This window comes from Streptomyces sp. Inha503 (assembly GCF_047215865.1).
Taxonomy (GTDB): domain Bacteria; phylum Actinomycetota; class Actinomycetes; order Streptomycetales; family Streptomycetaceae; genus Streptomyces; species Streptomyces lycopersici.
Map to the genome: position 1 here is coordinate 9,122,910 of NZ_CP178360.1, position 457,062 is coordinate 9,579,971.

Consider the following 457,062-nt stretch of genomic DNA (forward strand, 5'->3'; position numbering starts at 1 on the left):
AGTGCAACCCGGAGGGGGTCGGAGTCCGCATGGTCGAAGACGGCGTCCGCCAGTCCTCCGGCCTGAGGCGGCGTCGCCAACGGGGGGACGGTGAACTCGCGCAATACCTGCTCCTTGAAGCCGCTGGGCACAGCGCCGCGACCGTACCCGATCCGGCCCCCGATGCGGGAGAGGTGTTTTGTGCCCGGAACGTACGGAATGCCGGGCGGACAGTGAGGTGAAAGGGTATCAATCAGGCACCGACGAGGGCGGATTGCGTGGAGTCTAGTCCTATGCGCCGCGTGTGTGGCTTATATGTAACGGTCTTCTGCACGAAATCTCTCCGATCGTGGCACAGGCCCCGCCAGGATCGCGGCGGCGAGTCGCTCCGCGGCGGCGTGCGAGGCGTCCTCCCGCCGACGCTTTCCGTACAACAGTACGAAATCCACCGGGCCGAGGTCCGGCAGCCCGGCCCGTTCGGGGACCGGCGCCAGGCCCGGCGGAATCAGGCCATGGGTGTGGGCCATCACCCCGAGCCCGGCACGGGCCGCCGCGACCAGACCATTGAGACTGCCACTGGTGCACACGATCCGCCATGACCTGCCATGTCGCTCCAGCACATCCAGCGCGCGGGCCCGGGTCAGCCCGGGCGGCGGGAAGACGATCAGGGGGAGCGGACGGTCCGGATCCAGCCGAAGTCGCTCGGCGCCGATCCACACCAGCCGGTCCCGCCACACCAGCTGCCCGCCCGGCCGGTCCTCGGACCGCTTGGCCAGCACCAGATCCAGCTTGCCCGCCTCCAGCCGCTCGTGCAGCGTGCCCGACAGCTCGACGGTGAGCTCCAGATCCACCTCGGGGTGGTCGCGGCGGAACCCCTCCAGGATCTCCGGCAGCCGGGTCACCACGAAGTCCTCCGAGGCGCCGAAGCGCAGCCGGCCGCGCAGCCGGGTGCCCCGGAACCAGCTCGCCGCCCGCTCGTTCGCCTCCAGGATGGAGCGGGCGAACCCCAGCATCGCCTCGCCGTCCTCGGTCAGCTCCACCCCGTGGGTGTCGCGGGCGAACAGCTGCCGCCCCACGGCCGCCTCCAGCTTGCGGACCTGCTGGCTCACGGTGGACTGGCGCACCCCGAGGCGGTCGGCGGCCTGGGTGAAGCTGAGGGTCTGGGACACCGCGAGAAACGTCCGGAGCTGGGCGGGGTCGTACATGGCGGCCACTGTACGCCGGGCCATCACGGAAGGCGATGACAGTCAGAGCGGTATACGGGATTCCCGATGGCCTTGATCGGGAGCACTATGGAGCGGGCCCCGTCCGTGTCCACGCCAGGCGAGAAAGAGAACGAATGCCGCACCGCCCGCACGTCCGCAAGATCGCCCTTCCCGCCCTTCCCTCCTGGCTCCCCCTGGACGGTTTCATCCTCGGACTCATCGGCACCGTGGCGCTCGCCGTGCTGCTCCCGGTCAGCGGCCGGGCCGCCACCATCACCGATGGGGCCACCACGGTCGCGGTCGCCTTCCTCTTCTTTCTCTACGGCGCCCGGCTCTCCACCCGTGAGGCGCTGGACGGGGTGCGCCACTGGCGGCTCCATCTGACCGTGCTGGTGTGCACCTTCGTCATCTTCCCGGCCCTCGGCCTGGCCGCGCGCGGACTGGTGCCGTACGTGCTCACGCATCCCCTCTACACCGGGCTGCTCTTCCTGTGCCTGGTGCCCTCAACGGTCCAGTCCTCCATCGCCTTCACCTCGATCGCCCGGGGCAATGTGGCCGCCGCGATCTGTGCGGGTTCCTTCTCCAGCCTGCTCGGCGTGGTGGTCACCCCGGTGCTGGTCGCGCTGTTGCTAGGCGGCAGCGGAGGCGGCTTCTCGGCCGACTCGACGATCAAGATCGGGCTTCAGCTGCTGGCCCCCTTCCTCGCCGGGCAGCTGCTGCGCCGCTGGATCGGCGGCTTCATCTCGCGCCACCGGGCGGTGCTGCGGCTGGTCGACCGGGGCTCGGTGCTGCTCGTGGTCTACGCGGCGTTCAGCGAGGGCATGGTCCGGGGCATCTGGCACCAGGTGACCCCGGCGCGGCTGGCGATCCTGCTCGGTGTCGAGGCGGTCCTGCTCACGGTGATGCTCACGCTCACCTCGTATGGCTCGCGGAAGCTGGGCTTCGTCCGCGAGGACCGGATCACGATCGTGTTCGCGGGGTCGAAGAAGAGCCTGGCCGCCGGTCTGCCGATGGCGAGCGTGCTCTTCGGCGCCCAGGCGAGCCTGGCGGTGCTGCCGCTGATGCTCTTCCATCAGATGCAGCTGATGGTCTGCGCGGTGCTGGCCCGCCGCCTCGCGGCGCGGGCGCCGGAGGCGGCGGTGACGGGAGCCGAGACCCGGTCCCGGTCCGAGGCCCGGGCGGATACGGACACGGGCAGCGCGGACGACGCCGCGCTGACCCGCGTCTGACGTCAGCTTGTGGCGCCAGGGTTTCCGGCAGCCGGGTTTCCGGCGGTGTGGTCGTCGGCGGGCTGGTCATCGGCAGGCGGCAGCGGCTTGCGGGCGATGAGGGACGCCTGCGGGGTGGGCTCCCAGCGCTCCGGTTCACGGAAGGTCCGGGCGCGGACGGGCAGTCCGGCCCCGTTCAGCAACTCGGCGATCCGGTCCGGCTGCCAGCGGCGGAAGGTCAGCGACACCTCATGGCCGAACGCCTCCGTGTAGACCCGTTGCTCATCGCCGACCTGGAAGCCCACCAGCGCGTATCCACCGGGCGCCAGCACCCGGTGGAACTCGGCGAACACATCCGGCAGCCGCTCCTGCGGAATGTGGATCGTGGAGTACCACGCCACCACGGCGGCGAGGGTGCCGTCCGGGATGTCCAGGGCCAGCATCGACCCCTCCTCGAACCGCAGCCCGGGATGCTCCCGCCGGGCCAGCTCCACCATCCGCGGTGACAGGTCGACCCCGTACGCGGACAGCCCCAGACCGTGGAGATGCGCCGTCACCCGGCCCGGCCCGCACCCCACATCGGCCACCGGTCCGCCCCCGGCGTTCCGTACCAGCTCGGCGAACCCGGCGAACACGGCCCGCTCCAGCGTCTGGGCCGCCAGTTCATCGCGGAAGCGTTCGTCGTAGTCGAGGGCCATGGCGTCGTAGGACGCCCGCGTGGAGTCGAGGAAGTCGGCTTCGGTCACAGCCGTACACCCTAGCCCTGCGCACCACGGACCCCGCGGCGGAGCCGCATATCGATGCTGTCCCCTCCCCGCCCCTTCCCGATACCAGGGGCTCCGCCCCTGGACCCGGTAGCCCTTTCGCACGGCGTCGATTTGCGCTCCGCCGCGTGGCGGGGGACTTTGCCCCCTGCCCCCTGCCCCCTTGCCCTGGGGCTTGGGATCTGGGGTCTGGGGCGGAGCCCCAGTTGTGGGAAGGGGCGGGGAGGGGATCAGCCCGCCGCAGGCGGCCCACGATCCGTCGGACGTTGTCGGACCCCTCTGGCAGGCTTCCGGCATGACGACGCTCACGCTGCAACTGACCATCGACTGTGCCGAACCACACCGGATGGTGACCTTCTGGTCCGAGGCCCTGGGCTATGTGCCCGAGCTCCCGCCGGGCGGCCACGCCACCTGGCGGGAGTACTGGACGGCCATGGGGGTGCCCGCGGAGGAGCTGCCCCCCGGGGCCGGGGAGACCCCGGAGTCCATCGTGGATCCGGAGGGGCAGGGCCCGCGGGTGTGGTTCCAGCAGGTTCCGGAGTCCAAGGTGACCAAGAACCGGCTGCATCTCGATCTGAAGGTGAGCGGTGGGCGGGACGTGCCCCTCGCGGGCCGCACCGAACGCGTCACCGCGACCGTGGACCGGCTGAAGAAGGCCGGAGCCACGGTCCTGCGAATCATGGACGAGCCGGAGATGGAGTACTACGCGGTGGTGCTCCAGGACCCGGAGGGCAATGAGTTCTGTGTCGCCTAGTTGTGGCGTGACTAGTCGTGGGATGACCGCACGCGGTCCAGGGGGAGGCGGACGAGGGCGCCGGAGTGGGGGTCGTCAAGGGGGGCGTTGAACTCGCGGACACGGCGCAGTTCGGTGTCGGACAGGGCACGGGCGTACAGGCGGAACTCATCGAGGTCGCCCGTCATATGGGAGCGGCTGTCCACGGCCTGGCCGAGGTGGAGGCCGAAGGGCGCGGTGCGGCTCACGGTGCCCGGGGCGTCGGGGGCGGTGACCGCGGTGCCGCCGTCCACCGTGAGGGAGAGCCGTCCGTCGCCGCGGACCAGCGCGAGGTGGTGCCACTGCCCGTCGTTGTACGCGGCGTCGGTGGACACCGAGGCGCTGGTGAAGGTGGCGAAGCCGTTGACCGTGGTCATCAGCGCCCGGATCCGGTTGCTCCCGGGCTCACCCCGCAGCCAGACCTGCGGCTGTTTGTTGCCGATGCCGCCCATCCACAGGAACGGATGCTGCCCGGAGGCGGCCGAGTAGCGGAACCACAGGCTTACGGTGAAGTCGCGGGTGCCCAGCGGCAGGGCGTTCCGGTACGGGACCCGTACGGCGTCGTCCGTGCCGTCGAAGGACAGCGCGCCGCCGAAACGGCCGTCGTCGCGCCCCGCCGCGCCGCCGAGTACGGTCGCGGACCGGGCGCCGGGCGCGCGGTCGTCGGTGGTGGGGGAGGGCGGCCGGCGGGAGCCCAGCCAGTCCTCGGTGAAGCGGGCGAAGCGGATCTCGTCACGGGCGTCCACCGCACCGCCCTCGTACAGCAGCCCCACCGTGTTCCGGGAGATCGCGACCATGTCGGAGTAGCCGGACCAGTCGGTGGTGACGACCTTGCCCCGGTCCACACCGTCCCAGGTGCGGGCCTCGTCCCAGGAGGAGCGGACCATCATGGTGCGGCGGCGGTCGGGGTCGGCGGGGGCGGAGAAGAGCAGCCGGCCGTAGCCGTCGCGGGCCGGGTCGCGCAGCCGCAGGATCGAACCCTGCACCTGGGGGGTGGGCAGATCGGGGATGGCGCGGAAGGGCGCGGTGAAGCTCTGGCCGCCGTCCCGGCTGATGGCGTAGTCGCGGTGGCCGAGATCGGTGCCGTCCTGCTCCCGGCCGTTGACATAGATCGAGCCGTCGGCGCGCTCCACCAGCGTCATCTCGGACGGCTTCTGGCGGAAGGTGCCGTCCTCGGCGAGCGGATAGCTGTCCACCGCGCCGATGCGCCAGCGGTTGCCGCCGTCGTCGCTGTAGGCGAGCGCGGCGTGGTTGTCGGTGATGCGGCCGCCGCTGAAGCTCTCGGTGTTGAGGGTGAAGACCAGCCGGCCCTTGTGGTGTCCGCGCTGGAGCTGGATGCCGTGGACGGGGCCGGTGGCGTACCAGGAGTTCCACTGGGCCGGCATCAGCGAGGAGCTCAGATCGCGCGGGGCCGACCAGGTGGCGCCGTTGTCGTCGCTGTACTGGAGGTGCGGTGAGCGGTCACAGGGGATGTCGCAGCTCTGGGAGTCGTCGCGGCCGGTGTTGTAGGTGCTGGCGAGCACGATGCGGCCGGTGCGCTGGTCCACGATGGGCGCGGGGTTGCCGTGGGTGTCACCGTCGCCGTCATTGACCACCTGGAGCGGGCCCCAGGTGCGGCCGCCGTCGGTGGAGCGCTTGAGGACGAGATCGATGTCCCCGGCGTCGCCGCAGTTGTCGACCCGGCCCTCGGCGAAGGCGAGCAGGGTGCCGTCCTTGGCCTTGACGACCGCCGGGATCCGGAAGCAGGAGTAGCCCTGTTCCTGGGCGGATTTGAAGAGGACCTGTTGTTCGAAGCCGGAGGCGGCGCTGGAGCCGGAGCCCGAGCCGGAGCCGGAGCCGGAGCCGGCGCGGGCCGCGGACGCGGAGGAATCCGTGTCCGCGGCCCGTACCGGAAGCGGGATCAGAGCCAGCGCCGCGGCGGTCAGGAGCACGGAGGCGCGGCGCCGCCACGGTCTGGTACGGGAGCGGGGTGGTCTGGTGCGGGGACGTGTGCGGAGAACTGACGCCATGGTCACGGCCTGCCCTTCAGACTGCCTCGTTGAGGCATCGGCATCTGGACGTCGAGGACGTCGGGCATCACGCCATGAGGCATCATGCCGTCAGGACATCAAGACATCCCATGTCTCACACATGACTGCGGCAGAAAGTGTCTCGTCCTGCGGTCGTCCGGGACAAGGACCGTGCGTCATATCCGCGTGACACTGCGCCAGTTGGGGTGCGGGCGGGGCGCGAGGGGGACGGCGCCCGCCCCCCGGATGGCGCCCCGCTTTGCTCACCCCATGGCCGTCTGACCCGCCGTGATGACCCGGTCCAGCAGCGACCGGGACAGCTCCAGCTCCTCGATGGCCGAGGTCATCCGGTCCCGTTCGGCGCGCAGTTCGCCCAGCAGATCCGGGCAGGTGGGCACGAGGTGCTCCCCGTCGTCTCGGAGACAGGGCAGAACCTGGGAGATGGTGGCCGTCGACAGCCCGGCCGCCAGCAGCGCGCGGATGCGCCGCACCACCGCCACATCGGACGCGCGGTACGCGCGATAGCCGCTGGGCAGCCGCTCGGGCCGGAGGAGCCCCTGCTGTTCGTAGTAGCGCAGCAGCCGTTCGCTCACCCCGGTGCGGCGGGACAGCTCGCCGATCCGCATGGGCCTCCTTATCGCGGCGGTGACTCCCCGAACCCTCCAATGGGTGTCAGACCTGGGGATGTCAAAGCTTACGGCCTCCGATCCCCTCGCACAGAGCGCGGTCGATCAGGCGCTGCATGGCCCTCTCGGCCCGGAGCAACTGCTCGTCATCGGCGGTCTTGCCACTGGAGCTGATGGTCACCGAGCGCCGCCCGCCCTCGGTGAAGCCGGTGCGCACCGTGGCCCCTTCGAGGTCGCCGCCGTGGCCCCAGCGGTAACCGCCGCAGCTGAGCGGCTGGCGTATCATCCCGAGCCCGTACTGGGCGTGCGGGAAGGCCACCTCGAAGTCCGGCCCGACGGGGACGGTCCGGCGCATCTCGGCCAGCTGCGCCGGGGGCAGCAGACGGCCGCTCAGCAGGGCGGTGTAGAACCGGTCCAGATCGCGGTCGGTGCTGATGAGGGAACCGGCCGCACCGCCCCAGGAGACGTTCCGCAGCGTGGTGTCCGTCCAGCCGTCGGAGCCGGGGAAGCGCTGATAGGTATGGGCGTACGGGGCCTTGATCCGTGGATCGTCCCCGGGCTCATAGGTGCCGGTCAGGCCCAGCGGGCGGATGATGCGGTCGCGGACCTCCTCCGGCCATGCGCGTCCGGTGACCTTCTGGACGATCATTCCGGCGAGGACATAGCCGGGGTTGGAGTAGTTCCAGTCGGGCTTGGGGTCGTCGGCCGGAGCGGGCGGGAAGTCGGGCCGGTGCTTCATCGCCCCGGCGACCACCCGCTCGGGGGAGACATGGTCGAACCGGGTCCGCTCGAAGTCCGCCGCCGAGTCGCCGGTGTCTTCGCTGTAGGAGTAGTTGTGGATGCCGCTGGTGTGCTGGAGCAGATTCCTGATGGTGATCCGGCGGCCGTCGTTGCCATTGCCGCTCACCACACCCGGCAGCCACTTGTCCACCGGATCGCTCAGCGAGAGCCGCCCCTCGGCGACGAGTTGGAGGACGACCGTGGCCACGAAGGACTTGGTGACGCTCGCGGCCCGGTAGTGCGCCCCGTACGGCATGGGGCGGCCGGTGTCGCGCTCCGCCACGCCCGCGCGGGCGTGGATCCGTCGGTGGCCGTCGCGCACCTCCACGGTGATGCCGATGAATCCGGCGTCCTCCAGCGTCCGGGCCACCGCGCGCCGCAACTCGGCCTCGGTGAGTCGCCGGCCGGAGGTGGCGGAGGTGGCGGGGTCGGCGGAGTCGGTGGCGGACGAGGCGGGGCCGGATTTCGGTGCTGTGGCGGCGGCCGGGACCGCGGCCGCACCGCCGAGCAGAGCGGCGGTGACGGCGGCGGCCGTGAGGAGGCGTAAGCGAGGGCGCTTCGTGGGTGCGTTCATGTCTCACCAGCTTCCGGGTGCGGTGGTGCCCCGACCATGCGGCAAGCCCCCGGGGTTCGGGTAGGGACAGCCCCATGGCCGGGCTTCGGCCGGGGCGCGGCCGGGGTCCGGGCCGGGGTGCGGGCCGGGCGCTCGGGGGTGGTCAGGCCGACGAGCCGCTGTCCACCACGAGGTCCGTGCCGACCACGGCGCCCGCCGCCGGTGAGGCGAGGTAGAGCACGGCCGCCGCGATCTCGTCGGCCTCCGCGACCCGGCCCAGCGGAGTATCGCTCTTCGCCCGCTCGGCGCGGTCGGCCGCGGTCTCACCCGGCAGCAGCGACATGGGGCCGTCGGAGGCACCGGGGCTGACCGCGTTGATCCGGACGCCCTGATGGATGTGGTCGAGCGCGGCGATCCGGGTCAGCGTGGCGACCGCCGCCTTGGAGGTGCTGTAGGCGCCCAGGCCCGATACCCGCAGATGGGCGCCGAGGTTGGAGGAGACATTGACGATCGCCCCGCCGCCGTGCTCCTTCATATGCGCGATCTGGTGCTTCATGGCCAGCCAGACACCGGTGACATTGGTGCGCAGCACCGCCTCCCAGTCCTCCTCGCTGACCTCGCCGACGGGCCCCTTGCCGCGCAGTATCCCGGCGTTGTTGACCGCGATGTCCAGTCCGCCGAAGCGGGCGACGGCGCTGTGCACCAGCTCCCGGAGCTGCCCGGAGTCGGTCACATCGGCGGTCACGGCGGTGGCCCGGCCATCGGCGGCCTCGATGAGGCGGACGGTCTCGGCCAGGGTGGATTCGGTGCGGCCGGCGGCCACCACGGAGGCGCCTTCGGCGGCGAAGGCGAGCGCGATGGCACGGCCGAGACCGGTGCCCGCTCCGCTGACGAGGGCGGTCTTTCCGGTGAAGCGGTTCACTGCGTGGCTCCTTGAGTAGGCGAGGAGGGACGTGATGGACGGGACGGACGGCTCCGCTGGACGCGGAGGTTCAGGGCGGCGACGAGGGCGAGCGCGGCTCCCGTCGCGGCGAGGGAGACGGCATCGCTGCCGAAGGTGAGCACGATGGCGAAGACCACGGTCGGGCCGAGCTCCATCGCGGTGTTCAGCACCCCGCCCGCGAGTCCGGTCCGCTCATGCGGCACCCCGTGGGTGGTGAGCACGGCGGCCCCGGCGAAGGACGCGGCGGCACCGGCCGGGAGCAGCACCAGCCCCGGCAGCAGCGCGGAGGCGTAAGGGGTGTGCGGGTCGAGGCCGGTGAGGGCGAGCAGCACCAGCCCGGCCCCGGCCGTGGCCAGCCCGGCGGCGGTGACGACGCGGGGGCCGAAGCGGGCTATCAGCGGCCCGGCCGCCCGGCCCGAGGTGAGCAGGGCGATGGCGAACGGCACAAAGGCGGCCGAGGTCCGCAGCGGCGACCAGTCACGGTCCTGCTGGAGATGGAGCGAGAGGGTTACGAAGGTCATCGCGGTCGCGCAGGCGCTGAACGCGATGGCCGCGAGGGCGAGCGCCCGCCGCCGGTCCAGCAGGAAGCGGGGCGGCAGCAGCGGATCGCCCGCCCGGCGCTCCGCGTACCAGAACGCGATGAGCAGCGCGGCCCCGATGACCAGGGGCACCAGCACTCCGGCCGACGACCAGGGCAGGGCGTCGGTGGCCACGAGCCCGTAACTGGCGAGCGTGATTCCGGCCGTGGCCAGCAGCGCGCCCGGCAGATCGAGTGCCCGGCCCCGGCTCGGCGGGGTGTCCGGCAGCAGCCGGGGCGCGAGGACGAGCGCGGCCACGGCGACCGCCAGCGGTACGGCGAAGCTCCAGCGCCAGGACAGCAGCTCGGCTATGACACCGGAGAGCAGATTGCCCGCGGTCGCGCCGAGCACGGAGAGCCCGCCCCAGGTCGCCATCGCCTTGCCGTAGGCGGCGGGAGCGGGGAAGACTGCGCGCAGCACGGTCATGGCGGCGGGCGCTATCAGAGCCGCCCCCGCGCCCTGGGCGAACCGGGCCGCGAGCAGGGTCCCGATACCGGGGGCGAACGGGGCGGCGGCCGAGGCGGCGGCGAAGAGGATGAGCCCGGCGGTGAGGGCCCGCCGCCCGCCGTAGCGGTCGGAGAGGCGCCCGCCGAAGAGCAGCAGCCCGGCGAAGGTCAGCCCATAGGCCGCGCTGAGCAGGATCAGATCGGCCCGCTCCAGGCCGAAGGTCCGGCCGATCTCGGGCAGCGGCACGGCGATCGCCGCGAGCGTGAAGATCAGGGTGATCTGGACGGAGCCGAGCAGTGCGAAGGCGCGGCGAGGGTGGGTCGTGGTGGCAGTGGGGTCTGTGGCTGTGGCTGTGGCTGTGGCGGTGTCTGTGCCTGTGCGTGTGCCTGTGTTGGTGTCGGTATCGGTGTCGCACGGGGTGTCGGTGACGGTCATCTCTCCCCCAATATTTGACCGATCGTTTTAATATGAGGGCATGCGAATGGGCTCTATGTGACTCCCGTGATCGTGAGAGATCAGTCCAGCAGTGCCAGCGCCTGCTCCGCCGCGTCCCGCACCCGGGCCGGGTCGTCCGACGCCTTGCCGACCACCCGCAGCCCCTGCAACAGCACGAACAGCATCCGCGCCAGGGCGCGGGGGTCGCGGTCCTCGGGGAGCTCCCCCTGGGCCTGGGCCCGTATCAGCGCGGAGCACAGCGGGGTCTCCACGCGGTCCCAGCTGAGCTCCACCCGGCGGGCCGCCGCCGGGTCGTGCGGCGCCAGCTCGGCCGCCGTGTTGGTCACCAGGCAGCCCGCCAGCCGCAGCTCCGGGGAGGCGGCCTCCTCGGCGAAGCGGCGCACCACCGCCCGCACCGCGGGCAGCGCCGGACCGGGCTGGGACAGCTCGGCCAGCAGGGACGGGTCGCGCGTCTCCGCATAGCGGTCCATGGCCTTCAGATACAGCTCGTGCTTGCTGCCGAAGGTCGCGTAGATACTGGCGCGGCCGATGCCGAGATAGTCGACGAGGTCCGCCATCGATGTCGCTTCATAGCCGCGCTGCCAGAACAGCTCGAGAGCCGACTGGAGGGCGGCCTCTGGATCGAATTCCTTCGTTCTGGCCATGACCCAACCGTAGCACCTAACCAGAACGAGCGGTCAAGAACACTTTCGAGTGAAGGTCCCGATGCGGAACGTAGGTACGGAGCCACCGGGCCCGGTAGGGGCCGGCCGACGCAGGGGGCGCTCCCCGTCGGCCGGCCCGCCAACCCGTGCAGCGGGCGGACCGCTCCTCAGGCCCCGCCGACCGCTGTCCGCAGGGCGAGCCGCTGCTCGCCCGCGTACACGTTCATCGAGGTGCCGCGGAGGAAGCCGACCAGGGTCAGCCCCGTCTCCGCCGCCAGATCCACGGCCAGCGAGGAGGGCGCCGACACCGCCGCCAGCACCGGGATCCCCGCCATCACGGCCTTCTGCGCCAGCTCGAAGGAAGCGCGCCCCGAGACCATCAGCACCGACCCCGACAGCGGCAGCACGCCCTGCTGGAGCGCCCGCCCCACCAGCTTGTCCACCGCGTTGTGCCGCCCCACGTCCTCCCGCAGGTCCAGCAGCTCACCGTCCGGGCTGAACAGCGCCGCCGCGTGCAGACCGCCGGTCCGGTCGAAGACGCGCTGCGCCGCGCGGAGCCGGTCAGGGAGCACGGAGAGCGTCTCCGGCTCGATCCGGACGGCGGAGCCCCCGGCGTCCTCGAGATCGTCCGCCAGCGGCCAGCGAGCGGTCGTCCGCACCGCGTCCAGGCTGGCCTTGCCGCACAGACCGCAGGACGAGGTGGTGTAGACATTGCGCTCGAGGGTGATGTCCGGGACCGGTACGCCCGGCGCCAGCGTCACATCCACCACGTTGTAGGTGTTGGAGCCGTCCTGGGTGGCGCCCGCGCAGTAGACGATGTTCGCCAGTTCGTCCGCGCGCCCGAGGACGCCCTCGCTCACCAGGAACCCGGCGGCGAGGGCGAAGTCGTCGCCCGGAGTGCGCATGGTGATGGCCAGTGGTTTGCCGTTCAGCCGGATCTCCAGCGGCTCCTCCGCCACGAGGGTGTCCGGCCGGGTGCTGACCGCCCCGTCCCGGATGCGGATGACGCGGCGTCGCTCGGTGACCCGTCCCATGTCGATCAGTCCCGGTTCTGTACGTGCTGGTACCCGAAACGGCCCTTGATGCACAGGTTCCCGTGCGTGACGGGATTGTCGTGCGGCGAGGTGACCTTCACGATCTCATTCTCCTGCACATGGAGGGTGAGATTGCAGCCCACACCACAGTAGGCGCACACCGTGGTCGTCTCCGTCTGGGCCGCCTCGTCCCACGTCCCGGCCTCCCGCATGTCGAACTCCGTCTTGAAGCTCAGCGCGCCGGTCGGGCAGACCTCGATGCAGTTGCCGCAGTAGACACACGCGGAGTCGGTGAGGGGCGCGTCGTGCTCGGTGGAGATCCGGGCGTCGAAGCCGCGGCCCGCGACCGCGATCGCGAAGGTGTTCTGCCACTGCTCACCACAGGCGTCCACGCACTTGTAGCAGAGGATGCATTTGTCGTAGTCGCGGACGTACAGGTCGTTGTCGACCTTCGGCTCCTCGTCCACCCGGGCCGCGTCCGCGCCGAAGCGGTCCGGCTCGGCCCCGTACTCCTCGATCCACTCGGCGGCGCGCGGGGTCGTGGACATATCGGTGGAGGAGGCCAGCAGCTCCAGGACGACCTTACGGCTGTGCCGGGCCCGCTCGGTGTCCGTGCGCACCTCCATGCCCTGCTCCACCCGGCGCGAGCAGGCGGGGGCGAGGGTGCGGGCGCCCTCCACCTCCACCACGCACACCCGGCAGGCGTTCTTCGGAGTGAGCGTGTCGCCCTGACACAGGGTCGGGATGTCCTTGCCCGCGGCGCGGCACGCGTCCAGCAGGGTGCTGCCCTCCGGGGCGCGGACCGGCTCGCCGTCCAGGGTGAGGTCGACCAGCCGGCGTGGGGGTCGCAGCGGTATCGCGGTCACTTGAAGGCTCCCAGGCGGTCGATGGCGGACTCCACGGCGTTCCAGGCGGTCTGGCCCAGACCGCAGATCGAGGCGTCCCGCATGGCCTGGCCGACCTCGCGCAGCAGCGCGATGTCCCCGGCCGCGGCGGCGCCCGTACGGTCCTTGAGCCGGTGCAGCGCCTCCTCCTGCCGTACGGTGCCCACCCGGCAGGGGACGCACTGGCCGCAGGACTCGTCGCGGAAGAACTCCGCGATGCGCAGCAGGACGCGGGGCAGCTCGACGCCCTCGTCCAGCACCAGCACCACCCCCGAGCCGAGCGTGGTGCCCGCGGCGCGCGTGCCCTCGAAGGTGAGCGGGACGTCCAGCTCGTCGGGGCGTACGAAACCGCCCGCGGCGCCGCCGAGCAGCACCGCGCGCAGGGTCTCGGGCGGCCCCGCGAGCTCCAGCAGCTCCCGCAGCGTCGCCCCGAACGGCAGCTCGTAGACACCGGGCCGGGCGACCGTGCCGGAGACGCAGAACAGCTTGGTGCCGGTCGAGGTGCCGGTGCCGGTGCGGGCGTACGCCTGCGCGCCCTCGATCAGAATCGGCAATACGTTGACCAGGGTCTCCACGTTGTTGACCGCGGTCGGCTTGCCGAACAGCCCCTTCTCGACCGGGAAGGGCGGTTTGCTGCGCGGTTCACCGCGCCGCCCCTCGATCGAGTTGAAGATCGCGGTCTCCTCGCCGCAGATGTACGCGCCCGCGCCGCGCCGGATCTCGATGTCGAACGCGAACCCCTGCCCCATGACGTCCTCACCGAGGAAGCCACGGGCCCGGGCCCGGTCGATGGCGGTGCGCAGCCGGCCCAGCGCCCGGGGGTACTCGCCGCGCAGATACAGATAGCCGCGGTGCGCCCCGGTGGCGTAGCCCGCGACGGTCATGGCCTCGATGAGGGCGTAGGGATCGCCCTCCATCAGGACCCGGTCCTTGAAGGTGCCCGGTTCGCTCTCGTCGGCGTTGCAGACCAGATAGTGCGGATGGTCGGGCTGCTGGGCGGTGGCCGACCACTTCCGCCCGGTCGGGAACGCGGCCCCGCCCCGTCCGACCAGACCCGCCTCGGTCACCTCCCGGATCACCCCGGCGGGCCCGAGCGCGAACGCGCGCCGCAGGGCGGCGTATCCGCCGTGGGCACGGTAGTCGTCCAGCGACCCCGGGTCGACAACGCCGATCCGGCGCAGCAGCACCAGGCCGTCGGCGCCGGTCTGGGGGACCGCGGCCACCGGGGGCGGCTCGGCCGCCGCCTCGTGCGGCGACGACGCCGCGTCGGCGACCGCCCCGGCGGTGGCGGGGGCGACGACCGCGGTCCGCGGGGCCTCGCCCGCGCGGATCGCCAGGGCCGCCGGGGCGCGCTCGCACAGGCCCAGGCACGGGCTGGGCTGCCAGACGGCCCCGGACCCCGCCGAGCCCGCCGGGCCCACGTCCCGTTCGAGCTTCGCGCACAGCTCGGCGGAGCCCCGGGCCGCGCACGCCAGGTCCGTACAGACGTGGACGACGGTGGCCGGACGGGGTTTCACCGCGAACATCGCGTAGAAGGTCGCCACCCCGTAGCCCTCGGCCGGAGGGACCGTCAGCCGGCGGCACAGATAGTCCAGGCCGCCCTCGCTGATCCAGCCCACCCGGTCGTTGAGGGCGTGCAGCCCGGGCAACAGCAGATCGCGCCGCTCCCGTGCCTCGCGGCCGCCGCGCGCCCAGCGCAGATCCGTGTCCGTACGGTCGTCCGCGCCCTCCCAGGCGGACTCGGGCGGGCCGAGCAGCGCGTCGACCGCGGCCCGCTCCTCGTCCGTGGGCTTGCTGTCACCGAACCGCAGATCCACGATCAGCTCCTTACGGCGGTCACGGGAATCTTCTCGATCCTTATGGCCGACGCCTTGAACTCCGCCGTCCCCGCGATGGGGCAGTTCGCCTCGATCGTCAGGGAGTTGGTGTCCACCTCGTCGGGGAAGTGCATGGTCATGAAGGCGAGCCCCGGCCGCAGCCCGGGATCGATCCACACCGGCGCCACCACCGAACCGCGCCGTGAGGAGACCCGTACCCGCTCCTCGGCCTCCACCCGGTAGCGGGCCGCGTCCTCCGGGCACAGCTCGATGTACTCGCCGCGCCGCAGCGGAGAGGCGAAACCCCCGCTCTGCACCCCGGTGTTGTACGAGTCCAGGCGCCGCCCCGTGGTGAGCCGGATCGGGAAGGCGTCATCGGTCAGATCGACCGGCGGATCGTGCTTCACCGGCCCGAAGGGGGCGAGCGGGCCGCGCAGCGCCGGATCGTTCTCCCACAGGCGGCTGTGCAGATAGGTGGGCTCGAGACGGTCGGTGCTGGGGCAGGGCCACTGGATGCCCTGGTGCTCCCCCAGCCGCTCGTAGGTCATGCCGAAGTGGTCCGGGGAGACATCGCGCAGCTCGTTCCAGACCTCCTCCGCGCCCTCGAACTTCCAGTCGTGGCCGAGCCGCCGCGCCAGCTCGCAGATGATGTCGATGTCCTCGCGCGCCTCGCCCGGCGGCTCCACGGCCTTGCGCACCCGCTGGACGCGCCGCTCGCTGTTGGTGGTGGTGCCCTCCGTCTCGCACCAGCCGGCGGTCGCCGGGAGCACCACATCGGCCAGCTCGGCGGTCCGGGTGAGGAAGATGTCCTGCACCACCAGGTGCTCCAGCGACTCCAGCCGCCGGACGGCCTGCTCGGTGTCGGCCTCGGACTGGGCCGGGTTCTCGCCGACGCAGTAGACGGCGCGCAGTTCGCCCGCCTCCATGGCCTCGAACATCTCGGTGAGGTTCAGCCCGTAGCGCGGCTGGATGACCACGTTCCAGGCGCGCTCGAACTTGGACCGGATGGGCGGGTCCAGGATGTCCTGGAAGCCGGGCAGCCGGTTGGGGATGGCGCCCATGTCGCCGCCGCCCTGCACGTTGTTCTGGCCGCGCAGCGGCTGGAGACCGCAGCCGTACCGGCCGACATGGCCGGTCAGCAGGGAGAGGTTGATCAGCGCCCGGACGTTGTCGGTGCCGTTGTGGTGTTCGGTGATGCCGAGCGTCCAGCACAGCTGGGCGCGTTCGGCGGTGGCGTAGGCGTGCGCGAGATCGCGGATGGCGTCCGCCGGGACGCCGGTGACCTTCTCCGCGACGCTCAGCGTCCAGGGCTCCACATGGGCCGCGTACTCCTCGAAGCCGGTGGTCGCGCGCTCGATGAAGGCCCGGTTGGCGAGCCCCGCGTGGATGATCTCGCGGCCCACGGCGTGGGCGAGCGGGATGTCGGTGCCGACGTTCAGCCCCAGCCAGCTCTCCGCCCATTCGGCGGTCGAGGTGCGGCGCGGGTCGACGGCGTACATCCGGGCGCCGTTGTGGATGCCCTTGAGGACGTGCTGGAAGAAGATCGGGTGCGCGAAGCGGGCGTTGGAGCCCCACATCACGATCAGGTCGGTGTCCTCGACCTCCCCGTACGACGAGGTGCCGCCGCCGGAGCCGAAGACGGCGGACAGGCCCGCGACGCTGGGCGCGTGACAGGTGCGGTTGCAGGAGTCGACGTTGTTGGTGCCGATCACCACCCGGGTGAACTTCTGCGCCACGTAGTTCATCTCGTTGGTGGCGCGGGCGCAGGAGAACATGCCGAACGCGTCGGGCCCGTGGGCCGCCGTCACGGCCCGGAACCCGGCGGCGGCCCGGCTGAGCGCCTCGTCCCAGGAGGCGCGGCGGAGTTCTCCGCTCACTGAGTCCCGCACCAGGGGGTGGGTCAGCCGCGGGTACTGCTTCTGCTGTCGGTTGCGCTGGCGGTTACGGGCCACGACGGGCTCCTTACGGCGGTCACGCCGCGTGGTGCGACGTGAAGGGACCGAGCGTCCGGGTATCGTCGACTGAATATTGAATACAGTATGCCCGAGAAGGGGGTCAAGGAGTCGGACGACACCTCAACCCCCCTTCTGTCTCGTGGTGATGGGGCCCCGGACGGTGGAGCGAGCTCAGCCGGTGAAGAGCTGGGTGGCCTTCTGGACGAGCTCGTAGACCCCGTATCCGAAGGGCAGCACCACCCAGGCCCAGACGGCCACGGTCAGCGCGGTGCGGTCTTTGGTGGGCTCGGTCATCGGTCCCCTCCCTTCTCGGCGGGGGCCGCCTCGGAGTCGGTCGCTTCGGAGTCGGCCGCCGCGGGCTCGGCTGCCTCGGGCTCGGTCGCCTCGGAGTCGGCCGCCGCGGGGGCCGGTTCGTGGAAGCGCGGATGGACCGGCCGTATCAGCTCGTTGGCGACGAAGCCGACGATCAGCAGCGCGATCATGATGGTGAGTGAGAGCGAGTACAGCCCGGGGCCGGTCTTCCCCGCCTCCTCCTGGTGGTCGGCCACCTTGTTGACGATGTACGGGCCGAGGACCCCGGCCACCGACCAGGCGGTGAGCAGCCGCCCGTGGATCGCGCCCACCTGATAGGTGCCGAACAGGTCCTTCAGATACGCCGGAACGGTCGAGAAGCCGCCGCCGTAGAAGGAGAGGATCACCAGGGCGCACACCACGAACAGCGGCTTGGAGGAGTCCCCGAGCTGCGAGATGGCCAGATACATCAGCGCGCCCACGCCCAGGTAGACCCGGTACATGTTCTTGCGTCCGATGAGGTCGGAAGTGGACGACCACAGCAGCCGCCCGGCCATGTTGGCCGCCGACAGCAGGGCGACGAAACCGGCCGCCGCGGTGGCGGACACGGGGGTGTCGGTGTCCTTGAAGTAGTCGCCGATCATGGGCGCGGCCTTCTCCAGGATGCCGATGCCCGCCGTCACGTTCATGCACAGCACCACCCACAGGAACCAGAACTGCGGGGTGCGGATGGCGTTGCGCGCGGAGACGTCGGCCGCGCTGATCATGTGCCCTTGCTCCTGCGGCGGTTCCCAGCCGGCGGGCCGCCAGCCCTCCGGCGGTACGCGCACCAGCAGGACGCCGAGGGCCATGAAGACCGCGTAGGTCACGCCGTGGACCAGGAAGGTGGCGGCGATGCCGCCGTTGTCGGTGCCGAAGTGCTCCAGCAGCTTGCTGGACCAGGGCGAGGCGATGAGCGCCCCGCCGCCGAAGCCCATGATGGCGATGCCGGTGGCCATGCCGGGCCGGTCGGGGAACCACTTCATCAGCGTGGAGACGGGGGAGATATAGCCGATGCCGAGGCCGATCCCGCCGATGAAGCCGTAGCCGAGGACCACCAGCCAGTACTGGCTGGTGGCGGCGCCGAGCGCGGCGACGAGGAAGCCGGAGGAGAAGCAGACGAGGGAGACGAACATCGCCCAGCGCGGGCCGTTGCGCTCCACGAGCGTGCCGCCGAAGGCGGCGGACAGGCCGAGCATCACGATGCCCAGCTGGAAGGGGAGCGCGCTGGCCGTGCCGGAGAGGTCCAGCGAGGACTCCAGGGGCGGCTTGAACACGCTCCACGCGTAGGCCTGGCCGATGGAGAGATGGACGGCCAGGGCGGCCGGCGGCACCAGCCAGCGGCTCCAGCCCGGTGGGGCCAGGGTGCGTGAGCGATGGAGCGGGCCGAGACGATCATTGGTGAGCATGTGCCCGGACTTTAAGGATTCAACGAGTCAATGACTAGACGTCAAGGCACCTGGGATGTGTCGGCGCCGTGGACAGGTTGGGTAAACTGTAGACAATAACCAATTCACGCATCCGTGAATCCGGATATCAGGTGAACAGTGAGCCAGAGGGGGCGCGATGCTGTCCAGGGGACTGCCGCACGGGGCGGTGCCGAAGCTGGAGCGGCCCGGACCACTCCGTGAGCGGGTCTACGAGGCGCTGCTCGAACTCATCACCACCCGCGCCCTCCGCCCCGGCCAGCACCTCGTGGAGAGCGAACTCGCGGGCCAGCTCGGGGTCTCCCGCCAGCCGGTGCGCGAGGCCCTCCAGCGGCTCAACACCGAGGGCTGGGTCGATCTGCGGCCCGCCCAGGGCGCGTTCGTCCACGAGCCCACCGAGGACGAGGCCGATCAGCTCCTTACGGTGCGCACGCTCCTCGAGGCCGAGGCCGCCCGGCTGGCCGCCGCCGCGGCCGACGAGGCCGGGGTCGCCGCCCTGGAGGACCTGTGCGCGAAGGGCGAGCGCGCGGTCCTGGACGACGATGTGGACGGCGCGGTCGCGGCCAACGCCGAATTCCACGCCAAGGTGATGGAACTGGCCGGAAACGCGGTCCTGTCCGAGCTGGCCGCCCAGGTGGACCGCAGGGTCCGCTGGTACTACACCCCGGTCGCCCGCCAGCGCGGCAAGCAGTCCTGGATCGAGCACCGCGAGCTGATCGCGGCCATCACCGCGGGTGACGAACACGGCGCCACGGCCGTCATGCGCGCCCACACCGAACACACCCGCCGCACCTACCACGACCGCGAGCGTTCCTGACGCGATCCGCCGGTCCGCCGGTCCGCCGGTCCGCCCGGCACCGCGGCCTTCAAGCCACCTCCATGCGCTCGACCGCGTCCTTGGCCTCCTTCAGACCGGCGTCGGTGAGCTCCCGGTAGACCTTGATGGCCTCGATCTTCTTGCCCTGCCGCACCAGGTCCATCACCCGCTCCAAGCCGGGCTCCGCCACCTGAATGTCCAGATGGCCGAGGATCAGATCCAGCTTGCGCTCGATACGGTCCGCCCTGCGCTGGATCTTCTGAATCCTCGACTCCAGCAGCGGATACTGAAGGATGAGGGCCATGATCGCGATGTACGCCGCTATCTCCATGAGCGGTGATCGTAGTGGCCGAAGTCTTTCCCCGAGCATGGACCCCTGGGCGGGTGCCCTGGCGCGCTGTCGCGAAAACGACCTGGCTTTGTCCTGAGACAGGAGAAAGTCGGAGCCAATTGCGGCGCAAGTTCTTCCCACCCCCGACAACCGCTGCTACGTTCCCCGTGAAAGCCCGGCCACGTGGATGCCGATGACGGCGGGAGGGGCAGCGTGAGGCGCATGACGGCACGACCGGCCAACGCGCATCAGGCGCGATTGCTTCGCCTGCTGCGCGACGGCGGCCCCAACTCCCGTGCTCAGCTGGGCGATGAGATCGACCTGTCGCGTTCGAAGCTGGCCGTGGAGATCGACCGGCTGCTGGAGACCGGGCTGGTGGTCGCGGACGGGCTGGCGGCCTCGCGGGGCGGCCGGCGTTCGCACAACATCCGGCTCGCGCCCGGGCTGCGGCTGCTCGGCGTGGACATCGGCGCCACCTCCGTGGACGTCGCCGTGACCAATGCCGAACTGGAGATTCTCGGCCACCTCAACCAGCCCATGGATGTGCGCGAGGGGCCCGTCGCGGTCTTCGAGCAGGTGCTGGACATGGCCGCGAAGCTCCGGGCGTCCGGGATGGCCGAGGGGTTCGACGGGGCCGGCATCGGAGTGCCGGGCCCGGTGCGGTTCCCCGAGGGCGTGCCCGTGGCGCCGCCGATCATGCCGGGGTGGGACGGCTTCCCCGTACGGGAGGCGCTCAGCCAGGAGCTCGGCTGCCCGGTCATGGTCGACAACGATGTGAACCTCATGGCGATGGGGGAGCAGCACGCGGGAGTCGCCCGTTCCGTCAAGGACTTCCTCTGCGTGAAGATCGGCACCGGTATCGGCTGCGGGATCGTCGTCGGCGGTGAGGTCTACCGCGGCACGACGGGCAGCGCGGGCGACATCGGCCACATCCAGGCCGAACCCGACGGCCGCCCCTGCGCCTGCGGCAACCACGGCTGTCTGGAGGCGTACTTCGGCGGCGCGGCGCTGGCCCGCGACGCCGAGGAGGCCGCCCGCGACGGCCGGTCCGCCGAACTCGCCGCCCGGCTCGAGGAGGTCGGCAGCCTCGCCGCCACCGATGTCGCCGCGGCGGCATCGGCGGGCGACGCGACCGCGCTCGACCTCATCAGGGACGGCGGCACCCGTACGGGCCAGGTCATCGCCGGGCTCGTCAGCTTCTTCAACCCCGGTCTGGTGGTCATCGGCGGCGGTGTCACCGGGCTCGGCCATACGCTGCTCGCCGCCATACGGACCCAGGTCTACCGCCAGTCCCTGCCCCTGGCCACCGGCAACCTCCCCATCGTGCTGGGCGAACTCGGCCCGGCCGCCGGGGTCACCGGCGCGGCCCGCCTGATCAGCGACCACCTCTTCTCACCGGCCTGACCGCCTGATGGCCATGACCGCATGACCGCCTGACCCCGCCCGGCCACGGTCGGGCCGTACCTCGGCACAGCGCAGCAGCACCGCATCCGCACCGGACCGCACCCACCGCACCTCGGCGTACGCCACGCCGAGGTACGAGCCGCACCACCGAGCCGCACCACCCGGCACCCCACTCCCACCGGGGCCGCGCCGCTACCCCGTCGCGCCCCGCCGCGCACTCGCACGCCCAAGCGCCCCGCACGCCCAGCGACCCCCACCGCATCGAGCGACCGCACCGCATACGACCGCATACGAGCGACCACCGCATACGAGCGCCCCGCACCGCATCGAGCGACCCCGCCGAGGAGGCCCGCCATGGCACCGGCACCACCCGACCCGCGCCCACTCCTCACCATGTCCGCGATCACCAAGTCCTTCCCCGGCGTACGGGCCCTGGACGGCGTCGACCTCGATGTCGAAGCGGGCGAGGTGCACTGTCTGCTCGGCCAGAACGGCGCGGGCAAGTCCACCCTCATCAAGGTGGTCGCCGGGGCGCATCAGCCCGACAGCGGCGAGATCATCTGGTGCGGTGAACCCGTCACCCTCAAGTCGCCCATCGCCGCCATGCGCCTCGGGATCGCCACCATTTACCAGGAACTCGACCTGGTGGAGGGGCTGTCCGTCGCCGAGAACGTCTTCCTCGGCCATGAGATGGCCACCGGCGGCTTCGTCCGCTCCCGCGCGGCCCGCACCGCCACCGCCGCCTTGCTCACCCGGCTCGGGCACCCCGAGATCGACCCGGGGCGGCTGGTGGGGGACCTCTCCGCGGCCGGGCAGCAGATCGTCTCCATGGCCCGCGCGCTCTCCCACGACGTCCGGCTGATCGTGATGGACGAGCCGTCCGCGGCCCTCGACCCCGACGAGGTGGACAACCTCTTCCGCATCGTCGGCGATCTCACCGCCGCCGGTGTCGCCGTCGTGTACATCTCGCACCGGCTGGAGGAGATCCGCCGGATCGGCGACCGCGTCACCGTGCTCAAGGACGGCCGGGCCGCGGCCCGTGGGCTGCCCGCGCGCACCACCCCGACCCGCGAGGTCGTGGCGCTGATGACGGGCCGGGACGTGGAGTACGCGTTCCCGCGCCGCACCACGGCGCCTCCGGTCGCCACCGCGGCGCCCGTGCTGCGGCTGGAGAACCTGGGCCGGGCGGGGGAGTTCGAGCCGATCGACCTCGAGGTGGCGCCCGGCGAGATCGTCGGGCTGGCCGGGCTCGTCGGCTCCGGGCGGTCCGAGATCCTGGAGACCGTCTATGGCGCCCGCCGCCCCACCTCGGGCCGGGTCCTGGTGGACGGCCGCCCGCTGCGCCCCGGCAGCGTGACCGCCGCCGTGCGCGCCGGGCTCGGTCTCGCCCCCGAGGAGCGCAAGGCGCAGGCGCTGCTGATGCTGGAGTCCGTCACCCGCAATGTCTCGGTCTCCTCGCTGACCCGCTTCTCCCGCGCCGGATGGGTGGACCGCGGCGCGGAGCGGGCGGCGGCCCGCCGCTGCGTCCGCGATCTGTCGCTGCACCCCGACGACCCGGAGCGGCCGGTGCGCACCCTGTCCGGCGGCAATCAGCAGAAGGCCGTACTGGCCCGCTGGCTGCTGCGCGGCTGCCGGGTGCTGCTGCTGGACGAGCCGACGCGCGGGGTGGACGTCGGCGCCCGCGCCGAGCTGTACGCGGTGATCCGCCGGCTCGCCGACGACGGCATGGCCGTCCTCCTCGTCTCCAGCGAACTGCCCGAAGTCCTGGGCCTCGCCGACCGGGTGCTGGTGCTCCGCGAGGGCCGCGTCGTCCATACGGCGCCCGCGCGGGAGCTGGACGAGCACCGCGTCCTCGATCTCGTCATGGAAGGGAGCCCGTCGTGAATTCACCCGGGAGCAGGCCGGCGTCCCCGCCTCCGGCCGACCCCGCCCCGGTACCGGGCGCGGGCGCCACGCTGACGGCCGGTCCGGTCGGCAAACCGCCGGCCGGCCGCACCGACACCGATCCGCTGAGCAGGCTGCGGCGCCTGGCCGACCTGCGCAACCTCTCGCTCATCGGGGTGCTGGCGGTGCTGATCGCCGTCGGCGGCTTCACCAAGCCCGATGAGTTCCTGAGCACCGACAACCTCCAACTCGTGCTCACCCAGGCATCCGTCATCGGCGTCGTCACCGTGGGCGTGACCTTCGTCATCACCAGCGGCGGCATCGATCTGTCGGTCGGCGCGATCGTCGCGCTCGCCTCGGTGTGGGCCACCACGCTCGCCACCCAGGACTACGGGCTCGGCGGCATCCTGCTGTGCGCGGTCCTGGTGGGGCTCGGCTGCGGACTGGTCAACGGAGTGCTCATCGCGTACGGCGGGATGGTGCCGTTCATCGCCACCCTCGCGATGCTCGCCTCCGCCCGCGGTCTCGCCCTCCAGATCAGCGACGGCAAGACCCAGGTCGTCACCGTCGACCAGGTCCTGGACCTCGGGCTCCCGGACGCCTACGTCCTCGGCATACCTCCGCTGGTGATGATCTTCGCCGCCGTGACCGTGGTGGGCTGGCTGGTGCTCAACCGCACCACCTTCGGCCGGCGCACGGTCGCCATCGGCGGCAACGCGGAGGCGGCCCGGCTCGCGGGCATCGACGTCCGGCGGCAGCGGCTGCTGCTGTATCTGCTCTCCGGGCTGTGCTGCGGTGTCGCCGCCTTCATGCTGGTCGTCCTCACCGGCTCGGGCCAGAACACCAACGGCAACCTCTACGAACTCGACGCCATCGCCGCCGCGATCATCGGTGGCACGCTGCTCAGCGGCGGCCGCGGCACCATCACCGGCTCCGTCCTCGGCGTCCTCGTCTTCACCACCATCACCAATCTGTTCGCCCTGAACAACCTTCAGAGCGATGTCCAGCAGATCGCCAAGGGCGCGATCATCGTCGCCGCCGTCCTGGTACAGAAGGGTCGTTCGACGCCATGACGTATGCCAAGAGCTCCTCCGCCACCACCAGTCGCAGAAACCTCCTCCTGGGCACCGCCGCGGCGGGCGCGATGTTCGCCGCCGGGTGCACCAGCAACGAGAACAACGACGACGGCGACAACGCCAAGCAGGCCGCGAACACGGCCAATGACAAGCCCGGTAAGGCGGTCACCATCGGCTTCGCCGGGCCCCAGGCCGACCACGGCTGGCTCAACGCCATCAACGAGCAGGCCAAGCGGCGCGCCAAGGAGTACAAGGACGTCACCCTGGAGGCCACCGAGGGCTCCAACGACACCGCCCAGCAGATCGGCCAGATCGAGACCCTCATCAACAAGAAGGTCGACGTCCTGGTCATCCTGCCCGCCGACGGCAAGGCGCTCACCCAGGTCGGGCTCAAGGCCATGCGGGCGGGCATCCCGGTGGTCAACCTCGACCGGATCTTCGCCTCCCCGCAGGCGTACCGCTGCTGGATCGGCGGCGACAACTACGGCATGGGCCTCAACGCCGGGCGTTACATCGGCGAGCAGCTCAAGGGCAAGAAGAACGCCAAGGTCATCGAGCTGGCCGGGATCGACAACCTGGAGCTGACCCGGCAGCGCACCGAGGGCTTCAACGACGCCCTGAAGAACTACCCCAACATCAAGAAGGTCGGCCGTCAGGCCGCGGAGTTCACGGTGGAGTCGGGCCAGGCGAAGATGGCCCAGCTGCTCCAGGCCCACTCCGACTTCGACGCCCTGTGGAACCACGACGACGACCAGGGCGTGGGCGCCGAGCGCGCCATCAAGCAGGCCGGGCGCGATGACTTCCTCATGGTCGGCGGCGCGGGCGCCAAGCACGCCATGGACGCCATCAAGGCCGACAACAGCGTGCTGAAGGCCACCGTGCTCTACCCGCCCACCATGGCCGCCTCCGCCATCGACCTCGCCCGCGCGCTGGGCCAGGGCAAGGGCGTCGGCGGTCTCGCGGAGCTGGAGATCCCGGCTTCCCTCACCCTCTACTCCGCCGTCGTCACCAAGGACAACGTGGACGAATACCTCCCCACGGGATTCAGCTGAGCCCGATTGAGGGCCAGACCCCCCACCTCGCGTCGGTTTGCGATCGTCAGAAGGAGTCCCATGGAAAATCCTGAAGCGAAGACACTCGGCGTCGGCATGGTCGGCTACGCCTTCATGGGCGCCGCCCACTCCCAGGGCTGGCGCACCGTCGGCAGTGTCTTCGACCTCCCCGCCCGCCCCGCGATGTCCGCGGTCTGCGGGCGCGACGCGGACGCCGTACGGGCCGCCGCGGACCGGCACGGCTGGGCCGCTGCCGAAACCGACTGGCGGGCGCTGATCGCCCGGGACGATGTGCAGGTGGTCGACGTCTGCACCCCGGGCGACAGCCATGCCGAGATCGCCATCGCGGCCCTGGAGGCGGGCAAGCACGTGCTGTGCGAGAAGCCGCTCGCCAACTCCGTGGCCGAGGCCGAGGCGATGGTGGAGGCGGCCCGGCGGGCCCGGGAGCGCGGCCAGGTGGCGATGGTGGGCTTCAACTACCGCCGCGCGCCCGCGATCGCGTACGCCCGCAGGATGGTGGCGGACGGACGGATCGGGGTGCTGCGGCACGTCCGGGTCACCTATCTCCAGGACTGGATCGTCGACCCGGAGTTCCCCCTGGTGTGGCGGCTGCGGCGGGAGTACGCGGGCTCCGGCGCCCTCGGCGACCTGGGCTCGCACATCGTCGACCTGGCGCAGCATCTGGCGGGCGAGCGGCTGATCGGCGTCTCGGCGCTCACCGAGACGTTCATCCGGGAGCGGCCGCTGCCGGCCGGCGCGGTGGCCGGGCTCGGCGGTGCCGGGGCGGGCGGGGCGGCGCGCGGACCGGTGACGGTCGATGACGCGGCGCTGTTCACCGGGCGGTTCGGCTCCGGTGCGGTGGCGTCGTTCGAGGCCAGCCGGTTCGCCGCGGGCCGTAAGAACTCGCTCAGGATCGAGCTCAACGGCGATCGCGGTTCGCTCGCCTTCGATCTGGAACGCCTCAATGAGCTGTCCTTCCACGATCACACCGAGCCCGCGGTCGACTCCGGCTTCCGCCGGATCCTGGTGACCGAGCCCGAGCACCCCTACCTCGAGGGGTGGTGGCCGCCGGGCCACGCCCTCGGCTATGAGCACACCTTCGTCCACCAGGCGCGGGACATGGTGTTCGCGATCGCCGACGGGACCGGCCCCGAGCCGTCCTTCGAGGACGGGCTTCAGGTGCAGCGGGTGCTGGCCGCCGTGGAGGAGAGCGCGGAGAAGAACTGCGTCTACACCCCCGTACCCGTCTGAGGAGGAGGCCGGAATGCCCAGACCCTTCACGCTCTTCACCGGCCAGTGGGCCGACCTTCCCCTGGAGGAGGTCTGCCGGCTGGCCCGTGACTTCGGCTACGACGGACTGGAACTCGCCTGCTGGGGCGACCACTTCGAGGTGGACCGGGCGCTCGGCGAGTCCGGCTATCTGGACGGGCGGCGCGAGCTGCTGGAGAAGTACGGCCTCAAGTGCTGGGCCATCTCCAACCACCTGGTCGGCCAGGCCGTGTGCGACTCGCCCATCGACGAGCGCCACAAGGCCATCGTGCCCGCCCGGATCTGGGGCGACGGCGAAGCGGAGGGCGTCCGGCGGCGGGCCGCCGCCGAGATGGCCGACACCGCACGCGCCGCGGCCGCCTTCGGGGTGCGCACCGTCATCGGCTTCACAGGCTCCTCCATCTGGCATCTGGTGGCGATGTTCCCGCCGGTGGTGCCGGGGATGATCGAGCGGGGCTACGAGGACTTCGCCGAGCGCTGGAACCCGGTCCTCGACGTCTTCGACGCCGAGGGCGTGCGCTTCGCCCACGAGGTGCACCCCAGCGAGATCGCCTACGACTACTGGACCACCCACCAGGCGCTGGAGGCCGTAGGCCACCGCCCCGCCTTCGGGCTCAACTTCGACCCCAGCCACTTCGTCTGGCAGGATCTGGACCCGGTCGGCTTCCTGTGGGACTTCCGGGACCGGATCTACCACGTGGACTGCAAGGAGGCCCGGAAGCGGCTGGACGGCCGCAACGGCCGCCTCGGCTCCCATCTGCCCTGGGGCGATCCCCGCCGCGGCTGGGACTTCGTCTCCGCGGGCCATGGCGATGTGCCGTGGGAGGACGTGTTCCGGATGCTGCGCTCGATCGGCTACGACGGTCCGGTGTCGGTCGAGTGGGAGGACGCCGGGATGGACCGGCTCACCGGCGCCCCGGAGGCGCTGGCCCGGCTGAAGCACTTCGACTTCGACCCGCCGACGGCGTCGTTCGACGCGGCCTTCGGCGGCGGGGACAACTAAGCGCTCCGCTGGAAGTGCCGCGATGCGTCGTCGGCCGACTGCGGCGCCGTCGTGGCTGGTCGCGCAGTTCCCCGCGCCCCTTCGGGGCGCTGCCCGAACCGTAGCGGACTTCCTCTGACCTGCTTGGCCCGGCTCTGGCCGGGATCGGGTCCAGCCCGGCTCCAGCCCGGCCCGTCGGGCATCGAGGACCCGCCCGTAGGGCCCCTGGGTGGGGGACCGCACACCGCGCCCCCACCCAGCTTTGTCCTGCTCGTGGATGAAGCGGTACCTGTTTTGTGTCAAAGGGGTTTCCGGACCGGACAAACCCCGCTACGGTCCTTGAGATGTACCGGACACATAGGGGCCCCCTCGCCCCGGACCGGTCATCCCGGCGCGACGGCGCGCGCCTGTGCCAGTCACGGCGGCCTGACGGCCCGCCCGTACCCCCCTCTTTCCACGGAGGATCAGCGTGCACAGGAAAAGGCTTCGACTGCGCGGACCCCTCGCGCTCGTCACGAGCGCACTGCTCGTCGGCGCGGGGCTCGCGTTCACCGCTCCCCAGGCGGGCGCGGACCAAGCGGACCAACCCGCCTCGGCAGCCGACCAGTTCCAGCAGGTAACCCTCGCCAAGGGCGTTGAGGAGACCGGCGAGCCCATGACGCTCGCCGTGCTCCCCGACCGCTCCGTGCTGCACACCTCGCGCGACGGCACCCTGTGGCTGACCGACGCCACGGGCGAGACCAAGGTGTCCGGCAAGCTGCCCGTCTACTCGCACGACGAAGAAGGGCTCCAGGGCGTCGGCATCGATCCCGGCTTCGCCGACAACCGCGCCATCTACCTCTACTACGCGCCCCCGCTCGACACCCCCGCCGGTGACGCCCCCACCCAGGGCACGGCCGCCGACTTCGCGAAGTTCGACGGCGTCAACCGCCTCTCCCGGTTCACCCTCGACGCCGACGGCACCCTGAACACCGGCAGTGAGAAGAAGGTGCTGGACGTCCCCGCGTCCCGCGGCATCTGCTGCCACGTCGGCGGGGACATCGACTTCGACGCCGACGGCAACCTGTACCTGTCCACCGGCGACGACACCAACCCGTTCGAGTCCGACGGCTTCACCCCCATCGACGAGCGGGACAATCGCAACCCGGCCTTCGACGCCCGGCGCTCCGCGGGCAACTCCAACGACCTGCGCGGCAAGGTCCTCCGGATCAAGGTGGCGGACGACGGCTCGTACACCATCCCGGACGGCAACCTCTTCGCGCCCGGCACCGAGAAGACCCGGCCCGAGATCTACGCGATGGGCTTCCGCAACCCGTTCCGGATCAGTGTCGACAAGCCGACCGGCACGGTCTACGTCGGCGACTACGGACCGGACGCCGGCGCCGCCAACCCCGAGCGCGGACCGGGCGGCGCGGTCGAGTTCGCCCGGGTGACCAAGCCCGGCAACTACGGCTGGCCGTACTGCATCGCCGACAACAAGCCGTACCGCGACTACGACTTCGCCACCGGCACCTCAGGACCGGCCTTCGACTGCGCCGCGCCCAAGAACACCTCGCGGTACAACACCGGGCTCACCGATCTGCCGCCCGCCCAGCCCGCCTGGATCCCGTACGACAACGACTCCGTGCCCGAGTTCGGCTCCGGCTCCGAGTCCCCGATGGCCGGGCCGGTCTACCGCTATGACGCCTCGCTCGACTCCCCGGTGAAGTTCCCGGAAGCCTACGACGGGAACTTCTTCGCGGGGGAGTTCGGCCGCCAGTGGATCAAGCGGATCGAGCAGGGCGCCGACGGGGCCGTGCAGAAGATCAACGACTTCCCGTGGTCCGGCACCCAGGTCATGGACTCGGCCTTCGGCCCGGACGGCGCGCTGTACGTGCTCGACTACGGCCTCGGCTACTTCAACGGCGACGAGCACTCCGCGCTCTACCGGATCGAGAACGCCACCGACGGCCACTCGCCCATCGCCGAGGCGAGCGCCGACCGCACCTCCGGCACGGCGCCCATGAAGGTCGCCTTCTCCTCGGCGGGCACCTCGGACGCCGACGGCGACACCCTCACCTACAGCTGGGACTTCGGCGACGGCACCACCTCCACCGCCACCAATCCCACCCACACGTACAAGAAGAACGGCACCTTCACCGCGACCCTCACCGTCAAGGACCCCACCGGCCGCAGCGCCAGCGCCAATGTGCACCTCACGGTGGGCAACACCGCGCCCAAGGTGACGCTCCAGCTGCCCGCCGACGGCCAGCTGTTCAACTTCGGCGACGAGGTCCCGTTCAAGGTCAAGGTGACCGACCCGGAGGACGGGACCGTCGACTGCGCCAAGGTCAAGGTCACCTACATCCTCGGCCATGACAGCCACGGCCACCCCGTCACCACGGCGAACGGCTGCTCCGGCACCATCAAGACCAACGCGGACGGGGAGCACGACCCCAACGCCAACATCTTCGGAGTCTTCGACGCCGAGTACACCGACGGCGGCGGGGGCGGCCAGCCGCCGCTGACCACCCACGACCAGTCCATCGTCCAGCCCAAGCACCGGCAGGCCGAGCACTACGACGACAGCCAGGGCGTCTCGGTGATCAACCACACCCCGGCCAACGGCGGCAAGACGGTCGGCGACATCGAGAACGGCGACTGGATCTCCTTCACCCCGTATGTGCTGGGCAACGCCAAGGACTTCACCGCACGGGTCTCCTCGGCGGGCGCCGGCGGCACGCTGGAGATCCGCAGCGGGTCCTCGACCGGACGGCTGCTGGGCACCGTCACCGTGCCGGTGACCGGCGACTGGGAGACCTTCCAGGACGTCAAGACGACGCTGAAGAAGCCCCCGACCGGTACCACCACGCTGTCCCTCGTCTTCAAGGGCGGTGCGGGAGCGCTCTTCGACGTGGACGACTTCACGATCGGCACCGGCTGACGAGCGAGGCGCTGACGCGCTGACGATCGGGGCCGGGGGTGGCCGCGCGCGGCCACCCCCGGCCCGGAGGAAGGAGCACGACGGTTATGCACCCGCACTCTTCTCCGCACTCCAGACCCGACTCCGGCTCGGGGGCCCCATCCGGGCGGGGGCTCGGGACCGCCTTCGGGCCGGGCGCCGGGCCCCGGTCCGGGGGCCGCCCCGGGCCCGACCCCGCATCCGGGCGCCGCTCCGGATCCCGGCGTGGGGCGCGGCTCGCCGCCGTCGGGGCCACGCTGCTGCTCGCCCTGACGGCCCTGCCCGCCGCCGCGTCCGGGGCCGCCACCTCCGGCGCCGCCGACGACGACCGGGTCCTGGTCTTCTCCAAGACGGCCGGCTTCCGCCATGACTCGATCCCCGACGGCATCGCCGCCATCAAGGAACTCGGCGCGCAGGGCGGCTTCGCCGTCGACGCCACCGAGGACGGCGCCGCCTTCACCCCCGACAACCTCGCCCGCTACGACGCCGTCGTCTTCCTCTCCACGACCGGCGACGTCCTCGACACCGCCCAGCAGTCCGCGTTCGAGGGGTATGTGCGGGCGGGCGGCGGCTACGTCGGCGTCCACGCGGCCGCCGACACCGAGTACGACTGGCCCTTCTACGAGGGCCTGGCCGGGGCCTACTTCCAGTCCCACCCCGCGATCCAGCGGGCCACCGTGAACGTCGAGGACCGGGCCAACCCCGCGACCGCGCATCTGGCGCCGACGTGGGAGCGGACCGATGAGTGGTACAACTACCGCACCAACCCGAGGGAGCGGGTGCGGGTCCTCGCCACGCTCGACGAATCCTCGTACCAGGGCGGCGCGATGGGCGAGGACCACCCCATCTCGTGGTGCCAGGAGTACCGGGGCGGCCGCGCCTTCTACACCGGCTTCGGCCACACCAAGGAGTCCTACGCCGACCCCGCCTTCCGGCAGCACCTGCTCGGCGGCATCCGCTACGCCACCGGCGCCGCCCACGCCGACTGCCGCCCCGAGCAGGGCTACCGCCCGCTCTTCGACGGCACCTCGACGGACGGCTGGAAGCAGGCGGGCCCCGGGAGTTTCACCCTCGACACCGCGTCCGGGACCCTCACCTCGACGGGCGGCATGGGCATGCTCTGGTACGAGGCGCGCGAGCTGCGCTCGTACTCGCTCAAGCTGGACTGGAAGATGGCGGGCGACGACAACTCCGGCGTCTTCGTCGGCTTCCCGGCCTCCGACGACCCCTGGTCGGCGGTCAACAACGGCTACGAGGTGCAGATCGACGCCACGGACACCCCCGACCACACCACCGGCTCGGTCTACGGCTTCCAGTCCGCGGACCTCGCCAAGCGGGACGCGGCGCTGAACCCGCCGGGGGAGTGGAACACCTACGAGATCCGGGTGCAGGGCGAGCGGCTGCGGATCTGGCTCAACGGCGTGAAGATCAACGACTTCACCAACCAGGATCCGGCGCGCAGCCTGCTCCAGGGCTACGTCGGCATCCAGAACCACGGGGAGGGGGACGAGGTCTCCTTCCGCGACATCCGCGTCAAGGACCTGCCGGCGAAGGGCGGCGGCCACCACCAGCGCCACCACGACGGCTAGCCACCCCCGGTCCGCCGTCCCGACGGCCCGAGGGGAGCCGTGGGGACGGCGTGGCGGCGGGCAGGAGTACGCCGCCTCCTCCCGCCGCCACCCTCACCACCTGTCCAGCGCCGCCACCCTCACCACCTGTCCAGCGCCGCCACCCCCACCACCTGTCCGGCCCCCCACCCACCACCTGTCCGGCACCGCCACCCTGACGGCCCCGGGTCACCCACCCGGCGGCTCCGGCCGCCCCGCCCCGGCCCCGACTCCCGGGCGCGGGGCGGCCTCGGCCACGTCCGCCCGACCACACCACCCGTGCGCCACGACAGGACCGGCGCCGCCCATGCGGATCCGCGCCACCCCGAACCACCTGCGCAACCAACGTCCAGCCCCCGGGAGGCAGCCAGTGACCACCCGTCCCGACGACATCACCCCCCTCCGCGACGCACCCCGTACGGGGGTCTGGCTCATCGGCGCCCGCGGTTCCGTCGCCACCACCGCCGTGGCGGGCTGTGCCGCCGTCGCCGGGGGGCTCCAGCCGGCGACCGGAATGGTCACCGAGACCGCGGCGTTCGCGGACAGCGGCCTGCCCGCCCTCGCCGACCTCGTCTTCGGCGGCCATGACACCGCCGCCACCCCGCTGCCCAAGCGGGCCGAGGCGCTGGCCGCCGACGGGGTGCTGCCGCACGGACTGCCCGCCGCCGTGCGCGGCGAACTCGCCGCCGCCGACGCGGCCGTACGCCCGGGCGGGCCACAGCCCGGCGACGGCCGTGGCGAGGAGGAGCTGATCGCGGCCTTCGCGGCCGACCTCACCGAGTTCGTCGGTACGCACGAGCTGGCCCGCGCCGTCGTCGTCAACGTCGCCTCCACCGAGGCGGCCCCGGAGGACGCCGGGACGCTGCCGCCCAGCTCCCTCTACGCCGCCGCCGCGCTGCGCGCCGGATGCCCGTACGTCAACTTCACACCCTCCACCGGGCTCCACCACCCCCGTGTGCGCGAGCGGGCCGAGCGCTCCGGGCTGCCGTACGCGGGGCGCGACGGCAAGACCGGGCAGACGCTGCTGCGGTCCGTCCTCGCGCCGATGTTCGCCCAGCGGGCGCTGGCCGTACGGAGCTGGTCCGGTACGAACCTCCTCGGCGGGGGCGACGGCGCCGCCCTCGCCCACCCGGGCGCCGCGGCGGCCAAGAACGCGGGGAAGGCGCGGGTCCTCTCCGACACCCTCGGCGAACTCCCCGACGGCGAGCTGCACATCGACAACGTGCCCGCGCTCGGCGACTGGAAGACCGCCTGGGACCACGTCTCCTTCGAGGGCTTCCTCGGCTCGCGGATGGTCCTCCAGACCATCTGGCAGGGGTGCGACTCGGCCCTCGCCGCACCGCTCGTCCTCGATCTGGCCCGGCTGACCGCCCGCGCCCATGAGGCCGGTCTCACCGGCCCGCTCCCCGAACTCGGCTTCTACTTCAAGGACTCGGACGGCGGCCCGGCCGCCCTCGCCGACCAGTACGCGGCGCTCATCGGCTTCGCCGGGCGGCTGCGGGGCCGGTCGTGACGGGCGGGGCGGGGGAGCGGGGGCCCTTCGGGAAGTGCGGCGACTGGGCCGAACTCCTCAGGGTGTCGGCCCTGTTCACGGTGCCAGGTGACGCCCTGGCGGGCGCGGCCGCGGCCCGGCGCGGCCCCAACCGGGGCACCGCGCTCGCGGTCTGCGCGTCGCTGTGCCTGTACGAGGCGGGCATGGCGCTCAACGACTGGGCCGACCGGGACATCGACGCCGTGGAGCGCCCCGGCCGCCCGCTGCCGTCGGGCCGTATCGCCCCGGCCGCGGCGCTGACCGCCGCTACCGGGCTGACCGCCGCCGGGCTCCTCTGCGCCGCCGCCGCGGGCCGCCAGGCCCTCGCCACGGCGACGGCCCTGGCGGGCACGGTGTGGGCGTACGACCTGGGGCTGAAGAACACGCCCGCGGGCCCGCCCACCATGGCCGCCGCCCGCGCGCTCGACCTCCTCCTCGGCGCCACGGCCTCCGCCGGCCACATCCGCCCGGCGCTCCGCCCGGCCGTCCTCCTGGGCGCCCACACCCTCGCGGTGACCACGGTCTCCCGCCGCGAGGCGACCGGCGGCACCTCAACGGCCCCCCTCGGCGCCCTCGCGGTGGGCACGGCGATCGCCTGGGCCACGACCAGAGACCCGGCCCTCGCTTCGGGGCGCGGCCCTGAAGCGGGCCACGGCGCGCGGGTCACGGCGGTGGACGGCTCCACCAGCGGCGCTCCGGCGGGTGGCGCGGCCGCCGGTGGCACCATCGCCGCTGTCGTCAGGGGGCTCTCTCACGCGGGGCCACGCCGTGGTGCTCCGAGGCGGCTCGTGGGGGCTGTGGGCCGCCTCCCTGCCGCCGTGGGCGGCGTGTCTACGCCGGGGGAGGGGGCCACCACGCGTCGTGGTGCTCCGGTGGGTGGCGTGGCCGCCGGTGGCGCGCGGCGCGGCGGTCCGGCGGCGCGACTCGTCGCGGCGGCTGCGGCCGCCGCCGGACACGTCGCCCCGCCGGGCGGCACACGGGCCGGGGCCGCCGTGCGCCGGCACGGCGGGGCCGTCCCCTCGCCCGGCGCGGCGGTCAGCCGCTTCGCGGGGGCCGCCCTCGCGGGCGGGTATGTGGCCACGGTCGCCCGGCCGTTGGCGCATGCCGCGCTCAACCCGTCCCCGTACCTCCTCCAGCGTGCCGTCGGCAGCGGCATCCGCGCGATGATCCCGCTTCAGGCCGTACTCGCCTCCCGCGCCGGGGCGCACCGTACGGCGGCGGGGCTGCTCGCGCTGATGCCCGTCGCCCGACGGCTGTCGAGAAAGGTCAGCGCGACATGAGCCGCACCGGCGACCCCGGCCGCCCCACTCCGGAACCCCTCCGCCTCGCCTACGGCACCAACGGCCTGACCGACCTGCGCCTGAGTGACGCCCTCGCACTCCTCGCCGACCTCGGCTACGACGGCGTCTCGCTGACCCTCGACCATATGCACCTCGACCCGCTCGCCCCGGACCTCGCCGCCCGTACCCGCCACGTGGGCCGCGAGCTCGAGCGGCTCGGCCTCGGTGTCGCGATCGAGACCGGTGCCCGGTATGTGCTCGACGCCCGGCGCAAGCACCACCCCACGCTGCTCGATCCGGACCCCGAGGCCCGAGGCGCCCGGGTCGATCTGCTGCTGCGGGCCGTGCGGGTGGCGGGGGACCTCGGGGCCCCGGCCGTGCACTGCTTCAGCGGGGTGCTGCCGCCCGGGGAGTCCGCGGAGACGGCGTGGCGGCGGCTGGCGGACGCCCTCGGGCCGGTGGTCGTGGCCGCCGGGGCGGTGGGCGTCTCCCTCGCGATCGAGCCGGAGCCGGGGCATCTCCTCGCCGACCTCGCCGGTTTCCACCGGCTGCGCACGGCGCTCGGCGATCCGGCCGCCCTCGGCCTCACCCTCGACATCGGCCACTGCCAGTGCCTGGAACCCGACCCGCCCGCCGAGTGCGTCCGCGCGGCGGCGCCCTGGGTGCGGCATGTGCAGATCGAGGACATGCGGCGCGCGGTGCACGAACATCTGCCGTTCGGCGAAGGGGAGATCGACTTCCCGCCGGTCCTGGAGGCGCTGCGCGCCGCCGGGTACCGGGGACTCGTCGGCGTCGAGCTGCCCCGCCACTCCCACGCCGGTCCCGAACTGGCCCGCGCCTCCCTGCGGTTCCTCAAGGACGCGGAGCGGGCCGCGAGCGAGGGAGGCGTCCGATGCTGACGACCGTGACCGAACTCCGCGCCGCCGTGGAGCGGCACTTGGACGAGGCGGGCCGCGCCTGGCTGGATCAAGCGCTGACGGACGCGGCGAAGTCCGGGCCGCGCCCCGACGCTCCCGGCCCCGCCCGCTGGGAGCTGGACTTCGCCTCCGCGGGCCGCCACGTTCGCTCCGCGTCCCCCGCCACGGTCACCGGCCGGCCCGTCTCCGCCGACCGTCCTGCCCCCGAGGGGCCCGCCTCCATCGGGCGGCCCGCGGCCGATAGCTCCGCTGCCGCCGCTGCTGGGCCCGCTCCTGGCGACGGGCCCAGCGCGGCCGGTCCCCGCGCCCCTGGCGGCCCTTCCGGTCCGGGCCACCTGGCCGCACAGGTCGCCCCAACCGAGACGATCGCCGCCGACGGCCTCGCCCCCCACGACCTCCCCGACGCCCCCCACGACCTCCCCGACGCCCCCCACGACCTCCCCGACGCCCCCCACGACCTCCCCGACGCCGCCCGCGTCCTCATCCTCCACGCCGCGCGCGCGGACGCGCCCACCGTCGCGCGGCTGTACGCGCACGGCACGGGCGCCGAGCGCCGGGCCGTGCTGCGGGCGCTTCCGCATCTCGGGCTCTTCGCCGGGCCCGACGCCGTGCCGCTCGTCGAGGACGCCCTGCGGACCAACGACACCCGGCTCGTGGCCGCCGCCGTCGGGCCGTACGCCGCCCGGCACCTCTCGCCGCACAGCTGGCGGCAGGCCGTGCTCAAGTGCCTGTTCACGGGCGTGCCCCTCACCGCAGTGGCCGACTGGGAGCGGCGGGCGCGCGGGGACGGCGAGCTGGGCCGCATGCTCGGCGACTACGCCCATGAGCGCACCGCCGCCGGGCGTCCCGTGCCCGGCGACCTCGACCGCGTACTGGCCATGACCCGCGCCCTGCCCGGCGCGCCCCGCGCCCTGACCCGCGAGGAGTCCTGATGCGCATCTTCGATCCCCACATCCATATGACCTCCCGCACCACCGACGACTACGAGGCCATGTACGCCGCGGGGGTGCGCGCCCTCGTCGAGCCGTCCTTCTGGCTCGGGCAGCCCCGCACCTCGCCCGCCAGCTTCTACGACTACTTCGACTCCCTCCTCGGCTGGGAGCCCTTCCGGGCCGCCCAGCACGGGATCGCCCACCACTGCACCCTCGCCCTCAATCCCAAGGAGGCCAACGACCCGCGCTGCACCCCCGTCCTGGACGAGCTGCCGCGCTACCTAGTCAAGGACGGCGTCGTGGCCGTGGGCGAGATCGGCTACGACTCGATGACCCCCGCCGAGGACACCGCACTCGCCGCCCAGCTCCAGCTCGCCGCCGACCACGGGCTGCCCGCCCTCGTCCACACCCCGCACCGCGACAAGCTGGCCGGGCTGCGCCGCACCCTCGATGTCGTCCGGGAGTCCGCGCTGCCCCCCGACCGGGTCCTGGTGGACCACCTCAACGAGACCACCGTCAAGGAGGCCAAGGACAGCGGCTGCTGGCTGGGCTTCTCCGTCTACCCCGACACCAAGATGGACGAGGAGCGGATGGTCGCGATCCTGCGCGCGTACGGGCCCGAGAAGGTCCTGGTCAACTCCGCCGCCGACTGGGGGAGGAGCGACCCGCTCAAGACCCGGAAGGTCGGCGACCTGATGCGGGCCGAGGGCTTCACCGAGGACGACGTCGACCTGGTGCTGTGGCGCAACCCGGTCGCGTTCTACGGGCTCAGCGGCCGCCTGGACCTGGACCTCGACGCCGACGACACCACGGCCACCGCCACCCACGAGGGCAACTCCATCCTGCGCGGCGGCGCCCCGGCCGCCGCGCCGACGGAACGGTGAGGAGGACCCCATGCGCTTCCGCCACCCCGACGGCTCCACCGTCCACCTCGCCTACTGCACCAACGTCCACCCCGCGGAAGACCTCGACGGCGTCGTGGAGCAGCTCCGGCTGCACTGCGAACCGGTACGCCGCCGCCTGGGCCGCGACCGGCTCGGCATCGGCCTGTGGCTGGCCCGCGACGCCGCCCGCACCCTGAGCGCCGACCCCGCCGAACTGCGCAGGCTGCGCACCGCGCTGGACACCCGCGGCCTGGAGGTCGTCACCCTCAACGGCTTTCCGTACGAGGGGTTCGGCGCCCAGGAGGTCAAGTACCGCGTCTACAAGCCCGACTGGACCGACCCGGAGCGGCTGGAGCACACCACCCACCTGGCCCGGCTGCTGGCCGCGCTGCTCCCCGACGACATCACCGACGGCTCCGTCTCCACCCTGCCGCTCGCCTGGCGCGCCCCCTTCGACGCCGACGCCGCCCGCGCCGCCCGCCGCCACCTCACCACCCTCGCCCAACGGCTCGACGCCATCCAGGAGCTCACCGGCCGGTCCGTCCGCATCGGCCTGGAGCCCGAGCCCGGCTGCACCGTCGAGACCACCGCGCAGGCCATCGAGGCGCTCACCGCACCCGGCGGCCCGCCCCTGGACCGCATCGGGGTCTGCCTGGACACCTGCCATCTGGCGACGCAGTTCGAGGATCCGCACACGGCCACAGGCGCGCTCACCGCCGCCGGGGTCCCGGTCGTCAAGGCGCAGCTGTCCGCCGCGCTGCACGCCGAGGACCCGGGGCGGCCCGCCGTACGGAAGGCCCTCGCGGCCTTCGCCGAGCCCCGATTCCTCCACCAGACCCGCACCCGGGCCCCCGAGGGCGGCGTCACCGGCACCGACGACCTCGACCAGGCGCTCGCCGGCGGTCTTGCGGACACCACGCCCTGGCGGTCCCACTTCCACGTACCGCTGCACGCCCCGCCCGAGCCCCCGCTGACCTCCACCCTCCCGGTGCTCGCCGACGCCCTGGCCCGTCTCGTCGGCGGGCCCGCCCCGCTGACCCGCCACCTCGAAGTGGAGACCTACACCTGGCAGGCGCTCCCGCCCGAGCTGCGCCCACGCACCCGCGACCGGCTCGCCGACGGCATCGCCGCCGAACTCGCCCTCGCCCGCGACCTGCTGACCGACCTCGGCCTCAAGGAGCTGCCATGAGCGCCCCGAGCCACGGGAGCGGCCCGACCCCGCTTCTCGTTCTGGACGTCGTCGGGCTCACCCCCCGGCTGCTTGACCACATGCCCCGTCTCAAGGCGCTCGGCCGCTCCGGCTCCCGGGCCGCGCTGGGCACCGTGCTGCCCGCCGTCACCTGCGCCGCCCAGTCCACGTTCCTCACCGGCACCACCCCCGCCGAGCACGGCATCGTCGGCAACGGCTGGTACTTCCGCGAGATGGGCGAGGTGCTGCTGTGGCGGCAGCACAACGGCCTGGTAGGCGGCGACAAGCTGTGGGACGCCGCCCGCCGCGCCCACCCGGGCTACACCGTGGCCAACGTCTGCTGGTGGTACGCGATGGGCTCGGACACCGACATCACCGTCACCCCGCGCCCCGTCTACTACGCCGACGGCCGCAAGGAGCCGGACTGCTACACCCGGCCCCCCGCCCTGCACGACGAACTCGCCGCGAAGCTCGGCACCTTCCCCCTCTTCCACTTCTGGGGGCCGGGCGCCGATCTGGTCTCCTCGCAGTGGATCATCGACGCCACCCGTCACATCCTGCGCACCAGCCCCACCGATCTGGTGCTCACCTACCTTCCACACCTGGACTACGACCTCCAGCGGTACGGCCCGGACGACCCCCGCGCCCACTCCGCCGCCGCCGAACTCGACACCGCCCTCGGCCCGCTGCTCGACGACGCCACCGCCCGTGGCCGTACCGTCGTGGCGCTGTCCGAGTACGGGATCACCCGGGTCTCCCGGCCGGTGGACATCAACCGGGCGCTGCGCCGCGCCGGGCTGCTGGAGGTGCACACCCAGGACGGCATGGAGTACCTGGACCCCGGCGCCTCCCGCGCCTTCGCGGTCGCCGACCACCAGCTCGCCCATGTGTATGTGCGCCGCGCGGAGGACCTGGACGCCACCCGCGCCGCCCTGGCCGGGCTGCCCGGCATCGCCGAACTCCTCGACGACGAGGGCAAGAAGGCCCACGGCCTGGACCACCCCCGCTCCGGGGAACTGGTCGCGGTGGCCGCGCCGGACGCCTGGTTCACGTACTACTACTGGCTCGACGACTCCCGCGCCCCCGACTTCGCCCAGCTGGTGGAGATCCACCGCAAGCCCGGCTATGACCCGGCCGAGCTGTTCATGGACCCCAAGGACCCCTATGTGCGGGTGCGGGCCGCCACCGCGCTGGCCCGCAAGAAGACGGGGATGCGGTACCGCATGGCCGTCGTCCCGCTCGATCCGTCCCCGGTGCGCGGCAGCCACGGCCGCCTCCCGGACCGCGAGGAGGACGGACCCGTCCTCCTCTGCTCCCAGCCCGGCGCGGTGAACGGCCAAGTGGCCGCCACCGACGTCAAGAACCTGCTCCTCCGCCTCGCCGGCCTGACGAACGCAACCGAAGGAGACACCCCGTGAAGAGGGCCCAGGACAACCCCGAACTCGCCGAGACCCTCCGCCGCCGCAGATTCCTCGGCGTCGCCGCGGGCGCCACGGCCGCCGGTCTGCTCGGCACCGGCACCGCCGCGGCCGCCCAGACGGGCACCACCACCGCCGCGTCGGCCCAGAACGGCCGGGGCGGCCCGCTGGTGCCCCGCGGCCACCTCGGCATCCAGCTCTACACCCTCCGCGACCAGGTGCAGTCCATCGGCTTCGCCGATGTCTTCGAGGAACTGGCCCGGTACGGCTACGACCAGGTGGAGTTCGCCGGCTACACCCAGGGCACCGGCGACATCACCCTCAAGCAGCTCAAGCGGCTGATGCGGGACAACGGGCTGCGCGGGATCGGCAGCCACGTCGGCTACTACTCCGACGACCCGAAGGCGTACACCTTCGCCACCAACCTCACCCAGGTGCTCGACGACGCCGAGGCGCTCGGCCTGCCGCATGTGGGCACCGCGTCGGGGCCCTGGCGCTACGGCTCCACGGTCGACGGCTGGAAGCGCTGCGCGGAGGAGTTCAACACCTACGGCGCGGCGGCCAGGGCGCGCGGGATGAAGTTCTACCAGCACAACCACGCCGAGGAGTTCTCCTTCGCCACCGACCGGCCGGACGTCCGCCTCTACGACGTGCTGCTCGCCGAGACCGACCCCGAGCTGGTCCACCTGGAGATGGACATCTACTGGGCGTATGTGGCCCAGTACCGCTTCGGGAAGAAGGCCGACGGCTCCCCGGCGCCCTTCGAGCCGCTGACCTACGTCCTGCGGGCCCCGCACCGCTATCCGCTCTTCCACGTCAAGGACGGGGAGCACGACGAAACCGTCCCCGACGGCTACCGGATGGTGGACGTCGGGGACGGTGACATCGACTACCGCCGCTTCCTGAGCGCGGTGGGCAAGACCCATGGCGGGCGGCGTGACCACCACTGGATGGTGGAGCACGACCAGCCCGCCGATTCGCTCACCACCGCCCGCCGCTCCGCCCGCTATCTGCGGTCGTTGCGGTGCGGCGGACGGGGCTGAGCGAGGGCACTCGCGGCCGGGCCGGACGGCCTCGCGCCGCTAGACCGCCTCGCGGCTGATCGGCTGCGGGTTCGGGGCGATGCCCCGGATCCGCGGCCGGCCGGGCTGCCGCAGCAGCAGGGCCACCGCTGCCGCCACCATGGAGATGCCTCCGGCGAGCGCGTACGCGCCGTCGTAGCCCCAGGAGTCGACCACCATCGAGCCGAGGCCGCCGCCGAACAGCCCGCTGATCAGCTTTCCGCTGTACACCAGGCCGTAGTTGGTGGCGTTGTAGTTCTCCCCGAAGTAGTCCGGGGTCAGCGCCGCGAACATCGGGTAGAAGGCGCCACCGCCGAATCCGGAGAGGAAGGCGAAGAAGAGGAACAGCACCTCGTTGTGGATGTTGCCGGCCCAGATCACCCCGAACTGGGCGAGGCCCAGCACCACGATGACGAAGACCAGCGTCGTCTTCCGGCCCCACAGGTCCGAGAGCCAGCCCACCACGGCGCGTCCGACACCGTTGATGACGGACATGATGCCCATGGACGAGGCCGCCACCAGCGGGCCGAAGCCCACCTCCTTGGCGTAGTCGACCTGGAAGGAGATGCCGAATATGGACACTCCCGCGGTGAGCACCAGGGAGAACCACATCAGCGGCAGCATCCCGGTCCTGATGGCCTCCTTGGGCGTGTACTGCCGCACCGCCGGCGGGTTCTTCGCCAGGCTCGTGGCGCTCTTGGCGTTGCCGCTGTAGCTCAGCGGGTCGATGTCGGCGGGCCACCAGTTCTTCGGCGGGTCCTTGAAGAACCAGGCGCAGACCGCCACGACGATCAGCACATAGACCCCGATGAGGTCCAGGACCTCGTCGAAGTTCCCGGTGTCGAACCAGTAGTTGAAGATGAAGATGAATGGCAGCGCGCCGTAGGCGAACCCTCCGTTGACGAACCCCGTCTTGGCCCCGCGCCGCTCCGGGAACCACTTGCCCACCATATTGATGCAGGTGGCGTAGACGAACCCGGAGCCGAGACCGCCGATCACACCGAAGCCGACGATCGCCATGAACACGTTGTCAACGTGCGAGAGGGCCAGGAAGCCGATCAGACACAGCCCCGCGCCCAGCAACATCGCCCTGCGGGCGGTCAGGATCCCCTTCTCCCGCAGCCATCCGGCCGGGAAGGCGATGCCCGCCTGGAAGAACACCCAGACGCTGAGGATCCAGAAGGTGTTGCTCTGGGTCCAGCCGTGCGCCTCCGAGAGCGTGTCCTCCGCCGAGCCGTACGCGTACTCGGACACGCTGATGGCCATCATCGCGATCCACGGCAGATAGACCATCAGCTTCCGGCTGTGGCCCAGGATGTCGCGGTCGGTCTCGCCGATGCGATACGTACGTCCCTTGCTGTCCTGCACTTCACGGAAGGGGAGGACCCCCTCCGGCTGTTCTGCTGTGCTCATGTCGTCCCCTTGGCTTCGAAGGAACCCGGCCAGCGCCCCCTGTCCAAACTCTTCGTGCTCCGGGAAACGTGGGTGCTTAGCTGAGCAACCCCGCCGACCTGGCCCAGCGGTACTTGGCGCCCAGGACGGCCACCGGCTTCTCGGTGGTGTACGGATAGGCCACGACCCCGCGCTCGAAGAGGTACGCGCACGCCTCCTCGACCTCGGTGTCGCCCGCGAGCGAGGCCACCACCGGCTTGGCGATGCCCCGGGCGCGGAACTCCTCGACGACCCGCGCGGTCAGCTCGGCGAACACCATCGGCGGGGTGACGATGGTGTGCCAGTAGCCCAGGACCAGGGCGTGGATCCGCGGATCCTCCAGGCCCAGCCGGATGGTCGCCTCGTAGGTGGACGGCGGTTCGCCGCCGGTGATGTCCACCGGGTTCCCGGCCGCGCCGAACGGCGGGATGAAGCGGCGGAAGGCGGCGTCCAGATCCTCGGGGATCTCCATCAGGGACAGCCCGTTGTCGACGATCGCGTCCGACAGCAGCACCCCCGAGCCCCCGGCGCCGGTGATGATGACGACGTTGTCACCCTGGGGCGCGGGCAGCACGGGCAGCGCCCGCGCGTACTCCAGCATCTCGTTCAGGCCCGGCGCCCGGATCACCCCGGCCTGCCGCAGGATGTCGTCGTAGACCGCGTCGTCCCCGGCCAGCGCGCCGGTGTGGGACCCGGCGGCCCTGGCGCCCGCCGCCGTACGGCCCGCCTTGAGGACCACCACCGGCTTCCGGGGCACCGTGGCCCGTGCCGCCTCCACGAAGGCCCGGCCGTCCTTGAGGTCTTCCAGGTGCATCGCGATGCACTGGGTGCGGTCGTCCTCACCGAACCAGGTCAGCAGGTCGTCCTCGTCCAGGTCCGACTTGTTGCCGAGGCCGACGATGGCCGAGACACCGGTCTTCGTCGTCCGGGCGAAGCCGAGGATGGCCATCCCGATGCCACCGGACTGCGAGGTGAGCGCCACCGGCCCCTTGACGTCGTACGGGGTGCAGAACGTGGCGCACAGATCCTGCCAGGTGGAGTAGTAGCCGTAGATGTTGGGCCCCAGCAGCCGCACCCCGTGCTCCTCGGCGATGGCCACGATCCGGTCCTGGAGCTCGTGTTCACCGGTCTCGGCGAAGCCGGACGGGATCAGCACCGCGTTCGGGATGCCCTTGCGGCCGACCTCCTCCAGCGCGGCGGGCACGAACTTCGCGGGGATCGCGAAGACGGCCACGTCCACCTCGCCGGGGACGTCCGTGACGGTCTTGTACGCCTTGCGGCCCAGGATGTCGTCGGCCTTGGGGTTCACCGGGTGGATCTCGCCGGGGAAGCCGCCGTCGACGAGGTTGCGCATCACCGAATTGCCGATCTTCCCCTGCTCGTTGGAGGCGCCCACCACCGCCACCGAGCGCGGCTTCATCAGCCGGCGCATCGAGCCCAGGATCTCCTCGCGCGAGTAGCGGCGGCGCGTCCGCGGGGCCGGATCCCCGATCAGCAGCCGCACATCGGCGGCGAGCACCCCGCTCGCGGTGGCGAACACCGGGTTGAGGTCGACCTCGGTGATCTCGGGGAAGTCCGCCACCAGCCGGGAGACCCGCACGATCAGATCGGCGAGCGCCGCGCGGTCCACCGCCTCGCCGCCACGCACCCCGCGCAGCACCTCGGCGGCGCGGATCCCGTCCAGCATCGACAGCGCCTCGTCCCTCGTGGCCGGGGCCAGCCGGAAGGTGATGTCCTTGAGCACCTCCACCAGCACCCCGCCGAGCCCGAACGCCACCACCTTCCCGAAGGTGGGGTCGGTGACGGCGCCGACGATGACCTCCTGCCCGCCGTCCGGGATCATCTGCTGCACCTGGACGCCCTGGATCCGGGCCTTCGCGTCGTAGTCACGGGCGTTGTCGACGATCGTGGTGAACGCGCTCCGCACCTCGGCGCAGGACGTCAGCCCCACCCGGACCCCGCCCGCGTCGGTCTTGTGCAGGATGTCCGGGGACACGATCTTGAGGACGACGGGGAAGCCGATCCGGTCGGCGAGCGCCACCGCCTCGTCGGCGGTCTCCGCCAGCCCCTCGGCCGGGGTCGGGATACCGTACGCGTCGGTGATCCGTTTCCCCTCGGGGGCGGTCAGCGCCGTGCGCCCCTCGGCGCGGGCGGCGTCCAGCACCGCGCGCACGGCATCGTTGTCATACGTCACCGTCAGATCACTCCGTTCGTCTTGAGCAGCCGCACTTCCTCGTCGCCGAGCCCCAGCTCCCCGACGTACACCTCTTCGTTGTGCTCACCCAGCAGCGGGGAGCGCTCGACCCGGACCGGGGAGTCGGAGAGCTTCAGCGGGGAGCCGACCGTGGTGAAGGAGCCGCGCTCGGGGTGGTCGACCTCGACGATCATCTCGTTGGCCGCGAGCGACGCGTCCTCGACGATCTCCTTGGTGGACAGGATCGGCCCGCACGGGATGTTGTGCGCCGTGAGCTGCTCCAGCACCTCCCACTTCGGCAGCGTGCTGGACCACTCCTCGATCAGCTGGAACATCTTGGCCAGCTTCGGCAGCCGCGCCTCGGGCGCGGCCCACTCCGGGTCATCGGCCAGCTCGGGGCGGCCGATCAACCGGGTGATCGGCTCCCAGCCGACCGGCTGCACGATGACGTAGACGTAGTCGTTGGGCCCGCCGGGCGCGCACTTGACCGCCCAGCCGGGCTGGCCGCCGCCGCTGGCGTTGCCGCTGCGCGGCACCTCGTCGCCGAAGTCCTCGTTCGGGTACTCCGCGAGCGGGCCGTGGGTCAGCCGCTGCTGGTCGCGCAGCTTCACCCGGCACAGATTGAGCACCGCGTGCTGCATCGCCACGTTGACCCGCTGGCCGCGCCCGGTGTGGGTGCGCTGGTAGAGCGCGGCGAGGATGCCCGCCACACAGTGCACCCCGGTGCCGGAGTCGCCGATCTGGGCGCCGGTGGCCAGCGGCGGGCCGTCCTCGAAGCCGGTCGTGGACATCGACCCGCCCATGGCCTGCGCGACCACCTCGTACGCCTTGAACTTGGTGTACGGGCCGTCGCCGAACCCCTTGATCGAGGCGTAGACCAGCCGGGGGTTGATCTCCTGGATGCGTTCCCAGGAGAACCCCATGCGGTCCACCGCGCCCGGACCGAAGTTCTCCACCAGGACGTCGCTGCGGCGGATCAGCTCGGTCAGGAGCTCCTTGCCGCGCTCGCTCTTGGTGTTCAGCGTGATGCTCCGCTTGTTGCAGTTGAGCATCGTGAAGTAGAGCGAGTCCACGTCCGGGAGGTCGCGCAGCTGCTTGCGGGTGATGTCGCCGGTGACGTTCTCCAGCTTGATCACATCCGCGCCGAGCCAGGCGAGCAGCTGGGTGGCGGAGGGACCGGACTGCACATGCGTCATGTCGAGGACGCGGATGCCCGACAGGGCCTGATGGGCCTCGAGAGCCTGGGACATGGTGGCGCCTCCCTACTTGTACATGGTCTGGTTCATGGTTCCGGGGGCGTACGCGTCCGGGTCCACCCAGACGTTGATCAGCGACGGCTTGCCGGACTCCCGGGCGCGGCGCAGCGCCGGGCCGATGTCCGCCGGGTCGCGGACCTCCTCGCCGTGGCCGCCGAGCATCCGCGCGAACTGGTCGTAGGGCACATCGCCGAGGGTGTTGCCGACCCGCTCCCGCTCCTCGCCGTACTTGGCCTTCTGGCCGTAACGGATCTGGTTCATCGAGGAGTTGTTGCCGACGATGCCGACGAACGGCAGGTCGAAGCGGACCAGTGTCTCGAAGTCCCAGCCGGTCAGGGAGAACGCGCCGTCGCCGAAGAGCGCCACCACCTCCTTGTCCGGGCGGGCCTGCTTGGCGGCCATCACGAACGGCACGCCGACGCCGAGCGTTCCCAGCGGGCCCGGGTCCATCCAGTGGCCGGGCGACTTGGGCTGGACCACCTGGCCGGAGAAGGTGACGATGTCGCCGCCGTCGCCGATGTAGATCGAGTCCTCGGTGAGGAAGTCGTTGATCTCACTGACCAGGCGGTAGGGGTGGATGGGGGAGGCGTCGGACCGGAGGTTGGGCAGCCGCTTCTCGATCGCCGCCTGCTCGGCGGCGCGCAGCTCGTCCAGCCACTCCTTGCGCTTGCCCGCGCCCCCATTGATGCGGCCGGAGGCGGCCTGGGTGACGGCGGAGAGGATCAGCCCCGCGTCGCCCACGATGCCGAGGTCGATGTCCCGGTTCTTGCCGACCGTGCGGTAGTCGAGGTCGATCTGGACCACGGTGGCGTCGGGGGAGAGCCGCTTGCCGTAGCCCATCCGGAAGTCGAAGGGCGTGCCGACGATGACGATGAGGTCGGCGCCTGCGAACGCGTAGCGACGGGAGAGCTGGAAGTGGTGCGGATCGCCGGGTGGCAGGGTGCCGCGCCCCGCGCCGTTCATGTACGCGGGCACATTGAGGGTGCGCACCAGCTCGGTGGCCGCACCGGTGGCGCGAGTGGTCCACACCTGACTGCCCAGCAGGATCGCCGGCTTCTCGGCCTGGACCAGCAGATCGGCCAGCTTCTGGACGGACTCGGGGTCGCCTGCGCTGCGGGTGGAGGCGCGGTAGTGCCCGGCCTGCGGGACGCGCGCCTTGTCCACCGGCACCTTGGCGTCCAGCACATCGCGCGGGATCTCCAGGAAGGAGGGGCCGGGGGCGCCGTGGAAGCACTCGCGGAAGGCCATGGAGACCATGTCGGCGGCGCGGGCGGTGTCCGGGACGGTGGCGGCGAACTTGGTGATCGGCGCCATCATGTCCACATGCGGAAGGTCTTGGAGGGAGCCCATCTTGTGCTGGTTGTGGGCGCCCTGGCCGCCGATCAGCAGCATGGGTGACTCGGCGCGGAAGGCGTTGGCGACGCCGGTGACCGCGTCGGTGGTGCCGGGTCCCGCGGTGACGACGGCGCAGCCGGGCTTGCCGGTGATCCGGGCGTAGCCGTCGGCGGCGTGGGCGGCGACCTGTTCATGGCGTACGTCGATGACATCGATGCCCTCGTCGACGCAGCCGTCGTAGATGTCGATGATGTGGCCGCCGCAGAGGGTGTAGATGACCTCGACGCCTTCTGCCTTGAGTGCTTTGGCGACCAAGTGCCCGCCGGAGATGAGGTCCTGACTGTCGTCGGGCATGGCGAATCGCGTCCCTTCGTAGGGGGTCGGTGCTGCCTCGCGGATGGATCGTGGATCCGGCCGACCTGGATTGCATACAGTCGACGTTATCCTGTATGAACTTTGTTATCCCACCATCGGCCGAGCGATGTCCAGGGGGCGTGCGCCACTCGTTCGAACCAGCGCTGGATCAAGCGTTGTTGACGGGCCATCAGGGAGCACAGGGAGCTGGCAATGGACCTGTACGAACATCAGGCACGGGAACTCCTTCATGACAGCGGTGTCTTGGTGCCGAGGGCGGAGGTCGTGGACACGGCCGAGGCCGCCCGCGCCGCCGCCGAACGGCTCGGCGGACGCGTCGTCATCAAGGCCCAGGTGAAGACCGGGGGCCGGGGCAAGGCGGGCGGGGTGAAGCTCGCCGACGACCCGGCCGCGGCCGAGCTGACCGCACGCCGGATCCTCGGCATGGACATCAAGGGCCACACCGTCCACCGGGTGATGGTGGCCGAACCCGTCGAGGTGGCGCGGGAGATGTACCTCGGCTTCACCCTGGACCGGGCCGCGGGCCGCTTCCTGGCCATCGCCTCCGCCGAGGGCGGTATGGAGATCGAGGAGGTCGCGGCGCGCCGCCCCGAGGCGGTGGCCCGTATCGCCGTCGACCCGGCCGAGGGGGTGACCGAGGCGAAGGCCGCCGAGATCGCCGTCGCCGGGGGGCTGCCGCGCGAGACGACCGGGACCATCCGCCGGCTGTGGACCGTCCTGACCGCGCACGACGCCCTCCTGGTCGAGGTCAACCCGCTGGTGGTGACCCGCGACGGCGCCATCGTGGCCCTGGACGGAAAGGTCACCCTGGATGACAACGCCCGCTTCCGGCAGCGGTCATGGGACGACGCCGACGACCGTGCCCGGGACCCGCTGGAGGCCCGTGCCGCGGCCGCCGGGCTCGGCTATGTGAAGCTGGACGGCCAGGTGGGCGTCATCGGCAACGGCGCGGGCCTGGTGATGTCCACCCTGGACGTCGTCGCGGGCTGCGGCGCGCGCCCCGCCGACTTCCTCGACATCGGCGGCGGCGCCTCCGCCCAGGTGATGGCCGACGGTCTCTCCCTCGTCCTGGACGACCCGGATGTGCGCTCCGTCCTGGTCAATGTCTTCGGTGGCATCACCGCCTGTGACGCGGTGGCCGACGGCATCGTGCGCGCCCTGGACACCGTGACCCTCACCAAACCCCTGGTGGTCCGGCTCGACGGCAACAACGCCGCACGTGGCCGGGCCATCCTTGGCCAATTGGCTCATCCACTCGTCCACCAGGCCGACACCATGGACGGCGCCGCCGCGCGCGCCGCAGAACTCGCCGCGACCGACGCGACGGGCACGTCTGCCGCGTCCGGCATGTCCGCCGCGACGGGCACGTCTGCCGCGTCCGGCACGTCCGACACGTCCGACGCATCAGCCGCATAAGGGGGCTCCTCGCATGGCCATCTTCCTCACCAAGGACAGCAAGGTCATCGTCCAGGGCATGACCGGCGCGGAAGGCATGAAGCACACCCGGCGGATGCTCGCCGCGGGCACCGATGTGGTCGGCGGTGTCAATCCGCGCAAGGCCGGGACCCGGGTCGGCATCGACGGCCGTACGGTCCCCGTCTTCGGCTCCGTACACGAGGCCATGGAGACCACCGGCGCCGATGTGAGCGTCCTCTTCGTCCCGCCGCCCCACGCCGAGGCCGCCGTCACCGAGGCCGCCGACGCCCGGATCCCGCTCGCCGTCGTCATCACCGAGGGCATCCCGGTCCATGACGCGGTGGCCTTCCAGGCGTACGCCCGGGCCCGCGCCACCAGGGTCATCGGTCCGAACTGCCCCGGGCTGATCTCCCCGGGCCAGTCCAACGCCGGGATCATCCCCGCCGACATCACCAAGCCGGGCCGGATCGGGCTGGTGTCCAAGTCCGGCACCCTCACCTACCAACTCATGTACGAGCTGCGCGACATCGGCTTCTCCACCTGTGTGGGCATCGGCGGCGACCCGGTCATCGGCACCACCCACATCGATGCCCTGGCCGCCTTCGAGGCCGACCCCGACACCGACCTGATCGTGATGATCGGGGAGATCGGCGGCGACGCGGAGGAGCGGGCCGCGCGGTACATCGCCGACCGCGTCACCAAACCGGTCGTCGGCTACATCGCGGGCTTCACCGCCCCCGAGGGCAGGACGATGGGCCACGCGGGCGCCATCGTCTCCGGCTCCTCGGGCACCGCGGCGGCCAAGAAGGCGGCGCTGGAGGCGGCGGGCGTGCGCGTGGGAGCGACCCCCACCGAGACCGCCGGGCTGGTATCGGCCCTTCTGGCCGAAACACCCGGCCACCTCGCGTGATGTGAGCCATACCCGGTCCGCGACCGGGTCACGGTCACGCTCCGTGCCACTACCTTCCTCCCCGTACGCACACCCATGCGGTACGGGCGTCGTACGCACGCCCCATGCCGTACGCACACCCCATGCCGTACGCGCGTCCCTGTCGTACGGCCCGCCACATCCCGCCCCGCCTGTGCAACGAGAGCGGAGATCACCGATGGCACCCACCCTCACCCTCAAGCCCGGAACCGCCTGGAGCGACGCCTGGCAGCGCTGCCTGGCCGTCGCCCCCGAGGCGTTCCAGGACGACCGAGTCCTCAACCTCTGGGACGGCACCTGGCACCGCGACGGCCGGGCCCTCCCCGCCGCCACCCCCGTGGACGGCACCCCCATCGCGGGCCCGCCACGGCTGGACGCCACCACCGCCCACCAGGCCGTACGCGCCTCCCTGGACCAGCACCGCGGCTGGCGCCACATCGCACTCGCGGAGCGCCGGGCGCGGGTGGCCGCCACTCTCGACGCGCTCTGCGAACACCGCGGACTGCTCGCCCTGCTCCTGGTCTGGGAGATCGGCAAGCCCTGGCGGCTGGCCCAGGCCGATGTGGACCGGGCCATCGACGGCGTCCGCTGGTACGTCGACGAGATCGACCGCATGGCCGAGGGCCGCACCCCGCTGCCCGGCCCGGTCTCCAACATCGCCAGCTGGAACTACCCGATGAGCGTCCTCGCCCACGCCATGCTCGTCCAGGCGCTGGCCGGCAACGCCGTCATCGCCAAGACACCCACCGACGGCGGGCTGGCCTGCCTCACCCTCGCCTGCGCGCTCGCCGCCCGCGAGGGCATCCCGGTCACCCTCCTCAGCGGCAGCGGCGGTGAGCTCTCCGAGGCGCTGGTCCGCTCGCCCGAGATCGGCTGCGTCTCCTTCGTCGGCGGCCGCGACACCGGCGCCCGGGTGGCCACCGCCGTCGCCGACCTCGGCAAGCGCCACATCCTCGAGCAGGAGGGGCTCAACGCCTGGGGCATCTGGAACTTCACCGACTGGGACGCCCTCGCCCCGTTGATCCGCAAGACCTTCGACTACGGCAAGCAGCGCTGCACCGCCTATCCGCGCTTCGTCGTCCAGCGCTCGTCCTTCGACGCCTTCCTCTCCGTCTACCTCCCGGCGGTACGGTCCATCCGCGTGGGCCACCCCCTCGCGGTGGAGAACCCCTCCGACCCCCTCCCCGACCTGGACTTCGGCCCGCTGATCAACGCGGCCAAGGCCAAGGAGCTCGCCGACCAGGTGTCCGAGGCCATCGACCGCGGCGCCGTCCCGCTCCACCGCGGCGACCTCGCCGACGGCCACTTCCTCCCCGGCCAGGACCTCTCCGCCTACGCGGCCCCCGTCACCCTCCTCAATCCGCCCTCGACCTCCCCGCTCCACCACGCCGAGCCCTTCGGCCCGGTCGACACCCTCGTCCTGGTCGACACCGAGGCCGAACTGCTCGCCGCCATGAACGCCAGCAACGGCGCCCTCGTCGCCACCCTCTCCTGCGACGACCCCGCCACCTACGACCGCCTGGCCCCCCAGATCCGCGCCTTCAAGACCGGCCACGGCATGCCCCGCTCCCGCGGCGACCGCGACGAGCTCTTCGGCGGCTTCGGCGCCTCCTGGCGCGGCGCCTTCGTCGGCGGCGACCTCCTGGTCCGCGCCGTCACCGAGGGCCCGGCCCCCGAGCGCCTCCCCGGCAACTTCCCCGACTACCACCTGATGCCGGACTGACCACCCTCCGTGCCCACCCCCGCGTCCCACCAGGTCGGCGCGGGGGTGGGCGCCCGGCATACGCAGGTGAAACGCACTCCGAAACCTTGGTATCGTGGTCCATGTCGCCGCGGCCGAGCCGCGGAGCACACCTGGTCCGGGTGGCGGAATGGCAGACGCGCTAGCTTGAGGTGCTAGTGCCCTTTATCGGGCGTGGGGGTTCAAGTCCCCCCTCGGACACGTACCATTTCCCCACGGTCATTCGTTGATCGTGGGGATTTGTCATTGTTCGGGTCGAGCGTGACGCGGTGCGCACGGTCGCTTGGGCCGGGACGTAGGTGAGCCGGAGGCCAAGCTGCCGGTAGATCTCGGCCTTGTCTTCGGCCTCGGCCTGCTGGATGACGGCGGCCAGGTCGCTGATGGAGTGAACGAGCCGAGCGATCTCATCCCGGGACATCCTGACGCCGGGTCCCTTGGACGCAGTGCGGAGTTCGGCTTCGGCTCGGGCACGGCGGGCCTGTGTCTCGGAGATCCACTGTGTGACGAGAGCGGGGCCGACGCCTGTTTCGAGGGCGGCCCGGTGGGTGGCCAGCTTGGCATCGCAGTCGGCGATGACCACACGGGCGCCCGCGGCTGCGGGCTCTTGGTCGGGTGCCGCCATGAGGTCGATCCTCGAACCGAAAACCTCAGTAGCTCACAGTGTGTGGCCCGCTGTCGGTCAGTGGCCTGTCTCGTCTGGGTTCGGGATTGCTCAAGGACGTGCCGGAGATGGGGGCATCCGGCACGTCGGGTCAGGCAGTGGCCGGAGTCAACGGAGCCATAGTGACGATATACGGAATACACACTAGGGCCACAAAGGTGATCATTAGACGCACGTGCGCCTCTCCTTGGGATCCACGAACTTGGCTCACCTATTCGATCATGGAACGGAGGTCTCCCGCAAGCCGCACTTCGTTTATGCGTCAACTGGCCTGTCGCCTCATAGGCATCCTGACCAGGATGTTCGGGTGGCGGTGATGACTGACACCCCCATGCAAGGCGGGCTACGTTCCGTCGGAGAGGCTGTGCCCTTGTCGTGTGTCGGCCAGTGCCGCGAGGATTGCGGCTTCTTCGGACGGGGCGTTGAGCTGCTTGCTGAGGGCGAGGCTGGCTGTCAGGTGGGCGCGGGCCTGAGTGAGTCGTCCGGTGGCGTGTTCGGCTTCGCCTAGTGCCCGGAGAGCCTGGCATTCCTCGAGGGCTGCGTGGATCGTGCGGGCTATGGCCAGTGCGGCGGCGTGATGGGGAAGGGCCTGTTCGCTGCGGCCGGTGGCGTGAAGGGCGCGCCCAAGACCGTTACGGGCGATGGCCTCGCTACGGCGGTCGCCGGTACTGCGTAGTACAGGTAGGCTTCTATTGTATAAGGCAAGGGCTTCCTGCGGTCTGCCGTGTGCCCGCAGAGTGTCCGCCAGATTCATCTGGAGCATGGCGTGCTGGCCCGTGCTGCCCAGCGTTTGTGCAATATTGATCGATTGCCGGTAGGCGCTGATGGCGTTTTCCAGGCTGCCCGCTTCCTTGTATAGCTCGGCAAGATTATTGAGCGCGATGAATTGGCCTCGTCGATCGTCGACATCACGGAATCGGGCCAGGCCCTCGAGGAAGTACTTGAGCGCGTCCTTGTGCCGCTCGAGACGGAGACTGAGCATGCCCAGAAGATTGAAGCTCCTACCCTGTTGAAGCCGATCGGTCTTTTGCAACCGGATGCGCAGTGCGCGCTGCTGTTGGCGAAATGCCTCCGTGTGCTGTGCGGTGTGCCAGTAGGAGATGGACAGCTGGTGGAGGGCTTCGGCCTCGAGGTCTTCGTCATGCGCTCTCCGGGCCAGCTCCAGAGCCTTCTGGGCGCTGTGGATCGCCTCTTGGTAGCTGCCGACGTTGGCGCAGATACCGCTGAGGTCGATCAAAGCCCGGCCGTGGGCCTGTTGATCGCTCGTGTTCTGCCAGTGGGTGACCGCTGCCCTCAGGATCGGAGCTGCTGTACGCAGATAGCCTTCGCTGCCCAGAAACCCAGCCAGTGTGTGGGCGAGGAGGGCGAGTTGGTGCGGTGAGCCGTGGGCGCGGATGTACTCCAAGGCAGCCAGGAGGTTCGGCCCCTCGGTGGTGAACCACTGGTGAGGGTCAGTGGCATGCCGTGCTGGTGCGGTAGGGGGATCGGTCAGGGGGATACGGAGACGATGAGGATAGGCGCGGCGGTCTGCCTGGTCGGCGCTGTGCAGATAGTGGTCGAGGAGACGCTGAAGAGCGTGCTGGTTGTCAGTCTGTGCGTCGCCTTGGGCCAGAGTGGAGGCGTATTCGCGCAGGAGGTCATGGAGCCGATAGCGATGCGGAGCCGGCTCCGAGATTAAATTAGTGGAGAGGAAATCTTCTAAGACACGCTCAGTCTCCCCAAGAGGAAGGTCGGTAAGCGCTGCGGCGGCTTCTGGGCCGAACTCGATGCCGATGTGCAGGCCGATGCGGCGGAAGACCTTTTGTTGTGTGGGGGTGAGCGTACGGTAGCTAATGTCGAACGCTTGGGCCATGGCGTAGTGGCTGTCTCGGAGTTCAGGCAACCGTCCACTCGCGAGGTCGAAGCGTTCCACGAGGTCGGAAATGCTCCAGGAAGGGCGGGCGAGTAGGCGTCTTGTGGTGATGGCCAGAGCGAGGGGAAGGTCTCCGCATAATCGGGCCAGTGCGGCTGCTTCCGCCGTGCTGGGGGCTCGCTCTTCACCCAGTATGAGCTGGAGAAGCGCGACGGAATCCGCACGGGTCAGCGGGCCCAGTGCGACATGGTGGGCGCTAGGGAGACTGGTCAGCTGTTGGCGACTGGTGACGATGATCGCTGCAGCGGAGTCCCCAGGCAGTAGGGGGGTGATCTGCTCGGCGCCGGCGGCATCGTCCAGGAGGGCGATGAAGCGGCGGTTGCGGGCTGCTGTGCGCCACAGCGCGACCAGTCCGGGGAGGTCTTGGGGAAGCGTGGCTGAAGGTGTGCCGAGGCGGCGCAGGAGTTCTCCGAGTGCCTCGGCGGAGGTCAGGGGAGGCTGGAAGGGAGCGTGACCGCGTAAGTCTACGAACAGTCGTCCGTCGGGGAAATGATCGCGCATCTGATGTGCGGCATGAATAGCCAGAGCGGTCTTTCCGGAACCCGGCATGCCGGTGACCGCAGCTGCGGTGAATGGCACTGTGCTCGTCCCTGCCGTATTGGTTAACGCGCGGATTAGCTGGTCGACTTCAGCTTGTCGCCCTACCCAGGGCACGTCGGGTGGAAGAGTGTCGGGGGTGGGTGCGAGGGTGCTGCCGGGGGAGGCCGCTGTGCGGGGCAGCAGTACGTTGACCGGTGTGCGGGCCAGAATGCCACGGTGGATGTGCACGAACTCGTCGCCCGGGTCGGTGCCTGACTCCCGCAGCAGGTGGAGCCGTGTGCGCTGTAGTAAGCGTGCCGCGGCATCGGTTCGGCCGCTTCCGTGGAGTGCGAGGGCAAGTCGCCCGATGAGGGTCTCATCTGTCGGGTTTCGCTCAGCAAGGTGCTGCAGGCCGACGACGGCTTCAGGGTAATGTTCGAGCCTCAGCGCGATGTCGGCGCGTAGCAGCCCGGTGGCCAGATTCCTTTCCTCGGCCAAGCTGCGCAGGTGAGCGGCCCAGGCCCCGGGCAATCCGGCCAGAGGCTCCCCGCCCCATAGTTGAACGGCTTCCTGTAACGCCTCCAGCGCTTCACGATCGCTGCCGCTGTCAGCCAGCCAGCGGCCCTCATCGAGAAGGGTGAGATAGCGGCGCAGGTCCACGATGTCCGGGTCCACCTCGAGCCGGTAGGTGTGCGTGCGACTGATCACCGTGGGGGCATGTGGACCGGCAAGCGCGGACAGCGCCTTGCGGATGCGGGAGATGTGCGCATACAGAGCCTCACGCGGTTTGGCCGGCGGGTGCTCGTCCCAGACACGGTGAACGAGCGTGTCCATGCTCACTGCCCGGCCGGCGTCCCAGGCCAGCGCGGCAAGGGTCAGCCCCTCCTTGGGCGTTCCGGGCGGGCTGTGCTCTTCTCCTGCTCGCAATCCGACTGCGCCCAGCAGCTGTATGCGAAGGTCCACCAGTGACCTCCCGCCGATAGGGCACTTCTCCCATGTCAGAATGACACGGAAGGATGGTCATGACCATGACTAGTTAGCAGGAGGTCCGAAATTGCCCTGCCGGTGAACGGCTGAGCGAAGCTTCACTCGCCGGGAAAGCAGTGACCGGGGAGTGGCTGTATGCGAACTCCGCTGTGTGCAGCATGACCGTCATGATGAGTAGGCGAGGTCAAGAGGGAGACGCGTGAGGGAAACAGAGTTCGCCGCGGAACTGTTATCGGCCATGATTTCCAGCAGGCCTCTGCACGGTTCACCAGCCGGACAAGCCCTGCATACCCTCTTGCGCGCACGGTCCGATCCTCGCGGGATGCTCGTCCGGCAGTGGGAGGAAGCCTCCCGCGCCGAAGCCCCCCTCAGCGCGCTCTTGCGGCTGGCGAGCTCTCTGGCTCGGTACGCGACCACCGACCCCGCGTGGCAAGCCGACTTGGAGATCTGGCTGCAACATCACCAATCACCATCGAGGGAGACGCACAACAGCATCGGCGGATCCGCCCACTTGCACGGCCCGACCCTCCAGACCGGCGCGATCCACGGAGGCGTGCACTTCCACCACACTGGCCATGCCGCCTCCCGTCCCGCGCAAGTGGTGCCCCGCCAACTGCGATCCGTTCCTGCACACTTCACCAACCGTCGTGAGGAACTGAGCACCTTGCACGGCATCGCCAGCTCCCGGCAGAAGACGGGAGCACCGGCACTGGCGGTAATCTGCGGCCCGGGCGGAGTGGGGAAGACGGCCCTCGCGTTGCGCTGGCTGCACGAGGTGGCGGACCAGTATCCCGACGGCCAGCTGTACGCCGACCTGGCAGCAGACTCCTCCGGGGAACCGGTGCTGACCGGCTCGGTCCTGGGGGGATTTCTGCGAGCCATGGGCATCCCAGGGGAACAGATACCAGCCGAAGCCGACCAGGCTGCCGGCCTGTTCCGCTCCACCACCGCCGGCCAGCGCATCGCCATCCTGATGGACAACGCTGTCTCCGCCGCCCAGGTGAGAGCCTTGCTGCCGTCCACACCGTCGAGCACGGTGGTGGTGACCAGCCGGTGGCGTCTGGGCGGCCTGACCATGGACGGCGCCACCTATCTCCCCCTGACCCCTATGCGTGGGAAAGCAGGCAGAGAGCTGCTGAAGCGAACCGTCGGGGAACAACGGGTCGCAGCGGAAGCGGAAGCGGCAGCGGGCCTGGTGTACTTATGCGCAGGACTGCCCATCGCGTTATCCATCGCAGGAGCCCGCCTGGTGATGCGCCCTGAATGGCCCATCGCCCGAGTCGTACGAGAGCTGTCGGACGAACAGCGGAGGCTAAAGGCACTGTCGGTGGAGGAGGCAACCGTCATGAGCGTCTTCGACCTCTCCTACGACGGGCTGCCACCAAACGCAGCCCGTGTCTACAGGCTGTTGGGCCTTCACCCGGGCCCGGACATCTCCCTCGAAGCGGCCGCCGCAGCGGTGCACTTGCCGGTCGACGACACCGCCACGCTGGTGGAAGGCCTCGTCGACGCGAGCATCCTGGAGACCGGCGAAGACGACCGGTACCGCTTCCACGATCTGATCCGCCTGCACGCCCGGCAACGCGCCGAGGCCGAAGACAGCAGCAGCGACCGCAGCGAGGTCATCCATCGGCTCCTGGAGTTCTACCTCTCCTTCACCGCAGCCGCCGACCGGATCATCACGCCATTGGACTGGCACCTGGGTCCGGCCCATCCGCCCCAGGACAGGCCGCCTGCCTTCGCGACGCGCCACGAGGCGCTCGAGTCGCTGGAGAGAGAGCTGCCGAATCTGATGGCGGTGATGCGAGCCGGCTATGAGCACGGATGCGACACCCTGGTATGGCAATTGGCCGAGGCCATGTGGTCGATGTTCCTCCACCGCAAGCACTTCCCGGACTGGATGGCCGCCTACCAACTCGGCATCGATGCCACGACCCGCTGTGCCGATCACGCTGCCCGATCCCGCATGCATCATCACCTGGGTTTCGCCTTCCATAACCTCAGCCGGGCCGAGGAGGCTCTCCAGCAGGGCTTCGCCTCGCTCACGGCGGCGTGCGAAGCCGGACACGAACTGGCTCAAGCAGAAGCCCTCGGGCTGGTAGGGATGGCATACCGTTCCCAGGGCCGCTTCGGCGAGGCTATCGAGGCACAGCAACAAGCGATCGCACTCGACCACAGGGCCGGCCGGGTACGGTCAGAAGCCCTTGGCCGGCGCAGACTCGGCCAGGCCCTGTGCGCCGCAGGGAGGATCGAGGAAGCGATCGACCAACTCACCCAGGGCCGTAACCTGGCCGCATCGCTGTCTGACAACCTTGTCAAAGCAATGACCACGGTCTGGCTCGCGGACGCACTCACCCGCGCCGGCCGCCCCAGGAAGGCGGTTGCGATGGCACAGGAAGCCTGGTCAACTCTCGCCGAATCCGGCTCTAGCCAGTACCGGGCTCAAGCCCTGATGGTGTGGGGTGAAGCCGCCGAAGAGCTGCAGGACCTGGTGACCGCCCGCGACCGTCTCAGACAATCACGGGCCTTCTACCTGGAGGCCGGTGTGCCGAATCTGGACCGCATCGACCACGCGCTCAACAGGGTCCAAGCACAGCTCGACGACGGCTCTGACCATTCACCCCCGTGACGGAGCCCGGACAGCGAACCGGAGAGGTTCGACGAGCTGAGCGAGCCGGTGCCCGGCAGCCAGCCAGGGATGCACGCACACCCCGCACACCGGAACCCGCTCGGGCTCGTGGTGGACGAGAACCCGTTCCGCGTGGGTGCGGAACACCGTCCCGAACCCGTGCGCCGGCACCGTGACAAGAGCGCATCCGGGAGCGTCGGCCAACTGGGCCTCGGCCACCGCGACAGCGCAACCGGCCGTCGCCCGGGGGAAGCCGGTCACCACATCGGCAATCTGCCTCCACCGCGGCGCAGCTCCTTCGGCGGCCACCAGAAACCGGTCAGCGACCATGCACAGGCACTCATGCCACGCCTCCTTACCTGCGCTCCAGACCCACACACTGACACCCGCGTCACCCCGGCTGTGCTGCTTGCAGCGGTTGATCTCCAAGCCTCTAGCGGCATGGTGGACCATCAGATGAGCGATGAGCGCGTGTTGGCATTGCATGTCATTCATGCCCCCTCCGTAAGGTCGGTGCGCTCACCGCTTCCTATGGGAGTGGGCAGCGGTACCGGAGTGACGGTGAGCGTCCGGTCCGGCTCGGGCAGATCCAGCAACCGGTACATCGTGCGCCGCAGGATCTGTGCGGCCTGCCCCGGCCGGGAGGTGATCATCCCGGCTACATACCTCTGATGGATCCGGGATCGCCTCTGCATGGCCGCACGCAGCTGTCCTGGAAGCGGGCTGTCCAGCTGTAGTCGAACAGCATTGCGGCCCACCGTCTCCGCCAGACTACCCAGGCGTAGAAAACACTCCTGCACTGGAGGCGCCAGCACCACCGGAGCACCGATCGCCGCCCCGTAACTGGTCACCGACCCGTGATCCCCAATGACCACATCAGCGGCAACCAATGCGGCCCGCCACCCCTCCTGCGGCGGTAACAACAACAAACCCGCACGCAGACAGTCCACCAACCAAGCCCGCACCTGCCAGGCTCCGTGAACCCCCCAGATGTTGGGATGCAAAACCGCCGCCACCCGATACTTCTCCGGCGGCAACTCGCCCAGCAGCCGGTCCAGCAGATCCGGATGACTTCCCCAGGCAGACTCCGGCTGCCAAGTCGACGTCACCACCACCAGCCTCTGGCCCGCACGCACGTCCAACGCCCGCCGATAGTGTTCCCGCAGCGGCACACTTGCCGCCAACCGGTCGAAACACACGTCACCCGTCACTACCGCCACCGGTACCGCCTCAGGACACGACTCACGCAGCACCGCGAGCTCATCGTCATGGGTGAGTGACAGCGCGGTCGGCAGCAGCCGTCCACGATGCATCAGTGTTCCGCGATCCAGACTGTGCGTCGGAAACGCCTGCGAACCGGCACTACGCGCACGCAGCCGGGACGGCATCACACCGGCTCCATGCGGCAGCAGCATCACCTTCCCGTGCAGCTGCTCCACTGCGGCCTCACTGGCGGCCAGCACCAGATCGAACTCACACTGAACGGCCTGCTGCCACGGCAGAAGAAAGCCCCCCTGCGCCCGCACGAACTCTTCCGCGCCATGGCACACCGCGCCATTAGACGCGGGCGCGACGGTGAACATCACACACACGCGGTGATCCGCTCCCAACAGCGCGAGAACATCCATCAGCCGAATACCGGCAACCATAAACGGCACGACCACCAGAACGGTTCGGCACCCCGTACGAAGCACTCGGCTGTGCGCCCCTAAGCCAACAGGGCCATTCAGCCACAAAGCCCCTGACATCACAGACCACCGCCCATACCATGGGTGGACGTGATGTCCCCGGATAGAGGGGACATCACGTCCACCAGGCGGTGCACACGCACCGCCGCAGACGGGAGAGCCAACGCGCCCCCGCACCCCCGCGTAGACATCCACTGGCTTTGGCCGCCCGATGCAGGCATTGAGCGCCTCCGCATTGCAAACACGACATCCCCCTGAGTGTCGACTACCTCTCGGGGGAGGGTTACCGCACCTGCCCGCCAGATTGCTTGCAGGGGCTTGCGGAAACCTTGCTGCCGATATGGCATGCCGCTGTGCGCCCCGTGGACGGCCAGCCATACCTGCCCAAGACTCGCCCAAAGGCCAACGGCCAAGCCCTTTCATAGGTACGACAGAGACTCGACGGTGCCTCGTGACCCCGGTGACCTCCGCCCGCGACCGTTCCCATCTGGCAGACGCCCCGCCGAGGGCTCCAACCTGTGGTTGGTCCTGTCTGGGCCGGGCCGATCGCCCCGCCCACTTTCGGCGCCTATTGATCAGCTCAATCGCCTGACCCGCCCGTATCTGTAACCGAGGAAGGGTGCCTGGAACACGGTGCGGAATCACGGCGCCCGACCAGGCGGTCAATCCTTTCCGGATATCTGGATCACGCTGGGTGGCAGGCCCTCGCAACCTCAGGTACAGCCGCCGTTCGCACGACCCGCTCGGCGGGATCGCCGGCCGCGGTCTGCCCGCGCAGACGCTCGGCTTCCGCGAGCGCGGCCGCCGAAGGCGGCTTGCGGACCTTGTTCTTGCACGGTGCCCGGTGAAGTCGTCAATGGCCGAGCACGCGCGGGACGCGTTGCGACGGTATCGCCCTGCGCATGAGCATGCGCAGGGCGGTTTGGGCGGGAGATCGTGAAGGCCGGCACGCGGGAGAGGCGGGCGCCGACCTGGCCTGCTAACTCCTTGGCCACGATGCCGAGCTGGTCGGCCCGGCGGCTGGTACGGCACTGGTAGTGGTCCACGACGCCGGGAACCTGCTCGCGGAACGTCTGCCGCGAGCGGCCGAGCACCTGGCAGAACAGGCGCCGGACCCGCGCCGATACGACGACCCGCCGTCCGTCCACCGGCCCGTCCGCCACTACCCGCCCGTGGAACCCGCGCACCACCCTGTCGGCGCCCCGCACGCTGGGCACGGCACCGGAGACCATCCCGGGCCCGCACTGTCCCCGGGATCAGATCCCCCTCGTCCGTCACACCCTCGATGACCAGTACCGACAACTCACCACGTTCACAAGCTCGTTGACATCTCGCACACCACGCCGACGATGCTTGTCACCCTTGGTTACCGCCGATGACGGGACGCGGAGCCGAACGTCTTGCAGTCCCGGTTCTTGCTCGTCCGGGTCGTGGAGGTGATCTGCCACAGAGGGCAGGTCGAGGAAGAATATTGTCAATGTGACAGTAATCCGATACGGTCGGCACCATGCGTGATGATTCCTGGGCGCCGCCGTCCGTTCTGCTCACAGTTGACCTTGTAATCCTGACGTTGCGTGAGGGGCGGTTGTGTGTCCTGCTCGTGGAGCGGGGCAAGGAACCCTTCGTGGGCATGCAGGCACTGCCCGGCGGTTTCCTCAACCACGCCGGTGAGGCGATCCCGGAGGCCGCTCGCCGCGAGCTGGGCGAGGAGACCGCAGTTGATGCCCGGCAGTTTCATCTGGAGCAGTTGGCCACCTATGGGGATCCAGGGCGTGATCCGCGTGGACGGGTCGTCTCGGTTGCGCATCTGGCGATCGCACCGCGCCTTCCTGAGCCGGTCGCGGGAACGGATGCCGCGAATGCCTCATGGATTCCGGCGGATACGGTCCTTTCCGGACAGGTGAAGCTTGCTTTCGACCACGATCGGATAGTGGCGGACGGAGTTGAACGTGCCCGTACGAAACTCGAGTTCTCCGCACTGGCCACGGCGTTCTGTGGGGACCTTTTCACCATTGCCGAGTTGCGGCAGGTGTACGAGGCGGTGTGGGGCGTCACCCTCGACACCCGGAATTTCTACCGGAAGATCCAGGCCGTGGACGGGTTCATTGTTCCGGCCGGGACGGGACGCAGGACCACGGTGGGGCGCCCCGCACGCCTGTTCCGCGCGGGACCGACCACAGTGCTCTCACCTCCGCTGGTCCGGCCCGTGCCGGCACTGGCGGAACAGCAGGTGGAAGAACAAACAGAGCAAGACGCGAAGGAATGAGAAGAGATGCCAAATGACCTGGTGGTGATTCTCACCGCCCTCAATCTCGAATACGAGGCCGTGCACCGGGAACTGGCCGATCCGCAGGTGACCGTACACAAGAGCGGCACGCGGTTCGAGGTCGGGACCGTGCCGGGCACGTCGTGCCGTGTGGCACTCGGTCTGACGAGCAAGGGGAACCATTCGGCCGCGGTGCTGGCGGAGCGCGCGATCGAGCACTTCTCTCCGGCAGCCGTGCTGTTCGTCGGTGTCGCCGGGCGCATGCGGAGCTCGATCGCGCTGGGCGACGTGGTGATGGCCACCTATGTGTACGCCTACCACGGCGCGACCAGCGAGGACGACGGGCTCAAGGCGCGGCCCCGGGTGTGGGAGGCGCCGCACCCCCTCATCCAGCTCGGCCAGCATCTGGCCCGGATGACGGACCGGGCCGACCACGCACCGGAGAACGGGGAAGTGCCGCGGGTGCACTTCGGCCCGATAGCCGCCGGTGAGGTCCTGCAGAACTCGCGGAACTCCGCCGAGGCCGCATGGCTCCGGCAGCACTACAACGACGCGTTCGCGATCGACATGGAAGCCGCCGGCGTGGCACAGGCCGGTCATCTCAGCGGCCTGCCGGTCGGCGTCGTCCGTGGCATCAGTGACCGGGCGGACGGCACGAAGAACGGCGCGGAGGACCGCGAGCGGCAACCGCGCGCCGCGGCGAACGCGGCGGCTTTCGCGGTACGGCTGGCTGCGGAACTGATCAAGGAAGCAGAACTGGCAGTGGAAGCAGAGGAAGAGGAGCGGATCGTCATGGCCCAGAAAGACAGAACTGGCAGGGGCGGCGGAAGCGTCGTCAACACGGCCTTTTCCAGCACGGTGGGAATCATGGCCGGAGAGGTCACCGGCAGCACCGTCCACGTCGGCGGGGCGACCCCGCAGGCGTCCACCCCGACGGTACTGGTCGCGGAGCTGGACCGCTTCCGTGAAGACCTGACACGACACCACGCCGACGGGACCCTCGACGCGGACATTCACCATGAGGCACAGGGCGAACTGAGCATCGCGAGGAGCACAGTGGAGAAGTGCGCCGCGAACGCCCCGGCGCCTCCGAAGAAAGCAGTTATGGCGCTCAGGAAATTACGCGGCCTGCTCATCGGCCACCCGGAACTGACCGCCGGTCTCGAGGCCCTGATCGCGGCGGCGGGTGACCCGGCATGAGCGAGGGCTTTCCCTCCACGCACAACGAGGCGCACGATTCCTTCGTCGGCGCCCAGGCATCGATCATACTCGACTCCACCTTCAACATCGTCCCGCCGGAAGCTTCGCCCCAGAAGAAGTACGAGGTCGGGGTCCGTTGTCTGGAAGAAGGCTTACCCGGCCGGGCGCGGGAACTGATCTGGGACGCGATCACCCACGACCACGACGGCCCGCAGATCCGTTTCCACTGGGCGCTCGCCATGCTCAGCAAACGCGCCCACCACGACCTCAGTGCCGAGGAGCGCCGTCAGCTGGACCGGACGCGGGACGTCATGCAGGGCTACGCCGAGGACAAGGACTGGAAACCCGGTTTGCAGGTCGTCTTCGATCTGCTGGCACTGCCCGGCAAAGCTGACAGTGAGACCGCCGCCGTGCTGAAGCGGCTGAGGGATCTGGCACCGCCCCAGCGTGACCTGATCGTCCACCACCTCGACCTCGTGCTCACCAGCCGGACAAAAGCCACCCTGTGGGCCGAGATCTGCGAGCTCGCCAAGGTCGGGCAGTTCCGTGATGACCGTTCCCGGCGGGTCCGGTACTACTTCGAGCCGGATCCCATCGGGGCACGGACGCGGCCTCCCGAGGAGAGCACCGCCTTCCGTCACCGCCCTCGCCTGGTGGCCTGGGCCGGTCTGTTCGTCGTCGCCGTGGGGTTCCTCGGGATCTCGGCAGTGATCGCGGAGCCGCTGACCGCGATCGTCGAGCTGCTGATCGCGCTCGGCACCGGATTCCTCGCCGCCCGGTTCGGCCAGCGATGGTGGCACAACAAGCACCGGCTGCAAGCCAAGGAGCAGGAGCTGGGCCAGGCGTCGAATCAGGAACAGGTACCGGATCCGGCCCACTCCCCGGACGTCCCTTCCCTCGCGTCCGCGGGCGGCGGGGCCCCCGCGGCGGACGGGTTCACCAGCCGCGTCCGCACGTCCTTCGAGCACTACTTCGGCACGTACGTGCCGCATGGGTGCGACCGACCCGAGTGGCTCGCCCACACCGCTGGCATCCGCGCCGTTCTGGCCGCCGAGGTCGCGTTCCTCTACCGGGAGAGCAGAATCAGCGTCGACCGGGTCAACTGGCTGATCCGCTATCTGGCCCGGGACGCCAAGGACCGCCATGACAACGGCATGCTGTTCGCCCACCGGCAGCAGTACCGGACTCCGGTGACGACGAAACTCGCCTGCGTGCTCGCCCTCGCCGTCTTGGGCGTCACATCCCTGGTCGTCACCGTCACCGCCGCGACAGGTTCGGCGAGTGCGCTCCACGGCCTCCTGACCTTCGCCGTGTTCATCGGCGCCATCGGGAGCGGGCGCCGGGCAGCGTCGGTGTGGCTGCACATACGCAGCGAGGAACAGCGGTTCGCCGAGGAGACGCAGGAGTACCACCTGCGGATGTACGCGCGTGAGGAGGAGTTCCAGCGCTGGAAGGAGTACCTGGAGGCCATCCGGCCCTCCGACGCCGAGATGGAGGCGTGGCTCAGCCACGACAAGGTCCTGTTCACCGCCGATGTGCTCCGTCACCACCAGCTCACCTGGTACGACATCATCGCCCACACGATCCTGACGACACCGGCACGCCCCTACCGACGAGCGCGGCGCCGAGGCGGCCCCTGGCGCTACTCCCGATACACCCTCCGGCTGTTCCTGGCCACACGGAACGGTATCCGCGAGATCAGCACCGAAGTCGACTTCGCCCGCGCCACTCGTCCGGGCGAACAACGCACCAACTACCGCTTCAACGCGTTCTCCTCCGTGCAGGTCACCGAGAACGACCGCATCGGCTACGAGATGGCGCTACTCCTCTCCAACGGCCCGGCCAGAACCATCCGGATCAAGGACGCCGACAGCCACCAGCTCGAACCGTACGAGAACGCCCGGGACCTCTCGCAGATCAACCTCGACGCGGCCGGCTTCGCCCATACGTTCCGCCTCCTGGAAGGCATCGCCGCCGACGGGAAGGCATGGATCGAGCGGAACAACGCCGACAGTCCATTGCCCGCGGACAGCACCGACTGAGTCCTTCCGGACCGGATCCGGAGGCCGACCGGCCAGGGAGCTGCCGAGAGCACGGCAGCTCCCTGAAGGTCCAGGCACCACGGGCCGAGTACGGGTACCACCGAGCCACCCCCTGCCAAGGTGTCGCGAAAACGAGGGTGACAGCCAGTCATGACGGAAAGAGAACGGAGCACCAGCGCCCTACTCCTTGCCGAGTACGCACAGATCAAGGACGAGCAGCGTGCACGTATCGGCTTTCGGGACAACCTGCTGTACGTGACGCTCGCGGCCGTGACCGCCGTCGCGGCCGTCGCCGCGCAGACGGACTACCCGCAGCTGATCCTGGCCCTTCCGGTGGTGTGTCTCGTGCTCGGATGGACGCACCTGGTCAACGACGAAAAGATCTCAGCCATCGGACGCTACGTCCGCACCGAACTCGCGTCCCGGCTCGCAGAGGTCACAAACGTGGAGGAACCGCTGTTCGGCTGGGAGGCCTACCATCGCAGCGACGACAGACGGATCTCGCGCAAGACCACACAGACAGTTGTCGATCTGGTGGCCTTCCTCGTCACTCCATTTGCCGCACTCATCACCTTCTGGTGCCACAGCGTGGACAGCGCCCTTCTGGTCGCGGTCTCAATCCTGGAAGCCGCCGGACTCGTCGTCCTGGGTGTGCTGTTCCTGCAATACGCCGAGAGGTGAGATGCTGCCCGATGCTACGGACTGAGAATTCTTTCTGAGGCGTTCCGGGGTTGATGGAGGCTCGGCGACAAGAAGATCGGCTATGTCGATCCCGACCGCAGCTACGACGGAAAACGGGCCTGTTCCGCTCCCGAGGGAATCAACAAGCTCGTCAAGGCGCAGAACGGGGATGGGGACTTCACGTGCCTCTCGACGGACAGCGGGTGCATCAGCAGGAAGAGCTATCACCCAACAAGACCGGAACTCGCACGTACGCTGACGCTGTGCGGCAGTCGATCGGAAGTCTGCGCGAGGCGAACGACGCCCCGGACAGCAGGAGGCAACGCCCTTGAGGCGTGATCCCGGAATGGGACGCACCGCACCGTGGGCCAAGGCCCTCGGTGCGGTGTGCGTCCTCGCACTCGTCGGCATCGTCAGCGTGTACATCGGGCAGGAAAGGACGGCGCACCACAACAAGCAGACGGCCATCAAGGCGTCCACCGACCTGGCCCATGCGTTCGGCCGCGCCATCCGGCAGAGTGGGAACACACCGTTCCCCTCATCCGCCCACGTTCACTTCACGCTGTGGCAGGTCTCGCGGACCGCAAACCTGGACTCCTACACGGTCCACGACACCGTAGCCGAGGTCGTGGCCGCCTTCACGTCTCCCTATGACGACGGCAACCCGATCGCGGGAGGACGCGGACAGGTCACTCGCTGCTACTCCTACACCATCACCCCCATGCGCGCCCTGGGTGCCTCGGTAGCGACGCGCTTGCTGAAGGCTTGCCCCCGCCAGGGGCCAGACCTCAGAGAGCGGGAACTGGACACCGTCTACCGGAAGGCTTTCAAGGTCCGGGAACAGTTGGTCAGCGATGCCGGTGGCGGAGAGTTGACGTCTAGCGAGATAGCACACGCCGTTGGCCCCCATGCTCTGGTCGAACGGCATCGGCGGAGTGTCAGTATCACCCAAAGGTTCACCAACACCCCGCTGGGCGACTCCCCTCACGTCGCGGCATGTCTTCGATTCGACGTAACCCTGGCCCCGGGTCGACCGGGGGTGCTGTCGTCCCACGACGTGTCGGAAGCAGCTTGCTCTCCGCCGCGCAGCCGCCAAGGCGATGGCCTCCATCCCGATCGTGACCGTGGCCGTTGACCGGTGTGGCGGCTTGCGCCAGCCTTGCGTCACCCGTGGTTGGAGCCACCCGAGAGCCGCTGCCATCGATATGGCAAGGGCCTGGTGTCGGCACGGACCCCCGAGGTTCTCGTGGAAGAGCTTCACCCAGCTGCGGAACTGGGTGAAGCAGCAAGAGATCGACGCGGTCCATAGGCCACGTTCCCTAGATCCTAGATCTCGGCCCTGTCCTCGGGCCTGGTCTGGCGCACCACGGCGGCCAAGTCCTTGATCGAACGGACGACCTGGGCGATCTCATCCCCGCCGCGCCGTAGGAGGTGGCGGCGTGTCGTCGATGTCACGGCGCGCCGCCAGCGGCTCGAACCCGGGGGACTACGGCAGCAGCAGCTCTCCCCGCAACACCGGCGTGTACGTATGGTGCGTGTCGGTCCTCGGACACGATCTTACGTACACGGATGATGCGGGTTGTGACTCAACGGTCACGACTCGCTTTTTCACGTTGTCGGCGAGGCCCGGAACGCATCCATTGCGGATGATCTTCAGTCCTGCTCCGCGCGGGCGAGCAGGGCTCGCGTCGTGTGTTCGGCGGCGTCCGCGTTCCCTGCGCGCACCGCTTCGAGTACGGGCTGGTGGGCCGGGACCGGGTCCTCGGCCTCGAACGCAAGCCCTTTGCGGTGAGGACTTTTATTCTTTGGATTGTCGTGCCTCGATGAATCCGATATTTGTCGCATCCGAGCCGTCCGGCGCCGAGGCGACGACCATCGAGCCCACCCCGGCCGCCGCAAGCCAGCCCGGCCCGATATCGAACGCACACGTTTCCCCCGCGACCAGCGTGCCGCACCGGATCGGCTCAGCGCCTCCCCGGGGCCGACGGGCCGTCAGGAACCCGTCGCGGAAGGGCACGAACACCCCGGCCAGCCGCCCGTCCTCGACGAGCGCCGGAGTGACGAGGTACGACGCTCCCGCGTGATCACTCCCAGTGCGTCATGGGTGGTCAGCGAGACCTCGGTGGCACCGACACCTTCCTCCGCGAGGGTGAGTACGGTGCGCAGGGCCGCTCCGGGGTCGTTGCCGCGCACGATCGCCAGCAGCCGGTGTGTTCGTAGCGATTCCATGAGGCTCATGGGACGGGATCTCTCCTGATGAACTGGATCAGGGGGGGGCTGAGGGCGGTCACCACTCGGTGAACGATCCGTCGGCGCGCCGCCATACAGGGTTGCGCCAGCGGTGTCCGGTTTCGGCTGCGCGGCGTACCGCCTTCTCATCGATCTCGACGCCCAGCCCGGGGAGGGAGCCGGCGACGGCGTAGCCGTCCTCGAATCGGAAGGGCGCCGGGTCGATCACGTAGTCCAGCAGGTCGTTCTGCTGGTTGTAGTGGATGCCCATGCTCTGTTCCTGGATGAGGAAGTTGGGTACCGCGAAGGCGATCTGGAGGCTCGCGGCCAGGGCGAGGGGGCCGAGGGGGCAGTGCGGCGCCATGGTCACGTCGTAGATTTCGGCCATGGCCGCGATGCGGCGGACCTCGGAGATGCCGCCCGCGTGGGAAAGGTCGGGCTGGGCGACGGCGATGCCGCTGGTGAGTACCTCGCGGAAGTCCCAGCGGGAATAGAGGCGTTCGCCGGTCGCGAGCGGCACGCTCGTGGACTCCACCAGGCTGCGCAGTTGGCCCGAGTGCTCCGGCAGGACGGGCTCTTCCACGAACATCGGGTGCAGCGGTTCGAGCAGGGGCAGCAGCCGGCGCGACATGGCGGTGGAGACCCGGCCATGGAAGTCGACCGCGATGTCCCGCTCATCACCGAGCACCTCGCGGACGGCCGCGACGCGGTCGACGACCTCGGCGGTGCGGGCCGGGGTGTCGATCGGGGCGAGTTCGGCCGAACCGTTCATCTTCACGGCGGTGAAGCCCGCCCGCACCTGCTCCTCGGCCAGCTCCGCCACGTCGGACGGGCGGTCTCCGCCGATCCAGGCGTACATGCGCACCCGGTCGCGCACCGGACCCCCGAGGAGCCGGTGCACCGGGACGCCGTACGCCTTGCCGGCGATGTCCCACAGCGCTTGATCGATGCCCGCGACGGCGCTGGAGAGGATCGGACCGCCGCGGTAGAAGCCGCCCTTGGTGAGCACCTGCCAGTGGTCCTCGATGCGCAGCGGATCCTGCCCGATGAGATAGTCGGCCAGTTCGTGGACCGCGGCGCGTACCGTCTCCGCGCGGCCCTCGACCACCGGCTCGCCCCAGCCGACGATCCCTTCGTCGGTGGCCACGCGGAGGAACAGCCAGCGCGGCGCCACGGGGAATGTCTCAAGTGCTGTGATCTTCACGCGTCTTCCTTCGGCACGGCATCGGCGGTCTCTTCGTCGGGTTCGTTCCGGGCCCGCACGGCCGCCAAGTCCGCGGATGCCTGCGCGAGCAACGACCCGGCGGCGGCCACGGCGGCGTCCGGGTCGCCCGCTTCGACAGCTCGCAGCAGTTCCCGGTGGACCGGTACGGAGTCGGCGAAGTGCTGGGCGCCGTACACGATGCGGTCACGTATGCCGAGCCCCGCCTCGATGACGACCTCCATCCGGCTCAGCAGTTCGTTGTGCGCGGCGTCCAGCAGGGCCCGGTGGAAGGCCAGGTCCGCCGCCACCATCGCGTCCGCGTCCGTCCCGGGGGCCGCCATCGTGTCCAGCGCCTGCCGCATGGCGGCGAGATCGGATTCGGTCCGGCGGGTCGCGGCGAGCCGGGCGCCCGCGGGCTCGACGATGGCGCGGACCTCGGCGAGGTCTTCCAGGAAGGCGTCGGTCGGATCACTGCTGCCCTGCCAGTGCAGCAGGTCGCTGTCGAGCAGGTTCCAGTCGGCGCGGGGCCGGATGGTCGTGCCGCGCTTCTGCCGTGATTCGATCAGGCCCTTGGAGGCCAGCACCCGCAGCGCCTCGCGCACCACGGTCTTGCTGACGCCGAGTTCCGTTTCGAGCCTGTCCGGGTGCAGCACGGAGCCCGGGGGGTGGTCACCGCGGATGATGCGCCGGCCGATTTCCTCCACGGCCTGCCTGTGAAGCCCCCTACCGGGATGGTTCACCACGTTCTCCGTTTCCGTTCGCGCCCTGTTCGTGGGCCTCGCGCACAGCTCACCGTCTCGTGGGCGACGCTCACGAGGACTCCTTCATGACGCTCCATCCTCCATCGACCACGAGGGCCGCGCCGGTCACATAGGAGGCGTCGGCCGATGCCAGGAAGGCGACGGCGGCGGCCACCTCGTCCGGCTGCCCGAACCGCTTGGCCGCGGTGGCCGCCACGCTACGGGCCCGGTCGGCGTCCGGGACCTCGTCCCAGGCGGCGGTGAGGATGGGGCCGGGCAGCACCGTGTTGACCCGGATGTGCGGCCCGTACTCGACCGCGAGCTGCCGCGCCAGCGAGCACAGCGCGCCCTTCGCCGCGGCGTACGCGGCGCGGCCGGGCAGGCCGATGACCGCGTGCACGGAGGAGGTGAGGACGACGGACCCCGATGCCTCGCGCAGCGGGTCCACGAAGGTTTTCATCCCGCGCCAGGCGGGCTTGAGCAGCACGGCCATCTGACCGTCCCACTCGGCCTCGCTCAGTTCGTGTGCGGGCTTGTTCAGCTGGGTGAAGGCGTTGCTGTGCAGTGTGTCCAGCCGCCCATGGCGCCGGTCGACGTGGCGGGCCAGATCCTCCCAGTCGGAGGCGGAGGTCACGTCGCAGCGTACGTACTCCGCCTGTCCGCCGCTTTCCGTGATGCCTGCCGCGACCGCGTTTCCGGCCGCGTCGTCCACGTCCGTGACCACGACCGCCGCACCCTCGGCCGCGAGCCTGCGGGCCGTGGCCGCGCCGATACCGTGTGCGGCGCCAGTGATCACTGCCACGCGCCCCGCCATCCTGCGGCATTCCGTCATCGCGTGCTCTTTCCTTCCGGTGTCCGCATCACCCTAGCTCTTTCAATTAATAATGCAAAAATCTTGACGGGTTGGCGATGGTGCTTCAACACTGACCGGCATGCGACAGGCAGATGCGGTAGCGATCGACGCCCGGCGGCGCATGCGCCCGGCCGGGATCGCCTTCGGCGGCGACTACAACCCCGAGCAGTGGCCCGAGGAGGTGTGGGCCGAGGACGTCGCGCTGATGAAGGAGGCGGGCGTCTCCCTGGTCACGGCCGGCATCTTCTCGTGGGCCAAGGTGGAGCCGAGGCCGGGGGAGTTCGAGTTCACCTGGTTCGACCGGGTCATGGACAACCTCGCCGGGGCGGGAGTGGCCGTATGCCTGGCCACCATGACGGCGTCCCCGCCGCCGTGGCTCTCCCGGCTGCACCCGGACATCCTCCCCGAGACCGCCGACGGCCGCCGTCTGTGGCCGGGCGGACGTCAGCACTACTGCCCCTCCAGCGGCGTCTACCGCAGCCACGCCACCCGCCTGGTCGAGCGGCTGGCCACCCGGTACGCCGACCACCCCGCACTGGAGATGTGGCACATCGGCAACGAGTACGGCTGCCACACCCCGATGTGCTGGTGCGAGGAGTCGGCTGCCGACTTCCGCCGCTGGCTGTCCGACCGGTACGGCGACGTCGGGGCGCTCAACGACGCCTGGTCGACGGCGTTCTGGTCACAGGGTTACGACAGCTTCGACGAGGTGCTGCCGCCACGGCTCGCACCGACCTTCCCCAACCCCGCGCAGCAACTGGACTTCGCCCGGTTCTCCGACAACGCCCTGTTGGAGTGCTACCTGGCGGAGAAGGAGGTGCTGCGGCGGATCACCCCGGACGTCCCCGTCACCACCAACTTCATCGGCGTGCACAAGCCCGTCGACGCCTTCCGCTGGGCCGCCCAGGAGGACGTCGTCTCGGTCGACGTCTACCAGGACCCACACGACCCGGACACCCACATCGCGGCGGGTTTCATCTTCGATGTCACCCGGTCCGCCCGCGACGGGCAGCCGTGGATGCTGATGGAGCAGGCGCCCGGCGCGGTGAACTGGCGCGACCGCAACGGGCCCAAGCCACCGGGACGGATGCGCCTGTGGAGCTGGCAGGCGGTCGCCCAGGGCGCGGACGCGGTGCTGTACTTCCAGTGGCGCCAGTCCAGGGGCGGCGCCGAGAAGTACCACTCGGCGATGCTCCCGCACGGCGGCACCGGCACCCGGACCTTCCGCGAGGTGAGCGAGCTGGGCCGCGAACTCGCCTCCGTGCCGGGAATCGCCGGTACGCGGTGCACCGCCGATGTCGCCCTGGTGATGGACTGGAACAGCTGGTGGGCGCTGGAGCTGGACTCGCACCCGTCCACCGCGCTGGACCAGATGGAGATCGCGCTCGCCCACTACCGGCCGCTGTTCGAGGCCGGTATCGCATGCGACGTGGTGCCGCCCGACCGCGACCTGTCCGGCTACCGCCTCGTCGTCGTGCCCAACCTCTATCTGCTGCGCGAGCGGGACGCCGACCGCCTCACGGAATGCGTTCGCGGCGGCGGCCACCTGCTGGTGTCGTTCTTCTCCGGCATCGTCGACGACTGCGACCGGGTGCACCTGGGGGGCTATCCCGCGCCGTTGCGCGAGGTGCTGGGCCTGCGCGTCGAGGAGTTCTGGCCGCTGCCCGAGGACGGGGCGGTGGACGTACGGCACCAGGACGGCACGGTCAGCCACGCCAACCTGTGGTCGGAGGTCGTCGTACCCGAGGGGGCGCGGGCGGTGGCCGCCTTCGACTCGGGGCCGCTGGCCGGGCAGCCGGCGGTCACCCGCCACGCCTTCGGAGAGGGGAGCGCGTGGTACGTCGCGACGCGTCTGGCACCGGAGGCCATGCGGGCCCTGATGGACGAGGTGGGCCGCGCCGCGGGCGCCGGCCCCGTTCTCACCGGTCTTCCCGAGCAGGTCCAGGCGACCGTCCGGGAGGGAGAGGGCGGACGGTTCGTCTTCCTGCTCAACCACGGGCGTGAAGAGGTCGAGGTCAGGCTGGACGAGCCGATGACCGAGGCCCTCACCCCGGAGACGGCCCCCTCGGACCGCGTCACGCTGCCGGGGGCCGGAGTGGCCGTGCTGAGCAAGCCGTAGGACCGGAAAGCCGTCAGCCAAAGGGACACATATGCGCACCTCAATACCGGCCCGGAGATCCTTTCTCCGGTGGGGAGGCGCGGCGCTTGCCGCCCCTGCCCTCGCCGCCTGCGGCCAGACCGTCGGAGCCGCCCGCACGACCCGGCAGGCGCCCACCCGCCGCGGCCAGAAAGTGACACTCACCTTCTGGACCTGGGTGCCAATGCAGAAGACCGTCGACCTGTGGAACCGGACGCACCCCGACATCCATGTCCAGATGCAGTCCATCCCGCAGAACGTCCAGGGCGGCTACCAGAAGATGTACGCCGCGCTGACGGCCGGCAACCCGCCCGACCTGGCGCAGGTCGAGTACCAGGAGCTTCCCGCCTTCATGCTGGTCAACGGATTGACCAACCTGAGCGCATACGGAGCCGACGCGCTGCGCGACAGCTATGTGCCGTGGCAGTGGAACCAGGGCGTCTTCAGCGGGCGGGTCCACACCATTCCACAGGCGTCCGGCCCGATGGGGCTCTTCTACCGCCGGGACCTCTTCGAGAAGTGGGGCATCGAGACGCCCGCCACCTGGGCCGAGTTCGAACGGGCCGCCCGCGTGGTCAAGTCCCGCGGCAACGGCGCCAGGCTGTGCGCCTTCGCCCCCAATCAGCCCAGCTGGTTCGCCGCGATGTGCTGGCAGCGCGGCGCACGATGGGTGCGCACCCAGGGCGACACCTGGATCGTCGACATGGACGACGACCTCTCCCATGAGGTCGCCGACTACTGGGAGAAGATGGTCCGCGACGACCTCGTATTCGTCGAGCCCGACATGTCCAGCGCCTGGTACCGGCAGGTCCAGACCGGGCGGATCGCCGCCTGGGTCGGACCGCAGTGGGGCGATGCCCTGCTGCGCGGCAACGCCCCGGGCACCGCGGGCAAGTGGCGGGTCGCTCCGCTGCCCCAGTGGACGGCGGGCGAGAAAACCTCCGCCAACTGGGGAGGATCGTCCACCGCCATCCTCCAGGGCAGCCGCCACCCACATGAGGCGCTGCGGTTCGCGCACTGGGTCAACACCGACCCCCGGGCCGTCGACCTGAACGTCGCCGCGGGCTATGGCTGGCCCGCCGCCGCGGACGTCTTCCGCGGGTCGGCGCTCGACCGGCCGGACCCGTTCTTCGGCGGACAGCGGTACAACGACGTGTTCACCGCCTCCGACCGGGCCATCGACACCTCCTGGAAGTGGTCGCCCACCACGGACGCCGACTTCGCCCACCTCCAGAACGCCTTCGGCGCCGCCATGGCCGGAGACGGCACCCTCACCTCGTCGCTGGCCGACGCACAGAAACGCACCGTGGACGACCTGCTGGCCAAGGGCCTGAAGGCGAGGAACGCGCGATGAGCACCGTGAACAGCCGGACAAGGAAGTCCGCATCGCGTGGCCGGCGCTCCGCCCGCCCGGACCGGGCGGCATGGCAGTTCGTCCTTCCCTTCGCCGCCCTCTTCCTGTTCACCTTCGTCCTCCCGCTCGGCTACGCGATCTACCAGAGCCTGCTCACACCGGTCCGCTCCGGGCCCCTGGGCCTGGGCCGGGCCACCATCGGCTTCGCCGGACTGGACAACTACACCCTCGCCCTCCAGCAGTCGGACTTCCTGGAGGGCTTCGGACGGGTGCTCCTCTTCGGCATCGTCCAGGTCCCTGTGATGCTGCTGCTGTCCACCGCGCTGGCACTGGCCCTCGACACCCTCTCCCACCGCTGGGCGGGCATCTTGCGCGCGGCCTACTTCCTCCCGTACGGCGTCCCCGGCGTCATCGCCTCGATCCTCTGGGGCTTTTTGTACGTGCCGGGCGTGAGCCCGATCGTCGACCTCCTCGGCAGGATCGGGCTCGCGCCCGACTTCCTCGGCTACGACAGCGTGCTGTGGTCCATCGCCAACATCGTGATCTGGGAGTTCGCCGGCTACAACATGCTGGTGATCGTCGCCCAGCTCAAGTCGATCCCCCAGGAGCTCTACGAGGCCGCACGCATCGACGGCGCGAGCGCCTGGCAGACGGCGATCCGGATCAAGCTCCCGCTGGCCCGGCCAGCCCTGGTGCTCACCGGCGTGTTCTCCATCATCGGCACGCTCCAGCTGTTCGCCGAACCACTGGTGATCAAGCCGCTGACCCCGGCGGTCACCAGCTCCTACACACCGAACCTGAGCGCCTACAACGAGGCGTTCGCCAACAACAACATCTATCTCGCCGCGGCCGAATCGGTGATCCTCGCCCTGGTCGCGAGCGTGCTGTCCTTCGGCTTCCTCAGCCTGGTGAACCGCAAGGGAAGGGATGCCCGGTGAGCGTGTCCACGCCGCGGACGGAGGAGACGGTGGCCACCTCGGCCCACACCCCGCGTGCCACCGGGCAAGACCGTGGCGGCAAGCCGCGCCGTGCGTTGAAGCCCTCGCGGATCCTGCTGATCGCGCTGCTGGCCATCGCGGCGCTCTACTTCCTGCTGCCCGTCTACTGGCTGGTAGTGGCCTCCACCAAGAGCAGCGCCGGGCTCTTCGGCAGCTTCGGGCTGTGGTTCTCCGACCCGCGATGGCCGCACAACCTCTCGCAGGTCTTCTCCCACGACGACGGCATCTTCTGGGACTGGACCTGGAACAGCCTCCTGTACGCGGGCGTGGGCGGCGCGCTGGCGACCCTGCTCGCGTGCGCCGCTGGGTACGCCCTCGCCGTCTACCGCTTCCGCGGGCGGGAAGCGGTCTTCAAGGGGGTGCTCGCCGGTGTGCTGCTGCCCAGCACCGCACTCGCCCTGCCGATGTACCTGCTCTTCAGCAAGGTGAACCTGGCCGACACCTACTGGGCCGTACTGATCCCCAGCGTGGTCAGCCCGTTCGGGGTGTATCTCTGCCGGATCTACGCGGAGGCCGCGGTGCCGGCCGAGATGCTGGAGGCGGCACGTGTCGATGGCGCGGGTGAGTGGCGGATCTTCGGCACGCTCGTGCTGCGCACGATGACACCCGCTCTGGTGACCGTCTTCCTCTTCCAGTTCGTCGGCATCTGGAACAACTACTTCCTGCCGCTGGTCATGCTCTCCGACGACCACAAATACCCCCTCACGCTGGGTCTCACCACCTGGCAGTCGGCGGCCGAGCGGCATCCCGAGCTCTACCAGCTCACGGTGGGCGGCGCGTTCCTCTCCATCCTCCCGCTGGCCGCCGCGATGCTCGTCCTCCAGCGCTACTGGCGGTCCGGCCTGACCCAGGGCAGCGTCAAGGGCTGACCTGGGCCTGGTTGTACCCGGCCCGCCCGCGGGCCTCGGGATCTCGAGGCGGTCAGCGTGGCGCGGGCCGTGAGCGGGTGCGGTGAGTCCGGGCTCCACCGTGGAGCGCCGGGCAGGCGGATCGATACGGGCGCCGCCGACGTCCCGCACATGGGTGCCGGACGGCTCGGTGTCCGGATGGGTGTCGAGTACCCGGCCGCCCGAAGCGGCCGTGGCGGTACGGCCGCGCTTCGAGGAGGACGCCGTCGCGAACGCGCCCCCGCCTGACGAGCGAGTACGTTGCACTGACTTGCGAAGCTCCCGTGCGCGCCACCATCGGGGGGCAAAGGTGGGCCTCGCCGGTCGTCAGGCCGGCGAGAGCCGCTTCGACCGCCGCCAAGACCTCCAAGGGGGCCTTGTCCAGGGGCTCGCGGAGCGCTCGCCCGGCCCGCCACCGTGTGGTCCGGCGGAAGGCGTCGGCACGGGCCGCGTCGCTGCCGCGGATCGCTTGGAGCACGGCATCGTAGGCCTGCTGATCATCGATGATCGTGGCAAGGCTGGTGCTGAGGGTCAGTCGGGTCCGTGGGGCAGCGGCTCGCGGATGGTCTTCGATCCACGTGTGGGTGCCGCTGCCCACCTCGTATCGGGCACCGGAGGGAAGCTCGACGACACCGCGGGTGTTCGGTGGAATTTCCGCGTGGAAGCGCACCCTGGGGCCTTCGCGGCGCCATCCGGCACCCGCTCGTCCGTACGGCGTCTCGTGCCATGCCGAGGCGTCATCGAGGTCGCCCAGCAGGACGGGGGCGACCCGGATGACACGGTAGGCAGGTCAGCGGGGAAAGCCCGGCGACCCGTCGGTGGAGCCAGTCGGCCACGGCTCCCAGCGCGTAGTGGTTGAACGAGGTCATCTGCCCCGGGTTGATCGTCCCGTCCTCGAGCATCGAGTCCCAGCGCTTCCACACGGTGGTCGCGCCCATCGTCACCGGGTACAGCCAGGAAGGCATTCGGTCTGGGTGAGCAGCCGTGAGGCCGCGTCGGCGTGGCCTGTCGCGGTGAGTGCCTCGCAGATGATCGGGGTTCCGACGAAGCCGGTGGTGATGCGGTACCCGGCGGAGCGTACGAGGTCCCGGAGCCGATCGCCCAGCGCCTGCCGCTGCTCATCGTGTGCCAGGCCGAAGACGATCGCCAGGGCGTAGGCGGTCGGCGCATCGGACATCATGCGGCCGCGCGGGGTGATGTACGCGCCGCGGAAGGCGTGGGCGATGCGTGCGGCCAGGTCCTCGTAACGACGCGCATCGTTGTCCCGGCCCAGCAGGGCGGCCGCCTCGGCGGTCAGGGTCGCCGAGCGGAAGAAGTAGGCGGTGGCCACGATGCCCGCATCGGTTTTGGCGTCGCCGGGGCGCTCCGGTGGTGCGTCCGGGTCGAGCCAGTCACCGAACTGGAGCCCTTCCTCCCACAGCAGAGTGCCGCCCGTCCGGGACCGTACGACGTCGCCCCAAGCCGCTATCGCCTCGAAGCAGCGCTCCAGGACGTCTCGGTCGGCGAAGCGCTCCCAGAGGACGGCCGGTACGACCGTGATGGCGTCTCCCCAGGCCGCGACCGGTTGGAAGAGCCCTGGTACCTGCGGAATCACGGCCGGTACGACCATCGGTATCACCCCGTCCGCGGCTCGCTGTTCGAGCACGGCATCCTCCAGCCAGGACCGGAGGAAGGCGTCACAGTCGTACAGGAACGCGGCGGTCGGGGCGAACACCTGGATGTCTCCGGTCCAGTCGAGGCGCTCGTCGCGTTGTGGGCAGTCGGTCGGGATGGAGAGGAAGTTGCCGCGCATGCCCCATACGACGTTGTCGTGGAAGCGTTGCAGGAGTGGGTGGGAGGTGGCGAAGCCGCCGGTTCTCGGCATGTCGGTGTGGACGACGGCGGCTGACACGTCTTCGGGGGTGAAGGTGCCCGGCCAGTTGTCCACCTGCACATAGCGGAAGCCGTGGAAAGTCCATCGGGGCTCCCAGATCTCCTCTTCCGCGCCGCTGAGCACGTAGGTATCGGTGGCGGCGGCGTTGCGGAGGGGCCGGGTGCCGAGTTCGCTCTGTTCCAGCACCTCGGCGTGGCGCAGGGTGACGGTGTGCCCTCGTTCCCCTCTGACGCGGATGCGGACGCGGCCGACGAGGTTCTGCCCGAAGTCCAGGATGGTCTTACCGCTCGGTGTGGTGAGGACGCGCTCGACGGGGCGGTGCTCGATGACGCGGACCGGTGGCAGGGTGCGCATCGTCGGGGTGACGTCCGGTACGGCGAGGACGCTGACCGGGGCCCAGGCCGTGTCCTCGAACGACGGGGCGGACCATTGGGGGATGTCCATCCGGGCGTCGTAGGTTTCGCCCTGGTAGAGGCTCGCGGACACCACCGGCCCCGTGACCAGCGCCGGCGTTCGTCGGTGCGGACGGTGTCCACGGTTCCGTCCTCGTATTCGAGCGTGAGTTGGGCGGCGGCGGCAGGTGTGCCCTGGTAGAAGCGCCGGGCGGCGTCCCGGAAGCCGTACCGCTCGGTGTACCAGCCGCCGGTGAGGGTGATGCCGAGAGCGTTGCGGCCGGGGCGCAGGTGTGCGGTCACGTCCGCGACCTCGAGGTTGCGCGGTCGCTACTTCCGGAGTCGTGGCACTGGCCAGCTCGAACGCCACATAGCCGATCACCGGGCTCACCCCGGTGCGCAGCATGCGCGCCGCATCGTTGGGCACGAAGCCCAGCGCGTCCACCGCCTGCCCGATCCGCTCCCGCGTGGCATCGGAGAGCTTGCGGGGCTTGCGCTGCGGACCTTGACTTCAACCCCACTTGAGGTTTCAGGGTGATCCGCATGAACACCGAAACCGCGGACATCAAAGCCATCGAACAGGTCGTGGCCGCCGTCGAGCGTGCCCAGCGTGCCAAGGACGTGGAGGGTTTCCTGGCGCTGTTCCACCCCGATGCCCTCTGGACGACCGCCCACGGCAAGGTCCTCATCGGCATCGACGCGATCGCCGAGTTCACCCGCGCCGTGCTGCCCACCGCGAGTTGGGACGGCGAGGTCACCTACGCGGCCGTGCATACGCAGTTCCTGCGGCCCGACGTGGCGGCCGTCAAGGTCCGGCAGGTCTACCACTCGGCGGAGGGCGACACGGAAGGCGCTCCGCTCTATGTCATGACCAAGCGGGACGATGGGCGGTGGCTGCTGCACGCGGGCCAGAACACCGAGGTGCGGGCCGGTTAGCAACCTGCCCGGGCGGTCCTGTGAGTGGTGAGCGTCCTCTCTCGGCGTATGCGATCGGCCGGGTCTAGCTAACTTGCGTGTCGACCAACAAGTTTATACGCTGCTCCTCATCCGAAGGAGGCTTTGATGATCGACATGGATGAGCGGGCCCTCGACACGCTGCTGGCCGAGGACCCCGGCGGTCCCGTGGTGATGCTGAATCTGCTGCGGTTCCGTCCGGACGGTGGCCGCGAGAGCTACCAGCGCTATACGGAGGCGCTGGGCGCGGAGATCCACGGGCGGTACGGACTGCGGGTGGAGTACCTGGGAAACGGCGGTCGTGCCCTGGTCGCCGAGGACGGGCAGGCATGGGACGCGGTGCTCCTGGTGCGCTACCCCAGCCGCCAGGCGTTCGCCGACATGGCCCGCGACCCCGACTATCGGGCGGTGGCCCATCTCCGCGCGGAGGCGCTGGTGGAATCGGTCCTGCAACCCACCGTTCCGATCCAGGGGGGAGTGGCCTGATGCCCGCGGTCTTCGTGCACGGCAACCCGGAGACGGCGGCCGTCTGGGATCTCCTGATCGCCGAACTGGAGGCCGCCGGTGCGGCTCCGGACGGTCTGATCCGGCTGTCCCCGCCCGGGTTCGGCGCGCCGCTGCCGCCCGGGTTCGGGGCGACCGTCCATGAGTATCGCGACTGGCTGATCGGCGAGTTGACACGCTTCGCCGAGCCCGTCGACCTGGTGGGCCACGACTGGGGCGGCGGGCATGTCCTCAACGCGGTGATGAGCCGCCCGGACCTGGTACGCAGCTGGGCCAGCGACACGATCGGGGTCTACGACCCCGACTACGTCTGGCATGAGCTCGCCCAGCGATGGCAGACACCGGGCGTCGGCGAGGCCGATGTGGCCGAACGCTTCGGCGCGCCCCTCGAACGGCGGATCGCGACACTCGTCGAGAGGGGGATGGGCGAGGCGGTGGCCGGGCGGGTCGCCGAGGGCCAGAACGAGGCGATGGGCCGGGCCGTGATCGCTCTCTACACCTCCGCCACACGACCGGTGATGAACGAACTCGGCCGGGACCTGGAGAACGCGGCCCAGCGGCCGGGGCTCGTGCTGCTCGCCACCGAGGACCACGTGGTCGGGACCGTCGAGCAGCGCCGCCGCGGCGCGCGGCGGGCCGGTGCCCGGGTGGAGGTCCTCGACGGGCTGGGCCACTGGTGGATGACGCATGACCCGCGCCGTGGTGCCGGGGTTCTCACCCGCTTCTGGGCGTCGCTGGACCACGGATGACGTCTTGTCCCCCGACCGCATGAGTACCACTTCGCGCTCCGTGGAACCCGTGGGCGAGCACATCCGCGCAGCGGCGGCCGGTGCGCACGCATCGCGTTGAGGGAAGTGATCCAGATGGCTACGTTCGGCCCCATGGCGGACGAAGAAGGCACACGCGCGGCACGGTTGGTGGATGCCCAGGCGAAGGCCGTGCGGCTGTTCGCGGAGATCGGGGAGCGCGGGCTGGTGGCGCCCGGGGAGGGGGAGCGGGCGGTCAGCGACCGGATCCGGGCACGCCGAGGTCGGCCGCCTGGCCGCCGAGGCCGGCTGGGAGTTGGGCGGCTGGCACGCGGGGCACCTGGTCGGGGAGTTCCCGCACGAGACGATCGACGGCGCGGACGTGGAGTCGTACATCACGCCCGCCAACGGCACACCACTGCGGCGCACCGACAAGGCCGGGCGCCGCTGCCACTGGATCCTGGAGGTCCACCTCATCGACCGGGAGCGGGGGTTCGGCGGGTTCCACGAGGAACTGCTCACCCTGTGATCGGCCTCCCGGCGGCGCGCCTGAACGAAACCGCCGCCGGGGTTTGGGCGTCAGTGGCGTGGTTCGGGCCGTCGGCCCGGTGGCTGGGCGGGTTCGGGGAGGGCGGTGGGCGGGTCGAGGGAGCGGGTCTGCGGGGCGTCCTCGGAGAGGGTGACCAGATCGAGCACCCGCTCATGGGAGCGCAACCGCCCGTAGCGCAGGTCGAACGGTTCGTCGTCGACCCGTTGGACACGGAGAAGACGGTTCGCTCTGGGCCTGTACGTCCAGGTTGAGCTCGGTCTCGCGCGGACACCACGGCTCGACGGCATAGGCATGGTGGCTTATCACTTGCGACGCTCCAGCAGCTCGTAGAGGTCCGATGCCACGCCGCGCGCTGTGTCCGAGATGTTCGACTTCGCCGTATTGGCGATACGCGGCGCGGTCATGAACGGCGCGGTCATGAACTCCGAATGTTCGCCCTCGAGACGGGAGAGATGGTCGAGCAGAACGCCCTCGCGCAAGGCCCACGGGCAGATGGTGAGTCGTTTCACCGCCATGACTTCCATGGCGGCCTCCGCGACGATGGCACCGGCCAGGCATTGATGCGCCCTGGAGGCGGATATGCCGCGCAGCTTCGCTCGCTGCCGGTCCGTTTTGACCGCGAGCCGTGACACCCAGGGCAGCAGCTCCTTACGGCTGAGACTGTGGGCCGCGGGCAGGCCGTTGCCGGACTGCCGGGTTCCGGCGAGGCGGGCCAGCTGGGCGAATGTCCTGGACGTGGCGACGCAGGAGAGGGGCGCGGGCTGTGCGCGCAGTTCGGCGGTGCCCTGGCCGAGGGTGGCGCGTACGTGCCGGCGCAACGCCTTGACGTCCCGCTTCTTCACCGGTGTGGCATCGGGCAGATGGTGGCGGGTGAGCCGGTCGGCCCCCAGCGGCAGGGAGATGGCGAGAGCGGGGTCCGTGCCGCTTCCGCAGGCGATCTCTAAGGAGCCGCCGCCGATGTCGAGGAGCAGTATCCGCCCCGCCGACCAGCCGAGCCAGCCGCGCACCGCCCGGAACGTGAGCCGCGCCTCCTCCACGCCGCTCATGAAACCCACGCGGATACCGCTGGCGGCCTCGATCTCGTCGAGCACCGCGTCCCGGTTGGTCGCGTCCCGAACCGCCGAGGTGGCGAAGGGGATCAGGCGGTCGACGTGGTGGGCGGACGCGGCCGCGGCACTCGCGGTGACGGCGCCGACCAGGGACCGGATCGCCCCACGGGGGATCACCCCCTGGCGATCGGTCGCGTCGGCCAGGCGGACCGGCTGTTTCCACGAGGCCACCGGCTCCGGGGGTCTACCCGGGAAAAGGTCGGCGATCTTGAGATGGACGGTACGGGATCCGATGTCGAGCACTCCACAGCGCATCAGTGATGAGTGCCCCACCTGACATATTCCAGACGTCCGCGTCACCGCTCCGGGTCCGCTCCGCGCCGTGACCTCGGCGGTCCGCGGCGGTGGCTGGTGTCGCACCACGGGTAGCGCGCGCTGCGGCCGCACAGGCACACGGCCGCCGTGAAGCGGTCGGAGCGCACCACGCCGCCATCGGGCAGGGTGATCTCGACCGGTCCCTCGATGAGCATCGGGCCATCGGTCCCCATCCGCACGCCCACCGCGTGATCACGCTTGTCGTTCGGCACGGATCACCACCAGCTCTTCCTTCGTCTCGCCCGGGGCGATCAGCCCATGGGCCTCCAGCCAGGGGGCCTGCTCGCGCAGCACCGGCCCGAAGGGGATCGTGCGGCGGTCGGCCACGGCCGCCCGCAGCCCCGCCTCCGCCAACCGCTCCACCGTACGATCCGGGCCGCACAGCCCCGAGTGCACCAGGAGCAGCACACCGCCGGGGCGCAGCAGGGGCGGCGCGTCGCGGCAGATCCGGTCGACCACCGCCCGCCCGTCGGCACCGGCCCGCCAGGCCACGCCACGGCCCCGGCGGATCCGCCGCCCCGCCACCGGCACATACGGCGGATTGGCCACGATGAGATCGAACCCGCGGTCGGCGACCGGTGTCAGCAGATCGCCCTGGAGGACACGCACCGGCAGCCCTTTGAGGCGGGCGCGCAGCCATGTGGCGCCCACGGCGAGCGGTGACACATCGACCGCGGTCACCTGGGCCGCGCCGCGTCCGGCCGCGGCGAGGGCCAGGGCCCCGCTGCCGGTCCCCACGTCCAGCACCGCCGTCCCGGCCGTGATGTCCTCCCGCAGCAGGGCCTCGGACAACAGCCATGTGTCGTCCTGCGGGGCGTACACACCCGGAGGCGTCTTGAACACCATCAGCGGCGAGTACCCCCGGCAGAGCGTGATGTGCGCGTGCGATGGCCGAGAAGGGTCACAGGCCACACCAACAGCCGCAAGGACAAGTTGCTCGCCTACTACGACCAGGAGGCCCATGTCACGGGCGTGGCCCTCAGCCCCGATGGCCGGACGCTGGCCTCCGCGGGCGACGACTCCGACAGCAACCTCACCCCGAAACACTCGGTGCGGCTGTGGGATGTGAAGACGGGCCGTCAGCGAGCCACCCTCAGCGACTCCCTCATCGCGTCGGAGGTCCACCACCTGGCGTTCAGCCCGGACGGCAAGACGCTCGCCGTCCCCTCCGAATACGGACTGTTGCTGTGGAACGTGGCCACCCGTAAACCACGCGCCATCCTGTCGAGCAGCGCGGAGGGGGCGGCCAAGGTGATCCAGGAGGTGGTCTTCAGCTGGGACGGGCGGCTGATCGCGGGCAACGACAGCAAGCACCGCAGGGTGTACCTGTGGAAGAACCCGTACCGGGCGCGCCAGGGGGTGTCCGGCGGGTCGTGACGCCTGCGGCGGGCTCGCCACGCGGCGGTTGACCCTGACGCAGGGGCAGCCTCGCAGCATGGCCGGTATGACGACGACACAGCACTTCACGGTCCACCACGACGGCGTCACGATCCCGGTGTCCCGTGGCGGCCGGGGACGGCCGCTGGTCCTGTGCCCCGGACTCAACTCCACCCAGGCCGATCTGCACGAGCTGATCGAGCTCCTGCGGCGCGACCACGACGTGGTGGCCTTCGACCTCCGGGGCCATGGCCTCGCCTCGGCCGCCGACCGGTACTCCTTCGACGCGTTTCGGAGCGATCTCTTCGCCGTACTGGCGGAGCCGGGGCGCCTCGGCCTGCCCTCGCCGCCCGTGCTCGTGGGCTACTCGCTGGGCGCGGACCTGGCCGTGCACTACGCCTCCGAGTGCCCTGACGCCGTCGCCGGGCTGGTCCTCGTCGACGGGGCGAACCCGCTGCCCGAACCGTTCATCACCGAGGCCGACCTGCCGGAGTTCCGCGCGATGGCGGAGGATCCGGCCATGTGGCGGGAGATCGAGCGGGCCAGGGGCACCGAGCGGCAGGTGTTGCTCGGCCCGCGAGACATCCTCGATCTCCAGGTGGAGATGGATGTGGTGCGGGCCGGAATCCTCGACCGGTACCGGAAGATCGACCGCCCGATCCACATGATCATGTCGGCCGCGATCGCGGGCGACAGCGCCGAAGGGCGTGCGCCCCGGCACAACCGGCTCTGGCGCGCGGGCGTCGACCGGCTTGTGCGCGAACGGCCCGCCACCTCCGCGACCTGGCTCGACACCGGCCACCGGCTGGTCTTCACCCACGCCCGGGAGATCGCGGAGATCATCCGGCACCATCCGGCCGACCCGGCCGACGAGGTGGCTCCATGAGCGACTTCCGGGAGACTGGTCCGATGCTGACCATCGGCGAGCTGGCGTCGTACGCCGGAGTGACGGTGCGCGCGGTGCGGCACTACCACGCCAAGGGGCTGCTGCCCGAGCCGGAGCGGGACCACTCCGGCTATCGGCGGTACGGCGCAGGCGCCGTCGTCGAGCTGATCAGGATCCGGACCCTCGCCGAGGCCGGGGTTCCGCTGGCGCGCGTACGGGAGCTGCTCCGGGCCGGTGAGGAGGAGTTCGCCGCGGCGCTCGCGGAGATCGACCGGCGGCTGCGGGCGGAGATCCGGGAGCGGCAGCGGCACCGTGCGCGGATCGCCCGTCTGGCCGCCGGGGACAGCCTGGCGCTGCCACCGGAGGTGGTGGAGTTTCTCGACCGGCTGCGGGCGCTCGGGGTCGACGAGCGGATCGTCCAGGTGGAGCGCGACGGCTGGATCCCGCTGGCCGCGCACGCACCCGAGCGGGTCCCGGAGTGGATGGCGCGCAAGCGGGAGCAGATCGCCGACCCGAGGTTCCTCGGCTTCTACCGAATCCTGGGCCAGGCGCTCGACCGCGCCGACGACGATCCCCGGCTGGCCGGGCTGGCCGATGAGCTGGCCGCCTACCTCACGGCGATCGCCGAGGAGCGGGGCGAGGACTACATCGACGACGCCGAGATCGAGCCACCGCTGGTCAGGGTGATGGACACCCACGCGTTCGAGACCATGCCGTCGGCCCGCCGGCTGATCGAGCTGCTGAGACAGCGGGGCTGGACCGGCTGGACCAAGGTCGGGCGCGTCGGCCGGCTGCGCCCGGAACACCGGGGGCTCGGCAGAAGGCGCCGAACGGGTGAGGATGGGCGGATGACCACCACCTCGCGTGCCCACTCGTTCAACGCGGCCGCCGCCCAGTACGGCGCGAACCGCCCCTCCTACCCGCCCGCCCTCTTCGACGCCGTAGAGGAGCTCGCCGGACGTCCCCTCGCGGGCGCCCGCGTCGCCGACGTCGGTGCGGGCACCGGAATCGCCACCGCCGTCCTGCGCGAGCGTGGCGCCGATGTGATCGCCGTCGAGCCGGGCGCGGGCATGGCGGCCCAGTTCCGCCGGACGCTTCCGGACACGCCGATCGTCCGGGGCGACGGCAACGCCCTGCCCCTCGCCGACGCCTCGCGCGACCTGATCACGTATGCGCAGTCCTGGCACTGGACCGACACCGACCGGTCCGTGCCCGAGGCGCTGCGCGTGCTGCGCCCGGGTGGCGCGCTGGCGGTCTGGTGGAACACCACCGCCTTCGACGTGCCGTGGATCGCCGCCCAGCATGAGCGCGTCGCGGCCCACTCCGGTGTGACGTCGACCCCCCAGGTGGGTTCGGACGACAGCCGCGCCGCCCGGCTCGCGGGCCTCTCCGGTCTCCGCGTCACCCGCCGCCATGTGCGCTGGAGCCGTGTCGTCTCCCTCGACACCCACCTGGCCAACATCACCAGCCATTCGGCGTTCCTCGTCCTCGGCGAGGCCGGCACCCGGGCGTTCCTTGAGGAGGAGCGCGGTCGGCTGCGCGAGCTCTTCCCGGACGAGCGGGTGGAGGAGACGTATCTGGTGGACCTACTGGTGGCCTCCCGTCCCTGACCAGCACCCGGATGCCCTGGTGGGCCACGGCTCGTGCGCGCCACGTTTACCGGCCCGGTCGGCGGCTACTCCTGTGAGGTGCTTCATGCAGCACTACCGAGGAGGTGCCGTGGCTCAGGTATCGGATTTCGTACTGGCTCGGCTGCGGGAGTGGGGGGTGGCGCGGGTCTTCGGCTATCCGGGGGATGGGATCAACGGTCTGCTCGGGGCGTTCGACCGGGCCACGGGGGACCCCGAGTTCATCCAGGTCCGGCACGAGGAGATGGCCGCGTTCATGGCCTGCGGCCACGCCAAGTTCACCGGCGAGGTCGGAGTCTGCGCCGCCACCTCGGGGCCGGGCGCCGTCCACCTGCTCAACGGTCTGTACGACGCCAAGCTGGACCACCAGCCGGTGATCGCCATCGTGGGCCAGCAGAAGCGGCTCAGCCTCGGCACCCACTACCAGCAGGAAATCCACCTGGACCGGCTGTTCGCCGACGTCTCCGAGTACTGCGAGATGGTCACCCACCCGGGCCAGGCACGGCATGTCATCGACCGCGCCTTCAAGACCGCGCTGACCACCCGCGGCGTGGCGACGATCGTGATCCCCAACGACATCCAGGAGGAGGACGCCCAGCCCTCCCCGCCCAAGGCACACGGTTCGGTGTTCTCCAGCGTGGGCTGGAGCCGCCCCCGCGTCCTTCCCGACCCCGATGAGCTGCGCCGCGCCGCCGATGTCCTCAACGAGGGCGAGAGGGTCGCCATCCTCGTCGGCCAGGGCGCGGCCGATGCCGCGGGCGAGGTCGTCGGAGTGGCGGAGCTGCTGGGTGCCGGAGTGGCCAAGGCGCTGCTGGGCCGGGATGTCCTGCCCGACGACCTGCCCTATGTGACCGGGCCGATCGGTCTGCTGGGCAGCACCGCGAGCGACAAGATGATCAAGGAGTGCGACACCCTCTTCCTGATCGGCACCAGCTTTCCGTACTCCGAGTGGCTGCCGGACGAGGGGCAGGCGCGCGGCGTCGAGATCGACATCGACGGCCGCATGATCGGTATGCGCTACCCCATGGAGGCGCATCTGGTGGGCGATGCGCAGGAGACCCTCAAGGCGCTCCTCCCGCTGCTGCGGCGCAAGGAGAAGCGGACCTGGCGGAAGAAGGTCGAGAAGGATGTGCGGGAGTGGCTCACCATCTGCGACACCTGGGCCGGCCAGCACTTCGGGGACACCATCAACCCCCAGTCGGTGGCCGCCGAGCTCTCCTCGCGGCTGCCGGACCGGGCGATCCTCACCGCCGACTCCGGATCGGCCACCAACTGGTGGGCGCGCCATCTGAAGCTGCGCGACGGAATGGACGCCTCGCTGTCCGGGACGCTGGCCACCATGGGCCCCGGAGTGCCGTACGCGATCGCGGCGCGCTTCGCGTATCCCACCCGCCCGGTGATCGCCTTCGTGGGAGACGGCGCCTTCCAGATGAACGGCATGAACGAGATGATCACCGTCAAGCGCTATATGGACCGGCTGGCGGGCGGCCCGCCGTTCGTCTTCTGCGTCTTCAACAACCAGGACCTCAACCAGGTCACCTGGGAGCAGCGCGCCATGGCCGGGGACCCGAAGTACCCCGCCTCCCAGGTCATCCCCGACGTCCCCTACGGGGCGTACGCCGAGCTGCTGGGGCTGCGGGGGATCCGCTGCGAGTCCCCCAAGAAGGTCGGCAGGGCCTGGGACGAGGCGCTGGCCAGTGACCGCCCGGTCGTCCTGGAGTTCATGGTCGACCAGGAGATCGCGCCGATCCCGCCCCATCTCATGGTCCCCATGGCGAAGAAGACCGTGAAGGCCGCGCTGCACGACCCCGAGCTGGCCGGGATCGCCCACCGGGGCATCCGGCAGAAGGTCGCCCAGTACGCCGAGCGCCTGCCGGGACGCGGACACGCCTGACGGAAGGGGAAGCACGGCATGCGTACCGCGAGCGAGCTGGAGCGGGCACTGCGTGCGGAGGTGGACGCCGAGGTCAGGTTTGACGCGGGCAGCCGGGGCGCTTACGCCACGGACGGCTCCAACTACCGCCAGGTGCCCATCGGCGTCGTCGTCCCGCGCGATGTGGAGGCCGGGGCGCGGGCGGTGGAGGTGTGCGCCCGCTTCGGCGCGCCCGTCCTGTCGCGGGGTGGCGGCACCAGCCTGGCCGGTCAGTCCACGAACACCGCCGTGGTGATCGACTGGAGCAAGTACTGCCACGCCCTGGTCTCGGTGGATCCCGAGGCGCGCAGCTGTGTGGTGGAGCCGGGGCTGGTGCTGGACGAGCTCAACCGCCAACTGGCCGATCTCAAGCTACAGTTCGGGCCCAAGCCGTCCACGCACAGCCACTGCGTGCTGGGCGGCATGATCGGCAACAATTCGTGCGGCGCCTCGGCCCAGTCGTACGGCAAGACCGTGGACAACGTGCGCCGCCTCGAAGTCCTCACCTACGACGGCGTGCGCATGTGGGTGGGGCCGACGTCCAAGGCCGAGCGGGCGCGGATCGCGGCGGAGGGCGGCCGCCGGGCCGAGATCTACGACGGGCTGGACCGCGTGGTCGGCGAGTACCTCGCGGACATCCGGCGCGGCTACCCGAAGATCCCGCGCCGGGTCTCCGGCTACAACCTGGACTCGCTGCTGCCGGAGAACGGCTTCGACGTGGCCCGGGCCCTGGTGGGCAGCGAGGGCACCCTGGTGACGGTGGTGCGCGCCGAAGTGGACCTGGTGCCGGTGCCCCCGTACCAGTCGCTGCTGGTGCTCGGCTACGAAGACATCTGTACCGCCGCCGACGATGTGCCCCGGCTCCTGGAGCACTGCACCCCCGGCGAACTGGAGGCCCTCGACGGGCGGATGGCCCAGCTGATGCGCGAGGAGCACGCGTATCTCGAATCCCTCAACTCCCTCCCCGAGGGCGGGAGTTGGCTGATGGTGCAGTTCTACGGGGACACCCAGGAGGACGTCGACGAGCAGGCGCACGCGCTGCTGCGCTCGGTGGGGCGGGACGAGAAGGACGCCACGGTGGCCTTCTCCGACGACCCCCGGCGCGAGCAGCGGATGCTCAAGGCCCGCGAGGCGGGCCTCGGGGTGACCGCGCGCCCGCCGGACGCCCGGGAGACCTGGGAGGGCTGGGAGGACTCCGCCGTCCCGCCCGAGCGCCTGGGGGAGTATCTGCGCGGTCTCAAGGACCTGTTCGCGGAGTTCGGCTACGACCATCCGTCGCTGTACGGCCACTTCGGGCAGGGCTGTGTGCACACCCGCATCCCGTTCGGGATGAAGACCGCCGACGGCGTGGCCGACTTCCACCGCTTCGTGGAACGCGCCGCCGACCTGGTGGTCTCGTACGGCGGCTCGCTGTCCGGCGAGCACGGGGACGGGCAGGCGCGGGGCGAACTGCTCACCCGTATGTTCGGCGAGCGACTGGTGAGCGCGTTCGGCGAGGTGAAGGCGGTGTTCGACCCGGAGAACCGGATGAACCCCGGCAAGGTCACCGGCCCGAGTCCCGCCAAGGTCACCGGTCAGGGCCCTGGCAAGGCCACCGGCCCGGGTCCCGGCACGGTCACCGGCCCGGGTCCCGGCACGGTCACCGGCCCGAATCCGGTCGACGGTCAGCTGCGCCTGGGCCCGGGGTGGCGGCCGGCCACGCCCGACACCCACTTCGGCTACCCCGACGACGAGCACTCCTTCACCCGCGCGGTCATGCGCTGTGTCGGCATCGGCAACTGCCGAAGCCACCACGGTGCCGTGATGTGCCCGTCGTACCGGGCCACCAACGAGGAGGAGCACTCCACCCGCGGCCGGGCCCGGCTGCTGTTCGAGATGCTCGACGGCCACCCGGACTCCGCCGTCACCGACGGCTGGCGCTCGACCGAGGTCCGTGACGCCCTGGACCTGTGCCTGGCGTGCAAGGGCTGCAAGTCCGACTGCCCGACCGGTGTCGACATGGCGACGCTCAAGGCCGAGTTCCTCGCCCACCACTACGCGGGCCGCCCGCGCCCGGTGGCGCACTACTCCATGGGCTGGCTGCCGGTGTGGGCCCGGCTCTCCCGTATCGCGCCCTCGCTGGTCAACACCGTGGCCCGGGCGCCGGGGGTGGCCGGTCTCGGCAAGCGGCTGGCCGGGGTGGAGGGCGCGCGCCAGGCGCCGGTGTTCGCACCGGAGTCCTTCCTCCAGTGGTGGCGGGCCCGCGCCACCGAGGAGCCGGACCCGGCCGACCCGCGGACCGTGGTGGTGTGGCCCGACACCTTCAGCACCTACTTCCACCCCTCGGTCGCCATCTCGGCCGTCCGGGTGCTGGAGGACGCCGGCTTCCGGGTCGCCGTACCGACCGAGCCCGTGTGCTGCGGTCTGACCTGGATCTCCACCGGGCAACTGACCACGGCGAAGCGGGTGTTGCGGCGTACGCTGCGGGTGCTGCGGCCCTATCTCGAGGCGGGCACCCCGGTCATCGGCCTCGAACCCTCCTGCACCGCGGTGTTCCGGGCCGACGCACCCGAACTGATGCCCGCCGACCAGGACGTGGAGCGGCTGGCCGGACAGTTCCGCACCTTCGCCGAACAGCTCATCCACCACGCCCCCGACGGCTGGCGGCCACCCGCGCTCAGTCGGCAGGCCGTCGTCCAGACCCACTGTCACCAGCACGCCATCATGAAGGACGACGCGGACCGCGAACTGATGCGGCGCGCCCATCTCGTCACCGACGTCCTGGACGAGGGCTGCTGCGGCCTCGCCGGAAACTTCGGCTTCGAACGCGGCCACCACGAGGTCTCGATGGCCATCGCGGAACAGGGCGTGCTGCCCGCCGTGCGCGCGGCCGCCCCCGGCAGCCTGCTGCTCGCGGACGGCTTCAGCTGCCGCACCCAGATCGAGCAGGGCGACACCGGCCGCGGGGCCCTCCACCTGGCCGAGGCGTTGGCCCTGGGCCTCGACACCACCCTGCCCAGCGAACGGCCCGAACGCCTGGCCCAGCGCACGGACCCGCCCTCGCGCACGGCCCGCTGGGCGACCACCGCGGGTGCCGCCGCCCTCACGGCGACGGCCGTGGCGGGGGCCGCCGCGGGGGTCGGCCGCGCCGCCTCGCGACGCACGCGCCGCGGGGGAGGGTGACCGCACGGTGGTGACGGATCGCGTCGTGGCGGGAGGCGCGGGCGAGTACGTCGTGGACGGGGTGGACAGCGCCGTCTACACGGTGCCCACCGACGCCCCCGAGGCCGACGCCACCCTCGGCTGGGACAGCACCACCCTCGTCCTCGCCACCGTCCGCTGCGGCCGGGTCACCGGACTCGGCTACACCTACGCCCCCGCCGCCACGGCCCTGGTCGTCGACGATCTGCTCGCCGACGTGGTCACCGGCACCCCGGCCCTCGATGTGCCACGCGCGAACGAGGCCATGCACCGCGCCGTGCGCAACGCCGGACTGCCCGGCGTGGCCGCACAGGCCATCGCCGCCGTGGACATCGCCCTGTGGGACTGCAAGGCCCGCCTGCTCGACCTGCCCCTCGTCCACCTCCTGGGCAGGGCGCGGGACGAGGTGCCGGTGTACGGCAGCGGCGGCTTCACCACGTACGACGCCGAGCGCCAGGACCGCCAACTGCGCGGCTGGACCGAGGAAGAGGGCATCCCCCGCGTCAAAATCAAGATCGGGGAGTCGTGGGGGCGGTGCGAGGACCGCGACCGGAAACGCGTCGCCGAGGCCCGTACGAGCATCGGCGACACCACCGCCCTGTACGTGGACGCCAACGGCGGCTACGCCGCCAAACAGGCCGTACGCATGGCCGACACGCTCGCCGACCACGGTGTGACCTGGTTCGAGGAACCCGTCTCCTCCGACCACCTCACCACCCTCGCCACCGTCCGCGACCGGGTCCCGATGGAGGTCACGGCCGGTGAATACGGCTACACCCTGCCCTACTTCGCGCATATGCTCGCCGCCGGTGCCGTGGACTGCCTCCAGGCCGACGTCACCCGCTGCGGCGGCATCACCGTCTGGCTGCGCGCCGCCGCCCTCGCCCATGGCCAGGGCCTCGAGATCTCCGGCCACTGCGCCCCCCACGCCCACGCCCACGCCGCCGCGTCCGTGCCCAACCTGCGCCACCTGGAGTGGTTCCACGACCATGTGCGCATCGAGCGCCTCCTGTTCGACGGCACCCTCGCACCCGACGGCGGCAGCCTCACCCCGGGCCACGACGGAGCGCCCGGGCTGGGGCTCACCCTGAACGGCGAGCGGGCCCGGCCGTACCGGGTGGCCTGAGCCGTACGACAAGGCGCCGAGCGCACTCACTCGGTCGAGCCCAGTCGAGCGCACTCACTCATGGGGGACGACGGCCACATGGCCCACCACGGGGCCGTCCGGCCCCTCGGCCGAGGGCTTTCCGCCCCCAGGACACCGCTCACCGGCGGTGTCACAGTGGACCGCGTCAGGCAGGAGAGGCGGGATGTCGATGCGTGCCCATGTCGGCGACCAACTGATTGTCGAGAGCCCCACCACCGGTGCCACCAAACGCGACGGTGAGATCGTCGGACTCCACCATGACGACGGGACACCTCCCTATGACGTGCGGTGGTCGGACTCGGACCAGATCACCCTTGTGTTCCCCGGCCCGGACGCACACATTCACCCCACCGGGGACGAACCGGGACGGCAGTGGGAGGAGACGGGCCACCGCGGCTCCGCGACGACACCCAGCGGCGCTCGTTCGCTCTCCGAAGCAGTGGTCATGTCGCTGGTGGAGGACGCCACGGCCGCGCCCTCGATGCACAACGCCCAGCCCTGGCGGTTCGAGTACTCCCGGCGCAGCCGCGTGTTCCGGCTCAGGGCCGACCTGCGGGGCGCCCTGCCGCACTCCGACCCCGAGCTCCGCGCCCTGCACATCGGCTGTGGCGCCGCCCTGATGAACCTGCGGGTCGCGGTGGCGCACGAGGGCTGGGAGGCGGCGACCCGGCTGCTGCCCGACCCCGTGGACCCGTTGCTGCTGGCCTCCGTGACCCTGACCCGCCCGCTCGGCGACGAGGCCGATCCGGCCGCCCTGTACCCGGCCGTGCGCACCCGCCACACCAGCCGGTACCCCTTCGCCGAGACCGAGATCCCCGCGCCCGTACGGACCGCCCTCGCCGACGCCGCGCACCGGGAGCACGTTTCGCTGTCCTTCGTCTCCGGCTGGCATCTCCAGTACGTCGTGGACCTGGCGCTGGAGGCCGAGGCCCGCAACCTCACCGACGCGGGCGTCGCCGCGGACCTGGCCCGCTTCACCCGCGCCGCGGACGACACCCGGCCGGCCACCGAAGGCGTTCCGGAGTACGCCTTCGGGCCCCGCCGCCGGATCGGCAAGGTCCCCGTACGTGACTTCGCGGGTGGCAGGACCGTCCCCGGCCGCCCGGTCGGCGACTTCGAGACCTTCCCCCACCTGGTGTTGCTGAGCACCGCGCGCGACCACCCGGTGGACTGGCTGCGCACCGGCCAGGCGGTGGAGCGGGTGCTGCTGCGCGCCACCCTGGAGGGGCTGTCCGCCTCGTTCGTCACCCAGGCCCTCGAATGGCACGACCTGCGCTGGCCACTGCGCGACCCGACGTCGGCCATGGCCCATGCGCAGATGGTGCTGCGGCTGGGGTACGGCCCCCGGGGCAGACAGACCCCCAGGCGGCCGGTCCACGACGTCCTGGACATCGAGCCGTAGCCCCGGCGGCGACGGCCCGCCGCGAAATCCGTTGTGGAGACCCCCGTCCACGGGCCATATCGGCAGCGCCGGGCGCTGGTGCTTAAGGGCTTAATCACCAAGGCTGACGCGTCACACCTCATCACACTCAGGGAGTGAGCATGAGCCTTGACCTGGCGCGCCGTCGTCTTCTGTCGGCCGCGGGCGCGGTGGGTGTCGCGGGCGCACTCGGCCCGGCCCCCTCCGCCGCGTTCGCGGCCTCCGGCCGTCGGCCGTCCGGATCCCGTCGTCCGTCCGGCTCCCGTCGTCCGGCCGCGACGATCATCCACGGTGGGCGGGTGCTGACCGGGCTGCCGTATGTGCCGCAGCAGGAGGCCCTCGCCGTGGGAAGGGACGGGAGGATCCTCGCGGTCGGCCCGGCGTCCGTGGTGCGGCGCCTGGCCGGGAGGGACACGGAGTTCGTCGACGCCCGTGGCGGCACCGTCATGGCGGGGATCATCGACGCCCATGCCCACTGCCTGGAGGCCGGGTGGCGCTCGCTCAACCCGTCCCTGGGCAATGAGACGTACACCGTCGCCGCGCTCCAGGCGAAGCTCACCGGTTTCCTGAACGCGAGCGAGGGCCAGGAGCCCGATGGATGGCTGGTGGTGGAGGACTGGAACCCGGTGGGCCTGCCGGCCGGGACCGAGACCCACCACCGCCTCCTGGACGCGCTGCCGACCCGCCGCCCGATCGCGCTCAAGGGCTCGGACGCCCACAACATGTGGGTCAACCAGCGGGCCCTGGAGCTGGCGAAGATCACGTCGAGCACCCCGGACCCGGCCGGTGGCCATATCGTCCACGACGCGGCCGGAGCGCCGTCCGGGTTGCTCAAGGACACCGCGCAGGACATCGTCGCGGCGGTGATTCCGCCACCGGACCAGGACAGGGCGCTGGCCGCCGCGGCGAAGGCCCTCCGCCAGGCGGCCTCCAACGGCATCACCACGTACATGGACGCCGCCACCGGGACCGAAGGACTGCGCGCCTACGCCGACCTGGCCGCCTCGGACCGGCTGCCGCAGCGGGTGATTCCCGCGCTGCGCCTGGACATCGAGCTCGTCCGCGACCCGAAGGCCGCGCTGGCCCACGTCAACGAGCAGCGCACGGCGTACGGACAGGTGCCGGGCCTGTGCTTCGGGACGGCGAAGGTCTTCCTCGACGGCGTGATCGAGCACCCCGCGCAGACCGCCGCGCTGCTGGAGCCGTACCTCGACGGCGACGGCGAACCCACCGACAACCGCGGCGACTTGTACGCCACCCCCACCGAGTACGGGCGGCTGGCGACCGTACTGGACCGGGCCGGGTGGCAGTTGCACGCACACGCGATCGGGGACCGCGCGGTGCGTACCGCACTGGACGGCTATGAGGCGGCGGTACGCGCCAACGGCCGCCGTGGCAACCGGCACACCATCGCCCATCTTCAGCTGGTGCACCCGGACGACTACCGGCGCTTCGCACCGCTGGGCGTCGTCGCCTGCATGCAGCTTCAGTGGGCGATGCGCAACGTGTGGACGATGGACGCCCTCCTGCCCTACATCGGCCCGGACCGCCACCGGCTGATGTATCCGGCGCGCAGCCTGGAGCGGTACGGCGCGGCGCTGGCCGGGGGATCGGACTGGCCGGTGGACCCGCTCGACTCGTTCAACCAGATCCGCACCGCGATCGACCGGGAGGGCGAGGACGGGGCGCTGTACCCGGAGCGGGAGGGCATCAGCCGCTCCACCAGCCTGCGCATGCACACGGCGGGCTCGGCCCATCAGCTCCGTATCGACCACGAGACCGGTGTGCTCACCCCGGGCCGGGCCGCCGATGTGATCGTGCTCGACCGGGATGTGACCCGAGTGCCGGTCAAGGACATCACCGGTACCAGGGTCCGTCTGACGCTGGCGGGCGGCAGGCGCGTGTGGGACGCGGACCAGCCCGGCGCCGAGGCGGCCGCCGCATCGTTCACGGCGCCCCGGCCCGCCTCCCTCACCACCGTGCACGGCCGTCACGCCGCCTGCGGCTGCCACCGCTGACCCGTAGTCGCCGCCGTCCGCCCGGCCCGCTACGGGGTGTCCGGCGGTTTGCCCCTTCCCGCAGCATCGATATGCGGCTCCGCCGCGCGGCAGGGGCTCCGCCCCTGGACCCCGTCTTCCAGCCCCTCCGGCGATTGAGGAGCGGGGTCTGGGGCGGAGCCCCCACGCGGCGGAGCCGCATATCGACGCTGCGTGGGAAGGGGCGGGTAGGGGAAAGCAGCCCGCCGCAGGCGTACGCGTACCGTCGGGCACCCCTAGTAGCCGACGGTGAAGTGCGTGTCCTCGCCGCGGTTCTCCAGCTCGTCGAGGACCGCCACGGCGAGGTCTTCCGCCGAGACGCGGGACCCGCCGTCGGCGGCGGTGATGAGGGTCGTCGTGCCGCGCCGGTACTTTCCGGTGCGGTGCCCGGGCTCGAGGAGGGCGGGTGGGCTGAGGTAGACCCAGTCGGCCGAGTGGGCCCGGCAGACGTCCAGCTGCGCGGCGCTGGCGGCGGCGATGGCACGGAAGGGTTCCGGAACGTACTCCGGGCTGTCCAGGACGAGCCGGTCGGGGTGGCCCGGGTCCCGCAGCGGCGCGGCGCCGCCGACGACGAGAATGCGCGTCCGGGCCGTCTCGGCGGCGGTGAGCAGCGCCGCCGTGGTCCTGACGGCGGTGTCCTCGTGACCGGGGGCGGGTCGGGTCGCGGCCACGATCGCGTCGGTGCCGGTGAAGAGTCGGCTCATGTGGTCGGGGTCGTCGGCGTCGCCCCGCACGGCGATCACTCCGGGTGGCGGGGCGGCCGTCGGCTCCTTGCGGAACACCGCGACGAGGTCGTGGCCCCGGCTCACGGCTTCGTCGACGACACGCGAGCCCACCATTCCGGCGGCTCCGACAACGGCGATCTTCATCGAGATGTCCCTTCCGGGGTGGGGGCGGGAGCGGGAGCGGGGGCGGAGACGGAGTCGTGTTCGGGCGTCCGCGTACGGGCGCGGGTACGGGCGCGAGCGCGCGGCGGAAGCTGTCCCGCGACGATCGCGGCGAGCGACAGCGCGAATCCCACGAGCTGGACCGGGCCGAGCGTCTGGTCGAGCACGATGGCGCCGAGAACCGCTGCCACCAGCGGTGAGAGCAGGGCGAGAACCGCGACCGAGGCCACGGGCAGGCTGGTGATGCCCTGGAACCACAGGGCGTAGGTGATCAGACCGCCGACCAGCCCCAGCCAGAGGTAGCCGAGCGCGGCGGGCAGGTCGATCGCGGGCGGCGCCCCCTCGGCGAGGAAGGTGAGGGGCACCAGGAAGAGCCCGCCCGCGGTGAGTTGCCACCCGGCGAAGGTGGTGGCACCGACCCCGGCGGGGCGCCCCCAGCGCTTGGTGAGCGTCACACCGAGCGCCATCGTGACCGCGCCCGCGAGGCCCGCCACGACCCCGACGGTGTCGAGCGCCGCGTTCGGCCCGATCACCACGAGCCCGACGCCGACGACGCCCGTCACACCCCACAGGAGGCGCCACGGCGAAAGGCGCTCATGGAGCACGGTGACGGCCAGGACGGCCACGACCAGCGGCTGGGCCGCCGCCAAGGTGGCGGCCACGCCACCCGGCAGGCGTTCGGCCGCGACGAACAGCAGCGGGAGGAACAGCCCGATGTTCAGCACGCCGAGCGCCGCGGCCTTCCCCCACCAGGCGCCGCGCGGCAGCGTCCGGGTGAGGGCCAGCGCGATCAGACCGGCGGGCAACGCGCGCAGGAACCCCGCGAAGAGCGGATGTCCCTCGGGGAGCAGTTCGGTGGTGACGACATACGTCGTGCCCCACACCGAGGGCGCGAGCGCCGTCAGGGCGGTGCGTGGCAGGTTTCCGTGGCGGACACCGCCGGCCCCGCCGGAAGCCACTTCTGTGGTGTGCCGTGTCATGCCTGGAAGTCTCGTCCCGGGGCCATTGATGAGTCCAACACATGTTTGTCACCTCATCGATCTCGATCCACGATGGATCCATGGAGCTCCAGCAGATGCGGTACGTCGTCGCCGTCGCCGAGACGAACAGCTTCACTCGCGCCGCGGAACGGTGTCTGGTCGTCCAGTCCGCCCTCAGCCACCAAATCGCCCGCCTGGAGAAGGAGTTGGGTGCGAGACTCTTCGAGCGCACCAGCCGCCGGGTGCGGCTGACACCGGCCGGTGCGGCCTTCCTCCCGGCCGCCCGCCAGTGCCTGGACGCCGCCGATCGCGCGGCCGCCGAGGTCGCCGCGGCCGTCGGGGAGGTACGCGGACGGCTCGCCGTGGGCCTGATCCCCACCGTCACCGCGGTCGACATCCCGGGCGCGCTGCGCGACTTCCGCGAGCGGTATCCGCGGGTGCGCGTCAGCCTGCGGGTGGGCGCCAGCGACGACCTCGTCGAGCAGGTGAAGGAAGGCGCCCTCGACGTGGCGTTCCTCGGCCTGCCGACCACCGCCCGCCCACAAGGCGTCGACGCCCATGAACTCGCGCGTGACCGGCTCGTCGCCGTGGTCGCGCCGGACCATCCCCTCGCCGGGGAGTCACAGGTCGACCTGCGCAGGCTCTCCTCCGAGGTGTTCGTGGACCTCCCGGCCGGGACCGCCGGGCGCGCCCAGTCCGACCTGGCCTTCGAGGCCGCCGGACTCACCCGTGACGTGGCCTTCGAAGTGACCAGCGCGGATTTCATCGCCCGGCTGGTCGCCCCGGGCCTCGGCGTGGCGATGCTTCCCACCGCCTACGCGCCTCATCTCGCGGGCGTCGTCACCGTCGAGGTCGCCGACGCACCGGCCCGCGTCGAGTACGTCATCTGGAGCCGCTTCAGCCGCACACCGGCGGCGACGGCCTTCCTCACGGCGCTGGACATCACGCCCACGGAAGCCTGACGCACGCGACGGGACCGGGGCCACCTCACGACGCCTGCCGGCGGGATCGGCGGGATCAGCGGGATCGGCGCGTCGAGGACGAACGAACCACCAGCCGGGTCCCGAGCACCACGGGCGGCGGTGTGCACGGCGGATCCTCCACCAGGCTCACCAGCGCGTCGACAGCCGCCGTTCCGGCCTCCTCGGGGGCCAGCGACACCGTCGACACGGGCGGCACCGTGCGCCCGTAGGCCGGATCCTCGCTGCCGCACACCACCATCAGGTCCTCCGGCACCGAAAGCCCGCACCGCGCGGCCGCCGCCAGGATCTGACGGCCGCACGGGTCGTACAGGCCGAACACCGCGTCCGGGCCGCCCTCCCCGGTCAGCAGGGCGTCCAGCCCCCGTCCCGCGGAGTCGTCCTCGTCGAACGGGACCACGCACGGCCGCACACCGGCCCGCGCACACCACCGCCGGTAGGCCGTCGCGCTCGCGCGGCTGTAGTACTCCTGGGTGGGCCCGGCGATCAGCGCGATCCGCTCCGCGCCCTGCCCGGCCAGATGCTCAAGGACCCGGCGGGTCATGGCCTCGTGGTCGTTGTCGACCCAGGTCTCCCGCGCCCGCAGATCCTCGGGACGGCCGTCGAACACCAGGGGCAGACCGCGAGCGCGCAGCACCCGCACCACGGGGTCGCCGGTCGGACTGTCCAGCACCACCACCCCGGCGGCCGGGAGAGTGCGCCACATGTGCTCGGCCGGTCCCGAGGGCATCGCCATCAGCGCGTAGCCACGCCGGTGCGCGGCGACGGTGGCCGCGCTGATGGCCCGGGCGAAGTACGGCACGCTCGCGAAGTCCCAGGCGCTGTCGCCATGAGCGGTCACCGCGAGCCCCAGGGTGCGCCCGCCGCCGCCCACCGGGCCGTAACCGAGCGCACCGGCCACCGCCCGCACCCTCGCCCGCGTCGCCTCCGAGACCCGGCCGGTGCCGTTGAGCACGTTGGACACCGTCGCGGTCGAGACCTCCGCCGCCCGTGCCACATCCCCGATCGTCACCCTCGACACGCCCGGCAGAATACGCTCCCGCCCCCGCGCCACCCGCCGATGTCGCGCGTGGGGGGCGGGCGATGGGGACGGGGCGGTCCAACCGGACGAGTTACGGGCCCGACTCCGGGGAACGCGCCACGGAACGGAAAGGATTACGCAGATGCCCAAGATCGCCATAATCCTCGGCAGCACCCGCCCCGGCCGCAACGGCGAGGCCGTCGCCCAGTGGGTCTTCGACGTCGCCCGGCGGCGCACCGACGCGGAGTACGAGCTGGTCGACATCGCCGACTACCGGCTCCCCCTCCTGGACGAGGCGGTCCCGCCGTCGCTGGGCCAGTACTCGCAGCCGCACACCAGGGCCTGGGCCGAGAAGATCGCCTCCTTCGACGGCTTCGTGTTCATCACCCCCGAGTACAACCACTCCACCTCCGGCGCGCTGAAGAACGCCATCGACTTCCTGTACGCCGAGTGGAACAACAAGGCCGCCGGCTTCGTCGGCTACGGCAGCGCCGGTGGCACCCGCGCGGTCGAGCACCTGCGCCTGGTCATGGCCGAGCTCCAGGTGGCCGATGTGCGCGCACAGGTCTCGCTGTCCCTGTTCACCGACTTCGAGGAGTTCAGCAGATTCACCCCCGCCGAGCACCAGACCGAGGCCGTGAACACCCTGCTCGACCAGGTCGTCATCTGGAGCACCGCGATGGCCACGGTCCGCGCTGCCTAGCCCGGCGAACGCTCCTCACGCCCGTGTATCGGACCTTGTCGGCAGCGGATGGCGGCCGGTCAGCCAGTCCCGGCGGAGCAGCGGCAGCGTGCTCTCCACGTCCCGGACGCCGGTGACCGGCAGCCGTACCTCGAAGCGTGTGCCGGGACGTCCGTCGGGCCGGTCCAGTACGGTGATCCGGCCCCGGTGCAGGGCGATCTGCTGGGCGACCAGGGTCAGGCCGAGGCCGGAGCCGGGGCTGTCCGGGCCGCGCCGGAAGCGCTGGAAGACCTCCTCGCGGCGTTCGGGTGGGATGCCGGGGCCGTGGTCGTCCACGGTGAGCACGGCGAGCGGCTGCCGCGGGTCGCCGGTGTGGCGCAGGGTCACCTCGATGTGGGCCGTGCCGTCGGTGGCGCGGCCATGGGTCCAGGCGTTGGTCAGCAGGTTGTCCACCGCCGAGCGCAGCCCCTCCTCCCAGCCGTGCACCAGCAGCCCCGGGGTGGTGCGCACGGACACCTCGGCGTCCGGGTGGGTGCGCCGCAGGCCGGAGACGGACGCGTCCAGCACCTCCGTGAGGTCCAGCGACGTGAACGCGTCCGCCTCGACCAAGTCGCCCTGCGCGAGCGCCCTGAGCATCACCAGCAGCCCCAGCAGCCGGGTGTGTTCGCGGCCCAGGTCGTCGAGTACCTCCGCCCGGTCCACGGGGTCCAGGTCGGGGTGGTCGGCGAGGATGTCGATGTTGGTGCGCATGCTCATCAGCGGGGTGCGCAGCTCGTGGGACGCGGTCGCGGCGAACGCGCGGGCGGTGGCCAGCGCCTCCCCGGTGCGTTCGACCTGCTCGTCGTAGCGGGCGAGAACGGTTTGCAGCGTGTACGCCAGATCGTCGACCTCGCCGACACGGGTCGGCGTGTGCTCCAGGCGTACGGCGCTGGTCCTCGGGTCCAGACCGCTGGTGCGCCGCTGCAACCGCCGCAGCGGCCGCACCGCGCGGGCCGCGAGCGCCCACGTGGTGGCCCCGGCCAGGGGCGCGGCCACCAGCGCCCCGAACACGACCCGTTGGCGCACCAGCGCCAGCTCCTCCTCGGTGGTGTCCGGCGAGAACAGCCACAGATTCGGCGTGGTGCCCTCTTTCGCGGCACCGACACGCAGCGACAGGACCAGCCAGTCCGTGTCGTCGGAGGTCACGGTGACCGGCTTGGGGGCGGTGCGGGGCAGTGAGGGCAACGGGTCGGGTTGCGGCCCGGCCGAGATCGTGCCCCCGGGCGCGGTCAGCCGGATGCCCACGTCCCGCGCGGAGTTGACCAGCCGCCGCTGCCGGGTCTGCTCCATGACCGGGCGGTCGGTCCCGGCGACATCGAGGAACGCCTTGGCGTTCTTGGCGACGACCGTGGCGCGAGCGCGCAGCTGGGAGTTCTGGTGTGCGCGCAGGTCGTCGCCGACCAGACGCAGCAGCAGCCAGCCGGAGGCCAGCACCAGCAGCGGCACGCTCACGCCGACCGCGAGCGCGATGCGGGTGGACAGTCTCATGGCGCCTCCCCGGCTGACGTTTCCCGGGGCAGTCCGGCGTTGCCTGCCATGCACACCTCTGTTCCGCGGCGGTCGAACGCGTCCGTCCGAGGAACAGATGAAAGCATCGACACGGCCGGGTCGGCGAGTCCACGCCGTTCTCACGTGTGCGGGAAAGGCTCGGCCAGCGACGTAAGCACATGGTCGGCCTCCGCGGCACGCAGCTCGGCCGCGGAGTAGTGGCCGCTCGCGACCCCCACCGCCGTCGCGTTCGCGGCGTGCCCGGCCTCGATGTCGCGAGGCGTGTCCCCGACCACGTAGACATCGGACCGGCCCAGATCGTGCCCGTGCAGCCGGGCGGCCTTCGCCAACGCCAGGCGGGTGATCTCCGCACGGTCCGGGGAGTCCGAGCCGTAGGCGCCGAACACGAAATAGCGGCCCAGGCCGCCCGGTTCCATCTTGATCCGGGCCGCGCCCTCCATCGCGCCGGAGATGAGCCCGAGGATGATCCCCGCGTCCGTGATCCGCCGCAGGGTGTCTTCGACACCGTCCATGACGCGATACCCCTCCGAGGTCCGGATGTCCTCCGAGAGATGCCACAGATACGCCGCGTACAGGCGGGCCATCTCATCGTGACTGGGCTCGCGGCCGAGCACGGCCCGGAACGTCTCCCGGCCGACCTGCGGATCCGTCTCCCCGGCCGAGGTGTGTTCTCCGATATCGGCGGCCACGCCGTGCAACCGGTCGAAGGCCCAGGCCCAACTCCGGGCTCCCGAGCCGCCGGTGTGGATCAGGGTTTCGTCGATGTCGAAGAGCACCGCTACCGGTCCGGCCATCACACGCATCTCCTCCGGTTCCGCCTGCTTCCAGGGTGCGCGGTGGCACCGGGGGCGGCCAGTTGCGGGGCCGCGGTGTTGGTGGTGCCGTTGAAATGACGGGGGCAGCACCCCCGGAGGGCCGAGAGGGGGAGCGACCGGACGATCGTCTCCGACACTTCGCGGGGCTTCGCAGACATCCATCGAGCGCACGGAGGGCGGCGTCGCCATGACCGACCTGGACACGCTGTCGGTGAACACGATCCGCGGACTGTGCATGGACGCGATCCAGAAGGCGAATTCGGGACACCCCGGAACGCCCATGGGGATGGCGCCCGTCGCGTACACACTGTGGCAGCGGTTTCTGCGTTTCGACCCCGCCGATCCCATTTGGCCGAACCGCGACCGCTTCGTGCTCTCCGAGGGCCATGCCTCCGCCCTGCTCTGGTCGCTGCTGCACCTGACCGGTGTGCGCACGGTCGACCCCGAGTACGAGGTGCTGGGCCGTCCGGCGGTGACCCTCGACGATCTGAAGTCCTTCCGGCAGCTCGACTCGCGCTGCCCCGGCCACCCCGAGTACCGGTGGACGAGCGGCGTCGAGACGACCACCGGCCCGCTCGGCCAGGGCGTCGCCACCTCCGTCGGCATGGCGATCGCCGGGCAGTGGCTGGCGGCGCGGTACAACCGCGACGACTTCGCGCTCTTCGACTTCGACGTGTACGCGCTCGCCGGAGACGGCTGCATGATGGAGGGCGTCTCCTCCGAGGCGGCCTCGCTCGCCGGACACCTTCGGCTGTCCAATCTGTGCTGGATCTACGACTCCAACCGGGTCACCATCGAGGGCCACACCGACATCACCTTCACCGAGGACGTCGCCGCGCGCTTCCTGGCCTACGGCTGGAACGTGACCACCGTGGCCGACGCCAACGACCTCGGCCGGATCGGCCGCGCCTTCCACTCCTTCCGCGCCGAGGCCGCGCGCCCGACCCTGATCCTCGTCCACAGCCACATCGGGTACGGCTCACCGGTCGAGGACTCACCGAAGGCACATGGGGCGCCGTTCGGACCGGAGGGGGTCAAGGCCACCAAGCGCGCCCTCGGCCTGCCACCCGACGCCGACTTCCACATCCCCGACGGGGTGCCCGACTGGTTCGCACGGGGGATCGGGGCGCGCGGCGCCCAGCTGCGCAGCCACTGGGAGAAGACGTTCGACGCCTACCGCGGCGCCTACCCCGAGCTCGCCGACGAGTTGGAGCGGATCCAGCGCCGTGAGCTGCCGGACGGCTGGGAGACCGCGCTGCCCACCTTCCCGGCCGATCCGAAGGGCCTGGCGAGCCGCGACTCCTCGGGGCAGGTGCTGAACGCGGTGGCCAAGGCGGTGCCCTGGATGCTCGGCGGCTCCGCCGATCTGGCGCCTTCGACCAAGACCCGCCTCACCTTCGGCGGTGCGGGCGACTTCCAGCCGTATGACCACGCCGGGCGCAATCTGCACTTCGGCGTCCGGGAGCATGCGGCCGCCGCGGTGGCCAATGGAATGGCGCTGACGAAACTCCGTCCGTACTGGTCCGGGTTCCTGATCTTCTCCGACTACGCCAAGGCGGCCATTCGCCTCTCGGCGCTGATGGAGATCCCCACCGTGCACATCTTCACCCACGACTCCATCGGGGTGGGCGAGGACGGACCCACCCACCAGCCCGTCGAGCAGCTCGCCGGGCTGCGCGCCACGCCCGGGCTGCTGGTGTTCCGCCCCGCCGACGCGAACGAGGTCGCCGAGACCTGGCGGGTGGTCGCCGGTCTCCGCCGGGCGCCGGCCGCGCTGGTCCTCTCCCGCCAGCCCCTGCCCACCCTGGACCGCACTCGGCTCGGGGCGGCCACCGGTGTCGCGTGGGGCGCCTACGTCCTGGCGGACGCGGACCGGGGCGAGCCCGAGGTGATCCTGCTCGCCACCGGCTCCGAGGTGGCGCTGGCCCTGGCCGCACACGAGGAGCTGACCGCCGGGGGCATCGCGTCCCGCGTGGTCAGCATGCCGTGCTGGGAGCTGTTCGACCGTCAGCCGCGCGAGTACCGCGACCAGGTGCTGCCGCCCGCGGTCACGCGCAGGGTCGCGGTGGAGGAGGCCTCCACGTTCGGCTGGGACCGGTATGTCGGCGCGGACGGGGCCGTCGTCGGAATGCACACCTTCGGCGCCTCCGCACCCCTCAAACAGCTGCTCACGAAGTTCGGATTCACCCCCGAGCGCGTCGCGCAGGTGGCGCGCGAGCTGGTGGCCCCGGGCTGAGCGGGCGATGACGCGACAGGAGAGCACATGGCTACCGACACCCCGATGCAGCTCGGCATGGTCGGGCTCGGCCGGATGGGCGCGAACCTCGTGCGCCGGCTGATGCGCGACGGCCACCGCTGTGTGGTCTACGACGTCAGCGAAGGCGCCGTGCGGGAAATGGAGGGCGAGGGCGCCGTCGCCGCCCGCTCGCTCGGCGATCTGGTGGCGAAGCTGGAGCCGCCACGGGCCGTCTGGCTCATGCTGCCCGCCGCCGTCGTACAGCCCACCCTCGACCAGCTCACCGGGCTCCTCGACCCGGACGACGCCATCATCGACGGTGGCAACTCCTACTACCGCGACGACATCACCCGCGCGGCACGGCTCGCCCCGCACCGCATCCACTACCTGGACTGCGGAACCTCCGGCGGAGTCTGGGGACTTGAGCGCGGCTACTGCCTGATGATCGGCGGTGAGGACGGGCCCGTCGCCCGGCTCGACCCCATCTTCCGCACCATCGCGCCCGGCACCGGCTCCGCCGAGCCGACACCGAGCAGACACGGCGACGGGACGGCGCCGGAGGGCTATCTCCACTGCGGTCCGAACGGAGCCGGCCACTTCGTGAAGATGGTCCACAACGGGGTCGAGTACGGCATGATGGCCGCGATCGCCGAGGGGCTGAGCATCATCGACCACGCGGACGCCGGACTGCGCAAGCGCGCCGCCGACGCGGAGACCACCCCGCTGCGCGAGCCGGAGGCGTACCAGTACGAGATCGACGTCGGCGAGGTGGCCGAGGTGTGGCGCCGCGGCTCGGTCGTCGGTTCCTGGCTCGTCGACCTCACCGCCGACGCGCTGGCCCGGTCGCCGCGGCTGGATGAGTTCACCGGGCGGGTCTCGGACTCCGGCGAAGGGCGCTGGACGGTACGGGCCGCGATCGACGAGGGCGTGCCCGCCGCCGTGATCAGCACGGCGCTCACCGACCGCTTCCAGTCCCGCGGCCTCGGCGAGTTCGCCGACCGGGTGCTGTCCGCCATGCGCAGCGAGTTCGGCGGACACGCCGAGAAGAAGGCCGAGACCGAGAAGGGGAGCGGGCGATGACGGCACCGGACGACCATGTGATCGTGCTCTTCGGCGCCACCGGCGACCTCGCCAAGCGCAAACTGCTCCCCGGGCTGTACCACCTCGCCGCCGCGGGCCTCCTCCCCGACGGCTACCGCATCGTGGGCTCGGCCCCGGCCCGGTCCGCGATGAGCGACGACGCGTTCCGCGCCCACGCCCATGACGCGGTCGCCGCCTTCGGACGGTCCAAGCCGACCGGGCCGGTGTGGAAGTCCTTCGAGGAGTCGCTGTCCTTCGGCGCGGCCGGTCCCGAGGACCCCGGCCCGCTGCTCGCGGCCGTACGGGCGGCGGAGGACTCCCTCGGCGGGCCGTCCCACAGACTGTTCCACCTGGCCATTCCGCCCTCGGCGTTCGCGTCCACCATCGGCATGCTCGGCGACACGGACCTGGCCGAGAACGCGAAGGTGATCGTGGAGAAGCCCTTCGGCACCGATCTGGCGTCGGCGCGGGCGCTCAACGAGACGATCAACGCCGTCTTCGACGAATCCCGGGTCTTCCGCATCGATCACTTCCTCGGCAAGGAGTCGGTGGACAACGTCCTCGCCCTCCGGTTCGCCAACGGCATGTTCGAGCCCAACTGGAACCGGGATCACATCAGTTATGTGCAGATCGATGTCCCCGAGACGCTGGGCCTGGAGGGCCGTGCCCACTTCTACGAGGGCACCGGAGCCTTCCGGGACATGATCGTCACCCATCTGATCCAGGTGCTCGGCATCGTGGCGATGGAACCACCGGTCTCGCTCGCCGCCGAGCCGTTGCGCGACGAGAAGGACAAGGTCTTCGAGGCGCTGCGCCCCATCGCGCCCGGGGATGTCGTACGCGGCCAGTACGAGGGCTACCGCGACGAACCCGGTGTGGCCCCCGATTCGACGACCGAGACCTTCGCCGCGCTGCGGGTGGAGGTGGACAACTGGCGGTGGGCCGGGGTCCCGTTCCATCTGCGCTCCGGCAAGAACCTCGCACAGGGCCGCCAGGTGATCACCCTCGGACTGCGCGAGCCGCCCCTGCGGATGTTCCCGACCGACCTCGCCGACCAGGAGAGGAACCGGGCCAACAAGATCGTGATCGACTTCGGGGACCCCGGCTGGATCGCCGCCCGCTTCCTCACCAAGGAGCCCGGCCCCGCGATGCGGCTCGAACCGGCCACGATGGCCTTCGGGTACGCCGGGTCGTACTGCGAGGAGAACGGGCTCGAGGGCTATGAACGCCTCATCCTGGACGCCATGCTGGGCGACCAGTCGCTGTTCACCCGGGCACGCGGCATCGAACACATCTGGGCCGCGTCGACCCCCCTCCTGGAGAACCCCCCGCCGGTCCAGCCCTACGCCCCCGGCTCCTGGGGCCCAGAGCCGGCCGTCAGCGAACTGATCGCGCCCTACCCGTGGCATCTGCCGGACGCCGCCGAGATCCTGCCCGGGACCTTCGGCACGCCCGGCACGTCGGGCGCGTCCGGCACGCCCGGGACCGGCACATGAGGGTCAGATGCCGGAGACGGTCACTCCCCGCTCGGTGAGTGCCGTGTGCACGGGAACGGGCCGCCCGTGGTACGCCTCCCACGCCATGCCGTGGGGCAGCGCGGCCTTCGCCAGGGACGGCAGGTCGAGCAGCGGGCTCACGTCCTCGAGAGCCCTGCACTCGTGCAGGTGGACGTCGGTGAGGCCGGGCAGGCCGGACAGTGCGCCGATGTCCTTCAGTTCGGGCATCCACAGCCGCAGGACGCGGAGGTTCTCGTGACCGGCCAGAGGGGAGAGGTCCCGCCAGTCCACGCCCTTCAGATTGAGGTCGACGACTGGCCCAGCCGGTATGTCGGCCACCCGCGGGCAGTCCTCGATCACCAGTTTCCGCAGATCGGGGCAGTCCTCCAGGGTGCGTAGCGAGCCCAGGCCCGGCAGCTGGGAGAAGGTCAGGTCTTCCACCGGGGCACCGGCCAGGCCGCCGGGGTCCACGAGCACCGCGCAGTCCTCGACGCGGAGTTCGCGCAGCGCGGGCAGGTCGCCGAGGCCGTCGAGGCCGGTCAGCGAAGGGCAGTCCTGGATCTGATGCTCATGTAGTCCAGGCCGGAGACCCCCGCGAACGGCGAGAGATCGCGGAGTCGCGGGATGCCCCGCAGGTTGATCACGCCCAGTGACGGCAGCTGGTCGAGCGCGGAGAAGTCCCCAAGAGCGGGGCAGCCTTCGAGCAGGACCTGCACCAGACCGCGGACGGCTTCGAGTCCGCGCAGATCGGTGAGGTGCTCGGCCCGCGTGATGAACAGCCTCCTCAGCCCGGTCAGCGTGGACAGCGCGCTCAGGTCGGTCAGTTCGGCGCAGCCGTTGATACCGAGCCACTCCACGCCGGGGTGGGAGCCGAGCCCGCGGAGGGTCTTCAGGCGCGGGCAGTCGTCCAGGGTCAGGTCGGTCAGGGCGGGCAGCGCGTCGATGCCGGTCAGGTCCCGCAGGTGGCCGCAGCTGCGCAGGTCCAGGCGGGTCACCGCGGGGACGTCCCGCAGTCCGGTCAGGTCGCGGATCCCGGTCCAGCCGAGGTCGAGGTCGGTGAGCCGGGTCAGCCCGGACAGCCGCGAGGCGTCCTTGAAGGAGCGGCAGCCGCGCAGCGTCAGGGTCTCCAGCGCGGGGAACGCCGTACCGGACCCGTCGGCGGACCGTACCTTGGTCATGCTCAGGTCCAGCTCGCGCAGCCGCCCGAGCGTCAGCAGCGGCGCGATGTCCGACACCGCCCGGCAGCGGTGCAGGTTGAGCCAGGTCAGTTCGGTGAGGCGGCCGATCGGGGCCAGATCCTCGATGCCCGCGCAGCCGTTGAGGGTCGAGGTCGGTGAGGCAGGTGAGCTCGCCGACCTCGGTGAGGTCCGTGATCTCCTTGCAGCGGTCGATGTGCAGGGTGCGGAGCGTGGTGAGGTGGCGCAGGCCGGTCAGCGAGGTCATCCGGCGCAGGCGCAGCGAGGTGCACGCGCAGTTCGTCCAGTCGGTTGTCCGAGGTCATGGCACGGGACCTTATGGGCCGGGCCTGACAGCGGTACGGAGATGCGAGCAGGGGCGGCGATCCCCTGCCGGGAGCGGTGCGCGAGCGCACACCGGCGAGCGGATGTGCGGCGGGGGCGTCACGTTTCGCCGAAGGTGCGTCGGTAGGCGCCGGGTGTGGTGCCGAGGTGTGCCCTGAAGCGGCGGCGCAGGTTGACCGCCGAGGCGAGGCCGACCCGGGTGGCGATGGCTTCGACCGGCAGGTCGGTCCGCTCCAGCAGTACCCGGGCCGCGTTGACGCGCTGGGTGAGCAGCCACCGTCCCGGGCTGGTGCCGAGCTGTTCGGTGAACCGGCGGGCGAGCGTGCGGCTGGACAGCCCCGCGCGTTCGGCGAGGCGGTCGAGGGTCAGCCGGGTGCCGAGGTGCGCGGTGGCCCACTCCAGCACCGGGGCCAGGGATTCGTCCGCCTTGGCCGGTACGGGGGGCGTGGCGTACTGGAGCTGGCTGCCCTCGCGGTGCGGCGGCAGGACCATGTTCCGGGCGATCCGGGCGGCGTGGGCCGCGCCATGGTCCGTACGTACGAGGTGGAGGCACAGGTCGATGCCCGCGCCGCTGCCGGCGCTGGTCGCCACGTCGCCGTGGTCCACGAAGAGCACGTTGGTGTCCACCCGCACCTCGGGGAAGGCGGCGGCGAGCCGGGCCGTGCCGCGCCAGTGGGTGGTGGCGCGGCGGCCGTCGAGCAGTCCGGTCCGGGCGAGGACGAACGCGCCCGTGCAGATGGCGACGATCCTCGCCCCGCGCCCGTGGGCGGCCCGCAGCGCCTCGATGACGGCCGGCGACACCGCGGTCGTCCCCGGCTGCCGCCAGCCGGGGATGACCACGGTGTCCGCCTCCCGCACGGCCTCCAGCCCCGCGTCGACGAGCATCGAGTAGCCGACGGTGGTCCGCAGCGGGCCGGGTCGCTCGGCGCAGATCCGGAAGCTGTAGCGGGCCGGCACCTCGGGTACGTCCGCGCCGAAGACCTCGGCGGCGCAGGCGACCTCGAAGGGCGACTGCGGCTCGGTGAGCAGGGCCACTACCCGGTGGAGGCTCATGGCGAGAATGTACCCGTAGGCGTCTTTCCGGACTCTCGGCCGGGGAGACCGGCCCCGGTCACAGTGGTCCCATGAGTGACACCACCGAAACGGGAGTACTGAGGACAGCGGTCCAGGTGGACGGGGAGGCGGCCAGCTACCTGACCGTGGAGCGGGACGGCCCGCCCGTACTGCTGCTGCACGGCACGTACTGGAGCCGGGTCTGGCTGCCGGTGATGGCCCGTCTCGCCGACGCGGGGCTGCGGCCGCTCGCGGTCGACCTCCCCGGGCTGGGACGCTCCGGAGGCGAGCTCACCCCGGAGACGGCCACGGTCCCGGCCCTCGCGGACTGGGTGGCGCGATTCGCGTCCGCGGTGGGCATCCGTGGAGCGGTCCCCGTGGCGGGCCATGACATCGGCGGCGCCATCGCCCAGCATCTCCTCGTTCACGACCGGCTGGAGGTGTCCCGGCTGGCCCTGGTCAACTCGGTCACCTACGATTCCTGGCCGGCGCCCCACGTGGCCCGCTTCCGCCGTCCGGGCCCCACCGCGGAGGACGTCCTCGCCGCCCGCCGACAGGCGGTGACCGCGGCGCTGGCGGGCGCCGCCACCGAGGAGCGCGTCGCGGACTACCTGACCCCGTGGACCGACCCGCGGGTACGCCGCTCCTGGGCGGCCCTGGCGGCCGCGGCCGACAGCCGCCACACCCTCGACCTGGTACCCGCGCTGCGTCGATCGGCGACGCCCAAGCTGCTGCTCTGGGGCGAGGACGACGGCCACGAGAAGGTGGCGTACGCCGAGCGGTTCGCCGCGGAGATGCCGCACACCACGCTCGTACGCATCCCCGACGCGGACCACATCCCCATGGAGAACGCGCCCGGCACCATCGCCCGCGCGCTGAGCGGCTTCTTCGCCACGTAGCCAGGTGCGTCCCCCGCTGGTTCGCGAGCGGCCACCCGCGGGGCTACGGTGAGAAGGGGTTTCGCTGACACCCGGAGGGGCTTGCCTAACGCCCGGAGGGGGCTCGCGGACACCCGGAGCGACATTGTGCGTGCCATCGTGATCGAGAAGTTCGGCGGACCGGAAAGCCTCGTCTACACGGAGCTGCCCGAGCCCGAGCCGAAGGCCGGACACGTCGTCATCGACATCAGGGCGTTCGGCCTCAACCACGCCGAGATGCATATGCGCAGGGGCGAGTGGGCGGAGGCCGCGAAGGTCAGCGGTATCGAGTGCGTCGGGCTGGTGAGGGCGTGCCCCGGCGGTGAGTTCCCCGTCGGTACGAAGGTCGCCGCGCTGATGGGCGGCCTCGGGCGCACCATCAACGGCAGCTATGCCGAGTACACCCGGGCGCCCGCGTCGAACGTCGCCACCATCGAATCCGACCTGCCGTGGGCCGAGTTGGCCGTCGTCCCGGAAACCTACGCGACCGCCTGGACCTGCCTGTTCCGCAATCTGGAGATCGCCCCCGGCGAAACCCTCGTCATTCGGGGCGCCACCTCGGCCTTCGGACAGGCCGCCATCAACCTCGCGGTGAACGCCGGCGCACACGTCATCGGCACCTCCCGCAACCGGGAGCGATTCGCCATGCTGGATCAACTCGGCGTGGAGCGTACCGAGTTGGAGGGCCCGGACCTCTCCGGGCGGATCCCCGAGGCCAAGCGCGTCGACGCGGTGCTCGACCTGGTGGGCAACAGCACCATCCTCGATTCCCTCGCCATGCTGCGCCGAGGCGGCCGCGCCTGCCTGGCGGGCTGGCTCGGCGGTCTCGATCCGATCGGGGACTTCAACCCCCTGTTGCAGATGGCAAGCGGCGTCTGTCTCACCTTCTTCGGGAGCTTCGTCTTCGGGACGCCCGGCTTCCCGCTGTCCGATGTGCCGCTCCAGACCATCGCGGAGCAGGTGGCGGCGGGCCGCCTCCGGGCGAAGCCCTCGCGGGTGTTCCGTTTCGAGGACATCCACGAGGCACATCGGGTGATGGAGGCGGGCGAGGCCAAGGGCAAGATGGTGGTCGTCCTGGATTGAGCGGGGTCCGCCTCGGCGAGGTCCGTGTCTGCGGGGTCCGTGTCTGCGGGGTCCGTGTCTGCGGGGTCCGTGTCCGCGGGGCCCGCTTCCGCGGGGTCCGCGACAGGGCCTGGGCCCGCCGGCCGAAACACGTGGTCCGCTACGCCGCGATGACGGCCGCCGTGGTGCGGCCACCATCGACGTCCAGCACGATGCCGTGCACGAACGCGGCCTCGTCGCCCGCGAGATAGACCGCCGCGTGCGCGATGGCCTCCGGACTGCCGACGCCTCCGGCCGGAGTGCCGTTCATCATGGCCTCGCCCGGGTGCGCCTCACCGGGTACGGGCGTGTGGACCACCCCGGGAGAGATCGCGTTCACCCGCACACCGCGCGGGCCGAACTCGGCGGCCCAGGCCCGCGTCAGGGTCTCCATCGCACCCTTGCTGGAGCTGTAGAGCGCGCCGATGGGAATGCCCAGCCGGGCGATCCACGACCCCAGGTTGATGATCGCCCCGCCGCCGGCCTCGGCCATCGCCGGAGCGATCGCGGCGGTCAGGAAGAACGGCGCCTTCACATTCACCGCGTAGACCTGGTCGAAGGACTTCCCATCGGTGTCCGCGGTGCTGTCGCCGGGGTAGATCCCGGCGTTGTTGACCAGGACGTCGATGCCTCCGCCCAGCACGGACCCCGCCTCCTCGGCCAGGGCGCGGGAGGCCTCCGCGCTTCCGTCCAGATCCGCCCGTACGAAGTCGGCCCGGCCGCCCCGCGCGCGGATGGCGTCGACCACCTCCGTACCCCGCTCGGCGCTGCGGCCGGACACCACCACATGCGCGCCCTCGGCCGCGAACCGCTCCGCGATCGCCCGCCCGATGTTGCTGGTCGCACCGGTCACCAGCGCCCTCTTGCCCGTCAGTCGTCCACTCATCACGCACTCCCGCACGCTCGTTCACCGCACCATGGATGCCCCGCGGGTCCGCCGGGGCCATGCCACTGTGCGAAGAAAAAAATGGACTTGCAAGTCCAGAATTGGCGACCGCTCAAAGCGCCGCGGCGCGCCGCGGATCCCCGATGTCCTGATCGAGCAGATGGAGGATCAGCGAACCAGCGGACACTCCTCACCCTGCTCCGCATGGCGCTTGACCACCTGATCGGACCTGATCGGCCTCGTGGTGCGCGACCGCCAGCAGCGCGCCCTCGATGATCCGCTTCCGGGTGGCCTTCCCCTTCGCCGTCAGCTCCTTGCGCATGGCGTCCCCTCGACTGGACTGACTGGTCCAGCCTATTGCGCCTCGGGTGCCGGCCAGAGCGCCCGGGCGGCCTCGGGCAGGCCGCCGACCGCGTCCGGGCCGAGCGTGGCGAGCTGGAGGATATAGCCGGGCACGGTGGAGGTGATCAGTTGGGCGAGTGAGTCCGTCGCGGCGTCCGGCGGCAGATGGCCGAAGCCCTGATGCTCCCGCACGATGGCGGCGAGGTCGGCCGTCGCCTCGGTGAGCGCGGTCCTGAGCCGCTCGGCGAGCGTCGGATTGCGCAGGGATTCGGACCAGGTCAGCAGCGCGATGGCGGCGAAGCCGTTCTCCGTGTGCTTCGCGCTGATGACCTCGAAGAGATCGGCGATCGCCTGGCCGACCCCGGCGGCGGGCCTGCGCTCGGCCTGGCGGCGGGCCTCGTGCACCACCTCGGCCAGGTTCTCCTCGGCGATCGCGACGATCATGTCCTGCTTGCTGGAGAAATACCGGTAGACCGACCCCGAGGACACCCTGGCCTCGGCGAGCAGATCCTGCATCGACGTCTCATGGAAGCCGTCCCGGACGAAGCAGCGCCTCGCCGCGGTCAGGATCTCCGCTCTGCGGGTGTCGAGGTACTCCTGGCTGACCTTCGGCATGACGTCAGGCTACGTCAAAAGTGATCGATCGTTCGTCTTCTTCTTGACGGCGGGTGGCAGGCGAGGGCAAGGTGGAAATAAGAGAACGGTCATTCGTTTTTTTGGACGGGCTGTACGCGCACGCCCGTCTGGGGACGCGGGCCGGGCTGCGGCCGGATCAGGTGGCCACGCTGTGCGCGGGCGGCCGCCCGTCCGGTCTCACCGAGGAGGAGGGCTCGCGGCCGACGTCGCGACCGCTCTGACCGGGCCAGGCCCCCTGCCGGGGCCGCTGTACGACACGGCCGTCAGGACGCTGGGGCAGGAAGCCCTCGATGCGATCGTCTTCGTGATCGTCCACTACCTGGCCCTGGGAGTCGTCCTCAACGCGTACGACGTGCAGGCGGGGAGCCCGGCTCCGGCGCGGAAGTAGCCTCGCAAGGAGGAGAAGACCCATGTTCGAGGATCCCGAGGACTTCGGGACGTTCGGCCGCTACCTGATCGTCACGAACGTCGTCACCGGCCATTGGCGCTCGGCCTACGCCGCCTATGAGCACGAGAAGATCGGCGTGGCGCTGGGCGGTCTCGACCCGCGGAGGGTGGTGCCTTCGACGTGCCGTCGAACGCGGTCGGCCTGGACCAGTGAGACGCCGAGGAAGGACAACCATGGAAACCGCGACCCTGCGAACCGTCGCCGAATTCCCCGAGCACTCCTTCCTGGAGAACCTCGCGGTGCGAAGCGACAACTCGATCGTCGTGACATCGCTCAACCACAAGCAGCTGTGGCTGATCCCGGCCTCCGGTACGACGGACACCCCGGTCGAACCGGTCCTCCTGCACACCTACGATCATCTCGTCTCGGCGGTCGTGGAGACCGAGCCGGATGTGTTCCATGTGGCCCTCAGCGACGGCTACACCACACACGCGTCGTACCTGAGCCGGGTCGATCTGCGTGGCCGGCCACCCGGCGCCGCTCCCGCGATCGAGACGGTCCTCACCTTCGACTCCCGGGTGCGGGCCCTGAACGGGGGCTGTCTGATCGCCCCGGGCGTCCTGCTGCTGGCCGACTGCTTCGGCGGTTTCGTCTGGCGCGTCGGCCTCTCCGCCACCGGCGGCCCGGCGACCGCCGATGTCTGGCTCGCCCACCCGAGCATGGAGCACGACCCGCTCAGCACCATGAGGCCGCCCCAGCCGGGTATCAACGGTGTGCGCTACGCGGAGCGGACCCACCACCTCTACTACACCTCCACGGCGCAGCGGTTGTTCATGCGGGTGCCGGTCGATCCCGTCACCCTCGATCCGGCCGGAGCACCGGAGCATGTCGGTGGTGGCACGATGGCCGACGACTTCTGCATCGACGAGGACGCGGGTGTCGCCTACGTCACCACGCACCGTCAGAACACCCTCGACCGCGTGCTGCTGGACGGGCCGCCGGACCAGCCCCGGGACATCGTCCTCGGCGACCCCCTGGACCTGCGGCTCCTGGGGCCGTCGAGCATCGCCTGGGGCCGCGGCCGAGGTGAGTACGGACGCGTGGCCTACCTGATCACCGACGGTGGGACCACCGCACCGCCTCCGGACGGCCGCGCCCGCCGCTCGAAGGTCCTGCGCATGGAACTACCTCGCCAGTTACTCCAGCCGTAGATGTGATCTGCATGGCAGCTTGACGGTGGTGGTGGCAGCTGCGGGCTCGGGCCTGGTGGCATCGGCGCCAGACGCTGTCCTGCCGGGTGCGCACCCGGCAGGACAGCGTCTGGCGCCGACCCATGTCGATGGCGGTGGCCACCGCGGCACTGACCAGAACGGCTGCTGCCCTGGTGAACTCCCTCAAGCACGTCACCCGCCGCGAGGTCGTCAGCCTGGACCGTCACCCGAGGGCATCGGCCAGCTCGGCGGCTTCCTGCCGCAGGGCCTGCACCACCGTCTTCGCCGACGCGGTGGCGGGGCTCGGCGCGTGGACGAGGCTGACACGGCGCCACTCCTCCGCCACGCCCTCGACGGCGACGAGACGCACACCGGGCGGGACGGCGGGAAGCAGCGCCGGCGGGGCCGTGGTGATGCCCGCCCCGGCCGCCACCAGGTGCAGCTTCGTCAGCCAGTCGCGGACGGTGTGGCGCACCCGGGGCCGTCCCGGCAGTCCCGGCCAGACGCCGAGCAGCGGCTCCTGCGCGGCGGCCGGGCTGGCGATCCACGGCTCGTTCGCGAGTTCCTCGGCCGTGACACTGTCGCGCCCGGCGAACCGGCCGCTCGCGGCCACCGCCACGGCCAGCCGGGTCTCGAACAGCGGCTCCACACGCAGCGGCGGGGTGTCGGTGTCGGGGGAGCGGTGGGGCGGCCTGGAGGACAGCAGGGCGACGTCGAGCGTGCCGGTGCGCAGCGCCCGTACCAGCGAAGGGGTGGTGCCCTCCCGTGTGCTCACCCGGATCCGGGGGTGCTCCCGGCGCAGGGCCGCCAGCGCACGGGACACGATCACCGTTCCGGCGGTGGGGAAGAACCCGAGCCGGACCGGGCCGTCCTCCGCCTCGCCCCCGCGCAACTCCCGGTCGGCGGCGTCGAGCGCGTCCAGCGCGACCACGGCGTGCCGCAGCAGGGCGCGTCCCTCGGTGGTCAGCCGCACACCGCCCGGGTGGCGGTCGAAGAGCCGGGCTCCGGCCGCCTGCTCCAGCGCGGCCACCTGCCGGGAGACGGCCGACTGGGTGTACCCGAGCGCCTCCGCCGCGGCGGTGATCGTGCCCCGCTCCGCCACCTCGCGCAGCACCCGCAGCCCGATCAGGGTCATGTCCATGAGCGCACGTCCATGCGCGTGTCATCCGTAGGTGTGTCATCCATGGGTGTGTCATCCATGCGCGTGCAGCATACCGGCCATGCGGGACATTCGTTGGCGGCATGTCGTGGCCGTTCCTAGCGTGGTGAGCACACCACAGCAGAACGGAAACGACACACCATGCCCCTGGTCAACATCTACCTCCGCGAGGGCACCACCCCGGAGTACCGCCGGAATGTCTCGCTGGGCATCCACCGGTCCATGGTGGACGTCCTGAAGGTCCCGCAGGACGACCAGTTCCACCTCATCCATGAACTCAAGCCCGAGAACGTCCAGACGCAGCCGGTGTTCTTCGGCATCCGCCGCGGCGACCGCACGATGTTCATCCAGCTCTTCTTCAACGACCGTGACCCCCAGCAGAAGGCCGAGCTGTTCGAGGCCATCCGCAGCAACCTCCGGCTGTACGCGGACGTCCCCGAGGAGGACATCCTCCTGTGCGTGGTCGAGACGAACAGCGAGAACTGGTGGGCGGCCGGGCGGACCGTCGACCCCCGGACGGGCTTCGACGAGCGCATGGACATCGATTGACCATCGACGGGAATCGACGGTGGCTTTTCCCCCACCCGCCCCTCCCCACAACCGGGGCTCCGCCCCGGCCCCCGGTCCTCAATCGCCGGACGGGCTGGATTGTGGCAACCCGGTTCTTCGGGCTGGGCTTGGGTGGTTGGTCGCCGGGTGGGTTGGAGTGCCGCAGTCCGGTTCTCCGTGCTGGGCTTGGGTGGTTGGTCGCCGGGTGGGTTGGAGTGCCGCAGTCCGGTTCTCCGTGCTGGGCTTGGGTGGTTGGTCGCCGGGTGGGTTGGAGTGCCGCAGCCTGGTTCTCCGTGCTGGGCTTGGGTGGTTGGTCGCCGGATGGGTTGGAGTGCCGCAACCTGGTTCTTCGGGCTGGGCTTGGGGTGGTTAGTTGCCGCATGGGTTGGAGGCCGCAGCTCGGTTCTCGGTGCCGGGCCTGGGTCCTCAATCGCCGGATGGGGCGGATTGCCGCGGCCAGGTGCTCCGTCCCGGGCCCGGGTCCTCAATCGTCGACGGTCTGAACGGCCACAACTCGGGGACCACCCCGGGCCTTGGCCCGGAGGCGTCGGGCGGGCTGGGTTGCCGCATCCTGGAGCCAGGTCCCAGGTCCCAGGCCCCGGCCCCGGGCTTCTTGTTCGGGACGGGGTGGATATCCAGCCCGTCCGGCGATTGAGGACACGCCCGGAGGGCGTTCGGGGGCAGGGGGCGGAGTCCCCTGGTTCGGGGAGGGGCGGGTAGGGGAAACTCCGCGTCTTCCGGGCGCCGCTTTGGGGATCCGTACACCACGCCCCCACAGGACTTGGCACCGTAGGACCATGACGAGCATTGATCCGGACACACCGCCCACGGACACCCCCGAAACCTCCGGCGCGCCGCCGCGCCGCATACCCGTGGCGCAGGCCATGCGGGGCGCCGCCCGGCAGTTGGGGGAGTTGTTGGGCACCGCGCCGGAGGCGGTTTCCGCGATGCAGCCGACGCCGGACGGATGGGTGGCCGATGTGGAGGTCGTGGAGCTGGTGCGGGTGCCGGAGACCATGACCATCATGGCCACCTACCGTGTGACCCTCGACTCACAGGGGCAGCTCCTCGGCTATGAGCGGCAACACCGTTACGCCCGCGGCCAGCTCGACCGCGGACGTTAGACACCGGACCCCGACCAGGCACGGCCGCCCTTTTGCCGGGTTTCCTCCCACGGCCCCGCGCCGCTGACATCCGCGGCGCGGGGCCGTGCCATGCCCGCGCGCCCATCTGTCACGCGCGTCGACATCGGTGAACGCCACCGCCACCGCACCCGTATCAGACGCGGACAGGCGACCGAGCGCGACCGAGAGGAAGCACACGTGACCGTGATGACGCAGACCGGCGGGCTGCCTGCCACCGCATCGACCGGTACCGGTTCAGGGACCGGAAGCCTCTTCGACATCCTTGAACTCATCCTGGACCGTGGCCTCGTCATCGACGTGTTCATCCGGGTCTCCCTCGTCGGCATCGAGATCTTGAAGGTCGACATCCGGATCGTGATCGCCAGCGTGGACACGTATCTGCGCTTCGCCGAGGCGTGCAACCGCCTCGACCTGGAATCGGGCCGCAAGGCCCCGGACAAGCTGAGCGACATCGTCGGCAACATCGTCGAGGGCGGCGCCCGGGGCAAGACCGAGGGGGCGATCAGCGGGGCCCTCGGGGCCATCAGCGATGTCTTCGACCGCGACGACGAGGACAAGTGACCATGTCGAACACATCCCCGTCCCCGGCTCCGTCCCCGTCCTCGGCTCCGGCTTCGTCCCTCTACATTTACGCGATCACCGGGTCCGATCATCCGCTGCGGCTGGACGGACTGCGGGCCGTGGGTGGCGTGTCCGGCGCCCTGCGCGCGGTCACCGGCGGGCCGCTGGCCTGCGTGGTGAGCCCGGCGCCGCCGGAACTGCGCCCCAAGCGCCGTGATCTCGCCGCCCACCAGGAGGTCCAGGAGCGGCTGATGGCGGACGGCGCGGTGCTGCCGATGCGGTTCGGCATGCTGGCGCCCGACGACACCGCGGTGGTGGCGGCGCTGGACGGCAAGCGTGCCGAATACGTCCACAGACTCGGGGAGTTGCACGCCACCGCGGAGTTCAACCTGAAGGCGGCCCGTTCGCAGGACGATCTGCTGCGGGAGGTGCTCACCGAGTCCGACGACGCCCGTCGCCTCAACGAGCGCACCCGCGACGGCGGTGGCACCTATGCGGACCGGGTGGCCCTCGGCGAACTGGTCGCACGTCAACTGGACGTGCGACGGGGTCGGTTGGCGGACCAGGTCGTCGGGCGGCTGTCGGAGATGGCCCGCGGCAAGGTGGTGGCGTCCCCGGCCGGAGAGGACTTCCTCAACGCCTCGTTCCTGGTGGAGCGGGGGCGCGCCGAGGAGTTCTCCCGGGCCGCGCGGCAGCTCGCGCAGGGCTACGGAGCGGGCTACGAATTCCGGCTGCGCGGCCCCTTGCCGCCGTACAGCTTCGTGGCCTGAGGGCGGGCCGCCATGGGACTGCTGACCGGGCTGCTCACCTTTCCGCTGGCGCCGGTGCGCGCCACCGTCTGGGCCGCCGAGCAGATCGCCGCGGCCGCCGAGCGCGAGTACTACGACCCGGCGCCGGTCCGGCGCGCCCTCGCCGAACTGGAGCGGGACCTGCTGGCCGGGCGGATCGACGAGGACGCGTACGACCGCCGCGAGGACGAGTTGCTCGACCGGCTGGCCGAGCTGGAACGCCGGGAACGGCCGGACGAGCGGAGACGAGCCCCGTGACGACGACAGAACCGGTGGCGGGCAGGCTGGGCCCGCCACGCCTGCCCGCCACCCCGTACGGCCAGGGCGCCGAGGGCGCCCCGTCGCTCGCCGACATCCTGGAGCGGGTGCTGGACAAGGGTGTGGTGATCGCGGGCGACATCCGCATCAACCTGCTGGACATCGAGCTGCTCACCATCAAGCTCCGGCTGCTCGTGGCCTCCGTCGACAAGGCGAAGGAGATGGGCATCGACTGGTGGGAGCACGATCCGTCGCTGTCCTCCCGGGCCCGCACCCGGGCCGTACCGGACGACGACGCGGAGCGGTCCCTCACCGAGGAGAACGCCCGGCTGCGCGCCGAGATCGCGGCGCTGCGGGCACGGGCCGAGGACAGGAGCGTGGACGGTTGACCGAGAGCGCACAGCGACAGCACATGGTGTACGCCTACGCGGTGCTGCGCCCCACCCCGGAGGCCGCGCGGGCGGTGGCCGTACTGCGCGGAGTGGCGGACGAGCAGGTGGGGCTCGTGGAGACGGGGGACCTGGCGGCGGCCGTGGGCCCGGTCCCGGCCGAGGAGTTCGAGGAGCGCGCGCTGAAGGCGGGCCTGGAGGAGCTGCCCCGGCTGGAGGCGCTGGCCCGCGGCCACCACGGGGTGGTGGCGGGGCTGGCCCCGCTCGGCGCCGTACTACCGCTGCGGCTGGCCACCGTCTACCGGAACGAGGACCGGGTGCGGCGGGTCCTCCAGGAGCGCCGCGACCAGTTCCTGCCGCTGCTGGAACGGCTCGCCGGGCATGTCGAATGGGGCGTCAAGGTCTACACCGACCCCACCGACCCCACCAACCTCACCGACTCCCTGGCGAGTGACGCGGCGGTGCCCGCCGGGGCCACGGGCGGGGAGAGGGCCCTCAGCCCGGGGCGGGCCTATCTCGCCGCTCGCCGCCGGAGCCGGCGCGGCGCCGAGGAAGCCTGGCAGACGGCGGCCCGGACGGCCGCGCGCATCGCCGAGGAGGCCGGGGGCCTGGCGGTGGGCAGGGTCGCCCATCGGCCGCAGCGCGGCGAACTCGCCCAGGCGGCCGGTGGCGAGACGGCGGGTGGCGGGAAGCCCGGTGGCGAGTCGGCGAGGGGCCGGAAGCCCGGTGGCGCGAAACCCGGTGGTGAGAACATCGCCAACGACGCGTATCTGGTGCCCGCCGACCGCGCCGAGGAGTTCCGCTCCCGCGTCCTGGCCGCCGCCGAGGGGCAGCCCGGGGTGCGCGTCGAAGTGACCGGCCCCTGGGCGCCGTACTCCTTCGCCCTTCCGCCCGAACCCGAGCCCGAGCCCGAGCCCGAGCCCGAACCCGAGCCCGAGTCGGCCGCCCGGACGGAGCCCGTATGAGCGGGGCCCTGGACGGGGCCCGTGTGAGCGGCGCCCTGGACGAGGAGGACGCCCGGGCGCTCGCGGGCCGCGAGGTCGCCCTGATCGACCTGCTGGACCGGCTGCTCCAGGGCGGGGTCGTGCTCGCCGGTGACCTCGTCCTGTCCATCGCGGACGTCGATCTCGTACGGATCGACCTGCGCGCGGTCATCGCCCCGGTCGACGCCGAACACCCCGCCCCGCTGCTGCTCTGACACAAGGCCCCGACGAAAGGAAACCCGCGCATGTCAGCCCCCTCCGGCGCCGCCGCCCAGCGGCTGCGCACCGACGCGGACACGGTCGAGCGCGATCTGGCCAAGCTGGTGCTGACCGTGGTCGAGCTGCTGCGTCAGCTGATGGAGCGCCAGGCGCTCCACCGCGTCGACAAGGGCGATCTCACCGAGGAGCAGGAGGAGCGCGTCGGCATGACGCTGATGATCCTCCAGCAGCGCATGGAGGAGATGTGCGCCCGTCACGGACTGCGGATGGAGGACCTCAACCTCGACCTCGGCCCGCTCGGCACCCTGCTCTCCCCGGCGGGCCCGCCTTCGCGGTGAAAAGCCACCCGCACCCGCTCAGCTCTTGCGCGGCCGCGGCTCGGACCGGCGGTCGATCAACTGCCCCCTCAACAGAGTCAGTTGGTGGGACGCCTCGACCGCCCGTGGCTCGTCCAGGGAGGCGAGGGCCAGTACGAGGGTGTCCATGACGACGATCCCCGCCAGGGATTCCGCGGTGATGCCGGTGGGCGTGTGCGGGGCGCTGATCACCACATCGGCGTGGGTGGCCAGCGGCCCCGTGGGGACGTCGGTGACCAGCACCACGCCCGCGCCGACCGCCCGCGCCCGATCCGTGAGCACGGTGAACTCCCGCAGCCGGCGGCCGGGGTGGAGGATCACCACCGCGTCCCCGCGGCCGAGGCTCAGCAGTTCGTCGGCCATGGTGAAGCCGGTGGCGCCGATGAAGCGCGCCCTGCGGCCGGCCCGGCGCAGCTTCAGCACCAGATGCCGGGCGGCCAGCTCCGAGGCGCCCACGCCATAGGCGACCACCTCACGCGCGTCCGCCAGCGTTTGCACCGCTTGCTTCAGCACATCCGTCTCCAGTAGGCGGCGGCACTGCTCGAGACGCTCCGCGGCCTCGTCGAAGACCCGGTCCTTGATCTCGTCCAGGTCGTGGCCGACGCGGGCGATGCGCTGCTTGAGCCGCTCCTCGGGGGCGGTCGCGGAGGTGAAGCCGGCGGCCAGTTCCCTCTTGAGCGCGGGCAGGCCGGCGTAGCCGAGGCGCTGGAGGGCGCGGACGACGGTGGCGTTGCTCGTGCCACTGGCCGCGCCCAGCTCCTGTGCGCTCGCGAACAGCAGATTCTCCGGCGGGGCGCTGACCAGGTACTGGGCCACCACCCGCTCGGAAGCGGACAGCTCACCCCACATGTCCCGGACCGCGGCGGCGAGCCGTGTCGTCCCGGTAACGCCATTCGGTTCGCTCATTACAGCTATTGACTTCCCTGTGTCGGACATTACTATCTGGGCTCACCGTTCCAAGAACGCTGATTTCTGAAACACACATTACAGCCCCTCGTGGGTCCGGGCCTCAGAACACAGGAGTGCCATGACAGCCGCCACCATCCCCACCGTCGAGATCTCCGGCCCGCCGGCCGAGCGCGGCCGCCAGTACGGCGAGGCGGCACGCGACAGCATCGGCAGGGCGCTCGCCTACTACGAGGAGGCTTTCGGCGAGTCCTCGGGGCTCACCTGGGACCAGGTCACCGCGCGCGCCGAGCGCTGGCTGGAGCCGGTGCGCGCCTACGCCCCCGAGCTCGTCGAGGAGATGGGCGGGATCGCCGAGGGGGCGGGCGTCGGGCTCCTGGACGTGCTCGCGCTCAACGCCCGCGGCGAGATCATCTACGACCAGACCTTCGCCCGGATGCGGGCCCGGACGGACGCCGTCGCGGACGTCACGGACGACCGTGAGGTGACCGACGGCTGCACCTCCTTCGCCGTACTGGGCGAGGCGAGCGGCGACGGCCACGTCTACTGCGGCCAGAACTGGGACTGGCGGGCGGGCGTCGCGGACACCGTCCTGATGCTCCGGATCGTCCAGCCCCCGCACCCCACCGTGGTCATGCAGGTGGAGGCCGGGCAGATCGGCCGCCAGGGCGCCAACTCCGCGGGCGTCGCCCTCAACGCCAATGGCCTCGGCGGCCGGTTCGACGACGCCGTGGGGCTGCCCCAGACCGTGATCCGCCGCCGGGTCCTGGACAGCGTGTCGATCAGCGACGCGGTCGACGTACTGTGCCGCACCCGCGGCCACATCGCCAGCAACGCCCTGCTGACCTGCCGCGAGGGCTTCGCCCTCGACCTGGAGACCACTCCGGGCGCACACGGCTGGATGTATCCGACGCGGGGGCTGCTGGTCCACGGAAACCACTACCAGACCACCGTCCCCGTCCAACTCGCCGCCCGCTACCGCCCCGAGTCCTCCGACTCCCTGATCCGGGTGCCCCGGGCCGAGGCCGGGCTGCGCCTGCTGCGCGAGGCCGGCGCGCCGGACGAGTCCCGCAAGCTGATCCACCAGGCCATGTCGGACCACCTCGGCCACCCCGAGGGCCTGTGCACCCACCCCGATCCCCGGCAGCCGGAGGTCAAGTGGTGGACGACGCTGCTGTCCTCCTGCGTGGACCTGACCACCGGTGACTACCACGTCACCCCCGGAACCCCCTGCGACCACGAGTACCAGCAGCTGCCCTGGAACCTCTACGACGGTCCGCACGCCCCCAACTGACGTCTCCCTCACGTCCGCACGAACGACCAGAGAGCCTGCCATGAGAACCAAGCTCTGTACCACCGCAGTCGGCCTCATGAGTGCCCTGCTGTTCACCGCAGGGTGCTCCGGGGCGACCTCCGGGTCCGGCGGCGCGTCCGTCGACCCCGCGAAGCTCAAGCTCACCGACACCACCCCCAAGGCATCCGGCGCGGCCACCACGGTGAACTGGCTCGTGGAGCAGGAGCCCGCCACCCTGGACATGGACGCCCAGGGCGGCAGCAGCACCCGTACCGTGCTGGCCAACGTCTGCGAGCGGCTGCTCCTGCTCGAGCCCGATATGACCACCGCGCCGCGGTTGGCGGAGAAGGCCGAGTACACCGGCGACAAGAAGCTCGTCCTCACCCTCCGGGACGACGTCACCTTCCACGACGGCGCCCGGATGACCGCCGACGACGTGGTGTGGAGCCTCAAGCGGCACGCCCGGCCGGAGATGAACGAGTCGGACGAGTACGAGGACGTCGACACGATCTCCAAGACCGGCGCGAACCAGGTCACCATCACCTTCAAGAAGCCGAGCGCCCTGTTCACCAAGGCCCTCGCCGGTGACGCCGGGATCATCATGGAGCGCAAGGCGGTGGAGAAGCAGGGCGACGACTTCGGCACCCCCGGCCACCCCGACGCCTGCACCGGACCGTACCGGCTGAAGAGCTGGAACTCCGGCTCCTCCCTCACCATCGAACGCGCCGCGGACTACTGGGACAAGAGCGTCCGCCCGCTCACCAAGGAGGTCGTCTTCCGCTGGGCCTCCGGCAGCGCCCTGGTCAACTCCATCTCCACGGGCGCGGCGGACGGCGCCTATCTGACCGCCACCGGCCCCGCCGCCGTGCTGTCCAAGAAGAAGGGCGTGCGCGCCTACTACGGGCAGTCCACCACCGCCTGGTCGCTCAGCCCCACCAAGGGCGGCGCGCTGGGGGACGCGCGGCTGCGCAGGGCGCTGTCGCTGGCCATGGACCGCGAGGGCATCGCCAAGTCCGGCTTCAACGGCCTCGCCGAACCCTGGGCGACCCCGGTGGGCCCCGGGGCGTGGGGCTATGAGAAGGCCGCGTTCCAGAAGGCGCAGAAGGAGCTCGAGCGCTCCACCGCCTACACCGCCTCGCCCTCGGCGGACGACATCGACCGGGCGAAGAAGCTGGTCGAGCGGGCCGGGGCGCCCTCGAAGCCGATCGTCGTCTCCAGCGACGGCAGTGAGAGCCAGACGGTCATCACCAACGCGGTGCGCGGCGCGGCCCAGAAGATCGGGCTGAAGGTCACCGTCAAGACGATCGCGTCGAGCCGTTACGACGAGTTCTTCTCCGACCCGGGGTCCCGGAACGGCTTCGACCTGATCCCGGTCGACTGGTACATCTCCAAGGCCGACCCGGCGGGCTTCTACGACAACGGCATATCCGGCAACGCCAACAACTGGCTCGGCTACTCGGACAAGGGCTATGACGCCCTCGTCGGGAAGGCCCAGCAGACCATCGACGACCGCGAGCGGGCGAAGCTGGTCATCGACGCGCAGACCAAGTTCGCCGACGACGCGGTGTGGATCCCCCTGGTGCAGGTGCCGTCGGTGATGGTGCTCCGCGACAAGTACACCGGCCCGCCGGCGTCGATGGTGTCGATGTACTACCCGTGGGCCGCCGACCTCGGCACGAAGAAGGGCTGACCCCATGATCCGCGGACTGCCGCGGCGGATCGCCGGCCTGTTCGCCACGCTGCTCGCCGCCTCGTTCATCATCTTCGCCGCCGTCTACGCGGCCCCCGGGGACCCCGCCGTCCTCCTCTCCGGCAGCCGACAGGAGCTCACCCCGGAGAAGCTCGCGGCGGTCCGCGCCGAGCACCACCTGGACGAACCGCTCGTCGTCCAGTACGGCCGGTGGCTGTGGGACGGCCTCCAGGGCGACCTGGGCCGGTCGTTCCAGTACCGCGACCATGTGGCCGACCTGATCGGGGCGCGGCTGCCGACCACCCTGGAACTCGTCGCCTACGCCACGGTGTTCTTCGTGGTGCTGGGCGTCGGCTCCGGAGTGCTGGCCGCGCTGCGCCGCGGCTGGGTGGACTCGGCGGTGGTCGGCGGCACCACGCTCGCCGCCTCGGTGCCCGCCTTCGTGGCGGCCATCGCGCTGGTCTCCCTGTTCGGGGTGCGGCTCGGCTGGTTCCCGGTGACCGGCCAGGGCGAGGGGCTGGCCGGGCGGCTGCACCACCTCACGCTCCCCGCGTTCGCCCTCGCCCTCAGCGCCCTCGCCGTGATCAGCCGGGTCACCCGGCAGGCCATGGCCGAGGCGTACGCCTCCGACCATGTGGAGGCGGCCCGCGCCTCCGGACAGTCGGAGCGCCAGATCGTCGTCCAGCATGTGCTGCGCAACGCGCTCGGCCCGATCGTCACCATGTGCGGGCTCGTGATGGCGGGCATGCTCGCCGGGACGGTGGTGGTCGAGACCGCCTTCGGGCTCAGCGGGATCGGCTCACTGCTGGTCAGCGCGATCACCACGCATGACTTCCCGGTCACCCAGGCGGTGCTGCTGCTGATGGTCATCGGCTATGTCGTGGTGACGACGCTGGTCGACCTGGTCCATCCGCTGATCGACCCCCGGGTCGCGCCGGGCGGGAAGCCCCGAAGCAAGCCGGAAGGAAAGACCGCATGACGACGGTGACGGCCGGGGCACTGCTCCCGGTGCGGGTACGGGCCCGGCGCCCGGTACCGGTGATGATCGCGGGCGGTTTCCTCGCCCTGGTCGTGGTGGCGGCGGTGTGCGCGCCGCTGATCGCCCCGCACGCGCCCGACGCGGTCGACCTGTCCGCCTCGCTCGCGGGGACCACCTCCCAGCATCCGCTGGGCACCGACGCCTCGGGGCAGGATCTGCTCTCCCGGGTGCTGTACGGCGCCCGGTCGAGCCTGCTGGCGCCCCTGGCGCTGCTGGCGCTGGCCGCGCTGCTCGGCGTCACGATGGGCACGGTCGCGGCGTGGCGCGGCGGCTGGGTGGACACCCTGCTCTCGCGGGTGACCGATGTGATGTACGCCTTCCCCGGCCTGCTGTTCGTGGTCCTGGTGATCGCGGTCTTCGGCGACGGCCTCACCACGTCGATCATCGCGCTGGGACTCGCGTACGCGCCCACCATCGCGCGGTACACCCGCAGCCTCGCCCTCGCGGAGCGCTCCAAGCCGTATATCGACGCCTACCGGGTGCAGGGCATGAGCGGGACCCTGATCTGCGTGCGCCATCTGGTGCCCAATCTGGCCGGGGCGATCGTCGGCTATCTCGTGGTGCTCTTCGGCGAGGGGCTGATGAGCCTGGCCACCCTCAGCTATCTGGGCTTCGGCGCCGGATCGCCCTCGATCGACTGGGGGCTGATGGTGCAGGAGGGGCAGGACGCCGTGGTGCAGGGGGCGTTGCTGCCGGCCCTCGTACCGGGCACGGCCATCGCCGCCGTCGTGGTGGCCTTCAACATCGTCGGGGTCTGGGTCTCGGACCGGCTTGGCAAGGGGAGGTAGGCGGCGATGCTGCTGGACATCGAGGATCTCACCATCGAGCTGCCGCCCGGTGCCGCCGCCCGGCCGATGCTCGCCGAGGTGTCGCTGAGGGTCGGCCGGGGCGAAGTGGTCGGCCTGGTGGGCGAGTCCGGCTCGGGCAAGTCCACGACGGCCCGTGCGGTGCTGCGCATGCTCCCCGAGGGGGCGCGGGCCTCCGGTTCGGTACGGGTGGACGGCGAGGACGTGCTCGCCATGGACCCGGCCCGGCTGCGCCGGCACCGGTCCCGCACCGTCTCCATGATCTTCCAGGATCCGCGCTCGGCGATGAACCCGGTCCGCCGGATCGGTGACTTCCTCACCGATCCGCTCACCCGGGTCCTGGGCCTGTCCCGGCGCGACGCGGTGGTGAAGGCCACGGAACTGCTGGCCTCGGTGGGTCTTTCCGACCCCGAGCGCCGGATGCGGCAGCGCCCGCACGAGCTGTCCGGCGGGATGCTCCAGCGGGTCGTGATCGCCGCCGCCCTGTCCACCGACCCCGACCTGCTCCTCGCCGACGAGGCGACGAGCGCGCTGGACGCGACCACCCAGGCGGAGGTGCTGGCCCTGCTGCGGTCCATCCAGGAGGAGCGGCGGCGGGCGGGCAGCGGCCTCGGGACGCTCTTCATCACCCACGACCTGCCGCTCGCGGCCGCGTACTGCGACCGCGTGTATGTGATGTACGCGGGCCGTGTGGTGGAGCAGCAGCCCGCCCGCGGGCTGTTCGCCGACCCGAAACACCCCTACACCCGCGGTCTGCTGGAATGCTCGCCCAGCCTGGAGGACGACCGCGAACCGCGGCCCATCCCCGGCCGCCCGCCCTCCCTGTCCGACGCCCTCACCGGCTGCCCCTTCCTCCCGCGCTGCGCACGGGCCGAGGCGGAGTGCGAGACCTGGGCGCCGGTGGCCGTCCCCATAGGCGACGGCGACGGATCGGAGAGGGACGGCTCCGCGGCCTGCCGCCGACTGGAACTCGTATCGAGGAGCAGCGCATGACCGAGCCCGCACTCGTCGTGGAGGGGCTGCGCAAGACCTACGCGCTCCCGGGCGGCGGCCGGACCACGGCCGTGGACGACGTCTCGTTCTCCGTCCCGGCCGGCGGCTCGCTGGGCATCGTCGGGGAGTCCGGCTCCGGCAAGACCACGGTGGCCCGGATCCTGGTGGACCTGGTGCGCCCGGACGCGGGGACCATCACGGTGGACGGGCGGGAGCGCACACCGGGGCGGCGGGGCGGCGGACGGCCGCTCGGGCCGGGCGCGCGCCGCGCGGCACGGCTGGCCCGCGCCCGCGAGATCCAGATCGTCTTCCAGGACCCGTACGTATCGCTCGACCCGCGGCTGACCGCGCGTCAGTGCCTGCACACCGCCCTGCGGCTGCACGGCCGGTACGAGGGGCAGGCCGCCGCAGGCCGGATCGAGGAGCTGTTGGACCAGGTGGGCCTCGGCGAGCGGGAGGGCGACGCCCGCCCGCGCGGTCTGTCGGGCGGGCAGCGCCAGCGGCTGGCCATCGCCCGTGCGCTCGCCGTGGAACCCGAGGTGCTGGTGCTGGACGAGGCGGTGGCGGCGCTGGATGTGTCCATCCAGGCGCAGATCCTCCGGCTGCTCGCCGACATCCGCCGGGAGACCGGTGTGGCCCTGGTCTTCGTCAGCCATGACCTGGCCGTCGTACGGCACATCACGGACGACACGCTGGTGATGCGGCGTGGCCGCGCGGTCGAGACGGGCCCCACGGCCAGGGTGCTGGACACCCCGGAGGATCCGTACACCCGGCTGCTGCTGTCGTCGGTGCCGCACGACGGCTGGGACCCGGCGGAGACGGTACGGCTGCGAGCGGAACTCGCCGAGCCATGACCGTGGCCGCGGCCGCCGAAGGCGAGACATCGGCTCACTCTGGCGCTCGATGGCTCAATGTGAGGAGCTGAGCCCGCCTCATCTGCGAATACGTAGCCAGCTAAATTTCTATACGTCGGAGGTATTCCCAGGTGCTCAAGTGCCCTGCACCATGCCGGTAGTTCATCACCGGATATGGGAGGCACATACGTGACCGCGCCAACAGGGAACGGGATCTCTCGAAGAGGTGTGCTCGGCACCGCGGCCGCGGTCGGCGCCGGAGGCTGGCTGGCCGGATCCGGCACCGCCTGGGCCGCGCCCCAGGCGTCCGGCGGAGCGGCGGCCCTGCCCGAGCGGATGGCCAGGGCCGCCGCTCCGCGCTGGCGGCGGCTGCCCGGCGACTGGAAGGACGGCCCCTTCCTCGCCAACGGCCTGCTCGGCGCGGTGGTGTACCAGGGCGCCACGCCCAACTCCGTGAAGGTCATGCTCAGCCACAGCCAGGTGCAGGACCAGCGGCCCCAGTGGCGCGCCCCGTACGGCTACTCCCGCCTGCCCATCGGCCACTTCGACCTCACCCTCGCCGGAGAGGTGACCGGGGTGGACTGGACCCTCGACCTGTGGGACGCCGAGCTGCGCGGCACCGTCACCACCACCCGGGGCAGCGTCCGCTTCTCGATGCTGGTGCACAACGCCCGTACCGCGCTGCTGATCTCCACCCGGCCCAGTGCCGGGGAGGAGGGCGCGGCGTGGTCGTTCACATGGATGCCCGCGACCTCCCCCCGGACCAAGGACAAACCCGCCGACTACACCGGCAACCCCGACCCCCGCACCGGCTCCACGGGCGACACCCACTACGTCGAACAGCCGCTGATCGCGGGCGGCGGCTGGACCACCGCCTGGCGCGAACGGCGGGTGGGCACCGGCAGACTGCTGGCCGCCCACATCGTCTACCGCCACCCCGGGGACCTCTCGCGCACCACCGAACTGGCCGTCGCCGAGGTGGCCCGCACCCTCGCCGCCGACCCCGACGACCTGGTGCGCTCACACCGCGCTTGGTGGCACCGCTACTACCAGCGCAGCCTGCTCTCCGTACCCGACAAGCGGATTCAGCACTTCTACTGGATCCAGCTCTACAAGGCCGCCTGCGCCACCCGCGCCGACGGGCCCTCGATGTCCGAATGGGGGCCGTGGTACCCGGAGACCGGCGGCAGCTGGACCGCGGTGTGGTGGAACCTCAACGTGCAGATCGCCACCTGGCTGATCCAGGGCTCCAACCACCTCGAACTCGACTCGGTGACCTCCACCTTCCGCGACTTCGAGAAGAACCTGCCGCTGTCCGTCCCGCCGGAGTACCAGGACGGGAACACCTACGCCCTCGCCCACCCCTCCGACTGGCTGCTGCGCCCCGGCGCCAAGACCGTCGGTATCCCCGGCACCTCCACCAAGACCGACAACAACGGCAATCTCATCTGGGCCATGCACAACGTCTGGCTCAGCTACCGCCACACCATGGACGTAGCGATCGTGCGCGACGTCCTCTACCCGATCCTCGCCAAGGCGGTGAACTTCTACGACCACTTCCTGTACGAGGGCGGCGACGGGAAACTGCATCTGCCGCTGACCCGCTCACCGGAGTGGGCGGACGCCACGGACTGCACCTACGACCTCTCCCTGCTCCGCTGGGGCTGCGGCACCCTCCTGGACTGCCTGCGCATCCTGCGCACCGACCACCCCCGCGCCCGCCGCTGGCGCGAGATCCTGGACCGCCTGGTGGCCTACCCCCGCGATGCCACCGGCATCATGATCGGCGCGGACAAGCCGCTCACCGAGTCCCACCGCCACTTCTCCCATATGCTCTGGCTCTACCCGCTGCACGAGCTGGACTGGGACCGCCCGGCCGACCGGGACATCATGCGCACCACCTTCGACCACTGGGTCAAGGACCGCAGCCTGTGGGCCGGTTACAGCTACGCGGTGGCCTCCTCCATGGCCTCGCGCATGGAACGGCCCGAGGAGGCACTGGACCACCTCACCTTCCTCCTCGGCGGCAACAAGGTGAACAACGCCTGGATCACCCCGAACACCATGTACGTCGAGGGCGGCAACCTCGCCACCGAGAGCCCCCTGACGGCGGCCCAGTCGGTTCTGGAGATGGCCGTCCAGAGCCATAACGGCGTGGTGCGGGTCTTCCCGTCCGTCTCCCGCCGCTGGCCCGACCTCTCGGTCCACTCCCTGCGCACCCAGGGCGCCTTCCTGGTGGACGCCGACCGCTCGGCCGGGCGCACCCGCTGGATCCGCGTCCACAGCGAGGCCGGTGCCCCCCTCGCCCTGCACCACGGCATCCCCGGCCCGATCGACGTCCGCGACCACCGGGGCCGCCCCCTCCACTACCGCACCACCGGCCCCGGCCGCATCGAGATCCCCCTCGCCCGCGACGAGACGGCCCTCATCACCCCCCGGGGCCACCGCCCGGACCCGGCGCCGCGCGACGTCCCGGCCGTCGGCGAGTCCGAGCCGTGGGGACTGCCGGAGTGAGGTGAGCGACGGGCGAGCCCCCGCTGGCCCGGGGGCTCGCCCATCGCCGTGCCGTCAGGAACTGCCCGCCGCCGCGAACGGGACCTGGGCGGTGGGCAGTTCGGGAGCGGTGGGCTGGAAGGGATGGGACCACAGGCCCTGACGGCGCAGCTCGGGCAGGACGCCCTCGCCGAACCAGTACGCCTCCTCCAGGTGCGGATAGCCGGACAGGATGAACTCGTCGATGCCGAGGCGGTGGTACTCGGCGATCCGCTCGGCCACCTCGGCGTGGCTGCCCACCAGCGCCGTGCCCGCGCCGCCGCGCACCAGGCCGACACCGGCCCAGAGGTTGGGGTAGATCTCGAGGTTGTCCAGGCTGCCGCCGTGCAGGGCGAGCATGCGCTGCTGGCCCTCGGACTCGCTGCGGCCCAGACCGGACTGGATGGAGCGCACGGTCTCCGGGTCGAAGCCGTCGAGCAGCCGCCGCGCCTCGGCCCATGCCTGCTCGGCGGTGTCGCGGGTGATGACGTGCAGCCGGATGCCGAAGCGGATCGTACGGCCCTGCTCGGCGGCGAGGGAGCGGATCCAGGCGATCTTCCGGGCCACCTGGGCGGGCGGCTCGCCCCAGGTGAGGTAGACATCGGAGTGACGGGCGGCGACCTGACCGGCGGCGGGGGAGGAGCCGCCGAAGTAGACCTGGGGGATCGGGTCGGGGAGCCGGGCCAGCTTGGCGCCCTCGACATGGAGGTGTTCGCCGGTGTGGTCGACGGTCTTGCCGTCCCACAGGTCGCGGACGATGCCCAGGAACTCGCCGGTGCGGGCGTAGCGGGCCTCCTTGTCGAGGAAGTCGCCGTAGCCGCGCTGCTCCTGGCTCTCGCCGCCGGTGACCACGTTGAGCATCAGCCGTCCGCCGGTCTGCCGCTGGTAGGTGGAGGCCATCTGGGCGGCGAAGGTGGGCGAGAGGAAGCCGGGGCGGAAGGCCACCAGGAACTTCAGCCGCTCGGTGTGCTGGCTGACCATCGCGGTGGTCAGCCAGGCGTCCTCGCACCAGGCACCGGTCGGGGTGAGCGCACCGGCGAAGCCGAGGTGTTCGGCGGCGCGGGCGATCTGGGAGAGATAGCCGACGGACGGCGGACGGTCCCCTCCGGCCGAGGTGACGGGGGTGCCATGGCCACCGCCGACGACATGGCGGCTGTCGCCGTTGGTGGGCAGGAACCAGTGGAAGGTGAGGGACATGGTGCGGCTCCGTTCAGGGGGGCGGGGGTGGGGGACTAGAGGAGGCCGTGGCGGGGAGGTTTCGTACCGTTGAGCACATAGCGGCCGATGTGCTGGACCTTCCAGCGGGCCGGGTCGTGCAGGGTGTGCGTACGGGCGTCCGCCAGTGGCGGTCCACGGCCCGCGCGGCGGCGGACAGCAGGGACTCGGCGCCCCGGACCTGGAGCGCCAGCTCACCGAAGCGCTGGATGAGCAGCGGATCCTCGGCGGCGGTCTCGAAGCCGCTCTCGAACCAGGGGCGGGCCTTGGTGCGGACGAACGTCACCGCCTCCGCCAGTGCCCCCGAGGCGATCCCCGCGTCGATGGCCGCGTGGAGCAACTGCGCGGCCGCGCCGTGCAGTTGCGGCCCGCGGAAGGTGAGGTGGTGCGGTACGACCCGGTCGGCCGGCACCGGCACGGCCTCCAGCCGGACGGTGCCGCTCGCGGTCGTCCGCTGGCCCATGCCGTCCCAGTCGTCCACGACGGTCAGACCGGGCGCGTCCCGTGGCACATAGGCCACATGGAGATCGTCGTTCTCCGCACGGGCCAGCACCGGGATCCAGTCGGCGAACAGCGCACCGGTGGAGTAGTGCTTGACACCGGTCAGGGTGTACGAGCCGTCGGCGGCCGGGGTGAGGCGGGTGCGGATGTCCTGGAGGTGCTTGGTGTCCGCCTCCGACTGGGCGTTGCCGAACCGCTTCCCGGCCGGGACGGTGATGGCCAGGAGCCCGGACGCGGACAGCCGGTCCAGTTCGGCCCGCGGCAGCCTGCGTTGTGCGTCGCGCTCGGCGGCGCCCGTACGGAACTCCTCGGCCAGCGCCGCGGCCACCTTTAGCGCCTCGGTGTCATCGGCGATGACATGGGCGGGTTCGGGCAGGGACGACACGGTCAGCTCGCCGCGGCCAGCACGGTGGAGTGGCCGAGCGCCGCCGAGAACTGGTCGACCACCTGCTCCAGCGCCTCGGCGGCCCCGGCGGCCACGCTCACCCCGCCGTCCGGCTCCACCGTGATGTCCTTGTCCAGGGTGAACCAGCCCTGGACGATATGGGCCGCGCCCATGGAGGACAGCACCGGCCGCAGCGCGTAGTCGATGGCCAGGACGTGGGCGGTGGTGCCACCGGTGGCCAGCGGCAGCACGGTCTTGCCCGCGAGCGCGTACTGCGGCAGCAGGTCGAGCAGGGACTTCAGCAGCCCGGAGTAGGCGGCCTTGTAGACCGGAGTCCCCACCACGAGCCCGTCCGCCTGCTCGACCAGCGCCTTGGCCCGGACGATGGCCGGGTGCGAGAAGTCCGCGCCGAGCAGCGCGGCGGCGGGCAGGGCGCGGACGTCGAACGGGACCACATGATGGCCCTGGGCGGTCAGCCGGGCGTCCAGATGGCGCAGCAGCCGGGCGGTGCGGGAGGTGGCGGAGGGGGAGCCGGAGAGGGACAGGACGGTGGCCATGAGCAACCCTTCGTGGTGCGGTGGAGGCGGCGGGGACGAGGCGGGGGATCGGGAGCCGGTGGAAGCGGTGGCGGTCGGACGAGCGCGACCATGGACAAGGCACCCAATAGGCGAAGCGGAGGGGTTCCGCGGGCATGGGGAACTCCCGTGGAGGAATTACGGGCATGGGGAATCGGCGCCCCGGCGGCGAATGGAATTCACCGTGGCAGGGGCGCGGAAAGACCGGGAGCGCTAAAGGGAGCCGAAAGCGGGGCAGCGCGGCCGCGATTCCTCGGTGGCGGCGGCTAAAAGCCTTTCCCGATCATGGGAGGCGACGGGGAGCGCGGCGGGGGTGATCCCTCAGGGCTCGCTCGGACCCGTACGGCGGGTCAGGCCGGACAGCGACAGGACGCGCTGGAGACACGCGCGAGGTCGACATGGCGTCGCCGCGTGAGGTCCTGTCGCTTCATGTCACCGATCCAACCAGGGGGAAGTTCTGCCGGTCAAGAAGGCCCGGGTGTCATTCCATATCCCGGACGCGCGGGCCGGGCCGCGGAATTCCGCGGCGCCCGCTTCGAGATTACCCGGGAGACGGGCCGGGGAGTGAGTCGGTATTCATGAGACCGTGATAGGGATCCCCTTGAAGCGGGTCGGCCCGCGCGGGCAGGGTGCGGAGTGTGCGAATTGAACAGCTGGAATACATCGCCGCCGTCACCCGCCTCGGATCGCTCCGCCGCGCCGCCGAGGAACTGCATCTGTCCCAGCCCGCGCTCAGCGAGACCGTGCGCAATCTCGAACGCGAACTCGGCGTGGATCTGCTGGAGCGCAAGCGCTCTGGCGCGACGATCAACGCGGAGGGAAGGGAGTTGCTGCCGCATATCGCCAGCGTCATCGAGGCCGTCGACCGGCTGCGCGGCGCCGCCGGTGACCAGCACCGCGTCAGCCGGATGATCCGGCTGGGCACGGTCAACACCGCGACCGTCCCACTGTTGATCCCGGCCGTCCGGGAGTTCCGCGCCACCCACCCGGTGACCCAGGTCGAGGTGGTGGGCGCGCAGCAGGCCGAGATCCACCGGGCGCTGCTGGAGGGGAGTTTCGACCTGGGGCTGGTCAACTGCCTCCAGGGGGACGACGTCCCGCCCACCCTGGAGAGCACCGAGCTGCTGCGCGGCCGCCCGGTGGTCTGTCTGCGCCCGGACAGCCCGCTGGCCGCCCGGTCGGCGGTGACCGCGGCGGATCTGCTGGACGGGCGGGAGCCGCTGATCGTGATGCGTTCCGGCTATCTGATGCACCGTTTCATCCACCGGCTGCTGGCCGGGCGCACCCCGTCCTTCTCGTATTCCACCGACGGGGCCGAGATGGGCAAGCTGATGGTGGCCGAGGGGCTCGGCGTCACCGTGCTCCCCGACTTCAGCGTCATCGGCGACCCCCTGGAGCGCGGGGGCGCGATCACCCACCGGCCGCTCGCGGACGGCGAGGCCACCGAGGTGCTGCTGATGATCCAGCGCCGTCGCTCGGGCTCGGTGCCGCGCGCCGTACGCGATCTGCACGAGCTCTTCGTACGGCGCGCGGACACTCCCGGAACTCCCCGGGCTTCCCGGGGGCTATAGCTCCCTGAGCGCGGGCAGCAGCTGCTTCTCGGCCCAGTCCAGGAACGGCCGCTGATGGTCGCCGCCGATCTGGACGAGCGCCACATCCGTGAAGCCCGCGTCCACGAAGGGCCGGATCAGCTCCGTGAACTCCTCGATGTCATCGCCGCACGGAATGGACGCGGCCACGTCCTCGGGCCGGACGAACTGGGTGGCGCCCGCGAAGGAGGCGGGCGCGGGCAGCTCCGAATTGACCTTCCAGCCGCTCCCGAACCAGCGGAACTGGTCATGGGCGCGGGCGATCGCCGCGTCCCGGTCGGGGTCGTAACAGACCGGGATCTGGCCGATCCGTGGCTTCCCGCCGCCACCGTTCGCCTCGAACTCCGTCAGCAGCTCGGACTTGGGCTCCGTCGCGATGAGGATGTCGGCCAGCCGCCCGGCCAGCCGGCAGGACTGCGGCCCGGAGACGGCCACGCCGATGGGCGGCGGCTGGTCCGGCAGATCCCACAGCTTCGCCGAGTCGACGTCGTAGTGGGTGCCGTGGTGAGTGACCTGGCCACCGCCGAACAGCGCCCGGATGATCTCGATCGCCTCTTCCAGCATCTCGTGCCGCACATCCGCCGACGGCCAGCCCTGCCCGACCACATGCTCGTTCAGGTTCTCGCCGGACCCGAGGCCCAGCCGGAACCGCCCCTCGGACAGCAGCTGGAGCGTCGCCGCCTTCTGCGCCACCACCGCCGGGTGATAGCGCACGGTGGGGCAGGTGACATACGTGGTCAGCGGGATCGAGGAGGTGGCCTGCGCGGCGGCCCCCAGCACGCTCCAGGCGTACGGGGCGTGCCCCTGGGAGTCCAGCCACGGGAAGTAGTGGTCGGAGGTCACCGAGAAGTCGAACCCGACCTGCTCGGCCCGGACCACGTCGTCGACGAGCTGACGTGGCCCGGCCTGCTCGGTCATCATCGTGTATCCCCATCGAACCATGGCTCCCGAGTACCGTTCCCCATGCCGTCCAAACGGGACGAACGGCTGGTCACCGTGGGTTGTGGTGGCTCACCTGCGGTAGGCCCGCAAGGCGCTGGGAGATGATAGGGGCCAGGCGGTCGGTGATGGTTCGGTGGCCCTTGTCATTGGGGTGGACGGAGTCCGAGAGGTCGTCGGCGGCGAGCCAGCCGGTGGTGTCGACGTAGGAGGCCCTGGCGTCGCCGGATGCGGTCACGGCGGCCTTGGTCTCGGTGCCGAACCGGCCGCTGAAGGTGCGCAGCGCGAAGATCCAGGCGTTCGGATAGGCGGTGCGGACCTTGCGCAGCAGGCTCGCGTAGGACGCCTGGAACTGCGCCGGGGTCACGCCCCGGCCCACGTCGTTGGTGCCGAGGTTGATGACCACGGCGCTCGCCTGGTAGCGGGTGAAGTCCCAGCCGGGCGTGGCGGCGTTCGGGTTGAGCTTGGTGAACTGCTGCTCCAGGCTCATCCGGTCGTCCGCCGTGTCGACCAGGGCCGCGCCGCCCTGGGCGATCTGGGTGTGGTCGGCGCCGAGCCGTTCGCCGATGAGCCATCCGTAGGCGGTGCGGGCGTTCTGCGAGGTGGTGGTGCCCACGGTGATCGAGTCGCCGACGAATTCGATCAGGTTCTTGGGGGCGGGCGGCGCGAAGGTGGTGGCGCCGCTGTCCAGGGTCAGGCCCTGGAAGACCGCGTCACCGTGGTAGGAGCCCGCGACCACCTGGTAGTTGACCTGGAGGGTGTGGTTTCCGGCGGCGAGCGGGACCGGGGTGAGGTTCACCGTGCCCTTGGCCTCGTCGTAGAAGGTGGCGGGGCCGCCGTCGATGCTGGCCCACAGGTCGATCGCGTTGCGCTGCTTGAGTTTGACGGTGCGGCCGGTGAAGCCGGTGCGGAAGTACGCGCCCGCCCAGTAGGGGGTGTAGGCGGTGGCCGAGCTCTTGGTGTCCCAGCGGCCGGTGAACCGGATGTTCGGGTCGCCCGGCTGACCGGGCGCGGCGGCCTCGAGGGGCGTGGAGCCGGGTGCGGTGCCGAGTTTCGCGGCGATGATCGGGGCCAGGCGGTCGGCGAACTTGGTGTGCCCCGCCTCGTTGGGGTGGCCGTTGCCGTCCTCGTAGTCCGTGCCGTCCGTGAGCCAGCCGGTGGTGTCGACATAGCTCACCTTGGCGTCACCGGCCGCGTTGCGCGCGCTCACGGCCGCCTTGGTCTCCGGTACGTAGCGCTTCTTGAGGGTCTGGACGGCGAAGAGCGCCGCGTTCGGGTACTTCGCGCGGATGTCGCGGAGGAGGCCGGTGTACGCGGACTGGAACTCAGGCCCCGTGACGCCGTGCCCGATGTCATTGGTGCCCAGGTTGATGACCACCGCACTGGCCTGGTAGCGGGAGAAGTCCCAGTTCTGGTCGCCGGTGGAGGCGGTCTTGAAGAACTGCGCGGCCAGTCCCACGCAGCCGCCCTTGCCGACCAGGCAATAGCCCGAGCGGGCGATCTGGGTGTGGCGCATGCCCAGCCGCTCGCCGGTCTTCCAGCCGTACGAGTCCAGCGCGAGCCGGTCGGTGAGGGCGCCCGCGGTGATGGAGTCGCCCACGAACTCGATGAGCCCGGATGGGACGCGCGGGGCGACCGTGCCCGCGCCCGCGTCCAGGACCAGGCCCTGGAAGACGGTGTCGCCGGAGCGGTAGGAGACACGGAGGGTGTGGGTGCCCTGGGGGAGCGGCTGGGGGGTGACGGCGACGGTGCCCTTGACGCCCGCGTAGAAGACATCGGGGCCGCCGTCGACGCTCGCGTAGAAGTTCACCGCCTCCCGGGCCTTGACCTTCACGGTGGTGCCGGTGAACGCCGTCTGGAGGTAGCCGCCGGTCCAGTTGGGGACGGCGGCGGTGGTGGAACCGAGGTCCCAGCGGCCGGTGTAGACGATGTTGGGGTCGGTCACCGAGCCGTTCCCCAGGGCGGCCGCCCGCGCGGTGGAGGTGAGGCCGAGGCTCAGCCCCAGCGCGCAGAGCGACGCGGTCATGACAAGAATGAAGAGTCCGCGTAAGGAGTGCGGGATCGATCTCATGGGGGTCCTCTCGGGGGAGGGGTGGATGCCCGGGGGTTTGGGAGCGCTCCCAGGCGTCGTGGCCCCACGATGGAAGCCTTGAATCGGTTCAACGTCAAGGTGTGCGGCGGCAGTTACGATGTGAGCCATGGCGGAAACCGGTGGGGTGCGCGAAGTGAAGTCCGCGGGCCGCACCGTGGAACTGCTGGAGCTGCTCGCCGCGCGCGGCGACCAGCCGGCCCGGCTGCGCGAGCTCGCCGAGGAGCTCGGCGTCCCGCGCAGCAGTATGTATGCCCTCCTCAAGACCCTGATCGACCGCGGCTGGGTGCGCACCGACGTCACCGGCTCGCTGTACGGCATCGGCATCCGCGCGCTGCTCACCGGCACCAGCTATCTGGACAGCGATCCACGGGTGCGGGCGGCGCGGCCGTACCTGGACGAGGCGTCCGACGCGCTGGGCGAGACCATTCACTTCGCCCGGCTGGACGGCGGCGATGTCGTCTACCTCGCCACGCGGGAGTCGCATGAGTACCTGCGCCCCTTCAGCCGCGTCGGGCGGCGGCTCCCGGCCCATGTGGGAGCCCTGGGGAAGGCGCTGCTCGCCGAGCGGATCGACGGTGAACTCCCGCTGATGGGCGAGGAGTTGGAGCAGGCGACGCCCAATACCCACCGCACCCGCGCCTCGCTCCTGGCCGATCTGAAGCGGGTGCGGGAGCGGGGCCACGCCATCGACCGGGAGGAGGGGGTCCTGGGCATCGTGGGCTTCGGTCTCGCCCTGCGGTACGACGTCCCGGCGGTGGACGCGATCAGCTGCTCGGTGCCGACGGCCCGGCTGACGGAGGGGCGGGAGGAGCGGATCGTCGCGGTGATGCGGGAGATCCGGGCGAAGATCGAGGCGGTGGTGCCGAGGGGGACCGGCACGGGCCCGCGGTGGCGCCCGTAGCCGGGTGACTCGGCGACCCGGGCCTTCTCAGGGGTGGCGGCGCCGGACCTCTCAGGGATGGCGGCGCCGGGCCTCTCAGGGGTGGTGGCCCCAGACCTCTCAGGGATGGCGGCGCTTGATCATGTCCGCGCACTTCTCGCCGATCATCATCGTCGTGACGCACGGGTTGACGGCGATGAGATACGGCATCGCCGAGCCGTCCGCCACCCGCAGCCCCGCCACCCCCTTGACCCTCAACTCCGGATCCAGCGGGGCGTCCGCGTCGTCGGGCGCGCCCATCCGCACCGTGCACGCCGGGTGGTAGACGGTGTTGTGGGTCGCGCGGACATAGCCGGCCAGCTCGTCGGCGCTGGTCACATCGGGCCCGGGGGCGAGTTCGGCGCCCGCCCACATGGCCAGCGCGGGCCGGGCGGCGATCTTGCGCGCCAGCAGCAGACCGCGGGTCATGATCTCCATGTCGTAGGAGTCGGTGAAGTAGCGGGGATCGACCCGCGCCTTGTCGCGGAAGTCGCGGGTGGCCAGCCGCACGGTGCCCCGGGAACGGGCCCGGGTGACGTTCGGGGTGAGGCAGAAGGCGTTCTCCGAGGTGGGGTAGCCACGGCGGTAGGTGTTCAGGTCGAAGGGCGTCGCACCGTAGTGGAACATCAGGTCCGGGCGGTCAAGCTCGGGCTCGGTGGCGGTGAAGACGCCGATTTCCCACCACTGGGTGGAGCTTCTGATCATGGGCTGTTCGGCGTTCCACATGATGACGCCCTCGGGGTGGTCCTGGAGGTTGCCACCGACTCCGGGGGAGTCCACGGCCACCTCCACCCCCGTCTCCCGCAGATGCCCGGCCGGGCCGATCCCGGAGAGCATCAGCAGCTTCGGGGTGTCGATGGCGCCGCACGAGACGATGACCTCGCGCCGGGCGTGCACCCTCAGGGTGTGGATCAGATCGGGGGAGAGGCAGTCGACCCCGGTACAGCGCCGGTCCTCGTCCAGGACCAGCCGTCTGGCCTGGAGTCCGGTGCGCACCTGAAGATTGGGCCGGGAGTCCATGACGGGGTGGAGATAGGCCACCGAGGTGGAGCAGCGGGTGCCGTCCTCACGGGCGTTGATCTGGAACCAGTGGGCTCCGTGCACCACCGTCGTCCCGGTGTTGAACGGGACGATGGGGATGCCCACCTCCTCGCAGGCCGCCAGCACCGCCCTGCCGCACGGGTCCTCGGGCGGCACGGTGCGGATCCGGACCGGGCCACCGCGGCCGTGGTGGTCGCCGGGCGCGTCATTGTCCTCCAGCCGCTGGAAGAGCGGGAAGCAGTCGGCGGCCGACCAGCCGTCCAGGCCCATGGCGGCCCATTCGTCGAGGTCTTCGGCGGGGGCCCAGAAGGCGATGCAGGAGTTGTGCGAGGAGCAGCCGCCGAGCACCTTGGCGCGGGCGTGGCGCAGAAAGCTGTTGCCCTTCTCCTGGGGTTCGACCGGATAGTCCCAGTCGTAGCCGGAGCCCAGCAGCCCCATCCAGCGGTTCAGCCGCAGCACGTTGTCGTCCCCGACGTCCGACGGGCCCGCCTCCAGCAGGCAGACGCTCACCGAGGGGTCCTCGGACAGCCGGGAGGCGACCACCGATCCGGCCGTACCGCCGCCGACCACCACGTAGTCGAACTGGTCCACGGGCCTCTCCTCCCCTCCTCCTCACGTCCTCACGGGGCGGTGAGGGCGACCTCCGGGGAAGGGAGCGGTCACTCGAACCACCGCTGGGGGCGGGGCGCGGTGTTGCGCCAGATGTGTTTGAGCTCCTGGTATTCGTGCAGCCCCGACGGGCCCAGCTCCCGGCCGACACCGGACTGCTTCATCCCGCCCCACTCGGCCTGCGGGACGTACGGATGGAAGTCGTTGATCCACACGGTCCCGGCCCGCAGCCGGGACGCCACCCGGTGCGCCTTCTCGGTGTCCTGCGTCCACACCCCGCCCGCCAGGCCGTACACCGTGTCGTTGGCGAGCGCCACCGCCTCGTCCTCGTCCCGGAACCGCTCCACGGTGAGCACCGGGCCGAACGACTCGTCCTGCACCACCGACATGTCCGGGGTGCAGTCGTCCAGCACGGTCGGCAGGTAGTAGAAGCCCTTCGCCAGGTCCGGCTCGTCGGGCGGGGTCCCGCCGCAGCGCAGCACCGCGCCCTCGTCGATCCCCGCCGCCACATAGTCGGTGATCTTCTGGCGGTGGTCGGCGGAGATCAGCGGCCCGGCGCGGGCGTTCTCGTCGAACGGCCCGCCCAGCCGGATGTTCCGGGCCCGGTGGACGATCTCGTCGACGAACGCGTCATGCAGCTGCTCCTGGACCAGCAGCCGGGCACCGGCCGAGCAGACCTGCCCGGAGTGCAGGAACACCGCCGTGAGCGCGTAGTCCACCGCGGTGTCGAAATCGCAGTCGGTGAAGACGATATTGGGGTTCTTGCCGCCCAGCTCCAGGGCCAGCTTCTTCACCGTGGGCGCGACGGCCGACATGATCCAGCGTCCGGTGACCACTCCGCCGGTGAAGGACACCATGTCCACGCGTTCGTCCGTGACCAGCGGCGCGCCCGCGGTGGCCCCCGAGCCGAGGATCAGATTGGCGGCCCCGCCCGGCAGCCCGGCCTCGGTCAGCAGCCGCATCAGATGGATCGCGGTGTGCGGGGTCAGCTCGCTGGGCTTGAGGACGAAGGTGTTCCCGGCGGCCAGCGCGGGCGCCACCTTCCAGGCCGTCTGGAGCAGCGGGTAGTTCCACGGCGTGATCAGCACACATACCCCGACCGGTTCGTGCACCACCCTGCTGTCGATCTCCGGACTGCCCACCTCCACGACGCGGCCGCCGCTCCCGGAGGAGGCGAGGGTGCCGAAGTAGCGGAAGCAGTTCGCGATGTCGTCGAGGTCGTACTCGCTCTCGACCAGCCGCTTCCCGGTGTCCAGGGACTCGGCGCGGGCGAGCGTCGGCTTCTCGCGCTCCAGCAGCTCGGCCACCCGCAGCAGCAGCCCGCCCCGGTCCCCGGCCGGGGTACCGGGCCACGACCCGCGGTCGAAGGCGTCCCGGGCGGCCGCCACCGCCGCCGCGGCGTCCTTCGGCCCCGCCTCGTCGACCACGGCGACCAGCGAACCGTCCGCCGGACAGCGGATCTCGCGGCTGTGTCCGTCGAGGGCGGTCGTCCAGTGGCCGCCGATGAACAGCTCCGGCATGGGTTCCTCCGGGCTCGGACGACAGGGCCGGTCCCGAGTGGATCCATCGACGCACCCGTCCGGCCCACACACCGAGCGTAAGTGGCGCGGGTCACCCTCGCACGGCGTGGGGAGGGCGCGGGGGCGGACGCGAGGTGTTGGGGCGGGCGCCAGGTGTTGGGGCGACGGATGTCCCGGGGAACCTTCTTCCGGCGGGGACGTGTGATCGGACGTGTGAGCGGCACAATCCCTGGCATGGTCAACGCGTCCGAAGCCCACCGCGGCCCCGAGCCTCCCCGCGCTCCCCAAGCCCACGGCGCCCCCGAAGCCGACGGCGGCTCCGAAGCCCTCAGCGCCCCCGATCCCCGGCGCGCCCTCGTCGACGAGTTGCTCGCCGCCCTCGATCCGCTGCCCTTTCCGCGCCGGATGCGGGAGCTGGCCGGGCGGGCGCGGGCGGCCAGTGCCGAGGGGCGGCTGGGCGCGCTGATCGAGGAGTTGGAGCGGCGCGGGACGTACGAGCGTCGGCTGGCGGCCGTGGCCGCGGCCGCCGGCGGGCGCACCGGCCATCTCGCGGCGCGGCTCGCCGACCCGGACCCCGTGGTGCGGCACCGCGCCCTCGACACCGCACGCCGCGGCGGCCCCGGCGCGGTCCCGGACGACGCGCTGGAGGCGGCCTTCGAGGACGCGCCCGCCACCGTACGGCGCGAACTGGCGCGCACCGTCGTGGCCGGGCGGCGCACCGCGCTCGCGGACCGGCTGATCGAACCGTTCCGGGAGCGCTGGGGCGACGGCGAGGCCGCCCGGCTGCTCCCCGGCTGCGGGGCGGATACCGTGGCGCGGCTGCTGCCCGGACTGTTCCACGCCGTCCGCGGCTGGCGGGCCCTCGTCTCCCGGCATCCGGTCGCCGTCCTGGACGAGGCGGCGCGTCAGCTCGCCGCCCTGCCCGCACCGCTGCGCGCCGACTGGTGGACCCGCTACGCGCCCTGTGTCGCGCTCGCCGCGCCCGTAGAGCCCGAGCGGGTGCTGGAGCTGCTGGAGGACTACGGCCAGGGCCCGCTGCCGACCGCCGTACGGGCCCGGCTGTCCGCGCTGGTGGCCGCCGATCCGAGCCGTACGCTGCGGCTGCTGCTCGCCCCCGAGCACAGCGGCACCCGGCGGCGGCTGGACCGGGCCGTGCTGCGCCGGTTCGTCCGCGCCGACCCGCCCGAGCTCGCCGAGCTGGGGCGGTCGCTGCGGCACGACGCGGACCCCGACACCCTCGCCCGCCTGCTGGCCACGCTACCGCCCGCCCGCCGCTCCGCGTTCTACGACCGAGCCACGGACCGCGCCACCGACTGGGCCACGGACCGGGCCGCCTACGACCGGACTACCTACGGTCAGGCCATAGACCGGGCCACCGGCGAGGGGGCGACCGAGGGCCGCGCCGCCCGCGACTGGGCGGTCGAGGGCCGGGCTACCGACGGCCGGGCTACCGACGGCCGGGTCACCGACGGCCGGGTCACCGACGGCCGGGTCACCGACGGCCGGGTCACCGACGGCCGGGCCGCCCACGACTGGGCCGCCTACGGTCAGGCCACGGACCGGGTTACCGACGGCCGGGCCGCCTACGGTCGGACCACCGGCGGCCAGGCCACCGGCGGCCAGGCCACCGGCGGACGCGGCTCCGACCACGCCGTGAGCGACCACACCGTCATCGACCCCGCCGTGCTCGAAGTCCTGCCGCGCCCCCGTCGCCAGGCCGAGGCTCGCCGGATGGCCGCTCAGGCGCGCGAGCGTGGCGCGCCCTGGACGACCGTGCTGGAGTCGGTGGCCCATCTGCCGATCGAGGAGGCGCGCGAGGAGCTGGTGGCCGCCGTGCGCCGCTCCTCGGCCGAGGACCGCGCGCTGGCCCATCCGCTGCTGATCCGGTGCGTCGCCCGTTCCGGTGACCCGGACGCCCTCACCGAGCTGCTGCGCCTGCTGGAGCGGCTGCGCAACGAGCAGGACCCGGTGCGCTCCGCGGCGCTCGGCGCGCTCGCCCGCACCCATCCCGCGCTGTTCACCGACGACGCCGCCGAGCATCTGGACCGGATCGCCGCCGACGCGATCGCCGCCCGCGACTCGTCCTCCGCCACCCGCCAGGCCCTGCGCCACCTGGCCGTGGCGCTGCTGCGCGAACACGCCGTCACCGGGCGGCGCCAGCTGCTGGGCTGGGCGCTGCGTACCCTCACCCGGCTCGCGGGCAGCGTCGGCGCCGCCGACCTGGGCCGCCTCGACCACCAGCTGCGGCGCGGTCAGGAGCAGGCCGTGTTCGAGGCGCTGCGGCCCTGGCTGGAGGCGGGCGCCGAACGGGTCGACCACGAGCTGACCTTCGCCCTCGCCCGCTCCCTCGGGCGGCGCGCCCATGCCCTCCCCGAGCTCCAGGAACTCCTGTGGCAGGCCATCTCGTTCGGCAGCGACGCGACGGCCCGCACCGCCATCGGGCTGTGGCTGGAACCACCGGCCGAGCGGGACACCCGCGTGGCCGAGCTGCTGGCGCACGAGCCCTCGGCGGCCGTGCTGCCGCCCGTCCTGGCCGTGCTGATCCGCCGTCGCACCGATCTGCTCGACCTCGTCCTCGGCGACACCCCGCCGTACGGGCGCTTTCTGACCCCCGGCACCCACTGGACCCCGCCCACCGGGCGGGACACCGGCCGCTGGCTGCCCCGTCAGCAGGCAGCCGCCGCCCGCGTCCTGGACCGGGCCGCCGCCGACACCTCCCTGCGGCCGGGGCAGCGGGCGGCCGCCGTCGCCGACGCCGCGCCGATCCCCGGCCACGGCGCGGCCACCGTCCGGACCTGGACGGCCGCGGCCACCGTACGGACCTGTACGGACACCGACGATGTGGCCGTGGCCGAGGCCGCGCTCGCCGCCCTCGCCCGCACCGACCGCCCCGGCGATGCCCTGCCCGCCCTGTTCGCCCACGCGGGCGACGACCGGGCCCGGGTGGCGATGTACGCGGCCACCCGGGCGTCCCGGTACGTCGAGCCATCACGGCTGGGGCGGCTGGTGCGCGGGGTGCTCGCCCCGGACGGCGTCGCCACCGCCGTACCGCCCGTCCCCGCGAAGGTCACCAGCCGTAAGGAGGCCGTCCGGCTCGCCGCCACCCTGCTCCCGGTGGCCGACGCCGCCGCGCTGCTCGCCGACGCCTTCGAACTGCCCGGCCAGCACCCCGATGTGCAGGCCGCCTGTGTCGACTTCGCCACCGGGCTGCTCGACACCAAACGCGCCTGGGAACTGCTGACCGCCGCCGCGAGCGGGCGGCGCGAGCTGCGCCACGCCGTGCTGCGCACCCGCCCGCTGGACCTCCCCGAGGCCCACCGCGGCCGCTACGCCCAGCTCATAGGCGCCGTCTGCGACACCGACGACCCCGAGGTGGCGGCGGCCGGATACGGGGCGCTGGCCCGCTGGTCGCCGTGGGCGCCGGACGCGGCGGCCGTCCTGGTGGCCGCCGTCACCGACCTGGGCAACCGGGCGAGCTGGCGGCCCGCCGCCGACGCCCTCCTGGAGCTGATGGCCGCCGCGCCTGACGGGTCGCCCGGTGACAACCCGCTGGCCTGGGCGCTCGCCGCGCTCGCCACCGCCGACGCCCGGCCCGGCGGCCCCGATGCCGAACCGGACCGGGACCGCCCCGCCCACCGCCGCATCCGGCACCTCGCGGACCGGCTCGCCACCCGGGCCCGGATGCGGCCCCGGGTGACCCGGCGCACCGCGCGGGCCGCCGGTGAACTCCTCGCCGGATACGAGACGTTCGTCCAGGAGGCCGCCCATGTGCTGGTGAACGCCCTCGATCTGGACGCCCGTCCCGGCCCGCTGGCCGCCACCCTCGCCCGCCTCGCCCGGCTGCACACCACCCGCCCCGCGCTCGCCGTCCGTACCGCCGACACCCTGCGCCGACGGCTGAACACCGCCACGCGGCCGGGCTCCGACGCGGCCCTGCTGCGCGCCGCGCGGGAGCTCGACGAGGACGGCGGCCACGCCTCCGGACTGTTCGCCGCGACCCTTACGGAGGTGGCCGGGGCCCGTACGGAATGGGCGGAGCCCTGGCGGGAGCGGCTGCGCACGCTGCGCGGCCATCCGCACGCGGATGTGCGGGACGCGGCGCTGCGGCTGACGACGACGGTGGAGTGAGGGAGGGGGCGGTGTGGCCGGGGGCTCGGGACCTGGGGCTCCGGGGGCTACGGGAGCTCCGGAGGTCAGTCGCTCTTGCGCCAGGTGCCGTCGGTGTAGTCGTAGGCGTAGGCGGGGCGCCCCTTGACGCTGCTGGTGCGGAACGGCGAGCCGTGGTCGTCGATCCGCACCGTCCCCGAGCGGCCGCCGCCCGACCAGTCCAGCTCCAGGTACCAGCTACAGTCGCAGCCCGCCGTCCGGGCGTTGACCAGCAGCACCTCCGGATCCGAGGCCGAGACGCGGTAGGGGAAGTGGACGGCGGGGATCGGCTTGCCCGCGTCATTGCCGTCCGTGGGCCGGGCCAGCGGACGGGCGGCGTCCAGATTCACCGAGAAGGCGCGCGGGGTGAGGGAGCCCCCACAGCCGTTGTCCATGGCGAACGACGACCACGCGAGCGGGGTACGGCGGCCCACGACCCGTACGTGCAGGGCCTGGAGGACGACGGCCGACGAGGCCCGGCCCTGCACCGTGACCTCCACATTGGTGGTCCCGCCGTGCACCGCGTCATGGGCGGCGGCCCACGTCGGGGCGTCCTGCTCGGTGGGCGGCGGGGCGACCTGGGTCGGGGGCCGGTCGATGAGATAGCGGTGGCCGCAGCCGTTCTCCCAGACATGGGAACGGGTGGAGAGGGTGAGCGGGAGCTGGGTGGACCCGCCCTGGCCCGTCCCCTTGGTCGCGCCGGGCGTGGGCGAACCGGAGGCGTCCCCCTTGGCCCTCTGCTCCTTGCCGCGCTCGCCTTTGTTGTCGTCGCCACCCGGTGCGCCGGATTCCTTGTCGCCGTCCGTCCTCTGACGGTCCAGATGGCCCCGGGCGGTCGGTCCGGCGGGCGGGGCGGAGGTGGGCTCGGCGGAGGGAGGCACGGCCGCGGTGTCCTTACGGCCGTCATCCCCGGGCGGCCGCACCTCGACCGCCGTAACGGCGAGCACGACAACGGCGGCGGCCCCGGCGAGCAGCGCCCAGGGCCGCCGTGCGCGTGAGGCGGCGGCGGTGGCGGTGTCCGTGGCGTTTGCCGCCACGGCCCGCAAACGGGCTCGCCTGCCGGGCGGGGGTTGGGTCGTGTCTGTGGTGGGGGCGGGGCTGGTCTTGCCGGTGGCCGTGGGTTCGGCGGCCTTGGCCGGGGTTGCGGATTTGGCCGTGGCCGTCAACCCGGCCTCGGCCGTGAGCGCGCCGGACGGTTGGCTCCGGTCGCCGTCAGCCCGGTCGCCGTCGTCCCGGTCGGTGGCCGGGGATCCGGCCTCGGCCGTGGGCGTGGCGGGCGGTTGGGGCCGGGAGTCGCTGGTCCGGGTGCTGTCGGCCCGACCGCCGTTGTTCCGGTCGGTGGCCGGGGACCACGGGCGAGGCGGTCGGGTCTGCCCGGTGGCCGGGGATCGGGACTCGGCCGTGGGCGCGCCGGGCGGTTGGGCATGGGCGCCGTCGGTCCAGGTGTCGTTGGCTCGGTCGGTGTCGTCGGCGGGCTGGTGTGGGTCGCCGTCCGAGTGTGCGGCCGTGCCGCGGTGCGCGGTGCCATGGGCCTGCGCCGACCGGTCCGGGCCGGTGTCGTCTCCGGGGCGGCCCGGTGCGGGGTCGGCCGCGGCGGACGCGCGGCGCGCGGCCGGGCGGGCGTTGGGCATCGGAGCGGCCCTCGACGCGTCGTCGGCGGGGGTGGCGGCCTCGTGTCGCTCATCGGCTGCCGCGCCCGGCTGAGCGTCGCGCGAGCCCGCACCGGCCTCCGGGCCGCCGCCGCTGCCTCCGGCCGGGCCGGTGGTCGTGGCCGCATCCGGGTGAGGGCCGGTCACCGGGCCCGGGCCGGGCGTCGCGACGCGCCCCTGTTGACGGTCGGCGGCCGGACGCGCGGCGGGCGTCGCGGTGGTCCCGGACGCGTCCGACGCGGCGTCGGCGCCTCGTACGTCGGCCGACTGCCGAGGCTCACCGCCACCGGACCGGGCGTCCATCCCCCGCACGGTGCCATCCGCGGCCGGGCCGTCGTCGGCCGCGTCCTCGCCCCCGCGCGGAGCCGACATCGCACTCTCGCGCGCGCGGCGCTTCGCGGCGTCCGCGAGGATCCAGCGGCGGTGGAGCGCGATCAGCTCCTCAGGGGTGGCGCCGCACAGCCGGGCGAAGCGCTCGACGGGGGCGTAGTCCGTCGGGACCGCGTCGCCGTTGCAGTAGCGGTGCAGCGTGGACGTGCTGACGTGCAGTCGTGTGGCCAGCGAACCGTAACTGCGGCCCGAGCGCTCCTTCAGCGCCCGCAGTCTCTCGGCGAAGTCCTCGACCTCTTTGGCGTTCCCCACGCCCACCACCCCCCAATATCGTCCCCGGCACCGCGAGTCGTCCCGTGGGCGTCCCACGAGCGCGTTCCAGGGTGTTGTCATACCCCCAAGTCAGCGTACGTGCAGGCGTTCCAGCGTCCCGAATGCCCCGCCGGTCGTAGCGGCCACGGCCGGGTGGCGCACACGCTTGTCCTGCCGCCGCGACCTCCCGGTGCGACGGCGACATGCTGAAACCTGAGATCGGGAAGAGACGGGGAAATACCTCATGCGCAAGCCCACGCACTCATTCCGCGGCACCGCGCTCGGCGTCGCGGCAGCGGCCGCCGTGGCCGTGGCCGTGGCCGGGACCGGGTCGGCCCAGGCGGCTGTGGACCAACGCACGCCCGCCCACCTCGTGCCGAGGGAGCTCCCGCCGCATCCGAGCTCCGACTGGTACGCGAGCGATGTCACCGAGGGCCTGCCCGAGACCCCTCCGTTCTGCGTGGAGAAGACCTTCCCGTCGGCCGGGGCGACCCACCGCACCTTCTGGACCGAGTACGACACCGGCGCCACCCAGATCGTGGTCAGGACCGGCACGGTGGAGGCGGCCCGCAAGCTCGCCGCCGCGGCCGAGAAGAAGATCCGGAACTGCGCCGCCGACTGGGAGCGCCAGTTCCCGGAGGGCACCGCCTCATGGCGGGACTACGGCGCCCTGACGGCGGAGGACGGCGCCCATGTCTACGGCGTCCATACCTCGTACCCGGACTCGGAGCCCGGCATCCACCTCTTCGGCGTGGGCCGCGACGGCCGGACCGTCACCGTCGTGACGTGGGGCGAGATGGGCGGCTACGACCAGGCACCGCTGGCCGACTTCAAGCGCACCGCCACGACCGCCGTGGTCAAGCTGTACCACCCGTGAGCGGGGTCTGACGGGCGTCCAACGGGCGTCCGGCGGGGACGGGGGGACGCGGCCCGAGGGGGGGCCGATGGGGGCGGGGACCGGTGGCGGCCACGCGTACACACGGGGGTACGCGTCGCCGCCACCTCCGCGTGTCCCGGCGCCGCCGTCCCGCTGGCCACCGCGTCCGGGGAGGGGCCATGTCCCCGAGGAGCCGCGGAGACCCCGTGGCGGAGGGTCGATCATGAGGGCCCGTGGCCGATATGGTCGAAGTACGCCGCCCCACCGGACGCCCGACCGTCGGAGGTTTCCCGTGCCGAACGGATCGCTCTCCCTCGCCGCCTCGCTCTACCTGCTCTCCTACGACCCCGAGACCGGCCGGCCCGCCGGTGCTCACACCGCGCTCCTCGTCCGCGCCGCCGCCCTCACCGAACTCGTTCAGCGCGGCATGCTCACCGACGCCGACGGCAGTCCCTGCCCCGTGGCCGACGCCGCCACGGGTGATCAGACACTCGACGGGCTGCTGGAGCTGATCGGCGAATCCCGGCCGCGCAGCTGGCAGATCTGGGTGGGGCATCAGCCGCGGCTGACCGAGCACGCGGTCCGCGACCAGATGGTGACGGCCGGATATGTGCGGGCGAAGGGGAAGCGGATGCTGGGGCTGTTCCCGGCCAAGGAGTACGTGCTGGACCGGCCCGACCAGGTGGCCGGGATGCGGGACGACGCGGTGCGCGTGCTGCACGGTGAGCAGCCGGCGGCCGAAGTGTCCGAACGGGACGCGGCGTTGGTCACGCTGGCGGCGGCGGGTGAGCTGAGGTCCGTGGTGACGGCCACGGACGCCAAGGTCCGCAAGCGCCGGATCCTGGAGCTGGGGGAGCGCTGCGGGGGCATGGGCCCGGTGCTGGAGAAGGTGATCGCGCAGGTGCGGACGGCGCTCGCCGCCGCCGTCGTCACGACCATGCTGGCGTCGACCACGGCCGTGACCGCCACCTGACCTCTCACCGGTAGGGGCGGGGCTCAAGCGCCCGTACGGGGCAGGACGTCCGTACGGTGCGGGGCAGGCGTCCGTACGGGCCGGACCCAGGCGCCCGTACGGGCCCGAGCCTCCGTACCGGCCCGGGCTTCCGTACGGACGTCAGGCGTCTCTCAGCAGCGACGCCAGCCCCTCGTCCAGGTCGAGCTCCCCGGCCTCGCTGCCCTCGGGGACGACCGCGTACGACCGGCCGAGGAATCTGCGGAGGTCGGCGGTGTCGAACTGGACCATGGCCATGCCCTCGGGGGCATGGAATTCCAGGACCGTCCCCTGCGGGCCGCTCGGCCACATCTGCACGTCCCCGCTGCCCGCGGGGCCGCGCAGCCCGGCCGCGAGCAGCTCGCGCCCGAACGTCCACTCCACCGCGGAGCCGTCGAGGGACGCGGAGGGCGGGAAGGAGATGCGGACGGCGAACGGGTCGTCGCGCTCGTAGCGCAGGCACGCCGGAATCGCGCGTGACTCGGGCGTCGACGCGATGAGCTGTGCCTGGACGGCTTGGTCGATGACAGTGGTCACGTCGGCTCCCTTGCGATCGGTGCGGGGCGCGTCGCCCTTACGACCGTTAAGACGTTTGGGCGATCAGGCCAGTGCACCCACTTTCGACGTGACGTGCGTCACGACTGTTTTTTCGAGGGGACATAGGGCATTTAGGCTTGCCAAACCATGCAAGGTCTCGGGCGCCGTGCGGAGCTGTTACAGAAGCGCAGGCGATACGAGGCACCCACCCCAGGGGTTGTTCCACCATGACCGAAGGTCACGCGGCGCTCGACACGGCCGCCTACAGCCGAATCTACGAAGCCGAATATTCGCGTCTGTGCGGATATGCCCGAACTCTCACCGGCAATCCCTGGGTTGCCGGGGACCTGGTGGCCGAGGCGCACTACAGCGTGTGGCGCCGGATCCGCGCCGGGCATCCCCTCGGTGCCGACGCCGTCCCGGCCGAGCTGACGAGCACCGTAAGGGCGCTGTCGGCCGGGGTGGGGAACGGGGGCCCGTCGCAGCAGGCGTCGTACCTCGAACCGCTCGTCCAGGTCCTCGACGAGCTGCCGCAGCGCTGGGTCAAGGTGCTGTGGCTCGCCGAGGTGGACGCGCTCCCGCCGGAGGAGGTGGCGTGGCTGACCGGGGCGAGCCCGGACGGTGCGGCGGCCCTGGTGGAGCGCGTCCGGGAGAGCGTGCGCCAGGAGTTCCTGCGCGCCCAGCCCGGCTATCCGGTGAGCGCCGCGTGCGGTGGGCACTGGGAGGGGCTGCCCGACCATGTGCGGGGCGCGGACTCCCCGCACCAGGCCGAGCAGATCGCCGTCCACATCGACGGCTGCCGGGACTGCCGGGGCCGGATGGAGCAGCTGGTCGCGGCCGACGACCGGCTGCCCGCGCTGACCGGCCCGGCGCTGCTCGCGCTGTACGACCGGGACATGGCGCGCTTCCTGGCGCCGCTGGCGGCCGCCGGTGCGGTGGGTGCCGTGGGGGCCGCCGGAGCGGGTGCCCTGGCAACCGCCGGCGGTGCGCACGCGGCGCCCTCGAACGGGCCGCTGGTCTCCTCCCGCCGTTCCATGCACCACCTCGTCCGCGGGCAGGTGCGCCAGGCGGGGCCGGTGGCGGTCGCGGCGGCCGCGGGCGGCGTGCTGCTGGTCGCGGGGGCGACGGTCATGACGGGGCTGGCGCTGACGGACGGCGGCTCGGCGGCGGCGGAACAGCCGGCGGCAGCCTCGAATCCGTCCATATCGGATACATCCGACTCCGCCGATCCTTCTTCCCCTTCTTCCCCTTCTTCGGCCACGTCGGGCGCCTCGCGGCACTCGGACGGGTCGCGGGCGGGCGTTCCGGGGGAGGCGTCCCGGAACCGGCCGTCCACCGCGAGCGTGCCCACCGGGCACTCCCCGACGGATGTGCCGTCCAGCGCCGTATCCCCCTCGCGCAAGGCGCCGACGTCCGCTTCTTCCGAATCGCCCTCGTCGCGGCCGTCTTCGCCCGCTTCGTCCTCCGCGTCGAACGACCCGTCGCACCGGCCGACCGACGAACCGACCCAGAAGCCGACGGACGGCGCCACGTCGGACCCGGAGGACACCCCGAGCGGGCAGCCGACGGACGAGCCGACGCAGCGGCCCACGGCCGGGCCGACCGACTCCGGCTCCGGCTCTGACTCCGACTCCGGCGACTCCCGGGACTGCGTCTCGCTGGTGGTCCGGCTCTGCGTGCGCTGACCTCGCCCCGGGGGCCGTGTGCGGTCCCCGGGGCTCAATTCGCTCAGAGTCAATTACGGAACGTGTCAAGTGTGTTGCCCTCCGGAGCGTAAGCTCAAAACAAGCCAGCGGTCCCAGCCGGACAGCGGGACCAGGAGGGATGGACCGATGCCGTTCCAGCCACGCGAACTGTTTCCCGACCGCTCCGCACGCGACCTGTTCGGCGCGGAGATCCGCCGCCACCGCGAGAAGGCGGACATGTCGCTGCGGCGCCTGTCCGAGGTGCTGAACTACAGCAAGTCCCACCTCGCGCGGATCGAGGCGGCGGAGTCGCTGCCGTACGACGACCTACCGGCGAAGCTGGACGCGTGCTTCGGCACGGATGGGATGTTCGCGCGGATCTATGCGCTGGCCAAGAATGAGCCGTTTCCGGGGAAGTACCGGCGGATGATCGAGATCGAGAAGCGCGCTGCCGTTATCGAGCAGTACGTGAGTGTGGGCGCTCCTGGGCTGCTCCAGACACCGCGCTACGCGGAGGCGTTGATGCGCAGTGTCCATCCGCACGCGCCGAACGCGGAGATCGAGGCCATGGTGAAGGCGCGCATCGACCGGCAAGCGCGGCTGGTCGAGCCCAAGCCGCCACGCTGCTGGTTCATCCTGGACGAGGCCGTGCTGCACCGCCCCGTCGGCGGACCAGACGTCACGTGCGATCAGTTGGCGTCCCTGCTCAAGCAGGGGGCACAGTCGCACGTGACCATTCAGGTGCTCCCTTTCGCGGTAGGAGAGCACCCGGAAATGCTGGGTGGTGTGCTGAAGATCTACACCGTGCCCGGCGAGCCCCAGGTGGCCTACGAAGAAGGCAGTCGGTCAGGTGCCCTGATCGAGGACCAAGTGGGAGTCGCCTTGCGCCGGGAGAACTACGATCTGCTCAGGGCAATGGCCCTATCGCCTCGCGATTCCGAGGCAATGATCCAAACTGCGATGGAGGACTACACCCCATGCCCACGACCAGGGACGTAGGTGCAGCGGTCTGGCGCAAGAGCAGCTACAGCAACGGCGACGGCGGGGATTGCGTCGAGGTCGCCGACAATCTCCCGGGCCTCGTCCCCGTCCGCGACTCCAAGAACCCCGACGGCCCCGCGCTCATATTCGCAGCCGAATCGTGGGCCGCGTTCATAGCCTCCCTCAAGGCGTGAGCGATCGCCGCATGCTGGAATGCGAACGGTTTCATGACCACGCACCGTAGCGTCCGAGCGGTGAACAGGCGTCCATAGCAGTCGAGTTGGGCAGGGCCCGGCCGGGGCCATCCGGATTTGGCGGCGGAGGTGAGCCATGAGGAAGGCGCGTGCGGGTCTTTCGGCGTTCGAAGCGAGAGCAGGAGAGGCCGCGCGGACCCTGCTGCACAACCAGGGCCACGACGGCGGGTGGGGCCTCACGCTCACGTCGGTGTCGTCGATCGTCAACACGAGCGAGGTCCTTCCGATCCTGCGGGTCGCTGGGCTCGCGGGGCAGCCGGTGCGCGAGGCACTCGACTTTCTGATCGGCGCCATTCCGGAGCACTGCCGACCCCGTCACAAGGGCGGCCGTGGTGAGCACACCCGCTTCGTCGCCTTTGGCCTGACCGGGCTGCTGTCGCACCCGCGTTTCTTCCACCATGACGGTGTCGTGGAGGCCGCCGCCTGGTGCGTCGGCTGGCTCGAGGACCATCGCGTTGACCACGGCTGGCCCGAGGTACTTGGTCTCGACGACACCTCGCTGCACCAGACCGCCCTCGCCGTGCACGGGCTTGCCCAGTTCAGGGACACCCTCCACGAGCTCGGCCCGGGTTTCGTCCTCCCCGGCGGGGCGGACACCACGGGCCTGCTGGGGCGAGTCGAGCCACTGATCGACCACGGCGTCCAGGGGCTTCTCTACCACCGCCGGTCCAGCGGCGCCTGGGGTTGGCGCACCTACGTGGATACCGACCCGAGCCCGAGCAAGACCGCGCTGTGCCTGCTGGCGCTCTCCGCAGTTGTCTCCGGGGCCGGCCCCGGAGGCGAACCGGCCTACCGGGACGCGCCCCGGGACGCCGGAGGCGTCCACGGCCCGGTGCAGAAGAAGCGGCTGTCCGAGGCGGTCGTCGAGGCAGGGCAGTGGCTGCTGCGCAACCACCACCGCTGGGAGACCTTCGTCGAGGACGACAAGGACGTACAGGGCACCGCGTGGGAGCATATGGCGTACGCGCTGTGCACCCAGGCCGTCATTCGGGCCGGCGCCAACCCGCGTGATCCCCGGCTGTCCACGGCGTGGCGGCTGATGAACGACCTGTGGGAGCCCGAGGCCGGGATGTGGAACGAACCCGGCGCCTCCGGCAAGCGCGCCACCATCCGCGCGGCGTACTACACCGTCTCGGCCTACCGGGAGGCCCTCGGCCGTCTCGCCCGGATCGGCATCGGCGAGGAGGCCGGGGTCGGTGACAGCGACATTGGGGCGGAGATCCCCCTCAGGGGCGCCGAGCTTGCCGCTGGGCACACGGTCCTGCTGACCACAGCGGACAGCGACGGCCCGGTGGCATGTCAGCTCTCGGAGCGGCTGTTCGACCTGGCGAAGGTCGTGCACGACGGTCCTGGCGAGGGTATGTCGATCGAGCAGATCGCCCAGGCCCTGTTCGTTGCCCCGTCCTCGGTTCCCAAGTACGTCCAGCGCCTGAACCAGGCGGTGTCCGCCGCCCTCGGCGGCGCCCCGGTCCGGCTGTTGATGGCCGACACCGTGAACGGGGCCGGCGGCTACGCCTGGGCCCGCTCGGAGACGACCGGGTAGTTCAGCAGGGCGAAGCGTGCCAGGGAGCGGACCTGCTCGAAGGTCGGCAACTGCTCCAGATCCTCCAGGCTGAACCACCCAGCCCCGTGCACCTCCTCCAACTGCGCCTCCACGGCTTGCTCGCCGGTGCCTGCCTGGCGGCGGACGTAGAAGAACTGGACCAGGGCGGGGACGGCGAACCCTTCCCGCTCGATGTCCACGTAGAACGGCACCGGCTCGGGGGTGGCGTTGTCGTCGGCCGGGTGGGTGGCGGGCTGGCTGGAGATCGCCTCCACCAGCAGGCCGGTCTCTTCTTTGAATTCCCGCACGGCCGTTCCGGCGAACGACTCGCCAGGCTCGATGTGCCCGCCGGGCGGCACCCACTTGTCGAAGCGGTTGTGGTGGACGAGCAGCACCCTGCCGCGCTCGACGAGGTAGCCCGAGCAGATGTACACCAGACCGATGTCGCGGGCGGTCCGGCCGTCGTGAATCAGGATCGAGCGAGGCACGCTCGTCACGATAGCCCACCGGCCCTTTCCCGAACTCGCCAGCAGAGCAGGTGCTTCGGGCGCTGGATGACATGTCATCGGCGATGACATCGCAATGTCATCGCATACACGTCATAACAGGCCGGAAGGTGGACGCGTGCCCCGCCGCTGCCGATCGGCTGGGCGGGCGAAGGCCCTGTTAGGTGAGGGAAAGGACCGTGATGCGCACTCGCGTCTCCGGCTGGCGTGCCCGCTACGATCAGTGGTTCATGGTCCCGCAGACCGTGGTTGTCCAGCCCACGACCTGGTGCAACCTCGACTGCCATTACTGTTACCTGCCTTCCCGTAAGCTCAGGTACCACATGCGCCCGGATGTCGCCGACGCACTGGCGATGTCGGTCGCTCAGCTCACGGCCAGCGGCAGCCCGCCCATCGGGATCGTCTGGCACGGCGGGGAGCCCCTCGCGCTCGGCCCGCAGAAGTTCAGGGCGCTGCTCGCCCCCTTCGAGGATCTGCGCCGCGCGGGCCGCGTCCACCACTACGTGCAGACCAACGCCACCCTGATCACCGGCACCTGGTGCGAGCTGCTGACCGCGTACGACATCCGCGTGGGCGTGAGCATCGACGGCCCGGCCGTGTTGAGAACTGCAAGCTCGACTACAGCACCTTTACCCGAGTCCGGGCCGTCGGACCCCTGATCTTCTCCCAGTGCTCCCTGCGCGAGACCACGTTCGACGCAGCCGACCTGAGCACAGCTGCGTTCGAGGGCTGCGATCTACGGCTTGCTGAGTTCGACGGCGGCACGTACCGCCACCTGGACCTGCGCGGCAACGACCTCTCCCAGCTCCGCGGCGTCGCCTCACTCAAGCAGGTGATCATCGACCATGGACAGACCCCGCAGCTGGCCGAGGCTCTCGCCGCAGAGCTCGACGTCACCTACGGCGAAGACCTCGACGACAAGTAGCCCTCACCTGTCGCTGCGGTGGCTGTCCGAGGTGCTGAACTACAGCATGTCCCCAGCGCGACTGCACCCCGGACCTCGCCTGGTGGCGGCAGGCGAAAGGGGCCGCACGCCGCTGCTGGAGCCGACCCCGTAGGAGCCGCCCTGCGGCCCGTATCGTCCTTACGGTCCCCGTTCCGCCCTTACGGTCGCTGCTGGCGGTAGTCGGCGAGCGCCGGGGCCGTACGGGTGGCCAGGAACTCGGTGATGGTGTACTCGCCGACGCCCGCGACCACGAACGGATCGCTCGCCAGCATCTCCTCGATCTTCGCCCGGTCGTCCCCGAGCGCCAGGATGACCCCGCCGTCGCGGGGCTTCTTGGGCCCGGAGGCGAGGAAGACGCCGTTCGCGAAGTGGTCGTCCACCCAGGCGAGGTGCTCGGGGAGGGCGGCGTCGACGCGGTCCGCCGAGGCGGTGTACGTGATCTCCAGTACGAACATGACGGGCAGGCTAGTAACGTGAACGGCACGATGACCAGCGCCGTCGATCCGCGATATGAACTGCCCCGCGACTGGCCCACGACCGAGGCCGAGGCCATCGCCGTCCAGGAGCGGACGCGGGCGTCCGTGGTCGTCGGCGGGGAGGTGCCCGAGCCGGGCACCGGCACCGGCGCGGTCGTCGGGGTGGACGTGGCGTACGACGACGAGCACGACCTGGTCGCGGCCGCCGCCGTCGCCCTGGACGCCCGTAGTCTCGAGGTCGTCGCGGAGGCGACCGCGGTGGGCCGGGTCAGCTTCCCGTACGTCCCCGGGCTGCTGGCGTTCCGTGAGATCCCGGCCGTCCTCGGCGCGCTCGGCGACCTCGACCGGCGGCTCGGCCGCCGCCCCGACCTGGTGGTGTGCGACGGCTACGGCCTCGCCCACCCCCGGCGGTTCGGGCTGGCCAGCCGTCTCGGAGTGCTCACCGGGCTGCCCACCATCGGCGTCGCCAAGAATCCCTTCGGCTTCCGCCACACCGACCCGGGGCCGCGCCGCGGCGACTGGTCGCCGCTGCTCGACGGGGACGAGGAGGTCGGCCGGGCGCTGCGCACCCGCGACGGCGTGAAGCCGCTCTTCGTCTCCGTCGGCCATCGGGTGACCATCGCGGACGCGTGCGCGTACACCCTGCATCTGGCCCGCGACTTCCGGCAGCCCGAGACGACACGGCGCGCGGACGCGCTGTGCCGCCGGGCCCTGAAAGCCGCCACGCTCTGAACGCGGTGTGGTGAGCCCGACCTCCGAACGTGGCGGCTGTTCACGCGGTACTCCGAGCGCGGCGCCGGGCGAACCCCTGTACCCCCCGGCGTCGCCCGTCCTCGGATCGCCTCAGACCCGCCGCGTCTCGGCCAGGAAGCAGCCGAACTCGACGGCCCGCACATGCACCGCCGCCACCCGCGGGTCCCCGTACAGCTCGGCCAGCCCCTCCTCGATCGTCGGCGCGCCGTCGTTCAGCAGCCGCCCGCCGAGGATGTTGCCCTCGGCCGTGTACGCCCGCAGCACCCGCCGCTCGCCCCGGATGCCGTCCGCGATGCCGGGGCCGGTCCAGCCGTCGCACTCCTCGGGGTGGATGAAGACCGGGCCGACCTCGTCGTACGGGCCGGGCGTGGCACCCGTCTCCCGCGCCCAGCGGCGCAGCGGGGCGTAGGAGACGGGCGCGATGGTCTCGTGCGGCCGGCTCCGGCCCAGGCAGCAGCGCAGCGGGCTGCCGCCCTCCTCGTCCTCCACCACCACGCGCGGAGGGTTGCCCGCGTCATCGGTGATCCTCAACTGCTTCAGCACCTCGGGCGCGATGGCCCGCATTTCATATTTCTCGTCCATGTTCTCGTCCATGCGGTCAAGCCTGGCCGGTGGGCTCGCGGCGCGCTGGCGGGATTCGGACGAGGCGCTGAGGCGGGAATGTACTTGACAGGGCGATGGCGCTCCGTCAGATTCGGGCTCCGAACATAGGACGTCCCACGTCCATATTGTCCTGCTATCCAGAAGGCTGGGTGTCGATGAGTCTTCCGGCTCCCCTTACCGGTGTCGTTCCGCCCCTGTGCACTCCGCTCACGCCCACGGGCGAGGTCGACACGCGTTCCCTCGCCGCGCTCGCCGAGCGGCTGATCGACGCCGGGGTGAGCGCGCTGTTCGCGCTCGGCTCCAGCGGAGAGGCCGCCTATCTGAGCGACCGCAGCCGCCGTGCGGCCCTTACGGCGGTCATCGAGGCCGCCGACGGCCGGGTTCCCGTGCTCGCGGGGGCGATCGACATGACGACCGCGCGGGTGCTCGATCACGCCCGTACGGCGGCGGAGCTCGGCGCGGACGGCATCGTGGCCACCGCGCCGTTCTACACCCGCACCCACCCCGCGGAGATCGCCGACCACTTCCGGCGGCTGCGCGACGGCGTGGACAGGCCGCTGTTCGCGTATGACATCCCGGTCTCCGTCCACTACAAGCTGACGCCCTCGATCCTGCTGCCGCTGGCCGGCGACGCCACACTGGCCGGGGTCAAGGACAGCAGCGGGGACGACGGGGCGCTGCGGCGGCTGCTGGTCGAGGTCCGCAGGCGCGGCCTCGCCGAGACCTTCACCGTGCTCACCGGCTCCGAACTGTCGGTGGACGGCGCCCTGCTGGCGGGCGCCCATGGCGTCGTCCCGGGGCTGGCCAACATCGATCCGGCCGGGTTCGTCCGGCTGTACGAGCACGCGCGCGCGGGGCGCTGGGAGCAGGCGGCCGCCGAACAGGACCGGCTGGCCGCGCTCTTCGCCATCACCGGCGCCGGGGATCCCGCCCTCATGGGCGGCAGTTCCTCGGGCCTGGGTGGTTTCAAGGCCGCGCTGCGGCTGATGGGCGTGATCGAGTGCGCGGACACCGCCGCGCCCCAGGTGCCGCTGGGCGAGGCGGCCGTCAAGACCGTACGTCAACTCCTTGAGGAGGGAGGGCTGTTGTCGTGACCGAAGCCGCCAAGGTGCCCTGGTACCGCGAGGTCGCACCCGGTCAGTGGAAGTCCCTGTTCGCCGCCTGGATCGGCTATCTGCTCGACGGTTTCGACTTCGTGCTGATCACGCTCGTCCTGACCGAGATAGCCGACGAGTTCGACCTGAGCACGGCGTCGGCGGCGAGCCTGGTCTCGGGCGCCTTCATCACCCGCTGGCTCGGCGGGGCGGTGCTGGGCGCGCTGGGCGACCGCTACGGCCGTAAGGCCGCCATGATCGTCAGCATTCTGCTCTACTCGCTCGGCACCTTCGCCTGCGGGTTCGCCTGGGACTACATCAGCCTGTTCACCGCCCGCCTGGTGATTGGCATGGGCATGGCTGGCGAGTACAGCGCAAGCGCCACCTACGTCCTGGAGAGCTGGCCCGCCCGGCTGCGCAACCGCGCCTCCGGCTTCCTCATCTCGGGCTACTCGGGCGGCACCATCATCGCCTCCGAGCTCTACAAGTGGGTGGTGCCCCACTGGGGCTGGCGCTGGATGTTCTGGATCGGTGTGCTGCCGGTGCTGGTCGCCCTGTGGGTGCGGCGCGCGCTCCCGGAGGCCGGGGACTGGCACGAGGAGGTGGCGGCGGCGCGGGCGCGGCCGAACCCCTTCCGGCCGCTGTTCGCCGGACGCGCCCGGGCGAGCGTCAACACGGCGCTGGCCGTGGCCGCGAGCGTCGCGCTGTTCCTGGTCTTCACCCCGGCGGGCGCGGGCTGGCGCTGGCCGCTGTCGGTGCTGGCGGCGGGGTGCCTGCTCGCCTTCGCGGCCCAGCTCGGCGGACGGCGCCGCTGGCCGCTGTACGTGTCCCTGATGTGCACGGTCTTCTGTGCGTTCCTCTACAGCTGGCCGATCCAGGCGCTGCTGCCCACCTATCTGAAGGAGCAGCTCGAGTACTCGCCTTCCGAGGTCACCGATGTGATGTTCTACGCCGGGTTCGGAACCATGGCCGGCTGCTGGCTGGCGGGCTTCGTGGGCGACTGGCTCGGCACCCGGCGCGCCTACGCCGTGACCCTGCTCGCCTCGCTGGCCTTCGTCTTCCCGGTGTTCGCGGTACAGGACTCGCTGGTCGGGCTGGGAGTGCTGCTGTTCTTCCTGCTCGCGCTGAGCCAGGGGATCTCCGGCATCCTGCCGAAGTACATCGCGGGCCACTTCCCGACCGGGAGCCGGGCGGCCTCGCTCGGCTTCGTCTACAACACCGGGGCGCTCGGCGGCGCGGTGGCGCCGGTGCTCGGCGCCCATCTGGCCGAGGGCATGTCCCTCGGTCGGGCCCTGGCGGTGCTCACCTTCGGACTGACGCTGGTGGTGATCGTGCTGGTCGGCGCCGATGTGCCGCGCCGACTGGGCCGGCTGACCGATCCGGAGGGCGACGAGGACCATCTCGTGCCCGGACAGCCGCTGACGGTGGCGGGGCCCGACCTGAAGAAGACCTGATCCGAAGAGCCCGGCCGGTGCCACACCCGCCCGCCGCGCGCCCGGTCGGCGCCACACCCGGCCCGCCGCGCGCCCGCACGGCCGAACCCCCTTTCCACTCACGGGGTTTGGGTATCCACAGACCCGGGAGAGGGCTTGTGGAATGCGGGACGCGTTCTTAGCATCGGCGGTGTTACAGCGGTGGTGTCACACGATTGGGGGACGGTATGACGGTGGCGGAGGAAGGGGCGGCGAGTGGCCCGCTGGCCGGGGTGCGAGTGGTGGAGCTGGCCGGGATCGGGCCGGGTCCGTTCGCCGCCATGGTCCTCGCCGACCTGGGAGCCGATGTCGTGCGCGTCGACCGCCCCGGAGGCGCCGGGGGCCTGCGGATCGACCCGGACTACGACCTCGCCAACCGCAACAAGCGCTCGGTGCTGATCGACCTCAAGGCCGACGGGGGTACGGCCGTCGTGCTCGACCTCGTCGAGCGCGCCGACATCCTCATCGAGGGCTACCGCCCGGGGGTCGCCGAGAAGCTGGGCCTCGGCCCGGACGACTGCCTGGCCCGTAACCCCAAGCTGGTTTACGGCCGGATGACCGGCTGGGGGCAGGAGGGCCCGCTCGCCCGGACCGCCGGCCATGACATCGGCTATATCGCCGTCACCGGCGCCCTCAGTATGATCGGCGCCGCCGACGGCCCGCCCGTCGCCCCCGTCAACCTCCTGGGGGACTACGCGGGAGGCTCGCTCTACCTCGTCATCGGCCTCCTCGCCGCCCTGCACCACGCCCGCGCGGGCGGCCCCGGCCAGGTCGTGGACGCCGCGATCGTCGACGGCACCGCCCATCTGACCGCCGTCACCCACGGCATGATGGCCGCCGGCGGCTGGCGGGACCAGCGCGGCACCAACCTCCTCGACGGCGGCTGCCCCTTCTACGGCACCTATGAGACCGCCGACGGCGGCTATATGGCGGTCGGGCCCCTGGAGCGCAAGTTCTACGCGGAGTTCATCGAGTTGCTGGGGATCGCCGACAAGGCCCCGGCCCGCGATGACTTCGACAGCTGGGCCGCGCTGCGCGCCGCCATCGCCGACCGCTTCAAGGAGCGCACCCGCGAGGAGTGGACCGCCGTCTTCGGCGGCTCGGATGCCTGCGTCGCCCCCGTCCTGTCACTGCGGGAGGCCCCGTCCCATCCGCAGCTCGCCGCCCGCTCCACCTTCCTCGACCACGGCGGGATCACCCAGCCCGCGCCCGCCCCGCGCTTCTCCGCCACCCCGGGCGCGGTGCGCCGCGCGCCCGCCCGGCCCGGGGCGGACGCGGACGAGGTGGCCCGCGACTGGGGAGTCACCTCGCTCATCGAGGGAAACCCGTCGTGAGCCCCATGTCTCCGCTTCCGGCCGGCCCACCGAGCCGTCCCCGCCCCAACCCTCCCCCGAAAGGCCGCTGACGTGAGCACCGAAGCGTATGTGTACGACGCCATCCGCACCCCGCGCGGGCGCGGGAAGGCCGACGGTGCCCTGCACGGCACCAAACCCGTCGACCTGGTGGTGGGCCTCATCCATGAGCTGCGGCGGCGGTTCCCCGAGCTCGATCCGGCGGCGATCGACGACGTGGTCCTCGGCGTCGTCAGCCCCCTCGGCGACCAGGGCTCCGACATCGCCAAGATCGCGGCCATCGCGGCCGGGCTCCCGGACACCGTCGCGGGCGTCCAGGAGAACCGCTTCTGTGCCTCGGGCCTGGAGGCCGTCAACCTGGCGGCGGCCAAGGTCCGTTCCGGCTGGGAGGACCTGGTGCTCGCGGGCGGGGTCGAGTCGATGTCCCGAGTGAAGATGGGCTCCGACGGCGGGGCCTGGTTCGCGGACCCGATGACCAACTACGAGACCGGTTTCGTACCGCAGGGCATCGGGGCCGACCTCATCGCCACCATCGGCGGCTACAGCCGCCATGACGTGGACAGCTACGCAGCGCTCTCCCAGGAGCGGGCCGCCCGCGCCTGGAAGGAGGGCCTTTTCGACCGCTCCGTGGTCCCGGTCCGCGACCGCAGCGGGCTGACCGTCCTCGACCAGGACGAGCACATCCGCCCCGGCACCACCCCCGAGACCCTGGCCGGACTGAAGCCGTCGTTCGCCGCCATCGGCGAGGCGGGCGGCTTCGACGCGGTGGCGCTTCAGAGGTACCACTGGGTCGAGGCGATCGACCATGTCCACCACGCTGGCAACTCCTCGGGCATGGTGGACGGCGCCGCCCTGGTGGCCATCGGCAGCCGAGAGGTCGGTGAGCGCTTCGGGCTGACGCCGCGCGCCCGGATCGTCTCCGCCGCCGTCTCCGGTGCCGACCCCACCATCATGCTCACCGGCCCGGCTCCCGCCACCCGTAAGGCGCTCGGCAAGGCCGGGCTGACCATTGACGACATCGATCTGGTCGAGATCAACGAGGCGTTCGCGGCGGTGGTGCTGCGCTTCGTGGACGATATGGGGCTGAGCCTGGACAAGGTCAACGTCAACGGCGGCGCGATCGCCATGGGCCATCCGCTGGGCGCCACCGGCGCGATGATCCTCGGCACGGTGATCGACGAGCTGGAGCGGCGCGGCGGACGGTTCGGGCTGGTGACGCTGTGCGTGGGAGGCGGGATGGGCATCGCGACGGTGGTCGAGCGGCTCTAGAGCGGCCCTGGACGCCCCGGAGTCACCCGGCTCTGGAGTCGCGCGGCCCCGGAGTGGCCCGGCCCCGGAGTCGCGCGGCGCCACAGCCGAGCGGCGCCACTGCCGAGTGGCTCTCAAGACCCCAGTCGCGCGGTTCTCAAGACGCCGCCGTTCCCCTTCCTTCCGGCCCCACGCACCTTCGCCCTGGAGACCTCAGATGACCCACCCCACCACCGCCTCGACCATCCGCTGGGAGCAGGACGACGAAGGCGTCGTCACCCTGGTGCTCGACGACCCCGACCAGTCCGCCAACACCATGAACGCCGCGTTCATCGACTCCCTCGACGCGATCGCCGACCGCGTCGAGGCCGAGCGGGACGCCATCCGCGGCATCATCGTCACCTCCGCCAAGAAGACCTTCTTCGCCGGTGGCGACCTCAACGACCTCATCCAGGTCGGGCCCGACCAGGCCCAGGAGGTCTACGAGAAGAACCTCCGCATCAAGCGCGCGCTGCGCCGGATCGAGACCCTGGGCAAGCCCGTGGTGGCAGCGATCAACGGCGCGGCGCTCGGCGGCGGGCTGGAGATCGCGCTCGCCTGCCACCACCGCATCGCCCTCGACGTCCCCGGGGCCCGTATCGGCTTCCCCGAGGTCACCCTGGGCCTGCTCCCCGGCAGCGGGGGTGTCGTCCGTACCGTACGGCTGCTCGGCGTCACCGACGCACTGCTCAAGTGGCTGCTCCAGGGCACGCGATACAGCCCGCTGCGCGCCCAGGAGGCCGGGCTGGTGCATGACGTGGTGTCCTCCCGCGAGGAGCTGCTGACCCGGGCGCGCGCCTTCATCGCCGCCCACCCCGAGTCGGCCCAGCCCTGGGACGACAAGGACTACCGGATTCCGGGCGGCACCCCGGCCCAGCCGAAGTTCGCCGTCAACCTGCCCGCCTTCCCCGCCAATCTGCGGAAGCAGCTGAACGGCGCCCCCTACCCCGCGCAGCGCAATATCCTGGCCGCCGCCGTCGAGGGGTCCCAGGTGGACTTCGAGACCGCGCAGACCATCGAGGCCCGGTACTTCACCGAGCTGGCCGTCGGCCAGACCGCCAAGAACATGATTCAGGCGTTCTTCTTCGATCTTCAGGCGGTCAACTCCGGTGCCAACCGGCCGCAGGGGATCGACCCCAGCCAGGTCCGCAAGGTCGCGGTGCTGGGCGCCGGGATGATGGGCGCGGGCATCGCGTTCGCGTGCGCCAAGGCGGGCATCGAGGTCGTCCTCAAGGACGTGTCCGTGGAGGCCGCCGCCAAGGGCAAGGCGTACTCCGAGGGGCTGCTGGCCAAGGTGCTCACCAAGGGCCGGACCACCGAGGCCAAGCGGGACCAGCTGCTGGCCCGGATCACCCCGACCGCCGATCCGCGCGACCTCGAGGGCTGTGACGCGGTCATCGAGGCGGTCTTCGAGGACCCGGCGCTCAAGCACAAGGTGTTCCAGGAGATCGAGGGCGTCATCGCCCCGACCGCGTTGCTCTGCTCCAACACCTCCACCCTCCCCATCACCCTGCTCGCGGAGGGGGTGCGGCGCCCCGAGGACTTCATCGGGCTGCACTTCTTCTCGCCCGTCGACAAGATGCCGCTGGTCGAGATCATCAAGGGTGAGCGCACCGGGGACGAGGCGCTGGCCCGCGCCTTCGATCTGGTGCGGCAGATCAGCAAGACCCCCATCGTGGTCAATGACTCCCGCGGCTTCTTCACCTCCCGCGTCATCGGCCACTTCCTCAACGAGGGCGTGGCGATGGTGGGGGAGGGCATCGACCCGGCCTCCGTGGAGCAGGCCGCCGCCCAGGCCGGATACCCGGCCAAGGTGCTCTCCCTGATGGACGAGCTGACGCTCACCCTGCCGCGCAAGATCCGCCAGGAGACGCGCCGGGCGACCGAGGAGGCGGGCGGCGAGTGGCGGCCGCATCCGGCCGACGCGGTCATCGACCGCATGGTGGAGGAGTTCGGGCGCCCCGGCCGCAGCGGCGGCGCGGGCTTCTACGACTACGACGCGACGACCGGCAAGCGCGCCGGGCTGTGGCCGGGGCTGCGCGAGCACTTCGCACCGGGCGGGTCCGGAGACGCCGCGCGTGCGGGCGCCCGCGTCCCCTTCGAGGACCTGAAGGAGCGGATGCTCTTCTGCGAGGCCATCGACACGGTGCGGCTGCTGGAGGAGGGCGTGCTGACCTCCGTGGCCGACGCCAACATCGGCTCCATCCTCGGCATCGGCTTCCCCGGCTGGACGGGCGGGGTGCTTCAGTACATCAACGGATACGAGGGCGGCGTGGCCGGTTTCGTGGCCCGTGCCCGGCAGCTGGAGGCGGCGTACGGGGAGCGGTTCGCCCCGCCCGCGCTGCTGGTGGAGAAGGCGGAGCGCGGGGAGCGCTTCGCGGACTAGGGAGGGCGTCCGGCGGGGACCTGGCGCCTGCGGCGGGCCCACGCGGCGGAGCCGCATATCGGTGCTTCCCCCTCCCCGCCCCTTCCCTCAACTGGGGCTCCGTCCCCCAGACCCCGGGGCCTGGGGGCGGAGCCCCTGCCACGCGGCATAGCCGCAAATCGATGCCGCGGGAAGGGGCGGGGAGGGGAACGGGCCGGTCCGCCCGGCCCGTCAGCGCGTGCCCAGACGGCGTTCCAGCCGCTCGGCCACCCCCGGGCACCGCTCCCGGGTGATGTCCAGGAAGGCCGCCAGCACGGGGGAGCGGTCCTGGGCGCGGAACGACATCACCAGCTCCGGCAGCTCCACCCGCGGACTCACCTCGCACACCTGGACGCCCGGCCGCGCCGCCACCCGCAGACACGCCGGGCCGAGCCCCACCCCGACCCCGCACGAGGCCAGCCCGATGATGGTGTGCGCGTCCCATGCCTCCGTGACCCCACCGGCCCGCTCGGGCACGTCGGCGCCCTCGCCCAGCATCCCGGCCAGCCAGGCGGCGACCGCTGGCTCCTCCTCCGCGGGCGCGACGATCAGATGCTGCCCCTTGAGCTGTTCGAGGCTCACCTTGGCCTGTCCGGCGAAGGGATGGGCGGCCCCGACGACCGCCACCAGATGGTCCCGGCCGACCGTGACCGACACCAGATCCTCGGCACCGGCGCCCCGGGGCGCACCGCGCCCGATGGCGAGGTCCAGCTCGCCCGCGAGCAGCGCCGCCGTGGACCGGCGGGTGGACATCTCCTGAAGCCCCAGCCGCACCTCGGGGCGGTCGCGGATGAACGTGCCCAGCACGGACGGCAGAAGCTCCAGCAGCGCCGAGCCGATGAAGCCGAGCCGCAGCCGCCCCGTCTCGCCCCGGGCGGCCCGGCCCGCGTCCGACACGGCGGCCGACATCTCGGCCAGCGCCCGGCGCGCCCTGGCCAGGAACGCCTCGCCCGCGGCGGTCGGGAACACCCCGCGGGCCGTACGGTCGAAGAGCCGCGCGCCCAGTTCCCGCTCCAGCGCGGCGATCTGCTGGGAGAGCGGGGGCTGGGCGATGCCGAGGGCGGCCGCCGCCCGTCCGAAGTGCTGATGCTCGGCCAGCGCCAGGGCGTAGCGCAGATGACGTGACTCCATCGGACCGAGGATACCCGAGTCGATATTCTGAGGATATCGGCAGCGGGGTTGTCAGATATGAGGGTGGATAACGCCTGGCCGGGCCGGTGGACTGGGTCCATGAGTGCCACGAGCCCCAGAACCCCTCTCACCGATTCCCGCCCCGGCCCGGTTCCGTCCGGCACCGTGTTCGTGCTGGTCCACGGCGCCTGGCACGCCTCCTGGCAGTGGGCGTCCACCCAGCGCGCCCTGGCCCGGCTCGGCGCGGCGAGCCTCGCCGTCGATCTGCCGGGGCACGGCTTCGAGGCCCCGCTGCCCTCGGGACTCCTCCTCCCCGGCCAGCCGGGTCTGGCGACCGAGAAGTCGGCGCTGGCCGGGGTGACCCTGGAGGAGTGCGCGGAGGCCGTCGTCACCGCGCTGCGGTCGGTCCGCCGCTATCCGAAGGTCGCCCTCGTCTCGCACAGCGCCGGTGGCGCCCCCGCCTCGCTGGCCGCGGAGCGGGCGCCCGAGCTCGTCGACGAGCTGATCCATCTGTCGTCCTTCGTCCCCGCCGGGCGCCCGCGCTTCGCCGACTATCTGACGTCCCCCGAGCAGACCGCGACCGCGCGGGGGCAGGGGCTGATGCTGGGCGACCCGGAGGCCATCGGCGCGTTCCGGATCAATCCGCGCTCCGCCGATCCGGGGTATGCGGAGGAGCTGCGGCTGGCCTTCTACGACGACGTTCCCGCCGAGTCCTTCGCCCGCTGGTACCAGGCGCTGAGCCCGGATCTGCCCTTCGCGGTGCCGACCACCCCGATCACCCTGACCCGGGAGCGGTGGGGCCGGATACCGCGTACGTTCATCCGGTGCGCCGAGGACTGGGCGTGCACCCCCGCGATGCAGGACCTGATGATCGCGGAGGCCGACGCGGCCATGCCGGACCAGCCCTTCACGGTGCGGCCGCTGCCGGGCAGCCACTCGCCGTTCGCCGCCCGCCCCGAGGAACTGGCCGCCACGCTCATCGGCGGCCGCTGACCAGGCGGTTCCCCCGGGGCGGACGCCGGGCGGACGTCGGGCGGACGCCGGGCGCCCGGCGGGCCGCCCCGGGCCCGCTCAGTCCGCGTCCTGCCCGTACCAGGCCCGCAGCTCCTGCTTCATCGACCGCTGGAACGCGATCACCAGTGCCTCCACCACCAGCGGCTGCATATGGGCCGACAGCGACTTCTTCGCCTGCATCCGCTCGGTTCCGCTCCCCGACTCGTGATCGCGCTCGGGCCCCCACACCTCGTCCCGGAACAGCCGGCCGAGCTCCCGCGCCGCGGAGCGGGTGTGCTCCAGGACGACCGCGTGGGCGGTGCGTATCGTCTCCAGCTCGATCGGCACCTCCAGCAGTCGCAGCCCCAGATGGAGCGCCTTGGGGTCGATCCGGAACCGATCCGGGTCATCGGTGCGCTCCAGCGCGTCCAGTGCGGCCAGCCGGTCGATGTCCTCCTCGGCGAGCTCCCGCCCGGCCCGCCGGTCCAGCTGCTCGCGGGTCGCCTCCTCGGGGGCGTCCGGGCCCCAGGAGGCGACCAGGGCGCGGTGGATCGCCAGATCGTTCTCGCTCAGATCCGGTGGCAATTGGCTCAGATAGCGCTCGATGGCGGACAGGGTCATGCCGTGGCGCTGCAACTGTTCGATCAGCGCGAGCCGGGAGAGGTGCTCGGCGCCGTAGTGGCCGACCCGGCGCGGGCCGATCACGGGCGGCGGCAGCAGCCCGCGAGTGCTGTAGAAGCGCACGGTGCGCACGGTCACCCCGGCGCGGGCCGCCAGCTCGTCGACGGTGAGGGTGGGTTCCTCGGTGCCGGGGGTGGTCATCGGTCGTGCCTCGCTTCCGCGTCGTCCTGCTCCGCTGTGTCGTCCTGGTCCGCCGTGCCGCTGCCCGATCGGGTTCATCAGTATTGCTGTCGCATCATCGCTGTGAAACCTCCCACCGCCACACGGTGAACACCCGGATCGGTAGGACCTGTTGACGCTCTCTTTACCGATGAATAGCGTGCGACGCCGTTCAGCTGTGTTGGTTTTCTTCCGAATCTGTGAGGCGGGGTCGGATTGAGCTCGGAACGCGGCAGGTATCGAATACGGCGATTGATCGGGGCGGTGCTGGCCATGACCATCGCCGTCGGCCTCGGTCTCACGGCCGCGGACACGGCCGTCGGGAGGTCGCCGGACGCGGGCAAGTTCCCCGCCGATGTGCACACCTACCTCGAGGACCCGGAGCGCACCGGCGAGGGCCAGGAGCCCCCGCACACCTGGCTGCGGCCGGACGGGCCCGACCGCGCGCGGTGGGAGCGCAGCCTGGACGGATCCTGGCGGTTCGCGCTGGCCGACCGCCCGGAGGACGCCCCGAGCGGCTTCTGGAAGGACGGCTACGACGCCTCGTCGTGGCAGCGGGTCCAGGTCCCGCACACCTGGCAGACCGACGACCTCGACCATCCGGTGTTCCGCAACGTCCAGAGCGAGATGTCGCCCGACGATCCGCCCAAGGTGCCCCGTGACACCAACCCGACCGGGGCGTACATCCGGGACGTCACGGTGCCCCGGGACTGGGACGGGCGGCGGCAGGTGATCCGCTTCGACGGGGTCACCTCCGGCTGGTTCCTGTGGATCAACGGCCACTACGTCGGCTACGACCAGGGCGGCTATGTGCCCGCCGAGTTCGATGTGACCGACTATCTGCGGCCCGGCGCCACCAACCGGATCGCCGTCCAGGCGCACCGCTGGAGCGCGGGATCGTATCTGGAGGACTACGACCAGTGGCGCTACGCGGGCATCTTCCGCTCCGTATCGCTGTACTCCACGCCGACGACCCGCATGGAGGACGCGTACGTCACCACCGATCTCGACGCCTCCTACCGGGACGCCACCCTGCGCACCGAAGTGGACATCGCGCGTACCGGAAGCGACAAGAGCGGACCTCATCAGGTCACCGGTGTGCTCTACGACCCCGAGGGGCGTGAGGTACGGCGGCTGACGGCCGCGGAGAAGGCCGGGAAGGCGGAGCTGACCGGGCAGATCGCCAACCCCGCCAAGTGGTCCGACGAGACGCCGAACCTCTATGCGCTGGTGCTCACCCTCCGCGATCCGGAGGGCAAGGCGATCCAGACCGTGCGCCAGAGCGTCGGATTCCGTGAGATCGAGGTCAAGGACAAGCAGCTCACGCTCAACGGCAAACGCATCCTGATCCGTGGCGTCAACCGCGCCGAGACCGACCCGGCCACCGGACGCCACGCCACCCGCGCCCGGATGGAGCAGGACATCCGGCTGATGAAGCGGCTGAACGTCAACGCGATCCGCACCTCGCACTACCCCTCGGACCCGTACCTCTACGAGCTCGCCGACCGCGAGGGCATCCTGATCGACGACGAGATGGAGGTCGAGACCCACAGCCACGAGAACTGCCCTGACGACTGCCTGGCCGAGCGCCCCGAATGGCAGAAGGCGTTCCTCGAGCGCCACCAGGGCATGGTGGAGCGCGACAAGAACCACCCCAGCGTGATCATGTGGGACACCGGGAACGAGGCCGGGCTGGGCAAGGCGCACTACGCGATGGCGAAGTGGACCCGGGCGAACGAGCCCACCCGCCCGCTCTACCACCAGTCCAACAGCCCCGACGGCGACGCCCCCTACGCGGACATCGCCGGACCCCGCTATCCCACCCCGGCCTCCCTGGAGACCAAGGCCAAGACCTTCACCAAGCCCATCGTGATGGGCGAATACGCCCACGCCATGGGCAACAGCCTGGGCAACTTCCGTGAGTTCTGGGAGGTGATGCGCGCCTACCCCAGCGCCCAGGGCGGCTTCATCTGGGACTGGGCCGAGCAGAACATCCGCCGTCCGCTGATCACCACCCCCGACTCCTCCGGCCATGACATCGCCGCCTCCCTGTCCGGCAAGCCGAAGGTGGTCGACGGCTACGGAGGGAAGGGCAAGGCGCTGTATCTGTCCGGTCTTGACGACTTCGTCGAGACCTACCGCGATCCGAAGTTCGACCTCACCGGCACCGCCGTCACCCTCGACGCCCGCGTCAAACCGGCCGAGCCCTGGACCGGGGACTTCACCATCGTCAGCAAGGGCGACCAGTACGTCCTGCGGATGAAGGACGAGGACACCCTCGAATTCACCATCACCAGCGGCGGCAAGCCCCGCACCGTCACCGCCCCCGTGCCCGACGGCTGGACCGGCGCCTGGCACCGGGTCACCGGCACCTACGACGGCAGCGCGCTGCGTCTCTATGCCGACGGTAAGGAGCTCGCCAAGGCCGAGTGGAGCGGGCGCATCGACTACACCGGCTTCGACCTCGGCGTCGGCCGGAACAACGACGCCATGGAGGACGGCTGGACCGGCCGGACCGCCAAGGGCACCATCGACCAGGTCCGGGTCTATGACACGGCGCTCGGCGCGGAGCGGCTGGCCGCAGGCCAGGACCCGGAGCGCGACGCCCTGATCGCCCTGAACTTCGACGACTTCACCCGTAAGGGCAGCTATCTCTCCTACGGGCTCTATGAATCCGGTGTGGACGGCCTGGTCACCGCCGACCGCGACCCGGAGCCCGAGACCGCCCAACTGGCCTGGGTACAGGCTCCGATCCGCATCACCGACCCGGGCGGCGAGGGCGCCCGCACCGGCAAGGTGAAGGTCACCAACGAGCGCGCCTTCACCGGCACCGACGACCTCCGGCTGCGCTGGACGGTGACCGAGGGCGCGCGGACCGTCGCGAGCGGCACCCGCGCCCTGGACGTCGGGGCCGGCGAGAGCGCCACGGTCCAGCTCCCGGCCCCGCCCGCCAACCCCGGTGGCTATGAGCGCCATCTGACCGTACGGGCCGTCACCGCGCACTCCACCGACTGGGCCAAGGCGGGGCATGTGGTCTCCTTCGGCCAGTTCGCGGTCGGCGGCGACAAGGTGCCCGAGCCCGCCCCCGCCCCGGCCGCCGAGAGCCCCGCCAAGGCCGTGGAGAGCGGTGAGGCCGTACGGGTCAGCGGCGAGGGGTTCCGCTACACCTTCGGCAAGAAGGAGGGCACGCTCACCTCGATGCGTGTGGCGGGCCGCGAACTGCTCCGCTCCGGCCCCGAACTGGACGCCTGGCGCGCCCCGATCAGCAATGAGCGCTCCGACTGGGGCACCGCCGAGGGCAAGCGCTGGCGCTCCCTGGGTCTCGACCGGCTGCGCACGACCGTAGACGGGGTCGAGGTGACCCCCGGCGACGACGGCACGGTCACCGTCACCGTCCGCTCCACGGCCGCCGCGCCCGATGTGACCGGCGCGTCCTTCGGGCAGACCGTGGCCTACCGGGTCGACGGCGCGGGCCAGGTCCGGATCCGCCACCAGGTCGAGGCGCACGGCGACTTCCGCACCCTGCCCTATCTGCCCAGGATCGGCCTGAAGCTGAAGGTCCCCGAGCGGTACGGCACCTTCCGCTGGTACGGGCGCGGACCGGTGGAGAACCTCAACGACCGTAAGGACGGCACCCCCATGGGCGTCTGGTCCTCCTCGGTCGAGGACCAGTACGTGGAGTATCTGAAGCCCCAGGACCACGGCAACCACGACGATGTGCGCTGGGCGTCCCTCACCGACCGCGGCGGCGCCGGACTGCTGGTCTCCGGCGACCTGGAGGCGGGCGCCAGCGCGTACGACGAGCTCGACCGCGCCGCCTATCCGCACTTCCTGAAGCGCAACGACGGCTGGAACACCCTGCACGCCGACCACGCGGTCACCGGCGTGGGCGACACCCCCAACCCGGTGCGCGACCAGTACCGGGTGAAGGCCGACGGCGCCTACGACTACACGCTCAGCCTGCGCCCGCTCGACGGCGGCGCGAGCGCGCACACTGGAACAGGAGGGAAGTAACCGCACCACCGATGGACCCATGAGCACGCAGAGCCCCCGCCACACCGCCGAAGGCCACGATCCGCCCCCCGCGGGCGGCATCCTGTGGGCCGTGGCGGGGGAGCTGCGCAGTGTGCTCGCCCTGCCGGCCGCGATGACCATGCAGGTGGCGCATCCGGCCATCGGGGCGGGCGTGGATCAGCACTCAGTCTTCCGCACCGACCCCTGGGGGCGCGGGGAGCGCTCGCTGCGGTCGGTGCAGCTGTGGGTGTACGGCGGCGCGGAGGCCGAGGCGGAGGGCCACCGGCTGCGCAGGCTCCACGCGTCCATACAGGGCATGGACGCGCACGGCCGCCCCTACCGGGCGCTGGACCCGCCCGTCTACGCGTGGGTGCACGCCACCGGCTATCCCGTCTATCTGCGCGCCCAGCGCTATCTGGGCACCCGCCCCTTCACCGCGGCCGAGGAGCGGCAGCTGTACGGGGAATGGCTGCGGATCGGACGGGTGCTGGGCATCGACGAGCGCGAGATGCCGGGATCCGTCGAGGAGTTCTGGCCCTACTACCGAGCGATGGTGCGGGAACGGCTGGAGCCGACCGCCGTCGCCCGTGAACTGGCCGCGCCCGACGCGGCCGTGCCCGCGCCGGACGCGCTGCCACTCCGTCTGCCGTGGCCGCTGCTGCGCCCGCTGTTCACCCGCTTCCGCGCGTTCCTCACCGTCGGGCTGATGCCGCCGGACGCGCGGGAGGCGATCGGGCTGGAGTGGACGCGGGGGCAGGAGCGGCGGCTGCGGTGGTTCGGGAGGGCCACGCGGGTGGTGGTCCCGCTGCTGCCCGAGCGGCTGCGCTATCTCCCCATCGCCCGCGAGGCCCGCCGCCGCGCCCGCGCCGCACGGCCGTGATCAATGGCCTTCCGTGGCCTGGCGCATGATGTGGCACTTGACTTGGCGCCGTCGTAATGTGGCTTTGACCAGGGGATATGCCACGCATAGAGCCACGGTGGTGCCATCAATGGCACATGTGATGCCATGGACCTCACCCGGTACGTCGACAATCTCCGCCAGGAGCTCGCGGTGGCCGCGGACGCGGGCGGCGACGAAGCACGCGCCCTGGCCGAGCGGCTCACCACACCTCTGGAGTCGGCCGTCCGGCTCACCCTGCTCAACGCCCTGTCCGCCGCCATGGACGAGGTGACCCGTGAGCTCGCGCCCGGCTCCGTCAATGTGCGGCTGCGCGGGCTCGACCCCGAGTTCGTGGTGACACCCCCGCCGCTCGCGGTGGGGTACGAGGAGGCCGCGGAGCCGGAGGAGCTGCCGGGCCGGGTGGTGCCGCCCAGGCGCCGCCCATACCGCCGGTCCCCGCCGAGGCCGACGAGGGCGGCACGGCGCGCATCAACCTCCGCCTCCCCACCCATCTCAAGGCCCGGGTCGAGGAGGCCGCCGGAGCCGAGGGACTCTCGGTCAACGCCTGGCTGGTCCGGGCCGTCGCCGCCGCGCTCGAGCCCGCCGAGCGGGCCCGCCCGGCCGCGGCCGCCCACGGCCGCCCCAAGGGCCGGCAGAGCTACAAGGGCTGGGTCCGCTGACTCCGCAGCACTAGCGCACCACCTTCCATCTCACCCGCGCGACCAGCTGGAACGCGTACCACCGCCATGAGGACGGGACAGCCATGCCTGCTTTCGACACACCCGAACCGCTCTCCGTGACCCTGGAATTCGACATGGGCGCCGCCCGGATCACCGCCGGAAAGCGCCTGGACACGGTCGTCGAGGTCCGGCCGCACGACCCCGCCGAGGAGGCCGACATCCGGGCCGCCGAGCAGACCAAGGTCAGCTGCTCGGGCGGCACCCTGATGGTCAAGGGGCCCAAGAAGCGCGGCCTGTTCGGCAAGCCCGGCTCGATCGAGGTGACCATCGAGCTCCCGGCGGGCTCGGAACTCCAGGCCACCTCCCCGCTGGCGGACTTCCTCTGCGAGGGCCGTCTCGGGGACTGCCGGGTCAAGACCTCGGTCGGCGACATCCAGGTCGACGAGGCGGCGACCGCCCAGCTCAGGACCTCGCACGGCGATGTCCGCCTGGCCCGCGCCACGGGAGAGGCCGATGCCGTCGGCTCCGGCCGGGTCGAGATAGGCACGGTCGCGGGCGCGGCCACGGTCAAGAACGGCAACGGGGACACCGTGGTCGGCGAGGTCGCCGGCGAGTTGCGGGCCACCTCCTCCAACGGGCTCATCTCCGTCGGCGTCGCCCATGCGGGAGTGGACGCCAAGTCGGCCAACGGCAGCATCCGGATCGACGAGGCGGTGCGCGGGCAGATCGCGCTCCAGGCCGCCACGGGCGATGTCGAGGTCGGCGTCCGCGAGTCCACCGCCGCCTGGCTCGACGTCCACACCCGGTTCGGCACCGTGCGGCGGGGCACTCGGCGCTGGAATCGGCGGGATGGCCGACGGCGGTACCGGTGGCGGGGGAAGTGATCGATATATCGACTATGTCGCGCCGGGCGTCATCCTGATGGCCGCGATCTCCGGGGCCCTGGTCACCGTGGTGGGCATCTGCGTCGACATGACCGAGGGCATCGTCAACCGCTTCCGCACCATGGCGATTTCCCGGGCGTCCTTCCTCACCGGGCATGTCGTGGGCAGCGTGATCCAGACGCTGATCAGCATCGCCTTCATCATCGGCATCGCGCTGCTCGTCGGCTTCCGGCCGGATGCCACCCCCGTCGAATGGCTCGCGGTCGCCGGTCTGCTCGCCCTGGTCACGCTGGCGCTCACCTGGGTCGCGGCGGCGATCGGCCTGATGGCCAGGACCCCCGAGTCCGCGAGCAACATACCCCTGCCCTTGCAGTTCCTCCCCTTCATGGACAGCGCCATCGTTTCCACGGAGTCCATGCCCGCGGCTATCTCTGGGCGCGGACGGCCTACCAGCGCTCCGCCAAGCGGTAAGCCGTACGCGACAGTGCCGCCGCGTCGCGGAGGCCGCCAGGCCCCGGCCGGGGTGGGGGACCGGCCGGGGCCCGGGTGGCTCAGCGTCCGTGGGCGCTGTGGGTGTCCTGGATCCGCTGCCACGACTTCGGCCGCACCGGCGCCTTGGCCGGGCTCAGCTCCGCCGCCCGCGCCTGCGCGGCGGCCGGCTTCGACGGGGTGAACAGCCAGGTGTCGAAGAGCGAGGCCAGCGGCTTGCCCGACACCTTCTCGGCGTAGGTCACGAAGTCCTTGACGGAGGCGTTCCCGTACCGGTGCTCCGCCGTCCAGCCCTTCAGGATCGCGAAGAAGTCCTTGTCGCCGATGTGGTTCCGCAGCGCCTGGAGGGCCAGCGCGCCCCGGTCGTACACCGCGTCATGGAACTGGTTCTCCGCCCCCGGGTTGCCCGGCTCGACCTTCCAGAAGGGGTCGTCGGCCGGGTAGGAGGCGTAGGTGTAGTCCGCCAGTTCCTGTGCGGTGCCCTCGCCCTCCTTCTCCGACCACAGCCACTGTGCGTAGCTGGCGAAGCCCTCGTTGATCCAGATGTCGCGCCAGTCCTTCAGCGAGACGCTGTCGCCGAACCACTGATGGGCCAGCTCATGCACGATCAGCGAGGTGTTCGCGCCCTTGGCGAACCCCTTCGGGCTGTAGAACGGCCGGGTCTGGGTCTCCAGCGCGTAGCTCGTGGACACATTGGGCACATAGCCGCCCAGCGCGTCGAAGGGGTACGGGCCGAAGACCGTGGACTCCCAGTCCACGATCTCCGCCGACCGCTCCACGCTGGCCCGCGCCGCCCCCGCGTTGTCCCCGAGGTCCTTGCTGTAGGCGTTGATCACCGGCAGCCCGTTGGCGGTGGTGTCCGTCGTGATGTCGAACTTGCCGACCGCCAGCGTGGCCAGATACGTGGCCTGCGGCTTGCTGGAGCGCCAGTTGTAGCGGGTCCAGCCCAGCTGGGAGCTGCTCGACTGAAGGGTGCCGTTGCTGATCGCCTGCGTTCCGTCCGGCACCGCCACCGACACGTCGTAGGTGGCCTTGTCCAGCGGATGGTCATTGCTCGGGAACCACCACCACGCCGACTCCGGCTCATTGGCCGCGATCCCGCCGTCCGGGGTGCGCAGCCAAGAGGTGAAGCCGTTCGCCACGACCTTCGAGGGCGTGCCGCTGTAGCGCACGACCACGGTGAAGGGGCGGCCGGGGGTCAGCGGCGCGGCCGGGGTGATCTCCAGCTCATGGTCTCCGGTCGCCTTGAAGGCGGCCTTCTTCCCGCCCACCAGCACTTCGCTCACATCGAGCGCGAAGTCCAGGTTGAACCGGGACAGATCCTGCCGGGCGTCGGCCACGATCGTCGCCGTGCCCTCCAGCCGGTCCGTCTTCGGCTGGTACTTCAGCCGCAGGTCGTAATGGGAGACGTCGTACCCGCCGTTGCCGTACGAGGGGTAGTAGGAGTCCCCGATGCCCGGAGCGCCCGGCGTGGCATCGGCCGCCGATGCCGGGATCGCCAGCAGCAGGCAGGCCGCTGCCGCGCCCGGGACGAGGAGTCTGTGGTGACGCACGAGTCCTCCAACTCGTAGGGGAGAACGATCACTCGTGACCCTATGTACTCCTCACGCGCACCTCACGTCCATCACGCCGTCCGACATCCAATCGACATCCGGACGCAACGCGCATCGACTCGGACACAACCAGGACACGTATCGCCCTCTTCTGTACGGGAGTTGACTCGCGCTACCGTCCGCCCGTGCTGCTACAGACGCGGAGATCCCGCATCCCCTGGACCACACTCGTGCTGTCGGCGGTCACCGCGCTGGTCGCCGCCGCCGTATCGCTGCTGCCACCGCTCGGTGCCCCGGCCGCCCACGCCGTCTCCGCCGCGCAGAGCAGATCGGGCGGCAAACCGGACACCCCATCAGAGAGCAGACCGGTCTACTCCTACGAGAACGCCATCCGCGAATCCGTATGGGTGGACACCACGATCGACGGCGACGCGGACGGACGGACCGACCGGGTCGCCGTCGACATCGTGCGGCCGCGCGAACCCGCCGCCCAGGGCCGCCGCATCCCCGTCATCATGGACGCCAGCCCGTACTACTCCTGCTGCGGGCGCGGCAACGAGAGCCAGACCAAGACCTATGACGCGGCCGGGAACCCGGTCCGGTTCCCGCTCTTCTACGACAACTACTTCGTACCGCGCGGCTATGCCACCGTCCTGGTCGACCTCGCCGGAACCAACCGCTCCGACGGCTGTGTGGACGTCGGCGGCCGCTCCGACATCCTCTCCGCCAAGGCCGTGGTCGACTGGCTGAACGGCCGCGCGACCGCGTACAGCGCCCGCACCGGCGGGGAGCGGGTGAAGGCGAGCTGGTCCAACGGCGCCACCGGCATGATCGGCAAGAGCTACGACGGCACCATCGCCAACGGGGTCGCCGCCACCGGCGTCAAGGGGCTCAAGACCGTCGTGCCCATCGGCGCCATCTCCTCCTGGTACGACTACTACTTCGCCAAGGGCGCCGCGCTCTTCGACTCCGGCCCCGACGGGCTCTCGGACGCCGTCGAGAGCGATGACGCCCACGCCCGCTGCGCCGCCGTACAGAAACGTCTGGTCGAGGGCGCGCCGCGCAACGGCGACTGGACCGGCCTGTGGACCGACCGCGACTACGTACCGGCCGTGGACAAGGTGCGGGCCAGCGTCTTCGCCGTCCACGGGGCACAGGATCTCAACGTCCGCACCAAGCACCTCGGACAGTGGTGGAACGCCCTCGCCGACGCGGGCGTCGAGCGCAAGATCTGGCTCTCGCAGACCGGGCATGTCGACCCGTTCGACTACCGGCGCGGGGAGTGGGTGCGCACCCTGCACCGCTGGTTCGACCACTACCTCCTCGGGGTCGACAACGGCATCGAGCGCGAGCCGATGGCCGATGTCGAGCGCGGCCCCGACCAGTGGTCCACCGACCGCGTCTGGCCCCCCTCCGGCACCCGGCAGACCATCCTGCGCCCGCGCGGGGGCGCCACGGCGGGAGTGGGCGTGCTCGGCACCGAGCGGGCCGAGCCCGGCGCCACGGAGACCTTCACCGACGACCCCGCGCTGAGCGAGGCCGACTGGTCCGCGGCGATCGACACCGCGACGCCCGGCAAGGCCGGCTTCACCACCGGCCCGCTCAAGAAGGACCTGCGGCTGTCCGGCTCCGGCACGGTCACCGTCACCGCCACGCCCTCCACCACCAGCGCCCATCTCTCCGCGGTCCTGGTCGACCTCGGCCCGGCCACCATCCGCGACTACACGGCGGCGGGCGAGGGGATCACCACCCTCGACCGGCGCACCTGCTGGGGCAGCGGCACGGAGGGCGACAGCGGCTGCTTCAAGGAGACCGCCGCCGACAAGGAGGACGTGGACTACACGGTCTTCAGCCGGGGCTGGGCCGACCTCGGTCACTCCGCGGACGACGGCAAGGGCCGCCCGCTGACCCCCGGCAAGGCGTACACCATCACCCTCGACCTCGCGGCGACCGACCATGTCGTCCCGGCCGGCCACCGCCTCGGTCTGATCATCGCCGGTACGGACGCCGGCCTCATCGAACCGCCGTCCACCACCCCCCGGCTGACCTTGGACCTGCCCCGCACCTCGGCCCGTCTGCCGCTGGTCGGCGGCGCCCCGGAGGCCGCGGCCGCCCCCTCGCGTACGGCGGCCACACCGCCCCTGAAGGGCGTACGGGCCCCGCACCACCGGACCCCGCTCCCGTCCATGTCCACCCACGACTGATCCGCGCCGGTGGGTCCCCGCCGCCGGGCGGGGGCCCACCGGCGGCGGGCCCGGCAGGACGCCGGCACCGATATCGCCCCGCATCCCCTCACCCCAGGAGGTCCTTCGTGTTCTCGCGGTCACCCCTCGTCCGCAGCGCCACTTGCGGCGCGATCGGTGCGCTGCTGACCGGGTCGTTCCTCAGTGCGCCCGCGCGGGCCGAACAGCGCCCGCCGCGTACGGGGTTCGAGGTCAGCCATGGCGCACGGTGGACCACCCAGGCCGAGGAGGCGGACTTCCTCACGGCCGTCGACAAGGCCGCACCGCGCGTGGCCGTCGACCGGATCGGCGCCACCGCGCAGGGGCGGCCGCTGCGGCTGGTGCGGATCGGCGCACCGGCCGCGCCCGCCGATCCGGCCCGCGCGGCGCGCGGCAACGTCCTGCTGCTGATCTGTTCCCAGCACGGCGACGAGCCCTCCGGCCGCGAGGCGTGTCTGTCCACCATCCGCGACCTCGCCTACGCCAAGGACGGCCGGACGCGGCGCTTCCTGGAGCGCACCCAGGTGCTCGTCGTCCCGACCGCCAACCCCGACGGCCGCGCCGCCGACACCCGTGGCAACTCCGACGGCGTGGACATCAACCGCGACCACATCGCGCTCTCCACCGCCGAGTCCCGCGCGATGGCGGGCGTCATCCGCGACTGGCGCCCGGACACCGTCTACGACCTGCACGAGTACGGGGCGACCGAGCCCTACTACGTGAAGGACCTGCTGGCGCTGTGGCCGCGCAACCTCAACACCTCAGGCCCGGTGCACCGCGAGGCGCGGACCCTGTCGGACGCCTATGTGCGGCCGAGCGTCGAGGCCGCGGGCCACTCCACCGGCGTCTACGGCATCTGGACCGACCCCGAGACCGGTGAGCCGGTCAAACAGGTGGCGGGCGACGGCCAGGAGCGGATCCTGCGCAACACCGCGGGCGTCAAGTCCGCCGTCGGGCTGCTGGTCGAGACCCGGGTCGATCCGCTCACCGACGCCGAGAAGGCCGACCCCACCCTCAACAACCGCCGCCGGGTGGACTCCCATCTGGCCGCCCTGAACGGCGCCTTCGGCTTCATCACCCAGCGGCGCGCCCGGATCGAGGCGGCCACGACGGCGGCGCGGCTGGCCGGCTACGCCGACCGGGGCCCGGTCTACCTCGGCGGCGCCGACAACGAACCGCCGGAGGAGGGCGCGGTCCTCCAGGATCCGCCGTGCGGCTACCGGCTGGACGCCGAGAGTTACGGCGAGGTACGGGACGAGCTGGCCCTGCACGGGGTGACCGTGCGGCCCGTCAAACGCGATGGAAGCGCCTTCGTACCGCTGCGCCAGTCGGCCCGCGCGCTGGTGCCGCTGCTGCTGGACGGCCGCGCCGCGTACCACCTCACCGAGGGGCGGCCGGTGGACGCGTGCTGACCTGACGCCCCGACGGCGCTGACCTGACGTCCCGGCGCTGCCCCTCACGCCCCGGCGGTGCCGGCCTGATGCCCTGACAGCGCTGCTCTGACGCCCTGACGGCGCACGAAAACACCGGCCCCACGGCCGGTGGCATGCATCCTGGAGTCCTGGGTAGCCGGAAATCCGTCAGGTAAACCCCCAGTGAAAGGTCTTTTGCGTGCCGCAGACAGGTACAACTACGGGGAACGTCAGCGGCGATCCTCCGGTCGTGGATCTCCCCGGCTCCGACCCAGCCGGGCCCCATCGGTCTCCCGGGACGGACCGCGTGGTCTTCGGCGTCTCCGCCGCGCTGACGGTCGCCTTCGTCATCTGGGGGTCCGTGGCCAGCGACACCCTGGAGAGCGTCTCGGACAGCATGCTCTCCGGACTGATACACAACGGCGGATGGGCCTTCGTGCTGGCCGCCTCGGGGTTTGTGATCTTCGCCCTCTGGCTGGCCATGAGCCGCTACGGCAAGATCACCCTCGGAAAGGAGGGCGAGGAACCCGAATTCCGCACCGTCTCATGGGTCGCGATGATGTTCAGCGCGGGCATGGGCATCGGTTTGATGTTCTACGGCGTGAGTGAGCCGCTGTCGCACTTCATCTCCCCGCCGCCCGGGACCGACCCCGGCACCGCGGCCGAGAAGATGCAGACCGCGATGTCCACCACGCTCTTCCACTGGACGCTGCACCCCTGGGCCATCTACGCGGTCGTCGGCCTGGCCATCGCGTACAGCACCTTCCGCCGCGGCCGCCGGCAGACCATCAGCGCGGTCTTCACGCCCCTCATCGGCTCCAAGAACGCCAACGGCTGGGGCGGCCGGGTCATCGACATCCTGGCCATCTTCGCCACCCTCTTCGGCTCCGCCGCCTCGCTCGGCCTCGGCGCGCTTCAGATCGGCAGCGGTATCGAGGTGCTGGGCTGGAAGAGCGACGTGGGCACCGGGCTGCTGGTCGCCGTCATCGCGATCCTGACGGTCGCCTTCATCGCGTCCGCGGTCTCGGGTGTCGCCAAGGGCATCCAGTGGCTGTCCAACATCAATATGGTGCTGGCGCTCTTCCTCGCGGTCTTCGTCTTCGTGGCGGGCCCGACCATCATCATCCTCGATCTGCTGCCGACCTCGATCGGTTCCTACATCGGCGATCTGCCGCAGCTGGTGGGCCGCACCGAGGCCACCGGCGGCAAGTCGGTCGCGGACTGGCTGAGCAGTTGGACGGTCTTCTACTGGGCCTGGTGGATCTCCTGGACGCCGTTCGTGGGCATGTTCATCGCCCGGATCAGCCGCGGCCGCACCATCCGGCAGTTCGTGGGCGGTGTGATCCTGGTTCCGAGCACCGTCAGCCTGATCTGGTTCGCCATCTTCGGCGGTTCGTCGATGAAGCTTCAGGCCGCGGGGCGGCTGGGGAAGGAATCCACCCAGGAGGGACAGCTGTTCGGGGTGCTGGACCAGTACCCGGTCGCCGGGGTGATGAGCGTCCTGGTGATGATCCTCGTCGGCATCTTCTTCGTCTCCGGCGCCGACGCCGCGTCCATCGTGATGGGCACGCTCTCGCAGAAGGGCGCCTTCGAGCCGACCCGCTTCGTGGTCATCTTCTGGGGTGTGGTCACGGGCGCGGTGGCGGCCGTGATGCTGCTGATCGGCGGCGGTGGGGGCGATGCCCTCACCGGGTTGCAGAACCTGACGATCCTGGTGGCGGCGCCGTTCACGCTGGTGATGGTGGGGCTGTGCTGGGCCCTGCTGAAGGATCTGCGCCGTGATCCGCTGATCGTCCGTGGCGAGAAGGGCGAGGAGGCCGTCGAGATGGCGGTCATCGCCGGTCATGAGAAGTACGCGGGCGAGTTCGAGATCCGCATCGGCCCGGCGACCCCGACCGACGACGCCGACTCCCCGTCGGATGCCGATTCCCCGTCCGGGAACGCGGACGGCGCGGCCGGGCCGGACGACCGCACCACCGCGGCCAAGTCCGGCTAGCGGCCCCGGCCGCAGCTTTCGGGCGCGGCCGTGTCGCGCCGCCCGGACCCCCGGTCCGGGCGGCGCACCGCCGGTTACCCCCTGATACCGCCCCGAAGCGGGAATACTTGGGGCATGACCTCCGAGTACGTGACCTTCGGGCTGGCCCCGGCGATGCGCGCGGGCGGTGTGCTGGCCGACGGCGCGTACCAAACCCACCGCGACTTCCTGGACTTCGTGGTGGACGGCAGACCCCTGCTGGGGCGCCTCGCCGACCTCGACGCGGTCTCACCGCTCGCCGCCGACATCGGGCCGTCCGCCCTCGCCGAGCAGGTGCGGCTGCTGCTGCTGGAGACGGAGGCGCCGCTGGAGGGGAGCCGGTTCGTCCTCTACGGCTGCCCGGAGTGCGAGGGGCTGGAGTGCGGGGCCGTCACCGCCGTCATCGAGCGGGACGGTCCCGACGTCGTCTGGCGCGACTTCGTCCGGCAGACCGGCGAGACCCCGGACGTCGAGCGCGACGGATACCACGACCTCGGCCCGTACCGCTTCCACGGCGAGCAGTACCGCACCGCGCTGAAGGGGTTGCTGACCGCGGACGGCGCGCTCACGCCCGAGATGCCGAACGGTCCGAGGGCGCTGCTGATCGGGCCGCGCGCCGCCGTCCTCGCCAAGCTGGCCGCCGCGCTGCGCCGCATTGGCATCGGCGCCGAGATCACCCTGGACGCGGCGGGTGCCCACGAGGATGAGCTGCGCAAATACGGTGTGGTGGTCTTCGGCCGGACGGTGGGTCAGGACGAGCGTGACGCGGTCCGGGACGCCTTCGCGGCGGTGCGCTCCGACGCGGTGTGCGTCACCGCGCTCGCCCCGATCGTCCCCTTGCTCGTCGCCCAGGTCGAACAGGCCCTGGATCGCACCCCGCACGACCGCCGCCGCCTCCTCGGTCTGACGGCGGTGGCGGGTGGCGCGGAGGCGGTGGTCGAGGTCGCGTCCACCTGCCGGGTGGCGCTGGTGGCCCATCGCCTGGACCGGCTGTCCCGGGCTCGTACGCGCGAGCTCTTCGATGCCGTCCTGGAGCCGGGCACCCACCACGTTCCCCTGGACCCCCGCGCCCTCCGCGGCCGCTCCTACCTGGTGGCCCGCACCAATGAAGCGGTCCGGGTCACGCCCGTGGAACGGTGACGGCGGCCGTCGGCCCGCCCCCGCGCGGCCTCGCCGTCATGGCGAGGCCGACCAGGGGCGGACCGTTCTCAGCGGGCTAGGGGGTGTCCGGTGGATCTTGAGGCCTGCGGCGGGCTGCTCCCCTCCCCGCCCCCTAGCGCTTCTTCGGGTCCAGCAGGCCCGCCCGCCGCAGGGCGTCCGCCATCGCGCCGTTCGCCGGGGCCGCGTCGCGGCCGCCGCCGCGCTGGCCACGGCCGCCGCCCTGGCGCTGCTGGGGCGCGCCGCGACGGCCCCCGCCGCGCTGCCCGCGGCCCTCGTCGGAGCGGTTGCGGTCGCGGCCGCCGCCGGACGGGGCGCCCGCCTCGTCGTCGAGCCGGAGCGTCAACGAGATCCGCTTGCGCGGGATGTCGACGTCCAGGACCTTCACCCGCACGATGTCACCGGGCTTGACCACGTCCCGCGGGTCCTTGACGAACGTCTTGGACATCGCGGAGACATGCACCAGACCGTCCTGGTGCACACCGACGTCCACGAACGCGCCGAACGCCGCGACATTGGTGACGACACCCTCCAGGATCATCCCCGCCGACAGGTCGCCGATCTTCTCGACGCCCTCCTTGAAGGTCGCGGTCTTGAAGGCGGGACGCGGGTCGCGGCCCGGCTTCTCCAGCTCCTTGAGGATGTCGGTGACGGTCGGCAGACCGAAGGCGTCGTCCACGAACTCGTTCGGCCGCAGGCCGCGCAGTACCGAGGTGTTGCCGATGAGGGTGGACACGTCGCCGCCCGCCGTGGTGGCCATCCGCCGCACCACCGGATACGCCTCGGGGTGCACGCTCGACCCGTCCAGCGGGTCGTCGCCGCCGCGGATGCGCAGGAAGCCCGCGCACTGCTCATAGGCCTTGGGGCCGAGCCGGGCCACGTCCTTGAGCGCCTTACGGTTGCGGAACGGGCCGTTGGTGTCGCGGTGGGAGACGATGTTCTCCGCGAGGCCGGTGCCGATGCCCGAGACCCGGCTGAGCAGCGGGGCGGAGGCCGTGTTGACGTCCACCCCCACACCGTTCACACAGTCCTCGACGACCGCGTCGAGCGAGCGGGAGAGCTTCACCTCGGACAGGTCGTGCTGGTACTGGCCGACGCCGATCGACTTCGGATCGATCTTGACCAGCTCGGCCAGCGGGTCCTGGAGCCGCCGCGCGATGGAGACGGCGCCGCGCAGCGAGACATCGAGCTCCGGCAGCTCCTGCGAGGCGAAGGCGGAGGCCGAGTACACGGAGGCGCCGGCCTCCGAGACCATCACCTTGGTGAGCTTCAGCTCGGGGTGCTTGGCGCACAGGTCGCCCGCCAGCTTGTCGGTCTCGCGGGACGCCGTGCCGTTGCCGATCGCGATGAGCTCCACCTTGTGCTCACGCGCCAGCCGGGCCAGCTTGTCCAGGGCCTCGTCCCACTGGTTGCGGGGGACGTGCGGGTAGATCGTGTCCGTGGCCGCCACCTTGCCGGTCGCGTCGACCACGGCCACCTTCACGCCCGTACGGAAGCCGGGGTCGAGGCCCATCGTGGCGCGCGTCCCGGCCGGGGCGGCGAGCAGCAGATCGCGGAGGTTGGCGGCGAAGACGCGGACGGCCTCGTCCTCGGCGGCCTGGCGCAGCCGCAGCCGCAGATCGATGCCGAGGTGGACCAGGACACGGGTGCGCCAGGCCCAGCGCACCGTGTCGGCCAGCCACTTGTCGGCGGGGCGGCCGCGGTCCGCGATGCCGAAGCGGTGGGCGATGGAGCGCTCGTAGGAGGTGGGGCCGGTCTCCTCGGAGGGCTCCTCCGGCTCCAGGGTGAGGTCGAGGACCTCCTCCTTCTCACCGCGGAACATCGCCAGCACCCGGTGCGAGGGCAGCTCGGTGAACGGCTCGGCGAAGTCGAAGTAGTCGGCGAACTTGGCGCCCGCCTCCTCCTTGCCCTCGCGCACCTTGGTGGCCACCCGGCCGCGCTCCCACATGCGCTCACGCAGCTCGCCGATGAGGTCCGCGTCCTCGCTGAACCGCTCGGTCAGGATGGCCCGCGCGCCCTCCAGCGCGGCGGCGGCGTCCGCGACGCCCTTCTCGGCGTCCACGAAGGCCGCCGCGGCGGCCGCGGGCTCCACGGTCGGGTCGCCCAGCAGCCCTTCGGCGAGCGGCTCGAGGCCGGCCTCGCGGGCGATCTGCGCCTTCGTGCGCCGCTTGGGCTTGTAGGGGAGGTAGATGTCCTCCAGCCGGGCCTTGGAGTCCGCGGCGAGGATCTGCGCCTCCAGGGCCTCGTCCAGCTTGCCCTGGGAGCGGATCGAGTCGAGGACCGCGGTGCGCCGCTCCTCCAGCTCCCGCAAATAGCGCAGCCGCTCCTCCAGGGAGCGCAGCTGCGCGTCGTCGAGCATCTCCGTCGCTTCCTTGCGGTAGCGCGCGATGAACGGCACGGTAGAGCCGCCGTCGAGCAGCTCGACGGCGGCCTTGACCTGCCGTTCCCGTACGCCGAGTTCCTCGGCGATCCTGCCTTCGATGGACGTCGTCACGATCACGCTCCGCTTTCGGTCTGCACTGCTCCTGCATTGTGGCAGGTGGCACTGACGAAGCGGTCGCGGCCGACGCTTTCGGCGGGCCGGGGAGACCCGGGTACGGGCCGGGCGGACACCGGTATCAGCCGGAAACGGTCATCACACCCGCCTGCGGCGCGGTCCGCTCGCCGCGTCGGAGACACCACCGAAGAGGCGGGCCACAGCGCGGAAGGGAAGCGTCACCACGGTCGCGATGGCGGCACCGATGGCACGGAGCACGTCGGCGATGGCGCGGAACACGGGATACCTCCTGTCGGTCGGTGGCGGCTCGGCGGCGGCCACCGGGCACCGTTCGCTACGCGGCGCACGGGCTGTTGCCGGCGTACGCGGCGCGCGGTGTGGGCGCCCGGTTGTCAGACGGCCGATCGCGCACAGCAAGCGGGTATCCCGATGTGCCCCTGCCAAACGCGAGCCACGGCGGGGCCGCTGACGCCGGGCCTACAGTGCCCAGGGGGGCGTCCGGCGGATCGTGACGCCTGCGGCGGGCTGCCCCCACCCCGCCCCTCCCCGAAACCGGGCCTCCGCCCCAGACCCCGGACCCGGGCTTCGCCTCAGTCCCCGGACCCGGGGCTTCGCCTCGGACCGCGGGCCGGGGCTTCGCCTCAGTCCCCGGACCCGGGGCTTCGCCCCAGACCCTGGACCCGGGCTTCCCCCAGGTCCCGGACCAGGGCTTCCCCCAGGTCCCGGACCAGGGCTTCGCCTCAGATCCTGGACCCGGGGCTTCGCCTCAGAGCCCGGACCCGGGGCTTCGCCTCAGTCCCCGGGCCCGGGGCTTCCCCCAGGTCCCGGGCCCGGGGCTTCGCTTCAAACCCCGGGCCGGGGCTTCGCCTCAGTCCCCGGGCCGGGGCTCCGCCTCAGTCCCCGGGCCTGGGCTTCGCCTCAGAGCCCGGATCGGGGCTTCGCCCCAGACCCGGGCCCGGGGTCTGGGGCGAAGCCCAGGCCACGTGGCGGAGCCGCAAATGGATACTGCGGGGAGGGGAGAGATCCGGCGGACACCCCGTGGGCGGGCCCGCTCGGCCCCGGCCGTCGCGACGCGGGCGCGGGTCGGGGCCGAGTCGGTGCCCCAGGGAGGCCGTGGGTCAGTTCTTGCCGCGGAGGTCGGCCGGGAAGGCGCCGTTTTCGCGGGCGGTCGTGGACAAGGCGGTGGCGAGTTCGGTGAGCCGGGACACGCCCTCGGCGCCCAGGTGCTCGTACGGCGCCGCGTCCAGGCGGTCGGTCTCGGCCTCCAGGTCCCGGCGCAGCCGCTCACCGGCCTCCGTCAGCTCGTTGTCGGCGGTGAGCAGGCCGCGGTCGCGCAGCCGCCGGCGGCCCGCCTCCCACTCCTCGGCGCTGTAGCCGCGCGTGCGCAGGATCCACTTGGTGGACATGCCCTGACCGGTCGCGGTGTGGGAGGCCAGCGCCTCGACCGCGTCCAGCCCGGCGCCGACCAGGGTCATCAGATGGGCGTCGCCGCGGTGTTCGCGCAGCAGGGTGGCGGCGTGCCACAGCGCCAGGTGCGGGGCGTCCGGGACGGGCAGATCGGCGTGGGCGGCGTACAGGGGCCGCGCCAGGCGCGAGCAGGCCTCCGTGGCGCGCAGGGCCAGCTCCGCGGCCTCGGCCAGCTCCTTGGAGGCGATGACCTCCTCGCCCAGCACCCGCCGCAGCACCGAGTCGGCGGCCCGCAGCCGGGCCTCCAGGGCGATCTCGGGGGAGACCACGTCCCACGCGGCCGGAATGTGGCGGGCGACCAGCTCGTGGCTGAAGTTGAAGAAGGTCGCGGTGACTGTGCCCGCGCCCACCCGCCCCATGGGCGCCGCACGGCCGACGAAGTACGCCGCCGCGCTGTCCTTCAGCCCCAGCTCGGCGAGTTCCTCGCCGAAGTCGGGGGAGAAGTAGATGGCGGAGTGGAGGGGGTTGACGACGCTGTAACAGCGACGGGCGGCAAGCTCGGAAAGTGTGGTCATGGGCCGCACGTTACCGACAGGTAGTCACCCCCGGTAGCCCGGGTCTCACCAGTCTCCGTCGGTCCCGCCGGATCCGGCCACTCCTTGCCCGCCGTGACGCCCTTACGGATCCCATCGCCCCGGCCGGTCCCGCCATGCCTCGGTCACCGTGGCGCCCCGGCCGGTCCCGCCACGCCCCCCGGCCACCGCCACGCCCCGGCCGCCGTGACGCCCTTACGGATCCCATGGGCCCCGCCCGATCCGGCCGCGTCCCGCCGTATTCAGTCGGCCGGTGGGGTCCAGCGGAACCGCGGCGGGCGGCGCTCGAAGAAGGCCGCGATGCCCTCGGCGGCCTCCTTGCTGTCCCCCGCCTGCTCCTGCCAGTACGCGACCCTGTCCGGCTCGACGCGCCCGGCCGCGAACTCCTTGGCCGCGGCCTGGGTGAGCTGCGACCGCGAGACCAGCACCCGCGTGAACTCCGCCACCCGCTTGTCGAGTTCGCCCACCGGCAGCGCCTCGTCCACCAGCCCGGTGCGCAGCGCCCGCTCGGTGTCGATCAGCTCGCCCGAGAAGAGCAGGAACTTGGCGGTGGCCGGTCCCACCAGCTCGACCAGCCGGCGGGTCGAGCTGGGGGCGTAGACGATCCCCAGCTTGGCCGGGGTGATCCCGAACCGGGCGCCCTCCTCGGCGAACCGCAGATCGCACGCGGCCGCGAGCTGGCAGCCGCCGCCCACGCAGTAGCCGCGCACCGCGGCCAGGGTCGGCTTGGGGAAGGCCGCCAGCGCCTCCTCGGCGGGCAGCGCGATCCCGGCGGTCTCCTCGTACGTGGCGCTCAGCGAGCCGATGTCGGCGCCCGCGCAGAAGGTGTCGCCGTCGCCGGTGAGCACCAGTGCGCGTACGGCGGGGTCGGCGGCGAGCCGGGTCAGCAGCGGGGGCAGCGCCCGCCACATCCCGGGGGTCATCGCGTTGCGCTTGGCGGGGTGGCGGATGACGACGGTCGCTATGCCGTCCGCGACCTCGTGCTCCAGAGAGGGCTCCATGTGGCGGATCGTATCCGGGCCGCTCATATCCGCTGGGACCCGGCCGTTCAAGCCGGTCACGGCTGAGGCAAGGCTCGGAATCCGCAGAGTCAATGCATGGAATCCACGCGAGCAGGAACAGTCGAGCGCGTGACCGTGGCATACGCCAACGATCAAAAACGCTCGATAAGCGTCAAGTTGTGCGTAGTCCTTCGGCCAGTACCAGAGCTTCCCAACACTCGATACGAGTTGGTCGGGCCGCGGCGAGGGGTGGGTATCGCACATGGAGATCGTCGGGAGAGTCCCCTCCGAAGCGGGACACGCCCCGCCCGCGCCCCCGTCCCCGGTCGGCTACGAGGGGACCTGGCGGTTCACCGCACCGGCCCTGGACTCCTCCGTGCCACAGGCCCGGCACGCGGTGCGCGAGCTGCTGGCCCATCAGCGGGTGCCGGTGAACGACGAACTGGTGGAGAGTCTGCTCCTGATCGTCTCCGAGCTGGTCACCAACGCGGTGCGGCACGCCGCGCTGCTCTCCCCCGAGATCGCCGTCGAGGTCTCCCTGAGCCGGGACTGGGTCCGGATCGCCGTCGAGGACAACCATCCCTACCGGCCCGTCGCGCTGCTGGCGGACCAGGGCGGGACCGGTGGGCGGGGACTGCTGCTGGTGACGGCGATCACGGAGGAGGCGGGCGGGGCCTACGACGTGGACCAAACGGCGAGCGGCGGCAAGGTGGTCTGGGCCGCACTTCCGCTGCCCGGCGCCGCTACCAGCCTGCCGCCGTCCCGGTGAGCTCACGGACCGCCGGGCGGGCCGCGTCCAGCACGGTCATGAACCACGCCGAGAACGGCCCCTCGTCACGCAGCTTCTCCAGCTCGTCGGGGGTGACGAAGGCGATCTCGCCGATCTCCTCGGGGTCCGGGCGCGGGGTCGCCCGCACCAGCCCCGCGAAGAGGTGGTTGTACTCCTGCTCCACCAGGCCCGAGGCCGGGTCCGGGTGGTTGTAGCGGACCGTGCCCGCCTCCCGCAGCAGTGCGGGCGCCACGCCCAGCTCCTCGGCGGTGCGCCGGGCGGCGGCCACGAACGGCGGCTCACCGGGGTAGGGGTGGCCGCAGCAGGTGTTGGACCAGACCCCGGGGGAGTGGTACTTGCCCAGCGCGCGGCGCTGGAGCAGCAGCCGCCCCTCGTCGTCGAAGAGGAAGACGGAGAACGCCCGGTGCAGCCGGCCGGGCGCGAGATGAGCGGAGAGCTTCTCCGCGGTGCCGATCGTCGTACCGTCCTCGTCGACCAGTTCGAGCATGATCCGTTCTGCGGAACCGCTCGGCGCGGCGGTCTCGGCGGTCTCGGCGGAGCCGCCGTTGGCAGGTGTGATCGGCATGACCATCCTCATAGTTCCGACTCGTGAACGTCCAAGTCTGCCGCACATGTGCCTCTCGTCTATGTCAGTGGCACAGCTTGGCTTCGCGATCAGCATGCCCACCCGGTTCCAGCTGGAACGTGCGGTGCCCGACGTCGAAGTGCTCCCCGGGACACCCCTGGAGGGCGTGCGGCATCCGCTCGTGGCCCATCGCGTCCAGGGCCCCCGGGGCGACCGCCCCGGTCAGCCGTGCCGGTGCCCGGTGAGGCCGGTGGCCCCGGTCAGCCCCGCCGGGCCTCGGGGTGGTGCAGGCACCAGCCCTCCCAGGCCGACTCCACCATCGCGCGCACATCGTGCCGGGCGCTCCAGCCCAGCTCCTTGGCGATCAGTTCGGTGGATCCGACGACCCGGGCCGGATCGCCCGCCCGGCGCGGCCCCACCACCGGGGTGAGCTCCGGGCGGCCGGTGATCTCGCCGATCAGATCGGACATCTCCCGCACCGAGACGCCCCGGCCGGTGCCGATGTTCACCGTGAGATCGCCCGGCCCCGGCCGCGCGGCCAGCCGGCGGGCCGCGGCCAGATGGGCGGAGGCCAGATCCTCGACATGGATGTAGTCGCGGACACAGGTGCCGTCGGGGGTGTCGTAGTCATCACCGAAGATCCGCGGCGGCTCCCCCTCGGTGATCCGCTCGAACATCATCGGGATGATGTTGAAGACTCCGGTGTCGGCCAGCTCGGGGTGCGTGGCACCCGCCACATTGAAGTAGCGCAGACAGGCCGTGGAGAGGGAGTGGGCCGCGCCCGCCGCTCTGACCAGCCATTCTCCGGCCAGCTTGGTCTCTCCGTACGGATTGATCGGCAGGCACGGGGTGTCCTCGGTGACGAGTTCCACATCGGGCATGCCGTAGACGGCGGCGGAGGAGGAGAAGACGAAGCGGCTGACACCGGCCGCGACCGCCGCCTCCAGCAGCACCGTGAGCCCGTGCACATTCTCGCGGTAGTAGCGGAGCGGCTGCTCCACGGACTCCCCGACCTGCTTCTTCGCCGCGAGATGCACCACACCGGTGATCCCCAGCTCGGCGAATGTGCGGTCCAGCAGCTCACGGTCCAGGGTGGAGCCGCACACCAGCGGCACGTCCTCGGGCAGCCGCGCCCGGACGCCGCTGGTCAGGTCGTCGAGCACGGCCACGGACTCGCCCGCCTCGGCCATGGCCCGCACAACATGCGACCCGATATATCCGGCACCACCTGTGATCAGCCATGTCATGCCCCGCACCCTATCCATGGCGGGGCGATCGCCGTTTGTGGAGGACAGCCGCCATCCACCATGATGATCGGCGGCGCGCGGAAGTGGTCGTTCCCCCGATCGTGTGGTGAATGTGCGGTGAACGGCGGCTTCCATCGATCCGATAGCCTCTGCCGGACGTGCCGCCGACCCCACGGGGCCAGGGCGTGCGATGCCCATGGCCCGGAGGGCCCAGGCCAGTGCCATCAGCGGCGCGGCCACCATGTCAGCTGCCAAGGAGTGAGTTCGTCTGTCGACCGCGATTCTCACCGGTGCGCCGGTCGCCGGCTCGTCCCTCGAGGACGACCTGCGGTCGCTGGGCTTCGCCGTGCGTACGACGACCGACGCCGCCGGGGTCACGGCGGAGCTCGCCGCCGTCCCGGCGCATGAGCGGGTGGCCCTCGTGGACCCCCGCTTCGTCGGTCATGTCCATGCCCTGCGGCTGGCCCTCACCGACCCCCGCTTCCCCGCCGCGACGGTGCGCGGTGCGCTCAGCGTTCAGGCCGAGGCGCGTACGGCCCTGGTCCGCGCCGTGACGGCTGCCGCCGCCACGGCGCGGACCGCCGGGAACGGAGGCGGGGCGCCCACCGCCGCCCCCGCTCAGGCCCTCGGCTCCGCCGAGAGCCCGGTGCGCGAGGCCGCGCCGACAGTGGTGCCCGCCACCGTGCCCGACCGGGCGGGGGAGGCGCGGCCGTCCGTCGGCTCGGCCCCGGGCCCCGGCGCGGACACCAGGGGCGGCGACGCGGGCGTGCCCGGAGCGGCCGCGGCTTCGAGCGCGGACGGCGCGCTGCGCGCGTCCGACGTGGCGCACGCGCCGGGCGAGTACGCCGAGAGCCGGAGCCGGACGCGGCCGTCCGGGACCGCCACCGCCCTCGGCGCCGCCGGCTCGCCCACTGCCGCCGCGACCGGCGCGGCCGCACCCGGCGAGGCCACGCACGGGGCCGCGCCGGACCGTGCCGCCGCCGCAGGCGTACACCCGGACGCCGTGGCTCCCGGGCGCGCCACGCGGGCCGGTGAGACGCTCGGCGCAGGGCACGCCGCCGACGGCTTCGCCGCACCGTCGCGGTCCGTGGCCGCGGAGGCGGCCACGGACGCCGCCGCCGACGCCCGCTCCCGTGTGGACGACCTCGCCGCCGCCCTCGACGCCGAAGGCGTCCCCGTGCACCGGCCCGAGCTCGGGGTGCTCGTGGCCGCCGTGCCCGCGGACGCCGCTGCTCGGGCCGCGGCGCGGGACGCCGTGGACACGGTGGACGAGGAGCGGGTGCGGCTGCGGTCGGCCGTGAAGTCGCGGGACGGCTTCTTCACGACCTTCTGCATCAGTCCGTACTCCCGCTACATCGCCCGCTGGTGCGCCCGGCGCGGGCTGACCCCCAATCAGGTCACCACCGCCTCCCTCATCACCGCCCTCATCGCGGCGGCGTGCGCCGCCACCGGCACCCGGCCCGGGTTCGTCTCGGCCGGTGTACTGCTCATCGCCTCGTTCGTGCTCGACTGCACCGACGGGCAGTTGGCCCGCTACTCGCTCCAGTACTCCACGCTCGGCGCCTGGCTGGACGCCACGTTCGACCGGGCCAAGGAGTACGCCTACTACGCGGGCCTCGCGCTCGGCGCCGCCCGCGCCGACGGCGGCGGTGACGACGTATGGGCGCTCGCGCTCGGCGCGATGGTGCTCCAGACCTGCCGCCATGTCGTGGACTTCGCCTTCAGCGAGGCCAACCACGACGCCACCGGCAACACCAGCCCCACCGCCGCCCTCTCCGGCCGCCTCGACAGCGTCGGCTGGACGGTCTGGGTGCGCCGCATGATCGTGCTGCCGATCGGCGAGCGCTGGGCGATGATCGCCGTACTGACGGCGTTGACCACGCCCCGTATCACCTTCTACGCACTGCTCATCGGCTGTGCGCTGGCCGCCTGCTACACCACCGCGGGCCGGGTGCTGCGCTCGCTGACCCGCCGGGCCGAGCGCACGGACCGGGCCGCCCGCGCCCTCGCCGAGCTGACCGACTCCGGCCCGCTGGCCGAACTGGTCGCCAAGGCCGCTCCCCGCGGGAGGGGTTCGTACCTCGCCCCGCTGTCGGCCGCCCTCGGCACCGCGGCCGTCCTGGCCGGCACCGCGGCCGCCGGTTTCGGTTCCTGGGTGCCGGTCGGCTGCGCCGTGCTCTACGCGGTGCTCGCGGGCGTCGCCGTCGCCGCGCCCCTCCAGGGCCCCCTCGACTGGCTGGTGCCGCCGCTCTTCCGCGCGGCCGAATACGGCACCATCCTGATCCTGGCGGCTTGCTCGGAGGTGAACGGCGCCTTGCCCGCGGCTTTCGGGCTCGTTGCGGCGGTCGCCTACCATCACTACGACACGGTGTACCGCATCCGTGGCGGCACGGGAGCGCCCCCGCACCGGCTGGTGCGGGCGATCGGCGGGCACGAGGGGCGGACGGTGGCGGTCACCGCCGCCGCTGCCCTGCTGCACCACCAGAACCAAGGTTTCACCATCGCGTTGACCGCTTTGGCGGCGGCCCTCGCGCTGGCGGTGCTCATCGAGAGCATCCGCTTCTGGGTGTCCTCAGGAGCACCCGCTGTACACGACGAATCAGGAGAACCCGCATGATCGGCCTCGTGCTCGCGGCCGGCGCCGGACGGCGTCTGCGCCCCTACACCGACACGCTTCCCAAGGCCCTGGTGCCCGTGGACGGTGAGACCACCGTCCTCGACCTGACCCTCGGCAACTTCGCGGAGGTCGGTCTGACCGAGGTCGCCATCGTCGTCGGCTACCGCAAGGAGGCGGTGTACGAGCGCAAGGAGGCGCTGGAGAAGCGTTACGGCGTCAAGCTCACGCTGATCGACAACGACAAGGCCGAGGAGTGGAACAACGCGTACTCCCTCTGGTGCGCCCGTGACGCGATCCAGCACACCGTGATCCTCGCCAACGGCGACACCGTGCACCCGGTCTCGGTCGAGAAGACCCTGCTGGCCGCGCGCGGCAACGGGCAGAAGATCATCCTCGCCCTCGACACGGTCAAGCAGCTCGCCGACGAGGAGATGAAGGTCGTCGCCGACCCCGACAAGGGCGTCCAGAAGATCACCAAGCTGATGGACCCGGCCGAGGCGACCGGTGAGTACATCGGCGTCACCCTGATCGAGGGCGAGGCCGCCGCCGACCTCGCGGACGCGCTGAAGGCCACCTTCGAACGCGACCCCGACCTCTACTACGAGGACGGCTACCAGGAGCTGGTCAACCGCGGCTTCAAGATCGACGTGGCCCCCATCGGCGATATCAAGTGGGTCGAGATCGACAACCACGACGATCTGGCGAAGGGCCGTGAGATCGCGTGCCAGTACTGACGAGGCTCATCCCCTCGCCGCTCGTCGTCGACATCCGCGCGGGCGCCCTGGACGACCTCGCGGGGGTCCTCGCCGACCAGCGGATCTCCTCCTCCGGCAAGCTGGCCATCGCCATCAGCGGCGGCTCCGGCGCCCTGCTGCGCGAGCGGCTGGCGCCGGCGCTGCCGGGCGCGAGCTGGTACGAGGTCGACGGCGGCACCCTCGATGACGCGATCAAGCTCGCCGACCGCATGAAGTCGGGGCACTACGACGCCGTCGTGGGGCTGGGCGGCGGAAAGATCATCGACTGCGCGAAGTTCGCCGCGGCGCGCATCGGCCTCCCGCTGGTCGCCGTCGCCACCAACCTCTCGCACGACGGTCTGTGCTCCCCGGTCGCGACCCTCGACAACGACGCGGGCCGCGGCTCGTACGGGGTGCCCAACCCGATCGCCGTGGTCATCGACCTCGATGTGATCCGGGAGGCGCCGGTCCGCTTCGTCCGCTCCGGTATCGGCGACGCCCTGTCCAACATCTCCGCGGTCGCCGACTGGGAGCTGTCCAACCGGGAGACCGGCGAGCAGATCGACGGCCTCGCGGCCGCGATGGCGCGCCAGGCCGGTGAGGCCGTGCTGCGCCACCCCGGCGGGGTCGGCGACGACGGCTTCCTCCAGGTGCTGGCCGAGGGACTGGTGCTCACCGGCATCTCGATGTCGGTCGCGGGGGACTCCCGCCCGGCCTCCGGTGCCTGCCACGAGATCAACCACGCCTTCGACCTCCTCTTCCCCAAGCGCGCCGCCAGCCACGGCGAGCAGTGCGGTCTGGCCGCCGCCTTCGCGATGCGTCTGCGCGGGGCGCACGAGGAGTCGGAGCACATGGCCGAGGTGCTGCACCGGCACGGGCTGCCCGTGCTGCCCGAGGAGATCGGCTTCACCGTGGACGAGTTCGTCCAGGTGGTGGAGTTCGCTCCGAAGACGCGCCCCGGCCGCTACACGATCCTCGAGCACCTCGACCTCTCATCCGACGCGATCAGGGACGCATACGCCGACTATGCCAAAGCAGTCAGTCAAGCCATCAGTGGCTGAACTCCGCCCGGTCGTCCACCCCGCCGGGGTGAAGGACCGGCGGAGCGGTGAGCACTGGGCCGGGCGCCTCTACATGCGGGAAATCTCGCTGCGCATCGACCGGCACCTGGTGAACACGCGGGTCACGCCCAACCAGCTGACGTATCTGATGACCGTCTTCGGCGCCCTCGCGGCCCCGGCCCTGCTGGTGCCGGGGATCGCGGGCGCCGTGCTCGGGGTGCTGATGGTCCAGCTCTACCTGCTGCTGGACTGCGTCGACGGCGAGATAGCCCGCTGGAAGAAGCAGTTCTCGCTGGGCGGTGTGTATCTGGACCGGGTCGGCGCGTACCTGTGCGACGCCGCGGTGCTCGTCGGCTTCGGTCTGCGCGCCGCCGATCTGTGGGGCTCCGGGCGGATCGACTGGCTGTGGGCGTTCCTCGGCACCCTCGCCGCGCTCGGTGCCATCCTGATCAAGGCCGAGACCGACCTCGTCGGGGTCGCCCGGCACCAGGGCGGTCTGCCGCCGGTCAAGGAGGCGGCCGCCGAGCCGCGCTCGTCCGGTGTGGCGCTGGCCCGCAGGGCGGCCGCGGCGCTGAAGTTCCACCGGCTGGTCCTCGGGGTCGAGGCATCGCTGCTGATCCTGGTGGTGGCGGTCGTGGACCAGGTGCGCGGCGACCTGTTCTTCACCCGTCTTGGCGTTGCCGTACTGGCCGGTATCGCCCTGCTGCAAACCCTGCTTCACCTCGTGTCCATCCTCGCGTCGAGCAGGCTCAAGTGAGCATGAGCACAATGAAGCTCGGAGCGGTCGTCCTGACCATGGGCAACCGCCCCGAGGAGCTGCGCGCACTCCTCGACTCGGTCGCCAAACAGGACGGTGACCAGGTCGAGGTGGTCGTCGTGGGCAACGGTTCGCCGCTGCCCGCGCTCCCGGAGGGCGTACGGACCGTCGAGCTGCCCGAGAACGTGGGCATTCCGGCGGGCCGCAACGTGGGCATCGAGGCGTTCGGACCCGGCGGGTCGGACGTCGACGTGCTGCTGTTCCTCGACGACGACGGGCTGCTCCCGGGCACCGACACCGCCGAGCTGTGCCGCCAGGCGTTCGCCGCCGACCCGAAGCTGGGCATCATCTCCTTCCGCATCGCCGACCCCGACACCGGTGTCACCCAGCGTCGCCATGTGCCCCGGCTGCGCGCCTCCGACCCCCTGCGGTCCTCCCGGGTGACCACCTTCCTGGGCGGTGCCAACGCGGTGCGTACCACGGTGTTCCAGCAGGTCGGAGGGTTGCCGGACGACTTCTTCTACGCCCATGAGGAGACCGATCTGGCCTGGCGGGCGCTGGACGCCGGATGGATGATCGATTACCGGTCGGACATGGTGCTGCACCATCCGACCACCGCCCCGAGCAGGCACGCGGTCTACCACCGCATGGTGGCGCGCAACCGGGTCTGGCTGGCCCGGCGTAACCTTCCTGCACTGCTCGTCCCCGTCTATCTGGGCGTCTGGCTGCTGCTCACACTGGCCAGGCGTCCCTCGAAAACCGCACTTCGGGCCTGGTTCGGAGGGTTCCGGGAAGGCTGGAAGACACCGTGTGGTCCACGCCGGCCCATGAAGTGGCGTACGGTATGGCGCCTGACCCGACTGGGCCGACCTCCTGTCATCTGACAAGCTCGTAACGAAGAGCATCGGGCGCGACCCGGGGCGCGGCCCCGCTCAGCGCACCCTGAAGACGAAAGTGTCAACTGTGAGCGAGACTACGCACGACGGTGCGGTAGCCGTGAGTGGCCCGCCATCAGCCGACGACGGCCTGTCCCCGGCCGAGCTGGCGCGCAAGTACGAGCTGTCGGTGAGCGGTGCCCGGGTGGGACTCGGCGAGTACATCCGCCAGATGTGGGGCCGGCGTCACTTCATCGTGGCCTTCTCGTCGGCCAAGCTCACCGCTCAGTACAGCCAGGCCAAGCTGGGTCAGCTGTGGCAGGTGGTGACCCCGCTGCTCAACGCGGCGGTGTACTTCTTCATCTTCGGCCTGCTGCTGGGCGGCAGGGGCGGAATGAAGAACGACATGTACATCCCGTTCCTGGTGACGGGTGTGTTCGTCTTCACGTTCTCGCAGAACTCCGCGATGGCCGGGGTGCGCGCCATCTCCGGGAACCTGGGGCTGGTGCGGGCCCTGCACTTCCCGCGGGCCTCGCTCCCCATCTCGTTCGCGCTCCAGCAGCTCCAGCAGCTGCTCTTCTCGATGATCGTGCTGGTCGTCGTGTTGCTGGGCTTCGGGCACTTCCCGGCCTTCGCCTGGATCCTGGTCATCCCGGCCCTGGCGCTCCAGTTCGTCTTCAACACCGGTCTGGCCCTGGTCCTGGCCCGGATGGGGGCCAAGACCCCCGACCTCGCACAGCTGCTGCCGTTCATCCTGCGTACGTGGATGTACGCCTCCGGCGTGATGTACCCGCTGGAGCACATGTTGCAGAAGGCTGGGGCGCACTCCTGGGTCTCCGACCTTCTGTTGGCCAACCCGGCGGCGGTCTACATGGACCTGATGCGGTACGCCCTGATCAACGACTACCCCTCGTCGAGTCTGCCGCCGCATGTCTGGGCGCTGGCGCTGGGGTGGGCGGTGCTGGTGGGCGCCGGGGGATTCGTGTACTTCTGGAAGGCAGAGGAGCAGTACGGCCGTGGCTGAGCAAACCCTCGACAAAGGTGCCCAGGCGGAGCGGGCCGACCAGGCCGCTCAGGTGGCTTCCGCGCCGGCGCGGGTGCCCACCGTCATCGCCGACGACGTCCATATCGTCTACCGGGTCAACGGCGGCCCCAAGGGGAAGGGCAGCGCCACCGCGGCCCTCAGCCGTCTGCTGGGCCGGAAGAGCGCCCCGGGCATGCGTGAGGTGCACGCGGTGCGCGGGGTGACGTTCGTGGCGTACAAGGGTGAGTCGATCGGTCTGATCGGGTCCAATGGCTCGGGTAAGTCGACCCTGCTCAAGGCCGTCGCGGGGCTGCTGCCCACCGAGCGCGGCAAGGTCTACACCAACGGTCAGCCGTCGCTGCTGGGTGTGAACGCGGCGCTGATGAACGACCTCACCGGTGAGCGGAACGTGATCCTCGGTGGTCTGGCCATGGGTATGTCGCGTGAGCAGATCCGGGAGCGCTATCAGGGCATCGTGGACTTCTCGGGCATCAATGAGAAGGGTGACTTCATCACCCTGCCGATGCGTACGTACTCCTCCGGTATGGCGGCCCGGCTGCGGTTCTCCATCGCCGCGGCCAAGGATCACGATGTGCTGATGATCGACGAGGCGCTGGCCACCGGTGACAGGAAGTTCCAGAAGCGCTCCGAGGCGAGGATCCGCGAGCTCCGCCAGGAGGCCGGCACGGTCTTCCTCGTCAGCCACAACAACAAGTCCATCCGGGACACCTGCGACCGGGTGCTGTGGCTGGAGAAGGGCGAGTTGCTGATGGACGGCCCGACCGACGAGGTCATCAAGGCGTACGAGAAGGAGACCGGCAAGTAGCCGCTCGGCGAACGCCGCCCCATAAACCATCAGGCCCCGCCGGGCAACCCGGCGGGGCCTTGTTGTCCACAACCGGACCATGTACCCCGGATGGGAATGGGCGTGGAATCGTGGCACGTTGGGCAGTGCGACGGGGGAATCTGCGCGGGGGGCTGACGGGGTGGCCAATAGTGGTGCCGTGGGCGGAAGCAGTCATGCCGAGAGGGTGTTCCGCGTGCAGCGGGCCTTCACTCAGCTCGGCGGACGGGCCCATGGGCCCGGGGCGCTGGCCAGAGCGGCGGATCTGGACGACTCGACCGTCTACCGGATCCTCCAGTCCGGGGTGCACCAGGGCATCTTCGTCCGCGAGGGCCGGGGTCTTTACCGGCTGGGCTCCGCGGCCCCGCAGCTCGGTCTCAAGGCCCTGGCCTACTCGCCCGCCCCGGAGGCCGCCCACGCCCTCCTGGAGGCGCTGCGCCGGGCCACCGGGGGGCTGGCCTTCCTCTATCTGCTGGCGCCCTTCGGGGGCGCGCACCGGCAGTGCGTCGACATGGCCGTCGGCGACTCCGATCTGACGGAGCTGGGGATGACACCGCGTGCGGTGCAGACCGTCGAGCACTCGCTGCGGGTGGGGGCCGCGGGGCGGGCCATCCTGGCGTATCTGCCGGAGACCATCCAGTCGGAGGTGCTGGACCGGCCGGTGCCCGCCGAGGCCGGTCCCGGCGCCTACCGGGACGATGTGCGGCTCCTGGCCTCGCTGGACCGGATCAGGGCGCGGGGGTACGCCCTGGGCCACGAGGAGTGCGCGGCGGGGTGGAACGAGTGCGCGGCGCCGGTCACCTGGGACGGGCTGGTGATGGGCTCGGTGCTGGTGATGAAGCCCAAACAGGTCATGACGCGGTGTCCGGTGACCGTCATCGAGGCGGTGGAGCGGACGGCGGCGGGCCTGGCCGACCTGGGGCGGGGCCGTCCCGCCGGTTCGGATGGCAACGATACGAGAATGAAGTAAATTTACGGTAACAGGAGTAAACGTGAAGCGCATTCTCCGTGCTTCACCAGCCCTTTCTCGCGAGGCGAGAAAGGGTCGGAAATCCTTGACTCGTATGGGCGTGCGGCCGCAATAATCAAGAGGGCAATCAAGTCTGATTCTTGCATGATCGGCGGCTCGAAGAGCCGCCTAACTAGGGGGAAACGTAACCGTGTCCGACAGGGGCGGTCTCGCCGTCGTGCCCGATATTCCCGTGCCCAACTGGGCGCGGGAGCTGGAACGTGTGCCGTTGTTATCAGCCAGGGAGGGCCAGACGTTTGCGCTGCTCGGCGCGGGCTGGTCCAACCGCCGTATCGCGCTGCGGCTGCAAGTGACCGAGCGCACGGTGAAGGCGCATGTGGCGTCAATACTCGCAAAACTACAGGTGGAATCGCGGCTACAGGCCGGTCTGGTCGCGCTGAGCTACCGCCACCTGTACCAAAGTACAGTTCCGGGGAGGGGCGTGGCCGGTTAGCGTTGCTCCGTCTGCCCGTTTATCCGTCGGCCGGATAACGACGTGAACCAACCTGTCGCACAGCAATCGCGCCGTCATAGGAAAGGTATTCATGACTGACCGTTCCGGCCCGAGCGGAATGAACCCCGTGTGGACGCTGGTGGTGTCCGGACTCACCGTCTTCATGGCCGCCTTGGACAACCTCGTCGTCATCACCGCGCTGCCCGCCATTCAGCAGGACCTGGGCACCAGCCTCCAGGACCTGGAGTGGACGGTGAACGGCTACACCCTCACCTTCTCGGTCTTCCTGATGGCCGGTGCGGCCGCCGGTGACCGGTTCGGCCGCCGCCGGGTGTTCCTGGCCGGTCTCGTCGTCTTCACCGGGGCCTCCGCCGCCGCGGCGCTGTCCGACAGCGCGGACGCCCTGATCGCCGCCCGTGCCGTACAGGGCCTCGGGGCGGCCGTGGTGATGCCGCTGACGCTCACCCTGCTGACCGTGGCCGTCCCCGAGCGCCGACGCGGTGTCGCGCTGGGCGTCTGGGGCGCCCTCAGCGGGCTCGCGGTCGCGCTCGGCCCGCTGATCGGCGGGGCCGTGGTGGAGAAGATCTCCTGGGAGTGGATCTTCTGGGTCAATGTGCCGATCGGTGTGGTGGTGCTGGTGCTCGGCCTGTGGAAGCTGGCCGAGTCCACCCGCCCGGACACCTCGCTGGACCCGGTGGGCACCGTCCTGGTCAGCCTCGGGGTGTTCGGTGTGGTCTACGCGCTGGTGTCCACCACGGAACACGGCTGGACCAGCGGCCGGGTGCTCGGCTTCCTGGCCGGTGGCCTGGTGGTGCTCGCGCTCTTCGTCGGCTGGGAGCTGCGCACGGCCGAACAGATGCTGCCGATGCGGTTGTTCGGCAACCGCGCGTTCAGCGCGGTCAACGCGGCCAGCCTGCTGATGTTCGCGGCCATGTTCGGACTGGTCTTCCTGCTCACCCAGTTCATGCAGAACATCCAGGGCTTCTCGCCGCTGGAGGCGGGCGTGAAGATGCTGCCGTGGACGGCGATGCCGGTCGTCGTCGCCCCGCTGGCGGCGCTGCTGACCGCCCGGCTCGGCAACCGTCTGGTGGTCGCCGCGGGCCTGCTGTTCGAGGCCGCGGGGCTCGGCTGGCTGGCGTCCGTGGTGAGCGCGGACACCGCCTACGCCGACCAGGTGCCCGGTCTGGTGCTCGGCGGAATCGGCCTGGGGCTGTTCTTCTCGCCCGTCGCGGAAATGGCGATGAACGTCGTCGCGCCGCGCGACCAGGGAATCGCCTCGGGCGCCAACAACACCTTCCGGGAGCTCGGCGGCGCACTCGGCGTCGCGGTGCTCACCTCCGTATTCACCACGCTGGGCGGATACGGCTCGCCCCAGGAATTCGTGGACGGGCTGCGGCCCGCCGCCTGGATCGGCGCCGGAATCGCCGCCGCCGGCTGTCTCGCCATTCTCATGGCACCGCGCGGCCGCACCGCACCGGCCGAAACGAAGGTGATTTCTTCGGGAGCCGTCGAGGATTCATACGAGGGAAACCTTCCGAGCCGGTCGCGCAGCTAAATTCGAAAGAGCGAAGTCAGAGCGAACAAGATGATCCACCGGTCCCCGGGTCCCGGGTGACCGTTGGGTATGGGGGACGCTATGTACGACGTCATTGTGGTAGGAGCGCGCATCAGCGGATCATCGACCGCGATGCTCCTGGCGAGAGCGGGGTACCGGGTCCTTCTCCTCGACCGGGCGAAATTCCCCGGCGGTAAGGGGGCCGCCACCAATCTGGTCCACCCCCCGGGAATTCTCCGGCTGAAGCGCTGGGGGCTGCTGGACGAGATGGCGGCCACCGGCTGCCCGCCCATTCACTCCTACGGTCTACAGAGCGGCCCGGTTCAGCTGATGGCCAAGCTGCCCGCCGTCGAGGGCGTGGCCGAGGCCTACTCCCCGGAGCGCCGCAAGCTGGACGAGATCCTGCTGGAGGCCGCCGTCAAGGCAGGGGCGGAGCTGCGGGAACGGGTCGCGCTGCGGGAGCTGCTGACGGACGCCCAGGGCACCGTCATCGGCGTCCGGGCCGAGACCGAGGACCGCACCCCCGTCGTCGAGCACGCCCGGCTGGTCGTGGGCGCCGACGGCTCGAACTCCACCGTTGCCCGGCTGGTGGGGGCCGAGAAGTACGACTCCCACCCGGTGCTCAACAAGAGCCACTGGTCGTACTGGGCCGATCTGCCGCACGACGGCAAGGTGCGCACCTACCGCCACCGCCATCAGCACGCCTTCACCTGGCCCACCCACGACGGCCTGACCATCGTCGGACTCGCCCTGCCGGTCAAGGACTTCAAGGCGTCCGCGGATGCGGAGCGCGACGCCACGGTCGTCTCCGCCTTCGAGGAGGTCGACCCGGAGTTCGCGGCGCGGCTGCGGGAGACCCGGCGCGTCGACAAGTGGATGACCGGTGCGGTCCCCAACTTCCTGCGCCACTGCCACGGCCCCGGCTGGGCCCTGGTCGGTGACGCGGGCTACACCCGCGACCCCATCACCGCCGCCGGCATCACCGACTCGCTGCGCGGTGCCGAACTGCTGGTGGAGGCCGTGGAACCGGCCCTGGCCGGGGACCGCGACCTCGCCCCCGCCCTCGCCGGCTACGCCCGGCGCCGCGACGCCCTGGTGAGCGGCCACTTCCAGTACACCCGCGACCACGCCGCGATCGCCGACTACAACCGCGAGGAGCTGGAGTTCATCCGGGCGATGGCCCGCAGCCCACACCACGGCAGCGGCATGGTCGGGATGTTCGCCACCATCGTCCCGCCCGCCGAGTTCTACTCACCGGCCAATATCCATGCCCTCTTCGACCACATTCCGCCGGGCTCCGAACCGGGCTGGAAGATCCGGATGGTGCGCTGGCTCGTCCGCGGCGCCCCCCGGCGTCTGCCCGCGGCGACCCGGCTCGCCGATCGGCTGATCGCCGCCAATCTCGGGAGCATGGGCACCTTTCTGCTCGACTCCCCGGTCGCCCGCGTGGCCTAGGGGGTGTCCGACGGTACGCGTACGCCTGCGGCGGGCCACGCGGCGGAGCCGCAAATCGGTGCTTCCCCCTCCCCGCCCCTTCCACAGCATCGATATGCGGCTCCGCCGCGTGGCTGGGGCTCCGCCCCAGACCCCGCTCCTCAAGCTCCCCCAGCTACCGCTGGGAGGTGCCCCCTGAAGGGGCTGATTTCAGCCCGTCCGGGGCCCAGGGGCGAAGCCCCTGTAACGGGAGGGGTGGGGAGGGGAAGGGTCCGCCGGACACCCCGTAGCCGGGCTCCCTCGCGCCACGCCCACCGGGCACGGCCGCGACCTCACAACGGCCTTCGGCCGTCCACAGCGCCGCGCCACCCGCGCGGGTGGCGCACCTCATACACCGTCACCACCACAGCCATGGAGGCATCGGCATGTCCAGCAATCCGTCCCCCGGCGTCAAGACGGCGTTCCTCTTCCCCGGACAAGGCGGCTTCGACGGCGAGGCGCTCCGCCGCGCCAAGGAGCGCCATCCCCAGATCGGCCGGGTCTTCGAGCGGCTCGACACCGTGACCGAGGAGCTCTACGGCAGCCGCCTCTCCGAGGTGCTCTTCGGCGAGCGCAAGGCCGATCTGCGCGATCTGCTCGACAACGACCCGTGGGCCTCCCAGGTCGCCATCTACGGCGCCGGTCTGGCCGCCTACGAGATCCTCGCCGCCCAGGGCGTCGCCCCCGACGTCCTGGCCGGGCACAGCCTCGGCGAGATCACCGCCCTGGTGGCGGCCGGGGCCTTCTCGGTCGAGGACGGGGTCCGGATCGTCGCCCAACGCGTCGCCGTGATCGAGCGGCATGGCGGGGTCGACGGCCGCATGGTGGCCCTGGCCGCGAGCGCCGAGCGCACCCGCAAGCTGCTGGAGCTGGTGGACGAGCCGCTGCTGGCCGTCGCCACCGAGAACCACGACGAGCAGACCGTGGTCAGCGGCCCCGCCGGGATCCTGGACCGGGTCGTGGCGATCGCCGGACAGCTGGACGTGGGCGCCATCGAGATCGACACCCCCTTCCCCTTCCACACCCCGGCGCTCGCCCCCGCCGCCCCCGAGTTCGCCGCGTACGTGACGAAGCTGGACCAGCGCCCGCTGAACCGCCCGGTCTACTCGCCGATCCTCCAGCGCTACTACGAGCCGGGCGACGCCCTCGCCGAGCTGCTGGCCGAGCACTTCACCCGGCCGGTCCGGTTCGCCTCGGCCGTACGGCACCTGCGGGAGACCGGCGCCGAGGTGTTCGTGGAGGCGGGCGGGCGCGCCGCGCTCTCCAAGCTGGTCGCCAAGGTGACCGACGGCTCCGCGGTGCGGTCGCTGCCCACGCTGGCCGTGACCGGCGGGCGGCTCGCGCTCGACCGGACCCTCGACGCGCTGCGCGAGGCCGGTCTGGCCGCGCCCGAGCGCGGCGGGCTCGCCGAGCTGCTGGCCCCGTCGGTGCCCGCGGACGTCTTCGCCGCGTACTGGAGCGAGCACGGCCACATGGTGCTGGAACTGGTCCGCACCGAACTGGACGCCTTCCGCAGGTCCACCGGGGGCGGCGGCGCCGAGCCCGGGTCCCGGCCCGCTGCCGCCGTCGAGCCGGAGTCCGCCGCCGAGGCCGCGCCCGCGCCGGAGACTCCGGAGACTCCGGAGACTCCGGGGACCCCGGCGGCCCCCGCGGCCCCCGCGGCCGGTTCGCGGCCCGGGGGGTACGGCCGCGACCAGCTCTTCGGGGAGCTGCGGACCCTCTACGCCGAGGCGCTCGAATACCCCGAGGACGTCTTCGAGGACGAGGTGCAGCTGGAGGCCGAGCTGGGCGTCGACTCCGTCAAGCAGGTCGAACTCCTGTCCAGGGTCTCCAGCCGCTACGGGCTGCCGCCGCGCGAGTCCGGCTTCCGGCTGGCCACCTACAACACCATGGGCAAGATCACCGACTTTGTGCTCCAGCAGCTCAACGACCACGGGGCCCACACACCGGCCTCCGCCACGGGCTGAAGCGCCCACCCCTCGTCGCAGCAGTCGCAGAAGGAGTCAGTCGTTCCCATGAAAGACCTCACGGGGAAGGTGGCCCTGGTCACCGGGGGTTCCAAGGGCGTGGGCAAGGCGATCGCGCGGACCCTCGCGGCCCGCGGCGCCGATGTCGTCCTCAACTACTTCCACTCGCACGACCAGGCCAAGCGCACCAGGGACGAACTGGTGGCAGGCGGCGCCCGGGTCGAGCTCGCCCGGGCCTCGGTCGCCCGGCAGGAGCAGGTCGACCGGATGTTCGCCGAGATCGAGGAGCGCCACGGCCGGCTGGACATCCTGGTCAACAGCGCCGCCAACGGGGCCCTGCTGCCCCTGGCCGAGGTGACCGACGAGGACATCGCCAAGGCCATCGACACCAACTACAAGGGCGGACTGCGCTGCGCCCGCGCCGCCGCCCCGCTGATGGCGCGGGGCGGCGGCGGGTCGATCGTCACCGTCTCGGCGCTCGGCGGCTCGCAGATGGTGATGGCCAACTACTCGGCCTGCGCCCCCGCCAAGGCGGCCGCCGAGGCGGCCACCCGCTATCTCGCCGTGGAATACGCCCCGCTGGGCATCCGGGTGAACACCGCCTCGGCCGCCATGCTGGAGAGCGAGGTCGCGGACAAGTTCCCGCGGGCCCGGGAGATGCAGGAGGTGATCGCCAGGGCGACCCCCTTCGGACGGCTGGGCACTCCGGAGGAGTTCGCCGACGTGGTCGCCTTCCTGGCCTCCGACGCCTCGCGGTGGATCACCGGACAGGTGGTGCTCGCCGACGGGGGGCTGACGCTGGGCGCCGCCCTCATGTCGCCGCCCGCCGCGGCCCCCGTACGGGAGGAGGCCGCACCGGAGCCGGAGCCCGTCGTGACGCCCGAGCCCGTCGTGACGCCCGAGCCCGTCGTGACGCCCGAGCCCGTCCCGGCGCCCGAGCCTGAGCCCGCCGTGGCCCCCGAGCCCGTGCCCGCCGACGTCCCCGACGTCCCCGACGACGCGATCGCCGTCGTCGGCATGGGCCTGGCGGTCGCCGGGGCGAACAGCCCCGAGGAGTTCTGGAAGCTCCGTACGACGGGGGACGAGCTGTTCGTCAAGATCCCCCGGGACCGCTGGCGGCACGAGAACTTCCACGCCGTCGACACCGCCGCCGAGGACAAGGCGTACGCCGACCGCTGCGTCTTCATCACCGACTTCCAGGCCGCCCCCGGCTCCGTCGACAGCATGGCCGAGGGCGCGGACGACCACGAGCTGACCACCATGTGGCTGCGCCACAGCCTGGTCCAGGCCCTGGACGGAGTGCGCCACCAGGACTCCGACCGCTGCTCCTTCGTCGTCGGCTACACCCCCGACGGCAGCCAGCACCTGGAAGAGGCCGGGGTGCTGGACAGCGTCACCCGGATGACGCACGACATCCTCGGGGAGCTGTCGCTGGACGACGGCGAGCGCACCGCCCTCGGCGGCGACATCGAGGCGGCCCTGAACCGCCGCTACTGGCGCGCCGGCCAGGACCGCGCGCGCTTCCTGCCGCACCGCGTCGGAGAGCTGGCGATGCGCGGTCTGCTGCCGCCCTCCACCGAGCTGCACATGGTGGACACCGCCTGCTCCTCGTCGCTGTACGCGATCGACATCGCGGCCAAGGGCCTGCTGATGGGCAAGCAGGACATCGCCGTCTGCGGCGGCGCCTTCGCGCTCGCCCCGCGCGGCACCGTGCTCTTCTCCAAGCTCCAGGGGCTCTCCAAGCGCGGTGAGGTGCACGCGCTGGACGAGGACGCCGATGGCGTGATCTTCGCCGACGGCGCCGCGCTGGTCGTCCTCAAGCGGCTGAGCCGGGCGCGGGCCGACGGTGACGAGGTGCTCGGGGTGCTCCGCGCCTTCGGCTCGTCCTCCGACGGCAAGGGCAAGGCCATCTACGCCCCGAACGCCGCCGGTCAGAGCCTGGCGGTGCGGCGCGCCCTGGAGGCGGGCGAGGTCGAGGGCCCCGCGGTGAGCTGGGTCAACGCCCACGCCACCGGCACCCCGGCCGGTGACCTCGCCGAGTTCACCACGCTGCGGGAGTACTACGGCACCGCCGGACCCGCCGCCGTGACCTCCAACAAGTCCCTGATCGGCCACACCGGCTGGGCGGCGGGCGTGGTCTCGCTCATCGAGAACCTGCTGGGCCTGGCCGAGCACACCATCCCCGGCCAGTTCCGCTTCTCCAGGCCCCGCGAGGACTTCCGGCTCGCCGAGACCGGACTGGAGATCACCCCCGAGCACAAGGGCTGGCCGGAGCGGCCCGGTGGCCCGCGGCTGGCCGCGGTGTCGGGCTTCGGCTTCGGCGGCACCAACGCCCATCTGATCGTCTCCGAGCACCGGGCGCGCCCCGCCGCAGCGAACGCCACCGCCACCGACCGCGCCCCCGCGACCGTCACCAAGGTCCCGGATACCGGCAGCCGGGTGGCGATCGTCGGCTGGTCGGCCCATCTGCCGGGGCTGGACGGCCGCGAGGAGGTCACCCGCTGGCTGGGCGGCGGTCCGCGCCCCCGCGACAGCTTCGGCGACGACTACCCGGCGCCGCCGTTCAGCAAGGTCCGGCTGCCGCCCAAGACCATCCGCGCCCTGGACCGCTGCCAACTGATGATCGTGGAGTGCGCCCATCAACTGCGCGACCAGATGCCGGACTTCTGGCGGGAGCGGGCGCTCAAGACCGGGGTGTTCGTCGGCCATATGGGCCCGACCCGCGCCGCGATGCTCTACGCCAACCGCTGCTACCTCGACGACATCGCCGAGGCGCTGGGCGAACTGCGCTCCGACGCCCTGCCCGGTGTCCTGGAGCGGCTCGGCGAGCGGGTACGCGGCATGATCCCGGCCTCCAACGAGGACTCCTTCCCCGGCCAGATGCCCAACATCATCTCGGCCCGGGTGGCGAACTACTTCGACCTCAACGGCCCGAACATGACGATGGACTCGGGCTTCGCCTCCGCCGTCTCCTCCATCACCTCAGCGGGCCGCTATCTGCGCACCGGTGAGCTGGACTTCGCGCTCGCGGGCGGGATCAACGGCAACAGCCTCCCGGAGTACCGGACGCTGATCGGCGAGCTGCTGCCGCCCGAGGCCCGGGAACTCGCCGAGGGCGCCTTCCTGTTCGCCCTCACCACCGAGGAGCGGGCCCGCGCCGCCGGGCTCGAGGTGCTCGCGTATGTGGACGAACCGCTCGGCGCCGTCGAGGCGGGGCGCGGGGAAGAGACCGCGGACGAGATCCTGCTGTGCGGTGCGCCCGCGCCCGAGCACGCCCGCTACCTGGGCGCGGCCGGTGGTCTCGCCATCCTCAGGGCGCTGCACCGGCCCTCGGGGACCGTGGAGATCGCCACCGACGAGAGCGAGGGCGCCGCAGGGGCCCGGCTCCGGCTGACCATCCCCGGTGCCGGGCCCGAGTTCCACGGCCCGGAGTCCGCGGGCCCGGAGGCGGTCCCGGCCGCGCTGCCCGCCGCGTTCGCCACCGGCGGACGGCTCGCGGACGGCACCCCGGTACGGGTCCGCCGCCAGGTGCCCGTCCTGACCGAACTGCCCGCGCGCACCGTGCGCGAGCGCGTCCCGTTCCTGCCCGCCGGGGCGGTGGTGCTCACCGACACCCCCGGGCCGCTCGCCGCCGCCGCGCCGCCGGACGCGGACCTCACCGTCCTGTCCACGGCGCCGCTCGCGGCCCCGCGCCCGGGCTGGCACCACCTGCCCGAGGTGACCGAGGAGTCGGTCCGCCGGGCCCTGGCGGGCGCGGGCCCCGGGGTCACCCACCTCAGGGTGGTGGGTGACCTCGGCCGGGCGGCCGCGGACGGGCCCGCGCCCGCCCTCACCGCCCTGCACGACGCCGCCTATCTGACCCTCCAGCACGTCTACGACGACCTGGGCGACCCCGGCTCGTCGGCCGTGGCGCTGCTGCTGGGCGCCGCGCCGGGCGGCATCCCGCATCCGTACACCGGGCTCTTCACCGGGCTGTGGAAGACCGCGGCCCTGGAGCGCGACGCCTGCCTCGCCTTCACGCTGTGCACCTCGGCCACCGGCCTCGCCGAGGCGATGGCCCGCGCCGAGGAGGAGAGCGCGGCCGAGCGGGTCTTCCCGGCGGTGTTCGACCTCGACGGGGTGCGCAAGGCGTATCTGCTCTCCGACGAGCCGAACGACCCGGGGGCGGGGGCGCCTGCCGTCCTCGGCCCGGACTCGGTCGTGGTGGTCGCCGGGGGCGCCCGGGGCATCACCGCCGAGGTGGTCAAGGCGGTGGCCGAACACTTCCGGCCCCGGATCTACGTCCTGGGCAGCAACTCCCTCGACGACTACCCGCCGGAGACGTACCAGGGCACCGACGAGGAGTTCGCCGCCCGCCGCGCCGGTTACATCAAGACGGAGATCGCCCGGCGCGACGGCCGCACCGTGGCCGACATCAACCGCGCCTTCGACCGCATGGTCAACGCCCGCTGGGCGAAGCGGAACCTGGACGAGATGGCCGCCCACAGCGGCGCCGGACGGGTCACCTACCTCGCCTGCGACATGCGCGACGGCGCGGCGGTGGACCGGGCGGTCGGCCGGGTGCTGGACGAGCGGGGGCGGATCGACCTGCTGGTCAACGCCGCCGGGTTGCAGCGCTCCGGGCTGATCAAGGACAAGGGCTTCGCCGAGTTCACCTCCATCCGCGATCTGAAGCTGGACTCCTACCTCCACCTCAAGCACGCCCTGCGCACCGCGCCGCCCCGGCTGTGGTGCAACTTCGGCTCGCTGCTCGGCTACTTCGGGCAGCTGGGGGAGGCCGACTACGCCGCGGCCAACGACTTCCTGGCCGCCGCCGCGACCCACACCCGCGCCACCGATTCGCCGACGGACGAGTTCACCATCGGCTGGACGCTGTGGGAGGGCGTCGGCATGGGCGCCAACGAGCTGACCAAGGCGTACTACGAGCGCGCGGGCTCGTACAGCAACATGGCCATCGCCGAGGGCATCCACCACTTCGTCCAGGAGCTCCACGCGCCCGTGCGGCGCCCCTCCGTGGTCCACCTCGGCGACGCCGAACGCGCCACGGTGGAGCGCTTCTACCCCGGCTACCTGGACCATCCCGGCCCTCCGGGCACCACGGGCGAGGCGGCGCGGCCCGGGTTCTTCCTGCGCCGACTGGTGGAGTCCGACGAGCGGTCCGTGGTCTACGAGTGCCCCTTCGACCTGGACACCGACGGCTATCTCGAACACCACACGGTGCGCGGCGAGGCCACCCTGCCCGGCACCTTCGTCACCGAACTGGCCGCCGAGGCCGCCCGGGCCCTGGTCCCCGGCAAGCGGGTGATCGCCTTCGAGGATCTGCGGTTCGAGCACTTCCTGCGGGTCTACCGCGACATCCCGGCCGGTCCCCGGCGCATCCGTGCCGAACTGGTGGACGGCCCCGGGGAGGTGACCGTCGTCCAGGTGCGGATCACCGAGGACGTGGTCGCGCCCAGCGGGGTGGTCCTGGTCAAGGACCGGGTGCACTTCCTGGCCCGGGTGCTGCTCGACACCGAGCCGCCCACCGCACCGCGCTGGGAGGAGTGGCCGGCGGGGGAGGAGACCCCGGTCCCCGACCCGTACCACCAGCCCGGCTCCCCGGTGCGGCTGACCGGCCCCTTCGTCTCCACCACCGACACCCGGATCCACCCCCGCGGCAAACGCGCCCGCTACGCGCCCGACGTCCCGGCCGGTGATCCGGTGTGGTCCCGCTTCACCGTGCCGAGCATCCTGCTCGACGGGCTGGCCCGGGTGGGGGTGCTGGATCTGGTCGACGGGCATCTGGTGCCGGTGGCCGCACCGCTGTCGATCCGCCGGATCGATCTGTACGAGGAGATCAGCGACCACGACCTGGCCGCGTCCGGAGAGGACATCGACCTCTTCGTCACCCCGCCCGGCTTCGATCTGACGGCCGACACCATCAGCAACCGCTTCGTGGCGGTGCGGCCCGACGGCCGGATGCTGCTCCAGATGAAGGACATGCGGGCCACCCTCATCGGCTACATCGACGCCGAGACCGGCGAGGCCGTCCCCCTGGAGCGGGCACCGGCGGGGGAGGACCGGACATGACCGCGAATCAGCCGGACATGACCGTGGCTCAGGAGGACATGACCGTGACCGCGGAGGACGCGCCGGTCCAGCCGGTGACCCGGATGGTGTGGCGGCTCACCGAGCTGCCCCGCCCCACCGGGCCGCACCCCCGGCTGACCGGGCTGCGGGTGCTGCTGATCGGCGGCGAGGAGGACATCGCCGCCGGTGTGGAGCGCGAACTGAAGGAGCACGGCGCGCTGGTGCGCCGGGGGCCGGACGGCCCCGGCCCCGTGGACGCCATCGTCGACCTCACCGTGGGCCGGGCGTACGACCCGGACCGGGCCGCCTCCGCCGGGGCCTGGCGGCGGGCGCTGACCGAGACCGTGACCGCGCTGCGCGGCACTTACGACGACTGGGCGGCCGAGACCGCCGCCGACAGGCTGTGCTACCTCGCCGTCAGCTACCTCGGCGGCGGGATGGGCCAGCATCCGCGGGACGGTCTCGAGCAGCCGCTCGGCGGCATCTGGGCGGGGCTCGCCAAGACCCTGCACCGGGAGTTCCCCAACGTGGCCGCCCGCGTCGTCGACATCGACCTGGCCGCCTCCGCCGAACTGCCCGGCATCGTCGCCGCCGAACTCGGCCGCACCGGTGAGATCGAGGTCGGCTACCGCGACGGCCGCCGGTACACCCTCACCCCCGAGGACCGGCCCGTGGCCGCGCCCGCCCTCACCCTCGGCCCCGAGGACACCGTGCTGATCTCCGGCGGCGGCCGGGGCATCGGCTGGGAGCTGGCCAGGTCGCTGGCCGCCCGGCACGGCGTACGGGTCGTGGTGACCGGCCGGGAGCCGTTCCCCAGCGGGGACGAGCCCTGGTTCGGCGTGGACGAGGCCGGGTGGAAGGCGTACGAGAAGCGGGTCTGGGCGGGCCGTACCAAGGGCGAGTCGCCCGCCGTGGTCCGTGGCCGGCTGGCCCGCACCCGCCGGCTGTGGGAGCTGGCCACCCATATGACCTCCGCCCGGCGCGAGGGGCTGCGCATCGAGTACGCGCGCTGCGACTTCACCGACCGCGCCCAGGTGCGCGAGCTCATCCGGCGCGAGGACGCGCTGGAGGGCGGCCGGCTCGCCGGGGTGGTGCACAACGCCGGGGTGGACACCTCCGCCCGGCTGCCGAAGAAGACCGACGAGGAGATCCTGCGCACCGTCGAGGTCAAGATCGAGGGCTTCCTCAACGTCTTCGAGGAGGTGCGGAGGCGCGACCTGAAGTTCTTGTGCAGCGTCGGCTCCCTCACCGGACGGCTCGGCGGCATGGTCGGCCAGCTCGAATACGCGGCGGCCAACGACGGTCTCGCGCGGCTGGGCCAGTGGGCCGCCCGCCGGGCCGCGTTCCCCGTGATGACCCTCGCCTGGCCCACCTGGGACCGCATCGGGCTGATCGCCAACTTCGCCGCCACGCTGCGCTACATGGCCGCGATCGACGTGGCGGACGGTCTCGAGCGCTGGCGGGCCGAACTGCTGGCGGGGTCCGAGGGAGAGGTCACCTTCGTCGGGCCGCTGGGCAAGGCCATCGACCCGGGGCAGGCCATCGGCTACCCGGTGGTGCCCGCGCTGCCCGGCTTCGCCGCCGCCTATCCGAAGGTCTTCCACCTCGGCGAGGTGACCTCCTACCAGCCGCACGCCCAGCTGACGGCACGCGTCGTCTTCGACCCTCAACGCACCCCAGCACTCGGCGACTTCCGCATCGACGGCACCCCCGCGCTGCCGCCCTCCCTCCTGCTGGAGAACGCCCTGCGGGCCGCCGAATGGATCGTCCCGGAGGACTTCCCGGCGCTGCGGGCCGGTGCGCTGGAGGAGATCGTGGTGCCGCTGGCGCTGCTGCGCCTCGACGGCCCCGCGGTCCGGCTGGTCCGTGAGATCCGGGGCTTCCACGAGGGACACGACTGGATCGTGGAGGTCCGCTACCGCCACGAGGGCCCGGGGGACGGCCCGGAGGCGAGCCTGCGCATCGTCCACGAGACCGGCGCGCCACGCCCGCCCGCCCCGCCGCGCCCCGGCGTGCCTCAGACCACCACCCTCCGCTCCGGGCCGCCCTTCCTGCACTGGCGCGGCGCCGTGGTGCCGCTCTCCGCATGGACGGCGGGGCCGGACGGCCGCCTGGTGGCCGAGGTCCCGCGCTGCCTGCCGGTCGACCTGTGGGCGACGCCGTACGTGCCCGGGACGGCCCTCCCCGTCGCCGCGCTGGAGAACGTGGTGCGGCGGTGCACCACCCACGGCGACGGCCTCTCGGTCACCGCCGACCCCCTGATCCTCGGCCGGATCGCACCGCACTCCGCCGAGCGCGGACCCACCCGTATCGAGGGCGATCCCTCGCTCGGCGTCTGGCGGATCACCGACGCAGACTCCGGGGGCCCCGTGGCGACCGTCTCGGGACTCCCCGGCCCGCTGGGAAACACGACGGAATAGAAAGGCAGTTCATGTCCACTCCCGAGCAGAACAAGGCCGTCCTCGAGCGCTACTACGAGGAGTGCCTCAACAAGGGCAATCTCGACGTCATCTACGAGGGCGCCACCGAGGACCACATCAGCCACGGCACCGCCGCCAACGGCAAGGAGGGCGTGGAGCACCTGAAGGAGTGGGTGCGGCTCCAGCGCGCCTCCTTCCCCGACCTCCACGTCACCGTGGACGACTGGATCCTGGAGGGGAACAAGGTCGTCAGCCGTTTCACCGCGCGCGGCACCCACACCGGCGACGACTACGCGGGCCTCATCCCGGCGCAGGGCCGCAAGCTGGAGATCCCCGGCATCGTCATCGACGAGTTCAACGACGAGGGCAAGATCGTGGAGAGCTGGTTCTCCATGGACTCCTACGACCTCGCCACCCAGCTCGGGGCGTTCGACGCGCCCCCCGCGTGACCGGCCATGAGCCGGCCCCGGGCTCCGGGGCCGGCATCCCGGTCCTCATCACCGGCTGCTCCTCCGGAATCGGCCGCGCGTGCGCGCTGCGGCTGCACCGGGCCGGGCACGCCGTGTACGCCACCGCGCGGCGGCCCGAGACGCTGGCGGAGCTCGCGGGCTCAGGCATCCGCACCATGGCGCTCGACGTCACCGACGAGGAGTCCATGGCCACCGCCGTCGCCAAGGTCGAGGCGGAGCACGGCGCGGTGGGGGCGCTGGTCAACAGCGCGGGCTACGCCATGTCGGGCTGTATCGAGGAGGCCTCCCTGGCCGAGGTGCGCGAGCAGTTCGAGACCAATGTGTACGGCCTGGTCCGGCTCAGCCAGTTGGTGCTGCCCGCGATGCGCGCCCACGGCGGCGGCACCATCGTCAACGTCTCCTCCATCTTCGGCCGTTACGCCGTCCCCGGCTCGGGCTTCTACAACGCCACCAAGCACGCCGTGGAGGGCTTAAGCGACTCGCTGCGGAACGAGGTGGCCGACTTCGGGGTGCGGGTCGTCCTCGTCGAGCCTGGCCCGGTGCGCACCACCCGCTTCGGCGCCACCTACGTGGCCAATCTGCGGCCGGTGAGCCGGACGTACGAGGCCTTCCGCCGGGAGAGCGCCGAGTACTTCGAGGCGATCTACACCGGCAGCCGCCGGACCCTGGCGGGCACCTTCGCGATCCAGTCGGACGATGTGGCCCGCCGGGTGGCGAAGGTGGTGGCCAAGGGCGCCCGCGGCTCCCGGCCGCGCGCCCGCTACCCCGTCGGACTCCTCGCCCACAGCACCATCGCCCTGCGGCGCCTCACCTCCGACGTCCTTTTCGACCATCTCTTCGTGCGCCGCCTGTTTCCGGTGCCCCGCGGGCCGCGGCCGCGAAAGCAAGGAGACCACCGATGACCACAGCGACCTCCGCGCCGCGTATCGCACCCGGCCCCAAGGGCGCCCCGCTGCTGGGCAGTCTGGGCCCCTGGAAGCGGAACACCGCCGAATTCCTGCTCGGACTCCAGCGCGACCACGGCGAGATCGTCCGGATGCGGCTCGGCCCGTTCCTGGTGCACCAGGTGACCGAGCCCGAGGCGGTGCGCCGGGTGCTGGTGGAGAACAACGGCAACTACGTCCGCGGCCCGCTCTACGAGCAGTTCGGCGTCGTCATGGGCAAGGGGCTGCTCACCACCGACGGCGAGTTCTGGCGCGCTCACCGGCGGGCGGTGCAGCCGGTCTTCCTCAAGAACGCCATCACCGACATCATCCCCAACATCATCCGGGCCACCGAGGAGATGCTGGAGACCTGGGAGCGCAAGGCCGCCGCCGGTGAGCCGGTCGACCTGATGACCGACATGCTGCGGCTGACCCTGGTCACCCTCTCCCGCTCGCTGTTCGCCTACGACATCAAGCCGGACTCGGCCCTGCTGAAGACGATCGTGGACGATGTGGTGGAGGTGATGTTCCGCCGCGGCACCGCCACCGAGATGCTGCCCTCCTGGGTGCCGACGGACCGTCAGCGCAAGATCCTCAGGATCCACCGGGTCTTCGACCGCATCGTGGCCGATGTGCGCCGGAGTTACGCGGAGACGGGGGAGGGGCCGCTGATCGCGCTGATGGAGCGGGCCACCGACCCGGCCACCGGTGAGCCCTGGACCGATCAGCAGATCAAGGACGAACTGCTCACGGTCTATCTGGCCGGCCATGAGACCACCGCCGTCTCCCTGTGCTGGACGCTGCTTTCGGTCGCCGCCCACCCCGGCGTCCAGGAGGAGCTGGACGCCGAGATCGGCACGGTGCTCGGCGGCGGGCTGCCGGACGCGGCGAGCGCCGAGGCGCTGACGTACACCAAGATGGTCGTCGACGAGAGCCTGCGGATGCACCCGCCCATCTGGATCTTCCCCCGGGCGGCGGTCGAGGCGGACACCCTCGGCGGCTACGGCATCGAGCCGGGCTCCTCGATCCTGCTGTCCCCGCTGGTTTCCCACCACAATCCGCGCCACTGGGACAATCCGCTGGCCTTCGACCCGTACCGGTTCACCCCGCAGGCCATCAAGGAGCGGCCGCGGATGGCGTATCTGCCGTTCGGCTCGGGGCCCCGGCAGTGCGTCGGCAACTTCATGGCGCTGCTGGAGCTGCGCATCATCGTGGCCATGGTGAACCAGCGCTTCCGGATCAGCCGGATCCCGGGAACCGAACTGCGGTACGGCTCACCGGTGATCTCGCTGCGGCCGCTCGAGGACGTGATGGTGACGGTGACTCCGCGCGAGCGAACCACCGCCGCGCCGCGCCCGACCCGTCGGACCGCTTCCGCCACCCCCGCCGCCTGTCCCCATCACCCGTAGGCCGGAGGGCGGAAGCGGAATCGGAGTTCCGGGCCGGGACCACCCCGTCGCCTTTCCCGATTTCGCCCGCGCGCCCCGGCCCGGGAAACCCGGCGCACCGTCAGAAGCAGCGGTTCGTGGCGGTAGATCATTATCCCCGGGACGTGGGCGCTTTTCGGGGAAAACGCGTCCCGTGGCGATGCGGACGAGAATGCGGAAGACGTACGGCGGGACGCGGAGGACGAGGCCCGGGCCGACCGCGCGGCAGCGCACCGGCGCCGGGGCGACGCCCTCCGGCGGGCCGCGGAAACCGTCCCCGGGGCCGGGTCGGAAATCCACCGCGCCGACCGGTCGGTTTTCTTGACGCTCCTGGTGGAAGGGGTGGGACGGACCCTTTCCCCGGGTGCGCCGGGACGGGCGAGAACTTCATTTCACGATCGCTACGGGCGTTTACTCCCAGGTGGCGCCCAGTGTGGCCGTCCAACGTCCCCCGTCCGCTCCCCGGAGCACTCGCGCACAATGCCTCCGAATAAATGTCCGGCGTATGTACGGACGCTCCCCCCGCCCCCGGGTGACCCGGATGGTGGTCGCTGAGCCATCCGGCGGGGCAACTCCGCGGATCTGTGGCAGGGTCAGGGGGCTGGCAGTTGAACCAGAGGCACTGTCGCCGCCGCTGTTCACTAAACGGAGGCGCTGTATCGTGTGCGTGTACGCCGGGTTGTCGAGCGGCGCAGCATCAGGGAGGGGGACGCGTGTCGCCAGGGGAAGCGCACGTCGCACCGTACTCACGGCGCGAGCGGCTGCGCATCGCGACCATCCGTGAAATCAAGGACGTCGCCCGGACGCTCCTGGTTCAGGAGGGCCCGGAGAACGTGACCATCCGGGCCATCGCCCGTGAGATGGGCATGACCGCGCCGGCCGTCTACCGCTACTTCAGTAGCCGGGATGCGCTGATCCTTCAGCTGCGTGTGGACATTTTCGAGGAGATGGCCCGCTTCATGCGGGGGGTCCTCGGTCAGCACCCCGAGGAGGAGCCGGGCCGCCGGTGGATCAGCGGCGCCCGCGCGCTGCGCGTCTGGGCGATCAAGCACCCCCATGAGTTCGGGCTGATCCTCGGCCCCTGGGCCCCGGGGCTCGGCCGCGAGGAGACCAAGCCGGAGCGCCATATGAGCTGGGTCTTCGGCTCCGTGTACTCCGATCTGGTCGCCGACCTGTGGCGGGTGCGGGGCTTCCCCGCCCCCGAGGTCGAGGAGCTCGACCCCGGTCTCGCGCAGACCCTCACCGCGCTCAGCGAGGACCAGGACGTCGACATGCCCCCCGGAGCCATCGCCGTGATGCTCCGCTGCTGGGTGCGGCTGTACGGGGTGATCTCCATGGAGGCGCTCGGCCATATGTCCTTCGCGCTCTCCGAGGGCCAGCACTTCTTCGAGTTCGAGCTCCGCGACCTGTGCCGGGTGCTGGACATCTCGGAGTTCTACGAAGAGGTCGTCTGAGGTCATCCGAAGGCCCCCGGACACCGGCCCGGGGGCGTCCGCCGGTCACCCGCCCGGCGCCCCGTCGAAGGTCACATCGGGGTATCGCTCCGTACATGTGTACACCGAGAGGCGTAAGCTGTGGCAATGCCCGTCCGGATCATGCCGGAGCCGGGCCCTTGTCGCCTGTTCGGGGGCTGGGGGCCGGGGCCCGTTGACAAGGCGGAGCGGCGTGTCCGGATCGTGCGGACCCTGGTAACCGGTGTAGAACGGGGGATGTGACGGCATTGGCTACACGGCCCATCTCCAGCGCTCCCGAGGGGCCCGGTCGCCGGGACCCACGTGGCGTCCTGGGTCTCGCCCGTACGCCTGGCTGTCCACGGTGACCGTCGAGGACGAGCGCAGCGGGTCCCATACCACGTCGAGCAGCCGGAGCGGCGGGCAGGAAGCCGCTCGCGCCGTGCTCGACAAGGCCGCTCACGAGAACTTCCCGGTGGCCCCCTTCTTCCTCCCCCGCGCCTGGCGCACCGATCTGATGGCCGTCTACGGCTACGCCCGGCTGGTCGACGACATCGGCGACGGCGATCTGGCCCCCGGCGGCGCCGACGCCGAACTGCTCGGCCTCGACCGCGGCCGGGCGGACGACGCGCTCGCGATGCTGGACGCGTTCGAGGCCGACCTCCGCCGGGTCTTCCGGCCCGCCGCGGAGCCGCGCCATCCGCTGCTGCGGGCCCTGCGCCCCACCGTCCACCGCCATGGGCTCGGCCAAGAGCCCTTCCTGGGGCTGATCGAGGCCAACCGCCAGGATCAGCGGATCCGGCGGTACGACACCTACCAGGACCTCCTCGACTACTGCGAGCTGTCCGCCAATCCGGTCGGACGGCTCGTCCTCGGCATCACCGGCACCGCGAGCCCCGAGCGGATCCGCCACTCGGACGCCATCTGCACCGCCCTCCAGATCATCGAGCACCTTCAGGACGTGGCCGAGGACCTGCGCAGGGACCGCGTCTACCTGCCCGCCGAGGACATGAAACGCTTCGGCGTGACCGAGGCCGACCTCGCCGCCCCCAGGGGCGGCGTACGGTTGCGCGCGCTGGTCGCGAAGGAGGCGGAACGCGCCGCTGCCCTGCTGAATGAAGGCACCCCCCTGGTGGGTAGCGTCCACGGCAGGCTCAAGGTGCTGCTCGCCGGATTCGTGGCCGGGGGGCGGGCCGCCTTGCGGGCGGTCGCGGCCGCGGGACATGACGTACTCCCTGGACCGCCCAGGCCCACCAAGCTCAGCCTGCTGCGCGAGGTGGGGGCGACACTGCGAAGAGAGGGGTGAGCCGGACCGTGAAGGGATCTCCGCACGCGTCCGCGCCAGTGCTCGCGGCGTACCGCTACTGCGAGGCCGTAACCGGCCACCAGGCCCGCAACTTCGCCTACGGCATCAGGCTGCTGCCGACGGAGAAGCGCCATGCGATGTCGGCCCTGTACGCCTTCTCCCGCCGGGTCGACGACATCGGCGACGGCCCCCTCGACCCGGAGGCCAAGCGCGCCCGGCTGGCGGACACCCGCGCCCTGCTGGACCGGATGCGGGGCGGCGGCATCGAGGAGGACGACACCGACCCCGTAGCCGTCGCCCTCGCCCATGCCGCACACCGCTTCCCGATCCCGCTGGACGCGCTGGACGAGCTGATCGACGGCGTGCTGATGGACGTGGCCGGGCAGACCTACGAGACCTGGGACGACCTCAAGGTCTACTGCCGCTGTGTGGCGGGCGCCATCGGACGGCTGTCGCTCGGCGTCTTCGGGACCGCCCCCGGCACCGGCCACAGCGAGGACGAGCTCGAGCGCGCCCCGGCCTACGCCGACACCCTCGGGCTCGCCCTCCAGCTGACCAACATCCTGCGCGACGTCCGCGAGGACGCCGCCACCGGGCGCACCTATCTGCCCGCCGACGACCTGGCCAAATTCGGCTGCACCGACGCGTTCCGCGGCTCCACCGCACCGCCGGACGCCGACTTCACCGGCCTCGTCCACTTCGAGGTGCGGCGGGCCAGGGCCCTGTTCGCCGAGGGCTTCCGGCTGCTGCCGCTGCTGGACCGGCGCAGCGGCGCGTGCGTGTCCGCCATGGCGGGCATCTACCGCAGGCTGCTGGACCGGATCGCCAAGGACCCCGCGGCCGTCCTGCGCGGCCGCGTCTCGCTGCCCGCCCATGAGAAGGCGTATGTGGCGGTGCGCGGGCTGGCCGGTCTCGACGCCCGCGCCGTCGAGCGCCGCTCCACCGGGAGGCCGGTGTGACCCACTCGACCCTGGACCCCGCCCCGGCCGCCGGACGACGCCCCGCCGGGCGGAGCGCCCTGGTGATCGGCGGCGGGCTCGCCGGTACGACGGCCGCGCTCGCGCTGGCCGACGCCGGGCTGCGGGTCACCCTGGTCGAGGGCCGCCCGCGCCTGGGCGGCCTCGCCTTCTCCTTCCACCGCTCCTCCCCGGCGGGTGTGCTCAGCGTCGACAACGGCCAGCATGTGCACTTGCGCTGCTGCACCGCCTACCAGTGGTTCCTGGAGCGCGTCGGCGCCGCCCGACTCGCCCCGCTCCAGGGCCGGTTGGACGTTCCCGTCCTCGACGCCCGGGGGCGCGAAGGGCGGCGGCTCGGCCGGCTGCGCCGCACCGCCCTGCCGGTGCCCCTCCATCTGTCCGCGAGCCTGGCCACCTACCCCCATCTCTCCCTCGCCGAGCGCGCCCAGGTGGGCCGCGCAGCGCTCGCCCTGGGGCGGCTGGACCCCGAGGACCCGGAGCTGGACGGGGTGGACTTCGCCGGCTGGCTGCACCGCCACGGCCAGTCGCCGCGCGCCGTCGAGGCGCTGTGGGACCTGGTCGGCGTGGCCACGCTCAACGCCACCGCGCCCAATGTCTCGCTGGGCCTGGCCGCGATGGTCTTCAAGACCGGGCTGCTCTCCCGGCCCGGCGCCGCCGACATCGGCTGGGCCCGCGCCCCGCTCGGCGAGCTGCACCACACCCACGCCCACCGCGCCCTGGACGCGGCGGGCGTGACCACCGACCTGCGCACCCGGGTGACGGCCGTCACCCGCACCCCCGAGGGCCGCTGGAGCGCGGCCACCGCCGGGCGGCCGGGGGAGGAGCCGCGGGCCGAGGCGGACGTGCTCGTCCTGGCCGTACCCCAGCGCGAGGCACACGCCCTGCTGCCCGACGGCGCCCTGAAGGACCCCGGCCGGCTGCTGCGCATCGGCACCGCGCCCATCCTCAATCTGCATGTGATCTACGACCGCACGGTGCTGCGCCGCCCCTTCTTCGCCGCGATCGGCTCCCCCGTCCAGTGGGTCTTCGACCGTACGGACGCCTCGGGGCTGAGGGACGCGCCCGGGGCGGGGGACAGCCAGTACCTGGCGGTGTCGCAGTCCGCCGCGTACGACGACGTCGACCGCCCGGTGGCCGAGCTGCGCGCCCGCTATCTGCCCGAGCTGGAGCGGCTGCTTCCGGTCACCCGCGGGGCGCGGGTGCGCGACTTCTTCGTCACCCGGGAGCGCACCGCCACCTTCGCCCCCGTCCCCGGCGTCGGCCTCCTCAGACCCTCAGCCCCGACCGACGCGCCCGGCCTCTACCTGGCCGGTGCGTGGACCGCCACCGGCTGGCCCGCGACCATGGAGGGCGCCGTGCGCAGCGGTCTGTCCGCCGCCCGCGCGGCCCTCACCGACCTAGGCCGCCCGCATGTGAACCCGCTCCCCGCCCCGGGCGGGGGGACGCCCGAGGAGGCGGCATGAGCACCACCACCAAGAACAGAGGAGAGACCGTGACCCCGGCGACCCCAGGTGTCGACACCGCAGGCGTCATGGCGCTGCTGGACCGCGGCCGTACGCTCGCCACGCCGGTGCTGCGCGCCGCCGTGGACCGGCTGGCCCCGCCCATGAACACCGTCGCCGCGTACCACTTCGGCTGGATCGACGCCGAGGGCAACCCGGCCGAGGGCGGCGGCGGCAAGGCCGTCCGCCCCGCGCTCGCCCTGCTGTCCGCCGAGGCGGCGGGCGCCGCCCCCGAGGCCGGGGTGCCCGGCGCGGTCGCGGTCGAGCTGGTGCACAACTTCTCACTGCTCCACGACGACCTCATGGACGGGGACGAGCAGCGCCGCCACCGCGACACCGTCTGGAAGGTGCACGGCCCGGCCCAGGCCATCCTGGTCGGCGACGCCCTGTTCGCGCTGGCCAACGAGATACTGCTGGAGCTCGGCACCGCCGAGGCCGGGCGGGCCACCCGCCGGCTCACCGCCGCCACCCGGAAGCTGATCGACGGCCAGGCCCAGGACATCTCCTACGAGCACCGCGAGCGGGTCACCGTCGAGGAGTGCCTGGAGATGGAGGGCAACAAGACCGGCGCCCTGCTCGCCTGCGCCGCCTCCATCGGCGCCGTGCTCGGCGGCGCCGACGACCGCACCGCCGACACCCTGGAGGCCTACGGCTACCACCTGGGCCTCGCCTTCCAGGCCGTGGACGACCTGCTCGGCATCTGGGGCGACCCGGAGGCGACCGGCAAGCGGACCTGGAGCGATCTGCGCCAGCGCAAGAAGTCCCTCCCCGTGGTCGCCGCGCTCGACGCCGGCGGCCCCGACTCCGAGCGGCTCGCCCAGATCCTCGCGGCCGACGCGCACAAGCCGGAGGAGGAGTTCGCCGACTTCTCGGAGGAAGAATTCGCCGTCCGCGCCGCGTTGATCGAGCAAGCAGGTGGCCGGGACTGGACCTCCCAGGAGGCCCGCAGACAGCATGCGACCGCCATGGAGGCGCTGGGCTCGGTGGACATGCCCGCCGAGATCCGGGCGCGGTTCGTGGCGCTCGCCGACTTCGTCGTCGTACGAGAGAGATGATCGCCATGGACCGCTAGTTCGCAGTCGCCGGCCGGCACCCAGCCGGGGTGCCGGCCGACGGAAGCCCCAAAGACGGCAGATGAGCACACTGCGAGGGGAAGCCATGACAGCGACACCGACCGTCCAACCCTCCGAGTCATCCGAGTCCAAGACCTTGAGTGTCGCCCGTGAGGCGACGGGCCGCGCCGTGGACCACCTGCTCTCCCGCCAGGACGAGCGGGGCTGGTGGAAGGGCGACCTGGAAACCAACGTCACCATGGACGCCGAGGATCTGATGCTCCGCCAGTTCCTCGGCGTCCAGGACCCCGACACCCTCGACGCCGCGGCCCGCTATCTCCGCTCCCAGCAGGCCACCGACGGCACCTGGGCCACCTTCCACGGCGGTCCGCCCGAGCTCTCCGCCACCATCGAGGCGTATGTCGCCCTGCGGCTGGCCGGTGACGAGCCCGACGCGCCCCATATGGCCGCCGCCTCCGCCTGGGTGCGCTCCCGGGGCGGGATCGCGAGCAGTCGGGTGTTCACCCGGATCTGGCTGGCCCTCTTCGGCTGGTGGCGCTGGGAGGATCTGCCCGAGCTGCCACCGGAGATCATCTACTTCCCGAAGTGGCTTCCGCTCAACATCTACGACTTCGGCTGCTGGGCCCGGCAGACCATCGTGCCGCTCACCATCGTCTCGGCCAAACGCCCCGTACGCCCGGCGCCCTTCCCCCTCGACGAGCTCCACACCGACCCCCGCAGGCCCAATCCGCCGCGCCCGCTCGCCCCCGTCGCCTCCTGGGACGGCGCCTTCCAGCGGCTGGACCGGGCGCTGCACGCCTACCACAAGGTCGCCTTCCGCCCGCTGCGCCGGGCCGCGCTGCGCTCCTGCGCCCGCTGGATCGTGGAGCGGCAGGAGAACGACGGCTGCTGGGGCGGCATCCAGCCACCCGCCGTCTACTCCGTCATCGCCCTCCATCTGCTCGGCTACGACCTCGACCACCCCGTGATGCGCGCCGGTCTGGAGTCGCTGGACCGGTTCGCGGTGTGGCGCGAGGACGGCAGCCGGATGATCGAGGCCTGTCAGTCCCCGGTCTGGGACACCTGCCTGGCCGCCATCGCGCTCGCCGACGCCGGTCTCGCCCCGGACCACCCCGCGCTGGTCAAGGCCGCCGACTGGATGCTGACCGAGCAGATCGACCGGCCCGGCGACTGGTCGGTCCGGCGGCCCGGGCTACCCTCCGGTGGCTGGGCGTTCGAATTCCACAACGACAACTACCCCGACATCGACGACACCGCCGAGGTCATCCTGGCGCTGCGCCGGGTCGACCACCCCGAGCCCGAGCGGATCGAGGCGGCCGTGCGGCGCGCCATGCGCTGGACCCTGGGCATGCAGTCCAAGAACGGGGCATGGGGCGCGTTCGACGTCGACAACACCAGCCCGCTCCCCAACAAGCTGCCGTTCTGCGACTTCGGCGAGGTCATCGACCCGCCGTCGGCCGATGTCACCGCGCATGTCGTGGAGATGCTGGCGCACGAGGGGCGGACGTACGACGCCCGCACCCGGCGCGGTATCTCCTGGCTGCTGTCCGAGCAGGAGCCGAGCGGCGCCTGGTTCGGCCGCTGGGGCACCAACTACGTCTATGGCACCGGCTCCGTCGTCCCCGCGCTGATCGCCGCCGGCGTCCCCGCCTCCCATCCGGCGGTCCGCCGGGCCGTCCGCTGGCTGGAGAGCGTCCAGAACGAGGACGGCGGCTGGGGCGAGGACCAGCGCTCCTACCTCGACGCCGAGTGGATGGGCCGGGGCGCCTCCACCGCCTCGCAGACGGCGTGGGCGCTGCTCGCGCTGCTGGCGGCGGGGGAGCGGGACGGCGAGGCCGTAGAGCGCGGCGTCACCTGGCTCGCCGGGACCCAGCGGCCGGACGGCTCCTGGGACGAGCCGTACTTCACCGGCACCGGCTTCCCCTGGGACTTCTCCATCAACTACCACCTGTACCGGCAGGTCTTCCCGGTGACGGCACTGGGCCGGTACGTCCACGGCGAGCCCACCGGGGCGCGACCGCGGAGCAGTTGATGTCCGCCGATCCGGCCGCGGAGGCCGGTGGTGCGGCGCTGCTGATCGCCTGTGCGCTCGGCATCGAGCGGTTCGCCCTGCGCGGCGCCGACCCCGGCGCCGCCGGGGCGGTGACCGTGCTGCGCACGGGCATGGGGCCGCAGTCGGCCGAGCGCGCCGTGACCCGGGCGCTCACCGGAACGTCCGGTGAGCCAGGTGGACCCGGAGGGCGGCCCACCGCCGTCATCGCCACCGGCTTCTGCGCCGGACTGGCCCCCGGAACGCATCCGGGGGACATCGTTGTCGCCGACGAGACCCGCGATCCGGCGGGCCGCACCCCGTGCACCGGCACCCGGATCCTCGCCGACGCCCTGTCCCATCCCCTCCCCGGCGGTCCCCGCCGGGCCGTCCATATCGGTCCGGTCGTGGGGTCGGACCACGTGGTGCGTGGCGCGGAGCGGGCCGCGCTGCACAGCACCGGCGCCATCGCGGTGGACATGGAGTCCGCCGCGACCCTGCGCACCGCCGTCGGCCACGGCGTCCGTGCGGTTGCGGCCGTCCGGGTGGTCGTGGACGCTCCTGAACATGAACTCGTCCGTATCGGCACGCTACGCGGTGGAATATCGGCTTTCCGGGTTCTTCGGACCGTTCTTCCCGCTTTCTTTCACTGGCACCGTTCCTCGCTGCTCCCAGGAGGTGAGCTAGATGGCCATGCCTCTCCGCCAGACCATCCGGGTCGCGACGTATCTCTTTGAACAGAAGATGATCAAGCGGCGGGACAAGTTCCCGTTGATCGTCGAGCTCGAGCCGCTGTTCGCGTGCAATCTCAAGTGCGAGGGCTGCGGGAAGATCCAGCATCCGGCCGGGGTGCTCAAGCAGCGGATGCCGGTCGCCCAGGCGGTGGGCGCGGTGCTGGAGTCGGGTGCCCCGATGGTGTCCATCGCGGGCGGCGAACCCCTGATGCACCCGCAGATCGACGAGATCGCACGGCAGCTGGTGGCGCGGAAGAAGTACGTCTTCCTGTGCACCAACGCGATGCTGTTGCGGAAGAAGATGCATCTGTTCAAGCCGTCCCCGTACTTCGCCTTCGCGGTGCACATCGACGGGCTGCGGGAGCGGCATGACGAATCGGTGGCGAAGGAGGGGGTGTTCGACGAGGCGGTGGAGGCCATCAAGGAGGCCAAGCGGCGCGGCTTCCGGGTCACCACCAATTCCACGTTCTTCAATACCGACACCCCGCAGACCGTCATCGACGTGCTCGACTTCCTCAATGACGAGCTCGAGGTGGACGAGATGATGATCTCGCCCGCCTACGCGTACGAGAAGGCGCCCGACCAGGAGCACTTCCTGGGCGTCGAACAGACTCGGGAGCTGTTCCGCAAGGCGTTCGCCGGGGGCAACCGGCGCCGCTGGCGGCTCAACCACAGCCCGCTCTTCCTCGACTTCCTCGAGGGCAAGACGGACTTCCCGTGCACCGCCTGGGGCATCCCCAACTACTCCCTCTTCGGCTGGCAGCGCCCCTGCTATCTGATGAGCGACGGCTATGTCCCGACCTACCGCCAGCTGGTGGAGGAGACCGACTGGGACGCCTACGGCCGCGGCAAGGATCCGCGCTGCGACAACTGCATGGCCCACTGCGGCTATGAACCCACCGCGGTCCTGGCGACCATGGGCTCCCTGAAGGAGTCGCTGCGCGCCGCCCGGGAGACCGCCGCCGGAAGCAATGGGTGACGGGATGAGTACGGCGGAATCAGATGGGGCGGGTGCGGCCGAACCGGTCGCACTCGGCCTGCCCGCGGTGCCGGGCAGGCCTCTCGCACCGCGCCGGGTCTCACGCCGCCTCCAGGTGGGATCGGTGGCCGTGGGTGGTGACGCGCCGGTTTCGGTGCAGTCGATGACGACGACGGTGACGGCGGACATCGGTGCGACGTTGCAGCAGATCGCGGAGTTGACGGCGTCGGGGTGTCAGATCGTGCGGGTGGCGTGTCCGTCGCAGGATGACGCGGATGCGTTGCCGGTGATCGCGAAGAAGTCGCAGATCCCGGTGATCGCCGATATTCACTTTCAGCCGAAGTATGTGTTCGCGGCGATTGATGCCGGGTGTGCGGCGGTGCGGGTGAATCCGGGGAACATCCGGCAGTTCGACGACAAGGTCAGGGAGATCGCGAAGGCGGCGTCCGGGGCGGGTGTGCCGATTCGTATCGGGGTGAACGCGGGGTCGCTGGACAAGCGGTTGCTGGAGAAGTACGGCAAGGCCACGCCGGAGGCGTTGGTGGAGTCGGCGTTGTGGGAGTGTTCGCTGTTCGAGGAGCACGGGTTCCGGGACATCAAGATCTCGGTGAAGCACAACGATCCGGTGGTGATGGTGAACGCGTACCGGCAGTTGGCGGCTGCGTGTGACTATCCGCTGCATTTGGGTGTGACGGAGGCGGGTCCGGCGTTCCAGGGGACGATCAAGTCGGCGGTGGCGTTCGGTGCGCTGCTGAGTGAGGGGATCGGGGACACGATCCGGGTGTCGTTGTCGGCGCCTCCGGCGGAGGAGGTGAAGGTCGGGATTCAGATTCTGGAGTCGTTGAATCTGCGGCAGCGGCGGTTGGAGATCGTCTCGTGTCCGTCGTGCGGTCGGGCGCAGGTGGATGTGTACAAGCTCGCGGACCAGGTCACGGCCGGTCTCGAGGGCATGGAGGTGCCGCTGCGGGTGGCGGTCATGGGGTGTGTGGTGAACGGTCCGGGTGAGGCGCGGGAAGCGGATCTGGGGGTGGCGTCAGGCAATGGCAAGGGGCAGATCTTCGTCAAGGGTGAGGTCATCAAGACCGTGCCGGAGTCGAAGATCGTGGAGACCCTGATCGAGGAGGCCATGAACATCGCGCGGCGCATGGAGGACGAGGGGGTCCCGTCGGGTACCCCGGACGTCACCGTGAGCTGATACACCGAGGAGGGGAACCGACCGTGCCGTTGCTGGAGAACATCCGGGGCCCGCACGACCTCAAGGCGCTGACCGGAGAGGAACTGGCCGCGCTCGCCCAGGAGATCAGGGAGTTCCTGATCGAGGCGGTGGCCAGGACCGGGGGCCATCTGGGACCGAACCTCGGCGTGGTCGAGCTGTCCATAGCCCTGCACCGCGTCTTCGACTCGCCCGCCGATCGCATCCTGTGGGACACCGGCCACCAGTCCTACGTCCACAAACTGCTCACCGGCCGCCAGGACTTCTCCAAGCTCCGCCACAAGGGCGGGCTGTCCGGCTATCCGTCACGGGCCGAGTCCGAGCACGACATCATCGAGAACAGCCATGCCTCCACCGTGCTGGGCTGGGCCGACGGCCTCGCCAAGGCCAATGAGGTGCGCGGCCGCACCGACCATGTGGTGGCGGTCATCGGGGACGGGGCGCTGACCGGCGGGATGGCCTGGGAGGCGCTCAACAACATCGCCGCCGCCCGGGACCGGCCGCTGGTCATCGTCGTCAACGACAACGAGCGCTCCTACTCGCCGACCATCGGCGGGCTCGCCAACCACCTCGCCACCCTGCGCACCACCGACGGCTACGAGCGCTTCCTGGCCTGGGGCAAGGACGTGCTCCAGCGCACCCCCGTGGTCGGCCAGCCGCTGTACGAGTCGCTGCACGGCGCCAAGAAGGGGTTCAAGGACGCCTTCGCGCCGCAGGGCATGTTCGAGGACCTGGGGCTGAAGTACGTCGGCCCCATCGACGGCCATGACACCGAGGCGGTCGAGTCGGCCCTGCGCCGCGCCAAGCGGTTCCACGGCCCGGTCCTCGTCCACTGCCTCACCGAGAAGGGGCGGGGCTACCCGCCCGCGCTGGAGGACGAGGCGGACCACTTCCACACCGTGGCCGCGATGGACCCGCTCACCTGCGCGCCGTTGGCGCCCTCCGGAGGCCGCTCATGGACCTCGGTGTTCGGCGAGGAGATGGTGCGGATCGGTGCCGAGCGGCCCGATGTGGTCGCCCTCACCGCCGCGATGCTGCACCCCGTGGGCCTCGCCGGCTTCGCCGAGACGTATCCCGAGCGGGTGTGGGACGTGGGCATCGCCGAGCAGCACGCGGCGGTCTCGGCGGCCGGGCTCGCCACCGGCGGACTCCACCCGGTCCTCGCCGTCTACGCCACCTTCCTCAACCGCGCCTTCGACCAGCTGCTGATGGATGTCGCGCTGCACAAGTGCGGTGTGACGTTCGTCCTGGACCGGGCCGGAGTCACCGGTACCGACGGCCCGAGCCACAACGGCATGTGGGACATGTCCGTCCTCCAGGTGGTGCCGGGGCTGCGGATCGCCGCCCCGCGCGACGCCGACCAGCTCCGTGCCCAGCTGCGCGAGGCGGTCGACGTGGACGACGCGCCGACCGTCATCCGCTTCCCCAAGGAGTCGGTGGGGGAGCCGATCCCGGCGATCGACCGGGTGGGCGGGATGGACGTCCTGCGCCGGGGCGAGGACGTCCTCCTCGTGGCGGCCGGGGTGATGGCGCCCGTCGCGCTGCGCGCCGCCGAGCTGCTGGCCGGGCGCGGCATCGGCTGCACGGTGGTGGATCCGCGCTGGGTCAAGCCCGTCGACCCCGAGCTGCCCGGGCTCGCGGCGCGCCACCGGCTGGTGGCGGTCGTGGAGGACAATGTGCGCACCGGCGGGGTGGGCGCGGCGGTCGCCCAGACGCTGCGGGACGCCGAAGTCGACCTGCCGGTGCGGACGTTCGGCATCCCCGAGGCGTTCCTGGCGCATGCCAAGCGCGGTGAGGTGCTCGCCGACATCGGGCTCACCCCCGCCGAGATCGCGGGCCGGATCGGGGCGGCCCTGACCCGTGTCGAGGCGGCCCGCCCGGAGCGGGCGGGCGCCCTCGCCGAGGCCCGTACCGCCGCCGGGGCCCGTACCGCCGCCAAGGAGAGCCAGGCATGACAGCAGCCGAGCAGCAGCAGCGGCGTTCGGGTTTCGACCTCGGGAAGCTGCTGGCCGAGCGCGCCTCGGAGCGGTACGACCTGCACACCCGGCACCTCAACCACCAGCTGCCCCGGATGCTGCGCACCATCGGGTTCGACAAGGTCTACGAGCGGGCCGAGGGCGCGTACTTCTGGGACGACGAGGGCCAGGACTACCTCGATATGCTCGCCGGTTTCGGGGTGATGGGCCTGGGCCGCCACCACCCCGTGGTCCGCAAGGCGCTGCACGACGTCCTGGACGCCGACCTGGCCGATCTGACCCGCTTCGACTGCCAGCCGCTGCCCGGTCTGCTGGCCGAGCGGCTGCTGACCCACGCCCCCCATCTGGACCGGGTCTTCTTCGGCAACAGCGGCACCGAGGCCGTCGAGACGGCCCTGAAGTTCGCCCGCTACGCCACCCGCAAGCCGCGCGTCCTGTACTGCGCCCACGCCTTCCACGGGCTGACCACCGGCTCGCTGTCGGTCAACGGTGAGGACGGCTTCCGCAAGGGCTTCGCCCCGCTGCTGCCCGACACCCCGATCGAGATGGGCGACCTCGACGCGCTGGAACGGGAGCTGGCGCGCGGGGACGTGGCGGGGTTCGTGGTGGAGCCCATCCAGGGCAAGGGGGTGCACGAGACCCCGCCCGGCTTCCTGCGCGCCGCGCAGGAGCTGCTCCACCGCCACAAGGCCCTGCTCATCGCGGACGAGGTGCAGACCGGCCTCGGCCGCACCGGGGACTTCTTCGCCTACGCCCACGAGGACGGCGTCGAACCGGATCTGGTGTGCGTGGCCAAGGCCCTCTCCGGCGGCTATGTGCCGGTCGGCGCGACCCTCGGCAAGGACTGGATCTTCAAAAAGGTCTATTCGTCGATGGACCGGGTGCTGGTCCACTCCGCCAGCTTCGGCTCCAACGCCCAGGCCATGGCGGCCGGGCTCGCGGTCCTCGCCGTCATGGAGGACGAGGAGGTCGTGGCCAACGCCCGCCGCACCGGTGAGCTGCTGCGCGACCGCCTCGCCGCGCTGGTGGACCGCTACGAGCTGCTGCACGACGTCCGCGGCCGGGGGCTGATGATCGGCATCGAGTTCGGCAGACCCAGCTCACTGGGGCTGCGCAGCCGGTGGGCGATGCTCCAGGCGGCGCGCAAGGGGCTGTTCGCGCAGATGGTCGTCGTCCCGCTGCTGCGGCGCCACCGCATCCTCACCCAGGTGTCCGGCGACCATCTGGAGGTCATTAAGCTGATCCCGCCGCTGATCATCGGCGAGCGGGAAGTGGACCGTTTCGTCGAGGCGTTCACAGCGGTCATGGACGACGCACACGACGGCGGCGGCCTGATCTGGGACTTCGGCCGGACGCTCGTCAAACAGGCGGTGGCCAACCGCTGACCGATGGGGGACCCCGCATGATCGACGCGACCGCCGTAGAGGCCGTGAACACGCTGACGGCGCGGTGGGCGCGGGCGGTGGTGGCGGACGAGGGCACGGCCTTCGCCGCCAGCGGGGTCTGGCCGCTGCTCGCCCTGCTCGCGGGCGGTGCCGACGGCCCGGCCCGGCAGGAGCTGGAGGGCGCGCTGGGCGTCGGCGCGGACGGCGCGACGGCGCTCGGCGGACAGACGCTCGGGGCGCTGGACGCCATGGACGGAGTCCACGCGGCCACCGGGCTGTGGACCCGTCAGGACCTGCCGATCCGGCCCGAGTGGGAGGCCGGGCTGCCCCCGGGCGTACGGTCCACGCTGACCGGGGACGCCGAGCGCGACCGCAAGGAGCTGGACGGCTGGGCGTCCCGGCGCACCCGGGGTGCGATCGCCGACATGCCGGTGCCGCTCACCCCCGACACCCGGCTGGTGCTTGCCGGGGCGCTCACGGTGGAGACGGCATGGCTCCAGCCGTTCCAGCCGGGCTGGCTGAGGCCGGCGAGCGGCCCCTGGCGGGACCGGTCACTGGCCGGACTCACCCGGTCCACGGACGACCTCGACGGGGTGCTGCGGGTCGTCCCCGACACCCCGGCCGGTCCGCTCACCCTGTCCGGGGTCGCGGGCGGCAACGGGCTCGATGTGCATCTGGTCCTCGGCGCCGAGGACGCCCCGGGCGGCGAGGTGCTGGAGGCCGGGATCGGCGCGGTGGCCGGGCGTTACGCGGGATGGCCCGGCTCGGTGCTGCCGCCGGGCGAGGCCGGGCCCGGGGTCCGGGTGAGGGAGGTCCCGAGCTGGGACACCACGCCCCGGGCGACGCTCACCACCCCGCAGTTCACCGTGACGGCGCGGCACGATCTGCTGCGCCGGGCCGAGCTGTTCGGGCTGCGTACCGCCCAGGACACCGCGCGCGGCCACTTTCCGGGGATCAGCCCCGCCGCGCTGGCGCTGTCCTCGGCGGAGCAGTCCATGACCGCCTCGTTCAGCGCCGAGGGCTTCCTCGCGGCGGCGGTGACCGCGTTCTCCATGGCGCCCGGTTCGGCGCCGCCGCAGCGCACGGCGAAGCTGATCAGCGTGCGGTACGAGCGGCCGTTCGGCTTCCTGGCCGTGCACCGCGCCACCGGTCTGGTGCTGACGGCGGGCTGGGTCACCGAGCCGGAGGCCGGCTCCGACACCATGTGGTGAGGCCCGTGACCCCGGCGGGGCGGTGTCCGGTGGGCCACGAGGCGGAGCCGTATATCGATACGTCCCCTCCCCGCCCCTTCCCGCGGCATCGATATGCGGCTCCGCCGCGTGGGCCCGCCGCAGGCCCGCGCGTCAGCCGGTGAGCAGCCGCTCCCGGAGCCGGTCGCGCTGCTCGGGGGCGAGGCCGAGTCCCTCGGCGAGATAGCGCTCGGTGCCGCCCCAGGTCTCCTCGATGGTTGTGAAGGCCGCCGCCAGATATTCGGCGCGCGCGTCGAACAGCGGCAGCAGCAGCGCCATCACCTCGGGCGACATGGGGTCGGAGCCGTCCCCCGGAGCGCCCTTGCGCCAGATCTTGTAGCGCCGGTGGGCGGCGGCCGACTCGAGGTAGTCGGCCTCGATGGCCTCCTGGGGGACGCCGAGGGCCAGCAGGGTCACCGCGATGGACAGCCCGGCCCGGTCCTTGCCCGCCGAACAGTGCATCAGCACCGGAGAGCTGTCCTCGGCCATGTCACGGAGGATCCGGCCGTGCTCGACGAGCCGGTTGGTGATGATGGAGCGGTAGGAGCCGATCATGCGCTGCTCGGCCCGGCCCTCGGAGAGCAGCTCGCGCAGGGTCTTCAGATCGCCCTCGCGCACCATCCTCCAGAACCCGGCGCCGTCGGCCGGGTCGGACAGCGGCAGATTGACGTTGCGGACCCCGCGGAGCGTGACGTCCGGGCCCTCCAGCTTGATGTCGGCGGCGTTGCGGAAGTCGAAGACGGTGTGCAGTCCGAGCGAGTCGAGGTAGGCCGTGTCCGCCTCGGTGGCATGCGCGAGATGGCCGCTGCGGAACAGCACTCCGGGCCGTACGCGGCGGCCCTCGGCAGCCGGCAGTCCACCGAGATCACGGAAATTGCGTACCCCCACCAGTCGGCTTTCGGCCTGGGGGACCTGCGGCGACTGCGACTGCTGCGTCACGGGCTCTCCTTCACCATCGGCCGCCGACGCGGCTCGTCGACGAGGCGGCTGAAGCTGACCATACGACATGCGTGCAGCGGGCAATCGGTCTCGTGAGGGTGCGGGCATTGCCGCACCGCCCGCCCTCCCCGATCATGTTGATACCTGTGGAGAATTGGGGAGTGCGATGATCGAAACCGGTGGAAGCGGTCGGCTCTGGGTTCTCTCGGGGCGGCACAGCAGCTACGCCCTGCACCTCACCGACCGTGATGAGCTGCTCCATCTCCACTGGGGGCCGAGGATCGCGGTCGAGGACGCCGAGGCCCTCGCCGCCGAGCCGGGGCCGCCGGACTGGCCGTTCGAATCACCGCTGGACGGGCGGGAGGAGTACCCCGTGGAGGGCGGCCCGCGCTTCGTCCGCCCCGCCCTGTCCGTACACGCCGGGGGCGTACGCGGCACCGAGTGGCGCTTCGACGGCGGCACCGTCCTCGACCCCGGCGCCGGTGAGGAGCTGCGGCTGGGCTTCCACGATCCGCTGCACCACCTCGACATCACCCTCCACTACCGGATGCGGGACGACGGGGATGTCATCGAGCGCTGGACCACCCTCGCCCATACCGGCACCGCCGGGCGGGAGCCGGTGGAGCTGCTGCGCGCCGACTCCGCCGCCTGGTCGCTCCCGGCGCGCGACCGCTGGCGGCTGTCCCATCTGCACGGCCGCTGGGCCGCCGAGAGCCGGCTCGCCCGCACCGAGCTCACCCCCGGTGAGAAGGTGATCGGCAGCCGCCGTGGCCACACCAGCCATCACCATCTGCCCTGGATCGCCCTGGACGGCGGGGCCGCCACCGAGGAGAGCGGCGAGGTGCACAGCTGCGCGCTCGCCTGGTCCGGGGCCTGGCGGATCGCCGTCCAGCTGCTGAGCGACGGCGCCGTCCAGGCGGTGGGCGGGGTCGGCCACGACGACGCGGGCCAGCTGCTCCTCGCGCCCGGCGAGTCCTTCACCACGCCCGTCTTCGCGGGGCTGTGGACCGACGGCGGCTTCGGGGCCGCGAGCCGCGCCTGGCACGCCTGGCAGCTCGCGCATGTGGTCCCCGGCGCCGACCGGTCCCGGCCGGTGCTCTACAACTCCTGGGAGGCCACCGAGTTCGCGGTGAGCGAGGAGCAGCAGCGCTCGCTCGCGCGGCTGGCCGCCGACATGGGCGTCGAGCTGTTCGTCGTGGACGACGGCTGGTTCGGGGCGCGCACCAGCGACCGGGCCGGGCTCGGCGACTGGACGCCCAACCCGGACCGCTTTCCGCATGGGCTGAAGCCCCTGGCCGACGAGGTGCACGCGCTCGGGATGGAGTTCGGCATCTGGGTCGAGCCGGAGATGGTCAACCCCGACAGCGACCTCTACCGCGCCCACCCCGACTGGGTGCAGCACCACCCCGGCCGGGCCCGCACCGAGTTCCGCAACCAGCTCGTGCTCAACCTCGCCCGCCCCGAGGTGCGCGCCCATCTGTGGGAGCGGCTGGACACCCTGCTGAGCGGCGCGCCCATCGACTATGTGAAATGGGACTTCAACCGCTCCTTCGCGGACCCGGGCTGGCCCGGCGACCCCTATCCGCGGCGGCTGTGGATCGACCATGTACGCGGGCTCTACGAGCTGCTGGAGCGGCTGCGCGCCGCCCACCCCGGGGTCGCCTTCGAGTCCTGCTCGGGCGGCGGCGGCCGGATCGACCTCGGCGTCCTGGGCCGCACCGACCAGGTGTGGACCTCGGACAACACCGATCCGCTGGACCGGCTGGCCATTCAGCACGGCTTCGGTCAGCTCCACCCGGCCCGGGTGATGGCCGCCTGGGTCACCGACAGCCCCAACGCCATGGGCAACGCCCGGGTCAGCTCGCTGCGCTTCCGCTTCGTCAGCGCGATGGCCGGGGTGCTGGGCGTCGGCGGCGATCTGACCCGCTGGAGCGAGGCCGAACTCGCCGAGGCCCGTGACTGGGTGGCGCTCTACAAGCGGGTGCGCCCGGTCGTCCAGCACGGTGAGCTGTACCGGCTGCGGCCGCCGGAGGGCGACGGGCTCAGCGCGGTGCAGTACGTCCGGGGCGCGGAGACCGTGGTGCTGGCCTGGCTCCAGGCGCAGCACCACGGCCGGGCGCAGCCTCCGCTGCGGCTGCGCGGACTCGACCCGGCGGCCGGCTACCGGGACCTGGAGACCGGGGAGGTGCACCGGGGAGCGGTGCTCGCCCACCGGGGCCTGCGCACCGGGCTGAGCGGCGACCTGGACGCCGCCGTATTCCACCTTCGCCGAAACTGACCGGGTGGGATAGATCACCCCACGTCAAGCCCTGGTTACGATGGCGTAAGTCACGCCATCGGGTGAATGATGTCCCGACGTGGCAGACGATAAGGAGAGATTCAGCAACGGTTCCATCGGGTCGTACGCAGCCGTCGGGGACAGCTTCACCGAGGGCGTCGGCGACCCTGGTCCTGACGGGGTGTTCGTCGGCTGGGCCGACCGGCTCGCCGTCCTGCTGTCCGACCAACGACCCCACGACGATTTCCGCTACGCCAATCTGGCCATACGCGGTCGACTCCTTGACCAGATCGTGGCCGAGCAGGTGGCCCGCGCCATCGAACTCGGCCCCGATCTCGTCACCTTCTGTGCGGGTGGCAATGACATCCTGCGCCCCGGCAGCGACCCCGACGATGTGGCCGAGCGCTATGAGGCTGCCGTCGCCGACCTCCGGGCGCGGGTGGGCACGGTGCTGCTGTGCACCGGCTTCGACACCAGAGGGGTGCCGGTGCTGCGCCATCTGCGGGGCAAGATCGCCACGTATACGGCGCATGTGCGGGCGATCGCCGACCGCCACGGCTGCCCGGTGCTCGACCTGTGGTCGCTGCGCTCGGTGCAGGACCGCCGGGCCTGGGACGCCGACCGGCTGCATCTGTCGCCGGACGGGCACACCCGGGTCGCGCTGAGGGCGGGTCAGGTGCTCGGTCTGGACGTCCCGGCCGACCCCGATCAGCCCTGGCCCCCGGAGGGGCAGCGCACCGCGGCCGAGGTGCGCCGGGACAACATCCACTGGGCGCGCGAGTATCTGGTGCCCTGGATCGGCCGACGGCTGCGCGGGGAGTCGTCGGGTGACCATGTGGAGCCCAAGCGGCCCGATCTGCTGCCGCTGCGGCCCTGAACCGCCGCTGCGGCCCTGACGATCCGTGACCCGAAGCGGTCCCGGAGGAATAGGGGCAGACCCCCGTTGGCGCCTCGAGGCTGACCGCCCGGTGCGCTGTCGCTGCCCCTATTCCCTCGGCACCGCCCGCGTACGTCGTGTCGTCGCCGCGGGGCCGCTATATCGCCAGGTAGGCCCAGACGGCGCGGCCCGCGCCCCCCTGGTTCGGCCTGACCCCCCAGGCCTCCGACATGGCCTCCACCAGCATCAGCCCGCGGCCGCCCTCCTGGTCCGCGCTCACCGACCGGGCCTCGGGCACCGTGCGCGCACAGCCCTGGTCGGCCACCTCCAGCCGCAGGCGGGTGCCTATGAGCTGGAGTGAGCAGCGGACGTCCTCGCTGGAGGTGTGGCGCACCGCGTTGGTGAAGAGCTCGGAGACGATCAATTCCGCGCTGTCCCGGGTGTCCTGGTCGATGCCCCATGAGCCCAGCCGCCGGACGACATGCCTTCTCGCCTCGGCGACGGACGTGCTCAGCGCCGGCAGACGAAACACGTCGTGGCGGGGCGGAGCGACCACGGTGCCGCCGCGCCCTAACCGGAGAGCCTCATAGGAAGGAGCCACGCCGACACTATGCTCTGTCACGCTCGCGTATGGCAAGGTTCAATCTGTAAATTACAGAATCGCAAGCGCAGGCTGTTCGGAATGCTGAGCCCATGCCAGACTGCTGTGTCGTGAAGGTACTTGGAGGGGGACGGTAGTGGCGGATGCGCGGGCGGGCGGAGCCCCGACCGTCCTGCGAGTCGTGCTCGGAAAACGGCTCCAGGACCTTCGGGAGAAGGCCGGGCTGTCATTCGAACAGGCCGGGCGCGCCCTGGACGTCACCCATGCCACGATCCGGCGGATGGAGAAGGCCGAGGTCGGCCTGAAGCTCCCGTACGTCGAGAAGCTGCTGCGGACGTACGGCGTCACCGACCCCGAGGAGGTCGAGGGGTTCCTCTCCCTCGCGCGCGAGGCCAACAAGGCCGGCTGGTGGCACCGGTTCCGCGACGTCCTGCCGGAGTGGTTCAACACCTTCGTCAGCCTGGAGGTCGAGGCCAATCTGATCCGGGCCTACGAGCCGCACTACATCCCAGGGCTGCTCCAGACCGAGGGCTACGCCCGCGCGGTGCTCCGCGCGGGCATGCCGCACGCGCCCGAATCGGAGATCGAGCGCAACGTGGCCCTCCGCATGGAGCGCCAGGCGCTGCTCGCCCGGGACAACCCGCCGATGCTGTGGGTGGTCATGGACGAGACGGTGGTGCGCCGCCCCATCGGCGGCGCCGAGACCATGCGTGCCCAGATCACCCGGCTCATCGAGGAGGCCGAGGCGCCTCATATCCGCTTGCAGATCATGCCGTTCGACGCCGGTCCGCACCCGGCGATGTACGGACCCTTCCATATCTTCCGGTTCCCGATCCCGGAGCTGCCCGATATCGCGTACACGGAGACGCTCGTCAGCGGCTCCTACTTCGACCAGCGCGATGACGTATCGGCGTTCCTGGAGGCCCTGGACCGGATGTGCGCGCAGGCCGCGCCTGCACAGACGACTCAGGCGATTCTGAGTCGCATTCGCAAGGAGATCTGAACGATGGATCGCATATGCGGGAACCGCGTCTACAGCGGCATGCCGGCAAGGGACCTCGGCAGCGAGGGCTGGCACAAGCCATGGAGCGGTGGCAACGGGGGAAGCTGCGTCGAGGCGATGAGACTGACGGACGGACGGGTGGCGCTGCGCCAGTCGACCGACCCGGACGGACCGGCCCTGATCTACACCCATCTGGAGATGAAACGCTTCATCCAGAGTGCGAAGGCCGGGGAAGCGGACTTTTTGTTTCTGTGACGTCCTCCGGGACGTCCGGTTCTGTGACGCTCATCGTGACCAGGGGGATCGAGGGGGAAACAGTGTGACCGACCGACCATGAAGCGACCGGCGGGGGCGGCGCCGGGACGCGTTCCAGCACACCGCCCGCGAACACGTCGTACAGCGGAAGCGACTCCAGGTGCACATAGCCGATGTGGCAGTCGCAGACGGCCAGCGGGCACCGGCGGGGCCGTAGCGCCGCGCGGTACGACCCGTCGTAGAGATTGCCCAGTTCCGTAGGGACGAAATGGCAGCGGCGCACCGTGCCGTCGCCGTCCACCGAGATTACCGAGGCGCCGGTCCGGCATGGCAGACCGGCGCTTCGGTGCGGATGGCGGCTGTAGCCGAAGAGCGGGTCAAGCGCGGTCCACTCGGCCGCCTCGGCGTCGGTGTAGACATGGCCCTCGGCCGCGTTCACCCACAGATACACCTGCTCGGGCAGGTCGGCGCGCAGCTCGCGGGCCCGGTCCAGATGGGCGGGCAGCCCCACGATGCCGACGCTGTGGCGCACCCCGCGCGCGGCCAGCTCCCGGCACTTGGCGAGGAACCGGTCGTACGGGGTCTGGTCCGGGTGGTAGGTGCACCACAGGGCGAGGGTGGCGGGGTCCGCCTCGGCCGTCCAGCCGGTACGGCAGCTCAGATTGGTCTGGATGGCCACCCGCTGGACGTGCGGCAGATGGCTGAGCTCGATGAGCGCCCGGCGGTACCAGGAGCGCACCAGCCCCTCGCCCCACGGGGTGAACAGCACCGACAGCCGGTCGCCGGTCTGCTCCGCCGCCCAGGCCGTGAACCGCTCCAGCGCGGCGCGGTCGGCGCGCAGCCGCTCCGGGCTGTCCCGGCGCTTGGCGAACGGGCAGTACGGACAGTCGTAGTCGCACGAGGCGAGCGGTCCCCGGTACAGAATGGTCAAGTCCACGCCCACAGCCCTCACTTCAGGTCGTACGCGGCCATGGCGGCGCGTACGGCGGGCGAGAACAGCTCGGGGCCCAGCGCGTCGGAGTGCGCCAGCCCCTCGGGGGACAGCCGCAGCCGTCCCGGGGCCGCGTCCGGGTCCAGCCAGCCGCGGTCCGAGAACCGGGCCAGCTCGGCGGGGAAGTCCTCGGCCGGATCGGTGCCGAACCGGGCCCGGTACTCCGCCGTCTCCATCCCCTCGGCCTGGAGGACGGACTGGAGCAGATGGCGCCGGCGGGCCTCGTCGCCCGTCATCCACCGGCCGTGCTCGGCGCGGGCGAAGTCGGCCGCGGGCCGGGAGACATAGCCGTCGACGATGCCGCGTATCTCCCGCATGTCGACCGCGTAGTCGAACGAGTAGTGCAGGGCGGAGGTGTAGGAGCGGGCGCCGCAGCCGAGGCCGACCATGCCGTCCGTCTGGCAGGCGTGGTCCTCCCCGCCGGTGGCGGGCGCGCCCGGGGCGCGGAACATCCGCATCGAGACCTGCTCATAGCCATGGGCGAGCAGATGGTCGCGGCCCGCGCGGTACAGCCGCAGCCGCCGCTCGTCCCACTCCGCGTCCCACTCCGCCTCTGGTTCCCCGGCCCCCTTACGGCCGAGCCCGGTCAACGGGCGGACGTAGAGGGGATAGAGATACAGCTCCTCCGGGCGCCAGGCCAGGGCGGCGTCCAGGGAATGGCGCCAGCTGTCCTCGGTCTGACCGTCGATGCCGTAGATCAGATCGATGTTGAGCACCGGGATGCCCGCGTCCCGGATCCGGCCCAGCGCCGCCTCGACATCGGCCCGGCGCTGCGGTCGCACCGCCGAGCGCGCCTCCGCGTCGACGAAGCTCTGCACCCCCAGGCTCAGCCGGGTGGTGCCGCGCCCGGCCAGCACCGCCAGCCGGTCGGCCGTGGCGGTGGCCGGCGACGCCTCCACCGAGAGCGGCACCGCGGCCAGATCCGCGCCCATCCCCTTCTCGGCGATGTCGCAGAGCCGCTCCAGCTCGGCCGCCTCCAGGAACGTCGGGGTGCCGCCGCCGAACGCCGCGGCGGCGAACCGGGCGTCCTCGCCGAGCGCCTCGCGCACCGCCCCGGCCTGCCGCTCCAGCGCGTCCAGATAGGCGGTCACCAGCCCCTCGGGGGCGCCGATCCGGGTGAAGAGGTTGCAGAAGCCGCAGCGCACCTCGCAGAAGGGGATGTGCAGATAGAGCGACAGCGCGTCCTTCGGCTCGGCCGCCCACAGCTCGCGCAGCGCGGGGCGCTCCACGAGCGGCCGGTAGGCGGTCTTGTGCGGATAGGCGTAGACGTACGACTGGTAGGGGCGGACGGTGGAGCCGAGCGTGCTGATGTTCATCGGGCCTCGAGGAAGAAGTGGGTGTACGGCACGGTCCAGACGACCTCATGGCCGAGCCGGTGGCCGGTGTAGCCGTCGTCGCCGTACGCGGTGCCGTGGTCGGAGCAGACGATCGCGAAGGCGGGACCGCGGCGGCTCAGGGCGGCCAGCAGCCGGTCGACATGGCGGTCGACGTACTCCAGGGCGGCGGCGTGGGTGGCGCGGGTGTCGCCCGCCTCGCGGGTGGCGCCGGGCAGATGGAACCAGTTGGGCTGGTGCAGCGCCGAGACGTTGACGAAGAGGAACAGCTGGCGGCCGGGGTCCAGACCGGCGATCACCTTCTCGGCGCGGTCGATCTGCGCCTCGAAGGAGGTGGGGGAGGTGACGCCGAACTCCGGCTCCCAGTGGCTCTCCTGGAAGTAGCCGGGCAGCACCGAGCCCAGCGGCCCCCGCTGGTTGAAGAAGCCGACCCCGCCGACGCACACCGTGTGGTAGCCGGCCGCCGCGAGTCCCGACACCAGATCGGGGGTCTCGAAGACATAGGTGCCCGCCGCGGTGGTCTCGCTGCCCGCGAAGCGGGCCGCGAACAGCCGGCGATGCGGTCCGGGGGCCGCCGGGGTCGGCAGGAATCCGGCGAACATCGCCTGGTGGGAGGCGTAGGTGAAGCTGCCGGGGGCATGCCGCTCGTCCCAGACTCCGCCCGGCATCCGGGCACTGAGGTGCGGGGTCCGTCCGGCGGCCGCCAGCTCGGCCGCCACATCGTGGCGCAGCGTGTCGAGGGTGAGCAGCAACAGATCGTGGCTGCCCACCACCTCGTTCATATCGGGCTCAGACAACGGCATCGGGGCGGGCCTCCTTCCCGGTCCGGAGCACGGCGGCGACCTGGGCCGCATAGGTGTCAAGACCCTCCGCGCCACTGCCGGGCAGACCGGTCAGCCGGGGCAGCAGATCGCCGAAGGCGTTGATCTCGCCGACGGCGAACCGCCGCCACCCCGGGCCGGGCAGCAGATCCACCCCGACGCACAGGGTGCGCGGAAAGCGCTCCGCCGCCCGCTCCGCGGTGCCCAGCACCTCGCTCCACGCCACTCCGGCCGCCTCCGCCGCCGCGCGGGCGGCGGCCAGATCGCCGCGCACCCCGCCGAGATGGAGATTGGTCATGGGGGAGCGGCTGGTGCGCACCACGGCATGGGTGGCCCGGCCGCCCACCACCACGACCCGCAGATCGGCCACCCGCTTGTCCTGGGTGGCCTTGGGCAGCCAGCGCTCGATGTGCAGCCCGTCCGGCGCCAGGGTGTCGACGATGGCGGCGATCTCCGCCTCGCTGTCGTACCGCCGCACCCGCAGCGAGTTGAACAGCCGGCCGTCCTCCGTGCGCTCCACGGAGGTGGTGGCCCGCACCCGGCCGGGGCCCGCCGTCTCCACGGCGAGCACCCCGGACGCGGACGAGCCATGGGCCAGTTTCACGAAGGCGCGCCGCAGCCCCGAGGTGCCGAGCGCGGCCCGCACATCGTCCCAGCCGCGCACCGGCGGCGCCTGCGGCCCGGAGGTCGGCGAGGGCGGGACCGGGACGCCCGCGCCGTCCAGCACCCCGTGGCACAGCCGCTTGTCGAACAGGACGGCCAGCTCGCCCGGGTCGTTCAGCAGCGTGGCCCCGGCCGTGCGCGCCGCCGCCGCGACACCCTGGACGGCCTCGGTGAACCGCGCGTACCAGCGGCCGGTGCCCTCGACCCGGGTGGGGTCGCAGGCGCCGCGCAGCAGCCACTCCACCTCCTCGTCCTCGCCGGGTGAGTCGATCCGTACGGTCTCGGCGGGCTCGAACGCGGCGCCGTCGGTCAGTACGTCGCGCCAGGCCAGCACCCGGGGCGCGGGCAGCCCGGCGGCCACCGCGGCGGCGGTGAACATCTCCACCCGGCGGCCGTCCGGATTGCCGACCACGGCGAAGCGCGTCTCATTCATGGACGGGAGCCTCCCGGTCGCGTACTCGGTGGGGCATGGGCATCACTCGGCGACGGCGGTGTAGCGGAACACCTCGTCGTCGTACTCGTCCTCGTCGCCCTTCTCGGCCATCACGACCTCCACCCCGGACGGCTCCAGGGCCTTGCGCAGCCGCTCCTCCATGGGTGCGGAGAAGTAGTTGTGGTCCAGGTCGAGCCATTTCAGGTGGGTGAGCGGCTGGCCGTCGAGCAGCGCGGCCGCTCCCTCGTCGGTGAGCACGCCCATGGACAGGTCGAGGCATTCGAGCTGGGCGACCACGGGGGCCGCCGCCAGGGCGACCGCGACCTCGTCCTGGATCTCGCTGTTCTGGACGCCCAGGTGGCGCAGCGCGGGGAACCGGCCGCCGCTCAGGATCGGGGCCAGGTCGGCGACGGTGGCGTTGCCCCCGTACTCCTCCACGCCGAGCCACATCTCCAGGCGCTCGAGCGCCGGAAGGTCGCTGGCGGCGACCCCGCGCACCACCTCCCCGGGCAGCCCGCCGGTCTCGAAGCGGAGCGTACGCAGGTGGGCATGGGTGACGGCGGGGAACGACAGCCCGTTCCCACCGCGGACGCCCAGTTCGCGCAGGGTGGGGTAGGCATGGAGGACCGGTGTCACATCGGACTGCTCGATCCAGGAGATCTCCGACTCCTCCGCGGTGATGTCGCCGATGAAGACCGCCTCCAGCGAGGTCAGCCGGTCCTTGGCCATGAGGAGCTGCTCGATGGCGTCGTCGGCGTCGCCTTCGTAGGTCTCGCCCCACTGGCCGATGATCAGCGCGCGCACCCCGGAGGGGTCCACCACGCTCAGGAAGCGCTGGAAACGCCCGCCGAAGTCCTCGTCCGACTCGTCGGCGTAGGGGTTGTAGGAGATCCGCCAGGCGACGGCGCCCGGCTCGGGCAGCTCGGCCGCCTCGTCGGGCAGCGGGAAGTCGAAGGCCGGAAGGCCGTGCAGTTCGTTCAGGTGGTCGACCGACATGGACGGTATCTCCTGATGTGTTCGCGTGGGCGTGCCTGATTCCGAATGGCGTGCGAAGAGTTGTACCAAGCGCCACCGACAACCGCTCCGGCGGGCGTTGGCGCGGGACGCTCCACGGTGCCGCTGCCGGACGGCGTTGTCGGTGCCGCCCCCTAACGTCATGACCATCGACCGGCCCCCGTGGTGCGCGGTGGGTCCAACAGGGCTGCGGTGAAAGGGAATTGGCATGTACCGACAGGGCGACGTCCTGATCGTTCCGGTGGCCGCGGAGGCGCTGCCGCGGGGCATCGACGCGCTGCCGCGGCAGCCGAGGGACGGGCGGGGCCGGCTGGTGCTGGCGCTCGGCGAGGTGACCGGGCACGCCCATGCGGTGGTCGGGCCGGGCACGCTGGTGCGCGAGTCGGGCCCGTTCGGCGTCTCGTACCTCCATCTCCCCGACGGCGGGCGGGTGGTGCACGAGGAGCACGCGGCGATACCACTGCCCAAGGGCTGGTACCGGGTGGTGCGCCAGCGGGAGTACGTGCCGGGCGCCGTGCGCGTCGTGGCGGACTGAGAGCCGGGGGAGCGGAGCGATGACGACGGCGACGGCGAATGTGATGGCGACAGCGGTGGAGAACGGCATGATTGGTGTGGACACGCTCGCGGACGAGAACCGGGCGGCGCACTGGCGCGCGGTCGCCGCGGCCACCGGTCCGGCCGACCGGGAGGCGGCCGAGGCGGGCCTCCGCCGCGCCTATGAGCAGGCCGGGCTCACCGCGCCCGAGCGGATCGTGTGGGCCGGTTCCCCGCTGGCCGCCACGGCGGCGGTGCTGCTGCTGACCGGGCAGGAGGAGCGGCTGCCCCGGGAGGCCGCCGAGCGGGCGGCGGACATGCTGCGGGCGGCCGGGGTCGAGCCGGTCGCGGGCGGCGTGGGCGGATCGGTGCGGGAGGCCGTGCGCACCCATCCGTGGGCGCGCGCCAGGCAGCGGCTCCATGACGCCCTGGGCCCGGTCGGCTGGGCCGGGCGGTGGGCGCTCGCGGCGGCGCCGCTGTGGGAGGTCACCCGCGCCCTCACCGAGCGGGTCCGCACCGGGGTCGTCGAGGCCCTGGCGCCGGACCCGGACTCGGACCAGGGCACGGCCGTGCGGCTCGCCCTGCTGGACGCGGTGCTGGGGCAGCATGACGCGCCCTGGCTGGCCGCCGTGGCGGACGGGGCGGAGTCCGGCCCGCTGGCCGGCCTCGCCGAGGTCGCCCGCGCCGCCGGCTGGTGGTGGCCGTACGAGAAGGCCGTGATCGTGGCGGAGCGCCCGGTCGAGCTGCACCGCGACGAGGCGGGCCGTCTCGACCGCGGCGACGGCCCCGCGCTCGCCTTTCCCGACGGCTTCGCGCTGTACGCCTGGCGGGGCATGCCGGTGCCCCCGGCCTTCCTCCAGCAGCTCGGCGAGCTGACCCCGGACCGCATCCGCGAGGAGGAGAACGCGGAGCTGCGCCGGGTGATGCTGGAGCACTACGGCTATGAGCGCTATCTGGACGAGTCCGGGGCGCGGCCGGTGCACCGCGACGAGACCGGGATCCTGTGGCGCATCGAGCTGGACGGGGACGAGCCGGTGGCGATGGTGGAGGTGGTCAACTCCACGCCGGAGCCGGACGGCACCCACCGCACGTACTGGCTGCGCGTGCCGCCCCGGGTCAGGACCGCACGCGAGGGGGTCGCCTGGACCTTCGGGGTGGACGCCGACACCTACCGTCCCGAGCGCGAGACCTGATCTCGGGTCAGATCGCCTTCGTACGCCCGGAATTGCTCCAGGGGCGGTCCAATTGCTCATCTCGGCACCAAAGGTTTGGTCTATACCTTGACTGGTATAGACCAAACCGCTTGAGTGTTCCTCGAAGTTCCAGGGCCCCCCACACGAAGGAGATCGGCCCCATGTGGAGACGACGTGTTCTGGCGCCGCTCGCGGCGACCGCGGCGGTGTGTGCGAGTGTGCTTGTCATGCCCATGGCCTCAGCCTCGGCCTCGACGGCGGGAACGACCGCCCAGGCGGCCTGCGACTACCCGAACTGGGTGGCGGGCAGGGCGTACGTCACCGGCGACATCGTTCGGTACACCGACGGCAAGTACTACCGCGCGGAGCACGACAACCCGGGCTATGACCCGGTGATCAGCACCTGGTACTGGGAGCCCTACACCTGCGGCGGCGAGGGCCAGAACCCGAGCGGCTTCGTGGTGAGCGAGGCGCAGTTCAACCAGATGTTCCCGAACCGGAACTCGTTCTACACCTACCAGGGCCTGACCGCCGCCCTGAGCGCCTACCCCGGCTTCGCCAACACCGGCAGCGACACCGTCAAGAAGCAGGAGGCGGCCGCCTTCCTGGCGAACGTCAACCACGAGACCGGCGGCCTGGTCCACATCGTGGAGCAGAACACCTCCAACTACCCGCACTACTGCGACTGGAACCAGCCCTACGGCTGCCCAGCGGGCCAGGCGGCGTACTACGGCCGCGGACCGATCCAGCTCAGCTGGAACTTCAACTACAAGGCCGCGGGCGACGCGCTCGGCATCGATCTGCTCGGCAACCCCTGGCTGGTGGAGCGGGACGCCGCGGTGTCCTGGAAGACCGCCCTGTGGTTCTGGAACACCCAGCGTGGGGCCGGTTCGATGACCCCGCACGACGCCATGGTCAACCAGCGGGGCTTCGGCGAGACCATCCGCGCGATCAACGGCAGCCTGGAGTGCAACGGCGGCAACCCCGGCCAGGTGCAGAGCCGAATAGACGCCTACCAGCGGTTCGTCCAGATACTCGGTACCACCCCCGGCTCCAACCTCAGCTGCTGACCGGCCGACGACAGCCGAATCACCGCTGACCGGCGCCGAGCGGCTGTCCGGTCCGAAGCGAGGAAATTGAGGTGCGCCGCTCCGCCGCCACGCGCCAGCCTGGAGCACATGGCGTGGACGGTGACGTACGACCTCGAGGAGTTCCGGGCCGCGGCGGGTGGCTTCCTGCGCGCCCACCCGGTCCGGAACACCACCCTGCTCACGGTGGTCTCCTCCCTGGCGGCGGCGGGCAGCGGCAGATACGGCGCCGATCCGCCGGTCTACGGCTGGTGGGCCGGGGAGGAGAAGGGCCCGGCGGAGGGCGCGTTCCTGTGCACCCCGCCCTACCCCCCGCTGCTCTCCCCCCTCTCCGGTGAGGCGGCCCGGTCCCTCGCCCGCACCCTCGCCCGGGACGGCGAGCTGAAGGTCACCGGAGTGAACGCGGGGCGCGAGACCGCCGAGACCTTCGCCTCCGCCTGGCAGGACTTCACCGGTGCGGTGAGCACCGTCGGGCAGACCCACCGGCTCTATCGACTCGACGCCCTCACCCCGCCCGATCCGGCCCCACCGGGGCGGCCCCGGACCGCCACCACCGCCGACCGGGACCTGCTGATCACCTGGTGCGAGGGGTTCGCCCGCGAGACCGACGCGGTGAGGGGCGATGTCACCGCGCAGGTGGACGACAAGCTCGGCCATGACGGGATCACGGTGTGGGAGCTTGACGGCCGGCCGGTGGCCTGCGCCGGGATCAGCCGTACGGTCGCCGACATGGCCCGGGTCGCCCTGGTCTACACCCCGCCCGAGCTGCGCGGACGCGGCTACGCGGGCGCCGCCACGGCCGCCGTGAGCGGGGCCGCGCGGGCCGCCGGGGTGAGGGAACTCCTGCTCTTCACCGATCTCGACAACCCCACCAGCAACGCCCTCTACCAGCGTCTCGGCTACCGCCCGGTGGAGGACCATCTGGTGCTGTCCTTCTCCGCCTCCGCGGAACAAGGTCACCCCTCGTAAGAGTTGTGTCATTGCAGCCCAACGGCACCGCGCGTTGGAGCGCTCCCGCCCTCTCACCCTGGAGGACCCGTGACCGGCTCCCATCCGACACGTTCCCGGCTCACCGCCGCCCTGCGCCCCGCCGCCTTCGGAGCTGATCCCAGCGGGGAGCGGATGGAGCGCATCCGGCGGTCGCCGAACTTCGCCAACGGTGTGTTCGTCAACCCGGTGGGGGCCCGCACCGCCCCGTCCGGCTCGATGCTGAAGTTCGCGTCCACCTACTTCCGCAAGGAGGAGCGGGTGCGCCGGGCCCCGGCCGGGACCGTGCCGGTGCACCCCACCACCGTCGCCGATCTGGCCACCCCGCCCGCGTCCGGGCTGCGGCTGACCTGGATGGGGCACTCCAGTGTGCTCGCGGAGATCGACGGACGGCGGGTGCTGTTCGACCCGGTCTGGGGACAGCGCTGTTCGCCCTTCTCGATGGTGGGGCCCAAGCGGTTGCACCCGGTTCCGGTGCCGCTGCGGGAGCTGGGGCCGGTGGACGCGGTGGTCATCTCCCATGACCACTACGACCATCTGGACATGCCCACGATCCGGGCGCTGGTGCGGAGCCACGCGATGTTCGTCGTCCCGCTCGGGGTGGGGGCCCATCTGGAGCGCTGGGGCGTCCCGGCCGAGCGGATGACCGAGCTGGACTGGCACGAGTCCACCGAGGTCGCCGGGGTCACGCTCACCGCCACCCCGGCCCGCCACTTCTGCGGTCGCGGGCTGCGCAACACCCAGCACACCCTGTGGGCCTCCTGGGTGGTGGCCTGCTCAGGGCGCCGGATCTACCACAGCGGGGACACCGGCTACTTCTCCGGCTTCGCGGAGATCGGCGCGGCGTACGGCCCGTTCGACGCGACCATGATCCAGATCGGTGCCTACTCCGATTACTGGCCCGACATCCACATGACCCCCGAGGAGGGCATGCGGGCCCATCTCGACCTCCAGGGCGGGGACCCGGCGCGGGGGATCATGCTGCCGATCCACTGGGGCACCTTCAACCTCGCCCCGCATCCGTGGGAGGAGCCCGCCGAGGGCACGGTGCGGGCGGCGAAGGAGGCCGGGGCGACCGTGGCCGCGCCGCGTCCCGGCCAGCCGTTCGAGCCGGAGCGCGGGCTGCCGCTGGAGCCGTGGTGGCGGGCGATCGCGGCACGGCCGGTGACCGAGGTGCCGGCCGCGGCCGAGGGCGCGGCCGAGCCGGCCATTCCCGCCGGACCGTCCGGCGCCGGGGCTTCGGGGGCGGCCGGAAAGCGTCCCGGGGCGACCGGCGGCGCGGATCCCGCGATGCCCATCCCCCAGTCGTAGCACGGGGGTTGGCGCCGCCCTCCCGGGGCGGTACGGCACGGCTCGCTTCTTTGTCGAATGGCGCTGAATGGCGTCGAAACCCTTGTGGTGGACACGACGCGCTCGCTTGAATGGTTAGGAAAGGTTCCTAACGGATCGCCTCAGGGTCCGGGGCTGCCCCGGCGCGCCCTGGGGCGGCCGTGCGCACTTCCCCCACAGTCGACAAGGAACGGAGTCCCCATGTCCCCCATGCCCAGGAGGATCGGCCTCGCGGCCGTGGCCGTCACGGTACCGGCCGCGCTCGTCTTCACCGGCGTCGGAGTCGGGCAGGCGTCCGACCACCTGCCGTCCTCGTCGGACGCGCGCCACACCCACTCGGCGCACAAGGCCGCGGCGGCGAGCAACCTGGACGACCCGGCGAAGAAGGAGATCGCCATGAAGCTGGTCTCCAGCGCCGAGAACTCCTCGCTCGACTGGCGCGCCCAGTTCAAGTACATCGAGGACATAGGCGACGGCCGCGGCTACACCGCGGGCATCATCGGATTCTGCTCCGGCACCGGCGACATGCTGGAACTCGTCGAGTACTACACCCAGCAGAAGCCCGGCAACGTCCTGGCCAAGTACCTCCCCGCGCTGCGCGACGTCGACGGCACCGACTCCCATGACGGCCTCGACCCGAACTTCACCAAGGACTGGAAGAAGGCCGCCGGCGACAAGGCGTTCCAGGACGCCCAGGAGCACGAGCGCGACCGCGTCTACTTCAACCCGGCCGTCAAGCAGGGCAAGGGCGACGGCCTGGGCGCGCTCGGCCAGTTCATCTACTACGACGCGATCGTGATGCACGGCCCCGGTGACAGCAAGTACAGCTTCGGTGGCATCCGTAAGACCGCCCTGTCCAAGGCCAAGACCCCGGCGCAGGGCGGCAATGAGACCACCTACCTCAACGCCTTCCTCGACGCCCGTAAGGAGGCCATGAAGAGCGAGGAGGCGCACAGCGACACCAGCCGGGTCGACACCGAGCAGCGGAAGTTCCTCAACGAGAAGAACTTCGACCTGACGCCCCCGTTGAAGTGGAAGGTCTACGGCGACCCGTACGAGATCAACTCCTGACCGCCGCGCCGGTCCCCGCTTGCTAAGCGGGACACTGTCCCATATCTTCAATCGGGACAGTGTCCCGTTTATTTGGCGTGGGGATGGAGTACGGCTATGTCGACATATCTGCTGGTGCACGGTGCCTGGCACAGCGGGCGGTGCTGGGAGCGGGTGGTCCCGCTGCTGACGGCGGCCGGGCATCGGGTGCTGGCGCCGACGCTGACCGGCTACGGCGAGACGGCGCATCTGGCGGGCCCGGAGGTGGGGCTGGATACGCATGTCGACGACATCGTCGGGCTGATCACCGAGGAAGACCTCACCGATGTGGTGCTCGTCGGGCACAGCTACGCCGGACTGGTCATATCGTCCGCGGCCAACCGGGTCCCGGAGCGGATCGGGCATCTGGTCTATCTCGACGCGATGGTCCCGGAGCACGGCGAGAGCGCGGCGGATGTCATGCCCTTCACCCAGGCCATGATCGACCATGCCCTGACGTCCGAGAGCGGCTGGCGGATTCCGCCCATGGCCGGAATGGAGCCGTCCTGGGGCCTGTTCGGGGTCACCGAACCGGCGGATGTGGAGTGGCTGCGGTCGATGCTGTCGGATCAGCCGGTGCGCTGCCTCCAGCAACCGGTCCGGCTGGACAACCCGGCCGTGAACGCGATCCCGCGGACGCATATCCACTGCGTCGCCAATGTGCCGGAGGGCTTCACCCGGCGGCCCGTCCCCGCGATCCAGCCCAACGGCACCCCGGCACAGGTGTGGGAGCTGGAGACCGGCCACGACTGCATGATCACCATGCCCGCCGAACTGACCGAACTGCTGCTCAAGCTCGGCTGAGCCAGTCCCCTCTCGGCTCCTCAGCCCGACGCCGCCTCCACTAGGGCGCGCATGACCCGTACGTCGTCGCCCGCCTCCGGATGCCACTGGACGCCCAGCACGAACGCCTCCGCGTCCGGCAGCTCCACCGCCTCCACCGTTCCGTCGTCCGTCGCGTGGGCCGAGGGGGTCAGGCCCTTGCCCAGGCGGGCCACGGACTGGTGGTGGAAGGTGGGGACGGAGACCGGCTCCGGGAGGATCCCGCCGAGGAGCGTGCCCGGGACCGGCTTCACCTCGTGGTGGTCGAAGACGCCGGGCGGGCCCACATGGCCGTCCAGGTGCTGGACGAGGGTGCCGCCCAGTGAGACGTTCAGGAGCTGGTGGCCCCGGCAGATGCCCAGCAGGGGAGTGCCCGCCGCCAGGGCCGCCTCGATCAGGGCCAGCTCCCAGGCGTCCCGCTCCCGCGCGGGCGGCCCGGTGCGCGGCTCCACCTCGGCCCCGTACCGCACCGGTTCCACATCCGGGCCGCCGGAGATGACGAGCCCGTCGAGGCGGGAGACGACGGACGCGGCGGCGTCCGGGTCCTCGTCCGGCGGCAGCATCGCCGCGAGGCCGCCCGCGCGCTGGACGAGCAGGTGGTAGCCCGAGGGCAGCAGCGCGGCGGGGAGGTTCCACACGCCCCAGCTCGCCGAGGGTTCGAGATAGGTGCTGACGCCGATCAGGGGCTTGGACACCGGGGACTCCGATCTACGTGGATCTGCTTGGGCGCGGGACGGCTTTTGGCCGGGGACCGCTCTCCGCCGCGGGACGGTTCCCGGCCGTGGGACGGTTCTCCGTCGCGGGAACGGTCTCAGTCGCGGGACAGTTCCGCCTCTGCCTCCGCCAGCGCCGCGAACTCCTCCTCCGGCGCGGCCGCGACCAGGCGGTGGCGGCTGTAGAAGGCGAAGTAGGCCAGTGCCACCGCGTAGACACCGAGCGCGATGAAGGCCGCGTCCTTGTCCACCAGGAAGGTGGCCACCAGCGCGGAGCAGGCCAGGACGAAGGCGAGGGACGACGTCACCGTGCCGCCGGGGGTGCGGTAGGGACGCTCCAGGTCCGGTTCGCGGCGGCGCAGGACGATGTGGGAGAGCGACATCAGGGCGTACGAGATGGTGGCGCCGAAGACCGCGGTGTTGAGCATCCGGGCGCCGTCGCCGGTCCACGCCGCGAGCGTGAAGCCGATGGCGCCCGGGACCAGCAGGCCCAGGAAGGGGGCCTTGCGGCTGCTGGTCAGCGAGAGGAAGCGGGGCAGATAGCCGGCCCGGGAGAGCGCGAACAGCTGGCGCGAACCGGCGAAGATCAGCGAGAAGAAGGAGGCCACGAGCCCGGCGAGGCCCGCGTAGTTGACGATGCGGGACAGCACGGTGGCCTTGCCGTCCGGCTGGAGCGCCTCGACCAGCGGGTTGCCCGCGTCCTGTACGGCGCTCGGGCCGCGCGCCCCCGTCGCCGCGAGGAAGGTGAGCAGGGCGAGGAGCAGCAGGATGCCCATGGACCAGGCCATGGCCTTCGGCAGCGTACGGGCCGGGTCCCTGGTCTCCTCCGCCGCCAGCGGCACCCCCTCCACCCCCAGGAAGAACCACATGCCGAAGGGGAACGCCGACCAGATCCCGAGCAGCCCGAACGGCAGCCAGGAGCTCGATCCGAAGGAGGAGTGGTCCGCCGGGATGTCGTTGAGCGAGCCCGCGTCGAAGTCGGTGAGTGCGCCCACGGCGAAGACCAGCAGCGCGGCGACGGCGATGGCGGTCACGACCAGGCTGAACCGCAGGGCCTCGCCCACGCCCCACAGATGGATGCCGATGAAGATGACGAAACACGCCAGATAGACCGGCCATCCGGACTCCAGGCCGAAGAGCCCGAGCGACTCGACGTAGTCGCCGATGAAGATGGAGATGGCGGCGGGCGCCAGGACGTACTCGATGAGGATCGCCGTGCCGGTGAGGAAGCCGCCCCAGGGGCCGAGGGCGCGCCGCGCGAAGCCGTAGCCGCCGCCCGCGGTGGGGAGGATCGCGGCCAGCTCCGCCAGGGCGAACACCATGCAGGCGTACATCAGGCCCATCAGCAGGGCGGCGATGGCGAGACCGCCGAAGCCGCCCTCCGCCAGGCCGAAGTTCCAGCCCGAGAAGTCGCCGGAGACGACGTAGGCGACGCCGAGGCCGGTCAGCAGCAGCGGGCCCGCGCTGCCGCGCCGCAGGGTGCGGCGCTCCAGATACGCGTCCTCGGGGGACGGCGCCGGGCCGCCGCCCGGTGGGGCGCCGCCACCGGAGGCGCCGGCGGATTCGGTGCGGGCGGATTCGGTACCGTCGGCCATGGGGGACACTCCTGCTCCACACGAGGGGGCGATGGCAAAGGTGTGGGGCCATACCTTTGCCGTCCGGTCGGCGATGCGCAAGACCTCTGCGTAAAACCGTGGTGAAGAGCCCCCAAGGACCCCCTGGGGCCGGCCGCTCAGACCAGGAAGCCGCGCAGCAGCGCCGCCGTGCCCTCGCAGTGCTCCCGCATCACCTCGCGCGCCCCGTCCGCGTCCCCGTCCAGCACCGCCTCGACCAGTGCCCCGTGCTGGGCCTGGGAGTGTTCGAGGTTCTTGACCAGCAGCGGGATGCAGTCCAGCAGATCGTTGACGGTCGCGCGGACGGCCGCGTACTGGGCGGCGAGCGACGGTGAGCCCGCCAGCTCCGCGAGCGTGAGGTGGAGCATCGTGTCCAGGCGGCGGTAGTCCGCCAGCGGGGCGTCCCGCGTCGCGTCCAGGGCCGCCCGCAGCCGCCGCGCCCGCCCCGCGTCCAGCCCGTGCGCGGCACACAGCCCTGCCGCGCCCACCTCCAGGACCTCGCGGAACCGCAGGGTGTCCTCGACGTCGACCGCCTCCACCCGGCGCCGCAGCTCGTCCTCGCCGCCGCCCTCGACGGGCTCGGGCCTGGCCCGGACGAAGGTGCCGCCGTAGCGGCCGCGGCGGCTCTCCACGAGCCCCTGGTCCTGGAGCACCTTCAGCACCTCGCGCAGGGTCACCCGGCTGATCCGCAGCCGGTCGGCCAGCTCCCGCTCGGCCGGGAGCCGGCCGCCGTCGGGGACCAGCCCCAGCCGCAGCACCTGGAGTATCTGCTCCAGCGCCTCCTCGAAGCCGTTCCCCGCGCGCACCGGGCGCAGCACCGGCGCCAGCCGGTCGTCCGCCGCGCTCCCGCGCCCACTCCCGCTCTCGCTCATCGAACCGTCCGCACCTACTTCCCAACCAATGGTCTGCGGTATTACCTTAAGGCCACCTCGCGCCCCCCAACCCCTCTCCGCACCCTCCCTCCCCCGAATTCTCCGACGCAGGAGGCCCCACCGTGGCAGACCGCACGCCCCCGCTCTCGGTCGACGAGCTGACCAGACTGGTCGCCGCCGGGGAGATCGACACCGTCGTCCTGGCCTTCACCGATATGCAGGGAAGGCTCCAGGGCAAGCGGTTCGCCGCCCGCTTCTTCCTCGACGACGTCCTGGCACACGGCACCGAGGGCTGCAACTACCTCCTCGCCGTCGACACCGAGATGAACACCGTCGGCGGCTACGCCATGTCCTCCTGGGAGCGCGGCTACGGCGACTTCGCCATGCACGGCGACACCGCCACCCTGCGCCGCACCCCCTGGAACCCCGGCACCGCCCTCCTCACCGCCGATCTCGCCTGGCACGACGGCAGCCCGGTGGCCGCCTCCCCGCGCCAGATCCTGCGCCGTCAGCTCGACCGGCTCGCCGAGCGCGGCTGGACCGCGTACACCGGCACCGAGCTGGAGTTCATGGTCTTCAGGGACAGCTACGAGCACGCGTGGAACACCGGCTACCGCGGGCTGACCCCCGCCAACCAGTACAACGTCGACTACTCCGTCCTCGGCACCGGCCGGGTCGAGCCCCTGCTGCGCCGCATCCGCAACGAGATGGGCGCCGCCGGGATGACCGTCGAGTCGGCCAAGGGGGAGTGCAACCTCGGCCAGCACGAGATCGCCTTCCGCTACGCCGACGCCCTGACCACCTGCGACCAGCACGCCGTCTACAAGACCGGCGCCAAGGAGATCGCCGCCCAGGAGGGCATGGCGCTCACCTTCATGGCCAAGTACGACGAGCGCGAGGGCAACTCCTGCCATATCCACCTCTCGCTGCGCGACGAGGCCGGGCACCCCGTGCTCGCCGACGACGACGGCGAGTACGGCATGTCGAAGACCATGCGCCACTTCCTCGCCGGACAGATCGCCGCGATGCGCGACTTCACCCTCCTCTACGCCCCGAACATCAACTCCTACAAGCGGTTCCGCCCCGGCTCCTTCGCGCCCACCGCCGTCGCCTGGGGCCCGGACAACCGCACCTGCGCGCTGCGGATCATCGGCCACGGCCCCTCCCACCGGCTGGAGAACCGGCTGCCCGGCGGCGACGTCAACCCGTACCTGGCCGTGGCCGGGATGGTGGCCGCCGGGCTCCACGGCGTCGAGAAGGAGCTGGAGCTCCCCGAGGTCTGTACCGGCAACGCCTACACCGGCGGTGCCGAGCACGTCCCGACCTCGCTCCGCGACGCCGCCGAGCTGTGGCGGAACAGCCCCATAGCGCGGGCCGCCTTCGGCGACGAGGTGGTCGAGCACTACCTCAACATGGCGCGCGTCGAGCAGGACGCCTATGACACCGCCGTCACGGACTGGGAGCGCTTCCGGTCCTTCGAGCGCATGTGAGGAACCAGCGAGTGAGCACCGAACACCCCCATGAACACCACATCCTCAACCCGGCCACCGAGGAGGTCATCGCCACCGTCCCCGCCGCCACCCCGGACGAGGTGGCCGCCGCCGTGGCCCGCGCCACCGAGGCGCAGCGCGGCTGGGCCGCGCTCGCGCCCGCCGACCGCGCCCGGCTGCTGCGCCGCTTCGCCGCCGCCGTGGACGGGCACATCGAGGAACTCGCCGCCCTCGAGGTCCGCGAGGCGGGCCACCCCATCGGCAACGCCCGCTGGGAGGCGGGCAACGTCCGCGATCTGCTGGAGTACGCGGCCGGGGGAGCGGAGCGGCTGAGCGGCGCCCAGATCCCGGTGGCGGGCGGCCTCAACGTCACCTTCCACGAACCGCTCGGCGTGGTCGCGGTCATCGCGCCGTGGAACTTCCCCATGCCGATCGCCGCCTGGGGCACCGCGCCCGCCCTGGCCGCCGGAAACGCCGTCGTCCTCAAACCGGCCGAGACCACCCCGCTCACCGCGCTCCGGCTGGCCGAACTCGCCCTGGAGGCGGGCCTGCCCGAGGGGCTGTTCCAGGTGCTGCCCGGGGCCGGGCCGGTGGCCGGGGCCGCGCTGGTCGAGCACCCGGGCGTGGCCAAGGTCGTCTTCACCGGGTCGACGGCCGTCGGCAAGGAGATCATGGCGAAGTGCGCGGCGGGCGTGAAGCGCGTGACGCTCGAACTCGGCGGCAAGAGCCCCAACATCGTCTTCGCCGACGCCGACATCGAGGCGGCGGCGGGCGCCGCCCCCGGCTCGTTCCTCGACAACACCGGCCAGGACTGCTGCGCCCGCAGCCGGATCCTGGTCCAGCGCGGCGTCTACGACCGGTTCATGGAGCTGCTGGCGCCCGCCGTGACGTCGTTCACGGTCGGCGACCCGGCCGACCCCGCCACCGCCATGGGCCCGCTGATCTCGGCCGCCCAGCGGGAGCGCGTACGGTCCTACGTGCCCGAGGACGCGCCGGCCGCGATCCGCGGCGAGGCCCCGAAGGGCAAGGGGTTCTGGTACCCGGCCACCGTGCTGGAGGCCACCGGACCCGGGGACCGCACCGCCGTGGAGGAGATCTTCGGCCCGGTCGCGGTCGTCCTCCCCTTCGAGGACGAGGCCGACGCCGTACGGCTGGCGAACGCGACCGACTACGGCCTCTCCGGCTCGATCTGGACCCGCGACGTGGGCCGCGCGCTGCGCGTCTCGCGCGCCGTCGCCGCCGGGAACCTGTCCGTCAACTCGCACAGCAGCGTGCGGTACGCCACCCCCTTCGGCGGCTACAAGCAGTCCGGCCTGGGCCGGGAGCTGGGCCCCGACGCCCTTGCCGCCTTCACCGAGACCAAGAACGTCTTCATCAGCACCGAGGAGCAGTGACGTGACCGAGACCCCCGTGTGCCGCCGCCTGGTGGGCCGTACCGCCGTCGTCACCGGAGCGGGCAGCGGCATCGGCCTGGCCACCGCGCGCCGCCTGGCCTCCGAGGGCGCGCAGGTCGTCTGCGCCGATATCGACGAGAGCGCGGGCAAGGCCGCCGCCGACGAGGTCGGCGGGGTCTACGTCCGGGTGGACGTGACCGACCCCGAGCAGGTCGAGGCGCTCTTCAAGACCGCCTTCGACACCTACGGTTCGGTGGACGTCGCCTTCAACAACGCCGGGATCTCCCCGCCCGACGACGACTCGATCCTCACCACCGGACTCGACGCCTGGAAGCGGGTCCAGGAGGTCAACCTCACCTCCGTCTATCTGTGCTGCAAGGCCGCGCTGCCGTACATGCGGCGTCAGGGCCGGGGCTCCATCGTCAACACCGCCTCGTTCGTGGCCGTGATGGGCGCCGCCACCTCCCAGATCAGCTACACCGCCTCCAAGGGCGGGGTGCTGGCCATGTCCCGCGAACTGGGCGTGCAGTTCGCCCGCGAGGGCATCCGGGTCAACGCGCTGTGCCCGGGGCCGGTCAACACCCCGCTGCTGAAGGAGCTGTTCGCCAAGGACCCGGAGCGGGCCCAGCGCCGGCTGGTGCACGTACCGGTGGGCCGGTTCGCCGAACCGGAGGAGATCGCCTCCGCCGTGGCCTTCCTGGCCAGCGATGACGCGTCCTTCGTCAACGCCGCCGAGTTCCTCGTGGACGGCGGGATCGCCGGGGCATATGTCACGCCGTTGTAGTCCGGTGCGTAGTCCTGCCATCCGCGGTGTACGGACCCCACCCCTGGCCATAGGCTGACCATGTGACCATGAACACGCCCCCCGGCTGGTACCCCGATCCCGGCTACGCAGGTAACGGCCCCGCCATGGAACGGTGGTGGGACGGCTCGGCCTGGACCGAGTACACGCGTGATGCCTCGGGGTTCGCGGATCCGGCCTTCGGCCCGCCGCCGCCCCCCTACCTGCCGGGGCGGCAGGGGGGACACGGGCACAGCCGGGGCCGGGGCCCGAGGATCGCGGCGCTCTCCGTCGCCGTCGGCGTCGTCGTCGCCGCGATCGTCGGTGGCATCGTGCTGCTGGGCAACGGCGGCGACGGCGGCGGGAACGCCCAGACCGGGCCCGCCCCCAGCACCTCCGCGCCGGACGACGGCGGCGAGCAGGACCCGGACCTCCCCACCCCGGACGACCCCTCGGAGGGGCCCACCGAGAGCCCCAGCGCACCGCCGAGCTACGACCCGGACACCGCCCCGGACCCGGGCAACGGCATCAGCCTGCCGGTGCTCTCCGGTTGGCAGGCGGGGCGCAGCAGCTCCGGCGGCGCGGGCGTCACCACCTCCCGCTACCCCTGCCCGGGCGACCCGTCCACCGACTGTGTGCGCGGCGGCGCCTTCTCCCGGACGGCGGAGGGCTACAAGGCCACCTCCGCCAAGGGCATAGCCAAGGAGGACATCGCGCAGAACGCCGAGGAGTCCTACGGCACCGACAAGGACACCGACCGCAAGGCGTACGGCGGGATCACCTCCCACAAGCAGCTGAAGGCGTCGGCGGTCGAGGTCGCGGGCAAGAAGGGCTATCTGGTCCGCTGGAAGGTGGTGACGAAGAAGGGCGACGACGGCGTCGTGCAGTCGGTGGCGTTCCCCTCGCCCACCATGCCGGGCACGATGGTCGTGGTGCGCTTCGGGTTCGACCAGAGCGACAAGGCGCCGCCGCTCAGCGACATGGACAAGATCGTCAAGGGCATCGAGGCGCTGGCGGGCGACGGCCGGTCCATCTAGCCGCGTTCCCGGCCGCGTTCCAGGCCGTCAGAGGAACGCCGGCCGTTCAGAGGAACGCCGGCCGTCAGAGGAACGTCCTGCCCTCGCCCCGGTACGTCGGCACCTCGGCCACCACCCGGTCCCCCTCGACCAGCCGCAGCGTGTCGAACCGCTCGCACAGCTCACCGGCCTTGGCGTGCCGGAACCACACCTTGTCGCCGATCAGCAGATCGTCGGCGGCCGTGCCCAGCAGCGGGGTCTGCACCTCGCCCGGCCCCTCCATCGAGTCGTACGCGAGCCCCTGGGGCAGATACGGCACCGGCAGCCGGTCCGGGCCCGCCGCGCCCGACGCCGGATAGCCGCCGCCGAGCACCGTCACCACACCCACCCCGGGGCGGCGCACCACCGGCTGGGCGAACAGGGCCGCCGGGCGGCCGCGGAAGGAGGTGTAGTGGTCGAACAGGCGCGGCTGGTAGAGCCCGGACCCGGCGGCGATCTCGGTCACCGCGCCCTCCGCGGCGGTGTGCTGCACACTCCCCGTACCACCGCCGTTGACGAACTCCAGGTCCGCCACGGCCCGCACCGCCCGTACGGCCGCGGCCCGGCGCGCCGCGAGCTCCCGGCGCGCCACGGACTGCATCAGCCGGATGGCGCGCGAGCGCAGCGGGCTCCCGGGCACCGCGTCGCCCACGCCCGCCACATGCCCCTCGTACGCCATCAGCCCGACCAGCCGGAAGCCGGGGCGGTCGGCGATCGCCCGTGCCAGGGCGGCCAGTTGCTCCGGTTCGCGCAGCGGTGAGCGCAGCGCCCCGACCCGCACCCGTCCGCCGAGCATCCGCAGCGAGGTGTCCAATTCCAGGCAGACCCGGACCTCTTCGGTCCCGGCGCGAACGCTGTCGATCAGATCGAGCTGGGAGAGGTCGTCCACCATGACGGTCACGGCCTCGGCGAGCTTGGGGTCACCGGTCAGGGTGGCGAAGCCGTCCCGGTCGGCGGAGGGGTAGGCGAGCAGCACGTCGTCGAACCCCTCGCGCGCCAGCCACAGCGACTCCGGGAGCGTGAAGCTCATGATCCCCGCGAAGCCGTCGAACGCGAGGGCCCGCTCCAACAGCGCGCGGCAGCGCACCGATTTGCTGGCCACGCGGATCGGTTTGCCTCCCGCCCGGCGGACCAGATCCCGTGCGTTGTCGTCAAAGGCACCCAGGTCGACAATCGCCACGGGCGCTTCGAGATGGGCGGTGGCCCGGTCGTACCGGGCCCGGTCAGCGGCGGCAGCGGACATGCACGCAGCTTGCCAGACCGCTATTACCACTGGGTAGAGGGCGGCCGGTGCGCAGGGCACCCGGCTGGCCGTAGAGTGTCGCGCACGCCACGACCGGCAGGTCAGGGGCGGGTTGTCCGTATACGGGCCCGCCTGCCCGAAAGGCGGTGCGGTGGCGCGGCGAACCGGACGGAGCCAGGTGAAGCAGGTCTCGACGGGTGCGAGGGGGTGCAGGTGAGCACCGACGCGGAACAGGCGCACTCACCCCACGGCACGCCCCCACCACGCCCCGCACAACCCCCGCGCACGGCGCCCGAGCGGCCTTCCACGCCCCCGCCGCGCCCCGCCAACGCGCCCGGGTTCACCCCGGATCCGGAGACGCCCGTCCTCGGCGTACGGGCGAAGGCCCCGTTCTCCCCGGGCACCGCCGAGGCGTCCGGCACCCGGCTGCCCCCGCGGCCCTCGACACCGCCGCGCCCGTCCGTGCCGCCGCGCACCGGCGGGCTCTTCGCGGTCGGCGGGCTCTTCGCGGTCGGCGGCGGCCGGCGCCGTCCCCCCAGCCGTACGGCGGCCGCAGCCGCGAGTCTCGTCCTCGGACTCGGGCTGCTCGGCGGGGCGGCGGCCGGAAGCTGGCTGGGCGACGACCCCGGTGCCCCGCCGTCCACCGCCGACACCTACGCCCACGCCCGCTCCGCCTGGCACAGCATCCCCGTGGACGACCTCTTCCCGCGCACCCTGCGCGGCAAGGGCGAGGGCCCCGGCGGCGCCGACCGCGTCTGGACCCGGATAGCCGTCGCCCCCGACAGCAGCTGCGGCGGCGGATTCGATCCGCTGCTCGCCAAAGCGCTGGCCCCGGTGGGCTGCAAACGGCTGGTGCGCGCCACGTACACCGACGCCACCAGCACCAGCGTCACCACCGTCGGAGTGCTGATCACCACCTCGGGACCCACCGGAATGCGGGCGCTTCAGCAGCGCTTCGCCACCGAGAAGCTGGACGAGCGCACCGATCTGATGCCCCGCACATACGCCGCCAAGGGCACCGCCGCGGCCGGTTTCGGCGACGACCAGCGCGCCAGCTGGCGGATCCGGATCCTCACCGACGCCCCCGCCGTCGTCTACACCGTCACCGGCTTCGCCGACGGCCGTGAGGTCACCGATCCGCAGTCGGCGGGCGAGGCGACCCAGCGCGGCGCCACCTCGGCCCCCGCGCAGTCCGGTCTGGGCAACGACGCCCGGGGCATCGCCGACGCGATCGAGGCCGGATTTCGCCGGGCCCTGGCCACGTTCACGGAGACCACCTCATGACCGGGATCGGGCGGCGCATCGCCGTGGCCCTCGCCGCCGCCGGACTGACCCTGGTGCCCGCCGCGCCCGGATACGCCGACGGCATACAGGCCCAGGAGTGGGCGCTGGACACCCTCCACGTCCGCGAGGCGTGGCAGACCACCAAGGGCTCCGGGATCACCGTCGCCGTCCTCGACACCGGCGTCGACGACGGCCACCCCGACCTCGAAGGCCAGGTGTTGCCGGGGAAGGACCTCATCGGCTTCGGCGCCCGGCGCGGCGAACGCGCCTGGGCCCGCCACGGCACCGCCATGGCCGGGATCATCGCCGGACACGGCCATGGCGCCTCCGGCGGCGAAGGTGTGCTGGGCGTCGCCCCCAAGGCCCGGATCCTGCCGGTGCGGGTGATCCTCGAGGACTCCGATCCCGACCGTAAGAAGGCCCGCTCGAGCCGTGGCGGCGCGCTCGCCGCCGGGATCCGCTGGGCGGCCGACCACGGCGCCGACGTCATCAACCTCTCGCTCGGCGACGACAGCGCCTCCGCCCACCCCGAGGCCGCCGAGGACGCCGCCGTGCAGTACGCGCTGCGCAAGGGCGCGGTCGTGGTCGCCTCCGCGGGCAACGGCGGCGAGAAGGGCGACCGGGTCTCCTACCCGGCCGCCTACCCCGGGGTGATCGCCGTGACCGCCGTGGACCGCTACGGCTCCCGCGCCGCCTTCTCCACCCGCCGCTGGTACGCCACCGTCAGCGCACCCGGCGTCGACGTGGTCATCGCCGACCCCGACAAGCGCTACTACGAGGGCTGGGGCACCAGCGCGGCCGCCGCGTTCGTCTCCGGCTCCGTCGCCCTCGTCCGCGCCGCCCACCCCGACCTGAGCCCGCGCCAGATCCGCGGGCTCCTCACCAGGACCGCCCAGGACGTCCCGGAAGGCGGCCGCAGCGACGACCTCGGCGCGGGCCTGGTGAACCCGGCGGCCGCGATCACCGCGGGCGGCAAGCTGAAGCCCGAGGCCCAACGGCCCGCCGCGGCCGCCTCCCCGAACCGCTACTTCGGCAACGGCCCCGGCCACACCCAGGGCGCCCACGACGACTCCGGCCCCAACCAGATGGCCCTCCTCGCCGGGCTCGCCGGCACGGCCCTGGTCATCGCCGCGATATCCCTGTGGCGCGGCTCGGGCCCCCTACGGGTGCCCCCGCGAGTGCGGGCGCTGCTGACGGGGCTTACGGGGACGCGTACGCGCTGAGCGGCGCCCGGCCGCGGCGATGCTCGGTGAAGGCCCCGCTGTGGGTGCGCTGGCGACGGGTTCCGTCGGCCCTGAGCGGCGCCCGGCCGCCGCGTCGGTTCGGGCCCGGTCCGGGCGCCTGTCCGTGGAGATGCGTGCGCGCTGAAGCACGGCGGCGGCTGCCGGGGCGGCGCGGTGGGCGGGCCGGACGCCGGGCCTCGTGGGGTGCCGGGCCGGGGCACCGCAGCGATCGTCGGCTGGGGGCACGGCGGCCGTCGGCCGGGGGCACCACGGCGGCCGTCGGCTGAGGGCGCCGCGGCGGCCGTTGGCCGGGGGCCGTTCCGGAGCGGGCCGGTCAGTCCGATGCGTGCGCGGCGGCCGTCGCCACCGCCGTACGTGCCACCTCTTCCACCAGCGCCACCCCGCCCTCCCGATCGGCATTGCCCTCGGACAGCACCGCGATCAGATAGGGCCGACCGTGTGCCGTCACCTCGCCGACGCTGTTGATGACCCACAGGCCGGTGGCGTCGAGGGGCATCCAGCCGTTCTTGAGCCGCGGCCCGGGGCCGGTGCCGTCCGCGGCGGCCGAGACTCCCCAGGCCTGACCGGCGGTGACGCGGCCCATCAGCGTCCGCAGATACGCCTGGGAGCGCGCGCTCAGCGGGGAGCCGTCCAGGAAGACCGCGCGCGCCAGGGCCAGCTGGTCGGACGCGGTGGTGTGGGTCAGGCCCCAGCGTCCGCGGTCGTCGGCGTGGGTATCGGTCAGCCCGAGCCTCCCCAGCGCGGCCTCGAGGCCGCTCGACCCGCCGATCGGCCCCCACAGCGCCGTCGCCGCGTCGTTGTCACTCCGCTCGATCATCACGGCGGCGTACGCGCGCTCCTGAGCGGTCAGCCGCCGCCCCTCGTCCTGCGCCCCGAGCAGCAGCGCCGCGAGGATGCCGACCTTGATGACGCTCGCGGTGGCGTACGAGCCGTCGCCATGGAACCCGCTCGCCCCCGACCCGGGCTCCAGGAGGGCGACCGAGAAGTCCGCGGCGGAGCCCGCGGCCACGGGCGCGAGCGCGTCGGCGAGCGCGCCGCTCAGTCCGCTCAGCCCGTCCGGGCCGCCGTCGTTCGCGCGTTCCACGCCGTCTCCTTCACTGCCGCCCCTGCCCCGGGTGGGGGTGCGGGGACCTCGGTCTCCTCGCTGTCGATACCCTCGTGGCGTGGCGCTCAAGAACATTCCCGACCCCGGCTTCTCCGGCGACGACGGCTCCGCCGACCCCCGGCTGACCGCGGCGCTCGCCGCCTGGGCCGATGACCGCTCGGCCGAACCGGAGGTGCTCGCCGCGCTCACCGACGCCCGCCTGCTCGTCCCCGTGGTGGCGATCCTCGGTGAGGCTGAAGAGGGGCCCGATGGGCTGCGCCGCGACAAGACCAGCGATATGGCGGTGCCCACGCTCCAGGCCCCGGACGGCCGGCGCGCGCTGCCCGCGTTCACCTCGCTCGAGACGCTGGCCCGCTGGCGCCCGGACGCCCGGCCCGTGGCCGTACCGCTGCGCCAGGCGCTGGAGGCCACCGCCCATGAGAAGGCGGACACACTGGTCCTGGACCTCGCGGGCCCGGTGCCGTACCAGCTGACCGGGCCCGCGCTGCTGGCCCTCGCCGAGGGGCGGACCAGCGCCGATCCGCTCGCCGACCCGGCCGTGACCGACGCGGTGCGTACCGTGCTGGCCGCCGAGCCGGAGGTGCTACGGGCCCATCTGGCCCCGGCGGCGGACGCCGACGGGATGCTCGCGCTCGCCCTGGCGCCGGAGGCGCCCGCGCGCGAGACGGCGCACCGGGTGGCGGGCGCCCTGGCCGCGGACGAGGTGCTGCGGGCGCGGCTGGTGCGCGGGCTGACCCTGGCGCTGCTGCCGCCGGACGCGAACGTCCCCGGCGAGCCGCTCTTCAGCCGCTGAGGGCCGGGCCCGGCTCCTCCCCATTCGGACCAACAGGCGAATCCTCCCGATTCCGCCCACAATGCTTAGGCGACTGGCGGTCGGAATCTGCGTGAGGAGAGCGCCATGGAGACGAGAACGGTCGTAGCGGAGTTCATCGGGACCGCGATGCTGGTCCTCTTCGGAGTCGGCTCGCTGGTCCTGGCGGGCGACTACATCAACGCCCTCGGGATCTCGCTCGCCTTCGGCTTCACGCTGATCGCGATCGCCTTCGCGTTCGGACGCATCTCGGGCTGCCACATCAACCCGGCGGTGACCCTCGGCGTGCTGCTGGCCAGGCGCATCGACATCCGTACGGCCGTCCAGTACTGGGTCGCGCAGTTCGTCGGCGCGATCGTGGGCGCGGCGATACTCTTCCTGCTCGCCAACCAGGTGCCCCGGCTCCAGACGGCCGGTGCCTTCGGCAGCAACGGCTACGGCGGCCGCTCACCGGTGGGTATGGGCGCGGGCGGGGCCTTCCTCGCCGAGGTGCTGCTCACCTTCCTGCTGGTCTTCGTCTTCCTCACGGTGACCCACGCGGTGCCGATGGTCGGCGCCGAACCGGTTCCGGTGGGCCTCGCCCTCGCCGCGGTCAATCTGATCGGCATCCCGCTGACCTGGGCCTCGGTCAATCCGGCGCGCAGCTTCGGCCCCGCGATCTTCGCGGGCGGCGATGCGCTGGGCCAGCTGTGGCTGTTCATCGTGGCGCCGCTGGTCGGCGGGGTGCTCGCCGCGGCGGTGCACCGGTTCACCCATCTCCACCCGGCGGGCCGGGCCGAACAGGAGGAGGCGCATCCGCCTCCGGCGACCGGGCCGTGGGGACGCATGCGCGGCGGCCACCGCCCCGAGGCGGGCGGCCCGGAGACCAAGGGCCCGGAGACCAAGGGCCCGGAGGCGGCCTGAGCGAATGGGGGCGCGGACGGCCCGAGTCGATGCCGGGGCCCGGCCGTGAGCCGTGGGCCCGGCCGTAAGGGGGTGGCCGGTCAGTCGAAGACGGCACTCGGTCAGCCGAGGAAGGCGGTCGGTCAGCCGAGGGCGGCGGTCGGTCAGCCGAAGACCGGGCCGGTGAACTTCTCGCCGGGCCCCTGCCCCGGCTCGTCCGGCACCACCGACGCCTCGCGGAAGGCGAGCTGGAGGGACTTCAGACCGTCCCGCAGCGGGGCCGCGTGGAAGGAGCTGATCTCCGTGGCGCTGGCCGTGACCAGCCCCGCCAGGGCGTTGATCAGCTTCCGCGCCTCGTCCAGGTCCTTGTGCTGGGGTCCCTCCTCGGCCAGGCCCAGATTGACCGCGGCGGCGCTCATCAGGTGCACCGCGACCGTGGTGATCACCTCGACGGCGGGCACATCCGCGATGTCCCGGGTCATCCGGTCGAAGTCGGGGGCCGGCGGCTGCCCGGCGTTGGCGTCGCTCATGGTGGTCGGGGCTCACTTCCTGATGGACGGTGTGCCCCAGCCTAGGCGTCCGCCCGGCACCGTACGCACGGGGCGGGTGAGTTCACAGGAACGGGAGGAGCGACGCGATGGGTGAGCATCCCGCGCGGGTGCTGGTATCGTAGATAAACGACCGGCCGGTCACCTGTGTGTCCGGCCCACAAGTGGAGGCTCCACGCTCCCACCTCCCGGCCCATGGTCGGCAGGTCATCGGTCAGGCTGCGCCCCGCGGTGATATCGCGGCGGTGCTCCCGGTCAATGAGGAGCCCCGCCTGTGTACCGTCCGGGGCGCTTTGTGCGTCACGGCGCGGTGGTCTCAACCGATACAGACTTACGCGGCAGTCCGCCAGGCGGTCGCGTGGTGCAACCGAGGAGGATCCATCAGCGCCGAGCCCCGCATCAACGACCGGATTCGCGTCCCCGAGGTGCGACTCGTCGGTCCCAGCGGCGAGCAGGTCGGCATTGTGCCGCTTGCCAAGGCCCTGGAGCTTGCGCAGGAGTACGACCTCGACCTGGTCGAGGTGGCGGCGAACGCCCGTCCGCCGGTCTGCAAGCTCATGGACTACGGAAAGTTCAAATACGAGTCGGCCATGAAGGCCCGTGAGGCGCGCAAGAACCAGGCGCACACGGTCATCAAGGAGATGAAGCTCCGGCCGAAGATCGACCCGCACGACTACGACACCAAGAAGGGTCACGTCGTCCGGTTCCTCAAGCAGGGCGACAAGGTCAAGATCACGATCATGTTCCGTGGCCGTGAGCAGTCCCGGCCCGAACTGGGCTACCGCCTGCTACAGCGGCTCGCTGAGGACGTCCAGGAGCTGGGCTTCGTGGAGTCCAACCCCAAGCAGGACGGGCGCAACATGATCATGGTTCTCGGTCCGCACAAGAAGAAGACCGAGGCGATGGCCGAAGCCCGCGAGGCGCAGGCCGCCCGAAAGGCGGAGCGCCAGCAGAGCGACAGCCCCGCTGAGGAGCCCGCCGAGGCGTGATGGGCGAGGCGTGAGCCTCGACCGCCCACCCGGAGCCGCACGGCCCCGGAGACCAACCGAAACACATGACGCTTCCGGACGCCCGGATCGCGGTGACCCCCGCGCCCGACCGCCTGGACAGCGCCCTGACGAGGAGAGACGGCGACATGCCGAAGAACAAGACGCACAGCGGTGCCAGCAAGCGCTTCAAGCTCACCGGCTCCGGCAAGGTGGTGCGCCAGCGCGCCGGTCGCCGCCACCTTCTCGAGCACAAGCCGTCCACGCTGACGCGCCGCCTGGCCGGAAAGGTCGAGATGGCCCCTGCCGACGCCAAGAAGATCAAGAAGCTTCTCGGCAAGTGACGCCCCTGCCCCGCTTCGGCGGGGTGCGGCGAGCGCCAGACCGGGACCCACCGGGACCTATTCGTTTCCGGGCCGCGTGAGTCACCCGCGGCCCCGTACAAGGAGTTAAACAAGTGGCACGCGTCAAGCGGGCAGTCAACGCCCACAAGAAGCGCCGGGCGATCCTCGAGCAGGCCAGCGGCTACCGGGGCCAGCGCTCCCGCCTGTACCGCAAGGCCAAGGAGCAGGTCACCCACTCTCTGGTCTACAACTACAACGACCGCAAGAAGCGCAAGGGCGACTTCCGTCAGCTGTGGATCCAGCGCATCAACGCCGCTGCCCGCGCCAATGGCATGACGTACAACCGCTTCATCCAGGGTCTGAAGGCCGCGAACATCGAGGTCGACCGCAAGATTCTGGCGGACCTCGCCGTCAACGACGCGAACGCGTTCGCGGCGCTGGTGGAGGCCGCGCAGAAGGCGCTGCCGAGCGATGTGAACGCGCCGAAGGCCGCGTAACCGCTGCGCTGAGCATTGCCGAGTGGACCCGCAGGTGAACGCACCACCTGCGGGTCCGCGCATGTGGGTGCCCCTTGGGGCTCGCCCCCCCGGCGGCGGCCCCGTGGGGCTCCGCCCCCGGTCGCGGCCTCGTGGGTTTCGCCCCCGGAGTGCGGCCCGGTGACGGTGGCCGGGGTGTGCCCCTGGGGTCTCGTCGCCGGGTGCGGCCCGGTGGCCGGGTTGTGCCCACCCGTCCCTCCCCCAGCTACCGCTGGGATGTGCCCCCTCCGCGGGACGATTGCCCACAACCGGGGTGCGTTCCGCTCTGCGGGATGGCGGCTCCGCAGCTTCGTGCGGCGCTGCCGCCGCGGGGCTTGCGGCGGCGCGGTCGGTACTGCCTCCCCGGGGGCCCGGGGGCTTGCCTCCGGTTTCGGGGAGGGGCGGGGTGGGGGTATTCGCTCCGCGAGGCGATGCCCGCGGCTGGACGCGGCGCTGCCGCTGCGGGGCTTGCGGCGGCGCGGTCGGTACTGCCTCCCCGGGGGCTGGGGGTTTGCCTCTGGTTTCGGGGAGGGGCGGGGTGGGGGTATTCGCTCCGCGAGGCGATGCCCGCGGTTGGACGCGGCGCTGACGCCGCGGGGCTTGCGGCGGCGCGGTCGGCACTCCCTCCCCGGGGGCCCGGGGGCTTGCCTCCGGTTTCGGGGAGGGGCGGGGTCGGGGTAACCGCTCCGCGGGACGATGCCCGCGGCTCGGCGTGCCGCTGCCCCGGCGGGACTGCCCGTGGCGTGGGCGGCCCCTTGCCGGTCCCGGCCCCTTGCCATCACCACATCACACGAGAAAGCGCACGCACCCCATGGCCACCCCCGAATTGACGTCCCTGCGATCGCCACGCGTCACCGCGGCCCGCCGGCTCGCCAAGCGCAGCTTCCGCGGCAAGGAGCGGCGGTTCATCGTCGAGGGGCCGCAGGCCGTACGGGAGGCCATCGCGCATCTCGTGGAGGTGTACGCCACCCCCGAGGCCGCCGAGCGGCACCACGAGATCCTCGACGCCGCCCGCGCGGCGGACATCCCCGTGTTCTCCGCGACCGACGACGTCGTCGCGGAGATGTCCGACACGGTCACCCCGCAGGGCATCGTCGGGCTGTGCCGCTTCCTGGACTCGCCGTTCGAGGAGATCCTGGCCGCCCGGCCGAAGCTGGTCGCCGTGCTCGCGAACGTCCGCGACCCCGGGAACGCCGGCACCGTGCTGCGGTGCGCCGACGCCGCCGGGGCGGACGCGGTGGTGCTGACGGACGCCTCCGTGGACCCGTACAACCCCAAGGCGGTACGCGCCTCCGTCGGCTCCCTCTTCCACCTCCCCGTCGCCGTCGGCGTGCCCGTCGAGCGCGCGGTGAGCGGGCTGCGGGAGGCGGGGGCGCGGGTGCTGGCCGCGGACGGGGCGGGGGAGCGGGACCTGGACTCGGAGCTGGACGAGGGGCTGCTGGGCGCCCCCACCGCCTGGATCTTCGGCAATGAGGCATGGGGCCTGCCGGAGGCTACCCGCGCACTCGCGGACGAGGTGGTGCGCGTTCCGATTCACGGCAGGGCCGAGAGCCTCAACCTCGCCACGGCCGCCGCCGTGTGCCTCTATGCCTCCGCTCGTGCGCAGCGCGCTCCCGCAGGGTGCCGCTCCGTCACATCGACCTAGTAGGGTTGCCCCCTCTGGGAGGGGACCCGAGAGGGGGTGTGGGGATGGACGTCAGGACTTCAGGCGCCAGGGCGGCCGAAGCCCATGCGCCCGGAGCGGAGCCGCCCGGCGGGGCGCAAGGGGAGCAAGACGAGCGGCGCGGCCGCCCGTCCGCCGGGGAGGACCCCCGCGGCGCGCCGGACGCGCTGGGACCGCACCCCGACGATCTGCCCGACGGCCTGGTGGTGGCCGACGAGACCGGCCTGGTCACGTGCTTCAACGCGGCGGCGGCCCGGATCACCGCCACCGACCCCGCGGACGCGATCGGCCGTCGGCTCGAGGTGGCCCTGCCGTTAGAGGACCTGGACGGCCGGCGCTGGTGGGCGCTGACCGATCCGTACGGAGGGCTGGCCATCCGGGCCGGTCAGCCCGAGCGGAACCTGCTGCTGCCGGGCGGCCGCGAGGTGCTGGTCTCGGCCCGCTATGTGCGCGAGCGGCCGACCGGGCCGGTGCGCCGGGTAGTGGTCTGTCTGCGCGGTACCGAGGCCCGCCGCCGCACCGAGCGCAGCCATGCCGAGCTGATCGCGACCGTCGCCCATGAGCTGCGTTCGCCGCTGACGTCCGTGAAGGGTTTCACGGCCACGTTGCTGGCCAAGTGGGAGCGGTTCACCGACGACCAGAAGCGGCTGATGCTGGAGACCGTGGACGCCGACGCCAACCGGGTCACCCGGCTGATCGCCGAGCTGCTGGACATCTCCCGGATCGACTCCGGGCGGCTGGAGGTGCGCCGCCAGCCGGTGGATCTCGCCGCCGCCGTCCGCCGCCATGTGCAGGCGCTCACCGCGGCCGGGCACACCGCCGAGCGGTTCCTGATCCGGGTCAGGGGGCCGCTGCCCAGGCTATGGGCCGATCCGGACAAGATCGATCAGGTGCTGGGCAACCTGCTGGAAAACGCGGTGCGCCACGGCGAGGGAACGGTCACCATTGATATAGCGCCCGCACCGGCCAAGCCGGTCGCGGAAGGCCCCCCTGAAGGCCCCACTGTCGAAAGGACGGCCGTCACCGTGAGCGACGAGGGCCCCGGTATCCCGGAGGAGTCGATGAGCCGCGTCTTCACCCGCTTCTGGCGGGGCAGCAAGCGCGGCGGCACCGGCCTGGGGCTCTACATCGTCAAGGGCATCGTCGAGGCCCACGGTGGCGCGATCACCGTCGACCGGGCCCGCGGCGGCGGCGCGGAGTTCCGATTTACCCTGCCCGTGGGCACCCCGGCCTATCTGGCCTGATCCACCCGCGGGCTTCTCCAGCACGGGGCGGACCCCGATCGCGACGGCCGTCGCGCGGCGTCCCCCGGAACAGCGCCCCTCTCGCGCCCCTTAGACTCGGGCTTTGGCACCTTTGGCGTCCCCTGCACGGGGCGCAGCGGTCGCAGCCAGTCGAGCCGGGGTCGCGCAGCCGGGGGGCACCTCCCAGCGGTAGCTGGGGGACAAACGGAAGCACGGGAAGAGATGTCGGCACCCAATAAGTCGTACGACCCTGTCGAGGTCGAGGCACTGAAACCGGAAGAGATCGCCCGCAGGCGGGACGAGGCGCTCGCCGCCATCGCCGCGGCCGGGGACCTCGAGGCGCTGCGCGAGGTGAAGGTCGCCCACACCGGCGACCGCTCGCCGCTGGCGCTCGCCAACCGCGAGATCGGCGCCCTGCCGCCGCACGCCAAGGCGGACGCGGGCAAGCGCGTCGGCCAGGCCCGCGGCCAGGTCAACCAGGCGCTGAAGACCCGGCAGGAGGAGCTGGAGGCGGAGCGTGACGCCCGGGTGCTGGTCGAGGAGGCGGTGGACGTCACCCTGCCGTACGACCGCACCCCGGCCGGCGCCCGCCACCCGATCACCACGTTCTCCGAGCGCATCGAGGACGTCTTCGTGGCGATGGGCTACGAGGTCGCCGAGGGCCCCGAGGCGGAGGCCGAGTGGTTCAACTTCGACGCGCTCAACTTCCCGCCCGACCACCCCGCCCGCGAGATGCAGGACACCTTCTTCGTGCGCGGCGCCAAGGGCGACCAGGACGGCGAGGGCTCCGGTGTGGTGCTGCGCACCCACACCTCGCCGGTGCAGATCCGGTCGATGATCGACCGCGAGCCGCCCATCTATGTGATCTGCCCGGGCCGCACCTACCGCACCGATGAGCTGGACGCCACCCACACCCCCGTCTTCCACCAGGTGGAGCTGCTCGCCATCGACGAGGGCCTGACCATGGCCGACCTCAAGGGCACGCTCGACCACATGGTGCGGGCGCTGTTCGGCGAGGGCATGTCCACCCGGCTGCGGCCGAACTTCTTCCCGTTCACCGAGCCGTCCGCCGAGATGGACATGCTGTGCTACGTGTGCCGCGGCGAGTCCGTGGGCAACCCGGACCGGCCCTGCCGCACCTGCTCCAGCGAGGGCTGGATCGAGCTTGGCGGCTGCGGGATGGTCAACCCGCGGGTGCTCATCGCCTGCGGTGTCGACCCGGACCGGTACAGCGGCTTCGCCTTCGGCTTCGGCATCGAGCGGATGCTGATGTTCCGGCACAACGTGGAAGACATGCGAGACATGGTCGAGGGTGATGTGCGCTTCACCCGGCCCTTCGGGATGGAGATCTGATGCGGGTCCCGCTTTCTTGGCTGCGGGAGTACGTCGACCTGCCCGCCGGTGAGGCCGGCCGTGACGTACAGGCCAAACTCGTCGCCGCCGGTCTCGAGGTCGAGACGGTCGAGCAGCTCGGCGCGGGGCTCAAGGGCCCCCTGGTCGTCGGGCAGGTGCTGACCATCGAGGAGCTGGAGGGCTTCAAGAAGCCGATCCGCTTCTGCACCGTGGACGTCGGCCGGGCCAACGGGACCGGTGAGCCGCAGGAGATCGTCTGTGGCGCGCGGAACTTCGCGGCCGGCGACAAGGTCGTGGTCGTGCTGCCCGGCGCCGAGCTGCCCGGCGGCTTCGCGATCTCCGCGCGCAAGACCTACGGCAAGGTCTCGCACGGCATGATCTGCTCCAGCGACGAGCTGGGCATGGGGGACGACGGCTCGCACGGCATCATCGTGCTGCCGCCGGAGTACGAGGTCGGCACCGACGCGATCGAGCTGCTCCAGCTCGTCGACGAGGTCCTCGACATCGCCGTCACCCCGGACCGGGGCTACTGCCTGTCGATGCGCGGGGTCGCCCGGGAGACCGCGACCGCCTACGAGCTGCCGCTGCGCGACCCGGCCCTGCTCGACGTGCCCGCGCCCAACAGCCACGGCTACCCGGTCAAGGTCGCCGACCCGGTCGGCTGCGACCGCTTCACCGCCCGCACCGTCACCGGGCTCGACCCCGAGGCGCACTCCCCGATCTGGCTCCAGCGCCGGCTCCAGAAGGCCGGGATGCGCCCGGTCTCGCTCGCCGTCGACATCACCAACTACGTGATGCTCGAACTGGGCCAGCCGCTGCACGCCTACGACCGCTCCCGGATCACCGGGGCGATCGGGGTGCGCCGCGCGGGGCCGGGCGAGAAGCTCACCACCCTCGACGGCACCCAGCGCGTCCTGGACGCCGAGGACCTCGTCATCACCGACGAGACCGGCCCCATCGGCCTCGCCGGTGTCATGGGCGGTGCCAACACCGAGATCGCGGACACCGTCGCCGACCCCGAGTCCGGCCAGGTGGCGGGCACCACCGAAGTGGTCATCGAGGCCGCCCACTTCGCCCCCGTATCGGTCGCCCGCACCGCCCGCCGCCACAAGCTGTCCTCCGAGGCGTCCCGCCGGTTCGAGCGCGGAGTCGACCCCGAGGCCACCTCGGCGGCCGCGCAGCGCACCGTCGATCTGCTGGTGCTGCTCGCGGGCGGCACCGCCGAGGTGGGCGTCACCGAGATCATCGCGCCCAGCGCCCCGCACACCATCACGCTGCCCGCCGACCACCCGGACAAGGTCGCGGGGGTCTCCTACGGCCGCGAGACCGTGGTGCGCCGGCTCCAGCAGATCGGCTGTGATGTCTACGGCGCCGACGACCTCACCGTCACCGTCCCCAGCTGGCGGCCCGACCTCACCGACCCCAACGACCTGGCCGAGGAGGTCATCCGGCTCGAGGGGTACGAGAACCTCCCCTCGACCCTGCCCCAGCCCCCCGCCGGTCGCGGGCTGACCGAGCGTCAGCGGCTGCACCGCCGGGTCGGCCGGGCGCTGGCCGGGGCCGGATATGTCGAGGCGCTGAACTACCCGTTCCTCGGCGAGGAGGTGCTCGACCAGTTCGGGCTGGCCGCCGATGACCCGAGGCGCGATCTGGTCCGGCTGGTCAACCCGCTGTCGGACACCGAGCCCGCGCTCCGTACGACGCTGCTGCCGGGGCTGCTCGGCGCGCTGCGCCGCAATGTCGGCCGCGGCGAGCACGACCTCGCGCTCTTCGAGACGGGTCTGGTCTTCCGCGCCACCGGTGATGAGCCGCCCGCGGCCGTCCTGCCCGTCGACCGCCGTCCCACCGACGAGCAGATCGCCGAGCTCGACGCGGCGCTGCCGCACCAGCCGCGCCGCGCCGCCGTCGTCCTCGCGGGCGACCGGGAGCAGGCCGGCTGGTGGGGCAAGGGCACTCCGGTGAGCTGGGCCGACGCCGTCGAGGCGGGCCGGGTCGTGGCACGCGAGGCGGGCGCCGAGCTGATCGTCCGCCAGGACCAGCAGGACCCGTGGCACCCGGGACGCTGCGCCGCGCTGCTGGCCGTGGTCGACGGCGAGGAGATCCTCGTCGGCAACGCCGGTGAGCTCCACCCCAGGGTCACCAAGGCCCTGGGCCTGCCCGAGCGCACCTGCGCGATGGAGATCGAGCTCGACCGCCTCGAGCAGGCCGGCGCCGGCCGCGTGGAGGCGCCCCACGTCTCCACCTTCCCGGTGGCCACCCAGGACGTCGCGCTGGTCGTGGACGCGTCCGTGCCCGCGGCCGAGGTCGAGACGGCGCTGCGCGAGGGCGCGGGGGAACTGCTGGAATCCCTCCGCCTGTTCGACGTCTTCACCGGTGAGCAGCTTGGCGAGGGCAGGAAGTCGCTGGCCTACGCGCTGCGCTTCCGCGCCCCGGACCGCACGCTGACCGCCGAGGAGATCGCCGCGTCCCGCGACGCCGCGGTGTCGGCGGCCACCGGCCGCACGGGCGCCACCCTGCGCGGAGCCTGACGGCGACCGGCTACAGCCACTCGCCGTGAACACGGCGATGGGGCGCGTCCCGCATCGGGGCGCGCCCCATCGCCGTGCTGGCTTCCACGGTGACCGTCACGGACCGTGCCCGTCCTCCCGCTGCCAGACCAGTCTGACCGTGAAGTTCCCCTCGGCCGCCGTTTTGGCGATCACCGCTCCGGCCTCGGCGTTGATCTTCACGCCGAGTTCGACTTCGACCGTGCTCGGCGGGTTGGGGAGCGTGGTCAGCCGGTCCAGGAGCGTCGCGGCGGCGGCCCGGACCTGGTCGAAGCTCTCGCCCAGCGTCCGTGCGGCGGTTCCCGCGACCTCGCCCGGCCGGGCGGCGCGCACGATGCCGGAGGCGGTGTGGTCGACCTCCACCACCACCGCTTCCGCGCCGCCCGAGTCCTCGGAACCGTTCAGCGGCACCCGGATGAGCCGTGTCTCGGTCACGCGTCCCTACCCCTTCCTCGTGCACAACGCTCCCCGGTACGCACCGGGGGGCAGCTTCTCGCCGACGGTCGGCGGCAGCGTCTCATCGCCGAGGATGTCGCACAGGTGCGCCATCCACCGCGTGGCCTCGGGAGTCGACGGGCGCTTGGCCGGAGTCGCGGTGGGGCGGCCGGTACTGGTGGTGGGTCCGGGCAACCGGTGCAGCGGATCGCCCTTGCCGGGGCCGACGACGGCGACCAGGCCACGCTCCAACAGGACCGCCGACGGGTCGTCGCCCGGGCCGAGCAGGTCGATCTGCCATCGGCTGTCCACTCTGGTGAGGAAGCCGTCGTCCGTTGAACCGCCGGGGGAGGGGGACGAGGAAGAGGACGGGACGGAGGCGTTGGGGACTTCTCCGTAGACCAGGGTCCGTGAGCCGCCGGTGGAGACGGTGACCCCGGTCACCACGTCCTGCTGGGAGGAGCGCTTCTGGCGGAGGAGCCGTCCGCTCGGCAGTTGGTAGACGGACAGCCGGTGGTCGACCTTCAGATCGCCGATCCGGGTTTCCGCGACGGCCACCCGGGTGAGGTCCGGGCTCACGTCCGCCCACACGCTCTTCTTGGCCGAGCTCGGGAAGGCGAACAGCCGGTGCCCGCGCGGTGACGACCCGCTCAGGTCCCATCGCTTCACGGAGACAGTCGTGCCCAAGGACGCTCCCTTTGCCGTCTCGTTCATCGTGATCAGGCGTTTCCCGCCGTTGTCCAGCCACAGCGCGGTGACCGGCTCCGGCAGGCCGGGCATGGTCTTCTCGATCCGGCCGGTGGCGGTGTCCCAGAGCACGAGACGGCCGTCTTCGCCGAAGAGACCGGTCTGGCCCAGCAGCACCGAGCCATCGGGGGAGAAGGCGAACCGCGCGTACGTCGTCGGCATCGTGAGGCCGGGGATGTCGGGGAGCTCGAAGTCGGGGAACTCCAGGTCGGGGAAGCCCGGTATCTCCCGCGACGTGTCCGGAATCGGATCGCCCTTCTCGGGGCGCGCCAGCGTCCGGTCCTGCCCGGTGCGCACGTCGTACAGGTGCACCGGCAATCCGCGCGGGTCGTTCGACGGAGTCGACTGCCCGCCACTGGGGTTCGAGAAGAGTGGTGCTTCGGCCATGGCCACCAGGGAGCCGTCCGGGCTGACCGCCGTGACGTCCGCGTCACGCCCGGCGGGCAGCCGGCGCCGTACCCCGCCGTCGGTGCGTTCCAGTACGACCACCTCGCCGGCGGCGTTCCGCGAGGCGATCACCTGCCCTTCGGCGTCGATGAGGGACGAGCCCGGCAGGGGGCCGGCCATGTCCGTGAGGAGTGCGTTCATCGACGGGTACCGGGGGGCGAGGAGGTCGGCGAAGCCGTACCGCGCGTACATCTCACCGAGGCGCGCCCGGGTCTGCTCGGTGTCCTGCGTCCGGTAGGCGCGCAGGGCCAGCAGCAGTGCCGTGTACGCGGCCCCGGTGTCGGTGGCGCCGGTCTCGGCGTCGCGCGACTGCTGGAGCAGGACCCGGGACGCCCGGGTGGCCGAGTCCGTGGTGACGTCCTGTTGCCAGGACCGGACCGCCAGCCCCAGAACGCCTCCGATGAGGGCGAGCACGACGACGAGGGCGACGATCACGGTACGGCGGCGCTGGGCGCCGCGGACGCTCGCCTCGATGTATTCCTTCTCCGCCGGAAGCAGCTCGTCCTGGCGTCGCGCGTGCCACTCCCGGGCGTCCCGCAGATCCGCCCCGCGCAGCAGCCGGCCCCGGGACCGCTTGTCGGCGGCCCACGCGGCGATGCGTCGGCGCAGGTCCTCCTGCCACACCCGGAAGCCGCGGTCGGCCTCGAAGAACGCGCGCAGCCGGCTCCAGTGCGTCAGCAGCGTCTCATGGGCCAGCTCCACGGTCTCCTCGGGCGGCCCGTCGCCGGGGCGGTACTCCTCGCCGGGCACGACCAGGCGCGTGGTCATCAGCCGCTGGGCGATCCGCCATTGCTCGGGCGGCAGTTCGGAGCGGGTCAGGGTGCGGCGGGTGGGCTCGACCCGGCCGTCGCCGGGGTGGGCGAGCTGGACGAGCAGCGTGCGGGCGGCCCGGTGCTCCTCCTCGGTGAGGGCGCCGGTCCAGATCTGTTCCGCATGGGTCACCAGCGCGTCGTTGACGCGGCCCAGGGACTCGTACGCGGCGTGTCCCATGACGCCCCGCCGCTGGCGCTCCCACAGCTTGGTGAGGGTGAACTCCAGCAGGGGCAGCCGGCCCGGATCGTTGCCGAGGTCGGCCAGGATCCGGTCCACCAGCCCCGGTTCGTAGCGGACGCCGGTGTGGAGCAGCGGACGCTCGATGGCCGCGCGCAGCTCCTCGTCGGACATCGCTCCCACGGTGAACAGCCGGTCGCCCGCGAACAGCGGGGCGAGCCCGGGGTGGTGGAGGGCGGGGGTGAGGAAGTCGGCGCGCAGGGTGGTGACGACCCGCAGCCGGGACCCGGGGTGCAGAGCGTGCCCGAGCGCGGCCGCCAGCGCGTCCAGCTCCGCCCGCTCGGTACCGATGAGCGCTTCTTCGAACTGGTCGGCCACCACGAGCAGCCGGTCCTTGCCCTGGCGCTGGAGCAGCCGGTCGACGACCGCGGGCAGCTGGCCCGTGCGCACCAGATCCGTCAGTCCGGGCAGCCCGGTCAGGCGGGCGGTCTCGGTCAGGTCCGGTTCGAGGCGCGGAAGCAGGGCCAGGGCCAGGGCGGTGAGCGGGCTCCGGCCGAGCTGTCCGGGGCGGAAGGCGATGATTTCCAGGTCCCGGCGGCCGCGCAGCCGCGGCAGCGCCCCGGCGTGCAGCAAGGAGGACTTGCCGCAGCCGGACGGTCCGACCAGGCTGATCGCCGGTGCGTAGCCGAGCAGGTCGACGATGCGCCGGGCCGGCTCCTCCCGGCCGTGGAACAGCCGGGCGTCGCGCTCCTCGAAGGGCTCCAGGGCCCGGAACGGGCAAGCGGGCAGCGCCGTTTCGCCCAGCGTCGAGGAGCTCTCGCGGAGCGTCTGCGTCGGGATGAGATAGGCCGTGCGCACATCCGGCCTGTCGTCGGCGGCGACGACCATTCCGACCACGCCGCCCTCGGCCACATCCCAGACCGGAGCGCCCGAGAAGCCGGTCTGTACGCGGTGCTCGCTGGACGAATCCGTGTCGTACTGCAACCAGCCGGCGCCGGTCCGACCGCGCAGCCAGCCGACGCTCCACGCGCCGTCGTCGTAGGCGGTGGGAAAGCCGAAGGTGCGCACGCGGCGGTCCGGTTCGGCCACGTCCTCCACGAGCCGGGCCACCGTCGCCCTGGCGGGTGGATCGGTGAGCAGGCGCAGGACGGCGACGTCTCCGGATCCATCGGCCCGGACCGGGGTCCAGGAGGCGATCCGCACCTCCATGCGCCGGCCGGCCTCCGCCAGGGGGAAGTCGACCCATAATCGTCCGGCCGGTGGCTCCGCGAGCGGGTCGGACGGGATGCCCAGCGCTCTGGCCACGACATGGGCACAGGTGATCACTTCGCGGTATCCGCTGAGGAATCCGGCTCCCTCGGGCCGCCCGTCGGCGCCCAGAATCCTCACCACCGAGGCGTCACTCGGCGCGGCTGTGTCCTGTTTCACGAGGCCCCCCACACTCGGTCAACAGCTTTGGGGGAGTCGCGTACGCACCGCCTCCCCCAAGCGATGAATGACACAAGTGTGACCGCGCTCACCTCGTAGGGCAATCCAATTGGCGACAGCCGACAGCCGACACCGCGTCCGCGGTACGGCGGCGTGTTCGGGTGGGTGCCCGGGACACGGTCACCCGATCAGGTGAGATGCGGAGGCGGCTGGTCCAATTGTCAGAAGCTGTCGCAAGAATCGTGCCGGTCGTACGGCCCATGCGGGACCGACCGTCCGGGGGCCCGGCCGACCGCCTCATTGGCCGGCGTTGGGGGCGACACATGATCGGGACATCGGCAGTCGGCGGCGCGTTCGTACGGAGGGCACGGAATCTGCGGGCGGCCGCCCGCGCCGTTCCCTGTCTGTGGGTGCTGGGCGTCATCTGCTGGGAGCTGCTGACCCCGCACCACACCGAGGTCGTCCCGCTCATCGCCGCGGCACCCGCCATCGCCTGCGCGAGCGGTGGCCGCCGCCGATGCGTTCTGCTGCTCGGCGGCGCCGGCCTGCTGTTCGCCCTCGCTCCTCCGACCGCGCTGGAGCCCGACGGCGAGGTGGAGGAGCCGCACGCACCACTGGTCACCTGCTGCGCCATCGTCGGCGTGGCCGTCGGCGGCTATCTCGCGGCGGGCCGCAAGGTGCGGCTGGTCCGCGAGTTGGAGGAGCTACGGGCGGTGGCCGCCGCGGCGCAGGACGTGGTGCTGCGGCCGCTTCCGGCCCGGCTGAACGGCATCGAGCTGGCGGGCGGCCATCTGTCGGCCAGCCGGGGCGCCGCCGTCGGCGGCGATCTGTACGAGACGCTGGCCACCCCGTACGGCGTCCGCGTCATCATCGGCGATGTGCGCGGGCACGGCCTCGCCGCGATCGGCAGCGTGGCCGCCGTCCTCGGCAGCTTCCGCGAGGCCGCCCACGAGGAACCCCGGCTCGGCGGCGTGCTGCGCCGGCTCGACCGCGCACTGGAGCGCCATCTGCGGGCCCGCGCCGAGGGGGAGTGCCCGCTGGACAGCCATGTGGACGAGGAGTTCGTCACCGTCCTGCTGCTGGAGGTGGGCCGGGACGGCGAGGTCACCACGCTCAACTGCGGCCACCCCTGGCCGCACCGCCTCCGCGAACAGCCCGTGGGCCCGGCCCTGGCCCGGCAGACCGCGCCCGGCGAGGTGCTGCCGCCGCTCGGCCTCTTCCCGCTCCCCGCCGAACTCCCCACCGCCCGCTGGGGCGCCCTGGAGACCGGCGACACCCTGGTGCTGCACACCGACGGCGCCGAGGACGCCCGCGACGCCCACGGCACGTTCTTCCCGCTGCGCCGCGCCCTGTCCGAGGCCGCGGGCGCCGGACCACTCGTCCCGGCGGCGGTCGTGGCGGGGGTGCGCTCGGCGCTGCTGCGTCACACCGGGGGTCGGCTCGCCGACGACGTCGCACTGCTCGCCCTGCGCTACGACCACTGCCCGCTCTCGACCCCCACGGCCCTCACCCGCCCCGCCGCCGACGCCCACCGGCCGTGAGGAAACGTCCGGCGGACCATGGCGCCTACGGCGGGCCACGCGGCGGAGCCGCATATCGGTGCTTCCCCCTCCCCGCCCCTTCCCGGCACCTGACGATATGCGGCTCCGCCGCGTGGGGGGCTTCGCCCCGGACCCCGATGCCGGGGTTTCGCCCCAGGCCGCGGAAACCGGGGTTTCGCCCCAGGCCTCGATGCCGGGGTTTCGCTCCAGGCCCCGGAAACCGGGGTTTCGCCCCAGGCCTCGATGCCGGGGCTCTGCCTCAGGCCCCGATGCCGGGGCTGCGCCCCAAGCCTCGATGCCGGGGTTTCGCCCCAGGCCCCGAAACCCGGGCCGCGCCCCAGGCCCCGAGACCGGGGTTCCGCCCCTTCCCGATACCAGGGGGTGTGCCCCAGGCACCAGGGGGCCAGGGGCGGAGCCCCTGCCGCGCGGTGGTGGCGGAGCGGCATATCGAGGTTGCGGGAAGGGGCGGGGAGGGGAACGGCCCCGCTGGGCCCCACCTCGTCCCGATTCACACCCCGTGCGAATCGCGCTCCATTACGCTGGCGCCACCGAGCGCTTGGGGAGGGCGAGATGGAGCCCAACACACTGCTCGACTCCGTGCTCGACGAGGCCGGAGTCTCCCACGCGGGGCTGGCCGCGCATGTCAACGAGGCGGGCAGAGCACGGGGGATGAAGCTGCGGTATGAACACACCGCCGTGGCCCGGTGGCTGAAGGGGCAGCGGCCGCGCGGCCAGGTGCCGGACCTCATCTGCGAGGTGCTGGGCGAGCGGCTGCACCGCGCCCTCACCCTGGACGACATCGGCCTCGGCACCCCCGGCAGCGTCCGCGGCCCCGCCACCCCGCTCTCCGGATTCGTCGAGCGCGCCACCGCGCTGTGGCGCTCCGACGAACAGCAGCGCCCGCATGTCGTCGAGGCCCCGGCGGTCACCGGCACCCCCGCCGTCATCCCGGTGTGGGAGTGGGAGAACCCTCCCGAGGACTCCGATGTCTCCCGGCGCGGGCTGACCCGCGTCAGCATGACCGACATCGAGACGCTGCGCGCCGCCCGCGCCCACTACGAGCAGATGTACCGCAAGGCCGGCGGTGTCGCGACCCGGACCCGGGTGGTGGGGTTCCTCAACTCCGAGGCCGCGCCGCTGCTGCGCGGCGCGTACGCCGACGACACCGGCCGCCAGCTGCACCGGGCGACCGGCGGCCTGGTGGCCATCGCCGGGATCTGCGCGTACGACTCCAACGCGCACGGCCTGGCCCAGCGCTACTTCCACCAGGCGCTGCGGCTCGCCAAGGCCAGCGGCGACCGGGGCCTGGGCGCGTATGTGATAGCGCTGCTGGTCAACCAGTCCCTCTTCATGAAGGAGTACCGGCAGGCGGTCGCCTTCGCCGAGTCGGCGCTGCGCGCCGCGGGTTCCCAGATCACCCCCGCGCTCGCCGCCGACCTCTACGCCATGCAGGCCAAGGCGTACGCCCGGCTCGGCGACGGCGCCGGGGCGCTGTCCTGCATCCGGCGCGCCGAGACCGCCGCCGACCGGATCAGACCGGGCCAGGAGCCCGACGAGACCGGCTATGTCCAGCCCGGTCTGGTGAACATCCAGGTGGCCGAGGCGCTGCTGAGCCTCGGCGACCTCGGTGGCGCCCGCGAGCACGCCACCGCCGCGGTCGGCACCCCCGCCCACGACCGGGGCCGGGTGCACCGGCTCGCCATGCTCACCCATATCGAACTGCGCCAGGGCGAGGCGGACCTGGCGGGCGCCACGGCGGTGGAGATGACCGAGCGGGCGCGGGGCATGGAGTCCCAGCGGTTACGCGACCGGCTGCGGGCGGTACGGGAACACCTCGCGGCGAGCGGAAGCGCCGCGACGGCCGAGGCCGCCGAACTCATCGACGGGGCACTGCGCGTTCCTCTGTGACCGCGGTTCCGCTCGCGGGTCCGCACTCTCGTCAGCGGGTGGCCCAGGATGGCCTCCCGTGCGACGAAAGGTGGCTGACAGTGCGCTGGAAGAACCTCAGGGAGCGGACCGTGTACGAGAACCGATGGTTCCGGGTCAACCTCGCCGATGTCCGGCTCCCCGACGGACGTCAACTCGACCACTATCTGATCCGGCTGCGCCCGGTGGCCGTGGCCACCGCGGTCAACGCGGCCAACGAGGTGCTGCTGCTGTGGCGGCACCGGTTCATCACCGACGCCTGGGGCTGGGAGCTGGCCGCGGGCGTCGTCGAGGACGGCGAGGAGATCGCCGACGCCGCGGCCCGGGAGATGGAGGAGGAGACCGGCTGGCGGCCCGGCCCGCTGCGTCATCTGCTCTCCGTCGAGCCGTCCAACGGGCTCACCGACGCACGGCACCACATCTACTGGGCCGAGGAGGCGTCGTACGTCGGACACCCGGAGGACGACTTCGAGTCGGACCGCCGCGAGTGGGTGCCGCTGAAGCTGGTGCCCGACCTGGTGGCGCGGGGCGAGGTGCCCGCGGCCAACATGGCGGCCGCGCTGCTGCTGCTCCACCACATCAGGCTCGGCTAGGGTCAGAACGACCCTGGGCCGGGCCGGCGGCCGTCCGGGCTAGTGTCCCGCCGCCTGCCATACCGCGACGGCCAGGGCGGACAGCCCGGTCAGCGCGGCGATGGAGGGCAGCGGCCAGCGTCCGTGCTCCAGTATCCGTATCCGCCCGCCCAGTTGGTTCACGTCCTCCTCAGCCTGCTCTCCGCGGTGGTCGAGCAGGGCGAGCCGGCCGTCGACGCGGGTGAAGCCCACTTCGACGGTCCGGCGCAGTTCCGCGAGCTCCACGGCTAACGCGGCTTGCTCGGGCTCGGTGGTCACGGGTTGATCCCCTTCCGGATGTAACGTCCATGCAGTGGTGACGCTCCGAGTCAAGCGCATGCCCAGGTGGTGCGGGAGCGTGTGTGGGGATGGTGTGTGAGTCACCGGCGCACACCCCGTGCGAAAGGCGGTACTCAGCGGATACCCGGCGGGTACTCAGCGGGTACCCGGCGGGTACTCATGGGGGACGGCGGTCTCCGGGAAGGGGCCGTGAGGGGCGGGCGGACCGGATGGATCGCGTCCATCCACAGGCCGGACGGAAGGGACGGATGTGGCACTGATCGCCGCTCCGATGTGGGAATTCGGTGCCGACCAGGGAGTGCGGCAGTTCGCCGAGCTCGGCGTCGCGCTGGTGCTGTCCACCCTGATCGGGCTCGAGAGGGCGGTGCAGCAGAAGAGCGCCGGGCTGCGCACCCACACCCTGGTGGGTGTGGGCAGCGCCCTGTTCATGCAGGTCTCCCAGTACGGCTTCAGCGATGTGCTGTTCCGCGACCACGTCGGCCTCGACCCCTCGCGGGTGGCGGCGCAGATCGTCTCCGGTATCGGCTTCATCGGGGGCGGCCTGATCTTCGTCCGGCGGGACGCCGTCCGCGGGCTGACCACCGCCGCGACCGTCTGGCTGACCTGTGCGGTGGGCATGGCCTGCGGCGGTGGTCTGGCCCTGCTGGCCACCGCCGCCACCGCGGTGCACTTCCTGGTGATCCGTGGCTACCCGGTGCTCACCCGCCGGCTGCCGACCGTCTGGTCGGCCGAACGGGTGGAGCTTCAACTCTCGTACCGCGTGGGCGCCGGGCTGCTGCCCCGCGTGCTGGAGCTGTGCACGGCCGCCGGGTACAAGGTGGGCCGGGTCCGGGTGGACCGGGCGCCGTGGAAGGGCCGGGACCGCACCACCCGGATCGTCCGGGCCGAGGAGGAGGCCCGGCCCGCCGATACGGGGGTCGCCGAGGTGGTGCTCGCGCTCGAGGGCACCGGGGACGTCCTGCGGCTGGTCGGGGAGATCTCCGAGCTGGACGGCGTCCTCGGCGCCGATGCGGGCCACGACCTCGACGGCTCCGACTGACGGTCGCACATCGCCTGGGTCAGGGCGTCCGCGCCCGGAGGCGGCGCAGCATCCGCGCGTCGTCGAACCCCACGTCCCGCGCCGCGGCCGTCACCGTCGCCCCCTGGCCGATCAGATGCTCCGCGCGCTCCAGCCGCAGCGTCTGCTGGTAGCGCAGCGGGGTGAGGCCGCCGGTGGCGCGGGTGAACAGCCGGGTGAGGGTGCGTTCGCTGACCCCGGCCCCGACGGCCAGCCGCGCCAGCGACAGCGGTTCGGTGAACCGCGCGTCGATGACGTCCTGGACCCGGTGGACCACGTCGTCCAGATGGGCGCGATGCCGCAGCATGGCGCTGGCCTGCGGCTCATCGCCGTTGCGGCGGGCGTAGACGACCATGCTCCGGGCCACCTGGGCGGCGAGCGCCGGTCCGTGCCGTACGGCGAGCAGATGCAGCGCCAGATCGATACCGCTGGCGATGCCCGCCGAGGTCACGACCCGGTCGTCGGTGGTGAACAGCACATCCCGGACCACCGTCGCCCGGGGGTGCCGGGCCGCCAGCTCGTCCTGGAGCTCATGGTGGGTGGTGCACCGGCGGCCGTCCAGCAGCCCCGCCCGCCCCAGCGCCAGCGCCCCGGCGCATACGCTGGCCACGGTGCCCCCTGCCGCGTGGTGGGCGCACAGCCGCTCAAGCGACTCCGGGCCGGGAACCCGGCCGTCGTGCGGTGGTGAGATCCGCCAGCCCGGCACCACGACCAGGTCGTCCGGGCCCGTCGCCGGCCACTCGGTTCGCGCGTTCAGCGTCAGACCCTGAGCGGTGGGAACGAGCTCCCGCTCGGCCACATAGCCGAGCTCATAGGGCAGCCCGAGGTCCGCCGCCGTGCCGAAGACCTGCGCCGGTCCGGCCAGGTCGAGCAGATGGACCCCGGGCACCAGCACGAACACGACCCGGCTCATGCCGTGGAGGCCCCCGACTCCGCCTCCAGCTCGGCCACCGTGGCGATCCGGGCGAACCGGTCCCGCAGCACCGCCTCCGTACGCTCCACGATCGCCTCGGCGCCCAACGCGCCGATCGGATGGGTCGTGGTGGCGTCGGTGACGAACACGACCCCGTACCCCAGATCGCTGCCGACCCGGGCGGTGGTCTCCACGCACTGCTCGGTGCGGATCCCGCAGACCACCAGCTCGCGCACGCCCGCCTCGGTCAGCAGCCGCTGGAGCCGGGTGGTGGTGAAGGCGTTGTGGGCGGTCTTGTGGAGGACCGGCTCACCCGGAGCGGGCCGCTCCAGCTCCTCCAGCAGCCGGATCCGCCCCTGCTCCGGGTCGAAGGCGCCCCCGCTGCCGGGCTCGGTGTGCAGCACCCAGATCACCTGGTCCCCCTCGGCGCGGGCGAGGCGGACCAGCCGGTTGACCGGATCCGCGATCTTCGGGTTGGCGATCCGCTCCCAGGACGGGAGGGCGCGGAAGGATTCCTGGACATCGATGACGATCAGCGCTCGCTTCATGGTCCCCAGTCTGACCAGGGACGAACGCCCCCGGCCAGGCACGATCGGGACCGGTGGCGGAACGATCCGGTCAGCGGCGCCGTCATCCGGAACGAGCCGCGCGCCCGCTCAGTACGAGTAGAAGCCCGAGCCCGTCTTGCGTCCCATCCGGCCCGCGTCCACCATCCGCAGCAGCAGCGGGGGAGCGGCGTACAGCGGCTCCTTGTACTCCTCGTACATCGAGTCGGCGATCGCCACGATGGTGTCCAGGCCGATCAGATCGGACAGCTTCAGCGGGCCCATCGGATGGGCGCAGCCCAGCTCCATGCCGTTGTCGATGTCCTCGCGGCTGGCGATCCCGGACTCGAACATCCGGATGGCGGACAGCAGATACGGAATGAGCAGCGCGTTGACCACGAACCCCGCGCGGTCCTGGGCGCGGATGGCGTGCTTGCCCAGGATGTCGCCGACCAGCGCCTCGGAGCGCTTGATCGTCTCGTCACCGGTGGTGAGCGCCGGGATCAGCTCCACCAGCGACTGCACCGGCGCCGGGTTGAAGAAGTGGATGCCGATGACCTGGTCGGGCCGGGAGGTGGCGACGGCCAGCTTGACCAGCGGGATGGAGGAGGTGTTGGAGGCCAGGATCGCGTCCGGGCGGGTCACCACCTGGTCGAGGACCTGGAAGATCTCCGTCTTGATCTGCTCGTTCTCGACGACCGCCTCGATCACCAGATCGCGGTCGGAGAATTCCCCCAGATCGGTGGTGAAGCTCAGCCGGTCCAGCGTCGCGTCGCGCTGCTCCTCGGTGATCTTGCCGCGCTCCGCGGCCTTGCCGAGGGAGTTGGTCAGCCGGGTACGCCCTATCTCCAGGGCCTCGCCCGTGGTCTCCGCGACCATGACGTCCAGGCCGGATCGGGCGCACACCTCCGCGATGCCCGCGCCCATCTGGCCACAGCCCACCACTCCGACGCGTTCGATGTCGGTCACATCGTGCCTTTCGCTGGTCCAACTGTCCGTTGTGCCGTCCCCCTGTCGCCCCAGACGTTACCTTCCGGTTATCGGCGGGGGGCGGGCCGGGTCCGGGTATCCGGCCCCGGTCCGCCCCCGCCGTCAGGAGATGTCGCCGCGCAGGATGCCGCGCCCGTTGGTGGCCACGTAGACCCGTCCGTAGACCCGTGGGTCGCCGGTGATGGAGGCGCCCGTCCAGCCCCACTGGTGGGCGTCGTCGTTGATCCGGGTCCAGCTCGCCCCGGCGTCGGTGGAGCGGAAGACGCCGCGTACGCCGCCGATTCTCGCGCTGGTGTAGAGCGCCGGGTACGAGGCGCCCGGCGCCGCCTTGCCGAAGCCGATGGTGTCCGCCTGCTGGACACCGCTCAGCTTGGTGAAGGTCGCGCCGGAGTCGGTGGAGTGCCACAGTCCGTACGCCCCGCCCGTGCTGCCGCCCGCGAGCCAGATGTCGCCCTCGGCGCCCGGCAGCGCCTTGAACCGTGCCGGGCCGTCGGCCGGCAGCCCGGAGGACGCCTTGGCGGTGAAGGTGGCGCCGCCGTCGGTGGAGACGTAGAAGGTGCCCGCCTTGAAGCCGTAGAACTTCTTGGGGTTCTTGCGGTCGGACTCCACGACCGCTCCGGCGGGGATGCCGCTCGACGCCGACCAGGAGTTGCCGAAACCGGTGGTGTGGTAGACGGCCGAGGTGCCCTCCGGGGCCCAGACGAAGCCGCTGCCGTCGGCCGCCGCGGCCACCGTGCCGCCGCCGGTGACCCCGGACGGCTCACTGCCCTGGAACCAGTTGGCGCCGTTGTCGGTCGAGAAGGCGATCCGCGGCGCGGAGTCGTTGTTGCCCACCCGGACCACGGTGTTCGGGTTGGTCTCGGCGTAGTCCAGGCTGGTGGTCGTGGTGAACGTGGGCGAGGTGTACATCCTCGCGGGCACCGCGTCGAGATCGGTGTGGCGGAAGCCCCCGATGTCACCGAGCGCGCTGAGCAGCGGGGCGCCGGTGGGCGGGCTGGCCAGATCGTTGACCGCCGTCTCCTCCAGGCCCCTGACCATGGGCGTGATGGCGATTTTGCCGCCCGCGTCCCAGTTTCCGAGGTTCTCCGTGCCGTAGACCGTCGCTCCCGTGCCGTACATCATCCGGTTGGAGTCGAACGGGTCGATCTCCAGCGCCTCGGTCATCCAGCCCAGCTTCGGGGTGACTTCGGGCGGGGTGGGGTTGGTGCCGAAGGTCAGCCAGGGGACGGCGCTGACGTCCTGGGTGTAGCGGAAGGACCGGTTCGGATAGCTGGTGAAGTCCCAGGCCCGGGTCCAGGTGGCGCCGGAGTCGGTGGAGCGGAAGATCTGGGTGTCCGGCCACCAGGAGCTGTAGCCGGTCACCATCAGCGTGCCCGGCTTCTGACGGTCCACCGTGAGTCCGCTGTAGCCGAAGTAGGTGTCGGCGTCCGCCATGGGGCTGATGTTCTTCCACTCCCCGGTGGCCGTGGTGTACCGCCACACCTGGCCCTTCTCCCCGTCGTAGGGGCCGCCCTTGTCGCTGGTGGTCAGGTACAGATAGCCGTTCTTGGCGTCCAGGACGCCCTTGTGGGAGAGATAGCCGGTGGGCTGCCCGGCCACCCGCGACCAGGTGGCGCCCGCGTCCGTCGAGCGGTAGACGGTGTTGTCCTTGTCGGCCACGCCCACGTAGATGGTCTTCGTGGCGCTGCCGGAGGAGCCGGTGCGCTCACCGAAGGTCACCCACACCACGCCCTGGTTGTCGCTCAGGTAGCCGCTGGTGTCGCTCGCGTCCTGGACGTATGTGCCGGGGTTGGGGAAGGACGTCACCTTCGACCAGGTGACACCGGAGTCGGTCGAGCGCCACAGCCCGTTGCCGCTCGGCGCGCCGAGGTAGAGCACGCTGTTCCGGTTGGGGTCCACCGCCAGCCGCTCACCCATGCCGCGGCCGGGCATGTTGCCGCCCAGCTTGAAGGGGAGGGTGGTGGACTGCCAGCTGGCGCCCCGGTTGGACGAGCGCAGGACCGCGCCGTTGCCCGGGTCCCAGCTGTTGGTGTACGTACCGGCCGCCACATAGACCTTGTTGGGATCCACCGAGTCGCTGGCCAGGCTCACCACTCCGGTCCAGCCCCAGTGGTCCCAGTCCAGCGAGTCCAGCAGCGGCACCCACCGCTTGCCGGACTGGTCCCAGCGGTACGCCCCGCCGATGTCGGTGCGGGCGTAGGCGAGGTTCTTCTCCTTGCGGTTGAAGACGATGCCGGGGACGAAGCCGCCGCCGTCCACGCGGACGTTCTTCCAGGTGTAGGCGTCGGCCTGGGCGGCGCCCCGGGCGGGGGCGGCTTCTGGGCGGGCCGCGGCGGGGGAGGCCGCCGCGGTGAGTAAGCCGCCGACGAGCGCCAGCGCGGCCATGAGCGCGCCGACCGGTCTTCTGCCGTTGCTGCGCACGGGAACTTCCTCTCCGGACGTGGGGGTAGTGAGGGGTGAGGGCCATGCGGGCGAGGGTATTTGGGAGCGCTCCCATGCGTGCGTCATTCGATGCTAGCGGCCGGATGGCCGTGCGAGAAGGGTGAAGTCAAGGGGTCCTCAAGGGGTGTTGGGCCCGGCCGCCCCGGAATCGCGGTAAGCATTGCCGGGTGCCCCACAAGGGCCCCATCATCAGCGGGAGTTGCCACCACATCGGGCTCGCCGCCCCATGGCGCCCGGCGCACGCTCACGTTGACGGCACGACCGAGGCGAGGAGTTGGGTTTCATGGGTCGGATCACGCGCAGAAGTCTCACGGTGGCGGCCGCCGGAGCCCTGGCCGCCACCGTCACGGCGGGTGACGCGCTGGCGGAGGGGCGGGGTGGTGGGCACCGGCCCGAGTTCCGCGGGATGTGGCTGGCCACCGTGGCCAACCGCGACTGGCCGTCCAGGCCCGGTCTCGCTCCGGAGCAGCAGCGGGCCGAGCTGCTGGGCTTCCTCGACACCGCCGTGAGCCGCCGGCTCAACGCGGTGGTCTTCCAGGTGCGGCCGACGGCGGACGCCCTGTGGCCCTCGCCGTACGAGCCGTGGGCGGAGTGCCTCACCGGTGTCCAGGGCAAGGACCCGGGCTGGGATCCGCTGGGCACCGCCGTGCGCGAGGCGCACCGGCGCGGTCTGGAGCTGCACGCCTGGTTCAATCCGTACCGGATCGCCAACCACACCGACCCCTCACGGCTGGTCCCCACCCATCCGGCCCGGGTGCACCCCGATTGGGTGGTGCCGTACGGCGGGAAGCTCTACTACAACCCCGGGCTGCCCGAGGTCCGCCGCTTCGTCCAGGACGCCATGCTGGACGCGGTCGCGCGCTATGACATCGACGCCGTCCACTGGGACGACTACTTCTACCCGTATCCGGTGGCCGGTCAGGTCTTCGACGACGACGCGGCGTACGAGCGCCACGGCGCGGGGTTCCCGGACCGCGCGGCCTGGCGGCGGAACAACATCGACCGCCTGGTGTACGAGACGGCCGTGCGCGTAAAACGTCTCAAGGGGCGGGTGCGGTTCGGCATCAGCCCCTTCGGCGTCTGGCGCAACCAGGCCACCGACCCGCTTGGCTCCGCCACCACGGCGGGGGTGCAGACCTACGACGACCTCTACGCGGACACCCGTGGCTGGGTGCGGCGGGGCTGGCTGGATTACGTCGTCCCGCAGGTCTACTGGAACATCGGCTTCGCCGCCGCCGACTACGGGGTGCTCGTCCCCTGGTGGTCGGAGGCGGTCCGGGGCACCGGGGTGAACCTCTACATCGGCGAGGCGCTCTACAAGGCGGGCGATCCGGCGCAGCCCGCGCCCTGGCAGGACCCGGCGGAGCTGTCCCGGCACCTCACCCTCGGCCGAGGCTTTCCCCAGGTGCGCGGCAATGTGTACTTCTCGGCGAAGGAAGTGGCCGCCGACCGCAACGGCGCCATGGCGCGTGTGGTCGCCGACCACTATCCGTATCGCGTCCGTCCGCCCCGCTGACCCGGGCCCCGCCTCGCGGGGGCGGTCAACACCCGACGATATGCGGCTCCGCCGCGTAGGGGATCCGCCGCGTAGGGGCTCCCACGCGTGGGGGCTTCGCCCCTGGACCCCGGGGTCCAGGGGCGAAGCCCTTGGTAGCGGGAAGGGGCGGAGAGGGGAAAGACCTAACGCTGCCCGGGGCCGGCGGCCAGGTGACGGACGACCGAGTCGGGCCCGGGGGAGAACAGGCACTCGTGTCCGTCGTCTTCGTAACGCACGCGGTAGGGCGGTTCCCCGTTATCCCCGAGCACTTCGATGATCTCCGCTACACGATCGTGAATTCCGACAACCCTGCCGTGCACCAGCAGCTTGTCGCCTACGGTCGCCTCCATGTGCGTGACCTCCCGTCCGCTGGAGGGCAATGCGATCTGCTGAGGACGATGCCATCCCTGACGATGCCATCCCTGAGGCCAGTCTATGGCCGGTTGTCCTGGTTTGCTCCGGCCGGGGGGTGACTCCGGTCCATCGCTTCGGGGATCCGGTCCACCGCTTCCGGAATCCGGTCCGCCCCTTCGACGGTTTCGGACCGACCCGTACGGCCGGGGCCGGAAGCCCGTACCGCCCCGGCCGGGACCCGGGCCCGCTGTGTCACCCCGATGCACACCAGCACCGCGACGGCGGCGATCGGGGCGGCGGGGGTCAGCGTCTCGCCGAGCAGCAGCACCGACCAGACCAGGGTGAGCAGTGGCTGGGCCAGTTGGAGCTGGCTGGCCCTGGCCACTCCGATGGCGGCCATCCCCCGGTACCAGACCACCAGGCCTACGAACTGCGAACCGACCGCCAGCCACAGCAGCCCGGCCACCGCACGGCCGCCGAGGTGGACGTCCTCGCCCAGCAGCGCGAGCGCCGCGCCCGGCACCGACAGCGGCAGACAGCCCACCAGCGCCCAGCCGATCACCTGCCAGCCCGGCATATGGCCGGCCAGCCGGCCGCCCTCGGTGTAGCCCGCCGCGCACACCAGCAGCGCGCCGAACAGATACAGATCGCCGGTGGTGAGCGCCCCGCCGCTCTGCTGCACCGCGAAGGCGATCACGACCGCGGCCCCGGCCAGCGCCGCCGCCCAGAACACCCGTGAGGGCCGCACTCCGGTGCGTACGGCCGAGAAGGCGGCGGTGGTGAGCGGCAGCAGGCCGACCACCACGGCCGCGTGCGCGGTGGTGGAGGTCTGAAGGGCGAGCGTGGTCAGCAGCGGGAAGCCCACGACGACCCCGGCCGCGACGACCAGCAGCCCCGGCCAGTGGCGGCGGTCCGGCACCGGGACCCGCAGGGCGGCCAGCGCCCCGCCCGCGATCAGTGCGGCGAGCACCACCCGGCAGGTGGTCACCGTCCAGGGGTCGAGGCCGGTGAGCGCCCAGGCGGTGGCGGGGAAGGTGAGGGAGAAGGCGGCCACGCCGAGCGCGGCGAGCAGGGTGCCGGTACGGAGGGCGAACGGCGTCGGGAGCGCCGGGGCCGCCCGGGCGTCGCCCTCGGTCCGGGCGCCGCCCCGGGCCGGGGCGGCGCCGCCGCGCGGAAGGGGGCCGTCACCCTGGGCGGGGTCGTCATCCGTGACGGGGCCACCGCTCACCGCTATCGCGCTGCCGTCAGTAGCGCTATCCTGTGCTGTCATGCAGCAGCGTAGCAGTGTGACTGAACTCGCGGGATCCCTGCGGAGGGAGCTGAACCGCTACTCACCCGGAGAGAAGCTGCCGTCCAGTCGGGCCCTGGTCGAGCGCCACCGGGTGAGCCCGGTGACCGTCTCCCGCGCCCTTGCCGCGCTCGTCGCCGAAGGGCTGGTGGTCACCCGCCCCGGCGCCGGTGCCTTCCGCGCCGACCGGCCAAGGGCCGGGGCGCCGCGGCCGGGCGACACCTCCTGGCAGGAGGTCGCGCTGAGCGTGGAGACGGCCGGTGAGTCGGTGCCGCGCTCGGTGGATGCCTCCGGCGTCCTGGCCACGCTCGCCGCCCCGCCGCCCGGGATCCTGGAGTTCAACGGCGGCTATCTGCACTCCTCACTCCAGCCGGAGCGGGCGCTGGCCGCCGCCCTGGCCCGCGCCGGGCGGCGGCCCGGCGCCTGGGACCGCCCGCCGGTGGAGGGCCTGCCCGAACTGCGCGCCTGGTTCGCCCGCGAGATCGGCGGCCCGGCCGGGGTCATCGGCGCCTCCGACGTCCTGGTCACCGCGGGCGGCCAGTCCGCGCTCACCTGCGCGCTGCGCGCGCTCGCGCCGCCCGGCGCGCCCGTCCTCGTCGAATCGCCCACCTACCCCGGCATGCTCGCCGCCGCCCGCGCCTCCGGGCTGCGCCCGGTCCCGGTGCCGGTGGACGCCGACGGGGTACGCCCCGAACTGCTCGCCGAGGCGCTGCGGGCGACCGGCGCCCGGGTCTTCGTCTGCCAGCCGCTGTTCCAGAACCCCACCGGCGCGATGCTCTCCGCCGGGCGGCGCCGTGAGGTGCTCGCGATCGCCCGCGAGGCGGGCGCGTTCGTGGTGGAGGACGACTTCGCGCGCCGGCTCGTCCACGAGGACGCGGGCCCGCTGCCCGCCACCCTCGCCGCCGACGACCCCGACGGGGCGGTGGTCCATGTCTGCTCGCTCACCAAGGCCACCTCGCCCAGCCTGCGGGTGGGCGCGCTCGCCGCCCGCGGCCCCGCGCTGGAGCGGCTGCGCGCGATCCAGGTGGTCGACAGCTTCTTCGTGCCCCGCCCGCTCCAGGAGACCGCCCTGGAACTCGTCGGCGCGCCCTCCTGGCCCCGCCATCTGCGCACCGTGGGCGCCGAGCTGCACACCCGCCGCGATGCGCTCGTCACCGCCGTACGGCGGGAGCTGCCCGCGCTTGAGCTGCGCCATGTCCCGCCCGGCGGCTACCACCTGTGGCTGCGGCTGCCCCAGGGCACCGACGAGGCCGCCCTCGCCTCCGCCGCGCTGCGCGCCGGGGTCGCCGTCGCCCCCGGCCGCCCGTACTTCTGCGCCGAACCGCCCGCGCCGCATGTGCGGCTGAGCTTCGCGTCGGTGGCGGGCACCGGTGAACTGGCCGAGGGGGTGCGGCGGTTGCGCACCGCGTGCGAGGAGGTGCTGGCGGGGGGTTAGGGGCGCCCCCCGGGCCTTACCTGCGGCGGACTGCTCCCCTCCCCGCCCCTTCCCGAACCCGGGGCTCCGCCCCAGCCCCCGCCCCGGGACCGCGTCCCGGGCCTCGGGGCGGGGGGGTGCGTCCCAGGCCCCGGCCCAGGGCTGCGTCCCAGGCCCCCGGCCGGGGCTGTGTCCCGGGCCCCGGTGCTGGGGGCGCGCCCCGGATTTCGAAGCTGGGGCTGCGTCCCGGGCCTCGGAGCTGGGGGTGCGTCCCAGGCCCCGGCCCAGGGCTGCGTCCCAGGCCCCGCCCGGGGCTGTGTCCCGGGCTCCGGAGCTGGGGCTGTGTCCCGGGCTTCGGAGCTGGGGCTGTGTCCCGGGCTCCGGAGCTGGGGCTGTGTCCCGGGCTCCGGAGCTGGGGGTGCGTGTCTCGGACTCCGGAGCTGGGGCTGGGCCCCGGGCTCCGAAGCTGGGGGTGCGAAGCTGGGGGTGCGCCCCAGATTTCGAAGCTGGGGCTGTGTCCCAGGCCCCGGCCCAGGGCTGCGTCCCAGGCCCCCGGCCCGGGGCCGCGTCCCCGGCCGGGGGCTGGGGCCGCGTCCCGGATCCCGGTGCTGGGGCTGTGTCCCGGGCCCCGAAGCTGGGGGTGCGCCCCAGATCCCGAAGCCGGAGCTCCGTTCCAGGCGCCCGGCCGGGGCTCCGGCCCAGACTCCGGGCCGAGGCTCCCCTTCTCTCAGCATCGCTAGGCGGCTCCGCCGCCCGGCGGGCTGCGTCCCAGGCCTTCGGGGTCCAGGGGCGGAGCCCTTGGTATCGGGAAGGGGCGGGGAGGGGAAAGTTCCGCCGGTCGCGCCCACGCGGCGGAGCCGCACACCGACACAGCCCCGCGCCCTTCGGGGCGGCCCCCCGAATAGCCCTTCTCCTGGGTACGGGCCCTGGCGCCGCGGCCGTGACCCTACGATGCCGGGATGACGTTTCGGCTGACGCTGGTCGCCGCCGGCCGCAGCTCCTCCCGGCTGGGGGAGCGCTTCGGCGACGACCGGCCGCTGGATTCGGAGGGCCGGCTCGCCGCCGAGCGCGCGGCCCCCGGGCTGCTGCCGCTGGCCGCGGCGGAGCTGCGCTACTGCTCGCCGTCGACCCGCAGCCGGGAGACCGGCGACGCGCTGGGCTTCACGCCACTGGTCCAACTCGCCCTGCGCGACTGCGACATGGGCCGCTGGGCGGGCCGTTCCCTCGCCGATGTGATGGCGCGCGAACCCACGGAGGTGGACGCCTGGCTCGGCGATCCGCGCTCCGCACCGCACGGCGGGGAGTCGCTGCACGCGTTCATCATGCGGATCGGCGGCTGGCTGGACACCCGCCCGGCCGAGGACCACGCCAAGATGGTGGCCGTGGCCGACCCCGGGGTGGTCCGCGCCGCCCTGATGTACGCGATCAAGGCGCCGCCGCACTGCTACTGGAACGTCGACGTCCGCCCGCTCTCCACGGTCACCCTCACCGGCCGCGCGGGCGAGTGGCGGCTGCGCGTGGACGGTACGTGAGAGTGGCCGGTACGTGAGGGTGGCCGGTACGTGAGAGTGGCCGGTACGTGAGGGTGGCCGGTACGTGAGAGTGGCCGGTACGTGTGAGCGGTCGGTACGTGAGAGTGGTCCAGATGTCGATGCCGGCGTGCCGGTAGTCCGGATCGGTCTCGGCCGACCACTGGATGAAGCCGATCACCGCACCCCCGAACTCGATGGTCAGCCGCTCGGCGCCGGGCTCGGCCAGATCCTCGCGCCCCGCCGCCACCAGGTCCTCACCGCCCCGCCAGCGCGCGTACACCTCGGGCGTGGCGCGGATCGCGGCCAAGGAGGGAGCATCGGAAGGGACGGTGGGGCGCAGCACCCCCCCGCGCGCCCCGCAGAGTCGTCGGCATGGACCGGACGATCCCATCGGATCGCGGGCCGTGACCAGGGTGCGGCCTTCTGCCCAGGGCCCTTTCGGGAAAGCGCTCGGCACCAGATATCTTGATGTCGAGCAATGTTGCAGACGTGGAGCGGAGCACCCGGTGACTGACTCGACCATCATCTATACGCACACGGACGAGGCCCCTGCCCTCGCGACGTACTCGTTCCTGCCGGTGATCGAGGCGTACGCCTCCACGGCCGGGGTCGGCGTGGAGAGCCGGGACATCTCCCTGGCGGGCCGGATCATCGCCCAGTTCCCCGAGCACCTGGAAGAGGGCCAGCGCATCCCCGACGCCCTCGCCGAGCTGGGTGACCTTGCCAAGACCCCCGAGGCCAACATCATCAAGCTGCCGAACATCTCGGCCTCGATCCCGCAGCTGAAGGCCGCGGTCGCCGAGCTCCAGCAGCAGGGCTACGCGCTGCCGGACTACCCGGACGACCCGAAGACCGACGAGGAGCGGGAGATCCGCGCCCGTTACGACAAGGTCAAGGGCTCCGCGGTGAACCCGGTGCTGCGCGAGGGCAACTCCGACCGCCGCGCCGCCGCCGCCGTGAAGAACTACGCCAAGGCCAACCCGCACCGCATGGGCGCCTGGACGGCCGACTCCAAGACCAATGTGGCCCACATGGACACCGACGACTTCCGCTCCACCGAGAAGTCCGTGGTGATCCCGGAGGACGGCTCGCTGCGCATCGAGCTGGCGGGCGACGACGGCTCCACCACCGTGCTGCGCGAGTCCGTGCCGGTGCTGGCGGGCGAGGTCGTGGACGCCTCCGTGATGCGCGTCGCGGCGCTGCGCGAGTTCCTCTCGGCGCAGGTGGCCCGCGCCAAGGCGGAGGGTGTGCTGTTCTCGCTGCACCTGAAGGCCACGATGATGAAGGTCTCCGACCCGATCGTCTTCGGCCACGGCGTACGCGCCTTCTTCCCCAAGACCTTCGCCGAGCACGGTGAAACCCTCGCCGCCGCCGGTCTGACCCCGAACGACGGCCTGGGCGGCATCCTCAAGGGCCTGGAGGCCCTGCCCGAGGGCGCGGCGATCAAGGCGTCCTTCGACGCCGAGCTGGCCGAGGGCCCGGAGCTGGCCATGGTCGACTCCGACCGCGGCATCACCAACCTGCATGTGCCGTCCGACGTCATCGTCGACGCCTCCATGCCGGCCATGATCCGCACCTCCGGCCATATGTGGGGCCCGGACGGCGAGGAGCACGACACCCTCGCGGTGATCCCGGACAGCAGCTACGCCGGGATCTACCAGGCCGTCATCGACGACTGCCGCGCCCACGGCGCCTTCGACCCGGCCACGATGGGTTCGGTGCCCAACGTCGGTCTGATGGCGCAGAAGGCCGAGGAGTACGGCAGCCACGACAAGACCTTCGAGATCCCCACCACCGGCACCGTCCGGGTCCTGGACGGGGCGGGCAACGCGGTGCTCGAGCAGGTCGTCGGCGCCGGTGACATCTTCCGGATGTGCCAGACCAAGGACGTGCCGATCCAGGACTGGGTCAAGCTGGCCGTCACCCGCGCCCGCGCCACCGGGGACCCGGCCGTCTTCTGGCTGGACGAGGGCCGGGCCCACGACGCCAACCTCATCGAGAAGGTCAAGGCGTACCTGCCGGAGCACGACACCGAGGGCCTGGACATCAGGATCCTGGACCCGGTAGAGGCGATCAAGCTCTCCCTCGAGCGGATCCGCCGCGGCGAGAACACGATCTCGGTCACCGGCAACGTCCTGCGTGACTACCTGACCGACCTGTTCCCGATCCTGGAGCTGGGCACCAGCGCCAAGATGCTCTCGGTCGTCCCGCTGATCAACGGCGGCGGTCTGTTCGAGACCGGCGCGGGCGGCTCGGCGCCCAAGCACGTCCAGCAGCTGGTCAAGGAGAACTACCTGCGCTGGGACAGCCTGGGCGAGTTCCTGGCCCTCGCGGTCAGCTTCGAGCACCTCGCGCAGAAGACGGGCAACGCGCGGGCCCAGATCCTCGCCGACACCCTCGACCGGGCGACCGGCACCTTCCTGGCCGAGAACAAGTCGCCCAGCCGTCGCGTCGGCGGTATCGACAACCGCGGCAGCCACTTCTACCTGGCCCTGTACTGGGCCCAGGAGCTGGCCAAGCAGACCGACGACGCCGACCTGGCCAAGGCGTTCGCCCAGCTCGCCGACACGCTCTCCACCCAGGAGCAGACGATCGTCGACGAACTGCTCGCGGTCCAGGGCTCCCCGGCCGACATCGGTGGCTACTACCGGCCCGACACCGCCAAGGCCTCGGCCGTCATGCGCCCGTCCGCGACCCTCAACCAGGCCCTCGCCACCCTCGGCTGACCCGCCTGGCGCGCACCTGACGCACCACCGCACCACAGCGCACCACACCGCACCGCCCCGGCCGGCACTCGCCCGGCCGGGGCGGTGGCGGCTATGTGGCGGGGACGCCCATCAGGGCCGCGGCCTGATCGGTGGGGCCGGGCACCGGGCCCAGCCATTCGCAGAGCAGGACGGTGGCGTCGTCCTGGAGGCGGCCGTCGTGGTGGGCCATGACGGCCCCGACCAGACGGCGCAGCGTCTCCGGAACGGGCAGCCCGTCGGCGTGCTGCCGGATGAGGAAGTCGACGAACCGGGTCAGGCCGAATTCGCGGCCGCCGGGGCGCCGGGCCTCGGTGATGCCGTCGGTGTAGAACACGAGGCGGTCGCCGGGCTGGAGCTGTTCGCGGCACAGTGTGGCCTCCAGCCCCAGTCCCAGCCCCAGCCTCATGCCCAGGGGGAGGCCCGGGGGGCACCGCAGACGGGTGGTCCAGCGGCCGCCGCGGATGATCAGCGGCGGATGGTGGCCGAAGCTGACCCAGCGCAGCTCCCCGCTGCGGGTGTCCAGATCGGCCAGGACACCGGTGGCGTAGTGGCCTCCCTGGAACTGCTCGATGAGCGCCTCGTCGACCCGCTCGCCGGTCCGCACCAGGTCGGCGCGGCGGCGGCGGGCGTTGCGGCACGCTCCCAGGGCGAGGTTGGCGGTCAGCCCGGCCGCGGTGTCGTGCCCCATCGCGTCGAAGACCGCCAGGCGCACCATCGGTCCGTCGGTGGCGTAGTCGTACGCGTCCCCGCTGATGTCGAACGCCGGCTCCATGACGGCGGAGATGGCCACCCGGCCGTCCGCGTAGGTGGTCTGTGGCATCAGCCGCCACTGCATTTCGGCCGCGATGGTCATCGCCTCGCTGCCCACCAGCCGGGCGAACGCGTCGCTGAAGTCGCGCTTGCTGACCACGATGAGCGCCACCAGGGCGGAGAGCAGTTTCATGTCCTCGCGGGCCCGTGCGTCGTCGGTGGCCGTGGTGACCCGCAGCAGACCCATGCGCTCGGTGCCGTTCAACAGCGGCACCCACCACTGGTGGCGGCCCGGTTCGGCGGGGGCCGCGGGCAGCACCTCCCCGTACTGGTAGGCCCGGCCCGGCACGGTGCCCTCGACCTTCAGCTCCTCCGGTACCCCGTCCTCCGGTACCCCGCCCTCCCGTCCCACGGCGCCCGAGGCGGTCAGCTCCCGCAGTACGCGCCGCCGCACATCGACCAGATAGATCTGCACCTGGCCGATACCGGCGGGTGCCGCATGCTCGGCCACGGTGAGCGGCAGCATCTCCAGCGGCATCAGATGGCTGGCGGCCAGCAGCTCGCCGAGCAGCCGCCTGCTGCCCGACTCCCGACTCCGGTCCGTCACGACCGCTCCCTCTCGTCCGAGGCCGCGGATCGCGGCCCGGCACCCCTTCAGTGTCGCGCGGAACGGTTCCTCACGTACGTCGAGTCACGACGTCGAGAAGCGGTCACGTACGTCGAGAACGGATCACGTACGTCGAGAAGGTGAGGCGACCTCCCAGGCCGCCTCGATCATCCGGAAGATCTCGTCCACCGCGGCCTCCGGATCCGCCGCCTCACGGGCCAGCGCATAGGCGTCGATCACGAACCTCGCGATCGTCCGGCAGGCCGTGGTGGTCTGTGACCGGCCGGGGTCGGCCGCGATGGCCGTCGCCAGCGACTCCGCATGGCGCAGCCTCATCGACTCCTCGTACTCCCGCAGGTCGGGCGATGCGTCGATCATCTGCCAGATCGGCGCGGCGCCATCCGCCGAGCAATGGCGCACCAGGGCATGGATCTCGTGGCGCAGCGCGGGGAGGAGCGGTTCGTGCGGCGCCCGGCCGGTGACCGCCCGGGTGAGGCGTTGTTCGAAGTCCTGGTCCTGCTCGAACACCAGGGCCTCTTTCGAGGCGAAGTGGGAGAAGAGCGTGGTGACGGCCACGTCGGCCTCGGCGGCCACGTCACGGATGCCCACCGCGTCGTACCCGCGTTCCAGGAAGAGCCGCAGGGCGGCATCGGCGATCTTCTGGCGGGTCGCGGCCTTCTTGCGCTCACGGCGTCCGGGCGGCACGGTCATGCCCGCACGCTATCAGATGCAAAACCGTAACGGTTTTTAAACCCTAACGGTTAGTGTTACGGTCGGTCGCATGAAGAGAGTGAGCTTCGCCGAGTTCGGCGGTCCGGACGTTCTGCAACTCATAGACGCCGAGGAGCCCCACGCGGGCCCCGGCCAGATACGCGTCGCCGTACGGGCGGCGGGCGTGAACCCCGTCGACTGGCGGATCCGTGAAGGCCAGATCCTGGGGGCCCATCCGGTCGAACTGCCCTCCGGGGTCGGGCTGGACGCCTCCGGGGTGGTGGACGAGGTCGGTGAGGGTGTCGAAGGGGTCGAGGTCGGAGACCGTGTGTTCGGCGAGGGTTCGAGCACCTACGCCGAGTTCGCCGTGCTGTCGGCCTGGGCCCGGATGCCCGAGGGGCTGACGTTCGAGGAGGCGGCCGGGTACCCCTCCGTGGTGGAGACCGCGCTGCGCGTCATCCGCGAGGTCGGTGTGCGGCCCGGGCAGACGCTGCTGGTCAGCGGCGCGTCCGGGGGAGTCGGATCGGCGGTGCTCCAGATCGCCCGCGACCGCGGCATCACGGTGATCGGCACGGCCGGGGCCGCGAACCAGGACTATCTGCGGAGCCTGGGTGCCGTCCCCACGACGTACGGCGAGGGCTGGGTCGAGCGGGTGCGGCGGCTCGGCCGGGTCGACGCGGCGCTCGATCTGGCCGGTTCGGGCGTGATCCGCGAGCTCGTCGAGCTGACCGGGGACCCGCGGAAGGTGATCTCCATCGCCGACCTCGGCGCGCCGGAGCTCGGTGTCCGATTCTCCGGTGTGGCCGGGAGCGTGCCGGAAGCGCTGGCCGAGGCCGTCGACCTCATCACGCGAGGGAGGCTCCACATCCCGGTCGAGAAGTCGTACCCGCTCGCCGAGGCCGCGGCGGCGCACATCGACAGCCACGCCGGTCATACGCGCGGGCGCCGGGTCATCGTCGTCTGAGCCGCTTCACCTCGGTGGTGGGAATCCGGCCACCCTTTGCATAAAGCTGTCGTCGAACGTATAGTCATGCCATCATCTAGGGAGGACGACGGCGATGGCCATACGTGCTGCGGTGGCGGGCGCGAGCGGATACGCGGGCGGGGAACTGCTGCGGCTGCTGCTCGCCCACCCCGAGGTGGAGATCGGCACCCTGACCGGAAACTCCAACGCCGGGCAGCCCCTCGCCGGGCTTCAGCCCCATCTGCTCCCGCTGGCCGGGCGGGTGCTCGAGCCCACCACCGCCGAGGCGCTGGCCGGGCATGACGTGGTCTTCCTGGCGCTGCCGCACGGACAGTCCGCCGCCGTGGCCGAGCAGCTCGGCGACCAGGCCCTGGTCGTCGACTGCGGTGCCGACTTCCGGCTGAAGGACGCGGCGGACTGGGAGAAGTTCTACGGTTCGCCGCACGCCGGCACCTGGCCCTACGGCCTGCCCGAGCTGCCCGGCGCCCGCGCCGCGCTGGAGGGCACCAAGCGCATCGCGGTGCCGGGCTGCTACCCCACCGCCGTCTCCCTCGCGCTCTTCCCGGCGTACGCGGCCGGGCTGCTGGAGCCCGAGGCGGTCATCGTCGCCGCCTCCGGGACCTCGGGCGCGGGCAAGGCGCCCAAACCGCATCTGCTGGGCAGCGAGGTCATGGGCTCGATGAGCCCGTACGGCGTCGGTGGCGGCCACCGGCACACCCCCGAGATGATCCAGAACCTGTCCGCCGCGGCGGGGGAGCGGGTGTCGGTCTCCTTCACCCCGACCCTCGCCCCGATGCCCCGCGGCATCCTCGCCACGTGCAGCGCCAAGGCCAGGCCCGGGGTCACCGGGGAGAGCCTGCGCGCCGCGTACGACAAGGCGCTGCGGGACGAACCGTTCGTCACCCTCCTCCCCGAGGGCCAGTGGCCCTCCACCGCCGCCGTGTACGGATCCAACGCCGCGCTGCTCCAGGTCGCCCATGACGAGGCGGCCGGACGCGCCCTCGTGATCAGCGCCATCGACAACCTGACCAAGGGCACCGCGGGCGGCGCGGTGCAGAGCATGAACATCGCCCTCGGCCTCCCCGAGGAGCTGGGACTTTCCACGATCGGAGTCGCTCCATGAGCGTTACGGCAGCCCAGGGCTTCACGGCCTCCGGCGTCGCGGCAGGGATCAAGGAGAACGGAAACCCCGACCTCGCACTCGTGGTGAACACCGGCCCGCGCCTCTCCGCCGCGGCCGTCTTCACCTCCAACCGCGTCAAGGCCGCCCCCGTCCTGTGGTCCGAGCAGGTCATCAAGGGCGGTCAGGTCTCGGCCGCCGTCCTCAACTCCGGTGGCGCCAACGCCTGCACCGGCCCGCTGGGCTTCCAGGACACCCACGCCACCGCCGAGAAGGTCGCCGAGGTCATCGGCCACAGCGCGGGCGAGGTCGCCGTGGCCTCCACCGGGCTCATCGGCGTCCGGCTGCCCATGGACGCGGTGCTGTCCGGGGTCGAGACGGCCGCCGCCGCCCTGAGCGAGCACGGCGGCGAGAAGGCCGCGATCGCCATCAAGACCACCGACACCGTCCACAAGACGGCCGTCGTACAGAGCCCGGCCGGCTGGACCGTGGGCGGTATGGCCAAGGGCGCCGGGATGCTCGCCCCGGGCCTGGCCACCATGCTCGTCGTCCTCACCACCGACGCCGACCTGGACGCCCCGGGGCTGGACACCGCGCTGCGCTCCGCCACCCGCACCACCTTCGACCGGATCGACTCCGACGGCTGCATGTCCACCAACGACATGGTGCTGCTGATGGCCTCCGGCGCCTCCGGTGCCGCCCCCGACACCGCGGAGTTCGCCGAGGCGGTCCGCGAGGTCTGCGCCGATCTCGCCCGCCAGCTGATCGGGGACGCCGAGGGCGCCTCCAAGGACATCCGGATCGAGGTCGTGGGCGCGGCCACCGAGGACGACGCGGTGGAGGTGGGCCGCTCCATCGCCCGTAACAACCTCCTCAAGTGCGCCGTCCACGGCGAGGACCCCAACTGGGGCCGGGTGCTCTCCGCGATCGGCACCACCTCGGCCGCCTTCGAACCGGATCAGCTCAATGTCGCGATCAACGACGTCTGGGTGTGCAAGAACGGCTCGGTGGGCGAGGACCGGGAACTGGTCGACATGCGCTACCGCGAGGTCCGCATCACCGCCGACCTTGCCGCGGGCAGCGAGTCGGCGGTCATCTGGGCCAACGACCTGACCGCCGACTACGTCCACGAGAACAGCGCGTATTCATCATGAGCCAGCCGACCGCCACCCGTAAACACACCGCCCTGCCCAAGGCCCGCACCCTCATCGAGGCGCTGCCCTGGCTGACCCGGCACCACGGCAAGACCGTGGTGGTCAAGTTCGGCGGCAACGCCATGGTCGACGACGAGCTGAAGGCCGCCTTCGCCCAGGACGTCGTCTTCCTGCGCCACGCGGGCCTGCGCCCCGTCGTCGTCCACGGCGGCGGCCCCCAGATCAGCGCACAGCTGGACCGGCACGGTCTGGTGAGCGAGTTCAAGGCCGGGCTGCGGGTCACCACCGACGACGCCATGGACGTCGTACGGATGGTGCTGGCCGGACAGGTCCAGCGCGAACTGGTCGGGCTGCTCAACCGGCATGGCCCGCTGGCCGTCGGCATGACCGGCGAGGACGCCCATCTGATGTCCGCCACCAAGCACTTCGCCGAGATCGACGGCGAGCAGGTGGACATCGGCCGGGTCGGCCAGATCACCGAGATCGACACCGGCGCGGTGCGGGCCCTGCTGGACGACGGCCGGATCCCGGTCGTCTCCTCCATCGCCCGCAGCGCCGACGACGGCCATGTCTACAACGTGAACGCCGACACGGCCGCGGCCGCCCTCGCCGTCGCGCTGGGCGCCGAGACGCTGATGGTGCTCACCGATGTCGAGGGCCTTTACGCCGACTGGCCCAACAGCGACGAGGTGATCAGCAAGCTCACCGCGAGCCAGCTGGAGAAGCTGCTCCCGGAGCTGGCCAGCGGCATGGTGCCGAAGATGGAGGGCTGTCTGTACGCCGTGCGCCACGGGGTCACCACAGCCCGTGTGCTCGACGGGCGGGTACCGCACTCCATCCTGCTGGAGGTCTTCACCGACGAGGGCATCGGCACGATGGTCCTGCCGGACGGGACCGTGATCGGCGACGACGACCAGGACAGCAAGGGCGACCAGGACGGCAACGGCGACAAGGGGGAGGACCAGTGAGCAACGCGGAGCTGAAGCGGCGCTGGCAGGGGGCGCTCATGGACAACTACGGCACCCCCCGCCTCCCGCTCACCCACGGCGAGGGCACCAAGGTCTGGGACGCGGACGGCAAGGAGTACCTCGACTTCGTCGGCGGTATCGCCGTCAACTCGCTCGGCCATGCCCACCCCGCCGTCGTCCGGGCGGTGTCCGACCAGATCGCCACCCTCGGCCATGTCTCCAACCTCTTCGTGGCCGAGCCCCCGGTGGCGCTCGCCGAGCGGCTGCTCCAGCTCTTCGGCCGCTCCGGACGTGTGTACTTCTCCAACTCCGGCGCGGAGGCGGTCGAGGCCGCCTTCAAGATCGGGCGGCGCACCGGGCGCACCCATATGGTGGCCACCGACGGCGGCTTCCACGGCCGCACCATGGGCGCGCTGGCCCTGACCGGCCAGCCCGCCAAGCAGGAGCCCTTCCTGCCGCTGCCCGGCGATGTGACGCACGTGCCGTACGGGGACGTGGAGGCGCTGCGCGCGGCCGTCACCACCGACACCGCCCTCGTCATCCTGGAGCCCATCCAGGGCGAGAACGGCGTCATCGTGCCGCCGGCCGGCTATCTGGCCGCGGCGCGGGAGATCACCCGGGCCACCGGCACCCTGCTGGTGCTCGACGAGATCCAGACCGGGATCGGGCGGACCGGCCACTGGTTCGAGCACCAGGCTCAGGGCGTCGAGCCCGATGTCGTCACCCTCGCCAAGGGGCTCGGCGCCGGGCTGCCCATCGGCGCCACCCTCGCCTTCGGGCCCGCGGCCGATCTGCTGACCCCGGGTCAGCACGGATCCACCTTCGGCGGCAACCCCGTCTCCTGCGCGGCCGGTCTCGCCGTCCTCGACACCATCGCCGCCGACGGCATCCTGGACCGGGTCAAGCGGGCGGGGGAGCGGCTGCGTAACGGAATCGAGTCGCTTGACCACGCACTGGTCGCCCGGGTCCGCGGGGCCGGGCTGCTGCTCGGTATCGTGCTCACAGAGTCCCTCGCGCCGCAGGTGCAGAAGGCGGCTCAGGACGCGGGACTCCTGGTGAACGCGGTCGCGCCGGATGTGGTCCGGCTCGCCCCGCCGCTCGTCATCTCCGACGGCGAGGTGGACACCTTCCTCCGGGAGCTGCCCGCCGTCCTGGACGCCGCACATGAGGGAGACGGGGAACGACGAGCCGGAGACTGACGACACCGATGACCGAGGCGCAGCACACCGACGCGCAGGACGCCAACCACGGCCCGGCCGTGCCACAGACCCGCACCGCACGCCACCGCCGGATCGTGGACATCCTGAACCGGCAGGCCGTGCGCTCCCAGAGCCAGCTCGCCAAGCTGCTCGCGGACGACGGGCTGTCCGTCACCCAGGCGACGCTCTCCCGGGACCTGGACGAGCTGGGCGCGGTGAAGATCCGCAACACCGGCGGTGAGCTGATCTACGCGGTGCCGAGCGAGGGCGGCGACCGCACGCCGCGCGCCCCGCTCGGCGAGTCGGCGAGCGAGGCGCGGATGGCCCGGCTGGCGGGTGAGCTGTTGATCTCGGCGGAGGCTTCGGCCAACCTCGTGGTGCTGCGCACTCCGCCGGGCGCCGCCCAGTTCCTCGCCTCGGCCATCGACTCGGCGGAGCTGCACGACATCCTCGGCACCATCGCGGGCGACGACACGCTCCTGCTGATCAGCCGCGACCCGCTGGGCGGCCAGGCACTCGCCGACCATCTGCTGCGACTGGCCCAGAAGGAGCGCTAGCTCTTCCGGGCCCGCGACGGGGCGTGAGACGGGACGTGTGACGTGCGCGTCGACCCACCAGGGGGCGCCGCAGTGGAGTCGCGCACCACCAGCCGCGTGGCGATCCGGACGCGCGGTGGCCGGGAGCCCGCCGCGGGGGCCTCCCGCACCAGTCGGCATGCCTCGCTTCCCGCCTCCTGGAGGGGGACGTGGAGCGCGGTGCTGCCGGGCTGGGTCATGCCGATGACGGTGAGGTCGTCGGAGGCGGCGAGGCTGATGTCCTCCGGGACGCGCAGTCCGGCGTTGCCCAGTCCCATGAAGAGGCCGAGCAGCACATAACTGCTGTAGACCATGACGGCGGTGATCGGGGTCTCCTGCCGCACCAGGTGCTCCGCCGTGGCGAGTCCGGCGTCGAACCGCGGCGGTACGGGATCCAGGACGATCAGTTCGCCGCCGCCGTCGGCCACCGCGGTCAGGGCGGCCTTCCGGCGCTGCCGGTCCATCCAGGAGCCGGGCGGACCGCCGAGGTAGGCGATGCGACGGTGGCCGAGGCCGAGGAGATGGTTCATCAGTTTGGTCACCCCGCCGGGGGTGTCCACCACCACCCCGGGCAGCCCCGGGGCCGTGCGGTCCACCGTCACCACGGGCAGCCGCTCGGCGAACGAGCGCAGGGCGGCGTCCGGGCTGACCGGCGCGACCAGGATGAGTCCGTCGACCCGCGGGCCCAGCTGGTGCACCAACTCCCGCTCGCGGTCCGCCGAGTGGTCGGAGACGCCGAGCAGGACGTTTCCGCCCGCCTCGGTGAGGGGCTGCTGAACGCCCGTGACGATGGGCGGGAAGAAGGGGTTGGCGAGGGTGGGGACGATGACCCCCACCAGCCCGGTGTGGCCGGTGGTCAGGGCGCGGGCGGTGGCATTGAGCCGGAATCCCATCTCGGCGGCCACGAGGGACACCCGCTCCCGGGTCTCCGCCGCGACCATGTCGGGCCTGCTGAGCGCGCGTGACGCCGTGGAAGTGGACACGCCCGCCGCTCGAGCGACGTCTGCCAGTCGAACCATCCGCCCCTGCTCTCGTTGCCGGTTACACGGTGTTAACCGATGGCCGTTGACGGCCTCCCCGGGGCTAGCGTACCTTGCCTGCAACCGGTTGCTGCAACCGGTTGCATTTCTATGGTGGTGCACAGCGCACCGTATTTCCGACGGAGGACGGGTTCGTGTCACGCAGAGCGGCGTCTGGCCTCTTGCTCCTGCCCGGGGTGGCGCTGCTCGCCTTCGGCTTCCTCTATCCCTTCGGCGTCACCCTGTTCGCCCCGCCCGCCGCGGAGCACCCCGATGTCCTCGGCAAGCTCGGCGGGATGCTCGGCGACGCCTACGTCCTGGAGGTGGCGGCCCGGACCATCCGGGTCGCCGCCCTCACCACGGTCATCTGTCTGCTGCTCGGCTTCCCGGTGGCCTACCTGATCTCCCGGGCGCCCAGGCGCCGTCAGGGCCTGCTGCTCGCGCTCGCCGTCTTTCCGCTGTTGCTCTCCACCGTCGTCCGCACCTTCTCCTGGCTGGTCATCCTCGGCCGCAACGGACTGATCAGCTCCGTGCTGGTCGACCTGAAGATCGTGGACGGTGGCACCCAGCTGCTCTACACCGAATTCGCCCTGGTCGCCGGGCTCACCCAGCTCTTCACCCCGATCATGATCCTGACCTCCTACAGTTCGCTCTCCCATATCGACGCCAGGCTGGAGGACGCGGCCAGGGGGCTCGGGGCCAAACCGGGCCGGGCGTTCCGGAGCGTGGTGCTGCCCCTCGCGCTGCCCGGTGTGCTGGTCGGCGCGACCCTGGTCTTCGCCGGCGCGGTCACCGCGTTCACCACTCCGCTGCTGCTCGGCGGCACCCGCAACCGCACGCTGGCCACGCTGCTGTACGACTACGCCAATGTGAAGCTCGACTGGAGCGCGGCGAGCGCGGTCGCCCTGATCATGACCGTGCTGGTGCTCGCCGCGAGCTGGATATCCGGTCGGCTGTCCCGGGTGGGGGCGGTCTGATGCGAGGGCGTCCCGTGCTCACCGCGCTGTCCGCGCTGGCGCTGCTGTTCCTGCTCGGACCGATCCTGCTCGTTGTCGCGATCGCGTTCTCCTCCGGTGACACCGTCGAGTTTCCGCCCCCGGGCCTGTCGGGGAAGTGGTTCACCAAGGCGCTCGCCCACCAGCCCTTCCAGGACGCGCTCCTCACCAGCGCGCTGGTGGCGGCCGGAGCGACGGCCCTGGCGCTGCTCGTCGGCGTTCCGGCCGCGCTGGCGATCCAGCGCCGCCGGTTCCCCGGCCGTAAGGCGATCGAGGCGCTGTTCCTGTCCCCGGCGATCGTGCCGGAGCTGGTCCTCGGCTTCGCCCTGTTCCAGCAGCTGATGGTCACCCTGCGGATCACCGCCCTCGGAGCGCTGCTGATCGGCCACACCGTGCTGCTCCTGCCGTACGCGGTGCGGGTGACCGGAGCCTCGCTCGCCATGGCCGACCCCGCCCTGGAGGAGGCGGGACGCGGTCTCGGCGCGGGGCCGCTGCGGACGTTCCTGCACATCACCCTGCCGGTGATGACGCCCGGCATCGTCTCCGCGGCCGTGCTGTCCTTCCTCACTTCCTTCAACAATGTGCCGCTGTCACTGCTCCTCAACGGCCCCGGTGTCTCCACCCTCCCGGTCGAGATGCTCCATTACGTGGAATTCTCCTTCGACCCGGTCGTCGCGGCCGTGAGCACGCTGCTGCTGGCGGCGACCGTGCTGGTCGCCCTGGTCACGGAGCGGCTCGTCGGATTCAACAAGGTCTTCAGCAAGTAGGGATGCGCCAGATGACGACGCCAGTGGTCCAGCTCCGGGCCATCACCCGGGAGTTCTCGGGGTCGGTGGCCGTGGACGCCATCGATCTGACCGTGGAGCGCGGACAGTTCACCGCCCTGCTCGGGCCCAGCGGCTGCGGCAAGACCACGACCCTGCGGATGATCGCGGGATTCCTCCCGCCCAGCTCCGGCACCATCCTGCTCGACGGCGAGGAGGCCACCCGGCTGCCGCCCGAGCGCCGCAACATCGGCATGGTGTTCCAGTCGTACGCCCTCTTCCCGCATCTGACCGTGGAGAAGAACGTGGCGTTCGGGTTGCGGATGCGGGGCGTGCCCGCCGCCGAGATCCGCACCCGGGTGGGCGAGGTGCTGGAGCTGGTCGGCCTCGCCCATCTCGCCCGGCGCAAGCCCAAGGAGCTCTCCGGCGGCCAGCAGCAGCGGGTCGCGCTCGCCCGCGCCGTGGCCATCCGCCCCTCGGTGCTGCTGCTGGACGAGCCGCTGTCCAACCTGGACGCGCGGCTGCGCGTCCAGATGCGGCAGGAACTGCTGCGCGTCCAGCGGGAGACGGGGCTGACCGCCATCCTGGTCACCCACGACCAGGAGGAGGCACTGGAGCTCGCCGACTCCATGGTGATCCTCGACCGCGGCCGGATCGTGCAGCAGGGCCCGCCGCGCGAGGTTTTCCGGGCGCCCGCGACCCGCTTCGTCGCGGAGTTCCTGGGCTATGAGAACTTCCTCGACCTCCCCGGCCGGGGCCCGATCACCATCAGGCCCGAGCATGTGGGCGTCCTCGCCCCCGGTCAGAAGCCGCCCCCCGGCGGTGAAGTGGTCGAGGGGACCGTGGCCGCGGTCCGCTTCCGCGGTACGGACTTCGCGGTCACCGCCACCGTCGGCGACCGCGTCCTCCACGCCATCAGCACCGACGACACCCTGCGCGCGGGGGAGCCGGTACGGCTCCATCTGCCCCTTGCGCGGGCCGTCCCCCTGGCCGGCGACGACGGCGACGCCCGGTCGGCCACCTCGAAACAGCAGGAGTGTCCCGCATGATCCGCACCACCAGACTCCTCGCCGGCGCGGCGGCCGCGGCCGCCGTCTCCCTGTCCCTGTCCGGCTGCGCCGAAACCGCCGGCGCCGACCCCAAGAAGCTGACCGTCTCCACCTTCGGCTTCGGGGCGGACCGCTTCGAGAAGACGGTGGTCGAGCCGTTCGAGAAGAAGACCGGGATCGATGTCACCGTGGAGACCGGCGCCAACGCCGACCGGCTGACCAAGCTCCGCGTCAACAAGGCGAACCCCACCGTCGACGTCGTCATGATCACCGACCTCTTCGCCGCCATGGGCCAGAAGCAGGGCCTCTTCGAGAAGATCGACCCCGAGAAGGTCCCCAACCTCTCCAAGGTCTACGACTTCGCCAGGAGCGAGGACGGCTACGGCCCCGCCTACACCTACCAGCTGCTCGGCATGCTCTACCGCACCGACAAGTTCAGCGAGCCGCCCACGCTGAAGGAGCTGTGGAAGGCCGAGCACAAGGGCAAGGTCGCCGTCCCCGACATGTCCACCAGCGCCGGAATGCCCTTCCTCGAGGCCACGTCCGCCACGTACGGCACGGGTCCCAAGGATGCCGACGCCGGATTCAAGAAGCTCTCCGACCTCAAGCCCAATGTGCTCAAGTTCTTCAACCGCAGCACCGAACTGGTGAGCCTCCTGGACCGCGGTGAGGTCGAGATGGCCCCCGGCCTCGACCTGTTCGCCGTGGACCCGGCCAAGGCCGGCAAGCCCATCGGCTGGGCACCGTTCGACAAGGGCCGCTTCGTCGCCGCCAACACCGCCCAGCTCGTCAAGGGCAGCAAGAACAAGGCGGGCGCCGAGAAGTTCATCGACTATCTGCTCTCCGCGGACGTCCAGGAGAAGGCCGCCGCCTCCTTCAACGACAAGCCGGTCAACAAGGACGCCGAGGTGCCCGCGTCCCTCACCAAGGTGGCGGGCAAGGCCGCGAACGACCCGTCCGCCGCCGGGTTCACCTCCCCCGACCTCGGCTACGCGGTCGATCACAACGACGCGTGGGTGGACCGCTTCCAGCGCGAGGTCTCCGGATGAGCCAGGCCCCCCACCGGGTCATCATCGACTGCGACCCCGGGATCGACGACGCGATCGCGCTGCTGCTGGCGTACGCGTCACCCGAACTCGACGTCGTGGGCGTGACCACCGTCGCGGGCAACGTCGGACTCGATCAGGTCGTCGACAACGCCCTGCGGCTGTGCGACCTGATCGGCGGCGCCGCGGCGGCCACCCCGGTGCTCCGTGGCTACGCCGGCCCCCTGGCCCGCGCGCTGCGCCACCCCGATGAGCCGGTGCACGGCGCGTACGGCCTGGGCGGTGTGGAACTCCCCACGCCCACCCGGGCCGTCCACCCCGGCCACGCCGTGGACTGGATGGCCGAACGGATCCGGGTCGGCGACCCCCAAGAGATCACCCTCATCGCCACGGCGCCGCTCACCAACGTCGCCGCGCTGCTGCACGCCCACCCCGACGTCCGGGAGCGGCTGGCGGAGATCGTCATCATGGGCGGGGCGGCCTTCGCCCCGGGCAACACCACGCCCGCCGCCGAGTTCAACTTCCACGCCGACCCCGAGGCCGCCCGCTATGTCGCCGAGGCCGGGGTGCCGCTGCGCATCGTCGGGCTCGATGTGACCCGCGAGGCCCTGACCCCGCTCGCCGACGCCGAGGCACTGATCGCCGACGGGGCGCCCGCGACCTCGGCGGCCGGGCGGATGCTGAGCCATCTCATCGAGCGCTACGCCCGCCGCCACGCCGTGCGTGCCTGCGCCGTGCACGACGCGCTCGCTGTCGCGGCGGCCGTCCGGCCGGGACTCCTCCAGTGGACCGAGGCCTGGGTGACCGTGGAATGCGCGGGCGAGTTCACCCGTGGCGCGCTGGTCGCCGACGTCCACGGGCGCACCGGCCTGCCGCCCAACGCCAAGGTGGCGACGGGCGTCGACGCGGAGGCGTTCCGCGCGTTCCTCATGTCGCGGCTGCGTGGCCGCTACGGCGCGCACACCGCGCCCGTGCCGGGCGCCTCCGCGTAGGGCCGACGCACCCTCCCACTCCCGATTCCAGAACAGAGAACGAGCAGGAGACCCCCATGCCGATGCCAAGCCGCTGCGATCTCCTCATCCGTGGTGCCGGCGTCGTCTCGGTGCACACCGGCGAGATCCGGCCGGCGGACGTGGTGGTGACCGGGGACCTCATCCGCGCCGTCGCCGCGCCCGGTGTGCGGATCGACTCCGACCGCGTCCTGGACGCCGAGGGGCTGCTCCTGGCGCCCGGGTACATCGACGCCCATATGCACATCGAAAGCTCGCTGCTCACCCCTGCCGAGTTCGCCCGGATCACGGTGCGGCGCGGTACCACCACGGTGCTCGCCGATCCGCACGAGATCGTCAACGTCGCCGGGCGCGAGGCCATGGCCTGGATGATCGAGCAGGGCCGCGCGCCCGCGCAGACCATGCTGTGGGCCGTGCCCTCCTGCGTCCCCGCGCTGGAGGGCTTCGAGACCGCCGGATCCCGGCTCACCGCCGAGGACATCGCCGAGATGCTCGACTGGGACGGGGTGACCACGCTCGGCGAGGTGATGGACTACCGGGCCGTCGTCGAGGGCTCCCCGCGGATGCGGTCGATCGTCGAGGCCGCCCGGCGCAAGGGTGTCCGGCTCGACGGCCACTGCCCGGGCCTGACCGGCGACGATCTGGGCGAGTACCTCTGGGCGGGGATCGACTCCGACCACACCAAGAACACCCCCGAGGTCGCCGTCGAGAAGGCCCGGCTCGGAATGTTGCTGATGCTCCAGGAGAAGTGCCTCACCCCCGAGCTGGTGGCTCGCCTCCGCGAGCTCCCCGTCCTGCCCGACTTCTGCCTGGTCACGGACGATCTGGCGGCCGATGCCATCCTCGAGCGCGGACATCTGGACCATATCGCCCGGGTCGCATTGGACGCCGGGTTCAGCCCGCTGACCGTGCTCCGGGCCCTCACCCTGCACCCGGCACGCCGCCTCGGCCTGGACGACCGTGGCGTGGTGGCACCGGGGAAGCGGGCCGACCTCGTCCTGCTGCGTGCACTGGAGGACCCGACGCCGGTGACCGTCGTCTGCGGTGGACGGGTCGTCGGGGCCGCCGACGCCGACACGACGGCCCCGGTCCGCAATCCCTTCGCCGACTCGGTGCGGCTCGCCCCGCTCGACGAGGACGACTGCCGCTGGCGGGTGGACCTGCCCGATGGGGAACACACCTTCCGGGCGCTGCGGGTGAACCCCGTGGACACCTTCACCGAACCGGCCGAGGTCGTGCTGCCCGTACGGGACGGCCTGGTGAAGTGGGAGGGCAGGACGGCCGTGCTCGCGGTGTACGAGCGCCACCAGCGCTCCGGGCGCCGAACGATGGCCCCCGTGGTCGGCTTCGAGCTGGCCGAGGGCGCGGTCGCCACCACGTACGCGCATGACAGTCACAACCTCACCGTCGTCGCCACCGACGCCCCCGCGCTGCGCCATGCGGCCAATCGGGTGATCGGCTCACACGGTGGTATCTGCGTGGCCGTCACCGGAGAGCCGGTCGTGCACCTCCCGCTGCCGGTGGGCGGCGTGATGTCCCCGGCGCCGGCCGCCGAGGTCGCCCGGGGCGCGGCCGCCGTACGGGAGGCACTGCACAGGTGGGGCTGGCGGCACCGCAATGCCTTCATGAGCGTCTCGACCATGACGCTGCCCGTCTCGCCGCAGATCAAGCTCACCGACAAGGGTCTGGTGCGGGTGGTCGACCGGGCGTGGGAGCCGGCCGTCGTCTGACGGCCGGGACCGGATCGGCTGACGGTCGAACGGGGGACCGGCTGACGGCCGGACGGGGACCGGCCGACGGTCGAACCGGGGTCGGCCGTCAGCCGCGTCCGTGGGATGGCCAGGCCGTCGCCGTCAGCCGGTCTCCGCCCTGCGCGCCCGGTACGACATCCAGGCCGCCACTACCGCCCCCGAGACGTTGTGCCAGACCGAGAACACCGCGGCCGGGAGCGCGGCCAGCGGGCTGAAGTGGGCGGCGGCCAGGGAGGCGGCGAGCCCGGAGTTCTGCATGCCGACCTCGAAGGCCATGGCCCGGCTGGCGGGAGCGCCCAGCCGGGCCAGCTTGCCGGCCCCGTAGCCCAGCGCCAGGCCGAGCCCGTTGTGGAGCACCACGGCCAGTAGCACCAGCGCCGCCGCCGACTTGATGGCGTCCGCGCTCGCGGCCACCACGATGGCCACGATCACGCCGATGGTGACCGCCGACAGCCAGGGCAGCAGCCCCAGCACCCGCTGGATGAACCGCCCGGCGACCAGCCGTACGACCAGTCCACCGATCACCGGCAGCAGCACGGTCTTGAGGATGTCGGTGACCATCGACTCCGCGTCCACCGGCAGGAACTCCCCGGCCAGCAGCAGCGTCAGCGGCGGGGTGACCAGTGGCGCGAGCACCGTGGAGACGGTGGCGACGGACACCGACAGCGCCACGTCGCCGCGCGCCAGGTACGTCACCACATTGGAGGCCGTTCCGCTCGGTGCGCAGCCGACCAGGATGACACCGGCCGCCAACTGCGGGGAGAGACCGAGGGCGTTGGCGATCAGCCACCCGAGACCCGGCATGATCACATAGTGCGCGACCAGCCCGAGCGCCACCGCCCACGGCCGCTTGGCCACACCGGAGAAGTCCCGCGGGGTCATGGTGAGCCCCATGCAGAACATGACCACGCCGAGCAGATAGGGCACGTTCGGCGCCCAGCCGCTGAAGGTGCCGGGCGTGGCGAGGCCCGCCGCACCGGCGGCGAGGACGAGGAGGGGGAAGACGGTGACGGCCCGCCGGGCCGCCCGGTCGGCGGCGGCGGGCTCCGGTGACGGCGAGGGCGCCTGGCCCGCCGTCGTCGGGGAGTTGTCCGCGGAGCTCTTCGATTCGGATCGCACCGCGTGATGGAACGCTCCCGGAGGCGCGGTCCGCAACACCGTCTCGTTATGTGGTCACTACACCCACTATGTGGAACTCAGCGGCGGCAGCGGCAGCGGAAGCCCCGGCAGACCGTCGATGCTGCTGGCGATGTGCTCCTTCTTGTGGAAGTAGGCGTCCAGCGACGCGTCGTCCTCCCGCCGGAAGCGGGAGGCGTGCAGCGGGCGGTCCTCGCGATAGTCCATGAACGGGACCGCGTAGCCGCAGGTGTCCCGGATCAGCTCGGCCGTCACCACGATGATCGCCCGCAGCCCGTGGTCGTCGACATCAATGTCCGGGAAGTGCTTCAGCAGCGCGGAGAAGCGTGGATCGTCACGGAACACCGGCTCGCCCCGGCCGTGGACGCGCACGATGTTCGGCGGGCCGGTGAAGGCGCACCACATCAGGGTGATCCTGCCGTTCTCCCGCAGATGGGCGATGGTCTCCGCGTTGCTGCCCGCGAAGTCCAGATAGGCCACGGTCAGTTCGTCGACCACGGCGAAGGAGCCGGCCAGCCCCTTCGGGGAGAGATTCACCGTGCCGTCACCGGCCAGCGGTGCGGTGGCGGTGAAGAACATCTTCTGCTCTTCGATGAAGGTGCGGAGTCTGCCGTCGATACGTTCGTACACCTTTCCCATGTGGCGCATTATCCCTGCGGGTGGTCGCCGGGTCGATGTTTCCATGGGCGTATGGCCACCAAGAAAGCCTCCGCGCGAGCGTCCGCGTCCAAGCCCGCGATCCGGATCCGGCGGGTGTACGACGCCCCCGACCCGGACGACGGCACCCGCGTCCTGGTGGACCGCGTCTGGCCGCGCGGCCTCGCCAAGGCCGACGCCCAGCTGGACGAGTGGGTCAAGGACGCCGCCCCGTCCACCGAGCTGCGCCGCTGGTACGGCCATGACCCGGACCTCTTCCCGGAATTCACCAGCCGCTACCGCGCCGAGCTCACCACACCCGAGCGCCGCGAGGCCGTCGCCCACCTCCGCGAGCTGACCGCCCCCGGCCCCCTGACCCTCCTCACGGCCGTGAAGGACCTCGACTACGGCCATGTCCAGGTGCTGGCCGAGGCGATTCGCGACCAGGAGTGAGCGCCGCTGAGCCACGGCCCTATACGCACAGCTCCGCCGAATATCGGGCGAAGCCGCTGGTGTGCCAGGTGGAGCCGTCCGCGGTGATGAGATAAGCCTCGGCGTCGGGGAGCCGTCCCAGCCAGGGGCGGGCGCGCTCGGCGCCCATGGCGCAGGCCGCGGTGGCCACGGCGTCCGCGTCGGCCAGGCTGGTGGCGATCACGGTGACCGAGGCCAGGCCCCGCACCGGGGGGCGGCCGGTGTGGGGGTCCAGGATGTGGCAGCCCCGCTCGGCCGGGCCCGAGGTGGCCACGGCCAGCTCGCCGCGCGCCTCCACGACCGCCGCCAGCTCGCCCCGGCGCAGCGGATCGGCGATGCCCACCCGCCAGGGGCCGCCGTGCACCTGGACGTCGCCGCCGCCGTTCACACACACCGACCCGGCGCCCGAGGAGACCAGCATCCGGGCGGCGCGCTCCACCGCCCAGCCCTTGACCAGGCCCGTCGGGTCGAGCCGGCCACCGGCGTAGCGGGCGGTGAACCAGCCACCGCTGCGGTGCTCGGCGTCCTCGCACATCCGCAGCACGTCCCGGACCTCGGGGTCGCAGCGCGACAGCGTCAGCTCACCGCGTCCCAGCCGGCTGATCTGGCTGTCCCGGCGGTAGGTGGAGAACAGCTCGTCCACCCGGTGCAGCCCCACCACGGCGCCGTCCAGCGCGGCCTGCACCCGGGGCCGGTCGGCGGGCGCGACCTCGCGGATGTCGAAGGAGAAGACCGTGCCCATGACGTGCTCGACATGGCGCAGCGGCTCGGGTTCGTCCATTCCGTACGTCACTTGGCACCCGCCTTGTCGAGCGCGCTCTGGAGCGACTTGGCGTAGCCCTCGCTGGTGTAGGTGGCCCCGGAGACCGTGTCCACCTTCGCCGCGGCCACCGCCTGCTGGTTGAGCTTCGGGATGGAGTCCTTGGCGATCTGGTCGCTGCGCGGCCCGGAGTTTGGCGTCTTGACCGCCTGCGCGCCGGTGATCTTCCCGCCGTTGACGGTGAGGCTCACCTGGACCGGGCCGTACTGCGTCTGTACGGCGTCGCCGGTGACCGTACGGGCGCCGCCCGCACCCGCCCCGGCTCCCGCCCCTGCCCCGCCCGGCTGTGCCGTGGCCGCGACCGGGGGCGCCTGCCCCGGCTGGTTCTCGGCGACGGCCTGGCCGCCCCCCGAACCCGGCTGCTTCAGTGCGAGCAGCAGCACCACACCGGAGACGGTGGCGGCCGTGCCCACGACGATGCGGCGCAGCGGATGCTTCCTCTTCATGGCTTCACCTCGGTCACAGCTCGAAGGATTCGTGGTGGATCCGGCGATCCGGAACCCCCGCCTCACGCAGCGCCCCGTACGCGTGCTCGGCCAGGCCCGGTGGGCCGCACAGATAGACGTCGTGGTCCTCGATATCGGGGAGCAGATGGCCCAGCCGCTCCGCGGTGATCTCCGGCCGGGCGCCGTCCGGGCCGTTCACCGCGTACAGCAGCCGGGCCCCGCGCTCGGTCGCGATCTGCTTCAGCTCGTTCCACAGCGCCAGGTCCTCGACGCTGCGGGCCCGGTAGAGCAGGGTGAGGTCGCTGCCCTTGCCCGGCAGCGTCTCGAACAGCGCCCGGATCGGGGTGATCCCGGCACCGCCCGCGATCATCAGCACCTTGCCGCGGCTGCGCCGCGCCGCGGTCATCGCCCCGTACGGCCCCTCCGCCCACACCCGCGTCCCCGGCTCCAGCGAGGCCAGCCCCGTGCTGTGGCCGCCCACCGCCTTCACCGTGATCCGCAGCAGCTCCGGCCGGGGCGGCGCGGAGAGCGAGTACGGATGGGAGCCCCAGCGCATCCCCGGGGCCAGGAACCGCCATCGGAAGAACTGCCCGGCCTGTGCTCCGATCCGGTGCAGCTTGCGCCCCTTGATCAGCACCGAGACCACTCCGGGCGCCTCCGGTACGACGGCCTCCACCCGCATCCGGTGCCGCAGGTTGAGCCGCAGCGGGACCAGCAGCCGGTACCAGACCACCAGCGCGGTGACCGTGCCGTACAGCGCGTACCAGGCGGTCTCCGCGGTCTTGTTCCCGACGAACTCCGCGCCGGTCGCCAGCTGGTGCCAGAACGTCAGGAAGACCGCCAGATAGGTGAACAGATGCAGGTAGTACCACACCTCGTACGGCATCCGGCGGCGCACCATTCCCGCCGAGATCAGCCCGATCACCACCAGCATCGCGGTGCCGACCGCCGCCTTGATCATGTCCGGGTAGTCCATGACCACGGTGACGGACTGGTCGACGAGGCCGGTGCCCGCCTGCTCCGCGTAGCCCGCGATGATCAGCCCGACATGCGCCACGATCAGACACAGCGCGTACCGCCCGCTCAACGCGTGCCACCGCGCGACCCGGTCCGACCCCACCCGCCGCTCCAGCGCCGGAACGCGCGCCATCTGGAGGACGACGAGGGCGAGGACATAGCCGCCGAGCAGCCCGCTGAGCCGCCCGGCGTGGGTCAGCCACTGCGCCGTGCCGTCGACGTTCGGAGTGTTCTGCCACCACAGCGACAGCACCGCCGCCGCACCTGCCAGGCTGAGCAGGATCAACGGCACGGCATGCGAACGGCGGGGCTGGATGCGGCGCATGGCCTGCCGCCGCCCGGCCCGGCTGTTCAGTAGCGTCGTCACGGCCTGTCCCCTTCCCTTGGGCTCCGGCGCAAGGGAATACGGCCCCGAGCGCGGGATGACTCAAAGGCCGCCGGGATTCACAGGTTTCGGCCGCGGCTCACAGATTTCGGCCGTGGCTCACAGGTCCGGCTCAGGGTTCACAGGCTCCGCGCGTCACCGGCGGTGGCACACGGGCAGCAGCAGATCGCTCACCACGGGCAGGTGGTCCGACGCCTCCGGGTCCGCCGTGAACACCTGGGCGGTGAGCGGGCGCAGATCGTGGGAGGGGAGCAGGAAGTCGATCCGGGCGTGCGGGTCGACGGAGTCGTAGGTGAAGCCGTCGCCGGTGCCGGCCTGGGGCCAGACATCGCCCAGCACATCGGTCAGGGTCCGGATCTCCGGGGCCTCGGACGTGGCGTTCAGGTCGCCGACCAGGAGGGTGCGCTCGGGGGAGGACCCCAGGAGCTCGACGATCCGGGCGGACTGCCGCTCGCGCTCCTGGTTGTCGTCGTGCTGGAGATGCGTCACCGCGAACTCGACGCGGCTGCCGCCCACATCCAGCGTGGCCTGGAGCAGACCGCGCTGCTCATGGCCGGGGACGAGCGGCAGATGGGTGTTGGTCCAGGACTGGATCGGCCAGCGCGAGAGCACCGCGGTGCCGTACTGACGGCGCGGCCGGCCGGGCTCCTCCGGGTCCAGGTCGAGGTTGGCGCCGAAGGCGTGCCGCATCCCCAGCCGCTCGCCCAGCCAGGCGGGCTGGTCGGCGAAGCCGCTGCGCCTCCAGAACCGGTCGACCTCTTGCAGGCCGACGACGTCCACCCGCATGGCCTGGATCACCCGGGCGACGCGGTCCAGGTCCAGGACGTCCGCGGAGCTCGCGCCGTGGTGGATGTTGAACGTGGCCACGCGCAGCGGCCGCGAGCCGGTGGCGGCGACCGCCACCCCGGACGTCGCGGCGGCGGTGGCGCCGAGGCCGGCCGCCACGGCGAGGAACCGGCGGCGGCTGGAGGCGGGGCTCAGATGGTTCATGGCGGTCAGCGTGCGTTCCGGTTCCGAACGCCTTCCCACGGCGCCATGAACGGCCCCGGGCGGATGGGAGTCGTCTCGGCCGGAACGGTTCGCCGTCCGCGCCCGCACGGATATCACCGATGGTGGAACTTGATCGGGTAGGACACCGTTGAGCGCGGTTTGGGCTGCTTCTTGGTGCCCTTCCCGCCGTCCTTCTTTCCGTCGTCCCTCTCGAAGTGGACGGGATACCGGGCCGTCTGATGTGGATTCGGCGATTTGTCGTCACGGGTGTTGCCGTCACCGTGGTTGTTGATCCACAGGACCCCGACCACGAATACGCCGAGCACCCACATCTGCTTCTTCTGCACCGGCCCCGACTCCCCCTCGGTCCGCAGCTGCGCTCCCCGCCCCGCCATGGTCTCAGCCCGGCGGCCGAATGGGCAGGTGCTGCCGCGTGGTGCAGCGCCACCGTTGACGTGAAGGGCCCCGCATTGACGAAACATACGGCGCAGTGCATACTCATGCAGAGAAGCGCATGGATCGTAAGGAGGCACCCGTGACCGAGCGCGTCGTACTCGCCTACTCGGGCGGCCTGGACACCTCCGTCGCCATCGGCTGGATCGCCGAGGAGACGGATGCGGAGGTCATCGCCGTCGCCGTGGACGTCGGCCAGGGCGGTGAGGACCTGGACGTCATCCGCAAGCGCGCGCTCGCCTGCGGGGCGGTCGAGGCGGAGGTCGCGGACGCCAAGGACGAGTTCGCCGAGGAGTACTGCCTTCCGGCGATCAAGGCCAACGCGCTGTACATGGACCGTTACCCGCTGGTCTCCGCGCTGTCCCGGCCCACCATCGTGAAGCACCTGGTGGCCGCCGCCCGCAAGCACGGCGCCGGGACCGTCGCCCACGGCTGCACCGGCAAGGGGAACGACCAGGTGCGGTTCGAGGCCGGTATCTCCTCCCTCGCCCCCGATCTGAACTGCGTCGCACCGGTCCGGGACTACGCGATGACCCGGGACAAGGCGATCGCCTTCTGCGAGGCCAAGGGCCTGCCGATCGCGACCACCAAGAAGTCGCCGTACTCGATCGACCAGAACGTCTTCGGGCGGGCCGTGGAGACCGGCTTCCTGGAGGACATCTGGAACGCGCCGATCGAGGACGTCTACGAGTACACCTCCAATCCGGCCACCCGGCGCGAGGCCGACGAGGTGATCATCACCTTCGACAAGGGCGTCCCCGTCGCGATCGACGGCGAGCGCGTCACCGTGCTCCAGGCCATCCAGCGGCTGAACGAGCGGGCGGGCACCCAGGGCGTCGGCCGGATCGACATGGTCGAGGACCGGCTGGTGGGCATCAAGTCGCGGGAGGTCTACGAGGCGCCCGGCGCCATCGCGCTGATCACCGCCCACCAGGAGCTGGAGGCCGTCACCGTCGAGCGCGAGCTGGCCCGCTACAAGCGGCAGGTCGAGCAGCGCTGGGGCGAGCTGGTCTACGACGGTCTGTGGTTCTCGCCGCTCAAGCGGGCCCTGGACGGATTCATCGCCGAGGCCAACGAGCATGTGTCCGGCGAGATCCGGATGACCCTGCACGGCGGCCGGGCCGTCGTCACCGGACGGAAGTCGCAGGCGTCGCTCTACGACTTCAACCTGGCGACCTACGACACCGGCGACACGTTCGACCAGTCGCTGTCCAAGGGCTTCATCGAGATCTTCGGCATGTCCAGCAAGATCGCCGCGAAGCGGGATCTGCGGCAGTAGCCTGCCTACCAGCGTCAAGCCCGCGTACCCGACGTACGCGACGCGTCACCAGCCGCCTCCCCGCCCCGCGCCGGGGAGGCGGTCGCACACCCACAGCCGACAGGAGCAACAGCGTGAGCAACGGCAACAGCGGCGACGTCCGGCTCTGGGGCGGCCGCTTCGCCGACGGCCCGTCCGAGGCACTGGAGAAGCTCAGCGCCTCCGTGCACTTCGACTGGCGCCTGGCGCCGTACGACATCGCCGGATCCCGCGCCCACGCCCGGGTGCTGCACACGGCGGGGCTGCTCACCGCCGATGAGCTGGAGCGGATGCTGGCGGGCCTGGACCGGCTGGAGGCCGATGTGGCCTCCGGCGACTTCACCGGCACCATCGCCGACGAGGACGTCCACACCGCCCTGGAGCGCGGTCTGCTGGAGCGGCTGGGCCCGGACCTCGGCGGCAAGCTGCGGGCCGGACGGTCCCGCAACGACCAGATCGCCACCCTCTTCCGGATGTATCTGCGCGACCACGCCCGGATCGTCGGCGGGCTGATCGCCGACCTCCAGCAGGCCCTGGTGGGGCTCGCGGAGGCGCACCCGGACGTCGCGATGCCCGGCCGTACCCACCTCCAGCACGCCCAGCCGGTGCTCTTCGCCCACCATGTCCTCGCCCATGTCCAGGCGCTGTCGCGGGACGCGGAGCGGCTGCGGCAGTGGGACGAGCGCACCGCCGTCTCGCCGTACGGCTCGGGCGCGCTGGCCGGGTCCTCGCTGGGTCTCGACCCGCAGGCGGTCGCGGCCGACCTCGGCTTCGAGCGGGGCTCGTCCGCCAACTCGCTCGACGGCACGGCCTCCCGTGACTTCGTCGCCGAGTTCGCGTTCATCACCGCGATGATCGGCGTCGATCTGTCGCGGATCGCGGAGGAGATCATCCTCTGGAACACGAAGGAGTTCTCCTTCGTGACCCTCCACGACGCCTTCTCCACCGGCTCCTCGATCATGCCGCAGAAGAAGAACCCGGACATCGCGGAGCTCGCGCGCGGCAAGTCCGGCCGGCTGATCGGCAACCTCACCGGGCTGCTGGCCACGCTCAAGGCCCTGCCGCTCGCGTACAACCGCGACCTCCAGGAGGACAAGGAGCCGGTCTTCGACTCCTGCGACCAGCTGGAGGTGCTGCTCCCGGCCTTCACCGGGATGATGGCCACGCTGACCGTCAACCGCGAGCGCATGGAGGAGCTGGCCCCGGCCGGGTTCTCGCTCGCCACCGACATCGCCGAATGGCTGGTGCGGCAGGGCGTGCCGTTCCGGGTGGCGCACGAGGTCGCCGGGGAATGCGTAAAGGAGTGCGAGCGGACGGGCATCGAGCTCGACCAGCTCACCGACGAGCAGTTCGCCAAGATCTCGCCGCATCTGACGCCGGAGGTCCGCGGCGTCCTCAATGTGCAGGGCGCGCTGGCCGCACGCGGCGGCCGCGGCGGCACCGCCCCGGTGGCGGTCCGGGCCCAGCTCGCGGAGGTCAAGGAGGATCTGGCCGCCCAGTACGCGTGGGCGGGCGCCAAGCGCTGACGGCGACAGACCGAAAGGGAAAGGTGGGGACACGGAGTATGGGCGTCGAACGTCTCACGGAGATCGCGGCCCCCGGGGCGGGGACGGCCCGGATCGGGCTCGGCCTGGCTGCGGTCGGCCGCCCCGCCTACATCAACCTCGGCCGGGACCGTGACCTCCCGGCCGAGCGCCCGGTCGAGGTGATGCGGCGGCGCAGCCATGAGCTGCTGGACGCCGCGTACGCCGCCGGGGTGCGCTATCTGGACGCGGCGCGCTCCTACGGCCGGGCCGAGGAGTTCCTCGCCGACTGGCTGCTGGAGCGCCCGGACGCCGCCCGGGACGTGGTCGTCGGCTCCAAGTGGGGCTATACCTATGTCGCCGAGTGGCGTACGGACGCCGAGACCCACGAGGTCAAGGACCATGGCGTAGAGACCTTCGACCGGCAGCGCGAGCTGACCGACGCGCTGCTCGGCGACCGGCTGGACCTGTACCAGATCCACTCGGTGACCCCAGACAGCCCCGCCCTCACCGACCCCGAGCTGCACGCGCGGCTGGCCGGGCTCGCCGCGGAGGGCGTGACGGTCGGCGTCTCCACCAGCGGTCCGCGCCAGGCCGAGGCGATCCGTGCCGCGCTGGCCGTGGAGGTCGACGGCCGGCCGCTCTTCCGTACCGTCCAGTCCACCTACAACCTGCTGGAGCCCTCGGCCGGGGCGGCGCTGGCCGAGGCCCATGAGGCGGGCCGGGTGGTCATCGTCAAGGAAGCCGTGGCCAACGGTCGGCTCACCGAGGCGGCCGAGCGGCTTCCGGAGCCCCTGCGCCGGGTGGCCGAGGAGACGGGCGCCACTCCGGACGCCGTCGCGCTGGCCGCGGTGCTGCACCGGCCCTGGGTGACGGTCGTCCTCTCCGGCGCCGCCACGGAGGACCAGCTGCGCTCCAACCTGGCCGCCGCGGATCTCCGCCTGGACGAGTCCGGACTGGCCCGGCTGGAGCGGCTGGCCGAGCCTCCGGAGGCCTACTGGCGGCACCGCTCGGAGCTGCCCTGGGTTTGACGCTTCCGGACCAGGGGCCCGCGCGGGCCCGGCTGAGCGCTCTGCTGGGAGTGCCCCGAGAGGCTGTCGACGTCCGCGGCGCCGTCGTGGCTGGTCGCGCCCCGTGGCGGAGCCCCGCCTTCCAGCCCCTCCGGCGCTTGAGGAGCGGGGTCTGGGGCGGAGCCCCAGTTGTGGGAAGGGGCGGGTAGGGGGAAGCACCGATATGCGGCTCCGCCGCGTGGCCCGCCGCAGGCGTACGCGTACCGCCGGACACCAGCTACAGCAGGCTCAGGAACGAACGCACCGCGCGGGCATACGGCCGGGGCGCGTCGTCATGGATCCAGTGACCGCACCCGGCGAATTCGCGAAGCTTCGTATCGGGGCGGCGGGTGGCCATCTCGTGCGCATGGCCCGGCGGCAGCAGCGGGCTGTGCTCACCGCGCATCAGCAGCGCGGGGCAGGAGGAGCCCAGCCAGTCGTCCCAGAAGTCACCGCACATCGCCTGCTGGGACGCCATCATGTGGCTGGGCTCGAACAGCAGCCGCCAGCCGCCCGATTGCGGGTCCGGCTCGGCGCTGTCCAGGAAGTACGAGGCGTCCGGGATGCCCCGGGACTCTATGGCGGCGCGCAGCTTCTCCCGGTCCACGGCCCAGGTCGGCCACCCGGAGACATCGAGCACCGGATGGCTGACCACCGGACGGTCCGTCACCGCGCCGATGTCCTCGACGACGAGCGCGCTCACCAGATCCGGATGGCGGGCGGCCAGCGCGTACGCGCCGACCGCGCCGGTGGAGTGGGCGACGACCGGGACCGGGCCGAGCCTCAGCTCCCGCAGCAGCGCGGCGGCGTCGGCCACGTACTCGTCCAGTGTGAAGGGGCCACCGCCGCCGGTCAGCCCGTGCCCCCGCTGATCGAGGGCGATCACCCGCCGTTCGGGGGCGAGGGCGGCGGCCAGCGGTGCGTACATCCGGCCCCGGCCGAAGTGGCCGTGCAGGGCCAGGACCGGGTCGCCCGGTCCGCCGAAATCGGTCACGGCGAACCGCCGACCGCGCAGCGTCACGAAGTCGGGGGAGGGCACGGTCATCGTGGTCACCCGCGGCACCATAGTGGCCGTGCCCGGTGGTGACCAGCGGGTAACGGAATCAGGTCTTCCGCAAATCTACCGACCCGCGACACCGGCCGGAGCGCCGGCTCGCCGGACCGCGAGGCGGCGTTTCGGCCAAACCGGGCCGGGGCGCACAAGTGCGGCGGCCCGGAAACCCCGGACCGCCGCGGTTCGCCCGAAACATCAGGCTTCAGCCGTCATGCGGCGGACTTCGCCTTCGTGGCGTAGATGTCCACGTACTCCTGCCCCGACAGCCGCATGACCTCGCTCATCACCTCGTCGGTCACGGCCCGCAGTACATAGCGGTCGCGGTCCATGCCCTCGTAGCGGGTGAACTCCAGCGGCTCGCCGAAGCGGACCTCGACCTTGCCCGGCCGCGGCAGCCCCTTGCCGCCCGGCTGGATCCGGTCGGTTCCGATCATCGCGAACGGCACCACGGGCGCGCCGGTCATCAGCGCGAGGCGGGCGATACCGGTGCGGCCGCGGTAGAGGCGGCCGTCGGGGGAGCGGGTGCCCTCGGGGTAGATGCCGAAGACCCTGCCCTCCTCCAGCACCCGGCGCCCCGTCATCAGCGCCGCCACGCCGCCGCGCCCGCCGTCCCGGTCCACCGGGATCATGCCGACACCGGTGAAGAACCAGGCCATCAGCCGGCCCTTGAGGCCCTTGCCCGTGACGTACTCGTCCTTGCCGATGAAGAAGACCTGACGGTCACAGACCAGCGGCAGGATCATCGAGTCGATGAAGGTGAGATGGTTCCCGGCGAGGATCACCGGGCCCGAGCCCGGAATGCCCTCGGCCCCCTCGACCCGTGGGCGGAACATCAGGCGCATCAGCGGACCGAGTACTGCCTTCAGAAACGCGAATCGGGACACGGGCCCTCCGGTCGGGGTCAAGGTCTGGGACGCAACCGTGTACGGTCCGTCAACCTCGTACCGCACCCGAGCGCCGATGAGGACGATACTCGCCGGTCGCGCTCCGGCGCACACCAGGTTCACCCACCTGGTACGCGGTGTTGACCCGCGTTCCCCACGCGTTTCACCCGATGTCTCCCGCAGGAAAGCCGCCCACGCCTACCATCAGGCCGTTCTCTGACGGGATTTGACAGGTGTTGAACACCACATCAAGGAGTGCTGCATGGAGCGGGAGCAGAAGCCCGGACGGCGCGCCCTGCTGGGGGCCGCGGCCCTCGGTGCGGGAGCGATGGCGCTGAGCGGTGCGGGCACGGCGACGGCCGCGGAGCCGCGGACCGCGCCGGACGCGGCCGCGGGAGCGTCCGGCCGGGGCCATGAGCTGCCGGTTCCCACCGTGATCGGCCACCGCGGCGCCAGCGGCTACCGGCCCGAGCACACTTTCGGCTCGTACCAGCTCGCCCTGGACATGGGCGCGGACATCATCGAGCAGGACCTGGTCCCCACCAAGGACGGCCATCTGGTCTGCCGCCACGAGAACGACATCACGGCCACCACGGACGTCTCCGCCCACCCGGAGTTCGCCGACCGCAAGACCACCAAGACGGTCGACGGCACCAAGCTCACCGGCTGGTTCACCGAGGACTTCACCCTCGCCGAGCTGAAGACGCTGCGCGCCAAGGAGCGCATCCCGGGCAACCGCCAGCGCAACACCCTCTACGACGGCCGCTGGGAGGTGCCCACCTTCGAAGAGGTGCTCCAGTGGGCCGAGCGCGAGGGCCGCGCGCGCGGCCGCCGGGTCTGGCTGTACGTGGAGACCAAGCACCCCACCTACTTCCGCAAGCTCGGCCTCGGCCTCGAGGAGCGGGTGGCCAAGCTGCTCCGCCGCTACGGCCGCCACCGCGAGGACTCGGCACTGTTCCTCCAGTCCTTCGAGCCCAGCAGCATCCAGCGGCTGCGCAAGCTGGTGGACACCCCGTCCGTCGTGCTGCTGTCCACCATCAACAGCCGGCCCTGGGACTTCGTCGAGGCGAACGACCCGCGGACGGTCGCGGACCTGGTGAAGCCCGAGGGGCTCAAGTGGATCGCGAGCTACGCCCAGGGCATCGGCCCCGATCTGTCGGTCATCATCCCCCGGACGCCGGACGGCAAGCTGGGCACGCCGACGAGCGTGGTGAAGGACGCCCACGCGGCGGGACTGATCCTGCACCCGTACACCATGCGCAACGAGAACACCTTCCTCCCGGCCGACTTCCGGCGCGGCACCGACCCCAACGCCTACGGTGACGCGTTCGGGGCGTTCAAGGCATACTTCGCGACCGGGATCGACGGCATCTTCTCCGACAACGCGGACACCGCGCTGCTCGCGGCGGCGGACTTCCGCAAGTGACCCGCCCGTGAGGGCGGCGGCGGGGGCGCGCGTGCGTCAAGGCGCGGCCCCGCCGCTTCCCCGGTCGGGTGAGACCGCGGTCACCCGGCAACCACCCCGCGACCGGTCCTCGTCCCGCCCGGCATGGACCTTGTGAAGCAGCTGGGCCCGTTGCTGGCCGCCGAAGCGGCGGCCGAGGCACACGGCGTCGGCGTCGAGCCCGCCGAACTCGAACAGGCCGTCTGGCTGCGGCTGCTGGAACGCACCCGGGACACCGGCCCGCCGCCCCACCCCGCCCGCTGGCTGCGCTGCGCCGTACGGGCCGAGGTGCGCGGGGCCAGGCGCCGGGCGCGCTGCGAGGTGCCGTACGACCCGGTGGCCGGCGGCCCGCCCAGCGGCCCCGAGCCCCGGCCGGCCGAACACGCCGTGCTGGCCGCGGAGACCCGCCGGACGCTGCGCGCGGCGGTGCGGCGGCTGCCGGGGCGCTGCCCCGCGCTGCTCGCGGCGATGCTCTCCCGCGCCGACCCCACGTATCGCGAAATCGCCGGTCAGTTGGGAATGTCACAGGGCAGTCTGGGCCCGGTACGTTCCCGATGTCTGGGTTGCCTGCGCAGAATGCTCACGGCGGAGGTTGCGGCTCCTGAACCGTGGGGAAAGGAGCGATAGACAACCGGCGCCTCGGAGGCGGACGCCGACCACGCGGCGCCTCCACCCAGGCCATGAACCCCCGGTCGCACTCCTACCCTCACCGCGACCGGTGGACTGACGACATAGGGGAGGCATGCGCACATGGGCATGAGCGTGACCATCTCCGCGGCGACCGCGGACGACGCCGAGCAGATCCTGAAGCTTCAGTATCTCTGTTACCAGGGCGAGGCGGAGCTCTACGGCGACTACTCGATCGAACCGCTGACGCAGTCGCTCGACGACCTGCGCGCCGAACTGAGCGAGGGCTGTGTGCTCGTCGCCCGGCTCGGCGCGGAGGTCGTCGGCTCGGTCCGCGGAGTCGTCGACGACAAGGGGACCGCCGCCATCGCCAAGCTGATCGTCCACCCCCGGATGCAGCGGCACGGCCTGGGCGGGCGGCTGCTCGCGGCGATCGAGGAGCGGCTCTCCGGGGAGCGGGCCGCCAAGCGGTACCGCCTGTTCACCGGCCACCGCAGCGAGGGCAATCTGCGGCTGTACCGCCGCTACGGGTACGCCCAGGTGGGCACCGAGGAGGTCAACCGCAGGCTGAGCCTGGTCACCCTGGAGAAGGACGCCACGGCCACCGCGTACGCCGCCAGCGCCTGACGCGGGACCGCAGGACCGCGGGCCCGCCGGGGTCAGCCCCGGCGGGCCTTCCTGAGCCACAGCAGGCCCGTGACCGGCAGGAAGATGGGGATGAACAGATAGCCCATCCCGTAGTCGGACCACACCGTCTGGTCCGGGAAGGCCGATGGGTCGGCGAGGGTCCAGGTGCCCACGGTCAGCACCCCCACCAGCTCCAGCGCACAGCAGACGATCGCCGCCTTACGGGCGCCCTCGCCGCCGCGCACCAGCGAGACCGTGATGAACGCGTACACCGCGGCGGAGACCGCCGAGAGGATGTAGGCGAGCGGGGCCTCCTGGTACTGCGCGATCAGCTGGTAGATCGAGCGGGACGCGGCGGCCACCGTGAACACCCCGTAGAGCATCACCAGCAGCCGCCCCGGGCCCTGACCGAGCCCGGTGCGCGCAGCGGATTCCGGCTTCCCGGCCGCCTTCTCCGCTTCTCCGGTCGCCTTCTCGGCCGCTTTCCCGGCCGCCGGGTCCTCGGTCATCGACGCCTCCCGTGATTCAGCCACCGACGCCTCCCCAGATGTCGTAGAGCCGCACCTCGAGCACGGCCAGCACCACGGCCGCCGCGGAGACCGTCGCCGACCCCCAGCGGGTCCGCTCCGTCAGCGACATGAACGCCGCGATCGGCACCGCGAGCGCCGAGCCGATGAGATACGCCACGAAGATCGCCACACCCTGCTGGGGGTCGGCCCCGCCCGCCAGCCGCACCACTCCTATGACCAGCTGCACGATCGCCAGCAGGGCCACCACGGCCATGCCGATGAAGTGCCAGTCCTTGGTCGGCTGGTCCCGGTAGGCGGCGAAGCCGCACCACGCGGCGAGGAGGAGCGCGGTCACACCGAGCGCGACCGTCAGCGCGTCGATCAACGGGACCTCCGCGCGGTGCGGCGGCGCACCCGAGGGCGGCGCACACAGGGAGTGACAAGCATGGGACGAGGGTAATCGGCCCGGCCCACCGCCCCGCGCCCGGCCCCGCGCCCGGGGGCCTCCGACGCCCCCACGTACGCTGCGGCACATGAAGATCTCCGCTGGCGCGCTGTTGTTCGACAACGACGGAACCCTCGTCTCCTCCCTGGACTCGGTGCATCGCTGCTGGACCCGCTGGGCCGAGGAGCAGGGGATCGCGGCGGAGGACTTCGCCCGGGTCGAGCTGCACGGCCGCCCGGCCGACGACATCATCGCCGAGCTGCTCCCCGCCGACCGCGCCCCGCGGGCCCGGGCGCGCATCGACGAGCTGGAGCTGGAGGACGTACCGGGCGGGGTGAAGCTGCTCCCCGGCACCGCCGAGCTGCTGGCCGGGCTGCCCGCCGGGCGCTGGGCCGTGGTCACCTCCGCCAACCGCGAGCTGGCCGAGGCCCGCCTCGCCGAGGTGGCGATCCGGCCCGGGACGCTGATCAGCGCCGATGACATCACCCGCGGCAAGCCCCACCCCGAGCCGTTCCTGCTGGCCGCCGAGCGGCTCGGAGTCGACCCGGCACGCTGTGTGGTCTTCGAGGACGCCCCGGCCGGGCTCGCGGCGGGCCGCGCGGCCGGGATGCGGACCGTGGCATTGGCCACAACGACCGACCGGGCCGAGCTGGTCGCCGATGTCGTGGTCGAGGACCTGTCGGCCGTGTCCGCACAGGTCTCCGACGGGGGAGTGGAGATCACCTGCCGGGTCTGAGCCGGGTCCCGGCCACCCCGCCGACCGTCCACGGACCGAGCAGCGCCGTCCGCTATACGGACATGCTTGATGGGTCCGCACCGGTGTCTGTTTTACTTGCGGCCATGACCACGACGAGCTGCCGCATCCCTGCGACCGAGGCGATCCCCACGCCCGGTGCTCGTTGTCGGTGTCGAATGTGTGACTGCTGAGGGCCCCCGCTGAGCCTCGCGCCCCGAAGCGAGACCCGCTGAGCCGGATCCGTGCGTCCATCGCGCCGGACCGCGCCGCCCCGCGTCACCGGAACCCGAACCGCGCCCACACACCGGGCCTGCCCTCGGGTCCACCCTGCCGCGTTCCGAAATGAACGAGCCGTGCCCGGCGGCACCAACCGCCGTGCACTCAACAGTGACGGAAACCCTGTGATCACCACCACGGACCTGACCAAGGTCTACCGCTCACGAGGCCGCGAGGTCACCGCCCTCGACGGCGTCGATCTGCATGTCCGCGAGGGTGAGGTGTACGGCGTCGTCGGCCAGAGCGGCGCCGGGAAGTCCACCCTCATCCGCTGCGTCAACCTCCTGGAGCGCCCCACCTCCGGCACGGTCACCGTGGCCGGCCAGGACCTGACCGCACTGGCCGGCCGAGGCCGGGGGGCACCTCCCGGCGGTAGCTGGGGGAGAGCGGGGTCCGCGCTGCGCCAGGCCCGCAGCCGGGTCGGCATGGTGTTCCAGCACTTCAACCTGCTCTCCTCGCGCACCGTGCGGGACAACGTCGAGCTGCCCCTGGAGATCCTCGGCGTCTCCGGCAAGGAGCGCACCCGCAAGGCCCTGGAGTTGCTGGAGCTGGTGGGCCTCGCCGACAAGGCGAAGGCGTACTCGGCACAGCTCTCCGGCGGCCAGAAGCAGCGCGTCGGCATCGCCCGCGCGCTCGCCGGCGACCCCAAGGTGCTGCTCTCGGACGAGGCGACGTCAGCGCTGGACCCCGAGACCACCCGCTCGATCCTCCAGCTGCTGCGCGACCTCAACGAGCAACTGGGCCTGACCGTGCTGCTCATCACCCACGAGATGGACGTCGTCAAGACGATCTGCGACTCGGCCGCGCTGATGCGCGACGGGCGGATCGTGGAGTCCGGCAAGGTCAGCGAGTTGCTGGCGACGCCCGGCTCCGAGCTGGCCCAGGAGCTCTTCCCGGTCGGCGGGGTGCCCTCGGGCGAGGACCGCACGGTCGTGGACGTCACTTTCCAGGGCGAGGCGGCCACCAAGCCGGTCATCTCCCAGCTGTCCCGTACGTACAACATCGACATCTCGATCCTCGGCGCCGCCATGGACACCGTCGGCGGCCACCAGGTCGGGCGGATGCGGATCGAGCTGCCCGGCCGGTTCGAGGAGAACGTCGTCCCGATCGGCTTCCTGCGGGAGCAGGGCCTCCAGGTCGATGTGGCGGCCATCGCCGACGGCCCGCGCGCGAACCCGACCCCGCTCCTCAAGGAGGGCGCCAAGTGACCTGGTCCGAGATGGAGCCCCTGCTGGAGCAGGCATGTTGGGACACCCTCTACATGGTCGGCTGGTCGGCGCTGATCGCCGTCGCCGGCGGACTGCCGCTCGGCGTGCTGCTGGTCCTCACCGACCGCGGCGGAGTGCTCCAGAACGTGGTGGTGAACAAGGTCGTCGGGCAGGTCGTCAACATCGCCCGCTCGATGCCGTTCATCATCCTGATGGTCGCCCTGATCTCCTTCACCCGCGCGATCGTCGGCACCACCATCGGTCCCGAGGCCGCCATCGTGCCCCTGGCCATCGGCGCCATCCCCTTCTACGCCCGGCTCGTGGAGACCTCGGTGCGCGAGGTGGACGGCGGGCTGGTGGAGGCCGTGCAGTCGATGGGCGGCTCCACCTGGACGGTCGTCCGCAAGGTGCTGCTGCCCGAGTCGCTGCCCTCGCTGATCTCCAGCGCGACCACCACGATCGTCGCGCTCATCGGCTACTCCGCGATGGCCGGCACGGTCGGCGCCGGTGGCCTCGGTGACCTGGCGGTCCGCTACGGCTATCTGCGGTTCGAGACCAAGCTGATGTGGATCACCGTCGCCATCCTCGCGGTGGTCATCGCCATCATCCAGTTCGCGGGCGACCTCGCCGCCCGCGGCCTGTCGCACCGCGGCCGCTCCTCGGTCGCCCCGCGGCTGGTGCTGCTGCGCGGCGGCGCGTCCCGGGCCGGGAAGCCCGCGCCGGAGCGGCGGGCCGCGCCCGCCGAGATCGAGACCGTGGAGCCCACCAAGGTCCCCTGAGCCCCCACCCCCTCACCCCCGTACCGCCCCGCCGAATTCCGCTTCCGCACCCGCGGCGGATTCGTGCGCCCCTAAAGAAAGGCACTTTTCGTGCGTAACACCACCAAGACCGTCGCAACCGTCCTCGCCGCCGGAGCGCTCGCCCTCGGTGCCGCCGCATGCGGCGCCCCGGGTTCGTCGGACGACAAGAACGGCGCGCTGGTCGTGGCCGCGAGCCCCGTCCCGCACGCGGAGATCCTCAACTACGTCAAGGACCACCTGGCCGACAAGGCGGGCCTCAAGCTCGAGGTGAAGGAGTTCACCGACTACAACACGCCGAACCTCTCCACCCAGGACGGCTCGGTCGGTGCCAACTACTTCCAGAACCAGCCGTTCCTCGACGACTTCAACAAGAAGAAGGGCACCGACATCGTGCCCGTCGTCACCGTGCACCTCGAACCGCTCGGCCTCTACTCGCACAAGGTGAAGAAGGCTGACCAGCTCAAGAAGGGCGCCACCGTGGCCGTCCCGAGCGACACGGTCAACGAGGCCCGCGCGCTGAAGCTGCTGGACGCCAATGACGTCATCAAGCTCAAGAGCGGCGTCGGCAACGAGGCCACCCCCAAGGACATCGCCGCCAACCCCAAGGGCCTGAAGTTCAAGGAGCTGGAAGCCGCCCAGCTGCCGCGGTCGCTAGACGACGTGGACGCCGCGGTCATCAACGGCAACTACGCCATCGAGGCAAACCTCAAGCCCGCCAAGGACGCCATCATCCTCGAATCGCCCAAGAACAACCCGTACGGCAACTTCCTGGCCGTGAAGAAGGGCAATGAGGACGACCCGCGCGTCAAGAAGCTGGCCAAGCTCCTCACCTCCCCCGAGGTGAAGAAGTTCATCAAGGACAAGTACCAGGGCTCCGTACTGCCGTCCTTCTGATCCACGGCGCACCGCGGCCACCGCGGCCACCGCAACGAATAGGCCAACGTTTCCCGCCCGTTGGCGGATCCCCCGAGGCTCCGCATCCGGACCACAACCGGATGCGGAGCCTTACGATTCACCCCCCGTGCTGCATTTCCCCTGCGTGATGCTGCATGCTGGGCCTTTCCACGGCCCAGACAACCACCCCGGTTACGGAGCGGCGCATGACATCCACCTTCCCGGACATCTCCATCAGCACGGAACGGCTGGTGCTGCGCCCGTTCGAGGAAGCGGACATACCCGCGCTCGCGGACATGATGAACGACGAAAGCGTCATCGCCTGGACCCGGGCGCCCTATCCGTACAACGTCGCCGACGCCCGCGACCAGGCGCTGCGACTCGCCCCCGCGGAACGGACCACCGGCCGCGGAATCGTCTTCGCGGTCGCCGAATTCCTCACCCAGCGGCTCGTCGGCATCGTGCATCTGCGCAATACCGACTGGCGGCTGCTGGCCACCGAGGTCAGCTATATCGTCGCCCACTGGGCGCGCGGTGAGGGCTATGCCTCGGAGTCGGTGCTGGCCGTGGCCCGCTGGCTGTTCCAGGACCAGAAGTTCGAGCGCCTGGAGCTGCGCACCGCCGCCGGCAACACCGCCGCCCAGCAGGTCGCCCAGAAGGTCGGCTGCATCAGCGAGGGCGTATTGCGCCACGCCTGGATAGCCCGCACCCAGACGGAGGACGGCGGCTGGACCGATCTGCGCACCGACCTCATCGTCTGGAGCCTGCTCGCCGAGGATCTCGACGGCGCCCCCGACCGGATCTCCGGACCCGACGGATTCGGCGTCTACCCCAGCTACTCCGACTGGGGCTGACACCCCGACCGCATCCGGCCGGGGCGGACATCCGGCGCATTCGCGCCGTGCGCGCCCTCGGCGCACCACCCCAGCGCCCGCCCCCCGCTCCGGCGGTCCGGACCAGCCGGGGTACTCTCTGTCCGCGCCGAGCTCCCCGGGCCTCGGCGTCGTCCGTGGCCGTGACCCGCGCATCCGCGGCGCACCGGCCGCGACCCGCTCGTGGACCCCCGCGGGCGAGAGCACCGCGACGCATCCGCACCCCACCGCGACGCACCTGACAGACCCGACCCGCCGCACACCCGCCACACATAGGGGAGAAAAAGGACGATGGCCGACCGCGTCACGGTGATCGGTTGGGACGGCACCCCGCTCACGGACGCGGCCCGCTCCGCCCTCGGCGCGGCCACCCTCGTGGCCGGCGCCGCCCATCACCTGGCGCTGCCCGAAGTCCCGCCCGGCGCCGAGCGGATCCGGCTCGGCAGCGTGGACCTCGCGGCCCGCAGGATCGCCCAGCACCGCGGCTCCGCCGTGGTCCTGGCCGACGGCGACCCCGGCTTCTTCGGCGTCGTCCGCGCCCTGCGCGCCCCCGAGCACGGGCTCGAGGTCGAGGTCGTCCCCGCCGTCTCCTCCGTCGCCACCGCCTTCGCGAGGGCCGGGATGCCCTGGGACGACGCCCAGGTCGTGGTCGCCCACAGCCGCGATCTGCGCCGCGCGGTCAACGTCTGCCGCGCCCACACCAAGGTCGCCGTCCTCACCTCGCCCGGCGCGGGGCCCGCCGAACTCGCGCTGCTGCTCGGCCCGGTGCACCGCACCTTCGTCATCTGCGAGGCCCTGGGCACCGAGCGCGAGCAGGTCACCGTGCTGACCTCCGACAAGGCCGCCGACCACGCCTGGCGCGACCCCAACGTCGTCATCGTCATCGGCGGCTCCGGCATAGCGCCCGTCCGCGGCGGCTCGTCGGCCGGTGCCGGCCGCGGCGCGCTCCCGGGCGGCGGCTGGATCGCCGGACGCGAGCCCGGCTACCCCGGCACCGTCCGCGGCTGGGCGCTGCCAGGACCCGCGTACGGGACCGCGCTGAGCGAGAGCGAGTCCCCGCAACTGCGCGCCCTTCAACTCGCCCGCGTCGGCCCCCGCCTGGGCGACCTGGTCTGGGACATCGGAGCGGGCAGCGGCGCGGCGGCCGTCGAGACCGCCGGGTTCGGCGCCGCCGTCATCGCCGTCGACCGCGACCCGGACGCCTGCGAGCGCACCGCCACCCTGGCCCGCCGCTTCGCCGTACAGCTCCAGGTGGTCCAGGGCGTCGCGCCCGAGGTGCTGGAGGATCTGCCGGAGCCGGATGTGGTGCGGATCGGCGGTGGGGGCGCGCCCGTGGTCGCCGCGTGCGCCGCGCGCCGCCCCGAGCGCATCGTCACACAGGCCGCGACCCGGGACGAGGCGGAGGCCATCGGCGCGGCGCTGGAGGACGGCGGCTACGCCGTCGAATGCGTGCTGTCGCAATCCGTCGAACTGGACACGCGTGGCTGGACCGAACGGGAGCGCGCGGTCGCCTTCATGCTGTGCGGCCACCGCCCGCACCAGTGATTTTGTCCTTGTGACGTTCGCCCCGAGCTTCGCCCCGGTGACCTGCTCCGGGCACTGCCCGGGGTAGGCTGGCGGATCGTTGTACCGCCTGTACCGCTGCCCGGCGTTCGGTGCTTTATTGGCCAAAGGTCGGAATGTGCCCTTCCCTTGGCGGGGCCGCGGTAGGCAAGGCTCGGGCGTGTCTACGTGCCGCGCACGGCGCATGCTCGTTCTTGCTCAGGGGGCTTGCTCTCGGCGGTAGGCGGTTGGAAGGAGCACTAGCGATGGGCGAGGGGTACGCATGACCGACACCGGCCAGGTCCCGGGCGAGGGACTGCCGGAGAACGCAGGCGGACGACTCGGACACCCGCACCCGGCGGATGTCCACGCCCCGCCCGCCGACGCCGGTTACACCGAACAGCCGCAGCCCGGTGTCCCTCCCGGCGCCGCCTACGCCTTCCCCGACGGCTCCGAACACGGAGGCGAGGAGGACGACCTGCTGCTGATGCCGGGCGCCCAGGGCGCCTGGAGCGAGCAGCAGGCCCAGTACCAGACCGGGGCGTACGAAACCGGGGCGTACGAGGCGGGCGTGCTCGACCCCGCCGCGTACGCCGAGGCCCAGATGCCCGAGCCACAGCCCGTGGCGGAGCAGCCCGTACCGCAGCAGGCCCCCGCCCCGGCCGCTTACGCGGCGCCCGCCGCCCCCGCCCGGCGGCCGCTCCATATGGGCCCGCCGGTGCCCGACACCTCCAACGGCGTGGTGCGTTCGCTCGCCGACCGGGGTCCGGCGGCGGGTCGGCACGCCGCGCCCGTACGCCAGCCGGAACCTCAGCCGCAGGCGGGGCCGGAGCAGCAGGCCGCCCCGGAGGTTCTGGAGCCGCAGCTCGCGCCGGAGCCGCAGCCGCAGGTGCCGCACCAGGTCGCGTCCCAGCCGGAGGCGCGGCCCGAGCCGCAGCCGGAGTACGGGGTGGGGGCCCAGCAGGGCGTCCCGGCGCCCGAGCAGGGCGGGATGCCAGGGCCGGGCGGGACGGCCGAGCAGCCGTTCGCCGGGCCCGGGCAATTCGTCATGCCCGAGCAGCCGTTCGCCGCGCCCGAGCAGTTCGTCGTTCCCGAGCAGCAGCCCGTCATGCCCGAGCAGCCGCTGGCGGCGGACTACTCCACCGCGCCCCAGTACGCCGCCGGGCCGCAGTACTTCACCCCGCAGCCCGAAGACCCGGGTCGGCTCCCCGGGCCCCAGCTCGCGGACCTCTCGCAGCTCGTCGATGCCCCGCCGCCGGGGGACGCGTGGGACTCCACGCCGCCGGTGCAGCAGGCCGTTCCCGTGGAGACGGGGGTTCCGGCCGAGGAGCCCCAGGTCGCGGAGGTGCCCGAAGCGGAGCCCGCTCCCGGCCAGTTCGCCCAGCCCGAGGCGGTGGCGCCGGAGGCGCAGCCGGTCCCGATGGACCAGGGATATGTGGACCAGGGGTATGTGGATCCGGCCGCCGTGGATCCGGCTGTCGCGGACCCGCATCAGACGGGTGCGACCATCCCGGCCCAGGCCGGGGCGCCCGTCGTGGAGCCCGCCCCGCAGGCCGCCGTGGCCGACGAGCAGGTCGTCGACATCCCGGCCCAAGCCCAGACCGAGCCCGTCACCGAACAGCCCGAGGCCCAGCCGGTCCCGGCTCCGGCCGCGGAGACCGCGCCGGAGATCCCGGCGCAGCTGGCCCATGAGCCGATCGCGATCGAGATGCCGCCCGCTCCCGCCGCCGAGGCCCCCGCCGAGGAGGCCGCTCAGCAACCACCCGAGCAGCCCGGCGAAACGGTGGAGCAGCCGGCCGTGGACCCGGGCCACTCGATAGTGGCCGACGAGGTGCCTCAGCCCGAGGCGTCCGCCGCCGAGGAACCGTCCGCCGCCGAGGCGTCCCAGCAGGAGCCGCCCGCCGAGCCGCGGGTGGAGGGGGCACCTGAGGCGGAGGCGGCACCGGAGGCCGAGGCCGAGGCCGTGACGCCGGAGGAGCCCGCCGAGGAGCGGACGGCGGCCGAGGCGCCCGAGCAGACGGCGGCCGAGCAGGAGCCCGAGCCGTCCGCCGCCGAGCCGGAGCCCCCCGAGGCAGCGGCCGAGGCCGTGGCTGAGGAGCCGTCACCGGAGGAGCAGGCTCCCGAGGCCGAAGCGGCGGACACCCCGGACGCCGAGGCCGCCGCGAGCGAAGCGCCCGAGGCGGAGGCGCCCGAGGCGGAGGCGCCCGAGACCGCCGAGGCAGCGCCGGAGTCCGGTACGGAGGCCACCGAGCCGACGTCGGAGGCTGAGGCAGGGGCGGAGGCCCAGCCCGCCGAACCCGAGGCCGCGGCCATCGATACGTCCCCCGAAGGCGAGGCCACCGAACCCGAGGCCACCGAGCCCGAAGCCGTCGAGTCCGAGGCCGCTGAGCCCGAGACCCGGGCCGCGGAGCAGGACGCCACGGCGCCGGAGGCCGGTATCCCGGAATCCGACGCCCCGGAAGCCACCGAGCTCGAGGCCAGCGCGATGGCACCCACCGAGGCCGAGGCCGAGACCGCCGAACCGGAGGCCACGGACGCGGAAGCCGACGCCCCTGAAGCCACGGAGCCCGACGCCAGCGCCGCCGAAGCCGAAGCCGTCGCCTCCGAAACCGCCGACGCCGAAGCCACCGATGCCGAGGCCACCGCCCCCGCCCCGGAGCCCGAGCCCGAATCGGAACCCGAGACGGCCCCCGAGGACGCCAACCCCGAGGACACCGCCCCCGAGACGGCCCCCGAATCCGCCGCGGAGCCGGAGCCCGACTCGGAAACCGAATCGGAAACCAAGCCGGAGCCGGAGCCAGAGCCAGAACCGGAGCTCGAGCCCGAGGCGGTCCCCATCCCCCTCGGCCCCCGCGCCGAGGGGTACGACGAGGCCGAGCGCGCCGCCGTCCACCGCGTGATGCGCGAGCGCCGCGACATCCGTAACGGCTTCCGGTCCGACCCCATCCCGCACGAAGTCCTGCTGCGCGTCCTCGAGGCCGCGCACACCGCGCCCAGCGTCGGGCACTCCCAGCCGTGGGACTTCGTCGTGATCCGCTCGGCGGAGACCCGGCGCGCCATGCACGAGCTGGCCATGCGCCAACGGGACGCGTACGCCAAGTCCCTCCCCAAGGGCCGGGCCAAGCAGTTCAAGGAACTGAAGATCGAGGCCATCCTCGAGACCCCGGTCAACATCGTCGTCACCGCCGACCCCACCCGTGGCGGCCGCCACACCCTCGGCCGGCACACCCAGCCGCAGATGGCGCCGTACTCCTCCGCGCTCGCGGTGGAGAACCTGTGGCTCGCCGCCCGCGCCGAGGGCCTCGGCGTCGGCTGGGTCAGCTTCTTCGACGAGCGTGAGATGGTGCGGGAGCTCGGGCTGCCCGAGCATCTGGAGATCGTGGCGTATCTGTGCGTCGGATACGTCGACGAGTTCCCGGAGGAGCCGGAGCTGATGAAGGCCGGGTGGTCCAAGCGCCGCCCGCTGTCCTGGGTGGTCCACGAGGAGTCGTACGGCCGCCGCACCCTGCCCGGCGGGGACCCGCACAATCTGCTCCAGGAGACCCTGCGGGGCATCCGCCCGCTGGACGCCAAGGCGCTCGGCGAGGCGTGGGAGCGGCAGAAGCGGATGACCAAGCCGTCCGGCGCGCTCGGCATGCTGGAGATCATCTCCGCCCAGCTGAGCGGGCTGTCCCGGCAGTGCCCACCGCCGATCCCGGAGCCCGCGGCCGTCGCGATCTTCGCGGGCGACCACGGGGTGCACGCACAGGGCGTCACCGCCTGGCCGCAGGAGGTCACCAGCCAGATGGTGGCCAACTTCCTGGGCGGCGGCGCGGTCTGCAACGCCTTCGCCGGTCAGGTGGGCGCCGAGGTGTGCGTCGTGGACGTCGGCGTGGCGAGCGATCTGCCCAGCACCCCCGGGCTGCTGCCGCGCAAGGTGCGGGCGGGCACCGGAGACTTCACCGTCGGCCCCGCGCTCACCCGCGAGGAGGTGCTGCGCGCCATCGAGGTGGGCATCGAGACGGCCCGCGACCTGGTGGCCGCCGGGAACAAGGCGCTGCTCACCGGGGAGATGGGGATCGCCAACACGACCGTGTCGGCCGCCCTGGTCTCCATCTACACCGGCGCCGACCCGGCCGAGGTGACCGGCCGCGGCACGGGCATCAACGACGAGATGCACGCGCGCAAGATCGATGTCGTACGGCGCGGTCTCGAACTGCACCAGCCCGATCCGGCCGACCCCATCGGCGTCCTGTCGGCGATCGGCGGCCTGGAGCACGCCGCGATCGCCGGGTTGCTGCTGGGCGGCGCCTCGCTGCGTACGCCCGTGATCCTGGACGGGGTGAGCGCGGGCGCCGCCGCGCTGGTCGCCCGCGCCATCGCGCCCGAGGTGCTGGCGGCCTGCATCGCGGGCCACCGCAGCGCCGAGCCGGGCCATGTGGCGGCCCTGAACAAGCTGGGCCTGCGCCCCCTGGTCGACCTGGATCTGCGGCTCGGCGAGGGCACCGGGGCGCTGCTCGCCCTCCCGGTGGTGCAGAGCGCGGCACGGGCGATGCACGAGGTGGCCACGTTCGACTCCGCAGGGGTCACGGAGAAGAACTGATGCGTGCCCCCGCCGCGTAGGGTGTCGGCGGGGGCCCCGCCCCACAGACGATCAGCCGCTCCAGCGCCGCAGCGGCCGTTGCTTCGCATGAGGAGAGCCGCACCGCCATGTCCGAAAACTTCGCATACCCGGTCGGGCTGCGCCTTTCCGGGCGGCGTGTCGTCGTCCTCGGGGCGGGTCAGGTCGCCCAGCGCCGGCTGCCCGCGCTGATAGCGGCCGGTGCGGACGTCCTGCTGATCTCGCCGTCCGCCACGGCGTCCGTCGAGGCCATGGCCGAGGCGGGGGAGGTGCGCTGGGAGCGCCGTCGCTACCAGGAAGGCGACTTCGAGGGCGCCTGGTACGCCCTGATCACCACCGATGACCCGGAGGCCAACGCCGCCGCGTCCGCCGAGGCCGAGGCGCGCCGCGTCTGGTGCGTGCGCAGCGACGACGCCGGGGCCGCCTCCGCCTGGACCCCGGCCACCGGACGCAGCGAGGGCGTCACCGTCGCCGTCCTCACCGGACAGGACCCGCGCCGCTCCGCCGCCGTACGGGACGCCGTGGTGGAGGGGCTGCGCGACGGCACCCTCGCCGCGCCCCGCCACCGCACCCGCGGCCCCCATGTGGCGCTGGTGGGCGGCGGGCCCGGCGATCCGGACCTGATCACCGTGCGCGGCCGCCGCCTGCTCGCCGAGGCGGACGTGGTGGTCGCCGACCGCCTCGGCCCGCGCGATCTGCTCGATGAACTGCCGCCGCATGTCGAGGTGATCGACGCGGCGAAGATCCCGTACGGCCGCTTCATGGCCCAGGAGGCGATCAACAACGCGCTGATCGAGCACGCCAAGGCGGGCAAGTCGGTGGTCCGCCTCAAGGGCGGCGACCCCTTCGTCTTCGGGCGCGGCATGGAGGAGGCGGAGGCGCTCGCCGAGGCCGGGATCCCGTGCACCGTCGTGCCCGGCATCTCCAGCTCCATCAGCGTCCCCGGCGCGGCCGGGATCCCGGTGACCCACCGGGGCGTCGCGCATGAGTTCACGGTGGTCAGCGGCCATGTCGCCCCCGACGACCCCAGCTCCCTGGTGGACTGGGCGGCACTGGCGAGGCTGCGTGGCACGCTGGTGCTGCTGATGGCCGTGGAGAAGATCGGCGCCATCGCCGCGGCCCTCGTCGCCCACGGCCGCGCCGCCGACACCCCCGTCGCCGTGGTCCAGGAGGGCACCACCGCGACCCAGCGCCGGGTGGACGCGACGCTGGCCACCGTCGGGGAGAGGGTCGCCGCCGAGGGCGTACGGCCCCCGGCGGTCGTGGTGATCGGTGAGGTCGTCGCCGTCTCGTCCCGTGACCACCGGTGACGCCATCGGGGCGTAACCGCCGGTAACTTATTCACGTCGGGCTCATTGGCACCGCATCCAGGACAAGGCAGTATCACTTAAGTGGCTGATCTCATCACCGTCGATGATCCGGACGACCCGCGGCTGAGCGACTACACGGGTCTGACCGATGTGGAGCTACGACGCAAGCGGGAGCCGGCCGAGGGCCTGTTCATCGCCGAGGGCGAGAAGGTGATCCGGCGCGCCCGGGTCGCCGGTTACGAGATGCGCTCGATGCTGCTGTCGTCCAAGTGGGTCGATGTGATGCGGGACGTCATCGAGGACGTCCCCGCCCCCGTCTACGCCGTCAGCCCCGAAATGGCCGAACGCGTGACGGGCTACCACGTCCACCGCGGCGCCCTCGCCTCCATGCAGCGCAAGCCGCTGCCGGACGCGGAGTCGATCCTGGCGGACGCGCGGCGCGTCGCCATCATGGAGTCCGTCAACGACCACACCAACACCGGTGCCATCTTCCGCAGCGCGGCGGCCCTCGGCATGGACGCCGTGCTCCTCTCCCCGGACTGCGCCGACCCCCTCTACCGGCGCTCCGTCAAGGTCTCCATGGGCGCCGTCTTCTCCGTGCCGTACGCCCGCCTGGAGAGCTGGCCGCGCGGCCTCGAGGCGGTCCGGGAGGCGGGCTTCAAGATCCTCGCCCTGACCCCCGACGAGAAGGCCACCACCATCGACGACGCGGCCCCGCACCGCCTGGAGCGGGTCGCGCTGATGCTGGGCGCGGAGGGCGACGGGCTCTCCACCAAGGCGCTGATGGCCGCGGACGAGTGGGTCCGCATCCCGATGGCCCACGGCGTGGACTCCCTCAACGTGGGCGCGGCGGCGGCGGTCGCCTTCTACGCGGTCACGTCGGGCAGACCGGGACTCTGACGGTCCACCGCGTGGCAGGGACTTCGCCCCTGAACCTCGGGCACCTGGGCCCCTGGACCCCGGGAGTCTGGGACGGAGCCCCGCCTCCCACCCCCTCCGGCATTGAGGGGCGGGGTCTGGGGCGGGGTCCCGCCTTCCAGGCCCCTCCGGCGTTTGAGGGGCGGGGTCTGGGGCGGGGTCCCGCCTTCCAGCCCCTCCGGCGTTTGAGGAGCGGGGTCTGGGGCGGGGGTTCCGCCTTCCAGCCCCTCCGGCGCTTGAGGAGCGAGGTCTGGGGCGGAGCCCCAGTTTCGGGAAGGGGCGGGGAGGGGAACAGCTCGCCGCAGGCGCCAAGCCCGCCGGACACTCAGTAACTAGCGGCCGTCAGGCTCGGCCCCCACCGAGCCCTCCACCGAGCCCCCCACCGAGCCCAGTGCCGCCGACGAAACCGACTCCGTCGGCCTGGGCGGCGCACCGCCCAGCCCATTCGCCGGCCCCTGACACCCCTGCGCCGCCGCGATCCCCAGCGCCACCAGCAGCGTCACCACGACGAACACCGTCAGCCGCTGCCGCAGCAGCCGCCGGTTTGGCCCGCCGGGGCGGCGCCCGTTCGGCGAGGTGCGCACGGTCTGGGCCGGGCGCCCCGTACGTGCGGGCGGCCTCGGGCCACCCCGGCGCTGTGCCGGGCGCGCGGGCGTGTTCCGCCCCGAGGGCCGTCCCGAGCCCCCGCCCGTACTGGCTCCCGGCCGCTGGGACGGGGGCCCGCTCCGCGGCGCGGGCGTACCGCCGGAGCGCCGCTCCGTGTGCTGGTCGGCGTACGCCTCGGGGCGCCGCGCCGCGGGACGGCCCTGCCCGCCGCCGTAGCCCCCGGAACCGGAACCGGAACCGGCCCCGGAACCGGCACCGCCACCGTGACCGTGCGCCTCGCGCGCCGCGATCTCCTTCAACCGCAGCGACAGTTGCAGAGTGCTCGGCCGGTCCTCCGGGTCCTTGGCCAGACAGGCGTGGAGCAGCGGCGCCAGGGCGTCGGGGACGCCCAGCAGCTGCGGCTCCTCATGGACCACCCGGTACAGCATCACCTCGGAACTGCCGTGCCCGAACGGCGAGTCCGCCGTCGAGGCGTACGCGAGCGTGGCGCCCAGTGCGAAGACGTCGGTCGCCGGGGTCACCGCCGCGCCCCGCACCTGCTCGGGCGCGAGGAAGCCGGGCGAGCCGACCGCCGTGCCCACGTGGGTGAGGGTGCTGGCCCCGGTCGCCCAGGCGATCCCGAAGTCGATGATGCGCGGGCCCTTGGGGGAGAGCAGGATGTTGGAGGGCTTGAGGTCACGGTGGACGACCCCCGCCTCATGGACCGCCAACAGCCCCTCCGCCAGCGCCGACCCGATCGACGCGACCTGGGCGGCGGGCAGCGGGCCCTCCTCGTTCACCTTGTCGTGGAGGGAGGGGCCCGGTACGTACTGGGTGGCGAACCAGGGACGGTCGGCCTCAAGGTCGGCGGCGACCAGCCGGGCCGTACAGCCGCCCCGGATCCGCCGCGCGGCCGAGACCTCCCGGGCGAACCGGGACCGGAACTCCCGGTCCTCCGCGAGGTCCGGCCGGATCACCTTCAGGGCCACCCGCTGCCCGCGCCGGTCGGAGCCGAGGTAGACCACCCCCATGCCGCCCGCGCCGAGCCGCCGGTGGAGGCGGAAGGAGCCGACGACACGCGGGTCCTCGCGCCGGAGCCGCATCATCGCCATGTCCGTCCCCTACCTCCGGTGGGCCCCTTCCCTTAACCCCTGGTGGGGAGCCCCATCCGCTGCCGTCTGCTTGCCGTTTGCCGTCGAACTGCCGCCGGTTCGCCGCTGTGGTTCCGTTGCCGTCCGTCTGACGTGCACAGCTTACGGATTGACGGCCCCTCGCGCTGAGAGGCCGCGCATGCGTCGGCGGATGGATTGTCAGTGGTGCCTGGGATCCTGGAGAAGTGGGCCGGAATCGTGGCAATCCGCGCTCGGGTCCGCGCTTGCGTGATCTCAAAAGGCCGTCTCAGAAGGGGGATTGAGACCGTGAAGGGTGATCGTGTGGAGATAGTCGTGGACGCGGGGGACACGACGCGGACATACGAAGTGGTGGCCACCAGGGCGGGCCGGAGGGTCGAGACGGCGGTCCGGCGGGGGGTGGTGGAAGTGAGCGAAGTCACCCGTAATGGGTCCGTGGTGCGGACGGCCCGCTTCATGGCCAACCGGGTCCTGGCCCTGGTCGAGCAGCCGGTGGAGCGGAGCGAGGAGGGGGAGGGTGAGTAGGGCCCGCACAGGCTCGGAGGGGCACACTCCGCTGACTCCGGAGGGCCTCCGGAGGGATCTCTTCCGCGGTCCCCTCCGGGAAGACCCCAAGACGTGAGGGCGCATCTCCACCCAGGGGAGTAGTCGCCGCCTCCCGGGGTCATCCTCCGGGAGGCCCGGCAATCGGTACGAAGGCATGACGCCGAGGACCGGGTCGCGCGCCTAATGTTGTCGTCAAGCGGCGGGCGCAGCACTCGTCCCCCGAGGTCAGACGCTCGCCGCCCCCAGATGTGACGGAGGAGGGACGATGGCGGACACGGCTGGACGCACGGTCATCGGAACACGTCGTCGCAGGTCCGTGAGCGCGGTGGTGGACGCGTTCGGCGGCCCGCAGACCGACACCCGCCATCCTCTGGTCGCGGCGGCGATGGTGCTGCCGATGGCCATCCTCCTGACCATCACCTTCGGCGGCTGGGACGCCGTCGTCACACAAGCGTCGTCCGTGGCGGGAATGCTGGGGCGCTGAGCGCCCCGGGCCCGGGAGAGCGGCCCGGGCCGGGGACTTCCGGCCATTAACCCCGTGGGGACGGGGGTGCGGCGGACGGCACGAATGCCCGGACAGCTGGGGAGCTGTCCGGGCATCGCGCCTTTTGGGACCCATACGGACCGCCGCCGGGGCCCCTTCTCGCGGGCGAGGAACGTACCCCGCGGTCCGGATCAGTGAGGCGTTCGGCGAACCGCGCCCAGTGCAAGGATCACGAGAACCGCGGTGCATCCGCCCAGCACCATGACCGCGGACGGAGAGCTGCGGTCCAGGACGACTCCCCCTACGAGCGCCCCCATGGAGATCGTGGCCTGAAAGGAGGCGGTGAACAGGACCGATGCCGCTTCTGGGGCATGCGGTGCCGCCTTGGAGAAGCAGGTCTGCGACGCGACCGGCACGGCGCCGTACCCGATGCCCCACACGATCAGCAATATCACCGCACCGGCCTCCCAGCGGCCCAACGCCGGAAGCAGGAGGGTCACCGCGGCGATCAGGCCGGCCGCGAGCCCGAGGACGGTCCGGGGATACCGAGCCACCCAGGCGCCGCCCAGGAAGTTACCGAGGATGCCGGCGGCACCGTAGAGCAGCAAGAACGTGGTGATCAGACCATCGCCGACACGGGTGACCTGTTCCAGGAACGGTGTCACGTAGGTGTACGTGCCGAAGTGAGCCAGCACGACGAGGAACGTCAGCAAGAGCGCGAAGCGGATGTTGACGCTGCGGAGCATGCCGCCCAGGACGCTCAGCCGTGTGGTCTGGATCGGCGGAAGCGGCGGCACGAGCAGGAGCAGCATGACCAGTACACCGACCGACAGGGCTCCCATGACGGTGAAGGCCGTTCGCCATCCGGCGAGATCTCCTATGAGGGTGCCGCCTGGTACGCCGAGGACGGACCCCAGCGGTACGGCGGAGAAGATCACAGCAGTGGCCCTGCCGACCGAGACCGGCGGCACCAGTCGTTCGGCCAATCCCGCCCCGATCGACCAGAAGCCGCCGATGGTGATCCCCACCATGAGCCGAGAGGTCAATACGAGCCAGTAGTCGGGTGCCGCGGCGGCAAGGAAGTTCGCCAATGCCAGCAGGAGCATGAAAGCGCACAGCATCAGTCGGCGGTCGAGGCGTGCCGTGGCCGCGGTGACCAGTGGAGCGGCGACAGCCGCCAGGAGGCCGGGCGTGGTCATCATCAGGCCGACCATCCCGTCCGAGACGGTGAAGCTGGATCCGATCGAGGTCAGCAGACCGATCGGCAGGATCTCGGTGGTGACGATGGCGAAGATCCCCAGCATCACCGAGACCACGGCCGGCCACCCCTTCAGCGGGGCCCGAGGGGATGGAAGTCGGCCGTTGACCGAAGCGGTGGTGGTGATCGGCATGGCGTTCCGTCCTGTGAAGGCAGCGCGTTCGCCATCAGCCCAGCAGGTTCTCTCAAGAGGTGGCTGGCAGGTCTGCGACCGCACCCTTGCCCTTCACGGGTGATGTCGTATTCCCGCGAGCGCCTATGACCAGCCGAATCGCTGTGGCCAAGGCGCGCACCGCGCCGCTCGCACTACAGCCCTCCGGCCAGAGCAGACGGTTGATCAGCGCGGGCGCAGGCCGTCGATGAGCAAGGCGCAGATGGACTGCAAGGCGGCCTCGGAACCCGGGGACTGCCATTCGGGGGCGTGGGCCGGGTGGTGGTAGGCCATGGTGGCGTCGAAGACGGTTCGCGCCGTCGCGGTGGGGTCGGGGGAGGTGAAGTCGCCGCTGGTGACTCCGTCTTCGACGATGACGCGCAGTTGCTCGATAAGGTCGGCCACATGGTCGGCGGCCGCGCTGCTGTGCTCGGCCGTCAGGACCCGGTAGGTGGCGAAGAGCTCCGGGTCCTCGGACAGCAGGGTCCGCTTGGCGGTGAAGAGCGTGGTGAACCAGGCGCGGAGCCGCTCGGGCGGGGCCTGACGGGTGTCGGACGCGACCGTCGCGAGGGGGTCGCGCGCCCGGCCCAGCCAGCGCCGGGTGACGGCTTCGCGCAGTGCCGCCTTGGACGGGAAGTGGCGGTAGACGCTGGCGTGGCTGACTCCCAGAGCGCGCGCCACGTCCAGCACCGTGGCCTTCGCCGGTCCATGGCGGCGCAGCACGTCCTCGGTGGCCGTCAGGATGGTCTCGGCGTCGAGGGGGCCGGAACGCATCAGGGCTCGCCGTTCCGTACGAACCGCACCGCGTGGCTCACGGCCCCGGCGGCGGGCACCGACTGCTCCCTCACTGCCAGTTCCTCCTAGTGGCTCGTCAGAAGACCGCGAGCGGGTTGACGGGCACCCCGGTCAGCCCGTGGATACGCGGCGGCGCCACGGTGAGCAGGAAAGCATAGCGGCCCAGCTCCGCGCAGACGGCGGCGAGCTCGTCGACCTCGGCGGCGTCGATCAGGGGCAGGCCCATCATGGGGAGGGCGACCCGGTGCAGCGGGAGGGGGCAGGCGGGGTCCAGGTCCGGGTGCGCGTCGCCGATGTCGCCCGCGTAGAGCGACGCACCGCGCCGGTGCATCCAGCGCACCGCGTCCAGGCTCATCCCCGGCATCGGCCGGCCGGGGTCGGGCGTCATGGGCCATCCGCAGCGCACCACCAGGGCGTCCCCGGACTCCAGCCGGACGCCCTGGCGCTCCTCGGCCGCCTCGAAGTCCCGTGAGGTGACCGCATGGCCACTGGGCAGCGGGCCGTCGGCCGCCAGGTCGAGCAGGATTCCCCGGGTGGCGATCCCGGCGGCGTACGCCGCCGTGGAGCCGTGCCGGGCGCCGGCCGGGGTCACGGCCTCGTCCACGGGCCGCCCCGGATAGACCCGCCCGTCCCGGATCGTGTGCCCCAGTGCGTCGAGGTGCGTCGAGCGCGGGTGGTGGTTGGTCACCAGCATCACATCCGCCGTGGCGGGCGCCGGGGAGCCGACGTACACCATCATCTGCTGGACCGGCGAGGCGTCCTGGGTGACGGGGGCGAAGGGGCCGCTGATGAGCGGCGTCGGCCGGATCGGAAGCGCGAGTGACACCGTCCGCCCGGTGCGGGCCTCCGCGGCGCCCCTGGCTCGGGCCTCCCCGGTGATGAGGTTGAGCGTGCCGCGCTCGTCGTCCTCACCCCACCGGCCCCAGTTGCTCGGCAGGTCCTCCGACGCGTCGGTTCCCGTGTGTTGTGTGTCCATGGCGTCGAAACGTACCGCCTTGGGTTACAGAGTTCAAAATTTGTAACCCATATAGGGGTTACGATCCCGGGGCAGCCGATGACATGGGGGGAGCCGTGGGGGCCGTGGAAGCCGTGAGCCAAGCCGCGGCGCAGCTCGCCACCGCCCTCCGCCGGGCCCAGCGCGACGCCACCGCCGAGGTGACCGTCCTGGCCGACCGGCCCGACGGCACCGTCGTCCGGTGCGGCCACATCGTCGCCAAGGCGCATCCGCCCGGCACGGACCCGGCCGAGCTGGCCGTCCGGTTCGGCGTCGCGGCCCATCCCCGGTGCGCGGAGATACTGCTGCCGCCGGTCGACGGAATGGCCGCGCTGCCCGACGGGCGGCAGGTCACCCTCTGGCCGTACGGCGAACCCGTGGCACCCGACGCGCCGGACGCCGCGCCCTGGGTCGAGGCGGGGAAGCTGCTGGCCCGGCTGCACTCCGTGCCGGTCGCCGAACTGCCCGGACCGCTCCCGGCGATGCGCGGCCCGGTCAAGGCGGCCCGCGCCATCGCCCGGCTACGGGCGGCGGCGCTCCCCGACGGCGTGGCCACCCGGGCCGTGCTGCGGGCCTGGGCCGGACTGCCCGACTGGGCGCGCGGCGTGGACCGTACGGACCGCATGGACAAGGGCGGCGAAAGCAACAAGGGCAGCGAAAGCAATAAAGGCAACGAAAGCAACGAAGGCAACGGGGGCGGCGAAGACAACAGGCTCTGCCACGGCGATCTCCACCTCGGCCAGCTCGTCCGCCACCACGCCACCGACTGGCGGCTGATCGACATCGACGACCTCGGCCTCGGCGACCCGGCCTGGGACCTCGCCCGCCCCGCCGCCTGGTACGCCGCCGGGCTGCTCGCCGCCGAGGACTGGGAGCGGTTCCTGGGGGCGTACCGCGCCGCGGGCGGCTCCGCCGCGGGGGAGCGCGATCCCTGGCCGCGGCTGGACGTGCCCGCCCGTGCCCTCACCGTCCAGACCGCCGCGCTCGCGCTCGCCAAGGCGGCTGCCGCCGGACGGGCGTTGGACGAGGCCGAGGAGGCGATGGTGGAGGCGTCCGTCCGCATCGCCCACTTCATGGAGGCCGCGGGATGAGGCCGTAGGGTGAAGTCCACGCGTCCGGGCGCATGTGCCGGCGCGCTCTGTCAGAAGCATGAGGAGTTGAGCCGACCATGCAGTGTCCCAAGTGCCATGCGCCGATGCACACGTACAACCGCAATGGCGTGCAGATAGAGCAGTGCAGCGGCTGCCGGGGGATCTTCCTGGACTACGGGGAGCTGGAGGCGCTGACCCGCCTTGAGTCGCAGTGGACGCAAGCGGTGCCGCCCGCTCCGCCCGGCGCCCCGCAGGCGTACCCGGCCGCACCCGCCTGGGGCGCGCCGCAGCACGGGCACCATGGCGGCCACCATGGCCACCACAAGCGCGGCTTCGGGCACATGCTCTTCTCGTCCTGAGAAGCGCCTTGGCCCGAGTTGGCCCGAGAAACGTCGGGAAACGTCGGAAACGTCAGAGGGCCGGAGCTTTCGCTCCGGCCCTCCGTCGATCGATGTGGACGATACTGGGATTGAACCAGTGACCTCTTCCGTGTCAGGGAAGCGCTCTCCCGCTGAGCTAATCGTCCGCGGGACTGCGTGCGCGATACTGGGATTGAACCAGTGACCTCTTCCGTGTCAGGGAAGCGCTCTCCCGCTGAGCTAATCGCGCGGGATGGATCCGCGAGGATCCGAGTGGACGATACTGGGATTGAACCAGTGACCTCTTCCGTGTCAGGGAAGCGCTCTCCCGCTGAGCTAATCGTCCGAGGTGGAGACGGGATTTGAACCCGTGTAGACGGCTTTGCAGGCCGTTGCCTCGCCTCTCGGCCACTCCACCAGCCGTGGGGGTCGAAACCCCCACACCGAGCGGACGACGAGATTCGAACTCGCGACCCTCACCTTGGCAAGGTGATGCTCTACCAACTGAGCCACGTCCGCAGGTGTCGTTTCTCCGGGGCGCTTCCGCGTCCCGGCGACGTGTTGAACTCTAGCGGATTCCGGGGCCAGCTCAAATTCCGTTTCCGCAGCGTGCTGCCCTGCTCGCGCGCCGCACTCCCTCCCGGGGCCGCCCTGACCTGGGCGCCATAGACTCGCAACCGTGCACGACCTGCCCCCGCTCGCCCGCTTCGGCGGCCTGCTCGCCACCGATCTACGGGATGTCACCAGCGACCCGTCGGCCCTGGAAACCCAGGGTTTCTGGGCCGTTGTCGCGGACTTCGAGGGCCGTCTGGTCTGCGCTCGCTTCGGGGACGTACGGACCGAGCCGGTGCCGCCGCCCGCGCCCGGCGGCTGGCGCGGCCCCACGGCGGGGGAGTGGACCTCGTCACTGGACCGGGCCGCCTACACCGCGGGGGTGCGCGACGTCCGGCGGCGGATCGCGGCCGGTGAGGTCTATCAGGCCAACCTCTGCCGGGTGCTGTCCGCGCCGCTGCCCGATCCGGCCGGGGCCGATGTGGACGCGCTGACCGCCCTGCTGGCCCTGGGCAACCCCGCCCCGTACGCGGGCACCGTAAGGCTGCCGGCTCACGGGGTTGAGGTCGCCACGGCCTCGCCCGAACTGTTTCTGCGGCGTACCGGGCGCACTGTGGAGTCCGGCCCCATCAAGGGCACCGGCCGCGTCCCCGAGGACCTGCTGGAGAAGGACCACGCCGAGAACGTGATGATCGTGGACCTGGTCCGCAACGACCTGGGCCGGGTCTGCGCCACCGGCTCGGTGACCGTCCCGGCGCTGTGCGCGGTCGAACCGCACCCCGGTCTGGTCCACCTCGTCTCCACGGTGCGGGGCGAACTCGCCCCCGGCGCCGGCTGGCCGGAACTGCTCGCGGCCACCTTCCCGCCCGGCTCGGTCACCGGCGCGCCCAAGTCCAGCGCGCTGCGCGTCATCGAGGAGCTGGAGACCGCGCCCCGCGGCCCGTACTGCGGCGGTATCGGCTGGGTCGACGCCGACCGCGGCACCGGTGAGCTGGCGGTCGGGATACGGACCTTCTGGATCGACCGCGGCCCGGCCGGGGCCGTGCTGCGATTCGGCACCGGGGCGGGCATCACCTGGGGCTCGGAGCCGGAGCGCGAATGGGACGAAACGGAACTCAAGGCCGCCCGACTGCTCGCGGTAGCGTCGGGTGTACAGCAGACAACGGGAAGGGCGACGCGATGAAACCGGCCATCTGGCTCGATGGATCCCTCTGCGACCCGGACAGCGCCATGGTGTCCGTGTTCGACCATGGGCTCACGGTCGGCGACGGCGTCTTCGAGACCGTCAAGGCCACCGAGGGGCGGGCGTTCGCCCTCACCCGCCATCTGCGGCGGCTGGCCCGCTCGGCCGCGGGCCTGGGGCTCCCCGAGCCGGACCTGGACGAGGTGCGGCGGGGCTGCGAGGAGGTGCTCAAGGCCCACCCCGTGGCGTTCGGACGGCTGAGGATCACCTACACCGGAGGGATCTCACCGCTCGGCTCCGACCGGGGCACGGCCGGGCCCACCGTGGTGGTCGCGCTGGTCGAGGCGGCCCGCAGGTCCGACGCCACGGCCGTGGTCACGGTCCCCTGGGCGCGCAACGAGCGCGGGGCCCTCACCGGCCTGAAGACCACCTCGTACGGCGAGAACGTGGTCGCGCTCGCCCGCGCCCGCGAGCACGACGCCACCGAGGCCCTCTTCGGCAACACGGTCGGCGCGCTCTGCGAGGGCACCGGCTCCAATGTCTTCGTGGTCCTCGACGGCCAGCTGCACACCCCGCCGCTCTCCTCCGGCTGCCTCGCCGGGATCACCCGCGCCCTGGTGCTGGAGTGGGTGGGCGCCAAGGAGACCGATCTGCCGCTGGACGCGCTGTACCAGGCCGAGGAGGTCTTCGTGACCTCCACGACCCGCGACGTACAGGCCGTCCACCGGGTGGACGGCCACACCCTGCCAGGCGCCCCGGGGCCGGTCACCGCCGAGGCCCTGCGGATCTTCGTCGAGCGGGCGGCCGCGGACATCGACCCCTGACGGGGCCGCTGCCGACATCGGGCCCTGAGCGGGCGGTGGGGCATCGGGCCCTGAGCGGGCAAGCCCGGGGCCCGTCCGGCCCGTCGCGGCGGATCCGCGCCGGAAAACGGGTGACGATCGCCCGGCGGGCCGGTAGAACACCTTCGTGACCACCACTCTGCGGCCCACCGCGCCCGAACGGCACACCGACGGCGGCGGGCGTGCCCGCGCGTACGAGGTGTGCGTCAACGGCCGCCCCGTCGGCTCCGTACGCCTCGCCACCGACGCCCGTCTGGGCCCGGCGGCCGGGCGTATCGAGCAGCTCCACATCGACGAGGCCGACCGGCACCGCGGCCGCGGCACGGTCGCCGCGCTCGCCGCCGAGGAGGTGCTGCGCGGCTGGGGCTGCACCCAGCTGATGGTGAGCGTCCCCGCGTCGGCCACGACCGCCCTCGGGCTCACGGCCGCGCTCGGCTACCGCGAGCGCGGCCGCAACATGCTCAAGCGGCTCACGGACCCGCCCGAGCTGCCGGAGGGCAGCGCGATACGTCCCCTCACGGAGGCCGACTACCCGGCGTGGCACGCCCACGAGCGGGCCGGATACGTCGCCGATCTGCTGGCGCGCGGGCTCACCCGGCAGCAGGCCGACACCAAGGCGGACACGGACTACGCGACGCTGCTGCCGCAGGGCCCGGACACCCCCGCGGCCCTGCTGCGCGTCCTGGCCCACGGCGGCACGGACGTGGGCACCATATGGATCGCGCTGCGCGAGGGGGAGCCCGACGCCGCCGAGAGCGGTGAGGCGTACGTCTACGCCGTCGAGGTCGCCGAGGAGCACCGCGGCCACGGGCACGGCCGCACCCTGATGCTGGCCGCCGAGCGCGCGAGCCTGGCGCACGGGGCGCACAGCCTGGGCCTGCACGTCTTCGGCGGCAACACCCCGGCGCTGCGGCTGTACGAGTCGCTGGGCTACGAGCCGATCGAGTACCAGTTCTACAAGCCGCTGCTGTAAGGGCCTGTTCCGAGGGCTTTCAGGGCTTCTCCAGGGAATTCGAGGGCTTCAGGACCCGCGGGCTTCCTGGGCTTCAGGACCCGCGGGCTTCCTGGGCTTCAGGACCGCGGGGTTTCCCGGGCTTCAGGACCGCTCGGCGACGAGCCGGGCGGCGATCTCCTCGACGCGCTCCCGCAGCCCCTCCTGGCTCTTGCCGCCGTCGAGCCGTTCGCCGCCGATCACATACGTGGGGGTGCCGGTGACCCCGATCGCCTTGCCCTCGGCCTGGTCCGCGTCCACGATCAGGATGTGCCGGCCGTCGACCAGCGCGGTGTCCATTTCCTCGGCGTCCAGCCCCAGTTCCCGGGCCACCTCAATCAGCAGTGGCTCACCGCGGGTCCCGAGCTCCTCGGTGCGCTCCAGGACGGCCTCGACGAACGGCCAGCCGCGCCCCTGGGCGATGGCCTCCTCGGCGGCCTGAGCCGCCGCGTGGGCGTGCCCGTGGCGCTCGAGCGGGAAGTGGCGCAGCCGGATGTCCAGCGCGTCCTGGAAGCGGTCGCGCAGCGCGCGCAGATCGCCCAGGGCGGTACGGCAGTCGGGGCACTGAAGCTCGCACCAGACGTCGAGCACGGGACGGGGGGAGGGGTCGGTGTCGCTCATGGGGCCAGTCTTCCAGCCCCCGGACCCTGGTCCCTACCCGGAGATGTCCCTGATCCCGGGCTCGGGCCATGGCCCCGGCCGCCTTACGGGGTGCACGATGGACGTACCGGAAGCCCAGCTCGTGGGAGGAACGATGCTGACCGACACCATCTGCGCCGCGCTGTCCGCGGCCGGTCTGGGCATCGCCGGGGTGACCGCCTACCGCAAGCGGTTCCTGGCGGCGACGCGGATCGCCGCCTATGCCCTGGTCCCGCTGGGCCTGGCCATGACCGGGATCCTGGACTGGCTGACCGACCTGGTCTTCAAGCCGAGCATCTGGCTGGGCTTCGGCCTGCTGGGCCTCTCCTGGGCGCTGTTCATGATCACGCGGGCGGTCGAGCACCGCTCCGGCGGCACCCGTAAGGAACGCCGCGCGGCGGCCGCCGCCGAACGTGCCGGCGGGGTGTCCGCCGGGGCGTCGGAGCCCGCCCTGGGGCCCGGCCGGGGAGCCACCGGGGTCAAGGCGTCGGGGAAGCCGAAGACCAAGGGCGGAACGAGCTCTGGCACAGATGACTTCTCCGACATCGAGGCCATACTCAAAAAGCACGGAATCTGACAAGCGACCGATCAAAAAACGATCACTGGTCGCAGGCGGGCTCATGGCTGGGTCATGATCTCCGCGAGATGTTGCAATCACCGCCCGGGGAGCAATCCCCCATCGAAGGACCCCCTGTTCCGCCGAGCGACGAGACCCGTGGCTGTCTCTTCGCCCTCTCGCAGCCGCCGCTGATGCTGTTCCTGGCGTTCATCGGCACGCTGCTCTTCGTGACCGCCGTCCACGACCTCTACCGGTGGTGAGGCGTCCCGCCCGGCCTCCGGCCCCCGGCCCCGTACGCGGACGGTCAGCTCGCGGCCTCGCGGCGCCGGGCGCGGTACGCGGCGACATGCAGCCGATTGCCGCAGGTGCGGCTGTCGCAGTAGCGCCGGGAGCGGTTGCGGGAGAGGTCCACGAAGGCGTGGCGGCAGTCCGGGGCCTCACAGCGGCGCAGCCGCTCCCGTTCGCCCCCCACCACGAGGAACGCCAGCGCCATCCCGCAGTCGGCGGCGAGGTGGTCGGCCAGCGAGGCACCGGGCGCGAAGTAGTGCACATGCCAGTCGTAGCCGTCGTGGTCGGTGAGCCGGGGCGTGGTGCCGGCCCCGGCGATCATCGCGTTGAGCAGTTCGGCGGTGCGGCGGGCGGCGCCCTCGTTCCCGGCCGCCGCGAAGACCTCGGCGAACCTGGCCCGTACGGCCCGTACGGCGGTGAGGTCGCGCTCCCCGAGCGTGCCGATGTCGCTGATGTCATTGCGCTCGACGAACCGGCGCAGTGCGGCGACATCGGCGAGGTCGTCCCGGTCCGCGCCCTCGGGCGCGGTGTTCACCAGATCGACGACGGCGTCGAGCGCGCACCGGGTGTCGTGGTTGATCAGCACGATTGGCTCCCTGGCCGGCTGGGTCGGCGGCTGCCCCTGGGCTGCCCTCGATCTGCCCGACTCTAGTCCTGCCGGGCCCCGGGCGTTCACCAGGCGGCCCTGGGCGGTCATGCGATGGCCCAGGGGGTCATGCGACGGTGCCGGACGGTTACACGACGGTGCCGTCGCCGCGGGTGCCGCCGCGGCGACGGCACCGTCGCCTGCCTCTGCCGTTGTCGGGATTGCCATGGTCGGGATCGTTCGGTACGTGATGCGGTCGCGCCCCGGCTCGCGCCGTCTCCCCGAGTCGGACGGCCGAGCGCTCAGCTCTCGCCGGGTCTCAGCTCTCCGCCAGGATGTGGGAGAGCTCTGTGTCGAGGTCGAAATGGCGGTGTTCGGTACCGGGTGGCACCGCGGCGTCGGTTCGCTTCAGGAACGACTCCAGGGCCCGCGCCGGGGCTTCGAGCAGTGCCTCCCCCTCCGGGGAGCTCAGGGCGATGCAGACGACTCCCTGGCCGTGACTGCGGGACGGCCACACCCGGACGTCGCCGGTGCCGGTGGGCCGGTGCAGACCCTCGGCGAGAAGATCGCGGGCAAAGACCCATTCGACCGTCTCTTCGGCTCCGGTGTGGAAGGTGGCGTGCACGGCGTAAGGGTCGGCCGTGTCATACCGCAGGCCCGCGGGTACAGGCAGTGAGGATTCGCTCGACACAACGAGGCGCAGGTGCAGCTCGCAGCTGACCGTGGTGTTCATAAGCGCCAGGGCCTTTCGCTCAGTGTGCGCTCGGGGATTCGCACGTCGGCGAAATCGACATGCCACCTACGGTGCCGTTGTAAACCCCTCTGACCGTTTTGCGGCTCTTCTGGTAGCTCATGCGGCCCAGCTCCGGACCGGCCACTACCGCCGTTCCGGTGACTTCAAACGATCAGGTAAGTTGGGTCACATGAATGCGGAGAGTGACGGGCGGCACGGGACTGCCGAAACGGGGCCCCAGGTCGCGACGGGGGGCGATGCGCCGAAGAAGGAGCCGGTATGGGGCTCCCGGGCGCCGCGGTTCATCAGGCGGTCGCGCCCGCTGCATCTGAGCTGGCAGGTCGGCGTGTTCATCGTCGGCCTCGGGGTCGTGGGGCTGGGTGTCATCCTGCTGCCCCTGCCCGGTCCGGGATGGCTGGTGATCTTCGCCGGAATGGCGATCTGGGCGACCGAGTTCGTCTGGGCCCAGCTGGTGCTGGCGTGGACCAAGCGTAAGGTCACCGAGGCGGCGCACCGGGCCCTGGACCCGAAGGTGCGCAGGCGCAATCTCATACTGACCACGATCGCGGTGGTGATCTGCGCCGTGGCGGTGTCGGCCTATGTATGGAAGTTCGGTGTCGTGATGCCGTGGAAGATCGAGCAGTGAGCGGCCCGGCATCGTAGGAGTGGTCATGAGCACGGTCCGGCATACGCTAATGTTGGGCGTGCGCCAGGGCGATTAGCTCAGTGGGAGAGCGCTTCGTTCACACCGAAGAGGTCACTGGTTCGAACCCAGTATCGCCCACCCTGGACCGAGGGCCCGGAAGGCATCTGCCTTCCGGGCCCTCGGCGTTGTCGCATGTCCGAAGGCGTCCGGTGCCGGGCGGTCGGCACGGTCGTCCCAAGCGCTTTCGCCGAAGCGCTTCACCTCGATCCTGAGTGATCCTGTCCGAACCGTTGACGTACGCCTCGTTGGTCCCTAACTTGTCCCGGCAAGCGCTTGCCTAAAACGTTTCAAACTAGCGGGGGCAGTCGGACGACCTGCCCGGGAGGGGCGTGTCATGAGTGCTGGGCGATGGACGGCGAGGGCGAGAGGGGTCCGGGCGGTCGCGGCCGTGGTGGCCGCGCTGGGGTTGCTGGCCACCGGCTGTGGCGGGGGAAGCGGTTCCGGGGACGGCAAGGTGACCATCCGCTACTCGTGGTGGGGCGCCAAGGACCGCGCGGAGCTGATCCAGAAGACGGTCAAGCTCTTCGAGAAGGAACATCCGAACATCAAGGTCAAGACGGACTTCTCCGAATACACCGACTTCTGGAGCAAGTTCAATACCCAGGCCGCGGGCGGGAACGCCCCGGATGTCTTCCAGAACTCCTACGCCTTCCTGCGCAAATACGGCGACAAGAACCTCCTGCTGGATCTGAACGGTCAGGCCGACGCCGGAAATCTCAGCCTGAAGGGATTCCGCGACGGATTGGAGAAGGCCGGAGATATCGACGGCAAGCTCCTCGGAGTGCCGGTCGGCGCCAATACCTTCGCCTTCTTCTACAACCCGGACGCGTATCGGAAGGCCGGGGTGACCGTCAAGGACGGCTGGACCTGGGACGACTTCTTCGCGGCCGCCAAGAAGGTGCGCAAGAGCGACGGCACGCTCTACGGCGCCAGCGACAACGCCAATGTGATGTACCTCTACGACCTGTATCTGCGGCAGAACGGCAAGGCGTTCTTCACCAAGGACAACAAGCTCGGCTTCACCAAGGACGACCTCACCGAGTGGTGGGGCCGCTGGCAGCAGCACGCCAAGGCCGATGAACTGGTGCCGGCCAAGAAGTCCGAGCAGGCCAAGCCCAAGGCGTCGATCAGCGCCGATCTGTCGGCCTCCGAGTTCACCTGGGACAACTTCCTGGTCCGCTTCGCCGCCGAGACCAAGACCACCCTCGACCTCGGGCCGATCCCGACCACGGACGGCAAGCGCACCGCCCAGTACCTCTCCTCACTGATGCTCAGCGGCTCCGCCCGCACCCAGCACCCCAAGGAAGTCGCCCAGTTCATCGACTTCATGACCCATGACCCCGAGGTGGGCAAGATCATGGGCTACAACCGCGGCATCCCGGCGACCACCGCCCAGTACGACGCCTACCGGCCCCAGGGCGTCGACGCCAAGATCGCCGCGTATGAGAAGAGCGTGAGCGCCAAGCTGGAGCCGATCACCCCGCACCCGGCCGGCGCCGATGTCGCCGAGGCCGCCTTCCTGAGGATCTACACCCAGGTCGCGCTGGGGCAGACCTCGATGGGCAAGGCGGTCGACCAGTTCTTCAGCGAGGCCGAGTCCGCGCTCGGCTCGTGAGGAGAGCTTCCGTGACACCGACCACGACGCGTGCGGCGGACGGAGTGCGGCCTCCCGGCGGGGCGTCCCCCGAGAAGGCCGCCCCCGGCGCCCGTCCCGCCCCGGCGGCGGGGCGGGCGCGCCAGGGCCGCCGGGAGACCCTCGCGGGCTATCTCTTCCTGACGCCCTGGTGCGTCGGGATCCTGCTGCTCACCCTCGGCCCGATGCTCGTCTCGCTCTATCTGGCGTTCACCGACTACAACCTCTTCGACTCGCCCCGGTGGATCGGGTTCAAGAACTTCCAGGACCTCTTCGCGGACGACCGCTGGTGGACCTCGGTTCAGGTGACGCTCAAGTACGTACTGATCGGCACCCCGCTGAAGCTGGCGGCGGCGCTCGCCGTGGCGCTGCTGCTGGTCAAACCCCGTAAGGGCCAGAGCTTCTACCGTTCGGCGTTCTACGCCCCCTCGCTGATCGGCGCCAGTGTGAGCATCGGCGTCGTCTGGCGGGCGATCTTCAACGACAACGCGATCGTCGACAAGTCGATGAGCCTCTTCGGATGGGACGTCGGCGGCTGGATCGGCGATCCGGACTGGGCCCTGCCGACCCTCATCACCCTGACCGTCTGGCAGTTCGGCGCACCGATGGTGATCTTCCTGGCCGGGCTGAAGCAGGTGCCGGGCGAGCTGTACGAGGCCGCCGAGATGGACGGCGCCGGCCGCTGGCGGCGGTTCCGCTCCATCACCCTGCCGATGATCTCGCCGGTGCTCTTCTTCAACCTCCTGCTGGAGCTCATCCACTCGTTCCAGGTCTTCACCTCGGCGGTGGTGATCGCGGGGTCGGGCACCAACACCGGCGGACCGGGCGACTCCCTGCTGGTCTACGGCTGGTACCTCTACGAGCAGGGCTTCCGCAATCTGCGCATGGGCTACGCCGCCGCGATGGCCTGGATGCTGATGCTCGGCATCGGCCTGGTGACCGCCGTGCTGTTCAAGACCCAGCGCGGCTGGGTGCACTACGAGGAGGACGCCCGGTGAGTGGATTTGTGGCGGCGGTCGGGCGGTGGCGGGTGCGCTCGGTCATCTGGCATGTGGGGGCGCTCGCCGTACTGGCGGTGATCCTCTATCCCGTGGTGTGGGTGATCGGCGGCTCACTCAAGCCCGGTGACCAGATCGTCGGCAGCCTCCAGTTGCTGCCCACCGATCCGATCACCGACAACTACCGTCGGCTCAGCGACGGCATCGCGGACGTGCCGATCTCGACCTTCTTCACCAACTCGCTGCTGCTGGCGGCCGGTTCGGTGATCGGCGTGCTGTTCTCCTGCTCACTGGCGGCCTACGCCTTCGCCAGGATCCGCTTCGCGGGGCGCAACGTGCTGTTCACGCTCATGATCTCCACCCTGCTGCTGCCGTTCCAGGTGTTGATCATTCCGCAGTACATCCTGTTCCAGAAGCTGGACCTGATCAATACGTATGTGCCGCTGCTGCTCGGCAAGTACCTGGCTGCGGACGCCTTCTTCGTCTTCCTGATGGTGCAGTTCATGCGCGGGCTGCCCCGGGAACTGGACGAGGCGGCCCGGCTGGACGGCTGTGGCCATCTGCGCATCTACTGGAACATCGTGCTGCCGCTGTGCCGCCCGGCCCTGATCACCAGCGCGATCTTCACCTTCATCTGGTCCTGGAACGACTTCATCGGGCCGCTGCTCTACCTCAACGAACCGGACAAGTACACGGTCTCGCTGGGCCTGAAGCTCTTCATCGACCAGGACTCCGTCGCCGACTACGGAGGCATGGTCGCCATGTCGATGGTCGCGCTGCTGCCGGTGCTGCTGTTCTTCCTGGCCTTCCAGCGCTATCTGGTCGAGGGCGCGGCGACCTCCGGGCTGAAGGGCTGAGGCCGTTATGGGACAAGCCATCGGAGATGTCGGAGGAGATGCCGGGGGAGAGGCCGCCGTACGGCGTACCGCGAACCGGCCCGCGCGTGCCCCGCTGCGCTTCGCGCTGTTCGCCGAATGCCTGCTGACCGGCGTCTGGGTGGTGCTCGCCGCCCTGCCGGTGATCACCCTGCTGCCCGCGTTCGCCGCCGGTTGTGCGCACCTGGGCCGCCATCTGGACGGTGAACGGTCCACCTGGCGGGACTTCCTGGCCGGGCTGCGGGAGGCGACCCGGAGCGGCTGGCGGTTCTCCCTGCTGTGGTGGGCGGCGCTCGCGCTGCTCGGCTTCGATCTGCGGGTGGCCCGCTCCGGGGCCCTGCCCGGCGGGCCCGCGCTGATCGCCGTGAGCGTGGTGGGTCTGCTCGCGGTGGTCGTCCTCGGGCTGCGGACGGCGGCCTTACGGCGGCCCGGCACCGCTTGGCCCGATGCCGCCCGTACCGCCGCACGCCAGGGGCTGGCCGCCGACCCCGGCGGATCGCTGCTGCTGATCGGCGGGCTCGCCGTACTCGCCGTCGCCGCCTGGCAGATGCTGCCGCTGATCGCCCCGGCCGCGGGCGCCCTCGCGGGCTGTGCGGTCGCGGTGGAGCGCCGGGCCCGCGTCTGACCCGGCTCCGCCCCTCCCCAGGCGCCGCCCACCCCGGCGCCTCCTCCCCCCACTCATGTCATGCACCTGCCCTCGTATGAAAGGTGAAGCGGACATGCCCCCGATCCCCCGTCGCAACCTCCTCAAGGCCGCGGCCGCCACCGGCGCCGCCGTGCCGTTCTCCTGGCTGCTCGCCCACAACGCCCCGCGGGCCGCCGCCGACAGCCCCGCCGAGAAGGCCGCCGACGAGCCCGTGGACATCTCCTGGCTGGAGGACGGCGGCCTGGGCGCGGCCGCGGGCTCCACCTTCGGCGTCCCCTGGCCCAGGGGCGCCCACCCCGGCGACCGGACCTTCGCGCTGACCACCGCCGACGGCGCCCATGTGCCCCTACAGACCTGGGCCACCGCCTACTGGCCCGACGGCTCGCTGAAGTGGACCGCGCACGCGGCGGGGGAGGGCCTCACCGGCAGCTCCTACCGGCTCACCACCGGCACGCCCGCCGCACCCGCCAAGAAGGTCACCGTCTCCGAGAGCGGCGGCAGGATCACCGTCGACACCGGGGTCATCAGGGCCGTCATCGGCAAGGACGGCAAGCAGCTCGTACGCTCCGTCACCCGCGGCTCCACCGAGATCGCCCGCGACGGCCGGCTGGTCCTGCTCCGCCAGGGCGACGTGGACGACGGCGACCGCGGACGCGCCGAGTGGGAGCGGTTCGACGGCGAGATCAGCGGGGCGAAGGTCGAGCAGAAGGGCCCCGTCCGCGCCGTCGTCCGCATCGACGGCAAGCACCGCAAGGGCCGCCGCGCCTGGCTCCCCTTCAGCATCCGGCTCTACTTCTACGCGGGCGCGGACTCCTTCCGCATGGTGCACACCATCACCTTCGACGGCGACCAGAACAAGGACTTCATCCGGGGTCTCGGCGTCCGCTTCTCCGTGCCGATGCGCGACGAGGCGTACGACCGCCACATCCGCATCGCGGGCGAGGGCAAGGGGTTCCTCACCGAGGCCGTCAAGGGCGTCACCGGGCTGCGCCGGGACCCCGGCGCGGGCGTCCGCACCGCCCAGGTCAAGGGCGAGAAGCTGCCCGACCCGGCCGGCTGGGACCAGCGCGTCACCTCCCGGCTGCATCTCATCCCCACCTGGGGCGACTACACCCTCTCCCAGCTCTCCGCCGACGGCTTCACCCTGCGCAAGCGCACCAAGCCCGGCCACGGCTGGATCGCCGCGGGCGGCGGCGGCCGGGCGAGCGGCTTCGGCTACGTCGGCGGCGTCAGCGGCGGACTCTCCTTCGGACTGCGCGACTTCTGGGAGAAGTTCCCCGCCCAGCTGGACATCCGCGGCGCCGCCGGAGCCGAGGCCGAGGTCACCCTGTGGCTCTGGTCGCCCGAGGCCCAGCCCATGGACCTGCGCTTCTACCACGACGGCATGGGCCAGGACACCTACCCCGAACAGCTCGAGGGCCTCGAGATCACCTACGAGGACTACGAGCCCGGCTTCGGCACCCCTTACGGCATCGCCCGCACCAGCGAACTCACCTTCTGGGCCAACGCGGCCACCCCCGACGCGGACACCCTCGTCCGGCAGGCCGCCGCCGTGCGCACCCCGCCCCAACTGGCCGCCGGACCCGCCGACCTGGTCCGCGCCAAGGTCTTCGGCGGCCTCTTCGCCCCCGTCGACCGCTCCACCCCCGCCAAGGCGAAGGTCGAGGACCGGCTGGACTTCCTCTTCGACTACCACAAGGGCCAGGTCGAACAGCGCCGTTGGTACGGCTTCTGGGACTACGGCGACATCATGCACACCTACGACGGCGACCGGCACCGGTGGCGGTACGACGTCGGCGGCTACGCCTGGGACAACTCCGAGCTCTCGCCCGACCTGTGGCTGTGGCTGGCGTATCTGCGCTCCGGCCGCTCCGACATCTTCCGCTTCGCCGAGTCCATGACCCGGCACACCGGCGAGGTCGACGCCTACCACCTCGGCAACTGGGCCGGGCTCGGCACCCGGCACGGCGTCCAGCACTTCGCCGACAGCGCCAAACAGCAGCGCATCTCCACCGCCCTGTACCGCCGCTACTACTACTTCCTCACCGCGGACGAGCGGATCGGCGACATCATGCACGCCCTCGTCGACTCCGACGAGACCTTCCTCGTCCTCGATCCACTGCGCAAGGTCCGCGAGGACCCCGACTACGAGCCCGATCCGCACGCCCTGGACATCGGCTTCGGCACCGACTGGAGCGGCCTCGCCGGGGCCTGGCTCACCGAATGGGAGCGGCGCGGGCCGAAGGCGGAGAAGGCCGAGGCGCGGCTGCGCTCCACCATGGAGACCATCGCGGCCCAGCCCAACGGCTTCGTCCAGGGCAGCGGGCTGTACGACCTCGACACCGGCAAGTACGCCATCGCCGACCGGCCCAAGGTCAGCGTCTCCCATCTGTCCGCGGTCTTCGGCCTGGTCGAGGTCTGCGCCGAGGTGATCGACCTCATCGACCTGCCGAAGTTCAAGGAGGCATGGCTGGACTACTGCCGCTACTTCAACGCCACCAAGGCCGAGCAGAAGGCCCGCTACGGCACCGACTTCGGCTCGCTGATCCTGGTCCAGGGCCACTCCCGGCTCGACGCCTACGCCGCCGTCCAGCTGAAGGACGACAAGCTGGCCGCCCGCGCCTGGCAGAAGTTCACCGAATACCACGAGGGCGACGGCTACCCGGATGCCACCGTCAGCTGGAAGTCGGTGAAGGTGGCGGGCCCGGACGTGCTGGAGCCCGGCGTCGAGGCGGCCTGGGTGAGCACCAACGCCACCGCCCAGTACGGCCTCGCCGCGATCCAGAACCTCGCGCTCGTCGGCGACAAGCTGCCGGGCTAGCCGGCTGGCCACGCCGTCGCGGCCGGACCACACTTGAGGGCATGGACTGGTGCCATTACCGCTTCCGCAGCCGGTGGGACCTCGACGCCCCGCCCGCCGCCGTCTTCGCGGCGCTGGCGAACGGCGACGACTATCCGCGGTGGTGGCCCCAGGTCCGTGAGGTCCGGCGGATCGACGAGCGCAGCGGCGCCGCCCGCTTCCGCTCCCTCATCCCGTACGACCTGCGGCTGATCGTCAGCGAGGCACGGCAGGACCCGGCGGACGGCGTGCTGGAGATCGGCTTCGCGGGCGATCTGGAGGGCTGGGCGCGCTGGACGGTGCTGCCCCAGGGGACCGGCACCCGCGCCCTCTTCGAACAGGAGGTGGTGGCCCGCAAGCCCCTGCTGCGCCGTCTCGCGCTCCCCGGGCGCCCCGTCTTCCGGGCCAACCACGCCCTGATGATGCGCTCCGGGCTGCGGGGGCTGCGGGCACACCTCGCCGCGCGGCCCGCCGGACCGGCCGGGGCGCCGCCCGGTCCGGCCTCCGGGCCCTCCGGCGGAAACGCGGTTTGAACCAAACCCGCCGCGACCTGTATTGTTCAGGTCGTTCCACCGGGGAGATCCCGAAGGGAACAACCCGGGCGATTAGCTCAGTGGGAGAGCGCTTCGTTCACACCGAAGAGGTCACTGGTTCGAACCCAGTATCGCCCACCACCCCATGAGGCCGGGCCGCCAGCAGGCGGCCCGGCCTCATCTTTGTGTGCTTGTACGGCCAGGAGCGGGGTATCCGAACAGGGCTTCCGTGGGTGACGATGTGGAGGGGAACTCATGGCCGTCGCGACCGCAGCCGTACTGTCCTTGGACTGCGCCGAACCCGAGGAGCTCGCCGAGTTCTACGCCCGGGTGCTCGGCGCGGAGATCCAGCCGCTGACCACCCCCGACCGGGTCGAGATCGTCGCCCCCGGCGGGTCGCGGATGGCCTTCGTCCGGGACCACGGCTTCGCCCCGCCGAGCTGGCCACGGCCGGACGACTCCCAGCAGGCGCATCTGGACCTGCTGGTGGAGGACGTCGACGCCGCGGAGCGCCAGGTCGTCGACCTGGGCGCCCGGCCGCTGGACACCAAGCACAACGGTGGTCTGCGCGACGTACGGATCTACTCCGACCCGGCCGGCCACCCCTTCTCGCTCCGCCGGGCCTGAACGTCGGGCGCGCCGGGGCTGAGTGGTCAAGCGCGCCGGGCCTGAACGTCAGGCGCGCGGGGCCCGAGCGGTCGAGCGCGCGCCGCGTTCGAACGTCAGGCCGCGGCCGGAAGGTCCGGACGCAGCGGCCACGCCGGGTCGCAGACCTCGTCCGAGCCGTTGAGCGCGAACCACGCCTGTAGCCCCCGGGCCTGCGCCGCGTACCAGACCGTCTGGCGGGCGTGCAGCTCGGCGGGGGTCAGCGTCTCCAGACGGGAGGCGAACCGGCGGCCCACCGTCCGTACGACATGCAGCGCGGCCGCCGCGTCCGCCGCCGCGTCATGCGCGCCGGTCAACTCCACGCCGTAGTGCTCACACAGATCGATCAGGGTGCGGCGGCCCTTGCGATAGCGGTCCAGGTGTTTGTCCAGCACCCGTGGATCCAGAACGGCCATCGAGCGCAGCGAAAGATAGCCCGCCAGGCTGGAGTTGCGATGCCGCTTCAACTCCCGGTCCAGCAGGGTCAGATCGAACGGCGCGTTCATGATCACCAGCGGGGTGCCCCGCGTGACCTGCTCCGCTATGGCCCGCGCCACCTCGTCCACCACCGGCGCCGGCCATCTGCCGTGACGCTGGAGATGAGCGTCGGTCAGACCGTGTATCTCGGTGGCGGCCGGCGGCACCGGCACCCCCGGGCTCACCAGCCAGCGCCGGACCTCCGGCAGACTTCCGGTCCCGCGCTGCACCACCAGGGCCGCCGATACGATCCGGTCATGCTCGACATCGACACCCGTGGTCTCCGTGTCAAAGGCGGCGAGCGGCCCTTCGAACCAGGACGGCATGGCCTCAACTCCTCGTGCATTTCCCCTCGATGACATCTGATCCCGCCCCGACCAGGTGATACCCGGAGGGAGGACCGCGAACCACCGCTGTTTGCCGAGGTCCTGACGCGGAGACAACACAGGTGTACGAAGCCGGCGACGACCGGAAGGCGTCACGGACATGACGCTGGCAGCACCCGACCCGGCCCCGACGGCGAGCGGCCTTGCCCTGAGCGGACCACCTCCCGTGCGTGGCCAAATCGCCACCACCGCCTGTATGGAGACCCTTCAGGTGGGCTATCTGCACGCGGTGGCCGCCGCCGCGGGCTGCTCACTCGCCCAGCCCTTCCCCGACCACGGCATCGACTGGCACGTCAGCCACAGCGCCCGGGGCCACGCCGTGGACGACGAGGTCACCATCAAGGTGCAGCTCAAGGCCACGTACCAGATCGCGCCGGCCCCTCCCGGGCCGACCTTCGCCTTCACGCTCGACAACGACCACCTGGTCAAGCTGGCCCGCAGCCCGGTCTCCGTACACAAGATCCTCGTGGTGATGATCGTGCCGCGCGGCCGGGAGGACTGGCTGCGAGCCGGGCATGACCGCCTGTCCCTGCGCCACTGCTGCTACTGGATCAATCTGGCCGGCCACGCGGTCACGGGCCGCCGCCGGACCACCGTGCGGATCCCGACCTCGCGGATCTTCGACGACCGCGCGCTCTGCGAGATCATGACCCGGGTCGGGGCGGGAGGGAGACCGTGATGGACCGGCCATGGCCCCACGACGAACCGGCACCGCTGCCGGTCCCGCGCCCCGACGAGGTGGACCCGGCCGTCCTCGGCGCCCTGCTCGCCCGGCACGGCTGGCGCCGCCGCGGCGGCGCCCCCGGGGCTTATGCCCGCTGGACCCCGCCGGGCAGGGGTGCGGGCGGCACCAGCCTGCTGGTGCCCGAGAGCCGGGACTTCCCCGACAGCGGCGATCTGCTCGGCGAGGCGCTGATGGCGCTCAGCCGCAGCGCCGCCCCCTCCGCCCGCGAGGTGCTCACCGGCCTCGCCGTGCCCAGCGACGAGATCCGCTGGCGGCGCGAGGTGCCCGAATCCCCCGGTGGCACCTCCGCCTGGACCGCGCAGGAGCGGCTGCGCGCCGCCGCCCGCGACACCCTGCTGGCCGGGGCGCTCGCCGCCCGCGGCCGCGCGGGCTACTACGGCGCCCGGCACCGCCGCGCCGCCGAGGCGTCCCTGGAGCGGGTGCTGACCGGGCCCCCGGGCGCCGAGTCCGGCGGCCGTGAGCTGACCGTCTTCGTGCCCGTCGAGGAGGGCGGCCGCGTCACCGCCGTCACCCTGCTGCGCGCGCTGTACGCCCTCCGGGACGCCGCCGACTACCACCGGACGACCGGCGGGATGGAGGCGTATGACGCGGCGGTCGCGGCGGGGGTCAGCCGGGAGCTGACCGAGGCGGTGATCGCGCTGGTCCAGGGCACGGAGGGGGCGCGGGTGGCGCTGGAGTGGTCACCGGCCGCCGGTCCGCCCCAGGGGTTCGCCGCCCGGCCCGATCCGGTGGAGTTCTCGCCCGGCGACCTCCCGGGGCTGAGGGAGGCGGGTGCCCGCTATGTCCGGGATGAGCCGTCCGTACCGGTGTGCCTCACGGGCGCGGTGGTGCGGCTGCGCCGTACCGGCCCCGGCGGTCCCGGGACGGTGCGGCTGAGGGTGCTCTCCGGCGCGGAGGTCGCCCAGGTGCGGATCAGCCTGGACGAGGAGGACTACCGCATCGCCGGCCATGCCCATCTGGTGGGGCTGCCGATCCGGGTGCGGGGGCGGCTGGAGAGCCGCGGCGGCTTCCGGCGGCTCAGCGGGGCCGCTGGCGTCACCCCGGTCCAGGTGGACGAGGCCGAGCGGGACCGGCTGGTCAAGTCGCTCCAGGAGAACCTGGACTTCTTCGAGGAGGCGTGCGGCGGCGGCCCCTGACCGCCGCCGTGGATCGTGATGGCGTCGGGCGAGAGCGGTCCCGGGCGGTGACGGCGTCCACAACCGTTTCGCGGTCCCGCCCATCGGCTCGGTACGATTCACGCTGCGCGGCATTCGCCGCGGGGAGCCATCCATCAGTCAGGAGAGACCGGTGTCAGACGTCCGTGTGATCATCCAACGCGATTCCGAGCGGGAAGAACGCGTGGTGGCCACGGGCACTACGACGGCGGACCTCTTCGCCGGTGACCGCTCGATCGTCGCCGTGCGCGTGGGCGGGCAGCTCAAGGACCTGGCGTACCGGCCGGCCGAGGGCGACGAGATCGAGCCGGTGGAGATCACCAGCCAGGACGGTCTGGACATCCTGCGCCACTCCACCGCGCATGTGATGGCCCAGGCGGTGCAGGAGCTGTTCCCGGAGGCGAAGCTGGGCATCGGCCCGCCGATCAAGGACGGCTTCTACTACGACTTCGACGTCGAGACCCCGTTCCACCCGGACGATCTCAAGCGCATCGAGAAGAAGATGCAGGAGATCCAGAAGAGGGGGCAGCGGTTCTCCCGCCGCGCGGTCACCGACGAGGAGGCACGCGACGAGCTGTCCGCCGAGCCGTACAAGCTGGAGCTGATCGGGCTCAAGGGGTCGGCCGCGGACGCCGCCGAGGGCGCGTCCGCCGAGGTCGGCGCGGGCGAGCTGACGATCTACGACAACCTCGACGCCAAGACCGGCGAGCTGTGCTGGAAGGATCTGTGCCGCGGTCCGCACCTGCCGACCACGCGGAACATCCCGGCCTTCAAGCTGATGCGCAGCGCCGCCGCGTACTGGCGGGGCAGCGAGAAGAACCCCCAGCTCCAGCGGATCTACGGCACCGCGTGGCCGACCAAGGACGAGCTGAAGGCGTACCTGGACTTCCTCGCCGAGGCCGAGAAGCGCGACCACCGCAAGCTGGGCGCGGAGCTGGACCTGTTCTCCTTCCCCGACGAGCTGGGCTCGGGCCTCGCGGTGTTCCACCCCAAGGGCGGTGTGATCCGCAAGGAGATGGAGCAGTACTCGCGCAAGCGGCACGAGGAGGCGGGGTACGAGTTCGTCAACACCCCGCACATCACCAAGGCCAAGCTCTTCGAGACCTCCGGCCATCTGCCGCACTACATGGACGGCATGTTCCCGCCCATGGAGTTCGAGGGCCAGGACTACTACCTCAAGGCCATGAACTGCCCGATGCACAACCTGGTCTTCCGGGCGCGCGGGCGGTCCTACCGCGAGCTGCCGCTGCGGCTCTTCGAGTTCGGCACGGTCTACCGCTACGAGAAGTCCGGCGTCGTCCACGGTCTGACCCGGGCCCGGGGCTTCACCCAGGACGACTCGCACATCTACTGCACCAAGGAGCAGATGGCCGATGAGCTGGACAATCTGCTCACCTTCGTGCTGGACCTGCTCCGCGACTACGGTCTGAACGACTTCTATCTGGAGCTGTCCACCCGGGACGACTCCGACAAGTTCATGGGCGGCGACGACCAGTGGGAAGAGGCCACCGAGGAGCTGCGCAAGGCCGCCGAGAAGCAGGGCCTGGAGCTCGTCATGGACCCGGGCGGCGCGGCGTTCTACGGCCCCAAGATCTCGGTCCAGGCCCGGGACGCGATCGGCCGCACCTGGCAGATGTCGACCATCCAGGTCGACTTCAACCAGCCGGCCCGGTTCGAGCTGGAGTACACCGCGGCGGACGGCTCCCGCCAGCAGCCCGTCATGATCCACCGGGCGCTCTTCGGCTCGATCGAGCGCTTCTTCGCGGTGCTGCTGGAGCACTACGCGGGCGCCTTCCCGGTGTGGCTCGCCCCGGTCCAGGCGGTCGGCATCCCGATCGGCGACACCCATGTGCCGTATCTGGAGGAGTTCGCCGCGCAGGCCAAGGCCAAGGGGCTGCGGATGGAGGTGGACTCGTCCTCGGACCGGATGCAGAAGAAGATCCGCAACGCCCAGAAGTCCAAGATCCCGTTCATGGTGATCGCCGGTGACGAGGACGTCGCGAACGGCGCGGTGAGCTTCCGCTACCGCGACGGCTCGCAGAAGAACGGCATCCCGATCGACCAGGCGCTGGCCGAGATCGCCGACGCCGTGGAGCGCCGGATCCAGGTCTGATCCAACAGTGGTCTCCACGGAGGCCAGGATTCCGAGGGGCGGCCCTGACCAGGGCCGCCCCTCGGCTCTTCCTCACCCCTGCGGGGCGAATATGCTGGCCCGCATGACGAGTGAGCCGGAACAGCAGATCGGAGTGGGGACGCCTGACGCGTTCCAGCGCCTGTGGACGCCCCATCGGATGGCCTACATCCAGGGTGAGAACAAGCCGACCGGCCCGGGCGCGGGCGATGGCTGTCCGTTCTGCTCCATTCCGGAGAAGTCCGACGAGGACGGCTTGATCATCGCTCGCGGCGAGTCCGTGTACGCCGTGCTCAATCTGTATCCGTACACCGGCGGCCATCTCATGGTCGTCCCGTTCCGGCACATCGCCGACTACACCGAGCTCACCGCCGAGGAGACGGTGGAGCTCGCGGAATACACCAAGGCCGCCATGACCGCGCTGCGTACTGCCTCGGGTGCGCACGGTTTCAACATCGGCATGAACCAGGGGACCGTGGCGGGCGCCGGAATCGCGGCGCATCTGCATCAGCATGTGGTGCCGCGCTGGGGCGGGGACACCAACTTCATGCCCGTGATCGGCAGGACCAAGGTGCTGCCGCAACTCCTCGCCGACACCCGCCGGTTGCTCGCCGACGCCTGGCCCCAGCCGGGGGCCTAGCGGCCGCTCATGGGTCGGGCCCCGGCCGCACGGCCAGGGCCCGACCCTTTTGCGTTCGCCTTACGCGTCGCGCCCTTACGCGTCGTACAGATCGGCCTTCTTCGGGGCCACGTCCTGGACCTGGCCGCTGAGCGCCAGCGAGCGGTTGCCGAAGCGCTCGGTGTCCACGCCGTGGTTCTTGAGCACCCCGATGGCCGCCTCATGGACCACCCGCAGCACGGGGGTGGCGGCGCGCAGCGCGTCGTCCGCCATGAACCGGTGCCGCCAGGGCTTGTCCGCCCAGGCGTGCCGCAGACCGAACGGCTCGGGCAGCACCAGCTTGCCCCCGAGGTGGTCCAGTATCGGCGGGTACCAGGTGAAGGGGGCACGCGCGGCCAGCCGCACGACCTCCTTCGCGTTCACCAGTGGCAGCGGGATGGACTTGGTCTCCCAGAACCGGAAGGTCTTGGCGACCGTCTTGGAGGGTGCCGAGGGCTTGCTGGTGAACAGCGGGTGCACCGGCCCCAGCGCATGCCCGGTGACCTCGATCCGCAGCGTCTTGTGCAGCAGGGTCACCGTGATCATCAGGGTGATCACCAACTGGCCGTCCCAGAGCACGAACTGCACACCCAGGTAGTGCCGGTCACCGGCGCCGAACTGCTGCTGGTCGCAGATCCGCTGGAGCTCGACCCCCTTTATCTGGAAGCCCTCCTCCTCGGAGATGCCGCCGCGCTCGACCGCCTTGGCCCCCTCGCCGATCGGCGAGACCACCCAGTGGCGCACGGAGGGGGTGGGGAAGCCGCCGGTGTGCAGCGGGGTGCGCTCCAGCATGCGCAGCTGGTCGTGGATCGCCCGTATGACGTCCCAGCTGCGGAAGGGGTCGATCTCCTTGTCGGGATCGGCCGAGACCAGGTCCTCGGCCAGCTGCCAGCTGCCCCACCGGGTGCCCATGCCCAATATGCCCTTGGGACCGGCGTAGAAGACCACATTGCTGTACTGCTCGGCGGTGAGCTTGTGGAGCGACTTGCGCAGCTCCTCGGCGGCGGTCTGGCCCGGGTGGTTGGGCACCGTCTCGGGCACCTTGGCGCCGACGCCGCCGCCGGAGAGCAGCCCGCCCCAGGAGTCCCGGAGGTCCTTGGCGGTGCGCTCGCAGATCTGCTTGGCGATGTACCAGCCGATCACCGGGGCGACCACGACGCCCCGGAGATAGATCCCCCAGAAGCCCCCGAAGGGCAGCTTGATCAGGAAGATGACGACCATCACGCCGAGCGCCACCAGCAGCGCCGTGCCCAGTGCGCCCATGCGCTTGTCCTGGGCCCCGGCGACCGAGCGGCGCAGTTGGAAGGCGCCGAGCCACAGCAGCGTCCCGGGCAGGAACAGCAGCCCGAAGATCACCATGACGGCGGTGAGCCGGGCGTCACGGGTCTTGCGGATGCGGTTGGCGGCCAGACAGTGCTCGACGACCGTCTGGGGCTCCATGCCGAAGGACTGGATCACCTGGCCCCGGCCGCCGCCGAGCATTCTCATCTGGACGGCGCGCGCGAACGCCTCGCCCAGGTTCGGCTCGAAGAGGGAGATCCTGGGCTTCTTGACCTCCGAGACCGTCCACTCCGAATTGGCGTCGAGCAACTTTGCCACGGGGTCGTCGCGGTAGGCGGCCGAGGCCAGGGCCTGCGTCGCCGCCGTCTGTCCCGCCGCTCCCGACAGGGGAACCTGCGCCCCGGGACTGAAGTCGAATCCGTCCGTCACCAACGCCCCCAATACGGCACGCTCTTGCGCTGCGACCTCAGCGTATCCGGGGTGTGCACCGCCTGTCGCCAGGGCGTGTGCGGCCTGTGGAAAACCCTCGTGGAGAAGACCGCCCGCGGAACCGCCCACGGACCGCCCGCGGAACCGCCCACGGGCCCGGCCGCGGAACCGCCGGTGGACGGCCGACGGCGAAGGCCCGCCCGCCCCGGCGCGGTTGGGGCGGGCGGGCCGTGACTTACGCCGCGGACGGCCCGTGGCATGGCCGTGAACTACGCCATGGACGGGCCGTGAACTACGCCTCCGCGGCGACTTGTTCGCGCATTCGCTCGGCCAGCTGGTGGGGCATCGGCTCATGCCGGGCGTAGGAGCGGCTGAACCGTCCCGTGCCATGCGAAAGCGATCGCAGATCGACCGCGTACCGACCGATCTCGATCTCCGGCACATCCGCCTTGATCAAGGTCTGTCCGCCGCCGGACTGTTCGGTGCCGACGACCCGGCCGCGCCGGCCGGACAGATCGCTCATGACGGCGCCGACATAGTCGTCCGAGACCAGCACGCCCACTTCCACCACCGGCTCCAGCAGGTCGATCCGGGCGTCGGCGGCCGCCTCGCGCAGCGCGAGCGCGCCCGCCGTCTGGAAGGCGGCGTCGGAGGAGTCCACCGAGTGCGCCTTGCCGTCCAGCAGCGTGACCCGCACATCGACCAGGGGATACCCGGCGGCGACGCCGCGCGCGGCCTGGCCGCGCACGCCCTTCTCGACGGACGGGATGAACTGCCGGGGCACCGCGCCGCCCACGACCTTGTCCACGAACTCGATGCCCGAGCCCTCCGGCAGCGGCTCCACCTCGATCTCGCAGATCGCGTACTGGCCGTGCCCTCCGGACTGCTTGACATGGCGGCCGCGCCCGGCCGACTTCGCCCCGAAGGTCTCGCGCAGCGAGACCTTGTACGGCACCGCGTCCACCTGGACGCCGTACCGGCTGCGCAGCCGCTCCAGCGCGACGTCCATATGCGCCTCGCCCAGACACCACAGCACCACCTGATGGGTGTCCGGGTTCTGCTCCAGGCGCATCGTCGGGTCCTCGGCGACCAGCCGGGACAGGCCCAGCGACAGCTTGTCCTCGTCCGGTTTGCTGTGCGCCTGGATGGCCACCGGCAGCAGCGGATCGGGCATCTGCCAGGGCTCCATCAGGAGCGGCTGGTCCTTGGCCGAGAGGGTGTCCCCGGTCTCGGCGCGGGTCAGCTTGGCCACGCACGCCAGATCGCCCGCGATGGCCTGGGGGAGGGTGCGCTGCTGTTTGCCGAAGGGCGCGGACAGGGCCCCGACCCGCTCGTCCACGTCGTGGTCCTCATGGCCGCGGTCCTCCAGACCGTGTCCGGACACATGGACGGTCTCGTCGGGGTGGAGGGTGCCGGAGAAGACCCGCACCAGGGAGATCCGGCCGACATACGGATCGGAGGAGGTCTTGACCACCTCGGCGGCCAGCGGACCGTCCGGATCGCAGCTCAGCGGCGGGCGTGCGGCGCCCTGCGGGGTGGTGACGGCAGGCGTCTCGCGCTCCAGCGGGGACGGGAAGCCGCCGGTCACCAGGTCCAGCAGTTCGACGGTGCCCAGGCCCTGCTTGGACCCCGCCCCGGCGGGCGCCGCCGCCAGCACGGGGTGGAAGCTGCCGCGTGCGACGGCCTTCTCCAGATCCTCGATCAGCGTCTTGACGTCGATCTCCTCACCGCCGAGATAGCGGTCCATGAGGGTCTCGTCCTCGCTCTCGGCGATGATCCCCTCGATGAGCCGGCCGCGGGCCTCCTCGACCAGCGGCAGCTGGTCCTCCTGGGGCGGCGATTCGGTGCGCACCCCCGAGGAGTAGTCGAAGACCCGCTGGGTGAGCAGCCCGATGAGCCCGGTCACGGGGGCGTGCCCGTCCGGCCCCGGCTCGCCGCGCAGCGGCAGGTACAGCGGGAGCACGGCGTCGGGGTCGTCGCCGCCGAAGCTGTCCCGGCACAGCTCGGTCATCTCCTCGAAGCTGGCGCGGGCGGCCTCGAGGTGGGTGATCACGATGGCGCGCGGCATCCCGACCGCGGCGCACTCGTCCCAGATCATGCGGGTGGCCCCGGTGATGCCCAGGGCGTCCTGGGCGGCCGAGACAACGAAAAGGGCCGCGTCCGCGGCTCGCAGACCGGCCCTGAGTTCCCCGACGAAATCGGCATAGCCCGGGGTGTCCAGGAGATTGATCTTCATCCCGCCCCATTCGACGGGGACCAGCGACAACTGGATCGAACGCTGCTGCCGGTGCTCGATGTCGTCGTAGTCCGAGAGACAGCCGCCGTCCTCGACTCTGCCTGCCCGGTTGACCGCGCCCGTCGCCAGTGCGAGGGCCTCCACCAGCGTCGTCTTTCCGGTCCCACTGTGGCCGACCAGAACCACATTCCGCAGGGAGCTGGGCCGGTCGGCCGCCACTGCCCTTCCGGCGGCCCCTGGGTGTGTACTCGTCTTGTCGCCCATGTGTCTCGCCTCCCGGTCGACACCTTGCGATACTTCGAGCTTTCCACCCCTGTAACGGTGCGTCCATACGTCACACATGCGGCCGTACCGCGCGCGGGGTCGCGGAGCCTTCCGACAGGTGCACGGCGCCCCTCCGGGGCGTGGCTACGATGGGCGCGCCGGTGGCCTCTTGACCACCCGGCCCGTTTCGACCCCCCGGGAAGGCCATGCTGAACAAGTACGCGCGTGCATTCTTCACGCGTGTTCTCACACCGTTCGCCGCCCTGCTGATCCGCCTCGGGGTCAGCCCCGACGCGGTGACCCTCACCGGCACCGCCGGCGTGTGCGCGGGCGCACTGGTCTTCTATCCCCGGGGGGAGTTCTTCTGGGGCACCGTCGTCATCACGCTGTTCGTCTTCTCCGACCTGGTCGACGGCAATATGGCGCGGCAGCTGGGGCGCTCCAGCCGCTGGGGCGCGTTCCTCGACTCCACGCTGGACCGGGTCGCCGACGGCGCGATCTTCGGCGGTCTGACGTTGTGGTACGCGGGCGGCGGGGACGACAATGTGCTGTGTGCGGTGACCATCTTCTGCCTCGCCAGCGGTCAGGTGGTCTCGTACACCAAGGCCCGCGGCGAGAGCATCGGCCTGCCGGTGAACGTCAACGGGCTGGTGGAGCGTGCCGAGCGGCTGGTGATCTCGCTGGTGGCGTGCGGCTTCTCTGGGCTGCACAAGTTCGGCGTGCCGTATATCGACGTCCTGCTCCCGATCGCGCTGTGGATCGTGGCCGTCGGCAGCGCGGTGACCCTCGTCCAGCGGGTGGTCACCGTGCGCCGGGAGGCCGCCGAGGCGGACGCCGGGGAGCGGACGGTGCCCCAGGGGGGCGAGGCGCGGTGAAGGAGACGCTGACCGACGCGCTGTACGGACTCGGCTGGAGCGTGGTCAAGAAGCTCCCGGAGCCGGTCGCCGTGGCGCTCGGGCAGCGCATCGCCGACCAGACGTGGAAGCGGCGCGGCAAGGGCGTGCTGCGCCTGGAGGCCAATCTGGCACGCGTGGTGCCGGACGCCTCGCCCCGGCGGCTGGCCGAGCTGTCGCGGGCGGGCATGCGCTCGTACCTGCGCTACTGGATGGAGTCCTTCCGGCTTCCGGCGTGGAGCCCGGAGCGGATACGGGGCGGCTTCGACGTCAAGGACGTGCACTATCTGGTGGACGGTCTCGCCGAGGGCCGGGGCGTGGTCCTGGCGCTGCCGCACATGGGCAACTACGACCTCGCCGGGGCCTGGGTGACCACCCATCTGGGGGTGCCCTTCACCACGGTCGCGGAGCGGCTGAAGCCGGAGTCGCTGTACGACCGGTTCGTGGCCTACCGCGAGGGGCTGGGCATGGAGGTGCTGCCGCACCAGGGCGGGAGCGCCTTCGGGACGCTGGCGCGGCGGCTGCGCGCGGGCGGTCTGGTGTGTCTGGTGGCCGACCGCGATCTGTCGGCCTCGGGCGTGGAGGTGTCGTTCTTCGGCGAGCGGGCGAAGATGCCGGCCGGGCCCGCCGCGCTCGCCCTCCAGACCGGCGCCCTGCTGCTGCCGGTCACCCTCTGGTACGACGAGTCGCCGGTGATGCGCGGGCGGGTGCATCCGCCGGTCGAGGCGCCCGGGGACGGGAACCGCGCGGAGCGGGTCGCCGTCATGACCCAGGAGGTGGCCGACGCCTTCGCCTCGGGGATCTCCGAGCACCCGGAGGACTGGCACATGCTTCAGCGGCTGTGGCTCGCGGACCTGGACCGCGGTCCCGGAGGCCCGGGAACGGCCGGAGATCCCGGGCGCCCTGGAATGGAGAAGCCTTGAGAATCGGGATCGTCTGCCCGTACTCCTGGGATGTCCCAGGCGGCGTCCAGTTCCACATCCGCGATCTGGCCGACCATCTGATCCGGCGCGGTCACCAGGTCTCCGTGCTGGCCCCGGCGGACGACGAGACGCCGCTGCCGCCGTACGTGGTCTCCGCCGGGCGCGCGGTGCCGGTGCCGTACAACGGCTCGGTGGCCCGGCTGAACTTCGGCTTCCTGTCTGCCGCGCGGGTGCGCCGCTGGCTGCACGACGGCGCCTTCGACGTCATCCACATCCACGAGCCCACCTCGCCCTCACTGGGCCTGCTGGCCTGCTGGGCGGCCCAGGGGCCGATCGTCGCGACGTTCCACACCTCCAATCCGCGCTCCCGGGCCATGATCGCCGCGTATCCGATCCTCCAGCCGGCGCTGGAGAAGATCAGCGCGCGGATCGCGGTGAGCGAGTACGCGCGCCGGACGCTGGTGGAGCACCTCGGCGGGGACGCGGTGGTCATCCCCAACGGCGTCGATGTGGACTTCTTCGCCGACGCCGAGCCGAAGGAGGAGTGGCAGGGGGAGACGATCGGCTTCATCGGCCGGATCGATGAGCCCCGTAAGGGGCTGCCGGTGCTGATGCGCGCCCTCCCGAAGATCTTCGAGGACCGGCCGGGGGCGCGGCTGCTGATCGCCGGGCGCGGTGACGAGAAGGAGGCCGTGGCCGATCTGCCCGCTCCGCTGCGGGAGCGCGTGGAGTTCCTGGGGATGGTCAGCGACGAGGACAAGGCGCGGCTGCTGCGCAGCGTCGATGTCTACGTCGCGCCCAATACGGGCGGCGAGAGCTTCGGCATCATCCTCGTCGAGGCCATGTCGGCGGGGGCCGCGGTCCTGGCCAGCGATCTGGACGCGTTCGCCCAGGTGCTGGACGGGGGAGCGGCGGGCGAGCTGTTCGCCAACGAGGACGCGGACGCCCTGGCGGCGGCCGCGGTGCGGCTGCTGGGCGACGGGGAGCGGCTGGCCGAGCTGCGGGAGCGGGGCAGCCGGCACGTACGGCGCTTCGACTGGTCGACGGTGGGGGCGGACATCCTCGCGGTCTACGAGACGGTGACGGACGGGGCGGCGTCGGTGGCCGCCGACGACCGTACGAGGCTGTGGGCCCGGCTGGGGCTCGCGAGGGACTAGGGCCCTTCTGGAGGCGCCTCACACCGCCGCGTGCGGTGGCCCCGGCTTGAGGGTTAGGCCCCGGACTCCGGGGGCGGCAGGCGGTAGCGTGGCGGGTCGTGAGCACCTTGATCTGGATCGCGGTCGCACTGGTCGTGATCGCCGTCTATCTCAGCTGGACCGCGGGACGCCTCGACCGGCTGCACAGCCGTCTGGACGCGGCACGGGCCGCGCTGGACGCGCAGCTGCTGCGGCGTGCCTCCGTCGCCCAGGAGCTGGCCACCGCCGGAGTGCTCGACCCCGCCGCCTCGATCGTGCTGTACCAGGCCGCGCACGCCGCCCGGCAGTCCGAGGAGGAGCACCGCGAGGTCGCCGAGAGCGAGTTGAGCCAGGCGCTGCGAGCCGTCTTCGAGGACAGTGCCCAGGCCGAGGCGGTACGGGAGGCGCCGGGCGGCGAGGACGCGCTGGGGGAGCTCACGGAGGCGGTGCGGCGGGTGCCGATGGCCCGGCGGTTCCACAACGACGCGGTGCGCGCGGCGCGGGCGCTGCGCCGCCATCGGACGGTGCGCTGGTTCCGGCTGGCGGGCCATGCCCCGTTCCCGCTCGCCTTCGAGATGGACGACGAGCCACCGGCGGCGCTGGGGCGGGTGCCGGGCACCGAGGAAGCCGAGCGCTGAGGAGTCCTGCGCCGAGGGGGTGACCGACCTTCGCGTACCGAGGATTCACCGGTCGCTTCGAGCCACCGGCCTTTGATTGGCCCTTGCCGATCCCGGCCCCGACGCGGTTTTGTCATTCGTGTAGCACACACGCTCACGACCTGGACCAGATGGCCGGGTCATGTACCGGTATCGAACGGCCCTACGATGGGCTCATCGCACTTTTCATTATCGAGTGAGGTCAAACCGTGTCCATCACGCCCGCCAGCACGTCCAACTCCGACGCCCCCGCGACCGGCACCGCCCGCGTCAAGCGCGGTATGGCCGAGCAGCTCAAGGGTGGCGTGATCATGGACGTCGTCACCCCCGAGCAGGCCAAGGTCGCCGAGGACGCCGGAGCCGTCGCGGTCATGGCCCTCGAGCGGGTGCCGGCCGACATCCGTAAGGACGGCGGCGTGGCCCGGATGTCCGACCCGGACATGATCGAGGGCATCATCAACGCCGTCTCCATCCCGGTGATGGCCAAGTCGCGGATCGGCCACTTCGTCGAGGCGCAGGTGCTTCAGTCGCTCGGCGTCGACTACATCGACGAGTCCGAGGTGCTCACCCCGGCCGACGAGGTCAACCACAGCGACAAGTGGTCCTTCACCACCCCGTTCGTCTGCGGAGCCACCAACCTGGGCGAGGCGCTGCGCCGGATCGCCGAGGGTGCGGCCATGATCCGTTCCAAGGGCGAGGCCGGTACCGGCAACGTCGTCGAGGCCGTGCGCCACCTGCGTCAGATCAAGGGCGAGATCGGCCGGCTGCGCGGCCTGGACAACCATGAGCTCTACGCGGCCGCCAAGGAGATCCGCGCCCCGTACGAGCTGGTCGCCGAGATCGCGCAGACCGGCAAGCTGCCCGTCGTGCTGTTCTCCGCCGGTGGCGTCGCCACCCCGGCCGACGCCGCGCTGATGCGCCAGCTCGGCGCCGAGGGCGTGTTCGTGGGCTCGGGCATCTTCAAGTCGGGCGACCCGGCCAAGCGCGCCGCCGCGATCGTGAAGGCCACCACCTTCTACGACGACCCCAAGGTCATCGCGGAGGCGTCCCGGAACCTCGGCGAGGCCATGGTCGGCATCAACTGCGACACCCTCCCCGAGTCCGAGCGCTACGCCAGCCGCGGCTGGTAACCGGCGCCCGTACGGCACCACATGGCACCACGCGCCCGGCCCGCCGGCCCGGCGCGTGGTGCCCCTGACGTTCGAGAGGTCTTCGCTTCCGTGACTACGTCGTCCATACCGGCTACGTCCACCGCCGACGCCCCAGTGATCGGTGTGCTCGCCCTCCAGGGCGATGTCCGCGAGCATCTCGCCGCGCTCACGGCGGCCGGGGCCACGCCCCGGCAGGTCCGCAGGCCCCAGGAGCTCGCCGAGGTCGCGGCCCTGGTGATCCCCGGGGGCGAGTCGACCACCATGTCCAAGCTGGCGGTCATCTTCGGGCTGCTGGAGCCGCTGCGCGAGCGGGTCAGGGCCGGGATGCCGGTGTACGGTACGTGCGCGGGCATGATCATGCTCGCGGACAAGATCCTCGACGGCCGGGACGACCAGGAGACCATCGGCGGCATCGACATGATCGTGCGCCGTAACGCCTTCGGCCGTCAGAACGAGTCCTTCGAGGCCGAGGTCGACGTCCAGGGCATCGAGGACGGCCCGGTCGAGGGGGTCTTCATCCGCGCGCCGTGGGTCGAGTCCGTGGGCGGCGGTGCGGAGGTGCTCGCGACGTTCGACGGGCACACCGTCGCCGTGCGGCAGGGCAATGTCCTGGCGACCTCGTTCCACCCCGAGCTGACCGGCGACCACCGGGTGCACCGGCTCTTCGTGGATATGGTGCGGCGCGCGTAGCGCTCCATCGAGGGCGGCGGTGGGAGACGGGAGGGCATGGTGCGGCGCGCGTAGCGCTCGGTGGGGGAGCCGGGAAGGACGTCCTCGCCGCGGGCCGGGCCGATCCCGGTAGGATCTCAGGCGTTCGTACAGCAATGGGTTACGCGAAGGAGACAGGCGGATGTCCGGCCACTCTAAATGGGCTACGACGAAGCACAAGAAGGCCGTGATCGATGCCAAGCGCGGCAAGCTCTTCGCGAAGCTGATCAAGAACGTCGAGGTCGCGGCCCGGATGGGCGGTGCCGATCCGGAGGGCAATCCGACGCTCTTCGACGCCATCCAGAAGGCGAAGAAGAGTTCGGTTCCGAACAAGAACATCGACAGCGCGGTCAAGCGTGGTGCCGGTCTCGAGGCCGGTGGCGCCGAGTACGAGACGATCATGTACGAGGGCTACGGCCCCAACGGAGTGGCCGTCCTCATCGAGTGTCTGACCGACAACCGCAACCGCGCGGCCTCCGACGTCCGCGTCGCGATGACGCGCAACGGCGGCTCGATGGCCGACCCGGGCTCCGTGTCGTACCTGTTCAACCGTAAGGGCGTCGTCATCGTCCCCAAGGGCGAGCTCACCGAGGACGACGTGCTGGGCGCGGTCCTGGACGCGGGCGCCGAGGAGGTCAATGACCTCGGTGAGTCCTTCGAGGTCATCAGCGAGGCCACCGACCTGGTCGCGGTCCGCACCGCCCTCCAGGAGGCGGGCATCGACTACGACTCGGCCGATGCCAACTTCGTGCCCACGATGCAGGTCCAGCTCGAGGAAGACGCCGCGCGCAAGATCTTCAAGCTGATCGACGCTCTCGAGGACAGCGACGACGTGCAGAACGTCTTCGCCAACTTCGACGTCTCCGACGAGGTCATGGCCAAGGTGGACGCCTGACGGCGGATCGGTACGGCGGTCAACGCCCTCGGGACAACGCCGAAACGGGCCGGCGGGGCAGCACCCCACCGGCCCGTCGGCGTTGTCCGCGGGCGTTGTCGGCGGCAGCCGCTAGCCTGCGCAGGAACAGGTGACCGAAGCGCGGTGAGGGGAGGGGCGCGGTGCGTGTGCTGGGCGTGGACCCGGGGCTGACCCGGTGCGGGGTCGGCGTGGTCGAGGGGGTCGCGGGCCGCCCGCTGCGGATGCTCGGCGTCGGCGTCGTACGGACCGGGGCCGATACCGCGACCGCCGACCGGCTCGTCCTCATCGAGCGCGGCATCGAGGAGTGGCTGGACGCCCACCGGCCGGAATTCGTCGCCGTGGAGCGGGTGTTCAGCCAGCACAACGTCCGCACCGTCATGGGCACCGCCCAGGCCAGCGCCGTCGCCATGCTGTGCGCGGCCCGCCGCGGGCTGCCGGTCGCGCTGCACACCCCCAGCGAGGTCAAGGCGGCCGTCACCGGATCGGGGCGCGCCGACAAGGCGCAGGTCGGCTCGATGGTGACCCGGTTGCTGCGGCTGGACGCACCGCCCAAACCGGCCGACGCCGCCGACGCGCTGGCGCTCGCCATCTGCCACATCTGGCGGGCCCCCGCGGCCAACCGCCTCCAGCAGGCCGTCGCCGCCCACCGCACCACGAGCCCCGCCCGCACCACAGACCCCGCCCGTACCCAGAGCCCCGCCCGCCCGACGAGCCCCGCCCGCACCCCGAGCAGCGCGCGTACCACGAAAGGCCGTACCTCATGATCGCGTTCGTCTCCGGTCCGGTGGCGGCCGTCGCCCCGGACACCGCCGTGATCGAGGTCGGCGGGGTCGGGATGGCGGTCCAGTGCACTCCGGCCACCCTGGCCGGGCTGCGCGTCGGCCAGCAGGCCCGGCTGGCCACCTCCCTCGTCGTCCGTGAGGACTCGCTGACCCTCTACGGCTTCGCCGACGACGACGAGCGCCAGGTCTTCGAGCTGCTCCAGACCGCCAGCGGGGTCGGCCCCCGGCTGGCCCAGGCCATGCTGGCCGTGCACTCCCCGGACGCGCTGCGGCTCGCGGTGTCCACCGGGGACGAGAAGGCGCTCACCGCCGTCCCCGGTATCGGCAAGAAGGGGGCGCAGCGGCTGCTGCTGGAGCTCAAGGACCGGCTCGGCGAGCCGGTCGGCTCCGCCGTGCCCGGCGCCCGCTCGGCGGCCGCCCCCGGCTGGAGCGACCAGCTGCACACCGCGCTGGTCGGCCTCGGCTACGCCACCCGGGAGGCCGACGAGGCGGTGGCCGCCGTCACCCCGCGGGCCGAGGAGACGTTGGCCGCGGGCGGTACGCCCCAGGTGGCTCAGCTGCTGCGGGCCGCCCTGCAAACCCTGAACCGCACACGGTGAGCCACCGCGGCCGCGGCAGGCCGCGACCGGCGGCACCACCGAAGACGACATCGCGAGGCGAAACGCAGTGAACTGGGACGAGACCCCTCCGGCCACCGCCGACGACGCCCCGTCCGGCGCGGGCGGCCGGCTGGTGGGCGCCGACGCGGACGGCGACGACCAGGCGGTGGAGGCCGCGCTGCGCCCCAAGGACCTCGGCGAGTTCGTCGGCCAGGAGCGGGTCCGCGAGCAGCTGGACCTGGTGCTCAAGGCGGCCCGGCAGCGCGGCGGCACCGCCGACCATGTGCTGCTCTCCGGCGCGCCCGGACTGGGCAAGACCACCCTCTCCATGATCATCGCCGCCGAGATGGGCGCCCCGATCCGGATCACCTCCGGCCCCGCCATCCAGCACGCCGGCGATCTGGCCGCGATCCTCTCCTCCCTCACCGAGGGCGAGGTGCTCTTCCTCGACGAGATCCACCGGATGTCCCGGCCCGCCGAGGAGATGCTCTACATGGCGATGGAGGACTTCCGCGTCGACGTCATCGTCGGCAAGGGGCCCGGGGCCACCGCCATCCCGCTGGAGTTGCCGCCGTTCACGCTGGTCGGCGCCACCACCCGGGCCGGGCTGCTGCCGCCCCCGCTGCGCGACCGGTTCGGCTTCACCGGCCATATGGAGTTCTACGCCCCGGCCGAGCTGGAGCGGGTCATCCACCGTTCCGCCGGGCTGCTCGACGTGACCATCGATCCCGAGGGGGCGTCCGAGATCGCGGGCCGCTCCCGCGGCACCCCCCGGATCTCCAACCGGCTGCTGCGCCGGGTGCGCGACTACGCCCAGGTCAAGGCGGACGGGGTGATCACCCGCGAGATCGCCGCCAGCGCCCTGGCCGTCTACGACGTGGACGAGCGCGGTCTGGACCGGCTGGACCGGGCGGTGCTCAGCGCCCTGCTCAAGCTGTTCGGCGGCGGGCCGGTGGGCCTGTCGACCCTGGCGGTCGCGGTGGGGGAGGAGCGTGAGACGGTGGAGGAGGTCGCCGAGCCCTTCCTGGTCCGGGAGGGGCTGCTGGCCCGTACCCCCCGGGGGCGGATCGGTACCCCGGCGGCCTGGGCGCATATGGGGCTCACCCCACCGCCGCAGACCGCCGCCGGTGGTCAGGCGGGCCTCTTCGAGACATGATGAGCCGGGGGCGCGGCAGCGCGGCGCATGACGTGCCATGACGGGCCGGACGGGCCGCGGCAAGGCATAAGCGCTCGCTTACCCTGCATCATGGCGTAGAGGACCAATAATGGCGGGGTCAGGAACCCCGGTACCGCGCCGGGCGTTGTTCCATTGGCGTGGGCTCGCTTAGACTCCGCCGATGCCGTCCGTATGCCGTCCGCTCACTGTGCGGTATACCCACCCCCGTAGACCAGGCCGCTCCCCGCGGTCGTGTGAAGGAATTTCCGTCCCGTGAATATCGTGACTCTCCTGCCGTTCATCGTGCTTATCGGGGCCATGTTCCTGATGACGCGTTCGGCCAAGAACAAGCAGCGCCAGGCCCAGTCGATGCGCAATGAGATGCAGCCGGGTTCCGGCGTGCGGACCATCGGCGGCATGTACGCGACGGTCAAGGAGGTCCACGACGACACGGTCCTCCTTGAGGTGGCCCCCGGCGTGCACGCGATCTACGCGAAGAACGCGGTGGGAGCCGTCCTGCCGGACGACGAGTACAACCGCGTGGTGCACGGCATCGACCCCGACGAGGACGCCGCCGACACCCCTGTCGTTCCCGACGACGCCTCCTCGCTGACCGAGGCCGCCGACGCCGACTCGTCCGCCGACAAGGTCGGGCTCGAGAAGGCCGACCAGGCCGACGACGACGCGGTCGAGCAGGCCGACGCGGCCGACGAGGCCGGGAAGACGGACGCCAAGAAGATCGACCTCGGCAAGGACGACGCCGCCGCCGCGGCGGGCACCTCCGAGGACGACAAGCGGGACGGCGGCACCGACGCGAAGTAAGTCCGTCATCCGGGAACCGCGGCGCGCCATCGATCGGTGCGCCGCGGTTCCCTGGACGGTCTAGGCTCCGGCGGGGGCTTGTCCCCACAAGACTTCGTGGCCGCCCCGCGCACACCCGATGCGGGGCGGTTGGACAGGGAGATACGAGAAGGTGGCAGCACCGAAGAAGGGCCGCAGGTCCTCCGGGTCACAGGGCAGGCCAGGGCGCCCCTTGGCCGTCATCCTGATCGCCATCGCGGCGCTGACCGGAGGCATGTTCGTCTCCGGTCACACCACGCCGCGACTGGGCATCGATCTCGCGGGCGGCACCAGCTTCACGCTGGAGGCCAAGAACCAACCGGGCAAGCCCAACGCGATCAACACGGACAACATGAACACCGCCGTGGGGATCATCGAGCGGCGGGTCAACGGTCTGGGTGTGTCCGAGGCCGAGGTCCAGACGCAGGGTGAGAAGCACATCATCGTGAACATCCCCAAGGGGACGAACGCGAAGCAGGCCCGGCAGCAGGTCGGCACCACCGCCCAGCTCTACTTCCGGCCGGTGGTCACGACCACCAGCGGCCAGAAGACCCCCGAGAAGCCCAACTCCACCCCCAGCCCGTCGGCCAGCGCCAGCGGCAAGGGCCAGGACAAGGGCGACGACAAGGGCGGCAAGCCGTCCGGTACGCCATCGGCCTCGTCATCGGCCTCCTCGTCCTCCTCCGCCAGCCCCAGCACCCAGGGGCGGGCCCTCTCCGAGGGCCTGAAGGCCGACGAGAAGCCCAGCGGAAGCCCCTCACCGTCGAAGACCCCGAAGCCCGACCCGTCCAAGAGCCCGTCGGGCTCAAACAGTCAGGAAGAGCTGGCCAAGCAGTTCGCGAAGCTGGACTGCACCAAGCCGGCCGGACGCGCCGCGGCGGCCGAGAAGGCGGCCAACGCCAAGCCGACCGACTCGGTGCTGGCGTGCAGCCAGAAGGGCGACGCCAAGTTCGTCCTCGGCCCCTCCGAGGTCGAGGGCACCGACGTGGACGACGCCTCGTCGGTCTTCGAGAGCCAGAACGGGGCGGGCTGGATCGTCCAGCTCGACTTCAACAGCAAGGGCTCCAAGAAGTTCGCCAAGACCACCGGCGAGCTGACCAAGCAGCAGTCCCCGCAGAACCGCTTCGCGATCGTCCTGGACGGCGAGGTCGTCTCCGACCCCGAGGTCACCCAGGGCGCCATCACCGGCGGCCGGGCCACCATCTCCGGCGGCTTCACCCAGCAGAGCTCCGAGGACCTGGCCAACGTGCTGTCCTTCGGCGCCCTCCCGCTGTCCTTCGACATCGCCGACGAGACCACCGTCTCCGCCGCGCTCGGCGGTGAGCAGCTGGACGCCGGTCTGATCGCCGGTGCCATCGGCCTCGCGCTCGTCGTGATCTACCTGGTCGTCTACTACCGCGGTCTCGCCCTCGTGGCCATGGCCAGCCTCGGCGTCTCCGCGATCCTGACGTACACGATCATGGTGCTGCTCGGCCCGGGCATCGGCTTCGCGCTGAACCTCCCGGCGGTCTGCGGCGCGATCGTGGCCATCGGTATCACCGCCGACTCGTTCATCGTCTACTTCGAACGGATCCGCGACGAGATCCGGGAGGGCCGCTCGCTGCGCCCCGCCGTCGAGCGCGGCTGGCCGCGGGCCCGGCGCACCATCCTGGTGTCCGACTTCGTGTCGTTCCTGGCCGCCGCGGTGCTCTACATCGTCACCGTCGGCAAGGTGCAGGGCTTCGCCTTCACCCTGGGCCTGACCACGCTGCTCGACATCGCCGTGGTGTTCCTCTTCACCAAGCCGCTGATGACGATCCTCGCCCGCCGTCCGTTCTTCGGGAACGGCCACTCGTGGTCCGGCCTCGACCCCAAGCGCCTCGGGGCCACGCCGCCGCTGCGCCGCCGCCGTTCCGCCGCCCCCGGCCCCGCCGACACGAAGGAGGCGTGAGATGTCGCGACTCGGCACTCTCGGCGCCAGGCTCTACCGAGGCGACGTCGGTTACGACTTCGTCGGCAAGCGGAAGATCTGGTACGGCATCTCGATACTGATCACCATCACGGCCATCGTGGGCCTGGCGGTGCGCGGCCTGAACATGGGCATCGAGTTCTCCGGCGGCGCGGTCTTCACGACCCCCAACACCAAGGTCTCCAGCACCGATGTGCGTCAGGCGGCCGAGCAGGCCTCCGGCGGCCACACCGTCGTCGTCCAGGAGCTCGGCCGCGGCGGGATGCGGATCCAGATCAGCGAGCTGGGCACCAAGGAGGCGCTGCCGGTCCAGGAGGAGCTCGCCAAGGAGCTGGGCGTCAAGACCAGCAAGATCGACACCCAGCTGGTCGGCCCGAGCTGGGGCGAGCAGATCGCCAGCAAGGCCTGGCAGGGGCTGGCGATCTTCATGGTGCTGGTGGTGATCTATCTCGCCATCGCCTTCGAGTGGCGGATGGCGCTGGCCGCCCTGATCGCCCTGATCCACGACCTCACCATCACGGTCGGTGTCTACGCGCTGGTCGGCTTCGAGGTCACCCCGGGCACCGTGATCGGTCTGCTGACGATCCTCGGTTATTCGCTCTACGACACCGTCGTGGTCTTCGACGGTCTCAAGGAAGCGTCGAAGGACATCACCAAGCAGACCCGCTTCACCTACAGCGAGATCGCCAACCGCAGCCTCAACTCGACCCTGGTGCGGTCCATCAACACCACGGTCGTGGCGCTGCTGCCGGTCGGCGCGCTGCTGTTCATCGGCGGCGGTCTGCTCGGCGCGGGCATGCTCAACGACATCTCCCTGGCGCTCTTCGTCGGCCTCGCCGCCGGTGCGTACTCCTCGATCTTCATCGCGACCCCGCTGGTCGCCGATCTGAAGGAGCGCGACCCGAGGATGAAGTCCCTGGCCAAGCGGGTGAAGGCCAAGCGTGCGTCGGCCGCCAAGGCCGAGGCCGCCGACTCGGCCTCCGAGGAGGACGACGCGCCCGCCCTGGAGGACGCCGCCGCGGCCCCCGCCGGCGTCGTCGGCCAGCGCCGCCAGCCGTCCCGCAACCGGGGGCGCGGCCGGCCGTCCGGCAAGCGGCGATGAGCGGGGGAGCCTGAGAGATGACCGAGACGACGGAGACCACGGCGGGCAGCCCGGACGGATTCGGCGGAGCCTCCGCCGAGGAGCTGCGCACGCTGCTGCTCAGCCGCATCCAGGACGTGCCGGACTACCCCAAGCCCGGCGTGATGTTCAAGGACATCACCCCGCTGCTCGCCGACGCCGCGGCCTTCGGCGCGCTCACCGAGGCGCTCGCCGAGCTGTGTCTCCGGCACCAGGCGGACAAGGTGGTGGGCCTGGAGGCGCGCGGTTTCATCCTCGCCGCGCCGGCCGCGGTCCGCGCCGGGATCGGCTTCGTACCGGTCCGCAAGGCCGGCAAGCTCCCCGGGGCGACGCTCGCCCAGCGTTACGAGCTGGAGTACGGCACGGCCGAGATCGAGATACACGCCGACGCGCTGGAGCCCGGGGACCGGGTGCTGGTGATCGACGACGTGCTGGCCACCGGCGGCACCGCCGAGGCGTCCCTGCGGCTCATCCGGCGGGCCGGCGCCCGGATCGCCGGGGTCGCCGTGCTGCTGGAGCTCGGCTTCCTCGCCGGCCGTGACCGGCTGCTGGGCTCGCTCGACAGCGCCCCGCTGGAGGCCCTGATCACGGTCTGAGCCGGGCTTGGACTCACGGGCCCGTACACCGGGCCGGGAAGACCGCCGGAGGGCGGGGACGCGAACCGCCGGGTCCCCGCCCTCCGCCATGCCGCCCCACCTCCCGTCATGCCCGGCTTGGCGGTCGAGAGGCAAGCGGAGTGGCGGGATCGATACCATGGCAGCCCGACCTTTTCGGGTCCGGACCGCTAGGAGTGCTCTTGCCAGACGAGGCCCAGCCGCTCTCGCCCGAAGTCCGTCCGGGCGGAACCCCCTCCGCACAGCCGGACGCGCCCACCGCCGCCGAGCCGACGGCGGCCCCAGGCGTGCCCAGGAACAGCGGTGACGGCGCGGCCCGGCGCGGCCCCGAGCAGACCAGCCCGAAGCCCGCCGCGGGCCGCGGCAACAGCCTGCCCGCCACCACGCCCCCCGCGCGCCCCGGACAGGGCCCCGCGCCCCGCTCGGGCTCGTCCAACCGCGTCCGGGCCCGGCTGGCGCGCCTCGGCGTCCAGCGCTCCAGCCCGTACAACCCGGTGCTCGAGCCGCTGCTGCGCATTGTGCGCGGCAATGACCCCAAGGCGGAGGCCGCGACGCTGCGCCAGATCGAGCGCGCGTACCAGGTGGCCGAGCGCTGGCACCGCGGCCAGAAGCGCAAGAGCGGCGATCCGTACATCACCCACCCCCTCGCGGTGACCACGATCCTGGCCGAGCTGGGTATGGATCCGGCCACTTTGATGGCCGGGCTGCTGCATGACACCGTCGAGGACACCGAGTACGGCCTGGACACCCTGCGCCGCGACTTCGGCGACCAGGTCGCCCTGCTCGTCGACGGCGTCACCAAGCTGGACAAGGTCAAGTTCGGCGAGGCGGCCCAGGCCGAGACCGTGCGCAAGATGGTCGTCGCCATGGCCCGGGACCCCCGGGTGCTGGTGATCAAGCTGGCCGACCGGCTGCACAACATGCGCACCATGCGCTACCTCAAGCGGGAGAAGCAGGAGAAGAAGGCCCGCGAGACCCTTGAGATCTACGCCCCGCTCGCCCATCGGCTGGGCATGAACACCATCAAATGGGAGCTGGAGGACCTCGCCTTCGCGATCCTCTACCCCAAGATGTACGACGAGATCGTGCGGCTGGTCGCCGAGCGGGCCCCCAAGCGCGACGAGTACCTGGCCGTCGTCACCGACCAGGTCCAGGGCGATCTGCGGGCGGCGCGGATCAAGGCGACCGTCACCGGTCGGCCGAAGCACTACTACTCCGTCTACCAGAAGATGATCGTGCGCGGCCGCGACTTCGCCGAGATCTACGACCTGGTGGGCATCCGCGTCCTCGTCGACACCGTCCGTGACTGCTACGCGGCGCTCGGGACCATCCACGCGCGGTGGAACCCGGTGCCGGGGCGGTTCAAGGACTACATCGCGATGCCCAAGTTCAACATGTACCAGTCGCTGCACACGACGGTCATCGGGCCCAGCGGCAAGCCGGTCGAGCTCCAGATCCGCACCTTCGACATGCACCGCCGCGCCGAGTACGGCATCGCCGCGCACTGGAAGTACAAGCAGGAGGCGGTGGCCGGCGCCTCCAAGGTGCGCACCGATGTGCCCCGTAAGGCGGGCAAGGACGACGCCATCAACGACATGGCGTGGCTGCGGCAGCTCCTGGACTGGCAGAAGGAGACGGAGGACCCGGGCGAGTTCCTGGAGTCCCTGCGCTTCGACCTGTCCCGCAACGAGGTCTTCGTCTTCACGCCCAAGGGCGACGTCATAGCGCTACCGGCCGGGGCCACTCCGGTCGACTTCGCCTACGCCGTGCACACCGAGGTCGGCCACCGTACGATCGGCGCCCGGGTCAACGGGCGGCTGGTGCCGCTGGAATCCACCCTGGACAACGGCGACTTGGTGGAGGTCTTCACCTCCAAGGCGGCGGGCGCCGGACCCTCCCGCGACTGGCTGGGCTTCGTCAAGTCGCCGCGGGCCCGTAACAAGATCCGCGCCTGGTTCTCCAAGGAGCGCCGCGACGAGGCCATCGAACAGGGCAAGGACGCGATCGTCCGGGCGATGCGCAAGCAGAACCTGCCCATCCAGCGGATCCTGACCGGCGACTCCCTGGTCACCCTCGCCCATGAGATGCGCTACCCCGACATCTCCGCGCTCTACGCGGCGATCGGCGAGGGCCATGTCTCCGCGCAGAACGTGGTGCAGAAGCTCGTCCAGGCGCTCGGCGGCGAGGAGGCGGCCAACGAGGACATCGCCGAGACCGCCCCGCCCATCCGCCGCACCAAGCGCCGCTCCAGCGCCGATCCGGGCGTGGTGGTCAAGGGCGTCGAGGACGTGTGGGTCAAGCTGGCCCGCTGCTGTACACCGGTGCCAGGCGACCCCATCATCGGCTTCGTCACCCGCGGCAGCGGCGTCTCGGTGCACCGCGCCGACTGCGTCAACGTGGACTCGCTCTCGCAGCAGCCCGAGCGCATCCTCGACGTGGAATGGGCGCCCACCCAGTCGTCGGTCTTCCTGGTGGCCATCCAGGTCGAGGCGCTGGACCGGTCCCGGCTGCTGTCGGACGTCACCCGCGTACTGTCCGACCAGCACGTCAACATCCTCTCCGCGGCCGTGCAGACCTCCCGCGACCGGGTGGCCACCTCGCGCTTCACCTTCGAGATGGGCGACCCCAAGCACCTGGGCCACGTCCTGAAGGCCGTACGCGGCGTGGAGGGCGTCTACGACGTCTACCGGGTCACCTCGGCCCGCGCCCGCTGAGAACGCGCCGCTGATCCGCTGAGAGGATCCGCTGAGGTCGCTGAAGCATCCGCTGAGCACACGACGGCGGCGGCCCCCGGCGCCTTCACGCCGGGGGCCGCCGCCGTACGCGGATCAGCGCGCGCTCAGCCGCCGAACTCCTGGAGGCCCTTCAGCGCCTGGTCCAGCAGCGCCTGCCGGCCTTCGAGCTCCTTGGAGAGCTTGTCGGCCTTCGCGTTGTTCCCCGCCGCGCGGGCCGCGTCGATCTGGGACCGCAGCTTGTCGACGGCGTCCTGGAGCTGGCCGGTGAGCCCCGCGGCGCGCGCCCGCGCCTCGGGGTTGGTCCGCCGCCACTCCGTGTCCTCGGCGTCCTGGATGGCGCGCTCCACCGCGTGCATCCGGCCCTCGATACGGGCGCGGGCGTCCCTCGGCACATGGCCGATGGCCTCCCACCGCTCGTTGATCGACCGGAAGGCCGCACGGGCCGCCTTCAGGTCCGAGATCGGCAGCAGCTTCTCGGCCTCGACGACGAGCTCCTCCTTACGGGTGAGATTCTCCCGCTGCTCGGCGTCACGCTCCGCGAAGACCTCGCTACGGGCCTGGAAGAAGATGTCCTGCGCACCGCGGAAGCGGTTCCACAGGTCCTCCTCGGACTCGCGCTGGGCACGGCCCGCGGCCTTCCAGTCCGACATCAGGTCCCGGTACCGGGCCGCGGTCGGACCCCAGTCGGTGGAGCCGGAGAGCGCCTCGGCCTCGGCGACCAGCTTCTCCTTGGTCTGCCGGGCCTCCTCGCGCTGTGCGTCCAGGGCCGCGAAGTGTGCCTTGCGCCGCTTGGAGAACGCCGAGCGGGCGTGGGAGAAGCGGTGCCACAGCTCGTCGTCGGTCTTGCGGTCCAGCCGGGGCAGGCCCTTCCAGGTGTCGACCAGGGCGCGCAGCCGCTCCCCGGCCGCCCGCCACTGCTCGCTGGCGGCCAGCTGCTCGGCCTCGGCGACCAGGTCCTCCTTGGCCCTGCGGGCCTCGTCGGCCTGGACCGCCTTGGCCGCCTTGCGCTGCTCGCGGCGGACCTCGACCTCTCCGGCGAGCTTGTCGAGCCGCTTCCTCAGCGCGTCCAGATCGCCGACCACGTGATGCTCGTCGACCTGCTGGCGGATGTGCTCGATGGCCGCCGTCGCGTCCTTGGCCGACAGATCGGTGGTCTTGACCCTGCGCTCGAGGAGGCCGATCTCGACGACCAGACCGTCGTACTTGCGCTCGAAGTAGGCGAGGGCCTCTTCCGGCGATCCCGCCTGCCACGATCCGACGACCTGCTCCCCGTCGGCCGTACGCACGTACACGGTCCCCGCCTCGTCGACGCGGCCCCAAGGCTCGCTGCTCACAGCGCCTCCTCCACATGATGCCGGGGCGGGCGCGCGGCCCGCGGGCATCGTCCACAGTTTCTTCCGGCCGGGATACGCCCTGGCCGGTCTCATATCAGGGTGGCGGCCACCGGGCCAGGCACCCTACACAACGCCAACATAGGCGACCGGTGCCCCGGCTGTCCGTATCCTGCGCGACCGAAATTTCGCAGTACGCGAGCCCGGCGACCTCAGGACTTGCCGACGGTGGCCTTGTTGATCACCACGCTGGCGTTCGGGGCGGTGTTCATCGTCTGGTCCGGGGGAGCCGCCCCGGCGTTGGCGATCTTCTGTAGGACCTTCATCCCGGCCTTGTCCACGGTGCCGAAGGGCGTGTAGTCCGGCGGGAGGTCGCTCTTCTTGTAAACCAGGAAGAACTGGCTGCCGCCGGTGTTCCGGCCCTTCTTGGTCTGCGGGTTGTACTGGTTGGCCATGGCGACGGTCCCCGCCGGGTACTTGCCGCCCTTGAGCGAGGGGTCCTTCAGGTTCTCGTCCGGGAGGGTGTAGCCGGGGCCGCCCGCGCCGGTGCCCTGCGGGTCACCGCACTGGAGCACGTAGATCCCCTGGTTCACCAGCCGGTGGCACTTGGTGTGGTCGAAGTAGCCCTTGCCCGCCAGGAAGCTGAAGGAGTTGACCGTGTGCGGCGCCTTGCCCGCGTCCATGGTCACGGAGATGTCCCCGCAGGTCGTCTCCAGCTTCATCGTGTAGGAGGCCGACTTGTCGATCGTGACCGCCGGTTCCTTCTTCCACGACAGCTTCTTGGGCTTCTTGCCCGCGACCGCCTTCGCCTCCTTGGCACAGGGGTCGGGCGCCTTGCTGGTGGGGGCGGCCGAGGGGGTGGCGGAGGCGGCGGCGTCGTCCTTCTTCTTGTCCTTGTCGTTCCCGGACAGCGCGCCCGTGGCCGCGACGGCACCGCCACCGGCCAGGACCACGGCCAGCACGGCGGCGATCACCACATTGCGCTGGCGGGACTTTTGCCGGGCGGTTTCGCGCCGCTGCTGCTGCCGAAGGTACTTCTCCCGGGCGAGTTGCCGCCGCCGCTGCTCGTTACTGACCACCGGGTCGTCTCCTCATGGCGTGTGCCGTCGGTGTGCTGCTGTTGTGTACGAGGGCTCGGCCGTACCGTATACGGGTTCGCTGTGGCCGGGGCGCCGCCGGTAGGCTCTGAAGCCGCCGACAATCTTCCACCGGACGACTTCTAAGGACGATCGTGCTCATTGCCGGGTTCCCCGCCGGGGCCTGGGGGACCAATTGCTATCTGGTCGCCCCCGCCGCCGGTGAGGAGTGCGTGATCATCGACCCGGGCCACCAGGCGGCCCAAGGCGTCGCGGAGGCGGTCGCCAAGCACCGGCTCAAGCCCGTCGCCGTCGTCCTCACCCACGGCCACATCGACCATGTCGCCTCGGTCGTCCCGGTCTGCGGCGCGCATGACGTACCGGCGTGGATCCACCCGGCCGACCGCTTCATGATGAGCGACCCCGAGAAGGCGCTCGGGCGCTCCATCGGCATGCCGCTGATGGGTGAACTCACCGTGGGCGAGCCGGACGACCTCAAGGAGCTGGCCGACGGCGCCGAGCTGAGGCTGGCCGGTCTGGAGCTCACCGTCGCGCACACCCCGGGCCATACCAAGGGGTCGGTGACCTTCCAGATGCCCGAGCAGGCGGACATCCCGTCCGTCTTCTTCGCGGGCGATCTGCTCTTCGCCGGCTCCATCGGACGCACCGATCTGCCCGGCGGCGATCACGCCGAGATCCTCGAGTCGCTGGCCCGTGTGGTCCTGCCGCTCGACGACTCGACCGTGGTGCTGTCCGGCCATGGCCCCCAGACCAGCATCGGCCGTGAGCGCGCCACCAACCCGTATCTGCGCGAGGTGGCCGCCGGCCTGGGAGACGGCGCCCGGCGCCCGGCTCCGCGACGAGGAATGTGACGAGAGACTTCCGTTGAGCACCTTCAAAGCCCCCCGGGGCACGTATGACCTGATCCCGCCGGCCTCCGCGACCTTCCTCGCGGTGCGCGAGGCGATCGCCGCACCGCTCAAGCGCTCCGGCTACGGCTACATCGAGACCCCCGGTTTCGAGAACGTGGAGCTCTTCGCGCGCGGCGTCGGCGAGTCCACCGACATCGTGACCAAGGAGATGTACACCCTCACCACCAAGGGCGGCGACGAGCTCGCGCTGCGCCCCGAGGGCACCGCCTCGGTGCTGCGCGCCGCCCTGGAGGCCAATCTCCACAAGGCCGGATCGCTGCCGGTCAAGCTCTGGTACTCGGGCTCGTACTACCGCTACGAGCGCCCGCAGAAGGGCCGCTACCGCCACTTCTCGCAGGTCGGCGCGGAGGCGATCGGCGCCGAGGACCCGGCCCTTGACGCCGAGCTGATCGTCCTGGCCCACGACGCCTACCGCTCGCTCGGGCTGCGGAACTTCCGCATCCTGCTGAACTCACTGGGCGACGCCACCTGCCGCCCCGTCTACCGGGCCGCCCTCCAGGACTTCCTGCGCGCCCTGGACCTGGACGAGGACACCCGGCGGCGCGTGGAGATCAACCCGCTGCGGGTGCTGGACGACAAGCGCGAGGCGGTGCGCGCGCAGCTGGCCGACGCCCCGCTGCTGCGCGACTACCTGTGCGAGGAGTGCAAGGCGTACCACGCGGAGGTCCGCGAGCTGATCACCGCGCGGGGTGTGGACTTCGAGGACGACGCGAGGCTGGTGCGCGGCCTGGACTACTACACCCGCACCACCTTCGAGTTCGTCCACGACGGCCTGGGCTCCCAGTCCGCCGTCGGCGGCGGCGGCCGCTACGACGGCCTGTCCGAGATGATCGGCGGCCCGGCCCTGCCCTCGGTGGGCTGGGCGCTCGGCGTGGACCGTACGGTGCTCGCGCTGGAGGCCGAGGGCGTCGAGCTGAACCTGCCCGCCGCCGTCAGCGTCTTCGCGGTGCCGCTGGGGGAGGAGGCCCGCAAGGTCCTCTTCGGCCTGGTCGGTGAGCTCCGTACGGCGGGCGTCGCCACGGACTTCGCCTACGGCGGCAAGGGCCTGAAGGCCGCGATGAAGGCCGCCAACCGCAGCGGTGCCCGCTACGCGATCGTGGCGGGCGAGCGCGACCTCGCCGAGAACGTGGTCCAGCTGAAGGACATGGAGTCCGGCGAGCAGTCCCCGGTCCCGCTGACCGAGGTGGTCGAGGCGGTCCGCGCACGCCTCGCCTGAGGGAGCCTCATAACTCGCCTGAGCGAGCCTCAAAAGGGGGCCCGGGGAACGTCCTGGGCCCCCTTTCGCCGCCTCCTGCCGGGGGCAGCAGCGGCGAACCGGCGTACGGTCTCGCGGACCGTCAACTCGGCCGGGGCGGATTCATCCTCCCAATCGATGCCGATTCGGGACCGTCACCCGCGCTCCCCGGAGGCGGGGTCCCGGCCCGGCAGGGACGTCCGGGAGCCCGCCTTATGTCCTCTGAACGGGGGACGGGGCACCATGGCATGACCGTGATAAGCGCGCCTCGCGGCGATGGCGGGTGCGGCACAATGGCCTTGCCCGACGGGGCTGGAGATGGCGGAGAGCGACGGACGGCGAGTATGGCGACGACAGTGATGGACGACGTGGAGTCCGGCGAGGCGCGGGAGGGCTCGCGGGCCGGGACGGGAGGCAGCCGTGCCTTCGCCCTCCTGCTCGTGATCACCGGAGCGCTGGGACTGCTGGCCGCCTGGGTCATCACGATCGACAAGAACAAGATCCTCGAGTACAAGGCCGACGGCAAGGTCTTCACGCCCGGTTGCAGCCTCAACCCCGTCGTCTCCTGCGGCAACATCATGGAGAGCGACCAGGCGCAGGCGTTCGGCTTCCCGAACCCGATGCTCGGCCTCGTCGCCTACGCCATCGTGATCTGCGTGGGCATGTCGCTGCTGACCGGGGCGCGCTTCCCGCGCTGGTACTGGCTGACCTTCAACGCGGGCACGCTCTTCGGCGTCGGCTTCGTGACCTGGCTCCAGTACGAGTCGCTGTACGTCATCGGCTCGCTGTGCCTGTGGTGCTGCCTCGCCTGGGTCGCCACCATCGTGATGTTCTGCTACGTCACCGGCCACAACCTCAAGCACGGATACCTCCCCGCGCCGGACGGGCTGCGGCGCGGGCTCATGGAGTTCCACTGGGTGGTCCCGGTGGTGTGGATCGGCGTCATCGGAATGCTGATCCTGACCCGCTGGTGGGATTTCTGGACGGGCGCTCAGGGCTGAGCCCGCACCCTCCGAACCCCGCGCGCGGCGGCGTTGTCAGTGCGGTGTCATAGGCTTCCCGGGTGGAGCCAGACCTGTTCACCGCCGCCGCAGAGGACCGCCAGGAGAAGGATCCGGCCAGCAGCCCGCTGGCCGTGCGGATGCGTCCGCGCACCCTCGACGAGGTCGTGGGCCAGCAGCATCTGCTGCGCCCCGGATCCCCGCTGCGGCGGCTCGTGGGCGAGGGCGGCGGAGGTCCGGCCGGGCCGTCGTCGGTGATCCTCTGGGGCCCGCCGGGCATCGGCAAGACGACGCTGGCGTATGTGGTCAGCCAGGCCACCCAGAAGCGCTTCGTCGAGCTGTCGGCCATCACCGCGGGGGTCAAGGAGGTCCGGGCCGTCATCGACGGCGCGCGCCGCTCCTCCGGGGCGTACGGGCGGGACACCGTGCTCTTCCTGGACGAGATCCACCGCTTCAGCAAGGCCCAGCAGGACTCGCTGCTGCCCGCCGTGGAGAACCGCTGGGTGACGCTGATCGCGGCCACCACCGAGAATCCGTACTTCTCCGTGATCTCCCCGCTGCTCTCGCGCTCACTGCTGCTCACCCTGGAGCCGCTGACCGACGACGATCTGCGCGGGCTGCTGGGGCGCGCACTCACCGACGAGCGCGGGCTCGGCGGGGCGGTCACCCTCCCCGAGGACGCCGAGGCGCATCTGCTGCGGATAGCGGGCGGCGACGCCCGGCGGGCGCTCACCGCGCTGGAGGCGGGCGCCGGGGCGGCCCTGGACAAGGGCGAGTCCGAGGTCACGCTCACCTCGCTGGAGGAGGCGGTCGACCGGGCCGCGGTGAAGTACGACCGCGCGGGCGATCAGCACTACGACGTGGCCAGCGCCCTCATCAAGTCCATCCGCGGCTCGGACGTGGACGCGGCGCTGCACTATCTGGCCCGGATGATCGAGGCGGGGGAGGACCCGCGGTTCATCGCCCGGCGGCTGATGATCTCGGCGAGCGAGGACATCGGCCTGGCCGATCCCACCGCCCTGCCCACCGCCGTGGCAGCGGCGCAGGCGGTCGCCCTGATCGGCTTCCCGGAGGCCGCGCTCACCCTGAGCCACGCCACCATCGCGCTCGCGCTCGCGCCCAAGTCCAACGCCGCCACCACGGCGATCGGCGCCGCGCTGGCCGATGTGCGGGCGGGCCTGGCCGGGCCGGTGCCGCCGCATCTGCGCGACGGCCACTACCAGGGCGCCAAGAAGCTGGGCCACGCGCAGGGCTATCTCTATCCGCACGATCTGCCGGGCGGCATCGCGGCGCAGCAATACGCACCGGACAAGATCCACGGCAAGCGGTACTACGAGCCCACGCGGTACGGGGCCGAGGCGCGGTACGCGGATGTGGTGGAGCGGGTGCGGGCGCGGCTGCGCGGCGACCCGCCGCCATCCGCCGACGGCCAGGCCCCGGCCACCTAGCGGCCGGGCCCCGGCCCTCGCCGTACGGGCCCCGGCCTCCGTCGTACGGCGGTCGGCTCCGGCCCTCGCCGTACGGGCCCCGGCCTCGTCATGGCGGACGGCCTCAGCCCGTCGCCGCGTCGAACAGGGCGTGCATCGCGTACCGCAGCTCGGACACGTTCCGCACCGGCTCGGGAAAGTCGAAGCGCGCGTCGAACGGCCGGTCCGCCTCGTCCGTGAAGCGCACCCGCAGGCCGAAGCGGTCCAGCGCCACCGGGGTGGCCGGGCCCCGGGTGCAGACCAGGCCGGAGCGGTCGCCGAGCAGCGCGCACAGCCCGCGCACCTGCTCGCTGTGGGCGGCGTGCAGATGCTGGAGCAGATCGGCCTCGTGCCTGACCAGCGGATCGGGGTCGGCCGAGGTGAAGTCGTCCGGCTCTACGCCGTCCGCGCCCCACAGGTCGTCCACACACGCCTCGCCGACCTCGAGCCGCAGCAGCGTCCAGGCGGCCCTCCCGGCGGGCCCCACCCCGGCGGCCGGTCCACCGCGCCGCGACGGCCGCGGCGCCTGGTCGAGGCCGAGCAGTTCGCCCACCGGATGCCGCTCGGTCAGCAGCGCCGCCGCGGTGCGCGTGCGCTCGCCGCAGGGGACGGGGGTGAGCCAGCCGGCCACCCAGGCGCGGCCGCGGATCCGGTGGGGCATCGCGACGGGGGCCACGTCGGTGATCTCCATCACGCAGGTCAGCTCGTCGTCCTGGGCGTGGGTGGCGGCGCGGGCGGCGGGGGAGGCGCTGGCCATCAGCAGCAGCACGTCCCCGTCCGGAGCGACCGTACGGGCGGCGGGACCGTCCACCCCCAGGTCGTCCAGGGCCTCGATTCCGGGAATCGTCAACGAAGCCGTAGCCTTGGATTCAACGAGAGTACGTACGCGCTCTGCCGGTGTGGGCCGCAGGGTGCTTTCCATGGGACGCGGCTGACCCTCCTCGGGGCTCTGACCAGTGCTGGGCAGGGGGATCCCAGGTCGAAACATGCGTTCTCCTCGGCTAAGGTAAGGCTCACCTAACTTACATGGAGGTTCGTTCCCCGTGAACCAGTCGCGTCCCAAGGTCAAGAAGTCGCGGGCGCTCGGCATCGCTCTGACCCCGAAGGCCGTCAAGTACTTCGAGGCACGCCCCTACCCGCCGGGCGAGCACGGCCGTGGCCGCAAGCAGACCAGTGACTACAAGGTCCGGCTGCTGGAGAAGCAGCGGCTGCGCGCCCAGTACGACATCAGTGAGCGCCAGATGGTCCGTGCCTACGACCGCGCCCGGAAGGCCGAGGGCAAGACGGGCGAGGCCCTGGTCGTCGAGCTCGAGCGCCGGCTGGACGCGCTCGTCCTGCGGTCGGGCATCGCCCGCACCATCTACCAGGCCCGCCAGATGGTCACCCACGGCCACATCGAGGTCAACGGCCGCAAGGTCGACAAGCCGTCCTTCCGGGTCCGCCCGGACGACGTGGTGATGGTCCGCGAGCGCAGCCGCGAGAAGGTCCCCTTCCAGGTGGCGCGCGAGGGTGGCTACGCCCCCGACGGCGAGACCCCGCGCTACCTCCAGGTCAACCTGAAGGCGCTCGCCTTCCGCCTGGACCGGGACCCCAACCGCAAGGAGATCCCGGTGATCTGCGACGAGCAGCTCGTCGTCGAGTACTACGCCCGCTGATCCGGCGGAGCGGACCGTACGCATCCAAGCCCGCGGGCTCCCCCTCGACACCGGTCGACGGGGAACCCGCGGGCTTGTCCGGTGGCGGGTCCGGACCGGGCGGGACCGGGCGCCCGGCGGCCGTTATGCGTTTCGGGTGCGCGTCCGCGGCGCGATAAGGTCGATACCTGCCGCCCGCACCCGGATACCGCCCGAGAGCGGCGGGCGACGGACGACGCCGAACGACGCGTCATCACGACACGTCGGCGCGCCGAGCACGACCAACACGAGACAACGACGACGAGCGGCGACAGGGAGCGGTGCGACGTGTCCGGTGGAGAGGTGGCCGGGATCCTCGTGGCCGTCTTCTGGGCGATCCTGGTGTCCTTCCTGGCGCTGGCGCTGGTGAGGCTGGCCCAGACGCTCAAGGCGGCCACCAGGCTGGTGGCGGAGGTCACCGACCAGGCCGTGCCGCTGCTGAGCGAGGCGTCCGCGACCGTGCGCGAGGCCAACACCCAGCTCGCCCGGGTGGACTCGATCGCCTCCGACGTCCAGGAGGTCACCTCCAACGCCTCCGCGCTCTCCTCGACCGTCTCCACCGCCTTCGGCGGACCGCTGGTCAAGGTGGCCGCGTTCGGCTACGGGGTCCGGCGGGCGATCGGCCGCAAGGGGCGGGCGGAGGACGAACCCGCGCCCGCGCGCAACGTCGTCATCGGCAAGACCCTGCCGTCCGCCCGCCGGGGCGGCCGCCGCAACCGTGGATCGAAGGGCTGACAGACCGGATGTTCCGCCGCACATTCTGGTTCACCACCGGCGTCGCCGCCGGGGTGTGGGCCACCACCAAGGTCAACCGCAAGCTCAATCAGCTCACCCCGGAGAGCCTGGCGGCGCAGGCCGCCGACCGGGCGGTGCTGGCGGGCCGGCGGATCAAGGTCTTCGCCCTCGACGTACGGGACGGCATGGCCGACCGCGAGGCCGCGCTCAAGGACGCGCTCGGGCTCTCCGCACCACCGCCGGACGACCGCAAGCGGCTCCCGGCCCAGCGGAGCCGGGCCGAGCTGACCCGCACCACCCCCTACAAGCTCCACAAAGCCGGAAATGAGGACCACTGATGGAGTCGGCTGAAATCCGCCGCCGCTGGCTGCGCTTCTTCGAAGAGCGCGGGCACACCGTCGTGCCGTCGGCGTCGCTCATCGCGGACGACCCGACGCTGCTGCTGGTCCCCGCGGGCATGGTGCCCTTCAAGCCGTACTTCCTCGGTGAGGTCAAGCCGCCCTTCGACCGCGCCGTCAGCGTGCAGAAGTGCGTACGCACCCCGGACATCGAAGAGGTCGGCAAGACCACCCGCCACGGCACCTTCTTCCAGATGTGCGGGAACTTCTCGTTCGGCGACTACTTCAAGGAAGGCGCCATCAAGTACGCCTGGGAGCTGCTGACCAGCTCCCAGGAGGAGGGTGGCTACGGCCTCGACCCCGAGCGGCTGTGGATCACCGTCTATGAGCAGGACGACGAGGCCGAGCGCATCTGGCGCGAGGTGATCGGCGTCCCCGCGACACGGATCCAGCGCCTGGGCATGGGCCCGAACTACTGGTCCATGGGCGTCCCCGGCCCCTGCGGCCCCTGCTCCGAGATCAACTACGACCGTGGTCCGGAGTTCGGCGAGGAGGGCGGCCCGGCCGTCAACGACGAGCGCTACGTGGAGATCTGGAACCTGGTCTTCATGCAGTACGAGCGCGGTCCGGGCGAGGGCAAGGAGAACTTCCCGATCCTCGGCGAGCTCCCCAGCAAGAACATCGACACCGGTCTCGGCCTCGAGCGCCTGGCGATGATCCTCCAGGGCGTGCGGAACATGTACGAGACCGACACCCTGCGCGTCGTCATGGACAAGGCCACCGAGCTGACCGGGGTCGCCTACGGCGCCGCCCATGACACCGACGTCTCGCTGCGCGTGGTCGCCGACCACATGCGCACCTCCGTCATGCTCATCGGCGACGGCGTCACCCCCGGCAACGAGGGCCGCGGCTATGTGCTGCGCCGCATCATGCGCCGCGCCATCCGCAACATGCGCATCCTCGGCGCCACCGAGCCGGTCGTCGGCGAGCTGGTCGACGTCGTCCTCAAGACGATGGGCCAGCAGTACCCGGAGCTGCTCACCGACCGCAAGCGCATCGAGACCGTCGCCCTCGCCGAGGAGTCGGCCTTCCTCAAGACGCTCAAGGCCGGTACCAACATCCTCGACACCGCCGTCACCGACACCAAGGCCGCCGGCGGCAGGGTGCTCCCCGGCGACAAGGCGTTCCTGCTCCACGACACCTGGGGCTTCCCGATCGACCTCACCCTCGAGATGGCCGCCGAACAGGGCCTCTCGGTGGACGAGGAGGGCTTCCGCCGCCTGATGAAGGAGCAGCGGGAGCGCGCCAAGGCCGACGCCAAGGCCAAGAAGACCGGCCATGCCGACCTGTCCGCCTACCGCGAGGTGGCCGACAGCTCAGGCCTGACCGAGTTCACCGGCTACCTCCACACCGAGGGCGAGTCCACCGTCGTCGGTCTGCTGGTCGACGGGGTGTCCTCGCCCGCCGCCACCGAGGGCGACGAGGTCGAGGTCGTCCTGGACCGCACCCCGTTCTACGCCGAGGGCGGCGGCCAGCTCGCCGACACCGGCCGGATCAAGCTGGACACCGGCGCCGTGGTGGAGGTCCGGGACGTCCAGCAGCCGGTGCCCGGCGTCAGCGTGCACAAGGGGGTCGTCCAGGTCGGCGAGGTGACGGTCGGCGCCGGGGCCCACGCCCGGATCGACATCAAGCGCCGCCGTGCCATCGCCCGCGCCCACAGCGCCACCCACCTCACCCACCAGGCGCTGCGCGACGCCCTGGGCCCGACCGCCGCCCAGGCCGGTTCGGAGAACTCGCCCGGCCGCTTCCGCTTCGACTTCGGCTCGCCGACCGCCGTACCCGGCGCGGTCCTCACGGACGTCGAGCAGAAGATCAACGAGGTGCTTTCGCGCGAGCTCGACGTCACCGCCGAGGTGATGAGCATGGACGACGCCAAGAAGCAGGGCGCCATCGCCGAGTTCGGCGAGAAGTACGGCGACCGGGTGCGCGTGGTGACCATCGGCGACTTCTCCAAGGAGCTGTGCGGTGGCACGCATGTGCACAACACCGCCCAGCTGGGTCTGGTGAAGCTGCTCGGCGAGTCCTCCATCGGCTCCGGGGTGCGCCGGGTCGAGGCCCTGGTGGGCGTGGACGCCTACAACTTCCTCGCCCGGGAGCACACGGTCGTCTCCCAGCTCACCGACCTGGTCAAGGGCCGCCCCGAGGAGCTTCCGGAGAAGATCTCCGGCATGCTGAGCAAGCTCAAGGAGGCCGAGAAGGAGATCGAGCGGTTCCGCGCGGAGAAGGTGCTCCAGGCCGCCGCCGGTCTCGTCCAGGGCGCCAAGGACGTCCAGGGCGTGGCCCTGGTGGCCGCCAAGGTGCCGGACGGCACCTCCGCCGACGATCTGCGCAAGCTGGTCCTGGACGTGCGTGGCCGCGTCCCCGGCGACCGCCCGGCCGTCGTCGCCCTCTTCGCCGTGGGAGGCGGCCGTCCGCTGACCGTCATCGCCACCAACGAGGCCGCCCGTGAGCGCGGGCTCAAGGCCGGTGACCTGGTCCGCACCGCCGCCAAGACGCTCGGCGGCGGAGGCGGCGGCAAGCCGGACGTGGCCCAGGGCGGCGGCCAGAACCCGGAGGCCGTCGGCGAGGCCATCGAGGCCGTCGAGCGGCTTGTCGCGGAATCGGGCCGGTAGTCGTGCGACGCGGCAGGCGGATCGCCATCGACGTCGGGGACGCCCGGATCGGGGTCGCCTCGTGCGACCCCGACGGGATCCTCGCCACCCCCGTGGAGACCGTGCCGGGACGTGACATCCCGGCCGCCCACAAGCGGCTCGTGGCGATCGTCGCGGAGTACGAACCGATCGAGGTGGTGGTCGGCCTGCCGCGCTCGCTCAACGGGCGCGAGGGGCCGGCCGCGGCCAAAGTACGCACCTTCGCGCGCGAGTTGGCGCGGCGGGTCAACCCGGTGCCGGTACGGCTCGTCGACGAGCGTATGACCACTGTCACAGCGTCCCAGGGGCTGCGCGCCTCCGGGGTGACGTCCAAGAAGGGCCGTTCGGTCGTTGACCAGGCTGCGGCCGTGGTGATCCTCCAGAGCGCGCTGGAGACCGAGCGGGTCTCGGGGAGGCCCCCGGGGGAAGCCGTCGAAGTGGTCATCTGATCGCGATACGGTAACGTTCCGCGCGGCATGGCCGCCGCCGCCCGTGCCACGCACACGCCGAGCGGTGACCACCTCCGTCGCTAGGGGATCGATGACTGAGTACGGCCGGGGACCCGGCTCCCAACCGTGGCACCCCGAGGATCCGCTGTACGGGGACCGAGAGTGGAGCGGCCACCACACGGCGGCCGGCCAGGATCCCTACGCACAGGACCGCTACGCGCAGGATCCCTATGCTCAGCAGGACACCTACGCCCAGGACCCGTACGCACAGGACGCCTACGGCCAGGATCCGTACGGTCAGGGCGCCTACGGCCAGGACCCGTACGGCCAGGACCCTTACGGGCACCAGCAGTATCCGCACGGCTATCCGCAGGACCCCAACCAGCAGCATCAGCAGCCCCAATGGGACGGCCAGGACGCCGGCTACCCGCATCAGCGGCACCCGCAGGAGTACCCCGGCCAGGGCGGCTCGTACGGCGGGATGGACCCGCAGGATCCCTACGGCGGGCAGGGCGGGCAAGGCGGCCATGGCGGCCAGGGCGGTTCCTACCCGGGCCAGGACCCTTACCAGGGACAACAGGGCACACAGCAGATGCCCACGGTGCCCGCGGAGCACCAGGTTCCGCGCCAGCGCGAGGCCCCCGACGAGCCGCCCCTCCGGGCGGACGACGAGGACGACCATCCGTTCTTCACCGACGGCGGCGGCCGCCGGGGCGACGCGGATGACGTGGACGATGACGAGGACGGCGACGACGGCGAGCGCTCGGGCAAGAAGGGCAAGCCCAAGAAGCGCCGCAGCGGCGTGGCCTGCCTCTTCGTGACCGTCGTCCTGGTGGGCGTGGTCGGCGGAGGCGGCTACTACGCCTACGACTTCTGGCAGACCCGCTTCGGCCCCGCACCCGACTACTCCGGCCAGGGCACCGGCCGGATCGAGGTGGAGGTGCCCTCCGGCTCCGGCAACGCCGAGATCGGCTCGATACTCGCCGACAAGGGCGTGGTCAAGAGCAGCGGCGCCTTCGTCGACGCGGTGGAGGACAGCGGCAAGTTCGTCCAGCCGGGCACCTACACCCTGCGCAAGGAGATGTCCGGCGCGGCCGCGGTCAAGCTGATGCTCGACCCCAGCAGCAGCAACGCCCTGATCGTCACCGAGGGCATGCGCGACGCCACGATCTACGCGGCGATCGACAAGAAGATCGGCCTCAAGGCGGGTACCACCGCGGGCGTCGCCAAGAAGGAGGCCAAGAACCTCGGGCTGCCCTCCTGGGCCGACGACAACAGCAAGATCAAGGATCCGCTGGAAGGATTCCTGTACCCGTCCCGCTACAGCGTGGGCGAGGGCGCCAAACCCGCGGACGTGCTGCGGAAGATGGTCGCCGAGGCCAATCGGAACTACTCCGGTCAGGATCTCGAGGGCAAGGCCAAGGATCTGGGCCTGAAGTCCCCGCTCCAGCTGATCAGCGTGGCCAGCCTGGTCCAGGCGGAGGGCGTCACCCACGACGACTTCCGGAAGATGGCCGAGGTCGTCTACAACCGGCTCAAGCCCGCGAACCCCGAGACCTACGGCAAGGTGGAATTCGACTCCACCTACAACTACATCAAGAACCAGAGCAAGATCGATATCCCGATCAGCGAGATCAAGCAGTACGACAACCCGTACAACACGTACTTCTACAAGGGACTTCCGCCTGGTCCGATCGGAAATCCGGGCCACGACGCGCTGAAGGCGGCGATGAATCCGACCAGCGACGGCTGGTATTACTTCATCTCGCTCGACGGCAACACGAGTCAGTTCTCCAAGACCTACGCGGATCACCAGAAGTGGGTCGACAAGTTCAATAAGCAGCGCTCGAACAACGGCTGAGGAAAGATGTCGGAAAACCGCAGGGCAGCGGTGCTCGGTTCGCCGATCGCCCACTCCCTGTCACCGGTGCTGCACCGCGCCGCGTACCGCGAACTGGGCCTGACCGGCTGGACGTACGACCGCTTCGAGGTGGACGAGACCGGGCTGCCGGACTTCTTCAAGCACCTCGGCGAGGACGCGGGACCGGCCTGGGCCGGGCTGTCCCTCACCATGCCGCTCAAGCGGGCCGTCATCCCGCTGCTGGACGAGATCAGCGACACCGCGGCCTCGGTGGAGGCCGTCAACACGGTGGTCTTCGGCGACGACGGCAGCAGGCGCGGGGACAACACCGACATCCCCGGCATGCTGGCGGCGCTGCGGGAGCGCGGCGTCGGGCGCGTGGAGCGCGCCGCCGTACTGGGCGCCGGCGCCACGGCCTCCTCGGCACTGGCCGCGCTCTCCCGGATCTGCGACGGCGAGGTCACCGCGTACGTCCGCAGCGAGGCCCGCGCCGCCGAGATGCGGCAGTGGGGCGAGCGGCTGGGCGTCGCGGTGCGCACGGCGGACTGGGGCGACGCGGCCGAGGCGCTCGGCGCGCCGCTGGTGATCGCCACCACCCCCGCGGGCACCGCCGACGCGCTCGCCGCGGCCGTACCGGACCGCCCCGGCGCGCTCTTCGACGTCCTCTACGAACCCTGGCCCACCCCGCTGGCCGCCGCCTGGGCGGCGCGCGGCGGTTCGGTGGTCGGCGGCCTGGACCTCCTGGTGCACCAGGCGGTGCTCCAGGTCGAGCAGATGACGGGCCGCGCCCCCGCGCCGCTGGCCGCGATGCGCGAGGCGCTGGCGGCCCGCTGAGCCGTGCCACGGGGCCCTTTGTGGGCCCCCGTTCGGCCTGTCCTCGGCCCGTCCCCGGGCCCGTCCTCGGTCCGTCCCGGCCCCTCGTCGGTCCCGTCCGGCCCGTCCCCGGCCCCTCCCCGGGGCGCCGCGGGCGTCCAGCCCATGGACCACGAACCGAGCGGACGCCCCGGTCGTGGGAGGATCGGAGGTGCGGGCCGGAGTCGCGCGGACCGGGCCGCGCCGCAGGACGTCGAGGCACGCGCATGAGGGAGCACCGTTGAGCAGGTTGCGCTGGCTGACCGCGGGGGAGTCGCACGGCCCCGCACTCGTGGCGACGCTGGAGGGGCTGCCCGCCGGGGTGCCGATCACCACCGACATGGTGGCCGACGCCCTGGCCCGACGGCGGCTCGGCTACGGCCGCGGTGCCCGGATGAAGTTCGAGCGCGACGAGGTCACCTTCCTCGGCGGCGTACGCCACGGGCTGACCCTCGGCTCCCCGGTCGCGATCATGGTCGGCAACACGGAGTGGCCCAAGTGGGAGCAGGTCATGGCCGCCGACCCGGTGGACCCCGAGATCCTTGAGGGAGTCGCCCGTAACGCCCCGCTGACCAGGCCCCGCCCCGGCCATGCCGACCTGGCCGGGATGCAGAAGTACGGCTTCGACGAGGCCCGGCCGATCCTGGAGCGCGCCAGCGCCCGCGAGACCGCCGCCCGGGTGGCGCTGGGCACCGTCGCCCGCTCCTACCTCAAGGAGACGGCCGGGATCGAGATCGTCTCGCACGTCGTGGAGCTGGCCGCGGCGAAGGCGCCGTACGGCGTCCACCCCAAGCCCTCCGACGTGGAGAAGCTGGACGCCGACCCGGTGCGCTGCCTGGACGCCGACGCGAGCAAGGCGATGGTGGCCGAGATCGACCAGGCCCACAAGGACGGCGACACGCTCGGCGGCGTCGTCGAGGTGCTCGCGTACGGCGTGCCGGTGGGCCTCGGCTCGCATGTGCACTGGGACCGCCGGCTCGACGCGCGGCTGGCCGCCGCGCTGATGGGCATCCAGGCCATCAAGGGCGTCGAGGTCGGCGACGGCTTCGACCTCGCGCGGGTGCCCGGTTCCAAGGCCCATGACGAGATCCTCTCCACGGACGAGGGCATCCGGCGCTCCTCGGGCCGCTCCGGCGGCACCGAGGGCGGGCTGTCCACCGGCGAGCTGCTGCGCGTCCGGGCCGCGATGAAGCCGATCGCGACCGTGCCGCGGGCGCTGGCCACGGTCGATGTGACCACCGGCGAGGCCACCAAGGCCCACCACCAGCGCTCCGACGTCTGCGCCGTCCCGGCGGCCGGGATCGTCGCCGAGGCGATGGTCGCGCTGGTCCTGGCGGACGCGGTCGCGGAGAAGTTCGGCGGCGACTCGGTCGCCGAGACCCACCGCAATGTGCGGGGCTTCCTCGAGAATCTGGCCATCCGGTGACGGGGCAGGTCAGTGGGGGGCCGGTTGTCGTGCTGGTCGGGCCCATGGGGGTCGGGAAGACCACCGTCGGGCAGGCGCTCGCGGAGCGGCTCGGCACCACCTTCCGCGACACCGACACCGACATCGTCGCGACGGCGGGCAAGGAGATCTCGGAGATCTTCATCGACGAGGGCGAGCCGCACTTCCGCGAGCTGGAGCGGCAGGCGGTGCGGACCGCCGTCGCCGAGCACCGGGGCGTGCTCGCGCTGGGCGGCGGCGCCGTCCTCGACGAGGGCACCCGGGCGCTGCTCGCCGGTCTCCCCGTCGTCTTCCTGGAGATGGGCGTCGCCGAGGCCGTCAAGCGCACCGGTCTTGACGCCCCGCGCCCGCTGCTCGCGGTCAATCCGCGCCAGCGCTGGCGCGAGCTGATGGAGCAGCGCCGCCCGCTGTACACCGAGGTCGCCCGCGCCGTGGTGTCGACCGAGGACCGCACCCCCGAGGCCGTCGCCGAGGCCGTCCTGGACGTACTGGAGCTGAAGAACGCATGACACCCCCTGTGGCCGATACCCCTACGCGCATCCAGGTCGGAGGCACCGCGGGCACCGCGCCGTATGAGGTGCTGATCGGCCGCCAGCTGCTCGGCGAGCTCCCCGGGCTGCTCGGCACCGTGGCCAAGCGCGTCGCCGTCCTGCACCCCGAGGCGCTGGCCGAGACCGGTGAGGCGATCCGCCAGGACCTCGCCGAGCAGGGGTACGACGCCATCGCGATCCAGCTGCCCAACGCGGAGGAGGCCAAGACCGCCGAGGTCGCCGCGTACTGCTGGAAGGCGCTCGGCCAGACCGGCTTCACCCGCACCGATGTGATCGTCGGCGTGGGCGGCGGCGCGACCACCGACCTCGCCGGATTCGTCGCCGCCACCTGGCTGCGCGGAGTGCGCTGGATCGCCGTCCCCACGACCGTGCTCGGCATGGTCGACGCCGCCGTCGGCGGCAAGACCGGGATCAACACGGCCGAGGGCAAGAACCTCGTCGGCGCCTTCCACCCCCCGGCCGGGGTGCTGTGCGATCTGGCCGCGCTGGACTCGCTGCCGGTCAACGACTACGTCAGCGGGCTCGCCGAGGTCATCAAGGCGGGCTTCATCGCCGACCCGGAGATCCTGGAGCTGATCGAGCGGGACCCGGCCGCCGCCCGTACGCCCGCCGGTCCGCACACCGCCGAGCTCATCGAGCGCTCCATCCGGGTCAAAGCCGAGGTCGTCTCCAGCGACCTCAAGGAGTCCGGGCTGCGGGAGATCCTCAACTACGGGCACACCCTCGCCCACGCCATCGAGAAGAACGAGCGCTACAACTGGCGCCATGGCGCGGCCGTCTCCGTGGGCATGGTCTTCGCCGCCGAGCTGGGCCGTCTTGCGGGCCGTCTGGACGACGCCACGGCCGACCGGCACCGCACCGTCCTGGAGGCCGTCGGCCTGCCGCTGACCTACCGCGGCGACCAGTGGCCCAAGCTGCTGGAGACGATGAAGGTCGACAAGAAGTCCCGCGGTGACCTGCTGCGTTTCATCGTCCTGGACGGTATCGCCAAGCCCACCGTGCTGGAGGGCCCGGACCCGGCGGTGCTGCTCGCGGCGTACGCCGAGGTCTCCGGCTGACCCGGACCCAGGGTCCTCCCGACCGCCTTCCCGCGTCACAACTCTGTCATCGCCTTCGAACGCCCGCGGCCCCGCCGCGGGCGTTCGAACAGCCCCCAACCCCTCGCGGTTGCGGCCCTTGAGGGACGAAATGCCTGGCTGGCGCGGGGCGGCGGGGACACAGCGGGTTTGCGGTCCGTTCACACAGCGGAGCCTTGGGCAGGTACCGTTCGGTAGGATCGGCCTCACCGCCGTATCAGCACCTGACAGTTGTCGGACGAGAACTGCCTGTACGAGACGGAGTGCCACCGGATGCAGCATGCGGGAGCTCCGCTGCCACCGCCCCACCGGCCGGGGCCGGTTCCCGGGCCGCAGGGCGCGGGCTGGGCCCAGGGCGCGAGTGCGAGCCATCACCCGGGACCTCACCCCAATGCCCCCGCGCCTCCCGCGGCCGGTCACCCGGTACCGCCCGCGCAGCATCCGGTGTCCCCTCCGCCGGCCCCGCCCGCGCCCCCCGGGGCGCCGCTGGAGACGGTGAACACCACCGGCCATGTCCAACTGCCGCCCGGTGGCCCGGTGCCGCTGCCGCACCCCCCGTCGGACCCGTCGCTCGCCGATGTCTCGCAGGCGACGGTGGCGGTACTGCTGATCGGACCGGCCGGGGCGGGCAAGACCACGGTCGCGCGCTACTGGGCCGACCGCCGCCGGGTGCCGACCGCGCACATCAGCCTGGACGATGTGCGGGAGTGGGTGCGGTCCGGGTTCGCCAACCCCCAGTCGGGCTGGAACGAGCACTCCGAGGCGCAGTATCGTCTCGCCCGCCGCACCTGCGGCTTCGCCGCCCGTAACTTCCTGGCCAACGGGATCTCCTGCATCCTCGACGACGCCGTCTTCCCCGACCGCCCGGTCGTCGGCCTCGGCGGCTGGAAGCGCCATGTGGGCCCCGGGCTGCTGCCGGTGGTGGTCCTTCCGGGGCTGGAGATCGTCCTGGAGCGGAACGCGGCCCGCAGCGGGAACCGCCGCCTCAGCGACGAGGAGGTGGCGCGGATCCACGGCCGGATGGCGGGGTGGTACGGCTCCGGCCTGCCCATCATCGACAACTCCACGTACGACGTGGAGACCACGGCCCGCATGCTCGACGAGGTCGTCACCCGCTCCATCGCGAGCCCACCCAGCTGGTAACCCCCCCCGTCCGGACCCGCTCGACCGGCCGCACCCGACAGGTCTGCGTACGCTCGGGGACATGTCCGAGGTGTACGCGGCCCGACGTGCCCGTCTGCGCGATCAGTGCACCGCGGCCGGGAGCGCGGCGGCGCTGGTGTCCCGGCCCGCCAATGTGCGCTATCTGTGCGGCGCCGTGCCGTCCGGGGCCGTGCTGCTGCTCGGACCCGTCCAGGATGTGCTGGTGGCCACCGAGGTCCCGTCCGCGCCCCCGCTCTCCTCGGGCCCGCCGCGTTCCGACGAGCCGCGGCTGCTGGTGGTGCCCGGCGCGGACGGCGATCCGGCCGTGGCCGCCGCCGATCTGGCCGCGGCGGACGGCGCCGAGTCGCTGGCCGTCGAGGAGCACGATCTGACCGTCGCCCGCCATCGGGCGCTCGGCGCCGCCGCGCCCCGCGTCCGCCTCGCCGATCTGGGCCGCGCCGTCGAGCAGTTGCGGCTCATCAAGGACGACGAGGAGATCTCCCGTATGCGGATCGCCGGGGAGCTCGCCGACCAGGCGCTCGGCGAGCTGCTGGAGTCGATCCTGGTGGGCCGCACCGAGCGGCATCTGGCGCTGGAGCTGGAGCGCCGGCTGGTGGACCACGGCGCGGACGGCCCGGCCTTCCCCACCGTGGTCGCGGCGGGGCCCAACGCCGGGCGCCCCGGCCATCTGCCCACCGACCGGAGGGTCGAGGAGGGCGATTTCCTCACCATCTGCCTCGGCGCCGACTACCGCGGCTACCGCTGCCAGGTGGGCCGTACCTTCGTCATCGGCCCCTCGCCCGCGGACTGGCAGGTCGAGCTGTACGACGCCGTCTTCGCCGCTCAGCGGGCCGGGCGGGAGGCGCTGTTGCCGGGCCGGGCGTACCGGGACGTGGACCGGGTGACCCGTCAGGTGCTGATCGCCGCGGGCTTCGGAGACGGGCTGGAACCGTGCACCGGACACGGTGTGGGCCTGGAAATCGACGAGGACCCTCGGCTCACCCCGTCCGCCATGGGTAAACTGGACGCTTGTGTGCCGGTCACCGTCGAGCCGGGGGTCCACCTCCCGGGCCGGGGCGGTGTCCGGATCGATGACACGCTCGTCGTCCGCCCCGAGGCGGACGGCGGACCCGAGCTACTCACCATCACGACCAAAGAGCTGCTCGCGCTCTAGCGGAACCGGGCGCGCCGGCGGCTCTCTGGTCTCCGCCAGCGCAGTCCAGGAGATCCCGCAACCGTGGCATCCACGAACGACCTCAAGAACGGCATGGTGCTCAAGCTCGACGGCGGCCAGCTGTGGTCCGTCGTCGAGTTCCAGCACGTCAAGCCCGGCAAGGGCCCCGCTTTCGTGCGCACCAAGCTCAAGAACGTGCTGTCCGGCAAGGTGGTCGACAAGACCTTCAACGCCGGTGTGAAGGTCGAGACGGCCAATGTCGACAAGCGCGGCATGCAGTTCTCGTACAAGGACGGCGAGAGCTTTGTGTTCATGGACATGGACACCTTCGACCAGATCTACATCACCCCCGAGGTCGTCGGCGACAACGCCCGCTATCTGCTCGAGGGCTTCGAGGCCGTCGTGGCGATGTACGAGGGCAACCCGCTGTACGTCGAGCTGCCCGCCGCCGTCGAGCTGGTGATCGAGTACACCGAGCCGGGCGTCCAGGGCGACCGCTCCACCGGTGGCACCAAGCCCGCCAAGCTGGAGACCGGCTACGAGATCGGGGTGCCGCTGTTCATCACCACCGGTGAGAAGATCAAGGTCGACACCCGCTCCGGTGAGTACCTCGGTCGGGTGAACAACTAACCGTGGCTGCCCGCAATAAGGCCCGTAAGCGCGCCTTCCAGATCCTCTTCGAGGCCGATCAGCGCGGCAGCACCGTGCAGACCGTGCTCGCCGACTGGATCAGGCTCGCCCGGACCGACGACCGGCAGCCGCCGGTCAGCGAATACACGATGCAGCTCGTCGAGGGATATGCCCAGCACATCGAGCGGATCGACGAGCTGATCGCCACCTACGCGGTGGGCTGGACGCTGGACCGGATGCCGGTCGTCGACCGGAACATCCTGCGGCTGGGCGCGTATGAGCTGGTGTGGGAGGACGCGACCCCGGACGCGGTGGTGATCGACGAGGCGGTGCAGCTCGCCAAGGAGTTCTCCACCGATGACTCGCCGGCCTTTGTCAACGGTCTGCTGGGCCGCATCAAGGAGCTGAAGCCGAGTCTGCGTCGCGAGCAGGAGCCCCGGGAGCACCAGGCATAGCCGCGCTCATCACACGACAAAGCCGCCGGGGGCGGTGGAGGACCCAGAAGGGCTCCACTGCCCCCGGCGGCACGTTTCTGCTGGTGAACAGGGAAAGCGGGACTCAGACGTCTTCGTGCTGGACCGCGCGGCGGGCGTCGGCGCCCAGCACGCCCCAGCTGATCAGCTGCTCGGTCAGCACGGACGGCGACTGGTCATAGATGACGGCGAGGGTGCGCAGATCGTCCTGACGGATCGAGAGCACCTTGCCGTTGTAGTCACCACGCTGGCTCTGGATCGTCGCGGCGTACCGCTGTAGCGGGCCCGCCTTCTCGACCGGCACATGGGCCAGTCGCTCCAGGTCCAGTACCAGCTTCGGCGGCGGCTCGGCGGCCCCGGCCGGGCTCGTACCCGGAAGCAGCTCCTGCACCGGGACGCCGTAGAAGTCGGCCAGCTCGGCGAGACGCTGCACGGTCACGGCGCGGTCGCCGCGCTCGTACGATCCCACCACCACGGCCTTCCAGCGGCCCTGGGACTTCTCCTCGACACCGTGGAGGGAGAGGCCCTGCTGGGTGCGGATGGCGCGGAGCTTGGCCCCGAGCTGTTTGGCGTATTCGCTGGACATAAAGCTCCCCGGACGCTGTATCGACGTGCGGCTGTGCCGCGCGGCTGGTCACTCACTGTGAGGTTACGCAGCGTAATTTCCATTCGTCAAGCCGAATGGAGCGGAGGGGCTCCGGCCAGGGGTGTTGACGGGGCCGGTCCTCACCCCTGCTAGTGTGAATGGCGCAAATCCGACCGTCCTTTAAGGTCCGTCCCGTGAGGCGGAGAAGGAGGTCCGTTTCGTATGGACGCACCCACCTCGGACGCCGCGCGCTCGGTGCTGGAAGCACCGGATATCGCGCGCGTTCTCACCCGCATCGCCCACGAGATCGTCGAGCGCGCCAAAGGCGCCGATGACGTGGTGCTGCTCGGCATTCCCACCCGTGGTGTCTTTCTCGCCCGGCGGCTGGCCGCCCGGCTCGAAGAGATCACCGGCAAGCCCGGACGGATCCCGGTCGGCTCGCTGGACATCACGATGTACCGCGACGACCTGAGGCTGCGCCCGGCCCGCGCGCTCGCCCGTACCGAGATCCCCGACGACGGCATCGACGGCCGCCTCGTGGTCCTCGTGGACGATGTGCTCTTCTCCGGCCGCACCATCCGCGCCGCGCTCGACGCCCTCGGCGACATCGGGCGGCCGCGCGCGGTCCAGCTCGCGGTCCTCGTCGACCGCGGCCACCGGGAACTGCCGATCCGCGCCGACTACGTCGGCAAGAACCTCCCCACGTCGCTGCGGGAGACGGTCAAGGTCCAGCTCACCGAGGAGGACGGCCGCGACAGCGTGCTCCTCGGGCTGCGCGGGACCACCCCCGCGGACGGGAAGTAGCGCCCCTCACCGACGGCGAGTGCCGCCCCGGCGACCCCGGGGAGCCCGCCCGACGGACCACCGGTGCCGCCAGGTCACCGGACCCCGCGCCTGCCCGCCCGCACGCCCGCACACCTCCTTCACCCACGGAGCAACCGGATGAAGCGCCACCTCATCTCGGCCGCCGATCTCTCGCGCGACGACGCCGTCCTGATCCTCGACACCGCCGAGGAACTGGCCCGGCTCGCCGACCGGCCGATCAAGAAACTGCCGACCCTGCGCGGCCGTACCGTCGTCAACCTCTTCTTCGAGGACTCCACCCGCACCCGCATCTCCTTCGAGGCGGCCGCCAAACGGCTGTCCGCCGACGTGATCAACTTCTCCGCCAAGGGATCCTCGGTCTCCAAGGGCGAGTCCCTGAAGGACACCGCGCTCACCCTGGAGGCGATGGGCGCCGACGCCGTGGTGATCCGCCACCACGCCTCCGGCGCCCCGCACCGGCTGGCCACCTCCGGCTGGATCAACGGCGCCGTGGTGAACGCGGGCGACGGCACCCATGAGCACCCCACCCAGGCGCTGCTCGACGCCTTCACCGTCCGCCGCCATCTGAGTCCGGACGCCTCCGGCGCCGGTCAGGACCTGGCCGGGCGCCGGATCACCATCGTCGGCGACGTCCTGCACAGCCGGGTGGCCCGCTCCAACGTCCATCTGCTGTCCACCCTGGGCGCCGAGGTCACCCTGGTCGCCCCGCCGACGCTGGTCCCCTTCGGCGTGGAGAGCTGGCCCTGCGAGGTCTCCTACGACCTGGACGCGGTGGTCGGCAAGAGCGACGCCGTGATGATGCTGCGCGTCCAGCGCGAGCGCATGAACGCCGCGTTCTTCCCCACCGAGCGCGAGTACGCCCGCCGCTACGGCCTGGACGGCGACCGGATGGCGCGGATGCCGGAGCACGCCATCGTGATGCACCCCGGCCCCATGAACCGCGGCATGGAGATCACCGCGGATGTCGCGGACTCCGACCGCTGCACCGCCGTCGAGCAGGTCGCCAACGGCGTCTCGATCCGCATGGCCGTCCTGTACCTGCTGCTCGGCGGGAACGAGTCCGCCGTCGCCGCCGCCCGCACCGAGGAGAGCAAGTGACCATGAGCGACACCCACAAGACGCTGCTGCGCGGGGCGAAGGTGCTCGGCGGTGAGCCGCGCGACGTGCTGATCGAGGGCGAGCGCATCGCCGAGGTCGGCACCGGCCTCGACGCGGACGGCGCCACCGTGATCGACGCCACCGGGCAGATCCTGCTGCCGGGCCTGGTCGACCTCCACACCCATCTGCGCGAGCCCGGCCGGGAGGACTCCGAGACGGTCCTCACCGGCACCCGGGCCGCCGCCGTCGGCGGCTTCACCGCCGTCCACGCCATGGCCAACACCTTCCCCGTGGCCGACACCGCGGGCGTCGTCGAGCAGGTGTGGCGGCTGGGCAAGGAGTCCGGCTACTGCGACGTCCAGCCCATCGGGGCGGTGACCGTGGGCCTGGAGGGCAAGAAGCTCGCCGAACTGGGCGCGATGCACGACTCCGCCGCCGGGGTGCGGGTCTTCTCCGACGACGGCAAGTGCGTGGACGACGCGGTGATCATGCGCCGGGCGCTGGAGTACGTGAAGGCGTTCGACGGCGTCATCGCCCAGCACGCCCAGGAGCCCCGCCTCACCGAGGGCGCCCAGATGAACGAGGGAGTCGTCTCCGCCGAGCTGGGCCTGGGCGGCTGGCCGGCCGTCGCCGAGGAGTCGATCATCGCCCGCGATGTGCTGCTCGCCGCGCACGTCGGCTCCCGGGTGCACATCTGCCATCTGTCCACCGCGGGCTCGGTCGAGATCGTCCGCTGGGCCAAGTCCAAGGGCTGGCACGTCACCGCCGAGGTCACCCCGCACCACCTGCTGCTGACCGACGAGCTCGTGCGCTCCTACGACCCCGTCTACAAGGTGAACCCGCCGCTGCGCACCGAGGCCGATGTGATGGCGCTGCGCGAGGCGCTCGCCGACGGCACCATCGACTGCGTGGCCACCGACCACGCCCCGCATCCGCACGAGGACAAGGACTGCGAGTGGGGCGCGGCGGCCATGGGCATGGTGGGCCTGGAGACGGCGCTGTCCGTGGTCCAGCACACCATGGTGGACACCGGGCTGCTGGACTGGACGGGCGTCGCCGACCGGATGTCGGTGCGGCCCTCGGCCATCGGCCGCCTGACCGGCCACGGCCGTCCCGTCGCCGCCGGGGAGCCCGCCAACCTCACCCTGCTCGACTCGGCTTACCGTGGTGTGGTGAACCCCGCGGGTTTCGCCTCCCGCAGCCGCAACACCCCCTATGAGGGCCGCGAACTGCCGGGCCGCGTGACGTACACCTTCCTGCGGGGCCGGGCGACGGTTGTGGACGGGAAGCTGGCGTGACGACTCCGAGTCATCCGGCGGCGGGCCTCGCGGGATTCGCAGGGCTAGCGGCCGAGCAGAAATCGCAGGACGTGACGGACTGGGCCGCCCGCATCGGCTGGGTCGTCGGACTGCTGCTGGTCATCGCGCTGGTCTACTGGCTGATGCGCGAGGGCTGGAAGTGGCGCGGCACCCTCCAGGGCGACCTCCCCGAGCTGCCCGCGGCCCCCGATGAGCCCGGTGCGGCCAGGCTGACGCTCACCGGCCGCTACCACGGCTCCACCACCGCCGGGCAGTGGCTGGACCGGATCGTCGCCCATGGCCTCGGCACCCGCAGCCGGGCCGAGCTCACCCTCACCGACCAGGGCGTGAGCGTCGTACGGCCGGGCGCGCGGGACTTCTTCATCCCCGCCGCCGAGCTGCGCGGCGCCCGGCTCGACAAGGGCATCGCGGGCAAGGTCCTCGCCGAGGGCGGGCTGCTGGTGATCACCTGGAGCCACGGTGACCGGCTGATCGACTCCGGCTTCCGCTCCGACCACGCGGCCGAGCACACCGCGTGGGTGGACGCCCTCACCGAACTCTCCGGCGGCCCCAGCGAAGCGGCCGCCACCTCGCACGACACGGAAGGTTCACGATGACCACCTCCAACAGGGGGGCCACGAGCCCCGCAGTCCTCGTCCTGGAGGACGGCCGCACCTTCCGCGGCCGGGCCTACGGGGCCGTGGGGGAGACCTTCGGCGAGGCCGTGTTCTCCACCGGGATGACCGGCTACCAGGAGACCCTGACCGACCCCTCCTACCACCGCCAGGTCGTCGTGATGACCGCCCCGCACATCGGGAACACCGGCGTCAACGACGAGGACCCGGAGTCGAAGCGGATCTGGGTCTCCGGCTACGTCGTGCGCGACCCGGCCCGTACGCCCTCCAACTGGCGCTCCCGCCGCTCGCTCGACGACGAGCTCAGCGCCCAGGGCGTCGTCGGCATCAGCGGGATCGACACCCGCGCCCTCACCCGCCATCTGCGCGAGCGCGGCGCCATGCGCGTGGGCATCTTCTCCGGTGGGGCGCTCGCCGACGAGGCCGCGCTGCTGGCGAAGGTGCGGGAAGCCCCCCAGATGAAGGGCGCCGACCTCAGCGGCGAGGTGGCCACCGAGGAGGCTTACGTCGTCCCGGCGATCGGGACCAAGAGGTTCACCGTCGCCGCCATCGACCTGGGCATCAAGGGCATGACCCCGCGGCGGATGGCCGAGCGCGGCATCGAGGTGCACGTCCTGCCCGCGACCGCCACCGCCGAGGACGTCTACGCGGTGAACCCGGACGGGGTCTTCTTCTCCAACGGCCCCGGCGACCCCGCCACCGCCGACCACCCCGTCGCCCTGATGCGGGCCGTGCTGGAGCGCTCCACGCCGCTGTTCGGCATCTGCTTCGGCAACCAGATCCTCGGCCGCGCGCTCGGCTTCGGCACCTTCAAGCTGAAGTACGGCCACCGCGGGATCAACCAGCCGGTGCAGGACCGCACCACCGGCAAGGTGGAGGTCACCGCCCACAACCACGGCTTCGCCGTGGACGCCCCGCTCGACGCGCCGTCCGATACCCCCTTCGGCCGCGCCGAGGTCTCCCACGTCTGCCTCAACGACAACGTGGTCGAGGGGCTGCGGCTACTCGACCGTCCCGCGTTCAGCGTCCAGTACCACCCCGAAGCCGCCGCCGGTCCGCATGACGCCGCGTACCTTTTCGACCGCTTCGTGTCCCTGATGGAGGGCCAGCGTGCCTAAGCGCACCGACATCCAGTCCGTTCTGGTCATCGGCTCCGGCCCGATCGTCATCGGCCAGGCCGCCGAGTTCGACTACTCCGGCACCCAGGCGTGCCGGGTGCTGAAGGCCGAGGGCCTGCGGGTCGTCCTGGTCAACTCCAACCCGGCCACGATCATGACCGACCCGGAGATCGCCGACGCCACCTATGTCGAGCCGATCACCCCGGAGTACGTCGAGAAGATCATCGCCAAGGAGCGCCCCGACGCGCTGCTGCCCACCCTCGGCGGCCAGACCGCGCTCAACACCGCCATCTCGCTGCACGAGGCGGGCACCCTCGAGGAGTACGGCGTCGAGCTGATCGGCGCCAATGTCCAGGCGATCCACAAGGGCGAGGACCGCGACCAGTTCAAGGAGGTCGTCGACGCCGTCCAGGCCAGGATCGGCCACGGTGAGTCCGCCCGCTCGGTCATCTGCCACTCCATGGACGACGTCCTCGCGGGCGTCGAGGAGCTCGGTGGCTACCCCGTCGTGGTCCGCCCCTCCTTCACCATGGGCGGCGCGGGCTCCGGCTTCGCCCACGACGAGGACGAGCTGCGCCGTATCGCCGGGCAGGGCCTGGCCCTCTCGCCGACCACCGAGGTGCTCCTGGAGGAGTCCATCCTCGGCTGGAAGGAGTACGAGCTGGAGCTGATGCGCGACCGCAACGACAATGTCGTGGTCGTCTGCTCCATCGAGAACTTCGACCCCATGGGCGTGCACACCGGTGACTCGATCACCGTCGCCCCGGCGATGACGCTCACCGACCGCGAGTACCAGATCCTGCGGGACATCGGCATCGCCGTCATCCGCGAGGTCGGCGTCGACACCGGCGGCTGCAACATCCAGTTCGCGGTGAACCCCGAGGACGGCCGGGTCATCGTCATCGAGATGAACCCGCGCGTCTCCCGCTCCTCGGCGCTCGCCTCCAAGGCCACCGGCTTCCCCATCGCCAAGATCGCCGCGAAGCTGGCCGTCGGCTACACCCTGGACGAGATCCCCAACGACATCACCCAGGAGACCCCGGCGTCCTTCGAGCCCACGCTCGACTACGTCGTGGTCAAGGTGCCGCGCTTCGCCTTCGAGAAGTTCCCGGCCGCCGACGCCCGGCTCACCACCACCATGAAGTCGGTCGGCGAGGCCATGGCCATTGGCCGCAACTTCACCGAGGCGCTCCAGAAGGCGCTGCGCTCGCTGGAGAAGAAGGGCAGCCAGTTCGACTTCAGCGGGGAGCCCGGGACGAAGTCCGAGCTGCTCCGGGCGGCGGTCGTCCCCACCGATGGCCGGATCAACACCGTGATGCGGGCCATCCGCGCCGGAGCCACCCCCGAGGAGGTCTTCGACGCCACGAAGATCGACCCGTGGTTCGTGGACCAGCTCTTCCTGATCAAGGAGGTCGCGGACGAGATCGCCGCCGCCGACAAGCTCGGCCCCGAACTGCTCGCCGAGGCCAAGCGGCACGGCTTCTCCGACGCCCAGATCGCCGGGATCCGCTCGCTGCGCGAGGACGTGGTCCGCGAGGTGCGGCACGCGCTGGGCATCCGGCCCGTCTACAAGACGGTCGACACCTGCGCCGCCGAGTTCGCCGCCCGGACGCCGTACTTCTACTCCTCCTACGACGAGGAGTCCGAGGTCGCCGCGCGCGAGACCCCCGCGGTGATCATCCTCGGCTCGGGCCCCAACCGCATCGGCCAGGGCATCGAGTTCGACTACTCCTGCGTCCACGCCTCCTTCGCGCTGCATGACGCGGGCTATGAGACCGTCATGGTCAACTGCAACCCGGAGACCGTCTCCACCGACTACGACACCTCCGACCGGCTCTACTTCGAGCCGCTCACCCTGGAGGACGTGCTGGAGATCGTCCACGCCGAACAGCAGGCGGGCCCGGTGGCCGGGGTGATCGTCCAGCTCGGCGGCCAGACCCCGCTGGGCCTGGCCCAGGCGCTCAAGGACAACGGCGTGCCGATCGTCGGCACCTCGCCCGAGGCGATCAACCTCGCCGAGGAGCGCGGCGCCTTCGGCCGGGTGCTCACCGAGGCCGGGCTGCCCGCGCCCAAGTACGGCACCGCCTTCTCCTTCGAGCAGGCCAAGGGCATCGCCGCCGAGATCGGCTACCCGGTCATGGTCCGCCCCTCCTATGTGCTCGGCGGCCGCGGCATGGAGATCGTCTACGACGAGCCCTCGCTCGCCGCGTACCTGGAGCGGCACGCCGGGCTGATCTCCGAGCACCCCGTGCTGATCGACCGCTTCCTCGACGACGCCATAGAAATCGACGTGGACGCGCTCTACGACGGCGCCGAGCTCTACCTCGGCGGCGTCATGGAGCACATCGAGGAGGCCGGGATCCACTCCGGCGACTCGGCCTGCGCCCTGCCCCCGATCACCCTCGGTGGCTTCGACATCAAGCGGCTGCGCGCCTCGACCGAGGCCATCGCGCGCGGCGTCGGCGTCCGCGGGCTGATCAACATCCAGTTCGCGATGGCCGGGGACATCCTCTATGTGCTGGAGGCCAACCCGCGCGCCTCCCGTACCGTCCCCTTCACCTCCAAGGCCACCGCCGTACCGCTGGCCAAGGCCGCCGCCCGGATCTCGCTGGGCGCCACCATCGCCGAGCTGCGCGCCGAGGGGCTGCTGCCCTCCAGCGGCGACGGCGGCACGCTGCCGATGGACGCGCCGATCTCCGTCAAGGAGGCCGTGATGCCGTGGAGCCGGTTCCGGGACGCCTCCGGGCGCGGGGTGGACACCATCCTCGGCCCGGAGATGCGCTCCACCGGCGAGGTCATGGGCATCGACTCGGTCTTCGGCGCGGCCTACGCCAAGTCGCAGGCCGGGGCGTACGGCGCGCTGCCGACCAAGGGGCGCGCGTTCGTCTCCGTCGCCAACCGCGACAAGCGCTCGATGATCTTCCCGGCCCGGGAGCTGGTCGGCCTCGGCTTCGAGCTGCTGGCCACCTCGGGCACGGCGGAGGTGCTCAAGCGCAACGGGATCAACGCGACCGTGGTGCGCAAGCACAGCGAGGGCGAGGGCCCGAACGGCGAGAAGACGATCGTCCAGCTCATCCACGAGGGCGAGGTCGACCTGATCGTCAACACCCCGTACGGCACCGGCGGCCGGCTCGACGGCTATGACATCCGTACGGCGTCCGTCGCCCGCGGCGTCCCGTGCCTGACCACCGTCCAGGCGCTCGCGGCCGCCGTCCAGGGCATCGAGGCGCTGGGCCGCGGCGCGGTCGGCGTCCGGTCGCTCCAGGAACACGCGGAACATCTGACCGCCGCCCGCGAGGAGTGAGGCGAGGGAGGGGGACACCGGCCGGTGTCCCCCTCTTCATGAGCCCACGTCCTCTTGTGAGCCCAGGTCCTCTGATGAGCCCACGTCCTCGCTCCTCGGCAGAAAGCCCCTCATGTACGCGCTCCTCTTCAACCTGATCTTCCGGCGCATGGACCCGGAGAAGGCCCATCACCTGGCCTTCTCCTGGATCCGGCTGGCCGCCCGCGTCCCCGTCCTGCGGACCTTCGCCGCCGCCGTCCTCGCCCCCCGCCACAAGGCGCTGCGCACCGAGGCGCTGGGCCTGCGGATGCACGGGCCCTTCGGGCTCGCCGCCGGATTCGACAAGAACGCCGCCGGGATCGACGGCATGGCCATGCTGGGCTTCGACCATGTCGAGATCGGCACGGTCACCGCCCAGCCGCAGCCCGGCAACCCCAAGCGGCGGCTCTTCCGGCTGGTCGCGGACCGCGCCCTGATCAACCGGATGGGCTTCAACAACGAGGGCTCGGCGGCGGTCGCGGCCCGCCTCGCGGCCCGGCGCCCGGCCTTCCGTACGACGGTCGGCGTCAACATCGGCAAGACCAAGGTCGTCCCGGAGGCGGAGGCCGTCGCCGACTATGTGACGTCCACCGAGCGGCTCGCCGCCCACGCCGACTACCTCGTCGTCAACGTCTCCTCGCCCAATACCCCCGGACTGCGGAATCTCCAGGCCGTGGACCATCTGCGGCCGCTGCTGACCGCGGTCCGCGAGGCCGCGGACCGTACGGTCACCGGTCGCAAGGTGCCACTTCTGGTCAAAATCGCGCCGGATCTCGCCGACGAGGACGTGGACGCGGTCGCCGATCTGGCGGTCGAGCTCGGCCTGGACGGCATCATCGCGACGAACACCACCATCGCGCGCGACGGCCTCGGCCTCACCTCCCCCGCCCGGCTCACCGCCGAGACCGGCGGCCTGTCCGGCGCGCCCCTGAAGGCGCGCTCCCTGGAGGTGCTGCGCCGCCTGTACGCCCGGGTGGGGGACCGACTGACCCTGGTCGGGGTCGGCGGGATCGAGACCGCGGACGACGCCTGGGAGCGCATCCTCGCGGGGGCGACGCTGGTACAGGGCTACAGCGCGTTCATCTACCGCGGCCCGTTCTGGACCCGCGAGATCCACCGCGGCCTCGCGGCCCGCCTGGCCGCGAGCCCGTACGCCACCCTCACCGAGGCCGTCGGCGCGGCCGTCCCGCCCAGCCCCTCCGGCGATTGAGGAGCGGGGCTCGGGGCGGAGCCCCCACGGTTGGGCATCGGCAGGACACCCCGTACGCATTCCGAAGGAGAGACCGATGACGACACCCGCACCCACCCCCTTCGGCACCCGTCTGCGGGCCGCCATGGACGCCCGTGGCCCGCTCTGCGTCGGGATCGACCCGCACGCCTCCCTGCTCGCCGACTGGGGCCTGGGCGACGACGTGGCCGGTCTGGAGCGGTTCACCCGGACCGTCGTGGACGCCCTCGCCGGGCGGGTGGCCGTCCTCAAGCCGCAGTCGGCCTTCTTCGAGCGGTTCGGCTCCCGCGGCATCGCGGTGCTGGAGCGGGCCGTCGCCGACGCCCGCGCCGCCGGGGCACTGGTGCTGATGGACGCCAAGCGCGGCGACATCGGCTCGACCATGGCCGCTTACGCCTCCGCCTATCTGGATCCGGCCGGCCCGCTCTTCTCGGACGCGGTCACCGTCAGCCCCTACCTCGGCTTCGGCTCGCTGCGCCCGGCGCTGGACGCGGCGCGGGCGGCGGGGGCGGGCGTCTTCGCGCTGGCGCTGACGTCCAACCCGGAGGGCGCCGAGGTGCAGCACGCGGTACGGCCCGACGGGACGACCGTGGCGGCCTCCGTGCTGACCGCGCTCAAGGCCGAGAACGCCGCCGAGGCCGCCGAGGGCCGCCTCGGCTCGTACGGGGCCGTCGTCGGGGCCACGCTCGGCGGCACCGCGCACCGGCTGGGCGCCGATCTGGCCATCGGCGGGCCGCTGCTGGCCCCCGGCATCGGGGCCCAGGGCGCGACCCCCGCCGATCTTCCGGCGGTGTTCGGCGCGGCGGTGCGAAATGTTCTTCCGAGCGTCAGCCGGGGGGTGCTCCGGCACGGTCCGGACGCCGCGTCGCTGGTCGCGGCGGCCTCCCGAATGGCTGATGAAGTGCGTGCCGTGGCCGAATAACCCGGCTACTTTGTCCGTAAATGTCCGAGTCGAGCGAGTCTGACCAGGACTTTTCGTCTGTTCTCGCTGACTGGAGCGGGATCGGCCGCTAGTCTCCGACGAGAGCGAACGTGCTGCTGCGTTGCGCGTTGCTCCCCAGGTGAGGGGCGACTAGGTTCCTCACCGGTCCATATCCGACAGTTCGACATCCGAGGTGACGTAGGCGTGGCTCTTCCGCCCCTTACCCCTGAACAGCGCGCAGCCGCGCTAGAAAAGGCCGCCGCGGCTCGCCGGGAGCGCGCCGAGGTCAAGAATCGACTCAAGCACTCCGGCGCCTCCCTGCACGAGGTCATCAAGCAGGGCCAGGAGAACGATGTCATCGGCAAGATGAAGGTGTCCGCTCTCCTCGAGTCCCTGCCCGGCGTCGGCAAGGTCCGCGCCAAGCAGATCATGGAGCGGCTCGGCATCTCCGAGAGCCGTCGTGTACGGGGTCTGGGCTCCAACCAGATCGCGTCGCTCGAGCGCGAGTTCGGCGGCGCCGCCGGCTGACCCGGCCCGGCGTTTCCAGGCACTCCCGGGAACCTGGATAATCGCTCCATGGCAGCACACTCCGCACGACCGCGACTGACCGTGCTCTCCGGCCCCTCCGGGGTCGGCAAGAGCACGGTCGTCGCCCATATGCGCAAGGAACACCCCGAGGTCTGGCTCTCGGTCTCCGCCACGACTCGGCGACCGCGCCCCGGGGAGCGGGACGGCGTCCACTACTTCTTCGTGGACGACGGGGAGTTCGACAAGCTCATAGCCAATGGTGAGCTGCTGGAGTGGGCCGAATTCGCGGGCAATCGCTACGGCACCCCGCGCGAGGCGGTCATGGACCGCCTCGGAGCGGGCGAGCCGGTGCTGCTGGAGATCGATCTACAGGGCGCCCGGCAGATCCGCGAGTCCATGCCGGAGGCGCGGCTGGTCTTCCTCGCTCCGCCGAGCTGGGAGGAGCTGGTGCGCCGGCTCACCGGCCGGGGCACCGAGGCGCCCGAGGTGATCGAGCGGCGGCTGGAGGCCGCGCGGACCGAGCTGGCCGCCGAGTCAGAGTTCGATACGACCTTGGTCAATACCTCCGTCGAGGACGTGGCCAATGAGCTGCTAGCCTTGATGCGAGTGGCTTGATCTTCGATTCACTCTTGCCATCAGGCGAAATAAGGAAGGCTAGAGAGTGTCCTCTCCCATGACCGCGCCCGAGGGGATCATCAACCCTCCGATTGATGAGCTGCTCGAGGCCACCGACTCCAAGTACAGCCTGGTGATCTACGCCGCGAAGCGCGCGCGTCAGATCAACGCGTACTACTCCCAGCTCGGTGAGGGCCTGCTCGAGTACGTCGGCCCCCTCGTGGACACCCACGTCCACGAGAAGCCCCTCTCGATCGCGCTGCGTGAGATCAACGCGGGCCTGCTGACCTCCGAGGCCATCGAGGGCCCCGCCCAGTAGGTTCCGGATCGCTCGAACCACCGGCCCGGCAGCGATGCCGGGCCCGTGGTGTGTCATGGGCGTGCCCGTGGTGTGTCATGGGTACGTGAGCCGGCCCGGCGTACCGGCGTACCGTGACTGGACGTAACACCCGACGCGGCATACGACGTACCCGGTGGGGAGAGCAGCGATGGACAAGCCCGAGGTGGTCCTGGGCGTCAGTGGCGGAATTGCCGCCTACAAGGCGTGCGAGCTGCTGCGCCGCCTCACCGAGTCCGGCCATGACGTACGCGTCGTGCCGACCGCCTCGGCGCTGCACTTCATCGGCGAGGCGACCTGGTCGGCGCTGTCCGGGCATCCGGCGACGACCGAGGTCTGGGAGTCCGTCCACGAGGTGCCCCACGTCCGCGTCGGCCAGTCCGCCGATCTGGTCGTGATCGCCCCCGCCACCGCCGATCTGCTCGCCAAGGCCGCCCACGGCCTGGCGGACGACCTGCTCACCAATACGCTGCTCACCGCGCGCTGTCCGGTCGTCTTCGCGCCCGCGATGCACACCGAGATGTGGGAGCACCCCGCCACCCGGGAGAACGTGGCGACGCTGCGCCGCCGCGGCGCGGTCGTCATCGAGCCCGCCGTGGGGCGGCTCACCGGCGTGGACACCGGCAAGGGGCGGCTGCCGGACCCCGGGGAGATCTTCGAGGTCTGCCGCCGGGTGCTGGCCCGCGGCGGCGAGGCGCTCACCGCCGATCTGGCCGGCCGTCATGTCGTGGTCAGCGCCGGGGGCACCCGCGAGCCGCTGGACCCGGTGCGCTTCCTCGGCAACCGCTCCACCGGCCGCCAGGGGTACGCCCTGGCCCGCGCCGCCGTCGCCCGGGGCGCGCGGGTGACGCTCGTCTCGGCCAACAGCGAGCTGCCCGACCCGGCCGGCGCCGACGTGGTGCGCACGGGCACCGCGGCACAGCTGCGGGAGGCCGTCCTCAAGGCCGCCGCGGACGCCGACGCCGTGGTCATGGCCGCCGCCGTCGCCGATTTCCGCCCCGCGCGGTACGCCGAGGGGAAGATCAAGAAGCACGAGGGCCAGGAGCCCGAGCCGCTCGCCCTGGTACGGAATCCGGACATCCTCGCCGAGATCTCCGCGGAGCGCGCCCGCCCCGGTCAGATCGTGGTCGGCTTCGCCGCCGAGACCGACGACGTGCTCGCGAACGGCCGCGCGAAGCTGGTTCGCAAGGGCTGCGATCTGCTGGTGGTGAACGAGGTCGGGGAGCACAAGACCTTCGGCGCCGAGACCAACGAGGCCGTGGTGCTCGGCGCCGACGGCACCGAGACGCCCGTGCCGTACGGCCCCAAGGGCGCGCTCGCCGACACCGTCTGGGACCTGGTGGCCCGCCGCCTGGGCTGAGCGCGGATCCGGGGCCGCGCCGTTCCCGTCCGACGAGGCTCCCCGGGACTTCTCGACGGGTTCGGCAAGGGGCGGGACGCGGCCGATCGGGCTCATGACACATTCACGCCACGGCGGGGTGGGGCTGTATTTCGGCTTGAGGCAAGGTATCTTCCCGGTCACGGGCCTGCTCGTTCTGTGGGACGGGGATGCTTGACCGGTGGACGTGCCGGATAAACTGGCCCAGGAACCGCATCGGGCGCAGCCCCCGCGCGGTCCCGACCATGATCAGCCAGCAGCCGCTGCAACCCCAGGGAGCGATGTGTCCCGCCGCCTGTTCACCTCGGAATCTGTCACCGAGGGTCACCCCGACAAGATCGCTGACCAGATCAGCGACACCATTCTCGACGCCCTTCTGCGAGAGGACCCGACCTCCCGGGTCGCGGTCGAGACCTTGATCACCACCGGTCTGGTGCACGTGGCCGGCGAGGTGACGACCAAGGCGTACGCCGATATCGCGACGCTCGTGCGGAACAAGATCCTCGACATCGGCTACGACTCGTCGAAGAAGGGCTTCGACGGCGCCTCCTGCGGCGTCTCGGTGTCGATCGGCTCACAGTCCCCGGACATCGCCCAGGGCGTGGACTCCGCCTACGAGCTCCGGGTCGAGGGCGACGAGGACGAGCTGGACAAGCAGGGCGCGGGCGACCAGGGCCTGATGTTCGGGTACGCCTGCGACGAGACGCCCGAGCTGATGCCGCTGCCGATCAACCTGGCGCACCGACTCTCCCGCCGGCTGTCCGACGTCCGCAAGAACGGGACCATCCCCTATCTGCGCCCGGACGGCAAGACCCAGGTCACCATCGAGTACGACGGCCACAAGGCGGTCCGCCTGGACACCGTCGTCGTCTCCTCGCAGCACGCCTCCGACATCGACCTGGACTCGCTGCTGGCGCCCGACATCCGGGAGTTCGTGGTCGAGCACGTGCTGAACGAGCTGGTCGAGGACGGCATCAAGATCGACACCGAGGGCTACCGCCTGCTGGTCAACCCCACCGGCCGCTTCGAGATCGGCGGCCCGATGGGCGACGCCGGCCTCACCGGCCGCAAGATCATCATCGACACCTACGGCGGCATGTCCCGCCACGGCGGCGGCGCCTTCTCCGGCAAGGACCCCTCCAAGGTCGACCGCTCCGCCGCCTACGCCATGCGCTGGGTCGCCAAGAACGTGGTGGCCGCCGGCCTCGCCCAGCGCTGCGAAGTGCAGGTCGCGTACGCCATCGGCAAGGCCGAGCCGGTGGGCCTCTTCGTCGAGACCTTCGGCACCGCGGCGGTCGACGCCGAGAAGATCGAGAAGGCCATCTCCGAGGTCTTCGACCTCCGCCCGGCCGCGATCATCCGCGACCTCGACCTGCTCCGCCCGATCTACGCCCAGACCGCGGCGTACGGCCACTTCGGCCGTGAGCACTCCGACTTCACCTGGGAGCGCACCGACCGCGTCGACGCCCTCCGCGCGGCGGCGGGTCTCTAACCCCCCGGCTCGATTCCCGGATCCAGACGAAGGCCCGGACGCCCCCGCGGCGTCCGGGCCTTCGCATGCGTCCCTGTCCGTGCGGTCTGCTAAGACTTGATCTGTGAGCAGGGACGACGAGCGGTCGAGGGATCCGGCGGAGGTGCCGGAGGGGGAGCAGCTCGCGCTCATTCGGGAGACGGTGCGCAAGGCCAAGGTGCCCAAGGCCAAGCCGCGGACCTGGCGGGGGGCGGCGCTGGCCGCGGAGCGGCCGGTGGCGCGGGTGCTGGTCGACAAGGGGCCGGTCCACCTCGACAAGCTGTGGGACTACGCGGTGCCGGCCGAGATGGACGCCGAGGCCCGGCCCGGGGTGCGGGTGCGGGTGCGGTTCGGGGCCGGGGCGGGGAAGGTGCGCGAGGGGCGGCGCGAGGGGGGCGGGCTGCTCGACGGGTACATCATCGAGCGCGTCGCCGAGTCCGACTACCGGGGCCCGCTGGCCGCCCTCGCGCAGGTGGTCTCCACGGAGCGGGTGCTGGGGCCGGGGCTGCTGGCGCTGTGCCGGGCGGTCGCCGACCGGTACGCCGGGTCGCTCGCCGATGTGCTCCAGCTGGCCCTGCCCAAGCGCAGCGCCCGTGCCGAGGGCGAGCCGTCACCGCCGCCGATGCCCCCGCCGGAGCCGCCCGCGCCCGGGAGCTGGGCGCGCTATCCGGCCGGGCCCGGGTTCCTGGAGGCGCTGGTGCGCGGGGACCGGCCGCGTGCCGTGTGGACCGCGCTGCCCGGGCCGCACTGGCCCCGGGAGTGGGCCACCGCCGTGGCCGCCGCGCTCGCGTCCGGGCGCGGGGCGCTCGTCGTCGTGCCCGACGGGCGGACCGCCGAGCGGGTGGACGCCGCGCTCGCGGAGGTGCTCGGTGGCCCGGGGCGGCATGTGCTGCTCACCGCCGACCTCGGGCCCGAGGAGCGCTACCGCCGCTGGCTGGCGGTCAGCCGGGGCTCGGTGCGGGCGGTGGTGGGCACCCGGGCGGCGATGTTCGCACCGGTCCGTGACCTCGGGCTGGTGGGGATCTGGGACGACGGGGACCGCAGCCACAGCGACGACCGGCTGCCGCAGCCGCATGCCCGCGATGTGCTGCTGCTGCGCGCCGTCCATGAGCAGACCGGCTTTCTGCTGGGCGACCTCGGCCGTACCGTCGAGGCCGCCCAGCTGGTGGAGAACGGCTGGGCCCGGCCGCTCGAGGCCGACCGCGAGCGGGTCCGGGCGGCCGCCCCCCTGATCCGTACGGTCGACGAGGGCGAGGTGGCCCGGGACGCGGAGGCCCGCGCCGCCCGGCTGCCCACACTCGCCTGGCAGACCGTACGGGAGGCGCTGACCCGGGGCCCGGTGCTGGTGCAGGTGCCGCGCCGGGGCTATGTGCCGAAGCTGGCCTGCGAGCGCTGCCGGGAGCCCGCGCGCTGTGCGCACTGCTCGGGCCCCCTGGAGGCGCGGGACGCGGACCATCTGGTGTGTGGATGGTGCGGGCGGGACGAGCCCGCCTGGCACTGCCGCGAATGCGGGGGCGTCCGGCTGCGGGCGTCCGTCGTCGGCGCCCGGCGCACCGCCGAGGAGTTGGGCCGCGCGTTTCCGTCCGTGCCGGTCCGCACATCGGGCCGTGACCATGTGCTGACGTCCGTCCCCGACCGTCCGGCGCTCGTCGTGAGCACACCGGGCGCCGAACCGGTCGCGGAGGGCGGCTATGCCGCGGCGCTGTTGCTCGACGGCTGGGCCCTGCTCGGCCGCCCCGATCTGCGCGCGGGCGAGGACGCGCTGCGCCACTGGCTGGAGGCGGCCTCGCTGGTCCGTGGCCATGGGGAGGAGGGCGACGACGGCCGGGGCGGCACGGTAGTGATCATGGCCGAGCCGACGCTGCGGCCCGTCCAGGCGCTGGTGCGCTGGGACCCGGCCGGTTATGCGGCGCGTGAGCTGGCCGAGCGGTCCGATCTGGGCTTTCCGCCGATCTCCCGGATGGCGGCCGTGACCGGCCCGGCGGAGGCGGTGACCGAGCTGATCGCCTCGACCCGGCTCCCCGAGGGGGCCGAGACCCTGGGCCCGGTCCCGCTGCCCCCGCCGCCGCCCGGCCGCCCGCGCCGCCCCGGAGACCCGCCCGCGGGCGAGATCTGGGAGCGCGCGCTGCTACGGGTCCGCCCCGGTCAGGGCAGCGCCCTCGCGGCGGCCCTCAAGGAAGCGAAGGCCCGCCGCCTGGCCCGGGGGGACAGGGACCCCGCGGTGCGGGTGGATCCCCTGGACATCGGCTGAGCCCGGCAGGGCATCTCCCAGCGGTGGCTGGGGGAGAACCGAGCCTTCAGAGGGACGGCCGGGGACTGGGGAAGGCGCTCGGGCGGGGGTCCTCGCGGAGGGACGGGGGCGACTGCGGAGGGACCGTGCGGGCGGCGGGCACCGAGGGCAGGGGGGCGGGTTCGGCCGGGCGGCCCGCGGACGGTTCGCCGCCCTCGGTCGCGCTCTGCGCGGCGGCCCGGCGGGCGCCGTAACGGCGGTGCACCGCCTGCTTGGTGACGCCGAGTGCCGAGCCCACCGCGTCCCAGGAGAAGCCGAGTGAGCGGTCGAAGTCGACCGCGGCCGTGACCAGGGTCTCCACGCTGTCCCGGAGTTCCTGGGCGAGCCGCACGGTAGGGGCCGGGGCGCGTCCGTAGACCACGAAACCGGCGGACGGGCCGGTGCGACGGGGGCGGTAGACATTGCCGAGCTGGGCGGTGAGCGTGCGCAGCGCGTCCACCTGGCGGCGGACCCGCTCGATGTCCCGGACCAGGAGGTGCAGGCTGGCCCGTGCCTGGGCGTCATGAGTTGCGTGGTCGGCCATGAACAAGCCTCTCGAACCGGCGTTGGCGGGGGATAGGGGGATAAGGGGATGAGTTGGGGGAGTTGGGGGAGTTCGGGGGAAGGGCTGGGGCTGGATCGGGGAAATCGGACGGACGGCGGGAAACGGATCGGACGGCGGGAAATGGATCGGGCCGCGACAGCGGCCCGTTGCGGTCAATCTGCCTTGACCAACGCGGCACCCGCCCGTCGGTCACGGTCCGGGGCGTGCGGCAGTCCGCTCGTACGCCCCCTCGGACGGCGGACCATAGACTTCAGACACTGTTCGCCACGTTCCCGCCGTATCCGCTGTGTGAGAGGTAGTTCGCCACCCATGAGGCTCGTCTTCGCCGGTACCCCCGAGGTCGCCCTGCCCGCTCTGGACGCGCTGATCGCGTCCGAGAAGCATGAGGTGGTGGCCGTGGTGACCCGTCCCGACGCGCCCGCAGGACGCGGCCGCCGGCTGGTGGCCAGCCCGGTCGCCGAGCGGGCCGAGGAGGCGGGTATCGAGGTGCTCAAGCCCGCCAAGCCGCGCGATCCGGAGTTCCTGGCCCGGCTCACCGAGATCGGGCCGGACTGCTGCCCGGTGGTGGCCTACGGCGCGCTGCTGCCCAAGGCCGCGCTGGAGATCCCCGCGCACGGCTGGGTCAATCTGCACTTCTCGCTGCTCCCGGCCTGGCGGGGCGCGGCCCCCGTGCAGCACTCCCTGCTGGCGGGCGACGAGATGACCGGCGCCTCGACCTTCCAGATCGAGGAAGGGCTGGACTCCGGGCCGGTGTTCGGGGTGGTGACGGAGCAGGTGCGGGCCACCGACACCAGCGGCGATCTGCTGACCCGGCTCGCCTTCGCCGGTGCGGGGCTGCTCGAGGCCACGATGGACGGCATCGAGAACGGCACCCTGAGCCCGGTCCCGCAGCCGGCCGAGGGCATCTCGCTCGCCCCGAAGATCACCGTCGAGGACGCGGAGATCGACTGGACGGCGCCCGCGTTGCGCGTCGACCGGCTGGTGCGCGCGTGCGCCCCCGCCCCGGGCGCGTGGACCACCTTCCGGGGGGAGCGGCTGAAGGTCGTCTCGGCGCGGCCGGTGGCGGACCGTACGGATCTGGAACCCGGTCTGCCGGCCGCCACCAAGAAGGCCGTGTACGTGGGCACCGGCAGCCATGCCGTCGAGCTGACGTGGGTGCGGCCGCAGGGCAAGAAGCCGATGCTCGCGGCGGACTGGGCGCGCGGGGTGCGGATCGCGGAGGGCGAGCGGTTCGGGGCCTGAGCGGGCCGCCGCGCCAAGATCAGCCGGGCCGCCGAGACCAGCCGCGCTGCCAAAACCAGCCGCGCCGCGGACGCGCCGAGGGGCGGACGTTGACTTCAACCTAGGTTGAGGTCCTACGTTCCTCACGAGACCTCGGAGGTACGTGATGGACATGCAATCGACCGCCTGGCATTCCCTGTATCAGACGGCCAATGCCCAGGACGACCGGCGGCCCTTCTCCCGCGAGACGCTGCGCCGCATCGGCGCCTTCGCCCGTCCGCACCGCCGCCGGCTGCTGCTGTTCCTGGTGCTGAGCACGGTCACGGCGGTGCTCGCGGTGGCGACGCCGCTGTTGGCGGGCCGGGTGGTGGACGCGATCGTCCACCGTTCGGGACAGGGCACGGTGCTCTGGCTGGCCGGGCTCATCGCCGCGATCGCCGTGGCGGAGGCGGCGCTCGGGCTGGTGACCCGCTGGCTGTCGGCGAACATCGGCGAGGGGCTGATCCTCGATCTGCGCACCGCCGTCTTCGACCACGTCCAGCGGATGCCGGTGGCGTTCTTCACCCGGACCCGTACCGGTGCGCTGGTCAGCAGGCTCAACAACGACGTCATCGGCGCGCAGCGGGCGTTCAGCGACACCCTGTCCGGAGTGGTCGGCAATGTGGTGACGCTGCTGCTCACCTTCGTCGTCATGGTGGGTATCTCCTGGCAGATCACCCTGCTGACGCTGGTGCTCCTGCCCGTCTTCCTGCTGCCCGCGCGCCGGGTGGGCGGACGGCTGGCGAAGCTGCGGCGCGAGGCGGCCGCGCACAACGCCGCGATGAGCACCCAGATGACCGAGCGCTTCTCCGCGCCCGGGGCGACGCTGGTCAAGCTGTTCGGGCGGCCCGCCGACGAGTCCGCCGAGTTCGCCGCGCGGACCCGGCGGGTGCGGGACATCGGGGTGCGGACCGCGATGGTCCAGGTCTCCTTCGTGACCGCCCTGACCCTCGTCTCCGCCCTGGCCCTCGCCCTGGTCTACGGCCTCGGCGGCTGGTTCGCGCTGCACGGGCGGCTCGACCCCGGCGCCGTCGTCGCGCTCGCGCTGCTCCTCACCCGGCTGTACGCGCCGCTGACCGCGCTGGCCGGGGCGCGGGTCGAGGTGATGAGCGCGCTCGTCAGCTTCGAGCGGGTCTTCGAGGTGCTCGACCTCGAGCCGCTGATCAAGGAGAAGCCGGACGCCCGTGAGGTCCCGGAGGGGCCGGTGTCCGTCGAGTTCGACCGCGTGGACTTCGGCTACCCGGCCGCGGACAAGGTCTCCCTCGCCTCCCTGGAGGAGGTCGCCACCCTGGACACCCGCGGTGGCGTCCCGGTCCTGCACCAGGTGTCCTTCCGCGCCGAACCGGGCCAGATGGTCGCGCTGGTGGGCTCCTCCGGCGCCGGGAAGTCGACCATCGCGCAGCTGCTGCCGAGGCTCTACGACGCCGACGACGGCGCCGTACGGCTCGCCGGGGTGGACGTCCGCGATCTGACGGCCGGCTCGATCCGCGCCACCCTCGGCATGGTCACGCAGGACGGCCACCTCTTCCATGACTCGATCCGCGCCAACCTGCTGCTGGCCCGGCCGGAGGCCACCGACGAGGAGCTGTGGGAGGTGCTGCGCCGGGCCCGTCTCGAGGGGTTGATCGCGGCCCTGCCGGACGGCCTTGACACCGTCGTGGGCGAGCGCGGCTACCGGCTCTCCGGCGGTGAGCGCCAGCGGCTGACCATCGCCCGGCTGCTGCTGGCCCGGCCCCGGGTGGTGATCCTGGACGAGGCCACCGCGCATCTGGACTCCACCTCGGAGGCGGATGTCCAGGAGGCGCTCGGCGAGGCGCTGGACGGGCGTACCGCGGTGGTGATCGCCCACCGGCTGTCCACGGTCCGGGCGGCGGATCTCATTCTGGTCGTGGAGGACGGGCGGATCGTGGAGCGCGGTACGCACACCGCGCTGCTGGCCGCCGGGGGCCGCTACGAGGAGCTGTACCGCACCCAGTTCGAGCAGCCGACGAGTGGTGTCGACGACGGACTCGCCGTCAACGGCACGACCGTGGACCGAGCCATCGTGGACGGCACGACCGTTGACCGAGCCATCGTGGACGGTACGGACCGAGCCATCGTGGACGGTACGGCCGTGGACCCAGCGGCCCTGGACGGCGGCCCCACGACCGCCGACGCCCCGGCGACGTAGGCTGGTCCCTTCAGCCCGATCCGTCCCCCGGAGCACATTTCCCGTGACCGACCAGCCCCGTCGTCGCCGTCCCCACGCCCCGAACCGGCCTGGCAAGCCCTACCGCCGCCCGCAGAAGGACCCCGTGCGGATCCTCGCCTTCGAGGCGCTGCGGGCGGTCGACGAACGGGACGCGTACGCCAACCTCGTGCTCCCGCCCCTGCTGCGCAAGGCGCGGGAGAGCGCGGAGGCCGGCAGTGGGCCGCGGTTCGACTCCCGGGACGCGGCCCTCGCCACCGAGCTGGTCTACGGCACCCTGCGCCACCAGGGCACCTACGACGCGATCATCGCCGAATGCGTGGACCGCCCGCTGCGCGAGGTGGATCCGCCCGTGCTCGACGTACTGAGCCTCGGCGCCCACCAGTTGCTCGGGACCCGTATCCCCACCCACGCCGCCGTCTCGGCGAGCGTCGAGCTGGCCCGGGTGGTGCTCGGCGACGGCCGGGCCAAGTTCGTCAACGCCGTACTGCGCAAGATCGCCACGCATGACCTCGACGGCTGGCTCGAGCGGGTCGCCCCGCCGTACGACGAGGACCCCGAGGAGCATCTGGGCGTCCGCCACTCGCATCCGCGCTGGGTCGTCTCCGCCCTGTGGGACGCGCTCGGCGGCGGCAGCGCCGGTATGGAGCAGCTGCTGGCCGCCGACAACGAACGGCCCGAGGTCACCCTCGTCGCCCGGCCCGGCCGGTCCACGCCCGGGGAGTTGCTGGACGCGGTCGGCGAGCCGGCAGCGGTGCCGGGCCGCTGGTCGCCGTACGCGGTGCGGCTCACCGAGGGCGGCGAGCCCGGTGCGCTGGATGCGGTGCGCGACGGGCGGGCCGGGGTGCAGGACGAGGGCAGCCAACTGGTGGCCCTCGCGCTGGCGAACGCCCCGCTGGAGGGGGACGACCGGCGCTGGCTGGACGGCTGTGCGGGCCCCGGCGGCAAGGCGGCGCTGCTGGGCGCGCTCGCCGCGGAGCGCGGTGCCTCGCTGCTGGCCGCCGAGAAGCAGCCGCACCGGGCCCGGCTGGTGGCGGGGGCCCTGGCGGGCAACCCCGGGCCGTACCAGGTGATCGCCGCGGACGGCACCCGGCCGCCGTGGCGCCCGGAGTCCTTCGACCGGGTTCTGGTGGACGTCCCCTGCACCGGTCTGGGCGCCCTGCGCCGCCGCCCCGAGGCGCGCTGGCGCCGCCGCCCCGAGGACCTCGAAGGCTTCGCCCCGCTCCAGCGCGGGCTGCTGCGGGAGGCGCTGGCCGCGGCGCGGATCGGCGGGGTGGTCGGCTACGCCACCTGTTCCCCGCATCCGGCCGAGACCCGGGCCGTGGTCGAGGACGTCCTCAAGGGGCGGGGCGGCGCGGCCGTCTCCGCGGAGTGGATCGACGCCCGGCCGCTGCTGCCCGGGGTGCCCGAGCTGGGCGACGGCCCCGACATCCAGCTGTGGCCGCACCGGCACGGCACGGACGCCATGTATCTGGCCCTGCTGCGCCGAACCGGCTGAACCGGCCTAACCGGCTGACCGCGCTCATGGCCGGAGGGGAGTTCAGTCCTCCGGGACCGCCGGGAGCGCTTCCTCGGGCCGGTCGGTCGGGGCGTAGAGCGTATTGGCGTGGGCGGTGGGGTTGAGATCCTTGTGCACCGCGCGCGCCACCGCCTCGATGGTGGCCACGCCCGCCTCCATGGTGCGGTCGTCCTGGGTGAGCACGGTGAGCGTGTAGTCGTGGCCGCCGCCGGTGAAGGCGCCGACGCTGTGCACCCGCCAGGCGTGCGAGGACCGCTCCAGCCAGCCGTTCTTCACATGGATCTTCGTACCGCCCGGGGCGCCGGCCGGGGTGCCCCAGCGCTGTTCGGGGATGACCTTGCCCATCAACGAGAGGATGTACGCGCGGGAGCCGTCGCTCAGCACCGTATTGGCGTGGGTGATCAGGTCCAGGAGCCGCTCCTGGTCGTTCGCGGTGATCCGGGTGAGGCCCCAGTAGCCGTCCTTGCCGGGCACGGTGGCGTCCATTCCGGCCGTCCGCAGGAACGCCTTGACCCCGGAGGGCTTGAGCTGCTTCCACAGCTTGCTGGTCGAGGCGTTGTCCGACTTGGTGATCATGGCCTTGGCGAGGGTCTTCTCGCGTTTGGTCAGCCCCCGGTGGTGTCGCTGCGCATCCCACAGCAGCGTCCCCAGGACCGTCACCTTCACCACGCTCGCGGAGTCGAACCTCTGGTTCGCGCGCAGGGTGCAGCGGGTGTGGGTGGTGTGGTCGCGGAGGCTGATCGCGACGGTTCCGGACCGGCCGCGCAGCGCGCCGGCGATGTCCTTGGACATCTTTCCGGCCAGCCCGGACCGGTGCGAGACGCAGACCGGCCGCGGCGCCGTGGCCGTCGCGGAGGCGGGCCCGGCCCCGGCGACCGGCGCCGCGACGACGGCCGCCGTGAGCGCCGCGCACACCGCGGTGCGGGGGTGCCGGGGTATTCGATCGCTCGTCATGGTGGGTTGCCTGGGTCGCGCCCGATGGCCAAGGGTTTTCCGTCCGACATCTTCATGGTCCTGGCTCCATCGGCGTCCGTCGATCCGAGCGGGACCGATGATCGGATCCCGGCTCCATGGACCGGCGCCGATCGTGGGAGGCTTGGAGCCATGGCCCCGCAGATCAATCCCAGCATCCTGTCCGCAGACTTCTCCCGCCTGGCGGATGAGGCGAAGGCGGTCGAAGGCGCCGACTGGCTCCACGTCGACGTCATGGACAACCACTTCGTCCCCAACCTCACCCTCGGTGTGCCGGTGGTCGAATCGCTGGGCAGGGCCACACGGACCCCGCTGGACTGCCATCTCATGATCGAGGACCCGGACCGCTGGGCGCCGCAGTACATCGAGGCGGGCGCCGGCTCCGTCACCTTCCACGTGGAGGCCGCGGCCGCGCCGGTCCGGCTGGCGCGGGAGATCCGGGCCAAGGGCGCGCGGGCGTCGATGGCGCTCAAGCCCGCCACCCCCATCGAGCCGTACGAGGATCTGCTGCCCGAGCTGGACATGCTGCTGGTGATGACCGTGGAGCCCGGCTTCGGCGGCCAGGCGTTCCTCGACATCATGCTGCCGAAGATCCGCCGCACCCGGCAGCTCATCGCCAAGCACGGCCTTCAGATGTGGTTGCAGGTGGACGGCGGGGTCTCGGCCGAGACCATCGAGCGGTGCGCCGAGGCGGGCGCCGATGTGTTCGTCGCGGGCTCGGCCGTCTACGGCGCCGACGACCCGGCCAAGGCCGTACGGGAGCTGCGCCACCTCGCCGAAAAGGCGACCGGGACCCCCGGTTCATGAGGCGGCGCAGCTACCGGTCGATGAACTCAAGGGTGAAGGCCAAACCAACTCCGCCGTTTCTGACAGGATGAACGGTGAGTCCGGACAGTGAATAGTGAGGAGACCGCGGTGTCGACGGGCCGTTCAGCCACGCGGATGGGACCCGCCGAACTGGTGCAGGCGGCCGCCATGGCGCGCCGCTTCTACCTCGAGGGCAAGTCCAAGATCCAGATCGCCGAGGAGTTCGGCGTCAGCCGCTTCAAGGTCGCGCGGGTGCTGGAGACGGCGCTCGAGCGCGACCTGGTGCGCATCGAAATCCGGGTTCCCGCCGAGCTCGACGCGGAGCGCTCCGACGCGCTGCGCGCCCGCTACGGGCTTCGCCACGCCGTCGTCGTGGAGTCCCCGGCCGACGCCGAGGCGGACACCCCTGACCCGGAGAACCTCGGCGAGGTCGCCGCGGACCTGCTGGGCGAGCTGGTGACCGAGGGGGATGTGCTGGGGCTGGCCTGGGGACGGTCCACGATCCACATGGCGGCCGCGCTGCACCGGCTGCCCCCGTGCACCGTCGTCCAGCTCACGGGCGTGTACGACGCGGGCACGGCCGAGCGCGGCTCGGTCGAGGCGGTGCGCCGCGCCGCCGCCGTCTCCGGCGGTGAGGCGCACCCCATCTACGCGCCGATGCTGCTGCCGGACACCGCCACCGCGGACGCCCTGCGCGGCCAGACCGGTATCGCCCGCGCCTTCGAGTACTTCGACAAGGTCACCGTGGCCTGCGTCTCCATCGGCTCCTGGGAGGCCGGGATCTCCACGGTCTACGACATGCTGACCGAGGAGGAGCGGGCCCACTACGAGAGCCTGGGCGCCGCCGCCGAGATGTCGGCCCACCTCTTCGACGCCGAGGGCCGCCGCATCGGCCGCGACCTGGGCGAGCGCTGCATCACCGTGGAGGCCGACCGGCTGCGCCGGATCCCCGAGGTGGTGGCCATCGCCGGTGGCCGCCGCAAGGCCGAGGCGATCGGGGCGGTGCTGAGGTCCGGCCTGGTCACCAGCCTGGTGACGGACACCGCCGCCGCGGACTATCTGCTCGGGATCACCCCCGCCGCCCACCCGGCCCTCGACCGCGCCGACCCGGACGGGCCATAAGCCCTCCGGGCGGGAAGTGGTCCGCCGGATCACGCCAGAAGCAGGGCCGCGTCCCAGGGCACATCACTGTCGGCGGTTCCGGCGGGCGGGGTGCCGCGGCCGAGCAGGACGAGGGCGACGCCCGCCGCGCTCTCCAGGAACGTCGGTGCGTCCAGCGGCTCCGGCCGGTGCGATGGCACCGGCGCGGCGGGAAAGCCGAAGGCCGTACCGGGGTCGAAGCGGGCGCACAGCCGCTCGGCGATCTCGTCCGCCCGCGCGGACAGCACCGGATCGTCCAACTCGTCGGCCATGCGCCCGGTGATCCGGGCCAGCCCGGCGAGGCCGTGGCACAGTCCGGGGTCGTCCAGCCCCCGCAGTCCCCGGGGCGGGCGAAGACCGCCCTCATCGCCGCCGCCGCGGTGTGCACCCACGCGTCCTCGCCCAGCGCGACTCCGGCGAGGTGGAGGGCGCGGGCGATTCCCGGAGCTCCGTAGCACCAGCTCGCGCGCCCCGGCGCCAGGGCGCCAGGGCCGGCCGGGTGGGGGGCCCGCTCCTGGTCGGCGGAGACCGTACCGGGCCATCCCGGGCCCGCGTCCGGGTCCCCCTGGCGCCAGCTCATCAGCCACCGGGCGATACGGCGGACGGCCGTGTCATGGCCGGGGACGCGCAGTCCGCGCGTCCAGCACAGGGACAGCAGCGCGAGCGGGCCGGCGATGCCGTGGGCGAGGCCCAGGTCGAGCACCCACTCCCGCCGCAGTGGGTCCACCGCGGCGGGCCACGGGGGGCTGAACCAGCCGGGCAGCGGCTCGGCCCCGGCCTTGACGGGCTCGGTGAGGGCCTTGACAGGCTCGGTGAGGGCGACGAGATACCGCAGCACGTCGTGGACCGCTTCGGGGTCGGACGGCTCGGCGAGGAAGTACCGGCCGAGGCCGGTCACACCGGAGACGACGTCGAAGTTCTCCCGGCCCGCCCCGGCGACACCGGATTCCATCCGGCCGTACTCGGCGTCGAGGACCTTTCCGAGGCGATGCCGCAGCGCCGCGTCCACCCGGCCCCGCACGGTGGCGTAGTCCCCGGGCGAGCGGGCGGTGTGCTTGGCGGCGAAGCCGAGCCCGGCCAGGCTCGTGATCAGCCCGGAACCCTTGGCACCGGTGAACCCGGCCTCCGCCGCCAGCAGGGCGTGGACGGTCGTGCGCGAGCCCGGGTCGCCCTTGCTCAGCTCACTGAGCAACGGCGCCGCTCCCGAGGCACCCATGCCGAGCCCGGCAGCGGCTAAGTCCCTGGTGCTGGTGCTGGTGCTGGTGGCGGTGGCGCGGTCGCGGATGCGGGCGGCGATCTCGTCCAGCGCCGCTCGGGCACACCTCACCGGGTGGGCACGCGCGGCTCCCGTTCGCGGATTCGCGTACCGGACGCCCTGGTGAGCGCCCAGACCCTGTGTACGCGATCCACCTGCGGTTTCGGCAGCTCGGGCGGCTCGTTCTGGCCCTTTCCCCAGCAACCGGCGGATCGTGGCACGAAAGAGCCCGGAATGCCGTCAAGGAGTTGGTGATCACGGCCCGGCGGCGGCCGGGGCCATCGGTCACTCGCCCTCGGGCGGGCGCTCGGGTAACGTTTCGACGTAAGGCAGGTTGCCTGTCGGCACCGGAGCAGCCCCCGCGATGCCTCTTTGGAGGACTATCTGAATGCGGGGGTCTTTTGTTGTGCCGCTGTGGGAGTGACCTGCGTCGTTTCGCGTGAAAATGTGAGACTCATGCGTTTCCTCGAGCCCGGTACCGGGCGCCACGTGGAATCTTCCCCGGTTCCCTACGATCTGACGTACGACGATGTGTTCATGGTGCCGAGCCGTTCCGCGGTCGGCTCCCGCCAGGGGGTGGACCTGTCGGCCCCCGACGGCACCGGCACCACCATTCCGCTCGTCGTCGCCAACATGACCGCGATCGCCGGCCGCCGCATGGCCGAGACGGTCGCCCGGCGCGGTGGCCTCGTCGTCATCCCGCAGGACATCCCGATCGACGTCGTCACCGACGTGGTCCGGTGGGTCAAGAGCCGCCATCTGGTGCTGGACACCCCGATCGTCCTGGCCCCGACCGGCACCGTCGCCGACGCGCTGTCGCTGCTGCCCAAGCGGGCACACGGCGCGGGCGTGGTGGTCGAGGACGGGCGGCCGGTGGGCGTGGTGACCGAGTCCGACCTGACCGGGGTGGACCGCTTCACCCAGCTGTCCGAGGTGATGTCGCGGGAGCTGATGGTGCTCGACGCCGATATCGACCCCCAGGAGGCGTTCAGCCGCCTCGACGCCGCCCACCGCAAGCTGGCCCCCGCCGTGGACGCGGACGGGAAGCTGGCCGGCATCCTGAGCCGCAAGGGAGCGCTGCGCGCGACGGTCTACACGCCCGCGGTGGATGCGGCGGGCCGGCTGCGGATCGCGGCCGCCGTCGGGGTCAACGGCGATGTGGAGGGCCGTACGAAGGCGCTACTCGACGCCGGGGTGGACACCCTCGTCGTGGACACCGCCCACGGCCACCAGGAGTCGATGATCAGCGCGCTCAAGGCGGTCCGCGGGCTGGGCCCGCGGGTGCCGGTGGTGGCGGGCAACGTGGTCGCCGCCGAGGGGGTGCGCGATCTGATCGAGGCCGGTGCCGACATCGTCAAGGTCGGTGTCGGGCCGGGTGCCATGTGCACCACCCGCATGATGACCGGCGTGGGCCGGCCGCAGTTCTCCGCGGTGATGGAATGCGCCGCCGAGGCGCGGAAGTTCGGCAAGCACATCTGGGCGGACGGCGGAATCCGGCACCCCCGCGACGTCGCCATGGCGCTGGCCGCCGGGGCGTCCAACGTGATGATTGGCTCCTGGTTCGCGGGCACGTACGAGTCGCCCGGCGACCTCCAGCACACCGCCGACGGCCGCCCGTACAAGGAGAGCTTCGGCATGGCGTCGGCGCGCGCGGTGCGCAATCGCACCAGCGAGGAGTCGGCGTACGAGCGGGCCCGCAAGGGGCTGTTCGAGGAGGGCATCTCCACCTCGCGGATGTTCCTGGACCCGGCCCGGCCGGGCGTCGAGGACCTGATCGACTCGATCGTCGCGGGCGTGCGCAGCTCCTGCACCTACGCGGGCGCGGGGTCGCTGGAGGAGTTCCACGAGCGGGCCGTCGTCGGCGTCCAGAGCGCCGCGGGCTACGCCGAGGGCAAGCCCCTCCACGCCTCCTGGGACTGAGACGGCGTCTCCTGGGACCGGGACACCGTCTCCTGGGACCGGGACGCCCTCTCCTGGGACCGGGACAGCACCACAGCCCCACTCGGCTCGGGTGAGTGGGGCTGTGGTGGTGTGGCGGTGTGGTGTTTTGGTGCGACGGTGCCTCATCTCGCCATTCCACGCTGCTCACCCCGGGTGCGGGGCAGCGCGTGGCGCGGCGGGCTGGTGAGGGTGATCTGCCGCACCAGCTGGTGGAACGAGACCAGCGCGGCGACCGGGGGAAGACCGGCCACGGCGATGCTGGGCGCGTTCCTCGGGGCGTGTGCCACGCACAGGAACACCGCGATGGTGGAGAAGAGCACCACCACGGCCCATGAGTGCGCCGCGCCCCGCCGGTGCAGGGCGGCCCGCAGCACCGACAGCGAGGCGACCAGCCAGGGTCCGTAGACCAGCAGGGGCCACCATGCCGCCATGGACTCCGAGGTGCTCGGGGAGGCCAGATAGCGCAGCGGGGGGTAGGAAATCATTCCGCCGAGCACGCTCAGCATGGCGACGATGATCGTGGTGACCGCCGCGAAGATCAGGCTGATCACATGCAGCCACGGCATCGTCGGCAGCCGGAAGCGGACCCGGCGGCGCTTGCCGCGCCCCCGCACATGCGCGGGGGAGGGGGCTCGCAGAGGGGTGACCGGTGGTCCGATGGGGCCGGTGGTGTGCACCGCCTCCTCGGCGGAGGACGTCTGGAGCAGCCGGGCCAGGTCCCCCTCCAGGTCCCAGCGGCCCTCGATGGTCTCAGGGTCGGGCAGGGGGAAAGGATTCATCTCATAATCGGCTGCCGCCTCGAACCGGTCCCCGGGAGGGGGCGCGGGGGCGGGCCGGTGGCCGGTGGGAGGGGGCCCGTAGCCGCCCGGCCTCGGCTCGGTGTACGTCATGCCTTGACGCCCGGTTCCGTGGTATCGGAGCGCTGGAGGAAGTCCGCCTCGATCCGGCCCAGCGTCCGGATGAAGTCCTCCCACACTCTCGCGCAGTGTTCGAGCGGGTAGCGCTCGCTGTCACCCCCCTGGTCACGGGGCCGGAACACCGGTTCGGCACCGAGGCGGGAGTGATCGGGTGGTTGCAGACTGTCAGTGGTCACGTCCCCACCAACGACCGCTAAAATGGTGCAGTATCGCGGCATTCGGGTGAAACGCGCGCTGACAAGCTCAGTGTTTCGCAACGATTCACCGGCGAGCGCCCCCGCGCGCAACGTTGCGACGCGTATGCGCAACCATGGTCCATTACGGCCGTCGGCGGACGGCTCATAGGGTCTTGCGCTGACGTGGAGTGGCGAGGACCGGCTGCTCGGCGATTCCCACCTGCGGGTTTCCCTCCCGGGTACCCGTATGTCCGCAGTCGGTCGCCACCACCTGATGGCAGCGATTAAGGAGCCACCCAAGTGTTGGAGCACGGCGCAGCACCGCCCGCCACCCAGCAACCGGAACCAGACCCTCCGGTCGGCGGGCTGGGCGCCCGGCTGATGCGGCGCAAGCCCGTGGAGCGGCTGGTCGCCGAGGGCGGCCAGGGCGAGGGCGGAAGCCTCCGGCGCTCGATGGGCGTATGGCAGCTCACCATGATCAGCATCGGCGCCACCCTGGGCACCGGCATCTTCGTGGTGCTCGGCGAGGCGGTGCCGGACGCGGGCCCCGCGGTCGTCGTGTCGTTCGTCATAGCCGGGCTCACCGCGCTGTTCTCCGCGCTGTCGTACGCCGAGCTGGCGGGCACCATCCCGGTCTCCGGCTCCTCCTACTCATACGCCTACGCCACCATGGGCGAGCTGATCGCCTGGGTCTGCGGCTGGTGTCTGATCCTGGAGTACGGCGTCTCGGTGGCGGCCGTGGCCGTCGGCTGGGGCGAGTACCTCAACGAACTGCTCGACGGCACCCTCGGCATCACCATCCCCGACGCGCTGGCCGCCCCGCCCGGGGACGGCGGGATCTTCAATCTGCCCGCGCTGCTCGTGGTGCTGCTGGCCATGGCGTTCCTGATGGGCGGCGCCAAGGAGAGCGCACGCGCCAACGCCATCATGGTCGGGGTGAAGATCGCGGCGCTGATCCTCTTCTGCGCCGTCGCCTTCACCGGCATCCGGGCCGGCAACTACACCCCGTTCATGCCGCTGGGCATGGCGGGCGTCAGCGCCGCCGGCGCCACCCTCTTCTTCTCCTACATCGGCTTCGACGCCGCCTCCACGGCCGGTGAGGAGGCCAAGAACCCGCAGCGCGACCTGCCCCGCGCGATCATGCTCTCGCTGATCATCGTCACCGCGCTGTACTGCCTGGTGGCCGCCGTGGCGGTGGGCGCCCTGCCCTGGAAGAAGTTCTCCGGCTCCGAGGCCGCGCTCGCCTCGATCATGAAGGATGTCACCGGACAGGACTTCTGGGCCGTGCTGCTGGCGGCCGGCGCGGTGATCGCGATCGCCTCCGTGGTGCTCACCGTGCTCTACGGGCAGACCCGCATCCTCTTCGCGATGTCCCGGGACGGGCTGGTGCCCAAGGTCTTCTCCACGGTCCACGCCCGGACCGGGGTGCCCCGCGCCAACACCGTCATCGTCTCGCTCTTCTGCGGTGTCCTCGCCGCCGCGATCCCGCTCGGCCAGCTCGCCGACGCCACCAGCATCGGCACGCTCTTCGCCTTCGCGCTGGTCAACATCGCCGTGATCGTGCTGCGCCGCACCCGGCCGGACATGCCCCGGACCTTCCGGGTGCCGCTGTCCCCGCTCTTCCCGGTGATCGGCTTCGCGCTGTGCCTGTGGATGATGGGCAGCCTCCAGTTCGTGACCTGGGTGGTCTTCGGCGTGTGGATGGCCGTCGGCCTTGTGCTGTACTTCGGATACGGCATGCGCCGATCCCGACTGGCCACAGCAGAGAAGTGATTGCCCCCCAGTGCGACTGAACGATCTCGACGAACGCATCGTCCACGCCCTCGCCGAGGACGCCCGCCGCTCCTACGCCGACATCGGCGAAATCGTCGGGCTGTCCGCGCCCGCCGTCAAACGGCGGGTGGACCGGCTGCGCGCGGAGGGAGCCATCACCGGCTTCACGGTGCGGGTCGACCCGGTGGCGCTGGGCTGGGAGACCGAGGGCTTCATCGAGCTCTACTGCCGCCACAACACCTCGCCGGACGACATCCGCCGGGGCCTGTCGCGCTACCCCGAGGTGGTGTCCGCGTCCACCGTCACCGGTGACGCGGACGCCGTCGTCCAGGTCTTCGCCGCGGATATGCGCCACTTTGAGCGGGTGCTGGAGCGGATTGCGGGGGAGCCGTTCGTGGAGCGTACGAAGTCCGTGCTGGTGCTGTCGCCGCTGCTGCGGAGGTTTAGTTCGGGCGCCCCTACGTAAGCGCTCCGCTGGGGTGCGCGGTTCGGGGCGTCTGCCATGTCCCGTTGTCGGTCGGCTGCCGCGCCGTTGTGGCTGGTCGCGCTCACGCGGCGGAGCCGCATATCGACACAGCCCCGCGCCCCTTCGGGGCGCCCCCCGGTCTGCCGTTGGTCGGCTGCCGCGCCGTTGTGGCTGGTCGCGCTCACGCGGCGGAGCCGCATATCGACACAGCCCCGCGCCCCTTCGGGAGCGCCCTGTGCAATGAATCGTCGTGTACCGATCCCCATACGTCATGAATCGACGCCGGACGCAATGAAGTCGTCTTGTTGGGCGATCCGGAGGCAACGTACTGTTTTTTACGCCCGTATTCCTTCCCCCAAGGTCTGCCCATGCCGCCGCTGCGCACCGCTCTGCTCCAGAACTCCGGTCACCCCGGCGACCCCGCCGGTAACCTCAAGGTCCTCGACGAGGCCGCCGCCCGCGCGGCCGCCGACGGCGCCGGGCTGCTGGTCACCGCGGAGATGTTCCTCACGGGCTACGCCATCGGCGGCGGCGTACGGGAGCTGGCCGAGCCCGCCGACGGGCCGAGCGGCCGGGCCGTGGCCGAGATCGCCTCGACGCACGGGTTGGCCATCCTCTACGGCTACCCCGAGAGCCACGCGGGCGCGGTCCACAACTCCGCGCGGCTGGTGGGCGCGGACGGCGCCGAGCTGGCCAACTACCGCAAGACCCATCTCTACGGCTGCTTCGAGCGGGAGTCGTTCACCCCGGGGGAGACCCCCGTCGTCCAGGCCACCATCGGCGAGCTGACCGTCGGCATCCTGGTCTGCTACGACGTGGAGTTCCCGGAGAACGTACGGGCCCACGCCCTGGCCGGGACCGATCTGCTGGTGGTGCCCACCGCGCAGATGCACCCCTACGAGTTCGTCGCCGAATCCCTGATTCCGGTGCGGGCCTTCGAGAGCCAGATGTATATCGCGTACGTCAACCGCAGCGGCCCGGAGGGCGAGTTCGACTTCGTCGGGCTGAGCTGTCTGGCCGGGCCCGATGGGGCCACCTGTCTGCGCGCCGGCCGCGGTGAGGAGCTCCTCCTCGGTGACGTCGACCCCAAACTGCTGACGACCTCGCGCCGGATCAACCCGTATCTGCGCGACCGCCGCCCCGGTCTCTACACCTCCCTCAGCTGATCCGTCCGGCCCCTGCCGCACCCGAACCACCCTTTTGAGCACCAAGCAGCAAGGAGTCCGTACCCCATGACGTCCACGGTGCCCACCGCCGTCCATGACGAGCAGGAGACGCGGGCCCTCGAGGCCCTTCCGCCCATCACCATGTTCGGCCCGGACTTCCCCTACGCCTACGACGACTACCTCGCCCACCCCGCGGGCCTGGGCCAGATACCGGCGACCGAGCACGGCGCCGAGGTCGCGGTCGTCGGCGGCGGTCTCTCCGGTGTCGTCGCCGCGTACGAGCTGATGAAGATGGGTCTGCGGCCCGTGGTCTACGAGGCCGACCGGATCGGCGGACGGCTGCGCACCGTCGGCTTCGACGGCTGTGACGACGCGCTGACCGCCGAGATGGGCGCGATGCGCTTCCCGCCGTCCTCCACCGCCCTCCAGCACTACATCGACCTGGTGGACCTGAAGACCCAGCCGTTCCCCAATCCGCTGGCCCCCGAGACCCCTTCGACCGTCGTCGACCTCAAGGGCGAGTCCCACTACGCCCGCACCATCGACGACCTGCCGCCGGTCTACCGCGAGGTGGCCGACGCCTGGAACGCCTGCCTGGAGGAGGGCGCGGACTTCTCCGACATGAACCGCGCCATCCGCGAGCGGGACGTGCCCCGGATCCGGGAGATCTGGGCGCGGCTGGTCGAGAAGCTGGACAACCAGACCTTCTACGGCTTCCTCTGCGACTCCCCGGCCTTCACCTCCTTCCGCCACCGCGAGATCTTCGGCCAGGTCGGCTTCGGCACCGGCGGCTGGGACACCGACTTCCCCAACTCCATCCTGGAGATCCTGCGCGTCGTCTACACCGAGGCCGACGACCACCACCGCGGCATCGTCGGCGGCAGCCAGCAGCTTCCGCTGCGGCTGTGGGAGCGCGAGCCCGAGAAGATCGTCCACTGGCCCCAGGGCACCTCGCTGGCCTCGCTGCACGAGGGCGCGCCCCGCCCGGCCGTGACCCGGCTGCACCGGGCCGCGGGCGGCCGCGTCGTGGTGACGGACGCGAGCGGTGACATCCGCTCGTACCGCGCGGTGGTCTTCACCGCGCAGTCCTGGATGCTGCTCTCCCAGATCGACTGCGATGACTCGCTCTTCCCGATAGACCACTGGACGGCGATCGAGCGCACCCACTACATGGAGTCCAGCAAGCTCTTCGTCCCGGTGGACCGGCCGTTCTGGCTGGACAAGGACGAGGTCACCGGGCGGGACACGATGAGCATGACGCTCACCGACCGGATGACCCGCGGCACCTATCTGCTGGACGACGGCCCGGACCGGCCCGCCGTCATCTGCCTCTCCTACACCTGGTGCGACGACAGCCTCAAGTGGCTGCCGCTGTCCGCGAACGAGCGGATGGAGGTCATGCTCAAGTCGCTCTCGGAGATCTATCCACACGTCGACATCCGCAAGCACATCATCGGCAGCCCGGTCACCGTGTCCTGGGAGAACGAGCCGTACTTCATGGGCGCGTTCAAGGCCAATCTGCCCGGCCACTACCGCTACCAGCGCCGGCTGTTCACCCACTTCATGCAGGACCGGCTGCCCGCCGACAAGCGCGGGGTCTTCCTCGCGGGCGACGACATCTCCTGGACGGCGGGCTGGGCCGAGGGCGCCGTCCAGACCGCGCTCAACGCCGTGTGGGGCGTCATGCACCAGTTCGGCGGCTCCACCGACCCGAAGAACCCCGGGCCGGGCGATCTGTACGACGAGATCGTGCCCGTCGAACTCCCCGAGGACTGATGAGGACTGAGGACTGAGAGGACCGGGCCGGCCCGGGGCCGTTTCAGCGCCCGGACGGCAGAGGGGTGAGCAGAAAGCGCCCGACCAGACCCACGGTGGCGTCGACGCGCTCCGCGAACTCCTCGGCCAGCTCCGGCACCGCCCGCAGCCCCCACAGCGCGCGGAACGCCGCCCATGCGGCGTCCCGCGCCTTCTCCAGGCTCCAGGAGCCCATGAGATGGGTGAGCGGATCGGCCACGTCCAGCAGGTCGGGGCCGGGCATCAGCTCCTCCCGGATCCGCTCCTCCATCCCCGTGAGCAGCGCGCCGATCCGGTCGAAGTCGCCTTCCAGGGCGTCCGGTTCGATGTCCCGGGCCCGGCAGGTGTCCAGCAGCGCGAGCGCCAGGTCATGGCCGATATGGGCGTTGATCCCGGCGAGCGCGAACTGCACCGGGCGGACCCCCGGGTGGCACCGCAGCTGGAACAGCGGCCGCCAGCAGGCGGGCGGCCGCCCGCCGGTGGTCGCCGCGTCGACCGCCGCCAGATAGCGTTCGGCGAACCGGACGTCCAGCTCCTCGGTGGCGGACGGGTCGTGGAAGTACCCGTCCGCGAGCCGTCGGCCGACCTCCTCGGTGACCGACAGATACACCCCGTTGAAGACCGCCACCCCGTCCCCGGGCGGCAGCGCCGCGCCGAGCGCGCTCATGCGCGCCACGACGCTTCGCACGGTGCGCGGTGCGAGCCGCGCGGGCGTGGGTGTGGGCGTGGGCATCGTCATGGACGCCAGGGTGGCAGGCCGGACGGGCGCGGTCCCGCCGTACGCCGCCGCTTCCCCTGGACGGCCTAGCGCCCCGTCAACCGCCGTATCACAGCACGCCCGCGTCGCGCGCCGTCCACATCGACGGATACAGCGGCCGCCAGCCCAGCTCGTCCCGCAGCCGGAGGTTGGAGGTGATCCCGAACCAGGGGTCCGCGTCGGTCCGCTCGGTCATGCCCTCGGGCAGCGGCACCCCGCTGATCTGGTAGAGCTCGACCGTGGTCGCCGGGGCGTCGTCCACGATGTTGTACTTGCGGCCCGACACCGAGCCGCCGGCCGCGCCGCCCGGCGCGCGCAGCAGCCGCAGCAGCGCCTGCGTCACGTCCGCGTGGTGGACCATGGCGAGCCGCTGGTTCCCGGCCCATGCCGCCGCGTGCGGCAGGATGTTCGCCAGATGCGGATCGCCGTCCCCGTAGACGAAGGCCAGGCTGCCGATCCGCAGATCGAGGCCGTGCTCGCGGTGCAGCGCCAGCAGCTCCCGCTCCGCCTCGGCCTTGGAGGCGGGGTACGCGCCCCACAGCAGCCCGCCGGGCCTGCTCTCGTCGTCCTCCGTGAACGGCCGCCCGCGCGAGGCGCCGTACACCAGATTGGTGCTGACCTGGAGGAACCGGCTCGTCCCCGCCTCGACCGCGGCCCGTCCGAGCGCGACCGCCGCGTCCCGGTTGACCGCCCATGCCTCCTCGTCCGGCACCCCGCGGAAGGCCGCCGCGATGTTGACCACCGCATGCGCCCCCTCCATGGCCCTCCGCAGATCCTTCTCCTCGCGCAGATCGCCGACCATGAGCCGCGCGCCCTGGGCCGCGAAGGGGGCGCCGCGCTCCTCGTCGCGCACCAGCACCCGTACCTCGGTGCCGGCCGCGCGCCGCTCCAGCAGCCGCTTGGTGAACCGCCGTCCCACCTGGCCGGTCGCACCCGTCACCAGAATCAAGGGCATGAGCATCCGCCTTTCGTCTCGTCGCTCGGCCTCAGCCTGCGGCGGGCGGGGCGGGGCCGGGAGAGACCTCCTCATCCAGGGATCCGCAGACCCTGGATACCGGACGCGGGTACCGCGACGATGGGAGCGTGCATCGAACGGAACTCGCCGACTTCCTGCGCCGCTGCCGCGCCCGCCTCGGCCCCGCCGAGGTGGGGCTGACGCCCGGCCCCCGACGCCGTACGCCAGGGCTGCGCCGGGAGGAGGTGGCCCAGCTCGCGGGCATGTCCCCGGACTACTACACCCGGCTGGAGCAGGCCCGCGGCCCGCGCCCGTCCCGCCAGACGCTGACCGCGCTGGCCCGGGCGCTGCGGCTCACCGACGACGAGCGCGATTACCTCTTCCACCTGGTGGGGGAGGAGCCGTCGCGCGACCGCGGCACCTCGGAGCATGTGCGGCCCGGTCTGCTCAGAGTGCTGGACCGGCTGTACGACACCCCGGCCCAGGTGATCACCGACTGGGGCGAGGTGCTGGCGCAGAACGCGATGGCGGCGGCGCTGGTCGGCGACATCATGGGGCGGCCGCCCGGCGACCGCAATATCGTCCGGTCCTTCTTCACTCGTCGCGACGACGTCTCCGACACCCCCGGGATCTTCCCGAGCGAGGAGATGGAGAAGCACGCCCGGCTGCACGTGGCCACTCTCCGGGCCGTGCTCGCCGCCCGCCCCGACGACCCCGGCCCGGCGGCGCTCGTGGCCGAACTGCTGTCGGTGAGCGCGGAGTTCGCGGCGCTGTGGGAGGCCCATGAGGTGGCCGTATGGCACTCCAGGGTCAAGCGGTTCACCCACCCGGTGGTGGGCACGATGGAGCTGGACTGCGAGGTCCTGCTGAGCTCGGAACACGCCCAGCGGCTGATCGTCCACACCGCCCGCCCCGGCAGCGAGTCCGCCGAGCGGCTGGAACTGCTACGGGTGGTGGGCCTCCAGGACCTCGCCCCACGAGGATGAGGCCCTGAGGGTTTTCGCGCGCGCTCCAGGGCCAACGGGCTGCCCGGCGGCGGATCTGTCCCCTCCCCGCCCCTTCCCGCAACCCGGATACGACTCCCAGCGTGTGCGGCAGGGGCTTCTCGCCCCTGCACCCCAGGCGTGGCCCCGTCCGGGGGTCTGGGACGTGGCCCCGTCCGGGGTCTGGCGCGGACCCCCGTCCGGGGCGCGGGGCGGAGCCCCGCCTGGGGTCTGGGGCATGGCCCCGTCCGAGGTCTGGGGCGGAGCCCCGCCTGGGGTCTGGGGCGGAGCCCCAGTTGTGGGAAGGGGCGGGGAGGGGAGCAGCCCGCCGCAGGCGTCACGCCCCCCGGACACCCCACCCCCTGCGCCTACGCCGACCGCTCCTCGTCGTATCCGCTGGTGCCCGCGTCCAGCAGCGGCTCCTGCTGCTTCAGATGTGCCGGAGCCAGGGCACGCAGCACGTGGTAGCCGAGCAGCACCACGATCGTGCCCAGCGCGACCCCGCCCAGCTCGAAGTTGTTGCCGATCTTCAGGCTGACGCCCCCGACGCCTATGATGACGCCCGCCGCGACCGGCACCAGATTGAGCGGATTGCGCAGGTCCACCTTGTTGTGCACCCAGATCTGCGCACCCAGCAGCCCGATCATGCCGTAGAGGATGACGGTGATCCCACCCAGCACCCCGCCCGGCACCGCCGCCACCACCGCGCCGAACTTCGGGCACAGCCCGAAGAGCAGCGCGAAGCCCGCGGCGGCCCAGTACGCGGCGGTGGAGTACACCCGGGTGGCGGCCATGACCCCGATGTTCTCGGAGTACGTCGTATTGGCCGGGCCGCCGACCGAGGTGGAGAGCATGGTCGCCGCGCCGTCCGCGGCGATCGCCGTGCCCAGCTGGTCGTCGAGCGGATCGCCGATCATCTCGCCGACCGCCTTCACATGCCCGGCGTTCTCGGCGATCAGCGCGATCACCACCGGCAGCGCCACCAGCACCGCCGACCAGTGGAAGGTGGGCCCGTGCAGGGACGGCAGACCGATCCAGTCCGCCTTGGCCACACCGGAGAGATCCAGCCGCCAGTGGTCGGTCACCCGTCCGCTGCCGTCGATGGAGTGGATCTTGCCGAAGACGCGGTCGAAGACCCAGGAGACCGCATAGCCGAAGACCAGCCCCAGGAAGATCGCGATACGCGACCAGAAGCCCCGCAGACAGACCACCGCCGCCCCGGTGAGCAACATCGTCAGCAGCGCGGTCCACTGGTCGGCGGGCCAGTACGTACCTGCGGTCACCGGCGCCAGGTTGAACCCGATCAGCATGACCACCGCGCCGGTCACCACCGGCGGCATCGCCGCGTGGATGATCCGGGCGCCGAACGTCCGTACCGCCAGACCGCTCAGCAGCAGCACACCGCCGACCACCAGGATCGCCCCGGTGACGGCGGCGCTGCCGCCGCCCTGCGCCCTGATCGCGGCGGCCACGCCGACGAAGGACAGGCTGCACCCCAGATAGCTGGGGATCCGGCCGCGGGTCGCGAGCAGGAAGAGCACGGTCGCGACCCCGGACATCATGATCGCGAGGTTGGGGTCGAGCCCCATCAGCACCGGGGCGACGAAGCTGGCCCCGAACATGGCCACGACGTGCTGCGCGCCGAGCCCCACCGTCCTCGGCCACGACAGCCGCTCATCCGGCCTGACGACGGCACCGGGGGCGGGGGTGCGCCC

General features: G+C 71.8%; 387 protein-coding genes, 8 tRNA genes and 10 pseudogenes (2 of these 405 running past the window's edge). 271 read left to right on the plus strand and 134 right to left on the minus strand.

The window, feature by feature from the left end:
• Together ACJX2R_RS38685 and ACJX2R_RS38690 are read right to left on the minus strand one after the other, a co-directional pair.
• On the minus strand, positions 1-104 hold the 5' end (the start) of the coding sequence (locus tag ACJX2R_RS38685) for an AMP-dependent synthetase/ligase (protein ID WP_413103873.1). It extends 1,723 nt beyond the left edge of the window; only the first 104 of its 1,827 coding nucleotides appear in the window; its start codon is at positions 102-104; its stop codon lies off the left edge, out of view.
• A 186-nt stretch (positions 105-290) separates the two neighbouring features.
• On the minus strand, positions 291-1,184 hold the full coding sequence (locus ACJX2R_RS38690; RefSeq protein ID WP_086883340.1) for a LysR substrate-binding domain-containing protein: 894 nt from the start codon (positions 1,182-1,184) through the stop codon (positions 291-293).
• 134 nt (positions 1,185-1,318) lie between these two features.
• Between ACJX2R_RS38690 and ACJX2R_RS38695 the strand changes: the two genes are divergently transcribed.
• Positions 1,319-2,413: a bile acid:sodium symporter family protein gene (locus ACJX2R_RS38695; RefSeq protein ID WP_413103874.1), complete on the plus strand. Its 1,095-nt coding sequence runs from the start codon at positions 1,319-1,321 to the stop codon at positions 2,411-2,413.
• A 2-nt stretch (positions 2,414-2,415) separates the two neighbouring features.
• Here the strand turns inward: ACJX2R_RS38695 and ACJX2R_RS38700 are convergent, their stop codons facing one another.
• The gene (locus ACJX2R_RS38700; protein WP_413103875.1) at positions 2,416-3,138 is read right to left on the minus strand and encodes a class I SAM-dependent DNA methyltransferase; all 723 of its coding nucleotides are present in this window, start codon (positions 3,136-3,138) and stop codon (positions 2,416-2,418) included.
• A 313-nt stretch (positions 3,139-3,451) separates the two neighbouring features.
• Here ACJX2R_RS38700 and ACJX2R_RS38705 point away from each other — a divergent pair, with 313 nt between their 5' ends.
• Positions 3,452-3,910, plus strand: coding sequence for a VOC family protein (locus ACJX2R_RS38705; RefSeq protein ID WP_413103876.1), 459 nt, complete (start codon positions 3,452-3,454; stop codon positions 3,908-3,910).
• An 11-nt stretch (positions 3,911-3,921) separates the two neighbouring features.
• On the opposite strand, the gene ACJX2R_RS38710 is transcribed toward ACJX2R_RS38705, so the two are convergent.
• The 12 genes from ACJX2R_RS38710 to ACJX2R_RS38765 form a co-directional block, all read right to left on the minus strand.
• The gene (locus ACJX2R_RS38710; RefSeq protein WP_413103877.1) at positions 3,922-5,859 is read right to left on the minus strand and encodes an exo-alpha-sialidase; all 1,938 of its coding nucleotides are present in this window, start codon (positions 5,857-5,859) and stop codon (positions 3,922-3,924) included.
• 341 nt (positions 5,860-6,200) lie between these two features.
• Positions 6,201-6,563, minus strand: a complete 363-nt coding sequence (locus ACJX2R_RS38715) for a MerR family transcriptional regulator (RefSeq protein WP_020867547.1) — start codon at positions 6,561-6,563, stop codon at positions 6,201-6,203.
• A gap of 61 nt (positions 6,564-6,624) precedes the next feature.
• On the minus strand, positions 6,625-7,917 hold the full coding sequence (locus ACJX2R_RS38720; protein WP_413103878.1) for a serine hydrolase domain-containing protein: 1,293 nt from the start codon (positions 7,915-7,917) through the stop codon (positions 6,625-6,627).
• Positions 7,918-8,059: 142 nt separating this feature from the next.
• Positions 8,060-8,818, minus strand: coding sequence for an SDR family NAD(P)-dependent oxidoreductase (locus ACJX2R_RS38725; RefSeq protein ID WP_413103879.1), 759 nt, complete (start codon positions 8,816-8,818; stop codon positions 8,060-8,062).
• Positions 8,815-10,299: an MFS transporter gene (locus ACJX2R_RS38730; protein WP_413103880.1), complete on the minus strand. Its 1,485-nt coding sequence runs from the start codon at positions 10,297-10,299 to the stop codon at positions 8,815-8,817. Before ACJX2R_RS38730 ends, ACJX2R_RS38725 begins: the two co-directional genes overlap by 4 nt.
• A gap of 80 nt (positions 10,300-10,379) precedes the next feature.
• On the minus strand, positions 10,380-10,964 hold the full coding sequence (locus ACJX2R_RS38735; protein WP_198278334.1) for a TetR/AcrR family transcriptional regulator: 585 nt from the start codon (positions 10,962-10,964) through the stop codon (positions 10,380-10,382).
• A 167-nt stretch (positions 10,965-11,131) separates the two neighbouring features.
• On the minus strand, positions 11,132-11,998 hold the full coding sequence (gene fdhD, locus ACJX2R_RS38740) for a formate dehydrogenase accessory sulfurtransferase FdhD (protein WP_413103881.1): 867 nt from the start codon (positions 11,996-11,998) through the stop codon (positions 11,132-11,134).
• 5 nt (positions 11,999-12,003) lie between these two features.
• Entirely contained in the window at positions 12,004-12,864 is an 861-nt protein-coding gene (locus ACJX2R_RS38745) for a 2Fe-2S iron-sulfur cluster-binding protein (protein ID WP_413103882.1), read from the minus strand.
• Positions 12,861-14,699: an NADH-ubiquinone oxidoreductase-F iron-sulfur binding region domain-containing protein gene (locus tag ACJX2R_RS38750; protein WP_413103883.1), complete on the minus strand. Its 1,839-nt coding sequence runs from the start codon at positions 14,697-14,699 to the stop codon at positions 12,861-12,863. The genes ACJX2R_RS38745 and ACJX2R_RS38750 overlap by 4 nt, the downstream gene beginning before the upstream one ends.
• A 2-nt stretch (positions 14,700-14,701) precedes the next feature.
• On the minus strand, positions 14,702-16,651 hold the full coding sequence (locus ACJX2R_RS38755) for a molybdopterin oxidoreductase family protein (protein ID WP_413103884.1): 1,950 nt from the start codon (positions 16,649-16,651) through the stop codon (positions 14,702-14,704).
• 174 nt (positions 16,652-16,825) lie between these two features.
• Positions 16,826-16,948 (minus strand): MFS transporter small subunit, encoded by a 123-nt coding sequence (locus tag ACJX2R_RS38760; protein ID WP_256653775.1) that lies wholly within the window; start codon positions 16,946-16,948, stop codon positions 16,826-16,828.
• Positions 16,945-18,393, minus strand: coding sequence for an OFA family MFS transporter (locus tag ACJX2R_RS38765; protein ID WP_413103885.1), 1,449 nt, complete (start codon positions 18,391-18,393; stop codon positions 16,945-16,947). Before ACJX2R_RS38765 ends, ACJX2R_RS38760 begins: the two co-directional genes overlap by 4 nt.
• Positions 18,394-18,550: 157 nt before the next feature.
• On the opposite strand from ACJX2R_RS38765, the gene ACJX2R_RS38770 reads away from it, so the two are divergent.
• The gene (locus tag ACJX2R_RS38770; RefSeq protein WP_413103886.1) at positions 18,551-19,228 is read left to right on the plus strand and encodes a GntR family transcriptional regulator; all 678 of its coding nucleotides are present in this window, start codon (positions 18,551-18,553) and stop codon (positions 19,226-19,228) included.
• A gap of 49 nt (positions 19,229-19,277) precedes the next feature.
• Here ACJX2R_RS38770 and ACJX2R_RS38775 read toward each other — a convergent pair whose 3' ends face one another.
• Entirely contained in the window at positions 19,278-19,559 is a 282-nt protein-coding gene (locus ACJX2R_RS38775; RefSeq protein ID WP_086881205.1) for a ribosomal protein L7/L12, read from the minus strand.
• 222 nt (positions 19,560-19,781) lie between these two features.
• Between ACJX2R_RS38775 and ACJX2R_RS38780 the strand changes: the two genes are divergently transcribed.
• The 16 genes from ACJX2R_RS38780 (at position 19,782) to ACJX2R_RS38855 (ending at position 40,968) form a co-directional block, all read left to right on the plus strand.
• The gene (locus ACJX2R_RS38780; RefSeq protein ID WP_413103887.1) at positions 19,782-20,963 is read left to right on the plus strand and encodes an ROK family protein; all 1,182 of its coding nucleotides are present in this window, start codon (positions 19,782-19,784) and stop codon (positions 20,961-20,963) included.
• 354 nt (positions 20,964-21,317) lie between these two features.
• Positions 21,318-22,847, plus strand: coding sequence for a sugar ABC transporter ATP-binding protein (locus ACJX2R_RS38785; RefSeq protein WP_413103888.1), 1,530 nt, complete (start codon positions 21,318-21,320; stop codon positions 22,845-22,847).
• Between the two features lie 125 nt (positions 22,848-22,972).
• Positions 22,973-23,920, plus strand: a complete 948-nt coding sequence (locus tag ACJX2R_RS38790; RefSeq protein ID WP_413106052.1) for an ABC transporter permease — start codon at positions 22,973-22,975, stop codon at positions 23,918-23,920.
• The gene (locus tag ACJX2R_RS38795) at positions 23,917-24,975 is read left to right on the plus strand and encodes a substrate-binding domain-containing protein (RefSeq protein WP_413103889.1); all 1,059 of its coding nucleotides are present in this window, start codon (positions 23,917-23,919) and stop codon (positions 24,973-24,975) included. Before ACJX2R_RS38790 ends, ACJX2R_RS38795 begins: the two co-directional genes overlap by 4 nt.
• Before the next feature lie 60 nt (positions 24,976-25,035).
• The gene (locus ACJX2R_RS38800) at positions 25,036-26,226 is read left to right on the plus strand and encodes a Gfo/Idh/MocA family protein (RefSeq protein ID WP_413103890.1); all 1,191 of its coding nucleotides are present in this window, start codon (positions 25,036-25,038) and stop codon (positions 26,224-26,226) included.
• Positions 26,227-26,239: 13 nt separating this feature from the next.
• Positions 26,240-27,247 (plus strand): sugar phosphate isomerase/epimerase family protein, encoded by a 1,008-nt coding sequence (locus ACJX2R_RS38805; RefSeq protein ID WP_413103891.1) that lies wholly within the window; start codon positions 26,240-26,242, stop codon positions 27,245-27,247.
• Positions 27,248-27,695: 448 nt separating this feature from the next.
• A complete protein-coding gene (locus tag ACJX2R_RS38810) occupies positions 27,696-30,149 on the plus strand; it encodes a carbohydrate-binding protein (protein ID WP_413103892.1) in 2,454 nt (817 codons plus the stop codon).
• Positions 30,150-30,235: 86 nt separating this feature from the next.
• Entirely contained in the window at positions 30,236-31,756 is a 1,521-nt protein-coding gene (locus tag ACJX2R_RS38815) for a ThuA domain-containing protein (RefSeq protein WP_413103893.1), read from the plus strand.
• 388 nt (positions 31,757-32,144) lie between these two features.
• Positions 32,145-33,287: an inositol-3-phosphate synthase gene (locus ACJX2R_RS38820; protein ID WP_413103894.1), complete on the plus strand. Its 1,143-nt coding sequence runs from the start codon at positions 32,145-32,147 to the stop codon at positions 33,285-33,287.
• Positions 33,284-34,585 carry an SCO3242 family prenyltransferase gene (locus ACJX2R_RS38825; protein ID WP_413103895.1) on the plus strand — a complete coding sequence of 434 codons (1,302 nt, stop codon included), beginning with the start codon at positions 33,284-33,286 and terminating at the stop codon, positions 34,583-34,585. The genes ACJX2R_RS38820 and ACJX2R_RS38825 overlap by 4 nt, the downstream gene beginning before the upstream one ends.
• Positions 34,582-35,484 (plus strand): sugar phosphate isomerase/epimerase family protein, encoded by a 903-nt coding sequence (locus tag ACJX2R_RS38830; RefSeq protein ID WP_413103896.1) that lies wholly within the window; start codon positions 34,582-34,584, stop codon positions 35,482-35,484. The genes ACJX2R_RS38825 and ACJX2R_RS38830 overlap by 4 nt, the downstream gene beginning before the upstream one ends.
• Before the next feature lie 353 nt (positions 35,485-35,837).
• On the plus strand, positions 35,838-36,434 hold the full coding sequence (locus tag ACJX2R_RS38835) for an EboA domain-containing protein (protein ID WP_413106053.1): 597 nt from the start codon (positions 35,838-35,840) through the stop codon (positions 36,432-36,434).
• A complete protein-coding gene (locus ACJX2R_RS38840; RefSeq protein WP_413103897.1) occupies positions 36,434-37,318 on the plus strand; it encodes a TatD family hydrolase in 885 nt (294 codons plus the stop codon). Before ACJX2R_RS38835 ends, ACJX2R_RS38840 begins: the two co-directional genes overlap by 1 nt.
• A 10-nt stretch (positions 37,319-37,328) precedes the next feature.
• The gene (gene eboE, locus ACJX2R_RS38845) at positions 37,329-38,507 is read left to right on the plus strand and encodes a metabolite traffic protein EboE (RefSeq protein ID WP_413103898.1); all 1,179 of its coding nucleotides are present in this window, start codon (positions 37,329-37,331) and stop codon (positions 38,505-38,507) included.
• Positions 38,504-39,925: an alkaline phosphatase family protein gene (locus tag ACJX2R_RS38850; protein WP_413103899.1), complete on the plus strand. Its 1,422-nt coding sequence runs from the start codon at positions 38,504-38,506 to the stop codon at positions 39,923-39,925. The genes eboE and ACJX2R_RS38850 overlap by 4 nt, the downstream gene beginning before the upstream one ends.
• Positions 39,922-40,968, plus strand: a complete 1,047-nt coding sequence (locus ACJX2R_RS38855) for a sugar phosphate isomerase/epimerase family protein (RefSeq protein WP_413103900.1) — start codon at positions 39,922-39,924, stop codon at positions 40,966-40,968. Before ACJX2R_RS38850 ends, ACJX2R_RS38855 begins: the two co-directional genes overlap by 4 nt.
• Positions 40,969-41,007: 39 nt before the next feature.
• On the opposite strand, the gene ACJX2R_RS38860 is transcribed toward ACJX2R_RS38855, so the two are convergent.
• The 4 genes from ACJX2R_RS38860 to ACJX2R_RS38875 all read right to left on the minus strand — a co-directional run bounded on the left by ACJX2R_RS38860 (position 41,008) and on the right by ACJX2R_RS38875 (position 47,556).
• Positions 41,008-42,399, minus strand: a complete 1,392-nt coding sequence (locus ACJX2R_RS38860; protein ID WP_413103901.1) for an OFA family MFS transporter — start codon at positions 42,397-42,399, stop codon at positions 41,008-41,010.
• Positions 42,400-42,475: 76 nt separating this feature from the next.
• Positions 42,476-44,611, minus strand: a complete 2,136-nt coding sequence (locus ACJX2R_RS38865) for an acetate--CoA ligase family protein (protein ID WP_413103902.1) — start codon at positions 44,609-44,611, stop codon at positions 42,476-42,478.
• A gap of 2 nt (positions 44,612-44,613) precedes the next feature.
• Complete coding sequence (gene frc, locus ACJX2R_RS38870; protein ID WP_262704026.1) at positions 44,614-45,861, minus strand: formyl-CoA transferase; 1,248 nt, start codon at positions 45,859-45,861, stop codon at positions 44,614-44,616.
• Between the two features lie 12 nt (positions 45,862-45,873).
• Positions 45,874-47,556, minus strand: coding sequence for a thiamine pyrophosphate-binding protein (locus tag ACJX2R_RS38875; RefSeq protein ID WP_413103903.1), 1,683 nt, complete (start codon positions 47,554-47,556; stop codon positions 45,874-45,876).
• Positions 47,557-47,769: 213 nt separating this feature from the next.
• Between ACJX2R_RS38875 and sucC the strand changes: the two genes are divergently transcribed.
• From sucC to ACJX2R_RS38895, 4 genes are all read left to right on the plus strand, one after another.
• Positions 47,770-48,993: an ADP-forming succinate--CoA ligase subunit beta gene (gene sucC / locus ACJX2R_RS38880; RefSeq protein WP_413103904.1), complete on the plus strand. Its 1,224-nt coding sequence runs from the start codon at positions 47,770-47,772 to the stop codon at positions 48,991-48,993.
• A gap of 13 nt (positions 48,994-49,006) precedes the next feature.
• The gene (sucD, locus tag ACJX2R_RS38885; protein ID WP_413103905.1) at positions 49,007-49,903 is read left to right on the plus strand and encodes a succinate--CoA ligase subunit alpha; all 897 of its coding nucleotides are present in this window, start codon (positions 49,007-49,009) and stop codon (positions 49,901-49,903) included.
• Positions 49,904-50,099: 196 nt separating this feature from the next.
• Positions 50,100-51,644 (plus strand): aldehyde dehydrogenase family protein, encoded by a 1,545-nt coding sequence (locus tag ACJX2R_RS38890; RefSeq protein ID WP_413103906.1) that lies wholly within the window; start codon positions 50,100-50,102, stop codon positions 51,642-51,644.
• A 134-nt stretch (positions 51,645-51,778) separates the two neighbouring features.
• A tRNA-Leu gene (locus ACJX2R_RS38895) sits at positions 51,779-51,863 on the plus strand.
• Between the two features lie 803 nt (positions 51,864-52,666).
• On the opposite strand, the gene ACJX2R_RS38900 is transcribed toward ACJX2R_RS38895, so the two are convergent.
• A complete protein-coding gene (locus ACJX2R_RS38900; RefSeq protein WP_413103907.1) occupies positions 52,667-55,717 on the minus strand; it encodes a tetratricopeptide repeat protein in 3,051 nt (1,016 codons plus the stop codon).
• A 346-nt stretch (positions 55,718-56,063) separates the two neighbouring features.
• Here ACJX2R_RS38900 and ACJX2R_RS38905 point away from each other — a divergent pair, with 346 nt between their 5' ends.
• A complete protein-coding gene (locus tag ACJX2R_RS38905; protein ID WP_413103908.1) occupies positions 56,064-58,370 on the plus strand; it encodes an ATP-binding protein in 2,307 nt (768 codons plus the stop codon).
• 491 nt (positions 58,371-58,861) lie between these two features.
• Here ACJX2R_RS38905 and ACJX2R_RS38910 read toward each other — a convergent pair whose 3' ends face one another.
• Complete coding sequence (locus ACJX2R_RS38910) at positions 58,862-60,034, minus strand: hypothetical protein (protein WP_413103909.1); 1,173 nt, start codon at positions 60,032-60,034, stop codon at positions 58,862-58,864.
• 1,531 nt (positions 60,035-61,565) lie between these two features.
• Between ACJX2R_RS38910 and ACJX2R_RS38915 the strand changes: the two genes are divergently transcribed.
• The 5 genes from ACJX2R_RS38915 to ACJX2R_RS38935 all read left to right on the plus strand — a co-directional run bounded on the left by ACJX2R_RS38915 (position 61,566) and on the right by ACJX2R_RS38935 (position 67,382).
• On the plus strand, positions 61,566-62,324 hold the full coding sequence (locus tag ACJX2R_RS38915; RefSeq protein WP_413103910.1) for an NUDIX hydrolase: 759 nt from the start codon (positions 61,566-61,568) through the stop codon (positions 62,322-62,324).
• A gap of 6 nt (positions 62,325-62,330) precedes the next feature.
• Positions 62,331-63,524, plus strand: coding sequence for a purine phosphorylase (locus ACJX2R_RS38920; protein ID WP_413103911.1), 1,194 nt, complete (start codon positions 62,331-62,333; stop codon positions 63,522-63,524).
• Entirely contained in the window at positions 63,521-65,566 is a 2,046-nt protein-coding gene (locus ACJX2R_RS38925; RefSeq protein WP_413103912.1) for a hypothetical protein, read from the plus strand. The genes ACJX2R_RS38920 and ACJX2R_RS38925 overlap by 4 nt, the downstream gene beginning before the upstream one ends.
• 150 nt (positions 65,567-65,716) lie before the next feature.
• A complete protein-coding gene (locus tag ACJX2R_RS38930) occupies positions 65,717-66,247 on the plus strand; it encodes a hypothetical protein (protein ID WP_413103913.1) in 531 nt (176 codons plus the stop codon).
• Positions 66,248-66,593: 346 nt separating this feature from the next.
• Entirely contained in the window at positions 66,594-67,382 is a 789-nt protein-coding gene (locus tag ACJX2R_RS38935) for a hypothetical protein (RefSeq protein WP_413103914.1), read from the plus strand.
• Positions 67,383-67,573: 191 nt separating this feature from the next.
• Here ACJX2R_RS38935 and ACJX2R_RS38940 read toward each other — a convergent pair whose 3' ends face one another.
• The 5 genes and pseudogenes from ACJX2R_RS38940 to ACJX2R_RS38960 all read right to left on the minus strand — a co-directional run bounded on the left by ACJX2R_RS38940 (position 67,574) and on the right by ACJX2R_RS38960 (position 71,234).
• The gene (locus ACJX2R_RS38940; RefSeq protein WP_413103915.1) at positions 67,574-67,702 is read right to left on the minus strand and encodes a hypothetical protein; all 129 of its coding nucleotides are present in this window, start codon (positions 67,700-67,702) and stop codon (positions 67,574-67,576) included.
• 615 nt (positions 67,703-68,317) lie between these two features.
• Positions 68,318-68,485: pseudogene (locus ACJX2R_RS38945) on the minus strand (aldolase); the annotation flags it as partial.
• A gap of 49 nt (positions 68,486-68,534) precedes the next feature.
• Positions 68,535-69,680, minus strand: a complete 1,146-nt coding sequence (gene dgoD / locus ACJX2R_RS38950; protein WP_413103916.1) for a galactonate dehydratase — start codon at positions 69,678-69,680, stop codon at positions 68,535-68,537.
• Positions 69,677-70,423 (minus strand): FadR/GntR family transcriptional regulator, encoded by a 747-nt coding sequence (locus ACJX2R_RS38955; protein ID WP_413103917.1) that lies wholly within the window; start codon positions 70,421-70,423, stop codon positions 69,677-69,679. The genes dgoD and ACJX2R_RS38955 overlap by 4 nt, the downstream gene beginning before the upstream one ends.
• A gap of 67 nt (positions 70,424-70,490) precedes the next feature.
• Complete coding sequence (locus ACJX2R_RS38960; RefSeq protein WP_413106054.1) at positions 70,491-71,234, minus strand: SDR family NAD(P)-dependent oxidoreductase; 744 nt, start codon at positions 71,232-71,234, stop codon at positions 70,491-70,493.
• A 118-nt stretch (positions 71,235-71,352) separates the two neighbouring features.
• On the opposite strand from ACJX2R_RS38960, the gene ACJX2R_RS38965 reads away from it, so the two are divergent.
• The 4 genes from ACJX2R_RS38965 to ACJX2R_RS38980 are packed head-to-tail and all read left to right on the plus strand — an operon-like array spanning position 71,353 to position 76,631.
• Positions 71,353-73,392, plus strand: a complete 2,040-nt coding sequence (locus tag ACJX2R_RS38965; RefSeq protein WP_413103918.1) for a beta-galactosidase — start codon at positions 71,353-71,355, stop codon at positions 73,390-73,392.
• Positions 73,393-73,423: 31 nt separating this feature from the next.
• Entirely contained in the window at positions 73,424-74,764 is a 1,341-nt protein-coding gene (locus ACJX2R_RS38970) for an ABC transporter substrate-binding protein (protein WP_413103919.1), read from the plus strand.
• Complete coding sequence (locus ACJX2R_RS38975) at positions 74,761-75,702, plus strand: carbohydrate ABC transporter permease (protein WP_262704014.1); 942 nt, start codon at positions 74,761-74,763, stop codon at positions 75,700-75,702. The genes ACJX2R_RS38970 and ACJX2R_RS38975 overlap by 4 nt, the downstream gene beginning before the upstream one ends.
• The gene (locus ACJX2R_RS38980; RefSeq protein WP_413103920.1) at positions 75,699-76,631 is read left to right on the plus strand and encodes a carbohydrate ABC transporter permease; all 933 of its coding nucleotides are present in this window, start codon (positions 75,699-75,701) and stop codon (positions 76,629-76,631) included. The genes ACJX2R_RS38975 and ACJX2R_RS38980 overlap by 4 nt, the downstream gene beginning before the upstream one ends.
• A gap of 52 nt (positions 76,632-76,683) precedes the next feature.
• Here ACJX2R_RS38980 and ACJX2R_RS38985 read toward each other — a convergent pair whose 3' ends face one another.
• Positions 76,684-77,424 (minus strand): alpha-L-rhamnosidase C-terminal domain-containing protein, encoded by a 741-nt coding sequence (locus tag ACJX2R_RS38985; protein WP_413106055.1) that lies wholly within the window; start codon positions 77,422-77,424, stop codon positions 76,684-76,686.
• A pseudogene (locus ACJX2R_RS38990) lies at positions 77,387-79,217 on the minus strand (family 78 glycoside hydrolase catalytic domain). Before ACJX2R_RS38990 ends, ACJX2R_RS38985 begins: the two are co-directional and overlap by 38 nt.
• A 240-nt stretch (positions 79,218-79,457) precedes the next feature.
• Here ACJX2R_RS38990 and ACJX2R_RS38995 point away from each other — a divergent pair.
• From ACJX2R_RS38995 to ACJX2R_RS39010, 4 genes and pseudogenes are all read left to right on the plus strand, one after another.
• Positions 79,458-79,850 (plus strand): SgcJ/EcaC family oxidoreductase, encoded by a 393-nt coding sequence (locus ACJX2R_RS38995; protein WP_413103921.1) that lies wholly within the window; start codon positions 79,458-79,460, stop codon positions 79,848-79,850.
• Positions 79,851-79,976: 126 nt separating this feature from the next.
• Positions 79,977-80,354, plus strand: coding sequence for a DUF1330 domain-containing protein (locus tag ACJX2R_RS39000; protein WP_413103922.1), 378 nt, complete (start codon positions 79,977-79,979; stop codon positions 80,352-80,354).
• Positions 80,354-81,121 (plus strand): alpha/beta fold hydrolase, encoded by a 768-nt coding sequence (locus ACJX2R_RS39005; protein ID WP_413103923.1) that lies wholly within the window; start codon positions 80,354-80,356, stop codon positions 81,119-81,121. The genes ACJX2R_RS39000 and ACJX2R_RS39005 overlap by 1 nt, the downstream gene beginning before the upstream one ends.
• Positions 81,122-81,253: 132 nt before the next feature.
• Positions 81,254-81,647: pseudogene (locus ACJX2R_RS39010) on the plus strand (hypothetical protein).
• Between the two features lie 50 nt (positions 81,648-81,697).
• On the opposite strand, the gene ACJX2R_RS39015 reads toward ACJX2R_RS39010, so the two are convergent.
• From ACJX2R_RS39015 to ACJX2R_RS39030, 4 genes are all read right to left on the minus strand, one after another.
• Positions 81,698-81,832 carry a hypothetical protein gene (locus ACJX2R_RS39015; protein WP_413106194.1) on the minus strand — a complete coding sequence of 45 codons (135 nt, stop codon included), beginning with the start codon at positions 81,830-81,832 and terminating at the stop codon, positions 81,698-81,700.
• Between the two features lie 138 nt (positions 81,833-81,970).
• Positions 81,971-83,032: a hypothetical protein gene (locus ACJX2R_RS39020; protein ID WP_413106056.1), complete on the minus strand. Its 1,062-nt coding sequence runs from the start codon at positions 83,030-83,032 to the stop codon at positions 81,971-81,973.
• A 41-nt stretch (positions 83,033-83,073) separates the two neighbouring features.
• The gene (locus tag ACJX2R_RS39025) at positions 83,074-83,265 is read right to left on the minus strand and encodes a CDGSH iron-sulfur domain-containing protein (protein ID WP_262704058.1); all 192 of its coding nucleotides are present in this window, start codon (positions 83,263-83,265) and stop codon (positions 83,074-83,076) included.
• A gap of 19 nt (positions 83,266-83,284) precedes the next feature.
• Positions 83,285-83,938 carry a HemK2/MTQ2 family protein methyltransferase gene (locus ACJX2R_RS39030; RefSeq protein ID WP_413103924.1) on the minus strand — a complete coding sequence of 218 codons (654 nt, stop codon included), beginning with the start codon at positions 83,936-83,938 and terminating at the stop codon, positions 83,285-83,287.
• A 36-nt stretch (positions 83,939-83,974) separates the two neighbouring features.
• Here ACJX2R_RS39030 and ACJX2R_RS39035 point away from each other — a divergent pair, with 36 nt between their 5' ends.
• From ACJX2R_RS39035 to ACJX2R_RS39075, 9 genes and pseudogenes are all read left to right on the plus strand, one after another.
• Positions 83,975-84,469: a WD40 repeat domain-containing protein gene (locus tag ACJX2R_RS39035; RefSeq protein ID WP_413103925.1), complete on the plus strand. Its 495-nt coding sequence runs from the start codon at positions 83,975-83,977 to the stop codon at positions 84,467-84,469.
• Positions 84,470-84,536: 67 nt separating this feature from the next.
• Positions 84,537-85,355, plus strand: a complete 819-nt coding sequence (locus ACJX2R_RS39040; protein ID WP_413103926.1) for an alpha/beta fold hydrolase — start codon at positions 84,537-84,539, stop codon at positions 85,353-85,355.
• Positions 85,356-85,378: 23 nt separating this feature from the next.
• Positions 85,379-85,528, plus strand: a pseudogene (locus ACJX2R_RS39045) (MerR family DNA-binding transcriptional regulator); the annotation flags it as partial.
• A gap of 675 nt (positions 85,529-86,203) precedes the next feature.
• Positions 86,204-86,965: a class I SAM-dependent methyltransferase gene (locus tag ACJX2R_RS39050; RefSeq protein WP_413106057.1), complete on the plus strand. Its 762-nt coding sequence runs from the start codon at positions 86,204-86,206 to the stop codon at positions 86,963-86,965.
• A 109-nt stretch (positions 86,966-87,074) separates the two neighbouring features.
• Positions 87,075-88,877, plus strand: coding sequence for a thiamine pyrophosphate-requiring protein (locus tag ACJX2R_RS39055; RefSeq protein WP_413103927.1), 1,803 nt, complete (start codon positions 87,075-87,077; stop codon positions 88,875-88,877).
• Between the two features lie 18 nt (positions 88,878-88,895).
• Positions 88,896-92,057, plus strand: coding sequence for an FAD-binding and (Fe-S)-binding domain-containing protein (locus ACJX2R_RS39060; protein WP_413103928.1), 3,162 nt, complete (start codon positions 88,896-88,898; stop codon positions 92,055-92,057).
• Positions 92,058-92,067: 10 nt separating this feature from the next.
• Positions 92,068-93,201, plus strand: coding sequence for an enolase C-terminal domain-like protein (locus ACJX2R_RS39065; RefSeq protein ID WP_413103929.1), 1,134 nt, complete (start codon positions 92,068-92,070; stop codon positions 93,199-93,201).
• Positions 93,202-93,385: 184 nt separating this feature from the next.
• On the plus strand, positions 93,386-94,624 hold the full coding sequence (locus ACJX2R_RS39070; RefSeq protein ID WP_413103930.1) for an Acg family FMN-binding oxidoreductase: 1,239 nt from the start codon (positions 93,386-93,388) through the stop codon (positions 94,622-94,624).
• A 140-nt stretch (positions 94,625-94,764) separates the two neighbouring features.
• Complete coding sequence (locus ACJX2R_RS39075; RefSeq protein WP_413103931.1) at positions 94,765-96,660, plus strand: amidohydrolase; 1,896 nt, start codon at positions 94,765-94,767, stop codon at positions 96,658-96,660.
• A 254-nt stretch (positions 96,661-96,914) separates the two neighbouring features.
• Here ACJX2R_RS39075 and ACJX2R_RS39080 read toward each other — a convergent pair whose 3' ends face one another.
• Together ACJX2R_RS39080 and ACJX2R_RS39085 are read right to left on the minus strand one after the other, a co-directional pair.
• Positions 96,915-97,547: an NAD(P)-dependent oxidoreductase gene (locus ACJX2R_RS39080; RefSeq protein WP_413103932.1), complete on the minus strand. Its 633-nt coding sequence runs from the start codon at positions 97,545-97,547 to the stop codon at positions 96,915-96,917.
• Positions 97,544-98,545, minus strand: a complete 1,002-nt coding sequence (locus ACJX2R_RS39085; protein ID WP_413103933.1) for an EamA family transporter — start codon at positions 98,543-98,545, stop codon at positions 97,544-97,546. The genes ACJX2R_RS39080 and ACJX2R_RS39085 overlap by 4 nt, the downstream gene beginning before the upstream one ends.
• A gap of 80 nt (positions 98,546-98,625) precedes the next feature.
• Here ACJX2R_RS39085 and ACJX2R_RS39090 point away from each other — a divergent pair, with 80 nt between their 5' ends.
• Positions 98,626-99,507, plus strand: a complete 882-nt coding sequence (locus ACJX2R_RS39090; RefSeq protein ID WP_413103934.1) for a LysR family transcriptional regulator — start codon at positions 98,626-98,628, stop codon at positions 99,505-99,507.
• A 55-nt stretch (positions 99,508-99,562) separates the two neighbouring features.
• Here ACJX2R_RS39090 and ACJX2R_RS39095 read toward each other — a convergent pair whose 3' ends face one another.
• The gene (locus tag ACJX2R_RS39095; RefSeq protein WP_413103935.1) at positions 99,563-100,546 is read right to left on the minus strand and encodes a LacI family DNA-binding transcriptional regulator; all 984 of its coding nucleotides are present in this window, start codon (positions 100,544-100,546) and stop codon (positions 99,563-99,565) included.
• Between the two features lie 142 nt (positions 100,547-100,688).
• Here ACJX2R_RS39095 and ACJX2R_RS39100 point away from each other — a divergent pair, with 142 nt between their 5' ends.
• Positions 100,689-101,249 (plus strand): NADPH-dependent FMN reductase, encoded by a 561-nt coding sequence (locus ACJX2R_RS39100; RefSeq protein ID WP_413103936.1) that lies wholly within the window; start codon positions 100,689-100,691, stop codon positions 101,247-101,249.
• A 15-nt stretch (positions 101,250-101,264) separates the two neighbouring features.
• Here ACJX2R_RS39100 and ACJX2R_RS39105 read toward each other — a convergent pair whose 3' ends face one another.
• Complete coding sequence (locus ACJX2R_RS39105; protein ID WP_413103937.1) at positions 101,265-102,755, minus strand: sensor histidine kinase; 1,491 nt, start codon at positions 102,753-102,755, stop codon at positions 101,265-101,267.
• 140 nt (positions 102,756-102,895) lie between these two features.
• Positions 102,896-103,570 (minus strand): HAD family hydrolase, encoded by a 675-nt coding sequence (locus ACJX2R_RS39110; protein WP_413103938.1) that lies wholly within the window; start codon positions 103,568-103,570, stop codon positions 102,896-102,898.
• Positions 103,571-103,778: 208 nt separating this feature from the next.
• Here ACJX2R_RS39110 and tkt point away from each other — a divergent pair, with 208 nt between their 5' ends.
• Genes tkt through zwf form a run of 3 tightly spaced genes read left to right on the plus strand, consistent with a single transcriptional unit; the run spans position 103,779 to position 108,403 of the window.
• Complete coding sequence (tkt, locus tag ACJX2R_RS39115) at positions 103,779-105,827, plus strand: transketolase (protein WP_413103939.1); 2,049 nt, start codon at positions 103,779-103,781, stop codon at positions 105,825-105,827.
• A gap of 27 nt (positions 105,828-105,854) precedes the next feature.
• Positions 105,855-106,907: a phosphogluconate dehydrogenase (NAD(+)-dependent, decarboxylating) gene (gnd, locus tag ACJX2R_RS39120; protein ID WP_413103940.1), complete on the plus strand. Its 1,053-nt coding sequence runs from the start codon at positions 105,855-105,857 to the stop codon at positions 106,905-106,907.
• Positions 106,904-108,403, plus strand: a complete 1,500-nt coding sequence (zwf, locus tag ACJX2R_RS39125) for a glucose-6-phosphate dehydrogenase (RefSeq protein WP_413103941.1) — start codon at positions 106,904-106,906, stop codon at positions 108,401-108,403. The genes gnd and zwf overlap by 4 nt, the downstream gene beginning before the upstream one ends.
• A 3-nt stretch (positions 108,404-108,406) precedes the next feature.
• Here zwf and ACJX2R_RS39130 read toward each other — a convergent pair whose 3' ends face one another.
• The 3 genes from ACJX2R_RS39130 to ACJX2R_RS39140 all read right to left on the minus strand — a co-directional run bounded on the left by ACJX2R_RS39130 (position 108,407) and on the right by ACJX2R_RS39140 (position 110,976).
• Positions 108,407-108,880 carry a leucine-rich repeat domain-containing protein gene (locus tag ACJX2R_RS39130; RefSeq protein WP_413103942.1) on the minus strand — a complete coding sequence of 158 codons (474 nt, stop codon included), beginning with the start codon at positions 108,878-108,880 and terminating at the stop codon, positions 108,407-108,409.
• Between the two features lie 62 nt (positions 108,881-108,942).
• Positions 108,943-109,638 (minus strand): hypothetical protein, encoded by a 696-nt coding sequence (locus tag ACJX2R_RS39135; protein WP_413103943.1) that lies wholly within the window; start codon positions 109,636-109,638, stop codon positions 108,943-108,945.
• Between the two features lie 384 nt (positions 109,639-110,022).
• The gene (locus ACJX2R_RS39140; protein ID WP_413103944.1) at positions 110,023-110,976 is read right to left on the minus strand and encodes a helix-turn-helix domain-containing protein; all 954 of its coding nucleotides are present in this window, start codon (positions 110,974-110,976) and stop codon (positions 110,023-110,025) included.
• 71 nt (positions 110,977-111,047) lie between these two features.
• Between ACJX2R_RS39140 and ACJX2R_RS39145 the strand changes: the two genes are divergently transcribed.
• Both ACJX2R_RS39145 and ACJX2R_RS39150 read left to right on the plus strand, forming a co-directional pair.
• Complete coding sequence (locus tag ACJX2R_RS39145) at positions 111,048-111,875, plus strand: alpha/beta fold hydrolase (RefSeq protein ID WP_413103945.1); 828 nt, start codon at positions 111,048-111,050, stop codon at positions 111,873-111,875.
• Positions 111,876-112,001: 126 nt separating this feature from the next.
• Entirely contained in the window at positions 112,002-112,976 is a 975-nt protein-coding gene (locus ACJX2R_RS39150) for a zinc-binding alcohol dehydrogenase family protein (RefSeq protein WP_413103946.1), read from the plus strand.
• 139 nt (positions 112,977-113,115) lie between these two features.
• Here the strand turns inward: ACJX2R_RS39150 and ACJX2R_RS39155 are convergent, their stop codons facing one another.
• The 3 genes from ACJX2R_RS39155 to ACJX2R_RS39165 form a co-directional block, all read right to left on the minus strand.
• Positions 113,116-113,880 carry an SDR family NAD(P)-dependent oxidoreductase gene (locus ACJX2R_RS39155; protein ID WP_413103947.1) on the minus strand — a complete coding sequence of 255 codons (765 nt, stop codon included), beginning with the start codon at positions 113,878-113,880 and terminating at the stop codon, positions 113,116-113,118.
• Between the two features lie 190 nt (positions 113,881-114,070).
• Positions 114,071-114,202: a hypothetical protein gene (locus ACJX2R_RS39160; protein ID WP_413103948.1), complete on the minus strand. Its 132-nt coding sequence runs from the start codon at positions 114,200-114,202 to the stop codon at positions 114,071-114,073.
• Positions 114,203-114,234: 32 nt separating this feature from the next.
• Positions 114,235-114,837: a TetR/AcrR family transcriptional regulator gene (locus ACJX2R_RS39165; RefSeq protein WP_413103949.1), complete on the minus strand. Its 603-nt coding sequence runs from the start codon at positions 114,835-114,837 to the stop codon at positions 114,235-114,237.
• A 172-nt stretch (positions 114,838-115,009) separates the two neighbouring features.
• Between ACJX2R_RS39165 and ACJX2R_RS39170 the strand changes: the two genes are divergently transcribed.
• Together ACJX2R_RS39170 and ACJX2R_RS39175 are read left to right on the plus strand one after the other, a co-directional pair.
• Positions 115,010-115,246, plus strand: coding sequence for a hypothetical protein (locus ACJX2R_RS39170; protein ID WP_413103950.1), 237 nt, complete (start codon positions 115,010-115,012; stop codon positions 115,244-115,246).
• 233 nt (positions 115,247-115,479) lie between these two features.
• Positions 115,480-116,457 carry a hypothetical protein gene (locus ACJX2R_RS39175; protein ID WP_413103951.1) on the plus strand — a complete coding sequence of 326 codons (978 nt, stop codon included), beginning with the start codon at positions 115,480-115,482 and terminating at the stop codon, positions 116,455-116,457.
• A 223-nt stretch (positions 116,458-116,680) separates the two neighbouring features.
• On the opposite strand, the gene ACJX2R_RS39180 is transcribed toward ACJX2R_RS39175, so the two are convergent.
• Positions 116,681-117,598 (minus strand): LysR family transcriptional regulator, encoded by a 918-nt coding sequence (locus tag ACJX2R_RS39180; protein ID WP_413103952.1) that lies wholly within the window; start codon positions 117,596-117,598, stop codon positions 116,681-116,683.
• 159 nt (positions 117,599-117,757) lie between these two features.
• Here ACJX2R_RS39180 and ACJX2R_RS39185 point away from each other — a divergent pair, with 159 nt between their 5' ends.
• The 9 genes from ACJX2R_RS39185 to ACJX2R_RS39225 all read left to right on the plus strand — a co-directional run bounded on the left by ACJX2R_RS39185 (position 117,758) and on the right by ACJX2R_RS39225 (position 122,846).
• Entirely contained in the window at positions 117,758-118,165 is a 408-nt protein-coding gene (locus tag ACJX2R_RS39185; RefSeq protein ID WP_413103953.1) for a tautomerase family protein, read from the plus strand.
• 797 nt (positions 118,166-118,962) lie between these two features.
• Positions 118,963-119,289: a gas vesicle protein gene (locus tag ACJX2R_RS39190; protein ID WP_413103954.1), complete on the plus strand. Its 327-nt coding sequence runs from the start codon at positions 118,963-118,965 to the stop codon at positions 119,287-119,289.
• Between the two features lie 207 nt (positions 119,290-119,496).
• The gene (gene gvpJ, locus ACJX2R_RS39195) at positions 119,497-119,871 is read left to right on the plus strand and encodes a gas vesicle protein GvpJ (protein ID WP_413106058.1); all 375 of its coding nucleotides are present in this window, start codon (positions 119,497-119,499) and stop codon (positions 119,869-119,871) included.
• A 2-nt stretch (positions 119,872-119,873) separates the two neighbouring features.
• Positions 119,874-120,641 (plus strand): GvpL/GvpF family gas vesicle protein, encoded by a 768-nt coding sequence (locus ACJX2R_RS39200; RefSeq protein WP_413103955.1) that lies wholly within the window; start codon positions 119,874-119,876, stop codon positions 120,639-120,641.
• Positions 120,642-120,653: 12 nt separating this feature from the next.
• Positions 120,654-120,917, plus strand: a complete 264-nt coding sequence (locus ACJX2R_RS39205) for a gas vesicle protein GvpG (RefSeq protein ID WP_413103956.1) — start codon at positions 120,654-120,656, stop codon at positions 120,915-120,917.
• Positions 120,914-121,306 (plus strand): gas vesicle protein, encoded by a 393-nt coding sequence (locus tag ACJX2R_RS39210; protein ID WP_413103957.1) that lies wholly within the window; start codon positions 120,914-120,916, stop codon positions 121,304-121,306. Before ACJX2R_RS39205 ends, ACJX2R_RS39210 begins: the two co-directional genes overlap by 4 nt.
• On the plus strand, positions 121,303-122,271 hold the full coding sequence (locus ACJX2R_RS39215) for a GvpL/GvpF family gas vesicle protein (RefSeq protein WP_413103958.1): 969 nt from the start codon (positions 121,303-121,305) through the stop codon (positions 122,269-122,271). Before ACJX2R_RS39210 ends, ACJX2R_RS39215 begins: the two co-directional genes overlap by 4 nt.
• On the plus strand, positions 122,268-122,504 hold the full coding sequence (locus tag ACJX2R_RS39220) for a gas vesicle protein (RefSeq protein ID WP_413103959.1): 237 nt from the start codon (positions 122,268-122,270) through the stop codon (positions 122,502-122,504). Before ACJX2R_RS39215 ends, ACJX2R_RS39220 begins: the two co-directional genes overlap by 4 nt.
• A 30-nt stretch (positions 122,505-122,534) precedes the next feature.
• Positions 122,535-122,846 (plus strand): gas vesicle protein K, encoded by a 312-nt coding sequence (locus ACJX2R_RS39225; RefSeq protein WP_413103960.1) that lies wholly within the window; start codon positions 122,535-122,537, stop codon positions 122,844-122,846.
• Between the two features lie 18 nt (positions 122,847-122,864).
• Here the strand turns inward: ACJX2R_RS39225 and ACJX2R_RS39230 are convergent, their stop codons facing one another.
• Entirely contained in the window at positions 122,865-123,770 is a 906-nt protein-coding gene (locus ACJX2R_RS39230; RefSeq protein WP_413103961.1) for a MurR/RpiR family transcriptional regulator, read from the minus strand.
• A gap of 121 nt (positions 123,771-123,891) precedes the next feature.
• Here ACJX2R_RS39230 and ACJX2R_RS39235 point away from each other — a divergent pair, with 121 nt between their 5' ends.
• The 7 genes from ACJX2R_RS39235 (at position 123,892) to ACJX2R_RS39265 (ending at position 132,960) form a co-directional block, all read left to right on the plus strand.
• Positions 123,892-125,064 carry a C45 family autoproteolytic acyltransferase/hydolase gene (locus ACJX2R_RS39235; protein ID WP_413103962.1) on the plus strand — a complete coding sequence of 391 codons (1,173 nt, stop codon included), beginning with the start codon at positions 123,892-123,894 and terminating at the stop codon, positions 125,062-125,064.
• A 76-nt stretch (positions 125,065-125,140) separates the two neighbouring features.
• Positions 125,141-126,754 (plus strand): ABC transporter substrate-binding protein, encoded by a 1,614-nt coding sequence (locus tag ACJX2R_RS39240; RefSeq protein WP_413103963.1) that lies wholly within the window; start codon positions 125,141-125,143, stop codon positions 126,752-126,754.
• Between the two features lie 4 nt (positions 126,755-126,758).
• Entirely contained in the window at positions 126,759-127,733 is a 975-nt protein-coding gene (locus ACJX2R_RS39245) for an ABC transporter permease (protein WP_044568812.1), read from the plus strand.
• Positions 127,730-128,581 carry an ABC transporter permease gene (locus tag ACJX2R_RS39250; RefSeq protein ID WP_262703961.1) on the plus strand — a complete coding sequence of 284 codons (852 nt, stop codon included), beginning with the start codon at positions 127,730-127,732 and terminating at the stop codon, positions 128,579-128,581. The genes ACJX2R_RS39245 and ACJX2R_RS39250 overlap by 4 nt, the downstream gene beginning before the upstream one ends.
• Before the next feature lie 6 nt (positions 128,582-128,587).
• Entirely contained in the window at positions 128,588-129,592 is a 1,005-nt protein-coding gene (locus ACJX2R_RS39255; protein ID WP_413103964.1) for an ABC transporter ATP-binding protein, read from the plus strand.
• The gene (locus tag ACJX2R_RS39260; RefSeq protein WP_413103965.1) at positions 129,589-130,446 is read left to right on the plus strand and encodes an ABC transporter ATP-binding protein; all 858 of its coding nucleotides are present in this window, start codon (positions 129,589-129,591) and stop codon (positions 130,444-130,446) included. The genes ACJX2R_RS39255 and ACJX2R_RS39260 overlap by 4 nt, the downstream gene beginning before the upstream one ends.
• Before the next feature lie 189 nt (positions 130,447-130,635).
• On the plus strand, positions 130,636-132,960 hold the full coding sequence (locus tag ACJX2R_RS39265; protein ID WP_413103966.1) for a glycosyl hydrolase family 95 catalytic domain-containing protein: 2,325 nt from the start codon (positions 130,636-130,638) through the stop codon (positions 132,958-132,960).
• A 54-nt stretch (positions 132,961-133,014) separates the two neighbouring features.
• On the opposite strand, the gene ACJX2R_RS39270 is transcribed toward ACJX2R_RS39265, so the two are convergent.
• The 4 genes and pseudogenes from ACJX2R_RS39270 to ACJX2R_RS39285 all read right to left on the minus strand — a co-directional run bounded on the left by ACJX2R_RS39270 (position 133,015) and on the right by ACJX2R_RS39285 (position 136,085).
• Positions 133,015-134,175 carry an LLM class flavin-dependent oxidoreductase gene (locus ACJX2R_RS39270; protein ID WP_413103967.1) on the minus strand — a complete coding sequence of 387 codons (1,161 nt, stop codon included), beginning with the start codon at positions 134,173-134,175 and terminating at the stop codon, positions 133,015-133,017.
• A gap of 35 nt (positions 134,176-134,210) precedes the next feature.
• Positions 134,211-135,079, minus strand: a pseudogene (locus tag ACJX2R_RS39275) (acyl-CoA dehydrogenase family protein).
• Positions 135,080-135,081: 2 nt separating this feature from the next.
• Complete coding sequence (ssuE, locus tag ACJX2R_RS39280) at positions 135,082-135,636, minus strand: NADPH-dependent FMN reductase (protein ID WP_413103968.1); 555 nt, start codon at positions 135,634-135,636, stop codon at positions 135,082-135,084.
• Positions 135,637-136,004: 368 nt separating this feature from the next.
• The gene (locus ACJX2R_RS39285; RefSeq protein ID WP_413106059.1) at positions 136,005-136,085 is read right to left on the minus strand and encodes a putative leader peptide; all 81 of its coding nucleotides are present in this window, start codon (positions 136,083-136,085) and stop codon (positions 136,005-136,007) included.
• 207 nt (positions 136,086-136,292) lie between these two features.
• Here ACJX2R_RS39285 and ACJX2R_RS39290 point away from each other — a divergent pair, with 207 nt between their 5' ends.
• The gene (locus ACJX2R_RS39290) at positions 136,293-137,225 is read left to right on the plus strand and encodes a LysR family transcriptional regulator (RefSeq protein WP_413103969.1); all 933 of its coding nucleotides are present in this window, start codon (positions 136,293-136,295) and stop codon (positions 137,223-137,225) included.
• On the opposite strand, the gene ACJX2R_RS39295 is transcribed toward ACJX2R_RS39290, so the two are convergent.
• Positions 137,220-138,185 (minus strand): LLM class F420-dependent oxidoreductase, encoded by a 966-nt coding sequence (locus ACJX2R_RS39295; RefSeq protein ID WP_413103970.1) that lies wholly within the window; start codon positions 138,183-138,185, stop codon positions 137,220-137,222. The two genes, ACJX2R_RS39290 and ACJX2R_RS39295, sit on opposite strands and share 6 nt — an antisense overlap.
• A 49-nt stretch (positions 138,186-138,234) precedes the next feature.
• Positions 138,235-140,208, minus strand: coding sequence for a GDSL-type esterase/lipase family protein (locus ACJX2R_RS39300; RefSeq protein WP_413103971.1), 1,974 nt, complete (start codon positions 140,206-140,208; stop codon positions 138,235-138,237).
• Positions 140,209-140,380: 172 nt separating this feature from the next.
• Here ACJX2R_RS39300 and ACJX2R_RS39305 point away from each other — a divergent pair, with 172 nt between their 5' ends.
• Entirely contained in the window at positions 140,381-141,175 is a 795-nt protein-coding gene (locus ACJX2R_RS39305) for an IclR family transcriptional regulator (protein WP_413103972.1), read from the plus strand.
• Positions 141,176-141,274: 99 nt separating this feature from the next.
• Here the strand turns inward: ACJX2R_RS39305 and ACJX2R_RS39310 are convergent, their stop codons facing one another.
• The gene (locus tag ACJX2R_RS39310) at positions 141,275-142,825 is read right to left on the minus strand and encodes a GMC family oxidoreductase (protein ID WP_413103973.1); all 1,551 of its coding nucleotides are present in this window, start codon (positions 142,823-142,825) and stop codon (positions 141,275-141,277) included.
• Positions 142,826-142,893: 68 nt separating this feature from the next.
• Positions 142,894-144,363, minus strand: coding sequence for an aldehyde dehydrogenase family protein (locus ACJX2R_RS39315; protein WP_413103974.1), 1,470 nt, complete (start codon positions 144,361-144,363; stop codon positions 142,894-142,896).
• A 234-nt stretch (positions 144,364-144,597) separates the two neighbouring features.
• Here ACJX2R_RS39315 and ACJX2R_RS39320 point away from each other — a divergent pair, with 234 nt between their 5' ends.
• Positions 144,598-148,491 carry a hypothetical protein gene (locus ACJX2R_RS39320; protein ID WP_413103975.1) on the plus strand — a complete coding sequence of 1,298 codons (3,894 nt, stop codon included), beginning with the start codon at positions 144,598-144,600 and terminating at the stop codon, positions 148,489-148,491.
• Between the two features lie 65 nt (positions 148,492-148,556).
• Here the strand turns inward: ACJX2R_RS39320 and ACJX2R_RS39325 are convergent, their stop codons facing one another.
• A complete protein-coding gene (locus ACJX2R_RS39325; protein WP_413103976.1) occupies positions 148,557-150,800 on the minus strand; it encodes a helix-turn-helix domain-containing protein in 2,244 nt (747 codons plus the stop codon).
• A 244-nt stretch (positions 150,801-151,044) separates the two neighbouring features.
• On the opposite strand from ACJX2R_RS39325, the gene ACJX2R_RS39330 reads away from it, so the two are divergent.
• Both ACJX2R_RS39330 and ACJX2R_RS39335 read left to right on the plus strand, forming a co-directional pair.
• Positions 151,045-151,677, plus strand: a complete 633-nt coding sequence (locus tag ACJX2R_RS39330; RefSeq protein WP_413103977.1) for a hypothetical protein — start codon at positions 151,045-151,047, stop codon at positions 151,675-151,677.
• Positions 151,678-151,969: 292 nt separating this feature from the next.
• Entirely contained in the window at positions 151,970-152,650 is a 681-nt protein-coding gene (locus ACJX2R_RS39335) for a GOLPH3/VPS74 family protein (RefSeq protein WP_413103978.1), read from the plus strand.
• A gap of 141 nt (positions 152,651-152,791) precedes the next feature.
• On the opposite strand, the gene ACJX2R_RS39340 is transcribed toward ACJX2R_RS39335, so the two are convergent.
• Positions 152,792-153,205: an SsgA family sporulation/cell division regulator gene (locus tag ACJX2R_RS39340; protein ID WP_138916733.1), complete on the minus strand. Its 414-nt coding sequence runs from the start codon at positions 153,203-153,205 to the stop codon at positions 152,792-152,794.
• Positions 153,206-153,432: 227 nt separating this feature from the next.
• Between ACJX2R_RS39340 and ACJX2R_RS39345 the strand changes: the two genes are divergently transcribed.
• From ACJX2R_RS39345 to ACJX2R_RS39360, 4 genes are all read left to right on the plus strand, one after another.
• Positions 153,433-154,890: a hypothetical protein gene (locus ACJX2R_RS39345; RefSeq protein WP_413103979.1), complete on the plus strand. Its 1,458-nt coding sequence runs from the start codon at positions 153,433-153,435 to the stop codon at positions 154,888-154,890.
• 147 nt (positions 154,891-155,037) lie between these two features.
• Positions 155,038-155,889: a helix-turn-helix domain-containing protein gene (locus ACJX2R_RS39350; protein WP_413103980.1), complete on the plus strand. Its 852-nt coding sequence runs from the start codon at positions 155,038-155,040 to the stop codon at positions 155,887-155,889.
• Positions 155,868-156,065 carry a DUF397 domain-containing protein gene (locus tag ACJX2R_RS39355; protein ID WP_413103981.1) on the plus strand — a complete coding sequence of 66 codons (198 nt, stop codon included), beginning with the start codon at positions 155,868-155,870 and terminating at the stop codon, positions 156,063-156,065. The genes ACJX2R_RS39350 and ACJX2R_RS39355 overlap by 22 nt, the downstream gene beginning before the upstream one ends.
• Before the next feature lie 136 nt (positions 156,066-156,201).
• Entirely contained in the window at positions 156,202-157,668 is a 1,467-nt protein-coding gene (locus tag ACJX2R_RS39360; protein ID WP_413103982.1) for a hypothetical protein, read from the plus strand.
• Here the strand turns inward: ACJX2R_RS39360 and ACJX2R_RS39365 are convergent.
• On the minus strand, positions 157,635-158,156 hold the full coding sequence (locus ACJX2R_RS39365) for an NUDIX hydrolase (protein ID WP_413103983.1): 522 nt from the start codon (positions 158,154-158,156) through the stop codon (positions 157,635-157,637). The genes ACJX2R_RS39360 and ACJX2R_RS39365 overlap by 34 nt on opposite strands.
• Positions 158,157-158,356: 200 nt before the next feature.
• Here ACJX2R_RS39365 and ACJX2R_RS39370 point away from each other — a divergent pair, with 200 nt between their 5' ends.
• Together ACJX2R_RS39370 and ACJX2R_RS39375 are read left to right on the plus strand one after the other, a co-directional pair.
• Entirely contained in the window at positions 158,357-158,833 is a 477-nt protein-coding gene (locus ACJX2R_RS39370; protein WP_413103984.1) for a radical SAM protein, read from the plus strand.
• A pseudogene (locus tag ACJX2R_RS39375) lies at positions 158,833-158,904 on the plus strand (hypothetical protein); the annotation flags it as partial. The gene ACJX2R_RS39370 and the pseudogene ACJX2R_RS39375, both read left to right, overlap by 1 nt.
• Positions 158,905-159,278: 374 nt before the next feature.
• Here ACJX2R_RS39375 and ACJX2R_RS39380 read toward each other — a convergent pair.
• Positions 159,279-159,575, minus strand: a complete 297-nt coding sequence (locus ACJX2R_RS39380; protein WP_413103985.1) for a YciI family protein — start codon at positions 159,573-159,575, stop codon at positions 159,279-159,281.
• A gap of 30 nt (positions 159,576-159,605) precedes the next feature.
• On the opposite strand from ACJX2R_RS39380, the gene ACJX2R_RS39385 reads away from it, so the two are divergent.
• Positions 159,606-160,328: an endonuclease V gene (locus ACJX2R_RS39385; RefSeq protein WP_413106060.1), complete on the plus strand. Its 723-nt coding sequence runs from the start codon at positions 159,606-159,608 to the stop codon at positions 160,326-160,328.
• 111 nt (positions 160,329-160,439) lie between these two features.
• On the opposite strand, the gene ACJX2R_RS39390 is transcribed toward ACJX2R_RS39385, so the two are convergent.
• Entirely contained in the window at positions 160,440-160,943 is a 504-nt protein-coding gene (locus ACJX2R_RS39390; RefSeq protein WP_413103986.1) for a DUF1203 domain-containing protein, read from the minus strand.
• Between the two features lie 164 nt (positions 160,944-161,107).
• Between ACJX2R_RS39390 and ACJX2R_RS39395 the strand changes: the two genes are divergently transcribed.
• The 5 genes from ACJX2R_RS39395 to ACJX2R_RS39415 all read left to right on the plus strand — a co-directional run bounded on the left by ACJX2R_RS39395 (position 161,108) and on the right by ACJX2R_RS39415 (position 168,543).
• Complete coding sequence (locus ACJX2R_RS39395) at positions 161,108-162,046, plus strand: dihydrodipicolinate synthase family protein (RefSeq protein ID WP_413103987.1); 939 nt, start codon at positions 161,108-161,110, stop codon at positions 162,044-162,046.
• The gene (locus ACJX2R_RS39400; protein WP_413103988.1) at positions 162,043-163,500 is read left to right on the plus strand and encodes a sialate:H+ symport family MFS transporter; all 1,458 of its coding nucleotides are present in this window, start codon (positions 162,043-162,045) and stop codon (positions 163,498-163,500) included. Before ACJX2R_RS39395 ends, ACJX2R_RS39400 begins: the two co-directional genes overlap by 4 nt.
• Before the next feature lie 206 nt (positions 163,501-163,706).
• On the plus strand, positions 163,707-164,852 hold the full coding sequence (locus ACJX2R_RS39405) for a CaiB/BaiF CoA transferase family protein (RefSeq protein ID WP_413103989.1): 1,146 nt from the start codon (positions 163,707-163,709) through the stop codon (positions 164,850-164,852).
• Positions 164,853-164,924: 72 nt separating this feature from the next.
• Positions 164,925-166,139, plus strand: coding sequence for an acetyl-CoA C-acetyltransferase (locus tag ACJX2R_RS39410; RefSeq protein ID WP_413103990.1), 1,215 nt, complete (start codon positions 164,925-164,927; stop codon positions 166,137-166,139).
• A gap of 196 nt (positions 166,140-166,335) precedes the next feature.
• On the plus strand, positions 166,336-168,543 hold the full coding sequence (locus ACJX2R_RS39415) for a 3-hydroxyacyl-CoA dehydrogenase NAD-binding domain-containing protein (RefSeq protein ID WP_413103991.1): 2,208 nt from the start codon (positions 166,336-166,338) through the stop codon (positions 168,541-168,543).
• A gap of 210 nt (positions 168,544-168,753) precedes the next feature.
• On the opposite strand, the gene ACJX2R_RS39420 is transcribed toward ACJX2R_RS39415, so the two are convergent.
• Positions 168,754-169,692 carry a LysR family transcriptional regulator gene (locus ACJX2R_RS39420; protein WP_413103992.1) on the minus strand — a complete coding sequence of 313 codons (939 nt, stop codon included), beginning with the start codon at positions 169,690-169,692 and terminating at the stop codon, positions 168,754-168,756.
• Positions 169,693-169,791: 99 nt separating this feature from the next.
• Here ACJX2R_RS39420 and ACJX2R_RS39425 point away from each other — a divergent pair, with 99 nt between their 5' ends.
• Complete coding sequence (locus ACJX2R_RS39425) at positions 169,792-170,685, plus strand: alpha/beta hydrolase (protein ID WP_413103993.1); 894 nt, start codon at positions 169,792-169,794, stop codon at positions 170,683-170,685.
• 78 nt (positions 170,686-170,763) lie between these two features.
• Here the strand turns inward: ACJX2R_RS39425 and ACJX2R_RS39430 are convergent, their stop codons facing one another.
• Complete coding sequence (locus ACJX2R_RS39430; RefSeq protein ID WP_413103994.1) at positions 170,764-171,507, minus strand: MerR family transcriptional regulator; 744 nt, start codon at positions 171,505-171,507, stop codon at positions 170,764-170,766.
• A 291-nt stretch (positions 171,508-171,798) separates the two neighbouring features.
• Between ACJX2R_RS39430 and ACJX2R_RS39435 the strand changes: the two genes are divergently transcribed.
• From ACJX2R_RS39435 to ACJX2R_RS39455, 5 genes and pseudogenes are all read left to right on the plus strand, one after another.
• A complete protein-coding gene (locus ACJX2R_RS39435) occupies positions 171,799-175,539 on the plus strand; it encodes a glycoside hydrolase family 2 TIM barrel-domain containing protein (RefSeq protein WP_413103995.1) in 3,741 nt (1,246 codons plus the stop codon).
• Positions 175,540-175,558: 19 nt separating this feature from the next.
• Complete coding sequence (locus tag ACJX2R_RS39440; RefSeq protein ID WP_413103996.1) at positions 175,559-176,419, plus strand: oxygenase MpaB family protein; 861 nt, start codon at positions 175,559-175,561, stop codon at positions 176,417-176,419.
• Between the two features lie 126 nt (positions 176,420-176,545).
• Positions 176,546-177,099, plus strand: a pseudogene (locus ACJX2R_RS39445) (toxin-antitoxin system HicB family antitoxin).
• 83 nt (positions 177,100-177,182) lie between these two features.
• Positions 177,183-177,983 (plus strand): DUF4097 family beta strand repeat-containing protein, encoded by an 801-nt coding sequence (locus tag ACJX2R_RS39450; protein WP_413103997.1) that lies wholly within the window; start codon positions 177,183-177,185, stop codon positions 177,981-177,983.
• A 37-nt stretch (positions 177,984-178,020) separates the two neighbouring features.
• Positions 178,021-178,344, plus strand: a pseudogene (locus ACJX2R_RS39455) (ABC transporter permease); the annotation flags it as partial.
• 190 nt (positions 178,345-178,534) lie between these two features.
• On the opposite strand, the gene ACJX2R_RS39460 reads toward ACJX2R_RS39455, so the two are convergent.
• Positions 178,535-180,025: a M1 family metallopeptidase gene (locus ACJX2R_RS39460; RefSeq protein WP_413103998.1), complete on the minus strand. Its 1,491-nt coding sequence runs from the start codon at positions 180,023-180,025 to the stop codon at positions 178,535-178,537.
• 185 nt (positions 180,026-180,210) lie between these two features.
• Between ACJX2R_RS39460 and ACJX2R_RS39465 the strand changes: the two genes are divergently transcribed.
• The 4 genes from ACJX2R_RS39465 to ACJX2R_RS39480 all read left to right on the plus strand — a co-directional run bounded on the left by ACJX2R_RS39465 (position 180,211) and on the right by ACJX2R_RS39480 (position 186,813).
• The gene (locus tag ACJX2R_RS39465) at positions 180,211-182,229 is read left to right on the plus strand and encodes a Xaa-Pro dipeptidyl-peptidase (protein WP_413103999.1); all 2,019 of its coding nucleotides are present in this window, start codon (positions 180,211-180,213) and stop codon (positions 182,227-182,229) included.
• A gap of 107 nt (positions 182,230-182,336) precedes the next feature.
• A complete protein-coding gene (locus tag ACJX2R_RS39470) occupies positions 182,337-183,659 on the plus strand; it encodes a M14 family metallocarboxypeptidase (protein WP_413104000.1) in 1,323 nt (440 codons plus the stop codon).
• 250 nt (positions 183,660-183,909) lie between these two features.
• Positions 183,910-185,655, plus strand: coding sequence for a BCCT family transporter (locus tag ACJX2R_RS39475; RefSeq protein WP_413104001.1), 1,746 nt, complete (start codon positions 183,910-183,912; stop codon positions 185,653-185,655).
• A gap of 114 nt (positions 185,656-185,769) precedes the next feature.
• Entirely contained in the window at positions 185,770-186,813 is a 1,044-nt protein-coding gene (locus ACJX2R_RS39480; RefSeq protein WP_413104002.1) for an oxidoreductase, read from the plus strand.
• 133 nt (positions 186,814-186,946) lie between these two features.
• Here ACJX2R_RS39480 and ACJX2R_RS39485 read toward each other — a convergent pair whose 3' ends face one another.
• From ACJX2R_RS39485 to ACJX2R_RS39500, 4 genes are all read right to left on the minus strand, one after another.
• Positions 186,947-189,325 (minus strand): Tex family protein, encoded by a 2,379-nt coding sequence (locus tag ACJX2R_RS39485; RefSeq protein WP_413104003.1) that lies wholly within the window; start codon positions 189,323-189,325, stop codon positions 186,947-186,949.
• Positions 189,326-189,466: 141 nt separating this feature from the next.
• Positions 189,467-189,607: an LPFR motif small protein gene (locus ACJX2R_RS39490; protein ID WP_020867265.1), complete on the minus strand. Its 141-nt coding sequence runs from the start codon at positions 189,605-189,607 to the stop codon at positions 189,467-189,469.
• A gap of 839 nt (positions 189,608-190,446) precedes the next feature.
• Positions 190,447-191,310: an SCO6745 family protein gene (locus ACJX2R_RS39495; protein ID WP_413104004.1), complete on the minus strand. Its 864-nt coding sequence runs from the start codon at positions 191,308-191,310 to the stop codon at positions 190,447-190,449.
• 260 nt (positions 191,311-191,570) lie between these two features.
• Positions 191,571-192,329 (minus strand): enoyl-CoA hydratase/isomerase family protein, encoded by a 759-nt coding sequence (locus ACJX2R_RS39500; protein ID WP_413104005.1) that lies wholly within the window; start codon positions 192,327-192,329, stop codon positions 191,571-191,573.
• A gap of 262 nt (positions 192,330-192,591) precedes the next feature.
• Here ACJX2R_RS39500 and ACJX2R_RS39505 point away from each other — a divergent pair, with 262 nt between their 5' ends.
• Entirely contained in the window at positions 192,592-193,098 is a 507-nt protein-coding gene (locus ACJX2R_RS39505; RefSeq protein ID WP_413104006.1) for an ATP-binding protein, read from the plus strand.
• Here ACJX2R_RS39505 and idi read toward each other — a convergent pair.
• The 3 genes and pseudogenes from idi to galE form a co-directional block, all read right to left on the minus strand.
• The gene (gene idi / locus ACJX2R_RS39510; protein WP_262705454.1) at positions 193,073-193,684 is read right to left on the minus strand and encodes an isopentenyl-diphosphate Delta-isomerase; all 612 of its coding nucleotides are present in this window, start codon (positions 193,682-193,684) and stop codon (positions 193,073-193,075) included. The two genes, ACJX2R_RS39505 and idi, sit on opposite strands and share 26 nt — an antisense overlap.
• 64 nt (positions 193,685-193,748) lie before the next feature.
• Positions 193,749-193,883, minus strand: a pseudogene (locus tag ACJX2R_RS39515) (cation transporter); the annotation flags it as partial.
• 61 nt (positions 193,884-193,944) lie between these two features.
• Positions 193,945-194,931 carry a UDP-glucose 4-epimerase GalE gene (galE, locus tag ACJX2R_RS39520; RefSeq protein WP_413104007.1) on the minus strand — a complete coding sequence of 329 codons (987 nt, stop codon included), beginning with the start codon at positions 194,929-194,931 and terminating at the stop codon, positions 193,945-193,947.
• Between the two features lie 682 nt (positions 194,932-195,613).
• On the opposite strand from galE, the gene ACJX2R_RS39525 reads away from it, so the two are divergent.
• The 29 genes from ACJX2R_RS39525 (at position 195,614) to ACJX2R_RS39665 (ending at position 236,446) form a co-directional block, all read left to right on the plus strand.
• Complete coding sequence (locus ACJX2R_RS39525) at positions 195,614-197,548, plus strand: DUF5941 domain-containing protein (protein WP_413106061.1); 1,935 nt, start codon at positions 195,614-195,616, stop codon at positions 197,546-197,548.
• On the plus strand, positions 197,545-198,282 hold the full coding sequence (locus ACJX2R_RS39530) for a sugar phosphate nucleotidyltransferase (RefSeq protein WP_210945126.1): 738 nt from the start codon (positions 197,545-197,547) through the stop codon (positions 198,280-198,282). The genes ACJX2R_RS39525 and ACJX2R_RS39530 overlap by 4 nt, the downstream gene beginning before the upstream one ends.
• A complete protein-coding gene (locus ACJX2R_RS39535; RefSeq protein ID WP_020867256.1) occupies positions 198,270-199,343 on the plus strand; it encodes an iron-containing alcohol dehydrogenase family protein in 1,074 nt (357 codons plus the stop codon). The genes ACJX2R_RS39530 and ACJX2R_RS39535 overlap by 13 nt, the downstream gene beginning before the upstream one ends.
• Entirely contained in the window at positions 199,309-200,100 is a 792-nt protein-coding gene (locus ACJX2R_RS39540) for a CDP-alcohol phosphatidyltransferase family protein (RefSeq protein WP_078559614.1), read from the plus strand. The genes ACJX2R_RS39535 and ACJX2R_RS39540 overlap by 35 nt, the downstream gene beginning before the upstream one ends.
• Before the next feature lie 11 nt (positions 200,101-200,111).
• Positions 200,112-200,984 (plus strand): glycosyltransferase family 2 protein, encoded by an 873-nt coding sequence (locus ACJX2R_RS39545; protein WP_262705461.1) that lies wholly within the window; start codon positions 200,112-200,114, stop codon positions 200,982-200,984.
• Between the two features lie 79 nt (positions 200,985-201,063).
• Positions 201,064-201,999, plus strand: coding sequence for an ABC transporter permease (locus ACJX2R_RS39550; RefSeq protein WP_262705458.1), 936 nt, complete (start codon positions 201,064-201,066; stop codon positions 201,997-201,999).
• A 52-nt stretch (positions 202,000-202,051) separates the two neighbouring features.
• Positions 202,052-202,825 carry an ABC transporter ATP-binding protein gene (locus ACJX2R_RS39555; protein WP_413106062.1) on the plus strand — a complete coding sequence of 258 codons (774 nt, stop codon included), beginning with the start codon at positions 202,052-202,054 and terminating at the stop codon, positions 202,823-202,825.
• 214 nt (positions 202,826-203,039) lie between these two features.
• Entirely contained in the window at positions 203,040-203,813 is a 774-nt protein-coding gene (locus ACJX2R_RS39560) for an IclR family transcriptional regulator (protein ID WP_413104008.1), read from the plus strand.
• A gap of 190 nt (positions 203,814-204,003) precedes the next feature.
• Positions 204,004-204,306, plus strand: a complete 303-nt coding sequence (locus ACJX2R_RS39565; RefSeq protein WP_210945132.1) for a response regulator transcription factor — start codon at positions 204,004-204,006, stop codon at positions 204,304-204,306.
• A 91-nt stretch (positions 204,307-204,397) separates the two neighbouring features.
• Entirely contained in the window at positions 204,398-205,861 is a 1,464-nt protein-coding gene (locus ACJX2R_RS39570; RefSeq protein ID WP_413104009.1) for an MFS transporter, read from the plus strand.
• An 81-nt stretch (positions 205,862-205,942) separates the two neighbouring features.
• Positions 205,943-207,316 carry an NAD(P)/FAD-dependent oxidoreductase gene (locus ACJX2R_RS39575; RefSeq protein ID WP_413104010.1) on the plus strand — a complete coding sequence of 458 codons (1,374 nt, stop codon included), beginning with the start codon at positions 205,943-205,945 and terminating at the stop codon, positions 207,314-207,316.
• Between the two features lie 404 nt (positions 207,317-207,720).
• Positions 207,721-209,301, plus strand: a complete 1,581-nt coding sequence (locus ACJX2R_RS39580) for an acyltransferase domain-containing protein (RefSeq protein WP_413104011.1) — start codon at positions 207,721-207,723, stop codon at positions 209,299-209,301.
• A 48-nt stretch (positions 209,302-209,349) separates the two neighbouring features.
• The gene (locus tag ACJX2R_RS39585; RefSeq protein ID WP_413104012.1) at positions 209,350-215,370 is read left to right on the plus strand and encodes an SDR family oxidoreductase; all 6,021 of its coding nucleotides are present in this window, start codon (positions 209,350-209,352) and stop codon (positions 215,368-215,370) included.
• Positions 215,367-217,790: an SDR family NAD(P)-dependent oxidoreductase gene (locus tag ACJX2R_RS39590; protein WP_413104013.1), complete on the plus strand. Its 2,424-nt coding sequence runs from the start codon at positions 215,367-215,369 to the stop codon at positions 217,788-217,790. Before ACJX2R_RS39585 ends, ACJX2R_RS39590 begins: the two co-directional genes overlap by 4 nt.
• Before the next feature lie 11 nt (positions 217,791-217,801).
• Positions 217,802-218,239 (plus strand): ester cyclase, encoded by a 438-nt coding sequence (locus ACJX2R_RS39595; protein WP_162001940.1) that lies wholly within the window; start codon positions 217,802-217,804, stop codon positions 218,237-218,239.
• Complete coding sequence (locus tag ACJX2R_RS39600) at positions 218,236-219,162, plus strand: SDR family NAD(P)-dependent oxidoreductase (protein WP_413104014.1); 927 nt, start codon at positions 218,236-218,238, stop codon at positions 219,160-219,162. The genes ACJX2R_RS39595 and ACJX2R_RS39600 overlap by 4 nt, the downstream gene beginning before the upstream one ends.
• Positions 219,159-220,592: a cytochrome P450 gene (locus ACJX2R_RS39605; RefSeq protein ID WP_413104015.1), complete on the plus strand. Its 1,434-nt coding sequence runs from the start codon at positions 219,159-219,161 to the stop codon at positions 220,590-220,592. The genes ACJX2R_RS39600 and ACJX2R_RS39605 overlap by 4 nt, the downstream gene beginning before the upstream one ends.
• A 731-nt stretch (positions 220,593-221,323) precedes the next feature.
• Complete coding sequence (locus ACJX2R_RS39610) at positions 221,324-222,064, plus strand: TetR/AcrR family transcriptional regulator (protein ID WP_210950552.1); 741 nt, start codon at positions 221,324-221,326, stop codon at positions 222,062-222,064.
• A gap of 439 nt (positions 222,065-222,503) precedes the next feature.
• Entirely contained in the window at positions 222,504-223,367 is an 864-nt protein-coding gene (gene hpnC, locus ACJX2R_RS39615; RefSeq protein WP_262706151.1) for a squalene synthase HpnC, read from the plus strand.
• Entirely contained in the window at positions 223,364-224,326 is a 963-nt protein-coding gene (hpnD, locus tag ACJX2R_RS39620) for a presqualene diphosphate synthase HpnD (protein WP_413104016.1), read from the plus strand. Before hpnC ends, hpnD begins: the two co-directional genes overlap by 4 nt.
• On the plus strand, positions 224,323-225,807 hold the full coding sequence (gene hpnE, locus ACJX2R_RS39625; protein WP_413104017.1) for a hydroxysqualene dehydroxylase HpnE: 1,485 nt from the start codon (positions 224,323-224,325) through the stop codon (positions 225,805-225,807). The genes hpnD and hpnE overlap by 4 nt, the downstream gene beginning before the upstream one ends.
• Positions 225,804-226,901, plus strand: a complete 1,098-nt coding sequence (locus tag ACJX2R_RS39630; RefSeq protein WP_262706147.1) for a polyprenyl synthetase family protein — start codon at positions 225,804-225,806, stop codon at positions 226,899-226,901. Before hpnE ends, ACJX2R_RS39630 begins: the two co-directional genes overlap by 4 nt.
• A gap of 103 nt (positions 226,902-227,004) precedes the next feature.
• Positions 227,005-228,951 (plus strand): squalene--hopene cyclase, encoded by a 1,947-nt coding sequence (gene shc / locus ACJX2R_RS39635; RefSeq protein ID WP_262706148.1) that lies wholly within the window; start codon positions 227,005-227,007, stop codon positions 228,949-228,951.
• Positions 228,951-229,685, plus strand: a complete 735-nt coding sequence (locus tag ACJX2R_RS39640; protein ID WP_262706149.1) for a 1-hydroxy-2-methyl-2-butenyl 4-diphosphate reductase — start codon at positions 228,951-228,953, stop codon at positions 229,683-229,685. Before shc ends, ACJX2R_RS39640 begins: the two co-directional genes overlap by 1 nt.
• Positions 229,636-230,661: an adenosyl-hopene transferase HpnH gene (hpnH, locus tag ACJX2R_RS39645; RefSeq protein WP_262706150.1), complete on the plus strand. Its 1,026-nt coding sequence runs from the start codon at positions 229,636-229,638 to the stop codon at positions 230,659-230,661. Before ACJX2R_RS39640 ends, hpnH begins: the two co-directional genes overlap by 50 nt.
• 4 nt (positions 230,662-230,665) lie before the next feature.
• Positions 230,666-231,856 (plus strand): flavodoxin-dependent (E)-4-hydroxy-3-methylbut-2-enyl-diphosphate synthase, encoded by a 1,191-nt coding sequence (ispG, locus tag ACJX2R_RS39650; protein WP_413104018.1) that lies wholly within the window; start codon positions 230,666-230,668, stop codon positions 231,854-231,856.
• A 23-nt stretch (positions 231,857-231,879) separates the two neighbouring features.
• Positions 231,880-233,829, plus strand: a complete 1,950-nt coding sequence (gene dxs / locus ACJX2R_RS39655) for a 1-deoxy-D-xylulose-5-phosphate synthase (protein WP_413104019.1) — start codon at positions 231,880-231,882, stop codon at positions 233,827-233,829.
• On the plus strand, positions 233,826-235,235 hold the full coding sequence (locus tag ACJX2R_RS39660; RefSeq protein ID WP_413104020.1) for an aspartate aminotransferase family protein: 1,410 nt from the start codon (positions 233,826-233,828) through the stop codon (positions 235,233-235,235). The genes dxs and ACJX2R_RS39660 overlap by 4 nt, the downstream gene beginning before the upstream one ends.
• A 17-nt stretch (positions 235,236-235,252) precedes the next feature.
• Positions 235,253-236,446 (plus strand): serpin family protein, encoded by a 1,194-nt coding sequence (locus tag ACJX2R_RS39665; RefSeq protein WP_413104021.1) that lies wholly within the window; start codon positions 235,253-235,255, stop codon positions 236,444-236,446.
• Positions 236,447-236,578: 132 nt separating this feature from the next.
• Here the strand turns inward: ACJX2R_RS39665 and ACJX2R_RS39670 are convergent, their stop codons facing one another.
• Positions 236,579-237,403 (minus strand): tyrosine-protein phosphatase, encoded by an 825-nt coding sequence (locus tag ACJX2R_RS39670; protein ID WP_413104022.1) that lies wholly within the window; start codon positions 237,401-237,403, stop codon positions 236,579-236,581.
• 166 nt (positions 237,404-237,569) lie between these two features.
• Between ACJX2R_RS39670 and ACJX2R_RS39675 the strand changes: the two genes are divergently transcribed.
• Positions 237,570-239,681: an alpha-galactosidase gene (locus tag ACJX2R_RS39675; protein ID WP_413104023.1), complete on the plus strand. Its 2,112-nt coding sequence runs from the start codon at positions 237,570-237,572 to the stop codon at positions 239,679-239,681.
• Between the two features lie 79 nt (positions 239,682-239,760).
• The gene (locus tag ACJX2R_RS39680) at positions 239,761-240,558 is read left to right on the plus strand and encodes an SGNH/GDSL hydrolase family protein (protein WP_262700828.1); all 798 of its coding nucleotides are present in this window, start codon (positions 239,761-239,763) and stop codon (positions 240,556-240,558) included.
• A 157-nt stretch (positions 240,559-240,715) separates the two neighbouring features.
• Here the strand turns inward: ACJX2R_RS39680 and ACJX2R_RS39685 are convergent, their stop codons facing one another.
• Positions 240,716-241,159, minus strand: a complete 444-nt coding sequence (locus tag ACJX2R_RS39685) for an ATP-binding protein (RefSeq protein WP_243146363.1) — start codon at positions 241,157-241,159, stop codon at positions 240,716-240,718.
• A gap of 136 nt (positions 241,160-241,295) precedes the next feature.
• Here ACJX2R_RS39685 and ACJX2R_RS39690 point away from each other — a divergent pair, with 136 nt between their 5' ends.
• Both ACJX2R_RS39690 and ACJX2R_RS39695 read left to right on the plus strand, forming a co-directional pair.
• A complete protein-coding gene (locus ACJX2R_RS39690) occupies positions 241,296-242,162 on the plus strand; it encodes a helix-turn-helix domain-containing protein (RefSeq protein ID WP_262700829.1) in 867 nt (288 codons plus the stop codon).
• Positions 242,163-242,165: 3 nt separating this feature from the next.
• Positions 242,166-242,417 carry a DUF397 domain-containing protein gene (locus ACJX2R_RS39695; RefSeq protein ID WP_344317935.1) on the plus strand — a complete coding sequence of 84 codons (252 nt, stop codon included), beginning with the start codon at positions 242,166-242,168 and terminating at the stop codon, positions 242,415-242,417.
• Here the strand turns inward: ACJX2R_RS39695 and ACJX2R_RS39700 are convergent.
• Genes ACJX2R_RS39700 through ACJX2R_RS39720 form a run of 5 tightly spaced genes read right to left on the minus strand, consistent with a single transcriptional unit; the run spans position 242,371 to position 247,655 of the window.
• Positions 242,371-243,354: an STM4011 family radical SAM protein gene (locus tag ACJX2R_RS39700; protein ID WP_413104024.1), complete on the minus strand. Its 984-nt coding sequence runs from the start codon at positions 243,352-243,354 to the stop codon at positions 242,371-242,373. The genes ACJX2R_RS39695 and ACJX2R_RS39700 overlap by 47 nt on opposite strands.
• 11 nt (positions 243,355-243,365) lie before the next feature.
• Complete coding sequence (locus ACJX2R_RS39705) at positions 243,366-244,724, minus strand: STM4012 family radical SAM protein (protein WP_413104025.1); 1,359 nt, start codon at positions 244,722-244,724, stop codon at positions 243,366-243,368.
• On the minus strand, positions 244,721-245,524 hold the full coding sequence (locus ACJX2R_RS39710) for an STM4013/SEN3800 family hydrolase (protein WP_413106063.1): 804 nt from the start codon (positions 245,522-245,524) through the stop codon (positions 244,721-244,723). Before ACJX2R_RS39710 ends, ACJX2R_RS39705 begins: the two co-directional genes overlap by 4 nt.
• A 7-nt stretch (positions 245,525-245,531) precedes the next feature.
• Positions 245,532-246,659: an STM4014 family protein gene (locus tag ACJX2R_RS39715; protein WP_413104026.1), complete on the minus strand. Its 1,128-nt coding sequence runs from the start codon at positions 246,657-246,659 to the stop codon at positions 245,532-245,534.
• Between the two features lie 42 nt (positions 246,660-246,701).
• Positions 246,702-247,655 (minus strand): STM4015 family protein, encoded by a 954-nt coding sequence (locus tag ACJX2R_RS39720; RefSeq protein ID WP_413104027.1) that lies wholly within the window; start codon positions 247,653-247,655, stop codon positions 246,702-246,704.
• Between the two features lie 226 nt (positions 247,656-247,881).
• On the opposite strand from ACJX2R_RS39720, the gene ACJX2R_RS39725 reads away from it, so the two are divergent.
• The 7 genes from ACJX2R_RS39725 to ACJX2R_RS39755 all read left to right on the plus strand — a co-directional run bounded on the left by ACJX2R_RS39725 (position 247,882) and on the right by ACJX2R_RS39755 (position 254,697).
• Positions 247,882-248,208: a hypothetical protein gene (locus ACJX2R_RS39725; RefSeq protein WP_137980257.1), complete on the plus strand. Its 327-nt coding sequence runs from the start codon at positions 247,882-247,884 to the stop codon at positions 248,206-248,208.
• A 67-nt stretch (positions 248,209-248,275) separates the two neighbouring features.
• Positions 248,276-249,400 carry a DUF6745 domain-containing protein gene (locus tag ACJX2R_RS39730; protein WP_413106064.1) on the plus strand — a complete coding sequence of 375 codons (1,125 nt, stop codon included), beginning with the start codon at positions 248,276-248,278 and terminating at the stop codon, positions 249,398-249,400.
• A gap of 161 nt (positions 249,401-249,561) precedes the next feature.
• Positions 249,562-250,470, plus strand: coding sequence for a glycoside hydrolase family 19 protein (locus ACJX2R_RS39735; RefSeq protein WP_262700831.1), 909 nt, complete (start codon positions 249,562-249,564; stop codon positions 250,468-250,470).
• 108 nt (positions 250,471-250,578) lie between these two features.
• Positions 250,579-251,457 (plus strand): GNAT family N-acetyltransferase, encoded by an 879-nt coding sequence (locus ACJX2R_RS39740; protein ID WP_413104028.1) that lies wholly within the window; start codon positions 250,579-250,581, stop codon positions 251,455-251,457.
• A 69-nt stretch (positions 251,458-251,526) separates the two neighbouring features.
• A complete protein-coding gene (locus ACJX2R_RS39745) occupies positions 251,527-252,786 on the plus strand; it encodes an MBL fold metallo-hydrolase (protein ID WP_413104029.1) in 1,260 nt (419 codons plus the stop codon).
• A 219-nt stretch (positions 252,787-253,005) separates the two neighbouring features.
• A complete protein-coding gene (locus ACJX2R_RS39750; RefSeq protein WP_413104030.1) occupies positions 253,006-253,875 on the plus strand; it encodes a chitosanase in 870 nt (289 codons plus the stop codon).
• A 96-nt stretch (positions 253,876-253,971) separates the two neighbouring features.
• Positions 253,972-254,697: an alpha/beta fold hydrolase gene (locus tag ACJX2R_RS39755; protein WP_413104031.1), complete on the plus strand. Its 726-nt coding sequence runs from the start codon at positions 253,972-253,974 to the stop codon at positions 254,695-254,697.
• A 20-nt stretch (positions 254,698-254,717) separates the two neighbouring features.
• Here the strand turns inward: ACJX2R_RS39755 and ACJX2R_RS39760 are convergent, their stop codons facing one another.
• The 3 genes from ACJX2R_RS39760 to ACJX2R_RS39770 all read right to left on the minus strand — a co-directional run bounded on the left by ACJX2R_RS39760 (position 254,718) and on the right by ACJX2R_RS39770 (position 257,913).
• Positions 254,718-255,410, minus strand: a complete 693-nt coding sequence (locus tag ACJX2R_RS39760; RefSeq protein ID WP_413104032.1) for a gamma-glutamyl-gamma-aminobutyrate hydrolase family protein — start codon at positions 255,408-255,410, stop codon at positions 254,718-254,720.
• 116 nt (positions 255,411-255,526) lie between these two features.
• Positions 255,527-257,023, minus strand: coding sequence for an ethanolamine permease (gene eat / locus ACJX2R_RS39765; RefSeq protein ID WP_262700837.1), 1,497 nt, complete (start codon positions 257,021-257,023; stop codon positions 255,527-255,529).
• A 137-nt stretch (positions 257,024-257,160) separates the two neighbouring features.
• Positions 257,161-257,913, minus strand: coding sequence for a FadR/GntR family transcriptional regulator (locus tag ACJX2R_RS39770; protein WP_413104033.1), 753 nt, complete (start codon positions 257,911-257,913; stop codon positions 257,161-257,163).
• Positions 257,914-258,035: 122 nt separating this feature from the next.
• Here ACJX2R_RS39770 and ACJX2R_RS39775 point away from each other — a divergent pair, with 122 nt between their 5' ends.
• From ACJX2R_RS39775 to ACJX2R_RS39790, 4 genes are all read left to right on the plus strand, one after another.
• On the plus strand, positions 258,036-259,403 hold the full coding sequence (locus tag ACJX2R_RS39775; protein WP_413104034.1) for a glutamine synthetase family protein: 1,368 nt from the start codon (positions 258,036-258,038) through the stop codon (positions 259,401-259,403).
• Between the two features lie 11 nt (positions 259,404-259,414).
• A complete protein-coding gene (locus tag ACJX2R_RS39780) occupies positions 259,415-260,797 on the plus strand; it encodes an aldehyde dehydrogenase family protein (RefSeq protein ID WP_262700840.1) in 1,383 nt (460 codons plus the stop codon).
• Between the two features lies 1 nt (position 260,798).
• Entirely contained in the window at positions 260,799-261,581 is a 783-nt protein-coding gene (locus tag ACJX2R_RS39785; RefSeq protein ID WP_413104035.1) for a 3-oxoacyl-ACP reductase, read from the plus strand.
• Between the two features lie 68 nt (positions 261,582-261,649).
• Entirely contained in the window at positions 261,650-262,615 is a 966-nt protein-coding gene (locus ACJX2R_RS39790; protein WP_413104036.1) for a DUF2510 domain-containing protein, read from the plus strand.
• A 64-nt stretch (positions 262,616-262,679) separates the two neighbouring features.
• Here ACJX2R_RS39790 and ACJX2R_RS39795 read toward each other — a convergent pair whose 3' ends face one another.
• Positions 262,680-263,876 carry an amino acid deaminase/aldolase gene (locus ACJX2R_RS39795; protein WP_413104037.1) on the minus strand — a complete coding sequence of 399 codons (1,197 nt, stop codon included), beginning with the start codon at positions 263,874-263,876 and terminating at the stop codon, positions 262,680-262,682.
• A gap of 213 nt (positions 263,877-264,089) precedes the next feature.
• Here ACJX2R_RS39795 and ACJX2R_RS39800 point away from each other — a divergent pair, with 213 nt between their 5' ends.
• Both ACJX2R_RS39800 and mycP read left to right on the plus strand, forming a co-directional pair.
• Positions 264,090-265,160, plus strand: a complete 1,071-nt coding sequence (locus ACJX2R_RS39800; protein ID WP_413104038.1) for a hypothetical protein — start codon at positions 264,090-264,092, stop codon at positions 265,158-265,160.
• Positions 265,157-266,383: a type VII secretion-associated serine protease mycosin gene (gene mycP / locus ACJX2R_RS39805; protein WP_413104039.1), complete on the plus strand. Its 1,227-nt coding sequence runs from the start codon at positions 265,157-265,159 to the stop codon at positions 266,381-266,383. The genes ACJX2R_RS39800 and mycP overlap by 4 nt, the downstream gene beginning before the upstream one ends.
• A gap of 334 nt (positions 266,384-266,717) precedes the next feature.
• On the opposite strand, the gene ACJX2R_RS39810 is transcribed toward mycP, so the two are convergent.
• On the minus strand, positions 266,718-267,488 hold the full coding sequence (locus tag ACJX2R_RS39810; RefSeq protein ID WP_413104040.1) for a serine hydrolase: 771 nt from the start codon (positions 267,486-267,488) through the stop codon (positions 266,718-266,720).
• Positions 267,489-267,567: 79 nt separating this feature from the next.
• On the opposite strand from ACJX2R_RS39810, the gene ACJX2R_RS39815 reads away from it, so the two are divergent.
• Together ACJX2R_RS39815 and ACJX2R_RS39820 are read left to right on the plus strand one after the other, a co-directional pair.
• The gene (locus tag ACJX2R_RS39815) at positions 267,568-268,302 is read left to right on the plus strand and encodes an SseB family protein (RefSeq protein ID WP_413104041.1); all 735 of its coding nucleotides are present in this window, start codon (positions 267,568-267,570) and stop codon (positions 268,300-268,302) included.
• A 105-nt stretch (positions 268,303-268,407) separates the two neighbouring features.
• Positions 268,408-269,223, plus strand: coding sequence for an aquaporin (locus ACJX2R_RS39820; protein ID WP_413104042.1), 816 nt, complete (start codon positions 268,408-268,410; stop codon positions 269,221-269,223).
• 143 nt (positions 269,224-269,366) lie between these two features.
• On the opposite strand, the gene ACJX2R_RS39825 is transcribed toward ACJX2R_RS39820, so the two are convergent.
• Positions 269,367-269,732, minus strand: coding sequence for a DUF1844 domain-containing protein (locus ACJX2R_RS39825; RefSeq protein WP_014056105.1), 366 nt, complete (start codon positions 269,730-269,732; stop codon positions 269,367-269,369).
• Between the two features lie 341 nt (positions 269,733-270,073).
• Between ACJX2R_RS39825 and infC the strand changes: the two genes are divergently transcribed.
• From infC to pheT, 7 genes are all read left to right on the plus strand, one after another.
• The gene (gene infC, locus ACJX2R_RS39830) at positions 270,074-270,739 is read left to right on the plus strand and encodes a translation initiation factor IF-3 (protein ID WP_262701006.1); all 666 of its coding nucleotides are present in this window, start codon (positions 270,074-270,076) and stop codon (positions 270,737-270,739) included.
• A gap of 146 nt (positions 270,740-270,885) precedes the next feature.
• Positions 270,886-271,080, plus strand: a complete 195-nt coding sequence (gene rpmI, locus ACJX2R_RS39835; RefSeq protein WP_020867203.1) for a 50S ribosomal protein L35 — start codon at positions 270,886-270,888, stop codon at positions 271,078-271,080.
• A 113-nt stretch (positions 271,081-271,193) separates the two neighbouring features.
• Positions 271,194-271,577, plus strand: a complete 384-nt coding sequence (rplT, locus tag ACJX2R_RS39840; RefSeq protein WP_009713826.1) for a 50S ribosomal protein L20 — start codon at positions 271,194-271,196, stop codon at positions 271,575-271,577.
• 829 nt (positions 271,578-272,406) lie between these two features.
• Positions 272,407-273,240 carry a TrmH family RNA methyltransferase gene (locus ACJX2R_RS39845; RefSeq protein ID WP_413104043.1) on the plus strand — a complete coding sequence of 278 codons (834 nt, stop codon included), beginning with the start codon at positions 272,407-272,409 and terminating at the stop codon, positions 273,238-273,240.
• A 44-nt stretch (positions 273,241-273,284) separates the two neighbouring features.
• Complete coding sequence (locus ACJX2R_RS39850) at positions 273,285-274,502, plus strand: ATP-binding protein (RefSeq protein WP_413104044.1); 1,218 nt, start codon at positions 273,285-273,287, stop codon at positions 274,500-274,502.
• Positions 274,503-274,724: 222 nt separating this feature from the next.
• On the plus strand, positions 274,725-275,855 hold the full coding sequence (gene pheS / locus ACJX2R_RS39855; protein WP_413104045.1) for a phenylalanine--tRNA ligase subunit alpha: 1,131 nt from the start codon (positions 274,725-274,727) through the stop codon (positions 275,853-275,855).
• Entirely contained in the window at positions 275,855-278,383 is a 2,529-nt protein-coding gene (gene pheT, locus ACJX2R_RS39860) for a phenylalanine--tRNA ligase subunit beta (protein WP_413104046.1), read from the plus strand. The genes pheS and pheT overlap by 1 nt, the downstream gene beginning before the upstream one ends.
• Positions 278,384-278,479: 96 nt before the next feature.
• On the opposite strand, the gene ACJX2R_RS39865 is transcribed toward pheT, so the two are convergent.
• Both ACJX2R_RS39865 and ACJX2R_RS39870 read right to left on the minus strand, forming a co-directional pair.
• Positions 278,480-278,836: a CU044_2847 family protein gene (locus ACJX2R_RS39865; RefSeq protein ID WP_413104047.1), complete on the minus strand. Its 357-nt coding sequence runs from the start codon at positions 278,834-278,836 to the stop codon at positions 278,480-278,482.
• Positions 278,837-278,842: 6 nt separating this feature from the next.
• Positions 278,843-282,448 (minus strand): trypsin-like peptidase domain-containing protein, encoded by a 3,606-nt coding sequence (locus ACJX2R_RS39870; protein ID WP_413104048.1) that lies wholly within the window; start codon positions 282,446-282,448, stop codon positions 278,843-278,845.
• A gap of 323 nt (positions 282,449-282,771) precedes the next feature.
• Between ACJX2R_RS39870 and ACJX2R_RS39875 the strand changes: the two genes are divergently transcribed.
• The 3 genes from ACJX2R_RS39875 to ACJX2R_RS39885 all read left to right on the plus strand — a co-directional run bounded on the left by ACJX2R_RS39875 (position 282,772) and on the right by ACJX2R_RS39885 (position 286,508).
• Positions 282,772-283,989: a PP2C family protein-serine/threonine phosphatase gene (locus tag ACJX2R_RS39875; RefSeq protein WP_413104049.1), complete on the plus strand. Its 1,218-nt coding sequence runs from the start codon at positions 282,772-282,774 to the stop codon at positions 283,987-283,989.
• Positions 283,990-284,559: 570 nt separating this feature from the next.
• Positions 284,560-285,897 carry a transcriptional regulator gene (locus ACJX2R_RS39880; protein ID WP_413104050.1) on the plus strand — a complete coding sequence of 446 codons (1,338 nt, stop codon included), beginning with the start codon at positions 284,560-284,562 and terminating at the stop codon, positions 285,895-285,897.
• A gap of 80 nt (positions 285,898-285,977) precedes the next feature.
• Positions 285,978-286,508, plus strand: coding sequence for an NUDIX hydrolase (locus ACJX2R_RS39885; protein WP_262700856.1), 531 nt, complete (start codon positions 285,978-285,980; stop codon positions 286,506-286,508).
• A gap of 39 nt (positions 286,509-286,547) precedes the next feature.
• Here the strand turns inward: ACJX2R_RS39885 and ACJX2R_RS39890 are convergent, their stop codons facing one another.
• Entirely contained in the window at positions 286,548-286,805 is a 258-nt protein-coding gene (locus ACJX2R_RS39890) for a hypothetical protein (RefSeq protein ID WP_262700857.1), read from the minus strand.
• Positions 286,806-287,076: 271 nt separating this feature from the next.
• Here ACJX2R_RS39890 and ACJX2R_RS39895 point away from each other — a divergent pair, with 271 nt between their 5' ends.
• Positions 287,077-287,865 carry an MgtC/SapB family protein gene (locus ACJX2R_RS39895; RefSeq protein WP_413104051.1) on the plus strand — a complete coding sequence of 263 codons (789 nt, stop codon included), beginning with the start codon at positions 287,077-287,079 and terminating at the stop codon, positions 287,863-287,865.
• Between the two features lie 19 nt (positions 287,866-287,884).
• On the opposite strand, the gene ACJX2R_RS39900 is transcribed toward ACJX2R_RS39895, so the two are convergent.
• From ACJX2R_RS39900 to ACJX2R_RS39915, 4 genes are all read right to left on the minus strand, one after another.
• Positions 287,885-288,796 (minus strand): GlxA family transcriptional regulator, encoded by a 912-nt coding sequence (locus ACJX2R_RS39900; RefSeq protein ID WP_413104052.1) that lies wholly within the window; start codon positions 288,794-288,796, stop codon positions 287,885-287,887.
• A complete protein-coding gene (locus tag ACJX2R_RS39905; protein WP_413104053.1) occupies positions 288,793-289,344 on the minus strand; it encodes a cysteine hydrolase family protein in 552 nt (183 codons plus the stop codon). The genes ACJX2R_RS39900 and ACJX2R_RS39905 overlap by 4 nt, the downstream gene beginning before the upstream one ends.
• A 108-nt stretch (positions 289,345-289,452) precedes the next feature.
• Positions 289,453-290,310, minus strand: a complete 858-nt coding sequence (locus ACJX2R_RS39910) for a 3-hydroxybutyryl-CoA dehydrogenase (protein WP_020867173.1) — start codon at positions 290,308-290,310, stop codon at positions 289,453-289,455.
• A 123-nt stretch (positions 290,311-290,433) separates the two neighbouring features.
• The gene (locus ACJX2R_RS39915; RefSeq protein WP_413104054.1) at positions 290,434-292,752 is read right to left on the minus strand and encodes a xyloglucanase; all 2,319 of its coding nucleotides are present in this window, start codon (positions 292,750-292,752) and stop codon (positions 290,434-290,436) included.
• 304 nt (positions 292,753-293,056) lie between these two features.
• On the opposite strand from ACJX2R_RS39915, the gene ACJX2R_RS39920 reads away from it, so the two are divergent.
• Complete coding sequence (locus ACJX2R_RS39920; protein WP_413104055.1) at positions 293,057-294,289, plus strand: glycoside hydrolase family 10 protein; 1,233 nt, start codon at positions 293,057-293,059, stop codon at positions 294,287-294,289.
• Positions 294,290-294,453: 164 nt separating this feature from the next.
• On the opposite strand, the gene ACJX2R_RS39925 is transcribed toward ACJX2R_RS39920, so the two are convergent.
• Positions 294,454-294,660 carry a DUF1918 domain-containing protein gene (locus tag ACJX2R_RS39925; protein ID WP_020867170.1) on the minus strand — a complete coding sequence of 69 codons (207 nt, stop codon included), beginning with the start codon at positions 294,658-294,660 and terminating at the stop codon, positions 294,454-294,456.
• Between the two features lie 83 nt (positions 294,661-294,743).
• Positions 294,744-295,934, minus strand: coding sequence for a DMT family transporter (locus tag ACJX2R_RS39930; protein WP_413104056.1), 1,191 nt, complete (start codon positions 295,932-295,934; stop codon positions 294,744-294,746).
• On the opposite strand from ACJX2R_RS39930, the gene ACJX2R_RS39935 reads away from it, so the two are divergent.
• Positions 295,933-297,387: a PLP-dependent aminotransferase family protein gene (locus tag ACJX2R_RS39935; protein WP_413104057.1), complete on the plus strand. Its 1,455-nt coding sequence runs from the start codon at positions 295,933-295,935 to the stop codon at positions 297,385-297,387. The genes ACJX2R_RS39930 and ACJX2R_RS39935 overlap by 2 nt on opposite strands.
• Positions 297,388-298,325: 938 nt before the next feature.
• Positions 298,326-298,898, plus strand: coding sequence for a histidine phosphatase family protein (locus tag ACJX2R_RS39940; RefSeq protein WP_413104058.1), 573 nt, complete (start codon positions 298,326-298,328; stop codon positions 298,896-298,898).
• Here ACJX2R_RS39940 and ACJX2R_RS39945 read toward each other — a convergent pair.
• Complete coding sequence (locus ACJX2R_RS39945) at positions 298,852-299,205, minus strand: hypothetical protein (RefSeq protein ID WP_413104059.1); 354 nt, start codon at positions 299,203-299,205, stop codon at positions 298,852-298,854. The genes ACJX2R_RS39940 and ACJX2R_RS39945 overlap by 47 nt on opposite strands.
• A 199-nt stretch (positions 299,206-299,404) precedes the next feature.
• Between ACJX2R_RS39945 and ACJX2R_RS39950 the strand changes: the two genes are divergently transcribed.
• Complete coding sequence (locus ACJX2R_RS39950) at positions 299,405-301,624, plus strand: NADP-dependent isocitrate dehydrogenase (protein ID WP_262700864.1); 2,220 nt, start codon at positions 299,405-299,407, stop codon at positions 301,622-301,624.
• A gap of 91 nt (positions 301,625-301,715) precedes the next feature.
• On the opposite strand, the gene ACJX2R_RS39955 is transcribed toward ACJX2R_RS39950, so the two are convergent.
• The gene (locus ACJX2R_RS39955) at positions 301,716-302,933 is read right to left on the minus strand and encodes a PP2C family protein-serine/threonine phosphatase (protein ID WP_413106065.1); all 1,218 of its coding nucleotides are present in this window, start codon (positions 302,931-302,933) and stop codon (positions 301,716-301,718) included.
• Between the two features lie 192 nt (positions 302,934-303,125).
• On the minus strand, positions 303,126-303,713 hold the full coding sequence (locus ACJX2R_RS39960; protein ID WP_413104060.1) for a TetR/AcrR family transcriptional regulator: 588 nt from the start codon (positions 303,711-303,713) through the stop codon (positions 303,126-303,128).
• Positions 303,714-303,783: 70 nt separating this feature from the next.
• Between ACJX2R_RS39960 and ACJX2R_RS39965 the strand changes: the two genes are divergently transcribed.
• The 6 genes from ACJX2R_RS39965 to ACJX2R_RS39990 all read left to right on the plus strand — a co-directional run bounded on the left by ACJX2R_RS39965 (position 303,784) and on the right by ACJX2R_RS39990 (position 309,675).
• Positions 303,784-304,677, plus strand: coding sequence for an NADP-dependent oxidoreductase (locus tag ACJX2R_RS39965; RefSeq protein ID WP_413104061.1), 894 nt, complete (start codon positions 303,784-303,786; stop codon positions 304,675-304,677).
• A 94-nt stretch (positions 304,678-304,771) separates the two neighbouring features.
• Positions 304,772-305,800: an N-acetyl-gamma-glutamyl-phosphate reductase gene (gene argC / locus ACJX2R_RS39970; RefSeq protein ID WP_413104062.1), complete on the plus strand. Its 1,029-nt coding sequence runs from the start codon at positions 304,772-304,774 to the stop codon at positions 305,798-305,800.
• Positions 305,797-306,951 (plus strand): bifunctional glutamate N-acetyltransferase/amino-acid acetyltransferase ArgJ, encoded by a 1,155-nt coding sequence (gene argJ, locus ACJX2R_RS39975; RefSeq protein ID WP_413104063.1) that lies wholly within the window; start codon positions 305,797-305,799, stop codon positions 306,949-306,951. Before argC ends, argJ begins: the two co-directional genes overlap by 4 nt.
• Positions 306,948-307,919, plus strand: coding sequence for an acetylglutamate kinase (gene argB / locus ACJX2R_RS39980; protein ID WP_413104064.1), 972 nt, complete (start codon positions 306,948-306,950; stop codon positions 307,917-307,919). The genes argJ and argB overlap by 4 nt, the downstream gene beginning before the upstream one ends.
• The gene (locus ACJX2R_RS39985; RefSeq protein WP_413104065.1) at positions 307,916-309,118 is read left to right on the plus strand and encodes an acetylornithine transaminase; all 1,203 of its coding nucleotides are present in this window, start codon (positions 307,916-307,918) and stop codon (positions 309,116-309,118) included. The genes argB and ACJX2R_RS39985 overlap by 4 nt, the downstream gene beginning before the upstream one ends.
• An 8-nt stretch (positions 309,119-309,126) precedes the next feature.
• Positions 309,127-309,675, plus strand: a complete 549-nt coding sequence (locus ACJX2R_RS39990; protein ID WP_262700872.1) for an arginine repressor — start codon at positions 309,127-309,129, stop codon at positions 309,673-309,675.
• Here the strand turns inward: ACJX2R_RS39990 and ACJX2R_RS39995 are convergent.
• Complete coding sequence (locus tag ACJX2R_RS39995; RefSeq protein ID WP_413104066.1) at positions 309,672-310,712, minus strand: LacI family DNA-binding transcriptional regulator; 1,041 nt, start codon at positions 310,710-310,712, stop codon at positions 309,672-309,674. The two genes, ACJX2R_RS39990 and ACJX2R_RS39995, sit on opposite strands and share 4 nt — an antisense overlap.
• Before the next feature lie 155 nt (positions 310,713-310,867).
• On the opposite strand from ACJX2R_RS39995, the gene ACJX2R_RS40000 reads away from it, so the two are divergent.
• Genes ACJX2R_RS40000 through ACJX2R_RS40025 form a run of 6 tightly spaced genes read left to right on the plus strand, consistent with a single transcriptional unit; the run spans position 310,868 to position 317,306 of the window.
• The gene (locus ACJX2R_RS40000; protein ID WP_413104067.1) at positions 310,868-311,689 is read left to right on the plus strand and encodes an ABC transporter permease; all 822 of its coding nucleotides are present in this window, start codon (positions 310,868-310,870) and stop codon (positions 311,687-311,689) included.
• Positions 311,689-312,474 (plus strand): ABC transporter permease, encoded by a 786-nt coding sequence (locus ACJX2R_RS40005; protein ID WP_262700875.1) that lies wholly within the window; start codon positions 311,689-311,691, stop codon positions 312,472-312,474. Before ACJX2R_RS40000 ends, ACJX2R_RS40005 begins: the two co-directional genes overlap by 1 nt.
• A gap of 11 nt (positions 312,475-312,485) precedes the next feature.
• Positions 312,486-313,520: an ABC transporter ATP-binding protein gene (locus tag ACJX2R_RS40010; RefSeq protein ID WP_413104068.1), complete on the plus strand. Its 1,035-nt coding sequence runs from the start codon at positions 312,486-312,488 to the stop codon at positions 313,518-313,520.
• Positions 313,517-314,569: an ABC transporter substrate-binding protein gene (locus tag ACJX2R_RS40015; protein WP_413104069.1), complete on the plus strand. Its 1,053-nt coding sequence runs from the start codon at positions 313,517-313,519 to the stop codon at positions 314,567-314,569. The genes ACJX2R_RS40010 and ACJX2R_RS40015 overlap by 4 nt, the downstream gene beginning before the upstream one ends.
• Entirely contained in the window at positions 314,566-315,558 is a 993-nt protein-coding gene (locus tag ACJX2R_RS40020; protein WP_413104070.1) for a nucleoside hydrolase, read from the plus strand. The genes ACJX2R_RS40015 and ACJX2R_RS40020 overlap by 4 nt, the downstream gene beginning before the upstream one ends.
• Positions 315,559-315,614: 56 nt before the next feature.
• Positions 315,615-317,306 carry an adenine deaminase C-terminal domain-containing protein gene (locus ACJX2R_RS40025; RefSeq protein WP_413104071.1) on the plus strand — a complete coding sequence of 564 codons (1,692 nt, stop codon included), beginning with the start codon at positions 315,615-315,617 and terminating at the stop codon, positions 317,304-317,306.
• Between the two features lie 123 nt (positions 317,307-317,429).
• On the opposite strand, the gene ACJX2R_RS40030 is transcribed toward ACJX2R_RS40025, so the two are convergent.
• On the minus strand, positions 317,430-318,446 hold the full coding sequence (locus ACJX2R_RS40030; RefSeq protein WP_413104072.1) for a bile acid:sodium symporter family protein: 1,017 nt from the start codon (positions 318,444-318,446) through the stop codon (positions 317,430-317,432).
• A gap of 66 nt (positions 318,447-318,512) precedes the next feature.
• Positions 318,513-319,103, minus strand: a complete 591-nt coding sequence (locus tag ACJX2R_RS40035; RefSeq protein ID WP_413104073.1) for a pyridoxamine 5'-phosphate oxidase family protein — start codon at positions 319,101-319,103, stop codon at positions 318,513-318,515.
• A gap of 51 nt (positions 319,104-319,154) precedes the next feature.
• On the opposite strand from ACJX2R_RS40035, the gene ACJX2R_RS40040 reads away from it, so the two are divergent.
• The gene (locus ACJX2R_RS40040) at positions 319,155-319,553 is read left to right on the plus strand and encodes a DUF488 domain-containing protein (protein WP_413104074.1); all 399 of its coding nucleotides are present in this window, start codon (positions 319,155-319,157) and stop codon (positions 319,551-319,553) included.
• A 19-nt stretch (positions 319,554-319,572) separates the two neighbouring features.
• On the opposite strand, the gene ACJX2R_RS40045 is transcribed toward ACJX2R_RS40040, so the two are convergent.
• The 5 genes from ACJX2R_RS40045 to ACJX2R_RS40065 all read right to left on the minus strand — a co-directional run bounded on the left by ACJX2R_RS40045 (position 319,573) and on the right by ACJX2R_RS40065 (position 323,624).
• Positions 319,573-320,313: an FAD:protein FMN transferase gene (locus ACJX2R_RS40045; RefSeq protein ID WP_371106028.1), complete on the minus strand. Its 741-nt coding sequence runs from the start codon at positions 320,311-320,313 to the stop codon at positions 319,573-319,575.
• Between the two features lie 47 nt (positions 320,314-320,360).
• The gene (locus tag ACJX2R_RS40050) at positions 320,361-320,837 is read right to left on the minus strand and encodes an FMN-binding protein (RefSeq protein WP_262700883.1); all 477 of its coding nucleotides are present in this window, start codon (positions 320,835-320,837) and stop codon (positions 320,361-320,363) included.
• Positions 320,838-320,850: 13 nt separating this feature from the next.
• Positions 320,851-322,179: a ferredoxin reductase family protein gene (locus ACJX2R_RS40055; RefSeq protein WP_262701009.1), complete on the minus strand. Its 1,329-nt coding sequence runs from the start codon at positions 322,177-322,179 to the stop codon at positions 320,851-320,853.
• A gap of 195 nt (positions 322,180-322,374) precedes the next feature.
• Positions 322,375-323,229 carry an endonuclease/exonuclease/phosphatase family protein gene (locus ACJX2R_RS40060; protein ID WP_413104075.1) on the minus strand — a complete coding sequence of 285 codons (855 nt, stop codon included), beginning with the start codon at positions 323,227-323,229 and terminating at the stop codon, positions 322,375-322,377.
• A 113-nt stretch (positions 323,230-323,342) separates the two neighbouring features.
• The gene (locus tag ACJX2R_RS40065) at positions 323,343-323,624 is read right to left on the minus strand and encodes a hypothetical protein (RefSeq protein ID WP_413104076.1); all 282 of its coding nucleotides are present in this window, start codon (positions 323,622-323,624) and stop codon (positions 323,343-323,345) included.
• 140 nt (positions 323,625-323,764) lie between these two features.
• Between ACJX2R_RS40065 and ACJX2R_RS40070 the strand changes: the two genes are divergently transcribed.
• The 3 genes from ACJX2R_RS40070 to ACJX2R_RS40080 all read left to right on the plus strand — a co-directional run bounded on the left by ACJX2R_RS40070 (position 323,765) and on the right by ACJX2R_RS40080 (position 327,533).
• The gene (locus ACJX2R_RS40070) at positions 323,765-324,961 is read left to right on the plus strand and encodes an argininosuccinate synthase (RefSeq protein WP_413104077.1); all 1,197 of its coding nucleotides are present in this window, start codon (positions 323,765-323,767) and stop codon (positions 324,959-324,961) included.
• A gap of 113 nt (positions 324,962-325,074) precedes the next feature.
• Positions 325,075-326,505, plus strand: coding sequence for an argininosuccinate lyase (argH, locus tag ACJX2R_RS40075; RefSeq protein ID WP_020867141.1), 1,431 nt, complete (start codon positions 325,075-325,077; stop codon positions 326,503-326,505).
• A 38-nt stretch (positions 326,506-326,543) separates the two neighbouring features.
• Positions 326,544-327,533: an aldo/keto reductase gene (locus ACJX2R_RS40080; RefSeq protein ID WP_413104078.1), complete on the plus strand. Its 990-nt coding sequence runs from the start codon at positions 326,544-326,546 to the stop codon at positions 327,531-327,533.
• A gap of 256 nt (positions 327,534-327,789) precedes the next feature.
• Here the strand turns inward: ACJX2R_RS40080 and ACJX2R_RS40085 are convergent, their stop codons facing one another.
• Both ACJX2R_RS40085 and ACJX2R_RS40090 read right to left on the minus strand, forming a co-directional pair.
• Positions 327,790-328,596, minus strand: coding sequence for an alpha/beta fold hydrolase (locus ACJX2R_RS40085; protein WP_413106066.1), 807 nt, complete (start codon positions 328,594-328,596; stop codon positions 327,790-327,792).
• A gap of 218 nt (positions 328,597-328,814) precedes the next feature.
• Positions 328,815-329,447, minus strand: coding sequence for a lysophospholipid acyltransferase family protein (locus ACJX2R_RS40090; protein ID WP_166484177.1), 633 nt, complete (start codon positions 329,445-329,447; stop codon positions 328,815-328,817).
• 304 nt (positions 329,448-329,751) lie between these two features.
• Here ACJX2R_RS40090 and ACJX2R_RS40095 point away from each other — a divergent pair, with 304 nt between their 5' ends.
• The 3 genes from ACJX2R_RS40095 (at position 329,752) to ACJX2R_RS40105 (ending at position 332,187) form a co-directional block, all read left to right on the plus strand.
• A complete protein-coding gene (locus ACJX2R_RS40095) occupies positions 329,752-330,915 on the plus strand; it encodes a glycerophosphodiester phosphodiesterase (RefSeq protein WP_413104079.1) in 1,164 nt (387 codons plus the stop codon).
• Positions 330,916-331,038: 123 nt separating this feature from the next.
• On the plus strand, positions 331,039-331,560 hold the full coding sequence (locus ACJX2R_RS40100; protein ID WP_413104080.1) for a sigma-70 family RNA polymerase sigma factor: 522 nt from the start codon (positions 331,039-331,041) through the stop codon (positions 331,558-331,560).
• A gap of 123 nt (positions 331,561-331,683) precedes the next feature.
• On the plus strand, positions 331,684-332,187 hold the full coding sequence (locus ACJX2R_RS40105; RefSeq protein ID WP_262700894.1) for a GNAT family N-acetyltransferase: 504 nt from the start codon (positions 331,684-331,686) through the stop codon (positions 332,185-332,187).
• 32 nt (positions 332,188-332,219) lie between these two features.
• Here ACJX2R_RS40105 and ACJX2R_RS40110 read toward each other — a convergent pair whose 3' ends face one another.
• Positions 332,220-332,696: a hypothetical protein gene (locus ACJX2R_RS40110; protein WP_413106067.1), complete on the minus strand. Its 477-nt coding sequence runs from the start codon at positions 332,694-332,696 to the stop codon at positions 332,220-332,222.
• A 16-nt stretch (positions 332,697-332,712) separates the two neighbouring features.
• Positions 332,713-333,081: a hypothetical protein gene (locus ACJX2R_RS40115; RefSeq protein ID WP_020867132.1), complete on the minus strand. Its 369-nt coding sequence runs from the start codon at positions 333,079-333,081 to the stop codon at positions 332,713-332,715.
• 148 nt (positions 333,082-333,229) lie between these two features.
• Between ACJX2R_RS40115 and ACJX2R_RS40120 the strand changes: the two genes are divergently transcribed.
• From ACJX2R_RS40120 to ACJX2R_RS40160, 9 genes are all read left to right on the plus strand, one after another.
• Positions 333,230-333,877, plus strand: a complete 648-nt coding sequence (locus ACJX2R_RS40120) for an HAD-IA family hydrolase (protein ID WP_413104081.1) — start codon at positions 333,230-333,232, stop codon at positions 333,875-333,877.
• 401 nt (positions 333,878-334,278) lie between these two features.
• The gene (locus ACJX2R_RS40125; RefSeq protein WP_413104082.1) at positions 334,279-335,361 is read left to right on the plus strand and encodes a methionine ABC transporter ATP-binding protein; all 1,083 of its coding nucleotides are present in this window, start codon (positions 334,279-334,281) and stop codon (positions 335,359-335,361) included.
• The gene (locus tag ACJX2R_RS40130) at positions 335,358-336,140 is read left to right on the plus strand and encodes a methionine ABC transporter permease (protein ID WP_413104083.1); all 783 of its coding nucleotides are present in this window, start codon (positions 335,358-335,360) and stop codon (positions 336,138-336,140) included. The genes ACJX2R_RS40125 and ACJX2R_RS40130 overlap by 4 nt, the downstream gene beginning before the upstream one ends.
• Before the next feature lie 90 nt (positions 336,141-336,230).
• The gene (locus ACJX2R_RS40135; protein WP_413104084.1) at positions 336,231-337,055 is read left to right on the plus strand and encodes a MetQ/NlpA family ABC transporter substrate-binding protein; all 825 of its coding nucleotides are present in this window, start codon (positions 336,231-336,233) and stop codon (positions 337,053-337,055) included.
• A 206-nt stretch (positions 337,056-337,261) separates the two neighbouring features.
• The gene (locus ACJX2R_RS40140; protein WP_413104085.1) at positions 337,262-337,909 is read left to right on the plus strand and encodes a GNAT family N-acetyltransferase; all 648 of its coding nucleotides are present in this window, start codon (positions 337,262-337,264) and stop codon (positions 337,907-337,909) included.
• A gap of 309 nt (positions 337,910-338,218) precedes the next feature.
• Positions 338,219-339,472, plus strand: a complete 1,254-nt coding sequence (cbiE, locus tag ACJX2R_RS40145; RefSeq protein ID WP_413104086.1) for a precorrin-6y C5,15-methyltransferase (decarboxylating) subunit CbiE — start codon at positions 338,219-338,221, stop codon at positions 339,470-339,472.
• 280 nt (positions 339,473-339,752) lie between these two features.
• On the plus strand, positions 339,753-344,051 hold the full coding sequence (gene cobT, locus ACJX2R_RS40150; protein WP_413104087.1) for a nicotinate-nucleotide--dimethylbenzimidazole phosphoribosyltransferase: 4,299 nt from the start codon (positions 339,753-339,755) through the stop codon (positions 344,049-344,051).
• A gap of 107 nt (positions 344,052-344,158) precedes the next feature.
• A complete protein-coding gene (gene cobA / locus ACJX2R_RS40155) occupies positions 344,159-345,379 on the plus strand; it encodes a uroporphyrinogen-III C-methyltransferase (protein WP_413104088.1) in 1,221 nt (406 codons plus the stop codon).
• 81 nt (positions 345,380-345,460) lie between these two features.
• Positions 345,461-346,279, plus strand: coding sequence for a TrmH family RNA methyltransferase (locus tag ACJX2R_RS40160; RefSeq protein WP_413104089.1), 819 nt, complete (start codon positions 345,461-345,463; stop codon positions 346,277-346,279).
• A gap of 350 nt (positions 346,280-346,629) precedes the next feature.
• Here ACJX2R_RS40160 and ACJX2R_RS40165 read toward each other — a convergent pair whose 3' ends face one another.
• Positions 346,630-347,994 (minus strand): serine/threonine-protein kinase, encoded by a 1,365-nt coding sequence (locus ACJX2R_RS40165; protein ID WP_413104090.1) that lies wholly within the window; start codon positions 347,992-347,994, stop codon positions 346,630-346,632.
• A 306-nt stretch (positions 347,995-348,300) separates the two neighbouring features.
• Between ACJX2R_RS40165 and ACJX2R_RS40170 the strand changes: the two genes are divergently transcribed.
• Entirely contained in the window at positions 348,301-348,537 is a 237-nt protein-coding gene (locus tag ACJX2R_RS40170) for a hypothetical protein (protein WP_256650996.1), read from the plus strand.
• Between the two features lie 286 nt (positions 348,538-348,823).
• On the plus strand, positions 348,824-349,042 hold the full coding sequence (locus tag ACJX2R_RS40175) for a hypothetical protein (RefSeq protein ID WP_413104091.1): 219 nt from the start codon (positions 348,824-348,826) through the stop codon (positions 349,040-349,042).
• A 191-nt stretch (positions 349,043-349,233) separates the two neighbouring features.
• Here ACJX2R_RS40175 and ACJX2R_RS40180 read toward each other — a convergent pair whose 3' ends face one another.
• The 3 genes from ACJX2R_RS40180 to ACJX2R_RS40190 all read right to left on the minus strand — a co-directional run bounded on the left by ACJX2R_RS40180 (position 349,234) and on the right by ACJX2R_RS40190 (position 352,222).
• Positions 349,234-350,358 carry an MFS transporter gene (locus ACJX2R_RS40180; protein ID WP_413106068.1) on the minus strand — a complete coding sequence of 375 codons (1,125 nt, stop codon included), beginning with the start codon at positions 350,356-350,358 and terminating at the stop codon, positions 349,234-349,236.
• 279 nt (positions 350,359-350,637) lie between these two features.
• Complete coding sequence (locus tag ACJX2R_RS40185; protein WP_413104092.1) at positions 350,638-351,225, minus strand: TetR family transcriptional regulator; 588 nt, start codon at positions 351,223-351,225, stop codon at positions 350,638-350,640.
• Between the two features lie 97 nt (positions 351,226-351,322).
• Positions 351,323-352,222 carry a cyclase family protein gene (locus ACJX2R_RS40190; RefSeq protein WP_413104093.1) on the minus strand — a complete coding sequence of 300 codons (900 nt, stop codon included), beginning with the start codon at positions 352,220-352,222 and terminating at the stop codon, positions 351,323-351,325.
• 83 nt (positions 352,223-352,305) lie between these two features.
• Here ACJX2R_RS40190 and ACJX2R_RS40195 point away from each other — a divergent pair, with 83 nt between their 5' ends.
• Together ACJX2R_RS40195 and ACJX2R_RS40200 are read left to right on the plus strand one after the other, a co-directional pair.
• A complete protein-coding gene (locus ACJX2R_RS40195) occupies positions 352,306-353,331 on the plus strand; it encodes a phosphotransferase family protein (RefSeq protein ID WP_413104094.1) in 1,026 nt (341 codons plus the stop codon).
• A 77-nt stretch (positions 353,332-353,408) separates the two neighbouring features.
• Positions 353,409-353,690 (plus strand): zf-TFIIB domain-containing protein, encoded by a 282-nt coding sequence (locus tag ACJX2R_RS40200; RefSeq protein WP_020867118.1) that lies wholly within the window; start codon positions 353,409-353,411, stop codon positions 353,688-353,690.
• A gap of 95 nt (positions 353,691-353,785) precedes the next feature.
• Here ACJX2R_RS40200 and ACJX2R_RS40205 read toward each other — a convergent pair.
• The 5 genes from ACJX2R_RS40205 to ACJX2R_RS40225 all read right to left on the minus strand — a co-directional run bounded on the left by ACJX2R_RS40205 (position 353,786) and on the right by ACJX2R_RS40225 (position 354,209).
• Positions 353,786-353,857 (minus strand) — tRNA-Val (locus ACJX2R_RS40205).
• Between the two features lie 11 nt (positions 353,858-353,868).
• Positions 353,869-353,940 (minus strand) — tRNA-Val (locus tag ACJX2R_RS40210).
• A 24-nt stretch (positions 353,941-353,964) separates the two neighbouring features.
• A tRNA-Val gene (locus ACJX2R_RS40215) sits at positions 353,965-354,036 on the minus strand.
• 1 nt (position 354,037) lies between these two features.
• A tRNA-Cys gene (locus ACJX2R_RS40220) sits at positions 354,038-354,108 on the minus strand.
• Between the two features lie 28 nt (positions 354,109-354,136).
• Positions 354,137-354,209 (minus strand) — tRNA-Gly (locus ACJX2R_RS40225).
• A gap of 160 nt (positions 354,210-354,369) precedes the next feature.
• On the opposite strand from ACJX2R_RS40225, the gene ACJX2R_RS40230 reads away from it, so the two are divergent.
• The 3 genes from ACJX2R_RS40230 to ACJX2R_RS40240 all read left to right on the plus strand — a co-directional run bounded on the left by ACJX2R_RS40230 (position 354,370) and on the right by ACJX2R_RS40240 (position 357,240).
• Positions 354,370-355,425, plus strand: a complete 1,056-nt coding sequence (locus ACJX2R_RS40230) for a chorismate-binding protein (RefSeq protein ID WP_413104095.1) — start codon at positions 354,370-354,372, stop codon at positions 355,423-355,425.
• Complete coding sequence (locus ACJX2R_RS40235; RefSeq protein ID WP_413104096.1) at positions 355,422-356,249, plus strand: aminotransferase class IV; 828 nt, start codon at positions 355,422-355,424, stop codon at positions 356,247-356,249. The genes ACJX2R_RS40230 and ACJX2R_RS40235 overlap by 4 nt, the downstream gene beginning before the upstream one ends.
• A 145-nt stretch (positions 356,250-356,394) precedes the next feature.
• Complete coding sequence (locus ACJX2R_RS40240; protein WP_413104097.1) at positions 356,395-357,240, plus strand: GNAT family N-acetyltransferase; 846 nt, start codon at positions 356,395-356,397, stop codon at positions 357,238-357,240.
• Between the two features lie 123 nt (positions 357,241-357,363).
• Here ACJX2R_RS40240 and ACJX2R_RS40245 read toward each other — a convergent pair whose 3' ends face one another.
• Positions 357,364-357,879, minus strand: coding sequence for a DsbA family protein (locus tag ACJX2R_RS40245; protein ID WP_413104098.1), 516 nt, complete (start codon positions 357,877-357,879; stop codon positions 357,364-357,366).
• 133 nt (positions 357,880-358,012) lie between these two features.
• Here ACJX2R_RS40245 and ACJX2R_RS40250 point away from each other — a divergent pair, with 133 nt between their 5' ends.
• A complete protein-coding gene (locus ACJX2R_RS40250; protein WP_262701013.1) occupies positions 358,013-358,474 on the plus strand; it encodes a hypothetical protein in 462 nt (153 codons plus the stop codon).
• Positions 358,475-358,542: 68 nt separating this feature from the next.
• A complete protein-coding gene (locus ACJX2R_RS40255; protein WP_198268756.1) occupies positions 358,543-358,716 on the plus strand; it encodes a hypothetical protein in 174 nt (57 codons plus the stop codon).
• A 44-nt stretch (positions 358,717-358,760) separates the two neighbouring features.
• On the opposite strand, the gene ACJX2R_RS40260 is transcribed toward ACJX2R_RS40255, so the two are convergent.
• Positions 358,761-359,330 carry a CGNR zinc finger domain-containing protein gene (locus ACJX2R_RS40260; protein ID WP_413104099.1) on the minus strand — a complete coding sequence of 190 codons (570 nt, stop codon included), beginning with the start codon at positions 359,328-359,330 and terminating at the stop codon, positions 358,761-358,763.
• A 319-nt stretch (positions 359,331-359,649) separates the two neighbouring features.
• Complete coding sequence (locus ACJX2R_RS40265; RefSeq protein WP_003959770.1) at positions 359,650-360,063, minus strand: SsgA family sporulation/cell division regulator; 414 nt, start codon at positions 360,061-360,063, stop codon at positions 359,650-359,652.
• Between the two features lie 190 nt (positions 360,064-360,253).
• Between ACJX2R_RS40265 and ACJX2R_RS40270 the strand changes: the two genes are divergently transcribed.
• From ACJX2R_RS40270 to ACJX2R_RS40315, 10 genes are all read left to right on the plus strand, one after another.
• Complete coding sequence (locus tag ACJX2R_RS40270; RefSeq protein ID WP_262700914.1) at positions 360,254-360,709, plus strand: TIGR02611 family protein; 456 nt, start codon at positions 360,254-360,256, stop codon at positions 360,707-360,709.
• A 66-nt stretch (positions 360,710-360,775) separates the two neighbouring features.
• Positions 360,776-360,847 (plus strand) — tRNA-Val (locus tag ACJX2R_RS40275).
• 256 nt (positions 360,848-361,103) lie between these two features.
• Positions 361,104-362,384, plus strand: coding sequence for an ABC transporter substrate-binding protein (locus ACJX2R_RS40280; protein WP_413104100.1), 1,281 nt, complete (start codon positions 361,104-361,106; stop codon positions 362,382-362,384).
• 11 nt (positions 362,385-362,395) lie between these two features.
• The gene (locus ACJX2R_RS40285; protein WP_413104101.1) at positions 362,396-363,400 is read left to right on the plus strand and encodes a carbohydrate ABC transporter permease; all 1,005 of its coding nucleotides are present in this window, start codon (positions 362,396-362,398) and stop codon (positions 363,398-363,400) included.
• Positions 363,397-364,257: a carbohydrate ABC transporter permease gene (locus ACJX2R_RS40290; RefSeq protein ID WP_262700918.1), complete on the plus strand. Its 861-nt coding sequence runs from the start codon at positions 363,397-363,399 to the stop codon at positions 364,255-364,257. Before ACJX2R_RS40285 ends, ACJX2R_RS40290 begins: the two co-directional genes overlap by 4 nt.
• 7 nt (positions 364,258-364,264) lie before the next feature.
• Positions 364,265-364,900, plus strand: coding sequence for a hypothetical protein (locus tag ACJX2R_RS40295; RefSeq protein ID WP_413104102.1), 636 nt, complete (start codon positions 364,265-364,267; stop codon positions 364,898-364,900).
• Between the two features lie 94 nt (positions 364,901-364,994).
• Positions 364,995-367,742 carry a Tat pathway signal sequence domain protein gene (locus ACJX2R_RS40300; RefSeq protein ID WP_413104103.1) on the plus strand — a complete coding sequence of 916 codons (2,748 nt, stop codon included), beginning with the start codon at positions 364,995-364,997 and terminating at the stop codon, positions 367,740-367,742.
• A 41-nt stretch (positions 367,743-367,783) separates the two neighbouring features.
• Entirely contained in the window at positions 367,784-368,293 is a 510-nt protein-coding gene (locus ACJX2R_RS40305) for an SRPBCC family protein (protein ID WP_262700922.1), read from the plus strand.
• Positions 368,294-368,359: 66 nt separating this feature from the next.
• A tRNA-Val gene (locus ACJX2R_RS40310) sits at positions 368,360-368,434 on the plus strand.
• Between the two features lie 114 nt (positions 368,435-368,548).
• Positions 368,549-368,920, plus strand: a complete 372-nt coding sequence (locus tag ACJX2R_RS40315) for a VOC family protein (protein WP_262700923.1) — start codon at positions 368,549-368,551, stop codon at positions 368,918-368,920.
• A 95-nt stretch (positions 368,921-369,015) separates the two neighbouring features.
• Here the strand turns inward: ACJX2R_RS40315 and ACJX2R_RS40320 are convergent, their stop codons facing one another.
• A complete protein-coding gene (locus ACJX2R_RS40320) occupies positions 369,016-369,741 on the minus strand; it encodes a 3'-5' exonuclease (protein WP_262700924.1) in 726 nt (241 codons plus the stop codon).
• A gap of 160 nt (positions 369,742-369,901) precedes the next feature.
• On the opposite strand from ACJX2R_RS40320, the gene ACJX2R_RS40325 reads away from it, so the two are divergent.
• From ACJX2R_RS40325 to ACJX2R_RS40340, 4 genes are all read left to right on the plus strand, one after another.
• Positions 369,902-370,480: a DUF4365 domain-containing protein gene (locus ACJX2R_RS40325; protein WP_413104104.1), complete on the plus strand. Its 579-nt coding sequence runs from the start codon at positions 369,902-369,904 to the stop codon at positions 370,478-370,480.
• Entirely contained in the window at positions 370,480-371,682 is a 1,203-nt protein-coding gene (locus tag ACJX2R_RS40330) for a hypothetical protein (RefSeq protein ID WP_262700925.1), read from the plus strand. Before ACJX2R_RS40325 ends, ACJX2R_RS40330 begins: the two co-directional genes overlap by 1 nt.
• Positions 371,683-371,833: 151 nt before the next feature.
• A complete protein-coding gene (gene thrS / locus ACJX2R_RS40335) occupies positions 371,834-373,813 on the plus strand; it encodes a threonine--tRNA ligase (RefSeq protein WP_413104105.1) in 1,980 nt (659 codons plus the stop codon).
• 91 nt (positions 373,814-373,904) lie between these two features.
• Positions 373,905-374,471 (plus strand): HIT family protein, encoded by a 567-nt coding sequence (locus ACJX2R_RS40340; RefSeq protein WP_191066302.1) that lies wholly within the window; start codon positions 373,905-373,907, stop codon positions 374,469-374,471.
• A 75-nt stretch (positions 374,472-374,546) separates the two neighbouring features.
• Here ACJX2R_RS40340 and ACJX2R_RS40345 read toward each other — a convergent pair whose 3' ends face one another.
• Both ACJX2R_RS40345 and ACJX2R_RS40350 read right to left on the minus strand, forming a co-directional pair.
• On the minus strand, positions 374,547-376,199 hold the full coding sequence (locus ACJX2R_RS40345) for a hypothetical protein (RefSeq protein WP_413104106.1): 1,653 nt from the start codon (positions 376,197-376,199) through the stop codon (positions 374,547-374,549).
• A 292-nt stretch (positions 376,200-376,491) separates the two neighbouring features.
• Positions 376,492-378,699: an elongation factor G-like protein EF-G2 gene (locus ACJX2R_RS40350; protein WP_413104107.1), complete on the minus strand. Its 2,208-nt coding sequence runs from the start codon at positions 378,697-378,699 to the stop codon at positions 376,492-376,494.
• Between the two features lie 206 nt (positions 378,700-378,905).
• Between ACJX2R_RS40350 and pgsA the strand changes: the two genes are divergently transcribed.
• From pgsA to ACJX2R_RS40425, 15 genes are all read left to right on the plus strand, one after another.
• The gene (gene pgsA, locus ACJX2R_RS40355; protein WP_413104108.1) at positions 378,906-379,574 is read left to right on the plus strand and encodes a phosphatidylinositol phosphate synthase; all 669 of its coding nucleotides are present in this window, start codon (positions 378,906-378,908) and stop codon (positions 379,572-379,574) included.
• Positions 379,571-380,515, plus strand: coding sequence for a phosphatidylinositol mannoside acyltransferase (locus tag ACJX2R_RS40360; protein WP_413104109.1), 945 nt, complete (start codon positions 379,571-379,573; stop codon positions 380,513-380,515). Before pgsA ends, ACJX2R_RS40360 begins: the two co-directional genes overlap by 4 nt.
• Positions 380,512-381,672 carry a glycosyltransferase family 4 protein gene (locus tag ACJX2R_RS40365; protein WP_413104110.1) on the plus strand — a complete coding sequence of 387 codons (1,161 nt, stop codon included), beginning with the start codon at positions 380,512-380,514 and terminating at the stop codon, positions 381,670-381,672. Before ACJX2R_RS40360 ends, ACJX2R_RS40365 begins: the two co-directional genes overlap by 4 nt.
• 98 nt (positions 381,673-381,770) lie before the next feature.
• Complete coding sequence (locus ACJX2R_RS40370) at positions 381,771-382,328, plus strand: hypothetical protein (protein WP_262700932.1); 558 nt, start codon at positions 381,771-381,773, stop codon at positions 382,326-382,328.
• A gap of 227 nt (positions 382,329-382,555) precedes the next feature.
• Complete coding sequence (gene pdxS / locus ACJX2R_RS40375; protein WP_413104111.1) at positions 382,556-383,476, plus strand: pyridoxal 5'-phosphate synthase lyase subunit PdxS; 921 nt, start codon at positions 382,556-382,558, stop codon at positions 383,474-383,476.
• Between the two features lie 90 nt (positions 383,477-383,566).
• A complete protein-coding gene (pdxT, locus tag ACJX2R_RS40380) occupies positions 383,567-384,187 on the plus strand; it encodes a pyridoxal 5'-phosphate synthase glutaminase subunit PdxT (protein ID WP_413104112.1) in 621 nt (206 codons plus the stop codon).
• A gap of 160 nt (positions 384,188-384,347) precedes the next feature.
• Positions 384,348-385,100 carry a YebC/PmpR family DNA-binding transcriptional regulator gene (locus ACJX2R_RS40385; RefSeq protein ID WP_020867089.1) on the plus strand — a complete coding sequence of 251 codons (753 nt, stop codon included), beginning with the start codon at positions 384,348-384,350 and terminating at the stop codon, positions 385,098-385,100.
• Positions 385,101-385,261: 161 nt separating this feature from the next.
• The gene (ruvC, locus tag ACJX2R_RS40390) at positions 385,262-385,885 is read left to right on the plus strand and encodes a crossover junction endodeoxyribonuclease RuvC (protein ID WP_413104113.1); all 624 of its coding nucleotides are present in this window, start codon (positions 385,262-385,264) and stop codon (positions 385,883-385,885) included.
• A complete protein-coding gene (gene ruvA / locus ACJX2R_RS40395; protein ID WP_413104114.1) occupies positions 385,882-386,502 on the plus strand; it encodes a Holliday junction branch migration protein RuvA in 621 nt (206 codons plus the stop codon). Before ruvC ends, ruvA begins: the two co-directional genes overlap by 4 nt.
• A 67-nt stretch (positions 386,503-386,569) precedes the next feature.
• The gene (gene ruvB, locus ACJX2R_RS40400) at positions 386,570-387,658 is read left to right on the plus strand and encodes a Holliday junction branch migration DNA helicase RuvB (protein ID WP_262700936.1); all 1,089 of its coding nucleotides are present in this window, start codon (positions 386,570-386,572) and stop codon (positions 387,656-387,658) included.
• A 273-nt stretch (positions 387,659-387,931) separates the two neighbouring features.
• Entirely contained in the window at positions 387,932-388,480 is a 549-nt protein-coding gene (gene yajC, locus ACJX2R_RS40405; protein WP_413104115.1) for a preprotein translocase subunit YajC, read from the plus strand.
• Positions 388,481-388,631: 151 nt separating this feature from the next.
• A complete protein-coding gene (secD, locus tag ACJX2R_RS40410; protein ID WP_413104116.1) occupies positions 388,632-390,428 on the plus strand; it encodes a protein translocase subunit SecD in 1,797 nt (598 codons plus the stop codon).
• 1 nt (position 390,429) lies between these two features.
• Positions 390,430-391,548, plus strand: coding sequence for a protein translocase subunit SecF (gene secF, locus ACJX2R_RS40415; protein WP_413104117.1), 1,119 nt, complete (start codon positions 390,430-390,432; stop codon positions 391,546-391,548).
• A 17-nt stretch (positions 391,549-391,565) separates the two neighbouring features.
• Complete coding sequence (locus ACJX2R_RS40420; RefSeq protein ID WP_413104118.1) at positions 391,566-392,162, plus strand: adenine phosphoribosyltransferase; 597 nt, start codon at positions 391,566-391,568, stop codon at positions 392,160-392,162.
• A gap of 200 nt (positions 392,163-392,362) precedes the next feature.
• Positions 392,363-394,894, plus strand: a complete 2,532-nt coding sequence (locus ACJX2R_RS40425) for a RelA/SpoT family protein (protein WP_413104119.1) — start codon at positions 392,363-392,365, stop codon at positions 394,892-394,894.
• A gap of 125 nt (positions 394,895-395,019) precedes the next feature.
• Here the strand turns inward: ACJX2R_RS40425 and ACJX2R_RS40430 are convergent, their stop codons facing one another.
• The gene (locus ACJX2R_RS40430; protein WP_413104120.1) at positions 395,020-396,249 is read right to left on the minus strand and encodes a DUF349 domain-containing protein; all 1,230 of its coding nucleotides are present in this window, start codon (positions 396,247-396,249) and stop codon (positions 395,020-395,022) included.
• Between the two features lie 209 nt (positions 396,250-396,458).
• On the minus strand, positions 396,459-397,325 hold the full coding sequence (locus ACJX2R_RS40435) for a peptidylprolyl isomerase (RefSeq protein ID WP_413104121.1): 867 nt from the start codon (positions 397,323-397,325) through the stop codon (positions 396,459-396,461).
• Between the two features lie 152 nt (positions 397,326-397,477).
• Here ACJX2R_RS40435 and ACJX2R_RS40440 point away from each other — a divergent pair, with 152 nt between their 5' ends.
• The 4 genes from ACJX2R_RS40440 (at position 397,478) to ACJX2R_RS40455 (ending at position 401,937) form a co-directional block, all read left to right on the plus strand.
• The gene (locus ACJX2R_RS40440) at positions 397,478-398,194 is read left to right on the plus strand and encodes an MBL fold metallo-hydrolase (protein ID WP_413104122.1); all 717 of its coding nucleotides are present in this window, start codon (positions 397,478-397,480) and stop codon (positions 398,192-398,194) included.
• A 13-nt stretch (positions 398,195-398,207) separates the two neighbouring features.
• Positions 398,208-399,470, plus strand: a complete 1,263-nt coding sequence (hisS, locus tag ACJX2R_RS40445) for a histidine--tRNA ligase (protein ID WP_413104123.1) — start codon at positions 398,208-398,210, stop codon at positions 399,468-399,470.
• 377 nt (positions 399,471-399,847) lie between these two features.
• A complete protein-coding gene (locus tag ACJX2R_RS40450; RefSeq protein WP_262701016.1) occupies positions 399,848-400,489 on the plus strand; it encodes a vitamin K epoxide reductase family protein in 642 nt (213 codons plus the stop codon).
• 62 nt (positions 400,490-400,551) lie between these two features.
• Positions 400,552-401,937: a replication-associated recombination protein A gene (locus ACJX2R_RS40455; RefSeq protein ID WP_262700946.1), complete on the plus strand. Its 1,386-nt coding sequence runs from the start codon at positions 400,552-400,554 to the stop codon at positions 401,935-401,937.
• A 103-nt stretch (positions 401,938-402,040) separates the two neighbouring features.
• Here the strand turns inward: ACJX2R_RS40455 and ACJX2R_RS40460 are convergent, their stop codons facing one another.
• Complete coding sequence (locus ACJX2R_RS40460; RefSeq protein ID WP_413104124.1) at positions 402,041-402,943, minus strand: DUF2470 domain-containing protein; 903 nt, start codon at positions 402,941-402,943, stop codon at positions 402,041-402,043.
• Between the two features lie 55 nt (positions 402,944-402,998).
• Between ACJX2R_RS40460 and rpsD the strand changes: the two genes are divergently transcribed.
• The 14 genes from rpsD to nusB all read left to right on the plus strand — a co-directional run bounded on the left by rpsD (position 402,999) and on the right by nusB (position 417,026).
• Positions 402,999-403,610, plus strand: coding sequence for a 30S ribosomal protein S4 (rpsD, locus tag ACJX2R_RS40465; RefSeq protein ID WP_046087713.1), 612 nt, complete (start codon positions 402,999-403,001; stop codon positions 403,608-403,610).
• A gap of 306 nt (positions 403,611-403,916) precedes the next feature.
• Positions 403,917-404,363: a DUF948 domain-containing protein gene (locus tag ACJX2R_RS40470; protein ID WP_210947493.1), complete on the plus strand. Its 447-nt coding sequence runs from the start codon at positions 403,917-403,919 to the stop codon at positions 404,361-404,363.
• Between the two features lie 8 nt (positions 404,364-404,371).
• On the plus strand, positions 404,372-404,701 hold the full coding sequence (locus ACJX2R_RS40475; RefSeq protein ID WP_037951636.1) for a DUF6167 family protein: 330 nt from the start codon (positions 404,372-404,374) through the stop codon (positions 404,699-404,701).
• The gene (gene alaS / locus ACJX2R_RS40480; RefSeq protein WP_413104125.1) at positions 404,701-407,373 is read left to right on the plus strand and encodes an alanine--tRNA ligase; all 2,673 of its coding nucleotides are present in this window, start codon (positions 404,701-404,703) and stop codon (positions 407,371-407,373) included. The genes ACJX2R_RS40475 and alaS overlap by 1 nt, the downstream gene beginning before the upstream one ends.
• 2 nt (positions 407,374-407,375) lie before the next feature.
• Complete coding sequence (gene ruvX / locus ACJX2R_RS40485) at positions 407,376-407,840, plus strand: Holliday junction resolvase RuvX (protein ID WP_413104126.1); 465 nt, start codon at positions 407,376-407,378, stop codon at positions 407,838-407,840.
• Positions 407,841-407,931: 91 nt separating this feature from the next.
• A complete protein-coding gene (gene mltG, locus ACJX2R_RS40490) occupies positions 407,932-409,701 on the plus strand; it encodes an endolytic transglycosylase MltG (protein WP_413104127.1) in 1,770 nt (589 codons plus the stop codon).
• 6 nt (positions 409,702-409,707) lie between these two features.
• Entirely contained in the window at positions 409,708-410,535 is an 828-nt protein-coding gene (locus tag ACJX2R_RS40495) for a shikimate dehydrogenase (protein ID WP_413104128.1), read from the plus strand.
• A gap of 259 nt (positions 410,536-410,794) precedes the next feature.
• Complete coding sequence (gene aroC, locus ACJX2R_RS40500) at positions 410,795-411,979, plus strand: chorismate synthase (protein WP_413104129.1); 1,185 nt, start codon at positions 410,795-410,797, stop codon at positions 411,977-411,979.
• A 29-nt stretch (positions 411,980-412,008) separates the two neighbouring features.
• Entirely contained in the window at positions 412,009-412,506 is a 498-nt protein-coding gene (locus tag ACJX2R_RS40505; RefSeq protein WP_413104130.1) for a shikimate kinase, read from the plus strand.
• Positions 412,503-413,606, plus strand: a complete 1,104-nt coding sequence (aroB, locus tag ACJX2R_RS40510) for a 3-dehydroquinate synthase (protein ID WP_413104131.1) — start codon at positions 412,503-412,505, stop codon at positions 413,604-413,606. The genes ACJX2R_RS40505 and aroB overlap by 4 nt, the downstream gene beginning before the upstream one ends.
• A gap of 291 nt (positions 413,607-413,897) precedes the next feature.
• A complete protein-coding gene (locus ACJX2R_RS40515) occupies positions 413,898-414,767 on the plus strand; it encodes a Pro-rich N-terminal domain-containing protein (RefSeq protein ID WP_413104132.1) in 870 nt (289 codons plus the stop codon).
• A 61-nt stretch (positions 414,768-414,828) separates the two neighbouring features.
• On the plus strand, positions 414,829-415,941 hold the full coding sequence (locus ACJX2R_RS40520; RefSeq protein ID WP_413104133.1) for an aminopeptidase P family protein: 1,113 nt from the start codon (positions 414,829-414,831) through the stop codon (positions 415,939-415,941).
• A 63-nt stretch (positions 415,942-416,004) separates the two neighbouring features.
• Positions 416,005-416,571 carry an elongation factor P gene (gene efp / locus ACJX2R_RS40525; RefSeq protein ID WP_037951647.1) on the plus strand — a complete coding sequence of 189 codons (567 nt, stop codon included), beginning with the start codon at positions 416,005-416,007 and terminating at the stop codon, positions 416,569-416,571.
• 2 nt (positions 416,572-416,573) lie between these two features.
• Positions 416,574-417,026 carry a transcription antitermination factor NusB gene (nusB, locus tag ACJX2R_RS40530; RefSeq protein ID WP_262700956.1) on the plus strand — a complete coding sequence of 151 codons (453 nt, stop codon included), beginning with the start codon at positions 416,574-416,576 and terminating at the stop codon, positions 417,024-417,026.
• A 103-nt stretch (positions 417,027-417,129) separates the two neighbouring features.
• Here the strand turns inward: nusB and bldD are convergent, their stop codons facing one another.
• Positions 417,130-417,630 (minus strand): transcriptional regulator BldD, encoded by a 501-nt coding sequence (gene bldD, locus ACJX2R_RS40535; RefSeq protein WP_014056259.1) that lies wholly within the window; start codon positions 417,628-417,630, stop codon positions 417,130-417,132.
• A 222-nt stretch (positions 417,631-417,852) separates the two neighbouring features.
• Between bldD and pyrR the strand changes: the two genes are divergently transcribed.
• From pyrR to ACJX2R_RS40605, 14 genes are all read left to right on the plus strand, one after another.
• Positions 417,853-418,434, plus strand: a complete 582-nt coding sequence (gene pyrR / locus ACJX2R_RS40540) for a bifunctional pyr operon transcriptional regulator/uracil phosphoribosyltransferase PyrR (protein WP_413104134.1) — start codon at positions 417,853-417,855, stop codon at positions 418,432-418,434.
• A 138-nt stretch (positions 418,435-418,572) separates the two neighbouring features.
• Entirely contained in the window at positions 418,573-419,553 is a 981-nt protein-coding gene (locus ACJX2R_RS40545) for an aspartate carbamoyltransferase catalytic subunit (RefSeq protein WP_262700958.1), read from the plus strand.
• A gap of 2 nt (positions 419,554-419,555) precedes the next feature.
• Positions 419,556-420,851: a dihydroorotase gene (locus ACJX2R_RS40550; RefSeq protein ID WP_262700959.1), complete on the plus strand. Its 1,296-nt coding sequence runs from the start codon at positions 419,556-419,558 to the stop codon at positions 420,849-420,851.
• The gene (locus ACJX2R_RS40555) at positions 420,848-421,468 is read left to right on the plus strand and encodes a hypothetical protein (protein WP_413104135.1); all 621 of its coding nucleotides are present in this window, start codon (positions 420,848-420,850) and stop codon (positions 421,466-421,468) included. The genes ACJX2R_RS40550 and ACJX2R_RS40555 overlap by 4 nt, the downstream gene beginning before the upstream one ends.
• The gene (gene carA / locus ACJX2R_RS40560) at positions 421,465-422,604 is read left to right on the plus strand and encodes a glutamine-hydrolyzing carbamoyl-phosphate synthase small subunit (RefSeq protein ID WP_262700961.1); all 1,140 of its coding nucleotides are present in this window, start codon (positions 421,465-421,467) and stop codon (positions 422,602-422,604) included. The genes ACJX2R_RS40555 and carA overlap by 4 nt, the downstream gene beginning before the upstream one ends.
• Positions 422,597-425,908 carry a carbamoyl-phosphate synthase large subunit gene (carB, locus tag ACJX2R_RS40565; RefSeq protein WP_413104136.1) on the plus strand — a complete coding sequence of 1,104 codons (3,312 nt, stop codon included), beginning with the start codon at positions 422,597-422,599 and terminating at the stop codon, positions 425,906-425,908. The genes carA and carB overlap by 8 nt, the downstream gene beginning before the upstream one ends.
• 112 nt (positions 425,909-426,020) lie before the next feature.
• Positions 426,021-427,136 (plus strand): quinone-dependent dihydroorotate dehydrogenase, encoded by a 1,116-nt coding sequence (locus ACJX2R_RS40570; RefSeq protein ID WP_413104137.1) that lies wholly within the window; start codon positions 426,021-426,023, stop codon positions 427,134-427,136.
• Between the two features lie 76 nt (positions 427,137-427,212).
• On the plus strand, positions 427,213-428,076 hold the full coding sequence (gene pyrF, locus ACJX2R_RS40575) for an orotidine-5'-phosphate decarboxylase (protein ID WP_413104138.1): 864 nt from the start codon (positions 427,213-427,215) through the stop codon (positions 428,074-428,076).
• Positions 428,077-428,280: 204 nt separating this feature from the next.
• Positions 428,281-428,604, plus strand: a complete 324-nt coding sequence (locus ACJX2R_RS40580) for an integration host factor (protein ID WP_009713618.1) — start codon at positions 428,281-428,283, stop codon at positions 428,602-428,604.
• A 48-nt stretch (positions 428,605-428,652) separates the two neighbouring features.
• Positions 428,653-429,219: a guanylate kinase gene (gene gmk, locus ACJX2R_RS40585; protein ID WP_360071974.1), complete on the plus strand. Its 567-nt coding sequence runs from the start codon at positions 428,653-428,655 to the stop codon at positions 429,217-429,219.
• Between the two features lie 58 nt (positions 429,220-429,277).
• Complete coding sequence (gene rpoZ, locus ACJX2R_RS40590) at positions 429,278-429,538, plus strand: DNA-directed RNA polymerase subunit omega (protein WP_020867048.1); 261 nt, start codon at positions 429,278-429,280, stop codon at positions 429,536-429,538.
• A 169-nt stretch (positions 429,539-429,707) separates the two neighbouring features.
• Positions 429,708-430,916, plus strand: coding sequence for a bifunctional phosphopantothenoylcysteine decarboxylase/phosphopantothenate--cysteine ligase CoaBC (coaBC, locus tag ACJX2R_RS40595; protein WP_413104139.1), 1,209 nt, complete (start codon positions 429,708-429,710; stop codon positions 430,914-430,916).
• A gap of 301 nt (positions 430,917-431,217) precedes the next feature.
• A complete protein-coding gene (metK, locus tag ACJX2R_RS40600; RefSeq protein WP_413104140.1) occupies positions 431,218-432,426 on the plus strand; it encodes a methionine adenosyltransferase in 1,209 nt (402 codons plus the stop codon).
• 103 nt (positions 432,427-432,529) lie between these two features.
• The gene (locus ACJX2R_RS40605; protein ID WP_413104141.1) at positions 432,530-434,695 is read left to right on the plus strand and encodes a primosomal protein N'; all 2,166 of its coding nucleotides are present in this window, start codon (positions 432,530-432,532) and stop codon (positions 434,693-434,695) included.
• Positions 434,696-434,741: 46 nt separating this feature from the next.
• Here ACJX2R_RS40605 and ACJX2R_RS40610 read toward each other — a convergent pair whose 3' ends face one another.
• On the minus strand, positions 434,742-435,257 hold the full coding sequence (locus tag ACJX2R_RS40610) for a hypothetical protein (RefSeq protein ID WP_413104142.1): 516 nt from the start codon (positions 435,255-435,257) through the stop codon (positions 434,742-434,744).
• Positions 435,258-435,587: 330 nt separating this feature from the next.
• Here ACJX2R_RS40610 and fmt point away from each other — a divergent pair, with 330 nt between their 5' ends.
• The 3 genes from fmt (at position 435,588) to ACJX2R_RS40625 (ending at position 440,224) form a co-directional block, all read left to right on the plus strand.
• On the plus strand, positions 435,588-436,520 hold the full coding sequence (fmt, locus tag ACJX2R_RS40615; protein ID WP_262700973.1) for a methionyl-tRNA formyltransferase: 933 nt from the start codon (positions 435,588-435,590) through the stop codon (positions 436,518-436,520).
• A 145-nt stretch (positions 436,521-436,665) separates the two neighbouring features.
• Entirely contained in the window at positions 436,666-438,708 is a 2,043-nt protein-coding gene (locus ACJX2R_RS40620; RefSeq protein ID WP_413104143.1) for an ABC transporter ATP-binding protein, read from the plus strand.
• A 43-nt stretch (positions 438,709-438,751) separates the two neighbouring features.
• Positions 438,752-440,224: an RsmB/NOP family class I SAM-dependent RNA methyltransferase gene (locus tag ACJX2R_RS40625; protein WP_262700975.1), complete on the plus strand. Its 1,473-nt coding sequence runs from the start codon at positions 438,752-438,754 to the stop codon at positions 440,222-440,224.
• Between the two features lie 42 nt (positions 440,225-440,266).
• On the opposite strand, the gene ACJX2R_RS40630 is transcribed toward ACJX2R_RS40625, so the two are convergent.
• Positions 440,267-441,199 (minus strand): serine hydrolase, encoded by a 933-nt coding sequence (locus ACJX2R_RS40630; protein ID WP_413104144.1) that lies wholly within the window; start codon positions 441,197-441,199, stop codon positions 440,267-440,269.
• 150 nt (positions 441,200-441,349) lie between these two features.
• On the opposite strand from ACJX2R_RS40630, the gene rpe reads away from it, so the two are divergent.
• A complete protein-coding gene (gene rpe, locus ACJX2R_RS40635) occupies positions 441,350-442,024 on the plus strand; it encodes a ribulose-phosphate 3-epimerase (protein ID WP_413104145.1) in 675 nt (224 codons plus the stop codon).
• Between the two features lie 135 nt (positions 442,025-442,159).
• Entirely contained in the window at positions 442,160-443,146 is a 987-nt protein-coding gene (locus tag ACJX2R_RS40640; RefSeq protein WP_075200442.1) for a sugar-binding transcriptional regulator, read from the plus strand.
• A 29-nt stretch (positions 443,147-443,175) separates the two neighbouring features.
• On the opposite strand, the gene ACJX2R_RS40645 is transcribed toward ACJX2R_RS40640, so the two are convergent.
• The gene (locus ACJX2R_RS40645) at positions 443,176-443,436 is read right to left on the minus strand and encodes a hypothetical protein (protein ID WP_413106069.1); all 261 of its coding nucleotides are present in this window, start codon (positions 443,434-443,436) and stop codon (positions 443,176-443,178) included.
• Positions 443,437-443,573: 137 nt separating this feature from the next.
• Positions 443,574-444,380: pseudogene (locus ACJX2R_RS40650) on the minus strand (lanthionine synthetase C family protein); the annotation flags it as partial.
• Positions 444,381-444,875: 495 nt separating this feature from the next.
• Here ACJX2R_RS40650 and ACJX2R_RS40655 point away from each other — a divergent pair.
• Positions 444,876-446,339: a GuaB1 family IMP dehydrogenase-related protein gene (locus tag ACJX2R_RS40655; RefSeq protein WP_413104146.1), complete on the plus strand. Its 1,464-nt coding sequence runs from the start codon at positions 444,876-444,878 to the stop codon at positions 446,337-446,339.
• A gap of 143 nt (positions 446,340-446,482) precedes the next feature.
• Here the strand turns inward: ACJX2R_RS40655 and ACJX2R_RS40660 are convergent, their stop codons facing one another.
• Together ACJX2R_RS40660 and ACJX2R_RS40665 are read right to left on the minus strand one after the other, a co-directional pair.
• Entirely contained in the window at positions 446,483-447,139 is a 657-nt protein-coding gene (locus ACJX2R_RS40660) for a DUF2637 domain-containing protein (protein ID WP_413104147.1), read from the minus strand.
• A gap of 107 nt (positions 447,140-447,246) precedes the next feature.
• Positions 447,247-447,453 (minus strand): hypothetical protein, encoded by a 207-nt coding sequence (locus ACJX2R_RS40665; RefSeq protein WP_413104148.1) that lies wholly within the window; start codon positions 447,451-447,453, stop codon positions 447,247-447,249.
• Positions 447,454-447,753: 300 nt separating this feature from the next.
• Between ACJX2R_RS40665 and ACJX2R_RS40670 the strand changes: the two genes are divergently transcribed.
• The 4 genes from ACJX2R_RS40670 (at position 447,754) to ACJX2R_RS40685 (ending at position 452,634) form a co-directional block, all read left to right on the plus strand.
• The gene (locus ACJX2R_RS40670; protein WP_413104149.1) at positions 447,754-449,226 is read left to right on the plus strand and encodes an amino acid permease; all 1,473 of its coding nucleotides are present in this window, start codon (positions 447,754-447,756) and stop codon (positions 449,224-449,226) included.
• A 10-nt stretch (positions 449,227-449,236) separates the two neighbouring features.
• Entirely contained in the window at positions 449,237-449,692 is a 456-nt protein-coding gene (locus tag ACJX2R_RS40675; RefSeq protein WP_201854519.1) for an Lrp/AsnC family transcriptional regulator, read from the plus strand.
• Positions 449,693-450,060: 368 nt separating this feature from the next.
• Positions 450,061-450,858 (plus strand): carbon-nitrogen hydrolase family protein, encoded by a 798-nt coding sequence (locus ACJX2R_RS40680; RefSeq protein WP_413104150.1) that lies wholly within the window; start codon positions 450,061-450,063, stop codon positions 450,856-450,858.
• A gap of 66 nt (positions 450,859-450,924) precedes the next feature.
• Positions 450,925-452,634 (plus strand): flavin monoamine oxidase family protein, encoded by a 1,710-nt coding sequence (locus tag ACJX2R_RS40685; protein WP_413104151.1) that lies wholly within the window; start codon positions 450,925-450,927, stop codon positions 452,632-452,634.
• 43 nt (positions 452,635-452,677) lie between these two features.
• On the opposite strand, the gene ACJX2R_RS40690 is transcribed toward ACJX2R_RS40685, so the two are convergent.
• Together ACJX2R_RS40690 and ACJX2R_RS40695 are read right to left on the minus strand one after the other, a co-directional pair.
• A complete protein-coding gene (locus ACJX2R_RS40690; RefSeq protein WP_413104152.1) occupies positions 452,678-453,391 on the minus strand; it encodes a DUF5995 family protein in 714 nt (237 codons plus the stop codon).
• A gap of 88 nt (positions 453,392-453,479) precedes the next feature.
• Positions 453,480-454,364: an NAD-dependent epimerase/dehydratase family protein gene (locus ACJX2R_RS40695; RefSeq protein WP_413104153.1), complete on the minus strand. Its 885-nt coding sequence runs from the start codon at positions 454,362-454,364 to the stop codon at positions 453,480-453,482.
• A gap of 128 nt (positions 454,365-454,492) precedes the next feature.
• Between ACJX2R_RS40695 and ACJX2R_RS40700 the strand changes: the two genes are divergently transcribed.
• Positions 454,493-455,350 (plus strand): helix-turn-helix transcriptional regulator, encoded by an 858-nt coding sequence (locus ACJX2R_RS40700; protein WP_413104154.1) that lies wholly within the window; start codon positions 454,493-454,495, stop codon positions 455,348-455,350.
• Positions 455,351-455,715: 365 nt separating this feature from the next.
• Here the strand turns inward: ACJX2R_RS40700 and ACJX2R_RS40705 are convergent, their stop codons facing one another.
• Positions 455,716-457,062, minus strand: partial view of a uracil-xanthine permease family protein gene (locus ACJX2R_RS40705; RefSeq protein ID WP_413104155.1) — the 3' portion only. Its footprint extends 36 nt past the window's final position; 1,347 of the gene's 1,383 nt are visible here — the last part of the coding sequence; its start codon lies off the right edge, out of view; the stop codon is at positions 455,716-455,718.

What these genes read in the sequence shown, in the direction of transcription:
- ACJX2R_RS38795 (WP_413103889.1), top strand. Translation starts at nt 23,917, where the DNA reads ATGACGTATGCCAAGAGCTCCTCCGCCACCACCAGTCGCAGAAACCTC.
- ACJX2R_RS39020 (WP_413106056.1), bottom strand. Translation starts at nt 83,032, where the DNA reads ATGCGCTGTGGAGTGCTCGACATCGGATCCCGTACCGTCCATCTCAAG.
- ACJX2R_RS40685 (WP_413104151.1), top strand. Translation starts at nt 450,925, where the DNA reads ATGACGTCCACGGTGCCCACCGCCGTCCATGACGAGCAGGAGACGCGG.
- ACJX2R_RS39735 (WP_262700831.1), top strand. Translation starts at nt 249,562, where the DNA reads ATGTGGAGACGACGTGTTCTGGCGCCGCTCGCGGCGACCGCGGCGGTG.
- ACJX2R_RS39300 (WP_413103971.1), bottom strand. Translation starts at nt 140,208, where the DNA reads ATGACCGCGTCGCTCTGCGCGCTGGGGCTGAGCCTCGGCCTCACCTCC.
- ispG (WP_413104018.1), top strand. Translation starts at nt 230,666, where the DNA reads ATGAGTACGGCGGAATCAGATGGGGCGGGTGCGGCCGAACCGGTCGCA.
- ACJX2R_RS39070 (WP_413103930.1), top strand. Translation starts at nt 93,386, where the DNA reads ATGTCGATGCGTGCCCATGTCGGCGACCAACTGATTGTCGAGAGCCCC.
- ACJX2R_RS39085 (WP_413103933.1), bottom strand. Translation starts at nt 98,545, where the DNA reads ATGACACGGCACACCACAGAAGTGGCTTCCGGCGGGGCCGGCGGTGTC.
- frc (WP_262704026.1), bottom strand. Translation starts at nt 45,861, where the DNA reads ATGTCCCAGGCTCTCGAGGCCCATCAGGCCCTGTCGGGCATCCGCGTC.
- ACJX2R_RS39675 (WP_413104023.1), top strand. Translation starts at nt 237,570, where the DNA reads ATGATCGAAACCGGTGGAAGCGGTCGGCTCTGGGTTCTCTCGGGGCGG.
- ACJX2R_RS40655 (WP_413104146.1), top strand. Translation starts at nt 444,876, where the DNA reads ATGCGTTTCCTCGAGCCCGGTACCGGGCGCCACGTGGAATCTTCCCCG.
- ACJX2R_RS38785 (WP_413103888.1), top strand. Translation starts at nt 21,318, where the DNA reads ATGGCACCGGCACCACCCGACCCGCGCCCACTCCTCACCATGTCCGCG.
- carA (WP_262700961.1), top strand. Translation starts at nt 421,465, where the DNA reads ATGACCACCTCCAACAGGGGGGCCACGAGCCCCGCAGTCCTCGTCCTG.
- ACJX2R_RS39905 (WP_413104053.1), bottom strand. Translation starts at nt 289,344, where the DNA reads ATGAAGCGAGCGCTGATCGTCATCGATGTCCAGGAATCCTTCCGCGCC.
- ACJX2R_RS40195 (WP_413104094.1), top strand. Translation starts at nt 352,306, where the DNA reads ATGGGGGGAGCCGTGGGGGCCGTGGAAGCCGTGAGCCAAGCCGCGGCG.
- ACJX2R_RS40250 (WP_262701013.1), top strand. Translation starts at nt 358,013, where the DNA reads ATGCTGACCGACACCATCTGCGCCGCGCTGTCCGCGGCCGGTCTGGGC.
- pheS (WP_413104045.1), top strand. Translation starts at nt 274,725, where the DNA reads ATGTCGGCACCCAATAAGTCGTACGACCCTGTCGAGGTCGAGGCACTG.
- eat (WP_262700837.1), bottom strand. Translation starts at nt 257,023, where the DNA reads ATGGCCGACGGTACCGAATCCGCCCGCACCGAATCCGCCGGCGCCTCC.
- ACJX2R_RS40340 (WP_191066302.1), top strand. Translation starts at nt 373,905, where the DNA reads ATGCTGGCCCGCATGACGAGTGAGCCGGAACAGCAGATCGGAGTGGGG.
- ACJX2R_RS40245 (WP_413104098.1), bottom strand. Translation starts at nt 357,879, where the DNA reads ATGAGCGACACCGACCCCTCCCCCCGTCCCGTGCTCGACGTCTGGTGC.
- ACJX2R_RS38765 (WP_413103885.1), bottom strand. Translation starts at nt 18,393, where the DNA reads ATGCTCACCAATGATCGTCTCGGCCCGCTCCATCGCTCACGCACCCTG.
- zwf (WP_413103941.1), top strand. Translation starts at nt 106,904, where the DNA reads ATGACGGCACCGGACGACCATGTGATCGTGCTCTTCGGCGCCACCGGC.
- ACJX2R_RS40015 (WP_413104069.1), top strand. Translation starts at nt 313,517, where the DNA reads ATGATCCGCACCACCAGACTCCTCGCCGGCGCGGCGGCCGCGGCCGCC.
- ACJX2R_RS39005 (WP_413103923.1), top strand. Translation starts at nt 80,354, where the DNA reads ATGCCCGCGGTCTTCGTGCACGGCAACCCGGAGACGGCGGCCGTCTGG.
- ACJX2R_RS40055 (WP_262701009.1), bottom strand. Translation starts at nt 322,179, where the DNA reads ATGCGCCGCATCCAGCCCCGCCGTTCGCATGCCGTGCCGTTGATCCTG.
- ACJX2R_RS39705 (WP_413104025.1), bottom strand. Translation starts at nt 244,724, where the DNA reads ATGAACATCAGCACGCTCGGCTCCACCGTCCGCCCCTACCAGTCGTAC.
- ACJX2R_RS40280 (WP_413104100.1), top strand. Translation starts at nt 361,104, where the DNA reads ATGAGTGCTGGGCGATGGACGGCGAGGGCGAGAGGGGTCCGGGCGGTC.
- ACJX2R_RS39660 (WP_413104020.1), top strand. Translation starts at nt 233,826, where the DNA reads ATGACAGCAGCCGAGCAGCAGCAGCGGCGTTCGGGTTTCGACCTCGGG.
- ACJX2R_RS38775 (WP_086881205.1), bottom strand. Translation starts at nt 19,559, where the DNA reads ATGGAGATAGCGGCGTACATCGCGATCATGGCCCTCATCCTTCAGTAT.
- ACJX2R_RS40255 (WP_198268756.1), top strand. Translation starts at nt 358,543, where the DNA reads ATGTTGCAATCACCGCCCGGGGAGCAATCCCCCATCGAAGGACCCCCT.
- ACJX2R_RS38875 (WP_413103903.1), bottom strand. Translation starts at nt 47,556, where the DNA reads ATGCCCGACGACAGTCAGGACCTCATCTCCGGCGGGCACTTGGTCGCC.
- ACJX2R_RS38890 (WP_413103906.1), top strand. Translation starts at nt 50,100, where the DNA reads ATGGCACCCACCCTCACCCTCAAGCCCGGAACCGCCTGGAGCGACGCC.
- ACJX2R_RS39960 (WP_413104060.1), bottom strand. Translation starts at nt 303,713, where the DNA reads ATGACCGTGCCGCCCGGACGCCGTGAGCGCAAGAAGGCCGCGACCCGC.
- ACJX2R_RS39185 (WP_413103953.1), top strand. Translation starts at nt 117,758, where the DNA reads ATGCCCCTGGTCAACATCTACCTCCGCGAGGGCACCACCCCGGAGTAC.
- pyrF (WP_413104138.1), top strand. Translation starts at nt 427,213, where the DNA reads ATGACGACACCCGCACCCACCCCCTTCGGCACCCGTCTGCGGGCCGCC.
- ACJX2R_RS39505 (WP_413104006.1), top strand. Translation starts at nt 192,592, where the DNA reads ATGGAGATCGTCGGGAGAGTCCCCTCCGAAGCGGGACACGCCCCGCCC.
- ACJX2R_RS38965 (WP_413103918.1), top strand. Translation starts at nt 71,353, where the DNA reads ATGCGACAGGCAGATGCGGTAGCGATCGACGCCCGGCGGCGCATGCGC.
- rpe (WP_413104145.1), top strand. Translation starts at nt 441,350, where the DNA reads ATGGCCCCGCAGATCAATCCCAGCATCCTGTCCGCAGACTTCTCCCGC.
- ACJX2R_RS40660 (WP_413104147.1), bottom strand. Translation starts at nt 447,139, where the DNA reads ATGAATCCTTTCCCCCTGCCCGACCCTGAGACCATCGAGGGCCGCTGG.
- ACJX2R_RS39260 (WP_413103965.1), top strand. Translation starts at nt 129,589, where the DNA reads ATGACCGAGCCCGCACTCGTCGTGGAGGGGCTGCGCAAGACCTACGCG.
- alaS (WP_413104125.1), top strand. Translation starts at nt 404,701, where the DNA reads ATGGAGTCGGCTGAAATCCGCCGCCGCTGGCTGCGCTTCTTCGAAGAG.
- ACJX2R_RS39345 (WP_413103979.1), top strand. Translation starts at nt 153,433, where the DNA reads ATGACCGAAGGTCACGCGGCGCTCGACACGGCCGCCTACAGCCGAATC.
- ACJX2R_RS39875 (WP_413104049.1), top strand. Translation starts at nt 282,772, where the DNA reads ATGATCGGGACATCGGCAGTCGGCGGCGCGTTCGTACGGAGGGCACGG.
- ACJX2R_RS39710 (WP_413106063.1), bottom strand. Translation starts at nt 245,524, where the DNA reads ATGAACGAGGTGGTGGGCAGCCACGATCTGTTGCTGCTCACCCTCGAC.
- ACJX2R_RS40690 (WP_413104152.1), bottom strand. Translation starts at nt 453,391, where the DNA reads ATGACGATGCCCACGCCCACACCCACGCCCGCGCGGCTCGCACCGCGC.
- gvpJ (WP_413106058.1), top strand. Translation starts at nt 119,497, where the DNA reads ATGACGCAGACCGGCGGGCTGCCTGCCACCGCATCGACCGGTACCGGT.
- ACJX2R_RS38695 (WP_413103874.1), top strand. Translation starts at nt 1,319, where the DNA reads ATGCCGCACCGCCCGCACGTCCGCAAGATCGCCCTTCCCGCCCTTCCC.
- ACJX2R_RS39920 (WP_413104055.1), top strand. Translation starts at nt 293,057, where the DNA reads ATGGGTCGGATCACGCGCAGAAGTCTCACGGTGGCGGCCGCCGGAGCC.
- tkt (WP_413103939.1), top strand. Translation starts at nt 103,779, where the DNA reads ATGACCGACCTGGACACGCTGTCGGTGAACACGATCCGCGGACTGTGC.
- ACJX2R_RS38780 (WP_413103887.1), top strand. Translation starts at nt 19,782, where the DNA reads ATGACGGCACGACCGGCCAACGCGCATCAGGCGCGATTGCTTCGCCTG.
- ACJX2R_RS39255 (WP_413103964.1), top strand. Translation starts at nt 128,588, where the DNA reads ATGCTGCTGGACATCGAGGATCTCACCATCGAGCTGCCGCCCGGTGCC.
- idi (WP_262705454.1), bottom strand. Translation starts at nt 193,684, where the DNA reads ATGCCGATCACACCTGCCAACGGCGGCTCCGCCGAGACCGCCGAGACC.
- ACJX2R_RS39440 (WP_413103996.1), top strand. Translation starts at nt 175,559, where the DNA reads ATGAGCACGCAGAGCCCCCGCCACACCGCCGAAGGCCACGATCCGCCC.
- ACJX2R_RS39075 (WP_413103931.1), top strand. Translation starts at nt 94,765, where the DNA reads ATGAGCCTTGACCTGGCGCGCCGTCGTCTTCTGTCGGCCGCGGGCGCG.
- ACJX2R_RS40175 (WP_413104091.1), top strand. Translation starts at nt 348,824, where the DNA reads ATGGCGGACACGGCTGGACGCACGGTCATCGGAACACGTCGTCGCAGG.
- ACJX2R_RS39695 (WP_344317935.1), top strand. Translation starts at nt 242,166, where the DNA reads ATGGATCGCATATGCGGGAACCGCGTCTACAGCGGCATGCCGGCAAGG.
- ACJX2R_RS39750 (WP_413104030.1), top strand. Translation starts at nt 253,006, where the DNA reads ATGTCCCCCATGCCCAGGAGGATCGGCCTCGCGGCCGTGGCCGTCACG.
- ACJX2R_RS39595 (WP_162001940.1), top strand. Translation starts at nt 217,802, where the DNA reads ATGTCCACTCCCGAGCAGAACAAGGCCGTCCTCGAGCGCTACTACGAG.
- argJ (WP_413104063.1), top strand. Translation starts at nt 305,797, where the DNA reads ATGAGCGTTACGGCAGCCCAGGGCTTCACGGCCTCCGGCGTCGCGGCA.
- ACJX2R_RS39315 (WP_413103974.1), bottom strand. Translation starts at nt 144,363, where the DNA reads ATGCCGGAGCTGTTCATCGGCGGCCACTGGACGACCGCCCTCGACGGA.
- ACJX2R_RS40475 (WP_037951636.1), top strand. Translation starts at nt 404,372, where the DNA reads ATGTTCCGCCGCACATTCTGGTTCACCACCGGCGTCGCCGCCGGGGTG.
- ACJX2R_RS39200 (WP_413103955.1), top strand. Translation starts at nt 119,874, where the DNA reads ATGTCGAACACATCCCCGTCCCCGGCTCCGTCCCCGTCCTCGGCTCCG.
- hpnH (WP_262706150.1), top strand. Translation starts at nt 229,636, where the DNA reads ATGGCCATGCCTCTCCGCCAGACCATCCGGGTCGCGACGTATCTCTTT.
- ACJX2R_RS40695 (WP_413104153.1), bottom strand. Translation starts at nt 454,364, where the DNA reads ATGCCCTTGATTCTGGTGACGGGTGCGACCGGCCAGGTGGGACGGCGG.
- secF (WP_413104117.1), top strand. Translation starts at nt 390,430, where the DNA reads ATGTCGCGACTCGGCACTCTCGGCGCCAGGCTCTACCGAGGCGACGTC.
- ACJX2R_RS38935 (WP_413103914.1), top strand. Translation starts at nt 66,594, where the DNA reads ATGGGACGCACCGCACCGTGGGCCAAGGCCCTCGGTGCGGTGTGCGTC.
- ruvA (WP_413104114.1), top strand. Translation starts at nt 385,882, where the DNA reads ATGATCGCGTTCGTCTCCGGTCCGGTGGCGGCCGTCGCCCCGGACACC.
- ACJX2R_RS40005 (WP_262700875.1), top strand. Translation starts at nt 311,689, where the DNA reads ATGCGAGGGCGTCCCGTGCTCACCGCGCTGTCCGCGCTGGCGCTGCTG.
- ACJX2R_RS39165 (WP_413103949.1), bottom strand. Translation starts at nt 114,837, where the DNA reads ATGCCGAAGGTCAGCCAGGAGTACCTCGACACCCGCAGAGCGGAGATC.
- ACJX2R_RS39355 (WP_413103981.1), top strand. Translation starts at nt 155,868, where the DNA reads ATGCCCACGACCAGGGACGTAGGTGCAGCGGTCTGGCGCAAGAGCAGC.
- ACJX2R_RS39580 (WP_413104011.1), top strand. Translation starts at nt 207,721, where the DNA reads ATGTCCAGCAATCCGTCCCCCGGCGTCAAGACGGCGTTCCTCTTCCCC.
- ACJX2R_RS39965 (WP_413104061.1), top strand. Translation starts at nt 303,784, where the DNA reads ATGAAGAGAGTGAGCTTCGCCGAGTTCGGCGGTCCGGACGTTCTGCAA.
- ACJX2R_RS40080 (WP_413104078.1), top strand. Translation starts at nt 326,544, where the DNA reads ATGGGCGTCGAACGTCTCACGGAGATCGCGGCCCCCGGGGCGGGGACG.
- galE (WP_413104007.1), bottom strand. Translation starts at nt 194,931, where the DNA reads ATGACATGGCTGATCACAGGTGGTGCCGGATATATCGGGTCGCATGTT.
- ACJX2R_RS39430 (WP_413103994.1), bottom strand. Translation starts at nt 171,507, where the DNA reads ATGACCACCCCCGGCACCGAGGAACCCACCCTCACCGTCGACGAGCTG.
- ACJX2R_RS38970 (WP_413103919.1), top strand. Translation starts at nt 73,424, where the DNA reads ATGCGCACCTCAATACCGGCCCGGAGATCCTTTCTCCGGTGGGGAGGC.
- ACJX2R_RS39230 (WP_413103961.1), bottom strand. Translation starts at nt 123,770, where the DNA reads ATGAGCGAACCGAATGGCGTTACCGGGACGACACGGCTCGCCGCCGCG.
- ACJX2R_RS40680 (WP_413104150.1), top strand. Translation starts at nt 450,061, where the DNA reads ATGCCGCCGCTGCGCACCGCTCTGCTCCAGAACTCCGGTCACCCCGGC.
- ACJX2R_RS39530 (WP_210945126.1), top strand. Translation starts at nt 197,545, where the DNA reads ATGATCGGCCTCGTGCTCGCGGCCGGCGCCGGACGGCGTCTGCGCCCC.
- ACJX2R_RS40265 (WP_003959770.1), bottom strand. Translation starts at nt 360,063, where the DNA reads ATGAACACCACGGTCAGCTGCGAGCTGCACCTGCGCCTCGTTGTGTCG.
- sucD (WP_413103905.1), top strand. Translation starts at nt 49,007, where the DNA reads ATGGCCATCTTCCTCACCAAGGACAGCAAGGTCATCGTCCAGGGCATG.
- ACJX2R_RS40020 (WP_413104070.1), top strand. Translation starts at nt 314,566, where the DNA reads ATGAGCCAGGCCCCCCACCGGGTCATCATCGACTGCGACCCCGGGATC.
- bldD (WP_014056259.1), bottom strand. Translation starts at nt 417,630, where the DNA reads ATGTCCAGCGAATACGCCAAACAGCTCGGGGCCAAGCTCCGCGCCATC.
- ACJX2R_RS39390 (WP_413103986.1), bottom strand. Translation starts at nt 160,943, where the DNA reads ATGGACGAGAACATGGACGAGAAATATGAAATGCGGGCCATCGCGCCC.
- ACJX2R_RS39370 (WP_413103984.1), top strand. Translation starts at nt 158,357, where the DNA reads ATGCGCACTCGCGTCTCCGGCTGGCGTGCCCGCTACGATCAGTGGTTC.
- ACJX2R_RS40320 (WP_262700924.1), bottom strand. Translation starts at nt 369,741, where the DNA reads ATGCCGTCCTGGTTCGAAGGGCCGCTCGCCGCCTTTGACACGGAGACC.
- ACJX2R_RS40570 (WP_413104137.1), top strand. Translation starts at nt 426,021, where the DNA reads ATGTACGCGCTCCTCTTCAACCTGATCTTCCGGCGCATGGACCCGGAG.
- ACJX2R_RS39715 (WP_413104026.1), bottom strand. Translation starts at nt 246,659, where the DNA reads ATGAATGAGACGCGCTTCGCCGTGGTCGGCAATCCGGACGGCCGCCGG.
- mltG (WP_413104127.1), top strand. Translation starts at nt 407,932, where the DNA reads ATGACTGAGTACGGCCGGGGACCCGGCTCCCAACCGTGGCACCCCGAG.
- ACJX2R_RS40085 (WP_413106066.1), bottom strand. Translation starts at nt 328,596, where the DNA reads ATGACCGTGCCCTCCCCCGACTTCGTGACGCTGCGCGGTCGGCGGTTC.
- ACJX2R_RS40010 (WP_413104068.1), top strand. Translation starts at nt 312,486, where the DNA reads ATGACGACGCCAGTGGTCCAGCTCCGGGCCATCACCCGGGAGTTCTCG.
- ACJX2R_RS39425 (WP_413103993.1), top strand. Translation starts at nt 169,792, where the DNA reads ATGAGTGCCACGAGCCCCAGAACCCCTCTCACCGATTCCCGCCCCGGC.
- ACJX2R_RS39155 (WP_413103947.1), bottom strand. Translation starts at nt 113,880, where the DNA reads ATGAGTGGACGACTGACGGGCAAGAGGGCGCTGGTGACCGGTGCGACC.
- ACJX2R_RS38960 (WP_413106054.1), bottom strand. Translation starts at nt 71,234, where the DNA reads ATGGCGGGGCGCGTGGCAGTGATCACTGGCGCCGCACACGGTATCGGC.
- cobT (WP_413104087.1), top strand. Translation starts at nt 339,753, where the DNA reads ATGACCGACACCGGCCAGGTCCCGGGCGAGGGACTGCCGGAGAACGCA.
- ACJX2R_RS39570 (WP_413104009.1), top strand. Translation starts at nt 204,398, where the DNA reads ATGACTGACCGTTCCGGCCCGAGCGGAATGAACCCCGTGTGGACGCTG.
- ACJX2R_RS38905 (WP_413103908.1), top strand. Translation starts at nt 56,064, where the DNA reads ATGCTCGTCCGGCAGTGGGAGGAAGCCTCCCGCGCCGAAGCCCCCCTC.
- ACJX2R_RS39415 (WP_413103991.1), top strand. Translation starts at nt 166,336, where the DNA reads ATGACCCACCCCACCACCGCCTCGACCATCCGCTGGGAGCAGGACGAC.
- ACJX2R_RS38730 (WP_413103880.1), bottom strand. Translation starts at nt 10,299, where the DNA reads ATGACCGTCACCGACACCCCGTGCGACACCGATACCGACACCAACACA.
- ACJX2R_RS38805 (WP_413103891.1), top strand. Translation starts at nt 26,240, where the DNA reads ATGCCCAGACCCTTCACGCTCTTCACCGGCCAGTGGGCCGACCTTCCC.
- ACJX2R_RS39850 (WP_413104044.1), top strand. Translation starts at nt 273,285, where the DNA reads ATGGACGTCAGGACTTCAGGCGCCAGGGCGGCCGAAGCCCATGCGCCC.
- ACJX2R_RS40350 (WP_413104107.1), bottom strand. Translation starts at nt 378,699, where the DNA reads ATGGGCGACAAGACGAGTACACACCCAGGGGCCGCCGGAAGGGCAGTG.
- ACJX2R_RS40120 (WP_413104081.1), top strand. Translation starts at nt 333,230, where the DNA reads ATGAAGATCTCCGCTGGCGCGCTGTTGTTCGACAACGACGGAACCCTC.
- ACJX2R_RS39480 (WP_413104002.1), top strand. Translation starts at nt 185,770, where the DNA reads ATGACCTCCGAGTACGTGACCTTCGGGCTGGCCCCGGCGATGCGCGCG.
- ACJX2R_RS39175 (WP_413103951.1), top strand. Translation starts at nt 115,480, where the DNA reads ATGGAAACCGCGACCCTGCGAACCGTCGCCGAATTCCCCGAGCACTCC.
- ACJX2R_RS40385 (WP_020867089.1), top strand. Translation starts at nt 384,348, where the DNA reads ATGTCCGGCCACTCTAAATGGGCTACGACGAAGCACAAGAAGGCCGTG.
- ACJX2R_RS39545 (WP_262705461.1), top strand. Translation starts at nt 200,112, where the DNA reads ATGAAGCTCGGAGCGGTCGTCCTGACCATGGGCAACCGCCCCGAGGAG.
- ACJX2R_RS39770 (WP_413104033.1), bottom strand. Translation starts at nt 257,913, where the DNA reads ATGAGCGAGAGCGGGAGTGGGCGCGGGAGCGCGGCGGACGACCGGCTG.
- ACJX2R_RS40235 (WP_413104096.1), top strand. Translation starts at nt 355,422, where the DNA reads ATGAAACCGGCCATCTGGCTCGATGGATCCCTCTGCGACCCGGACAGC.
- ssuE (WP_413103968.1), bottom strand. Translation starts at nt 135,636, where the DNA reads ATGGCCACCGTCCTGTCCCTCTCCGGCTCCCCCTCCGCCACCTCCCGC.
- ACJX2R_RS39110 (WP_413103938.1), bottom strand. Translation starts at nt 103,570, where the DNA reads ATGGCCGGACCGGTAGCGGTGCTCTTCGACATCGACGAAACCCTGATC.
- ACJX2R_RS40515 (WP_413104132.1), top strand. Translation starts at nt 413,898, where the DNA reads ATGCAGCATGCGGGAGCTCCGCTGCCACCGCCCCACCGGCCGGGGCCG.
- gnd (WP_413103940.1), top strand. Translation starts at nt 105,855, where the DNA reads ATGGCTACCGACACCCCGATGCAGCTCGGCATGGTCGGGCTCGGCCGG.
- ACJX2R_RS39955 (WP_413106065.1), bottom strand. Translation starts at nt 302,933, where the DNA reads ATGCCGCTGGAGATGCTGCCGCTCACCGTGGCCGAGCATGCGGCACCC.
- argB (WP_413104064.1), top strand. Translation starts at nt 306,948, where the DNA reads ATGAGCCAGCCGACCGCCACCCGTAAACACACCGCCCTGCCCAAGGCC.
- ACJX2R_RS38690 (WP_086883340.1), bottom strand. Translation starts at nt 1,184, where the DNA reads ATGTACGACCCCGCCCAGCTCCGGACGTTTCTCGCGGTGTCCCAGACC.
- ACJX2R_RS38815 (WP_413103893.1), top strand. Translation starts at nt 30,236, where the DNA reads ATGCACCCGCACTCTTCTCCGCACTCCAGACCCGACTCCGGCTCGGGG.
- ACJX2R_RS38860 (WP_413103901.1), bottom strand. Translation starts at nt 42,399, where the DNA reads ATGAGCACAGCAGAACAGCCGGAGGGGGTCCTCCCCTTCCGTGAAGTG.
- ACJX2R_RS39880 (WP_413104050.1), top strand. Translation starts at nt 284,560, where the DNA reads ATGGAGCCCAACACACTGCTCGACTCCGTGCTCGACGAGGCCGGAGTC.
- ACJX2R_RS39050 (WP_413106057.1), top strand. Translation starts at nt 86,204, where the DNA reads ATGACCACCACCTCGCGTGCCCACTCGTTCAACGCGGCCGCCGCCCAG.
- ACJX2R_RS39605 (WP_413104015.1), top strand. Translation starts at nt 219,159, where the DNA reads ATGACCACAGCGACCTCCGCGCCGCGTATCGCACCCGGCCCCAAGGGC.
- ACJX2R_RS39845 (WP_413104043.1), top strand. Translation starts at nt 272,407, where the DNA reads ATGGCCACCCCCGAATTGACGTCCCTGCGATCGCCACGCGTCACCGCG.
- ACJX2R_RS39665 (WP_413104021.1), top strand. Translation starts at nt 235,253, where the DNA reads ATGATCGACGCGACCGCCGTAGAGGCCGTGAACACGCTGACGGCGCGG.
- cbiE (WP_413104086.1), top strand. Translation starts at nt 338,219, where the DNA reads ATGGCCGACCGCGTCACGGTGATCGGTTGGGACGGCACCCCGCTCACG.
- ACJX2R_RS40025 (WP_413104071.1), top strand. Translation starts at nt 315,615, where the DNA reads ATGCCGATGCCAAGCCGCTGCGATCTCCTCATCCGTGGTGCCGGCGTC.
- ACJX2R_RS38930 (WP_413103913.1), top strand. Translation starts at nt 65,717, where the DNA reads ATGACGGAAAGAGAACGGAGCACCAGCGCCCTACTCCTTGCCGAGTAC.
- ACJX2R_RS39730 (WP_413106064.1), top strand. Translation starts at nt 248,276, where the DNA reads ATGATTGGTGTGGACACGCTCGCGGACGAGAACCGGGCGGCGCACTGG.
- ACJX2R_RS39105 (WP_413103937.1), bottom strand. Translation starts at nt 102,755, where the DNA reads ATGAGACTGTCCACCCGCATCGCGCTCGCGGTCGGCGTGAGCGTGCCG.
- ACJX2R_RS39145 (WP_413103945.1), top strand. Translation starts at nt 111,048, where the DNA reads ATGAGTGACACCACCGAAACGGGAGTACTGAGGACAGCGGTCCAGGTG.
- ACJX2R_RS40325 (WP_413104104.1), top strand. Translation starts at nt 369,902, where the DNA reads ATGACGCTGGCAGCACCCGACCCGGCCCCGACGGCGAGCGGCCTTGCC.
- aroB (WP_413104131.1), top strand. Translation starts at nt 412,503, where the DNA reads ATGACACCCCCTGTGGCCGATACCCCTACGCGCATCCAGGTCGGAGGC.
- ACJX2R_RS39190 (WP_413103954.1), top strand. Translation starts at nt 118,963, where the DNA reads ATGACGAGCATTGATCCGGACACACCGCCCACGGACACCCCCGAAACC.
- ACJX2R_RS40050 (WP_262700883.1), bottom strand. Translation starts at nt 320,837, where the DNA reads ATGAAGAGGAAGCATCCGCTGCGCCGCATCGTCGTGGGCACGGCCGCC.
- rpoZ (WP_020867048.1), top strand. Translation starts at nt 429,278, where the DNA reads ATGACCGCGCCCGAGGGGATCATCAACCCTCCGATTGATGAGCTGCTC.
- ACJX2R_RS40450 (WP_262701016.1), top strand. Translation starts at nt 399,848, where the DNA reads ATGGACGACGTGGAGTCCGGCGAGGCGCGGGAGGGCTCGCGGGCCGGG.
- pheT (WP_413104046.1), top strand. Translation starts at nt 275,855, where the DNA reads ATGCGGGTCCCGCTTTCTTGGCTGCGGGAGTACGTCGACCTGCCCGCC.
- ACJX2R_RS39405 (WP_413103989.1), top strand. Translation starts at nt 163,707, where the DNA reads ATGACGGTGGCGGAGGAAGGGGCGGCGAGTGGCCCGCTGGCCGGGGTG.
- ACJX2R_RS39450 (WP_413103997.1), top strand. Translation starts at nt 177,183, where the DNA reads ATGCCTGCTTTCGACACACCCGAACCGCTCTCCGTGACCCTGGAATTC.
- ACJX2R_RS40065 (WP_413104076.1), bottom strand. Translation starts at nt 323,624, where the DNA reads ATGGCGGGGCGGGGAGCGCAGCTGCGGACCGAGGGGGAGTCGGGGCCG.
- ACJX2R_RS40095 (WP_413104079.1), top strand. Translation starts at nt 329,752, where the DNA reads ATGGAGCGGGAGCAGAAGCCCGGACGGCGCGCCCTGCTGGGGGCCGCG.
- ACJX2R_RS40105 (WP_262700894.1), top strand. Translation starts at nt 331,684, where the DNA reads ATGGGCATGAGCGTGACCATCTCCGCGGCGACCGCGGACGACGCCGAG.
- ACJX2R_RS39100 (WP_413103936.1), top strand. Translation starts at nt 100,689, where the DNA reads ATGCCCAAGATCGCCATAATCCTCGGCAGCACCCGCCCCGGCCGCAAC.
- ACJX2R_RS38830 (WP_413103896.1), top strand. Translation starts at nt 34,582, where the DNA reads ATGAGCCGCACCGGCGACCCCGGCCGCCCCACTCCGGAACCCCTCCGC.
- ACJX2R_RS39320 (WP_413103975.1), top strand. Translation starts at nt 144,598, where the DNA reads ATGGTCAACGCGTCCGAAGCCCACCGCGGCCCCGAGCCTCCCCGCGCT.
- ACJX2R_RS39755 (WP_413104031.1), top strand. Translation starts at nt 253,972, where the DNA reads ATGTCGACATATCTGCTGGTGCACGGTGCCTGGCACAGCGGGCGGTGC.
- shc (WP_262706148.1), top strand. Translation starts at nt 227,005, where the DNA reads ATGACAGCGACACCGACCGTCCAACCCTCCGAGTCATCCGAGTCCAAG.
- ACJX2R_RS39720 (WP_413104027.1), bottom strand. Translation starts at nt 247,655, where the DNA reads ATGTCGGTCGACCACCTGAACGAACTGCACGGCCTTCCGGCCTTCGAC.
- ACJX2R_RS39385 (WP_413106060.1), top strand. Translation starts at nt 159,606, where the DNA reads ATGACCAGCGCCGTCGATCCGCGATATGAACTGCCCCGCGACTGGCCC.
- ACJX2R_RS38925 (WP_413103912.1), top strand. Translation starts at nt 63,521, where the DNA reads ATGAGCGAGGGCTTTCCCTCCACGCACAACGAGGCGCACGATTCCTTC.
- ACJX2R_RS39925 (WP_020867170.1), bottom strand. Translation starts at nt 294,660, where the DNA reads ATGGAGGCGACCGTAGGCGACAAGCTGCTGGTGCACGGCAGGGTTGTC.
- cobA (WP_413104088.1), top strand. Translation starts at nt 344,159, where the DNA reads ATGTCCGAAAACTTCGCATACCCGGTCGGGCTGCGCCTTTCCGGGCGG.
- ACJX2R_RS39225 (WP_413103960.1), top strand. Translation starts at nt 122,535, where the DNA reads ATGTCAGCCCCCTCCGGCGCCGCCGCCCAGCGGCTGCGCACCGACGCG.
- ACJX2R_RS39030 (WP_413103924.1), bottom strand. Translation starts at nt 83,938, where the DNA reads ATGGTGTTCAAGACGCCTCCGGGTGTGTACGCCCCGCAGGACGACACA.
- ACJX2R_RS38975 (WP_262704014.1), top strand. Translation starts at nt 74,761, where the DNA reads ATGAGCACCGTGAACAGCCGGACAAGGAAGTCCGCATCGCGTGGCCGG.
- ACJX2R_RS39235 (WP_413103962.1), top strand. Translation starts at nt 123,892, where the DNA reads ATGACAGCCGCCACCATCCCCACCGTCGAGATCTCCGGCCCGCCGGCC.
- ACJX2R_RS40060 (WP_413104075.1), bottom strand. Translation starts at nt 323,229, where the DNA reads ATGAACCATCTGAGCCCCGCCTCCAGCCGCCGCCGGTTCCTCGCCGTG.
- ACJX2R_RS40630 (WP_413104144.1), bottom strand. Translation starts at nt 441,199, where the DNA reads ATGACGAGCGATCGAATACCCCGGCACCCCCGCACCGCGGTGTGCGCG.
- ACJX2R_RS39585 (WP_413104012.1), top strand. Translation starts at nt 209,350, where the DNA reads ATGAAAGACCTCACGGGGAAGGTGGCCCTGGTCACCGGGGGTTCCAAG.
- ACJX2R_RS40620 (WP_413104143.1), top strand. Translation starts at nt 436,666, where the DNA reads ATGGACATGCAATCGACCGCCTGGCATTCCCTGTATCAGACGGCCAAT.
- ACJX2R_RS39630 (WP_262706147.1), top strand. Translation starts at nt 225,804, where the DNA reads ATGAGCACCACCACCAAGAACAGAGGAGAGACCGTGACCCCGGCGACC.
- ACJX2R_RS38850 (WP_413103899.1), top strand. Translation starts at nt 38,504, where the DNA reads ATGAGCGCCCCGAGCCACGGGAGCGGCCCGACCCCGCTTCTCGTTCTG.
- ACJX2R_RS39180 (WP_413103952.1), bottom strand. Translation starts at nt 117,598, where the DNA reads ATGGACATGACCCTGATCGGGCTGCGGGTGCTGCGCGAGGTGGCGGAG.
- ACJX2R_RS39330 (WP_413103977.1), top strand. Translation starts at nt 151,045, where the DNA reads ATGCGCAAGCCCACGCACTCATTCCGCGGCACCGCGCTCGGCGTCGCG.
- ACJX2R_RS38735 (WP_198278334.1), bottom strand. Translation starts at nt 10,964, where the DNA reads ATGGCCAGAACGAAGGAATTCGATCCAGAGGCCGCCCTCCAGTCGGCT.
- fdhD (WP_413103881.1), bottom strand. Translation starts at nt 11,998, where the DNA reads ATGGGACGGGTCACCGAGCGACGCCGCGTCATCCGCATCCGGGACGGG.
- ACJX2R_RS39090 (WP_413103934.1), top strand. Translation starts at nt 98,626, where the DNA reads ATGGAGCTCCAGCAGATGCGGTACGTCGTCGCCGTCGCCGAGACGAAC.
- ACJX2R_RS40545 (WP_262700958.1), top strand. Translation starts at nt 418,573, where the DNA reads ATGAAGCGCCACCTCATCTCGGCCGCCGATCTCTCGCGCGACGACGCC.
- ACJX2R_RS39435 (WP_413103995.1), top strand. Translation starts at nt 171,799, where the DNA reads ATGACCATCGCCGTCGGCCTCGGTCTCACGGCCGCGGACACGGCCGTC.
- ACJX2R_RS38720 (WP_413103878.1), bottom strand. Translation starts at nt 7,917, where the DNA reads ATGAACGCACCCACGAAGCGCCCTCGCTTACGCCTCCTCACGGCCGCC.
- ACJX2R_RS39575 (WP_413104010.1), top strand. Translation starts at nt 205,943, where the DNA reads ATGTACGACGTCATTGTGGTAGGAGCGCGCATCAGCGGATCATCGACC.
- ACJX2R_RS39990 (WP_262700872.1), top strand. Translation starts at nt 309,127, where the DNA reads ATGACCGAGGCGCAGCACACCGACGCGCAGGACGCCAACCACGGCCCG.
- ACJX2R_RS39725 (WP_137980257.1), top strand. Translation starts at nt 247,882, where the DNA reads ATGTACCGACAGGGCGACGTCCTGATCGTTCCGGTGGCCGCGGAGGCG.
- ACJX2R_RS38800 (WP_413103890.1), top strand. Translation starts at nt 25,036, where the DNA reads ATGGAAAATCCTGAAGCGAAGACACTCGGCGTCGGCATGGTCGGCTAC.
- ACJX2R_RS38915 (WP_413103910.1), top strand. Translation starts at nt 61,566, where the DNA reads ATGCGTGATGATTCCTGGGCGCCGCCGTCCGTTCTGCTCACAGTTGAC.
- ACJX2R_RS40040 (WP_413104074.1), top strand. Translation starts at nt 319,155, where the DNA reads ATGGCCACCAAGAAAGCCTCCGCGCGAGCGTCCGCGTCCAAGCCCGCG.
- ACJX2R_RS40100 (WP_413104080.1), top strand. Translation starts at nt 331,039, where the DNA reads ATGGACCTTGTGAAGCAGCTGGGCCCGTTGCTGGCCGCCGAAGCGGCG.
- ACJX2R_RS39640 (WP_262706149.1), top strand. Translation starts at nt 228,951, where the DNA reads ATGTCCGCCGATCCGGCCGCGGAGGCCGGTGGTGCGGCGCTGCTGATC.
- ACJX2R_RS39500 (WP_413104005.1), bottom strand. Translation starts at nt 192,329, where the DNA reads ATGGAGCCCTCTCTGGAGCACGAGGTCGCGGACGGCATAGCGACCGTC.
- pyrR (WP_413104134.1), top strand. Translation starts at nt 417,853, where the DNA reads ATGGACGCACCCACCTCGGACGCCGCGCGCTCGGTGCTGGAAGCACCG.
- gmk (WP_360071974.1), top strand. Translation starts at nt 428,653, where the DNA reads ATGGCAGCACACTCCGCACGACCGCGACTGACCGTGCTCTCCGGCCCC.
- eboE (WP_413103898.1), top strand. Translation starts at nt 37,329, where the DNA reads ATGCGCTTCCGCCACCCCGACGGCTCCACCGTCCACCTCGCCTACTGC.
- ACJX2R_RS39790 (WP_413104036.1), top strand. Translation starts at nt 261,650, where the DNA reads ATGAACACGCCCCCCGGCTGGTACCCCGATCCCGGCTACGCAGGTAAC.
- ACJX2R_RS39350 (WP_413103980.1), top strand. Translation starts at nt 155,038, where the DNA reads ATGCCGTTCCAGCCACGCGAACTGTTTCCCGACCGCTCCGCACGCGAC.
- pgsA (WP_413104108.1), top strand. Translation starts at nt 378,906, where the DNA reads ATGCTGAACAAGTACGCGCGTGCATTCTTCACGCGTGTTCTCACACCG.
- ACJX2R_RS40550 (WP_262700959.1), top strand. Translation starts at nt 419,556, where the DNA reads ATGAGCGACACCCACAAGACGCTGCTGCGCGGGGCGAAGGTGCTCGGC.
- ACJX2R_RS40270 (WP_262700914.1), top strand. Translation starts at nt 360,254, where the DNA reads ATGAATGCGGAGAGTGACGGGCGGCACGGGACTGCCGAAACGGGGCCC.
- ACJX2R_RS38770 (WP_413103886.1), top strand. Translation starts at nt 18,551, where the DNA reads ATGCTGTCCAGGGGACTGCCGCACGGGGCGGTGCCGAAGCTGGAGCGG.
- ACJX2R_RS40300 (WP_413104103.1), top strand. Translation starts at nt 364,995, where the DNA reads ATGCCCCCGATCCCCCGTCGCAACCTCCTCAAGGCCGCGGCCGCCACC.
- ACJX2R_RS39025 (WP_262704058.1), bottom strand. Translation starts at nt 83,265, where the DNA reads ATGGGGACCGATGGCCCGATGCTCATCGAGGGACCGGTCGAGATCACC.
- ACJX2R_RS39740 (WP_413104028.1), top strand. Translation starts at nt 250,579, where the DNA reads ATGGCGTGGACGGTGACGTACGACCTCGAGGAGTTCCGGGCCGCGGCG.
- ACJX2R_RS40035 (WP_413104073.1), bottom strand. Translation starts at nt 319,103, where the DNA reads ATGGGAAAGGTGTACGAACGTATCGACGGCAGACTCCGCACCTTCATC.
- ACJX2R_RS40645 (WP_413106069.1), bottom strand. Translation starts at nt 443,436, where the DNA reads ATGGCCGACGAGTTGGACGATCCGGTGCTGTCCGCGCGGGCGGACGAG.
- argC (WP_413104062.1), top strand. Translation starts at nt 304,772, where the DNA reads ATGGCCATACGTGCTGCGGTGGCGGGCGCGAGCGGATACGCGGGCGGG.
- ACJX2R_RS39795 (WP_413104037.1), bottom strand. Translation starts at nt 263,876, where the DNA reads ATGTCCGCTGCCGCCGCTGACCGGGCCCGGTACGACCGGGCCACCGCC.
- ACJX2R_RS40140 (WP_413104085.1), top strand. Translation starts at nt 337,262, where the DNA reads ATGACATCCACCTTCCCGGACATCTCCATCAGCACGGAACGGCTGGTG.
- ACJX2R_RS40190 (WP_413104093.1), bottom strand. Translation starts at nt 352,222, where the DNA reads ATGGACACACAACACACGGGAACCGACGCGTCGGAGGACCTGCCGAGC.
- ACJX2R_RS39825 (WP_014056105.1), bottom strand. Translation starts at nt 269,732, where the DNA reads ATGAGCGACGCCAACGCCGGGCAGCCGCCGGCCCCCGACTTCGACCGG.
- ACJX2R_RS40305 (WP_262700922.1), top strand. Translation starts at nt 367,784, where the DNA reads ATGGACTGGTGCCATTACCGCTTCCGCAGCCGGTGGGACCTCGACGCC.
- ACJX2R_RS39820 (WP_413104042.1), top strand. Translation starts at nt 268,408, where the DNA reads ATGGAGACGAGAACGGTCGTAGCGGAGTTCATCGGGACCGCGATGCTG.
- ACJX2R_RS39220 (WP_413103959.1), top strand. Translation starts at nt 122,268, where the DNA reads ATGAGCGGGGCCCTGGACGGGGCCCGTGTGAGCGGCGCCCTGGACGAG.
- ACJX2R_RS40165 (WP_413104090.1), bottom strand. Translation starts at nt 347,994, where the DNA reads ATGGCGATGATGCGGCTCCGGCGCGAGGACCCGCGTGTCGTCGGCTCC.
- ACJX2R_RS39250 (WP_262703961.1), top strand. Translation starts at nt 127,730, where the DNA reads ATGACGACGGTGACGGCCGGGGCACTGCTCCCGGTGCGGGTACGGGCC.
- ACJX2R_RS39160 (WP_413103948.1), bottom strand. Translation starts at nt 114,202, where the DNA reads ATGCGCAAGGAGCTGACGGCGAAGGGGAAGGCCACCCGGAAGCGGATC.
- ACJX2R_RS39940 (WP_413104058.1), top strand. Translation starts at nt 298,326, where the DNA reads ATGACGTTTCGGCTGACGCTGGTCGCCGCCGGCCGCAGCTCCTCCCGG.
- ACJX2R_RS40315 (WP_262700923.1), top strand. Translation starts at nt 368,549, where the DNA reads ATGGCCGTCGCGACCGCAGCCGTACTGTCCTTGGACTGCGCCGAACCC.
- ACJX2R_RS39285 (WP_413106059.1), bottom strand. Translation starts at nt 136,085, where the DNA reads ATGAAGCGACAGGACCTCACGCGGCGACGCCATGTCGACCTCGCGCGT.
- ACJX2R_RS39380 (WP_413103985.1), bottom strand. Translation starts at nt 159,575, where the DNA reads ATGTTCGTACTGGAGATCACGTACACCGCCTCGGCGGACCGCGTCGAC.
- ACJX2R_RS40640 (WP_075200442.1), top strand. Translation starts at nt 442,160, where the DNA reads ATGGGACCCGCCGAACTGGTGCAGGCGGCCGCCATGGCGCGCCGCTTC.
- ACJX2R_RS40420 (WP_413104118.1), top strand. Translation starts at nt 391,566, where the DNA reads ATGACCGAGACGACGGAGACCACGGCGGGCAGCCCGGACGGATTCGGC.
- ACJX2R_RS39395 (WP_413103987.1), top strand. Translation starts at nt 161,108, where the DNA reads ATGAGTCTTCCGGCTCCCCTTACCGGTGTCGTTCCGCCCCTGTGCACT.
- ACJX2R_RS40610 (WP_413104142.1), bottom strand. Translation starts at nt 435,257, where the DNA reads ATGGCCGACCACGCAACTCATGACGCCCAGGCACGGGCCAGCCTGCAC.
- ACJX2R_RS39540 (WP_078559614.1), top strand. Translation starts at nt 199,309, where the DNA reads ATGCCAAAGCAGTCAGTCAAGCCATCAGTGGCTGAACTCCGCCCGGTC.
- ACJX2R_RS39080 (WP_413103932.1), bottom strand. Translation starts at nt 97,547, where the DNA reads ATGAAGATCGCCGTTGTCGGAGCCGCCGGAATGGTGGGCTCGCGTGTC.
- ACJX2R_RS39295 (WP_413103970.1), bottom strand. Translation starts at nt 138,185, where the DNA reads ATGGTTCGATGGGGATACACGATGATGACCGAGCAGGCCGGGCCACGT.
- ACJX2R_RS39205 (WP_413103956.1), top strand. Translation starts at nt 120,654, where the DNA reads ATGGGACTGCTGACCGGGCTGCTCACCTTTCCGCTGGCGCCGGTGCGC.
- ACJX2R_RS39590 (WP_413104013.1), top strand. Translation starts at nt 215,367, where the DNA reads ATGACCGCGAATCAGCCGGACATGACCGTGGCTCAGGAGGACATGACC.
- sucC (WP_413103904.1), top strand. Translation starts at nt 47,770, where the DNA reads ATGGACCTGTACGAACATCAGGCACGGGAACTCCTTCATGACAGCGGT.
- ACJX2R_RS40090 (WP_166484177.1), bottom strand. Translation starts at nt 329,447, where the DNA reads ATGCGCCTGATGTTCCGCCCACGGGTCGAGGGGGCCGAGGGCATTCCG.
- ACJX2R_RS39495 (WP_413104004.1), bottom strand. Translation starts at nt 191,310, where the DNA reads ATGACCACACTTTCCGAGCTTGCCGCCCGTCGCTGTTACAGCGTCGTC.
- ACJX2R_RS38920 (WP_413103911.1), top strand. Translation starts at nt 62,331, where the DNA reads ATGCCAAATGACCTGGTGGTGATTCTCACCGCCCTCAATCTCGAATAC.
- ACJX2R_RS39000 (WP_413103922.1), top strand. Translation starts at nt 79,977, where the DNA reads ATGATCGACATGGATGAGCGGGCCCTCGACACGCTGCTGGCCGAGGAC.
- fmt (WP_262700973.1), top strand. Translation starts at nt 435,588, where the DNA reads ATGAGGCTCGTCTTCGCCGGTACCCCCGAGGTCGCCCTGCCCGCTCTG.
- ACJX2R_RS40330 (WP_262700925.1), top strand. Translation starts at nt 370,480, where the DNA reads ATGGACCGGCCATGGCCCCACGACGAACCGGCACCGCTGCCGGTCCCG.
- ACJX2R_RS40460 (WP_413104124.1), bottom strand. Translation starts at nt 402,943, where the DNA reads ATGTTTCGACCTGGGATCCCCCTGCCCAGCACTGGTCAGAGCCCCGAG.
- mycP (WP_413104039.1), top strand. Translation starts at nt 265,157, where the DNA reads ATGACCGGGATCGGGCGGCGCATCGCCGTGGCCCTCGCCGCCGCCGGA.
- ACJX2R_RS40045 (WP_371106028.1), bottom strand. Translation starts at nt 320,313, where the DNA reads ATGGGCACGGTCTTCTCCTTCGACATCCGCGAGGTCGCGCCCGCCGAC.
- ACJX2R_RS38715 (WP_020867547.1), bottom strand. Translation starts at nt 6,563, where the DNA reads ATGCGGATCGGCGAGCTGTCCCGCCGCACCGGGGTGAGCGAACGGCTG.
- ACJX2R_RS39305 (WP_413103972.1), top strand. Translation starts at nt 140,381, where the DNA reads ATGGCGGAAACCGGTGGGGTGCGCGAAGTGAAGTCCGCGGGCCGCACC.
- ACJX2R_RS39245 (WP_044568812.1), top strand. Translation starts at nt 126,759, where the DNA reads ATGATCCGCGGACTGCCGCGGCGGATCGCCGGCCTGTTCGCCACGCTG.
- ACJX2R_RS39900 (WP_413104052.1), bottom strand. Translation starts at nt 288,796, where the DNA reads ATGAGCCGGGTCGTGTTCGTGCTGGTGCCCGGGGTCCATCTGCTCGAC.
- ACJX2R_RS38840 (WP_413103897.1), top strand. Translation starts at nt 36,434, where the DNA reads ATGCGCATCTTCGATCCCCACATCCATATGACCTCCCGCACCACCGAC.
- coaBC (WP_413104139.1), top strand. Translation starts at nt 429,708, where the DNA reads ATGGACAAGCCCGAGGTGGTCCTGGGCGTCAGTGGCGGAATTGCCGCC.
- ACJX2R_RS39930 (WP_413104056.1), bottom strand. Translation starts at nt 295,934, where the DNA reads ATGACAGCACAGGATAGCGCTACTGACGGCAGCGCGATAGCGGTGAGC.
- ACJX2R_RS40495 (WP_413104128.1), top strand. Translation starts at nt 409,708, where the DNA reads ATGTCGGAAAACCGCAGGGCAGCGGTGCTCGGTTCGCCGATCGCCCAC.
- ACJX2R_RS39270 (WP_413103967.1), bottom strand. Translation starts at nt 134,175, where the DNA reads ATGTCCCTCACCTTCCACTGGTTCCTGCCCACCAACGGCGACAGCCGC.
- ACJX2R_RS39040 (WP_413103926.1), top strand. Translation starts at nt 84,537, where the DNA reads ATGACGACGACACAGCACTTCACGGTCCACCACGACGGCGTCACGATC.
- ACJX2R_RS40295 (WP_413104102.1), top strand. Translation starts at nt 364,265, where the DNA reads ATGGGACAAGCCATCGGAGATGTCGGAGGAGATGCCGGGGGAGAGGCC.
- ACJX2R_RS39240 (WP_413103963.1), top strand. Translation starts at nt 125,141, where the DNA reads ATGAGTGCCCTGCTGTTCACCGCAGGGTGCTCCGGGGCGACCTCCGGG.
- ACJX2R_RS38760 (WP_256653775.1), bottom strand. Translation starts at nt 16,948, where the DNA reads ATGACCGAGCCCACCAAAGACCGCACCGCGCTGACCGTGGCCGTCTGG.
- ACJX2R_RS39360 (WP_413103982.1), top strand. Translation starts at nt 156,202, where the DNA reads ATGAGGAAGGCGCGTGCGGGTCTTTCGGCGTTCGAAGCGAGAGCAGGA.
- ACJX2R_RS39140 (WP_413103944.1), bottom strand. Translation starts at nt 110,976, where the DNA reads ATGAGCCTCCACCGGGTAGTGGCCCTGCTCACCGAGCCGCAGTCGCCC.
- ACJX2R_RS40200 (WP_020867118.1), top strand. Translation starts at nt 353,409, where the DNA reads ATGCAGTGTCCCAAGTGCCATGCGCCGATGCACACGTACAACCGCAAT.
- ACJX2R_RS40110 (WP_413106067.1), bottom strand. Translation starts at nt 332,696, where the DNA reads ATGACCGAGGACCCGGCGGCCGGGAAAGCGGCCGAGAAGGCGACCGGA.
- ACJX2R_RS38705 (WP_413103876.1), top strand. Translation starts at nt 3,452, where the DNA reads ATGACGACGCTCACGCTGCAACTGACCATCGACTGTGCCGAACCACAC.
- ACJX2R_RS40185 (WP_413104092.1), bottom strand. Translation starts at nt 351,225, where the DNA reads ATGCGTTCCGGCCCCCTCGACGCCGAGACCATCCTGACGGCCACCGAG.
- ACJX2R_RS39060 (WP_413103928.1), top strand. Translation starts at nt 88,896, where the DNA reads ATGCGTACCGCGAGCGAGCTGGAGCGGGCACTGCGTGCGGAGGTGGAC.
- ACJX2R_RS39995 (WP_413104066.1), bottom strand. Translation starts at nt 310,712, where the DNA reads ATGGTTCGACTGGCAGACGTCGCTCGAGCGGCGGGCGTGTCCACTTCC.
- rpmI (WP_020867203.1), top strand. Translation starts at nt 270,886, where the DNA reads ATGCCGAAGAACAAGACGCACAGCGGTGCCAGCAAGCGCTTCAAGCTC.
- ACJX2R_RS40520 (WP_413104133.1), top strand. Translation starts at nt 414,829, where the DNA reads ATGTCCGAGGTGTACGCGGCCCGACGTGCCCGTCTGCGCGATCAGTGC.
- ACJX2R_RS38995 (WP_413103921.1), top strand. Translation starts at nt 79,458, where the DNA reads ATGAACACCGAAACCGCGGACATCAAAGCCATCGAACAGGTCGTGGCC.
- ACJX2R_RS39935 (WP_413104057.1), top strand. Translation starts at nt 295,933, where the DNA reads ATGCAGCAGCGTAGCAGTGTGACTGAACTCGCGGGATCCCTGCGGAGG.
- ACJX2R_RS39420 (WP_413103992.1), bottom strand. Translation starts at nt 169,692, where the DNA reads ATGGAGTCACGTCATCTGCGCTACGCCCTGGCGCTGGCCGAGCATCAG.